The sequence below is a fragment of the Streptomyces sp. NBC_00448 genome (assembly GCF_036014115.1).
Classification (GTDB): domain Bacteria; phylum Actinomycetota; class Actinomycetes; order Streptomycetales; family Streptomycetaceae; genus Actinacidiphila.
In genome coordinates this window covers 2924938-3386310 of record NZ_CP107913.1, presented here as the reverse complement: position 1 = coordinate 3386310, position 461373 = coordinate 2924938, and the positions used below count along the sequence as shown (strand labels likewise).

At 72.4% G+C, this 461373-nt stretch carries 385 protein-coding genes, 9 tRNA genes, 1 other RNA gene and 7 pseudogenes (2 of these 402 cut by a window edge); 231 read left to right on the top strand and 171 right to left on the bottom strand.

Annotated elements, in window-relative coordinates; all coding sequences use genetic code 11:
* Positions 1–519: the 5' portion of a DUF4232 domain-containing protein gene (locus tag OG370_RS14305; RefSeq protein WP_328464213.1), read on the bottom strand. Its footprint begins 225 nt before the window's first position; the window shows 519 of its 744 coding nt (coding positions 1–519); its start codon is at positions 517–519; its stop codon lies beyond the left edge, outside the window.
* A 473-nt stretch (positions 520–992) separates the two neighbouring features.
* On the opposite strand from OG370_RS14305, the gene pepN (OG370_RS14300) reads away from it, so the two are divergent.
* Both pepN (OG370_RS14300) and OG370_RS14295 read left to right on the top strand, forming a co-directional pair.
* Positions 993–3578 (top strand): aminopeptidase N, encoded by a 2586-nt coding sequence (gene pepN / locus OG370_RS14300; protein WP_328464211.1) that lies wholly within the window; start codon positions 993–995, stop codon positions 3576–3578.
* Between the two features lie 326 nt (positions 3579–3904).
* A complete protein-coding gene (locus OG370_RS14295) occupies positions 3905–5332 on the top strand; it encodes an alkaline phosphatase family protein (RefSeq protein WP_328464209.1) in 1428 nt (475 codons plus the stop codon).
* Between the two features lie 88 nt (positions 5333–5420).
* Here OG370_RS14295 and OG370_RS14290 read toward each other — a convergent pair whose 3' ends face one another.
* Entirely contained in the window at positions 5421–6914 is a 1494-nt protein-coding gene (locus OG370_RS14290) for an MFS transporter (protein ID WP_328464207.1), read from the bottom strand.
* A 135-nt stretch (positions 6915–7049) separates the two neighbouring features.
* Between OG370_RS14290 and OG370_RS14285 the strand changes: the two are divergent.
* Positions 7050–7535: pseudogene (locus OG370_RS14285) on the top strand (MarR family winged helix-turn-helix transcriptional regulator); the annotation flags it as partial.
* A gap of 191 nt (positions 7536–7726) precedes the next feature.
* Here OG370_RS14285 and OG370_RS14280 read toward each other — a convergent pair.
* Positions 7727–7972: a hypothetical protein gene (locus OG370_RS14280; RefSeq protein ID WP_328464203.1), complete on the bottom strand. Its 246-nt coding sequence runs from the start codon at positions 7970–7972 to the stop codon at positions 7727–7729.
* A gap of 47 nt (positions 7973–8019) precedes the next feature.
* Positions 8020–10092, bottom strand: a complete 2073-nt coding sequence (gene malQ / locus OG370_RS14275; RefSeq protein ID WP_328464201.1) for a 4-alpha-glucanotransferase — start codon at positions 10090–10092, stop codon at positions 8020–8022.
* 271 nt (positions 10093–10363) lie between these two features.
* Between malQ and OG370_RS14270 the strand changes: the two genes are divergently transcribed.
* The 3 genes from OG370_RS14270 to OG370_RS14260 all read left to right on the top strand — a co-directional run bounded on the left by OG370_RS14270 (position 10364) and on the right by OG370_RS14260 (position 15883).
* Positions 10364–11248, top strand: a complete 885-nt coding sequence (locus OG370_RS14270) for an ABC transporter ATP-binding protein (RefSeq protein WP_328474082.1) — start codon at positions 10364–10366, stop codon at positions 11246–11248.
* A complete protein-coding gene (locus OG370_RS14265; RefSeq protein WP_328464199.1) occupies positions 11245–13872 on the top strand; it encodes an FtsX-like permease family protein in 2628 nt (875 codons plus the stop codon). Before OG370_RS14270 ends, OG370_RS14265 begins: the two co-directional genes overlap by 4 nt.
* A gap of 238 nt (positions 13873–14110) precedes the next feature.
* Positions 14111–15883 carry a TIGR03767 family metallophosphoesterase gene (locus tag OG370_RS14260; protein WP_328464197.1) on the top strand — a complete coding sequence of 591 codons (1773 nt, stop codon included), beginning with the start codon at positions 14111–14113 and terminating at the stop codon, positions 15881–15883.
* A 39-nt stretch (positions 15884–15922) separates the two neighbouring features.
* Here the strand turns inward: OG370_RS14260 and OG370_RS14255 are convergent, their stop codons facing one another.
* Together OG370_RS14255 and pepN (OG370_RS14250) are read right to left on the bottom strand one after the other, a co-directional pair.
* Positions 15923–16915 (bottom strand): hypothetical protein, encoded by a 993-nt coding sequence (locus tag OG370_RS14255; RefSeq protein WP_328464195.1) that lies wholly within the window; start codon positions 16913–16915, stop codon positions 15923–15925.
* Positions 16916–17248: 333 nt separating this feature from the next.
* Positions 17249–19843: an aminopeptidase N gene (gene pepN / locus OG370_RS14250; RefSeq protein ID WP_328474080.1), complete on the bottom strand. Its 2595-nt coding sequence runs from the start codon at positions 19841–19843 to the stop codon at positions 17249–17251.
* A 201-nt stretch (positions 19844–20044) separates the two neighbouring features.
* Here pepN (OG370_RS14250) and OG370_RS14245 point away from each other — a divergent pair, with 201 nt between their 5' ends.
* The 5 genes from OG370_RS14245 (at position 20045) to OG370_RS14225 (ending at position 23572) form a co-directional block, all read left to right on the top strand.
* Positions 20045–20686: a mycothiol-dependent nitroreductase Rv2466c family protein gene (locus OG370_RS14245; RefSeq protein WP_328464193.1), complete on the top strand. Its 642-nt coding sequence runs from the start codon at positions 20045–20047 to the stop codon at positions 20684–20686.
* Between the two features lie 16 nt (positions 20687–20702).
* Complete coding sequence (locus OG370_RS14240; protein ID WP_328464191.1) at positions 20703–21089, top strand: VOC family protein; 387 nt, start codon at positions 20703–20705, stop codon at positions 21087–21089.
* Positions 21090–21382: 293 nt separating this feature from the next.
* On the top strand, positions 21383–21973 hold the full coding sequence (locus OG370_RS14235) for a biotin transporter BioY (RefSeq protein ID WP_328464189.1): 591 nt from the start codon (positions 21383–21385) through the stop codon (positions 21971–21973).
* Positions 21974–22197: 224 nt separating this feature from the next.
* Positions 22198–22686 carry a ribose-5-phosphate isomerase gene (locus OG370_RS14230; RefSeq protein WP_328464187.1) on the top strand — a complete coding sequence of 163 codons (489 nt, stop codon included), beginning with the start codon at positions 22198–22200 and terminating at the stop codon, positions 22684–22686.
* Positions 22687–22732: 46 nt separating this feature from the next.
* Positions 22733–23572, top strand: coding sequence for an Fpg/Nei family DNA glycosylase (locus tag OG370_RS14225; RefSeq protein ID WP_328464185.1), 840 nt, complete (start codon positions 22733–22735; stop codon positions 23570–23572).
* Positions 23573–23708: 136 nt separating this feature from the next.
* On the opposite strand, the gene OG370_RS14220 is transcribed toward OG370_RS14225, so the two are convergent.
* Positions 23709–24161 (bottom strand): Lrp/AsnC family transcriptional regulator, encoded by a 453-nt coding sequence (locus OG370_RS14220; RefSeq protein WP_328464183.1) that lies wholly within the window; start codon positions 24159–24161, stop codon positions 23709–23711.
* Positions 24162–24298: 137 nt separating this feature from the next.
* Between OG370_RS14220 and OG370_RS14215 the strand changes: the two genes are divergently transcribed.
* A complete protein-coding gene (locus OG370_RS14215) occupies positions 24299–25330 on the top strand; it encodes an asparaginase (protein WP_328464181.1) in 1032 nt (343 codons plus the stop codon).
* Here OG370_RS14215 and OG370_RS14210 read toward each other — a convergent pair.
* Positions 25295–25489, bottom strand: coding sequence for a hypothetical protein (locus OG370_RS14210; protein ID WP_328464179.1), 195 nt, complete (start codon positions 25487–25489; stop codon positions 25295–25297). The two genes, OG370_RS14215 and OG370_RS14210, sit on opposite strands and share 36 nt — an antisense overlap.
* Positions 25490–25620: 131 nt before the next feature.
* Complete coding sequence (locus tag OG370_RS14205) at positions 25621–26763, bottom strand: PP2C family protein-serine/threonine phosphatase (RefSeq protein ID WP_328464178.1); 1143 nt, start codon at positions 26761–26763, stop codon at positions 25621–25623.
* A 167-nt stretch (positions 26764–26930) separates the two neighbouring features.
* Between OG370_RS14205 and OG370_RS14200 the strand changes: the two genes are divergently transcribed.
* A complete protein-coding gene (locus OG370_RS14200; RefSeq protein ID WP_328464176.1) occupies positions 26931–28166 on the top strand; it encodes a GNAT family N-acetyltransferase in 1236 nt (411 codons plus the stop codon).
* A 415-nt stretch (positions 28167–28581) separates the two neighbouring features.
* On the opposite strand, the gene OG370_RS14195 is transcribed toward OG370_RS14200, so the two are convergent.
* A tRNA-Gly gene (locus OG370_RS14195) sits at positions 28582–28655 on the bottom strand.
* Between the two features lie 111 nt (positions 28656–28766).
* On the opposite strand from OG370_RS14195, the gene OG370_RS14190 reads away from it, so the two are divergent.
* The 5 genes from OG370_RS14190 to clpX all read left to right on the top strand — a co-directional run bounded on the left by OG370_RS14190 (position 28767) and on the right by clpX (position 33771).
* Positions 28767–28843 (top strand) — tRNA-Pro (locus tag OG370_RS14190).
* 186 nt (positions 28844–29029) lie between these two features.
* On the top strand, positions 29030–30472 hold the full coding sequence (gene tig, locus OG370_RS14185; RefSeq protein WP_328464174.1) for a trigger factor: 1443 nt from the start codon (positions 29030–29032) through the stop codon (positions 30470–30472).
* A gap of 446 nt (positions 30473–30918) precedes the next feature.
* Complete coding sequence (locus OG370_RS14180) at positions 30919–31533, top strand: ATP-dependent Clp protease proteolytic subunit (protein WP_202238536.1); 615 nt, start codon at positions 30919–30921, stop codon at positions 31531–31533.
* Between the two features lie 109 nt (positions 31534–31642).
* Entirely contained in the window at positions 31643–32326 is a 684-nt protein-coding gene (locus OG370_RS14175) for an ATP-dependent Clp protease proteolytic subunit (protein ID WP_402443004.1), read from the top strand.
* A gap of 161 nt (positions 32327–32487) precedes the next feature.
* Entirely contained in the window at positions 32488–33771 is a 1284-nt protein-coding gene (gene clpX, locus OG370_RS14170; RefSeq protein ID WP_328464172.1) for an ATP-dependent Clp protease ATP-binding subunit ClpX, read from the top strand.
* 121 nt (positions 33772–33892) lie between these two features.
* Here clpX and OG370_RS14165 read toward each other — a convergent pair whose 3' ends face one another.
* Together OG370_RS14165 and OG370_RS14160 are read right to left on the bottom strand one after the other, a co-directional pair.
* Positions 33893–34771, bottom strand: coding sequence for a hypothetical protein (locus OG370_RS14165; RefSeq protein WP_328464170.1), 879 nt, complete (start codon positions 34769–34771; stop codon positions 33893–33895).
* 137 nt (positions 34772–34908) lie between these two features.
* Positions 34909–35955 (bottom strand): hypothetical protein, encoded by a 1047-nt coding sequence (locus tag OG370_RS14160; protein ID WP_328464168.1) that lies wholly within the window; start codon positions 35953–35955, stop codon positions 34909–34911.
* Positions 35956–36163: 208 nt separating this feature from the next.
* On the opposite strand from OG370_RS14160, the gene OG370_RS14155 reads away from it, so the two are divergent.
* The 11 genes from OG370_RS14155 to OG370_RS14105 all read left to right on the top strand — a co-directional run bounded on the left by OG370_RS14155 (position 36164) and on the right by OG370_RS14105 (position 51937).
* Positions 36164–38824: a valine--tRNA ligase gene (locus tag OG370_RS14155; RefSeq protein WP_328464166.1), complete on the top strand. Its 2661-nt coding sequence runs from the start codon at positions 36164–36166 to the stop codon at positions 38822–38824.
* A 166-nt stretch (positions 38825–38990) separates the two neighbouring features.
* Entirely contained in the window at positions 38991–40577 is a 1587-nt protein-coding gene (gene folC, locus OG370_RS14150; protein WP_328464164.1) for a bifunctional tetrahydrofolate synthase/dihydrofolate synthase, read from the top strand.
* Positions 40578–40677: 100 nt separating this feature from the next.
* A complete protein-coding gene (locus OG370_RS14145) occupies positions 40678–41013 on the top strand; it encodes a DUF4233 domain-containing protein (protein WP_328464162.1) in 336 nt (111 codons plus the stop codon).
* Positions 41014–41082: 69 nt separating this feature from the next.
* A complete protein-coding gene (gene ndk / locus OG370_RS14140) occupies positions 41083–41496 on the top strand; it encodes a nucleoside-diphosphate kinase (RefSeq protein ID WP_328464160.1) in 414 nt (137 codons plus the stop codon).
* Positions 41497–41751: 255 nt separating this feature from the next.
* A complete protein-coding gene (locus OG370_RS14135) occupies positions 41752–42774 on the top strand; it encodes a rod shape-determining protein (protein ID WP_328474074.1) in 1023 nt (340 codons plus the stop codon).
* A gap of 156 nt (positions 42775–42930) precedes the next feature.
* Positions 42931–43926: a rod shape-determining protein MreC gene (mreC, locus tag OG370_RS14130; RefSeq protein ID WP_328464158.1), complete on the top strand. Its 996-nt coding sequence runs from the start codon at positions 42931–42933 to the stop codon at positions 43924–43926.
* Between the two features lie 3 nt (positions 43927–43929).
* Entirely contained in the window at positions 43930–44631 is a 702-nt protein-coding gene (gene mreD, locus OG370_RS14125) for a rod shape-determining protein MreD (protein WP_328464156.1), read from the top strand.
* 90 nt (positions 44632–44721) lie between these two features.
* Positions 44722–46965 (top strand): penicillin-binding protein 2, encoded by a 2244-nt coding sequence (gene mrdA / locus OG370_RS14120; RefSeq protein ID WP_328464154.1) that lies wholly within the window; start codon positions 44722–44724, stop codon positions 46963–46965.
* Positions 46962–48161: a rod shape-determining protein RodA gene (rodA, locus tag OG370_RS14115; protein ID WP_328464152.1), complete on the top strand. Its 1200-nt coding sequence runs from the start codon at positions 46962–46964 to the stop codon at positions 48159–48161. Before mrdA ends, rodA begins: the two co-directional genes overlap by 4 nt.
* A gap of 118 nt (positions 48162–48279) precedes the next feature.
* Positions 48280–49821: a CYTH and CHAD domain-containing protein gene (locus tag OG370_RS14110; protein WP_328464150.1), complete on the top strand. Its 1542-nt coding sequence runs from the start codon at positions 48280–48282 to the stop codon at positions 49819–49821.
* Between the two features lie 169 nt (positions 49822–49990).
* Complete coding sequence (locus OG370_RS14105) at positions 49991–51937, top strand: TIGR03960 family B12-binding radical SAM protein (RefSeq protein ID WP_328464148.1); 1947 nt, start codon at positions 49991–49993, stop codon at positions 51935–51937.
* 73 nt (positions 51938–52010) lie between these two features.
* On the opposite strand, the gene OG370_RS14100 is transcribed toward OG370_RS14105, so the two are convergent.
* Positions 52011–52469 carry a helix-turn-helix domain-containing protein gene (locus OG370_RS14100; RefSeq protein ID WP_328464146.1) on the bottom strand — a complete coding sequence of 153 codons (459 nt, stop codon included), beginning with the start codon at positions 52467–52469 and terminating at the stop codon, positions 52011–52013.
* A gap of 283 nt (positions 52470–52752) precedes the next feature.
* On the opposite strand from OG370_RS14100, the gene OG370_RS14095 reads away from it, so the two are divergent.
* Positions 52753–54606 carry a glycoside hydrolase family 76 protein gene (locus OG370_RS14095; protein WP_328464144.1) on the top strand — a complete coding sequence of 618 codons (1854 nt, stop codon included), beginning with the start codon at positions 52753–52755 and terminating at the stop codon, positions 54604–54606.
* 75 nt (positions 54607–54681) lie between these two features.
* Here OG370_RS14095 and OG370_RS14090 read toward each other — a convergent pair whose 3' ends face one another.
* From OG370_RS14090 to OG370_RS14080, 3 genes are all read right to left on the bottom strand, one after another.
* The gene (locus tag OG370_RS14090) at positions 54682–55632 is read right to left on the bottom strand and encodes an SPFH domain-containing protein (RefSeq protein ID WP_328464142.1); all 951 of its coding nucleotides are present in this window, start codon (positions 55630–55632) and stop codon (positions 54682–54684) included.
* A gap of 123 nt (positions 55633–55755) precedes the next feature.
* Complete coding sequence (locus tag OG370_RS14085; RefSeq protein WP_328464140.1) at positions 55756–56208, bottom strand: DUF5994 family protein; 453 nt, start codon at positions 56206–56208, stop codon at positions 55756–55758.
* A 1-nt stretch (position 56209) separates the two neighbouring features.
* A complete protein-coding gene (locus tag OG370_RS14080) occupies positions 56210–56518 on the bottom strand; it encodes a hypothetical protein (RefSeq protein WP_328464138.1) in 309 nt (102 codons plus the stop codon).
* Positions 56519–56664: 146 nt separating this feature from the next.
* Between OG370_RS14080 and OG370_RS14075 the strand changes: the two genes are divergently transcribed.
* Positions 56665–57510 carry a hypothetical protein gene (locus OG370_RS14075; protein WP_328464136.1) on the top strand — a complete coding sequence of 282 codons (846 nt, stop codon included), beginning with the start codon at positions 56665–56667 and terminating at the stop codon, positions 57508–57510.
* Positions 57511–57570: 60 nt separating this feature from the next.
* On the opposite strand, the gene OG370_RS14070 is transcribed toward OG370_RS14075, so the two are convergent.
* Positions 57571–60708, bottom strand: coding sequence for a phosphocholine-specific phospholipase C (locus OG370_RS14070; RefSeq protein WP_328464134.1), 3138 nt, complete (start codon positions 60706–60708; stop codon positions 57571–57573).
* 428 nt (positions 60709–61136) lie between these two features.
* Between OG370_RS14070 and OG370_RS14065 the strand changes: the two genes are divergently transcribed.
* From OG370_RS14065 to OG370_RS13995, 15 genes are all read left to right on the top strand, one after another.
* Entirely contained in the window at positions 61137–61919 is a 783-nt protein-coding gene (locus OG370_RS14065) for a TIGR03936 family radical SAM-associated protein (protein WP_328464132.1), read from the top strand.
* Between the two features lie 224 nt (positions 61920–62143).
* Positions 62144–66454, top strand: a complete 4311-nt coding sequence (locus tag OG370_RS14060; RefSeq protein WP_328464130.1) for an Rne/Rng family ribonuclease — start codon at positions 62144–62146, stop codon at positions 66452–66454.
* Between the two features lie 365 nt (positions 66455–66819).
* Positions 66820–67143 carry a 50S ribosomal protein L21 gene (rplU, locus tag OG370_RS14055; protein WP_328464128.1) on the top strand — a complete coding sequence of 108 codons (324 nt, stop codon included), beginning with the start codon at positions 66820–66822 and terminating at the stop codon, positions 67141–67143.
* Positions 67144–67157: 14 nt separating this feature from the next.
* Positions 67158–67412, top strand: coding sequence for a 50S ribosomal protein L27 (rpmA, locus tag OG370_RS14050; protein ID WP_202233703.1), 255 nt, complete (start codon positions 67158–67160; stop codon positions 67410–67412).
* Between the two features lie 132 nt (positions 67413–67544).
* Positions 67545–68987: a GTPase ObgE gene (obgE, locus tag OG370_RS14045; protein WP_328464122.1), complete on the top strand. Its 1443-nt coding sequence runs from the start codon at positions 67545–67547 to the stop codon at positions 68985–68987.
* Positions 68988–69123: 136 nt separating this feature from the next.
* Positions 69124–70623 (top strand): bifunctional cytidylyltransferase/SDR family oxidoreductase, encoded by a 1500-nt coding sequence (locus OG370_RS14040; RefSeq protein WP_328464120.1) that lies wholly within the window; start codon positions 69124–69126, stop codon positions 70621–70623.
* Positions 70624–70828: 205 nt separating this feature from the next.
* Positions 70829–72967, top strand: a complete 2139-nt coding sequence (locus OG370_RS14035) for a hypothetical protein (RefSeq protein ID WP_328464118.1) — start codon at positions 70829–70831, stop codon at positions 72965–72967.
* An 81-nt stretch (positions 72968–73048) separates the two neighbouring features.
* Positions 73049–74116, top strand: coding sequence for a glucose-1-phosphate thymidylyltransferase (locus OG370_RS14030; RefSeq protein ID WP_328464116.1), 1068 nt, complete (start codon positions 73049–73051; stop codon positions 74114–74116).
* Positions 74113–75096: a dTDP-glucose 4,6-dehydratase gene (gene rfbB / locus OG370_RS14025; protein WP_328464114.1), complete on the top strand. Its 984-nt coding sequence runs from the start codon at positions 74113–74115 to the stop codon at positions 75094–75096. Before OG370_RS14030 ends, rfbB begins: the two co-directional genes overlap by 4 nt.
* Positions 75093–75989 carry a dTDP-4-dehydrorhamnose reductase gene (gene rfbD / locus OG370_RS14020; protein WP_328464112.1) on the top strand — a complete coding sequence of 299 codons (897 nt, stop codon included), beginning with the start codon at positions 75093–75095 and terminating at the stop codon, positions 75987–75989. The genes rfbB and rfbD overlap by 4 nt, the downstream gene beginning before the upstream one ends.
* The gene (locus tag OG370_RS14015) at positions 75982–77538 is read left to right on the top strand and encodes a lipopolysaccharide biosynthesis protein (RefSeq protein WP_328464110.1); all 1557 of its coding nucleotides are present in this window, start codon (positions 75982–75984) and stop codon (positions 77536–77538) included. Before rfbD ends, OG370_RS14015 begins: the two co-directional genes overlap by 8 nt.
* Before the next feature lie 22 nt (positions 77539–77560).
* Positions 77561–78289 carry a glycosyltransferase family 2 protein gene (locus OG370_RS14010; protein WP_328464108.1) on the top strand — a complete coding sequence of 243 codons (729 nt, stop codon included), beginning with the start codon at positions 77561–77563 and terminating at the stop codon, positions 78287–78289.
* Positions 78290–78292: 3 nt separating this feature from the next.
* Positions 78293–78667, top strand: coding sequence for a DUF2304 domain-containing protein (locus OG370_RS14005; RefSeq protein WP_328464106.1), 375 nt, complete (start codon positions 78293–78295; stop codon positions 78665–78667).
* Complete coding sequence (locus tag OG370_RS14000; RefSeq protein ID WP_328464104.1) at positions 78664–79587, top strand: glycosyltransferase family 2 protein; 924 nt, start codon at positions 78664–78666, stop codon at positions 79585–79587. Before OG370_RS14005 ends, OG370_RS14000 begins: the two co-directional genes overlap by 4 nt.
* Positions 79584–81302, top strand: a complete 1719-nt coding sequence (locus OG370_RS13995) for a DUF6020 family protein (protein ID WP_328464102.1) — start codon at positions 79584–79586, stop codon at positions 81300–81302. The genes OG370_RS14000 and OG370_RS13995 overlap by 4 nt, the downstream gene beginning before the upstream one ends.
* Before the next feature lie 9 nt (positions 81303–81311).
* On the opposite strand, the gene OG370_RS13990 is transcribed toward OG370_RS13995, so the two are convergent.
* The 4 genes from OG370_RS13990 to OG370_RS13975 all read right to left on the bottom strand — a co-directional run bounded on the left by OG370_RS13990 (position 81312) and on the right by OG370_RS13975 (position 87223).
* Complete coding sequence (locus tag OG370_RS13990) at positions 81312–82100, bottom strand: class I SAM-dependent methyltransferase (RefSeq protein ID WP_328464100.1); 789 nt, start codon at positions 82098–82100, stop codon at positions 81312–81314.
* 116 nt (positions 82101–82216) lie between these two features.
* Complete coding sequence (gene rfbC, locus OG370_RS13985) at positions 82217–82828, bottom strand: dTDP-4-dehydrorhamnose 3,5-epimerase (RefSeq protein WP_328464098.1); 612 nt, start codon at positions 82826–82828, stop codon at positions 82217–82219.
* A gap of 228 nt (positions 82829–83056) precedes the next feature.
* Positions 83057–85132: a glycosyltransferase family 2 protein gene (locus OG370_RS13980; protein ID WP_328464095.1), complete on the bottom strand. Its 2076-nt coding sequence runs from the start codon at positions 85130–85132 to the stop codon at positions 83057–83059.
* 324 nt (positions 85133–85456) lie between these two features.
* Positions 85457–87223: an FG-GAP repeat domain-containing protein gene (locus OG370_RS13975; RefSeq protein ID WP_328464093.1), complete on the bottom strand. Its 1767-nt coding sequence runs from the start codon at positions 87221–87223 to the stop codon at positions 85457–85459.
* A 266-nt stretch (positions 87224–87489) separates the two neighbouring features.
* On the opposite strand from OG370_RS13975, the gene galE reads away from it, so the two are divergent.
* The 6 genes and pseudogenes from galE to OG370_RS41480 all read left to right on the top strand — a co-directional run.
* Positions 87490–88458, top strand: coding sequence for a UDP-glucose 4-epimerase GalE (galE, locus tag OG370_RS13970; protein ID WP_328464091.1), 969 nt, complete (start codon positions 87490–87492; stop codon positions 88456–88458).
* Positions 88459–88535: 77 nt separating this feature from the next.
* A complete protein-coding gene (proB, locus tag OG370_RS13965; protein WP_328474072.1) occupies positions 88536–89636 on the top strand; it encodes a glutamate 5-kinase in 1101 nt (366 codons plus the stop codon).
* Positions 89637–89834: 198 nt separating this feature from the next.
* Positions 89835–90317 carry a hypothetical protein gene (locus tag OG370_RS13960; protein WP_328464090.1) on the top strand — a complete coding sequence of 161 codons (483 nt, stop codon included), beginning with the start codon at positions 89835–89837 and terminating at the stop codon, positions 90315–90317.
* Positions 90318–90628: 311 nt separating this feature from the next.
* Positions 90629–91915 (top strand): glutamate-5-semialdehyde dehydrogenase, encoded by a 1287-nt coding sequence (locus tag OG370_RS13955; protein ID WP_328464088.1) that lies wholly within the window; start codon positions 90629–90631, stop codon positions 91913–91915.
* A 61-nt stretch (positions 91916–91976) separates the two neighbouring features.
* A complete protein-coding gene (locus tag OG370_RS13950) occupies positions 91977–92495 on the top strand; it encodes an SCO2583/SCO2584 N-terminal domain-containing protein (RefSeq protein ID WP_443060865.1) in 519 nt (172 codons plus the stop codon).
* A 64-nt stretch (positions 92496–92559) separates the two neighbouring features.
* A pseudogene (locus OG370_RS41480) lies at positions 92560–93600 on the top strand (SCO2583 family membrane protein); the annotation flags it as partial.
* 203 nt (positions 93601–93803) lie between these two features.
* On the opposite strand, the gene OG370_RS13945 reads toward OG370_RS41480, so the two are convergent.
* A complete protein-coding gene (locus tag OG370_RS13945; protein WP_328474070.1) occupies positions 93804–94856 on the bottom strand; it encodes a M48 family metallopeptidase in 1053 nt (350 codons plus the stop codon).
* Between the two features lie 222 nt (positions 94857–95078).
* Between OG370_RS13945 and OG370_RS13940 the strand changes: the two genes are divergently transcribed.
* From OG370_RS13940 to OG370_RS13915, 6 genes are all read left to right on the top strand, one after another.
* Positions 95079–95222 (top strand): hypothetical protein, encoded by a 144-nt coding sequence (locus tag OG370_RS13940; protein ID WP_328464084.1) that lies wholly within the window; start codon positions 95079–95081, stop codon positions 95220–95222.
* A gap of 8 nt (positions 95223–95230) precedes the next feature.
* On the top strand, positions 95231–95830 hold the full coding sequence (gene nadD / locus OG370_RS13935) for a nicotinate-nucleotide adenylyltransferase (protein ID WP_328464082.1): 600 nt from the start codon (positions 95231–95233) through the stop codon (positions 95828–95830).
* A 30-nt stretch (positions 95831–95860) separates the two neighbouring features.
* On the top strand, positions 95861–97651 hold the full coding sequence (locus OG370_RS13930; protein ID WP_328464080.1) for an LCP family protein: 1791 nt from the start codon (positions 95861–95863) through the stop codon (positions 97649–97651).
* 115 nt (positions 97652–97766) lie between these two features.
* A complete protein-coding gene (gene rsfS / locus OG370_RS13925) occupies positions 97767–98210 on the top strand; it encodes a ribosome silencing factor (RefSeq protein ID WP_328464078.1) in 444 nt (147 codons plus the stop codon).
* Positions 98211–98334: 124 nt separating this feature from the next.
* Entirely contained in the window at positions 98335–98955 is a 621-nt protein-coding gene (locus tag OG370_RS13920) for a histidine phosphatase family protein (protein WP_328474068.1), read from the top strand.
* A 113-nt stretch (positions 98956–99068) separates the two neighbouring features.
* A tRNA-Ala gene (locus OG370_RS13915) sits at positions 99069–99141 on the top strand.
* Positions 99142–99294: 153 nt separating this feature from the next.
* Here OG370_RS13915 and OG370_RS13910 read toward each other — a convergent pair.
* Positions 99295–100224, bottom strand: a complete 930-nt coding sequence (locus OG370_RS13910) for a helix-turn-helix transcriptional regulator (RefSeq protein WP_328464076.1) — start codon at positions 100222–100224, stop codon at positions 99295–99297.
* Positions 100225–100476: 252 nt separating this feature from the next.
* On the opposite strand from OG370_RS13910, the gene OG370_RS13905 reads away from it, so the two are divergent.
* A complete protein-coding gene (locus OG370_RS13905; RefSeq protein ID WP_328464074.1) occupies positions 100477–101991 on the top strand; it encodes an MFS transporter in 1515 nt (504 codons plus the stop codon).
* Positions 101992–102052: 61 nt separating this feature from the next.
* Here OG370_RS13905 and OG370_RS13900 read toward each other — a convergent pair whose 3' ends face one another.
* Positions 102053–103159: an alkene reductase gene (locus tag OG370_RS13900; protein ID WP_328464072.1), complete on the bottom strand. Its 1107-nt coding sequence runs from the start codon at positions 103157–103159 to the stop codon at positions 102053–102055.
* 215 nt (positions 103160–103374) lie between these two features.
* On the opposite strand from OG370_RS13900, the gene OG370_RS13895 reads away from it, so the two are divergent.
* The 7 genes from OG370_RS13895 (at position 103375) to OG370_RS13865 (ending at position 114829) form a co-directional block, all read left to right on the top strand.
* Positions 103375–103447, top strand: a tRNA-Ala gene (locus OG370_RS13895).
* A gap of 437 nt (positions 103448–103884) precedes the next feature.
* On the top strand, positions 103885–105855 hold the full coding sequence (locus tag OG370_RS13890; protein ID WP_328464070.1) for a S53 family peptidase: 1971 nt from the start codon (positions 103885–103887) through the stop codon (positions 105853–105855).
* A gap of 310 nt (positions 105856–106165) precedes the next feature.
* Positions 106166–109048 (top strand): leucine--tRNA ligase, encoded by a 2883-nt coding sequence (gene leuS, locus OG370_RS13885; RefSeq protein ID WP_328464068.1) that lies wholly within the window; start codon positions 106166–106168, stop codon positions 109046–109048.
* A gap of 189 nt (positions 109049–109237) precedes the next feature.
* A complete protein-coding gene (locus OG370_RS13880) occupies positions 109238–109837 on the top strand; it encodes a hypothetical protein (RefSeq protein WP_328464066.1) in 600 nt (199 codons plus the stop codon).
* 207 nt (positions 109838–110044) lie between these two features.
* Complete coding sequence (locus OG370_RS13875; protein ID WP_328464064.1) at positions 110045–110914, top strand: DegV family protein; 870 nt, start codon at positions 110045–110047, stop codon at positions 110912–110914.
* A gap of 191 nt (positions 110915–111105) precedes the next feature.
* Positions 111106–112047: a ComEA family DNA-binding protein gene (locus OG370_RS13870; protein ID WP_328464062.1), complete on the top strand. Its 942-nt coding sequence runs from the start codon at positions 111106–111108 to the stop codon at positions 112045–112047.
* A 181-nt stretch (positions 112048–112228) separates the two neighbouring features.
* Entirely contained in the window at positions 112229–114829 is a 2601-nt protein-coding gene (locus OG370_RS13865; protein WP_328464060.1) for a ComEC/Rec2 family competence protein, read from the top strand.
* Between the two features lie 18 nt (positions 114830–114847).
* Here OG370_RS13865 and OG370_RS13860 read toward each other — a convergent pair whose 3' ends face one another.
* The gene (locus tag OG370_RS13860) at positions 114848–116011 is read right to left on the bottom strand and encodes an epoxide hydrolase family protein (protein WP_328464058.1); all 1164 of its coding nucleotides are present in this window, start codon (positions 116009–116011) and stop codon (positions 114848–114850) included.
* A gap of 97 nt (positions 116012–116108) precedes the next feature.
* On the opposite strand from OG370_RS13860, the gene OG370_RS13855 reads away from it, so the two are divergent.
* From OG370_RS13855 to OG370_RS13845, 3 genes are all read left to right on the top strand, one after another.
* A complete protein-coding gene (locus OG370_RS13855) occupies positions 116109–116708 on the top strand; it encodes a TetR/AcrR family transcriptional regulator (protein ID WP_328464056.1) in 600 nt (199 codons plus the stop codon).
* Between the two features lie 149 nt (positions 116709–116857).
* On the top strand, positions 116858–117493 hold the full coding sequence (locus OG370_RS13850; RefSeq protein WP_328464054.1) for a winged helix-turn-helix domain-containing protein: 636 nt from the start codon (positions 116858–116860) through the stop codon (positions 117491–117493).
* Complete coding sequence (locus OG370_RS13845; protein ID WP_328464052.1) at positions 117490–118800, top strand: MFS transporter; 1311 nt, start codon at positions 117490–117492, stop codon at positions 118798–118800. Before OG370_RS13850 ends, OG370_RS13845 begins: the two co-directional genes overlap by 4 nt.
* 84 nt (positions 118801–118884) lie before the next feature.
* Here OG370_RS13845 and OG370_RS13840 read toward each other — a convergent pair whose 3' ends face one another.
* Positions 118885–119142 (bottom strand): hypothetical protein, encoded by a 258-nt coding sequence (locus tag OG370_RS13840; RefSeq protein ID WP_328464050.1) that lies wholly within the window; start codon positions 119140–119142, stop codon positions 118885–118887.
* Between the two features lie 107 nt (positions 119143–119249).
* On the opposite strand from OG370_RS13840, the gene holA reads away from it, so the two are divergent.
* A complete protein-coding gene (holA, locus tag OG370_RS13835) occupies positions 119250–120236 on the top strand; it encodes a DNA polymerase III subunit delta (RefSeq protein WP_328474066.1) in 987 nt (328 codons plus the stop codon).
* An 88-nt stretch (positions 120237–120324) separates the two neighbouring features.
* Here holA and OG370_RS13830 read toward each other — a convergent pair whose 3' ends face one another.
* A complete protein-coding gene (locus OG370_RS13830) occupies positions 120325–121191 on the bottom strand; it encodes a collagen-like triple helix repeat-containing protein (RefSeq protein WP_328464048.1) in 867 nt (288 codons plus the stop codon).
* A 326-nt stretch (positions 121192–121517) separates the two neighbouring features.
* The gene (gene rpsT / locus OG370_RS13825; RefSeq protein ID WP_328464046.1) at positions 121518–121784 is read right to left on the bottom strand and encodes a 30S ribosomal protein S20; all 267 of its coding nucleotides are present in this window, start codon (positions 121782–121784) and stop codon (positions 121518–121520) included.
* Positions 121785–122025: 241 nt separating this feature from the next.
* On the opposite strand from rpsT, the gene lepA reads away from it, so the two are divergent.
* The 3 genes from lepA to hemW all read left to right on the top strand — a co-directional run bounded on the left by lepA (position 122026) and on the right by hemW (position 127245).
* Complete coding sequence (gene lepA / locus OG370_RS13820) at positions 122026–123909, top strand: translation elongation factor 4 (RefSeq protein WP_328464044.1); 1884 nt, start codon at positions 122026–122028, stop codon at positions 123907–123909.
* A 173-nt stretch (positions 123910–124082) separates the two neighbouring features.
* Complete coding sequence (locus OG370_RS13815; protein WP_328464042.1) at positions 124083–125966, top strand: AMP-dependent synthetase/ligase; 1884 nt, start codon at positions 124083–124085, stop codon at positions 125964–125966.
* 46 nt (positions 125967–126012) lie between these two features.
* On the top strand, positions 126013–127245 hold the full coding sequence (gene hemW / locus OG370_RS13810) for a radical SAM family heme chaperone HemW (RefSeq protein ID WP_328464040.1): 1233 nt from the start codon (positions 126013–126015) through the stop codon (positions 127243–127245).
* A 36-nt stretch (positions 127246–127281) separates the two neighbouring features.
* Here hemW and OG370_RS13805 read toward each other — a convergent pair whose 3' ends face one another.
* Both OG370_RS13805 and OG370_RS13800 read right to left on the bottom strand, forming a co-directional pair.
* Complete coding sequence (locus tag OG370_RS13805) at positions 127282–128112, bottom strand: DUF3097 domain-containing protein (RefSeq protein WP_328464038.1); 831 nt, start codon at positions 128110–128112, stop codon at positions 127282–127284.
* A 400-nt stretch (positions 128113–128512) separates the two neighbouring features.
* A complete protein-coding gene (locus OG370_RS13800) occupies positions 128513–129229 on the bottom strand; it encodes an MBL fold metallo-hydrolase (RefSeq protein ID WP_328464036.1) in 717 nt (238 codons plus the stop codon).
* A 260-nt stretch (positions 129230–129489) separates the two neighbouring features.
* On the opposite strand from OG370_RS13800, the gene hrcA reads away from it, so the two are divergent.
* The 4 genes from hrcA (at position 129490) to OG370_RS13780 (ending at position 133543) form a co-directional block, all read left to right on the top strand.
* Positions 129490–130506 carry a heat-inducible transcriptional repressor HrcA gene (hrcA, locus tag OG370_RS13795; protein WP_328464034.1) on the top strand — a complete coding sequence of 339 codons (1017 nt, stop codon included), beginning with the start codon at positions 129490–129492 and terminating at the stop codon, positions 130504–130506.
* Positions 130507–131643, top strand: coding sequence for a molecular chaperone DnaJ (gene dnaJ, locus OG370_RS13790; RefSeq protein WP_328464032.1), 1137 nt, complete (start codon positions 130507–130509; stop codon positions 131641–131643).
* 95 nt (positions 131644–131738) lie between these two features.
* Entirely contained in the window at positions 131739–132803 is a 1065-nt protein-coding gene (locus OG370_RS13785; RefSeq protein ID WP_328464030.1) for a nitronate monooxygenase, read from the top strand.
* Complete coding sequence (locus tag OG370_RS13780) at positions 132800–133543, top strand: 16S rRNA (uracil(1498)-N(3))-methyltransferase (RefSeq protein WP_328464028.1); 744 nt, start codon at positions 132800–132802, stop codon at positions 133541–133543. The genes OG370_RS13785 and OG370_RS13780 overlap by 4 nt, the downstream gene beginning before the upstream one ends.
* A gap of 147 nt (positions 133544–133690) precedes the next feature.
* On the opposite strand, the gene OG370_RS13775 is transcribed toward OG370_RS13780, so the two are convergent.
* The 5 genes from OG370_RS13775 to OG370_RS13755 form a co-directional block, all read right to left on the bottom strand.
* Entirely contained in the window at positions 133691–136471 is a 2781-nt protein-coding gene (locus OG370_RS13775; RefSeq protein WP_328464026.1) for a glycoside hydrolase family 3 C-terminal domain-containing protein, read from the bottom strand.
* A 664-nt stretch (positions 136472–137135) separates the two neighbouring features.
* The gene (locus tag OG370_RS13770) at positions 137136–137642 is read right to left on the bottom strand and encodes a DUF4232 domain-containing protein (RefSeq protein WP_328464024.1); all 507 of its coding nucleotides are present in this window, start codon (positions 137640–137642) and stop codon (positions 137136–137138) included.
* A gap of 143 nt (positions 137643–137785) precedes the next feature.
* Positions 137786–138460, bottom strand: a complete 675-nt coding sequence (locus tag OG370_RS13765) for a transcriptional regulator (protein WP_328464022.1) — start codon at positions 138458–138460, stop codon at positions 137786–137788.
* 142 nt (positions 138461–138602) lie between these two features.
* The gene (locus OG370_RS13760; RefSeq protein ID WP_328464020.1) at positions 138603–140603 is read right to left on the bottom strand and encodes a S53 family peptidase; all 2001 of its coding nucleotides are present in this window, start codon (positions 140601–140603) and stop codon (positions 138603–138605) included.
* Positions 140604–141116: 513 nt separating this feature from the next.
* Complete coding sequence (locus tag OG370_RS13755) at positions 141117–142367, bottom strand: helix-turn-helix domain-containing protein (protein WP_328464018.1); 1251 nt, start codon at positions 142365–142367, stop codon at positions 141117–141119.
* Positions 142368–142487: 120 nt separating this feature from the next.
* Here OG370_RS13755 and OG370_RS13750 point away from each other — a divergent pair, with 120 nt between their 5' ends.
* From OG370_RS13750 to OG370_RS13720, 7 genes are all read left to right on the top strand, one after another.
* Complete coding sequence (locus OG370_RS13750) at positions 142488–143270, top strand: DUF6415 family natural product biosynthesis protein (RefSeq protein ID WP_328464016.1); 783 nt, start codon at positions 142488–142490, stop codon at positions 143268–143270.
* 133 nt (positions 143271–143403) lie between these two features.
* Positions 143404–143505, top strand: a tRNA-OTHER gene (locus OG370_RS13745).
* Positions 143506–143617: 112 nt separating this feature from the next.
* On the top strand, positions 143618–144475 hold the full coding sequence (locus OG370_RS13740; RefSeq protein ID WP_328464014.1) for a helix-turn-helix domain-containing protein: 858 nt from the start codon (positions 143618–143620) through the stop codon (positions 144473–144475).
* A gap of 201 nt (positions 144476–144676) precedes the next feature.
* Positions 144677–145021, top strand: coding sequence for a hypothetical protein (locus tag OG370_RS13735; protein ID WP_328464012.1), 345 nt, complete (start codon positions 144677–144679; stop codon positions 145019–145021).
* Positions 145022–145046: 25 nt separating this feature from the next.
* A complete protein-coding gene (locus OG370_RS13730; RefSeq protein ID WP_443060668.1) occupies positions 145047–145619 on the top strand; it encodes a DUF6907 domain-containing protein in 573 nt (190 codons plus the stop codon).
* A gap of 219 nt (positions 145620–145838) precedes the next feature.
* Positions 145839–146282: an SH3 domain-containing protein gene (locus OG370_RS13725; RefSeq protein WP_328464008.1), complete on the top strand. Its 444-nt coding sequence runs from the start codon at positions 145839–145841 to the stop codon at positions 146280–146282.
* Positions 146283–147537: 1255 nt separating this feature from the next.
* Positions 147538–148806 (top strand): DUF1214 domain-containing protein, encoded by a 1269-nt coding sequence (locus tag OG370_RS13720; RefSeq protein ID WP_328464007.1) that lies wholly within the window; start codon positions 147538–147540, stop codon positions 148804–148806.
* A 29-nt stretch (positions 148807–148835) separates the two neighbouring features.
* Here OG370_RS13720 and OG370_RS13715 read toward each other — a convergent pair whose 3' ends face one another.
* Positions 148836–149600, bottom strand: coding sequence for a GntR family transcriptional regulator (locus tag OG370_RS13715; protein ID WP_328464006.1), 765 nt, complete (start codon positions 149598–149600; stop codon positions 148836–148838).
* Between the two features lie 157 nt (positions 149601–149757).
* Here OG370_RS13715 and OG370_RS13710 point away from each other — a divergent pair, with 157 nt between their 5' ends.
* From OG370_RS13710 to OG370_RS13685, 6 genes are all read left to right on the top strand, one after another.
* Entirely contained in the window at positions 149758–150153 is a 396-nt protein-coding gene (locus OG370_RS13710; RefSeq protein WP_328464004.1) for an SCO3933 family regulatory protein, read from the top strand.
* Positions 150153–150389 (top strand): hypothetical protein, encoded by a 237-nt coding sequence (locus OG370_RS13705; RefSeq protein WP_328464002.1) that lies wholly within the window; start codon positions 150153–150155, stop codon positions 150387–150389. Before OG370_RS13710 ends, OG370_RS13705 begins: the two co-directional genes overlap by 1 nt.
* 119 nt (positions 150390–150508) lie before the next feature.
* Positions 150509–151726 carry an FtsK/SpoIIIE domain-containing protein gene (locus OG370_RS13700; RefSeq protein WP_328464000.1) on the top strand — a complete coding sequence of 406 codons (1218 nt, stop codon included), beginning with the start codon at positions 150509–150511 and terminating at the stop codon, positions 151724–151726.
* Positions 151723–151911 carry a hypothetical protein gene (locus tag OG370_RS13695; protein WP_328463998.1) on the top strand — a complete coding sequence of 63 codons (189 nt, stop codon included), beginning with the start codon at positions 151723–151725 and terminating at the stop codon, positions 151909–151911. The genes OG370_RS13700 and OG370_RS13695 overlap by 4 nt, the downstream gene beginning before the upstream one ends.
* A gap of 274 nt (positions 151912–152185) precedes the next feature.
* Positions 152186–153640 carry a replication initiator gene (locus OG370_RS13690; protein WP_328463996.1) on the top strand — a complete coding sequence of 485 codons (1455 nt, stop codon included), beginning with the start codon at positions 152186–152188 and terminating at the stop codon, positions 153638–153640.
* Between the two features lie 19 nt (positions 153641–153659).
* Positions 153660–154097, top strand: coding sequence for a hypothetical protein (locus OG370_RS13685; protein WP_328463994.1), 438 nt, complete (start codon positions 153660–153662; stop codon positions 154095–154097).
* A 65-nt stretch (positions 154098–154162) separates the two neighbouring features.
* On the opposite strand, the gene OG370_RS13680 is transcribed toward OG370_RS13685, so the two are convergent.
* From OG370_RS13680 to OG370_RS13665, 4 genes are all read right to left on the bottom strand, one after another.
* Positions 154163–155701 carry a recombinase family protein gene (locus OG370_RS13680; protein ID WP_328463992.1) on the bottom strand — a complete coding sequence of 513 codons (1539 nt, stop codon included), beginning with the start codon at positions 155699–155701 and terminating at the stop codon, positions 154163–154165.
* Between the two features lie 172 nt (positions 155702–155873).
* Complete coding sequence (locus tag OG370_RS13675; protein WP_328463990.1) at positions 155874–159386, bottom strand: S41 family peptidase; 3513 nt, start codon at positions 159384–159386, stop codon at positions 155874–155876.
* An 80-nt stretch (positions 159387–159466) separates the two neighbouring features.
* Positions 159467–159829 (bottom strand): hypothetical protein, encoded by a 363-nt coding sequence (locus OG370_RS13670; protein WP_328463988.1) that lies wholly within the window; start codon positions 159827–159829, stop codon positions 159467–159469.
* A gap of 121 nt (positions 159830–159950) precedes the next feature.
* Positions 159951–160148, bottom strand: coding sequence for a hypothetical protein (locus OG370_RS13665; RefSeq protein WP_328463987.1), 198 nt, complete (start codon positions 160146–160148; stop codon positions 159951–159953).
* 151 nt (positions 160149–160299) lie between these two features.
* Between OG370_RS13665 and OG370_RS13660 the strand changes: the two genes are divergently transcribed.
* Together OG370_RS13660 and OG370_RS13655 are read left to right on the top strand one after the other, a co-directional pair.
* Positions 160300–160656, top strand: coding sequence for a histidine triad nucleotide-binding protein (locus tag OG370_RS13660; protein WP_328463986.1), 357 nt, complete (start codon positions 160300–160302; stop codon positions 160654–160656).
* Between the two features lie 84 nt (positions 160657–160740).
* A complete protein-coding gene (locus tag OG370_RS13655) occupies positions 160741–161649 on the top strand; it encodes a ribonuclease Z (RefSeq protein WP_328463985.1) in 909 nt (302 codons plus the stop codon).
* A 53-nt stretch (positions 161650–161702) separates the two neighbouring features.
* Here OG370_RS13655 and OG370_RS13650 read toward each other — a convergent pair whose 3' ends face one another.
* Positions 161703–162521, bottom strand: coding sequence for an HAD family acid phosphatase (locus tag OG370_RS13650; protein WP_328463983.1), 819 nt, complete (start codon positions 162519–162521; stop codon positions 161703–161705).
* A 163-nt stretch (positions 162522–162684) separates the two neighbouring features.
* Positions 162685–164037: a family 4 glycosyl hydrolase gene (locus OG370_RS13645; protein ID WP_328463981.1), complete on the bottom strand. Its 1353-nt coding sequence runs from the start codon at positions 164035–164037 to the stop codon at positions 162685–162687.
* Between the two features lie 186 nt (positions 164038–164223).
* Between OG370_RS13645 and OG370_RS13640 the strand changes: the two genes are divergently transcribed.
* From OG370_RS13640 to OG370_RS13615, 6 genes are all read left to right on the top strand, one after another.
* Positions 164224–165441: a carbohydrate kinase family protein gene (locus OG370_RS13640; protein WP_328463979.1), complete on the top strand. Its 1218-nt coding sequence runs from the start codon at positions 164224–164226 to the stop codon at positions 165439–165441.
* A 103-nt stretch (positions 165442–165544) separates the two neighbouring features.
* Positions 165545–166633, top strand: a complete 1089-nt coding sequence (locus OG370_RS13635; RefSeq protein ID WP_328463977.1) for a PhoH family protein — start codon at positions 165545–165547, stop codon at positions 166631–166633.
* A gap of 13 nt (positions 166634–166646) precedes the next feature.
* Positions 166647–167141 (top strand): rRNA maturation RNase YbeY, encoded by a 495-nt coding sequence (gene ybeY, locus OG370_RS13630; protein WP_328463975.1) that lies wholly within the window; start codon positions 166647–166649, stop codon positions 167139–167141.
* 19 nt (positions 167142–167160) lie between these two features.
* A complete protein-coding gene (locus OG370_RS13625) occupies positions 167161–168534 on the top strand; it encodes a hemolysin family protein (RefSeq protein ID WP_328463973.1) in 1374 nt (457 codons plus the stop codon).
* A 52-nt stretch (positions 168535–168586) separates the two neighbouring features.
* The gene (locus tag OG370_RS13620) at positions 168587–169195 is read left to right on the top strand and encodes a MarR family winged helix-turn-helix transcriptional regulator (protein WP_328463971.1); all 609 of its coding nucleotides are present in this window, start codon (positions 168587–168589) and stop codon (positions 169193–169195) included.
* The gene (locus OG370_RS13615; protein WP_328463969.1) at positions 169192–170607 is read left to right on the top strand and encodes an MFS transporter; all 1416 of its coding nucleotides are present in this window, start codon (positions 169192–169194) and stop codon (positions 170605–170607) included. Before OG370_RS13620 ends, OG370_RS13615 begins: the two co-directional genes overlap by 4 nt.
* 22 nt (positions 170608–170629) lie before the next feature.
* On the opposite strand, the gene OG370_RS13610 is transcribed toward OG370_RS13615, so the two are convergent.
* The 5 genes from OG370_RS13610 to OG370_RS13590 all read right to left on the bottom strand — a co-directional run bounded on the left by OG370_RS13610 (position 170630) and on the right by OG370_RS13590 (position 178081).
* Entirely contained in the window at positions 170630–171928 is a 1299-nt protein-coding gene (locus OG370_RS13610; protein ID WP_328463967.1) for an MFS transporter, read from the bottom strand.
* A 225-nt stretch (positions 171929–172153) separates the two neighbouring features.
* On the bottom strand, positions 172154–174760 hold the full coding sequence (locus tag OG370_RS13605) for a hypothetical protein (protein WP_328463965.1): 2607 nt from the start codon (positions 174758–174760) through the stop codon (positions 172154–172156).
* A 128-nt stretch (positions 174761–174888) separates the two neighbouring features.
* Positions 174889–175833, bottom strand: a complete 945-nt coding sequence (locus tag OG370_RS13600) for a carbohydrate ABC transporter permease (protein ID WP_328463963.1) — start codon at positions 175831–175833, stop codon at positions 174889–174891.
* Positions 175830–176774: a carbohydrate ABC transporter permease gene (locus OG370_RS13595; protein WP_328463961.1), complete on the bottom strand. Its 945-nt coding sequence runs from the start codon at positions 176772–176774 to the stop codon at positions 175830–175832. The genes OG370_RS13600 and OG370_RS13595 overlap by 4 nt, the downstream gene beginning before the upstream one ends.
* Before the next feature lie 35 nt (positions 176775–176809).
* Positions 176810–178081 carry an ABC transporter substrate-binding protein gene (locus tag OG370_RS13590; protein WP_328463959.1) on the bottom strand — a complete coding sequence of 424 codons (1272 nt, stop codon included), beginning with the start codon at positions 178079–178081 and terminating at the stop codon, positions 176810–176812.
* Between the two features lie 478 nt (positions 178082–178559).
* Between OG370_RS13590 and OG370_RS13585 the strand changes: the two genes are divergently transcribed.
* Positions 178560–179531, top strand: coding sequence for a LacI family DNA-binding transcriptional regulator (locus tag OG370_RS13585; protein WP_328463957.1), 972 nt, complete (start codon positions 178560–178562; stop codon positions 179529–179531).
* Positions 179532–179629: 98 nt separating this feature from the next.
* Here OG370_RS13585 and OG370_RS13580 read toward each other — a convergent pair whose 3' ends face one another.
* From OG370_RS13580 to OG370_RS13555, 6 genes are all read right to left on the bottom strand, one after another.
* Complete coding sequence (locus OG370_RS13580) at positions 179630–180136, bottom strand: DUF6907 domain-containing protein (protein ID WP_328463955.1); 507 nt, start codon at positions 180134–180136, stop codon at positions 179630–179632.
* Positions 180137–180171: 35 nt separating this feature from the next.
* Positions 180172–181044, bottom strand: a complete 873-nt coding sequence (locus OG370_RS13575; RefSeq protein ID WP_328463953.1) for a helix-turn-helix domain-containing protein — start codon at positions 181042–181044, stop codon at positions 180172–180174.
* 208 nt (positions 181045–181252) lie between these two features.
* On the bottom strand, positions 181253–181630 hold the full coding sequence (locus OG370_RS13570) for a hypothetical protein (RefSeq protein ID WP_328463951.1): 378 nt from the start codon (positions 181628–181630) through the stop codon (positions 181253–181255).
* A 122-nt stretch (positions 181631–181752) separates the two neighbouring features.
* The gene (locus tag OG370_RS13565) at positions 181753–183003 is read right to left on the bottom strand and encodes a helix-turn-helix domain-containing protein (protein WP_328463949.1); all 1251 of its coding nucleotides are present in this window, start codon (positions 183001–183003) and stop codon (positions 181753–181755) included.
* Between the two features lie 289 nt (positions 183004–183292).
* Complete coding sequence (locus tag OG370_RS13560) at positions 183293–184477, bottom strand: helix-turn-helix domain-containing protein (RefSeq protein WP_328463946.1); 1185 nt, start codon at positions 184475–184477, stop codon at positions 183293–183295.
* A gap of 299 nt (positions 184478–184776) precedes the next feature.
* Positions 184777–185418 carry a TetR/AcrR family transcriptional regulator gene (locus OG370_RS13555; protein ID WP_328463944.1) on the bottom strand — a complete coding sequence of 214 codons (642 nt, stop codon included), beginning with the start codon at positions 185416–185418 and terminating at the stop codon, positions 184777–184779.
* An 85-nt stretch (positions 185419–185503) separates the two neighbouring features.
* Between OG370_RS13555 and OG370_RS13550 the strand changes: the two genes are divergently transcribed.
* On the top strand, positions 185504–186241 hold the full coding sequence (locus tag OG370_RS13550; protein WP_328463942.1) for an SDR family NAD(P)-dependent oxidoreductase: 738 nt from the start codon (positions 185504–185506) through the stop codon (positions 186239–186241).
* A 105-nt stretch (positions 186242–186346) separates the two neighbouring features.
* Here OG370_RS13550 and OG370_RS13545 read toward each other — a convergent pair whose 3' ends face one another.
* On the bottom strand, positions 186347–186910 hold the full coding sequence (locus OG370_RS13545) for a hypothetical protein (protein WP_328463940.1): 564 nt from the start codon (positions 186908–186910) through the stop codon (positions 186347–186349).
* 446 nt (positions 186911–187356) lie between these two features.
* Here OG370_RS13545 and OG370_RS13540 point away from each other — a divergent pair, with 446 nt between their 5' ends.
* The 3 genes from OG370_RS13540 to OG370_RS13530 all read left to right on the top strand — a co-directional run bounded on the left by OG370_RS13540 (position 187357) and on the right by OG370_RS13530 (position 192022).
* Positions 187357–187998 (top strand): hypothetical protein, encoded by a 642-nt coding sequence (locus OG370_RS13540; RefSeq protein ID WP_328463938.1) that lies wholly within the window; start codon positions 187357–187359, stop codon positions 187996–187998.
* Positions 187905–190172: a glycosyl hydrolase family 95 catalytic domain-containing protein gene (locus tag OG370_RS13535; RefSeq protein WP_328463936.1), complete on the top strand. Its 2268-nt coding sequence runs from the start codon at positions 187905–187907 to the stop codon at positions 190170–190172. Before OG370_RS13540 ends, OG370_RS13535 begins: the two co-directional genes overlap by 94 nt.
* 104 nt (positions 190173–190276) lie before the next feature.
* Complete coding sequence (locus OG370_RS13530) at positions 190277–192022, top strand: CocE/NonD family hydrolase (protein ID WP_328463934.1); 1746 nt, start codon at positions 190277–190279, stop codon at positions 192020–192022.
* A gap of 59 nt (positions 192023–192081) precedes the next feature.
* Here the strand turns inward: OG370_RS13530 and OG370_RS13525 are convergent, their stop codons facing one another.
* Complete coding sequence (locus OG370_RS13525; RefSeq protein WP_328463932.1) at positions 192082–193587, bottom strand: MFS transporter; 1506 nt, start codon at positions 193585–193587, stop codon at positions 192082–192084.
* 166 nt (positions 193588–193753) lie between these two features.
* Between OG370_RS13525 and OG370_RS13520 the strand changes: the two genes are divergently transcribed.
* Positions 193754–194578, top strand: coding sequence for a helix-turn-helix transcriptional regulator (locus OG370_RS13520; RefSeq protein WP_328463930.1), 825 nt, complete (start codon positions 193754–193756; stop codon positions 194576–194578).
* A 38-nt stretch (positions 194579–194616) separates the two neighbouring features.
* Here the strand turns inward: OG370_RS13520 and OG370_RS13515 are convergent, their stop codons facing one another.
* The 3 genes from OG370_RS13515 to OG370_RS13505 are packed head-to-tail and all read right to left on the bottom strand — an operon-like array spanning position 194617 to position 195734.
* A complete protein-coding gene (locus OG370_RS13515; protein ID WP_328463928.1) occupies positions 194617–195216 on the bottom strand; it encodes a DUF5753 domain-containing protein in 600 nt (199 codons plus the stop codon).
* Positions 195213–195458, bottom strand: a complete 246-nt coding sequence (locus OG370_RS13510; protein ID WP_328463926.1) for a helix-turn-helix domain-containing protein — start codon at positions 195456–195458, stop codon at positions 195213–195215. The genes OG370_RS13515 and OG370_RS13510 overlap by 4 nt, the downstream gene beginning before the upstream one ends.
* Positions 195459–195500: 42 nt before the next feature.
* Positions 195501–195734 carry a hypothetical protein gene (locus OG370_RS13505; protein WP_328463924.1) on the bottom strand — a complete coding sequence of 78 codons (234 nt, stop codon included), beginning with the start codon at positions 195732–195734 and terminating at the stop codon, positions 195501–195503.
* Positions 195735–195838: 104 nt separating this feature from the next.
* On the opposite strand from OG370_RS13505, the gene OG370_RS13500 reads away from it, so the two are divergent.
* The 4 genes from OG370_RS13500 (at position 195839) to OG370_RS13485 (ending at position 197416) form a co-directional block, all read left to right on the top strand.
* Positions 195839–196678 carry a helix-turn-helix domain-containing protein gene (locus OG370_RS13500; protein ID WP_328463922.1) on the top strand — a complete coding sequence of 280 codons (840 nt, stop codon included), beginning with the start codon at positions 195839–195841 and terminating at the stop codon, positions 196676–196678.
* A complete protein-coding gene (locus OG370_RS13495) occupies positions 196675–196884 on the top strand; it encodes a DUF397 domain-containing protein (protein ID WP_328463920.1) in 210 nt (69 codons plus the stop codon). Before OG370_RS13500 ends, OG370_RS13495 begins: the two co-directional genes overlap by 4 nt.
* 69 nt (positions 196885–196953) lie before the next feature.
* A complete protein-coding gene (locus OG370_RS13490; protein WP_443060667.1) occupies positions 196954–197160 on the top strand; it encodes a DUF397 domain-containing protein in 207 nt (68 codons plus the stop codon).
* A gap of 49 nt (positions 197161–197209) precedes the next feature.
* On the top strand, positions 197210–197416 hold the full coding sequence (locus tag OG370_RS13485) for a DUF397 domain-containing protein (RefSeq protein WP_328463916.1): 207 nt from the start codon (positions 197210–197212) through the stop codon (positions 197414–197416).
* A 204-nt stretch (positions 197417–197620) separates the two neighbouring features.
* Here the strand turns inward: OG370_RS13485 and OG370_RS13480 are convergent, their stop codons facing one another.
* The gene (locus tag OG370_RS13480) at positions 197621–198571 is read right to left on the bottom strand and encodes an aldo/keto reductase (protein WP_328463914.1); all 951 of its coding nucleotides are present in this window, start codon (positions 198569–198571) and stop codon (positions 197621–197623) included.
* A 72-nt stretch (positions 198572–198643) separates the two neighbouring features.
* Positions 198644–199252 (bottom strand): NAD(P)-dependent oxidoreductase, encoded by a 609-nt coding sequence (locus tag OG370_RS13475; protein ID WP_328463912.1) that lies wholly within the window; start codon positions 199250–199252, stop codon positions 198644–198646.
* A gap of 88 nt (positions 199253–199340) precedes the next feature.
* On the opposite strand from OG370_RS13475, the gene OG370_RS13470 reads away from it, so the two are divergent.
* From OG370_RS13470 to OG370_RS13460, 3 genes are all read left to right on the top strand, one after another.
* A complete protein-coding gene (locus OG370_RS13470) occupies positions 199341–199673 on the top strand; it encodes a winged helix-turn-helix transcriptional regulator (protein WP_328463910.1) in 333 nt (110 codons plus the stop codon).
* 83 nt (positions 199674–199756) lie between these two features.
* Entirely contained in the window at positions 199757–200044 is a 288-nt protein-coding gene (locus OG370_RS13465; protein WP_328463908.1) for a hypothetical protein, read from the top strand.
* 128 nt (positions 200045–200172) lie between these two features.
* Positions 200173–200694 carry a hypothetical protein gene (locus tag OG370_RS13460; RefSeq protein WP_328463906.1) on the top strand — a complete coding sequence of 174 codons (522 nt, stop codon included), beginning with the start codon at positions 200173–200175 and terminating at the stop codon, positions 200692–200694.
* Between the two features lie 34 nt (positions 200695–200728).
* Here OG370_RS13460 and OG370_RS13455 read toward each other — a convergent pair whose 3' ends face one another.
* A complete protein-coding gene (locus OG370_RS13455; RefSeq protein WP_328463904.1) occupies positions 200729–201256 on the bottom strand; it encodes a GNAT family N-acetyltransferase in 528 nt (175 codons plus the stop codon).
* A 407-nt stretch (positions 201257–201663) separates the two neighbouring features.
* Between OG370_RS13455 and OG370_RS13450 the strand changes: the two genes are divergently transcribed.
* On the top strand, positions 201664–203820 hold the full coding sequence (locus OG370_RS13450; RefSeq protein ID WP_328463902.1) for a glycosyl hydrolase family 28-related protein: 2157 nt from the start codon (positions 201664–201666) through the stop codon (positions 203818–203820).
* Between the two features lie 13 nt (positions 203821–203833).
* On the opposite strand, the gene OG370_RS13445 is transcribed toward OG370_RS13450, so the two are convergent.
* Positions 203834–204028, bottom strand: coding sequence for a hypothetical protein (locus OG370_RS13445; RefSeq protein ID WP_328463900.1), 195 nt, complete (start codon positions 204026–204028; stop codon positions 203834–203836).
* Positions 204029–204142: 114 nt separating this feature from the next.
* On the opposite strand from OG370_RS13445, the gene OG370_RS13440 reads away from it, so the two are divergent.
* Positions 204143–204526 carry a cytidine deaminase gene (locus OG370_RS13440; protein WP_328463898.1) on the top strand — a complete coding sequence of 128 codons (384 nt, stop codon included), beginning with the start codon at positions 204143–204145 and terminating at the stop codon, positions 204524–204526.
* Positions 204527–204567: 41 nt separating this feature from the next.
* Here the strand turns inward: OG370_RS13440 and OG370_RS13435 are convergent, their stop codons facing one another.
* Positions 204568–204906 (bottom strand): P-II family nitrogen regulator, encoded by a 339-nt coding sequence (locus OG370_RS13435; RefSeq protein ID WP_328463896.1) that lies wholly within the window; start codon positions 204904–204906, stop codon positions 204568–204570.
* The gene (locus tag OG370_RS13430; RefSeq protein WP_328474064.1) at positions 204903–206216 is read right to left on the bottom strand and encodes an ammonium transporter; all 1314 of its coding nucleotides are present in this window, start codon (positions 206214–206216) and stop codon (positions 204903–204905) included. The genes OG370_RS13435 and OG370_RS13430 overlap by 4 nt, the downstream gene beginning before the upstream one ends.
* A 296-nt stretch (positions 206217–206512) precedes the next feature.
* Here OG370_RS13430 and era point away from each other — a divergent pair, with 296 nt between their 5' ends.
* Positions 206513–207484: a GTPase Era gene (gene era / locus OG370_RS13425; RefSeq protein WP_328463894.1), complete on the top strand. Its 972-nt coding sequence runs from the start codon at positions 206513–206515 to the stop codon at positions 207482–207484.
* A gap of 317 nt (positions 207485–207801) precedes the next feature.
* Here the strand turns inward: era and OG370_RS13420 are convergent, their stop codons facing one another.
* Positions 207802–208887, bottom strand: a complete 1086-nt coding sequence (locus OG370_RS13420; protein WP_328463892.1) for an Lrp/AsnC family transcriptional regulator — start codon at positions 208885–208887, stop codon at positions 207802–207804.
* 118 nt (positions 208888–209005) lie between these two features.
* On the opposite strand from OG370_RS13420, the gene OG370_RS13415 reads away from it, so the two are divergent.
* Positions 209006–210451: an MFS transporter gene (locus OG370_RS13415; RefSeq protein WP_328463890.1), complete on the top strand. Its 1446-nt coding sequence runs from the start codon at positions 209006–209008 to the stop codon at positions 210449–210451.
* Positions 210452–210554: 103 nt separating this feature from the next.
* On the opposite strand, the gene OG370_RS13410 is transcribed toward OG370_RS13415, so the two are convergent.
* Positions 210555–211253, bottom strand: coding sequence for a DUF998 domain-containing protein (locus OG370_RS13410; RefSeq protein WP_328463888.1), 699 nt, complete (start codon positions 211251–211253; stop codon positions 210555–210557).
* Positions 211254–211441: 188 nt separating this feature from the next.
* On the bottom strand, positions 211442–212134 hold the full coding sequence (locus OG370_RS13405; RefSeq protein WP_328463886.1) for a response regulator transcription factor: 693 nt from the start codon (positions 212132–212134) through the stop codon (positions 211442–211444).
* A gap of 51 nt (positions 212135–212185) precedes the next feature.
* Between OG370_RS13405 and OG370_RS13400 the strand changes: the two genes are divergently transcribed.
* On the top strand, positions 212186–213403 hold the full coding sequence (locus OG370_RS13400; protein WP_328463884.1) for a sensor histidine kinase: 1218 nt from the start codon (positions 212186–212188) through the stop codon (positions 213401–213403).
* A 109-nt stretch (positions 213404–213512) separates the two neighbouring features.
* Here the strand turns inward: OG370_RS13400 and OG370_RS13395 are convergent, their stop codons facing one another.
* On the bottom strand, positions 213513–214163 hold the full coding sequence (locus OG370_RS13395) for a hypothetical protein (RefSeq protein WP_328463881.1): 651 nt from the start codon (positions 214161–214163) through the stop codon (positions 213513–213515).
* Positions 214164–214581: 418 nt separating this feature from the next.
* On the opposite strand from OG370_RS13395, the gene OG370_RS13390 reads away from it, so the two are divergent.
* A complete protein-coding gene (locus OG370_RS13390; protein ID WP_328463879.1) occupies positions 214582–215148 on the top strand; it encodes a DJ-1/PfpI family protein in 567 nt (188 codons plus the stop codon).
* 60 nt (positions 215149–215208) lie between these two features.
* On the opposite strand, the gene OG370_RS13385 is transcribed toward OG370_RS13390, so the two are convergent.
* From OG370_RS13385 to OG370_RS13375, 3 genes are all read right to left on the bottom strand, one after another.
* Positions 215209–215454 carry a DUF397 domain-containing protein gene (locus OG370_RS13385; protein ID WP_328463877.1) on the bottom strand — a complete coding sequence of 82 codons (246 nt, stop codon included), beginning with the start codon at positions 215452–215454 and terminating at the stop codon, positions 215209–215211.
* Positions 215451–216257 (bottom strand): helix-turn-helix domain-containing protein, encoded by an 807-nt coding sequence (locus tag OG370_RS13380; RefSeq protein WP_328463875.1) that lies wholly within the window; start codon positions 216255–216257, stop codon positions 215451–215453. The genes OG370_RS13385 and OG370_RS13380 overlap by 4 nt, the downstream gene beginning before the upstream one ends.
* 222 nt (positions 216258–216479) lie before the next feature.
* Complete coding sequence (locus OG370_RS13375; RefSeq protein WP_328463874.1) at positions 216480–216671, bottom strand: hypothetical protein; 192 nt, start codon at positions 216669–216671, stop codon at positions 216480–216482.
* A gap of 185 nt (positions 216672–216856) precedes the next feature.
* Here OG370_RS13375 and OG370_RS13370 point away from each other — a divergent pair, with 185 nt between their 5' ends.
* Together OG370_RS13370 and OG370_RS41475 are read left to right on the top strand one after the other, a co-directional pair.
* Positions 216857–217072: a type II toxin-antitoxin system HicB family antitoxin gene (locus OG370_RS13370; RefSeq protein WP_328463872.1), complete on the top strand. Its 216-nt coding sequence runs from the start codon at positions 216857–216859 to the stop codon at positions 217070–217072.
* On the top strand, positions 217062–217295 hold the full coding sequence (locus OG370_RS41475) for a type II toxin-antitoxin system HicA family toxin (RefSeq protein WP_443060666.1): 234 nt from the start codon (positions 217062–217064) through the stop codon (positions 217293–217295). Before OG370_RS13370 ends, OG370_RS41475 begins: the two co-directional genes overlap by 11 nt.
* An 81-nt stretch (positions 217296–217376) precedes the next feature.
* On the opposite strand, the gene OG370_RS13365 is transcribed toward OG370_RS41475, so the two are convergent.
* Together OG370_RS13365 and OG370_RS13360 are read right to left on the bottom strand one after the other, a co-directional pair.
* Complete coding sequence (locus tag OG370_RS13365) at positions 217377–217643, bottom strand: protealysin inhibitor emfourin (protein WP_328463870.1); 267 nt, start codon at positions 217641–217643, stop codon at positions 217377–217379.
* A gap of 5 nt (positions 217644–217648) precedes the next feature.
* Positions 217649–218788, bottom strand: coding sequence for a M4 family metallopeptidase (locus tag OG370_RS13360; RefSeq protein WP_328463868.1), 1140 nt, complete (start codon positions 218786–218788; stop codon positions 217649–217651).
* 300 nt (positions 218789–219088) lie between these two features.
* On the opposite strand from OG370_RS13360, the gene leuA reads away from it, so the two are divergent.
* The 7 genes from leuA to OG370_RS13325 all read left to right on the top strand — a co-directional run bounded on the left by leuA (position 219089) and on the right by OG370_RS13325 (position 226856).
* The gene (gene leuA, locus OG370_RS13355) at positions 219089–220861 is read left to right on the top strand and encodes a 2-isopropylmalate synthase (protein WP_328463866.1); all 1773 of its coding nucleotides are present in this window, start codon (positions 219089–219091) and stop codon (positions 220859–220861) included.
* A 269-nt stretch (positions 220862–221130) separates the two neighbouring features.
* A complete protein-coding gene (locus OG370_RS13350; protein WP_328463864.1) occupies positions 221131–221658 on the top strand; it encodes a hypothetical protein in 528 nt (175 codons plus the stop codon).
* A gap of 280 nt (positions 221659–221938) precedes the next feature.
* Entirely contained in the window at positions 221939–222640 is a 702-nt protein-coding gene (locus OG370_RS13345; protein WP_328463862.1) for a TerB family tellurite resistance protein, read from the top strand.
* A gap of 386 nt (positions 222641–223026) precedes the next feature.
* Positions 223027–224448, top strand: a complete 1422-nt coding sequence (locus OG370_RS13340) for a sensor histidine kinase (protein ID WP_443060665.1) — start codon at positions 223027–223029, stop codon at positions 224446–224448.
* Entirely contained in the window at positions 224445–225137 is a 693-nt protein-coding gene (locus tag OG370_RS13335; protein ID WP_328463860.1) for a response regulator transcription factor, read from the top strand. Before OG370_RS13340 ends, OG370_RS13335 begins: the two co-directional genes overlap by 4 nt.
* A gap of 49 nt (positions 225138–225186) precedes the next feature.
* Positions 225187–225933 (top strand): DNA repair protein RecO, encoded by a 747-nt coding sequence (gene recO / locus OG370_RS13330; protein WP_328463858.1) that lies wholly within the window; start codon positions 225187–225189, stop codon positions 225931–225933.
* A 125-nt stretch (positions 225934–226058) separates the two neighbouring features.
* Positions 226059–226856 carry an isoprenyl transferase gene (locus OG370_RS13325; RefSeq protein WP_328463856.1) on the top strand — a complete coding sequence of 266 codons (798 nt, stop codon included), beginning with the start codon at positions 226059–226061 and terminating at the stop codon, positions 226854–226856.
* Between the two features lie 94 nt (positions 226857–226950).
* Here the strand turns inward: OG370_RS13325 and OG370_RS13320 are convergent, their stop codons facing one another.
* The gene (locus OG370_RS13320) at positions 226951–231321 is read right to left on the bottom strand and encodes a carboxypeptidase regulatory-like domain-containing protein (protein WP_328463854.1); all 4371 of its coding nucleotides are present in this window, start codon (positions 231319–231321) and stop codon (positions 226951–226953) included.
* Between the two features lie 154 nt (positions 231322–231475).
* Here OG370_RS13320 and OG370_RS13315 point away from each other — a divergent pair, with 154 nt between their 5' ends.
* Positions 231476–232456 (top strand): helix-turn-helix domain-containing protein, encoded by a 981-nt coding sequence (locus OG370_RS13315; protein ID WP_328463851.1) that lies wholly within the window; start codon positions 231476–231478, stop codon positions 232454–232456.
* A gap of 49 nt (positions 232457–232505) precedes the next feature.
* Positions 232506–232700 carry a hypothetical protein gene (locus OG370_RS13310; protein WP_328463849.1) on the top strand — a complete coding sequence of 65 codons (195 nt, stop codon included), beginning with the start codon at positions 232506–232508 and terminating at the stop codon, positions 232698–232700.
* Positions 232701–232812: 112 nt separating this feature from the next.
* Here OG370_RS13310 and OG370_RS13305 read toward each other — a convergent pair whose 3' ends face one another.
* Positions 232813–234195, bottom strand: coding sequence for a glycine--tRNA ligase (locus OG370_RS13305; protein ID WP_328463847.1), 1383 nt, complete (start codon positions 234193–234195; stop codon positions 232813–232815).
* A gap of 304 nt (positions 234196–234499) precedes the next feature.
* Between OG370_RS13305 and OG370_RS13300 the strand changes: the two are divergent.
* The 3 genes and pseudogenes from OG370_RS13300 to OG370_RS13290 form a co-directional block, all read left to right on the top strand.
* A pseudogene (locus OG370_RS13300) lies at positions 234500–234901 on the top strand (Fur family transcriptional regulator); the annotation flags it as partial.
* Positions 234902–235057: 156 nt separating this feature from the next.
* The gene (locus tag OG370_RS13295; RefSeq protein WP_328463845.1) at positions 235058–235822 is read left to right on the top strand and encodes a class I SAM-dependent methyltransferase; all 765 of its coding nucleotides are present in this window, start codon (positions 235058–235060) and stop codon (positions 235820–235822) included.
* Between the two features lie 11 nt (positions 235823–235833).
* Positions 235834–236838, top strand: a complete 1005-nt coding sequence (locus OG370_RS13290; protein ID WP_328463843.1) for an NAD-dependent epimerase/dehydratase family protein — start codon at positions 235834–235836, stop codon at positions 236836–236838.
* A gap of 40 nt (positions 236839–236878) precedes the next feature.
* On the opposite strand, the gene OG370_RS13285 is transcribed toward OG370_RS13290, so the two are convergent.
* Entirely contained in the window at positions 236879–237880 is a 1002-nt protein-coding gene (locus OG370_RS13285; protein ID WP_328463841.1) for an aldo/keto reductase, read from the bottom strand.
* A gap of 263 nt (positions 237881–238143) precedes the next feature.
* A complete protein-coding gene (locus OG370_RS13280; protein WP_443060664.1) occupies positions 238144–239658 on the bottom strand; it encodes an MFS transporter in 1515 nt (504 codons plus the stop codon).
* Positions 239659–239759: 101 nt separating this feature from the next.
* Here OG370_RS13280 and OG370_RS13275 point away from each other — a divergent pair, with 101 nt between their 5' ends.
* Entirely contained in the window at positions 239760–240710 is a 951-nt protein-coding gene (locus OG370_RS13275; RefSeq protein ID WP_443060663.1) for a helix-turn-helix transcriptional regulator, read from the top strand.
* A gap of 103 nt (positions 240711–240813) precedes the next feature.
* On the opposite strand, the gene OG370_RS13270 is transcribed toward OG370_RS13275, so the two are convergent.
* The 7 genes from OG370_RS13270 to OG370_RS13240 all read right to left on the bottom strand — a co-directional run bounded on the left by OG370_RS13270 (position 240814) and on the right by OG370_RS13240 (position 245304).
* Positions 240814–241422 (bottom strand): lamin tail domain-containing protein, encoded by a 609-nt coding sequence (locus OG370_RS13270; RefSeq protein ID WP_328463837.1) that lies wholly within the window; start codon positions 241420–241422, stop codon positions 240814–240816.
* A gap of 440 nt (positions 241423–241862) precedes the next feature.
* Positions 241863–242411, bottom strand: coding sequence for an NUDIX hydrolase (locus OG370_RS13265; RefSeq protein WP_328463835.1), 549 nt, complete (start codon positions 242409–242411; stop codon positions 241863–241865).
* Between the two features lie 8 nt (positions 242412–242419).
* Positions 242420–243538, bottom strand: coding sequence for an adenosylhomocysteinase (locus tag OG370_RS13260; protein WP_328463833.1), 1119 nt, complete (start codon positions 243536–243538; stop codon positions 242420–242422).
* 4 nt (positions 243539–243542) lie between these two features.
* On the bottom strand, positions 243543–243809 hold the full coding sequence (locus tag OG370_RS13255) for a helix-turn-helix domain-containing protein (RefSeq protein ID WP_328463831.1): 267 nt from the start codon (positions 243807–243809) through the stop codon (positions 243543–243545).
* Positions 243806–244324, bottom strand: coding sequence for a DUF6907 domain-containing protein (locus OG370_RS13250; RefSeq protein ID WP_328463829.1), 519 nt, complete (start codon positions 244322–244324; stop codon positions 243806–243808). Before OG370_RS13250 ends, OG370_RS13255 begins: the two co-directional genes overlap by 4 nt.
* 49 nt (positions 244325–244373) lie before the next feature.
* Positions 244374–244769 (bottom strand): hypothetical protein, encoded by a 396-nt coding sequence (locus OG370_RS13245; protein ID WP_328463827.1) that lies wholly within the window; start codon positions 244767–244769, stop codon positions 244374–244376.
* A 112-nt stretch (positions 244770–244881) separates the two neighbouring features.
* Positions 244882–245304 (bottom strand): ATP-binding protein, encoded by a 423-nt coding sequence (locus OG370_RS13240; protein ID WP_328463825.1) that lies wholly within the window; start codon positions 245302–245304, stop codon positions 244882–244884.
* 238 nt (positions 245305–245542) lie between these two features.
* On the opposite strand from OG370_RS13240, the gene OG370_RS13235 reads away from it, so the two are divergent.
* Positions 245543–246751, top strand: a complete 1209-nt coding sequence (locus tag OG370_RS13235; protein WP_328463823.1) for a helix-turn-helix domain-containing protein — start codon at positions 245543–245545, stop codon at positions 246749–246751.
* A 23-nt stretch (positions 246752–246774) separates the two neighbouring features.
* The gene (locus OG370_RS13230) at positions 246775–247251 is read left to right on the top strand and encodes a hypothetical protein (RefSeq protein ID WP_328463821.1); all 477 of its coding nucleotides are present in this window, start codon (positions 246775–246777) and stop codon (positions 247249–247251) included.
* 430 nt (positions 247252–247681) lie between these two features.
* Here OG370_RS13230 and ppdK read toward each other — a convergent pair whose 3' ends face one another.
* Together ppdK and OG370_RS13220 are read right to left on the bottom strand one after the other, a co-directional pair.
* Complete coding sequence (gene ppdK / locus OG370_RS13225; protein WP_328463819.1) at positions 247682–250444, bottom strand: pyruvate, phosphate dikinase; 2763 nt, start codon at positions 250442–250444, stop codon at positions 247682–247684.
* Between the two features lie 447 nt (positions 250445–250891).
* Positions 250892–253090 carry an RICIN domain-containing protein gene (locus OG370_RS13220; protein ID WP_328463817.1) on the bottom strand — a complete coding sequence of 733 codons (2199 nt, stop codon included), beginning with the start codon at positions 253088–253090 and terminating at the stop codon, positions 250892–250894.
* A gap of 263 nt (positions 253091–253353) precedes the next feature.
* On the opposite strand from OG370_RS13220, the gene OG370_RS13215 reads away from it, so the two are divergent.
* From OG370_RS13215 to OG370_RS13195, 5 genes are all read left to right on the top strand, one after another.
* Positions 253354–254541: an ROK family transcriptional regulator gene (locus tag OG370_RS13215; RefSeq protein WP_328463815.1), complete on the top strand. Its 1188-nt coding sequence runs from the start codon at positions 253354–253356 to the stop codon at positions 254539–254541.
* 140 nt (positions 254542–254681) lie between these two features.
* A complete protein-coding gene (locus tag OG370_RS13210) occupies positions 254682–256007 on the top strand; it encodes an extracellular solute-binding protein (protein WP_328463812.1) in 1326 nt (441 codons plus the stop codon).
* A 179-nt stretch (positions 256008–256186) separates the two neighbouring features.
* On the top strand, positions 256187–257152 hold the full coding sequence (locus tag OG370_RS13205; RefSeq protein WP_328463810.1) for a carbohydrate ABC transporter permease: 966 nt from the start codon (positions 256187–256189) through the stop codon (positions 257150–257152).
* 131 nt (positions 257153–257283) lie between these two features.
* The gene (locus tag OG370_RS13200) at positions 257284–258069 is read left to right on the top strand and encodes a carbohydrate ABC transporter permease (RefSeq protein WP_328463808.1); all 786 of its coding nucleotides are present in this window, start codon (positions 257284–257286) and stop codon (positions 258067–258069) included.
* A gap of 7 nt (positions 258070–258076) precedes the next feature.
* Positions 258077–259723 (top strand): beta-N-acetylhexosaminidase, encoded by a 1647-nt coding sequence (locus OG370_RS13195; protein WP_328463806.1) that lies wholly within the window; start codon positions 258077–258079, stop codon positions 259721–259723.
* Between the two features lie 90 nt (positions 259724–259813).
* Here OG370_RS13195 and dusB read toward each other — a convergent pair whose 3' ends face one another.
* Positions 259814–261049: a tRNA dihydrouridine synthase DusB gene (gene dusB / locus OG370_RS13190; RefSeq protein ID WP_443060662.1), complete on the bottom strand. Its 1236-nt coding sequence runs from the start codon at positions 261047–261049 to the stop codon at positions 259814–259816.
* A gap of 124 nt (positions 261050–261173) precedes the next feature.
* Between dusB and OG370_RS13185 the strand changes: the two genes are divergently transcribed.
* Both OG370_RS13185 and OG370_RS13180 read left to right on the top strand, forming a co-directional pair.
* Positions 261174–262595 (top strand): MFS transporter, encoded by a 1422-nt coding sequence (locus OG370_RS13185; protein WP_328463804.1) that lies wholly within the window; start codon positions 261174–261176, stop codon positions 262593–262595.
* Complete coding sequence (locus OG370_RS13180) at positions 262592–263173, top strand: MarR family winged helix-turn-helix transcriptional regulator (RefSeq protein ID WP_328463802.1); 582 nt, start codon at positions 262592–262594, stop codon at positions 263171–263173. Before OG370_RS13185 ends, OG370_RS13180 begins: the two co-directional genes overlap by 4 nt.
* Positions 263174–263204: 31 nt before the next feature.
* Here the strand turns inward: OG370_RS13180 and OG370_RS13175 are convergent, their stop codons facing one another.
* From OG370_RS13175 to OG370_RS41470, 4 genes are all read right to left on the bottom strand, one after another.
* Positions 263205–263723 (bottom strand): hypothetical protein, encoded by a 519-nt coding sequence (locus OG370_RS13175; RefSeq protein WP_328463800.1) that lies wholly within the window; start codon positions 263721–263723, stop codon positions 263205–263207.
* Positions 263720–264673, bottom strand: coding sequence for a hypothetical protein (locus OG370_RS13170; RefSeq protein WP_328463798.1), 954 nt, complete (start codon positions 264671–264673; stop codon positions 263720–263722). Before OG370_RS13170 ends, OG370_RS13175 begins: the two co-directional genes overlap by 4 nt.
* 31 nt (positions 264674–264704) lie before the next feature.
* On the bottom strand, positions 264705–265034 hold the full coding sequence (locus tag OG370_RS13165; protein ID WP_328463796.1) for a hypothetical protein: 330 nt from the start codon (positions 265032–265034) through the stop codon (positions 264705–264707).
* A gap of 82 nt (positions 265035–265116) precedes the next feature.
* Positions 265117–265803: a MarR family winged helix-turn-helix transcriptional regulator gene (locus OG370_RS41470; protein WP_443060661.1), complete on the bottom strand. Its 687-nt coding sequence runs from the start codon at positions 265801–265803 to the stop codon at positions 265117–265119.
* Between the two features lie 94 nt (positions 265804–265897).
* On the opposite strand from OG370_RS41470, the gene OG370_RS13155 reads away from it, so the two are divergent.
* Positions 265898–266758 carry a nitroreductase/quinone reductase family protein gene (locus OG370_RS13155; RefSeq protein ID WP_328463794.1) on the top strand — a complete coding sequence of 287 codons (861 nt, stop codon included), beginning with the start codon at positions 265898–265900 and terminating at the stop codon, positions 266756–266758.
* 90 nt (positions 266759–266848) lie between these two features.
* Here OG370_RS13155 and OG370_RS13150 read toward each other — a convergent pair whose 3' ends face one another.
* Positions 266849–267562: a DUF4230 domain-containing protein gene (locus OG370_RS13150; protein ID WP_328463792.1), complete on the bottom strand. Its 714-nt coding sequence runs from the start codon at positions 267560–267562 to the stop codon at positions 266849–266851.
* Between the two features lie 255 nt (positions 267563–267817).
* Here OG370_RS13150 and OG370_RS13145 point away from each other — a divergent pair, with 255 nt between their 5' ends.
* Complete coding sequence (locus tag OG370_RS13145) at positions 267818–268915, top strand: LacI family DNA-binding transcriptional regulator (protein WP_328463790.1); 1098 nt, start codon at positions 267818–267820, stop codon at positions 268913–268915.
* Between the two features lie 336 nt (positions 268916–269251).
* Positions 269252–270679, top strand: coding sequence for an endo-1,4-beta-xylanase (locus OG370_RS13140; RefSeq protein WP_328463788.1), 1428 nt, complete (start codon positions 269252–269254; stop codon positions 270677–270679).
* A gap of 149 nt (positions 270680–270828) precedes the next feature.
* Here the strand turns inward: OG370_RS13140 and OG370_RS13135 are convergent, their stop codons facing one another.
* From OG370_RS13135 to OG370_RS13105, 7 genes are all read right to left on the bottom strand, one after another.
* Positions 270829–271311: an OsmC family protein gene (locus tag OG370_RS13135; protein ID WP_328463786.1), complete on the bottom strand. Its 483-nt coding sequence runs from the start codon at positions 271309–271311 to the stop codon at positions 270829–270831.
* Between the two features lie 82 nt (positions 271312–271393).
* On the bottom strand, positions 271394–272221 hold the full coding sequence (locus tag OG370_RS13130) for a SanA/YdcF family protein (RefSeq protein ID WP_443060864.1): 828 nt from the start codon (positions 272219–272221) through the stop codon (positions 271394–271396).
* Positions 272222–272370: 149 nt separating this feature from the next.
* The gene (locus OG370_RS13125) at positions 272371–274209 is read right to left on the bottom strand and encodes a hypothetical protein (protein WP_328463784.1); all 1839 of its coding nucleotides are present in this window, start codon (positions 274207–274209) and stop codon (positions 272371–272373) included.
* A 548-nt stretch (positions 274210–274757) separates the two neighbouring features.
* A complete protein-coding gene (locus OG370_RS13120) occupies positions 274758–278582 on the bottom strand; it encodes a DUF5682 family protein (RefSeq protein ID WP_328463782.1) in 3825 nt (1274 codons plus the stop codon).
* The gene (locus OG370_RS13115; protein ID WP_443060660.1) at positions 278569–279831 is read right to left on the bottom strand and encodes an AAA family ATPase; all 1263 of its coding nucleotides are present in this window, start codon (positions 279829–279831) and stop codon (positions 278569–278571) included. Before OG370_RS13115 ends, OG370_RS13120 begins: the two co-directional genes overlap by 14 nt.
* Positions 279828–285092, bottom strand: coding sequence for a hypothetical protein (locus OG370_RS13110; RefSeq protein WP_328463777.1), 5265 nt, complete (start codon positions 285090–285092; stop codon positions 279828–279830). The genes OG370_RS13115 and OG370_RS13110 overlap by 4 nt, the downstream gene beginning before the upstream one ends.
* Positions 285089–285988, bottom strand: a complete 900-nt coding sequence (locus tag OG370_RS13105; protein ID WP_328463775.1) for a DUF4132 domain-containing protein — start codon at positions 285986–285988, stop codon at positions 285089–285091. Before OG370_RS13105 ends, OG370_RS13110 begins: the two co-directional genes overlap by 4 nt.
* Positions 285989–286137: 149 nt before the next feature.
* Here OG370_RS13105 and OG370_RS13100 point away from each other — a divergent pair, with 149 nt between their 5' ends.
* From OG370_RS13100 to OG370_RS13085, 4 genes are all read left to right on the top strand, one after another.
* Positions 286138–286968 carry a sirohydrochlorin chelatase gene (locus OG370_RS13100; protein ID WP_328463773.1) on the top strand — a complete coding sequence of 277 codons (831 nt, stop codon included), beginning with the start codon at positions 286138–286140 and terminating at the stop codon, positions 286966–286968.
* 190 nt (positions 286969–287158) lie between these two features.
* Positions 287159–288448 (top strand): deoxyguanosinetriphosphate triphosphohydrolase, encoded by a 1290-nt coding sequence (locus tag OG370_RS13095; protein WP_328463771.1) that lies wholly within the window; start codon positions 287159–287161, stop codon positions 288446–288448.
* Between the two features lie 695 nt (positions 288449–289143).
* The gene (locus OG370_RS13090) at positions 289144–290406 is read left to right on the top strand and encodes an NAD(P)/FAD-dependent oxidoreductase (RefSeq protein WP_328463769.1); all 1263 of its coding nucleotides are present in this window, start codon (positions 289144–289146) and stop codon (positions 290404–290406) included.
* Between the two features lie 48 nt (positions 290407–290454).
* On the top strand, positions 290455–290895 hold the full coding sequence (locus OG370_RS13085) for a GNAT family N-acetyltransferase (protein WP_328463767.1): 441 nt from the start codon (positions 290455–290457) through the stop codon (positions 290893–290895).
* A gap of 82 nt (positions 290896–290977) precedes the next feature.
* On the opposite strand, the gene OG370_RS13080 is transcribed toward OG370_RS13085, so the two are convergent.
* Complete coding sequence (locus tag OG370_RS13080) at positions 290978–292924, bottom strand: glycoside hydrolase family 9 protein (protein ID WP_328463765.1); 1947 nt, start codon at positions 292922–292924, stop codon at positions 290978–290980.
* A 200-nt stretch (positions 292925–293124) separates the two neighbouring features.
* On the opposite strand from OG370_RS13080, the gene dnaG reads away from it, so the two are divergent.
* The 4 genes from dnaG to OG370_RS13060 all read left to right on the top strand — a co-directional run bounded on the left by dnaG (position 293125) and on the right by OG370_RS13060 (position 298358).
* Complete coding sequence (dnaG, locus tag OG370_RS13075) at positions 293125–295074, top strand: DNA primase (protein ID WP_328463763.1); 1950 nt, start codon at positions 293125–293127, stop codon at positions 295072–295074.
* Positions 295075–295235: 161 nt separating this feature from the next.
* Positions 295236–296462: an RNA polymerase sigma factor gene (locus tag OG370_RS13070; RefSeq protein WP_443060659.1), complete on the top strand. Its 1227-nt coding sequence runs from the start codon at positions 295236–295238 to the stop codon at positions 296460–296462.
* Positions 296463–296676: 214 nt separating this feature from the next.
* Positions 296677–297330, top strand: a complete 654-nt coding sequence (locus tag OG370_RS13065; RefSeq protein WP_328463761.1) for a hypothetical protein — start codon at positions 296677–296679, stop codon at positions 297328–297330.
* The gene (locus OG370_RS13060) at positions 297318–298358 is read left to right on the top strand and encodes a hypothetical protein (RefSeq protein WP_328463759.1); all 1041 of its coding nucleotides are present in this window, start codon (positions 297318–297320) and stop codon (positions 298356–298358) included. The genes OG370_RS13065 and OG370_RS13060 overlap by 13 nt, the downstream gene beginning before the upstream one ends.
* 65 nt (positions 298359–298423) lie before the next feature.
* Here OG370_RS13060 and OG370_RS13055 read toward each other — a convergent pair whose 3' ends face one another.
* The 4 genes from OG370_RS13055 to OG370_RS13040 form a co-directional block, all read right to left on the bottom strand.
* Entirely contained in the window at positions 298424–300340 is a 1917-nt protein-coding gene (locus tag OG370_RS13055; protein ID WP_328474052.1) for an ABC transporter ATP-binding protein, read from the bottom strand.
* Positions 300341–300402: 62 nt separating this feature from the next.
* The gene (locus OG370_RS13050; RefSeq protein WP_328463757.1) at positions 300403–302139 is read right to left on the bottom strand and encodes an ABC transporter ATP-binding protein; all 1737 of its coding nucleotides are present in this window, start codon (positions 302137–302139) and stop codon (positions 300403–300405) included.
* 248 nt (positions 302140–302387) lie between these two features.
* Positions 302388–303836, bottom strand: coding sequence for an FGGY family carbohydrate kinase (locus OG370_RS13045; protein WP_328463755.1), 1449 nt, complete (start codon positions 303834–303836; stop codon positions 302388–302390).
* A 235-nt stretch (positions 303837–304071) separates the two neighbouring features.
* Complete coding sequence (locus tag OG370_RS13040; RefSeq protein ID WP_328463753.1) at positions 304072–304368, bottom strand: YtxH domain-containing protein; 297 nt, start codon at positions 304366–304368, stop codon at positions 304072–304074.
* A 181-nt stretch (positions 304369–304549) separates the two neighbouring features.
* Between OG370_RS13040 and OG370_RS13035 the strand changes: the two genes are divergently transcribed.
* The 4 genes from OG370_RS13035 (at position 304550) to OG370_RS13020 (ending at position 305934) form a co-directional block, all read left to right on the top strand.
* A tRNA-Asn gene (locus OG370_RS13035) sits at positions 304550–304622 on the top strand.
* Positions 304623–304626: 4 nt separating this feature from the next.
* A tRNA-Asn gene (locus OG370_RS13030) sits at positions 304627–304699 on the top strand.
* 165 nt (positions 304700–304864) lie between these two features.
* A tRNA-Ile gene (locus tag OG370_RS13025) sits at positions 304865–304938 on the top strand.
* A gap of 327 nt (positions 304939–305265) precedes the next feature.
* A complete protein-coding gene (locus tag OG370_RS13020) occupies positions 305266–305934 on the top strand; it encodes an ABC transporter ATP-binding protein (protein ID WP_328463751.1) in 669 nt (222 codons plus the stop codon).
* On the opposite strand, the gene OG370_RS13015 is transcribed toward OG370_RS13020, so the two are convergent.
* Positions 305852–306730, bottom strand: coding sequence for an ABC transporter permease (locus OG370_RS13015; RefSeq protein ID WP_328463748.1), 879 nt, complete (start codon positions 306728–306730; stop codon positions 305852–305854). The genes OG370_RS13020 and OG370_RS13015 overlap by 83 nt on opposite strands.
* The gene (locus tag OG370_RS13010) at positions 306727–307845 is read right to left on the bottom strand and encodes an ATP-binding cassette domain-containing protein (protein ID WP_328463746.1); all 1119 of its coding nucleotides are present in this window, start codon (positions 307843–307845) and stop codon (positions 306727–306729) included. Before OG370_RS13010 ends, OG370_RS13015 begins: the two co-directional genes overlap by 4 nt.
* Before the next feature lie 64 nt (positions 307846–307909).
* Here OG370_RS13010 and OG370_RS13005 point away from each other — a divergent pair, with 64 nt between their 5' ends.
* The 6 genes from OG370_RS13005 to OG370_RS12980 all read left to right on the top strand — a co-directional run bounded on the left by OG370_RS13005 (position 307910) and on the right by OG370_RS12980 (position 318032).
* Positions 307910–308548, top strand: coding sequence for a TetR/AcrR family transcriptional regulator (locus OG370_RS13005; RefSeq protein ID WP_328463744.1), 639 nt, complete (start codon positions 307910–307912; stop codon positions 308546–308548).
* A 606-nt stretch (positions 308549–309154) separates the two neighbouring features.
* Positions 309155–311203, top strand: a complete 2049-nt coding sequence (locus OG370_RS13000) for a serine protease (RefSeq protein WP_328463742.1) — start codon at positions 309155–309157, stop codon at positions 311201–311203.
* Positions 311200–313989: a serine/threonine-protein kinase gene (locus OG370_RS12995; RefSeq protein ID WP_328463740.1), complete on the top strand. Its 2790-nt coding sequence runs from the start codon at positions 311200–311202 to the stop codon at positions 313987–313989. Before OG370_RS13000 ends, OG370_RS12995 begins: the two co-directional genes overlap by 4 nt.
* Before the next feature lie 133 nt (positions 313990–314122).
* Complete coding sequence (locus OG370_RS12990) at positions 314123–315802, top strand: VWA domain-containing protein (RefSeq protein ID WP_328463738.1); 1680 nt, start codon at positions 314123–314125, stop codon at positions 315800–315802.
* The gene (locus tag OG370_RS12985) at positions 315799–316737 is read left to right on the top strand and encodes a hypothetical protein (protein ID WP_328463736.1); all 939 of its coding nucleotides are present in this window, start codon (positions 315799–315801) and stop codon (positions 316735–316737) included. The genes OG370_RS12990 and OG370_RS12985 overlap by 4 nt, the downstream gene beginning before the upstream one ends.
* Positions 316734–318032, top strand: a complete 1299-nt coding sequence (locus OG370_RS12980; RefSeq protein WP_328463732.1) for an extracellular solute-binding protein — start codon at positions 316734–316736, stop codon at positions 318030–318032. Before OG370_RS12985 ends, OG370_RS12980 begins: the two co-directional genes overlap by 4 nt.
* Positions 318033–318120: 88 nt before the next feature.
* On the opposite strand, the gene OG370_RS12975 is transcribed toward OG370_RS12980, so the two are convergent.
* The 3 genes from OG370_RS12975 to OG370_RS12965 all read right to left on the bottom strand — a co-directional run bounded on the left by OG370_RS12975 (position 318121) and on the right by OG370_RS12965 (position 321039).
* On the bottom strand, positions 318121–318960 hold the full coding sequence (locus OG370_RS12975) for a helix-turn-helix transcriptional regulator (RefSeq protein WP_328463730.1): 840 nt from the start codon (positions 318958–318960) through the stop codon (positions 318121–318123).
* A gap of 73 nt (positions 318961–319033) precedes the next feature.
* Positions 319034–319810 (bottom strand): SDR family NAD(P)-dependent oxidoreductase, encoded by a 777-nt coding sequence (locus OG370_RS12970; protein WP_328463728.1) that lies wholly within the window; start codon positions 319808–319810, stop codon positions 319034–319036.
* A 200-nt stretch (positions 319811–320010) separates the two neighbouring features.
* Entirely contained in the window at positions 320011–321039 is a 1029-nt protein-coding gene (locus OG370_RS12965; RefSeq protein ID WP_328463726.1) for an esterase/lipase family protein, read from the bottom strand.
* A gap of 355 nt (positions 321040–321394) precedes the next feature.
* Between OG370_RS12965 and OG370_RS12960 the strand changes: the two genes are divergently transcribed.
* Positions 321395–322546, top strand: a complete 1152-nt coding sequence (locus tag OG370_RS12960; RefSeq protein WP_328463724.1) for a helix-turn-helix domain-containing protein — start codon at positions 321395–321397, stop codon at positions 322544–322546.
* Positions 322547–322638: 92 nt separating this feature from the next.
* Here OG370_RS12960 and efeB read toward each other — a convergent pair whose 3' ends face one another.
* The 3 genes from efeB to efeU form a co-directional block, all read right to left on the bottom strand.
* The gene (gene efeB / locus OG370_RS12955; protein ID WP_328463722.1) at positions 322639–323955 is read right to left on the bottom strand and encodes an iron uptake transporter deferrochelatase/peroxidase subunit; all 1317 of its coding nucleotides are present in this window, start codon (positions 323953–323955) and stop codon (positions 322639–322641) included.
* 3 nt (positions 323956–323958) lie between these two features.
* A complete protein-coding gene (efeO, locus tag OG370_RS12950; protein WP_328463720.1) occupies positions 323959–325137 on the bottom strand; it encodes an iron uptake system protein EfeO in 1179 nt (392 codons plus the stop codon).
* A 150-nt stretch (positions 325138–325287) separates the two neighbouring features.
* On the bottom strand, positions 325288–326136 hold the full coding sequence (gene efeU, locus OG370_RS12945) for an iron uptake transporter permease EfeU (protein WP_328463717.1): 849 nt from the start codon (positions 326134–326136) through the stop codon (positions 325288–325290).
* Positions 326137–326492: 356 nt separating this feature from the next.
* Here efeU and OG370_RS12940 point away from each other — a divergent pair, with 356 nt between their 5' ends.
* A complete protein-coding gene (locus OG370_RS12940; RefSeq protein ID WP_328463715.1) occupies positions 326493–327167 on the top strand; it encodes an SCO2400 family protein in 675 nt (224 codons plus the stop codon).
* Between the two features lie 82 nt (positions 327168–327249).
* Here the strand turns inward: OG370_RS12940 and OG370_RS12935 are convergent, their stop codons facing one another.
* Complete coding sequence (locus tag OG370_RS12935; RefSeq protein ID WP_328463713.1) at positions 327250–328551, bottom strand: MFS transporter; 1302 nt, start codon at positions 328549–328551, stop codon at positions 327250–327252.
* A gap of 101 nt (positions 328552–328652) precedes the next feature.
* Between OG370_RS12935 and OG370_RS12930 the strand changes: the two genes are divergently transcribed.
* The 4 genes from OG370_RS12930 (at position 328653) to OG370_RS12915 (ending at position 331775) form a co-directional block, all read left to right on the top strand.
* Complete coding sequence (locus OG370_RS12930) at positions 328653–329624, top strand: DUF6772 family protein (RefSeq protein ID WP_328463711.1); 972 nt, start codon at positions 328653–328655, stop codon at positions 329622–329624.
* A gap of 5 nt (positions 329625–329629) precedes the next feature.
* Positions 329630–329962, top strand: coding sequence for a hypothetical protein (locus OG370_RS12925; protein ID WP_328463709.1), 333 nt, complete (start codon positions 329630–329632; stop codon positions 329960–329962).
* Between the two features lie 121 nt (positions 329963–330083).
* Entirely contained in the window at positions 330084–331145 is a 1062-nt protein-coding gene (locus OG370_RS12920; protein ID WP_328463707.1) for a LacI family DNA-binding transcriptional regulator, read from the top strand.
* Positions 331146–331196: 51 nt separating this feature from the next.
* The gene (locus OG370_RS12915; RefSeq protein WP_328463705.1) at positions 331197–331775 is read left to right on the top strand and encodes a DUF1707 SHOCT-like domain-containing protein; all 579 of its coding nucleotides are present in this window, start codon (positions 331197–331199) and stop codon (positions 331773–331775) included.
* A gap of 69 nt (positions 331776–331844) precedes the next feature.
* On the opposite strand, the gene OG370_RS12910 is transcribed toward OG370_RS12915, so the two are convergent.
* Positions 331845–332264 carry a MarR family winged helix-turn-helix transcriptional regulator gene (locus OG370_RS12910; protein WP_328463703.1) on the bottom strand — a complete coding sequence of 140 codons (420 nt, stop codon included), beginning with the start codon at positions 332262–332264 and terminating at the stop codon, positions 331845–331847.
* A gap of 111 nt (positions 332265–332375) precedes the next feature.
* On the opposite strand from OG370_RS12910, the gene OG370_RS12905 reads away from it, so the two are divergent.
* Together OG370_RS12905 and OG370_RS12900 are read left to right on the top strand one after the other, a co-directional pair.
* Positions 332376–332804 carry an organic hydroperoxide resistance protein gene (locus OG370_RS12905; protein ID WP_328463701.1) on the top strand — a complete coding sequence of 143 codons (429 nt, stop codon included), beginning with the start codon at positions 332376–332378 and terminating at the stop codon, positions 332802–332804.
* 171 nt (positions 332805–332975) lie between these two features.
* On the top strand, positions 332976–335438 hold the full coding sequence (locus tag OG370_RS12900; RefSeq protein WP_328463699.1) for a glycoside hydrolase family 3 protein: 2463 nt from the start codon (positions 332976–332978) through the stop codon (positions 335436–335438).
* 39 nt (positions 335439–335477) lie between these two features.
* Here OG370_RS12900 and OG370_RS12895 read toward each other — a convergent pair whose 3' ends face one another.
* Together OG370_RS12895 and OG370_RS12890 are read right to left on the bottom strand one after the other, a co-directional pair.
* Entirely contained in the window at positions 335478–336095 is a 618-nt protein-coding gene (locus tag OG370_RS12895) for a GNAT family N-acetyltransferase (RefSeq protein ID WP_443060863.1), read from the bottom strand.
* Positions 336096–336170: 75 nt separating this feature from the next.
* Positions 336171–337088 carry an SGNH/GDSL hydrolase family protein gene (locus OG370_RS12890; protein WP_443060658.1) on the bottom strand — a complete coding sequence of 306 codons (918 nt, stop codon included), beginning with the start codon at positions 337086–337088 and terminating at the stop codon, positions 336171–336173.
* Between the two features lie 257 nt (positions 337089–337345).
* Here OG370_RS12890 and OG370_RS12885 point away from each other — a divergent pair, with 257 nt between their 5' ends.
* Together OG370_RS12885 and OG370_RS12880 are read left to right on the top strand one after the other, a co-directional pair.
* Entirely contained in the window at positions 337346–337840 is a 495-nt protein-coding gene (locus tag OG370_RS12885; RefSeq protein ID WP_202233532.1) for a DUF3145 domain-containing protein, read from the top strand.
* 148 nt (positions 337841–337988) lie between these two features.
* Positions 337989–338870, top strand: a complete 882-nt coding sequence (locus tag OG370_RS12880; RefSeq protein WP_328463689.1) for an NAD(P)-dependent oxidoreductase — start codon at positions 337989–337991, stop codon at positions 338868–338870.
* A 122-nt stretch (positions 338871–338992) separates the two neighbouring features.
* Here the strand turns inward: OG370_RS12880 and fabF are convergent, their stop codons facing one another.
* The 7 genes from fabF to OG370_RS12845 all read right to left on the bottom strand — a co-directional run bounded on the left by fabF (position 338993) and on the right by OG370_RS12845 (position 345616).
* Positions 338993–340261 (bottom strand): beta-ketoacyl-ACP synthase II, encoded by a 1269-nt coding sequence (fabF, locus tag OG370_RS12875; protein ID WP_328463687.1) that lies wholly within the window; start codon positions 340259–340261, stop codon positions 338993–338995.
* Positions 340262–340369: 108 nt separating this feature from the next.
* A complete protein-coding gene (locus OG370_RS12870) occupies positions 340370–340618 on the bottom strand; it encodes an acyl carrier protein (RefSeq protein WP_328463685.1) in 249 nt (82 codons plus the stop codon).
* 67 nt (positions 340619–340685) lie between these two features.
* Positions 340686–341720, bottom strand: coding sequence for a ketoacyl-ACP synthase III (locus tag OG370_RS12865; protein ID WP_328463683.1), 1035 nt, complete (start codon positions 341718–341720; stop codon positions 340686–340688).
* On the bottom strand, positions 341717–342712 hold the full coding sequence (locus tag OG370_RS12860; protein WP_328463681.1) for an ACP S-malonyltransferase: 996 nt from the start codon (positions 342710–342712) through the stop codon (positions 341717–341719). The genes OG370_RS12865 and OG370_RS12860 overlap by 4 nt, the downstream gene beginning before the upstream one ends.
* Before the next feature lie 90 nt (positions 342713–342802).
* Positions 342803–343942, bottom strand: a complete 1140-nt coding sequence (locus OG370_RS12855; RefSeq protein WP_328474050.1) for a PucR family transcriptional regulator — start codon at positions 343940–343942, stop codon at positions 342803–342805.
* Between the two features lie 148 nt (positions 343943–344090).
* Entirely contained in the window at positions 344091–344798 is a 708-nt protein-coding gene (locus tag OG370_RS12850; RefSeq protein WP_328463679.1) for a pirin family protein, read from the bottom strand.
* Entirely contained in the window at positions 344795–345616 is an 822-nt protein-coding gene (locus OG370_RS12845) for a serine hydrolase domain-containing protein (protein WP_328463678.1), read from the bottom strand. Before OG370_RS12845 ends, OG370_RS12850 begins: the two co-directional genes overlap by 4 nt.
* A 213-nt stretch (positions 345617–345829) precedes the next feature.
* On the opposite strand from OG370_RS12845, the gene OG370_RS12840 reads away from it, so the two are divergent.
* A complete protein-coding gene (locus OG370_RS12840) occupies positions 345830–346291 on the top strand; it encodes a MerR family transcriptional regulator (RefSeq protein WP_328463677.1) in 462 nt (153 codons plus the stop codon).
* Between the two features lie 39 nt (positions 346292–346330).
* Here OG370_RS12840 and OG370_RS12835 read toward each other — a convergent pair whose 3' ends face one another.
* From OG370_RS12835 to aceE, 3 genes are all read right to left on the bottom strand, one after another.
* Positions 346331–347056, bottom strand: a complete 726-nt coding sequence (locus tag OG370_RS12835; protein ID WP_328463676.1) for a DUF4429 domain-containing protein — start codon at positions 347054–347056, stop codon at positions 346331–346333.
* A gap of 93 nt (positions 347057–347149) precedes the next feature.
* Entirely contained in the window at positions 347150–348301 is a 1152-nt protein-coding gene (locus OG370_RS12830; protein WP_328463675.1) for an alpha/beta hydrolase, read from the bottom strand.
* A 471-nt stretch (positions 348302–348772) separates the two neighbouring features.
* Positions 348773–351520 (bottom strand): pyruvate dehydrogenase (acetyl-transferring), homodimeric type, encoded by a 2748-nt coding sequence (aceE, locus tag OG370_RS12825; protein WP_328463673.1) that lies wholly within the window; start codon positions 351518–351520, stop codon positions 348773–348775.
* Between the two features lie 449 nt (positions 351521–351969).
* Here aceE and OG370_RS12820 point away from each other — a divergent pair, with 449 nt between their 5' ends.
* From OG370_RS12820 to OG370_RS12795, 6 genes are all read left to right on the top strand, one after another.
* Positions 351970–352410 (top strand): DUF3052 domain-containing protein, encoded by a 441-nt coding sequence (locus tag OG370_RS12820; RefSeq protein WP_103883542.1) that lies wholly within the window; start codon positions 351970–351972, stop codon positions 352408–352410.
* Positions 352411–352560: 150 nt separating this feature from the next.
* Positions 352561–353019 carry a peroxiredoxin gene (locus OG370_RS12815; RefSeq protein ID WP_328463670.1) on the top strand — a complete coding sequence of 153 codons (459 nt, stop codon included), beginning with the start codon at positions 352561–352563 and terminating at the stop codon, positions 353017–353019.
* Between the two features lie 101 nt (positions 353020–353120).
* A complete protein-coding gene (locus tag OG370_RS12810; RefSeq protein ID WP_103883544.1) occupies positions 353121–353696 on the top strand; it encodes a TerD family protein in 576 nt (191 codons plus the stop codon).
* 47 nt (positions 353697–353743) lie between these two features.
* Positions 353744–354319 carry a TerD family protein gene (locus OG370_RS12805; protein ID WP_328463665.1) on the top strand — a complete coding sequence of 192 codons (576 nt, stop codon included), beginning with the start codon at positions 353744–353746 and terminating at the stop codon, positions 354317–354319.
* Positions 354320–354381: 62 nt separating this feature from the next.
* Entirely contained in the window at positions 354382–355569 is a 1188-nt protein-coding gene (locus OG370_RS12800; RefSeq protein ID WP_328463663.1) for a DUF475 domain-containing protein, read from the top strand.
* 105 nt (positions 355570–355674) lie between these two features.
* On the top strand, positions 355675–356406 hold the full coding sequence (locus OG370_RS12795) for a Tellurium resistance (protein ID WP_328463661.1): 732 nt from the start codon (positions 355675–355677) through the stop codon (positions 356404–356406).
* A 254-nt stretch (positions 356407–356660) separates the two neighbouring features.
* Here OG370_RS12795 and OG370_RS12790 read toward each other — a convergent pair whose 3' ends face one another.
* Positions 356661–357584 (bottom strand): TerD family protein, encoded by a 924-nt coding sequence (locus OG370_RS12790; protein WP_328474048.1) that lies wholly within the window; start codon positions 357582–357584, stop codon positions 356661–356663.
* A gap of 241 nt (positions 357585–357825) precedes the next feature.
* Here OG370_RS12790 and OG370_RS12785 point away from each other — a divergent pair, with 241 nt between their 5' ends.
* Genes OG370_RS12785 through OG370_RS12775 form a run of 3 tightly spaced genes read left to right on the top strand, consistent with a single transcriptional unit; the run spans position 357826 to position 362515 of the window.
* Positions 357826–358998, top strand: coding sequence for an HpcH/HpaI aldolase/citrate lyase family protein (locus OG370_RS12785; RefSeq protein WP_328463659.1), 1173 nt, complete (start codon positions 357826–357828; stop codon positions 358996–358998).
* A gap of 38 nt (positions 358999–359036) precedes the next feature.
* Positions 359037–361661: a phosphoribosyltransferase gene (locus OG370_RS12780; protein WP_328463657.1), complete on the top strand. Its 2625-nt coding sequence runs from the start codon at positions 359037–359039 to the stop codon at positions 361659–361661.
* An 11-nt stretch (positions 361662–361672) separates the two neighbouring features.
* A complete protein-coding gene (locus tag OG370_RS12775) occupies positions 361673–362515 on the top strand; it encodes an HAD family hydrolase (RefSeq protein WP_328463655.1) in 843 nt (280 codons plus the stop codon).
* A 24-nt stretch (positions 362516–362539) separates the two neighbouring features.
* Here the strand turns inward: OG370_RS12775 and OG370_RS12770 are convergent, their stop codons facing one another.
* The 3 genes from OG370_RS12770 to OG370_RS12760 form a co-directional block, all read right to left on the bottom strand.
* Entirely contained in the window at positions 362540–363904 is a 1365-nt protein-coding gene (locus tag OG370_RS12770; protein ID WP_328463653.1) for an MFS transporter, read from the bottom strand.
* A 142-nt stretch (positions 363905–364046) separates the two neighbouring features.
* Positions 364047–364733, bottom strand: a complete 687-nt coding sequence (locus OG370_RS12765) for a GntR family transcriptional regulator (protein ID WP_328463651.1) — start codon at positions 364731–364733, stop codon at positions 364047–364049.
* 100 nt (positions 364734–364833) lie between these two features.
* Entirely contained in the window at positions 364834–365466 is a 633-nt protein-coding gene (locus OG370_RS12760; RefSeq protein ID WP_328463649.1) for a nucleoside/nucleotide kinase family protein, read from the bottom strand.
* 66 nt (positions 365467–365532) lie between these two features.
* Between OG370_RS12760 and OG370_RS12755 the strand changes: the two genes are divergently transcribed.
* Positions 365533–366192, top strand: a complete 660-nt coding sequence (locus tag OG370_RS12755; RefSeq protein WP_328463647.1) for an O-methyltransferase — start codon at positions 365533–365535, stop codon at positions 366190–366192.
* 66 nt (positions 366193–366258) lie between these two features.
* On the opposite strand, the gene OG370_RS12750 is transcribed toward OG370_RS12755, so the two are convergent.
* The gene (locus tag OG370_RS12750; RefSeq protein WP_328463645.1) at positions 366259–366861 is read right to left on the bottom strand and encodes a phosphonate degradation HD-domain oxygenase; all 603 of its coding nucleotides are present in this window, start codon (positions 366859–366861) and stop codon (positions 366259–366261) included.
* 97 nt (positions 366862–366958) lie between these two features.
* On the opposite strand from OG370_RS12750, the gene OG370_RS12745 reads away from it, so the two are divergent.
* The gene (locus tag OG370_RS12745) at positions 366959–367180 is read left to right on the top strand and encodes an FmdB family zinc ribbon protein (RefSeq protein WP_328463643.1); all 222 of its coding nucleotides are present in this window, start codon (positions 366959–366961) and stop codon (positions 367178–367180) included.
* A 363-nt stretch (positions 367181–367543) separates the two neighbouring features.
* Here the strand turns inward: OG370_RS12745 and OG370_RS12740 are convergent, their stop codons facing one another.
* Positions 367544–368785, bottom strand: coding sequence for a hypothetical protein (locus OG370_RS12740; protein WP_328463641.1), 1242 nt, complete (start codon positions 368783–368785; stop codon positions 367544–367546).
* A 219-nt stretch (positions 368786–369004) separates the two neighbouring features.
* Here OG370_RS12740 and OG370_RS12735 point away from each other — a divergent pair.
* Positions 369005–369076 (top strand) — tRNA-Val (locus OG370_RS12735).
* 395 nt (positions 369077–369471) lie between these two features.
* Here OG370_RS12735 and OG370_RS12730 read toward each other — a convergent pair.
* The gene (locus OG370_RS12730; protein ID WP_328463639.1) at positions 369472–369765 is read right to left on the bottom strand and encodes a hypothetical protein; all 294 of its coding nucleotides are present in this window, start codon (positions 369763–369765) and stop codon (positions 369472–369474) included.
* Between the two features lie 456 nt (positions 369766–370221).
* Here OG370_RS12730 and OG370_RS12720 point away from each other — a divergent pair, with 456 nt between their 5' ends.
* Complete coding sequence (locus OG370_RS12720) at positions 370222–370755, top strand: DUF6879 family protein (RefSeq protein ID WP_328463637.1); 534 nt, start codon at positions 370222–370224, stop codon at positions 370753–370755.
* Positions 370756–370780: 25 nt separating this feature from the next.
* Positions 370781–371632 (top strand): helix-turn-helix domain-containing protein, encoded by an 852-nt coding sequence (locus OG370_RS12715; protein ID WP_328463635.1) that lies wholly within the window; start codon positions 370781–370783, stop codon positions 371630–371632.
* Between the two features lie 40 nt (positions 371633–371672).
* Here the strand turns inward: OG370_RS12715 and OG370_RS12710 are convergent.
* The 4 genes and pseudogenes from OG370_RS12710 to OG370_RS12695 all read right to left on the bottom strand — a co-directional run.
* Positions 371673–372156 (bottom strand): annotated as a pseudogene (locus tag OG370_RS12710) (class I SAM-dependent methyltransferase); the annotation flags it as partial.
* 40 nt (positions 372157–372196) lie between these two features.
* A complete protein-coding gene (locus tag OG370_RS12705; protein WP_328463633.1) occupies positions 372197–372742 on the bottom strand; it encodes a hypothetical protein in 546 nt (181 codons plus the stop codon).
* Positions 372743–372870: 128 nt separating this feature from the next.
* The gene (locus tag OG370_RS12700; RefSeq protein ID WP_328463631.1) at positions 372871–373113 is read right to left on the bottom strand and encodes a hypothetical protein; all 243 of its coding nucleotides are present in this window, start codon (positions 373111–373113) and stop codon (positions 372871–372873) included.
* Entirely contained in the window at positions 373097–373354 is a 258-nt protein-coding gene (locus OG370_RS12695; protein WP_328463629.1) for a DUF6400 family protein, read from the bottom strand. The genes OG370_RS12700 and OG370_RS12695 overlap by 17 nt, the downstream gene beginning before the upstream one ends.
* Positions 373355–373636: 282 nt before the next feature.
* On the opposite strand from OG370_RS12695, the gene OG370_RS12690 reads away from it, so the two are divergent.
* Both OG370_RS12690 and OG370_RS12685 read left to right on the top strand, forming a co-directional pair.
* Positions 373637–374182 (top strand): flavoprotein, encoded by a 546-nt coding sequence (locus OG370_RS12690; protein ID WP_328463627.1) that lies wholly within the window; start codon positions 373637–373639, stop codon positions 374180–374182.
* A gap of 1537 nt (positions 374183–375719) precedes the next feature.
* Positions 375720–376478, top strand: a complete 759-nt coding sequence (locus tag OG370_RS12685; RefSeq protein ID WP_328463625.1) for a bestrophin-like domain — start codon at positions 375720–375722, stop codon at positions 376476–376478.
* 164 nt (positions 376479–376642) lie between these two features.
* Here the strand turns inward: OG370_RS12685 and OG370_RS12680 are convergent, their stop codons facing one another.
* Entirely contained in the window at positions 376643–378061 is a 1419-nt protein-coding gene (locus OG370_RS12680) for a family 2B encapsulin nanocompartment shell protein (protein ID WP_328463623.1), read from the bottom strand.
* Positions 378062–378339: 278 nt separating this feature from the next.
* On the opposite strand from OG370_RS12680, the gene OG370_RS12675 reads away from it, so the two are divergent.
* Positions 378340–378525 carry a hypothetical protein gene (locus OG370_RS12675; RefSeq protein ID WP_328463621.1) on the top strand — a complete coding sequence of 62 codons (186 nt, stop codon included), beginning with the start codon at positions 378340–378342 and terminating at the stop codon, positions 378523–378525.
* Positions 378526–378637: 112 nt separating this feature from the next.
* On the opposite strand, the gene OG370_RS12670 is transcribed toward OG370_RS12675, so the two are convergent.
* Entirely contained in the window at positions 378638–379543 is a 906-nt protein-coding gene (locus OG370_RS12670) for a DedA family protein (protein ID WP_328463619.1), read from the bottom strand.
* Positions 379544–379987: 444 nt separating this feature from the next.
* Here OG370_RS12670 and OG370_RS12665 point away from each other — a divergent pair, with 444 nt between their 5' ends.
* The 4 genes from OG370_RS12665 (at position 379988) to OG370_RS12650 (ending at position 386058) form a co-directional block, all read left to right on the top strand.
* Entirely contained in the window at positions 379988–380794 is an 807-nt protein-coding gene (locus OG370_RS12665) for an ABC transporter permease (RefSeq protein WP_328474046.1), read from the top strand.
* A gap of 361 nt (positions 380795–381155) precedes the next feature.
* Positions 381156–381749, top strand: a complete 594-nt coding sequence (locus OG370_RS12660) for a TMEM165/GDT1 family protein (RefSeq protein WP_328463617.1) — start codon at positions 381156–381158, stop codon at positions 381747–381749.
* A gap of 48 nt (positions 381750–381797) precedes the next feature.
* A complete protein-coding gene (locus tag OG370_RS12655; RefSeq protein WP_328463615.1) occupies positions 381798–385466 on the top strand; it encodes a hypothetical protein in 3669 nt (1222 codons plus the stop codon).
* A gap of 76 nt (positions 385467–385542) precedes the next feature.
* Positions 385543–386058, top strand: a complete 516-nt coding sequence (locus tag OG370_RS12650) for a hypothetical protein (RefSeq protein ID WP_328463613.1) — start codon at positions 385543–385545, stop codon at positions 386056–386058.
* A 3-nt stretch (positions 386059–386061) separates the two neighbouring features.
* On the opposite strand, the gene OG370_RS12645 is transcribed toward OG370_RS12650, so the two are convergent.
* Positions 386062–387051 carry an alpha/beta hydrolase family protein gene (locus OG370_RS12645; RefSeq protein ID WP_443060657.1) on the bottom strand — a complete coding sequence of 330 codons (990 nt, stop codon included), beginning with the start codon at positions 387049–387051 and terminating at the stop codon, positions 386062–386064.
* 213 nt (positions 387052–387264) lie between these two features.
* Here OG370_RS12645 and OG370_RS12640 point away from each other — a divergent pair, with 213 nt between their 5' ends.
* Complete coding sequence (locus OG370_RS12640) at positions 387265–387888, top strand: TetR/AcrR family transcriptional regulator (protein ID WP_443060656.1); 624 nt, start codon at positions 387265–387267, stop codon at positions 387886–387888.
* 47 nt (positions 387889–387935) lie between these two features.
* Here OG370_RS12640 and OG370_RS12635 read toward each other — a convergent pair whose 3' ends face one another.
* Positions 387936–388715: an NAD(P)H-dependent oxidoreductase gene (locus OG370_RS12635; protein WP_328463609.1), complete on the bottom strand. Its 780-nt coding sequence runs from the start codon at positions 388713–388715 to the stop codon at positions 387936–387938.
* 145 nt (positions 388716–388860) lie between these two features.
* Here OG370_RS12635 and OG370_RS12630 point away from each other — a divergent pair, with 145 nt between their 5' ends.
* On the top strand, positions 388861–389709 hold the full coding sequence (locus OG370_RS12630) for a helix-turn-helix transcriptional regulator (protein ID WP_328463607.1): 849 nt from the start codon (positions 388861–388863) through the stop codon (positions 389707–389709).
* A 106-nt stretch (positions 389710–389815) separates the two neighbouring features.
* On the opposite strand, the gene OG370_RS12625 is transcribed toward OG370_RS12630, so the two are convergent.
* The gene (locus OG370_RS12625; protein WP_328463605.1) at positions 389816–390172 is read right to left on the bottom strand and encodes a DoxX family protein; all 357 of its coding nucleotides are present in this window, start codon (positions 390170–390172) and stop codon (positions 389816–389818) included.
* Positions 390173–390760: 588 nt separating this feature from the next.
* Here OG370_RS12625 and OG370_RS12620 point away from each other — a divergent pair.
* Positions 390761–391213: pseudogene (locus tag OG370_RS12620) on the top strand (DUF2306 domain-containing protein); the annotation flags it as partial.
* Positions 391214–391244: 31 nt separating this feature from the next.
* On the opposite strand, the gene OG370_RS12615 reads toward OG370_RS12620, so the two are convergent.
* The 5 genes from OG370_RS12615 to OG370_RS12595 all read right to left on the bottom strand — a co-directional run bounded on the left by OG370_RS12615 (position 391245) and on the right by OG370_RS12595 (position 400147).
* Entirely contained in the window at positions 391245–396011 is a 4767-nt protein-coding gene (locus OG370_RS12615; RefSeq protein WP_328463603.1) for an SAV_2336 N-terminal domain-related protein, read from the bottom strand.
* Positions 396008–396994 carry an AAA family ATPase gene (locus tag OG370_RS12610; RefSeq protein WP_328463601.1) on the bottom strand — a complete coding sequence of 329 codons (987 nt, stop codon included), beginning with the start codon at positions 396992–396994 and terminating at the stop codon, positions 396008–396010. The genes OG370_RS12615 and OG370_RS12610 overlap by 4 nt, the downstream gene beginning before the upstream one ends.
* A gap of 18 nt (positions 396995–397012) precedes the next feature.
* The gene (locus tag OG370_RS12605) at positions 397013–398899 is read right to left on the bottom strand and encodes a VMAP-C domain-containing protein (protein WP_328463599.1); all 1887 of its coding nucleotides are present in this window, start codon (positions 398897–398899) and stop codon (positions 397013–397015) included.
* Positions 398900–398948: 49 nt separating this feature from the next.
* On the bottom strand, positions 398949–399278 hold the full coding sequence (locus OG370_RS12600) for a CU044_2847 family protein (RefSeq protein ID WP_328463597.1): 330 nt from the start codon (positions 399276–399278) through the stop codon (positions 398949–398951).
* A gap of 197 nt (positions 399279–399475) precedes the next feature.
* Positions 399476–400147, bottom strand: coding sequence for an HAD-IA family hydrolase (locus OG370_RS12595; RefSeq protein WP_328463595.1), 672 nt, complete (start codon positions 400145–400147; stop codon positions 399476–399478).
* Between the two features lie 200 nt (positions 400148–400347).
* On the opposite strand from OG370_RS12595, the gene OG370_RS12590 reads away from it, so the two are divergent.
* Positions 400348–400950, top strand: a complete 603-nt coding sequence (locus OG370_RS12590; RefSeq protein ID WP_328463593.1) for a hypothetical protein — start codon at positions 400348–400350, stop codon at positions 400948–400950.
* Between the two features lie 74 nt (positions 400951–401024).
* Here the strand turns inward: OG370_RS12590 and OG370_RS12585 are convergent, their stop codons facing one another.
* Positions 401025–402236, bottom strand: a complete 1212-nt coding sequence (locus tag OG370_RS12585; protein WP_328463591.1) for a peptidoglycan-binding domain-containing protein — start codon at positions 402234–402236, stop codon at positions 401025–401027.
* A 202-nt stretch (positions 402237–402438) separates the two neighbouring features.
* Here OG370_RS12585 and OG370_RS12580 point away from each other — a divergent pair, with 202 nt between their 5' ends.
* The 3 genes from OG370_RS12580 to OG370_RS12570 all read left to right on the top strand — a co-directional run bounded on the left by OG370_RS12580 (position 402439) and on the right by OG370_RS12570 (position 406028).
* Positions 402439–404493, top strand: coding sequence for an MFS transporter (locus OG370_RS12580; RefSeq protein WP_328463589.1), 2055 nt, complete (start codon positions 402439–402441; stop codon positions 404491–404493).
* Positions 404494–404620: 127 nt separating this feature from the next.
* Positions 404621–405412: a hypothetical protein gene (locus tag OG370_RS12575; protein ID WP_328463587.1), complete on the top strand. Its 792-nt coding sequence runs from the start codon at positions 404621–404623 to the stop codon at positions 405410–405412.
* A 52-nt stretch (positions 405413–405464) separates the two neighbouring features.
* Positions 405465–406028, top strand: coding sequence for a hypothetical protein (locus OG370_RS12570; RefSeq protein WP_328463585.1), 564 nt, complete (start codon positions 405465–405467; stop codon positions 406026–406028).
* Positions 406029–406121: 93 nt separating this feature from the next.
* Here the strand turns inward: OG370_RS12570 and OG370_RS12565 are convergent, their stop codons facing one another.
* Both OG370_RS12565 and OG370_RS12560 read right to left on the bottom strand, forming a co-directional pair.
* Positions 406122–406352 carry a DUF397 domain-containing protein gene (locus OG370_RS12565; RefSeq protein WP_328463583.1) on the bottom strand — a complete coding sequence of 77 codons (231 nt, stop codon included), beginning with the start codon at positions 406350–406352 and terminating at the stop codon, positions 406122–406124.
* Positions 406353–406375: 23 nt separating this feature from the next.
* Positions 406376–407230, bottom strand: coding sequence for a helix-turn-helix domain-containing protein (locus tag OG370_RS12560; RefSeq protein ID WP_328463581.1), 855 nt, complete (start codon positions 407228–407230; stop codon positions 406376–406378).
* A gap of 429 nt (positions 407231–407659) precedes the next feature.
* Here OG370_RS12560 and lanKC point away from each other — a divergent pair, with 429 nt between their 5' ends.
* The 4 genes and pseudogenes from lanKC to OG370_RS12540 all read left to right on the top strand — a co-directional run.
* Entirely contained in the window at positions 407660–410674 is a 3015-nt protein-coding gene (gene lanKC / locus OG370_RS12555; protein WP_328463578.1) for a class III lanthionine synthetase LanKC, read from the top strand.
* A 94-nt stretch (positions 410675–410768) separates the two neighbouring features.
* On the top strand, positions 410769–410888 hold the full coding sequence (locus OG370_RS12550) for a SapB/AmfS family lanthipeptide (protein WP_328463576.1): 120 nt from the start codon (positions 410769–410771) through the stop codon (positions 410886–410888).
* 166 nt (positions 410889–411054) lie between these two features.
* Positions 411055–412794 (top strand): ABC transporter ATP-binding protein, encoded by a 1740-nt coding sequence (locus OG370_RS12545; RefSeq protein ID WP_328463574.1) that lies wholly within the window; start codon positions 411055–411057, stop codon positions 412792–412794.
* Positions 412795–412814: 20 nt separating this feature from the next.
* Positions 412815–414278: pseudogene (locus tag OG370_RS12540) on the top strand (ATP-binding cassette domain-containing protein); the annotation flags it as partial.
* A 330-nt stretch (positions 414279–414608) separates the two neighbouring features.
* On the opposite strand, the gene OG370_RS12535 reads toward OG370_RS12540, so the two are convergent.
* Complete coding sequence (locus OG370_RS12535; protein ID WP_328463572.1) at positions 414609–415529, bottom strand: helix-turn-helix transcriptional regulator; 921 nt, start codon at positions 415527–415529, stop codon at positions 414609–414611.
* Positions 415530–415910: 381 nt separating this feature from the next.
* Positions 415911–416594, bottom strand: coding sequence for a TetR family transcriptional regulator (locus tag OG370_RS12530; RefSeq protein WP_328463570.1), 684 nt, complete (start codon positions 416592–416594; stop codon positions 415911–415913).
* A gap of 258 nt (positions 416595–416852) precedes the next feature.
* Here OG370_RS12530 and OG370_RS12525 point away from each other — a divergent pair, with 258 nt between their 5' ends.
* The 4 genes from OG370_RS12525 to OG370_RS12510 are packed head-to-tail and all read left to right on the top strand — an operon-like array spanning position 416853 to position 420979.
* Positions 416853–418358: a glycosyltransferase family 4 protein gene (locus OG370_RS12525; protein ID WP_328463568.1), complete on the top strand. Its 1506-nt coding sequence runs from the start codon at positions 416853–416855 to the stop codon at positions 418356–418358.
* A complete protein-coding gene (locus OG370_RS12520) occupies positions 418358–419215 on the top strand; it encodes a class I SAM-dependent methyltransferase (RefSeq protein ID WP_328463565.1) in 858 nt (285 codons plus the stop codon). Before OG370_RS12525 ends, OG370_RS12520 begins: the two co-directional genes overlap by 1 nt.
* A complete protein-coding gene (locus OG370_RS12515; RefSeq protein ID WP_443060655.1) occupies positions 419212–420297 on the top strand; it encodes a prenyltransferase in 1086 nt (361 codons plus the stop codon). Before OG370_RS12520 ends, OG370_RS12515 begins: the two co-directional genes overlap by 4 nt.
* A 34-nt stretch (positions 420298–420331) precedes the next feature.
* Positions 420332–420979: a response regulator transcription factor gene (locus OG370_RS12510; RefSeq protein WP_328463563.1), complete on the top strand. Its 648-nt coding sequence runs from the start codon at positions 420332–420334 to the stop codon at positions 420977–420979.
* Between the two features lie 573 nt (positions 420980–421552).
* On the opposite strand, the gene OG370_RS12505 is transcribed toward OG370_RS12510, so the two are convergent.
* Complete coding sequence (locus OG370_RS12505; protein WP_328463561.1) at positions 421553–422995, bottom strand: MFS transporter; 1443 nt, start codon at positions 422993–422995, stop codon at positions 421553–421555.
* Positions 422996–423651: 656 nt separating this feature from the next.
* Between OG370_RS12505 and OG370_RS12500 the strand changes: the two genes are divergently transcribed.
* The 5 genes from OG370_RS12500 (at position 423652) to OG370_RS12480 (ending at position 428280) form a co-directional block, all read left to right on the top strand.
* Positions 423652–425565, top strand: a complete 1914-nt coding sequence (locus OG370_RS12500) for a sensor histidine kinase (protein ID WP_328463559.1) — start codon at positions 423652–423654, stop codon at positions 425563–425565.
* Positions 425566–425659: 94 nt separating this feature from the next.
* Positions 425660–426073: a roadblock/LC7 domain-containing protein gene (locus OG370_RS12495; RefSeq protein WP_328463557.1), complete on the top strand. Its 414-nt coding sequence runs from the start codon at positions 425660–425662 to the stop codon at positions 426071–426073.
* The gene (locus OG370_RS12490) at positions 426070–426426 is read left to right on the top strand and encodes a DUF742 domain-containing protein (protein WP_328463555.1); all 357 of its coding nucleotides are present in this window, start codon (positions 426070–426072) and stop codon (positions 426424–426426) included. Before OG370_RS12495 ends, OG370_RS12490 begins: the two co-directional genes overlap by 4 nt.
* Positions 426407–427015, top strand: a complete 609-nt coding sequence (locus OG370_RS12485; RefSeq protein ID WP_328463554.1) for a GTP-binding protein — start codon at positions 426407–426409, stop codon at positions 427013–427015. Before OG370_RS12490 ends, OG370_RS12485 begins: the two co-directional genes overlap by 20 nt.
* Positions 427012–428280 carry a cytochrome P450 gene (locus tag OG370_RS12480; RefSeq protein WP_328463553.1) on the top strand — a complete coding sequence of 423 codons (1269 nt, stop codon included), beginning with the start codon at positions 427012–427014 and terminating at the stop codon, positions 428278–428280. The genes OG370_RS12485 and OG370_RS12480 overlap by 4 nt, the downstream gene beginning before the upstream one ends.
* 94 nt (positions 428281–428374) lie before the next feature.
* Here OG370_RS12480 and OG370_RS12475 read toward each other — a convergent pair whose 3' ends face one another.
* Positions 428375–429589 carry a cytochrome P450 gene (locus OG370_RS12475; RefSeq protein ID WP_328463552.1) on the bottom strand — a complete coding sequence of 405 codons (1215 nt, stop codon included), beginning with the start codon at positions 429587–429589 and terminating at the stop codon, positions 428375–428377.
* Positions 429590–429749: 160 nt separating this feature from the next.
* Here OG370_RS12475 and OG370_RS12470 point away from each other — a divergent pair, with 160 nt between their 5' ends.
* From OG370_RS12470 to OG370_RS12460, 3 genes are all read left to right on the top strand, one after another.
* Positions 429750–430418 carry a class I SAM-dependent methyltransferase gene (locus OG370_RS12470; protein ID WP_328463551.1) on the top strand — a complete coding sequence of 223 codons (669 nt, stop codon included), beginning with the start codon at positions 429750–429752 and terminating at the stop codon, positions 430416–430418.
* A 46-nt stretch (positions 430419–430464) separates the two neighbouring features.
* Positions 430465–431409, top strand: a complete 945-nt coding sequence (locus tag OG370_RS12465; protein WP_328463550.1) for an N-acetylmuramoyl-L-alanine amidase — start codon at positions 430465–430467, stop codon at positions 431407–431409.
* A 144-nt stretch (positions 431410–431553) separates the two neighbouring features.
* The gene (locus OG370_RS12460; protein ID WP_328463549.1) at positions 431554–432417 is read left to right on the top strand and encodes a hypothetical protein; all 864 of its coding nucleotides are present in this window, start codon (positions 431554–431556) and stop codon (positions 432415–432417) included.
* Between the two features lie 159 nt (positions 432418–432576).
* Here the strand turns inward: OG370_RS12460 and OG370_RS12455 are convergent, their stop codons facing one another.
* Complete coding sequence (locus OG370_RS12455; RefSeq protein WP_328463548.1) at positions 432577–433131, bottom strand: hypothetical protein; 555 nt, start codon at positions 433129–433131, stop codon at positions 432577–432579.
* A gap of 289 nt (positions 433132–433420) precedes the next feature.
* Between OG370_RS12455 and OG370_RS12450 the strand changes: the two genes are divergently transcribed.
* Together OG370_RS12450 and OG370_RS12445 are read left to right on the top strand one after the other, a co-directional pair.
* Positions 433421–434869, top strand: coding sequence for a hypothetical protein (locus OG370_RS12450; protein ID WP_328463547.1), 1449 nt, complete (start codon positions 433421–433423; stop codon positions 434867–434869).
* An 88-nt stretch (positions 434870–434957) separates the two neighbouring features.
* Positions 434958–435245 (top strand): hypothetical protein, encoded by a 288-nt coding sequence (locus OG370_RS12445; RefSeq protein ID WP_328463545.1) that lies wholly within the window; start codon positions 434958–434960, stop codon positions 435243–435245.
* A gap of 23 nt (positions 435246–435268) precedes the next feature.
* On the opposite strand, the gene OG370_RS12440 is transcribed toward OG370_RS12445, so the two are convergent.
* From OG370_RS12440 to OG370_RS12415, 6 genes are all read right to left on the bottom strand, one after another.
* A complete protein-coding gene (locus tag OG370_RS12440; RefSeq protein WP_443060862.1) occupies positions 435269–436432 on the bottom strand; it encodes a sensor histidine kinase in 1164 nt (387 codons plus the stop codon).
* A 212-nt stretch (positions 436433–436644) separates the two neighbouring features.
* A complete protein-coding gene (locus tag OG370_RS12435; protein WP_328474040.1) occupies positions 436645–437376 on the bottom strand; it encodes an ABC transporter permease in 732 nt (243 codons plus the stop codon).
* 137 nt (positions 437377–437513) lie between these two features.
* Positions 437514–438542: an ABC transporter ATP-binding protein gene (locus OG370_RS12430; protein WP_328463541.1), complete on the bottom strand. Its 1029-nt coding sequence runs from the start codon at positions 438540–438542 to the stop codon at positions 437514–437516.
* 93 nt (positions 438543–438635) lie between these two features.
* Positions 438636–439046 carry a hypothetical protein gene (locus OG370_RS12425; protein ID WP_328463539.1) on the bottom strand — a complete coding sequence of 137 codons (411 nt, stop codon included), beginning with the start codon at positions 439044–439046 and terminating at the stop codon, positions 438636–438638.
* Between the two features lie 157 nt (positions 439047–439203).
* On the bottom strand, positions 439204–439356 hold the full coding sequence (locus OG370_RS12420; RefSeq protein WP_328463537.1) for a hypothetical protein: 153 nt from the start codon (positions 439354–439356) through the stop codon (positions 439204–439206).
* 84 nt (positions 439357–439440) lie between these two features.
* Positions 439441–440868, bottom strand: coding sequence for a hypothetical protein (locus OG370_RS12415; RefSeq protein ID WP_328463535.1), 1428 nt, complete (start codon positions 440866–440868; stop codon positions 439441–439443).
* 180 nt (positions 440869–441048) lie between these two features.
* On the opposite strand from OG370_RS12415, the gene OG370_RS12410 reads away from it, so the two are divergent.
* The 3 genes and pseudogenes from OG370_RS12410 to OG370_RS12400 all read left to right on the top strand — a co-directional run.
* Complete coding sequence (locus OG370_RS12410) at positions 441049–442002, top strand: Nif3-like dinuclear metal center hexameric protein (protein WP_328463533.1); 954 nt, start codon at positions 441049–441051, stop codon at positions 442000–442002.
* Positions 441999–442742, top strand: coding sequence for a zinc ribbon domain-containing protein (locus OG370_RS12405; RefSeq protein ID WP_328474038.1), 744 nt, complete (start codon positions 441999–442001; stop codon positions 442740–442742). Before OG370_RS12410 ends, OG370_RS12405 begins: the two co-directional genes overlap by 4 nt.
* Positions 442672–443517, top strand: a pseudogene (locus OG370_RS12400) (histidine phosphatase family protein); the annotation flags it as partial. The gene OG370_RS12405 and the pseudogene OG370_RS12400, both read left to right, overlap by 71 nt.
* 42 nt (positions 443518–443559) lie before the next feature.
* On the opposite strand, the gene eda reads toward OG370_RS12400, so the two are convergent.
* Together eda and yaaA are read right to left on the bottom strand one after the other, a co-directional pair.
* Positions 443560–444177, bottom strand: a complete 618-nt coding sequence (gene eda, locus OG370_RS12395) for a bifunctional 4-hydroxy-2-oxoglutarate aldolase/2-dehydro-3-deoxy-phosphogluconate aldolase (protein WP_328463531.1) — start codon at positions 444175–444177, stop codon at positions 443560–443562.
* Positions 444178–444339: 162 nt separating this feature from the next.
* Positions 444340–445125, bottom strand: a complete 786-nt coding sequence (gene yaaA, locus OG370_RS12390; protein ID WP_328463529.1) for a peroxide stress protein YaaA — start codon at positions 445123–445125, stop codon at positions 444340–444342.
* 106 nt (positions 445126–445231) lie between these two features.
* On the opposite strand from yaaA, the gene rnpB reads away from it, so the two are divergent.
* Positions 445232–445634, top strand: an RNA gene (gene rnpB, locus OG370_RS12385) — RNase P RNA component class A.
* Between the two features lie 190 nt (positions 445635–445824).
* Here rnpB and OG370_RS12380 read toward each other — a convergent pair.
* The gene (locus OG370_RS12380; RefSeq protein WP_328463527.1) at positions 445825–446775 is read right to left on the bottom strand and encodes a zinc-binding dehydrogenase; all 951 of its coding nucleotides are present in this window, start codon (positions 446773–446775) and stop codon (positions 445825–445827) included.
* A 190-nt stretch (positions 446776–446965) separates the two neighbouring features.
* Between OG370_RS12380 and OG370_RS12375 the strand changes: the two genes are divergently transcribed.
* The 3 genes from OG370_RS12375 (at position 446966) to OG370_RS12365 (ending at position 450417) form a co-directional block, all read left to right on the top strand.
* Positions 446966–447520, top strand: coding sequence for a TetR/AcrR family transcriptional regulator (locus tag OG370_RS12375; protein ID WP_328463525.1), 555 nt, complete (start codon positions 446966–446968; stop codon positions 447518–447520).
* 745 nt (positions 447521–448265) lie between these two features.
* Complete coding sequence (locus tag OG370_RS12370; RefSeq protein WP_328463523.1) at positions 448266–448949, top strand: LuxR C-terminal-related transcriptional regulator; 684 nt, start codon at positions 448266–448268, stop codon at positions 448947–448949.
* A gap of 643 nt (positions 448950–449592) precedes the next feature.
* On the top strand, positions 449593–450417 hold the full coding sequence (locus OG370_RS12365; protein WP_328463521.1) for a PAS domain S-box protein: 825 nt from the start codon (positions 449593–449595) through the stop codon (positions 450415–450417).
* A 19-nt stretch (positions 450418–450436) separates the two neighbouring features.
* On the opposite strand, the gene OG370_RS12360 is transcribed toward OG370_RS12365, so the two are convergent.
* The 7 genes from OG370_RS12360 to OG370_RS12330 all read right to left on the bottom strand — a co-directional run bounded on the left by OG370_RS12360 (position 450437) and on the right by OG370_RS12330 (position 456049).
* Positions 450437–451909, bottom strand: a complete 1473-nt coding sequence (locus OG370_RS12360; RefSeq protein WP_328463519.1) for an MFS transporter — start codon at positions 451907–451909, stop codon at positions 450437–450439.
* 299 nt (positions 451910–452208) lie between these two features.
* Positions 452209–452763, bottom strand: a complete 555-nt coding sequence (locus OG370_RS12355) for a methyltransferase family protein (RefSeq protein WP_328463517.1) — start codon at positions 452761–452763, stop codon at positions 452209–452211.
* 64 nt (positions 452764–452827) lie between these two features.
* Positions 452828–453508, bottom strand: a complete 681-nt coding sequence (locus OG370_RS12350; protein WP_328463515.1) for a phosphopantetheine-binding protein — start codon at positions 453506–453508, stop codon at positions 452828–452830.
* Entirely contained in the window at positions 453505–454056 is a 552-nt protein-coding gene (locus tag OG370_RS12345; RefSeq protein ID WP_328463503.1) for a ferritin-like domain-containing protein, read from the bottom strand. Before OG370_RS12345 ends, OG370_RS12350 begins: the two co-directional genes overlap by 4 nt.
* Positions 454057–454105: 49 nt before the next feature.
* Positions 454106–454948, bottom strand: a complete 843-nt coding sequence (locus OG370_RS12340) for an aminoacyl--tRNA ligase-related protein (RefSeq protein WP_328474036.1) — start codon at positions 454946–454948, stop codon at positions 454106–454108.
* Positions 454948–455187 (bottom strand): hypothetical protein, encoded by a 240-nt coding sequence (locus OG370_RS12335; RefSeq protein WP_328463513.1) that lies wholly within the window; start codon positions 455185–455187, stop codon positions 454948–454950. Before OG370_RS12335 ends, OG370_RS12340 begins: the two co-directional genes overlap by 1 nt.
* Positions 455177–456049, bottom strand: coding sequence for a diiron oxygenase (locus OG370_RS12330; RefSeq protein ID WP_328463511.1), 873 nt, complete (start codon positions 456047–456049; stop codon positions 455177–455179). Before OG370_RS12330 ends, OG370_RS12335 begins: the two co-directional genes overlap by 11 nt.
* Positions 456050–456327: 278 nt before the next feature.
* On the opposite strand from OG370_RS12330, the gene OG370_RS12325 reads away from it, so the two are divergent.
* The 5 genes from OG370_RS12325 to OG370_RS12305 all read left to right on the top strand — a co-directional run.
* Positions 456328–457956, top strand: coding sequence for an AMP-binding protein (locus tag OG370_RS12325; protein ID WP_328463509.1), 1629 nt, complete (start codon positions 456328–456330; stop codon positions 457954–457956).
* A 538-nt stretch (positions 457957–458494) separates the two neighbouring features.
* Positions 458495–459454 (top strand): 3-oxoacyl-[acyl-carrier-protein] synthase III C-terminal domain-containing protein, encoded by a 960-nt coding sequence (locus tag OG370_RS12320; protein WP_328463507.1) that lies wholly within the window; start codon positions 458495–458497, stop codon positions 459452–459454.
* 106 nt (positions 459455–459560) lie between these two features.
* Entirely contained in the window at positions 459561–460604 is a 1044-nt protein-coding gene (locus tag OG370_RS12315; RefSeq protein WP_328463505.1) for an SDR family oxidoreductase, read from the top strand.
* Positions 460601–461152, top strand: coding sequence for a ferritin-like domain-containing protein (locus OG370_RS12310; protein ID WP_328463503.1), 552 nt, complete (start codon positions 460601–460603; stop codon positions 461150–461152). The genes OG370_RS12315 and OG370_RS12310 overlap by 4 nt, the downstream gene beginning before the upstream one ends.
* 99 nt (positions 461153–461251) lie before the next feature.
* On the top strand, positions 461252–461373 hold the 5' portion of the coding sequence (locus tag OG370_RS12305; protein WP_328463501.1) for a cytochrome P450. 1096 nt of this gene lie beyond the right edge of the window; 122 of the gene's 1218 nt are visible here — the first part of the coding sequence; it begins with the start codon at positions 461252–461254; the stop codon falls past the right edge of the window.

Genomic DNA, 461373 nt, shown 5'->3' with positions numbered 1-461373 from the left:
GGTGGGCGTGGTGTCGGGGTCGCGGCGGGGGACGTCGACGGACTGGCCCGAGCTCCCCCGCAGGGAGACGCCGGCGAAGCCGTGCATCGTGCAGGAGCGCTGGCCGATGTTCGTGAAGTCGACCAGCTCCAGTCCCTCTCCCGCGGGGCCGCGCGTCGCCGAGATGGCGAGGTCGGCGGTCTTGCACCTGCCGCTGGAGGTCGAGCCGGAACCGGAGTTCGAGGAGCCGGAGCCGCCGCCCGTGCCGCTGGAACCGCCGGAGCTGCTGGAACCGCTGCCGGACGTACCGCTGGAACCGCTGCCGGAGGAGCCGTCCTGGCCGCCCGTGGTGCTGGGCGCTGACGTCGCGTCGGACGCGCCGGGCGCGATGGTCGGCGGCGTGGCGTCGGACGAACCGGGCGCGCTGGACGACGAGGTCGGGCCGGAGGCACTGGAGTCGTCGGGGCCGCAAGCCGTCAGGGACAGTCCGGCGGCCACGGCGACCAGAGCGATGACCGAGAGCCTCTTGCTGCTGCGCATTGCTACTCCGTAGATCGGATGCCGGCCCACGCGGTGCGGACCCTTCTGCGTTCATGGAGTTCCGCGGCACCCGAGCCGGTTGCCCGCAGCCATGACCGCGACAACCCCGTGACACGCGGGCTGCATGATCGCGACAGACGGAACGCGACGGCGGCATCCGCCACGCCTGCACCACGGGTACGCCTGCACCACGGGTACGGCCGCACGCCGTGCGGCGCACGCGGGTCCACCGCCAACAGGTAGGCCGTTGCGGGCGTTTCCGGAAGCCGGGCCGGCCCGTCGCCCGGCCCCGGCAACGTGGCCGGAAGGCCGCCGAGGAGCCGCCCGTGAGTTATCCACAGGGGCTCCGCGGGTGAACGCCCGGACGTGCGAGGATGGTCGTGCCATCGGGGGAGATCCGGTGAGCGGGACCCGGGTGAGCGATATCCGGATCGATCCGTTCGACAAGTTCGGTAGCGAAGGAGAGGGCCGTCGTGGCTGGTACGAACCTCACGCGTGTGGAGGCGCAGGAGCGTGCGCGCCTGCTCACCGTGGACGCGTACGACATCGAGCTGGACCTGCGCGGCGCCCAGGACGGAGGAACCTTCCGCTCGGTCACCACCGTGCGCTTCGCGGCGAGCGAGCCCGGGTCGAGCTTCATCGACCTGGTCGCCCCCGCCGTCCACGAAGTGGTGCTCAACGGCACCTCGCTCGACCCGGCCCAGGTGTTCGCCGACTCCCGGATCGCGCTCGACGCGCTGCCGGCCGGTCCCAGCGAGCTGCGGGTCGTCGCCGACTGCGCGTACACCAACAGCGGTGAGGGTCTGCACCGTTTCGTCGACCCGGTCGACAAGCAGGCCTATCTGTACACGCAGTTCGAGGTGCCGGACGCGCGGCGGGTCTTCGCCAGCTTCGAGCAGCCCGACCTCAAGGCCAGCTTCGCCTTCACCGTCAAGGCGCCCACCGGCTGGACCGTCGTGTCGAACTCTCCGACGCCCGAGCCGCCCGCCGACGGCGTGTGGGTCTTCGAGCCCACCCCCCGCATCTCGTCGTACATCACGGCGCTGATCGTCGGTCCCTACGCGGCGGTGCACAGCACCTGGGAGGGCGAGGGCGGCCGTAGTGTGCCGCTGGGCGTCTACTGCCGCCCGTCGCTCGTCGAGCACCTGGACGCCGAGGAGATCTTCGCCGTCACCCGGCAGGGCTTCGACTGGTTCCACGACAAGTTCGCCCACCCGTACCCGTTCGCCAAGTACGACCAGCTCTTCGTCCCGGAGTTCAACGCCGGCGCGATGGAGAACGCGGCCGCGGTCACCATCCGCGACCAGTACGTCTTCCGCTCCAAGGTCACCGACTCGGCCTACGAACTGCGGGCCGAGACGATCCTGCACGAGCTGGCCCACATGTGGTTCGGCGACCTGGTCACCATGGAGTGGTGGAACGACCTCTGGCTCAACGAGTCGTTCGCCACCTACACCTCCATCGCCTGCCAGGCGCACGCCCCCGGCTCGAAGTGGCCGCACTCCTGGACCACCTTCGCCAACAGCATGAAGACCTGGGCGTACCGCCAGGACCAGCTCCCCTCCACCCACCCGATCATGGCGGAGATCAACGACCTGGAAGACGTCCTGGTCAACTTCGACGGCATCACCTACGCCAAGGGTGCCTCCGTCCTCAAGCAGCTCGTCGCCTACGTCGGCATGGACGAGTTCTTCGCGGGCGTGCAGCAGTACTTCAAGCGCCACGCATGGGGCAACACCCGGCTGCCGGACCTGCTCGGCGCGCTGGAGGAGACCTCCGGCCGCGACCTGAAGTCCTGGTCGAAGGCATGGCTGGAGACCGCCGGCATCAACGTGCTGCGGCCGGAGATCGAGATCGGCGCCGACGGCACCGTCACCTCGTTCGCGGTCCGCCAGGAGGCGCCCGAGCTGCCGATCGGCGCCAAGGGCGTGCCGGTGCTGCGCCCGCACCGCATCGCCATCGGTGCGTACGACCTGAAGGACGGCGCCCTCGTCCGCACCCGCCGGGTCGAGCTGGACGTCGACGGCGCCCTCACCGAGGTGCCCGAGCTGGCCGGCGCCCCCCGCCCCGACGTCTTCCTGCTCAACGACGACGACCTGTCGTACGCCAAGATCCGGCTCGACGAGCAGTCCCTCGCCGTGGTCCGCGACCACCTCGGCGACTTCACCGAGTCGCTGCCGCGCGCTCTGGTCTGGGCCGCCGCGTGGGACATGACGCGGGACGGCGAACTGGCCGCCCGCGACTACCTGGAGCTGGTGCTGCACGGCATCGGCAAGGAGAGCGGCATCGGTGTGGTGCAGACCCTGCACCGCCAGGTAAAGCTGGCCCTCGACTCGTATGTGGCGCCGGAGTGGCGGGAGACCGGTGTGGCCCGCTGGACGCAGGCGTCCCTCGACCACCTGCGGGCCGCCGCCCCCGGCAGCGACCACCAGCTCGCCTGGGCCCGTGCCTTCGCCGCCACCGCCCACACCCCCGAGCAGCTCGACGTCCTCCAGGGCCTGCTCGACGGCAGCGACAGCATCGACGGCCTGGCGGTGGACACCGACCTGCGCTGGGCGCTGCTGACCCGGCTGGCCGCGACCGGCCGGGCCGGCGAGGACGCGATCGACGCCGAGCTGGTCCGCGACCCCACCTCGGCCGGCGAGCAGCACGCCGCCGCGGCCCGGGCCGCCCGCCCCGGCGCGGAGAACAAGGCCGCGGTGTGGGCGTCGGTCGTCGACGAGGACAAGCTGCCCAACGCGGTCCAGGAGGCCGTCATCGGCGGCTTCGTGCAGAGCGACCAGCGCGAGCTGCTCGCCCCTTACGTCGAGCGGTACTTCGCCTCGGTGAAGGGCGTGTGGGACTCGCGCAGCTACGAGATGGCGCAGCAGGTCGTGGTCGGCCTGTACCCGTCCCTCCAGATCTCGCAGTCGACGCTCGACGCGACCGACGCGTGGCTGGCCTCGGCCGAGCCGGTGCCGGCGCTGCGCCGGCTGGTGGTGGAGTCCCGCTCCGGCGTCGAGCGGGCCCTGAAGGCGCAGGCCGCCGACGAGGCCGCGGGCCGGACGGCCGCTTCGTAGCAGCGCCTCGCGCCTGGCGGGCGCATGGTTCGACGACGGTGCCCCGGTCGTTTTCGGCCGGGGCACCGTTGCGTCTGCCGTGGGCTGAGGGAGCGTCATCGGCCGTGCGTGGCGGGCGCGTTCGGATGGTCGTGCGGCGCTCAGGTGAACAACACGCTGCGGCGGGAGTGGCGTAGCGGTAACAGAGGTAAAGGTGTGGCCAACTGCTTTCTGCACGTTGGCCACTTGTTCACCGGCGGCCCCCATCGGCCCATGCCTCCCTCCGTTCAGAGTGCCCTGGGGCCTCGGCAAAGGGGGCCGCACTGACGGCTCAAGGAGGGACGTTCATGGCCGAGTTGACTCGACGCAGACTCCTCGGATCGACGGCTGGAGTGGTGGGCGGCGCGGCCGCGCTGGCGCTGCTTCCGCCGAGCGTGCAGAAGGCGGTCGCCGCCGGCCCGCCGCGCAGCGGTTCGCTGCGCGACATCGAGCACGTGGTCATGCTGATGCAGGAGAACCGGTCGTTCGACCACTACTTCGGCACCCTGTCCGGCGTGCGCGGCTTCAACGACCCACACGCCAAGCGGCTGTCCACCGGCCGCTCGGTCTTCTACCAGCCGGACGCCGAGAACCCCGACGGCTACACGCTCCCCTTCCACCTGGACACCAAGAGCACCAGCGCCCAGGCGATCCCCTCCACCAGCCACGCCTACGCGGTGCAGCACCAGGCGTGGAACGGCGGCGCGATGGACCAGTGGCTGCCGGCGCACCGCGCGGCCGACGGCGCCAACGGCCCCTACGTGATGGGCTACTACACGCGCGAGGACATCCCGTTCCAGTTCGCGCTGGCCGAGACGTTCACCATCTGCGACAACTACTACTGCTCGATGATGGGCCCGACCTGGCCGAACCGGCTGTACTGGATGACCGGCACGGTCGACCCGGGCGGCACCAAGGGCGGCCCGATCATCAGCAACGTGGCGCCGAGCCCGTACCGCTGGACCACCTACGCGGAGCGGCTGCAGACGGCCGGCGTGGACTGGCGGGTCTACCAGGAGACCGACAACTACGGCACCAACATGCTGTCGGAGTTCCAGCAGTTCCAGGACGCCAAGCCGGGCGAGCCGCTGCACGACCGGGCGATGGTCTTCCAGCCCGAGGGCACCTTCGAGGACGACGCCCGCAACGACCGGCTGCCGACCGTGTCGTGGATTCTGCCCACCAGCTACCAGTCCGAGCACCCGGACTACCTGCCGGCCGCCGGCGCGGACTTCGTCGCCTCCAAGATCGAGGCGATCGCGTCCAACCCGAAGGTGTGGGCGAAGACCGCGTTCATCCTCAACTACGACGAGAACGACGGCCTCTTCGACCACGTGGTGCCGCCCACCCCCAAGGCCGGCACGCCGGACGAGTTCATCAACGGGCTGCCGATCGGCGCGGGCTTCCGGGTGCCGTCGATCATCATCTCGCCGTGGACGGTCGGCGGCTGGGTAGCGAGCGAGGCGTTCGACCACACCTCGTCGCTGCGGTTCCTGGAGCGCTTCACCGGGGTCGAGGAGCCCAACATCTCGCAGTGGCGCCGCCGCACCTTCGGCGACCTCACCTCCGCGTTCCGCTTCTCCGACACGACGCGGAAGCCGCCGCGCCTGCCCGACAACACCGCCGAGCAACTGGCCGAGGCCGAGCAGGAGGTCGCCACCCTCCCCAAGCCGACGCTCCCGGGCGCCGACCAGAGCTTCCCCAAGCAGGAGAAGGGCAACCGCCCCCACACGTGACCGGCAGGCAAGTCGTCGAAACGGTCCCGTGCCCCCCTCCAGAGGCGCGGGACCGCACGTGTGGACCCTGCCGCGAACGGCGGGCCGGTCAGAAGGTCCGGGATGCCGAGCCGGCGGCAACGGCCCGGCGGGAGGCCCCGGGCGCGGTGCGTACGGTGGCGCACAGGCCGGTGCCCGCGGGAGCCGCGGCGGCCGGCGCGGTGGCCGGATCGGCGGCGGCCCCCGGCGGGAGGGACGTCATCACCGCGGCCGGCGCCGTGAACCGTACGGCGTCCACGGGGAGCCGGTTCTCAAGACGGACCAGCAGCGCCGCGGCCGACAGCGCGGTCCCGGTCAGCAGCAGCCAGGGCAGCCGCGCGTCGGCGGCGTTCAGCGCGGTGAAGAGCGAGGGCGCGAGTGTGCTCGCCAGCGACCAGGAGAGCTGGTACGTGGCCATGTAGCGGCCGCGCAGCTCACCGGGTGCGGCTGCCACGGCGAGCGAGCCGGACGCCGGGTTGTGCACCGTCTCGGCGGTCGTGTAGAGCACCACCAGCGCGAACAGCCCGGCGGGCAGCACCCATCCGGAGTGCGGCCGGACCGTGCCGAGCAGCGCGAGCCCGGCGAACGCGGTCGCGAACAGGGTCGCCCCGAGCGCCGCCGCCCGGGTCCGCCGGCCGCCGCGGCGCCGTACCACCCCGGCCACCGCCACCCCGCCCACCGCGCACAGCACCGTGTTCAGCGTGAACGCGGCCCCGGTCAGCGCCTGCGGCAGCCCCAGCCGGCCGACGATGAACAGCGGGAACATCACCGGCAGCGCCGAATACCCCAGCGCGGTGAGGAAGTTGGCGCCGGTCAGGCCCAGGAAGGCCCGGTCGCGCAGCACCAGCCGGTAGCCCGCCGCCGAGCCCTGACCCGCGCGACCGTGCCGGAGCGGAAGAAGCGGCCGGAGCGGCCGGCGGCCCGCGGCCGCAGGCACCGGCGCCGCGCCCTGTACGCCCCGCGCGCCCCGCACGAGGAGGGCGGCCACCGCGAAGCTCGCCGCGTTGAGCCAGGCCGCGACCGTGAACCCGTTGCCGCCGGCGACCGAGATGGCCAGGGAGGCGAGCAGGGCGCCCGCGCCGAGCCCGCCGTTGCGCAGTGCGCGGGACGCCGCCTGGAGCCGGTCCCGGTCGGTGCCGGAGGCGACCTCGCCGATCCACGCCTGCTGCACCGCGGGGAACGCGCGGTCGCCGAAGGCGGTGAAGAGGGCGACGGCGGCGAAGGCCGGCAGCGTCGTCGCGAACGGGTAGAGCGCGAAGCCGATGCCGCGCACCCCGTAGAGGAGGAGCTGCACGCGGCGCGCGCCGTAGCGGTCGACGGCCGTGCCGGCCAGCGGCAGCGCGGCCATCCCGGCCAGCCCGACCGCGGTGAGCACCGCACCGACCACGGTGAACGACAGCCCGGTGATGTGGTGGAAGAAGACCAGGCTGAACGGCACGTACATGCCCGAGCCGACCGCGTCGACCCCCATCGCGGTGAGCATGGCCCGCTCGCCGGGAATCCCCGGCCGGCGCCGGGCCTCCTGGCCGGTCCGGGCCGCCGAACGTGTGCTGCTGCGCTGCATCGGAACCCCCGCAAGACTAAGTCGTTGCTAAGTAGCTTAGCAATAAGCGACTCGCAGGCAAGTGACTTTCCGAGAAGTAACTTACCTTCAAGCTACTTTCTTGCCTTCGACCGACCTCGCGCCGATACTCGGAGCATGGAAACCGACGCCGTCGACGCGATCACCGGCCAGTGGAACCGTGAGCGCCCGGAACTGGACACGCGCGCGATGGCCGTGTTCGGCCGGATCTACCGGCTGTCGCGGCTGATGGGCGACCGGATGGAGAAGGAGTACCGCCGGTTCGGCATCGGCCGCGGCGAGTTCGACGTGCTCTCCACCCTGCGGCGCTCGGGCGAGCCGTACACCCTCTCGCCCCGGCAGCTCTCCGCGACGCTGATGCTGACCACCGGCGGGATGACCGGTCGGCTGGACAAGCTGGAGCGGGCCGGACTGCTGGAGCGCTCGCCCGACCCGGACGACCGCAGAGGTCTGCGGGTCTCGCTCACCGCGCGCGGGGTCGGGGTGATCGACGAGGCGGTCGCCGCCGGGGTGGAGGTGCAACAGGCCGCGCTCGACGGCATGGACGACAGCCAGGCGGAGCTGCTGGCCGACCTGCTGCGGCAGTTGCTGGCCTCGACCGAGGCCCGCCCGTCGGGCACGCCGGGTGGGTCGGGCGCACCGGGCGCACCGGGATCGTCAGCCGGCCGGGCCGACGGCTCCGGGCAGCACTGAACCCCCGGACGCGCCTGGCGCGGGCGGGGGTTGCACGGGCATGGGCGGGGACGCGTACGGGGACGGCCGGGCCGCCCGGCCTCGGTCGTCCTACCGCGCGATCAGTGCTCTTGCTGCTGCTTGCGGGACTTGTCCGTCACGATGACCAGCCCGGCGATGACCCCGAACAGCACCAGCGGAATGGCCACGAACAGGCCGAGGGTCTGGAGCACGCTCAGACCCGAACCCGGGTCGTCACCGTCGTCGTGCGCCACGGCGAAGGCGGGGGACGACATCAACAGCAGCAGCGCCGTACCGGTGGTGACGACCCCGGCGCGCACGACCTTCTTGGTGAGCTTCTTGTCCACGTACTCAATGTAGTGACCACACCTGTGACCCGTGCGCGCGGGGTGCCTTACAGGCGCGTCGGGCGCGTCGCGAGCGCCCGCCGCACCTCGTCGGCGAGCGCGTGCAGCCGCGGCGACGCGGCGAGCTGCTCCAGGGTGAGCGGCCGCCCGTCCGGCCCGGCCACCGGCAGCCGCCAGTTCGGGTACTGCGTGGACGTGCCCGGCAGGTTCTGCGGGCGGCGGTCCCCGACCGTGTCCGGCAGCCACACCCCGATCATCCGCGCCGGGGTCCGGGCCAGGAACCGGTGCACCGCCTTCACCACCGCCTCCTCGTCCGCCGCGCCCTCCGGTAGCAGCCCCAGCCGGCCGAGCAGCGCGATCCACTCCGCGACCTCCGCGGCGTCCTCCGCCTGCTCCGCTTCGAGCGGCCGGCTGAGCAGTCCCAGCCGGTGCCGCAGCCCGACGTGCTCGCCGGTCAGCCGGGCCGCGGTGCTCGGCAGGTCGTGCGTGGTCGCCGTCGCCAGGCACGACTCCCGCCACGCCGAGGGAGGCAGCGGCCGGCGGTCCGGGTCGGCCCCGGAGTAGTCCCGCTCGAACCACAGCACGGACGTGCCCAGCACGCCCCGGTCGGCCAACTCCTCCCGCACCCCCGGCTCCACGGTGCCCAGGTCCTCGCCGATCACCACCGCGCCCGCTTCGTACGCCTCCAGCGCCAGCAGCCCGAGCATCGCCTCCGCGTCGTACCTGACGTAGGTGCCCTCCGTCGGCGGCCGGCCCTGCGGCACCCACCACAGCCGGAACAGGCCCATCACATGGTCCATCCGCAGGCCCCCGGCGTGCCGCAGCATCCGGGAGACCAGGTCGCGGTACGGCGCGTAGCCGGTCGCCGCCAGCGCGTCCGGCCGCCACGGCGGCAGCCCCCAGTCCTGGCCGCGGGAGTTGAAGGCGTCCGGCGGCGCCCCGACCGAGATGCCCGCGGCCAGCACGTCCTGCATCGACCAGGCGTCGGAACCGGCCGGGTGCACGCCCACCGCCAGGTCGTGCACCACCCCGACCGCCATCCCCGCGTCCCGCGCGGCCCGCTGCGCCGCCCCGAGCTGTCCGTCGGTGAGCCAGGTCAGCCAGGAGTGGAAGTCCACCCGCTCCATCAGCTCGCTGCGGGCCCGCGCCACCTGCGGCGAGCGCGGGTCGCGCAGCCCGGGCGGCCAGTTGTGCCAGTCCGGGCCGTGCAGTTCGGCCAGCGCCGACCAGGTGGCGTGGTCGTCCAGCGCCTGCCCCTGCTCGGCGAGGAAGTCGGCATACGCGGCCCGGCGGCCCGGGCTCAGCGGCACCGTGCGCAGCAGCTCCAGCGCCCGCGACTTCAGCGCCCACACCGCGTCCCGGTCGATCAGCGCGTCCTTGAGCAGCACCTGGTCGCGCAGTTCGGCAGCCTCGCGCAGCACGTCCGCGGCCTGCTCGCGCGACTCCGCCGGCAGGTAGGCGTACTCGGGGATCTCCTCCACCCGCAGATAGACCGGGTCGGGGAAGCGGCGCGAGGACGGGCGGTACGGCGAGGGGTCGGTCGGGCGGCCGGGCACGGCCGCGTGCAGCGGGTTGATCTGCACGAAGCCCGCGCCCAGGGTCCGGCCCGACCACGCGGCGAGGTCGGCCAGGTCGGCGAGGTCGCCCATGCCCCACGAGCGGGACGACAGGGTGGAGTAGAGCTGCGCCATGAAGCCGAAGGTGCGCTCCGGCGGGCCGGGCAGCCGCTCCGGCGCGACCACCAGATCGCCGGTCGCGGTCCGCCCGTCGGCGGCGGTGGCGCGCAGGACATAGCGGCCCGGCGCGGTCGGGGCGGCCGGCAGCGGCTCGCCGGTGCGGGTGGCCACGGTCAGCCGGGTGCCGCGCGGCAGCCGGGCCCGGACCGTGTCGAGGGTGCCGTGGCCGACCCGCAGCACCGTGCACGGGTTGAGCAGCCGGTGCGACTCGCGACGCTCGTACGCCGCCAGCGCGTTCTTCACCGAGCAGTGCGTGCTCGCGTCCACCCCGAGCGCAGCCAGCACGGCCACGATCGTCTCCTCCGGCACGGGCACTTCCGTATCCGCGGTCGGGCGGTACGTCACGTCCACGCCGTACAACCCGGCCAGCCGTACCCGGTCCATCGGGCCTCCGTCCTCACAGTGGGTGCACACACCCCTACCCCGGGGCGCCCCCCTCCTACCCCGCCCCGGGGGTCTCACCCGCGCGGAACCGCCGCCGGCGCGGGCGAACAGGGGCCGGTCGGGGAGATCCCTCCGGGTGGCTGGTCGGGAAAACCCCACCACGAGGACGCCGGAGAGCGCCATGGTTCGCGCGGCCCGCGCTTCGTAGCTTCGAAGCGTGGACGAATACGGAGCGAGCCCGATGACCAGCCCGACGACGAGCACGCCGAGCATGCCGGTCGGCACGGCGACAGGCACCGCGACAGGCACCGCGACAGGCACCGCGACCCACGCGGTGGAACTGCGCGGTGTGCGCCGGACCTACGGCCGGGGCGACGCGGCGGTGCACGCGCTGCGCGGGGTCGATCTGGCGCTGCCGCGCGGCAGTTTCACCGCGGTCATGGGGCCGTCCGGCTCCGGCAAGAGCACCTTCCTCCAGTGCGCGGCCGGCCTGGACCGCCCGTCGGGCGGCTCGGTGCTGCTCGGCGGCGAGGAGATCACCGGACTGAGCGAGAACAAGCTGACCCGGCTGCGCCGCAGCCGGATCGGCTTCGTCTTCCAGTCGTTCAACCTGCTGCCGTCCCTCACCGTCCAGCAGAACGTACTGCTGCCGCAGCGCCTGGCCGGGCAGCGCCCCGACCGGCGCCGGGCCGCGGCGATGCTGGCGCGGGTCGGCCTGGACGGGTACGGCAGGCGCCGTCCCGGCCAGCTCTCCGGCGGGCAGCAGCAGCGCGTGGCGATCGCCCGTGCGCTGGTGACCAGCCCGGAGGTGATCTTCGCGGACGAGCCGACCGGCGCGCTCGACACGGGTACGGCCCGCGACATCCTGGCGCTGATGCGGCAGGCGGTCGACGGCGGCCTGGACGGTTCCGGCCCGGCCGCGACGGTGGTGATGGTGACGCACGACCCGGTCGCCGCGTCGTACGCCGACCGGGTGCTCTTCCTGGCCGACGGGAACCTCGCGGGCGAGCTGGTCGCGCCCGACCCGACGGCCGTCGCGGACCGGATGGTCGCGCTCACCTCGCGGACCGGCGGGCCCGGCCGCGGTACCGACGGCCGGGCCCACCGGGACTCCGTGGCCGAGGCCGCCCGCGCCACCCGGGGGAGGGTGGCGTGAACGGCCTCGCCCGCGCCTCCGTACGCTTCCGGCCCGCGTCCTTCGTCGGCACGTTCGTCGCGCTGCTCTTCGCGGCCGCCGTGGTCACCGCGTGCGGCACCCTGCTCCAGACCGGCCTGACCGCGCACGTGCCGCCGGTCCGGTACGCCCACGTGCCGGTCGTGGTCGCGGCCGACCCGCAGGCCCACATCACCACCGGGCACGGCGACAACCAGGACTCCGACTCCGAGCCGCTCACCGACCAGCCCCGGCTCGCCACGAGCATGGCCGCCCGGATCGCCGCCCGCCCGGGCGTGGCCGCGGCCGTCCCCGACATCGCGTTCCCGGTGGGCGCGGCCCACCAGGGCGGCTCGGGCGCCGCGGGTGCGGGTGCGGGTGCCGGTTCGGCGGCCGGCCTGCCGCAACTGACCGGCCGGGACTGGTCCGCGCACCTGATCTCCCAGCCCCCCGCATCCTCTTCCGGTACGACCCCCGCCGATACGGCCCCCTCCGGTACGGCCGCCGGTGGCACGGCTCACGCGCCCGGCGCGGGCGAGGTCGTGCTCGACGCCGGCACCGCCCGCGCGGCCCACGTCTCCGTCGGGGACACCCTGACGCTGACCGCGCCCGGCCGGACCGCCGCCTACCGCGTCTCCGGGCTGGTCCCCGCCGACCGCTCGGCCGGCCCCACCGCGTACTTCGCCGACTCCGTCGCCGGTCCGCTCTCCGGCCACCCCGGCCGGGCGGACGCCATCGCGGTCTTCCCGAAGCCGGGCGTCGGCACGGACGCGCTGGCCGACCAGGCCCGGCACGCCGTCGGCGGCCACGCGAAGGTGCGCACCGGCGACGACCGGGGCGCGGCCGAGCAGCCGCAGCTCGCCGAGGCCAAGGAGATGATGACCGCGATCGGCGGCTCCTTCGGCGGGATCGCCACGGCCACGGCCGTGTTCGTGGTGATGGGCACCGTCGCTCTCGCCGTCGGCCAGCGCTCCCGGGAGATCGCGCTGCTGCGCGCGATCGGCGCCACCCCGCGGCAGATCCGCAGGACCGTCGCGACCGAGGCGCTGCTGGTCGCCCCGCTCGCGGGCGCCGCCGGGATCTGGCCCGGCGTCGAACTGGCCCGCTGCTGGCTGCGCCAGCTCGTCCACAAGGACGCGGTGCCGCACGGCGTGACCCTGTCCGTGGGCTGGATTCCGATGGTGGTCGCGGTCGGCGCCGGCCTGCTCGGGTCGCTCGTGGCCGGCTACCTCGCCGCGCGCCGCCCGTCGAAGGCCCGGCCCAGCGAGGCACTGGGCGAGGCCGCGGTGGAACGCCGCCGGCCCGGCGTGATCCGTACCGTGCTGGGTGTGGCCGCGGTGGTCGGCGGCTGCTTCCTGGCCGCGGTCGCCGCCCACGAGACCGGCGACGACGCCGCCTCGGTGGCACTCGGCGTCGTGTTCAGCCTCATGGCCGGAGTGGCCTTCCTCGGTCCGGTGGTGGCGTGGCTCGCCGCGTCCCTGCTGGGGCTGCCGCTGCGGGCGTCCGGCTCGGTCTCCGGGATGCTGGCCGCCGCCAACACCCGTGCCGCCGCGCGCCGGTTGGCCGCCGCGATCACCCCGATCGCACTGGTCACCGCCTTCTGCGGCACCCTGCTGTGCATGCAGGGGTCGATCACTCACGCCACGTCCCGGCAGATCCACCAGGCGGTCGTCGCGGACCAGGTGGTCGGCTCCGACGGCGCCGGACTGCCGGCCGCCACCGCCGACCGCGCCGCCGCGCTGCACGGCGTGGACACCGCGGTCGGCGTCCTGCGCACCGGCGCGCTCATCCGGGAGAGCGGGGCACTGGACTCGGAGAACCTGATCGGCGTCTCCGGCGACCCCGCCGCCCTGCCCAAGGTGCTCCAACTCGGCTTGAAGAGCGGCTCGCTGGCCGACCTCACCGGCGACGGCGGTACGGTCGCGGTCGACACGCTGCTGGCCGGCAGCGCCCACGTGAAGGTCGGCGGCCACCTCTCGCTCTGGCTCGGCGACGGCACCCAGGTCCGGCCCAAGGTGGTCGCCGTCTACGAACGGGGCCTCGGGATGGGCCAGTTGCTCATGCCGCGCGCCGCGGTCGCCGCACACGCGAAAACGGCGTACGACGCGCAGGTGCTCGTGCACGACGCGCCCGGCGCCGACCCGGCCGCCGTGCAACGGGAGTTGGCCGGGCTCGGGGTGCCCGGGCTCACCGTCACCGACCGGGCCGGATACCGCGCGCAGGCCGACAAGAACCTCGAACTCAACGCCTGGTCCAACCAGGTGATGGCCGCCGTGCTCGGCGGGTTCGCGACCGTCGCCGCCGCCAACACCCTGGTGATGACGGTCCTCGACCGGCGCCGTGAGATCGCGCTGCTGCGGCTGGCGGGCACGACCCGGCGGCAGGTGCTCGGGATGATGCGCTGGGAGGCGCTGGTCGTCGCCGCGGGCGGGCTCGTCATCGGCGGGGCGATCGCGTGGATCACCCTCGTGCCGATCGCCCGCGGGCTGACGGGCGCGAGCCCGTACGTGCCGCCGGGCACCGCCGGCGGCATCGTGGGGGGTGCGCTGGTGCTGGCCCTGGCCGCCACCGCCCTTCCCACCCGGGCGCTCCTGCGGCGTCCCGCGGCGACGGCTCCGCCCGAGTAGCGCCGCCCGGCCGGTTCCCCGCCCGGCCCCCACCGGGCGGGAGACGGGAACGAGACGGGAACCGTAACGGCGGCCCCCCGCGGGATGACTCACGCGGAAACGGACATTGGCGCCCGGAGATGGGCATTCCGCGTTCGTGCCGCGTTACGGCACACGTCACTTCCGCTGCCAAGCATCCCCGTGGGTGCCCCACGCCCGGGGCCGCTCGTACGCCTCAGCCTCCCCACGGGGGAACGAAATGCCCGCACCCGAGCCCGCCCGAACCCCTCCCCACGTCGACCGCCGCACCCTGCTGATCGCCTCCGGTACCGGCCTCGCGGCAGCGGGAGGCGCCGCCGCCTGGCTGTTCGGCCCCGGCTCCGACCGGGCCAGCGCCCGGGCGGCCACGGCGCCGACCGCTTCCGTGTCCGTCTCCACCCCGAGCACCGCGACCAACGCCACCACGGCGGCCCCGACGGCGCCGACGACCAGCGGGACCACCCTGCACTCCGTGGCCACCCCCACCGGCAGGGGCTCGTACCGCCGGCTCACCGACGGCCCCGGGTGGAAGCGGGTGGTCCGCGCCGACCTCGCCCCCGCGCACCCCGGCCGCGCGGACCGCCGTACCGCGATCGCCGCGTTCGTCCAACTCACCGACCTGCACGTGATGGACGTGCAGTCGCCGCTGCGGATGGAGTGGATGCGCGAGCACGGCCCGCACGACTGGCGCCCGCACGAGGCGCTGTCCGTACTGAGCACGCTCTCGCTCATCGACCGGGTGAACAGCCTGCGCGGCGGCCCGGTCACCGGCCACCCGCTGTCGTTCGCGATCACCACCGGCGACAACACCGACAACAACTCCACGATGGAGCTGGACTGGTTCCTCACCGCGATGAGCGGCGGCCGGATCGACCCCAACACCGGTGACCCGCAAGCCTTCGAGGGCATCCAGAACTCCGGGCTGCCGCTGTTCTGGCAGCCGGAGAGCGCCCGCACCGACGCCGACAAGAAGCTCGGCTTCCCGCACCTGCCCGGCTATCTGTCCGCCGCGATGCGCCCGCTCACCGCGCCCGGGCTGAAGATCCCGTGGTACTCGACGGTCGGCAACCACGACGCCCTGTTCAGCGGTGCCTACCGGTCCGGCCCGCACGGGTCGTTCGCCGGGCAGATCGCGGTCGGCGACCGCAAGTTGGAGCAGGTGCCGCACGCCGACATGCTGCGCGTGTACAAGGCCGTCAACGCGCAGCAGGACCCGGACGGCACGCTGGTGCGCGAGGTGCTCCAGCACTACGCCCGCACCGCGCGCACGGTCACCCCGGACGTGCGCCGCGCCCCCTTCACCCCGCAGGAGTACCTGGCCGCGCACCTCGACCCGCGCCGTACGGGCGCCGGTCCGGTCGGTCACGGCTACGCCGCCGAGGGCGTGGACGCCGACCACATGTACTACAGCTTCCCGGTCGCCGACGGCGTGCTCGGCATCAGCCTGGACACCACCGACCGGGGCGGCTCGTTCCTCGGCTCGATCGGCTCCGAGCAACTCGCCTGGCTGGGGCGCACCTTGGCCGCACACGAGGACCAGCACATCCTGGTCTTCAGCCACCACGCCGCCCACAGCATGACGAACCTGCGCACCGACCCGGCCCGCCCGCGCGAGAAGCGGCACAGCGGCGCGGAGTTGACCGCGCTGCTGAAGAAGCACCCGAACGTGCTGGCCTGGATCAACGGGCACAGCCACCACAACCGGATCGACCCGCGCGGCACCTTCTGGGAGGTCAACACCGCCTCCCACGTGGACTATCCGCAGCTCGGCCGGGTCATCGAGATCGTCGACAACCACGACGGGACACTGTCGCTGATCACCACGCTGATCGAGTCCGCGGCGCCGCACCGGACCGACTTCCACGATCTGTCGACCGGCGGACTGGCCTCCCTGTACCGGGAGTTGGCCTTCAACGCGCCCGGCGCCGACATCTCCTCGGCGAGCGGTGTCGCACACGACCGCAACGCCGAGTTGCTGCTCAGGAAGCGGTGAGGACGGTGCAGGCGCGCCGAGGGGCCGGACGGGAGCCGCTCAGCGCGGGGTGACCACCACGTAGGCGGCCGGGTCGAGTTCGCAGGACGCCATCAGCGCGGTCCTGACCACGGCCGCCTGCAGTTCCATCGCGTCGTGCAGTTTGGCGGGGGACAGGAACACCATCGTGATGCCCAGCGCCTCCAGGTGCTCGCGCTGCCGGGCGTAGTGGGACCACAGCGCGTCGTCGTCCGGGTCGAGGCAGACCGCGACGCCGTGCTCGGGCCAGAACGCGTCCACCCCGCCCAGCGGCGGGCCGCCGGGCAGCCGCAGGTCCACGTTCCATACCGGGTCGGGCAGTTGGTGGCAGTGCACCATCATGTACAGCCGCTGCTCGGCCATCGCGCGGTCCTCGCTGCGCAGCACGTCCACCGCGCGCCGCACCTGCGGGCGGGCCAGCAGTCCGGCCCGGGACAACTCCCGCAGTACGGCGGTGCCGTCGCAGTACCCGGACCGCACCGCCTCGGAGAGCAGCGCGCGTACGGCGTCGGTGTCGTCGAGTTCGGCGACGGCGTCGGCCACCGCGCGCGGCACCGGAGCGCAGGGCAGCCCCACCACGTCCAGTGGGCGCGGCAGTTCGCGGGTGCGGTGCACGCTGACATCACCCGCGTCGCGCAACCGCCGTTGCCACGGCACGAGCACGTCGATCACCGGGAGGCCGATCAGCGGGGGCACCGACGCGAAGTGGTACAGCGCGAGCGCGGCGAGCCCCGTCACCATCGCCTCCCGGCCGCCGCCGACCGGGCCGGGGCCGCCCGGATCGCGGCCCGCGTACAGCAGCGCGGCCCGTACGCGTTCCTCGCTGCTGGGTGGACCGGAGTGCAGCAGGCACACCTGCGGCAGGATCTGCTGCCAACGGCCGCCCGGGCGGCAGCGGTCGGCGATCTCGGCCGCGGTCAGGCCGAGTTCACGAAGCTGACGGAACGTCAGTACGGTCTCGTCGCAGTCGTCGAGGCGGTCCAGGGCGTGGGGGGTGAGGTCGTTCGCGTTCATGGCCGAGTGTTTCCCGCAGAACGGGTGGTTACTAACCGTTGTTACACGCTCGTTGACAAACCAGGACAACGCCGGGCTAAAGTCCCGCCCCGCACCTGCCGAGCTCCTCCCCTCCCCGCCACCCGAGTGAACGTTCCTCCACCCCCTCGGCCACGACGACGCAGCCGTGACCCCCCAGCCCCAGCCCCCAGCCCCCGCGCCCCAAGGGGGCGCGGGGAACTGCGCGCTCAGCCCACCACCGCGGCGCGCCGGGCCCGCAAGCCAAGCCCCCGCGGCGAGTTGACCCGCCCGCCGAAAGCTTCCGCGGGCGAGCCGGCCCACCCGGCGAAAGCTTCAGCGGCGGGCGTCGCACTCCTGCGCACGAACAGCCCGTGCCAGGTCGTCTCGGCCCTCAAGGACGAGACGCCGCAGCGCGGGAGCCGCTTCGCTCCGTTCGGAGAGCCACTCGTCGGTCGCCGCGAGGACGAGGGAACCCTGCTGGAGGGAGGGGTAGAGCCCGCGCACGACATCCATCGCGATCTCGATCGACCGCTCGGCCCAGACCCGTTCGATCGCGGCGAAGTAGGGAGCGACGTAGGGCTCGCCCAAGTCCCGTTGCCCGGGCTGGGAGAACCCCGCGATGGTCGCTTCGACGAGCGCGTTGGACAGGGCGTCGGACTCGACCACGGAGGCCCAGGCGGCAGCCTTGACCTCGGGGTCGGGCCGGGCCGCGAGGCACCGCACCTCGTGCCGGTTCCCGGACGCGGTGTCGTCCCTGGCCCGCTCCGCGGCGATCACGTCCGCGCCGGCCACGCCCTCGGCCGTGAGGGCCTCCAGGAACGTCCACCGCAGCTCCTGGTCGACATCGAGCCCGTCGATCTTCGCGGACCCGTCCAACAGCCCCTGCAGCAGCTGCAGATCGGCCGCCGAGGAGGAGACCGCCGCGAAGAAGCGGGCCCACGCCAGCTGGTGGCCGCTGCCCGGCTCGGCCAGCCGCAACTCGTGCAGCGCGCCCTCCGAAAGGGCCGCGCCCGCCTCCGCGCGCGCGTCCGGCGCCACGTAGTGGACCAGCGCGGTCCGCGCCTGGAGGTGCAGGGTCTGGAGGACCCCGATGTCGCTCTCCTGCCCGGCGAAACGCAGCACCAGGTCCAGGTAGTCCCGCGCGGGCATCAACGCGTCCCTGGTCAGGTTCCACACCGCCGACCAGGCCAGCGCCCGCGCGAGCGGGTCCGCGAGGTCGCCGAGCCGCTCGCGGAGGGTGGCCAGCGAGACCTCGTCGAAACGGGTCTTGGCGTACGTCAGGTCGTCGTCGTTGACCAGCACCAGATCCGGCCGCGGCTGCCCGGCCAGCTCGGCCACCGACGTGGACGGCCCGGCCACGTCGGCCTCCGCGCGGGCGTAGCGCTCCAACGTGCCGTCGGGCGTGCGCCGGTACAGGCCCACCGCGACCCGGTGCGGGCGCAGCCGCGGCTGCGAGCCGTCCGCGGTCTGCGCCACCGACAGCTCGGTGATCCGGTCCTGCGCGTCACAGACCACCTGCGGAGTCAGCGAGTTGACGCCCGCGGTCTCCAGCCACGCCGCCGACCAGGCGGCCATGTCCCGGCCCGAGGTCTCCGCGAGCACCGACAGCAGGTCCGCCAGCGTGGTGTTGCCGTACGCGTTCCGCTTGAAGTACCGCCGGGCCGCCTCCAGGAACGCCTCCCGCCCCACGTACGCGACGAGTTGCTTGAGCACCGAGGCGCCCTTGGAGTACGTGATCCCGTCGAAGTTGAGCTTCGCCGCCTCCAGGTCCGGGATGTCGGCCACCACCGGGTGGGTGGAGGGGAGTTGGTCGGCCCGGTAGGCCCACGCCTTGCGGCGGTTGGCGAAGGTGATCCACCCCTCGGTGAACTCGGTCGCCTCCACCTGCGCGAAGGCGCCCATGAAGTCGGCGAACGACTCCTTGAGCCACAGGTCGTCCCACCACCGCATGGTGACCAGGTCGCCGAACCACATGTGCGCCATCTCGTGCAGGATGACGTTCGCCCGGTGCTCGTACGACGTCCGCGTCACCTTCCCGCGGAAGACGTACTCCTCGCGGAACGTGACGCACCCGGGGTTCTCCATCGCGCCGAGGTTGTACTCCGGCACGAACGCCTGGTCGTACTTCCCGAACGGGTACGGGTAGTCGAAGTTCTCGTGGAAGAAGTCCAGCCCGCGCTTGGTGACGTCGAAGATCGCGTCGGCGTCGAAGTGCCGGGCCAGCGAGCGGCGGCACAGCGCGGACAGCGGGATGTCCAGCACCGCGCCGTCGGGGTGCGTGCGCGCGTAGTGGTCGTGCTCCACGTGGTACGGCCCCGCGACCACCGCGGTGATGTAGGTGGAGATCGGCTGGGTCGGCACGAACGCGGTGGTGGCGCCGCCGCCCTCGGCCGGCGTCGGGTCACCGTCCGCCGCGCCGTTGCTGAGCACCGTCCAGCCCTCGGGCGCGGTCACCCGGAAGGAGAACGGCGCCTTCAGGTCCGGCTGTTCGAAGTTCGCGAACACCCGCCGGGAGTCGGCCGGTTCGTACTGCGTGTAGAGGTAGACCTCGCCGTCCTCGGGGTCCTCGAAGCGGTGCAGGCCCTCGCCGGTCCGGCTGAAGGCACACCGCGCGTCCACCACCAGGGTGTTGCGCTCGGCCAGGTCGTCCAGCGCGATCCGCGCCCCGTCGAAGACCGCCGCCGGGTCCAGCTCCCGGCCGTTGAGCCGCACCGACGTCACCGAGGGCGCGATCAGGTCGGCGAAGGTCGAGGCACCCGGCCGCGCGCAGCGGAAGTCGATCACCGTGGTCGACCGGAAGGTGCGCGGTTCGCCCGCGGCGGCCGGCCCGACCGCGGAGCGCACGTCCAGCGCCACGTCGTACCGCTCCACGGACAGGATCGCGGCCCGCTCGCGGGCCTCCTCACGGCTCAGGTTCTCGCCGGGCACGTGGCGGCTCCTCTCAGTCATGGCACTCCTGCCGGTGGACGCGCCGGATCGCGGCGCCCTGGCATCCTCCCACGGCCCCTGCGAGGTGGCAGCGGGGAATGACCCGGGGTGCGGAGCGCGTTGTACGTCTGGGTGGAAGGTGTCGCCCGACGACCGCCGACCGCCCGTCCCTGACACGATGTTGTGAACGAGGAGCATGCCGTGACCGCGACCGCCGCTGAGAAGACCCCAGCCGATTTCTGGTTCGACCCGCTGTGCCCCTGGGCCTGGATGACCTCCCGCTGGATGCTGGAGGTGGAGAAGGTCCGCCCGGTCGAGGTGCGCTGGCACGTGATGAGCCTCGCGGTGCTCAACGAGGACAAGCTCGACACCCTCCCGGAGCAGTACTCCACCTTCCTGCGCGAGGCATGGGGCCCGGTCCGGGTCGTCATCGCCGCCCAGGAACTGCACGGCGACGCCGTGGTCGGCCCGCTCTACACCGCGCTCGGCACCCGCTTCCACAACCAGGCGAAGCCCAAGACCCGCGAGACCATCGTGGAGGCCCTGGAGGAGGTCGGCCTGCCCGCGTCGCTCGCGGACCACGCGGACTCCGACGAGTACGACACACAGCTGCGCGCCTCCCACAAGGAGGGCATCGACAAGGTCGGCCAGGAGGTCGGCACCCCGGTGATCGCCGTCCCCGGCGCCGACGGCGAGCAGATCGCCTTCTTCGGCCCGGTCGTCACCCCCGCGCCCAAGGGCGAGGAGGCGGCCCAACTGTGGGACGGCACCTTGATGGTCGCCGCGATCCCGGGTTTCTACGAGATCAAGCGCACCCGCACCCAGGGCCCGATCTTCGACTAGGAGCACCCGCCCCGCCATGCCGCACCTCGCCCTGACGGCCCTGGTCGTACGCGACTACGACGAGGCCCTCGACTTCTACACCCGCGCCCTCGGCTTCGAGCTGCGCGAGGACAGCCCGCGTGGCGACGGCAGCCGCTGGGTGGTCGTCGCGCCGCCCGGCGCCCGGGAGTCGGCCCTGCTGCTGGCCCGCGCCGCCACCCCCGCGCAGGCCGAGCGGATCGGCGACCAGAGCGGCGGCCGGGTCGGCTTCTTCCTCCACACCGACGACTTCGCCCGCGACCACGCCCGGATGGCCGCGGAAGGCGTCGTGTTCGAGGAGCCGCCCCGGCGCGAGCCGTACGGCACGGTTGCCGTCTTCCGCGACCTGTACGGCAACCGCTGGGACCTGCTCCAGCCCGCGTAGCGCGGAAACGCGCCTTGGTGGAACCCCACAGCGCCCGCAGCGTACGGGGCGGCCTCGCACCGGCCGCCCCGTACCCGTGTCCGCGGGTCTTCATGGCGTGACGAGTCTCACGTGAGCTGCTGAAAGGGCGTACGGCGACGGGCCGGTGGGGGAGGGGCGGTGGGGCTCGGGTCGCGGGTGAAGCCTCCAAGGGCGGCCGCCGCGCTTTGTCGAGGTCCGACGATGATCAACGCGCGGGTGCTGCGCTAGCGTCGCGATGTCCCGACCGCCCTCGCACCCTCGCGGAGTCACCCATGAGCACCGCCGCTTCCTCGGCCCCCGGCACCGTACTCGCCGATCTGCTGCCCGCCTCCTCGGTCAACCGGGCCCGGCTGCGGGACGCCGCGCTCGTGGTCGGCGGCGCCGTGCTCACCGGTCTGGCCGCGCAGATCTCGGTGCCCGTGCCGGGGTCGCCCGTGCCGGTCACCGGGCAGACCTTCGCGGCGTTGCTGGTCGGCACCGCGCTCGGCGCCCGCCGCGGCTTCGCCGCCCTCGGGTTGTACGCGGTCGCGGGGGTCGCCGGGCTGCCCTGGTTCGCGGAGGGCAGCTCCGGCTGGTCCATGCCCACGTTCGGCTACATCCTCGGGATGATGCTCGCCTCCGCGGTCGTCGGTGCGCTCGCCCGCCGCGGCGGTGACCGTACGGTGCTGCGTACCGCCGGCGTCATGGTGCTCGGCTCCGCCGTCGTCTACGCGGTCGGCGTGCCCTACCTCGCGCACGCCGCCCACCTCTCCACCGCCGACGCCCTCCGGCTCGGCCTGCGCCCCTACCTGCTCGGCGACGCGCTCAAGGCCGCCCTCGCGATGGGCTTCCTCCCCGCGGTGTGGCGCGCCCTCGACCGCTGAGGAAGAAGGGTGCCCCTGACCCCCCGGGGTGCCCGGTGCTGTCGGTCCAGGGACCACCTGCCGGTGGGGGTTTGTCGCGCAGTGCCCCTTTGGGGCGAGGCCTTCCTCCGCGGAAGGAGCCGAGCATTGCCAGGGGCGCGGGGAACTGCGCGACCAGCCCTCCACCGGCAGGTGGTCCCGGGGGCGACCGGGCGGGGCACCCCGGGGGGTGGAAGAATCACCGCATGCGCGTCTACCTCGGCTCGGATCACGCCGGCTTCGAACTCAAGAACCACCTCGTCGAGTGGCTGAAGGCCAACGGGCACGAGCCCGTGGACTGCGGTCCGCAGATCTACGACGCGGTGGACGACTACCCCCCGTTCTGCCTGCGCGCGGCGAGCCGTACGGTCGCCGACCCCGGCACCCTGGGCATCGTGATCGGCGGCTCGGGCAATGGCGAGCAGATCGCCGCGAACAAGGTGAAGGGCGTCCGCGCCGCACTCGCGTGGAGCGAGCAGACCGCCTCGCTCGCCCGCCAGCACAACAACGCCAACGTGCTGAGCATCGGCGCCCGCATGCACACGCAGGAGGAGGCGCTGAAGTTCGCCGAGGTCTTCCTCGCCACGCCGTACTCGCAGGAAGAGCGCCACCAGCGCCGGATCGACATGCTCGACGCCTACGAGGCGACCGGCGAGCTCCCCCCGATCCCGGCCCACCACCCGCAGCAGGACTGACACCGCACAGCGGGACCGACACCACACGGCAGGACCGACACCACCGATGCCCGAGGGCCACACGATCCACCGGCTGGCACAGGAGTGCCTGGAGCGGTTCGCCGGTCGGCCGACCCGGGTCGGCAGCCCGCAGGGCAAGTTCGCCGACAGCGCGGCGCTGCTGGACGGCGCCGTGCTGGAGGGCGTGGACGCGCACGGCAAGCACCTGTTCCTCGGCTTCGAGGGGCGGGGCTGGGTGCACATCCACCTCGGCCTGATCGGGAAGATCGCGTTCGACGGGGACGCGGTGACCGACACCGTACGGCTGCGGCTGGTCGGCGGCCGGCACGGCGACCAGGCGATGAACCTGCGCGGCCCGGCCGCCTGCGAGCTGATCACCGGCGGCGAGAAGCAGGCGGTACACGACCGGCTCGGCCCCGACCCGCTGCGCGCGGGCGACGACCCCGGCCGCGCCTACGCCCGTATCTCCCGCTCCCGGATCTCCGTCGCCGCGCTGCTGATGGACCAGAAGGTGCTCGCCGGGGTCGGCAACGTCTACCGCGCGGAGGCGCTCTTCCGGCACGGCGTCGACCCGTTCCTGCCCGGCCGGGCGCTGTCCCGCCCGCTGTGGGACGCGATGTGGGCCGACCTGGTCGTGCTGATGCGCGAGGGCGTGCGCACCAACCGGATCGACACGGTGCGCCCCGAGCACGAACCGGAGGCCATGGGGCGCCCGCCGCGCCGCGACGACCACGGCGGCGAGGTCTACGTCTACCGCCGTACCGGGCAGCCGTGCCTGATCTGCGGCACCGAGGTGCGCACCCGGCCGCTCGCGAACCGCAACCTCTTCTGGTGCCCCACCTGCCAGCCGCCGGCGCCCGAGTCCGCGCTTACCGCCGACCGCTGAGCGCGCACGTCCGACGGCCGAGCCGGGCGAGCCGCCGAGCCCCGCGGGCCGTTGAGCCCGCCGGACCGCCGCGCCTCGTGGACCGCCGAACCCGGTAGACCACGGAACCCGGTCCCGTACGGGCATCCGGCCGCGGTCAGTCCACCGGGACGCCCTGCGGCGACTTGATCCGCTTCATGATCATCTGCGAGTTCACGTCGGAGACCCCCGGCAGCGCGATCAGCTTGTCGGTCCAGAACCTCTCGTACGCGTCGGAGTCCGCCACCGCGATGCGCAGCAGGCAGCCCGGCGCACCGTAGAGCCGGTACGCCTCCACCACGTCGGGCGTCGACTGCACCTCGGCCTCGAACGCGGCGACCGAGTCGCGGTCGCGGTGCACCTCGACCGACGCGAAGACCTCGAAGCCCCGGCCGACCGCGGCCGGTTCGACCACCGCGCGGTAGGTCTGGATCACTCCGTCGTCCTCCAACTGCCGCACCCGGCGCAGGCAGGGGGAGGGGGTCAGGCCCACCCGCTGGGCCAGTTCCTGGTTGGTCAGCCGGCCGTCGGCCTGGAGCTCGCGCAAGATACTTCTGTCGATGGCATCCATAAGAGGGATTCCTACCACGATATGGCGGACTGCCGATCGGTATTAGCAATCATATGGCAGGTCTACGCGCATATCATTGTGCTGGGGAATGCCGTGCGCCCGGGGAGGCGCGACACCAGTCAGGGAGGCTGCGCATCGTGCGTCACGTCGTGGTCATCAGCACCGGGGGAACCATCGCCAGCCGCTGGCAGGGCGACGGATACGCGGCCGAGGCCGCCGGACAGGAAGTACTCGCCGCGGGCGCCGTGCCCGAGGGGGTGGACGTGAGCGTGGTGGACCTGTTCACCGTGAACAGCTCGCGGCTCACCACCGCCCACCAACTGAGGCTGCTGCACGCCGTGCACGAGGCGCTCGCCGATCCCGGCGTGGACGGCGTCGTGGTCACCCACGGCACCGACACCCTGGAGGAGTCCGCCTTCTTCCTCGACCTGTTCCACCACGACCGCCGCCCGGTCGTGCTCACCGGCGCCCAGAAGCCGCTGGACGCCGAGGACGGGGACGCGGCGGGCAATCTCTACGACGCCCTGCTGACCGCCGCCTCCGGCCGCGACATCGGCGCCGTGATCGTCTTCGGCGGGCAGGTGTACGCCGCCCGGGGCACCGTCAAGAAGCACACCGTGGACGCCCACGCCTTCGGCGATCCGGACGGACTGCCGCTCGGCCGACTGGAGTTCGGCCGGGTGAGCTGGGGCCGCCGCCGCCCGCGGCCGGTCCCGCTGCCGATGCCTGCGGTGGACGCGGTCGGCCCCCGGGTCGACATCCTCACCCACCACAGCGACGCCGACGCGGTGCTGCTGAACGCCGCTCTCGCGGCCGGCGCCCGTGGCCTGGTGGTGGCCGGCACCGGCGCGGGCAACGCGAACCCCGAAGTCGCCGCCGCGGTGCGCGAAGCCGTCGCCGACGGCGTGCTGGTGCTGGTCAGCACCAGGGTCGCCGCGGGGGCCGTCGCGCCGCTGTACACCGGTGGCGGGGCGGTCGACCTGGTCGCCGCCGGTGCACGGCTGGCCGGTTCGCTGCGCCCCGCCCAGGCCCGGATCGCGGTGCTGGCCGCGCTGCTGGCCACCCCCGAGGGCGAGGACGCCGGGCAGACCCTGGACGCGATCCTGCGGGCCGCCCCGCAGGCGCTGCGGGCGTCAGAGCTTTATCTGGTTGATGGTGTCGGCCACTGAGTTGAGGAAGCGGTTGATGTCCGGCGCCATGTTCGTCGAGGCCAGGAAGAACCCGAACAGCGCGGCCACGATGGCCGGTCCGGGCTTTATGGACTTCGAACGGATCATCACGACCAGCACGATCGCCAGCAGCAGTGCGGCAGACAGGGAGATAACCATGACGGATCACTTCCTCTTTCGGTAATGCCGGTCCGGGGACCGCGCCGCCGCCCCCGCCTCGCCCGTTCCCATGGTGCCATCAGCCACGGACACAGGAGACGTGTCTGGACCCATAGTCCCATTCCCGTGGGCTAGTCCCGGCACACCACGAGCAACGCCCTGTCGTCGTTGACGTCTTTGGCGACCGCCTCGATCAACCGCCAAGCGGAGCCCCGGAATCCGCCTGCCACCAGGCGGTCCGCCTCGCCGATCAGCCGGTCCATGCCCTCGGAGATCTCCCGGTCCGGGGTCTCCACCAGGCCGTCGGTGAACAGCATCAGCACGTCACCCGACCCCAACGTGCCCTTGACGCCATGGAATTCGGCCCCGTCGTACACCCCCAGCAGGGGCCCTTCGGCCGCCATCTCCTCCCAACGGCCGGTCCCCGCGTGCAGTTGCACCCCCGGCAGGTGGCCCGCCGACAGCAACTCGTAGTCGCCGCTCTCCAGATCGAGCACCAGGTGCACCGAAGTGGCGAAGCCCTCCTCCCAGTTCTGCCGCAGCAGGTAGCCGTTGGCCGCGCCGAGGAACGCGTGCGACGGCAGCGAGCCCAGCAGCCCGCCGAACGCCCCGGACAGCAGCAGCGAGCGGGACGCCGCGTCCATGCCCTTGCCGGACACGTCGGTGAGCACCGCCTCCAGCACCCGGCCGTCCGAACTGCGGGTGGCGACCACGAAGTCACCGGAGAAGGACTGCCCGCCGGCCGGGCGCAGCGCCATCTCCGCGTGCCACCCGCCGGGCAGCCGCGGCAGCCGGCTCTGCACCCTGATCCGCTCGCGCAGGTCGAAGAGCATGCTGTGGCCGCGCCGCCAGGGCACCCCGACCCGCGCTCTGAACTGGGCTATCACCAGGCCGACCAGCGCCACCGCGGTGACCAGCAGCACCGTGCCCGGCGTCACCCGGCCCGGGCCCTCCCGGTAGGGGCCGAGCACCGCCGACTCCACCACCATCGCCAGCGCCGAGCCCGCGTAGAGCAGCAGCAGGCTCGCCGGGCGCAGCAGCAGCCCGCCGGCCAGGATCGGCAGCACCAGCGCCTCCGGCGGGCACCACACCGGCACGTTGACCGACGCGTACGCCAGGGCCGGGATCGCCACCGCCACCGCCGCCAGCCCGGCCCACTCCGAGGCGTCGCCCCTGAAGTAGTCGACCGCGGAACGGCGCACGGTCAACCGGGCCCGGTGCAGCCTTCTGCGCCACCGGAGCCCGAGCTCACCCTTTGCCGTCGCTTTATCCATGTCCCGGCGACCCTACCCACCGATTGCCGCGCCGTGCAGGGCGGATGGCCTGTGAGGTTGCGCGGGGCCGCAAGGACAGGGTGCCCACCGCGGCCCTGACGAGCAACGGGTCCGGCGGCGCGGAAATGTGTTCGCCGCAGTCCGCACCCGCCTGGTAGGGAGGGGGCATGACCATCGAACTGCGCGGCGCCGACCCGGACCAGTGGGACTACCTCTTCGACCGGGTGGTGCGCGCCTTCCACGCGAACCCCGACGCCGTCGAGGAGCGCGCCGGATGGCGCAGCGTCTTCGAGTTCGACCGGCTGACCACGGCCTGGGACGGCGACGAGGCGGTGGGCACCGCGGGCCTGCACTCGTTCCGGATGACCGTCCCCGGCGGCGAGTTGCTCGACGCCGCCGGCGTGACAATGGTCACCGTCCAGCCCACCCACACCCGGCGCGGCATCCTCACCTCGATGATGCGCCGCCAGCTCGACTCGCTGCACGACGGCGGCGAGTCCGTCGCGATCCTCACCGCCTCCGAGCCGGTCATCTACGGCCGCTTCGGATACGGCACCGCCACCCAGGAGTTGACCGGCACCGTCGACACCACCCGGGTCGCGTTCGCCGTCCCCAAGGGCACCGACGCGGTCCGGCTGCGGCTGGTGCAGCCCGCCGACCCCGCGGCGCTCGCCGCCTGCGAGGCGGTCTACGCCGACCTGGTGCCCGGGCGGGCCGGGATGCTCGCCCGGCAGCCGCACTGGGAGAACCTGCCGGTCGTCGACTCGCCCGCGGCCCGCCACGGCGCCGGCCCCCTGATGTGCGTCCTGGCCGAGACCGACGGCGAGGTACGCGGCTACGCCCGCTACGCCGTCGCGCACCGGTCCGTCGGCGGCGGCCGCGAAAGCACCGTCAACCTGCGGGACATCGCGGCCCTCGACCCGGTGACCTATGCCGCGTTGTGGCGCTACCTCGCCTCGATCGACCTCACCAGCGCGGTGCACTTCGACAACCGCCCGGTCGACGACCCGCTGCTGCACCTCGTCTCCGACCAGCGCCGCTGCGACCTCGGCGTGCTCGACAGCCTCCACCTGCGGCTGGTCGACGTCGGCGCCGCGCTGGCCGCCCGCGCCTACTCCGTCCCGGTCGACCTGGTGCTCGACGTCACCGACGCCTTCTGCCCCTGGAACGCCGGGCGCTGGCGGCTGACCGGCGACCCCAAGGGCGCGACCTGCGAGCGCACCACCGACCCGGCCGACCTCGCCCTCGACGTCAAGGACCTCGGCGCCGCCTACCTCGGCGGCCCCACCCTCCGCGCCATGTCCGGCGCCGGCCTGATCCAGGAACTGCGCCCCGGCGCCCTCCCCACAGCCTGCGACGCCTTCCACACCACCCCCGCCCCCTGGCTCCCCCACGGCTTCTGACCCGAAGCGCGGCTCCCCCTTGCTTCCCCCGGTGGGAGCCGCACCCCCTCAGGGGCGCGTGGGGGTACTCCCCCTGGCTCCGCCGGGGGTACCCCCACCCAGGCGAAGCCCTGGGGGAGAACGGCGCGAGCAACCACAGCGGCACCGCAGGGTGAACGTCAAGCCCAAGGGGCACCCACCAAAGGGGCGCGGGGAACTGCGCGACAAGCCACGACGGCACCGCGAGGTGAACGACAACCGCAAGGGGCGCCCACCCAGGGAGCGCGTGGGGATACTCCCCCTGGCTCCGCCGGGGGTACCCCCACCCAGGCGAACCTCTGGGGGAGAACGGCGCGGGACCCCCCCACCAAGAGGTGGTCCCTCAGCCGACAGCACCAGGCACCCCGGTGGGTCAGGGCGCCGGTGCCGACGCAACTGGAGCGGGCGACGGGAATCGAACCCGCGTAGCTAGTTTGGAAGACTAGGGCTCTACCATTGAGCTACGCCCGCGACGCCAAGATTCTGGCACACCGCATGGTAGCCGGTCGAACCGGCTCCGCGGCGGGCGTGAATACGGGCTGCCCGGGCGTACGGAGGCATGTACTCTACGTGTCGCACCAGCGGGGTGTGGCGCAGCTTGGTAGCGCGTCCGCTTTGGGAGCGGAAGGCCGTCGGTTCGAATCCGGCCACCCCGACCAGCAGTTACGTGGCCGTCGCGCGACGGCGCGATGGGAGGACGGCGAGCGCGCCGCGGATCGGGATCGACCCCGTCCGCGGCGTTTGGCACTACCGGTAGGATGGGCGGTCGGCGACCCGACGCGCGGCACCGATCGCGCGCAAGTGAGTGGCCCCCATCAACGTAAAGCCCCCAAGGAGACCCAACCGTGAAGAGCGCCGTCGAGACTCTGAACCCGACCCGGGTTCGACTCACTGTCGAGGTGCCCTTCGAGGAGCTCAAGCCCAGCCTCGACGCGGCGTACAAGAAGATCAACCAGCAGGTCACGGTGCCGGGCTTCCGCAAGGGCAAGATCCCTGCGCGCGTCATCGACCAGCGGTTCGGCCGTGGCGCGGTCCTCGAAGAGGCCATCAATGAGGCGCTGCCGAAGTTCTACACGGAGGCGGTCACCGAGGGTGAGCTCTCCGAGAGCGTGCTCGGCCAGCCCGACGTGGACATCACCGAGTTCAACGACGGCGACGAGCTGAAGTTCACCGCCGAGGTCGAGATCCGGCCGACCATCGAGATCCCGGACTACACCGGCATCGAGGTCACCGTGGACGCCGTCGAGGTGCCCGAGGAGGACGTCGACACCTCGCTGGAGCAGCTGCGCGACCGCTTCGCGACCACCACGCCGGTCGAGCGCGCCGCCGCCGAGGGCGACGTGGTCGTGGTCGACCTGCAGGCGTCGGTCGACGGCAACGTGCTGGACGACGGCGTCGCCACCGGCGTCAGCTACACCATCGGCTCCGGCCAGCTCCTCGACGGCATCGACGAGGCCGTCACCGGCCTGGAGAAGGGTGGCAGCGCCACCTTCACCTCCTCGCTGAGCGGCGGCACCGGCGCCGGCCAGGAGGCCGAGGTCAAGGTCGACGTCACCGACGTCCAGGCCCGCGAACTGCCCGAGCTGGACGACGAGTTCGCGCAGCTCGCGTCCGAGTTCGACACCCTGGAGGAGCTGCGGGCCGACTCCCGCAAGCGCCTTGAGCGGATCAAGTCCTACGACCAGGCCACCCAGGCCCAGGAGAAGGTGCTGGACGCGCTCATCGAGCTGACCGAGGTCCCGATCCCGGAGAAGCTGCTGGAGAGCGAGATCGAGACGCGCACCCACAACCTGGAGCACCACCAGTTCCCGGCGCTCGGCCTGAACTGGGACACGTACCTGGAGCGTGAGGGCAAGACCCGCGAGGAGTTCGACGCGGAGGTCTCCGAGCAGGCGGTCAAGGGCATCAAGACCCAGTTCATCCTGGACGAGTTGGTCAAGACCGAGAAGCTGTCGGTCAACCAGGAGGAGCTGACCGAGCACCTCATGCGCCGCGCGCAGTCCTCCGGCATGTCCCCCGAGCAGTTCGCGCAGGCCGTCGTCGAGGGCAACCAGGTGCAGCTTCTGGTCGGCGAGGTGGCCCGCGGCAAGGCGTTGGCCGTCGTCGTCGAGGCCGTCAAGGTCACCGACAGCAACGGCGAGGTCGTCGACCTGTCCGACGAGGAGGACGACGAGGACGAGGCCACCGCTGAGGCCGCCGACGGGGACGCCCCCGAGGCCGCTGAGGCCGGCGAGGACGCCCCCGAGGCATCCGAGGCCGCGGACTCCGCCGAGGCCGACAAGAGCTGACCTGAGGCTGCCTGAAGGGCACGGGGGACTGCCGCAGAAGGCGTTCGCCTCTCAGGGACGCGGGGAACCGCGCGACCGACCCACCACCGGCCGGCCACCACCGGCTGGTGGCGGGACCTCGCCGCGGGGGGCCGGGCCTACGGGCCGGGCTCGCCACGGTGCACGGTTGGTCGCGCGGTTCCCCGCGTCCCTTTTTCGGGCCCGCGGCCCGAACACCGGGCCCGGTCCGCCCGGGCGACCCGGGCGTTCCAAACCCGTACCGCGCGGCATGCGCTCACAGCGAACAGTCCCGCGTAGGGGATTGCTGGGCCCCACCTGCGCGTTAGGGTCCACAAGTAGGAGGGCAGGGGTGCGGCGAGGGTCAGCGGTCGCCTCCGGCCCGGACGAAGACCGTGACGGTTGCTTCGACCGTCCGACAACGAGCAGGTGGATACGTGACGACTACGATGCCTACCGCCGCCGGCGAGCCGAGCCCCGGCGGTCTCGGCGACCAGGTCTACAACCGACTGCTCGGCGAGCGCATCATCTTCCTCGGCCAGGCCGTCGACGACGACATCGCCAACAAGATCACCGCACAGCTGCTGCTCCTTGCGGCCGAGCCCGACAAGGACATCTTCCTCTACATCAACAGCCCCGGCGGCTCCGTGACCGCCGGCATGGCGATCTACGACACGATGCAGTTCATCAAGAACGACGTCGTCACCATCGCCATGGGCATGGCCGCCTCGATGGGCCAGTTCCTGCTCACCGCGGGCACCCCCGGCAAGCGCTTCGCGCTGCCCAACACCCGCATCCTGATGCACCAGCCCTCCGCGGGCCTCGGCGGCTCCGCCACCGACATCAAGATCCAGGCCGAGCAGCTGCTGCACACCAAGCGCCGGATGGCCGAGCTGATCGCCGAGCACTCCGGCCAGAGTTTCGAGCAGATCACCAAGGACTCCGACCGCGACCGCTGGTTCTCCGCCGAGGAGGCCCGGGAGTACGGCCTGGTGGACGGCGTGATGCTCTCCGCCGCGCACGTCCCGGGCGGTGGCGGCACCGGCGCCGCGCCCGCCTCCTGAGGCTGCCCGCACCGGCCGCGTGGCCGCGCCGGCCCGGCACTGCCGACGTGCCGGCCGCGCCCGCCCGGCCCCCGACATCGACGCACCTCATCACCTGGAGACGGTGGACGTGAACCCCTTGAACTTCCCCGGCAGCGGCCTCTACGAGCGCACCGCGGCCGAGCGGCCCGGCGTGTTCGGCGCCGAGGCCCGCTATGTGATCCCGCGCTTCGTCGAGCGCACCTCGCAGGGCGTGCGCGAGTACGACCCGTACGCGAAGCTCTTCGAGGAACGCGTGATCTTCCTCGGCGTGCAGATCGACGACGCCTCCGCCAACGACGTCATGGCGCAGCTGCTGTGCCTGGAGTCGATGGACCCCGACCGGGACATCTCGGTCTACATCAACAGCCCCGGCGGCTCCTTCACGGCGCTGACCGCGATCTACGACACCATGCAGTTCGTGAAGCCCGACATCCAGACGGTCTGCATGGGCCAGGCGGCCTCCGCGGCGGCCGTGCTGCTCGCGGCCGGCAGCCCCGGCAAGCGGATGGCGCTGCCGAACGCGCGGGTGCTCATCCACCAGCCGTACAGCGAGACCGGCCGCGGCCAGGTCTCCGACCTGGAGATCGCGGCCAACGAGATCATCCGGATGCGCCAGCAGCTGGAGGAGATGCTCGCGAAGCACTCCACCACGCCGATCGAGCAGATCCGTGACGACATCGAGCGCGACAAGATCCTCACCGCTGAGGAGTCGCTGGCCTACGGCCTGGTCGACCAGATCGTGTCCACCCGCAAGACGTCCGTGGGCGTCTGAAGGACGGGTAAGCTGCGCCCTCCGTGCGTGCGCCCGCCCGTACTCGGATCGCGAGTACGTCCAGGGGGGCCCACACGGGGGGCGCGGCAAGGTACCGTCGATGAGAGAAGCACCAGGTTCCGTTGAAGGTCGGCGGAGCCCAGGCGAAGGGGAAAGACCTCGTGGCACGCATCGGTGACGGCGGAGACCTGCTGAAGTGCTCGTTCTGCGGAAAGAGCCAGAAGCAGGTGAAGAAGCTCATCGCAGGTCCCGGTGTGTACATCTGCGACGAGTGCATCGACCTCTGCAACGAGATCATCGAGGAGGAGCTCGCCGAGTCCTCCGAGGTGCGCTGGGAGGACCTGCCCAAGCCGCGGGAGATCTACGAGTTCCTGGAGAGCTACGTGGTCGGGCAGGCGCCCGCCAAGAAGGCCCTCTCGGTCGCGGTGTACAACCACTACAAGCGGGTCCAGGCGGGGGAGAGCGGCCGCCCTGGCCACGACGACGCCATCGAGCTGGCGAAGTCCAACATCCTGCTGCTCGGCCCGACCGGCTCCGGCAAGACGCTGCTGGCCCAGACGCTGGCCCGGATGCTCAACGTGCCGTTCGCCATCGCCGACGCCACCGCGCTCACCGAGGCCGGCTACGTCGGTGAGGACGTCGAGAACATCCTGCTGAAGCTGATCCAAGCGGCGGACTACGACGTCAAGAAGGCCGAGACCGGCATCATCTACATCGACGAGATCGACAAGGTCGCCCGCAAGAGCGAGAACCCGTCGATCACCCGCGATGTCTCCGGCGAGGGCGTCCAGCAGGCGCTGCTGAAGATCCTGGAGGGCACCACCGCCTCCGTGCCGCCGCAGGGCGGCCGCAAGCACCCGCACCAGGAGTTCATCCAGATCGACACCACGAACGTGCTGTTCATCGTGGGCGGCGCCTTCGCCGGTCTGGAGAAGATCATCGAGGCGCGGGCGGGCGCCAAGGGCATCGGCTTCGGTGCGACCATCCGCTCCAAGCGCGAGCTGAACATGGCCGACCAGTTCTCCGAGATCATGCCGGAGGACCTGGTGAAGTTCGGCATGATCCCCGAGTTCATCGGCCGGCTGCCCGTGATCACCAACGTGCACAACCTCGACCGCGAGGCGCTGCTGCAGATCCTGGTCGAGCCGCGCAACGCGCTGGTCAAGCAGTACCAGAAGCTCTTCGAACTCGACGGCGTGGAGCTGGAGTTCGAGCGTGGCGCGCTGGAGGCCATCGCCGACCAGGCGATCCTGCGGCAGACCGGCGCCCGTGGCCTGCGCGCCATCATGGAGGAGGTGCTGATGTCGGTGATGTACGAAGTGCCGTCCCGCCAGGACGTCGCCCGCGTGGTCATCACCGCCGACGTCGTGCACTCCAACGTCAACCCGACCCTGGTGCCGCGCGACCCGCGCATCTCGGGCCAGGGCGAGCAGAAGAGCGCGTAGCCCCGGCGGCAGCGCGGGCACAGCACGAAGCACGAAGGGGGCACCCGGTCGACGGACCGGGTGCCCCCTTCGTCGCGGTCGCGGGGCGGGGCTTCGTGCGACGAGGCGGCTTTACGTCGACCTACGAGGCGGGCACCTCGACGTCGGCGCGGACTTTGGCGGCCAGCGCGGCGGTGTCGGCGATCGACGGCCAGGTGGCCGTGCCGTCCGTGACGTGCGCGTCGTCGATCGTGCTCACATAGGCCACCGTGCTGTAGTCGGCCCAGGCGCAGATGGTGGTCTTGAAGGGGATCTTCTGACCGTCCCGCTCCTGCGTCTCGTTGATCTTCTGGCACTTCATCAGCGCGTCGGGCTTCAGGCCGGCCGGCTTCACCGTCTGCGGGGTGCCCAAGGGGGAGACCGTGACCTTCGAGCCGTCGCTGGTCGGGTTCGTGCCGCCCTTGTCGAGCAGCGCGAACATGCCGTCCAGCGCCTTGCCCGGGTCCTTGACGGTGCCGTAGACGCCGTCGAAGCTCAGGAAGACGCCGGTGAACTGGCTGCCCTTCAGATAGAGGGTGCCGGCGCTCTTGGCGTCGTCGACGCCGAGCGCCTTCAGGGTGCCGACCGCGGTGTCGTCGAGCTGCGGGCCGGTGCTGCCCACGGGGGACCTGACGTAGTCGCCGGCGACGGTGTCCGGGGTGGTGAGGGTGTACTTCTTGCCGTCGTCGTGGAGCCCGGACGAGCCGCTGTTGCCCTTGTGCGCGACGAAGACGCCGGCGCCGACCGCGAGCACCGCGACCACGACGCCGATGATGATGCCGTTGCGCTTGCCCTTGCCGCGTGGCTGGGGCGGCTGCGGGGGGCCGTAACCCTGCTGGGGCAGCCGGCCGTTGGGCTGGCTGTACCCGGGCTGGGGCTGCCCGTAACCGCCCTGCGGCGGCGGGCCGGGCTGCGGCGGGCCGTAGCCGCCGCCTTGGGGCCGGATTCCGTACGGGCTCGGCGGCTGCTGGTCGTGGCTCATGGGTTCGTCCCCTCCGTCAACGAGTGCGCCCATCCTTGCGCAGGACGGGAGCGCCCGGGGTCTGCGGTCGGCCCGGATACGCGAGGGGGCGCCCGGTCCCTCGCGGACCGGGCGCCCCTTTTCGCCTGCGGTGGCGGCTACTTCGCCTCCACCTCGACGTCGTTGCGGACCTTGGCGGTCAGGGCGGCCGCGTCACTGATGGACGGGGCGGAGCCGCCGCCGGTGACGAGCTGCGCGGAGTCCAGCGGGATGACGTACGCCACCGTGCTGTAGTCCGCCCACACGCAGACCGTCGTGTTGATGGTGAAGCTCTGGCCGGAGTCCTGGCCGGTCTCCTTGATCGTCTGGCACTTCATGATCGCTTCGCTCTTCATGCCGGACGGAGTGACGGACTGCGGGCTGCCGGAGGTCTCGACCTTCGTGCCGTCCTTCTTGTCCTGCTCGGTGCCCTGCTTGAGCATCGCGAACATGCCGTCGACGACCTTGCCCGGGTCCTTGACGGTGCCGTAGACGCCGGCGAACTCCAGCAGCTTGCCCGACAGGGCCGAACTGCCTTCCTTGTAGGCCGCGTTGACCTGGGTCGGGTCGCTGACGCCCAGCGCCTTGATCTTGGTGAGGTCGTCGTCGTCGAAGCCGTCGCTGTCCGAGTCGTCGCCCTTGGCGTAGTCGCCGGCGACGGTGTCCGGGGTGGTGAGGGTGTACTTCTTGCCGTCGTCGTGGAGCGAGGAGGAACTGCTGCCACTGCCCTTGGTGGCGAAGTAGACCCCGCCGGCGACCGCGACCAGGGCGACGACGATGCCGATGATGATGCCGTTGCGCTTGCCGTTGCCGCCGGACTGGGGCGGTTGCGGGTAGCCGTAGCCCTGCTGGGGCACCTGGCCGTAGGGCGGCTGCTGGCCGTAGCCGGGCTGCTGCGGCTGCTGGCCGTACGCCGGCTGGCCGCCGTAGGGAGGGGCGGGGGGCGGGGCCTGCTGCGGGTAGCCGTACCCGGGCTGGGGCTGCGGCTGGCCGTAACCGCCACCCTGCGGCGGCTGCGGGGGCTGGCCGTAACCGCCCGGCTGCGGGGGCTGCGGCGGCTGGCCGTAGCCCCCGCCCTGCGGCGGCGGGCCGGGCTGCGGTTGGCCGTAGCCGCCACCCTGGGGTTGATCGCCGTACGGGTTCGGCGGCGGCTGGTTGTAACTCATGGTTTCGTCCCCTCCGTTAACGAGTCCGCCCATCCTCCCGGATGACATGCTCGCTTCCGAATCCGGGGGCGTGACCAGCCGCCATCCTCCCGCGCCGGAATCCGGCCGCGGCATCAGAAGCGCTACCGCTTCGTCACAGAGCTGTGGACAACCCGCCCTGTGGATAACCCGTCGGGGGTGAAGCCGCGGGACCACTAGAATCGGGACCGTGACCGACAACACTCATCCGCGCCCCGACAGCGGGCAGCACAGCGACCCCCATCTGCCGACCCAGTACACGCCGGCCGAGGTAGAGGGGCCGCTGTACGAGCGGTGGGTAGAGCGCGGGTACTTCGAAGCCGACACGAAGAGCGACAAGCCGCCGTACACCATCGTCATTCCGCCGCCGAACGTGACGGGCACCCTCCACCTCGGACACGCCTTCCAGCACACGCTGATGGACGCCCTCACCCGCCGCAAGCGGATGCAGGGGTACGAAGCACTGTGGCTGCCGGGCATGGACCACGCGGGCATCGCCACCCAGAACAAGGTCGAGCAGCAGCTCGCCGAGGAGGGCAAGTCCCGGCACGACGTGGGCCGCGAGGAGTTCGTCGCGCGCACCTGGCGCTGGAAGGAGGAGTACGGCGGCCGCATCCTCGGCCAGATGCGCCGGCTCGGCGACGGCGTCGACTGGTCCCGCGAGCGCTTCACCATGGACGAGGGCCTGTCCAAGGCCGTCCAGACCATCTTCAAGAAGCTCTACGACGACGAGCTGATCTACCGCGCCGAGCGGATCATCAACTGGTGCCCGCGCTGCATGACCGCCATCTCCGACATCGAGGTGGACTACCAGGACGACGACGGCGAGTTGGTCTCGCTGCGCTACGGCGACGGCGAGGACAGCGTCGTGGTCGCCACCACCCGGGTCGAGACGATGCTCGGCGACACCGCCGTCGCCGTCCACCCCGACGACGCGCGCTACGCCCACCTGATCGGCCGCCGGATCAAGCTGCCGCTGACCGACCGGAGCATCCCGGTGGTCGCCGACGCCCACGTCGACCCGGAGTTCGGCACCGGCGCGGTCAAGGTGACCCCGGCCCACGACCCGAACGACTTCGCGATCGGCCAGCGGCACGGCCTGGAGTCGCTGACGATCATGGACGAGCGGGCGGTCATCACCGCGCCCGGTCCGTTCGAGGGCCTGGACCGCTTCGAGGCCCGCGCCGCCATCGTCGAGGCGCTGCGCGAGCAGGGCCGGGTCGTCGCGGAGAAGCGTCCTTACGTCCACTCCGTCGGCCACTGCTCCCGCTGCAAGACCACCGTCGAGCCGCGGCTGTCGCTCCAGTGGTGGGTCAAGGTCGAGCCGCTGGCCCGCGCGGCGGGCGACGCGGTCCGCGACGGCCGGGTGAAGATCCACCCGCCGGAGATGGAGAAGCGGTACTTCGACTGGGTCGACAACATGCACGACTGGTGCATCTCGCGGCAGTTGTGGTGGGGCCACCGCATCCCGGTCTGGTACGGGCCGAACGGCGAGCAGATCTGCGTCGGGCCCGACGAGGCGGAGCCCACCGGAGAGGGCTGGACCCAGGACGCCGACGTCCTGGACACCTGGTTCTCCTCCGCGCTGTGGCCCTTCTCCACCCTGGGCTGGCCCGAACAGACCCCGGACCTGGCGAAGTTCTACCCGACCGACGTGCTGCTCACCGGTCACGACATCATCTTCTTCTGGGTCGCCCGGATGATGATGTTCGGCCTGTACGCCATGGAGGACGTCCCGCCGTTCCACACCATCGCGCTGACCGGCCTGGTCCGGGACGAGTTCGGCAAGAAGATGTCCAAGTCCAACCCGAACTCGGTGGACCCGCTGACCTGGATGGACGCCTACGGCTCCGACGCGGTCCGCTTCACCCTGGCCCGCGGCGCCAACCCGGGCGCGGACGTGCCGATCGGCGAGGACTGGGTCCAGGCGTCCCGGAACTTCGCCAACAAGGTGTGGAACGCCACCCGGTTCGCGCTGATGAACGGCGCCACCGTCGAGGGCCCGCTGCCCGCGCCCGAGGAGATGTCCGCGACCGACCGCTGGGTGCTCTCCCGGCTGAACACGGTCGTCGCCGAGGTCGACGCGCTCTACGACGACTACCAGTTCGCGAAACTCTCCGACGCGCTCTACCACTTCGCGTGGGACGAGGTCTTCGACTGGTACGTCGAGCTGTCCAAGACCACCTTCCTCAAGGGCGGCGACCCGGCGCGGGTCTCCAGCCGGGTGCTCGGCGAGGTGCTGGACGTCACACTGCGGCTGCTGCACCCGATCGTGCCGTTCGTCACCGAGACGCTGTGGACCACCCTCACCGGTAAGGAGACGGTGGTCACCGCGGACTGGCCGAAGGCTGTGGTGGTCGGTGGCGCCGACGCGCCGGGCGGCTTCCGTGACGCGGCCGCCGAGGCGGAGATCGCCGAGGTGCAGCGGCTGGTCACCGAGGTCCGCCGGTTCCGCAGCGATCAGGGCCTCCAGCCCGGCCAGAAGGTCCCGGCCGAGCTGTCGCTCGCGGGCACCCTCCTGCCGCCCCACGAGGACGCCATCCGGCAGCTCCTGCGGCTCCAGCCGGCCGGCGACGGCTTCCACGCCACCGCCACCCTGCCGGTCGGCGCCGCGCGGGTCGCCCTCGACCTGTCCGGGACCATCGACGTGGCCGCGGAGCGCAAGCGGCTCGCGAAGGACCTCGCCGCCGCCGAGAAGGAGAAGCAGCAGGCGGAGCGGAAGCTCGGGAACGAAGCGTTCCTCGGCAAGGCGCCGGAGAAGGTGGTCGAGGGCATCCGCACCCGGCTGGCCGCCGCCGACGAGGACATCGCCCGGATCACCGCGCAGCTCGCCGCACTCCCGGCGGCATAGCCACCGCACGGCACCCCTCGGGGTGGCACAGGCCCGGGCCATTCGGTCCGGGCCTGTTCCGTAGACTGGACGCTGTGAGCGACGCACGCGAGGCAGCCGGGCCGCAGCCGCAGACGAGACATGCACTTGTACGCCGAGCGGGCGGAGAAGCGAAGGGTACGGGGCTGTGAGCGAGCACCGGCAGGACGACGATTTCCCGGACGACGGCTTCAGCGACGCCGCCGACCGGGCCGCGGACGAGGTCGACTACGACGCCGCGCACCAGGCCACCGACGAGGACGACTCGCAGGACGGCGAGGGCGGCGGGCCGCGCGAGGCGGACATGGCCGTCATCGAGGCCGGCAGCCGTACGCTGCGCACCCACGTCACCCCGCCCGCCCCGGAGGACGACGTGCCGGCCCGGCCCGCCGACCCCGAACTGGACCGGCAACTGCGCGAGGTCGAGGACGAGCTGCTGGGCCGCTGGCCCGAGACGAAGCTCGACCCGTCCCTCGATCGGATGACCGCGCTGATGGACGTGCTCGGCCAGCCGCAGCGCTCCTACCCGTCGATCCACATCACCGGCACCAACGGGAAGACCTCCACCGCGCGGATGATCGAGCGGCTGCTGCTCGCCTTCGAACTGCGCACCGGCCGCTACACCAGCCCGCATGTGCAGTCCATGACCGAGCGGATCAGCCTGGACGGCGTCCCGATCTCCGCGGAGCGCTTCGTCGAGGTCCACCGCGACATCCAGCCGTACGTCGACATGGTGGACGGCTCCCAGCCGCACCGGATGTCCTTCTTCGAGGTGCTCACCGGCATGGCGTACGCGGCTTTCGCGGACGCCCCGGTCGACGTCGCGGTGGTCGAGGTCGGCATGGGCGGAAGCTGGGACGCCACCAACGTGGTGGACGCCACCGTGGCCGTGGTCTCCCCGATCTCGCTCGACCACACCGACCGGCTCGGCAGCACTCCCGGTGAGATCGCCGTCGAGAAGGGCGGCATCATCAAGAAGAGCGCCACCGCGGTCCTCGCCCAGCAGCCGCCGGACGCGGCGCGCGAACTGCTGCGGCGCTCGGTGGAGATGGACGCGACGGTCGCCCGCGAGGGCGAGGAGTTCGGCGTGCTCCACCGCGAAGTGGCCGTCGGCGGCCAGCTGCTGACCCTGCGCGGCCTCGGCGGCGAGTACGAACAGGTCTTCCTCCCGCTGCACGGCGAGCACCAGGCGCACAACGCGGCCCTGGCGCTGGCCGCGGTGGAGGCGTTCTTCGGCATCGGCAGCGTGCACCAGCGCACCCTCGACATGGACACCGTGCGCGGCGCGTTCGCGGCGGTCACCTCGCCCGGCCGGCTGGAAGTGGTCCGGCGCAGCCCCACCGTGGTGCTGGACGCCGCGCACAACCCGGCCGGCGCGCGGGTCACCGCGGCCGCGATCAGCGAGGTGTTCGGCTTCAGCCACCTGGTCGGCGTGGTCGGGCCGAGCGGCGACAAGGACGTCCGCGGACTGCTGGAGGCGTTCGAGCCGGTCTTCGCCGAGGTCGTCGTCACCCGCAACTCCACCTCCCGGGCGATGGACGTGGACGCGCTCGCGGCGCTGGCCGTGGAGGTGTTCGGCGAGGACCGGGTGCAGGTCGAACCGCGCCTCGACGACGCGCTGGAGGCCGCGGTGACCCTCGCCGAGGACGAGGGCGAGTACGCGGGCGCCGGGGTGTTGGTCACCGGTTCGGTCATCACGGTCGGCCAGGCCCGCCTGTTGCTGGCCCGCCGGTAAGGGAGCCGGGGATGCGGACGCGTCGACCAACTCACCCGCGCACGCGGACTCACCCGCGCACGCGCACTCAGACGGATTTCAGAGGGAAGGGGGCCCGGGTATGCGGACCCTGTGTTCGAGCACGCTGATCGGCGAGTTCTTCGTGATCGGCTTCGCCGGGCTGGTCGCGATGAAGCATCCCGACCTGTCGATGGGCGCCGTGTGGACGGTGTGCGGCATCGCCATGGTGCTGTGCGTACTGCTGTGCGGCGTGGTCACCCGCCCGTGGGCGGTCGTGGTCGGCTGGGCGCTCCAGATCGGGTTGATCGCCAGCGGCTTCGTGGTCGGTACGATGTTCGTGCTCGGCGTGATCTTCGCCGCCCTGTGGTGGGCGTCGATCCACTTCGGGCGCAAGGTCGACCAGATCAGGGCCCGGCACGCGACACAAGCCGCCTGACAACCGACCGGCACGTGCCTTGTAGGCTCGTCGTCACATTCGCTTGTCATACCCGTCAGGAGCCGCCCCGTGTCCCAGCGCACCCTTGTCCTTCTCAAGCCGGACGCCGTTCGCCGCGGCCTGGTCGGCGAGATCCTGGGCCGGATCGAGCGCAAGGCCGGCTGGTCCGTCAGCGCGCTGGAACTGCGCACCCTGGACCGCGGCACCCTGGAGCAGCACTACGCCGAGCACGTCGGACGGCCGTTCTACGAGCCGCTGGTGGAGTTCATGGCGTCCGGCCCGTCGGTGGCCCTGGTCGTCGAGGGCGAGCGGGTGATCGAGGGCGTGCGCGCGCTGGCCGGCCCGACCGACCCGATCGCGGCCGCACCCGGCTCCATCCGGGGGGATTTCGGCACCATCACCCGTGAGAACCTGGTGCACGCCTCGGACTCCGAGGAGTCCGCCGCGCGCGAGATCAAGCTCTTCTTCCCCACCTTGGCGTAACGCGGCGGCGACGCGTATGGTCCCGTGAGTCGGCGCGACCACGGTCCGACTGCCGCTGTGGCCGCGCCCGTTCCGGCAGGTACCGGGCCGAACGGGAACCAAACACTCCGACACGGCGTCACCATTACTGAGGTCCGCTGTGTGTTCTGATGACAATGGGCGTCGGAACCCCGACGCCGCGCTCAGCCCGGCGCGACTACGATGGAACCTCCGCCCACGCTCGGGAAGGCCAGACGTATCCACATGGCGAACAACATGTCGTTCATCGGCCGTGACATGGCTGTCGATCTCGGGACCGCCAACACGCTGGTGTACGTCAGGGGCCGCGGGATCGTCCTGAACGAGCCGTCGGTCGTCGCGGTCAACACGAATACCGGCGGCATCCTCGCGGTCGGTGCCGAGGCGAAGAAGATGATCGGCCGCACCCCCGGCAACATCGTGGCGGTGCGCCCCCTGAAGGACGGCGTCATCGCCGACTTCGAGATCACCGAGCGCATGCTGCGCTACTTCATCCTCAAGATCCACCGCCGCCGCTACATGGTCCGCCCGCGCGTCGTGGTGTGCGTGCCGTCGGGCATCACCGGCGTGGAGCGCCGCGCCGTGATCGAGGCCGCCACCCAGGCCGGCGCCCGTACCGTGCACATCATCGAGGAGCCGATGGCCGCCGCGATCGGCGCCGGGCTGCCCGTGCACGAGGCCACCGGCAACATGGTGGTGGACATCGGCGGCGGCACCACCGAGGTCGCGGTGATCAGCCTCGGCGGCATCGTCACCGCCCAGTCCATCCGGGTGGCCGGCGACGAGTTGGACAACGCGATCATCCAGCACATCAAGAAGGAGTACAGCCTGCTGCTCGGCGAGCGCACCTCCGAGCAGATCAAGCTGACCATCGGCTCCGCGTTCGCCGCCGAGAAGGACGACGAGCACACCGAGATCCGCGGCCGGGACCTGGTCAGCGGACTGCCCAAGACCGTGGTGATCTCCGCGGGCGAGGTGCGCAAGGCCATCGAGGAACCGGTGAACGCGATCGTCGACGCGGTGAAGACCACGCTCGACAAGTGCCCGCCGGAGCTGTCCGGCGACATCATGGACCGCGGCATCGTGCTGGCCGGCGGCGGCGCGCTGCTGCGCGGCCTGGACGAGCGGCTGCGGCACGAGACCGGCATGCCCATCCACATCGCCGAGTCCCCGCTGGACTGCGTGGCGCTCGGCGCGGGCAAGTGCGTGGAGGAGTTCGAGGCGCTTCAGCAGGTCCTCGACGCGGCCCCGCGCAGATGACGCAGAAGCGGATGACGCAGAAGACGAACCGCCCCACCCGGCGCAGGCGCTGTCACCACCGCGGCGCCGGATGCGGGCGCAACCCAGCACAGTAGCTCCGACCGGCCGCGGCCCCAGCGGCGGCGGGTCCGATGAGGAAGGCACGGACTGGCGCCCGTGAGGGACACAAAGGAGAGCCGGCTGCTGCTGGTACTGCTGGTGGTGGTGGCGCTCGCGCTGATCACCGTGGACATCCGGGGCGGTGAGAACTCACCGCTCGACCGGCCGCGGCGGGCGGCCCAGTCCGCCTTCGGCCCGGTGGAGAACGCGGTGTCCGGCGTCGTCGACCCGGTCGGCAACGCCGTGGACGCGGTCCGGGACTCCGGCCACGACAGCAGCACCATCAAGCGGCTGCAACGCGAGAACACCGAGCTCAAGCAGCAGCTCGGCAGCAAGGACACCACCCGCGCCCGCGCCCAGGAGCTGGACAAGCTCCTGAAGGTCGCCGGCGCCGGGCAGTACACCGTCAAGGGCGCCCAGGTCATCGCGATAGGAGCGGCCCAGGGCTTCTCCTGGACGGTCACCATCGACTCCGGCAGCAACGACGGCCTCAAGCGCGACATGACGGTGATCAACGGCGACGGGCTCGTCGGCCGGGTCACCACCGTCGGCCGCTCCACCTCCACGGTCCTGCTCGCCAACGACCCGGACTTCACGGTCGGCACCCGGCTGGAGGGCAGCCAGGAGATCGGCTTCTCCAGCGGCCAGGGCAACCGGCCGATGCGGGACCAACTGCTCGACGGCAAGGCCGACGTGCACCGGGGCGACCGGGTGGTCACCTTCGGCTCCGAGGCGGACAAGCCGTTCGTGCCCGGCGTCCCGGTCGGCAAGGTGGTCAGCGTCGAACCGTCGGCGGGCAACCTCACCAAGACCGTCGAGGTGCAGCCCTTCGTCGGCTTCACCAAGCTGGACGTGGTCGGCGTGGTCGTGGTCGGCCCGCGCACCGATCCGCGCGACAGCGTGCTGCCGCCGCGACCCACCCCGTCGCACACCACGAAGCCCAAGGCGAAGAACTCCCCGACGCCAGGCGGCACCCCGAGCCCCGGCAGCTCGGACACCGCGCTTCCCCCGGGCACCAAGCCGACCAATTCGACCACCACCAGCGGGGACTGAGCCATGCGCCTGAACCGGATCGTGCTCTCCACCGTCCTGGTGGTGATCGCCCTGGTCGCCCAGGTCAGCGTGCTGGCCCGGCTGCACCTGCCCGGCGCGGTCCCGGACCTGCTGCTGCTGACGGTGCTCGGCCTGGCCCTCACCTACGGCCACGTCGGCGGCTGCCTGATCGGCTTCTTCGCCGGACTGCTCGCCGACATCGCGCCGCCCGCGGACCACGCCGTCGGCCGCTACGCCCTGGTGCTGTGCGTGATCGGCTACGCGGCCGGCCTCGCCAAGCCCGAAAGCGGCCAACTGCGCACCGCCGCCGGACCGATGCTGGTGGTGATCGGCGCCGCCATCGGCACCACGCTGCTCTACGCGGGCGTCGGCGGCCTGGTCGGCGACACCGCGGGTGCGCACGTCGGCCTGGCCAAGCTGGTCTTCACCGCGACGCTCTACGACCTGCTGCTCGCGCCGTTCGTGGTCCCGCTCATCATGGCGCTGGCCCGCCGCTTCGACCACGACCCGCTCGCCGACGACGCGGCTGGCGGCTTCGGCGGGGGCTTCGGCGGCGGTTCCGGCGGTGGCTCCGGTGGCCGCTTCCGGCCGCGCGGCCGATCCCGTACGAAGGCCGGCGCCGGCGCCGGCATCACCCCGCAGCGCGGCCTGTTCGGCCGGGCGAGGTTCAGCGGCGGCATGACGGCCAGGGGAGCACGGCGATGACGGCGAACGACGCGCGCGAGGCAGCCGGGCGGCAGACGACGACGATGCGTGCGGTTTCGTGCCGAGCGCGCGGAGAAGTGAGCGATTGAGATGAGCAACATCCCGGAGACCGGGCGGACATCGCGGGTCACGATCCGGCTGGTCATCCTCCAGGTGCTGGTCGTCTCGCTGCTGCTGACCCTCGGCGGCCGGCTGTGGTACCTCCAGATCCGCAACGGTCAGGAGTACGACGCGCAGGCCAACAGCAACCACTTCCAGCAGGTCGTCACCTCCGCCGTGCGCGGCTCGATCCTCGACGACCGGGGCGTGCCGATCGCCAACAACCAGACCCTGCTGGTGGTCTCCGCCAACCGCACCGACCTGCTCCAGCAGCCGGACGACGGCAAGGCCGTACTGACCCGGCTGGCGAACGTCCTCGGCATGAAGCCGCAGGACGCGATGGACAAGGTGCGGCTGTGCGACGCGCAGACCCCGCGCCCGTGCTGGAACGGTTCGCCGTACCAGCCGATCCCGATCACCGACAAGGCCACCACCCAGCAGGCCCTCCAGATCATGGAGCGCCGCGAGGACTTCCCCGGCATCACCGCGGAGCCGACCGCCGTGCGCACCTACCCCGCGCCGGACAAGGCCAACGCCGCCCAGGTGCTCGGCTACCTCTCCCCGGTCACCGACAAGGAGGTGGCCGCCTCCGAGAAGACCAGCAACCCGCTGCTGCGCTCGGACCAGATCGGCCGCTCCGGCCTGGAGAGCACCTACGACGACCAGCTACGCGGCAAGGCCGGCGTCACCAAGTACCAGGTCGACAACCTCGGCCGGGTGATCGGCAAGGCCGGTGACACCCCGGCCACCCCCGGCGACAACCTGGTCACCAGCATCGACGCGAAGGTCCAGGCGGTCACCGAGAAGGAACTCAACGACGCCATGGTGACCGCCCGCAAGACGTACGACCCGGTCACCCACAAGAACTTCAAGGCCGACTCCGGCGCCGCGGTCGTCATGGACAACAAGACCGGTCAGGTCATCGCGATGGCCAGCGAGCCCACCTACGATCCGAACGAGTGGGTCGGCGGCATCTCCGCCAGGGACTACGCGGCGCTGACCAACACCAAGTCCAACTACCCGCTGCTCAACCGCGCCATCCAGGGCGAGTCCGCGCCCGGCTCCACCTTCAAGGTGGTCTCCACCTCCGCCGCGATCCGGGCCGGCTACACCGAGGACGGCCCGTACGACTGCTCGTCGTCGTTCAACATCGGCTCCCAGGTCTTCCACAACGACGAGAACGAGAGCTACGGCCCCATCTCGCTCGCCCGCGCGCTCGAGGTCTCCTGCGACACCGTCTTCTACGGGATCTCCTACGACCAGTGGAAGAAGGACGGCGGGACCGACCCGAAGCACCCCAAGGACTGGTTCTACAAGACGGCCCACGACTTCGGCCTCGGCGCGAAGACGGACATCGACGTGCCGGGCGAGGTCACCGGCCGGGTGCCGGACCGCCAGTGGAAGCAGGACTTCTGGGACGAGAACAAGGCCGACTGGTGTGCGACCGCCAAGAAGCACAAGAACGACAAGAACCCGCCGCTGAGCATCGCCATCGCCATCGAGAACTGCCCGGACGGCTACGTGCTGCGCGCCGGTGACTCGGTGAACTACGCGATCGGCCAGGGCGACACCCTCGTCACCCCGATCCAGATGGCCCGGATCTACGCGGCCCTCGCCAACGGCGGCACGCTCTACCAGCCGTCCATCGGCAAGGCCGTGATAAGCCCCGACGGCAAGACGGTCACCCCCATCAAGCCGAAGGTGACCGGCAAGCTCCCCGACTCCAAGTCCACCCTGAAGTACATCAACCAGGCACTGGCCGGCGTGGTCACCGAGGGCACCGCCGACTGGAAGTTCGGCAACTGGCCGCAGGACCAGATCCCGCTGCACGCCAAGACCGGTACCGCCGAGGTCTCCGGCAAGCAGAGCACCTCCTGGTTCGACACGTACACCAAGGACTACACGATCGTCATGACGATCTCCCAGGGTGGTACCGGCTCCGGCGGTTCGGGTACCGCGATCCGCCGGATCTACGAGTCGATGTACGGCATCCAGAAGGACAGCACCAAGATCGACGCGAAGAAGGGCATCATGCCCACGCCGGTCACCACGCTGCCGAAGATCTCCGCCGACGGCGCGGCGGTGAACGCCCAGCAGGCCGCGTACTCCACCGCGGTCGCCGACAGCTTCGCCAACACCCCGGCCGGACCGGGAGGCGGCGACCCGGCGCCCGTACTGGCACCGCTCACCCCGACCCGCACCGAGAAGCTGCTGTACGGCAGGAAGAACACATGATGAGCGCGAACACCTACTCCGTCCGGCGGTTCACGCCGGAGCGCTCCACCATGGGCAAGATGCTCGCGCGGGACTCCGTGGTGCGCCGGATGGACTGGCTGCTCTTCCTCGCCACGGTGCTGCTGTGCTTCATCGGCTCGCTGCTGGTCTACTCGGCCACCCGGCACCGCACCAACCTCACCCACGGCGACCAGTACTACTTCCTGATCCGCCATGTGATGAACGCCGGTATCGGCCTGGCGCTGTGCATCGGCGCCATGGCCATAGGGCACCACCGGATGCGCACCATCGTGCCGTTCTTCTACGCGCTGTCCATCCTCGGCATCCTCGCGGTGCTCAGCCCGCTCGGCTCGACCGTCAACGGCGCGCACTCCTGGATCATCATCGGCGGCGGATTCTCGCTCCAGCCGACGGAGTTCGTGAAGATCGCCATCATCATCGGCATGGCGATGGTGCTCTCCGCCCGGGTCGACGCCGGCGACCAGGAACACCCCGACCACCGCCGGGTGATGCAGTCGCTCGCGCTGGCCGCGCTGCCCATCCTGGTCATCCTGATGATGCCCGACCTCGGGTCGGTGATGGTGCTCGGCGCGATCGTGCTCGGCGTGCTGCTCGCCTCCGGGGCGTCCACCCGCTGGGTGTTCGGCCTGATCGTCACCGGGGTGGTCGGCTCCATCCTGGTCTGGCAGCTCGGCATCCTCGACAAGTACCAGATCGACCGGTTCGCGGCGTTCGCCAACCCCGCGCTCGACCCGTCCGGTGTCGGCTACAACACCAGCCAGGCCCGGATCGCGATCGGCTCCGGCGGGCTGCTCGGCAAGGGCCTGTTCCACGGCAGCCAGACCACCGGGCAGTTCGTGCCCGAGCAGCAGACCGACTTCGTCTTCTCGGTGGCCGGCGAGGAACTGGGCTTCGTCGGCGGCGCGTTCATCGTCCTGCTGATCGGCGTGATCCTCTGGCGGGCCTGCTCCATCGCCCGCAACGCCACCGACCTGTACGGCACCATCGTGGCGGCCGGCGTCGTCGCCTGGTTCGCCTTCCAGTCCTTCGAGAACATCGGCATGACGCTCGGCATCATGCCGGTGACCGGCATCCCCTTGCCCTTTGTCTCCTACGGCGGATCATCGATGTTCGCCAACTTCGTGGCCATAGGGATTCTGCAGTCCGTGAAGATGCAGCGGCCCATGTCGGCGTGATCGCCGGGCGCGGGGCTCGGTGTGCTGCCCGGCCTGGCGCCGGCGCTCGCAGGTCCGCCCGGGTGCCATGCCTGCGACGGGTCTGGCCAAGGGACCGATGCGGGCATACGGTCACCTTATGGGCCGTCGCCTCGCCGAAACGGAACGCACCTACGAGACCGGGCCCCGGAACGACCTGCCCGACCTCACCGGGCTGACCGCCGGCACCCGGGCCCTGCCCCCGCTGCGGCTCAACGCCGTCTACTACGACACCGCCCACCTCACCCTCACCTCCCACCGCATCACCCTGCGGCGCCGTGAGGGCGGCGACGACGACGGCTGGCACCTGAAACTCCCCACCGACCGCCCCGACACCCGCACTGAGATCCACGCCCCGCTCGGCGCGCCCGGCACCCCGCCCGAGGACCTGCGCGCCGAGGTCGCCGCGCTCGTCCGGGGCCGTATCCTCACGCCGATCGTCCGGCTGCGCACCGTACGCAGCCGCGTGCTGCTCCTGGACGACCAGGACCGGACCCTCGCCGAGGTCGCCTACGACCAGGTCAACGCGAAGCCGGGGCCGGCCTGGTCCGAGATCGAGGTCGAGCTGTACGCGGGCGACGAGGCTTTGCTGGACGCGGTGGAGCGACGGCTGGGCGACGCCGGGGTGACCCGCTCCGACGCGCCCTCCAAGCTGGTCCGCGCACTCGGCGGGCGGCGGCCGGAGCCCGCCGGCGGGCGGCCGGAACGGCCGGGGCCCGACGCCACCGCGGGCGCCGTCGCCCTGGCGTACCTGCGCGCGCAGCTCGCCGCGATCGTCGCCCTCGATCCGGCCGTCCGGCACGCCGGGGAGGACACGGTGCACCGTATGCGCGTCGCCACCCGGCGGGCCCGCTCCGCGCTGAAGAGCTTCGGCCACGTCCTGGACCGCGCCGAGACCGATCCGCTCGGCGCCGAACTGAAGTGGCTCGCCGAGGTCCTCGGGGCCGAGCGGGACCGGGAGGTGCTCACCGCCCGCCTCGCGCGCCGGCTGTCCGAACTCGACCCGGACGACCCGGGCGACCGGGACGACCCGGGCGAGCGGGGCCCGGCGCTCGACGCGGTGCGCCGGAGGCTGGGGGAGGGACCTCCGGGCGGGACTTGGAACGCCGAGGCGCACTCGGCCGACGCGCACACCGAAGTGGTGCGGGCCCTGGACAGCGCCCGCTACTTCGCGCTTCTCGACGCCTTCGACGGGCTGCTGGCCGCGCCCCCGTATCTCCCGGCGGCCGACCGGCCCGCTTCGCAGGTGGTCGCCGACGTGCTCGGGCACGACCGCAGGCGGCTGCGCGGAGCCGTACGGGCCGCGCTCGCGCTGCCGCCCGGCCAGGCGCGGGACGTCGCGCTGCACGAGGCGCGCAAGGCCGCCAAGCGGGCGCGTTACGCGGGGGAGGCGGCCGAACCCGTGCGCGTTGCGGAGGCCGCCGGGTACACCGCGCGGATGAAAGCGCTCCAGCAACTGCTCGGCGAGCACCAGGACAGTGTGATGTGCCGGGCGGCCGTCGCGCGGGTGCGCGGTCGGGCGGAGGCGGCGGGGGAGGACACGGCACCGTACGAGGCGATCGAGCAGACCGAGCTGGAGATCGCGGCGCGGGCGGAGGAGCGGTTGCCCGAGGTGTGGGGTGCGGCGGAACGCGAGGGGTGACCCGAGGGTGCCTGGGCGCGGGGCCCGGGGTTCCGGGGCGCGGCGGTCGGGCGGGGTCGCGGCCGGGCCGGGCACCTGCCGCGCCTCGGGTACTGTGGAGGGTCACCTTCCCCCCGGCGGTGGTCCGCCGGGGGCGCCCGCAAGATCAGGACACACGAAAGTCGCCGAGATGCCTGTCGAGTCGGTCTTCCCGCGCCTGGAAGCGCTGCTCCCGCACGTACAGAAGCCGATCCAGTACGTCGGCGGTGAACTGAACTCCACCGTCAAGGACTGGGACGCCGCCGATGTGCGGTGGGCGCTGATGTACCCCGACGCGTACGAGGTCGGCCTGCCCAACCAGGGCGTCATGATCCTCTACGAGGTGCTCAACGAGCGCGAGGGCGTGCTCGCCGAGCGCACGTACAGCGTGTGGCCGGACCTGGAAGCGCTGATGCGCGAGCACAAGGTGCCGCAGTTCACCGTCGACGGCCACCGCCCGGTACGGGCGTTCGACGTCTTCGGGCTCAGCTTCTCCACGGAGCTGGGCTACACCAACATGCTGGCCGCGCTCGACCTCGCCGGCATCCCGCTGGACGCCGCCGACCGCACCGAGGACGACCCGATCGTGCTGGCCGGCGGGCACGCCGCGTTCAACCCCGAGCCGATCGCCGACTTCATCGACGCGGCCGTGATCGGCGACGGCGAGCAGGCCGTGCTCACCATCACCGACCTGGTCAGGCAGTGGAAGGCCGAGGGCCGCCCGGGCGGGCGCGACGAGCTGCTGCTGCGGCTGGCCAGGACCGGCGGGGTGTACGTCCCGCGCTTCTACGACGTGGAGTACCTGACCGACGGCCGGATCTCCCGGGTCGTGCCGAACCGCTCCGGCGTGCCGTGGCGGGTGTCCAAGCACACCGTGATGGACCTGGACGAGTGGCCGTACCCCAAGCAGCCGCTGGTCCCGCTGGCCGAGACCGTGCACGAGCGGATGTCGGTGGAGATCTTCCGCGGCTGCACCCGCGGCTGCCGCTTCTGCCAGGCCGGTATGATCACCCGCCCGGTGCGCGAGCGCTCCATCACCGGCATCGGCGACATGGTCGAGAAGGGGCTGAAGGCGACCGGCTTCGAGGAGGTCGGCCTGCTGTCGCTCTCCTCCGCCGACCACACCGAGATCGCCGACATCGCGAAGGGCCTCGCCGACCGGTACGAGCAGGACAAGGTCGGGCTGTCGCTGCCCTCCACCCGGGTCGACGCGTTCAACATCGACCTCGCCAACGAACTCACCCGCAACGGCCGCCGCTCGGGCCTCACCTTCGCGCCGGAGGGCGGCTCCGAGCGCATCCGCAAGGTGATCAACAAGATGGTGTCGGAGGAGGACCTGATCCGCACCGTCGCCACCGCCTACGGCAACGGCTGGCGCCAGGTGAAGCTGTACTTCATGTGCGGGCTGCCCACCGAGACCGACGAGGACGTCCTGCAGATCGCGGACATGGCGCGGAAGGTCATCGCCAAGGGCCGCGAGGTGACCGGGCAGAACGACATCCGCTGCACCGTGTCCATCGGCGGGTTCGTGCCCAAGCCGCACACCCCCTTCCAGTGGGCGCCGCAGCTCGGCGTCGAGGAGACCGACGCGCGGCTGGCCAAGCTGCGCGACGCCATCCGGGGCGACCGCAAGTACAGCCGCAACATCGGTTTCCGCTACCACGACGGCAAGCCCGGGATCATCGAGGGACTGCTCTCCCGCGGTGACCGCCGGGTCGGCGCCGTCATCCGCGCGGTGTACGCCGACGGCGGCCGGTTCGACGGCTGGCGCGAGCACTTCTCCTACGACCGCTGGCTACGCGCCTGCGACGCGGCCCTGCCGGCGTACGACCTCGACCTCGCCTGGTACACCACCCGCGAGCGCACCGCCGAGGAGGTCCTGCCCTGGGACCACCTCGACTCCGGTCTCGACAAGGACTGGCTGTGGGAGGACTGGCAGGACGCCCTCGACGAGACCGAGGTGGACGACTGCCGCTGGACCCCGTGCTTCGACTGCGGCGTCTGCCCCCAGCTCGACCTCGACATCCAGATCGGCCCCACCGGCAAGAAGCTCCTCCCCCTGACCGTCACCAACTCCCCGGGCCCCAGCACCCCCTGACCCCGGGGGCCGGTCTGCGCAGCGTGCTCGGGTAGAGGACGTCGGCGTCGTAGAGGGCGACGACGGGCATCGGTCAGATCAGCCCCATGTCCTGGCCGAGGCGTGTCAGTTCGTCGGCGGCCGGACGGCGGCGGTGGTCGTCGTCCCGCTTGTACTCCAGCAGGGACGTGGCGATGACGCGCCGGTGGGTTCCGACGGTCCGGTACCGGATCTCGCCGGCGTCGAGCAGGCCGATCAGGAACGGCCGGGAGACGTTGAGGAGATCCGCTGCCTGCTGCGTGGTCAGCTCGGCGTCGGAGGGGACGACGGACACGGCCCGTCCGGCGGCGAGGTGGGCGAGCAGGGTGGCCAGCAATTCCACCGCTTCACGGGGGAGCGCCAGTGGCTCTCGGCCGCCGTCCTCGACCGCGACGCGGATCTGTGCGAGCTGTCCGTGTTCCGCGAGATAGCCGCGCACCTGGGCGAGGGCGTGGTGCGCGGCGGCGGTCTTCTCCGGCGGCAGTTTCACCGGCTTGATGTCCGTCTTCGTCATGATGCGGGCACTCCTCGGCGTGGGAGGTGGGCGTCGTTCATGGGTGGGCACTGGCGCCGCGCTCACGAGGGCCGATTTCAGCTACCTCCACCATCCGCAATAAACGAAACAATCGCAACGGGTGCAACTCTGAGCCGGAGTGCCGCGGGTCGGCGGGCGCGGGATTCGGCCAATCGGTGCCATCGTTGTCATGGTGGTGGACATGCCAATGAGCGCCGTGCTCTCATGCGTGCTGAGTGCTCCGTTTCCATCGTTGTAAGACCGACGGGTCCGAGGAGGCGTCATGCGTAGGGTGCCGGGGACGCGCAGGGCAGCGGGGCCGCTGCTGGTGGCGCTGCTGCTGGCGGTGGCGGCGCTGCTCCAGGGGGTCGGAGCGGCTGGTGCGAGTGCGGTGTCGGCGGCCGACTCCACCCAGGTGTGCGCGCTGTACTGCGACACCCTGGACCCCTCGCAGGCCGCGCAGGAGACCTTCCCGGTGCCGGACCTCACCCTCGACGGCAGGGTGGTGCGGCTGCACGTGGACGACACCGACGGCATGGCGTGGGCGAGCATCGACGGCGGCCAGACCGGCGACTCGGTGTGGCTGGATCGCTCCTGGGACGGCGGCTCCACGTGGGACGGGCTGCTCGGCGAGGCATCCATCCCGTCGACGTGGAGCGGCACCCGCACGCTGATGTACAACCTCTACGACCCGACCGGCCACCGCCGCGCGGTACTGCGCGCCTGCGGCGACGCGCAGGGCGTGGGCTGCACCTCCTGGGCGCACCTGGACGTGTGCGCGGCCGCCTGCGACGGCGCGGGCAGCGCGCCCGGCGACACCCAGCCGGTTCCCGCCACGACGCTCAGCGGCCGTACCATCGCGCTGCACATGGACAGTTCGGGCATGGCCTGGGGCACCATCTCCGGCGGCACCGCGGGCGACGAGATCTGGCTCGACCGGTCCTGGGACCAGGGCGCGAGCTGGCCGGACGGCTCCTCCAAGGGCCGTACCAGCACACCGTCGGGCGCCACCGGCACCGCCACGGCGCGCTTCAACACCAGTGACCCGCTGGGGCGGTTGTACGGCGGCGCGGTGCGCGCGTGCGGCCGCGCGGTCGAGGGCGAGAACGGCAGCTGCACGGCCTGGGCGCGCCCGGTGTCGTCCAGGGCGTCGGCCGCCGCGGACGCGCTGATGTACTCCTACGACCCGAACACCGCCTACTGGCCGTCGAGTTGGTGGAACTCGGCGGTCGCGCTGAGCACCGTGATCGACTACATGCGGCAGACCGGCGACACCCGCTACCTGTGGATCGTGCAGCGCACCTTCCAGATCGACAAGGCGTCCTTCCCCGCCGGGGCCCGCAGTTCGGACCCGATCGACGGCGACTTCATCAGCCGCGCCACCGACGACTCCGAGTGGTGGGCGCTGGCCTGGGTGGACGCCTACGACCTCACCGGCGACCAGACCTACCTCAACGAGGCGGTCACCATCGCGAACTACGTCAACGGGCTGTGGGACACCAGTAGTTGCGGTGGCGGTGTGTGGTGGGACCGGGAGCGCACCTACAAGAACGCGGTGACCAACGGGCTGTACGTCCGGCTCACCGCCGAACTGCACGACCGCATCCCGGGCGACACCACGTGGCTGGGCCGGGCCACCACCTCCTGGCAGTGGTTCCAGGACAGCGGTCTGATCAACTCCTCCGGCCTGGTCAACGACGGCATCACCAGCGGCTGCGCGAACAACGGGCAGACCGTGTGGTCCTACAACCAGGGGCTGGCCATCGGCGCGGCCGTGGAGATGTACCGCGCCACCGGCGACTCCGCCGACCTCACCACCGCCCGCCGGCTGGCCGACGCCGCCGTGGCCTCGCCCGCGCTGGTCAGCGGCGGTGTGCTCACCGAGTCCTGTGACGCCGGCACGCCCTCCTGCGACGACAACGCCAAGCAGTTCAAGGGCGTCTTCATGCGCTATCTCCAGGACCTGGACTCCGTCACCGGCAATGCCTACGGCTCCTTCGCCGACCGGCAGGCCGACTCGCTGTGGTCCACCGCGCGTGACGGGCTCAACCGCGTGACCGAGGACTGGTCCGGCGGGGGCACCGCGGACTGGCGTACGGAGGCGTCCGCGCTGAGCGCGTTGCTGGCGGCGCCCTGAGCACGCGAGCACACGAGCACACCGCGGTGCGGGCCCGAGTGCGGGCCCGCACCGTGTCGGGAACTGCCGGGGGCCTCAGCCGTGCGGGGTGAGCCCGCGGACGCCGTCGGTGGACGGCGCCTCGGCCAGGTGGGCGCCCTCGGCGGACGGCTCGTCCGCCACGTGGGCACCGTCCGCCGGGCGGCCGTCCGTGCCGGCGCCGTCCGTCGCGGCTTCGTCCGCGAGCCGCGTGAGCGTCGAACCTGTCGTCGGGGCCTGCCCGTCCTTGTCGCTGAGCCGGTCGAAGAAGCGCAGGAGCTCCACCGGGAACGGCATCACGAGGGTGCTGTTCTTCTCCGAGGACACGTCCACCACGGTCTGGAGCAGGCGCAGTTGGAGGGCGCCGGGGGTGTCGGCCATGGTCGCCGCTGCGTCGGTGAGGCGCTGCGACGCCTGGAACTCACCATCGGCGGCGATGACACGGGCACGCCGTTCACGTTCGGCCTCGGCCTGCTTGGACATCGACCGCATCATCGACTCGGGCAGCGCGATGTCCTTGATCTCGACCCGCTCGATCCGCAGCCCCCAGGGCCCCTCGGTCGGGGCGTCCATCACGTTCTTCAGCTCGGCGTTGACCTGGACGCGGTCGGAGAGCAGCGTGTCGAGGTCCGCGCGGCCGATCACCGACCGCAGCGAGGTCTGCGCGATCTGCGAGACCGCGGCGGGGTAGTTGTTCACGTTCACCAGTGCCTTGACCGGGTCGACCACGCGGAAGTAGACGACCGCGTCAACGGTCAGCGTCACGTTGTCCGCGGTGATCGCGCCCTGCGGTGACACGCCGAACACCTCGGTCTGGATGGACACCTTCCGCATCCGGTCGCCGATCGGCCGGATCAGCCGCAGGCCCGGCTCGCGGATCTCCGGCAGCAGCCGGCCGAACCGGAACACCACGCCTTTCTCGTACTGCTGCACGTTGCGGACGCTCAGTGCCAGCAGTATCAGGACGATGACGGCGATGACGATCAACGCCGTGACCAGGGCGACCATGGCAGTCACATCCTCGATGGGTCGAGACGACCACCGAAAGCGGCAGCAATCATGTCATATGTGCACGAAATACCCTCGGCACGTTCGACTTTACTCCTCGCGAGGGCGCCGCGACCGGCCCGTTCAGCGCGCGGGGGCGGCCCCGGGCGGGGACTCGGCCATCAGTCGGCGGGCCTCGTCGGGAGCGGTGCCCGGCGGGACGACCAGCAGGTCGCAGCGGCCCACGCCGTAGGAGACCAGCCGGATGGTGTGGCGGTCGGGATCGGCGGGGGAGCGGGTGATGTGCACGGTCCGGCCGTCGGGCAGTTCCAGGGACTCGGGCCGGTGGCGCCACATCGAGCGGCTGACCGTGACGCGCCCGATGCCGGGCCAGCGTTCCTCCAGCGCGTCCAGCAGGCCGGGCAGGCAGTCGCCGAGGTCGTGCGAGCGTGGCCACCAGACGCCGTCGAGCCGCTGCGGCCCGGCGGCCGACCCGGTCAGCGCGAGGCGGACGGGCTGGTCCGGCGGGGGGTCGCGTGGCGGGTTCGTGTAGGTCACGTCCGCGCCGGGGCGGGGAAGGGTGCGGCCTGTGGTCATGTCACGCTCCAGGTTCGTGGTCGCGCCGGACCGGGAAGGGGCCGGCGGGCACGGCGTCCGGGGAGGCGGACGGCGGCAGGTCGTGGGGCGGCGGGAGGCCGTCGTCGCCGGGGCGCTCCTCGGGGGGTTCCCGCCAGGGGAAGTCGGCGGCGGGCTGGACCTCGGCGCCTTCCTCGGCGCCGGCCGGCGGGCCGTCCTCGATGTGCGGTGCGGGGCCGCCGTCGCGCTGCTCGCCCGCCTGTTTGCGGAGCAGCCACACGCCCGCGACGGCCACGACCGCGATCACTGCGAGGGCTATGGCGATGGTCATCGGTGATTCACCTCGCCGCGCGGTCCCCGTACGACGACGGCGGACCGCGCTCGACCGTTCCGACGGCGGCGCCGGCGCGAGTGCCCGCGCACGAAATGCCTCCGGTACTCCCACGGTACCCCGCACTGGTCCGATAAGTTCTGGCCATGGCTTACGACAGACCGCGGCCGCCGGCCGTACCGCGGGCTCCGCAGGGTCCCCAGGGGCAGGGCGACGGCTGCGTCGTCGCCGTCGTCCGGATACCCGTGCGCGTCGTCGCGTTCGTCGTCGTGCTGCCGCTGAAACTGCTGTGGGACGCGATGGCCTGGATGTGCCGGGCGCTGTGGCAGTACGTCCTGTACCCGCCGCTGCGCGCGTGCGGCCTGCTGCTCTCGGCGATCTGGCGCCATGTCCTGGTGCCGGTCGGCCGGGTGCTGATCGTGATCCCCGCCGTGTGGCTGTGGACCTACGTGCTGTTCCCGGTGCTGCGGGCGATCGGCCTGGCCGTGTCGTTCCTGGTGCACTGGGTGCTGGTCCGGCCGGTGGTCGCGCTGTGGCGCTACGGGCTGCGGTGGGTCGTGATCGGCCTGGCCTGGCTGCTGGAGCACCTCGTCGTGGTGCCGCTGGTCTTCCTGTGGCAGAAGGCGCTGGTGCCGGTCGGGCGGGAGATCGGTGCGGCGATCGCGGCCGCCTGGCAGGCGGGGGCGTACGTGACCCGGCTGATCGGCCGCGGCATCGGCTGGTTCTTCCGGGTGCTGGTCCTCCTGCCGATCGCCTTCGTCTGGCGCTACACCGGGGCGCCGGTCCTCCGTGTGATCGGCGCGGTGCTCCGCTTCGTCCGCCGGGAGATCCTGCACCCGGTCCGGGTCGCGCTGGCCGACGCCCGGCGGGCCGTCGGGTCCGCGCTGTTCGGCACCCCGCGGCAGGCACCGCGGCAGGCCCCTCCGCCTTCGCCTCCGCCCCCGCCCGCGCCCGGCGGCGGCTTCGGGCCGCCGCCGGACATGAGCAAGTAGGCCGCGTGGCAAGCAGAGTGACGGTTCGTCAATTCCGCTACCCCGCACGGAGATTCGGGGTCAGTCCGTGACCGGGGTGAGGCCGAGCCGGACGTGGTCGATCGCCCAGTACCAGTTGTTGCCGGCGTCGAACATCCGGAACTTCAGCGTCACCGCGGTCGCCCCGGCCGGCACCGCGATCTTCCGGGTGATCAGCTGGTTCTCCGCGTCGCCGCCGGCGTTGTCGTTGCCGGTGGTGGCGCCGCTGTAGGTGAGCAGCACCGTCTCCTCGCCGCTGTCGAACGCGGCCGTGACCGTGGCGGTCTGCGGCGCCTCCTGCCGGTAGTGCGAGTCGAAGCCGAGGTACAACTGCGCGGTGCCGGACGGGATCGCGACCGCGGGCGAGCTGAGCGTGGAGTCGAACCGCCCCTTCGACGACGGTGATCCGGTGTCGTCCCAGTCGTCGGGGTCGGCGACCGCGACGATGCCCAGCCCGCGGGTGAAGTTCCCGCGGTCCTGGCTGTCGGACGCGAGCCAGAACCGCTTGGTCATGAACGACCAGCCCTGCTCCTCCGCGGTGCCCTGCGGCATGCCCGGCGCGTTCGTCACCGACCAGCCGGCCGGCGGGGTCGCGGTCCAGCCGAGCACGCCCGCCGGGACGTTCAGGTTCACCGCCGGCTTCAACTGCCCGGCCAGCGACTCGAAGTCCTCCCCGAGCAGGTAGCCCTTCATCGAGGGCGCGGTGCGCGCGGCGACCTCGCCGTCCGCGAGCGCCACCCGCGATCCGGCCCGGCCGCGTACGTTCGCCAGCACCCGTGCGGTGGTGCCGGACGGCAGCGCGGCCGGCGCGGTGACCTGCCAGCGCACCGTGGCCGAGGCGCCGCGCGCGAGCCGCTGCGGCGGGGCGGCGAGCGTGCGCACCGTCCAGCCGGCCGGCACCACCAGCGCGGCCTCGATCCGCTCGACCGCCGCGTCCGGCGCGGTGAGCACCGCCGACACCGTGGCCGGGGTGCCCGGCACGACCACCGGCTCGTCGACCGTGGTCGAGCCGGAGGCGAGCGCGACCTCGGCGACGAGCGCGTCCGGCAGCCCCATCGCCGGGTCGGTGACGCCCTGCCGTCCGTCGGCCAGCCGCCCGGCCGCCCGGCGCAGCCAGAACAGGTCGTCCCCGGCGCCGACCGCCACGTCGTACCAGCCCTCGCGGGCCACCGGCAGCGTCACCGTACGGGTCCGGCCGCCGTCGATCCGCACCTCGTGGGTGCCGCCGCCGTACGCGAGGTCGCCGACGGTGAAGGTGCGGGCGCGGCGGCCGCCGTTGCGCAGCTCGACCCGCAGCTCGCGGCGGTGGACGTCCTCGGTGAACACCGCCTCCGACGTGTCGCCCTGGCCACCGCGGAAGTGCCACAGCGAGCCGTTGGGGCCGTGCACCCGCAGGTCGTAGCCGTCGGCGCCGGCCTTCCAGGAGTCCGACAGCCGCTTGCGGGCGCCGACGGTGAAGAACCGCGGCTTCACCCCGGGTGCCGGGTAGGCGGCGAACACCGCGGCCTGCGTGCCGGAGTTGGCGTAGTCCAGCTCCAGGGCGCCGCCGCGCAGCCGCCCCCGGGTGCTCAGCGTGTACGGCACCGGGCGCGCGGTGCGGGTGCCGCGCGCCTGCACCGGCCGCACCTGCGGGCTCGGCACGGTCGGTGCGGGCAGCTTGCCGGTGTCGGTGACCTTTTGCCGGTTGCCGCTGGTGTCCGGCAGCGACGGCCAGTGCGGCTCGTCGCCGGAGAAGTCGAAGGCCGAGGTGAGGTCGCCGGTCACCGCGCGCCGCCAGGCGCTGATGTTCGGCTCGTGCACCCCGAACCGCCGTTCCAGGAACTTGATCACGGAGGTGTGGTCGAAGACGGTCGAGTCGACCGCGCCGCCGCGGGTCCACGGCGAGGCCACGATCATCGGCACCCGCAGGCCGAGCCCCAGCGGGAACGGCCCCGCGGTCACGGTCTCCCCGGCGGGCAGGGTCTGCGACCAGTTCAGGGTGCCGTCGGCGGCCGCGACCCGGTAGCGGCCGCGCTGGTCCACCACCCGGTAGAAGGTGCTGCCGCTCTTGGCCACCCGCACCACGACCTCGCCGTCGGTGGAGACCGTCGAGTCACCGCGGCCGGCCGCGAGCGGCGGCACCGGCGGCAGCAGGTGGTCGAAGAAGCCGCCGTGCTCGTCGTAGGTGAGGAAGAACGCGGTCTTCGCCCACACCTCGGGCTTCGCCGCCAGCGCCGCCAGCAGCCGCGCGGTCAGGTTCTCGCCGTCCGGCGGCGCGTAGCTGGCGTGCTCCGACAGCGCGGCCGGCGCCACCAGCCAGGACACCTGCGGCAGCGCGTCCGCGGCCACGTCCGCGCCGAACGCCGCCACCAGCGCGTCGCCCATCGCCCACGGGTCGCCGGCGTTCGCCGCGTCACCGGCCCGGGCCAGACCGCGGTCGTACAGCGGCTGGCCGGGCTTCGCCTGGTGGAAGGCGGAGAACCAGGCGAGCGCGTTGTCGTCGAAGTTCTCCTGCGCCTGGTAGGTCTTCCAGCTGATCCCGGCCGCCTGCAGCCGCTCCGCGTACGTCGTCCACTCGTAGCCGGCCGACACCTCGGTGTTGTCGATGACCGGGAACTCGCGGAGGCTGCCGCCGCTGGTGCCGGTCATGAAGTGCTCGCGGTTGGGGTTGGTGCTGGTCTCGATCGAGGCGTGGTAGTTGTCGCAGATGGTGAAGACCGAGGCGAGCGCGTTGTAGAAGGGCATGTCGGCGGGGGCGTAGTAGCCCTGGCCGAGCCGGCCGCTGTCGCGCCGGGTGACGTAGCCGTCGCCGATGCCGTCGTTGCGGGCGTTCATGCTGTCGCCGTAGCCGAACGCGGCAGCGCCCTGCTGGTAGGCGCTGGTGTGGGCGGCGTTCATCGCGAACGGTGCCAGATAGCCCTCGGCGCGGGACGGGTCCGGCTGGTCCCACACGGGCCGGCCGTTGACGCCGCGCACGGCGGTGCGGTCCCCGTAGCCGCGGACGCCGGCCATGGTGCCGAAGTAGTGGTCGAAGGCGCGGTTCTCCTGCATGAGGACCACGACGTGCTGGATGTCCTCCAGCCGGCCGGGGCGGGCGGGTGCGGCGAGCGCCTGCCGCACGCTGATCGGCAACGTGGTCAGCGCGGCCGCGCCGGCGGCGCCGCCGAGCAGCGCGCGGCGGGACACGAAGGGGGAGGTCACGGGCTGGGCTCCTTGCTGGGTGGGTGCGCGGGCGGTGGCGAGCGGGTGCGGATGGGATACCCGCCGCCCGGGAGATTGGGTCCAGACCCGTTATGAATACGAGACCATGATGGCGGGCGAGGGAGCGCGGGATGAACAGCGGCGGAAGCCGTGCAGGTCGGTGGGCGGCGAGCGGTGGCGCCGGGCGCCGGATGGGGCGGGCGGGGGAACAGGTGCACGGGAGGCGTCGTCGCGACCGCGGGCGGGCGGTTGTCCACAGGCCGGATCGCGGGCGGCGCGGGGCCTGTGGCATGCGGCGTAACCTTGGAGGTGCAGGGACGCCCGGGTGCGCCGGAATGGGCACGCGGGCGCGTGGTAAACGACCCGACACGAAGGACTGAGCGACACTGGGCAAGCGACAGCCAGAGGGCCCGCCGCCGGCACCGGCGGTGCAGCGCATCCGCCTGCGGTACACCAAGCGCGGCCGCCTCCGGTTCACCAGCCACCGCGACTTCCAGCGCGCCTTCGAGCGGGCCCTGCGCCGCGCCGAGGTGCCGATGGCGTACTCGGCCGGGTTCACCCCGCATCCGAAGGTGTCGTACGCGAACGCCGCGCCGACAGGCGTCGGCAGCGAGGCGGAGTATCTGGAGATCGCGCTCGCCGCACCGCGCGACCCCGAGCAACTCCGGCTGCTGCTCGACGAGTCGCTGCCCACCGGCCTCGACGTCATCGAGGCGGTCGACGCCCGCACATCCGGCCTGGCCGAGCGGCTGGAGGCGTCGGTGTGGCAGCTCAGGCTCGACGGCGTCGAGCCCGACGAGGCCCGCCGGGCCGTCGCCGCGTTCCTCGCCGCCGAGACCGTGGAAGTACAGCGCACCACCAAGAACGGCGTCCGCACCTTCGACTGCCGGGCCGCCGTCGCGCGGTTCGAGGTGATCTCCGCGGCCGACGCGGCGGCCGGTGCGGCGGACACGGACGCGGCAGATCCGGGTCCCGGCGCGCCGCGGAGCGGCGCCTGTGCGATACTGCGCCTGGTTGTACGACACCTGACACCTGCCGTGCGACCCGACGACGTACTGTCCGGCCTCCATGCGACGGCCGACCTCGCGCCGCCGGTCCCCGTAGCGGTGACCAGGCTGGCGCAGGGGCCGCTCGACGAGGAGTCCGGCACGGTCACCGACCCGCTCGCGCCAGATCGCGACGCTGTGGCGGTACCTGCCGGTTCCGCCTAGGTACGGCGTCGACGCGTTGCCGACGCACCAGGGAGCCACCCGGGTCCGGCGACGCTGACCACACGAGACTTTCGTCGGCCCCCCACCGGGGCGGGCCGATGAGCGAGACAGCAGCCCCCGTGCGGCGCCCGCGCCCCCGGAGGACGGCCACCGCGACCCAAGCGGCCCGCCGACCCCGGAACTCCAGGCGCGGCGCCCGGGGGCATGACGGGAGCACTGCCCGAATGCCCGACAACGACGAGACCACCCCGGGTTCCACCCCGGACACCACTTCCTCCGGCGCCGCGGGCGACGAGAGCGCGGCACCCCGCCGCCGCCGTCGCGCCGCGTCCCGCCCGGCGGGCCCGCCCGGAGCGGACACCGCCACCGACACGTCCGGCGCCGCAGGCACGGATGAGGCGGCCCCGGCCGCACCCCGCCGCCGCGCCACCCGCAAGTCCGCCGCCGCGGCCCCGGCCCCGGCCGAGGAGACCCCGGCCGCGGAGAGCAAGCCCGCTGCCGAGGGTGATGCGGAGGCCGCTCCGGCGCGTCCGCGTCGTCGTGCCACGCGTAAGGCGACCGCTCCGGCGGGTGCGCCTGCCGCTGCCGAGGAGACCCCGGCTGCCGAGGCCGCTCCCGTGGAGAGCAAGCCCGCCGTCGAGGGTGATGCGGAGGCCGCTCCGGCGCGTCCGCGTCGTCGTGCCACGCGTAAGGCGACCGCTCCGGCGGGTGCGCCTGCCGCTGCCGAGGAGACCCCGGCCGCGGAGGCCGCTCCCGTGGAGGACAAGCCTGCGGCCGAGGGTGATGCGGAGGCCGCTCCGGCGCGTCCGCGTCGTCGTGCCACGCGTAAGGCGACCGCTCCGGCGGGTGCGCCTGCCGCTGCCGAGGAGACCCCGGCCGCCGAGACGGTGACCGCCCCGGCCGCCGCCACCCCCGCCGCCGCGGAGGAGAGCGCGCCTGCCGCCGACGAGAGCGCGGCGCCCTCTCGCCCGCGCCGCCGCGCCACCCGCAAGGCGACCGCGCCCGCGGGTAGCCCGGCCCCGGCCGAGGAGGCCGAGACCCCGGCCGCCCCCGCGGCCCCCGCAGCGGAGGCCCCCGCCACCGCCCCCGCAGCGGAGGCCCCCGCCGCCCCCGCGCGCACCCGCCGCCGGGCCACCCGCGGCTCCGCCGCTCCCGCGCCGGCCCCCGAGCCCGCCCCGGAGCAGGCGCCCGCACCGGCTGCCGCACAGGCACCCGCACCGGCCGCCGACGAGCAGCAGAGCGGCGGCCGTTCCCGCCGCCGCGGCCGCAAGGGCGCCGCCGTACCGACCTTCTCCGCCGGCGACGGCCTGCGGCGGCTGAAGCCCGGCGCGCTCGCGCCCCGCGAGGACGCCACCGGCCACCACCCGTACACCGGCCGGGCGCTGCGCGACGGCGACGGCTGGGGCGTCGAGATCGACGACGCCTACGAGATCCGCGGCTACGGCGAGACCGTCGCCGACGCGACCGCCGAGGCCGCCGACGCCCTCGCCGCGGCCTTCGGGATTCCCGTCGAGTCCATCACGATCGACGTGCGCACCGAGACCGCCGAGACCAGCGGCGCGCCCGCGGCCGACGCCGCCCCCGAGCCCGCCGAGGAGGCGCCCACCCGCGGCCGCCGCCGCGCCACCCGCCCGGCCGTCGCGGTCTTCCAGCCGCCGGTGTTCCAGGCCCCCGAGGCCGGCGCCCCCGCGGAGGCCGCACCCGCCGCTGCCGCCGAGCCCGCCGCGACCGCCGACGAGAGCGCGGAGGCCGACACCGAGGCCGACGACGACCGCACCCCGCGCCGCCGTCGCCGTCGCCGCGGCACCGCCCCCGAGCAGTCGCCCGCCGCGGCCGACGAGCAGGAGGCCGAGTCCGCGCCGGCGGGCGCCGCCGCCGACCAGGACGAGGCGGACGAGCACGACGACCACGACGGCGCCGAGGGCGCCGACGGCTCCGACGCCGACCAGGACGGCGACGACCGCCCGTCCCGGCGTCGCCGCCGCGGTGGCCGTCGCCGTCGCCGCGGTGAGTCCGGCGACCAGGACCACGACGACAACGGCTCCGACGACGAGTCCGACGAGTCGGCCGAGGGCCACGACGAGGACGACAACGACGCCGCGCACGACGACGACCACGACGACGCCCAGGGCGGCTCCTCCTCCAGCCGCCGCCGGCGCCGCCGTCGCCGCCGCGGCTCGGACGGCGGCGACGACCACGCGGCCGCCACCGGCACCGACGACCCGGAGCGCACCGTCGTCAAGGTCCGCGAGCCGCGCTCCCGTTACGAGGGCGGCACCGGTTCCGACGAGGTGCAGTCCATCAAGGGCTCCACCCGCCTGGAGGCGAAGAAGCAGCGCCGCCGCGAAGGCCGCGAGCAGGGCCGCCGCCGCGTGCCGATCATCACCGAGGCCGAGTTCCTGGCGCGCCGCGAGGCCGTCGAGCGCGTCATGGTGGTCCGGCAGAACGGCGACCGCACCCAGATCGGCGTGCTGGAGGACAACGTCCTCGTCGAGCACTACGTCAACAAGGAGCAGTCGACCTCCTACGTCGGCAACGTGTACCTCGGCAAGGTGCAGAACGTGCTGCCGTCGATGGAGGCCGCCTTCGTCGACATCGGCAAGGGCCGCAACGCCGTGCTGTACGCGGGCGAGGTCAACTTCGAGGCGCTGGGCATGTCCGGCGGCCCGCGCCGGATCGAGTCCGCGCTCAAGTCCGGCCAGCCGGTGCTCGTGCAGGTCACCAAGGACCCGATCGGTCACAAGGGCGCCCGCCTGACCAGCCAGGTCTCGCTGCCCGGCCGCTACCTGGTCTACGTGCCCGAGGGCTCGATGACCGGCATCAGCCGCAAGCTGCCCGACACCGAGCGGGCCCGGCTGAAGTCCATCCTGAAGAAGGTCGTCCCCGAGGACGCGGGCGTCATCGTGCGCACCGCCGCCGAGGGCGCCAGCGAGGACGAGCTGCGCCGCGACGTGGAGCGGCTCCAGTCGCAGTGGGAGGACATCAAGCGCAAGTCCAAGAGCGGCAACGCGCCCACGCTGCTGTACGGCGAGCCGGACATGACGGTGCGGGTGGTCCGCGACATCTTCAACGAGGACTTCTCCAAGGTCATCGTCAGCGGTGACGAGGCGTGGTCCACCGTGCACGAGTACGTCTCGCACGTCGCGCCCGACCTGGTCGACCGGCTGTCGCGCTGGACGTCGGAGGTCGACGTCTTCGCCAACTTCCGGATCGACGAGCAGCTGTTGAAGGCGCTGGATCGCAAGGTGTGGCTGCCGTCCGGCGGTTCGCTGGTGATCGACAAGACCGAGGCGATGGTCGTGGTCGACGTCAACACCGGCAAGTTCACCGGGCAGGGCGGCAACCTGGAGGAGACCGTCACCCGCAACAACCTGGAGGCGGCCGAGGAGATCGTCCGCCAGCTGCGGCTGCGCGACCTCGGCGGGATCGTGGTGGTCGACTTCATCGACATGGTGCTGGAGTCCAACCGCGACCTGGTGATGCGCCGGCTGCTGGAGTGCCTGGGCCGGGACCGGACCAAGCACCAGGTGGCCGAGGTCACCTCGCTCGGCCTGGTGCAGATGACCCGCAAGCGGGTCGGCCAGGGGCTGTTGGAGTCCTTCTCCGAGACGTGCGTGCACTGCAACGGGCGGGGCGTCATCGTCCACATGGACCAGGCGACCACCACCGGTGGCGGCGGCAAGCGCAAGCGGCGCCGTGGTGGCGCCGGCGTGGGCGAGCACGACCACGAGCACGAGACGGCCGTGGAGGCCGAGCAGGCGCAGGGCGACGAGGCCGAACTGCCGGAGCTGGAGCCGATCGAGGTCGGCGAGTCGGACCTGGTGCCGGCGGTCGGCGACCCCGAGGAGGAGTGGTTCGGCAGCGCCGCGGAGGCGGAGGCCGCCGCGAACGGCTCCCGTGGCCGCGGCCGGCGCCGCGGCGCCCGCAAGGCCACGGCGCCCGCGGGCGCTCCCGCCGCAGCGGACCACGAGCCGGAGCCTGCCGTCGTGGTCGTCCCGGTCAGCGAGCCCGAGGTCGAGCCGGCCGAGGCCGAGCCGGAGCCGGCCGTCTCGACCGAGCCGCCGGCCCGTACGCGCCGTCGCGCCACCCGCAAGGCGACCGCCCCGGCCGGGGCGCCGCCCGCCGCCGAGGAGGCCGCGGTGGTCGTGGTCAGCGCGGAGCCCGCGGCGGCCACGCCCGAGCCCGAGCCGGAGCCGGCCGTCTCGACCGAGCCGCCGGCCCGTGCGCGGCGTCGCGCCACCCGTAAGGCGACCGCGCCCGCGGGGGCGCCGGCCGCGGCAGCGGAGGAAGCGGCGGTGGTGGTCGTACCGTCCGCCGAGGCCGCCCCTGCGGAGGCTGCGCCCGAGCAGGCCGAGCAGGCTGACGGTGAGCCGTCGGCCGAGGCCGAGCCCAAGAAGCGGGCGGCCCGCAAGGCCCCGGCGAAGAAGGCGGCGGCCAAGAAGACGGCGAAGAAGGCCGCGACGAAGAAGACGGCGGCCAAGAAGACGACGACGAAGAAGGCCGCGACGAAGAAGGCGAGTTCTCCCGCGGAGTAGCCAGGCGGACCCTCCGGGGTGCCCCGTCGGCGCCGTACGGGACCTTGCGGTTCGCGGTGGTTTGCCGCGCAGTTCCCCGCGCCTCTTGGGGGTTGCCGTTCTTCCGCGGAAGAGCAGCACGAATCCAGGGGTGCGGGGAACTGCGCGCTCAGCCACCCGCCGACACGTGGTCCGGGAACTCTCAGGACCATGCACCCTGGCCGGATTTGACCCGGGTGGACGCGGTCCGTAGCCTTGACCTTCGGCGTTTCTGCGCCTTCGCCTGAGCACATTCCTCCCGGGCTTCCCGGGAGAGGCCCCTCCGCGGCAGTAAGGGAGTGGCTGGCATCAGGGGTTTTCGAATCGAGCGAGAGAGTGAGTTCCGCGTGTACGCGATCGTGCGTAGTGGTGGCCGCCAGCACAAGGTGGCCGTCGGTGACATCGTCGAGGTTGACAGGATTCCCACCGGCAAGGTCGGCGACGCGGTCGAGCTCTCGACGCTGCTCGTCGTCGATGGCGAAGCCGTCACCAGCGACCCGTGGGTGCTCGCCGGGATCAAGGTCGAGGCCGAGATCGTGGACCACCACAAGGGCCAGAAGATCGACATCCTGCGCTACAAGAACAAGACCGGTTACCGCCGTCGCCAGGGTCACCGCCAGCACTACACGGCGCTGAAGATCACTGGCATCCCCGCCGCGGCTGCGAAGTAAGGGACTGAGGAGAGATGGCACACAAGAAGGGCGCATCGTCCACCCGGAACGGTCGCGACTCCAACGCTCAGCGGCTCGGTGTGAAGCGCTTCGGCGGCCAGGTCGTCAACGCCGGTGAGATCATCATCCGCCAGCGTGGTACCCACTTCCACCCCGGCTCCGGCGTCGGCATCGGCAAGGACGACACGCTGTTCGCGCTGTCCGCCGGTGCGGTCGAGTTCGGCGTGAAGCGCGGTCGCCGCGTGGTGAACATCGTTCCGGCCGCCTGAGGCGAGCCGTAAGAACTTTCGAGGGCGGACCCGTTTCCCGGACTCCGGGAAGCGGGGCCGCCCTCGGCGTGTTACAAGGCCAGTAGGACCGTAAGAACCGTGGGAAACCCGTACGTTCTGGAGGAAGCACCCATGACCACCTTCGTGGACCGCGTCGAACTGCATGTCGCCGCGGGTAACGGGGGCCACGGCTGCGCCTCCGTGCACCGGGAGAAGTTCAAGCCGCTCGGCGGGCCGGACGGCGGCAACGGCGGGCGGGGCGGGGACGTGATCCTCGTCGTCGACCAGGACGTGACCACCCTGCTCGACTACCACCACAGCCCGCACCGCAAGGCGACCAACGGCAAGCCGGGCGAGGGCGGCAACCGCTCCGGCAAGGACGGCAGCGACCTGGTGCTGCCGGTGCCGGACGGCACCGTCGTGCAGGACCGGGACGGAAACGTGCTGGCCGACCTGGTCGGCCAGGGCACCACCTACGTCGCCGGGCAGGGCGGCCGCGGCGGCCTCGGCAACGCGGCGCTCGCCTCGACCCGGCGCAAGGCGCCCGGCTTCGCGCTGCTCGGGGTGCCCGGGCAGGCCCGGGACATCGTGCTGGAGCTGAAGACCGTCGCCGACGTGGCGCTGGTCGGCTACCCGAGCGCGGGGAAGTCCTCGCTGATCTCGGTGCTCTCGGCGGCGAAGCCGAAGATCGCGGACTACCCGTTCACCACGCTGGTGCCGAACCTCGGAGTGGTCAACGCCGGCTCGACGGTCTACACGATCGCCGACGTGCCCGGGCTGATCCCCGGCGCGAGCCAGGGCCGCGGGCTGGGTCTGGAGTTCCTGCGGCACGTCGAGCGCTGCTCGGTGCTGGTGCACGTGCTGGACACCGCGACCCTGGAGTCCGACCGCGACCCGGTGACCGATCTCGACGTCATCGAGGCGGAGCTGCGGGCGTACGGCGGCGGGCTGGAGGACCGGCCGCGGCTGGTCGTGCTCAACAAGATCGACGTGCCCGACGGGCAGGACCTGGCGGAGATGATCAAGCCGGACCTGGAGGCGCGCGGCTACCGCGTCTTCGAGGTGTCCGCGGTCTCGCACGCCGGGCTCAGGGAACTGTCGTTCGCGCTGGCCGGGATCGTGGCGGAGACGCGGGCGGCGCGCCCGGCCGAGGAGTCCACCCGCGTGGTGATCCGGCCGCAGGCCGTCGACGACGCCGGGTTCACCGTCACCTACGACGGCGAGCTGTACCGGGTGCGCGGCGAGAAGCCCGAACGCTGGGTGCGGCAGACGGACTTCACCAACGACGAGGCGGTCGGCTACCTCGCGGACCGGCTCAACCGGCTCGGTGTCGAGGACGAGCTGGTCAAGGCGGGGGCGAAGGCGGGCGACGGCGTCGCGATCGGGCCGGAGGACGACGCGGTGGTCTTCGACTGGGAGCCGTCGCTGGCGGCCGGTGCGGAGATGCTGGGGCGGCGCGGTGAGGACCACCGTTTCGACACGCCGCGGCCCGCGGCGAGCCGGCGTCGCGACCGGCAGGCCGAGCACGACGAGGCCGCCGACGCCTACGACGAGTTCCATCCGTTCGGAGGGTGACCGGACCTCCTGGCCGCCCCTCCCCGTGGTCGAAGGACCTTGCGGTGAGGGGCGCCTCGGTGAACCCCGCCTTGCGAGACGGTTACCGGGGGTGAGACGATCCCCGTATCTCTTGTTGCCGCTAGGTAGGTCTCACGTGTCCCTGCACCTTGCCCACTCCCGTACCACCGCTGTCATCCTTGCCGGTGGCACGGGGCAGCGGGTCGGCCTGTCGATTCCCAAGCAGCTGCTGAAGATCGCCGGTAAAGCGGTGATCGAGCACACGCTCGCCATCTTCGAGCAGGCGGACGCGATCGACGACATCATCGTGCTGATGGCGCCGGGCTATGTCCCGGACGTCGAGAAGATCGTCACGAAGGCCGGTCTGAAGAAGGTCAGCCGGGTGATCGAGGGCGGCACGACGCGCAACGAGACCACCGAGCGGGCCATCGCCGCGCTGAGCGAGGAGCTCGAGCCCGGCCAGGACCGCAACGTGCTCTTCCACGACGCCGTGCGCCCGCTGATCTCGCAGCGCGTGATCGCCGACTGCGTGGCCGCGCTGGAGCGGTACGAAGCGGTGGACGTGGCGATCCCGTCCGCGGACACCATCATCGTCACCCGCACCCACGGCGGCGACGGCGAGTTCATCACCGAGGTGCCGGACCGCTCCCGGCTGCGCCGCGGCCAGACCCCGCAGGCGTTCCGGCTGTCCACCATCCGCCGGGCCTACGAGGTCGCCGGCGGCGACCCCAACTTCCAGGCCACCGACGACTGTTCGGTGGTGCTGAAGTACCTGCCCGACGTGCCGATCTACGTGGTCCCCGGCGACGAGCACAACATGAAGGTGACCACCCCGGTGGACGTCTTCATCGCCGACAAGCTCTTCCAGCTCGCCTCCACCGCGGCCCCCGGCCAGTCCGACGAGGCGGCGTACCGCGAGCTGCTCGCCGACAAGACCCTGGTGGTCTTCGGCGGCTCCTACGGCATCGGCGCCGACATCGCGGCGATGGCCGAGGGATACGGCGCGAAGGTCTTCGCGCTGGGCCGCTCGACCACCGGCACCCACGTCGAGGACCCCGAGCACGTCGACGACGCGCTGTCGCGGGCCTACGCGGAGACCGGCCGGGTCGACTACGTGGTGAACACCGCGGGCGTGCTGCGGATCGGCAAGCTCGCCGAGACCGACAACGCGACCATCGAAGAGGCGCTGCGGGTCAACTACCTCGCCCCGGTGCAGATCGCCCGCGCCTCCCACAAGTACCTCGCCGAGACCCGCGGCCAGCTGCTGCTCTACACCTCCAGCAGCTACACCCGGGGACGGGCCGAGTACAGCCTGTACTCGTCGACCAAGGCCGCGATGGTGAACCTCACCCAGGCGCTCGCCGACGAGTGGGCCGGCGACGGCATCCGGGTCAACTGCGTCAACCCCGAGCGCACCGCGACGCCGATGCGCACCAAGGCGTTCGGCCAGGAGCCGGCCGGCTCGCTGCTCTCCTCGGAGGCGGTCGCCCGCACCTCGCTCGACGTCCTGCTCTCCACCCTCACCGGCCATGTGATCGACGTCCGCCAGCAGGACCCGATGCAGGGCCTGTCCGGCGCCTCCGGGATCGAGCGCGCGCTGGCACACGTTCTCGCCCAGGGGGAGGACGAGCAGTAATCCTTACCGGAACGGATCGACAGTCCTTGGGCCCGCGTGACACGGTGCGCCCAGGGACTTCGTCCGTTGATGAGGGAGCGCGGCGCCGGCCGGCCCGCCCCTTCCCGCACCGCCACTTCGCCTCACCCGATCTCCGTATCCTCATTCGACGTCTCATTCGACATCGCACTGGAGCAGTCACCCCGTGATCTCAAAAGCCATTCGCATGGCCCGTGTGGCGTCCGGCGGCGAACTCGCCGCCGCGCTGCTCATGCTCCTCAGCTACCCGTGCCTGGTGATCGCCGCGCTGCTGCCGAGCCTGTGGTTCTTCGTGGCCGCCGGCGCGGTCAGCTACGTGACGGACTGGTTCCTGCACCAGCGCCGCTCGTACCTGATCAACCGGCTGGGCAAGGCCCGGGCCGGGCTGTCGCTGCGCTTCCTGCTGCGTGAGCTGACGCTGGTGCTGCTGATGGCGCAGATGAACCTCGCCAACAACCGGGCGTTCTCCGCGGCCATCGTCTGCTTCCTGGTCTTCTACGGCATGCAGGCCCCGCACGCGGCCCTGATCACGCTGATCCGCAACCGCCGCAAGCTGCCGTTCGGCACCCGCAACATCGATCTGAGCGGGATGCGCATCACCAACGCGCCGTCGGGCCTGCTGACCTCGCGCGCGGCCGAGAAGATGCTGCACCTGGACCTGTTCGCGGTGGTCGGCCTCCTGCTGTACGCGAAGGCCGGGCACATCGCCTTCGTCTACCTCGGTGCCGCGCTGACGCTGGGCCTGGGCATCGTGTACACGCTGGCCCTGGCGCCGTACCTCACCCGCCGCCGGCTGCCGGCGAAGACCGATGACGCGCTGGCGTTCATGGACACCTGGCTGCGGGCGTACCGGCCGAGCACCGTGCTGTACTTCTCCGGCTCGCCGGACTCCGCGTACCAGGTCAACATGTGGCTGGACACGATGGCGGACATGCCGGGGGAGCGGCCGCTGGTGATCCTGCGCGAGCGGGCGATCCTGCTCCAGCTCGCCGACACCGCGGTGCCGGTGCTGTGCGTGCCGGGTGCGGTGCACCTGATGAACATGGACCTGTCGACCGTGCGGGTCGCGCTGTACCCGGCGAACGTCGGCAAGAACATCCACCTGCTGCGGGTGCCGAGCATGAAGCACGTCTTCGTCGGCCACGGCGACAGCGACAAGGTCGCCAGCATCAACCCGTTCAGCAAGGCGTACGACGAGGTGTGGTCGGCCGGCAAGGCGGGCCGGGACCGGTACGCGCTCGCCGACGTCGGGGTGCGTGACGAGGACGTGGTGGAGGTGGGCCGCCCGCAGCTCGCCGGGATCACCGCCTGGGACGGCTCGGCCGCGACCGGCGTCCCGACCGTGCTGTACGCGCCGACCTGGGAGGGCTGGACCGACGAGCCCGGCAACACCTCGCTGATGCTGGCCGGCGCGAACATCGTGCGCGGCCTGGTCACGTCCGCCACCCCGGTCCGGGTGCTGTACAAGCCGCACCCGTTCACCGGCACCGTCAACCCGAAGGCGAAGCGGGCCCACGACAAGGTGGTCGCGGTGCTGGCGAAGGCGAACGCCCAGCGGGCCGCCGACCCGGCGTGGTCCGCGCGGATCGCCGAGGGCAAGGCGGCGCAGGCCGCGGCCCGCGCCGAACTGGCGTCGATAGAGGCCGAGTTGGATTCGCTGGTGGCCGAGGCGACCTCCGCGGAGGGGGACATGGCGGTCATGTCCCGCGACTCGATCGCCGACCCGCAGCTCACGGCGCGGCTCGCCGAGTTGCGCGCCCGGTGGAACACCGCGTACTGGAAGTCGCTGAGCGCCTGGGAGCACAAGGTCGTCACCGGCCCGATGCCTCACCTGTACGAGTGCTTCAACGAGTCCGACGCGATGGTCTCCGACATCTCCAGCGTGGTCTCGGACTTCGTGGCGACCGGCAAGCCGTACGCCATCACCGATTCGGCCGAACTGGGCGAGGAGGAGTTCAAGCGGCAGAACACCGCCGCCCGCGCCGCGCTCATCCTGGACAATTCGGCGAGCCGGGTCGGCGAGCTGGTCACGGCCGTGGTCACCCCCGAGCTCGACCCGCTGGCCGGGTCGCGCAAGGAGATCAAGCAGTACCTGCTCGGCCCTGACCACCCGACCTCCATCGAGCGGTTCTCGCAGGCGGTGCGCGACCTCGCACACAAGGCCGAGGTCCGGCTCGTCCAGCAGGCCGCTCTGGGTCAGACGGGTGATGTCGATCCGCTGGACGGTCCGACCGCCCAGGCCAGGGCCGAAATGGAGCGAACCACTCCGCAACGGCGCGCCGACGAGGAGTTGGCGTCGGATGTCCAGGAGCGAAACGCGGGGTGACGTCCGGGTATGCTCACAGCCGGGGGCGCGGGTCGCGACCCGCAGTGACCGCCCCCTGAATCCATCTGCATGGGACGTAACGTGAAAGCACTTGTGCTCTCCGGCGGGGCGGGCACCCGCCTTCGGCCGATCACTCACACCTCGGCCAAACAGCTGGTACCGGTCGCCAACAAGCCGGTGCTGTTCTACGGCCTGGAAGCCATCGCCGAAGCCGGGATCACCGAGGTGGGCATCATCGTCGGCGACACCGCCGAGGAGATCAAGGAGGCGGTCGGCGACGGCTCCGCCCTCGGTATCGCGGTCACGTACATCCCGCAGGACGCGCCGCTCGGGCTGGCGCACGCGGTGCTGATCGCGCGCGAGTTCCTCGGCGAGGACGACTTCGTGATGTACCTCGGCGACAACTTCATCGTCGGCGGCATCAGCGGCCTCGTCGAGGAGTTCCGGGCGGAGCGCCCGGACGCGCAGATCCTGCTCACGAAGGTGCCGAACCCGACCTCCTTCGGCGTCGCCGAACTCGACGCGCAGGGGCGGGTGAAGAACCTGGAGGAGAAGCCGAAGCAGCCCAAGAGCGACCTGGCGCTGGTCGGCGTCTACCTCTTCACCCCGGCCGTCCACGAGGCGGTGCGCGCCATCAAGCCGTCCTGGCGCGGTGAGTTGGAGATCACCCACGCCATCCAGTGGCTGATCGACGAGCAGCGCGACGTGCGCTCCACCACGATCTCCGGCTACTGGAAGGACACCGGCAACGTCACCGACATGCTGGAGGTCAACCGGTCGGTGCTGGACACCCTCGAACCCGAGGTGCTCGGCGAGGTCGACGCGGAGAGCGAGATCATCGGCCGGGTCCGGATCGAGGCCGGCGCGAAGGTGGCCGGCAGCCGGATCGTCGGTCCGGCGATCATCGGCCGCAACTCGGTGATCAACGACGCGTACGTCGGCCCGTACACCTCCGTGTCGGAGAACTGCCGGATCGAGGACAGCGAGATCGAGTACTCGATCCTGCTGCGCGACTCCTCGCTCACCGGCGTGCGCCGGGTCGAGGCGTCGCTCATAGGGCGCAACGTCGAAGTGACCCCGGCCCCCCGAAACCCTGCCGCGCACCGCCTGGTGCTCGGCGATCACAGCAAGGTGCAGATCTCGTCATGACCGACCGCATACTGGTGACCGGCGGGGCCGGCTTCATCGGCTCCCACTACGTCCGTACGCTGCTCGGCCCGACCGGGCCCGGGGATGTGGCGATCACCGTCCTGGACAAGCTGACCTACGCGGGCAACCCGGCGAACCTCGACGAGGTCCGCGCGCACCCCGGCTTCCGCTTCGTGCAGGGCGACATCTGCGACGCCGGGCTCGTCGACAAGCTGGTCGCCGAGCACGACCAGGTGGTGCACTTCGCCGCCGAGTCGCACGTCGACCGCTCGATCCTGGGCGCCACCGAGTTCATCACCACCAACGTGGCCGGCACCCAGACCCTGCTGGACGCGGCGCTCCGCAACAACCTGCGGACGTTCGTGCACATCTCCACCGACGAGGTGTACGGCTCGATCGCCGAGGGCTCCTGGCCCGAGACCGACCCGCTCCAGCCGAACTCGCCGTACTCCGCGGCCAAGGCGTCCAGCGACCTGATCGCGCTCGCCTACCACCGCACCCACGGCCTGGACGTGCGGGTGACCCGCTGCTCCAACAACTACGGGCACCACCACTTCCCGGAGAAGGTCATCCCGCTGTTCATCACCAACCTGCTGGACGGCGGCAAGGTCCCGCTCTACGGCGACGGCGGCAACGTCCGGGACTGGCTGCACATCGACGACCATGTGCAGGGAATCGACCTGGTACGGAACCTCGGCCGCCCGGGAGAGGTCTACAACATCGGAGGCGGCACCGAGCTGTCCAACAAGGAGCTCACCGGCCTGCTGCTCGAAGCGTGCGGGGCCGGCTGGGACTCCGTGGAGTACGTCGAGGACCGCAAGGGCCACGACCGTCGCTACTCGGTGGACTGCACCAAGATCCGTACCGAGCTGGGTTACGTGCCGCGCAAGGACTTCGCGACCGGCCTGGCCGAGACCGTCGCCTGGTACCGGGAGAACCGGGCCTGGTGGGAGCCGCTGAAGGAGCGCGCCACACTGTGAAACCGCCGAACGCGACCTGGCTGGTGACCGGCGCCGCCGGGATGCTGGGCCAGGACCTGCTGGTCCGGCTGCGGACCGAGCCGGACACCGCGGTGGTGGCCCTGGGCAGTACCGCCCTGGACATCACCGACCCGGAGGCGGTCGCCACCGCGATCGCCGAGCACCAACCCGTCCTGGTCGTCAACTGCGCGGCCTGGACCGGGGTCGACGACGCGGAGAGCCGCGAGGCCGACGCCGCGCGGATCAACGGCGACGGGCCCCGGCACCTTGCCGAGGCGTGTGCCAAGTCCGGCGCGAAGCTGATCCACGTCTCCACCGACTACGTCTTCGCCGGGGACGCGGACCAGCCGTACGCCGAGGACGCCGCCACCGGTCCGCGCGGCGCCTACGGGCGCACCAAGCTGGCCGGCGAGCGGGCGGTGCTCGACACCCTGCCCGACGACGGCTACGTGGTGCGCACCGCGTGGCTGTACGGCGCGGCCCGCGGCAACTTCGTCCGCACGATGATCCGGCTGGAGGGCGTCAAGGACACCCTCGACGTGGTGGACGACCAGCGCGGGCAGCCCACCTGGACCGCGGACCTGGCCGACCATCTGGTCCGGCTCGGCACCGCCGCGCTCGCCGGCGACGCGCCGGCCGGCGTCTACCACGGCACCAGCGCGGGCGAGACGACCTGGTTCGGCTTCACCCAGGAGATCTTCCGGCTGCTGGGCGCGGACCCCGAGCGGGTCCGGCCCACCACCAGCGCGGCGTTCGCGCGCCCCGCGCCGCGCCCGGCGTACAGCGTGCTCGGCCACGACCGGTGGCAGGCGGCCGGCATCGAACCGATCCGCGACTGGCGGTCGGCGCTGGCCGAGGCGTTCCCCGCCCTGGTGGCAGCCGAACGTGGCTGAGGCCCCGGCCGGCGCGGCCGGCGGGCGGGCGCGGCGGCTGGGCCGGCGGGCGCTGGCGGTGCTGCCGCCGGGCACCGCGCTGGTGGGCGCCGGCACCGCGGTACTGGGACTGGCCAGCTACATCCAGCTCGCGGCCGCGGGCCGCACGCTGCCGTCCGACCGGATGGCGGGCGTGTCGGTGCTGTGGACGCTGGTCTTCTCGGTCGGCCTCGGGCTCTTCTTCCCGATCGAGCAGGAGATGACCCGGCTGGTCGCGGCCCGGGTGGTGGCGGGAGAGGGCACCGGCCCGGTCCTGCGCCGCGGCCTGGCCACCTCGCTGGGGCTGCTGGCCGCGGTCTGCGTGCCGGTGGCGGTCTTCGCGCACCCGGTCGCGAACCGGCTCTTCGACGGCAACCTCTCCCTGGTCGGCGCGCTGTGCGCGGCGTTCGGGGCGCTGTCGGTGGCGTACGTGACCCGCGGCATGCTGGCCGGCACCGGCCGATTCCGGGTGTACGGCACGCAGTTGGCGCTGGACGGGGCGCTGCGGGTGGTGTTCTCGGTGCTGTTGGCGGCGGCCGGGACGCACTCGCCGCTGCTGTTCGCCGCGGTGCTGACGGTGCCGACACTGCTGTCGGTGGCGGCCACGCTGCCGTGGGTGCTGCGGGCGGCGCGGTACGGCGCGGAGGGCGTGAGCGCGGTGAAGCCCGCGGCCGGTGCGGACATCGCCGCTGCCGCCGCCGGCGTCGCGGCCGGTGCCGTCTCCGGTGGGGACGCCGGTGCCGCTTCCACCGGTGAGACGGCGGGCGGCCCCGCCCGGACGGGCGGGGCGACGGCGCTCCGGTCGTCGCCGCCGCTGCCGTGGCGTGCGCTGTGGTCCGGCCTGCTCGCGCTGATCCCCTCCACGCTGCTCGCCCAACTGCTCGTCAACATCTCGGTGATCAGCGTGAAGCTGCTGGCACCCGACGACACCGCGTTCATCACCGCGCTGCTGTCCGCGGTGGTGCTGGCCCGGGTGCCGCTGTTCGTCTTCGGCTCGCTCCAGGCGTCGCTGCTGCGCGGGCTGTCCGAGGCCGTCGCGGCCGGCGACCGTGCGGCCTACCGCCAACTGCTGCTGCGTACGGCCGCGTTCACCGGCCTGCTGGGCGGCACGGGCGGGGTGGTGGCGGTGGCGCTGGGCCCGTGGCTGGTGCCGCGGCTGTTCGGTTCGCCCGATCTGCTCGGCTGGACGGACTTCGCCTGGCTGTCGGCCGGCACGCTCTGCTACATGCTCGCCTCGGTGCTCGGCCAGGCGTTGCAGACCACCGGCGGCCACGGCCGGCAACTGGTTTCCTGGGCGGTCGGCACGGCCGCGCTGCTCGCGGTGACGTTCAGTCCGTTGCCTATCCGTGACCGGGTCGAGATCGCTTATGCGGTCGGCGCGGCAATCACCGCGATCCTGCTCTCCATCCGGGTGACTTATGCCATTCGGATGCAACCTATGCGTCACTTCGACCGTCAAGCTGGGTGGACGGATGCGATACAGGGGACCAATTTCCGGGACCCTGCGGAGCGTCCACAATCGGTTGAATAATTGACGAAAGGGTGCGCTTCCCATGGTGATTTCCGGCGCGCCGCGCCTTGCCAGTAAGCGCACCTTCGGTGATGTCTGGCTGATCATCCCGGTCTACAACGAAGCCCCGGTCGTGGCCGGAGTGGTGACAGAGGCGCTGCGTACCTTCCCCAACGTGGTGTGCGTCGACGACGGCAGTGTCGACGGCTCCCAGGACGAGGTCGCCCGTACCGGCGCCCACCTCGTCCAACACCCCGTCAACCTCGGGCAGGGCGCGGCGATCCAGACCGGGCTGCACTACGCACTGTCCCAGCCCGGCGCTGAACGCTTCGTCACCTTCGACGCCGACGGCCAGCACCGGGTCGAGGACGTCATCACCATGCTGGCGGTGGCCCGGGCCCGCGGCGCCGACGTGGTGCTCGGCTCCCGCTTCCTGCGGCCCGGCGGCGAGCGCGTCGAAGTCCCCTGGGTCAAGCGCCTGGTGCTGCGTACGGCGGCGGCGGTGAGCCCCACCGCACGCCGCCTGAAGCTCTCCGACGCGCACAACGGGCTGCGGCTGTTCAACCGCACCGCCGCCGCCCGGGTCAACATCACGATGAACGGCATGGCGCACGCCTCAGAGATCACCGGCTTCCTCGCCCGCTCCGACCTGAGCGTCGTGGAGTCCCCGGTGTCGATCCGCTACACCGACTACTCGCGGGCCAAGGGCCAGTCGCTGCTCAACGGAGTGAACATCCTCTTCGACCTGTCCCTGAACCGCGAGAAGGGCTGACCGGTGCTCATCCAGATCGTCCTGCTGTCCGCGGTGGTGGTCCTGCTCGCGGTGTTCATGCGCAGCTGGAACACCACCCGGACCCGGGCGTGGAAGCGGATCGCCTTCCTCGCCTTCTGCTTCCTCAACGCCTACGCGGTACTGCGGCCCGGCGACACCACGAAGGCCGCCCACCTGCTCGGTGTCGGCCGCGGCACCGACCTGGTGCTGTACCTGCTGGTGGTCGGCGTGACCGCGCTGGCGCTCAACACCTACCTGCGGTTTCGCGCCATGGAACGCCGGCTGACCGAACTCGCCCGTGACGCGGCCCTGCGCACGGCCCACCGCCCGGAACCCGAGCGGCCGCTGGCCGCCGTGGAAGGCGAACGCTCCCAGTGACCGACACGCTCGACATCATGCTTCCGTACTACGGCGACCCCGCGCTGATGCGCGACGCCGTGCGCAGCGTTCTCGCACAGACCGACCCCGACTGGCGGCTGACCGTCGTGGACGACGACACCCGGCCCGGCGTGCCGGAGTGGTTCGCCGGCCTGGACGACCGCCGGGTGCGGTACTTCCGCAACGAGCAGAACCTCGGCGTCACCGGCAACTTCCGCCGCTGCGTCGAGCTGGCCGACTACCCCTACACGGTGCTGATGGGCTGCGACGACCTGATGCGTCCCGGCTACGTCGCCACCCTACGGGCCGCCCGGGCCGACCTGCCGGGCGCCGCGATGTACCAGCCGGGGGTCCGGGTGATCGACGGCGAGGGCCGCCCGGTGCACACGCTGGTCGACACCGTCAAGCGGCGGCTGTACTCGACGGCGCCCGAGCGGCGCGCGCGGCTCGGCGGGGAGGAGCTCGCGGTCAGCCTGCTGCGCGGCAACTGGCTCTACTTCCCGGCCATGTGCTGGCGCTCCGACCTGCTCAAGGAGGTCGGCTTCCGCACCGACCTGACGGTCGTGCAGGACCTCGCGCTCACCGTGGAACTGCTGCTGCGCGGTGAGGAGTTGGTCACCGACCCGGAGATCTGCTTCGACTACCGGCGGCACGTCGGCAGCGAGTCCTCCGCGCAGGCGGTCAGCGGCTCCCGCTTCGAGGAGACCCGCCGGCTGCTGCTCGAACTCGCCGCCGACTTCGACGCGCTCGGCTGGCACCGCGCCGCCCGTACCGCCCGCCGCCACCTGTCCACCCGGCTGCACGCGCTGCTGATGGTGCCGGGCGCGCTGCGCCGGCGCCGGCTGGACACGGCCCGCGAGCTGACCGGGCACGCCTTCGCCCGGGTGCCGCGCCCGGCCGCCCCGGCGGCGGCCCGATGAGCGCCCCGAACTCCCCGGGCGGCGGCCGGTTCGGCGCCCCCGCGAACGCTCCCGCGAACGCCCGCGCCGACGCCCACCTGGACACCTCCGCGGACACCGCGCCGCCCGACCTGGTGAAGGCCCCCGGAAAGGCCGCCGGGGGCACCCCGGCAGGCCCGCCGCCGGGCGCCTCCGCGCTCTCCCCGGCCGGGCCCGGCCGCTGGTCGCCCTCCCGCCTGCCCGCCCGCTGGCGGCTGCCGCTCGCGGTGTACGCCGCCTGCCAGCTGCTGCTGCTGGGCTGGTGGGCCGCCTTCTACCCGGGCCGGATCAGCGGCGACACCCTCACCTACATCTACGAGGTCAGCACCTCCCACTGGCGCTCGGACCACTCGGTCGCCTACGACGCGCTGCTGTGGATCTCGCTGGAGGTCACCGGCGGCATCGCGGCCCTGACCTTCGTCCAGACCGTCTGCATGGCGGCCGCGCTCGCCTACGTCTGCGTGGCGCTGCGCGACCTCGGGGTGCGCGGGCGGTGGAGCGCGGCCGCCGCCGTGGTCGTCGCCGCGGCCCCGATGACCGCCTCGTTCACGGTGTTCGTCTGGAAGGACGTCCCCTACACCATCGCCACCCTGGTCGCCTTCGGCGCGGTGGTCCAGCTCACCGCCCGCCGGCTGCGCCGCGAGCACGCCGTACGCGACCGGTCCTTCCGCCACCAGCTGCTGACGCTGGCCCTGGGCTGCCTGGGCATCGGCCTGTTCCGCAACAACGGCTTCCCGGTGCTCATCGCCGCCGTGGTGCTGCTGGTGCTGCTGCTGCCGGGCATGCGCCGCTGGATCGCCGCCGCGATCGGGGTCCCGCTGGTGGTGACGCTGGCGATGAACAACTTCCTCTACCCGGCGCTCGGCGTCCAGAAGCCGCGCCCCGACGAGGTGTACGCCTTCAACTACGCCGACATCGGCGTCGCCTACGCCAAGCGCCCCGACATCTTCACCGCCTCCGACCTGCGGCTGATGCGCGGCCTCGCGCCGCTGTCGCACTGGAGCGGGCCGGGTGGCGACTGCCATGTGGCCGACCTGATCATGCACAAGCCGATGAACCGGATCAAGGCCGGCAAGGAGAACGGGCAACTGCTCGCCCTGTGGGGGCGCATCCTCGAACACCACCCGACGCTGATCATCGACGCCCGGCTGTGCCGCGCCGACATCGCCTGGGCCTTCACCGGCCACACCGGCAAGTACGCGGCGTCCAACCACCACGTGCTGCGCACCTGGTCCAGCTTCGGCCTGGACTCCGTCCAGCAGCTGCCGTACCACGCGTCGCTCTCCGACGCCCCGCTGTCGTACAAGCTCGACCACCTGGCCACCAGGGCCTACGAGTGGACGCAGACACCGAGGAAGGCACCGGTGCTGTGGCGCGGGGTGAACTGGACCTACCTGGGCTACCTGGTGGTCGCCCTGGTCGCGGTGCGCCGCCGCAGGTACGAACTGCTGGCGCTCGCGGTGCTGCCGGCCGGGCTCCAGGTCACGGTGCTCGCGGCGAACCCGTCACCGCTGTGGCGCTACATGTGCGCCGCGCTCTTCGTGGGCATGCTCACGGTGCCGGTGCTCGCGCTGGCCGGCCGCCGAACGCTGCCGTGGGAGCGCGCCGCCCGGTCGGCGGCCCCGCCGGACACCACGACCGGGCCGCCCTCTGAGGGCAACCAGGACACGGCGCCGGCGACGGGGCGCCGGACCTGAGACCAGCGGTCAGCTCACGGACTCGATCTGCCGGCGGATCGCGCCGAAGGACGAGCGGCCGCGGCGCAGGTTGCGGGCCCGGGCGAGCGCGGGCCAGAAGGGGGCCCGCAGCAGCGTCTCGGCGTTGACCGCGTTCTTGCGGAGCAACAGCTCCTCCGGGATGTCCTGCGGGTCCTCGGTGGCGTACTCCGCGATGATCTTGTCGTAGTTGTCGCGGAGCACCGTGTTGGTCGGGTCGGCGCCGAAGATCGCGGTCACGCCGGTCTTCACGGTGTCGACGTCCACCACGGTCAGGTCGGGGCGGTAGCGGCGCAGCACCTGGGCGACCTTGAAGACGTCGCCGGCCCAGTCCTTGGTGTGGCGGTCGCGGGCGGCCTCGTCCACGTTGCGCGGCAGCATGTCGTCGAAGACGATCACGCTGGACCAGCGGGAGTGCTTCTCGACGTTCATGAAGTCGCGCAGCGCGTACTCGAAGATGTGCATGCCGTCGATGAAGGACAGCTCCAGCACGGGGTCGCCGACCAGGGCGAGCGGGTCGCGCCGGCCCAGCGCCCGGAACGGGTTGCGTCCCGGGCGCAGGTGCAGCAGCGGGTCCTTGCGGTTGAAGAACGCGTCACTCGTGGCCCGCACCAGGTGTACGTCGCAACTGATGGACTGGGTGAGCTTGAAGGCCGGGTCGATCGCGACGGACGGTACCCGGGACAGCGCCAGGCTCTTCCCGTCGTTGACGCCGATCTCCAGATAGTTGCGCGGCTTGTAGACCTTGTGCAGCCTGCGCAGGAACTCGTGACGGTGCACTGAACAACCCCTCGATGCGAAAGACGGCGGGAGTGATGCAGCGACGCTAGCGCTTGCTCCGCCGGACCGACATCGTTCAGCGGAAGTTTGTCGAATCCTCAGAGACCTCAGAGGTTTCAGGAGCCCGCAGGGCCGCCGGCCCGCAGTTCTGCGTCGAACCGCAGGCAGTCCTCGTACGAGGGCAGCAGCCCCTGGGCGCGGGCCTCGGCGAGGGTGGGCGCCTGGGCGTCCTTCTCCGACAGCAGCGGCTCGACGTCCGAGGGCCAGGCGATGCCCAGTTCCGGGTCGAGCGGGTTGATGCCGTGCTCGCGCCCGGGGGAGTACCCGGCCGAGCAGAGGTAGACCACCGTGGCGTCGTCGGTGAGAGCCATGAAGGCGTGCCCCAGGCCCTCGGAGAGGTACACCGCGTGGTGCTGGTCGTCGTCCAGCCGCACACCCTCCCACTGGCCGAAGGTGGGCGAGCCGACCCGGATGTCCACGATCACGTCGAGCACCGCGCCGCGCACGCACTTGACGTACTTCGCCTGGCTCGGCGGCACGTCCGCGAAGTGCACCCCGCGCAGGGTGCCGCGGCTGGACACCGAACAGTTGGCCTGCACCAGGTCCAGCCGGTGGCCCACGGACTCCTCGAAGTCCGCGGCGCGGAACCACTCGTGGAAGCTCCCCCGGCTGTCCGGGAAGATCTTGGGCTCGTGTACGAAGGCGCCGGCGATGTCCAGCTGCCGCATGCGGATCACGTCCTTGGGGGTTGGTGACGGGTGGGGGAGAGGGCGACGGGAAAAGAGGCGGGCGAAGCGGTGACCGGCCGGCGGCAGGAGCACCCGCGAGGAGTACGGGGTCCCGCCGATGTGCGCGGGACCCCGTTCGAGTGGTGCTGCGTGCCGTGCGGCCGTCCCGCCCCGAAGCCCGGCCGAACCCGGGCGCCGGAGCCTGGGCTCCGAATCCAGGCTCCGAACCTAGGCGCCGAAGCGCGCGGCCATCCGCCGGAGCTTCTTGCGGGAGCCGGGGTTGAGCCGCTGCATCACCGGGCCGCCGATCCGCTTCAGCATGCTGCGCTTGGCCGACCGGCGCCGCTGGGCCTGGGCCTCACGGGCGGTCGCCGGGTCCACCGTAGCCAGACCCTCGACCGGGTGCAGCCGGCCGCGGTCGTCGACCCGCACCTGCCCGATCTTCAGCTCGGGTCCCGAGGCGGCGCCGTCCAGCCGGGCCGACAGCTGCCAGGTGCCCGGCCGCAGCCCGGTGAACGGAGTGGCGCCCTCCTTGACGTCGGCCGGCCGCAGGTGCACCCGGCCGCCCACCGGCTCCAGCACGGCCGGCAGCCCCGCGAAGGCCGCGTCCGGACCGGTGCCGCGCAGCACCAGCCAGGCCCGGGCCGTGGCGGTGCCCGTGTGCGAGACCGCGGCCAGCTCCAGTTCCAGCTGGTCGCCGGGCATCCGCAGCACCTCGTGGCCGGCCAGCGCGTCGCCGAGCTTCTTGCCGCGCCGCGCCACGTCCAGCGTCAGGTTGCCGTGCGGGTCGGTGAAGTACGGCACCGTGAGCTGGGCGGGCTCGCCGAGCAGGGCGGGCAGGCACGCGTCGTCCACACCCGGCGCCCGGTCGGCGCCGAGCCGGGCCTTGCGGACCAGACCGAGGCCGCGCACCGGCACCCACACGTCCCACATGCCGCGGGTGAGCGCGTCACGGCCCTTGACCGCCTTGGGGTCGAGGTAGCCGGTGCCGTGCAGCACCACCTCGCAGAGCACGCCCTCCGGGCCGCCCGCGACGGCCGGCAGGTCCTCCACCGCGGTCTCGAACTCCGCCGGGCAGGCCCACTCCACCGCGGTCTCCCGGTCGCGGATGCTGACCTCCGCGCGGTAGCCGTCGATCTCGTCGGTGACGTCGATCAGCTCGCCGTCCTCCAGCAGGTCCTGGTGGAAGTCGGGGTGCAGGTAGTAGCGGTCGCCGCGGCGCAGCAGCGACAGCGGCTTCTTGTCGTCGCCCCACACCAGGCGGGCGGTGACGGTGACGGCGATCCGGCCGTCGACCCAGCGGAAGTCCTCCAGCCGGGCGGCGCCCTTGACCGAGGAGGCCCGGCGGGCGACCACGACCAGCTGCTCGCGCCGGTCGCGGCGCAGCAGGGTGGAGCGCAGCCGCATGATGGCGCCGAGCCCGTCGTGCACCCCGTCGTTGACGAAGTCGCCGGCCACGTCGTTGACGGCGTCGATCATCTCGTCGCGGTACTCGGGGGTGTACTTCAGCACCGACGGCTCGCTGAGCCGGCCGAGCATCTCGACCCGGTAGAAGCGGCGCAGCAGGTCGTCCCGGAAGGTGCCGGGCTCGGTGTTGGCGACCACCACGTCGAGCACTTCGCGCAGGTTGCCGTAGTAACCGGACGGCACGATCTTCGCCGAGCCGGCGTTCTTGCCGTCGTCGCGCTTGGAGTAGTGGTAGCAGGTGTAGTCGCCGAGGATGGAGACGACCTTCGCCGGGAAGTAGGTCTCCATCATGTACAGCTGGTCTTCCAGCCGCCGCTTGCCCTCGGGGTAGGCGATCTTGTTGTCCCGCAGGAACTGGGTGCGGAACATCTTGTGCGGCGTGAGGCTGTCCACCAGCGGCGCGTCGTGGATCGTGCACTTCTCGCGGTTGACCCGGAAGACGCCGTGCGGGACGCCGCGGAAGTTGCTCGCGACCTTGCCGAAGACGATGTCCGAGCCGTTGCGGTGGCCCATGTCGTACAGCCGGCGCAGCGCGTCGGGCGCCATGTAGTCGTCCTGGTCGACGAAGTGCACGTACTCGCCGCGCGCCTGCTCGACGCCGATGTTGCGCGGCTTGCCCGGCCAGCCGGAGTTCGGGATGTGGATCACCCGCACCTGCGAGTGCTCGGCGGCGAGCCGGTCCAGTCTCGCGGGGGTGTCGTCGGTCGAGCCGTCATTGACGAAAAGGAGTTCCAGTTCGTCCGCCGGCAGCGTCTGCCCCAACAGCGACGCGATGCACGGCTCTATGTATTTCCCGGGGTTGTAGACCGGGACGATGACGCTGACCTTGACCGACATCCTTGTTTCCGCCTCGCCTTTCGCAGCGCTGGTTCAGGCCGCTGGTATGTCCGTGGAATCCTACGGCGGCCGTGAGGGGTCGCCGAACAGAGCGCGGGCGTGCCTCAGGGGTACGTGGCGCTCTGCGGTAAGACGATTCAGCGGGCGAAAGGATGTACGTACACCGCGGATTGTGACTGGTGTCACTTCGACGTCGGCGGCTGTTCAGGTGGGACGTCGGCGGGATGGGCGGGGTGGGCGCGGCGCCGGGCGGGAACGGCAAGGGGCGCCGGCACCGCGTGAAGCGGTGCCGGCGCCCCTCAGGTGAGCCGCTGGTTGCTCGGATCAGCCCAGGTCGGCGTACTGGCTCCAGCCGGCGCCGCCGATCTGGACCCGCGCCTTGAAGGTGCCGGTTCCGGTGCCCGCGTAGAAGTACAGGCCCTTCGAGCTGCGGGCCAGCAGGTCCGCCACCCCGTCGCCGTTCATGTCGCCGGGCGCGATCAGCTTGTTGTACTGGCTCCAGCCGGTACCGCCGATCTTCTTCTTCGCCCCGAAGGGTGAGGACGCGTTGCCGGTGCCGGCGTACAGGTACAGCCCGGCCGACGAGCGAGCGACGATGTCCGCCTTGCCGTCACCGGTCAGGTCGCCGGTGCCGACGATCTGGTTGTACTGGTTCCAGCCGCTGCCGCCGATCTGCACGCGGCCCTTCATCGACAGGCCGTTGCCGTTGCCGCCGTAGTAGTACAGCGCCGACGAGGTGCGGGCGAGCAGGTCGCCCTTGCCGTCGCCGTTGAGGTCACCGGGGCCGACCACCAGGTTGTACGACGTCGAACCGCCGGCGAGCATGTCGTCGTCGATGGCGTAGTTCGCCAGGTTGTACAGGTGGCCGTCGTACAGGCCCTTGCCGATCAGGTCCGAGAACCCGGAGTCGGTCAGCGAGGAGACCTCGTAGAGCCGGATCGCGCTGCGGTCGAAGCCGGTGCCGGCGTCGTACTTCGCGTCGAGGTTCCCGGTGCCGGTGGCGTCGTAGTAGTACAGGGTGCCGTTGGAGGTGTTGGCGTAGATGCCGTCCTTGCCGAAGAACGGGTTGGCGCCGGCGCCCGCGAACTGCCGCTCCCAGCCCCAGCCCGTGCCGACCGTCACGCGCGTGGGGTCGAACGTGCCGTTGCCGTTGCCGTCGTACAGGTAGAGGGTGCCGTCGTAGCCGCGGGCCAGCAGGTCCTGGGTGCCGTTGCCGTCGTAGTCACCGCCACCGAGGATCTGGTTGTACTGGTTCCAGCCGGTGCCGCCGATCTGGGTCTTCGCCGAGAACGGGGTGGCCGCCTTGCCGCTGCCGGTGTACAGCCACAGACCGCTGGAGTTGCGGACGACGATGTCGCCGATGCCGTCGCCGTTGAAGTCGCCCACGCCGACGAGCTGGTTGAACTGGTTCCAGCCCGCGCCGCCGACCTGGACCCGGGCGCCGAAGGGCGCCGAGCCCGAGCCGGTGCCCGGGTAGAAGAACAGTCCGGCCGAGCTGCGCGCGAGCAGGTCGGGCTTGCCGTCACCGTTGAGGTCGCCGGGCGCGAACAGCTTGTTGTACTGCTGCCAGCCGGTGCCGATGGTGGTGTACGACTGGAAGCCGTCGGTCTGCAGCCCGTTGGCGCCGCTGTGCAGGCGCAGCGAGCCGCTGGCGGTCAGCGTCAGCAGGTCGGGCTTGCCGTCGCCGTTCAGGTCGCCCGGCGTCAGCAGGTCCTTCACCTGCGAGGTGTCGCCCTCGATCACCGTGGTGAGGCGGTTGGAGGCGCCGTTGAGCAGGTCGATGACGATGTCGCCGTTGCTGTACCGGTAGACCAGGTCGTCCGCGCCGTCACCGTCGAAGTCGGACGGGTGCGTGGTCGCGGCGGAGGTGGCGATCTTCGCGGTCTTGCCGCGCAGCTTCTTCGACGAGCGGGCCGGCAGCGAGAACTGCGAGGCCTTGGCCGTGGCGGCCGGCCGCTTGACCGGGCCGGGGGCACCGGGCGCGTCAGCAGCCGCGGTGCCGCTCAGCGCGCCGGTGGCCAGCAGGCCCGCGCAGCCGAGCACCGCGCAGGCGACCGTACGGCGGCCCTTGCGGCGAGTGGTGTTGGACACGTGTGTGTTCCTTCGTCGAGAAATGGTGTGCGGGCACCACAGCGCCGGGCCACGTGTCGCAGGCAGGACCGCGCAGAGCGCGCAGGTCGCCTCGACCGCCGATGTCCCCCCCGGGGTGCTCCGACTCTCTGTCCTATGCGGATATGTGCTCGAAGCGCAAGGCTTTTCTGTGAATTCGGTGAAGATCTCCTGTACCTCGGGTGACGGCCGGGCGGCCTCCGGAAGCGGCCATCGGGCCCCGCCGCCCCCGCTGTTAGGGTGGGACGATGTGGTTGATCACCGGCGGAGCCGGATACATCGGGTCCCACGTCGTCAGGGAGTTGACCGCCGCCGGCGAGAGCCTCGTGGTCCTGGACGACCTGAGCAGCGGCGACCCGGCCCGGCTGCCGGCCGGCATCGTGCTGGAGCGCGGCTCGGTGCTCGACGCGGAGGTGCTGGCGCGCGTGCTGCGCGAGTACGCCGTCGACGGGATCGTGCACATCGCCGGCCGGAAGCAGGTCGCCGAGTCCGTCGAACGCCCGCTGTACTACTACCGGGAGAACATCGACGGACTGCGGACCGTCCTCGACGCGGCCGCGGCCGCCGGGGTGCGCCGCTTCGTCTTCTCCTCCTCCGCGGCCGTCTACGGCCCGACCGACGTCGACCTCGTCACCGAGCAGACCCCCTGCGCGCCGATGAGCCCGTACGGCCAGACCAAGCTCGCCGGCGAGTGGCTGGTCGCGGCGGCCGGCCGGGCGTACGGCATGGCCACCGTCTCGCTGCGCTACTTCAACGTCGCGGGCGCGGCCACCCCGGAACTCGCCGACACCGGCGTGTCCAACCTCGTCCCGATGGTCTTCCAGCGGCTCGCCGCGGGAGCGCCGCCGCTGATCTTCGGCGACGACTACCCGACGCCGGACGGCACCTGCGTCCGCGACTACGTCCACGTCCAGGACATCGCCTCCGCGCACCTGGCCGCCGCCCGCCGGCTCACCGCCGACCCGGACACCGCCCTGGTGCTGAACATCGGCACCGGCCTCGGCGTCTCGGTGGCCGAGATGGTCACGGTGATCGGCGAGGTGACCGGTCACACTGATCTCGTGCCCGAAGTCGGCCCGCGCCGCCCGGGTGACCCGGCCCGTGTCATCGCCTCGGCCGAGGCGATCGCCAAGGAGCTGGACTGGCGCGCACAGTACGACGTCCGGGAGATGGTGGGTTCGGCATGGGCGGGCTGGCAGGCGCGCCACCCGGGGTGACGGCTCGTCACGGCCGGACGGATCGCGGAACAGCGGACAGAGGGACGGCGCAGGTGGCAGCGGCGGCACGGCAGGACGTGGTGGAGGCCCGCAGGGTCGTGGTGAAGGTCGGCTCCTCGTCGCTGACCACGGCCGCGGGCGGGCTGGACGCCGACCGGGTGGACGCCCTCGTCGACGTGCTGGCCAAGGCCCGCGCGGACCGCGAGGTGGTCCTCGTCTCCTCCGGCGCGATCGCCGCCGGGCTCGCGCCGCTCGGCCTGCCGCGCCGCCCCCGCGACCTGGCCCGGCAGCAGGCCGCCGCCAGCGTCGGCCAGGGCCTGCTGGTCGCCCGCTACACCGCCTCCTTCGCCCGGTACGGCATCCGCGTCGGCCAGGTGCTGCTCACCTCCGACGACGTCAGCCGCCGCACCCACTACCGCAACGCCTACCGCACGCTCGACCAGCTGCTGGCCATGGGCGCCCTGCCGATCGTCAACGAGAACGACACCGTCGCCACCGACGAGATCCGGTTCGGCGACAACGACCGGCTCGCCGCCCTCGTCGCCCACCTCGTCCACGCCGACCTGCTGGTGCTGCTCTCCGACGTCGACGGCCTCTACGACGGGGACCCGCGCACCCCCGGCACCAGCCTGGTCGGCGAGGTCACCGGCCCCGGCGACCTCGCCGGCATCTCCATCGGCAGCGCGGGCCGGGCCGGCGTCGGCACCGGCGGCATGGTCACCAAGGTCGAGGCCGCCGGCATCGCCACCGGCGCCGGGGTGCCGGTGGTGCTCACCTCCGCCGTGCACGCCGCCGACGCGCTGGCCGGCCGCGAGACCGGCACGTACTTCCACCGCACCGGCAAGCGCTCCGCCGACCGTCTGCTGTGGCTCGCGCACGCCTCCACCCCGCGCGGCTCGCTGCGGCTGGACGCGGGCGCGGTGCGCGCCGTCACCGAGCGGCACAGCTCCCTGCTGCCGGCCGGACTCACCGCGGTCGAGGGCGACTTCACCGCGGGCGACCCGGTCGACCTGCTGGACGAATCCGGCCACCCGGTCGCCCGCGGCCTGGTCAACTTCGACGCCCGCGAACTGCCCCGCCTGCTCGGCCGCTCCACCCGCGACCTCGCCAGGGAACTCGGCCCGGCGTACGAACGCGAAGTGGTCCACCGCGACGACCTCGTACTGCTGCGCCCCTGAGCAAGGGGCTGCCCGTTTCCCGCGTGCGAATGCCCGGTTCCGCCCGGCCCCCGGGACCCGCCCGGCCGGTCGCTCCTCGGCCAATCTCCGGGAAAACGCCACGCCCGGCCGCCGAGCCTGGTCAACTGTGAAGCGGAGGAGTCGTCCGCCGGGAGCGTGCGGGCGGGCTCGGTCACGTCACCCACAGGGAGGCCACCGGTGAAACGAGGGCGCCCAGGGCACTCGTCCAGGGGGACATCGGGGCGCGCGCTCGTCAGCGTGAGCAGCGGGCACGACGTCGGTACGGCCGGCGCCGGCAGCAGCGCGGACGACGCGGAGACCGGGCACGACGAGCACCCCTCCGCCCGGCTGTGGCACGTCACGCTCAGCGTCTCCGGACCCCGCGCCCCCCTCGCCGAGGTCAGACGCGGACTGGAACAGCTCGCGCACGATCACCCGTTCCTGCTCACCAGCCGCTACGCGACCGACCACGCCGAGATCCGCTACTGGGAAGAGGCCCGCGACCTCCACGATGCCGCTGCGCTGGCCTTGCGGTTGTGGGGCGAACACCGCTCCACCGCCGGGCTGCCCCCCTGGGAAACCGTCGGCCTCGAAGTCATCGACCGCACCACCTACCACCAACGCCTCGCCGAAGGCTACGGCCCCCCACCCGCCGTCCCCGTAGGCGTCCACCCGTACTAGGCACCGTGGACGGTGCACCATTTCCGCGGCGAGCAGCCCCACCAAGGGGCGCTGGGGGTACCTCCCAGGCGAAGCTCTGGGGGAGGAACTGCGCGCTCAACAGCCCACCGGGGGAAGGCCGGGAACGAAACAGGAATCGTGACGGCGCGAAGCCGAGGGAGCCCGGGAAGAGCCGTCACAAATCCAGGGGCGCGTGGGGGTACCTCCCAGGCGAAGCTCTGGGGGAGAACGGCGGGCGCAACCCCCACCGGCAGGTGGTCCCTCAACCGTCAGAACCAGCCACCCGGGCGGGTCAGGGTACCCTGCACCGCATGGAATTGCCCTCGCCGCTCCCCACATCCCCCGTGCTGCTGGCCGCGTACCGCGCCCGCGCCGCCGCCGCGGAGCTGGCCCCGCAGGCCCGCGCGGCGAAGGACGACGCGCTGCTGGCCATCGCGGACGCGCTGATCGTCCGCACCCAGGAGATCGTCGCCGCCAACGCCGAGGACGTCGCCCGGGCGAAGGCCGCCGGCACCAGTGAGGCGATCATCGACCGGCTCACCCTCACCCGCGAGCGGGTCGCCGCGATCGCCGCCGACGTACGGCACGTCGCGTCGCTGCCCGACCCCGTCGGCGAGGTGCTGCGCGGCTCCACCCTCCCCAACGGCCTCGACCTGCGGCAGGTCCGGGTCCCGCTCGGCGTGGTCGGCATCATCTACGAGGCCCGCCCGAACGTCACCGTGGACGCCGCCGCGCTCTGCCTGAAGTCCGGCAACGCGGTGCTGCTGCGCGGCTCGTCCTCCGCGTACGCCTCGAACACCGCCCTGGTCACCGTGGTGCGCGACGCGATCGGCGGCGCCGGCCTGCCCGCGGACGCGGTACAGCTCGTGCCCGGTGAGAGCCGTGAGTCCGTCACCGAGCTGATGCGCGCCCGCGGCCAGGTCGACGTGCTGATCCCGCGCGGCGGCGCCGCCCTGATCCGTACCGTCGTCGAGGGCTCCACCGTGCCGGTGATCGAGACCGGTACCGGCAACTGCCACGTCTACGTGGACGCCGAGGCCGACCTGGACACCGCCGTGCAGATCCTGGTGAACTCCAAGGCGCAGCGGCCCAGCGTCTGCAACTCCGCCGAGACCCTGCTGGTGCACCGCGACATCGCCGACCGCTTCCTGCCCCTCGCGCTGGACGCGCTCGCCGAGGCGGGCGTCACCGTGCACGGCGACCCGGGGGTGGTGGCGGCCGCGCGGGCGCACGACGGCAAGGCCACCGTGGTGCCGGCCACCGCCGAGGACTGGGAGACGGAGTACCTGTCGTACGACATCGCGGCCGGCGTGGTGGACTCGCTGGACGCGGCCGTCGCGCACATCCGGCTGTGGTCCTCCGGCCACACCGAGGCGATCGTGACCACCTCGCAGGCCGCCGCCCGCCGCTTCACCCGGCTGGTCGACGCCGCCGCGGTGATGGTGAACGCCTCCACCCGGTTCACCGACGGCGGCCAGTTCGGCTTCGGCGCCGAGATCGGCATCTCCACCCAGAAGCTGCACGCGCGCGGCCCGATGGGCCTGCCCGAGCTGACCTCCACCAAGTACATCGTCACGGGCGACGGCCACATCCGCTGACCGGCGCCCCACAGGTACTCACCGGTATCCGCCGTCCCGCCCGCCCCGGCGGTCGGGACGGCTGGCGTACCACGCCCCCGCCACTGGCGCACAGCCGCCGCACGGTGGGCCAGGAAAGCCCTGCCCAAAAGGGCCCCTTCCGGCTTACTCTGAACAGATGCCGGACGATGACGAGTTCGCCTCCGTAGTCCTCGACGAGGAATTCGTACGGTCCGCTCTGTTCCATGAGCCCACGGCCAGGGAACGGATGCTTGCCGTCGCCGAAGGTCCCGCGCTGCCACCCAGCCGTCCCGGACGGCACAGAAGCCGGGGCGCCACCGTACCCGAGCTGGAGGACGACTCCGTCCTGGAGTCGGACGAGCTCTACGCCGCCGGGCACCCCTACCGCGCCGGCAGCACCCGCTGGCACCGGCCGGTGGCCTGGGCGCTCGCGGTGGTGATGGGCATCGGCGTGGTCGCCCTGACCTTCGCCGCGGTCTACCGGGGCGCGGGCGGCGGGCGCACCACGACCCCGCCGCCGACGCACCCGCCGATCGGCACATCGGCGACCCCGACCATCCACTTCGTCCCGCAGCCCTGATCGCACGTCAACTTGACCGCCACAAGGGCGCCTGTTCCCGTCCATACGGACTTAACCTTGTGATATGAGCGGGCATGAGGACCCTCCCGAGGGCTCGCCCGACGGCGTGCCGGCCGGGGGCGACGACGAGAGCGAATACCGATCCGTCGTGTTCGACGAGTCGTTCGTCAAGGCTGCCCGTATCCAGGAGTACTCCGCGCGCGAGCGGCTCGACGACGCCGCGCACGCGGTGCACATCCGCCATGTGATGCCGCACGGCCTGGCCCGCCAGGCACTGGCGATGTTCGCGCTGATCATGGTGGCGTTCGGCTTCGCCGTCTACATGGGGGTCCGCCACCCGTACCGCAGCCACACCCCCGCGGTGAGCGAGCAGATCCGGGTGAACCTGATACCTCTGGTGCCGAAGGGCACGGTGCAGGCGGTCTCGCCGAGCGAGCCGTTCGCCGGCAGCCGCGCCGAGGGGTACGGACACGGCATCAGGGTGCCGACCGACGCGGCCCGGCGGATCGGCGGCTACGCGCAGAGCGAGGTCCAGGAGGCGCTGGACACCGCGAAGGAGTATCTGACCGTCACCTCGCTCGACCGCGAGACGGTGATCTCCGGCGACCTGGAGCCGGTGCGTGACCTGCTGAGCCCCGGCCAGCTCGACCAGTTCGACGCCACCCTCACCCAGCCCAGCGACGACGGCAGCCACGCGGCCACCGGCTGGCTGGTGCGCTTCGACCCGAGCGCGGGGATCTCCCTCGCGGGCAGCGCCGACAACGCCATCCGTGTGAACGACGGCAAGGTGCGGACCGCCGCGGCCGGCAGCGAGCTGGAGATCGTCACCGACTACACCTTCTTCTACGCCCTGCACGGTGAGTCGGACACCCCGGTGTCACTGTTCTCGGTCCGGCGCGATCTGACCTTCCACGTCAACCACACGGATGTGCGGCAGCACCACATCGAGCTGGTCGACGCCGACGTCCAGGCCGGGCCGCTGGCCTGCACCGACACCGTCGGCAGCTATTTCCGGCCGATACTCGCCGGCGGCAGCGGCGGCCGGCTCGACGGCGTCGACCCGTACCGGCCCGACCACCCGGCGGGCTCGGTCTGCAGCGCGATGGACGGCACCGCGGCCGCCCCCACCGGCACGGCCACCGCCCGTACGCCCACTCCCACCGGGAGCGGGGCAGGGTCAGGGCCCGGGTCCGGGCGCGCGACGGCGACCGAGACGGGGCTGGTGACCGCGACCGGCGGCACGACCGGCAGTGCGGTCGTGCCGCCGGCGACGGTGACCGCCGCGTCCGCGGTGCCCGTCGCGCGCTGCTACGCCCCTTCGGGCGCGGCGCCCGACGGGTCGGGGCCGGTGTCGCCCTTGCCGCCCGCCCCGGTGAACTTGTCGCGCAGCTTGCCGCCGATGTCACCGGCGCCGTTGCCCAGATCGCGGATCAGACCGACCAGCGGGTCCTTGCTCTGCTTCGCCCGCTCGGAGTAGTGACTGGCCGACTCCTTGAACGTGTCGTAGACCGACGCGTCCTTGTCGTCGGTGCGCCGCGGGTAGTGGCCGTCCATCAGCCGCTGGTAGTCCCGGCTGGTCGCCCACTTGCGCAGCTCGCTGGCGCGCACGGTGGCGAAGGGGTGGCTGCGCGGCAGCACGTTGAGGATCTTCAGCACGGAGTCGCGCAGGTCGCCGGCCGCTTCGTACTCGTCGGCCTGCTTGAGGAAGGCGTCCACGTTCATCTCGTGCAGGTGGTTGCCGCCGGCCAGCTTCATCAGGCCGCGCATCGACGCCTGGAGGTCCTGGCCGACCAGCAGCCCGGCCCGGTCCGCGGACAGTTCGGACTTGCGGAACCACTCGCGCAGCGCGGTGACGATCGCCAGCACCGCCAGGTTTCCCAGCGGTATCCACGCCACCCGCAGGGCGAGGTTGGTGAGGAAGAGCAGGATCGTCCGGTAGACGGAGTGGCCGGACAGCGCGTGGCCCACCTCGTGGCCGACGACCGCGCGCATCTCCTCCTCGTCCAGCAGCTCCACCAGGCCGGTGGTGACCACGATGATCGGCTCGTCCATACCGATGCACATCGCGTTCGGCTGCGGGTCCTGCGTCACGTAGAAGGCCGGGACCTTCTCCAGGTCGAGGATGTAACAGGCGTCCCGGAGCATCGCGTTGAGGTGCGCGAACTGCTCGTCGCTGACCCGGACGGAGTCGGACAGGAACAGCAGCCGCAGGCTGCGCTCGGGCAGCAGCCCGCTCAACGCCTTGAAGACGGTGTCGAATCCGGTGAGCTTGCGCAGCGCCACCAGCGCCGACTTGTCGGCCGGGTGTTCGTAGGCCCGCGACGAGATGTCGGGGAACCGGCGCCGGGTGCGGCTGGGCAGCTTCTCACCACCCGAACTCTTGCCGGCCGAGCCCTTTCCGCCGGGCCCGTCCTTCTTCGATTTCTTCGACTGGGACGATTCGGACACGTGGGCCAACCCCCTGCTCGCCAACCGTTACACAGTGCTGGACGCGCGGAGCCAGCGCGAAGTTCCCCGGGCACCGCCCGTACCATGTGCCGTGAGTCTTCCCGCCCGTCCCCGAGAAAGCAAAGGGTCAGCCGAATGTCGACCGCAGCAGCCACCACCCTGACCACACTCGCCGAGGGCGGCAACCACCCGAGCCTCAGCCCCTACCTGACCGGATTCGGCGCCCTGGGCGCCCTCCTGCTCCTCCTGTGGGTCGTCACCCGCTTCAACCGGGACTAGCCGTCCGCATGTCAGAGAAGAAGCGCATCGGCGTGATGGGCGGTACCTTCGACCCCATCCACCATGGGCACCTGGTGGCCGCGAGCGAGGTGGCGAGTCTCTTCCACCTCGACGAGGTCGTCTTCGTGCCCACCGGCCAGCCCTGGCAGAAGGAAGACCGCAAGGTCTCGGCCGCCGAGGACCGCTACCTGATGACGGTGATCGCCACCGCCTCCAATCCGCAGTTCTCGGTGAGCCGGAGCGACATCGACCGCGGCGGCCGGACCTACACCATCGACACCCTGCGGGATCTGCGGAACGACCACCCCGAGGCGGAGCTGTTCTTCATCACGGGGGCCGACGCGCTCTCGCAGATCCTGTCCTGGCGGCATGCCGAGGAGCTCTTCGCGTTGGCGCATTTCATCGGCGTCACACGTCCAGGGCATACGCTGTCGGACCCGGGCCTCCCCGAAGGCGGAGTGTCGCTGGTGGAGGTCCCGGCGCTGGCGATCTCGTCGACCGACTGCCGCCAGCGGGTGGCCAAGGGAGACCCGGTCTGGTACTTGGTTCCGGACGGTGTGGTGCGCTACATCGACAAGCGCGCGCTCTACCGGCACGAGACCGGGTAGCGGCGCACAGCAAACGTGAAGGGGTTCCTCGTGAACGACGCAAACCCCCGCAGGCACTATGCCGAGGGCGGTCCAGACAACGAGAGAGACCCTTACGCGCAGGACCCCTACTACCAGCAGCAGCCTTACGGCTACGACGAGTACGGCCGCCCGCTCACCCAGCCCCCGCCGCCCTACCAGGACCCGTCCTCGACGTACGGCGGCCAGCAGCAGGGCTACGGGGTCCCCCAGCAGGCCCCGCCGCCGTACCAGGAGCAGTACGACACCGGCGCGCACCCGGTCTACCCGCAGCAGGGCTACCAGCCCGGCTACGACCAGGGCTACGGCACCGGGCAGATGCCCGCCTACGGCACCGGACAGCAGCCGGCGTACGACACCGGCCAGCAGCCGGCGTACGACACAGGGCAGCAACCCGCTTACCAGACCGGGCAGATGCCCGCGTACGAGACGGGTCAGCAACCGGCTTATTCCACCGGGCAGCAACCGGCCTACCAGGACGAGCAGGCGTCCGCGGCGGCGGAGCAGGCGGAGCTACAGGCCGCGCAGGACTACCGCACCGAGCAGTTCGCCTTCGTCGACGAGGAGTCGGAGGAGTCCGAAGAGGTCATCGACTGGCTGAAGTTCTCCGAGTCGCGCACCGAGCGCCGGGAGGAGGCCAAACGGCGGGGCCGCAAACGGAAGTTCGGCCTGGTGGTCATACTTGTGCTCGCCCTGCTCGGCGGTGGCGGGTATCTGTGGCAGGCCGGGAAGCTCCCCGGATTCAAGAAGGGCTCCGCGGCGGCGGCCGCGAGCGGCGGCGCCGAGCGGCGCGACGTGATCGTGGTGCACATGTTGCCGGTCAACGGCGGCGCCAGCTCCACCGCGCTGCTGGTGGACAACACGACGAAGAAGCACGGCAACACCGTGCTGATCCCGGGCGACGTCCAACTCACCGATGACGACGGCTCGGTGACCACCCTCGACAAGTCCGTGGCGAACGGTGTCGGGCCCACCCGGGACTCGCTCAACACCCTGCTCGGCACCGACATCAAGGGCAGCTGGCGGCTCGACTCGCCGTATCTGGAGCTGCTGGTCGACTCCCTCGGCGACATCTACGTCAACACCGACACCGAGGTCAAGGGCACCGGCAAGGACAAGGACAAGGTGCTCGTGCCCAAGGGCGAGCAGCAGGAACTGAGCGGGGACGCCGCGGTCGCGTACGCCACGTACAAGGCTCCCGGCGAGCCGCAGACCGCCCAGCTCAACCGGTTCGGGCAGGTCATGCAGGCGGTGCTGATGAAGATGCCGAGCGACGCGCCCGACGCGACCAGGACGGTGCAGGCGCTCGCCCAGATCCTCGACCCGTCGCTCACCGACAAGCAGCTCGGTGCCTCGCTCGCCCAGCTCGCCGACCTCGCCAAGACCGGCCAGTACAGCACCTCGATGCTGCCGGTGCAGAAGGACGGCACGCTCAGCGAGGCGGCCACCGACAGCGTGGTGAAGGACGTGCTCGGCGGCAACGTGAAGCAGGCCACCGGGAACTCAGGTCCGGCGAGAGTCGCGATCAAGGACGCCAGCGGCAACGCCAAGTCCGCGGCCATGGCGCAGGCCGCGATCGTCAACGGCGGCACCTACACCTACGTGTCTGGCGGCAAGTCCGCCACCGTGCAGGCGGTGTCCCAGGTGCTCTACACCGACCCGGCCCGGGAGGCCGCGGCCAAGGACGTGGCCGCCACGCTGGGCCTGCAGGCGACCGCGGTGAAGAAGGGCACGGTCCCGTCGAACGCCGACATCTCGGTGGTCCTCGGCAAGGACTACAAGCCGACCAACGACGACGGCTGACCGTCCGACCGGGTGGCGCCGCAGGTCAGCTGCGTCGCCCGGTAATGCGGTCGGGGTCTGTCGGAGGGTCGTGAGACCCTGGGGGCGACAGGTTCCCGACCGGAAAGCCGCATCCGTGACCGCCACTGACCGTTCCATCGAGCTGACCCGCGCCGCCGCCCAGGCGGCCGCCGACAAGCTCGCGCACGACATCATCGCCTACGACGTCAGCGATGTGCTCTCCATCACCGATGCCTTCCTGGTCGCCTCCGCGCCCAACGACCGGCAGGTCAAGGCGATCGTCGACGCGATCGAGGAACACCTGCTCAAGGAACTCGACACCAAGCCGGTGCGGCGCGAGGGCGAGCGTGACGGCCGCTGGGTGCTGCTGGACTACGTCGACATCGTGGTGCATGTACAGCACTCCGAGGAGCGGGTCTTCTACGCGCTGGAGCGACTGTGGAAGGACTGCCCCGAGATCGCGCTGCCCGAGGACGCGGTGGCCACCCGGGGCAAGGCGGCGGCCCACGCGGCGGCCGCGGAGGCGGCGGCCGACGCCGCCGAGCGCGAGGAGGCGTGAGGGCACGGTGACCGGCAACGAGCGTGCGAGGGGCGCCGAGGGTGGGGCCGGGTCCGAGGGTTCGGCCGTCCCCGAGGGAGCGGCCGGGTCCGATCACGCGGCCGTCCCCGACCGGCGTCGGCGGATCGTGCTGTGGCGCCACGGGCAGACCGCCTGGAACGTCGAGCAGCGCTTCCAGGGCAGCACCGACATCCCGCTGACCGAGACCGGCGTGGCCCAGGCCCGCCGGTCCGCCCGGCTGCTCGCCGCGCTCGCCCCCGACGCGATCATCTCCTCGGACCTGCGCCGTGCCGCCGACACCGCGGCCGAGCTGGCCGCCCTGACCGACCTGCCGGTGACTCCGTACGAGGGCCTGCGGGAGACCTACGCCGGCGCCTGGCAGGGGCTCACCCACGCCGAGATCCTGGCCCGCTACGGCGAGCAGTACACCGCGTGGAAGCGCGGTGAGCCGGTCCGACGCGGCGGCGGCGAGCTGGAGACGGAGGTCGCCGACCGTGCCGCGCCGCTGGTGCTCGCCGCCGCGGACAAGCTCGCCGACGGGGGAGTGCTCGTCGTGGTGAGCCACGGCGGCGCCATCCGCACCACCATCGGCCGCCTGCTCGGCCTGGACCCGACGAGCTGGGAGTCGCTGGGCGGCCTGTCGAACTGCTGCTGGTCGGTGCTCGGTGAGGGCGCGCGCGGCTGGCGGCTGACCGAGCACAACGCCGGCACCCTGCCGGAACCGGTGCTCGGCGACGACGCCTAGGTTCAGCGCGCAGCGTCGCTTCCCGCTGCTCGGGCGGGCCGTGCGGCCGATTTCGTTTCCGGCCCGTCCACCGGCTATGCTTCTTCACGTCGCCGGGACAACCGGGCCGACGCGGGGCTGTAGCTCAGTTGGTAGAGCGCTTGCATGGCATGCAAGAGGTCCGGGGTTCAATTCCCCGTAGCTCCACAGACGAGAGAGCGGGACCTGTTCGCGGAAGACGCGGGCGGGTCCCGCTCTTTTCCGTCTGCTCGACTCCCTGCGCCCGGGTTCCCCTCGCGTGCGGGGCCGGTCGGACGGCGGGCCGGGGCAGACGGCGGACTCCGGGAGGGCGGGCTCCGGTCAGACGGCGGGGCCGGTCTGCCGGGCGCGCTCGGTGCGTCCGACGCTGTCCGCCAGTGCCGCCGACAGGCGCCGGCCGTGCCGCTCGCAGCCGACGATCGGGTCATCGATCGCCCGCAGCCGCTCGATCTGCAGCCGGTCCTCCTCCTCGACCGGGGTGTAGACCACGATCCGGTGCTCCGCCATGCCGTCGATGCTCAGCGACAGGGAGGTCAGGTTGATGATGCCGACCTCCGCGTGCCGGAAGACCTTCACCCGGCGGCCCGGCGCCGCCACGTTGCCGCTCGCCCACAGTTGCGCGAAGGTCGCGCTCTCCTTGATCAGCAGCGCCACGAAGTCCTCCCACGCGGACTCGCCGATGTGTCGGGCGTAGCTGCGGCGCAACTGCGCGACCATCCACGGCAGTTCCTCCGCGCTGTTCTTGAAGGTCGAGCAGCACTCGGGGGTCGTGAAGAGCTTGTACAGGACGTTGCGCTCCCAGCGTTCGACGAGCGCGGTCATCGGCCACAGGACGCGGTAGGTGGCGTTGGTGGCCTGCACGTCGTAGCGGGCGTTGTAGACGGCGGCCGGCAGCGGGTCCAGGGAGCCGAGTACGCCGAGCAGTTCCTCGCCGACGATCTCCGCGTCGGAGACCGGTTCGCTGACGAACGGGATGCCGGCAAGGCCGTAGAGGTGGTCCCGCTCGGTCACGTCGAGTTGGAGCACGCGGGCCACCGCGTCGAGCACCTGCACGCTGGCGTTGATCGGGCGGCCCTGCTCCAGCCACGTGTACCAGGTGACGCCGACCCCGGCGAGCTGCGCGACCTCCTCGCGGCGCAGGCCGGGGGTGCGGCGGCGCGAGCCCGGCGGCATGCCGACGTCCTCCGGGCTGATCCGGGCCCGGCGGCTGCGCAGGAAGGCGGCGAGCTCGCCGCGGCGCTGGGGTTTCACGCCGCCGACCCGCGCCGGGGGTGCTGCCGCCCGAGCGGGTGCCTGCGCCTGTGTCTGCGCTTGTGCCGGTGGATGCGCCCGCGGCGGGGTGGCCGCCTGCGCCTGGTGGGCCTGTCGTCGCGTGTCCGGCCGAGCTTGCGGCTGTGCCATGCCCCCATCCTGTACGGGCGGCGGCGCCGGTGCCAGGTGGTGCCAGTACCAGGATCGCTGGGCTCTCGTTACTGGTACCGGGCCGGCGCCAGGCTCGTCCACATGAGCAACGACACGCTGGCCGGAGCCACCTCCGCGACCCCCGATCCCACGTCCGCCCCCGCCCCCTCTTCCGTGGCAGCCGCCGTCCTACCCGGAGCCGGAAGTACCGGCCGGGCCGGGCCCCGTCCGGGGCTGCTGCTCGGGACCATCCTCGCCGGGCTGTTCATGGCGCTGCTCGACGTCTTCATCGTCAACGTCGCGGCCCCCACCATCCGTACGGACCTGCACGCCTCGGGCGCGGCCCTGCAACTGGTGATCGCCGGCTACACCATCTCCTACGCGGTGCTGCTGATCACCGGCGCCCGGCTCGGCGACCTGTTCGGGCACCGGCGGCTGTTCATCATCGGGCTGTCGGTGTTCACGACCGCCTCGCTGGCCTGCGGGCTCGCCCAGAACACCGGCGAGCTGATCGGTTTCCGCTTCGTGCAGGGCACCGGGTCCGCGCTGATGATCCCGCAGGTGCTGAGCCTGCTCCAGCTGAACTTCCGCGGTGAGGCGCGCACCCGCGCGATGAGCGTCTACTCGGCCGTGATCTCCTCCGGTGCCGCGCTCGGCCAGTCGCTGGGCGGGGTGCTGGTCAGCGCCGACCTGTTCGGCACCGGCTGGCGGCCGGTGTTCCTGGTGAACGTGCCGATCGGCGTGGCGCTGCTGGTGGTCGCCCCGCGGGTGCTGCCGAAGGACCGGCGGACCGCGCCGGAGCGGCGGCGCTCCCTCGACGTGCCGGGCCTGGTGGCGCTGGGTGCGGCGGTCACCCTCCTCACGGTGCCGCTGGTGCTCGGGCAGGAGGAGGGCTGGCCGGTGTGGGGCTGGATCTGCCTGGCGCTGAGCGTTCTGCTGTTCGCCGCGTTCACCGTGATCGAGTCGCGGCTGACCAGGCGCGGCGGCGCCCCGCTGGTCTCCGGCCGGGTGCTGCGGGCGCCGGGGATGCCGCGGTCGGTCGCGCTGCTGATGCTCTCCATGGCGGTGAACGCGGGCTTCCTGTTCGCGGTGGCGCTGCACCTGCAGACCGGTCTCGGCTACAGCGCGCTGCGCACCGGGCTGACCTTCGCGGTCACCGCCGTGGTCTTCGGCTGCACCAGTCTCTACTGGCGGCTGCTGCCGAGTTCCTGGTGGCACCGGCTGGCCGGCGCCGGCATGGCGCTGGCCGCGATCGCGCTGGCGGTCCTGGGACTCGCCCTGCGCGGTGGCGGCCACGGCGGCGCGGCCTTCTACGTCGGCATGGTGCTGCTGGGCGGCGGTCTCGGCCTGGCCTTCAGCCCGACGTTCGCCCTCGCGCTGTCCAAGGTCGCACCCGAGGACGCGGCCGACGCCAGCGGGCTGCTCGCCACGGTGACCCAGCTCGGCCAGCTCATCGGCGTGGCCACCTTCGGCACGGTCTTCCTCAACCGGGTCGGTTCCGGCACCGGCGGGCACCACTCCGCCCACGCCTACGCGATCACCTCGGTCGCACTGGTCGCGGTCGCCGTGGTGGGCGCGGTGGTCGCGGTGGTGGCGACGGTCCGCCGCCGGGGCTGAGCGGGGCGGCCCGTACGGGCTCGTTCGGGAGGGCCCGTACCGGCCGCGGCCGACCGTACGGTCACGCCTCCTCGGCCGCGGGCAGCGCCGGGTAGTCGGTGTAGCCGCGGTCGTCGCCGCCGTAGTACGTGGCCCGCTCGGGGGAGTTGTACGGTCCGCCGCGGCGCAGCCGGTGCGGCAGGTCGGGGTTGGCGAGGAAGAGGGCGCCGAAGGCGAGCATGTCGGCGGTGCCGTCCTCGATCAGGGGCAACTGGTCGGGGCCCGAATACCCGCCCTCGGCCCGGGCGTTGAGGATGAACACCCCGGCGAACCGCTTGCGCAGCTCCAGCGTCAGCGCCCGGTCGGGGCTCTCGATCAGGTGCAGGTAGGCCAGGCCGACCGGCTCCACGGCGCGCAGCAGCGCGAGGTAGGTGGCGTCCGGTTCCGGCTCGTCGATGTCGCCGAACGGCTTGCCGGGGGAGATCCGCAGCCCGGTGCGCTCCGGGCCGATCGCGGCGGCCACCGCTCGTACCACCTCCACCGCGAACCGGGTCCGGCGCTGGTCGTCGCCGCCCCAGTGGTCGGTGCGGGTGTTGGAGTTCGGGGCGAGGAACTGGTGCACCAGGTAGCCGTTGGCGCCGTGCACCTCCACCCCGTCGAAGCCGGCGGCCATGGCGTTGCGGGCCGCGGTGGCGTGGTCCTCGACGGTCTGCCAGATGTCGTCCTCGCCCAGCTCGCGCGGCACCACGTACGCCTTCGGCCCGCTCGCGGTGTAGACCGAGCCCTTCGCGGCGACCGCGGACGGCCCCACCGGGTAGAGCCCGTCCGGCAGCAGCGAGGGGTGCCCGATCCGCCCGGTGTGCATGAGCTGGGCGAAGATCCGGCCGCCCGCCGCGTGCACCGCGCCGGTCACCCGGCGCCACGCCGCGATCTGCTCGGCGCTGTGCAGCCCGGGGGTGTCGGGGTAGCCCTGCCCGCCCGGCGACGGCTGGGTGCCCTCGGTCACGATCAGCCCGGCCGAGGCCCGCTGCGCGTAGTACGCGGCGGCCGACTCGGTGGGGCTGAGCCCGGGACCGTACGCCCGGCTGCGGGTCATCGGCGCCATGGCGATCCGGTTGCGCAGGCGTATCCCGCCCAGGTCGATCGGGTCGAACGCGGTGGTCACGGTGGTCTCCAGCCTCTCGTCCACACGGCCGAACCCACCGTAGCCCGCGAACCCTGCACCAATTATTGAGACTTCGTGAACACCGCGACGAGTCGTGCCACCAGGTCCCGTCACCGGTGCGCGGGGCCGACGTCCGGGACCCCGCCGCGCCGCCCGGCGCTCCCGCCAATCGATGTGCTTCCCGGCTCCGTCGCCGTGTAAAGTAACTCCAGGTCGCCGGGGTGTCCCGGGGTCCGCGCGGGGCTGTAGCTCAGTTGGTAGAGCGCTTGCATGGCATGCAAGAGGTCCGGGGTTCAATTCCCCGTAGCTCCACAGCGATCATCGACGCCGCACACCACCAGGTGTGCGGCGTTTTCGTTCGGCCACCGGCCACCGGCCACCGGGCATCAGGCTTCGACCGTCGGGCTCGGCCGTCGACTGCCGCTGCCGCCAACCCCGTTCCGGCCGTAGCATGCCAACTCGGCGCGTTCCGTGGACCGGGTCCGGTGTTTGGCCAGGTGCGCAGCGAGCAACATCAATTCGTCGGGGAGCGGATTCGCCGTGCCCGCAGGCCAGTTGGGGTGCGGTGGGCGGCTGTCGCGGCGTCATGTCCGGCCGCCGGTGCGTACCATTCCTTGACCTTCTCTTGGTGAAACCATATCCCTGGCATGAACTGATCAGCGAAAGAGTGTCGCTCTGCGGTGAGCCGCGCACGCATAGCGGCGACGCCGTCTGGGATGCGACAACCATTCGCTGCGTATGGGGGTTTCATGAGATTTGAGCGCAAGAGAACGCGCGCGGCACTCGCGGTGGCGGCGGCGCTGCCGCTGGTCGCCGGTGCCCTCGCGCTGGGCGCCCAGAGCGCCACGGCCGCACAGCCCGCCGGACGCCAGCTCCTGAGCGGCACCAAGCCGCAGTGGGCCACCGCCCACGCGGACAAGGGCGCCACGTCGGACAGCGGCAAGGTGACCGTGCGGGTCTACCTCGCGGGCAAGGACGCAAGCGGCCTCGCCGCCTACGCCAAGGCCGTCTCGGACCCGAACTCCGCCGACTACGCCCACTACTTGACGGAGGCTCAGGCCAAGGCCAGGTTCGGCGCCACCAAGGCGCAGACCGACGCCATCACCGCCTGGCTGACCTCGGCCGGCCTGAAGGTGACCGGCACCAACGCCCACTACCTCACCGTCACCGGTGAAGTGAAGGCCGCCGAGAAGGCGTTCGGCACCCAGCTGCACAACTACACGAAGAGCGGCCACACCTACCGCGCCCCCACCAGCACGGCGTCCGCGCCCGCCGCCCTCAAGGGTGCCGTCCTCACCGTCACCGGCCTGGACAACGCCCCCAAGCGAGCCAGCCACGACGACACGCTGCCTCCCCCCGAGGCCGCCTTCTCCAACGCCGGGCCGTTCTCGACCTACTACGGGTCGAACACCGACAAGAAGCTTCCCTCCGCGTACGGCGGCAAGGCCCCGTACACGATCAAGGGCTACACCGGTGACCAGCTGCGCTCCGCGTACGGTGCCGGCAAGTACACCGGCAAGGGCGTCACCGTCGCGATCACCGACGCGTACGCCTCCCCGAACATCGTCGGCGACAGCGCCAAGCTGGCGAAGGACACCGGCGGCCAGAAGTACCGCAAGGGCCAGCTGACCCAGGTCACCCCCGGCCCCGACGGCTACAACAGCGTCGAGGACTGCGGCGGCTCCAGCTGGTACGGCGAGGAGTCCCTGGACGTCGAGTCCGTGCACGCGGTCGCCCCCGACGCGAACATCGTCTACGTCGGCGCCAAGTCCTGCTACGACGACGACCTGCTCGACGCGCTCAACACGGTCGTCGACGGCCGGCTCGCCACCATCGTGAGCAACTCGTGGGGTGACGTCGAGGCCAACGAGACGCCGGACCTGCAGGCCGCCTACGACCAGACCTTCCAGCAGGGCGTGGTCGAGGGCATCGGCTTCTACTTCTCCTCCGGCGACGACGGCGACAACACCATCGACGGTGCCAAGGACGTCAACACCCCGGCGGACTCCCAGTGGGCCACCTCCGTCGGCGGCACCTCGCTGGCGGTCGGCAAGAACGACAAGTACCTGTGGGAGACCGGCTGGGGCACCGAGCGCGCCCCGCTGTCGGCCGACGGCAAGAGCTGGGACGGCTTCCCCGGCCCGTTCACCTCGGGCGCCGGCGGCGGCACCAGCAAGCTCGTCCAACAGCCCTTCTACCAGCGCGGTGTCGTCCCCGACTCGCTCGCGCTGGCGAACGGCGGCACCACCAAGATGCGGGTCGAGCCCGACATCGCGGCCGTCGCCGACCCGAACACCGGCTTCCTGGTCGGTGAGACGGAGACCTTCCCGGACGGCACCGCGAAGTACAACGAGTACCGCCTCGGCGGCACCTCGCTGGCCTCCCCGGTCATCGCCGGCGTCCAGGCGCTCGCCGAGCAGGCCCGCGGCGGCGTCCCGATCGGCTTCGCCAACCCGCTGATCTACGACCGGTACGGCACCTCCGCGTACCACGACGTGACCGACCACCCGCTCGGCCAGGGCCAGGGCATAGCCAACGTCCGCGTCGACTACGTGAACAGCGTGGACGCCTCGGACGGCCTGATCACCAGCCTGCGCACCTTCGGCACGGACAGCTCGCTGCACGCCACGGTCGGCTACGACGACGTCACCGGCGTCGGCTCCCCGGCCAAGGACTACGTCCAGTCGTACAAGCCGGCGAAGAAGACCGGCAAACACTGACAGCAGGTACGGACGACAGGTTCCAGGCCGCCCCGGCACGGGCGCGGGGACCGCACCGGCAACCCCGGTGCGGGCTCCCGCCCGGCCGGGGCGGCCCCCGTGCGGGCCTGCCCCCCGCTGCGGTACCCTGACCGCATGCGAGCCGTGAGCCTCCTGCTTAGCCCGCCGCGCTGACCACGAAAGACGTCAGTGCGGCACCCCTCCTGTGCGAGGGGTTTTTTTGTTTCCGCCTCCGGGTCCGCCCGTGGGCTCTCCGGACCGGCTCACCGGCGGCCGCAGCCGTCACGACATCGATGGAGTACCGAGGACGATGAGCGACACCACCCCGGCCGCCGAGACGGCTGCGCCACACCGCTACACGGCCGAGCTGGCCGCGCGGATCGAGAGCCACTGGCAGGACCACTGGGACGAGCACGGCACCTTCGCCGCCCCCAACCCCAGCGGGGAACTGGACGGGCAGCCCGAGCTGGCCGCCCGGCCGAAGAAGTTCGTCATGGACATGTTCCCGTACCCGTCCGGAGTGGGCCTGCACGTCGGCCACCCGCTGGGCTACATCGCCACCGACGTCTTCGCCCGGCACCAGCGGATGACCGGTCACAACGTCCTGCACACCCTGGGCTTCGACGCGTTCGGCCTGCCCGCGGAGCAGTACGCCGTGCAGACCGGCACCCACCCGCGGGTCAGCACCGAGGCCAACATGGCCAACATGAAGGCGCAGTTGCGCCGGCTGGGCCTGGGCCACGACCGCCGCCGCTCCTTCGCCACCATCGACCCGGAGTACTACCGCTGGACCCAGTGGATCTTCCTGCAGATCTACAACTCCTGGTACGACCCCGACGCCGACCGGGCCCGCCCGATCGACACGCTGATCGCCCAGTTCGAGGACGGCAGCCGCCAGGTGCCCGGCCGCGCCCCCTGGTCCGAACTGACCGGCCCCGAGCGCGCCGAAGTGCTGAGCGGCTACCGGCTGGCCTACGTCGCCCAGTCGCCGGTCAACTGGTGCCCCGGCCTGGGCACGGTGCTGTCCAACGAGGAGGTCACCGCCGACGGCCGCTCCGAGCGCGGCAACTTCCCCGTCTTCAAGGCGAACCTGCGCCAGTGGATGATGCGGATCACCGCGTACGCGGACCGGCTGGCCGCCGACCTGGACGCGGTGGACTGGCCCGAGGCGATCAAGTTGCAGCAGCGCAACTGGATCGGCCGCAGCGAGGGCGCCCGGGTGGACTTCGCGGTGCCCGGCGCGGACCGCCCGATCACCGTCTTCACCACCCGCCCGGACACCCTGTTCGGCGCCACCTACATGGTGCTGGCCCCCGAGCACGAACTGGTCGACGCGATCGTGCCCGCCGCCTGGCCGGCCGGCACCCACGACGTGTGGACCGGCGGCCACGCCAACCCCGCCGACGCCGTCGCCGCCTACCGCAAGCAGGCCGCCTCGAAGTCCGACGTCGAGCGGCAGGCCGAGGCCAAGGAGAAGACCGGTGTCTTCACCGGCGCGTTCGCGGTCAACCCGGTCAGCGGCGAGCAGGTCCCCGTCTTCATCGCCGACTACGTCCTGATGGGCTACGGCACTGGCGCGATCATGGCCGTGCCCGCCCACGACAGCCGCGACTTCGCGTTCGCCCGGGCCTTCGAGCTGCCGATGCGCTGCGTCGTCGCGCCCAGCGACGGCCGCGGCACCGACCCGGCCACGTGGGAGGACGCGTTCGCCTCCTACGACGCGAAGCTGGTCAACTCCGCGAGTGAGTCCCTGAGCCTGGACGGGCTGGGCGTGGTCGACGCCAAGGCCGCGATCACCGCCTGGCTGACCGAGCGCGGCGTCGGCGAGGGCACCGTCAACTACCGCCTGCGCGACTGGCTGTTCAGCCGCCAGCGGTACTGGGGCGAGCCGTTCCCGATCGTCTACGACGAGGAGGGCACCGCACACGCCGTACCCGACTCGATGCTGCCCGTCGAGCTGCCCGAGGTCGACGACTACAGCCCGCGCACCTTCGACCCCGACGACGCCGACACCTCCCCGGAGCCCCCGCTGGCCCGCAACGAGGAGTGGGTCACCGTCGAGTTGGACCTGGGCGACGGCAACGGCACGCGCACCTACCGCCGCGAGACCAACACCATGCCCAACTGGGCCGGCTCCTGCTGGTACGAACTGCGCTACCTGGACCCGCACAACAGCGACAAGCTGGTCTCCGCCGAGGCCGAGTCGTACTGGATGGGCCCGCGCGAGGGCCAGCCGGCCGGCGGCGTCGACCTGTACGTCGGCGGCGCCGAACACGCCGTACTGCACCTGCTGTACGCCCGCTTCTGGCACAAGGTGCTGTACGACCTGGGGCACATCTCGTCCTTCGAGCCGTTCCACAAGCTGTACAACCAGGGCATGATCCAGGCGTTCGTCTACCGCGACGCGCGCGGCATCGCGGTGCCCGCGGCCGAGGTGGAGGAGCGGGACGGCGTCTACTTCCACGACGGCGAGCCGGTCTCCCGGCTGCTGGGCAAGATGGGCAAGTCGCTGAAGAACGCGGTCACGCCCGACGAGATCTGCGCGGAGTACGGCGCCGACACCCTGCGGCTGTACGAGATGGCGATGGGCCCGCTGGACGTGTCCCGGCCCTGGGACACCCGGGCCGTCGTCGGGCAGTACCGCCTGCTGCAGCGCATGTGGCGCAACGTCGTGGACGAGGCCACCGGCGAGGTCACCGTCGTGGACGCAGAAGCCGACGACGCTACGCTGCGCGCCCTGCACAAGGCGATCGACGGCGTCTCCACCGACATGGCCAACCTGCGGTTCAACACGGCCATCGCCAAGATCACCGAGCTGAACAACACGCTGACCCGCACGTCGGGCGCGGCCGGCGGGGTGCCGCGTTCCGTGGCCGAGTCGCTGGTGCTGCTGATCGCGCCGCTGGCGCCGCACTTCGCCGAGGAGCTGTGGGCCAAGCTGGGGCACCCGCACTCGCTGGCCCACGAGCCGTTCCCGGTCGCCGACCCCGCGCTGGTCCAGGACGAGGCCGTGACCTGCGTCGTCCAGGTCAAGGGCAAGGTCAAGGCCCGCCTGGAGGTGCCCCCGGCCATCACCGACGCCGACCTGGAGGCCCTGGCGCTGGCCGCTCCCGCGGTCGTCGAGGCGGTCGGCGGGGCGACGGTGCGGAAGGTGATCGTCCGCGCGCCGAAGCTGGTCAACATCGTGGTGTGAGGGTGTGAGGGTGTGAGGGTGTGAGGGCGCTGGGGCGCGAGGGCGTGCGGGTCCTCGGTGGCCCTCGGGACCCTTAGGGGAGGGGCCGGAGCAGGTTGGGGGATCGCTCCGGCCCCTCCGCCCGTCCCCAGGCATTACCGTGGAAGCAGGCCCGAACGGGCCGGTGGCCCGCGATCGGAGGCGCTGTCCGTGGAGACCGTCGGCATCATACTGCTGCTGTTCTTCCTGATCTTCGCGACGCTTGCCACCGTGGCGATCGTGCGGACGACCCGCGCCGTGAAGCGGGGAGTCGAGCGGCGTACGGCCAAGGCGCGCCGGATCGTCGAGGACCAGCGGCTGCGGGCCCGCCGCTTCGCCCAGCCCGGCGACATCGGCGCGCTCACCCAGCTCCGGCTGGACCTGCGCTCCTCCATCGACAGCACCTTCGAGGCCATGGCGCACGCGTCGCTGCCCGAGGCGGCCGCCCTCCTCGACCGTCTCAACGACCACGCCCGCACCCTCGACGCCGAGCTGAAGCTGCTCGAACGCGAACCCGACAAGTCCAGGGTCTCCGCGCAGCTCCCCGCGCTCACCGAACGTGCCCACCGCATCACCCACTCCGCCGACGCGCTGCGCTGGGCGGCCCAGGACCGCGTCCACCACTCCACCGGCGACGACCTCGCGTCCCTCACCCGCGAGATCGACATCGAAGCGACGGCGCTCCGCCACTGGGAGCCGCTCCAGAGCGGTGACGACCGCGACCGAGAGCGCGCCCGGGAACTCCGGAACAACCCTCCGAGCGCCGGCTGAGCCGGTTCGCACAGCGGCCCACCCGGGTGCGCACCGGTACCCTCGCGGCGGGTGGCCGGGTCCCGGGCCGCGGGGACTGCGCGGGTGACGCACGACGGCGGCGCACCCGGGCGCGTACCGGAACCGTCGCGGCGGGAAGCCGCACCGCACCCTGAACCCCCAGGTCCCGACGTGCCACCCCGCACCCCACCCCGGTAACCTCCGGACATGCCCCCGCACGTCGCCATCGTCACGGACTCGACGGCCTACCTGAGCCCGCAAGCCCTCACCCGGCACGCCATAAGCCTGGTCCCCCTCACCGTGGTGATCGACGACGAAGCCTTCGTGGAGGGTACGGAAATCTCCGCACCGGCCGTGGCCCGCGCACTCCAGCGCCGCCGCCCGGTCACGACCTCACGCCCGAGCCCCGCCGAGTTCACCGCGGCCTACGAAGCCGCCGCCGCGTCGGGCGCGAAGGCGATCGTCTCGCTCCACCTGTCCGCCGACTTCTCGGGGACGTACGACGCCGCCACCGTCGCCGCGAAGGAGGCACCCGTCCCGGTGCGCGTCGTCGACACCGGCATGGTCGCGATGGCGCTGGGCTTCACCGTGCTCGCCGCAGCCGAGGCCGCGGAGGCGGGCGGCACCGCTGACGACGTGGTGGCAGCCGCGGAACGCCGGGCCACCGCCACCTCTGCCTTCTTCTACGTCGACACGCTCGACTACCTGCGCCGGGGTGGCCGGATCGGCGCGGCGCAGGCCCTCTTCGGTTCCGCGCTCGCGGTGAAGCCGCTGCTGCGGCTCGCGGACGGGCGGATCGAACTGCTGGAGAAGGTGCGCACCGCGTCCAAGGCGGTGACCCGGCTCGAGGAGATCGTGGTGGAGTGCGCGGGGGCCGCCGTCGACGGCGGGGCGGGTTCCGGCCGGGTGGACCTCGCGGTGCACCACCTCGCGGCGGCCGACCGCGCCGCGGCCCTCGCGGAGCGGCTGCGGCCGCGGGTGCCGGGGCTGGGGGAGTTGGTGGTGAGCGAGGTCGGCGCGGTGATCGGGGCGCATGCGGGGCCGGGGCTGCTCGGGGTCGTGGTGTCGCCGCGCTGAGGGTGGCGGGTGGGGCGGGGGCCGCTGAGGCCGGGGGTCCGGTGGGGCCGGGGGCGAGGCTGGTGGGGCCGGGGGCGTCCTCGGGCGGTCGGGTCACCCACACGAGTGGCGAAGTTATCCACATCCGGCGGGTTGTCCACAGATCCTGAGCAAGATCGTTCCGGGGTTCGGTGCTGGGCCAGCATCGAGTCATGGACCTTTTGGACTCGTTGGACGCGCTGAAATCGCTGGACCGGCCCGAACCGCCGCTGAGTTCGGGCGGGCATGACCGTGCGGGCGGGCACGCACGTGCGGGCGGCCGTGACCGAGGGAGCGGCCGTGACCGGGGGAGCGGCCGTGACCGGGCGGGAAGCGTCGCGGCGGCCCGTGACCGCACCGCGGCGATCTTCGGCACGGCACGCGAGGGGCCGCCGGGCACGGAGCCACCGGCCGAGCCGTCGCTCGGCCCGCCGGTCGCGGGCGCGCCCGTCTTCGGCACGGGACCACTCGGGCGGATGCGGACATGGCTGTTCGTGCGGTGCGGACTCGAACTGAAGACGGTGCTGGCGCTCGCCGTCGTCCTCACCGTCGCCGCCGGGCTCGCCCTCCAGCACTACTGGGTGGGCCGCCCTCGCACCGTCCACGTTCCGCCCCCGCCGACTCCGCTCGCGGCGGCCCCGCCGTCCTCCTCGCCCGCGCCTCCGCCCCAGCTCACCGTCGACATCGCGGGCAAGGTCGCCAAGCCCGGAGTGCGCCGGCTCGCCAAGGGCGCCCGCGTCACCGACGCCCTCACCGCGGCGGGCGGCCCCCTGCCCGGCACCGACACCACCGCCCTGAACCTCGCCCGGCCGGTCACCGACGGCGAGCAGATCCTCGTGGGCATCACCCCACCACCGTCCGCCGTGGGCGCCGCAGCCGATGCGTCCACTGGCGGCGGCTCCACCTCCGGCGGCTCGCTTGCCTCCCCGCTCCACCTCAACACCGCCACCGAGCCCCAACTCGACGCGCTGCCCGGCGTCGGCCCGGTCACCGCCCAGCGCATCCTCGCCTACCGCACCCAGCACGGTTCCTTCACCTCGGCCCAGCAGCTCCAGCAGATCCCCGGCATCGGCCCGCGCAAGCTCGCCACGCTCCAGCCCCTGGTCGCGCCGTGACCCGCGTCCGCCCGCCGGGCCTGGCCAGCCTGGCGGGGTGGGCCGGCACCCGGACAACGTCTGCCGGTCCGGCAGTTCCGCGGCGATCGCCCGGCTTCCGATGCCCGCGCGGCGCGGTGCGGCCTCATACGAGGGCGGTGCGCGGCGGCGCCGGTCCGGTTCAGGCCGGCGGGGGTGACCGATGACCAGGGCGACGCGGTGGCCGGGCGGTGGTCCGACCGAGGGGACAGCCGAGGGTCCGGCCGGGTGGCCGACGGGTGAGCAGCGGGCGGCGGTTCATGCGGGCGCGGCCTCACGGCTCGGTGCGGCCAACCCGCGGCAGGAGGGTCCACCGGACCTGCGCCTGGTCGGGCCCGCGTTGGCCGCGTGGGCAGCCGCGGCGGCGGCGCCGACGGTGGGCGCGGTCACCGCGATCGCGGGGCTGACGGCGCTGATCGCCTTGTCCGCGGCGGTCGTTGCCGCACCGCCCATCGCGGCCGTGGCGGCGGCCCTCCGCGGCGGCCCAGGGCGTCGCGGTCGCGGGCCCGCGCGACGTAGGACGGGTCCGACGGGTCTGCTGCCCGCGGCGATCGCGATGGTGCTGTGCGGCGCGGTCGCGGCGATGGCCGCCGCCCTGGAGGACGCCGACCTGACCAGGGGGCCGGTGCCGTCGCTCGCGCGTCACCGTGCCGGGGCGGAGGTGGCGGTGCGGGTGACGGGCGACCCGTTCGCCGCGGAGGCGGGGGCGCCGCATCCGGTGGTGGTCGTACCGGCCACCGTCGAGCGCGTCGGCCCGACCCGGCTGCGTACCCCGGTGGTGGTGATGGCGACGGGCGCGGCGGACGACTGGCTGCGGCTGGTCCCCACCACCCGGCTGACCGCCACCGCGCGGTTCGCGCCGGACGAGCGGGGGCAGACCGCCGCCGTGCTCCGGGTGCGGGGCGTGCCGCGGATCACCGGCCCGCCGACGCGTGTGCAGCGCCTGGCCGCGCGGCTGCGCGGGGGGCTGCTGAAGGCCGCCGCGCCGCTGCCGGCGGACGTCCGCGGACTGCTTCCCGGCCTGGTCGTGGGGGACACGGCGGGGTTGCCGGAGGATCTGAAGGAGGCGTTCAAGGCCACGGACCTCGCGCACCTGACCGCGGTGTCCGGCGCGAACCTGACGATCGTGCTGATCCTCCTGATCGGCCCGCCCGGCCTGGCCACGCGGTCGGAGCGGCGCGGCCTGGCGGCCCGGCTCGGCCTGCCGCTGCGCTGGACCGCGGTGCTCGGTGCCGCGCTCACCGCCGCCTTCGTGCTTGTCTGCCGGCCGAGCCCGAGCGTGCTGCGGGCGGCGGTGTGCGGCCTGATCACGTTGCTCGCGATCGGTACGGGCCGGCGCCGTTCGCTGCTCCCGGCACTGGCCGGGGCGGTGCTGCTCCTGGTGTTGTACGAACCGGAGTTGGCCCGCTCGTTCGGGTTCGCGCTGTCCGTGCTGGCCACGGGTTCGCTGCTGACGCTGGCACCGCGCTGGGGCGCGGCACTGCACCGGCACGGGCTGCGGCCGCGACTGGCGGAGTCCCTGGCCGCGGCGGCGGCCGCGCAGGCGGCGTGCGGTCCGGTGATCGTGCTGCTGTCGGCGCGGCTGAGCCTGGTCGCGGTGCCGTGCAACCTGCTGGCCGAGCCGGCCGTCGGCCCCGCCACGCTGCTGGGGTTCGGCGCGCTGGCCGTGGCCCCGCTCGCGCCGTCGGGGGCCCGGGCGCTGGCGTGGCTGGCCGGCTGGCCCACGCGGTGGCTCGTGTCCGTGGCCCGGCACGGCGCCGCGCTGCCGGGCGCGGAGCTCGCCTGGCCCGGCGGCTGGCCGGGAGCGGCCCTGCTCGCAGTGGTCACGGCCGCGGCGGTGGTCTGCGGACGGAGCCTGCTCCGCCGCCCGTGGCTGTGCGCGGGCGCCGCGATCGCCCTGCTGCTCGCGCTGGTGCGGCCGGTGCCGTTGCCCCGGGTGATGGCCGCGTGGCCGCCGGGGGACTGGCGGTTCGCGATGTGCGACGTCGGCCAGGGCGACGCGCTGGCGCTCTCCACCGGCCCGGGCGCGGCGGTCGTGGTGGACACCGGCCCGGACCCGGCCTCGCTCGACCGCTGCCTTCGCGACCTGCGGGTGACGTCGATCCCGCTGCTGATCCTGACCCACTTCCACGCCGACCACGTCGACGGGCTGCCCGGAGCACTGCGCGGGCGCCGGGTGGGCGCGATCGAGACGACCCTGCTGGACGATCCGCCAGGCCAGGCCGCGCGGGTGCGGCGGCAGGCCGCGGCGGCCGGGGTGCCGCTGCTGCGGGTGGTTCCGGGGGAGGAGCGCGCGGTCGGCCCGCTGTCCTGGCGCACGCTGTGGCCCGCGCCGGGTGCGGCCGGGCTGCCCGCCGCCGAACTGCCGGCGGGCGAGCCCAACGACACGAGCATCGCGCTGCTGGTCCACGACGCGGGCCTGACACTGCTGCTGATGGGCGATCTGGAGCCCGATGTGCAGGCCCAAGTGCTGGCGGAGCGGCCTGGGTTGCCGCGCGTGGACGTGTTGAAGGTCGCGCACCACGGCTCGGCGTACCAGGACCCGGCGCTGCTCGCCCGCGCACGTCCCCGCCTCGCCCTGATCAGCGTGGGCGCGGGCAACTCCTACGGCCACCCCGCACCTCGTACGGTCACGGCGCTGCGCGCGCTCGGCGCCGTGGTCCTGCGCACCGACCTGGACGGGCCGATCGCGGTGAGCGGGGACACCCCGGCCGAACTGCGCACGTCCTTCGTCCCCCACCACGCCGCCCCGCTGAGCAGGTGAGTCGCGGGTGGCACCACGTCAGGAGCGAAGGGTGCGCAGGCCGGTGCGGATCTCGCCGACCAGGATCTCGGGTTGTTCCAGGGCCGCGAAGTGCCCGCCCTTGTCGGCCTCGCCGTAGTGGATCAGATTGCTGTAGGTGTCCTCGATCCAGCTTCGTGGCAGGCGCGGGATGTCGTTCGGGAAGACGGTCACCGCGACCGGAAGCGTCAGCTTCGGGCCGGCGAGAGTGGCCGATCTGTTCTCCCAGTAGATGCGGCCGGAGGACGCCGCGCTGTTGGTGAACCAGTAGAGGGATATCGCGTCGAGCATGTCGTCCATGCTGAGGGTGTCCTCGGCGAGCCCGTGGTTGTCGGTCTTGGACTGGAACTTCTCGTAGATCCAGGCCGCCTGGCCGGCGGGAGAGTCCGCCAGGGCGAATCCGACGGTCTCCGGCTTCGTGCCCTGGAGGTGGTTCGACCCGCCGAGTTCGCCGGTGTAGCGGGCGAGGGTCTCCACGGCGTAGCGCTCTTCGGGCGACAGGGTGTCGGGTATCTGCGCGGGAAAGGCGTACTGGGTGTTCAGATGGATTCCGAGAAGCCCCTCAGGTCGCATGGCCCCGAGGGCGGTGGTGACGACGGCGCCCCAATCGCCGCCTTGCGCGACCCATCTTGTGTAGCCGAGCCGCTTCATCAGCTCCGCCCACGCGCTTGCGATGCGAGATACCGTCCATCCGGTCTCCGTGGGTTTCTGGGAGAACCCGAACCCGGGGAGCGACGGGATGACGACGTCGAATGAGTCGGCTTCGTCTCCTCCGAACGAAACCGGATCGGTCAGCGGGCCGATCAGCTTCAGGAACTCGACGATCGAGCCCGGCCATCCGTGCGTGAGGATCAGCGGCATCGCGTGGGGGTTCTTGGACCTGACGTGGATGAAGTGGATGTCCAGCCCGTCGATCTCCGTCAGGTACTGGGGGAAGCGATTGAGCTGGGACTCGAAGCGCCGCCAGTCGTAGCCGCGCTCCCAGTATTCGACCAGGGATCTGGCGTTCTCCACGCGGACCCCTTGCGACCAGTCGCCCACCGTTTCCGGGTCCGGCCATCGAGTTCTGGCCAGTCGCTGCTTCACGTCGTCGATCTCCGCATCCGGGATCGAGACGGTGAACGGGCGGACGAGGGTCGAGGTCGGCGGCGTCGGTGCGGTCATTGCCCTCTTCTCCTGAGCTTCGAAGCACAGTGCAACTCTTCATTGCACACTGGTGTGCAGCCTACGTCGTTGCACACTGGTGTGCAACAATGGTGTTGTGCCCACCGAGTCCTCCCGTGCGCGCTCGATGAACGAGACGCGCGATCGCATCCTCGACGTCGCCCTCGATGTGCTGGGAGAGGACCCCGACGCCGGAATGGGCGACATCGCCGCCGCCGCGGGCGTCGTCCGTCGCACGGTCTACGGCCATTTCCCCTCGCGCCTCGACCTGGTTCGGACGCTCACGGAGCGGGCCGTTGCCGAGATGACGGCCGTGCTCGCCGACGTCAGCGCCGCAGGCGCGGAAGCGGACGCGGCGTGGGGCGAGTTCGTCGCCCGCGTCTGGCCGGTGGCGCACCGGTACCGAGTGCTGCTGGCGCTGCGCCGTGGCGAGTATGGCGAGGCGATCCACGCCCTGCTCGGGCCGGTCGACGAGCTCCTCGCCGACCTCGTGAAACGGGGCCAGGACGGTGGCGTGTTCGCACAGCACCTGCCGGCGGGCATTCTGAGTCAGGTCGCCTACGGCGTCGTGTTCGCCATCGCGGACAGCGACCTGTCGAACGGGACCGTCGGCGCCCGCGCGGCGACGATCACGAGCCTGCTGATGCTGGGAGTTCCCGAGGCCCGCGCGCTCGCTCTCGTGGGCGACCGTCCCTGACCTGCCCTCGGGCCGGAATGCTGCAGGGCCAAGTCGGTGCCGGACCTCACCGCATGCCGCACCCCGCCCGGGCTCCCCGCAGCGACCCTAAAGAACCCTTGAGCAAGGAACCCTTGTAAGCACTTCTTTCTAAAGATACCTTTATACGCATGACGGAGAAGCCGGCACAGTCCTCGGTCCAGCTCACCGACCCCCGAGCGCTGCGGGCGTACGCGCATCCGACCCGGATGGCGCTGTCCGGGCTGCTCAGGCGGGAAGGGCCGCTCACGGCGACCCGGGCGGCGCAACTGACCGGGGAGTCCGTCGCGAGCTGCTCGTACCACCTGCGGGTCCTGGCCAAGTACGGGCTCGCGGAGGAGGACGACCCGGAGGGGCCGGGCCGGGAGAAGCCGTGGCGGGCCACGGCGCAGTTCACGGACTGGCCCGGGTACGCGGAGGACCCCGCGGTCGCGGCGGCGGCCGAGGCACTGACCGCGGCCGTCGCGGAGAACTACTTCCACCGCATGGCGCGGGCGCAGGACGCGCGCCGGGAGCTGCCGCGCGCGTGGCAGGAGGCGGAGGTGTTCACGGACACCACGCTCTACCTGACCGCGGAGGAGCTGAGCGCGCTGGGGAAGCGGATGGCCGGGCTGCTCGCCGAGTTCGCCGACCGCGGCGCCGACCCGGCGCTCCGCCCGGAGAGCGCCCGCCGGGTGCCCTGGCTCCAGATCGCCTTCGTGGAGCCCGAACCCGCCGGCCCCGCCGACGGTGCCGGCGCCGGGACGGAGAGCGGGGAGCGGTCGTGAACGGCGGCGGTGCGCTGCGGCGCGGGGTGGCGGCTCGGGTACCGGAGCTGTTGGGGGAGCGGGCCTTCCGGCGGTACTGGACCGGGCAGACGGTCTCGCTCTTCGGGGACCAGGTGACCTTCCTCGCGGTGCCGCTCGCCGCCGTGCTGGTGCTGCACGTGGACGCGGCCGAGATGGGCTGGTTGTCGATGGCCGGGCTGCTGCCCGCGCTTCTCTTCTCGCTGACCGCGGGTGCCTTGGTCGACCGCAGGGGGCGGCGCCGTCAGGTGATGATCGCCGCCGACCTCGGCCGGGCCGCTCTCATGGCCTCGCTCCCGCTCGCCTACGCCCTCGGCCACCTCTCCCTGCCGCAGATGTACGCGGTGGTCTTCCTGGTCGGCACGCTGTCGGTGGTCTTCGACGTCTGCAACGCCGCGCTGTTCGTCTCGCTGGTCGAACCGGAGGAGTACGTCCAGGGCAGCACGCTGGTCAACGGCAGCAGGGCGTTCTCGTTCGTCGCCGGGCCGAGCGTCGGCGGGCTGCTGGTGCAGGTGCTCGCGGCGCCGCTGGCGCTGTTCGTGGACGCGCTGTCGTACGTGTGCTCGGCCGGCCTGCTGGCCCGTATCGCCCCTGTCGAGCCGCCGCCCGCCGCACCGCGCAAGGGCCACTTCTCGGCCGGGCTGCGGTTCATCGCCCGCTCCCGTGCCATGCGCGCGCTGGTGGCGGGCGCGGCCACGGTGAACTTCTTCAACTTCGTCTTCCACGCGCTGATGGTGCTCTACGCGGTCGAGCAACTCGGATTGAGCGCGGGCACGTTGGGTGTGGTGCTCGGTGCGGGGGCGGTCGGTGGGCTGCTGGGGGCGTTCGTGACCGGGCGGGTGGTGCGGCGGATCGGCATCGGCCCGACGGTGCTGCTCGGCTTCGTCGGGTTCCCCGCGCCGCTGGTGCTGGTGCCGCTGGCGGGCGGGCCGCGGTTGCTGGTCCTGGCCGCGCTGTTCGGGGCCGAGTTCCTGTCCGGCGTCGGGCTGATGCTGCTGGACATCGGCAGCGGGTCGTTCCAGGCCGCGCTCGTACCCGACGCGCTGAGGTCGCGGGTCAGCGGCGCGTTCCGGATGGTCAACTACGGGGTGCGGCCGCTGGGCGCGCTGGCCGGCGGCCTGCTCGGCAGCACCCTGGGACTGCGGCCGACCCTGTGGGTGGCGACCGTCGGGGGTGTCCTGGGCGCCCTGTGGCTGCTGCCGTCGCCGATACCGCGGATGCGCGCACTGCCGGAAAAGGCCGAGGACCCGGAGGCCGACGCCGGCGTGCCGACTGCCGCCGCGGCGTGAGCCGATCGGCCGCCCGACCCGCGCCCGGCCGCTCTCCGCTCTCCCCGCCGCGCCCGGCCGCCCTCCGCCGCCCGCTCTCCCCGCCTACAGCTCCTCGCGGTCCTCTTCCAGCCAGCCGCCCAGCCGCCCGGCCATCTCGTCGAGTGCCGCCGGGTCGAGGAGGTCGTCGTCGTCCTCGACGACCACCAGCCACTGGGCGTCCTCGGCGTCGTCCTCGCCGGCGAGGGCGTCGCGCAGGACGCGTGGCTCGCCGGGCAGGTCGAAGAGGTCGGAGAGGAGTTCGGCGACCTCCTCGGCCGCGTCGCGTTCGGGCAGCACCAGGACATGTCGTACGTCGCTCACCCCGGCATTGTGCCCGAGCGTCCGCCGACGGTTGAACCCGGGCGAGGGGACGGGAGAAGCGCGGGCGGAGGACGGTGTTGTCGGTGCCGCGTGGGATGCTGGTCGCGATGGCCAGGAAGACCGCTTCAGACGACGTACTCGCCCCGCTGACGCTTGCCGTCGGCCAGGAGGACCTGCTGCTGGACCGCGCGGTGCGCGAGGTGGTGACCGCCGCCAAGGCCGCCGACCCGGACACCGATGTGCGGGACCTGCCGCCGGAGGCGGTGCAGCCGGGCACGCTCGCGGAGCTGACCAGCCCGTCGCTGTTCGCCGAGCGCAAGGTGATCGTGGTGCGCAACGCGCACGACGTCTCCGCGGACTCCGTGAAGGACATCAAGGCGTATCTGGCCGCGCCCGCCGAGGAGATCATCCTGGTCCTGCTGCACGCCGGCGGCGCCAAGGGCAAGGCGCTGCTGGACGCGGCCCGCAAGGCCGGCGCGCGCGAGGTGGCCTGCCCGAAGATGACCAAGCCCGCCGACCGGCTCGGGTTCGTCCGGCAGGAGTTCCGGACCCTCGGCCGGTCCGCGACCCCGGAGGCGGCCCAGGCGCTGGTCGACTCCATCGGCAGCGACCTGCGCGAACTCGCCAGCGCCTGCACCCAGTTGACCGCCGATGTGGACGGCACCATCGATGTCGACGTGGTGGCCCGCTACTACACCGGGCGGGCCGAGGCCACCGGCTTCGAGGTCGCCGACCTCGCGGTGACCGGGCGCACCGCCGAGGCGCTGGAGCGGCTGCGCTGGGCGCTGTCCGTCGGCCAGCCGCTGCCCGGCATCACCTTCGCGCTCGCCTCGGGTGTGCGGTCGATCGGCAAGCTCGCCTCCGCGCCGCGCGGCGCCAACCCGGGCCAGCTCGCCCGCGATCTCGGCATGCCGCCCTGGAAGATCGACCGGGTCAGGCAGCAGATGCGCGGCTGGACCGCGGACGGCGTCTCGGTCGCCCTGCGCGCGGTCGCCGACGCGGACGCCGCCGTGAAGGGCGGGGCCGCCGACCCCGCCTACGCCCTGGAGAAGGCCGTGGTCACCATCGCCCGCGCCGCCCGCTCCCGCACCTGACCGCCGGCCCGGCCCACCCGCCAGACCCGAGCCGCCCGCGCTGCCCGAGCCGCGGTCGCCGCCCGCCTTCGTATCCGGGCCCGGCCCGCTACTTCAGCTTCGGCAGCGTCGCCCGCGTCGCCGTCTTCACCATGGTGGCGGCCTCGTCGACGGTCGTGGAGTCGTCGCTGCTCGTGCCGACGCTGTAGGAACTCCAGCTCATCGTGTACGTCATCCAGCCGTCGCGGACCGCGAGGGTGACGTACTGGCTGCTGCTCTCGTCCTCCGTCAGCAGGTACGCCTCCTGCCCGATGCCGGCGACGGTCGAGATCTTGTACTGCTGGTGCCGCTGGGTGTAGCTGCGCCAGGTGTCGGCGAACTCCGCTTTCGGGTCCGTCTTGTGGTGCAGGGTCACATCGACGTACAGGTAGGCGTCGGAGAGGGAGGACGTCTCCCGCTTGAGGCTCTGGTCGCAGTACATCTCGTCGACCGTGGCGGTCTTGGTGGTGTACGACGTCGGGTCGTCGTCCTTCTGCGGGTACTGCGTGGTGAAGGCGGACACGTCCTCGGTGTCGCAGAGGTTGTCCTTCACCGTGTATCCGCGCAGGTCGGCCTTGGCCGAGGAGTCCTTGCCGAGCAGCAGCACCCCGCCGCCCCACAGCGCGGACGCCACCGCCGCGCCGACCACCGCCCACAGCACCGCCCGCCCGGCCCCGCCGGAGGTCCGCGGTGCCCCCGGCATCCCCGGTGCCCCGGGCGCACCCGGCTGCATGTAGTAGCCCTGCGTCGGCGGCTGCTGCGCGGCGCCCGGCTGCCCGTACGCTCCGGGCTGGGCGTAGGGGTTGTGCTGGGCCGGCACCGGGGTCCCGTATCCACCGACCGGCGGCTGCGGGGGTATCGGGCCAGGGCCCTGGCCCTGGCCGGGCGTGGGCTGCTGGTAGGGGTTGGGGCTCGGCTGCTCGGGCGGCGTCGACATGCGGTGAGAATATCGGCGCGCTGCCCCTGCGGCGACGGGCGGTCACGGAACGCACACGTACCCGTGACCCCGTCGCGACCCGAACGTGCGAGAGCCCGCCCGGGCGGACCCGGGCGGGCTCTCGAAGTACGTCGGGCGCCGCAGGCACGTGGCGAACGTCCGCGTGCGACGCACGTGGTCGGGGCGATGCCGGTCCGGGCGGTAGAGGGGCCGCTGAGTCCGGTTGCCGGCGGTGCCGCGATCCATGACGCGTGGTCGTGCGGACGCGCCGGCCCCGGTCAGGGGCGCGCGGCCGTACGGCCGTGGAACGTGGTGGTGCGGGTGGTTCAGCCCTGGAGCGCGGAGACCGACTGAGCCAGCGCCGACTTCTTGTTGGCGGCCTGGTTCTTGTGGATGACGCCCTTGCTCACGGCCTTGTCGAGCTTCTTGGCGGCGGCGCGCGCGGCGGCGTCGGCCTTCGCGCTGTCACCGGCCGCGACGGCCTCGCGGGTGCGACGGATCGCGGTCTTCAGCTCGGACTTGACGGCCTTGTTGCGCAGGCGCGCCTTCTCGTTGGTCTTGTTGCGCTTGATCTGGGACTTGATGTTCGCCACGAAAGAGCCTTCTCAGGTTCGTCTGGCCGCCGGCTGATGCCGTCGGCGTGTCTACCAGGAGTGCGCGCCTCGGGTAGAGGGCACGAGACGCAGCGGTCCAGGCTACCAGCAGCGCACGCGCGCTCCCAAACCGTGCCCGCCCCCCGGCCATGGGACTATGGGGGACAGTCCGCACCCCGACGCTCTCCGATGTTCTCCGACGCTCCCTCGACCCTCACGTTCTCAAGAAACTGGACCCCGCGTGCCCGCGACCCCTTCCCCTCTGCCGCACGACGTCCCGGAGCCGAGCCGTACCGACCCGGCGCTGATCCGGAACTTCTGCATCATCGCCCACATCGACCACGGCAAGTCGACGCTGGCCGACCGGATGCTCCAGCTCACCGGAGTCGTCGACCAGCGGCAGATGCGCGCCCAGTACCTCGACCGGATGGACATCGAGCGCGAGCGCGGCATCACCATCAAGTCGCAGGCCGTCCGGCTGCCGTGGGCGCCGACCGCCGGTGACGGCCAGGGCCGCACCCACATCCTGAACATGATCGACACCCCCGGCCACGTGGACTTCACCTACGAGGTGTCCCGCTCGCTGGCCGCCTGCGAGGGCACGGTCCTGCTGGTCGACGCGGCCCAGGGCATCGAGGCGCAGACGCTCGCCAACCTCTACCTCGCGATGGAGAACGACCTCACCATCGTGCCGGTGCTCAACAAGATCGACCTGCCCGCCGCCCAGCCGGAGAAGTTCGCCGAGGAGCTGGCCAACCTGATCGGCTGCGACCCCGCCGACGTGCTGCGGGTCTCGGCGAAGACCGGTGTCGGCGTGGACGCGCTGCTGGACCGGGTGGTCCGCGACGTGCCGGCCCCGGTGGGCGTCGCCGACGCCCCGGCCCGCGCGATGATCTTCGACTCGGTCTACGACTCCTACCGCGGCGTGGTCACCTACGTCCGGGTGATCGACGGGCAGCTCACCAAGCGCGAGCGGATCAGGATGATGTCCACCGGCGCGGTGCACGAGCTGCTGGAGATCGGCACCAACTCCCCGGAGATGCTCGCCGCCGACGGCCTGGGCGTGGGCGAGGTCGGCTACCTGATCACCGGGGTGAAGGACGTCCGGCAGTCCAAGGTCGGTGACACCATCACCACCCAGGCCGCCGGCGCCACCGAGGCGCTGGGCGGCTACAAGGACCCCAAGCCGATGGTCTTCTCCGGCCTGTATCCGCTGGACGGCTCCGACTACCCCGAGCTGCGCGAGGCCCTGGACAAGCTCCAGCTCAACGACGCGGCACTGGTCTACGAGCCCGAGACGTCCGCCGCCCTCGGCTTCGGCTTCCGGGTCGGCTTCCTCGGGCTGCTGCACCTGGACGTGATCCGGGAGCGGCTGGAGCGCGAGTTCGGCCTCGACCTGATCGCCACCGCCCCCAACGTGGTCTACCGCGTCACGATGGAGGACGGCGCCGAGCACACCGTCACCAACCCCAGCGAGTTCCCCGAGGGCAAGATCGACGAGGTGCACGAGCCGGTGGTGCGCGCCACCGTGCTCGCCCCCACCGAGTTCATCGGCGCGATCATGGAGCTGTGCCAGAACCGGCGCGGTTCGCTGCTCGGCATGGACTACCTCTCCGAGGACCGGGTGGAGATCCGCTACACCCTGCCGCTGGCCGAGATCGTCTTCGACTTCTTCGACCAGCTCAAGTCCAAGACCCGCGGCTACGCCTCGCTGGACTACGAGCCCACCGGCGAGCAGAGCGCCGACCTGGTGAAGGTCGACATCCTGCTGCACGGCGACAAGGTCGACGCGTTCTCCGCGATCACCCACAAGGACAAGGCGTACGCCTACGGGGTGCGGCTGGTCGGCAAGCTGCGCGCGCTGATCCCGCGGCAGAACTTCGAGGTGCCCATCCAGGCCGCCATCGGGGCCCGGGTGATCGCCCGCGAGACGGTGCGCGCCATCCGCAAGGACGTCCTCGCCAAGTGCTACGGCGGCGACATCTCCCGTAAGCGCAAGCTGCTGGAGAAGCAGAAGGAGGGCAAGAAGCGGATGAAGATGGTCGGCAACGTCGAGGTGCCGCAGGAGGCGTTCATCGCGGTGCTGTCCACCGACTCCGAGGGGGAGTCCAAGGCGAAGAAGTAGGGCGCGGGGCAGGCCGCGCCGCCGGGCGGGGAGGGCGGCGGGGAAACGGGTGGGTCCGGTCACGGTTTACGACCCGCCGCCCGTTCCCCCTTACGTGCCGGGCGCTGGGCCTCTACCCTGATCGCGGATAGGTTACTGGTGAGTTAAGAACGCCGTTCGGCCCGGAGGTTGTCGTGACCGACACACAGACGTTGATCGAGAACCGGCCGCCGTCCGTGGCCACGCTCTTCCTGCAGCGGGTCGACGCGACCCCGGACGCCGAGGCGTACCGCATGCCGGTGCCGCCCGCGTCCGGCGAGGGCCCCGACGAGTGGCGGTCGCTCACCTGGGCGCAGGCCGCGAGCCGGGTGTACGCCATCGCGGCCGGCCTGATGGACCTCGGGGTGCGCCCCGAGGAGCGGGTCGCGATCGCCGCGAACACCTCGGTGGACTGGATTCTCTCCGACCTCGGCGTGCTGTGCGCGGGCGCCGCCACCACCACGGTCTACCCGTCCACCAACGCCGACGAGACCGCGTTCATCCTCGCCGACTCCGACAGCCGGGTGCTGATCGCCGAGGACGCGGTCCAGCTCGCCAAGGCCCGCGAGCGGCGCGCCGACCTGCCGGACCTCGCGCACGTCGTGGTCATCGACCCGACGGGCGCCGACGCCGCCGACAGCGACGGCTGGGTGCTGTCCCTCGCCGACCTGGAGAAGCGCGGCGCCGCCTATCTGGAGCGGCACCCGACCGCCGTCACCGACGCCATCGGCGCGCTCGCCAAGGACCAGCTCGCCACCCTCATCTACACCTCCGGCACCACCGGCCGCCCCAAGGGCGTGCGCCTGCCGCACGACGCGTGGGCGTACATGGCCCGCGCCATCGAGGCGGTCGGCCTGCTCGACGAGAACGACGTGCAGTACCTGTGGCTGCCGCTCGCGCACGTCTTCGGCAAGGTGCTCACCGCCGGGCACATCACCATCGGCCACGTCACCGCCGTGGACGGCCGGGTCGACAAGATCATCGAGAACCTGCCGGTGGTCCGGCCCACCTACATGGCCGCCGTGCCGCGGATCTTCGAGAAGGTCTACAACGGGGTCGCCGCCAAGGCCAGGGAGGGCGGCAACGCGAAGTACAAGATCTTCCTGTGGTCCGCCCAGGTCGCCCGCGACTACGCCAAGGCGGCGCAGAACAGCATGCGGCTGACCGGCACCCCGTCCGTGCCGCTGCCGCTGCGCAGCAAGCACGCGGTCGCCGACCGGCTGGTCTACGCGAAGCTGCGCGAGGCGTTCGGCGGCCGGCTGCGCGCCTGCGTCTCCGGGTCCGCCGCGCTCGCCCCCGAGATCGGCTTCTTCTTCGCCGGCGCCGGCATCCACATCCTGGAGGGCTACGGCCTCACCGAGTCCAGCGCGGCGAGCTTCGTCAACCCCGGCGAGTCCTACCGCACCGGCACCGTCGGCAAGGCGCTGCCCGGCCTGGAGGTCCGGATCGGCGAGGACGGCGAGGTCCTGCTGCGCGGCCCCGGCATCATGCAGGGCTACCACGGGCTGCCCGAGCAGACCGCCGAGGTGCTGGAGCCCGACGGCTGGTTCCACACCGGGGACATCGGTGAGCTGTCGCCCGACGGCTTCCTGAAGATCACCGACCGCAAGAAGGACCTGATCAAGACCTCCGGCGGCAAGTACATCGCGCCGGCCGAGGTCGAGGGTCAGTTCAAGGCGGTGTGCCCGTTCGTCAGCAACGTCCTGGTGGTCGGCGGCGGCCGCAACTTCTGTACGGCGCTGCTCGCCCTCGACGAGCCGACGCTCCTGGGGTGGGCCGAGGACAACGGCCTCGGCGGCCGGCCCTACGCGGAGGTGGTCGGCACCGACCAGGTGCGCGAGCTGATCGACGGGTACGTCCAGGAGGTCAACGCCGGGCTCCAGCGGTGGCAGCAGATCCGCCAGTTCCGCATCCTCCCGCGCGACCTCGACGTCGAGCACGGCGACCTCACGCCCAGCCTCAAGCTGAAGCGGCCGGTCGTCGAGCGCGAGTTCGCCCCGCTGATCGACGAGATGTACCAGGGCGCCCGCGAGGCCTGAGGACGGCGCCGCTGAGGGCTCCTCCCGGGTGACGGATACTGGACGAATGCCTTCCGTACTCCCCGAGGGGGAACCCGTGCCCGCGGACGGCGGTCTGCCGCCTTCCGCGTTCGAGGGCGTCGAAGACCGCCCGCTCGGGTTCTACCTGCATGTGCCGTACTGCGCCACGAGGTGCGGGTACTGCGACTTCAACACGTACACCGCGAGCGAGCTGCGGGGCTCGGGCGGGGCGCTGGCGTCGCGGGAGAACTACGCGGACGTGCTGGCGGAGGAGGTGCGGCTGGCCCGGAAGGTGCTGGGCGACGACCCCCGCGAGGTCAGCACCGTGTTCGTCGGCGGCGGCACTCCCACGCTGCTGCCGGCCGCCGACCTCGGCCGGATGCTCGCCGCGATCAGGGCGGAGTTCGGGCTCGCCGCCGACGCCGAGGTGACCACGGAGGCGAACCCGGAGTCCGTCGACCCGGTCTATCTGGCCGAACTGCGGGCCGCCGGCTTCAACCGGATCTCGTTCGGCATGCAGAGCGCCCGGCAGCACGTGCTGAAGGTGCTGGACCGCACGCACACCCCCGGCCGCCCCGAGGCGTGCGTCGCCGAGGCCCGCGCCGCCGGGTTCGAGCACGTGAACCTCGACCTGATCTACGGCACCCCCGGCGAGAGCGACCAGGACTGGCACGCGTCGCTGGACGCGGCGATCGGCGCCGAGCCCGACCACGTCTCGGCGTACGCGCTGATCGTGGAGGAGGGCACCGGGCTGGCCCGCCGCATCCGGCGCGGCGAGGTGCCGATGACCGACGACGACGTGCACGCCGACCGCTACCTGATCACCGAGGAGCGGCTGTCGGCCGCGGGCTTCGGCTGGTACGAGGTCTCGAACTGGGCCACCGGGCCCGCCGCGCGCTGCCGCCACAACGAGCTGTACTGGACCGGCGCGGACTGGTGGGGCGCGGGTCCCGGCGCGCACAGCCACGTCGGCGGGGTGCGCTGGTGGAACGCCAAGCACCCGGGCGCCTACGCGCAGGCCCTCGCCGAGGGGCGCACCCCCGGGGTCGGCCGGGAACTGCTCGGCGCGGAGGACCGGCGGGTGGAGCGGGTCCTGCTGGAGCTGAGGCTCGCCGACGGCTGCCCGCTGGCGATCCTCGCGGAACAGGGCGCGAAGGCCGCCGCCCGCGCGGTAAGGGACGGTCTCCTGGAGCCCGGCCCTTACGCGGAGGGCCGCGCCGTCCTCACGCTGCGCGGCCGGCTGCTCGCCGACGCCGTGGTCAGGGACCTGGTCGACTGACGCCCGCGGCCGGCCGCCCCGTCGCCGCCTCCCGCACTACGGCGCCGTCACGAAGTCGATCAGGTGCTCCACGGCCCCCAGCAGCTCGGGCTTGAGGTCCTTGTACGACGCCACCGACGCCAGGATGCGCTGCCACGCCTCGCCCGTGGTCAGGTCCGTCCAGCCCAGCGCCCGGCACACGCCCGTCTTCCAGTCCTCGCCGCGCGGCACCCGGGGCCACTCCGGGATGCCGACCGACGACGGTTTCACGGCCTCCCACACGTCGATGTACGGGTGGCCGACCACCAGCACGTCGGCGCCGGTGACCGACGATGCGATCCGGGACTCCTTGGAGCCCGGCACCAGGTGGTCCACCAGCACGCCGAGGCGGGCGTCCGGGCCGGGGGAGAACGCCGAGACGATCGCGGGCAGGTCGTCGACGCCCTCCAGGTACTCCACGACGACGCCCTCGACCCGCAGGTCGTGGCCCCACACCCGCTCCACCAGCTCCGCGTCGTGGCGGCCCTCCACGTAGATCCGCCCGGCCCGGGCGACCCGTGCCTTCGCGTCCGTCACGGCGATCGAGCCCGACGCCGACAGCAGCGGGCCGCGCGGGGCCGGTGCGGCCGCGCGCGGGCGTACGAGGGTCACGGTGCGGCCGTCGATCAGGAAGCCGCGCGGCGCCATCGGGAACACCCGCAGCTTGCCGAAGCGGTCCTCCAACGTCACGGTCAGGCCCTCGGCGGTCTTCTCGACCCGGACCACGGCTCCGCAGAACCCCGTGCTCACCTCTTCGACCACCAGGTCCCGCTCCGCGGCCACCTCCGGCGCCGCGTCGGACTTCTTCCAGGGCGGGGTGAGGTCAGGGTCATAACTCCTGCTACGCATGCGGATGATCGTAGGGCCTGACCCCCCGGGTTTCCCGGATCTCCCGCCCCGGGACCACCCGTCGTGCCCACCCCCCACGACAACCCGCCGTCTTGGCTGCCCGCCGTCCCCGCCTTGCCGGGGTGGCGGGCCATCGCCGTCTCGGCTGAGGCACGTTCCCGGCCGCAGGGCGGTGGCCTGCCGAGCGCGCAGTTCCCCGCGCCTCCGGGGTTTGTGCGGCTCCCTCCGCGAAAAGAGGGTCACCTACCAAGGTGCGCGGGGAACTGCGCGACAAGCAGGCCACCGGCGCGCGGACGGGGACGGCGGGCAACCAAGACGGCGCGAATCCGAAGGGGCGCGGGGAACTGCGCGGCAAGCCACCCACCGAGGGGTGGTCCCGGGGCCGACAGGACGGGGCAGCCTAGGGGGTCAGGGCATCCCGCAACCCGCGGACAAAGCGGGCGTCGACCACCGCGCCGTGGCCGGGGACGTAGCGGGCCGTCTCGCCCCCGAGGGCGAGGAGGGCGTCGAGGGTGGTCGGCCACTCCGCCGAGTGGGCGTCGGGGCCGGCCTGGGGCTCGCCGGACTCCTCGACGAGGTCCCCGCAGAAGACCACCGTGGGATCGCTGGCGGTGGCGCCGGGCACGTGCACGACGAGGTCGTGGTCGGTGTGCCCGCGGCCGGGGTGGACCAGCAGTACCGGGCGGTCGCCGAGATCGAGGGCGAGCCGGTCGGCGACCGGGTGCGTCGGGCGGCGCAGCGCGTCGGCCGCGTCGGCCGCCTCCGCGGGGTCGGTGCCGTGCGCCACCGCGTCCGCGCGCAGGACGTCTCCCTCGCGCCGCAGCAGACCGTCGAGCGCGCGATGCCCGTACACCTCGGCGTCCGGGAAGGCCGCGGTGCCGAAGACGTGGTCGAAGTGCCCGTGGGTGAGCACCACGTGGGTGACCGGGCGGCCGGTCAGCGCCTCGGCCTGGGCGCGCAGCTCCGCCCCCTCGCGCAGCGTGGACCCGGTGTCGACCAGCAGCACCCCGTCCGCGCCGACCACCAGCCCGATGGTCACGTCGAGGTGCGGCAGCCGCCGCCTGGCGACTCCCGGCGCGAGGTGCTCCCACACCGACCCGCTGTCCTCATCGCTCACGACTCGACGCTATCGCCATGCCCGCCGCGCCGCGCGCCGCACCCCCGGGACCCGCCCCGGCCGCGCGCGGTACCGTACCCACCGCGTGCGGCACCGTACGTACCGCGCGTATCGCCCGTACCGCCCGCCGCGCGAGACCGTATCCCCGGCGCTCTTGCCGTGCCCTTGCCGCCGCGCCGTACACTGACTGCGGGAGCGCTGGCACTCGAAACGGAGGAGTGCCAGGCCGCAGGGCCGGGACGCCGGGTTGGAGGTGCGCGATGTTGAGCGAACGCAGGCTGGAAGTGCTGCGTGCCATCGTTCAGGACTACGTCGGCACCGAGGAACCGGTCGGTTCCAAGGCGCTCACCGAGCGGCACTCGCTGGGAGTGTCCCCGGCCACCGTGCGCAACGACATGGCGGTCCTGGAGGACGAGGGGTACATCGCGCAGCCCCACACCAGCGCCGGCCGTATCCCCACCGACAAGGGCTACCGGCTCTTCGTCGACAAGCTCGCCGGCGTCAAGCCGCTGTCGGGCGCCGAGCGGCGCGCCATCCAGAACTTCCTCGAAGGCGCCGTCGACCTCGACGACGTGGTGGCCCGCACCGTGCGGCTGCTCGCGCAGCTCACCCGGCAGGTCGCCGTCGTGCAGTACCCGTCGCTGACCCGCTCGTCGGTGCGCCATGTGGAACTGCTCTCGCTCGCGCCGGCCCGGGCGATGCTCGTGCTGATCACCGACACCGGCCGGGTCGAGCAGCGGATCATCGACTGCCCGGGGCCGGTCGGCGAGACGGTCCTCGCTGACCTGCGCGCCCGGCTCAACAGCCGTGTCACCGGCTGCCGTTTCCCCGAAGTGCCGCCGCTGGTGCAGGACCTGGCGGACAGCTTCGACCCCGACGACCGCCCGTCGGTCGCCACGGTGCTCGCCACCCTCCTCGAAACCCTCGTCGAGGAGAAGGAGGAGCGGATCATGCTGGGCGGCGCGGCCAACCTGACCCGGTTCCACCACGACTTCCCGCTCACGATCCGGCCGGTGCTCGAAGCGCTCGAGGAGCAGATGGTGCTCCTCAAACTCCTCGGGGAGACCGCCGACGGCACCATGACGGTCCGGATCGGGCATGAGAATTTTCACGAGGGCCTCAATTCCACCTCCGTGGTGGCGGTCGGCTACGGTTCGGGCGACGAGGCAGTCGCCAAGCTAGGCGTGGTCGGACCGACCCGCATGGACTACCCCGGAACGATGGGAGCGGTACGCGCAGTGGCACGTTACGTCGGACAGATCCTGGCGGAGTCGTAGGTGGCCACGGACTACTACGCCGTACTCGGCGTACGCCGCGACGCGGGCCCGGACGAGATCAAGAAGGCCTTCCGCCGCCTCGCCCGCGAACTGCACCCGGACGTCAATCCGGACCCGAAGACGCAGGAGCGGTTCAAGGAGATCAACGCGGCCTACGAGGTCCTCTCCGACCCGCAGAAGAAGCAGGTCTACGACCTCGGCGGCGACCCGCTGTCCGCCGCGGGCGGGGGCGGCGGCCCGGGCGGCTTCGGCGCGGGCTTCGGCAACTTCAGCGACATCATGGACGCCTTCTTCGGGCAGTCCTCGCAGCGCGGCCCGCGCTCGCGCACCCGGCGCGGCCAGGACGCGATGATCCGGCTGGAGATCGAGCTGGACGAGGCCGCGTTCGGCACCACCAAGGACATCCAGGTGGACACCGCGGTCACCTGCGGCACCTGCAACGGGGAGGGCGCCGCGCCCGGCACCTCCGCGCAGACCTGCGACATGTGCCGCGGTCGCGGCGAGGTCTCGCAGGTCACCCGCTCCTTCCTCGGCCAGGTCATGACCTCGCGGCCGTGCCCGCAGTGCCAGGGCTTCGGCACCGTGGTGCCCACCCCGTGCCCGGAGTGCGCGGGCGACGGCCGGGTGCGCTCCCGGCGGACCCTGACGGTGAAGATCCCGGCCGGCGTCGACAACGGCACCCGCATCCAGCTCGCCGGCGAGGGTGAGGTCGGCCCCGGCGGCGGCCCGGCCGGCGACCTGTACGTGGAGATCCGCGAGCTGCCGCACGCGGTCTTCCAGCGCCGCGGCGACGACCTGCACTGCACCGTCACCATCCCGATGACCGCGGCCGCGCTCGGCACCAAGTGCCCGCTGGAGACGCTGGACGGCCTTGAGGAGGTCGACGTGCGGCCCGGCACCCAGTCCGGCCAGTCGATCCCGCTGCACCAGCGCGGCATCACCCACCTGCGCGGCGGCGGGCGCGGCGACCTCATCGTGCACGTCGAGGTGGTCACCCCGCACAAGCTCGACGCCGACCAGGAGGACCTGCTGCGGCGGCTGGCGAAGCTGCGTGGCGAGGAGCGGCCCACCGGGCAGTTCGCGCCCGGCCAGCAGGGGCTGTTCTCCCGGCTGAAGGACGCCTTCAACGGGCGGTGAGGACGCCGTTCGCGGGGCGGGCCCGCCGTTGGCGGTCTCCCGCCCCGGCCACCCCGCGGCACCTGGCGCGGCACCCTACGTGACACGATGACCACATGCCCGCGTTGACCGATCTCTCCTCCTACTCGGCGTACCCGATCGTGCAGGCCCCGATGGCCGGCGGCGCGTCCAACCCGCGGCTGGCGGCCGCGGTGGCGGGCGCCGGCGCCCTCGGCTTCCTCGCCGCCGGGTACAAGACGTCCGAGGCGATGTACCAGGAGATCCGGCAGCTGCGGGACGCCACGTCGCAACCCTTCGGGGTGAACTTGTTCATGCCGCAGCCCGGCACCGTCGATCCGTCCGCGGTCGAGGTCTACGCCGAGCAACTCGCCGGCGAGGCCGCCTGGTACGGCACGGCGCTCGGCGACCCGGAGGCGGGCTCCGACGACGGGTACGACGCCAAGGTGGCGATCCTGCTGGAGGACCCGGTGCCGATGGTGAGCTTCACCTTCGGCTGCCCCGACCGGACCGTGCTGGACGCGTTCGCGAAGGCCGGCACCTACACCGTCGTCACCGTCACCACGCCCGCGGAGGCGCTGGCCGCGCAGTGGGCCGGGGCCGACGCGCTGTGCGTGCAGGGCGTCGAGGCCGGCGGCCACCAGGGCACCCACCGCGACGACCCCCAACTCGACGGCACCGGTTTCGGATTGCTGTCGCTGATCACGCAGGTCCGCGAGGCGGTGCAACTGCCGATGATCGCCGCCGGCGGGCTGATGCGCGGCGAGCAGATCGCCGCCGTGCTCGCCGCGGGCGCCTCCGCGGCCGCGCTCGGCACCGCGTTCCTGGTCTGCCCGGAGTCCGGCGCGTCCGCCCTGCACAAGCGGGCGGTCACGGACCCGGTGTACGCCCGTACCGAGTTGACCCGCGCGTTCACCGGCCGCCCGGCCCGCGGCCTGCTCAACCGCTTCGTCCGCGAGCACGGCCGCTACGCCCCGGCCGGCTACCCGCAAGTGCACCACCTGACCCAACCCGTTCGCCGGGCCGCGGCCGACCTCGGCGACCCGCAGGCGATGGCGCTGTGGGCCGGGCAGGGCCACCGGCTGGCCCGGGAGCTGTCGGCGGGCGCGCTCGTGGAGACCCTGGTCGCCGAACTCCACGCCGCTCAGGGGGCCCACGCATGACCGCCCCTGTCTTCCTGGTCGGCCCCGACGCGCTCGACGGCTCCCCGGCGACGGTACGGCTCGACGGCGCGGAGGGCCGGCACGCGGTGTCGGTGCGGCGGCTCCAGGTCGGGGAGGAGATCGTGCTGACCGACGGGACCGGGCGCGGGGCGAGCGGCGTGGTCGCCGCGGTCACCGGCAAGGACGTCCTCGACGTCGAGGTGCGCGAGCCGCGCGCCGAGCCGGCGCCGGCCGTGTCGGTCACCGTCGTCCAGGCGCTGCCCAAGGGCGACCGCGGCGAACTCGCCGTGGAGACCATGACCGAGGCCGGGGTGGACGCGCTGGTGCCGTGGGCGGCGGCCCGCTGCGTGACGCAGTGGCGCGGCGAGCGCGGCGCGAAGTCCCTGGCGAAGTGGCGCTCCACCGCCCGGGAGGCCGCCAAGCAGGCCCGGCGGCTGCGGTTCCCTTCGGTCGCCGAGCAGGTGACGACACGTCAGCTCTGCGCGCTGCTCGCCGCCGCCGACTTCGCCGCGGTGCTCCACGAGGAGGGCTCCGCCCCGCTGGCCGGCGCCCGACTCCCCACCACCGGTTCCGTGGTGCTGGTGGTCGGCCCCGAGGGCGGCGTCGCCCCGGAAGAGCTGGCCCTGTTCGCGGACGCCGGCGCGGCCGCCTACCGGCTGGGCCCCACGGTGCTGCGCACCTCGACAGCGGGGGTGGCGGCGGTGTCCGTGCTGATGGCCCGAACGGGCCGTTGGTCGTAGGGCGCCCCGCGCCCCCGGGTATGTGACCCTCTTCTCGCGGAGGGAGCCGCACATACCCAGGGGCCCGGGGAACCGCGCGAGCAACCCACCACCGGGCAGGTGGTCCCTCGACCGGGGTCCAGGGGCACCCTGGGGGGTCAGGGCACCCTAGCCCTGCTTCCAGACCTGGTTGGCCGCGCCGGTGCAGTCCCAGATCTGCACCTGGGTCCCGGGAGTGGTGGACTCGTCGGTGTCGTCCAGGCACCTCCCCGAACTCGGGTTGAGCAGCGCCCCGTCGGCCTGCGGCTGCCAGACCTGCGCACCGGTCCCGTTGCAGGTGTAAAGCTGCACCTTCGTGCCGTTGGCGGTGCCCGCCGACGTGATGTCCAGGCACTTGCCGAGCGCCCGCACCGTGTTGTCGCTGCCGACCGTCCACTGCTGGGCGGCGGTGCCGTTGCAGGTGTAGACGTCGACCTTCGTGCCGTCGGCGGAGTTCGCGGCGTTCACGTCCAGGCACAGGCCCTGGTAGCCGACGAGTTGACCGGCCAGCGCCGCGTCCGCGGGCACCACCGTCCACAGGAAGGTGGTCGAGGCGCTCGCGCCCGCGCCGTCGTGGGCGGTGACGGTCACCGTGCTGGTGCCGGCCTTGGTCGGGATGCCGGTGATCGCGCCCGAGGACGAGATCGCGGTACCGGCCGGCAGCCCGGTGGCGGTGAAGGACGGGGTCTGCCCGGCGGTGGTGTCGTGCGCGGCGACCTGCACGGACACCGCGGCGCCGGTGAGGCCCTCCTGCGCGCCCGGCGCGGTGACGGTCAGCGGCGTGCCGAGCTGCGCCGACGTGACGTCCAGGGTGCCGGTCAGCGGCAGGTTGCCGTCGGAGTCGCCGACCGAGATGCCGTAGGAGCCGGTCGCGGTGGTCCAGGCGTCGGACGAGGCGTCGTAGCTGCGCAGGTTCTGCTGGGTGACGGGGAAGCTGACGGTCTGGCTGGCGCCGGGCTGGAGGTCCACCCGGGCGAAGCCCTCCAGCTGCCGGGGCGGTTCGCCGTTGCCGGCCGGTCGGCTGACGTAGAGCTGGGCGACGTCGGCGCCGGCCCGCGCGCCGGTGTTGGTGACGGTCGCGGTCACGGTGGCCGCGCCGCCCGCCGCCAGGGCGCCCACGTGCAGGTCGCTGAAGGCGAAGCTGGTGTACGACAGGCCGTAGCCGAACGGGAAGAGCGGCGTGAGGTTGTTGGCGTCGTAGTAGCGGTAGCCGACGTCGACGCCCTCGGAGTACTGCACCTGCCCGCCGGCGCCGGGCCACTGCGCGGTGGTGTGCGCGGGGACCTGGGACAGCGAGGTGGGGAAGGTCACCGGGAGGTGGCCGGAGGGGTTGCTGTCGCCGAAGAGCAGCGAGGCGATCGCGGTGCCGTCGTTCTGGCCCGGGTACCACGCCTCCATGACGCCCTTCACGGAGTTCAGCCAGGGCATCGTCACGGCGGAGCCGGTGTTGAGCACCACCACAGTGTTCGGGTTGGCGGCGGCCACCGCCGAGATCAGGTTGTTCTCCGAGGCAGGCAGGTCGATGCCGCCCAGGTCGCTGCCCTCGGACTCGAAGTCGCTGGCGAAGACCACCGCGACCGACGAGGCCGCGGCGAGCGAGGCGGCAGAGCCGGTGTCGGAACCGCTGTCGTACTTGACGCTGACGCCGCTGCCGGCCCGGGCGGTGATGCCCTGCAACGGGGTCACGGTGCCGCTGGAGTTGACCGCCGCGCTGCCGCCGCCGGCGGTCTGAGGGCTGGTGGAGGCGTCCGAGCCGATGACCGCGATCGAGGAGGTGCCCGAGCCGAACGGCAGGACGCCGCCGCTGTTCTTCAGCAGGACGGTGCCCTCGGCGGAGAGCTGGGTCGCCGCGGTCTTGTTCGCGGTGCTGGTGGCGACCGCACCCGGCGAGCCGGACGGCGCCTTGTCGAACTGGCCGAACGCGAACATCTCGGTGAGGATGCGGGTGGCCATCGTGTCGAGCGTGGCCTGGCTGACCGCCCCGGAGCCGACCGCGTTGCTCAGCGCGGTGCCGTAGTAGCCGTCGTTGCCCGGCATGTCCTGGTCCAGGCCGGAGTTGGCCGAGGCGGCGGTGGAGTGGGTGGCGCCCCAGTCGGAGGTCACGAAACCCTGGAAGCCGAACTGCCCGCGCAGCGTGCTGTTCAGCAGGTCGGGGTTCTGGCAGGCGTAGGTGCCGTTGATGGTGCTGTAGGAGCACATCACGGAGGAGGCCGCGCCCTGCTGCACCGCGTCCTGGAAGGCCGGCAGGTAGATCTCCTGCAGCGCCTTGTCGCTGATCACCGCGTCGTCCGAGGGGGTGTTGCGGTTGGTCTCCTGGTTGTAGACGGCCAGGTGCTTGACCTGGGCCATCACCCCCGTGGACTGCACGCCCCTGATGTCGGCGGCGCCCAACTGGCCGTTGAGGTAAGGGTCCTCGCCGATCGACTCGAAGGCGCGGCCCCAGCGCGGGTCGCGGTCGATGTTGATGGTCGGGCCGAGGTCGACGGTGGTGCCCTTGGCGGCCTGATCGCTGCCGATCACCTGGCCGTACGTCTGCTCGGCCGCGGTGTCCCAGGTGGACGCGACGCTGACCGGTGCGGGCAGTTGGGTGACGTCGTTCATGCCGTCGGCGACGCCGGCCGGGCCGTCCTCCAGGGTCATCGCCGGGATGCACAGCGCGGGGATCGCCGGTGTGAACCCGACGTAGCTGGAGCCGCCGGTGCCGGTGGCCAGTGCCACCTTCTGGGCGGTCGTCATCTGCGCCAGCACCTGCGCGACCCGGTCGGGAATCGGTGCGGTGGAGTGCACCCAGGGGCAGGCGTCGGCCGCGGTGGGGGCGGCCTGCGCGGTGGGGGCGGAGACGGCGCCGAGCAGGCCGGAGCCGCCGGCCACCAGGGCCAGGGCGGCGAGATACGGCGTTCGCCGTCTCACCGATGTGCGGAACGTGTGCACGATGCCTCCAAGCATCTGCCGAGGGGGGGTGTTCCGGTCGGGGTTCGGGGTCGGGGTTCGGGGTCCGGTGGGGGAATGGAAGTGCGGACGTGGAGCGTGGGGGTGGTGAGCGTGGTGCGTGGCGCGGTGGCCGACTTCGGAACATGGACGCATGCCCTACGGCGGCCGGGCGTCGTCACGGCGGCGCGGAAACGCTCCGGCCCCGCGGTCGGACCGCGGGTGGAGCGCTCCCAGGAGTGCGCGTCCACGCACTCTTTCCGTGCCGAACGGGAGAACGGGAGAACGGGAAAGCAGGGGAGCGAGAGTGCGGGGGAGCGGGACAGCGGGCGTGCGGAAGTGCTGTGCGCGAAGGGGCCGACCCGCGGTCGCCGATGACGGCCGGTCGTCTGCCCATGGTGCGGGTGTGATTGAACTCGCCTACCGGGGCGCGGTCAAGGTCTGAACCATCATTGCGCCCAGCCCTTGACCGACTGGCGCCATCCGCCCGTTTGGTTTCAAGGAGTGAAGCCAAGACGCATTCGTGGTGGACCGGTTGAGGGGGTGTCGGCTGCGGGCGGTCGCACGCAGAACGCGGGCCCGCACGACGTACGTGCGAGCCCGCGTGGAGTGCGGTGCTGCGGTGCCCGGTGGGGGCAGGCGCGGGTCAGGCGCCGCGCTGGACCGGGCCGACCAGGGTGCCCTTGGCGACCGTGAGCTTGCCGTCGGCGAAGGACGTGCCGGGGATGTCGCCGCCGGGGGCCTGGAGCGTGAACGACGCCTCGTTCGCGGCGAGGCCGTGCGCGTTGTTGGGCACCTGGATGTCGAAGTGCACCGGGTGGCCCGGGCCGAAGGTCACCTTGGTGTGCTGGCTGCCGTAGCGCTTCGTGGTGAGCTTGACGCTCTTGTCGTGGTTCGTGAAGTGCACGCCGGTGGGCGAGCCGGCCAGCGTGCAGGACTCGTAGCCGCGAGGCGCGGTCAGGGTGACGCGGTAGTGCCGGTGCCCCGCGGAGTTGGCCGTCTGGGTGATCTTCGCGAGGTGGTTGGCCGGACGGCAGGCGGAGGGGGCGGGGCTCTTGCCCTTGGCCGGCGACGCCTGCGCGACTCCCGCACCGGCCGCCCCCACCAGGGCGGCGACGGCGAGGGTGACGGCAATCTTCCGGTTGGTACGCATCAACTCGTGCTCCTCGTCTTGCTCAACGGCCCCGAGGTCTCCCCGTCGGAACCATGGTCAACTCGATTGTTGCCCGACCTCCGCGGGAAAAATGTCCCGATAGCGCCACAGTCGCGTCACCGGTACGTGGGGGTATGGCCTCATCAGGCCAGCGACTGCCAGAACGCGGCCTCGTACGCCTGCATCAGCCGCGCCGCCTCCAGCGCGGCCGAGGGGTCCTCTCCCGCGTCCAGGCCGGCCTGGAGCAGCCGGGTCGCCTGGATCTCGAAGCCGGGCGGCAGGGTCGAGAAGAACGCGAAGAACTCCACGTCGCCGGCGGACAGGTCGTGGCGCGGCGGCACGGCCTCCGCCAGACGCGCGCAATAACCGCCCCAGAAACCGAAGTTGACCAGCAGCGCCAGCGCCAGCTCGCTGCGTGTGCCCGACCCGACCAGCCAGCCCAGATAGTGCGGATAGCCCTGCGCGGCGGGCGACGGCCGCCACCCGGCCGCACCGGCCGGCGGCCCCGCCGGATCGAGCGCCGACCCCAGCCGCGCCAGCAGCTCCAACGCCCGCGTCTCGCCCTGCGCCAGGCCGAGGAACAGCTCGGCCGCGGCATCGTCGCCGCCGAACCGCGACGCCGCCAGGGCGAAGCTGCGCCGGTCGCTGCGCACGATCAACGACTCCTCCGCCACCAGGCGGACCAGCCGCTCCCGGGGCGCGGCGCCGGCCTCCACCAGCTCCACGAACGCGTTGCGCGCGGCGGCGCCGGCCAGCTCGCGCCGCGCCCGGGCGATCAACTCCTGTGCCTCGCGGTGCCGTTCGTCGAGCGATTCCACGCAAACCTCCGGAAAGCACCGTGAAAGCGGGCGGTCGGCCGGAAACCTACCCGTTCCCGGCCGCACCGACGCGGCGCCACGCTCACCCGTTCCCTGCCCTTGGGCGGTCCCTGTCCGGGGGTGGTCCGTCTCCGCGGGCTGACTACTTCCTGACGGGCAGGAGTTGGAAGGAGCGCAGATAGGCCGGGGCGGGGGAGCCGACGCCCGTCACCTCGTCGTAGCCGGGGACCGCGGCCAGCGAGGAGTCGTGGCCGAGGGTCTGGAGCGTGGTGGAGGTGCCCGCCGAATCGTCCACGCCGTTGCGGTAGTCGACCCGTACGGCAGCCAACTGCCGGTCGGCGCCAAGCGGGTGGTCGGTGACGTCGTGGAAGTCGGCGGCGTGCCGCTGGTCGTAGAGGCGGGGGTTGGCGAAGCCGATCGGGAAGCCCTGCGCCTGCTGGGCGAGTGCCTGGATGCCGGCGATCACCGGCGCGGCCAGGCTGGTGCCGCCGATCCTGAACTCGCTGTACTTCACGGTGCCGTCGGGAAAGGTCTGGGTCTGGCCGATGAGGAATCCGGTGGTGGGGTCGGCGACCGCCGCGATGTCCGGGACGGTCCGCATCGCCCGCCCGCCGCCGCCCGGCCGCGCGAGGGCGGCCGGCACCACGCCGCGCTGGTACCACGGCTGGGCCGCTCGCACGCTCGTGCCGCCGCCCGCGCCGTCGTCGAAGGTGCCCGGCAGCGAGGACCACGCGGTCCCGGCGGCGTTCAGTCGCGAGTTGTCGGTGCCCCAGCCGGTCTCCCACTGGTAGCCGTCGTCCGCGCCCACCGCGAGCGACGTCCCGCCGACCGCGGTCACCCACGGCCGCGACGCGGGTGTCTCGCTCTGCTTGGTGCCGGTCGACGCCTTGTCGTCGCCGTCGTCGCCGCTGGAGAAGTAGAAGCCGATGCCCTCCAGCGCGCCGGTGGCGAACGTCTGGTCGTAGGCCGGGTCCAGCGCCGGGTCCGCGGCGCTCTCCGGCTCGCCCCACGAGTCGCTGACGATGTCCGCGAGATGGTGGTCCACGACGGTGTTCAGGGCCGCCAGCAGGTCGGGGTCGTCGCACGAGGCGGCGCCGACGTACGTGATCCTGGCGTCCTGCGCCATCGCGTGCGCCGCCTCCACGTCGAGCGACTGCTCGCCGTACCAGCCGTCCGCGCCGCACTGGTCGGTGTCGGTCCAGGCCGGGGCGTCCACGGTGGTCAACTGGCCGGCGCGGTAGGGCGCGTCGCCGTTGCGCCGGGCGTACGTCTGGGCGTCCGCGGTCAGCGTCGGGGAGTGGTAGGCGTCCACCACCGCCACGGTCACGCCGCGCCCGGAAAGGCCCGAGCCGGTCACGCCGTACGCACTCCGCAACTGCCGCCCGGTGTAGCCCTGGACGGCGTACGGCGGGACGGCGCCGTACGCCTGCGGGACGCCGGCTGCCGAGTGGTCGCCCCAACTGGTCGAGAAAGGCGGTGCGTTGACGAAGGCGGCGGTGGGGCCGGGGAGTTGATCGCCCGGCGAGGCCGCCGATACGGCCTTGGGTGTCGCCAGGTGCGGGGTGTCCTCCAGGCCGGTCACCGTCAGCACCGCGTCGGCCATGTCCGCCGGGACCGAGGCGGCGGTGACGGGCGCGGTGTAGACGTGGCCGCCCTTGCGGTACCGGTGCAGGGTCGTGCCGAACGCGGCGCTGACGGCCTTCGGGCTGCCCTGCACGGTCAGCTGGTGCGCGTCCGCGGCCGTCACCCGGAAGCCGGCGCCGGTCAGCCAGTCGCGTACGGCGGCCTGCCGGCCGGGCGTGGCGCCGTACCGCGCCTGCACCTGCGCCGGGGTGAGGTACCGGCCGTACCCCGCCGAGGCCGGGTCGGAGACCGAACGGGCCGCCGCCTCCAGCCCGGCGTGGTCCCGGCCGGCGAGGTACACGTGCGCGGTCACGGTCGTGCCGGTCGGCGCCTGGCCCTGGTCGGCCTGCGCGGTCGCCCACGGGGGCGCGGTACCGGGCAGGCCGATCCGCCCGGCGGGTACGGCGGGTACGGCGGACGGCGCGGCGGCGTGCGCGGCGGCGGGAGTGCCCGCCACCACCAGCCCCGCGGCCAGCAGGGACGCGGTACGGGCGAGGAGCTTGCGGCTGCGTCGGCGCATGGGCGGTCACCTCTCGGTGGTGGGCGGTGCGGGCCTTCCGAAGATGCATGACCCTTTGCCGGCCGACGCAACACGGACACCGGTAGATTGCCGCGGGCGGCGGCTGAAACTTCATCAGTTCGGGTGTTCCAGCGCACCCCTGCAGATGTGCGCCGAGCCGCACATACCCAGGGGCGCGGGGAACCGCGCGAGGTACCCCCTCTATGCGCACCATTTTACCGGTAGTCCGGTCGGCTGGGCAGGGTTTTACCGCCTTTGACCTGCACGAATAATGCGCGCCGGACTTGTCTGGACGGAGGCGCCCGGAGCGTCGCGCGCTTACCGCCGGGCGCCAGGCGGGAGGGGCCGCCCGACAGCCAGCCAGCACCAGGGCCACGGTGGGCGGTCAAGGGTGAGCTTGCTCATCGCGTAGCGACGCCGGAGGCGCCCTTGACGGCCCACCGTGGCCCGTACCGTGAGAGAGAGGGCGGCCCCGGCCTCAAACGCAACCCCGGCTCCTGACCGCGTGACTCTCTAGGTCAACAGCAGGTGTCCGTGGGTGTTCATCAGGTCGCGGACCTCGGACAGGTCGTCGTACTCGCGCAACCTGTTGAGTACTACTCGCACACGTTCGGCGGTGCGGGTGCTCGTAAGGTCGCCGGACAGGTCAATGGTCCGGTGGGCCTCTTGTACTGCCTGCTCGGGTTCGTTGGCGTCAGCAAGAGCCACGGCCAGCCACGAACGGTAGAGCGCCACCTCGCGGGTATGTGTGGCGTCGTACCGACCGAGTACGTCTTTGAGCAGGGGGACTGCTCGAAGCGGCCGCCGTAGTTCGGTGAAAGCGCGAGCGTCCATGACGTCCAGTTCTTCCTGAGTCACCCAGTAGGCCCATGAGGGTGCCTCCGCGCTACCGCCGGTTTCGAGCGCGTCATGAGCGTCGCCAAGTGCCTGGATGGCGGGCTGTGCCTCCCCGGCCTTCGCGTGGGCCCATGCCACCCGATCGAAGAACAGGGCACGCGTCTTGGCGGGGGCGTTCGGTCCGGCTTCCTCGACGGCCGCGTGCGCCAAGTCGATTCCCTCGCGCTCCCTGCCGGTGTTCGAGTGCTGGTAGGCGAGCGACCCTGCGAGGTTGGCGACAAGCGGCTTGTCGTCAGCTTGTCGTGCGGCGGAGATACCGAGTGAGTAGGCCCGTTCCGCGTCAGCGTGGCGTCCGGCGTCCGACGCGATCCAACCTGCAATCTGCGCAAGCTCCCCAATCTGCACGAGGAGTGCACGACTGGTGGCCTCGCTGAACGTCGCCTCTTGGTGCAGGCGGACGGCGGCGTGCAGTTCTCGGAAGGCAGGTTCGATCAGGTCGCCACCGGCCAATACGTCATCAGCCAAGCGCAGGGCATGGACCCGAGCGCCAAGGTCGGCAACGGCTTCGGCGCCGATACGGCGGCCACCGGGGGCCTGCAACGGGGCCATGAGGTCACCGTCAGGCAGCAGCTCGGCCAGTGTGGCGGATGGGCCCGGGAGGACACCCCCCGCAGCGTTACGGGCGTACGCGGCGGCTCGCTCCATCTCGGGTGCCGGTACCCCGAGCGCCTGTGCCAGAAAGGGCAGCCACGTCTCGGGAATGCGCTCGCCACGCTCCCAGCGGGATACCTCGTTGCGGGTGATCGACTGTGTTCCCGACAAGTCGGAGAGCCGCGCGGCGAGTGCGCGCTGTGACTTGCCCGTCCGTCGTCGAAGCTGCGCCAGGTAGTTGCCGAACCTGCGGCGCCGTTCGCTTCCGTTACTCATCTGGCCCCCTTCGTCACCATTCTGGCCCCTCCCGGGCCCCCTGTCTGGTTCCTCACCTGATCGAGCTGGGCCGCTTCGATAGACAGCAGACCCCGGCGACCGCGCGAACGGCCCCGGGGCATGGCCGATCCGGAACTCAAGGAGCAGATCGACATGCAAGAAACTACAGCGTCTGCCGGTGTGCCTGGGGGCGATCCCCCTCGCCTGGCGTTCGGGGCACTGCTCAGGGAAGCGGAACAAGTCGTTGACGCCGCCTCACTGCTGTCCACTTCCGAACTGTCCACCGTCACCGAGCGGATGCGAACCGTACTCGGCGAGCTGATCCCCATCGTTGAGGCCATGGCGCTGCGCTGCCCGAATGGGACCAGCACGCAGGCAATCGCGCTGACCGGCGTTGGTGAGGCTAGGCGCCGGCTGGATGCCGGGCAGCGGTCCCTCAGCGCGGAAAGGTACGCCGAACGTACTGCGCGCTCCGTGGTGGCAATGTGCGGGATGGTCGGGCGTCTGTCGGCGTCCGGCCTTGTAGGGGCGGGCTTCGTGGAGCCGTGGACGCCCCCAAATCGTGGGCGCCTGGAGCTTGTGTCGTGCGGTCAGGCGTGGGACGCCGTGAAAGTACCGAGTCGCATCGCTCAGAGTGTGCTCACGCGCCTCGGTGAAGCGACCGGAGCGGTGATCGAAGATCCCCCCGGGCACGTTTGGTATTGGCTGGTGAAGCCGGGTACGGGGAACAGTTGGAGAATGCGCGATGTGGAGTGCCTCGGTGCAGCGGCATACCTGGTTGTGCCGCCCGCTGACCGGACTGAGGGCTTGGGCGTCCGGTGGCGTGTTGCGCTCAGTCCCGAGCAGTACCTGACCGAAGCCAAAGACCTGTACGAGGCGCTTACGGCGGAGTGGGGATCGTGATCCGGAAGTGGGGTCTGGTCCTGGCGATGGGCTGGGCTGGAATCCTCGTGCTGGTCGGTCTCGGCGTGCTGTGCGGGATTGAGATCGGGATGGTCATCGCGGGCGACTCGTACCGTCCTTGATTCGAGTGCTTCCCCTTGTAGCTCAGTCTGTAAGAGCCCGGGGCCGCACCGCACTCTCGTTCCATTCCGTGCGGACGGCCCCGACGACTCCGGTTCGACTCCGGACAAGGGGAATTCCATCCCGGTCGAGCCGATTTGGCGCGCCCGGGAGCCGGTAACCACCACCGACATCGCAGGAGAGGAAGTCCGTTTGATGTTCAACGCTGCTAGGAAGGATCGGAGAACGTGACGAGCAGGTCCAGCAACCGAAAGGGTGCTGATGGGGAGTGGCTGTCGGCGCGGATGGTCTACGCCACCGAACTGGCCGTGCTGCGCAAGCGGTCGGGGATGACCTTGGTACAGCTCGCCGGATTGTGTCGCTATGAGCAGTCGTATCTGCACCGGTTAGAGCGGGGGCAGCGGCTTGGCACGGTTGAGGCGGCTGCCGCGCTGGATCGGGTGTACAGGACGGGGACGCTGCTGGTGAAGTTGTGGCGTCTGGCGAAGCGGGAGGCGAAGGATCGGCCCTTCCTGGGGTTGGCCTCGTTGGAGGTCAATGCGGTGGGAATCCAGGAATACGCCATCAGCGCGGTGCCGTACCTGCTCCAGACCCGGGCATACGCTGAGGAACAGCTGCTCACCGCTCGCCCGCGAAGCATGGAAGAGCTGGATGCACAGGTCAGGTCTCAGCTCCGCCGGCAGGATCGCCTGATGGGCCCGAATTCTCTGCACTATCGAGCCCTGATCGATGAAGCCGTGTTGCGGCGCAAGGCACGCGATCCGAAGACCTGGGTTGGCCAGCTGGAGCACCTGGTCAAGGTCGTGAAGCGGCCCGATGTCTCGCTGCACGTGGTGCCGTTCGGGACAGGCCCCCACCACATCCGTGGTTGCTTGGAGCTGATCCTCTTCCGGGACGGTCACACCGTCGCGTACACGCAGAGCAGTTGGAGCGGGCATCTCATCGAGGAGCCGGAAGACGTCGAACCATTGCGCCTGGCGTACGACCTGCTTCGCGATACGGCGCTCTCGCCCGTCGCGTCGCTGGATTTCCTTCGCACCTTGCTGGACGACGAACGACCGCTACGCCCCAAGCCCGCTGTCTGAATCGGCGGTTCGGTTTCCCTGAACTCCCGTCCCGGTCGCGTCGAGTCTTGCAAGGGCCCCGCTTTCCCATGGAGCGGGGTGGACTCGTTGGTTTGGTCACCGGTGGCCGGGGCGGGTTCCTCTTCGAACATCACTACATAGGAAATGAGGAGGCAGGCAATGTCCGTTCGGCGTGCGCAGCGATTCATCTGCGGTCGGCGAATGCTGATTCCCGGCGGGCTGATTCGTACGGTGCTGGACGTGGCGCACGCGAGCAGTGAGTACGCATACACCCGGGAGGACATGTTCGCGACGCTGGTGTGCACGATCGAAGTGCACAAAGGGCCAGTTCACTATGGTGCGGCGCTCAATCTGCGTGGTCCGGAGGCCGGGACGTTGTGGGCGCTGTGGCGGGACGGCGGCGCGCCGAATGCGGTGATCGAGATTCCGGACTGTCCGGCCGGGCGGGAAGTGGACTGCCCGTGCAGTGAGTTCGCCGGACATCCCGGCGGCCATAGCTGGGAGTTGGACGACCCGCCCCAGACTCCCGCCGCGTTTCCGCTGTAGCGGCGACCGCCCGCTGTCCACCTGAATGACAAGGAACGAGAATCAGATGAGTAGCACGTCTTCCGTTTCGGCGGGGACCTCAGTCTTACCGGTTCCAACGCGGCGATGGACTCTGACCGCTACGGACGGGCGCACCGTGACCGGGCATCTTCCCGGGTGGGCTGGCGCCGACCCGAGCGAGCACAACGTACCCCCCGACGCGTGGGAGAACCGGATTGCCGATATCCATCTCACCCGGCGCTTTGCGGGGCACGCGGTACCTGTCTACTCCGCCACCAGCCGGGCTGCCGGACCGGTAGCGGAGGAAGCCTTCTCCTGCACGTTGGACTGCAATCCGCACGCCGAAGCGCCCGACGCCTGCGTCCCGTTGGTCAACATGCACCTGTGTGGGGAGAGTTGGTTCACCGACCTGGGCCCGGAGGACCTGACGCGGCTCGCCGCGACGTTCCGGTGGGTGGCGGACCGGCTCGACCGGGAGGTCCGGCCCGCGCTGGTGGACGCACAAGAGGACTGGAGCAAGCGTGTCGGTTCCAATGTGAAGGATGCGCCGCCTGGGACCAGCCGCATCCCTTGGCCCCCACCTCTCCCCTCCTCCTGAAGTCGTCGGATGCGCCCACCGTGCGGAGAACTCCTCACGGGTACCGGTGACCCGTCCGGTGACGGGCCCCGCCCGGCTTTCGTCGGGCGGGGCCTCTTTGCGAACGCGGGTATTTCGGTTGCTCTGTGACGGATCGTCGTTCCATGCTCATCACTCATAAGGACGAGTTACGTCCTCATGAGTGGCGGCTCGTCGTGGAACGGCGAAGGGACACCAAAGATGATCAAGAGTGTGCGCGCGAGGTTGGGTGCGCTGGTGCTGGCCGTGGTGTTGGCGATGGTGGCGTTGGTGAGTGCGGAGTCTGCCTCCGCGTCCGGCCCGATGAACCTGGGCGGCCGAGCACCCTCCGTGGTGGTGGCGGGGGCTCGGGCACCTTCGTTGGCGGCCCCAGCGAAGGGGGCGCGGGTTCAGTATTCGTCGCCCAGGGTCGGCGGTTTGCGGCTGCGTTCGCGTGGTTCGTTCGGCGGGTCGGTCAAGGGCCTGCTGTACCGGGGAGACCGGGTGCAGGTGATCGGCTACAGCGCCAACTGGATGCATGTGCAGCTTACGAAGCGCAGTGCCGGGGGTGCGCGGAAGGGAACCAAGGGGTGGGTCTGGAAGTCGTACTTGTACGGCCCGTCGTGCCGGTCGCACGCCAAGTGGCCCTGCACTGCCTGGCGTTGATCGTCGCCTGAGGGACTATGCGGTCTCCGCTGTGTAAATCGGCGGGGGCCGCGTAGCTCCGATTACGGTTCGATTATGGCCGGGAACGTACGGTAGCAGTGATGCTACTTTGGCGTTCATACGCGACGGGTTGTGCTTCCGGCATGTGCCGGGCTGCGCGAAGGGGTGCATGGCCAATGCACGGTGAGAGCGAGAACGGCGACGGTATAGATCCGTGGGACGCGAGCCTGGGCTCGATGGACTGGTCTCCAGGCGTGGATTACGTGGGTGAGTGGGCTGAGGCTCGGGGTGTTGCGACTGAGTTGCGGGAGCGGCTGATTCGCATGGGGGTGCCTGAGGCGGAGGTGACCACGGAAGCGCGGTCGGGCGCTGGTGGAGTCGGTGCGGTGCGTACGACGACTTCGGCATCGGTGGCGCGCATGCTATTGCGCGTGTTGGAACAGGTTGACAGCAGGCGTTGTGCGGGAGAACAGCCTCACGGGCAGATCGCCGCGCGCGATCCCCGGGCGACCGGGGATGGCTGGTACGGGTCAGGTCCGAGTGCGGCTTCCTGACGGCCAAGTCCGGTAGGAGGGTAGGGGGTATGGGGATGAAGGTTGTCGGACGGGCGATGCGTACTGCCGGTCGCGGGAAGGTCCGGATAGAGGAGGACGAGCGCGGCGGCCAGTGGGTGGTGTGTACCGGATGCCGTCTACGAAAGTTCGCGCCGGGGGTCGCTCCGGCGAAGTTCGCGCAGCGCAAGCATGCGGAGTCCTGCGCGAAGTAGTGGTTCTACGGCACGCCCCCTGGCTGATGGCCGGGGGTTTCGCCGTTCTCGGGGTCGGCGGGAGTGACCGCGGCCGGCGCGGGGTCGGGACCGGCCGCCAGGCCGCATGCCCGGCCATGGGCCGGCCGCGGACACGTCGCGGCGCAGCTCTTGAGGAAGTGAAGAAATATTGGACGGTGGGGCCCGGCGCCGATGGCGTCGTTCGGGCTCATCGAAGGAGTGTTCCTCGTTCCTTGCTTGGGCACGGGTCACACCTGCTGCTCTGCATCCGTGGCTGTGAGGGACGTAGCTGGGTTGGGCCCCCCGGGTGGCTGGTCCGGCCGCACGCGGCTAGCGTCCGAAGTGTTCGTCCGCTGGCCGCGCGAGGATCGGGAAGGGACAGCGATGTCGTCCGAGGTTGCAAGCCGTGAGTCGCTCACTGGGATGCCGGAGTCGTTCGTGCGGGCGGTGGGTCGGTTCGCATATGTGTGGGGCTGGCCGATGGTCTCGATGATCAACCGTCGTACCGCGCTCACGTCCGTGTCCGAGCCGGGGTTGCGGGGTGGCGTGCTGCCGAACGCGCCGCTGGGCCGGGTGTGCATGATGACCGACTACATCCCGGCCGGTCAGCGGTTCGTGGCGTGCACCAATCAGGACGTCCTGTACGGGTTCGGGTTCGGCAGCCTGGATGAGCAGCCGGCGGTTTTCCAGATCCCCGACTTCGGCGACAGGTTCTGGGTCGCGGCGGCGTGGGACCACCGCACGGACTCGTTTGCCGAGCTGGGCAAGCAGTACGGCACCAAGCCCGGTTTCTACGCCGTGGTCGGCCCGAACTGGACGGGCGAGCTTCCCGCGCAGATCACCGGGTCGTTCCGGTCCACGACGACGCTGGCGGCGTTCTGCCCGCGGGTCTTCATCGAGGACACGCCCGAGGACCGGGCGAAGGTCCTGGAGTTGCTGCCGTACGTGACGGTCTACCCGTTGGACGAGTTCGACGGGACGATGAAGAGCGACGACTGGGCGAACGTTCCCACCTTTCCCGTGCCCGATCAGGCCGGCGGTGAGGGCGAGATCCGCTGGGTCGATCCGGCGAAGTTCTTCGACCAGTTGCCGGAGGTCCTCGACACGGTGCCACCGCTGCCCGGCGAGGAGGCGCTGTACCAGCAGTTCCGTGATCTGCTCGCCGCCGCCGACGCCTCGCCGGAGATCAAGCAGGTGCTGGTCGATGTCGCGCGCGAGGCCGAGCAGGAGATCATCACGCCGCTCCTGCGCTGGGAGTACAACGGACCCGCCGCCGGGAACAAGTGGTTCTCCCCGACCGACAACTCCGCGTTCGGCACCGACTACCTCACCCGAACCGCCCTGGCGCGCTCGAACATGTTCGAGAACGCGCCGCACGAGACCAAGTACCTCTTCACGGACACCGACATCGACGGTGCCCAGCTCGACGGCTCCCGCGCCTACACCGTGCGGTTCGACGCCGGGCAGTTGCCGCCGGTGAACGGCTTCTTCTCGATGACGCTCTACAACAAGCACCACTTCTACGCCGAGAACGATCTCGGCCGGTACTCCCTGGGCACGAAGAACCCCGATCTCGAGTACGGCGAAGACGGGTCCCTCACCCTGTACGTCGGCAACACCCCGCCCGACGGCGCCCCCGCCACCAACTGGCTTCCCGCCCCCGCCGACGCGTTCTCCCTCTACCTGCGCGCCTACTGGCCCCAGCAGCCCATCCTCGACGGCACCTGGACACCGCCCCGCGTGGAGCGCACCAACTGACTGGCCAGACCCCTACTGCCAACGCTGGCCTAGGCGCGCCGGGGCTGTGCGCGGGCTGCGGTGTGGGGGTAGGTGAGGTGGGCTTGGTCGGCGTCGATGGTGAGGGTTTCGAGCATGAGCGGGCGGTCGGCTCCGTGGGTGATGCGGTGAACCACGAGCAGGCATGAACTAGTTGGTGCGTGGAGGGTGGCGCGGTCGTCGGGGGTGGGGATGCGGGCGCGGATGTCGTCGGTCCAGTGGAGGGTGTGGCCTGCTGTGCTGAGTTGGGCGTAGATGGTGGTGGGGCCGGCTTCGGGGTGGGCTTGGAGGTCGGGGATCTCCTGGGCGGTGTCGAAGGGAATCACTGCGCGGTGGAGGGCGCGGAGTCCGGTGGTGGGGTCGGTAAGGATGCGGTCGATGGCGAACGCGGGTACGCCGTCCGGTTCTTGCAGGAGCGTGGAAGTGGTGCCCTTGGTGTGGATGCGGGTTCCGTGCGGGGCCTCGGTCTCCTGGAATTGGCGGTCGTAGGCGTGGAAGGTCTTGCCGGTGCGGGTGATCGACTGGTCCAGGGTGACGGTCGGCTCAGTGGCGCGCCGGACGAAGGTGCCTTTGCCGTGCTGACTCTCGACCAAGCCGAGCTGGCGTAGTTCGGCGATGGCGGCGCGCGCGGTGGGCCGGGAGACGCTGTAACGCTCCATGAGTTGAGTCTCGCTCGGTAGCAGGCTGCCGGGCTCGTATGTGCCGTTGGCGATCTCCTGGGCGAGCCGGGCCGCTACCTGCTGATAGATGGGCGTGCGGGTGATCTCGTCCGCCATGGGGTCCGGCCTACCTTCCGTTGGTGAGCGGTCATTCACTCGGCACTCGTCAGGATAAGTGCTGGCCTCGCCGCGTCAACCGATGCATACTCACTACTCATCAGGACGAGTAATAAGCGACTGAACGCAGATTGCTCGTCGGGTGCCTAGGAGAGGGGTGGGGCAGTTGCAGAGCATTCCGGTGGATACGTCGCGCTTGGGAATGATCCTGTGCGTGGTGGGTCCTGAGCCTCGGGTCAATCCCGAGACGGGGCAGGTTCGGCAGGACAGGGACGGGAACACGATCTTTGTCGTGGGGGTGGTCGTCCGGCAGGTCGAGGGCCGCCGTGCGGAGACGATCGAGGTTGCCGTGCCGGGTGAGCCACGCGGGATCGTGGAGGGGATGCCGGTCAGGATCGAGAACCTGACGGCCATTCAGTGGACGATGGGTGCCCGGTCGGGGACGAGTTTCCGGGCGACCGCGATCACGGCGGGTCCGGTTCCGCAGGGGCCGGCTGTGGCGGCTTCGGCGGGCGCGGGCCGGGGCAAGTCCGGTGCGGCGGGTGAGTCGTGATGGCTGACCAGTACGTGGCGGCTGAGCAGTTGGGCCGGGATCTGGATGCCTTGACCGGGGCGCGGTTGGTGCTGGAGACGGTGTCCGATGCGGACACGCGGGCGGCGATGTTGCGGCTGGTTGCGCAGTTGGCGCCGCAGGCGGCGGAGCGGGCTCGGGTGATGCTGGCGGCGTGGGACACCCCGGAGTGGCGCACCTTCGACGGCGCTTCCGGTTCGGGGGGTGAGGGGGCGTGATGCCGCCGTGGGCGCCGCTGGTGTTCTGGGCGTGCGTGGGGTTCGGGTGTGTGGTCCTGGTGGCGCGGCCTCAAGGGTCGTCGGGGCCGGTGTGGTTGCGGCGGCTGTCGGGAAGTCCGGTGCGCTGGTACGTGCTGGGGTTCCCGGTCATGGTGGTCCGGATGGCGGCCACGTGGCGGCGGTTGTGCATCGAGTCGGGTCTGGCGGTGACGCGTCGGTCCAAGAACGTGGTGCTCGGCGGTGACCTGTTGGTGTCGGGCAGCGAGCTGCGGCCGGTCGTGCCGCGTCTGGGCGTGCCCCAACCGACTCCGACCGGCTTGCGGGTGCGTATCCGGATGCAGCCGGGTCAGACTCCGGCGGCTTTCCTGGCGGCGGCCGATGCGATGACGCACGCGTGGCAGGCGCACGCGGTGCGGATCGTGTCGCCGGGCCGTGGCTGGGTGTTGGCGACCGCGACGGCGAGTGACCCGCTGATCGGTGGCGGGTTGGGGGTGGTGCCGCGTCCGGCACGGCTGCTGTCGGCGATGGTCGGGCGCACGGAGGACGGTGCGCTGTGGGTGCTGGATTTCCGGGTGGTGCCTCATTGGCTCGTGGTGGGGGCGACCCGTTCGGGGAAGTCCACGTTGATCGCGAGTCTGGTGTTCGCGTTGGCTCCTCAGCCGGTGGCACTGGTGGGGATCGACTGCAAGGGCGGCATGGAGCTGTCGTTGTTCGAGCCTCGGTTGTCGGCGCTGGCGCGGGATCGGGGGGAGGCTGCGGCGCTGCTGGGTGCGGTGTTGGCGGAGACCGAGGCTCGGATGGCGACCTGCCGGGAGGTGGGTGCGCGGTCGATTTGGGATCTGCCGGAGATGCTGCGGCCGGTGCCGTTGGTGGTCCTGGTGGACGAGGTGGCGGAACTGTACTTGTCGGATGGGTCTCGGGAGGGCAAGCAGCTTTCCGGGGCGTGCTCGACGGCGCTTCTGCGGATCGGCCAGCTCGGCGCGGCGCTGGGTGTGCATCTGGTGGTCGCCGGGCAACGTGTCGGCTCGGAGTTGGGGCCTGGGGTGACGGCGCTTCGGGCTCAGCTCGGCGGGCGGATCTGCCATCGGGTCAACGACGAGCAGACGGCGTTGATGGTGCTGGGCGACTTGTCGCCGGAAGCGGTCGCGGTGGCGCAGACGATCTCTGAGGACGAACGGGGCGTGGCGGTGACCACGGTCGGCGGTTCGTGGGTGCGGGCGCGGTCCACGCACACGACGGCTGAGCAGGCGCGTCAGACGGCCGTGCAGTTCGCGAAGAACACCCCGGAGCTTCCGGGGCTGGTTCACGCGATCACTGAGATCCGGGAGGCGGCATGACCGTGGCGGGCGGCTCGCTGTCCGTGGTCTTGGTACTCGGGATCGTCACCGTGTTGATCGTTCGGTCGCGTGAGGTGCCCTGGTGGCAGGCAGCGTTGGTGTTCCTGTTCGGCTTCTATGTCGCGCTGTCTCCGGCGGTGTATCCGGTGCTGGTGATCTCGCAGGCCATCGTCGGGCGTCTGTAGGGGGTGGGTCGATGTCCAATCCTGAGCCGCGTTGTCCTCGGTGCGGGCGGCCTCGAAAGCGCGGGCCGGGTGGTCGGTTGCTGCGGTGCGCTGAGTGTCGCCGTGCGCGCCGTCGTCTGGATTCCCGTACTCGGTTGGGGTCGCGTTCGCGCAGGCGTCGTCGCTGAACGTGCCCGCCGGCCTGCTCGTTGAGTGAGTTTCTGCACGTCAATGTCTTGTTGGGAGGCGTATCTCATGGCTCTTTGTCTGGTCCTGGTCGTTGGTTCGGCGGCTTGTGGGGCTGCCGGTCGTGGGAGGTCGCCGCCCTGTGGTTGTTGTTGTTGTGGGGCGTCCTGTGCAGGTGGCGGGGCGCCCTTCGTGTTTCGTGTCGGTGTTGGACCGTGATCTGGTCCGCCTCGCCCAGGAGCCGGGCTATCGGCGGTGGGTGGAGCAGGTTCGGGGTACGGGTGGGTGTGCGCGGCCGGTGTATCTGGCCGGGTCGTCCACTGCGGTGGATGTGGTGTCGGGGGTGGTGGTCCGGCACTTCGATACGGCGGCGGAGCCTGGGGGGCGGTTGGCGGTGCGGTGCCGCAACCGGCGGGCCTCGGTGTGTCCGGCGTGTTCCCGTGAGCATTCAGGGGACACCTTCCATCTGGTGCGGGCGGGTCTGGTCGGCGGGAAGGGCGTTCCGGGTTCCGTGGGCGGTCACCCTCGGCTGTTCGTGACGCTGACGGCTCCGTCGTTCGGTGCGGTGCACCGTGCGGGGTCGGACGGGTGCCGTCCCCGGTCCGGTGGCGGGTCGTGTGTGCATGGGCGGCCGGTCGGGTGCGGCCTGGTCCATGACGAGGGTGACGTGGTGGTGGGGCAACCGGTGTGTGCGGAGTGTTACGACTACGCCGGGCATGTGCTGTGGCATGCGCACGTTGGCGAGTTGTGGTCCCGGTTCTGCCGGATGGTGCGGCGGTATCTGGCGCGGGAGGCGCGGGCCCGGTCCAGTGTGGGCCCGGGGTTGTCGTTTGCGAAGGTGGCGGAGTACCAACGGCGTGGCGCGGTGCACTTCCATGCGGTGGTGCGCCTCGACGGCCCGGATGGCCCGGACGCTCCGCCTCCGCCGTGGGCGACTGCTGAACTTCTCGACGATGCCGTGCGTATGGCTGCGGCCTCGGCTCGGGTGACGCTGCCGCCGAGTGACGTTCTGGGTGAGCGGGTGTTCCGCTGGGGCGGACAGCTCGACGTACGGCCGATCCGTTCGGACCTTGGGGACGGCTCTCCGGTCTCGGATGAGGCGGTGGCGGCGTACGTCGCCAAGTATGTGTCGAAGAGCGTCGGCGACGCGGGCGGCTTCGACCGCCGGATTCGCAGCGTCGCTGAGATCGCCTTCGCTCCGGGCTCTCCTCATCTGCGGGCGTTGATGGGGATGTGCTGGCGGCTGGGCGGTCTGCCTGAGCTGGGTGATCTGCGGCTGCGGGCGTGGGCGCACACGTTGGGTTTTCGGGGGCACTGTCTGACGAAATCCCGGCGGTACTCGACCACCTATCGGGTGCTGCGGCAGGCACGGGCCGACCACCGCCAGCCTGTCGGCTCCCCGCCGGCCGATCCGTCGCGGGTGGTGGTCGTCTCCTCCTGGCGTTATGTCGGCTCCGGTCACACCCGGGGCGAGGCGGCGATAGCGGCCGGGATCGCTGAGGATCTGGCGGAGCTGCGCGTGTGGGTGCTGCCGCGCCCGGTGGGCCGGAGCCCTGATGGCTGAGCGGCTGCCCGGCCGGATCGTGGGCACGTTCAGCATGCGGCGGACCGTCGACGGACGGCCGGAAGAGCTTGCCGTGTGGCGGGCGGTCACGTCCGATGCCGGGACGGCCGAACGGATCGCGGGTGCCTTCGGCGGGCAGGTGCGGCCCTGCCCGGAGCGGGGTGCGCTGGAAGTGGTGACCGGTGTGTCGGAGATCCGGATCGTGCCGGGGCGCGCGGAGCCGGGTGGTATGCGGATGGCGTTCCGGCTGGTTGACGGCAGCGTGCCGGGATGGTTCGCGTTCTCGTCCGCTCCGTGGTCGTTGGGAGAGGTGACCACGGGCGTTGAGGGGCACGGGGACCGGGTGGGTGGGTGGGGCTCGGCGCTGCTGGTGGTCCGGGACGTGGCTATCACCACTCTGACCGGCCTGTGCGTCCAGCACCGCATGCCTGAGCTGCGGCTCTGCGCCGAACCGTAGATAGGAAAAGCCGGAGGGGCCCCGTGCCGGAACAACTCGGCGGGGACCCCTCGGCCTGCTGGCGACTATGCCGCTAGCTCAAGATCAAACGGACTGCGCGCAGTGATCACGAACCGCTCGTCGGCGCCCCTGGGGTGGACCACCACCCGCACCTCGTAGGACATCAGGATCTCCCGCCGCGCCGCGTCGTTCGGGGCTTGCTCCCACGCGTCCGCGACGGTCTGTCCGGTCGGCACCAGCCGCATTCCCGCCGGGCGCTCCGGCAGCTTCTCAAGTTCAGCGATCTCCCGGCCCATCCGCGCGTACTCCGTGCGGAACCACTTCACGTCATCCGGCGCGTCGTACAACCCCGCCCGCCGGTCGTCCCGCAACCTGGCCCGGTCCGCCTTGAGCTCCGTGATCCGCACGGCATAGCCGGTGCCCGCGTCGAACTCCTGGCGCATCATCTGACCGGTGCCGTAGCGCTCAAGGAACCACACGGTGACGGCCTGGTCGGCTACTCGCCCAGTGACCTTCGGAGCGGGCTTGCACTCGGCGGACTCCGGCCACCCGAGCAGGCGCCCCACGCAGCGGTAACAGTGCTCCCCCCGGTTGTTCCCGACGTTCGTCTTTTGGTGGCAGGCACCGCACGTCATGAGATCGGACAGCAGGCGCTCACTCTTCGGCGCCCGGGGAACCGTGCGGGCCTTCGCGGGCTGCTTCGGCGCCGTGGCCTCGATCAGCGCGTTCCGCGTCGGGCGATCCCACAGACCGGGCGCCAACCGCACCGGCTCACCATCACTGCCGATCACCGGTCGGCCGTCGTGTATCAGGTAGCCGAGTGCTGCCTCACTGATCAGGATGTCCCGCAGGACACGGCCGGTCCACTTCACCCCGCGCGGCTTACGCCCGTACATCACCGCACGGTGATCCGACGGCGCGAGCACACCCTCACGGTTCAGACGCGCAGACTCGGTGTACTTCGTGATCTTGCCCGTGCGGTCCGTGAGAATGCGCCGTGCCACGTTCCGGATCACCGGAGCGGCTACCGGGTCCAACTCGACGTGATCGACCTTCGTACCCGCGTACAGCCGAACGTACCGGTAGCCGTAACTGTTCTTCTGCTTCGGCTCACCCGCACGCCGTGCCCGGGCAGTCTCATCCCGGTTGCGCTTCTGAATGGACCGCAACTCGACCTGCGCGCCGAACGACTCCATCGACAGGCGCATCTCATCTACCGGGTCGTCCAGATTCCACGGGCCGTCGTGCCCGTGCGTGACAAGGAGCCGCCCGGTCTTGTGGATCTCCACTGCCGTGACCAGGACGTCAACCTGATTGCGGCCGATACGGTCAACCGCCGCCCCCGCGATCCCGGAGTACGGACCCATCTCGTCCCGGAGCCACGGACCCAGCGCGGGCCGCTCACGTGGGTTCGTGGCTCCCGAAACCTCCCAGTCATCGGCCCAAGCGATGATGTGACCACCGATGGACTTGACTGCGGCCTCGACCTGTTCCTGCTGCCGCTCCGGCGATGACGTGGCGTCCGTCTTCCGGCTCAGTCGGCGCACACCGACCATGCACTTCCCGCAGCCGCAGTACGCCCCCACAACCCCCATGGCTTCCATGGTCCGCCGATCCCGTCCCGCACCAAAGTGCGTTTTACGGGGCCTCCTCGCGACCAGCCACCCACACGGGGAAGGTCCCGAGAACCACGGACAGGGGCACCCGGGAGGGTCCCGCGGTGCCCCACCGCAAGGTCCCGAGAACCACGGACAGGGGCACCCGGGAGGGTGCCGCCTACCCCGGAAGGGGCGGCGCCGACTTCGCCGGGTTCGCCGCCAACGCCTCCAGGGCCATCCCGATGGCACGGTCGAGCTGGGGATCGCGCCCGGCGGCATAATCCTGCGGGGTGACGACCACCTCGACGTCGGGCTCGACCCCGTGGTTCTCCACGGACCACCCGAACCCCTCGAACCAGAGCGCGTACTTCGGCTGGGTCACCGAGGTCCCGTCGACCAGCTGGTAGCGGCTGTCGATGCCGATCACGCCGCCCCACGTGCGGGTGCCGACCACCGGGCCGATCCCGAGCGTGCGGATCGCCGCGTTGACGATGTCACCGTCCGACCCGGAGAACTCGTTGGCCACCGCCACCACGGGCCCGCGCGGAGCGTCCTGCGGGTAGCTGAAGGGGTGGCCGTACCGCGGCAGGTCCCAGCCGATGACCCGGCGGGCCAGCTTCTCCACCACGAGCTGCGAGGTGTGCCCGCCGCGGTTCTCGCGGACGTCGACCACCAGCCCCTCGCGGGCCACCTCGACCCTCAGGTCGCGATGGAGTTCGGCCCAGCCGTTGCTGACCATGTCGGGCACGTGCAGGTAGCCGAGCCGGCCGCCGGACGCCCGGTGGACGTAGGCGCGCCGGTCGGCGACCCAGTCGTGGTAGCGCAGCGCCTCCTCGTCGGCGAGCGGCACCGCGACCACGTGCCGGACCGGGCCGCCCGCGGCCGGCGTGACCGTCAGCTCGACCGGCTTGCCCGCGGTGCCCACCAGCAGCGGCGCGGGGCCGGTCAGCGGGTCGACCGGCAGCCCGTCCACCGCGACGAGGGTGTCCCCGGCGCGGACCGCCACCCCGGGTGCGGCCAGCGGCGAGCGCGCCCGGGGGTCGGAGGACTCGCCGGACAGTACCCGGTCCACCCGCCAACTGCCGTCCTCCGCACGGGAGATGTCCGCACCGAGTAGGCCCTGGCGGCGGCGCGGGTCACCGGAGCCGCCGGGGGGCGAGACGTACGCGTGCGAGGTCCGCAGCTCGCCGTGGAGTTCCCACAGCAGGTCCACGAGGTCGTCGTGGGTGGCGATGCGGTCCAGCAGCGCGCGGTACCGCTCGCCGATCGCGTCCCAGTCGAGGCCGCCCATGTCGGCACGCCAGAAGTGGTCGCGGGCGAGGCGGTGCGTCTCGTCGAACATCTGCCGCCACTCGTCGGCGGGTTGGACGGTGGCGCGCACCCGGGCCAGGTCGATGCTCGTCGAACTGTCCGAGTCGTCATCGGACTTGCTGTCCGCCGGCCCGATCCGCAGCCGCGCCCCGCTGGTGACGAGCACCTTCGCGCCGTCGCCGGAGACCGCGAAGCCGTCGGCGTCTGAGGCGATCTCCTCGACCTTCAACTGCCGCAGGTCGTAACGCTCCAGGACGGTCTCCGGCGGCTCGGCCTCGGGTGTGGCCAGCGACGCGCCGAGGCTGCCGACGAGCGGGTGCCGCAGCCACAGCACCCCGCCCTTGGCGGCTTCCAACCCCGAGTAGTGGCCGGCCTCGACGGGGAAGGGCACGATCCGGTCGGCGATGCCCTCCGCGTCGACCTTGGTGGGACGGGGCCGGTCCCGGCGGCCGCGCCGGCCCGAACCACCGCTGTCGGAGCCGCCGTTGTCGCTGTCGGAGCCGTTGCCGGAGTCACCGTCGGAGGCGTCGTCGGACTCCTCGCCGGAACCGCTGTCCGAGCCGTCGTCCGCGCCGGTGCCGGCGCTCACGCCCGCCCCGGTGCCCTGGCCCGCGGCCGGCCCCAGACCCGTGCCCGTACCCGTGCCGCCGCCGTCCCCATGCTCGCCGCTCTCGTCCCCGTCGTCGTACGGGCGGCCGTGCCGCTGCGGGCCGAACGGCGAGGGCGTGGTGGCGGCGAGCGTGATCAGGTACGGGCGGCAGGCGTTGGGGAAGGAGAGGTCGAACACGTGGGCGTCGTAGACCGGGTCGAAGGCCCGCTGGGACAGGAAGGCGAGGTGCCGGCCGTCGGCGGTGAACGCGGGCGCGAAGTCGATGAAGCGCAGCGGGGTGGCGTCCACCAGGGTCAGGTCCGCGGTGGCGGCGAGCTTGATCTGCCGCAGCGAGCCCGGCCCGGGCTGGGACCAGGCCAGCCAGCCGGAGTCGGGGGAGAAGGCCAGGTCGCTGACGTCGCCGGCGTTTCCGGCCGGTGCGGGCGCCGGTGCGGGTTCGTCGTCGCCCTCGGCCGTGGCCGTGTCGGTCGTCGGTACTTCGCGGACCTCGCCGGTCTGCGTGTCGACCAGCAGCACCCGCCCGTCGTGCGAGGCGACCGCGATCCGGTGGCCGTCCGGCGACACCTCCAACTCGTGTACCCGGCCGAGCCGCCCGGCCGCGAGCCGGCGCGGCGCGGTGCCGGCCGGCAGTCCGGTGGCCGGGGAGATCTCCAGCGCGTCGTCACCGTCCGCGTCGGTCACCCACACCACGTACTGGTCGTCGCCCTGCGAGAACACCCGCGGGTGCCGGGTGCGTACGCCCGGCTGCGCGGCCAGGACCCGGGCCGGGCCGCCCCGGTGGGTGACCCAGTGCGTGGTGCCGCGCACCTCCACCGCACTGCCCCGGCCCGTGTGGTCCGGCCGGGCGTCACCCAGATACGCGGCCGGGCGCAGCGGGTGGGGCTGCAAGTCCACCCGCTGGCCGCCGAGTTCGATCTCCAGCGGGCGCGGCTGTACGTCCTCGCCGAGGCTGTCCAGCACGTACAGGGTGCCGCCGACGGTGTACACCACCCGGGTGCCGTCGGTGCCTGCCTGCCGGGCGTAGAACCCGCCGAGCGGGGTGTGGCGGCGCAGGTCGGCGCCGTCCGGCCGGCTGGAGTAGAGCGCGCCCTGGCCCTCGTGGTCGGAGAGGAACGCGATCCGGTCGCCGACCCACATCGGGTACTCGAGGTTGCCGTCGATCTCTTCGTGCAGCCGGGCGAACTCCCCCTCGCCGGTGGGGTCGAGCCACAACTTGCCCGCGGTGCCGCCCCGGTAGCCCTTCCAGTACGCGGCCTCGCGCCCCATCGTCACCGACTGGAGCAGCAGGGCGCCGTCCGGTCCGTACGCGAGGTCGCCGAGCGGGCCGAGCGGCAACTTCCGCGCGGGGCCGCCGTCCAGCGGCAGCCGGTGCGCCCAGGTACGGCGGATCGACGCCTGGCCGGCCGTGGTCACCACCACCAGCTCGCCATCCGGCGTCCATGTCCGCACGCCGGTCTGGGCGTTGCCCCAGTAGGTGAGCCGCCGCGAGGGGCCCCCGGCCAGGTCCGCCACGTGGACTTCGGGGGCGCCGTCGCGGGCGGAGGACCACGCCACCGACCTGCCGTCGGGGGAGATCCGCGGCCGCCGGACCGGCATGTTGTCCGCGCTGACCCGCCAGGCCCGGCCGCCGTCGAGCGGCGCGACCCACACGTCGTCCTCGGCGGTGAAGACGACCAGGTCACCGTGCGGGTGCGGGTGCCTCAGGTACGAGGGGTGAGATGCGGGGTGAACAGGGCCCGAAGGGCGCGCGGAGAGCGAGGACTGCGTCACGAAGCCAGCCTAACCACGATCAACTGCGCTGAGCAGTGCCCCTCGGTACGAACCGGGGCCCCCGCGCGGAGCGCGGCCGGTCAGCACGCGCCGAGCCCGTGCACGTCGAACACGGTGCGGCCCTCCACCAACGCGGTCAGATGGCCCTGGACGCACTTGAGGTTCGACTGCCGGGTCACGTCGCCCTTCACGGAGATCTTCCGCTGGTCGTTCGTGCGGCCCACGCAGTCGACCTTCGGGTCCTTCCCGTCCTCGGTCGCGCTGCACGACAGCCACTGCACCTCGACGTGCTCCTGCTTCAGCGCCTTGGTGGCCAACTGGTCAGTGCTCACCGACACGTTGGAGCTGCTCAGCCCGTCCACGGGATCGCACGCCGCGACCGTGGCCATCACCATGGCGGCTCCCGCCACCCCGACACCCCAGTTCCTCCGGATGCGTCCCATCCCCCCACGATGCCCCGCCTTCTTCACTGCGGCCATCCCCCACACGGTGGACGTCCGCCCTTAAGGGCCGCGGTCCGCGCGGACGCCTGCGGGCCCGGGCCGGTCGGCCGGCTCACCCGCCTCACCCGCCTCCGCCGCCTCCACCGCCGCCCCCCGTGCTCGTGCGGCAGTCGGTGTGGCACGACGGCAGCGCGTAGTAGGCGATCGTGCCGAGCCCCGCCAGGATGGCTCCGACCAGCATCAGCATCGCGAGCAGGCAGCCCGCGGAGATCGACCAGTCACGTAACCTGCCCGCCCGGGGTGCGCGTTCGTCCCTCACTCCCGTGATGTGCCCAGCGGGCGCCGCACCGGAACACGCAAGGGGGGCCGCAGCGCGAGGACGACGACGGGCGGGCCGATACGATGCCAGGTGCGGGCCGGCGGACGGCGCCGGCCGCGGACGGACGAGCGGAAGAGCAAGGGGTGCCGCCGTGGCGGGAGAAGCGCAGCCGGACTGCCTGTTCTGCAAGATCGTGGCCGGGGACATCCCGGCGACGGTGGTGCGGGAGACGGAGACCACCATCGCGTTCCGGGACATCAACCCGCAGGCGCCCACCCATGTGCTGGTGATCCCGCGGGTGCACTACGCCGACGCGGCCGAGCTGGCCGCGGGTGACCCGGCCGCCGCCGCGGACGTGCTGCGGGAGGCCGGCGAGGTGGCCGCGCGGGAGAACGTGGTCGGGACCGGCTACCGGATCGTGTTCAACACCGGTCCGGGCGCGGGCCAGACCGTCTTCCACGCGCACGCCCACGTGCTGGGCGGCCGCGACCTCCAGCGGCTGGTCTGAGCCGGGCACCGGAGGCCGGAACACCCGGACCCGACCCGAACACCCGGACCCGACCCGACCCGCGACCGTACGGACCCCAGCGCCATGTCACCCCGCGAACTCGTCGTGCTCGGCACCGCCAGCCAGGTGCCGACCCGGCAGCGCAACCACAACGGCTACGTGCTGCGCTGGGACACCGAGGGCATCCTCTTCGACCCCGGCGACGGCACCCAGCGGCAGATGGTGCACGCCGGGCTGGCCGCGCACGACCTGACCCGGATCTGCGTCACGCACTTCCACGGCGACCACAGCCTGGGCCTGGCCGGGGTGGTGCAGCGGATCAACCTGGACCGGGTGCCGCACCCGATCACCGCGCACTACCCGGCGAGCGGGCAGCGGTACTTCGAGCGGCTGCGGTACGCCACCGCGTACCGCGAGACCGCCGAGCTGCGCGAGTGGCCGCTCGACGAGGACGGCCCGATCGCGGTCACCGGCGAACTCACGCTGTCAGCACGGCGGTTGTCGCACCCGGTGGAGGCGTACGGCTACCGGCTGGACGAGCCGGACGGGCGGCGGATACTGCCGGAGCGGCTGGCCGCACACGGCATCGCGGGGCCGGACATCAGCCGGCTGCAACGCGACGGCGAGCTGCGCGGGGTGACGCTTGATCAGGTCAGCGAGCCGCGGCCGGGCCAGTCGTTCGCGTTCGTGATGGACACCCGGATGTGCCCGGCGGTGCCCGAACTCGCCGCGGGATGCGACATGTTGGTGATCGAGTCCACCTTCCTCGACCAGGACGCCGGGATCGCCGAGGAGTACGGCCATCTCACGGCGGGACAGGCGGGCCGGGTGGCCGCGGAAGCGGGTGTACGGCACCTGGTGCTCACCCACTTCTCGCAGCGCTACCCCGACCCGGACGACTTCGGGCACCAGGCCCGCGCGGCGGGCTTCGCCGGCGAACTCACCGTCGCCCGCGACCTGATGCGCGTCCCGGTGCCCAAACGCCGTCCCTGAAGGGGACCTTGCCGCCGGACGGCACAGCTTCACGCCTACGGCGGCTTCACGCCCTACGGCAGGTAGTACATCGGGTTCGGCAGCTTGAACGACTTGTCCGCGTGCCCGCCCTCCAGGTCGCTGTACTGGTCGCCGAAGTTACCGACGATGTCGTAGCCCAGCGACTCGATGTGCGCCCGCGTGCCGGACTTGTACTCGATGGTCGTGCAGGTCGCGCCGCACGGCAGGTACGACGGCGGGGTGGCCGCGTTCTTCAGGTACAGGTGCGAGGTGTCGGCCGGCGCCTTGAAGCCCTCCGCGGTCAGGTTCCGAACCGTGTCGGCGCGCTGCGCCTCCGGGCGGCCGGTGATCCAGAAGACCGTGATGCCCTTCGAGGCGGCCCAGTTGACGAGGGTGTCGATGCCGAAGACCGGCGGCATGTTCTTGGTGTCCAGGTACGTCTGGTTGCTCGCCGGGGTGTAGTTGAAGCCCACCTCCAGCTCGTAGTTGTACGTCAGCAGGCTGGTGTCGTCGACGTCGAGCACGATCGCGGGCTTGCCGCTCTTGCCGTGGCCCTTCCCGCCGCCGTGGCCGTGGCCGGCGGTGCCCGCCTGCGCCAGCCAGGACTTCGCCTTCGCCTCGATCCCGGCGACCTGATGGGCGTAGTTGCTGGTCGGGGACGCCTGGTGCTCGCCCGAAGCGTCGACGGTGTCGCCGTAGTACGCCTTGATCTCGTCGACGACGTTGGTGAGATTGGGGATCTGCTTGTCGCTGCGCGGTGCGGAGTTGTCCGCGGTCGCGACGCCGACGCCGTAGAACGTGGCGCCCAGCGTCACCGCGGTGGCGGTGACGGCCAGCGCGCGGGTACGCAGGGACAGACGGGCACGGGGCATGGCGGTGCTCCTTCAAAGCTTGGTGGTGCGGCGGAATGTAGACCCCGGCATCCGAGCAGGTCAAGGCCCATCTACGCGCGTGGCGGCGCAACGCGGGTTCATCCGTGGTTTCCTTTGCGTTAACCCGCAGTTCAGAGACGCGCGGGCCGGGTTCCGCCGGTTCTCACCAGTTCGCCGCGGTGAGGATACGGCTCGCCGCCGCCGCGGAGTCGACCAGCGGATGCCGTACCAGCGCGCGCAGCGCCGCCGCCCGCGAACCGGTGGTCGCCGCCTCGATCGCCGCCCGCTCCACCGACTTCAGCGCCAGCATCAGCCCGGCCTGGTGCTCGTCGGGCGCCGCTACCGGCAGCGGCCGGGCCCCGAACGCGCCGACCTCGCACGGCACTTCCACCACCGCGTCCGGGTCCAGCGCCGAAACCACCCCACCGCCGGGCACGTTGAGGATCAGCACGGTGCGCTCGTCCCGCGCGATGGCCCGCATCAGGGCGAGCGCCACCTTGTCGTAGCCGCCGCCGTCCAGGTCGTGCGGGTCGCGCTGCCAGCCGCCGGTGGCCGCGCGGTTCTCGGCCATGTAGGTCTCCTCGCGCTCCAACCGGGCGCGCTCCCACAGCTCGTACGCCGACGGGCCGCCGCCGGCCGTGCCCGCCGAGCCGGCCTCCGTACCGCCCGCGCGGTCCGCCGCCGCGAAGAACTCCGACTGCCGCGCGTGCAGGAACTCCCCCCGGGTCGCGTCGGCCGACCGCACCGCCGCCAGCGCCTCCCGCTCGAAGTAGTAGTAATGCAGGTACTCGTTGGGCAGCGACCCCAGCGCCGACAGCCACTCCGCGCCGAACAGCCGCCCCTCCTCGAACGAGCCGAGCGCCGCCGGGTCCGCGAGCAACCCCGGCAGCAACTCCCGTCCGTCCAGGGCGAGTCCGCGCAGCCAGCCGAGGTGGTTGAGGCCGACGTAGTCGTACGAGAAGCCCGGCGCGTCCGGGTTCGCGCCCGCCGCCCGCGCGGCCCGCCGGACCAGCCCCACCGGCGAGTCGCAGATGCCGATCACGCGCGGGCCCAGTACCCGGGCCATCGCCTCCGTCACCATCCCCGCGGGGTTGGTGAAGTTGATCACCCACGCGGACGGGGCCACCGCGCGGACGCGTTCGGCGAGGTGCAGGGCCACCGGGACGGTGCGCAGTCCGTACAGCACGCCGCCCGCGCCGACGGTCTCCTGGCCGAGCACGCCCTCGGCCAGCGGGACCTGCTCGTCCCGCACCCGGCCGCCCGTGCCGCCGACCCGGATCGCCGAGAACACGAAGTCCGTGCCGCGCAGCGCCGCGTCCAGGTCCGTCTCGACCCGCACCCGCGGTCCGGGAGCCTCGCCCGCCGCCCCCTGCTCGGCCAGCACCTTCGCGATGACCCGCAGGCGCAGCGGGTCCGTGTCGTGCAGCACCAGTTCCGTGACCGTGGGGTCCCCTTGCAGGGCCCGAAACACCAGGGGCACCCGGAAGCCGCCCCCGCCGAGGATGGTGAGTCGCACGCCGTATCCGTCCCGTCTGCCCGGCCAATGTCCTCCCCGGACCTTACGACCGGTCCGTGGCGCAACCCCACCGGCAGGTGGTCCCTGAACCGACAGCACGTGGCAACCCGGTGGGTCAGGGGCGCCGCGGGAACCGACAGTACGTGGCAACCGGGCGGGTCAGGGGCACCGTGCGACAGTGGGGGGATGGACGATCATCCCGTTCTCGACCCGCTGGGAGGGCTGCGTGCGCCGGGCGACCCGGCGACGGACGTGTACCTGACGGGCACCGTCTTCCTGGACATCATCTTCACCGGGCTGGACCGCGCCCCGGTGCGAGGCACGGAGTCGTGGGCGCGCGGCATGGGCTCCAGCCCCGGCGGCATCGCGAACATGGCCACCGCGCTGGCCCGCCTCGGCCTGCGCACGACGCTCGCCGCGGCCTTCGGCGACGACATGTACGGCGACTACTGCTGGGAGTGCCTGCGGGAGGGCGAGGGCATCGACCTCGGGCCGTCCCGGCGGGTCCCCGGCTGGCACTCCCCGGTCACCGTGTCGATGGCGTACGAGGGCGAGCGGACCATGGTCAGCCACGGCCACCGCGCACCGCCCCCGGAGGGCGCCGTGCCGACCTGCCCGCCGCCGGCCCGCGCCGCGGTCGCCTCGCTCGGCGGCCGGGAGGCGGGCGAGGAGCGGTACGACTGGATCGCCGGGGCCGCCGCGTCCGGCACGAAGGTCTTCGCCGACGTCGGCTGGGACGAGACCGGCCGCTGGGACCCCGCCGACCTCGCCGGGCTGCGGCACTGCGCCGCGTTCCTGCCGAACGCCGAGGAGGCGGTCCGCTACACGCGGGCCGACGGCCCCCGCGAGGCCGCCCACCGGCTGGCCGAACTCGTACCGCTCGCCGTGGTCACCCTCGGTGCGCAGGGCGCCATCGCGGTGGACTCCGCGACCGGCCAGACCGCGGAGGTGCCCGCGCTGGCGGTGGAGGCGCTGGACCCGACCGGCGCCGGGGACGTCTTCGTGGCCGGCTTCGTCACCGGCACCCTCGCGCAGTGGCAGCTGGCCGACCGGCTGGCGTTCGCCTCGCTGTGCGCGGCGCTGTCCGTGCAGGAGTTCGGCGGGTCGCTGTCCGCGCCCGGCTGGATGGAGATCGCCGGCTGGTGGGAGCAGGCCAAGGCGTTCGCAGGTCAGGCCCCGCACCACCGCGAGGCGGTGTGCCGGTACGGCTTCCTGGAGGACCTGCTGCCGGCGGCCACCCGACCGTGGCCGCTGCGCCGAGCCGTCCCCACGATCGGCTTCCGCCCGGCGGGCGGCGCGGCCGGCGGCGCGGTCGGTGGAGCGGTCAGCGGATCAGTCCCCGGCGCGGTCGGGGGCGCGCCGGGGGGCGCACCCGGCAGCGCGGCCCGAAACGGCGAGCGCTAATCCCCTCTGCCTGCGGCGTTCCGCGTCGTACGCTTGGTACCCCAAGGCCCCCTGGGCCCATCGACCAGCAGAAGGCGGGATGAGCAGGCCCTAGCGCCGGCCCATGACTCAGACACCGACCCAGCAGCAGCCGCAGCAGCCGCATCAGGCGCGCGCGCACTTCGTCGTACCGGCCAAGCACCCCATGGTGACCGTCCTGGGCTCCGGTGACGCTCTTCTCCGCGTGATCGAGCAGGCGTTCCCGGCCGTCGACATCCACGTCAGGGGCAACGAGATCAGCGCGGTCGGCGACGCCGCCGACGTGGCTCTGGTCCAGCGGTTGTTCGACGAGATGATGCTGGTGCTGCGCACCGGCCAGCCCATGACGGAGGACGCCGTCGAGCGCTCGATCGCGATGCTCCGGGCGAACGGGACGTCGGCCGACGGCGAGGCGGAGACGCCCGCCCAGGTCCTCACCCAGAACATCCTCTCCAGCCGCGGTCGCACCATCCGCCCCAAGACGGTCAACCAGAAGCGCTACGTCGACGCGATCGACCGGCACACGATCGTCTTCGGCATCGGCCCGGCAGGCACCGGCAAGACCTACCTGGCGATGGCGAAGGCCGTGCAGGCCCTTCAGGCCAAGCAGGTCAACCGGATCATCCTGACCCGCCCCGCGGTCGAGGCCGGCGAGCGGCTGGGCTTCCTGCCCGGCACGCTGTACGAGAAGATCGACCCGTACCTGCGCCCGCTCTACGACGCGCTGCACGACATGCTGGACCCCGACACCATCCCCCGCCTGATGGCCGCCGGCACCATTGAGGTCGCCCCGCTGGCCTACATGCGTGGCAGAACCCTGAATGACGCGTTCATCATCCTGGACGAGGCGCAGAACACCAGCGCCGAGCAGATGAAGATGTTCCTGACCCGGCTCGGCTTCGACTCGAAGATCGTCATCACCGGCGACATCACGCAGATCGACCTGCCCGGCGGCACCAAGAGCGGGCTGCGCCAGGTACAGGACATCCTCTTCGACGTGGACGACGTGCACTTCTCCCGGCTCACCAGCACCGACGTGGTCCGCCATAAGCTGGTCGGGCGCATCGTGGACGCCTACGAGCGCTACGACAACGCCCAGGCCGAGGAAGAGTCCGCGCGCGGCCAGGACGCCGGGCGCGGGCGCGGCAGCGGTTCCGGGCCGAAGAGAAAGTAACCACTCCACCACCATGGCGATCGACGTCAACAACGAGTCCGGCTGGGATATCGACGACGAGGCGGTCCTGGACGCCGCCCGTTACGCCCTGCACCGGATGCGCATCCACCCGCTCTCCGAACTGTCGGTGATCGTGGTGGACGCCGCCGCGATGGAGCAACTCCACCTCCAGTGGATGAACCTCCCCGGCCCCACCGATGTCATGTCCTTCCCGATGGACGAGCTGCGGCCGGGCAAGGAGGACGACGAACCCGAGCAGGGCCTGCTCGGGGACATCGTGCTCTGCCCGGAGGTGGCGAAGAAGCAGGGCGAGGAGGCGCCGACGAAGCACTCCATGGACGAGGAACTGCAGTTGCTCACCGTGCACGGCCTGCTCCACCTGCTGGGGTACGACCACGAGGAGCCCGAGGAGAAGGCCGAGATGTTCGGCCTGCAGAAGGCGATCCTGGACGGCTGGCGGGCCGAGCGCGGTGTCGAGGGCCCCTCGCCCGCGCCCACCACCCGCTGACGGCGGCGACTGCACCCTCATGGTCGTCTTCGCCGTACTGCTCGTCATCGTCGCCTGGCTCGCGGCGTGCGCCGAGGCCGGGCTCGCCCGGGTCTCCCGGTTCCGCGCCCAGGACGCGCTGCGCTCCGGCCGGCGCGGGGCCGCGAACCTCGTCGCGGTCGCCTCCGACCCCACCCGCTACCTGAACGTGGCGCTGCTGGTGCGCGTCGCCTGCGAGACGGCCGCGGCCGTCCTGATCACGGTGGTCGCCGACCGGCACTTCGACCGCACCTGGCAGGTGCTGTGCGTCGCGATCGGCGTGATGGTGCTGGTGTCCTACGTGGCGGTCGGGGTCTCGCCGCGCACCATCGGCCGCCAGCACCCGATGAACACCGCGACCGCCGCGTCGTACGTCCTGCTGCCGCTGGCCCGGGTGATGGGGCCGGTGCCGGGGCTGCTGATCCTGCTGGGCAACGCGCTCACGCCCGGCAAGGGCTTCAAGCGCGGGCCGTTCGCGAGCGAGGCGGAGCTGCGGGCGGCCGTGGACCTCGCCGAGTCCGAGTCGCTGATCGAGGACGAGGAGCGCCGGATGGTGCACTCGGTCTTCGAGTTGGGCGACACGATCGTGCGCGAGGTGATGGTGCCGCGTACCGAACTCGTGATGATCGAACGCTTCAAGACGGTCCGTCAGGGGATGACGCTGGCGCTGCGCAGCGGCTTCTCCCGGATTCCGGTGACCGGGGAGAGCGAGGACGACGTGGTCGGCTTCGTCTACCTCAAGGACCTGGCGCGGCGGGTGCACATCAACCGCGATGCCGAGTCCGACCCGGTCTCCTCGCTGATCCGGCCGGCCTTCTTCGTGCCCGACACCAAGAACGCCGGGGACCTGCTGCGCGAGATGCAGCAGCAGCGCAACCACGTCGCGGTCGTGGTCGACGAGTACGGCGGCACCGCCGGCATCGTGACGATCGAGGACATCCTGGAGGAGATCGTCGGGGAGATCACCGACGAGTACGACCGGGAGACACCGCCGGTGGAGCGGCTGGGCGGCGGCCGGTTCCGGGTCACCGCGCGGCTGGACATCGGCGACCTCGGCGAGTTGTACGGCGTGCCGCTCGACGACGACGACGTGGAGACGGTCGGCGGCCTGCTGGCGAAGGCGCTGGGCCGGGTGCCGATCCCGGGCGCGGTCGCGGTGGTGCCGCTGCCGGTGGACGCGTCGGCGGTCGGACCGGACGGTACGGTCGCGCTGCGGCTGACCGCGGAGACGCAGGCGGGACGGCGGAACCGGATCGGCACGGTGCTGGTGGAGCCGGTGAGCGGTGCGGAGGCGTCGGGGGCGACGCGGGTCGCGGGCCACCCGGAGCCGGGCGCGGCGGGGCGTGGCGAGGGGGCGCTCGGCGGCGATCGGTAATTTCGACAAGTAAATTCAACAAGTTGCTTGTCGAGCTGTTACGGTGGCGGTCATGCGCCCACATGACCCCGCCGGCACCCCCGTGCCGGTTTCCGACGGCACCGCCCCGGCCGGCTCCACGCCCGCCGGCGGCACCGCGGCCGACAGCACGCCGGCGGTCGCCCACCGGCTCAGCGTGGCCATCACCCGCCTCCGCTCGCGCCTGCGGGTGGAGGCGGGACTGCACGGCACCGGACTGTCGATCTCGCAGCTCGCGGTGCTGGGCAGCGTGGTGCACGACGGTCCGGTCACCGCGGCCTGGCTGGCCACCACCCAGCACGTGAGCCCGCAGTCCATCGCCCAGAACCTGGCCGTACTCAAGGCGGCCGGCCTGGTGCGGGGCCACCGGGACCCGGCCGACGGCCGCAAGACCCTGGTGACCGCCGAGCCGTCCGCCGCGCGCCTGCTGGACACGTTGGAGTCCTCACGGGAGTCCTTCCTCACCCGGGCCCTGGACGCGCTGGTCCCGGCGGGGGAGCGCGCTGACCTGGAGCGCACGATCGCGCTGCTGGAGCGGCTCGCGGCGGCGGAACTCGACGACGGCGAGCCGAAGGGGCCGGAAGGTCCGGAGGGATCAGACGACCCGAAGGACGTGGCGAGCCCGAAGGGTCCGGCGGAATGACGCTCCGAATACGGCAGCAGGCAGCGTCCGCGCCCGCGGGCACCGACGCTGCCGCCCCCTTCGCCTGGCGCTTCGTGACCCCGCTGTACGTGGGCTCCGCGCTCAACCCGGTGAACAGCTCGATCATCGCGACCGCGCTCGTGCCCATCTCCACCGCGCTGCACGTGTCCGTCGGCAGCACCGCGGTCCTGGTCTCCAGCCTCTACCTGGCCTGCGCCATCGCCCAGCCGACCGCGGGCAAGCTCGCGGAGGAGTTCGGGCCGCGCCGGGTGTTCCTGGCCGGGATCACGCTGGTGCTGCTCGGCGGTGTGCTCGGCGGCTTCGCCACCGACCTGGCGACGCTCACCGTGGCGCGGGTGCTGATCGGCGTCGGCACGTCCGCGGGCTTCCCCTCGGCGATGGTGCTGATCCGGCGGCGGGCCGCCGCCGCGGGCCTGGCCGAGCCGCCCGGCGCGGTGCTCGGCGGGATCGCGATCGCCGGGATGGCCACCACAGCGGTGGGACCTCCGCTCGGCGGCGTCCTGGTCGGCGCGCTCGGCTGGCACTGGGCGTTCCTGATCAACGTGCCCGTCACCGCCGTCGCGTTCGTGATGACGTTGTGCTGGGTGCCGGCCGACCCGCCCGCCACCGGACCGCGCCGCGGTGCGCGGCAGATCGCCGCCCGGATCGACCTGCCCGGCATGGTCGGCTTCGGCGGGTTCATGACCGCGCTGATGGTCTTCCTGATGGACCTGCCGGACCTCGACTGGATCGCGCTCGCCGTCGCCGTGCTGCTGGTGGGGCCGCTCGTGTGGTGGGAACTGCGCACCCCCACCCCCTTCTTCGACATCCGCGGCCTCGGTGCCAACGCGGCCCTCACCCGGACCTACCTGCGCACCTCGCTCACCTTGCTGGGCACCTACACCGTGATGTACGGGCTCACCCAGTGGCTGGAGGCCGGCCGGGGGCTGTCCACCGAGGAGGCGGGGCTGCTGCTCCTGCCGATGGGCGCGCTGTCCGCGCTCGTCTCGCGGCCGCTGTCCCGGCGCAACCTCGTCCGCGGGCCGCTGGTCACCGCCGCGGTCGCCATGCTGGCCGGCTCGCTGGGCATCCTCGCGCTGACCGCGCACAGCCCGGTCGCCCTGGTGGTGGCCGTCACCCTCGTCTTCGGCCTGTGCGTCGGCACCGCCACCGTCAGCAACCAGACCGCGCTCTACACGCAGTCGCCGCCCGAGCAGATCGGTACCGCCTCCGGGCTGTTCCGCACCTTCGGCTACCTCGGCTCCATCGTCTCCGCCACCATCACCGGGCTCGCCTTCAAGCACGGCGCCACCGACTCCGGGCTGCACGCGGCGGCGATCATCCTCATCGGCGCGGGCGCCGCGGTCCTCGCGATGACCCTTCTGGACCGCGGCCTGACCCGGAAGTCGTAGCGGGTGGCGGCGTGTTCGGGCTTCACGCGGCGCCGCGGGCGGGCTCCGGGGCGTCGGCCGGGGCGTCGGCCGGGTCGGCGGCCGCCGAGGTGCCGCGGGCGGCGCGGGGGAGGAGCAGCGGGGTGGCGAGGACGAGGACTCCGGCGGCGCCGATCGCCAGGCGCGGTGAGGTGAGGGCCGCCAGCAGGCCCCACAGGGCGGTCATGGCCGCGACGGTGAGGTTGCTGCTGACCGTCCACGCCGACAGCGTGCGGGCGACGCGGTCCGTCGCGGTCTGCTCCAGCCGGTAGGTGGCGAGCACCGGGTTGAACACGCCGATGCAGGTGACCAGGCCGAACTGCACGACGACCACGAGCACGATCCCGGCGATCCCGGGCCGGAGGAACGCCAGCCACAGCGGCCAGCACGCGCGCAGCGTGCCCGAGACGAGCAGGACGCGGTGCTGCCCGAACCGCGCGACCAGCCGCCGGGACATCCGCGCCCCGATCAGGCCGCCGACGCAAGGCAGCGCGAAGGCGAGGCCGTACTGCCAGGGGGCGAAGCCGAGCCGGCCGAGCATGAGGACGGCGAGCAGAGGTTCGGTGGCCAGCAGCAGGGCGTTCATCAGGAGCGTGTTGAGGAAGAGCCGGCACAGCGTCGGGTGGCCGAGGATGTGCCGCCATCCGTCGAGCAGTTCGGCGATCCGCGAGCGGGGCGCGGCGCCGCCCTGTGCGGGGACCGGCGTCGTACGGGCCCGCGGGTGCGGCTCGCTGCCGCCGATCGCGCGGACGCCGAGGGCCGACAGCAGGTAGCTGACCGCGTCGGCGACCACGGTCGTCACCGGGCCGAACAGCCCGATCGCGGCGCCGCCGAGCGGCGGTCCGATCACGGTGGCGCTCCATGTGGTCGACTCGAAGCGGCCGTTGGCGACAAGCAGGTGCTCCGGCCGGACCAGCGACTTCAGGTAGGCGCCGCTCGCCGACCGGAACGCGATCTTCGCGGTGGCCACGACGACGGACACGACGAGCAGTTGGGCGAAGCCGAGCCGGCCGCACGCGTAGGCGACGGGGATGCTGATCATCGCGGCGAACCGGACCAGGTCCATCGCGATCATCACCGGCCGCTTGCGGTGGAACTCCACCCACGGGCCGAGCGGCACCGCCGCCACCGCACCCACGGCGAGCCCGGCGGCCGACAGCGCCGACACCTCGCCCGACCCGGCGTGCAGCACCATGATCGCGAGCAGCGGGAACGCCCCGAAGCCGAAGCCGGTGCCGTAGGCGCTGACCGCGTAGGCCGCCCAGAGCCGGCCGAAGGGCCGCCCCAGCGACCGCGTCCCCACCGTTCCCGCCGCGCCGGGTGCCCTATCGTCCGCCCTGCCGTCCGTCACGTTCAGCGCACCCCTCGCCATGTCGCCCGTACAACTCCGCGTTGACCGGCGCCATGAAAGCAAGTGCGAGGACGGCAGGGCAAACAACCATCCGTCCGGCGAGCCACAACCGGGAGTTGTGCATCGATGGCCGAGGTGCCAGGCGTGACCACATGCGGCGCACGCCCGGCGATCGGCCTACGCCGTACGGACGTTGCGCAGCTCCCCGAACGGCGACACCACCGTCCGCCCGGGACCCGGCAGCGCCGCGCCGCCGCCGGCCGCATCCGCCTCGACCCCGAACAACCCGGCGATCACCGCCTCGGTCACCGCGACGGCGGCCACGCTCTCCCGGTTGGACACCCCGCGCTCGGCGACGCGGTAGCGGCCGTCCGCGGTGGCCTCCATCGCCTGCCCCCACAGCCCGCCCGACGTGGCGCGATGGCCGCGCCGCAGCAGGTCCGCCGCGAGGTCGGCCCGCCCGAGCCGGCACAGCCCGTACGCGGTCGCCCCCGGCCAGGCCGCGAAGGCGCCCGCCGCGCCGTGGTCGGGCCGGTCGGACAGCGGCGCGATCGGGTCGGCCGGGTCGAGCGCCCGCATCCAGTCGCCGTCGATCAGCCGGGTCGTCACGAACCGCACCATCTCCGTGCGCCGCGCCGCCGACAGGTCACCGGTCATGTCGGCGGCCACCAGCGCGAAGTCCAGGCAGTGGCCGATGGGTTCGCTGCCCTCCGGATGCCGGATCAGCCACCGCCCGCCGCCGGCGTAGCCGTCCAGTACCGCGCGGGCCAGCGCGTCGCCGTCCTGCTCGGCGCCGGCCGCCTCCGCGTCCAGGCCGAGCCGGCGCAGCAGCCCGCCGAGCGAGCGCAGCATGCCGACGTAGCCGGCATTGAACGATGTGACCGCGTCACGGTAGTTGGGCACGCACTCCAGCAACTCCCAGGCGTCCCGGCCAAGATCGACCAGCACCCCTCCGCCGAACGCCGCCGACCGCGAACGCGGCCGGTAGGCCATCGCCCGCAGATGGTCCAACACGCTGCGCCCGCCCGTGGATTCGGCGAGCAGTCCCAGGTCCCCGGTCACCCCGAGATACGCGGTGGCGGTACGGAACAGCGCGTGGTCGTTCGCGGCGTAGTGGTTGCCGACCGGCAGCAGGTTGCGGGTGTCGAACGAGTGGCAGTGGTCGTACGGTTGGCCGAGCGCCGCCACGATCCATGCCCGCATCCCGGCCGGCTCCAGCAGCGCCGCGGTGCGGGCGAACTCCGACTGGTCCCAGAAGAAGGTCGTGGTCGGCCCGAGCCGGGGCCCGCCGGTCAGGAACACCGGACCGGTCCGCGACACCTGCGTGTTGCGCAGGTACAGCGCCAGCAGCACCCCCAGGTAGTAGGTGCGCGCCAGGTCCGGGTCGGCCGTGACCAGCGCCGGAAGGTGCCCGGAGAACTCCGGGTTGCCCGGCGTGAACGCGTACGCCCAGGTGGCGCGCCACCGCTCGGCGACCTCCGCGAAAGCCGCGTCGAAGCCGGCCGCCGCGCCGTACGCCCGTCGCCGCGCCGCGTCCGCGTCCCGGGCCACGTCCAGCACGAAGCCCAGCTCGACCCGCTGCCCGGGCGCGAGCGCGACCTCCCAGCGGGCCACCGCCCGCGCGCCGTCCACGGTCAGTGCGTCGGGCGCGGCCTGGAACGCGTAGCAGGACCGGGCCGGCCCGGCCCCGTCCGTGACCAGCACCCCGCCGCCGGGCAGCGCCTCGGCCGTCCACCGCTGCCCGCCCCACCACGGCGCCGTACGCCCCGCGGCGGTGCCGTCGACCAGCAGCGTCGCGCCCTGCTCCGACAGCCGCACGCCCACCGCGTGCCAGGACCCGAGCGGCAGCGGCTCTTCGGCCACCACCAGCTCCCCGCCGATCCGCAGCGTCAACCGCCCTTCATGGAAGCCCAGTTGAGCCGAGTCCGGATGGTTGCCGTGAGTGGCGACCACCCCGCTCACCCCGGGCTGGTCCACCCGCACCTCCAACTGCAGTGCGTCGCCCGCGCCGAGCGCCACCGGTCCGACCCGCAGGTCGGTGCCGGCCCGCACGGTGTACGCGGCCACGCCGTCGCCGATCGCGGTGCGTACCCCGTTGCTCCGCTCGACCGCCAACTGCCGTACCAGGCAAGGTGCGCCGGGTGCCCGCACCCGGCCGGAGTCCGGCGCGGAGTGGTCCGGCAGCTCCGACTCCAGCAGCATCGGCGCGGTGTCCTCATCCCGTTGGATGCCGGGGATGCGCGGCGAGCCGAGCCGTATCCAGCGCTCGCCGTGCGGGAGGAGCTGCACCTGCCGGGGCCGCTCAGCCGTCACCTCGGCGCGCAGCCGCTCGGTGGCGTAGAAGTCGTGGTGGTGGCCGGAGTTCCACGGAGTTCCGTACAGCCAGCCCCAGTCGACCTCGGAGTGCGCGAACATCGCCAGCATCTCCTGCTCGACGACGGTCCGCACCGGCTCCGCCGAGTCGTTGCGCAGCGTGATCCGCCACAGCACGCGGCTGCGCTCGTACGCCATCCGCACGTCGGTCTCGACGGTCAACGGCCCCTGCTCGGCGGCGCGTTGGACGCCCCAGGGGGACCAGCGCATCCGCTGCGCGGCGAGCGGGCGGCCGTCCACCCGCAGGACCCCGGTGTGGTAGCCGCCGCTGTAGGGCGGGAACGCCACCCACGACAGCGACGCCAGGTCCGCGTTGAGGTGCGCCTGGCCCCACTGGTTGCGCAGCGACGGCAGATGGGCCAGCTCCTCGACCGGCAGCCACCCGCCGGCCAGGTCGTCCAGCGCGGGCACTCCCTCGGGCCGGTCAGGACCGCCCTCCGTCGGAACCGGAACCCTAACCGGAACCGAAGCCGTATTCGGAACAGGGGCCGGCTCGGGACCGGGGCCCGCCGCGAGCCCCACGCCGCCCGGCGCCGCGCTCACTTGGTCGATCCCGAGGTCAGACCGGCGATGAACTGCTTCTGCAGGGTGAGGTACCCGACGACCGGGATCACCCCGGCGAGGAACATGATGCCGAACAACTGGCCGTAATCCATCTGGAACTGCCCCACGGAGAGATAGAGACCGGTGGTGATGGTCTGGCCCTGGAGCGGGCCGAGGATGAACTGCGGGTTGAGGAAGTCGTTCCAGATCCACAGCGAAAGGAAGATGGTCACGGTCGCGGTGGCCGGCCGCACCAGCGGCATCACGATGGTCCACCAGATCCGCAGCCCGCCGGCGCCGTCCAGCCGGGCCGCCTCCACCACCTCGTCGGGCACCGCCCGCATGAAGCCGACGTAGACGAACACCGCGAACGAGAAGTAGCCGCCGCCCAGGTTGGACAGGATCAGCCCCGGATAGCTGTGGTCCAGGCCGAGGAAGGTCAGGATGCGGATGGTCGGCAGCAGCACCACCTGCGGCGGGATCATCAGCCCCGCGGCCAGCACCGCCAGCACCGCCGCGCGGGTGCGGGTCCGCCGCCGGGAGACGTAGAAGCTGAACGCCGAGCCCAGCGGGATCAGCAGCAGCACCGAACACACCACCACGATCAGCGAGTTGCGCAGTCCGTGCTGGAGCAGGTGGTCCGGCCGGCTGAGCGCGGTGTGCAGATTGCCCAGCGTCGGATGGAGCGGAGGCGTCGCCGGGCCGGCGACGATGTCGCCCTCCTTCTTGAACGCGTTGACGATCGTCAGATAGATCGGGCTGACGAACACCAGCACCACGATCACCGCGAGGGTCAGCCGGGCCGGACTCAGCCAGCTGCTGCGCGACCGGCCCGGACGGCCCCGCCGCGAGCGGCGCGGCATCGGGGCCGCGGCCCGGCGCGGCCGCGCACGGGCCCGGTCCGGTGCGGTGGGAACGGTCGGAACGGCGTGCACGGTCACAGGTCGACCTCCCTGCGGCGCAGGATGCTCGTGACGGACAGGGCGATCACCGCGGACAGTGCCAGCAGGAACATCGCGATGGCGGAGGCGTAGCCGAACCGGTCGGAGGTGAACGCCATCTTCACGATGTACTGCGCCGTGGACTGGGTGGCGTCGGCGGGGCCGCCGGAGGTGAGCACCTGGATGATGTCGTACAGCTTCAGCACCGTGATCAGCGAGATCGTCACGCTGATCGTGGTCGCCGGGGCGACCATCCGCAGCGTGATCATGCGGAACTGCTGGCGGGAGTTGGCGCCGTCGATCGACCCCGCGTCGTACAGCTCGCGCGGGATGTTCTGCAGCGCCGCGAGGTAGACGACGGTGGTGAAGCCGGACAGCACCCACGCCACCACGATCCCCACCGACAGCTGCGCCAGGTGCGGCGTGCCCAGCCAGTCCACCGGCTGGTGCACCACGTGGGTGCGCTTGAGCAGGTCGTTGAGCAGGCCGTCCTCGGTGAGGATCGTCTTCCACACGAAGCCGACGATCACCCCCGAGATCACCTGGGGCAGGAACGCGATGGTGCGCAGCACCCGGTAGCTCAACTCGGTCCGGTCCAGCAGCATCGCGAAGGCGAGGCCGATCATGTTGGCCACGACCGTCACGCCGACCGCCAGCGCGAGCGTGAACAGCACGCTGTCGCGCAGCTGGCTGTCGTGCAGCATCTCGGAGTAGTTGGCGAGGCCGATCCAGTGGCTGCCGGACCTGAGCGGGTTCTCGTCGGTGAAGCTGCTGCGCAGGCTCATGAAGACCGGCACGACGATGAAGACCAGGTAGAGCAGCAGACCCAACGCGGCGATGAGCCGCAGACCGAGGTCCTCGGTGGTGTCGCGCAACCAGTGCGAGAGGTGCGGGAAGCGCGAGGTGTGCGGGAAGCGCGGGGCGTCCGAGAGCGGCTGCACTGCTGTCCCCCTCCCTTCGTAAGCGGTCCGGGTGCTCATTGCGTCGACGTGCTCCACGCCTTGTCGAGCTTGGCCATCTGGCCCTTGACGTCGCCGGAGTTGAACAGCGCCTGTGCGGCGGCGTAGAAGTCGTTGTTCCCGGAGCCGGGCAGCGCGTCGTCGTTGGTCGCCCAGCCGATCGAACTCACCTTGGTGTCGGTCCTGGTGACGTAGGCGTAGGAGTCGCTGAACGCCGGGCTGACCGTGACGTGGTAGTCGGCGAGCGTCTTGTCCTTGAGCATCGGGTACGCGCCGTCGCCCTCGATCAGCGCCTTGAGGTTGTCCGGGTCCAGCGACCACGCCTGGGCGAACTTCGTCGCCTGGGCCGGGTCACCGACCTTGGTGGCGATGGCCATCGAGCCGCCGACCGCGAACGGGACCACCACCGAGCCGTCGTCCGTCGGCCACGGGAAGACCCCGATGTCGTTCCACTGGTCCTTCGGGATCGAGCCGAGGTACCAGCTGCCCATCGGGTACATCGCGGCCTTGCCCGCGTTGAAGTTCTTGATCGAGTCGGCGTAACTGACGTTGAGCGCGCCCTGCTCGAAGTAGCCCTTGGTCACCAGCGTGCGCATCTTCGTCGCGGCGGCGACCACGTCGGAGTCGGCGAACTTCACCTTTCCGGCGTAACGCTGCTGAATCCACCGCGGGTTCTTGCCCAGCACGTCCGCGCTGATCGCACCGGTCAGCGGCATCGCCGCGGCGAACGGGTCGTTGCCGCCCAGCTCCATCGGGGTCAGGCCGGCGGACTTGAGCTTCGCGTTGGCGTCGAGGAACTGCTGCCAGGTCGTCGGCACCTGTGCCCCGGCCTTCTTGAACAGCGACTTGTGGTAGAAGACCAGCGGGATGATCTGCGAGTTCGTCGGCGGGATGTAGACCTTGCCCTTGATCGCGTTGCCCTGCGGCAGCAGGAAGTTCTGGTCGACCCAGCTCTGGTCGTACGGCCGCAGCAGCCCCGCCGCGGTGTACTGCGACGGCGTGATCGACTGCAGCAGGTCGGGGAACTGCCCTGACGCCTGGAGCTGCTTGGCGTAGGAGTCGCGGTCCGTGCTCGGCGCCACCACCTGCTTGATCTTCACGCCCGGCACGTCCTTCTGCGCCCTGGCGATGGACTGCTTCCAGAACGTCGGCGTCAGCGAAGGCGAGTTGAACGTCATGTAGGTCAACGTTCCGCCCCCGTTCGCGGAAGAGCCGGAGCCGGAGTCGGAGCACGCGGTGAGGACGAGCACACCGGCCGCCACGAGCGCGGCGGCACTTCGTCTGAGCATGGCCGTACCTTTCGGGAGGGTTGGGTCGGCGTACGGCGCGGCGGCCGTGACGGCCGGTGGTCACGGGGGCACGGGGCCACGGACCACGGGTCACGGCAACTGCGGGGTACAGCGGAGGACTTGCGAGGATCGTTGAGTGACGAGGGAAGTGCTTTGAGTAACGACGGAAGGGCTGCGGGGGACTGCGGGAGGCCCGCGTCGGTGCCGCGGAGCGCTTCTGGGGCAGGCGGAAACCGGCGAGCACGGACGTGTCCCGGACCGGGGACGCTTCGGCGGTTGCCGCGTCCTGACGGCGAGATAACGTTTTCTCGCCGAGTACACTAGGGTTCCAGGACAGCAAGTCAAGCCCCTCGGTGATCACGGACGGATCTCGGGCCGACCCCGGGGGCGGGCCGTGGGCGATCGAGGAGAGGGAAGCGAAGTGGCTGGTCCTGGTGCCGCCGGAAAGCGCGGATCGTCACGTCCGCGCCGGCCCACGATGATCGATGTGGCCCGTGAAGCGGGTGTGGCGCTGCGTACGGTCTCGCGGGTCGTCAACGGCGACACGACGGTGGGCGGGGCGCTGGCCGAGCGGGTCCGGCAGGCCATCGACCATCTCGGCTTCCAACCCGACGAGCGGGCCCGGCAGTTGCGCAGTGGCCGCACCGGCACCATCGGCGCGGCGGTGCGGCACATCGCCGACGCGCACCCGGTGCTGCGGGCGGTCGACGAGACGGCGCGCGGCGCGGGCCTGACGGTCGTCGCGATGTCCACCGAGGACGACGAGGTGCGCGAGCGCGAGGCGGTGATGTCGATGTGCGGGCGCCGCATGGACGGGATCATCATCGAGCCGATCGCGGACGGTCACCAGTACCTCCAGCCCGAGATCGACTCCGGGCTGGCCGTGGTGGCCTTCGACCGGCCCGCCACCGGAGTCGAGGTCGACACGGTGCTGTCCGACAACCAGGGCGGGATCGAGCTGGCCTTCCGCCACCTCGCCGAGCAGGGCCACCGGCGGATCGGCTACATCGGGGACGACGAGCGGATCTACACCGGGCGGCAGCGCGCCGCCGCGTTCCGGGACTGCCTGCGGGCGGCCGGCGGCCCGCTCGACGGGATGGTGCACCCCGGGCCGATCACCGCCGAGCGGATTTCCGCGGCGCTGGAGCGGCTGCGGAGCGGGCCGGACCCGGCGACGGCCATCGTCACCGGCAACTTCTCCACCTCGGTGGCCGTGATCCGCGCGCTCGGGTCCGACTTCGGCGCCACCGCGCTGGTCGGCTTCGACGATTTCGGCCTCGCGGATCTGCTCAGGCCCGGGTTGACCGTCGTCGCCCAGGGTGACGTGCAGATCGGGCGCACCACGATCGAACTGTTCCAGGCGCGGCTGGCGGACCCGGGGCGCCCGGTGCGGACGGTGACGGTGCCGACCACGCTGATCACCCGCGGGTCGGGGGAGATCCCGCTCTGAGGGTTCTCAACGGAGCGGCGGCGCCGCGGGAGTCCGGTGAGTGCCGGTTGCCGCGGCTTTCGGGTGCTACGGCTTTTGGGCGGCACGGCTTTCGGGTGCTACGGCTTTCGGGCGGCATCGGCGTGCCTGGCCCAGTCCTCTTGCGCGTCCACCAGGGCGGGGCGGACTTCCTGGTCGAGGCGGTTCGCGACCCAGCGGAACGTGGCGGCGAGCCGGGCCAGGTCCTGCGGGCCGAGGTCGGTGAGCCAACTGTCCCCGCACAGGTGCAGGTTGACCAGCGGGGCGCGGGGTTCGGGTGCTTCGGCGTGCGGGTTGCAGTCCAGGGTGCAGGAGAAGGCTTCCTCGGCGACGGGTCCCGGGGCCGGGCTGGTGGCGCAGTAGACGGGGACCGTGCGTCCCGGGAAGCGCCGGGTGAGATGGATGTCGGCGAGCCGGTCCTCCCAGGCACCGGGGGGTACGTTGTGCTCGCTCGGGTCGTTCCCGGCCCACGCGGGCAGGTGGCCGGTGAGGGTGCGGCCGTCGGTGGCGGTGAGGGTCCATCGGCGAGGTGCGGTGGGTAAGGCCGAGGGCCCGGCCGTTGCGGAAGAGGTCTTACGGGTCTGCATCTCGTTCCTTGTCGATTCTTGTCGTGTGGCCGGGTTCAGGCGGGCAGAGCCGGTTGCGGTTGCGGCGCGTGCTCGGCCAGCGCGGTGCGGAGGAAGGTCAGGGTGTCCGTTGGCGTGAGGGCGGTGTCGCGGAGCAGGTCGTAGGCGAGGCGGAGGGGTTCGACGTCTTCGGGTTCTTCGACGAGGTGGCCGCTCCAACTGCTTTGGGTGTAGGCGACGGTGTGGCCGTCCTGGAAGAAGATGAGTTCCAGGCAGCTGCGGATGTGGTGGGGTCCGGTGCCGAACGGGACGACGTGCAGGGAGACATCGGGCTGCTGGGCTGTCGTGATCAGGTGTTCCAGTTGGGCGGTCCACGTCTGGGGGTCGCGGGCTTTGCGGCGCAGTACGGCTTCGTCGATCAGCGCGCGGTAGTGGACGGGGTTGGGTCCGGTGAGGCGGTCCTGGCGTTTCAGCCGTGCGGCGACCTGGGCGCCCAACTCCTTGACCCGGTGCGGGCGGACGGTGCTCAGTTGCTCTTCGGCGTAGGCGCGGGTCTGGAGGAGGTACGGCACGGCGCTGACCGCGTACTCCTGGACGCTCACCGCGTCCGCTTCCAAGGGGGCAAGTCCGAGGAACGGCTTGTCCTTCGCCTCGCGTTTGGCCAGGTGCCACAGCTTCACCAGGAGGTCGCCGGTGCCGTACACCTTGTCCAGCGCGGCAGCCGCCTCCACGGTGCCCAACCGCTGCCCCCGCTCCAGCCGATGCAGATACGACTGCTCGTAAAGGCATTTCGCCCCGAGTTCCATCAGCGTCAGCCCCGCCTGCTGCCGCCGGTAGGCCAGTTCGCTGGCGTACAACTCCCTTGCGGATAACCACTCCCAGTCGATGAGCATCTTCGTCTTGCCGTCTCCGCCGCTCGTGCTGGCCATGCGGCTCTCCTTTCCACGGTGTCGGTCGTGGTGGTATTCGGCCTGGGCGCGCGGGAATTCCGCGTGCCGGGCCGCCACGTCCCCTTGTCCGGACTCGAACCGGAGTCATCGGGCCTGCCCGCACGAATGAACGGAGAGCGTGCGGTGCTGCCCGGGCTCTTCCTGACTGAGCTACAAGGGGGAGTTCACGCAACGAGGGCAGGCCCGATCAACGGGATACGTCCACCGTCGATCCCACCCGATCCCTACTGCCGGGCAGGCCCAGCAGCGCCCCACGGCTGTCGGCGACCCGCAGCGCGTCCGACAACGCCGTACACAAGTGCGCCACCATGCCCTGGAGTTCACAGTCCCAAGGCGTCGCCTCCGCCAGCGTCCGGCGGACAAAGCCCAGCAGTTCCCGACCCATCCCGAGCTGCACCGACTCCATCTCGTCGGCCAGCCGCCACAACGCGTCACACTCATCCGACCGGAGATAGCACGCGCCGCCGTCCGGCCCCGGCCACGGCAGAAGCCGGGCGCCGCTCACCGCGGGCCCGCCCACATCCGCTCTCGCCCCGGGCGGCCACGACTCCATGAACTCGCGCATGTCGGCCTGCCTTCGTCAGGTGGTCCACGCCCCCGGACCGGTCAGACGGTCACGGGGGTCCTCAGGACGAAGACGTTATGGGCTGCTGTCACATGGCAGGGGTACAGATTGTGTCCCCTTGACTACGCTGCCAGCATCCCTATCCGCACGGCGAGTTGGGAGGCGCGCCGACGACGGTCGGGGCTCTTCGATGTGGTCTCCTCCAGCACGATCCGCTTCGCATAGCCGTTGTACTTGATGGTCTCCGGCGCGGACTCGTACGCCTTTTCCAATGTTGCCAGGGCGACGTCCGGCTGACCGTCCAACTGGAATCCGCGCGCCTCTTCGATACGGTGGCGGGCGCGGCGGGGGCGGGAAGGAATCGTCACCGCATCCGCCGCCGCGGCCTGCCGGACGGACTCACCGCCGGCATGGAGTTCAACGGCCACCGTCACGGCGTGCGCCCCCATGATGGCCTGCGAGAACGACGTGACCGGGTCGTAGTACTCGCCGGGCAGGCGTTCGGCCATGGCGCGGGCCTGATCCCAGTACCGCCAGGCCGTACCCGTCTCGCTTCTCCGCGCGGCGGTGTATCCGGCCTCGAACGTCAACGCACCGGCGATGGCCAGCACCTCGTCCGGCGCGTCCGGCAGCAGGGGCATCAGATACGCAAGGCTCTCCAGAACCACCGCGTCCGCTGCCTCGAAGTGGGCCGGGCCGGCGTCCCGGTGCGCCTGCCCCGCCAGCCAGGCCGCCAGGCCGATGGCGCGCGGGTCTTCGCTCTCCTGTGCGGCCACCAGCCCACGCTCGGCCACCCGCCACAGCAGCGCGGCGTCGGGCTGGTAGGCCACGAAGAACTGGCACAGCGAGTACGTCTCGCTGAGGATCGCCTGGGCCGCCCGCCGTTCCTCTGCCCGGTCGGACTGTCGGACCGCCGCCTGCGCGTCCCGGATCAGGTCCGGCAGCAGGGACCCCACCACCTCACGATGGTTGGGCGATCTGTGCCGCGAGGCCCAGGCACGATCGAGCCGGGCTCGCAGGTGGGCAGTCGGCGGCGCCTCATGCTGCGATCCGACCGGGTAGGCATCCACAGCAGCCTTCACAGCGGCCAGTCTCGGATGCCCCGGTCCCGCGAACAACTCGACCGGGGGAGCCTGGTTGCCGGCGAGGTCCGCCAGATTTCGGACCCGCAGGATCTCGGCGATCCGCAGGATCACTTCGAGTTTCGGCGTCTTGAGTCGACCGCTTTCCACTGCCTTGACCCACGAACCGGTGAGACCCAGCAGGCCGCCCAACTGCTCACGGGTGATGCCTCGACTGTTGCGGAGAACCTGGAGCCGCTGGCCGAACGCCAGCGCATCGGTGTACGGGTCTGACGTACCGTCTGAAGGCATCAGTGCCCATCCTCTTGTGGCGACTTCGTCACTTGTCGGAACTGTCAGAGTATGGGGCGGGGCCGTTTCTCGGCACCGCGAGCACCGAACCGCGTCACGGTAGGCCCGGTGGGTGGTTGAGCCGGGCCGGGCCACCCCGTAGGGCCGCCTCGCGGTTCGGAGTGAGGTCGCCCTTTTGGGAGGACCGCAGCCCGTTCAAGCCGCCGACCGCGCGCACAGAGGCGTATTCGGCCGCGCTGCTGGAGCGTTGGCCCCACGGCTGGTCCCGAGCCCGGCCAACGATCTACGTTCAGTTTCCCAGCCAGTCACCGAAGTTGGTGAAGGTCTCCGGCATGCGGCGCCGAGCGGACTCCAGCCCGGCGTAGGTCTCCCTCACGATCGGGTGGTACCGCGTTTGCTGCGGAGCCAGCGTCCTCGCCTGTTGCAGGCTCTTGAACGCCCCTTCCGTGTGCCCGCTCCACATTTGGGCCCATGCCACCTCGGCGTGGTGGTGAGCCCGCCGGGACAACGGCCAGTCAGACGGAACGGTCATGGCGGTTGCCGTCTGGACGGCCTCCGGATACAGATCCAGTTCGGCGAGGACACTGACCCGGTGTGCGGCGACGTTCGTGGGACCGAACGAGAGCCAGTGGATTCGTTCGGCCGGTCCGGTGCGTTGGGCGATCCGTTCGGCTTCGTCCAGGTGCCCCTCGGCCGCGTCTCTGTCCTTGTCCCTGCCCGAGAGGACGGACGCACCGAGATGAAGCTGCCCGGTCAGGACGTCTCGCGTTCGTCCGGGATCTGCCTGCTTCAATGTGTTCATTCCCAGGCCGATCAGTCGTTGACCGGTGCGGTAGTCACTTGCACGCAGGTAGGCCAGCGCTCGCAGGTACTGACGCATGCCGCTGATGACCGGATCGGAGGCATGCTGAGCCGCCCACTCCATGCGGTCCAGGGCAACCGTGCACAGGTCGAAGAAGCCCAGCTTCGTCGTGACGTCGTAGGCGGTGCGGTACGTACTGGCCAGCAAGCGCCAATGCCGCTCGCTCGGACTGACGTGCGCCGCCGTCGTAGCCTCGAAGATCAGACTCGGCAGTTCTGCCGCGACCTTCTTGATGTCGGTTGCGCGTACCAGGGCGCACATCTCTTCGGCGTCGGTCTCCATCTCCTCGGGCGCGCGCGGTGAGATGTCCGGGTCCGGGCCCAGGTCGTAGACGTTCAGCGCCTCCCGGATCGGCTCTATCAACCCGTCGAGTTGGTCCTGCCGCAATTCCCCGAGGTACGGCTGCCCCGTCAGTTCGGCGACAGGCACCGACGACGCCCGTGCGAGGGCGCCCAACACGGAGGGGCTCGCCGGCATGACGCCTTGTTCCACCTTCGTCAGCGTGCTGTAGGCGACGCTCGACGCGTCGGAGAGCTCACGCCGCGTCAGTCCTCTGACCTTGCGGGCATGCAAGACGCGCGCCCCGGTGTGCTCTTCCGCATAGGCAGGCATAACGGTCTCCCGTTCGGCGTCGACACCAAAACGGTACCCCCGCGAACGGCCGCCTACGTGCGTGGTAGTACGGCGGTGAACTCGTGCCGGGCGATCCCGAGCAGATCCGCCGCTTGTCGGAACTGTCAGAGTATGGGTCGGGGCCGTTTCTCGGCACCGCGAGCACCGAACCACGGCACGATAGGCCCGGTGGGCTGAGCCGGCGCGGTCCACCCCGTAGGACCCCTCGCGGTTCGGAGCGAGGTCGCCCTCCTAGCCAGGCCGTCTCCGGCGGATCGTGTGGCCGTGATGGCGCCAAGCTAGTTCTCGCGGGCCGGGCTGCGCGCGTCTGCGAGGCGTTTCCGCCCCTCGGGCATGGGCAGGACCGCCAGTGCGGTGTCGGCAACGTTCCGCAGCGTCTCCGGGTCCAGGCCGGCCTTGCCTACCGCCTCGATACCGCGGACCACCGTCAGTAGCAATGCCGCCAACCGCTCCGGGTCCGCAGCACTGTCGATGTCGCCGTGGCGCTGGGCGGCGCTGATCTCCGTCCGCAGCAGGGTCAGCAGTGCTGTCACGGTCTCGGCCGACCGTCCGGCGACCGTCGGATCGTGCTGGGCCAGTTCCGCCGCGCCCTTGGCCAACAGGCACCCGCGGCGCTCGGTGTCCGAGGCGGCGTTCTCCGCCATGAGGTGCACGTATCCCGACAGCCGGGACAAGGCCTCCGCGTCCGGGCCACCTGCCAGCCGCCCTTCGGCCACCTCGACGACTGCGGTGCACCAGTCGCCGAACACGCGGTGGAACAGCTTGCCCTTGTCGCCGAACGCGCCGTACAGGCTGCCCTTGCCCAGGCCGGTCGCCCGGGCGATGTCGTCCATCCGGGTTCCGGCATATCCGGTCGCCCAGAACTGTTCCCGGGCCTGCTCCAGGACTTGGCGTTCGTCGAATGCGCGTGGTCTCGGCATGGTCCTCAGCCTAACCATTCTTGACTCGATCGTCCATTACTGGCTACGTTGTGGACGATCCATTCCACAACTGAAGGGGTTCGACATGCCAGGCGTGCTGCAGGACAAGGTGGCTGTGATCACCGGAGGGACCAGCGGGATCGGGCTGGCCATCGCCCACCGCTTCGTCCGGGAGGGCGCACGGGTCTTCGTGACCGGCCGGGACATCGACCGCCTCGAAGCGGCAGTCAAGGAGATTGGTCCTTCGGCCACCGGCGTACGATCCGACGTCTCGGTCCTGGCCGACCTGGACACGCTCTACGCGCGAGTCCGCGAGGAGGCCGGACGCATCGACGTGCTGGTGGCGAACGCGGGAGTCGTCGCGGACGCCGCGCTCGGCGCCCACACCGAGGCGAACGTCGACCTGACGCTCGCCGTCAACGTCAAGGGCCCGCTCTTCACCGTTCAGAAGGCGCTTCCGCTGCTGGCGGAGAACGCCTCCGTCCTGGTCGTCGGCTCGAGCAACAGCGTGCGGCCGAGTGAGCAACTCGAGGTCTACAGCGCCTCGAAGGCGGCGGTGAGCAACCTCGTGCACAACTGGTCCCGGCAGTCGCGGGAGCGCCGATTCCGGGTCAACGTGCTCAGCCCGGGACCCACGCGAACCCCTGGCCTGCTGGGCGCCGCGGGGCCGGACGTCGACCGGTTCGCCGAGGCCGTCGTGCCGCTGGGGCGGCTGGCCGACGCCGAGGAAATCGCCGAGGCCGCGCTCTTCCTGGCTTCGGACGCCTCGTCGTTCGTCACCGGCGCCGAACTCTTCGCCGACGGCGGCTACTCCCGGGCCTGAACGACGGCCGGTGGTGCGCATCCGGTTCCCCGCGAGGCGATGGTGCGCACTCACGGCCGTGTCAGGCGGACCTTGTGACTGCAGCGTGGACGTGATCTCAATTGGTCAGGTGCGGTACCGGCGGCGCCCCAGCAGGGCGGCTTGCTCCTGTTTGAGCCGGTCGAAGCCGTCCCGGACGTAGTGGCGCATCTCCGTCACGGGGAAGGGCTGCGGGGGCTGTTCGAGGGCAAGGTCGCCCTGCTCCCATCTGGCCACGGCGATCTCGTGCCAGGAGGCGTGCGCGTACACCTCCAGCAGGATGCGCGGCATGTGCGGTTCCAGCAGCAGGTCTGCCTTGGTGACGAGAACGTCGCGCATGGCCCGATGGTTGGGCAGGAACACCGTCGCGATCCATAGGCGCCATTCCGCCAGTTCCTCCTCGGTCAACGGCATCTCGCCCGCTCCGTGCTGCAGGGGAGATCGGCCGTCAGGGCGCGGATGCCGCTCCGAAAAGGCTTTGTACACACGGCTGTTGATCTCGGTCAGCGCGAGGAGCGGTCCGTAGAACTCGCTCAGCTGCCGGTTCACCCGCGCCAGCCGCTCTTGTCGTTGAGACAGCCGCAGACCGTTCAGGTAGGTGACGAGATACCCGACAAACGCCAGCACGACGGTGGTGATCGCTGCACCCATGGGTGGCAACGATAACGGCGCATGCCGCGGGGGACGCCCGAGGTACGCAGACTACGAGGAGGGTCGGCGATACCGGTCCAGGTCTCCACGGGCGCCGCCACGCGCGCCCCCGGCGGCACCCCGACCCCACGGTTCCGCTGCCGTCCCCTTTACAACCCGCCCGCCCCGCACCTATAAATGAACCCAGTCATTCAAAGATAACGTTATCTCGGGTCCGCGAGCCGCCTCCCGGGAACGTCTTCGGGTGTGCCGGTCCGCTTCGCCGACCGCCGGTGCCCCCGCTCCGAGCCCCCCACCTCCCCGTCCGCACACCGCTGTTCGCCCTTCCCGCGCGTGCCTGAGCGGAGGGCGCCGGCGGCGGGCGGGCCCGCGGGGAGACCGGCGTGAAGAAGCAGAGAGGGAGCAGCCTGATGAGGCTCACATCGCTTGCGAGACGAGCGGGAAGCGTGACCACCGCCGCGGTCGTGATGGGCGCCATGGTGACCACGGTGCTGTCCCGGCCGGCGGTGGCCGACTCGATCACCGCGAACCAGGGCGTGGCCACCGTCGCGCAGTACCAGGGCGTGTGGAACGCGCCACCGAGCCACCTCACCGGCGGCGACACCGTGGACGCGCCGCTGATGGGCAACGGCGACGTCGGGGTCGCGGTCGGCGGCGGCATCGACAACCAGACGTTCTACGTGGGCAAGAACGACTTCTGGTCCTCAACGAGCCACGCCATCAAGCCGCTCGGCCGGATCGTGGTGTCGGCGGGCGGCCTGGCCGGGGCGTCGTACCACGTGGTGCAGGACATCCAGCACGCCGAGGTGCGCGGCACGTACACCCTGGGCGGGCAGACGCTGGCCACGCGGAGCTGGGTGGACGCCGACACCAACCTGTTCGTCACGTCGTTCACGCTCACCGGCGGCAGCGCCCAGAGCATCGGCGTCACCCTGCAGAACGTACGGGCGGCACGCCCACCGTCTCCACCAGCGACCACGACCTCGACGCCGACGTGGTCGCCGACACCGGCGGCAGCGGCGACCCGCGCGCCCGGATGGCGATGCGCACCATCGGGCAGAGCCAGTCGATATCCGGCAGCAAGCTGACCCTGACGATGCAGCCGAACACCACCTCGACGCTGGTCGCGGCGATCGAGAGCAGCAACGACTCCGCCGACTACCAGTCCGCGGCGGACGCGTTGGTCGACAACCTCACCCAGGGCAACGTCGACGACCACAACGCCTCGCACCGCGGCTGGTGGAACTCCTACTGGTCGCAGTCCTTCGTGCAGATCGGCGACAAGGACGTGGAGAAGAGCTGGTACGGCTCCCTCTACCTGCTCGGCAGCGTGTCGCGGAGCGGGAAGTACGCGCCCGGCCTGTGGGGCAACTGGATCACCGGCGACATGAACTGGAACGGCGACTACCACACCAACTACAACTACCAGGCCCCGTTCTACGCCGCCCTGACGACCAATCACATCGCGCAGATGGACGCCTACGACCAGCCGGTGCTGGACTGGATGAGCCGCGGGCAGCAACTCGCCCAGCAGAACGGCTTCCAGGGCGTGCTCTACCCGGTCGGCATCTCCCCGAACGGCACCAGCGCCGACACCAACCTGTACAACCAGAAGTCCGACGCGGTCAACGTCGCCAGTGACATGGTGATGCGCTACGAGCAGACCCGCGACGCGACGTACGCGGCGAAGGTCTACCCGTTCCTGAAGCAGGTCGGCCTGTTCTGGCAGAACTACCTCACCAAGGACTCCTCCGGCACGTACACGATCACCAACGACGCGCCGCAGGAGGGCAACGCCTACCCGCAGACCAACAGCATCCTGTCGCTCGGCCTGGTCCACCTGCTGATGGAGGGCCTGACCGACATGAGCGCCGCGCTCGGCCAGGACGCCGGGACCCGCGCCACCTGGCAGGACATCGACGCGCACCTGGCGCCGCTGCCGACGATGACGCAGAACGGCCAGACCGTCTTCCGGGAGACCTCCACCGGCGCGGGCTGGGTCAACGACGGCAACGACATCGACATCCAGGCCGTCTACCCGGGCGGCCAGGTCGGCCTGGACAGCCCGGCCGGGCTCGTGCAGACCGCGCGCAACACCGTCGACCAGCTCACCGCGGCCTGGCACGGCGGCAACGCGCCCGCCACCTTCTACGCCGCCGCCGCCCGGGTCGGCTACGACCCCGCCACGATCCTGGCCAACCTGCACACCGAGGCCGTGGACAACTCCTACCCCAACCTCGCCGTGCACCACGGCGGCGGCGGCATCGAGAACATCAACGTCACCACCTCCGGCCTGGACGAGATGCTGCTCCAGTCCTTCCAGGGCGACGTGAAGGTCTTCGCGGACTGGCCGGCGAACTCCAACGCGAAGTTCGGCGACCTGATGGCCGACGGCGGCTTCCTGATCTCCAGCAGCATGGCGGACAACGCGGTGCAGTACGTCCGCGCGGTCAGCCAGAAGGGCGGCGACCTCGTCGTCACCAACCCCTGGCCCGGCAGTCCGGTGCAGGTGTACCGGGGCGGTTCCCACGCGGGCACCGTGTCCGGCACGAAGATCACGCTGAGCACGTCGGCGGGCGAGACGATCACCCTGGCCAGGCCCGGCACCTCCTACGCCACCGTGCAGGCCGAACTCGCCCAGCCGGTCAAGGCGGGCAGCGGCACCACCAGCACCAGCCTCTCCACCGGCTTCGAGTCCGGCCAGCCGCAGCCCACCTGGACCGACTCCGTCGACACCGCGGGCGGCGACGTCGTGGGCGTCACCGGCATCAACTCCGACTCCACCGGCCCGCAGACGGGCGTCCGCAGCGGGGAGACCTCCCGTACCGGAACGGCCGCGCTGATGTACTCCGGCAGTGCCGCCGGCAGCAGCCCGCACGCCTACCTCAAGGTCTACGACCTCAGTGCCGCACCTCTGGACATCGGCACCGCGAAGACCCTCGGCTACTGGATCTACCCCGAGTCGCACGCCACCACCCCCTGGGTGCCCGCCGGTTCGACCGAGAGCGAGTGCGTCGCCGTCGACCTGGTCTTCACCGACGGCAGCACGCTGCGCGACTCCGGCGCCGTGGACCAGAACGGCGACCAGATCCATCCCGCCCACCAGTGCGGCCGCTTGACGCCTGACGCGTGGAACCACGTGACCGTCGACCTCGCGGCGAAGAACTCCGGCAAGCGGATCGCGCGCGTCCTCGTCGGCTACGACCACCCCGGCGGCTCGGGCGGCTACCGCGGCTACATCGACGACCTGTCCATCACCTGACCCGTCAACCGGCTTTCACAGAGCGCACGTTGGCGTTCTGCCCCCGCCGACCGGCCCCCGCCGTCTTGTCCACGGCGGGGGCCCGCACGTGACGAGGAGCCCCCGTGACGTCCACCAGCCCCGTGACGTACGGCACCGCGTACGCCCCGATGCGCGACGGCACGGTGCTGCGCGCCGACGTGTACCGCCCGCCGTACGGGCACGGGCCCTGGCCGGTCCTGCTCGCCCGCTGCCCCTACGGGCGGCGCGACCCGGGGATACTCGCCCGCCTGGCCCCCGCCACCGCGGCCCGCCGCTGCTGGCTCGTCGTCCTCCAGGACACCCGCGGCCGGTTCGGCTCCGACGGCGCGTGGGAGCCGCTGGCCCACGAGTACGACGACGGCCACGACACCGTCCGGTGGGCCGCCGGGCTCCCCGGCAGCGACGGCCGGGTGGCGATGTACGGGCCCAGCTATCTCGGGCACGCCCAGTGGGCCGCGATCGAAGCGGCGCCTCCCGAACTGGTCGCCGCCGTACCGGAGTTCACCTGGTCCGACCCCGCTGACGGGTTGCTCGCGCGCGGGGGCGCCCGCGAACTCGGCCTGCCCGTCCAGTGGACGCTCGGCCTCGGCCACGAGGTGCTGCGCCGCAGGCACGCGGCCGACGCGGTCCGGCGGCGCGCCGCGCTCGCGGAACTCACCCGCGCCGAGGGGGAGTTGCGTGCCGGCCGCTGGGACCTCGCGGCGCCGGCCACGCTGGGCCTGCCCGTCCCCGGCCGGGTCGGCGCCCCGCCGCCCCGCGCCGTTCCCGCCGACCACACGGCGCTGCCGCCCGTCGCCACGCTCACCGTCGCCGGCTGGCACGACGCGTTCCTCCAGGGCAGTCTCGACAACCACGTCGCCGCCCGTGCCGCGGGCCACCGCACCGCCCTGATCATCGGCCCGTGGACTCACGAGAACCAGTCCGGCCGGGCCGAACCGGCCGCCCCCGGGGGCGTCTTCGACTTCGGGCCGCACGCGGACAGCGCGCACATCGACGGAGGCGGCTCCTTGCTGGAGCGCCAACTCGACTGGCTGGAGGCGGTGGTGGTGCACGCGGGAGTCGTGGCCCGGACGTCGCGCGACGCGGCCGAGCCGCGGAACGTGCCGGAACCCGGCGCCGGCCGGGCGCGCGGGACCCACGCGGACGCCACCGCTCTCGTCTTCGTCACCGGGGCCGGCCGTTGGCGCCGGTTCGCCGCGTGGCCGCCGCCGAGCGACCCGACCGCCTGGTACCTGCACGCGAACGGCGAACTGTCCACGCGGCCTCCTTCGGTGACAGGTACGGCCGGGCCCGGCCGGTCGTTCCGGCACGATCCGGCCGACCCCGTACCCGCCCTCGGCGGCGCGCTGCTACTGACCGAGCAGCACCCGGCCGGGCCCGCCGACCTGCGGCCGATCGAGGCGCGCCCCGACGTACTCGTCCACACGAGCGCGCCGTTGACCCGCCCGCTGGAGATCGCCGGGCGGATCAGCGCGGTGCTCACGGTGACGTGCACCGCGCCGATCGCCACCTGGGTGGTGCGGCTGTGCGATGTCGCGCCCGACGGCACTTCGGTCAACCTCGCGGACGGGATCACCCGCGCCGCCCACCCCGTCGGCCGGCCCGGTCCAGCCGGTCCAGCCGGTCCAGCCGTTCCGCCCGGTCCGATCGAGACCGCCGTGGACGTCGACCTGTGGTCCGCGCACCACGTCTTCCGGCCGGGCCACGCCCTGCGCGTGCACGTCGCCGCGACCAGTTACCCGCGCTGGCAACCCGAGCCGGGTTCCGCCGTACAGACGGTCGTGCCGGGCGCTTCCCGCCTGGTGCTCCCGTCCGTCCCCGCGCCCTGACCCGAGCGCCGCCCTGCGCCCTGACCAGGCATGTTGAACTCCCATTCCCCCCAGGCGTGTTATTTCCTCGTACGGGGCAGCCCGGCGGCGACCAGGAGGGCGGCTGCGGCGAGGACGGCCGCGTCGACGCCGAGCGCCAGGTGGAGGCCGGCGAGGAAGTGCGGGCGGGCGGCGGCGAGGGCGGAGAGCAGCGGGATGCCGATGGTCATGCCGACCTGCTGGGAACTGGTCACCAGGCCGGTGGCCAGGCCCTGTTCGTGGTCGGGCAGGCCCGAGGTCGCGGTGATGCCGTAGGAGACGACGACCAGCAGGTGGCCGACGCAGGCGAGGGAGACCGCGGCCAACGCCAGCCAGGTGCCTGCGGAGCCGGGGCCGAGCAGCAGGAGCGGGAGCGTGAGCAGCGCCTGCACGGCCAGCCCGGTCAGCACGGTGGCGCGGGCGCCGATCCGGCCGATGACGCGGGCCGCGGTCATCCCCGTGACGGCCGCGAACACGCCCTGGACGCCGAAGACCAGGCCGGTGCGGAACGCCGACAGCCCGCGGACCTCCTGGAGGTAGAGGGTGAGCAGGAAGACCACCGAGCTCATCATCGAGAACGTGGCCAGCCCGGCCAGGTTGCCGAAGGCGACGCTGCGGCGGCGCAGCATCGCCAGCGAGACCATCGGCTCCGCGGCCCGCGACTCGACCAGCGCGAACGCGCCCAGCAGCAGCGGCCCGAGCACCAGCGTGACGATCACGTCGGCGCCGCCGAAGCCGTGTTGCGCCGCGGTGGACAGCGCGTAGATCAGCGCGAGCAGGCCGCCGGTGACGGTCACCGCGCCCGGCACGTCGATCCGCGGCCGGCCCGGGTGCCGGGACTCGGTGAGCAGGCCCGGCGCGGCGGCCAGCACCAGCACGGCGACGCCCGCGAGCAGCCCCATGGTGGAGCGCCAGCCGAACGCGTCGGTGAGGGTGCCGCCCAGCACCACGCCGATGGTGAAGCCCAGCGACAGCAGGGTGCCGCTGATCCCCAACGCCCTTTCCCGCTGCGGTCCTTCGGGGAAGGTGGTGGTCAGCAGGGACATCCCGGTCGGCACGACCATCGCCGCGCCGAGCCCCTGGAGCGCGCGTGCGCCAAGGAACGCCGCCGGGTTCCACGCCAGCGTGGCCAGCAGCGACGCGACCGCGAACAGCGCGAGCCCGGTCAGGAAGAGCCGGCGCCGCCCGTAGAGGTCCGCGATCCGGCCGAAGAGCAGCAGGAAGCCGCCCGACGGCAGCGCGAACGCGGTCACCGCCCACTGGAGGTTGGCCCGGCTCATGCCCAGGTCGGCGCCGAGGACGGGCAGGGCCACGTTGAGGATGGAGAAGTCGAGCGCGACCATGAACTGGGCCGCGCACAGCACGAAGAGGATCAACTTGGCGCGTGCGCCGAGCTGTTGGCCGGGTGCTGTGGGGGTGGCCGTGGTCGTGGCCGTGGTGGCCGTGGTCGTGGCGCCCGCGCCGGTCGCCGGAGTCGCGCCGGTCCTGGCGGTCGGTGCCGAGGGTGCCGCGGGCGTCGCGGGTGTCGTGGTGGAGTCGGTTGGCATACGGCCACCCTCGGCCGGTCCGGCCGGCTGTGGGGAGCCGCGGTTTATGCTGGTGGTCGTACCACCAGCCGGGCCGACGGCCGAGGGGGAGCCAGTGGCGGGGACGACAGCGACGAGAAGCACGGCACCGGGTCGGCGGCGGCGCGAGGAGCTGCGGGAGTTCCTGATGACCCGGCGTGCCCGGGTCTCGCCCGTGGAGGCGGGCCTGCCGGAGGGCGGCCCGCGGCGGCGTACGCCGGGGCTGCGGCGCGAGGAGGTCGCGGTGCTCGCCGGGGTCGGCGCGTCCTGGTACCAATGGCTGGAGCAGGGCCGCGACATCACCGTATCCCCGCAGGTGCTGGACGCCGTCTCCCGGGTGCTGCGGCTCAACGGCCCCGAACGGCGCCACCTTTACGTACTCGCCGGGCTCAACCCGCCGCTGCCGGAGCCCGCTTCGGAGATCGACGTCTGCGCGGGCCTGTACCGCCTGCTCGACGGCTGGATGCCCTACCCGGCGCACATCATGGACGCCTACTGGAACATCGTGGCCTTCAACGAGGCCTCCGGGCACGCGTTCGGCTTCACCGCCGAGGACACCAACTGCCTGGTCTCCTTCTTCACCAACCCCAGCTACCGCGGCATGGTCGAGGACGCCGACTCGGTGGCCCCCACCGTGGTGGCGCAGTACCGCGCCGCCGCCTCGGAGTTCCCCGACGATGAGGGCTTCCCCCGGATCGTCGCCGAAGTCTCCGCGCGCAGCCCCGAGTTCGCGAAGCTGTGGGCGCGCGGGGACATCGAACCGAGCGGGCAACTGGAGAAGCGGCTCGCCCACCCGGTGGTCGGCACGTTGCACTTCGAGAGCACCCAGTTGCGGCTGCCGATCCGGGCGGACCTGATCGTCGTGATGCACAGCCCGCTCGACGCCGACACCAAGTCGAAGCTGGCGTGGCTGGCCACGCCCGAGGGCCGGCGCGGCTCGCTCACCCCGGTGCGGGACGAGCGGGCGAGCTGAACTCCTCTTCCGCGGAAGTGGATCGGCCTGCGGCAAGGCTACGGAAGGGCCTCGCCCCGGGCCCCGTGCAGGACCGCCAGCGAGTCCGCGGGGGTCAGCGCCGCGTCCCGCAGCAGGTCGAAGGCGAGCCGCAACGCCTCGACGTCCTCGGGCTCGTCGATGAGGTGCCCGCTCCAACTGCTCTGCGTGTAGGCGAGAGTGCGGCCGTCCTGGAAGACGATGAGTTCCAGGGAGCTGCGGATGTGGTGGGGTCCGGTCCCGAACGGCACGACCTGTAGCGACACATCGGGCTGCTGCGCCGCCGTGATCAGGCGCTCCATCTGCCCCGTCCACGTCTGCGGATCACGCGCCTTGCGCCGCAGCACCGACTCGTCGATCAGGGCGCGGTAGTGCACCGGGTTCGGACCCGCGAGCCGCTCCTGCCGGCCCAACCGCGCCGCGACCTGCCCGGCCAGCTTCTCGATGCTGTGCGGGCGTGCGGTGCGGAGTTGTTCCTCGGCGTACGCGCGGGTCTGGAGCAGGTACGGCACCGCGCTCACGGCGTACTCCTGGATGCTCACGGCGTCCGCCTCCAACGGGGCCAGCCCCAGGAAGGGCCTGTCCTTCGCCTCCCGCTTGGCCAGGTGCCACAGCTTCACCAGCAGCGTCCGGTCCCGTACACCTTGTCCAGCGCCGTGGCCGACTCCAGCGTGCCGAGGCGCTGCCCCCGCTCCAGCCGGTGCAGGTAGGACTGCTCGTACATGCACAGCGCCGCGAGTTCCATCAGCGTCAGCCCCGCCTGCCGCCGCCGGTAGGCCAGTTCGCTCGCGTACACCTCCCGCGCGGACAGCCACTCCCAGTCGATGACGTCCTCGTTCCCGTTGCTGCTCCCGCCGTCCATACGGCTCTCCTCTCTCTACGGTGTCCTGCCGGTGGTGGTGCCCTACGCCTCGCGTCGCACGGTGGACCGGCCGGGCCTTCGGGCGAGCGGCCTGATGTTCGCGGGCGCCGTCGTCCACTCGATCCCGCCGCCCTCGGGCCGCAGGAAGAGGAGGCCGCCCTCGGTTCCCATGTAGACGCCGTTGCGCTGACGTGGCCCGTCATCCCAGACCAGCTCGCCGAGTTGAGGCGTGTGCACGGCTCCCACCGGCTTCGGCCGAGGCTCTCTCCGGAGCATGACCCGCTCCTCTCTGTAGTGGAACCACTACCGGGAGGCGTTACTTTCCCCTAGGGTCGGGGAGTCAGCAACGTGTGAGGAGCGAACGGAAGGTCGGTGGCAGGGTGGTGAACATCAAGGAGTTGGACCCCGAGAGCGGCCCGGAAGCCGCTTTCGGAGCGCGGGTTCGCAGCTTGCGGGAAGCTCGCGGTTGGTTGCAGAAGGACCTCGCGGAACCAATGGGATATTCCAGTACGCATATCTCGGCGGTGGAAACTGGCCTCAAGGTTCCGACTCTCCGGTTCGCGCGGAGCGCTGACCAGGTCTTCGGTACCGCACATGACGCTGAAAGCTTCGAACGTCAGTGGTACCAGATCCAGCGCGGTTCGCTCCTGGAGGGATTTCCGCAGTACGTCGGCCACGAGGCCCGGGCGGTGGAGATCCGGCTCTACAACATCGGGATTATCCCTGGACTGCTGCAGACATCCGAATACGCAAGGGTGTTGGCGGACAGTGCGGTGCGACGGGGTGCCATCAGCCCTGAACAAGCAGATGAGCGCGTCGCGTTCCTGGCGGAGCGACAGGCGGCGCTGGTGCGACCCAAGCCGCCCATGGTGTTCGTGACCATGGACGAAAGCTGCATTCGGCGGCCCATTGGAGGGCACGCCGTCATGGACGCCCAGTTCGCCCGTCTGATCGAGTTCGCCGAACTGCCCAACACATTGCTCCAGGTGGCGCCGTACGAGATAGGCGAGCGCCGCACGTTCGACCTGCCGGTCAATCTCTTGACGCTGGCGGACCGATCCGTGGTCTGCTACGCCGAGTCCCAGGCCCAAGGACACCTGGACCGCGTCAGCACGTCTGTGCTGCCCATGCTGACGGCTTACCATCAACTCCAGGCCGTAGCACTGTCGCAAGCGGCATCAGTGGCCATGATCAGCCAGCTACGAAAGGGCACCCCGTGACGACCGGCTCCCCACGTTGGTTCAAGTCCTCGTACAGCAACAACGGCGGCGACTGCGTTGAGGTTGCGGCGAACCTTGCCGTCTCGCGTGGCGTGGTCCCCGTCCGTGACTCCAAGGACCCCCAGGGGCCCGCCTTGGTCTTCCCGGCCGATGCGTTCGCGTCATTTGTGGCCGGTGTGAAGTCGGGCGAGTTCGGCACCGTCTGATCGTGGGGTAGCCATCCTCTGTGCCGTCCATCCGGGCGGCGCAGGGCCACCCCCCGAGAGGGCGCCGTGATGACCGAGTCCCCGTGTTGGTTCAAGTCCTCGTACAGTGACAACGGCGGGACATGTGTTGAGGTCGCGGCCAATCTGATCGAAGCGCGTGGTGTGGTCCCCGTGCGTGATTCCAAGGACCCGCAGGGGCCTGCCCTGGTCTTCCCGGCTGACGCGTTCGCTTCGTTCGTGGCTGGGGTCAAGTCCGGTGAGTTCGGCTCCGTTTGATCTCATCGCGCCTCGGGGCGCGGTTTGGCCAGCTACGAAAGGGCAGCCGATGGACGAGTCCCCGCGTTGGTTCACGTCCTCGTACAGCCAGAACGGCGGGACATGTGTTGAGGTCGCGGCCAATCTGATCGAAGCGCGTGGTGTGGTCCCCGTGCGTGATTCCAAGGACCCGCAGGGGCCTGCCCTGGTCTTCCCGGCTGACGCGTTCGCTTCGTTCGTGGCTGGGGTCAAGTCCGGTGAGTTCGGCTCCGTTTGATCCCGTCGCACCCCTGAGGCGTGGATCACCGTCCGCCGCGTTGGACCGGCGGCCAAGGTGACGGGCACCGAGCCCGGTGAACTCGACCTCCACCGCAGGGTTCTCGTCCGCGTGATCGACGTCCTGCGGTGAGGCGCCGCGGAACGGCGGGGTGCCGCCAGGGCCTCAGTGGCGCTGGGGCACCGACGCCGCACAGGTCTGTCCTCAGGCGGATGCGGCGTCCAGGGCGTGGAGTTCGGCGTCGGAGAGGCGGAGGTCCTTGAGGGCGACGAGGGCCGGCACCTGGTCCACCGTTCGCGCGGAGGCGATCGGCGCGGCCACGGTGGGCTGTTGGGCCAGCCAGGCGAGGGCGACGGTGGCCAGTTGGGCGTCGTGCGCCGCCGCGACCTCTTCCATGGCGGCGAGGACCGTGTTGCCGCGCTCGCTGTCGGCGTAGCCACCTGCCAGGCCGGGCATGTTGCGTACGCTGTCCACCGTGTGGCCGGGCCGGTACTTCCCGGTCAGGAAGCCGGAGGCGAGGGCGAAGTAGGGGACGCAGGCCAACCCGTCCCGCTGGGCGATGTCCCGGCGCTCGCCCTCGTAGGTGTCGCGGGAGACGAGGTTGTACTGGGGCTGGAGAACCGTGAAGGCCGCCAGGTTCTCGCGGTGGGCGAACCGAAGCATGGCGTCGAGACGTGCCGGGCCGACGTTGGACGCCCCGAGGGCGCGTACCTTTCCGGCACGCACCAGTTCGTCGAGCGTGGTGACGACGTCCTCGACCGGCACCGACTCGTCGTCGAAGTGCACGTAGTACAGGTCGATCCGGTCGGTGCCCAGACGCCGCAGCGAGTCCTCGGCGGCGGCCTTGACGTTGACGGGCTTCAGGCCCTTGCGCTCCGGACTGTCACCGACCTTCGTGGCGATGACGACGCCGTCGCGGTTGCCGCGGGCGGAGACCCACTCGCCGATGATGCTCTCGGACTGGCCGGCCTGGTTCCCGGGGAAGTGGTACATGTACGAGTCCGCGGTGTCGATGAAGTTGCCGCCCGCGGCAGCGTAGGCATCGAGCACGGCGAACGACTGCTCCCGGTCGGCCGTCCACCCGAACACGTTTCCGCCCAGACACAGCGGGGCGACGGACAGCCCCGACCCGCCCAAGTTCTTGTGATCAGACATGACTTCATTCAACACCTGTCGCGCGTGTTCTCGATCGAGGGGCGGCCGCGTCCGCGGTGACCGCGCCGTCGGTCAGTTGCTGATCGCCGGGGCGGCGCGCAGATAGGTCTCGTCGGTCACTTGGCCGAGCAGGAAGGCGGCCATGTCGGCTCGGCTGAGGGAGAGGCCCACCACCCCTTGGCCGTAGTGCCCGACCTTGATGTCCCCGGTGGCCGGCTGGTCATTGAGCTTGGCCACGCGGACCAGTGTCCAGTCCAGGTCGCTGGCGCGTACCGCCTCTGCCGCGGAGCGCACCTCGGCCCAGGGCCGGGGCGCCATGGTCCTGACGAACCGGACGAGCGCCGTGACCTTGAGGTCGGGCCGGTCGGCCGGGTCCGGAACGCTGCAGGTGGACACGACCACGAGGCGCTTGACGCCCGCGGTGTCCATGGCACCGATGATCCTGCGGGTCGCGGCGCTCTCGGAGCCGACCCCCTCGACGACGGCGTCGGCGGTGCGGACCGCTTCCAGGATCGCCTCGTGGTCGTCGAGTTGTCCGGGGGCGACGGAGAGGTTGGCGTGCGTGACGCGGAGTTTGCCGGGGGTGCGGGCGTAGGCCGTGACCGTGTGCCCCTCGTCGAGGGCCCGCCGCACCAGTAACTGCCCCATCCGGCCGGTCGCGCCGAAGATCGTGATCTTCATGGTGGGATGCACCCTCCTGAGGGATACCCGAAACCGCTAAAGATTGTTTACTGGTGAGCGTAGCACGACGGCTAAAATGGGCGGCATCATGAATCAGGCGGACGACCTCCAGACGGCGCGTTGCATGCAGGTCCTGTCGGTGATCGGCGACCTGTGGACACTGGCGATCGTGATGACGCTCCAGGAGTCGGGGATGCGCTTCAACGAACTTCGACGGGCCATCCCGAAGGTCAATGCGGTCACCCTGACCAACCGCCTGCGCAAACTCGAAGATGCCGGCATCGTCAGCCGGGTCGAGGAGTCGAGGAGCAAACAGTCGACGGTCTACGACCTCACTCCGTTCGGCCACAAGCTCCAGCCGATCGTCGACGCGGTCCGGGCCGTCGCCCTGGACCTGGAGCGTTCCGGGGAGGCCCCCTGAACGCTCCAGGTCCAGGGCGACGGCCCTCCGTCCCCGCCCCGCCGGCGGCCCGCGCGCGGCGGCTCGCGTGAGAGCATCCGTCCGTGAGCGGCGACCTGGAAGTCAGTGCCCTGGCGATCAACGTCACGATCCCGCAGGCGCTGCGCTGGACGGACACCCGACGCGGGGAGGCGTTCACGCTGACCACGCTCAACGTCCGCCTCCTGCCGGACGGCCACCTCGCCGTGAAGGCGTACGGCCGACCGGTCGGCGGCGGCCGGGGCGCGTACGTCTCGTTCCCCGTCCCCGACAGGCCCGAACTGGCGGCCCTGGTCGCCGACGCCGCGACCCGGGCAGGGGAGTTGTGGGCCGCGCATCGCGGGCTCGGCTGAACTCGGCCCGAGGAGACGTCGTTTCGGGAACCCGGTGACGGCTCCACGTCGAGCGGCGCCGCTCGGCGTGCGGCTTCGGCCGTGAAGCCCCTGGTGCGGTGGTCACGGGATGGCGCAAGGTGGCCCGCATGGACTGGTTGCCACTGCTCTCCACCCTGGCCGGCGCCGCGATCGGCATCGTCACCACCCTCATCGCGGATCGGAACCGGTGGAAGCGCGAGGACGACAAGGAAGCCCGTCGGCTGCGGCTCGACATATACACGCAGTACACCACCACCGTGAAAGTGCTCGGTGAGACGCTGCGGGCCCTGGCCGGGCGAGAGCACCCTTCCGACGACGAGCGGGCGCGTGCGCTGCGCGAGGCCTTTCGGGAGTCAGGCATCGCGATCGCGTCCGAACGGATGTGGCTCATCGCGCCCCAACCCGTCGTCAAGGCGTCCAACAATGTGTTCCACTGCCTGCGACGCATCTGCGAGGGCTACGTCGACGGCACCGCCGTCAGCAGTCCGGAGGACCGCGCCCGCTGGGAGGCACGCGGCAAGGCGGCCGCCAAGATGCGCATGCTCATGCGCGAGGACCTCGGCGTCGGCCCACTCGCCGAGCGCCACAGCACCGTTGTGAACGACTATGACGACCCCGTCGCCCAGTGATCTTTGATGAGACGGCACACCCGAACGACCGGCCCTAGTCGCCGAGGACCCGCTCCCACAGCAGGCTGTCGCGCCAGTCGCCGTCGAGGAAGATCGAGGAGTGCGCGACGCCGTACGGGCTGAACCCGTTGCGGCGCAGCACCCGTTGGGAGGGCAGGTTCTCCAGATGGGTGGACGCCTCGGCCCGGTGCAAGCCGAGTTCGTCCGTCATCACCCGCAGGACGAGTTCGAGGGCCCGTCCGGCGTGCCCTTGGTTCTGGGCGGTGGTGGCGATCCAGTACCCGACGGAGCCGCGGCGCAGGTGCGGCTGCGGCAGGATGCCTCCGACGGTGACCTGCCCGATCACCTGGTCGTCGGCGAGCACCGCGCCCGGCCAGACCGTCCCGGCCCGGTGTCCGGCCAGCAGCCTCTCGATCCGCTCCGCCTGGCCCTCCGCCGTGAGGAAGCCGACCGGCTGCGCCGGTTCCCACGGCCGGAACGCCTCGACATCCCGCACCCGATGCGCGGCGATCGAGGCGGCGTCGGCGGGCTCGATCAAACGAACCCGGGTGCTGCTGTCCATCGGCTGATCCTCATCACGGCACGTCGGCTGGCCCGCCCACCCTACGCACGCCCACACCACGCACGCCCACCCTGTCCACGCCCACCCTGCGCACGGGCGCCGCCCCGACCGCCTCAGAACGCCGAGCTGCTCCGCACCGCACGTGTTGGATTTTGTTGTTTCCCTTGCCCTTCTGATGGGTGACCTCTATCTTCCATGGCGTCGAAGTCATCCGATGTCGAGCTCGGTACTCGGAAAGGGACGGCATGAGGTCAATGCATCCGCGGTCCGCTCGTACTTCCCTCCGCTTGAAGGCACTTGCCTCCGTTGCCGCAGCGTGCGGCATTGCGGCCCTCTGCCTCACGCCTCCCGCCGCCGCCACCGAGAAGAACGCGGGCCAGGCGCTACGGACATCATTCGTCGGAGCTGTGCCGAGCCGAGCGCACGTCGACAACACCGGGCGTACCGTCGTCGAGGTCACGGACTTCGGCGCGGACCGTACCAGTAAGTCGGACTCGGCGGCCGGGATCGCGGCCGCCATCGCGCATGCGAAGAGCATCGGCGGTCCCACCACGATCCATTTCGCGCCCGGCACCTACCAGATCTATCCCGAGCACACCCCCAAGCGGGAGCTCTACGTCAGCAACACGCTCGGTACCGACCAGTCGTTGAAGACGAAGAACATCGGCATCCTCCTCGAAGACATGCACGACGTCGTGGTCGACGGCGGCGGCTCGACGATCCTCGACCACGGGTTCCAGACGATCTTCGCGGCGATCCGCTCCACCGACGTGCGGTTCACCGACTTCTCGCAGGACTGGGTCGCGCCCAAGACGGTCGACATCACCGTGGCCGACACCGGTGTCACGGACGGAAGGGCCTACCGCGTCATCACCGTGCCCCGGACCTACCACTACGCCGTGGAGGGCACCTCGGTGCGGTGGTCCGGAGAGCGCAGCCCCGTGACCGGGAAGCCGTACTGGACGGGCACGGACTCCTTCAACTACGCGCAGGTCCACGACCCTTCGTCCGACAAGACCTGGCGCACGTCGAACCCGGTCTTCGAGGACGTCGCCAAGATCACCGACCTGGGTGACCGCAGGCTGCGGATCGACTACACCGACGACACGGCCCCGGCGGACGACGGATACGTCTACGCGATGCGCGAGACCACGCGGGACACCCCGGGGGCCCTGTTCTGGGAGTCGTCCGGCGTCACCGTCGACCATCTGCGGATCGGCTACCTCCACGGCTTCGGCATGGTCGGCCAGTTCAGCAAGGACATCACCATCGACTCGGTCGTGTTCAAGACCGATCCCAGCACCGGGCGGATCACCACGAGTTTCGCCGACCACATCCAGATGTCCGGGGTCAAGGGCACCGTCCGCATCACCAACTGCGTCTTCGACAACCCGCAGGACGACCCCATCAACATCCACGGCACCTATCTCCAGGTGACCGCCGTGGAAGCGGGGTCGAAGAGGCTGCACCTGCGGTACATGCACGACGAGACGGCGGGCTTTCCGCAGTACTACCCCGGCGACAAGATCGAACTCGTCAACACGCACACCATGGTGACGGTGCCCGGCGCGACGGCCACCGTGGTCGCGGTGGACGGACCTACCGGTGACAGCGTCCCCGCGGGCGCCGATCCCGACACGTATCTGCGCAACATGACCGTGACGCTCGACCGGCCCCTGCCCGCTGCCGTCACCGACGACCCGGGCGACTACGCCGCGGAGAACATCAGTTACACGCCCTCCGTCGAGATCAAGGGCAACACCTTCCAGGCGATTCCCACGCGCGGCATCCTCGTCACCTCCCGGCGGCCCGTGCGGATCGAGGACAACCACTTCGACGGCATGAGCATGTCCAGCATCTACATCTCGTCCGACGCGCACTCCTGGTTCGAGTCGGGACCCGTGCGGGACGTCGTCATCCGCGGCAACGTCTTCGACCGCCCGGCGAGTCCGGTCATCTTCTTCGACCCCACCAACACGGAGTTCGCGCCAGGACAGCCGGTGCACCGCAACGTCCTCATCGAGGACAACGACTTCAACCTCACCTCCGCGACGGTGGTCTCCGGCCGCAGCGTCGGCAACCTGACCTTCCGCGACAACAGGATTCGGCACTACGCCCACCTGCATCTGAGCAGGCCGGCCCAACCGCTGTACGTCGGAGGCACCGCGGCGCTGGCCACGGACGCGCCGCCCCGGAACAACACCGCGCCGCTCTTCACCTTCGACGGTGCCGAGGACGTCAACCTCGCCGACAACACCTACGACAACGGTTTCAACAACCGGGTCAGCACGGCCGACATGGCCACCTCGGAGGTGACCGTCACCCGTGACGACCTGGCCCTGAACGCCGACCACATCACCGGCCCATCCGTAACGGTCACGTACACCAGCTCGGACCCCTCCGTCGCCACGGTCGACAGCCAGGGCGTGATCACGGGGGTCGGGGCCGGGACGTCCGTTGTCACCGCCCGCGCCGCGATCGACGGCAAGCAGGTCCGCTCCAACCCGGTGACGGTCTCGGTGGCGGCCCCGTCGAACCCGTCGAACGGCGGGCGGGGTGAGTGACGGGGCGGGATCGTCAGAAGCCGATGTGGCCGATCATGCCGAGCATGTTCGCGCTGGCCGAGTGGATCGACGTGGCCAGGCTGGTGTCGGCGAGGTAGAAGCCGAAGGCGCCGCAGGCCAGCGCGTGGGTCACCTTGAGTTCGGCCTTGCGGCTCAGGAAGAACGTGGCCGCGGCGAGCGCGATGACGAGGGGGAGGTGCAGCAGCATCGTCGGATCACCCCAATCTCCTCATAAGAGGGCATTGCTCATGTATGAGGTTAGGCGGGAGTCGCTGGGCGCGCATCCGTGGATACGGAGGGTGACATCTCCGCGGGGCGTCCTATGATCACGCGTATGACCGAGCCGCAGACGCAGCCGCCCGCAGCCCCCGAGAACCCCGAGGACCGCAAGCTCCTCACGCTCGCCCGCTCCGCGCGGGCCCGCAACGCCGTGCCGGAGGGCGCCGCCGTCCGCGACGAGACCGGCCGTACGTACGTGGCCGGCACCGTGGACCTGCCGTCGCTGCGGCTGACCGCCGTGCAGACCGCGGTCGCCATGGCGGTGGCCAGCGGCGCGACGTCGCTGGAGGCCGCCGCCGTGGTCACCGCTGCCGAGGAGCCCGCCGACGCCGACCGCGCGGCCGTCCGCGACCTGGGCGGCCCGGACACGCCGCTGCTGCTGGCCGGCCCGGACGGCACGGTGCGGCGCACCGTCACCGCGGGCTGAGAAACGGACGACCGTACGGACCTCGCCCGGTCGCCCGTTCCCTACAGGGCGTCCGGGCCGCGCTCCCCGGTCCGCACCCGCACCGCCGTCTCCACCTGCACCGCCCACACCTTGCCGTCGCCGATCTTCCCGGTCCTGGCCGCCGCCACCAGCGCGTCGATCACCAGGTCCGCGTCGGCGTCCTCCACCAGCACCTCTATCCGCGCCTTCGGCACCAGGTCCACCCGGTACTCCGCGCCGCGGTACACCTCGGTGTGCCCGCGCTGCCGCCCGTAACCGCTCGCCTCGGTGACGGTCAGGCCCTGCACGCCCAGCTCCTGCAACGCCGTCTTCACGTCATCCAGCTTGTACGGCTTGATGACGGCGGTGACCAGCTTCATGCCAGTGGGCTCCTGTCCTTCGCGGCCGGACCGAAGTGCCCGGCGCCCGCCGGGAACGGTGCCCCGCCCGCCATGCCGTGGGTGAGTACGCCGTGATCGTAAGCGGTCTCGGCGTGCACGGTCAGGTCCAGGCCGGTCCGTTCCTCCTCCTCGCTGGCCCGGAAGCCGATCAGCCGCTCGATCGCCCGCCCGAGGCCGTACGTGACCGCGAACGCGTACGCCCCGACCGCGGCCACCGCGACCGCCTGCCGGCCGAGCTGACCGAGGCCGCCGCCGTAGAGCAGGCCGCGCGGACCGCCGGTCATGGAGGAGGTGGCGAGCAGGCCGATCAGCAGGGTGCCGACGATCCCGCCCATCAGGTGCACGCCCACCACGTCCAGCGAATCGTCCACGCCCCAGCGGAACTTCCAGCTCACCGCGTACGAGCAGAGCACGCCCGCGGCCAGGCCCACCACGACCGCGCCGATCAGGTCCACGCTGCCGCAGGCCGGGGTGATCGCGACCAGGCCCGCGACCGAACCGGACGCGGCGCCCAGCGTGGTGGCGTGGCCGTCCCTGCGCTTCTCCACCATCAGCCAGCCCAGCAGCCCGGCGCAGCCCGCCGCCTGGGTGTTGAGGAACGCGGAGCCGGCCATGCCGTTGGCGCCCAGCGCCGAGCCCGCGTTGAAGCCGAACCAGCCGAACCACAGCAGCCCGGCCCCCAGGACGACCAACGGCAGGTTGTGCGGGCGCATCGCGTCCTTGCGGAAGCCCAGCCGCGGCCCGAGCACCAGCGCCAGCGCGAGCCCGGAGGCACCGGAGCAGACCTCGACCACGGTGCCGCCGGCGAAGTCCAGCGCGTGCAGCTTGCTCACCACCCAGCCGCCGGTGCCGAACACCCAGTGCGCGACGGGGACGTATACGGCCAGCGTCCACACCAGGACGAAGACCACCCACGCGCCGAACCGGGCCCGGTCCGCGACCGCGCCGCTGATCAGCGCGGCCGTGATGATCGCGAAGGAGAGCTCGAACGCGGCGAAGAGCGGCGTCGGCACGTGGCCGGTGACGCTGGTCGGGCCGACGCCGTGCATGCCGAGGTGGCTGAGGTCGCCGATCAGACCGAGCCCGCCCGCGTCCGGACCGAACGCCAGCGTGTAGCCGGCCACCAGCCACACCAGCGTGACCAGCGCGATCGACACGAAGCTCATCATCAGCATGTTCAGCACGCTCTTGCTGCGGACCATCCCGCCGTAGAAGAGCGCGAGGCCCGGCGTCATCAGCAGCACCAGCGCGGTCGCGGCCAGCAGCCAGGCGGTGTCGCCGGCGTTGATCGCCGCGTGGTGCGCGGCGGCGGCGGGGGCGGCGAGCGATGAGGCGGGCGGGAGGGCGTGGCCGGTGGGCAGGAGCAGCACGGAGGGGTCCCTTCGGTCGCTGATCTAGCACGAGCGTCGGGCGTGCGCGTTACCGGACGTGGGCGTACGTGTTTCGGTGGCGTTTCTTGTTGCCGCCGGGTTTCGGATTCCTCACCGCGGGACGTACGGGTCGTGTCACGCCGGGTCGCGTCGTACGGGGGCGGGGGGGCCGCTCGATCGAGCGGTGTCCGTACACCTCTGCGGTATCGGGGAGAATGGGGGCCATGAGCGCTCGTACCCCCTCCGACGGAACCGCCGGGTCCACCGCGACCCCGCCGCACCGGTCCGGCTTCGCCTGCTTCGTCGGCCGTCCCAACGCCGGCAAGTCCACCCTCACGAACGCTCTGGTCGGCCAGAAGGTGGCGATCACCTCCAACCGGCCGCAGACGACCCGGCACACCGTCCGCGGGATCGTGCACCGGCCGGAGGCGCAGCTCGTGCTCGTGGACACCCCCGGGCTGCACAAGCCGCGCACCCTGCTCGGCGAGCGGCTCAACGATGTGGTCCGCACCACCTGGGCCGAGGTCGACGTGATCGGCTTCTGCCTGCCCGCCGACCAGAAGCTCGGCCCGGGCGACACGTACATCGCGCGCGAGCTGGCCGGGATCAGGAAGACGCCGAAGGTGGCGATCGTCACGAAGACCGACCTGGTCGACCACGACCAGCTCGCCCGGCAGCTCATGGCGGTGGACCGGCTCGGGCAGGAGATCGGGCTGGAGTGGGCCGAGATCGTGCCGGTCTCGGCGGTCGGCGACCAGCAGGTGGGGCTCCTCGCCGACCTGCTCGTCCCGCTCCTCCCGGAGGGCCCGCAGCTCTACGCCGAGGGCGACCTCACGGACGAGCCGGAGCAGGTGATGGTGGCCGAGCTGATCCGCGAGGCGGCGCTGGAAGGAGTGCGGGACGAACTGCCGCACTCCATCGCCGTGGTGGTCGAGGAGATGATCCCCCGCGAGGGGCGGCCCGCGGACAAGCCGCTGCTCGACATCCACGCGAACCTCTATATCGAGCGGCCCAGCCAGAAGGGCATCATCATCGGGCCCAAGGGGGCCCGGCTCAAGGAGGTCGGGACGAAGTCGCGGCAGCAGATCGAGGGGTTGCTGGGGACGCCGGTGTTCCTGGACCTGCATGTGAAGGTGGCGAAGGACTGGCAGCGGGACCCCAAGCAGTTGCGCAAGCTGGGGTTCTAGGACCCACCGGGGTGCCCCTGTCCGCCGGTTGAGGGACCACCTGCCGGTGGGGGGGGGGCTGGTCGCGCAGTTCTCCCCCAGAGCTTTGCCTGGGAGGTATCCCCACGCGCCCCTGAGTTTGTGCGGCTCCTTCCGCGAAAGAACGCCAACCCCCCAGGGGCGCGGGGAACTGCGCGCTCAGCAGGCCACCGGCCTGCGGCCGGGAAAGAGACCGGAACCGTGACGGCGGGTAGCCGAAGGGGCGCGGGGAACTGCGCGACAAGCCCACCACCGGGGTGGAGGTGGGGACGGGACGGGACCCTCGCGGCGGGGATCGCTTACGCGGCGTAGGGCCCGGGGCCCTTGAGGAGGCGGTGGATCGGAGCGGTCTCGGTCCGGCGCAAGCCGGGCAACGCGGCGACGGGCCCGGTGAGATAGCGGTAGAGGGCCTCGGGGTCCTTGCAGCTGACGGACGCGTAGATGTTGGTCGCCCCGGTGGTGGCCGCCGCGAACGCGACCTCGCTGTGCTCCGCGAGGGCGGCGCCGACCTCGGCGAGCCGGGCCGGTTCGACCTCCAGCCAGAGCGCGGCGCGCAGTTCGGACCGGAACAGGCCGTTGCCGAAGTCGAGGTCGTAGTAGAGGACGCCGGCGGAACGCAGTTCGGACAGGCGGCGCCGTACCGTGCTCTGCGACCAGCCGGTGACGGCGGCCAGTTCGGCGGCGGAGGTGCGGCCGTCCTGCGCGAGGGCGTCGCACATGAGGTGGTCGCCGGGACCGAGCGGGACGGGGTCGGCGGGCGCGCCGGTCGGGACGCCGGCCGGGCCGCGGGTCGGGTTGTCGGGCGCGTCCGGGGGCGCAAGCGCGGCGATCTCGTCGGGCGTGAGCGCGCTGCTGCGGCTGACCGGGCTGAGGTCCTTCCCGAAGAACATGTGCAGCATCGCGTGCGCGGTCACCTGCACCACCCGCGGGGTGCGCGGGAGTTTCTGGAGCAGCAGCGTGTCGTCGTGGCCGGGCGCGGCGGCCTGGGTGACGCAACTGATCTCGGTGCCGCCGGAGATCAGGTTGACCCAGCGGGTGTCGGTCCTGCGGGCCAGCGCCGCACCGATCGAGCCGGCCGCGTCGGGCGTGCAGCGCACCCGGACCATCCAGGGGGTCAGCCCGATCCGCAACGGGTCGGCCAGGCCCAGCACCCGTACGGTCTTCTCGCGGCGCAGCCGGCCGTAGCGGCGGGCGACGGTCTGGTCCGAGACGCCCAGCACCTCCGCGAGCCGGCTGAACGGGGCCCGCCCGTCGATCTGGAGGGCGTGCACGAGGCGCCGGTCGAGCAGGTCGAGACCGGCCAGCGCGCTCCAGACGGTGTCGGTGTCGGTGGTCGTGCGCGCGTCGGTGTCGATACCGGGGTCGAAATCGGTGTCGGATTCCATCACCACAGCCTAGGTTCTGTCGAAATACGCCGCCAAGGCGGTTCTGGCTGGGGAGCGGAGCGGCGTTTGCCCGATGGTGAGGTGATCACATCACGCGAACCGGAACGGAGTCCCACCCATGCGCAAGTGGCTGCCACTTGTGGCGATCTGCCTGGGCGCCTTCATCCTGCTGGTCGACGTCACCATCGTGAACGTCGCGCTGCCGAGCATGGCGTCCGACCTCCACGCGTCCTTCACCTCCCTGCAGTGGGTGATGGACATGTACGCCCTCGCGCTGGCCGCGCTGCTGCTCGCCGCGGGTTCGCTCGCCGACCTCTTCGGGCACCGGAAGCTGTACGCGATCGGCCTGGTCGTCTTCGCCATCGCCTCGCTGGGCTGCGCGCTCGCCCCGAACGCCGCCGTGCTGATCACCTGGCGGGGGGTGCAGGGCGTTGGCGGTGCGGCGATGTTCGCGACGTCTGCGGCGCTGGTCGCCGCGACCTACCACGGCCGCGACCGCGGTGTCGCCTTCGGCGTGTGGGGCGCGGTCAACGGTGCCGCCGCCGCGCTCGGCCCGGTGCTGGGCGGTCTGCTCACGCAAGGTTTCAGCTGGCAGGCGATCTTCCTGGTCAACCTGCCGATCGCGGTGGTCGCCATCGTTCTCACGCTGCGGGTGCTGCCGGCCGGCAAGCGCGGCACCGGACGGCTGGACGTGCCGGGCGCGGTCCTCTTCACCGTGGCCGCGGCGGCGCTGACGTACGCGCTGATCCGTGGCGGCGACCACGGCTGGACCGACGGTCTGACGCTTGGAGCCTTCGCGCTGGCCGTGCTGGCCGTAGTCGGGTTCGTGGTCGCCGAACTGGCCACCGCGCACCCGATGCTCGACCTGTCCCTGCTGCGCCGCCCGACCTTCTCCGGGCTGCTCGGTGGCGCCGTGCTCTTCCAGGCGGGCGCGTTCGGCGGGTTCGTCTACATCTCGCTGTGGTTGCAGAACATCCTCGGCCTCAGCCCGATCCGCGGTGGTCTCGCGCTGATGCCGCTGGCGGTGGCGTCCTTCGTGGTGGCCGCGGCGGCCGGGAAGCACACCCACCGGTTCTCGCCCGCGCTGCTGGTCGGTGGCGGCCTGGTGCTGGTCGGTGTCGGCGCGGGCATCATGTGGCAGTCGGTGTCCGCGGGGTCGCACGCGTCCTCGCTGTACGCGGGGCTCGCGGTCATGGGTGTGGGCGTCGGCCTGTCGACGCCGGTGCTGGTCTCCACGGCCGTGGAGGCGGTGCCCCCGAACCGCGCGGGCATGGCGGGTGGCGCGGTCAACACTTTCCGCCAGCTCGGGATGAGCCTGGGCATCGCTCTGTTCGGCTCGATCTTCACGTCACGACTGCGGGACGTCACGCGTCACGGCGGCAGCGTGCGGGCCGGATACGCGTCCGGGTTGGACCGGATCTTCCTGGCGAGTGCGCTGGCCGCGCTGGCGGGCGGGGTGCTGGTCTTCCTCACGGTTCGCCGCTCCCGGGGTGACGGGACCCCCCAGGGTGCCCCTGCCCCTGAGTCGCGGGACCTTGCGGTCGGGGGTGGCTCGCGCTCCTGAGTAGGTGCGGCTCCTCCGCGCGGGGAGGGGGCGCGGGGAACTGCGCGAGAAACCACCACCGGCGGGTGATCTCTCGACTCAGGGACAGGGGCACCTCGGAGAGTCACGCACCCTCACGGAGCACTGCTGCGCCGAGGGCGATGACGCATGCGGCGCCGAAGCCGGCCACGAGGCGTTCGAAGAGTCCGTCGAGGCCGGCGGGGCCGGACAGCACGGTGGCCACGAGGAGAAGGAGGAGGACGGCGGCGGACAGCCGGACCGGCCGGACCCAGGCGGCCCAGCGGGGCAGCCGCTTCATCGCGGAGGCCAGCACGAAGGCCCCGGCCACCATGGCCACCATGCCGACGCTGGTCAGGAGGTTGTCCATCGTGCCGCCGCTGTTCGCGAGTTGGTCGGACGCCGAGCACTCCGGGTCGGCCTGCCGGCAGGCCAGCCGCTCGAAGGGCGTCAGGAGGTCGCCGACCCCGAAGGGCGCCAGGCTGAACAGCACGCATCCCAAGCGGGCCAGGCCGCCCGCGGGCCGGAGCACCGGCCACAGGGAACGGGAGACGAACAGCAGACCGGCGGCCCCGCAACAGGTGTTGACCACGATGAGGAAGGCCGCGTGCGGCGCCCCCTGCGCGTACATGTCGCTGATCGAGTGGGCGGTGACGCTGTAGCGCGGTCCCTGCCAGGACGCCGCGATCAGGAAGGCCGCCACGAAGACGACATGGGCCGCCATCGAGACGCGCGCCCAGCGGCGTATACGGCTCCGGACGGCCGGTGCGTGGTCGGCGGCGACGGCGATGCCGGTCTGGAACATGAAGAGGTCCCCGTTCTGGGTCCGGTGACGGGCCCGCGGCACTGCGCCGACGCCCCGGCCGAACGCTAGGAGCCGGGGCCGCCCCGGCTCGTCCCCCCGGGGTGGACACTTCGCAGCCCCCGCACGGGGGACCCGTGCTGCCCGCACGGGGAGCCGCGAGGGGCTGGCGGGGCTGTCCCGGGACCGGGTCAGTCCTGCGCGGACACCAGGCCCACCCGGTAGGCGAGGACGACCGCCTGGACCCGGTCCCGCAGATCCAGCTTGGTGAGGATGCGGGACACGTACGTCTTCGCCGTCTCGCGGCTGATGACCAGTTCCTCGGCGATCTCGGCGTTGGACCGCCCGGTGGCGATCAGCCGCAGCGCCTGGAGTTCGCGCGGGGTCAGCGAGCCGAGCGGGCCGCCGTCCGGGGTGCCGGACCGCTCGGCGGGGCGGATCCGGGAGGCGTAGCGGCCGATGAGCCTGCGGGTCACGGCCGGTGCCAGCAGCGACTCCCCGGCGGCGATCGTGCGTACCCCGTCGACGAGTTGGCTCGGCGTCGCGTCCTTGAGCAGGAACCCGCTCGCCCCGGCACGCAGCGCCTCGTAGACGTACTCGTCGGTGTGGAAGGTGGTGACCACCAGCACCCTCGCGGGGGCCACGGCATCGGGTCCCGCCAGTCGCCGGGTCGCTTCGATTCCGTCCATGCCCGGCATGCGGATGTCCATCACGACCACGTCGGGCAGCAGCCGGCCCGCGCTTCGCACCGCGGCGGACCCGTCGGATGCCTCGCCGACCACTTCGAGGCCGGGCTGCGCCGCGAAGATGGTCGCGTACCCGGCGCGCACGAGGGCTTGGTCGTCGCAGACCAGCACCCTGACGGGGCGAGCAGGACCGGTCATGGGGCACTCCCGAGGTCGGTGTGAAGGCGTCTCCAAGAGTAGGGTGACCGCGTGTTCGAGGACGTGGCCCCGTCGCTGACCGGAAGCCGGCGGGCGCTCGGGCAATGGTGGCGGGCCCGGGGCGCGGCGGCCCGGGACAGCGTCCTCGCCGGCGTCGTGACGGCCGTGGCGTTCACCCCCGGACTCGCGCACTACGGCGTGGAGTTGGGTGAGCTCGCGCCGCACAGGAGCGGTGCGCTGCGGGTGCTGCTGATCCTGGGACAGGCGCTGCCGCTGGCCGTGCGCCGCAGGTGGCCCGCGGTCTGTCTCGCCCTGGTGGCGGGCGCGTTCGCCGTCGACCAGTCGATCGGGTACACCGCGACCTTCGCCGGGCTCGGGCTGGTGATCGCGCTGTACAGCGCGGGCGCCCACCTGAGGCGGTTGCGCGGGGTCGTGGCCGTGGTGGCGACGGCGGCGTACATCGGACTGTCCGTCGTCCTGCACGGCCGGCACTCGCCGGAGCGGCTCTTCGACTACATGTCCTTCTACCTCGCACTCGTGTTGTGCTGGGGAGCCGGCGCGTGGGTCCGGGTCCGGGTGAGCGCGGTGGCCGAACTGCGGCGCAGTACGGCGGAGTCGGCGGTGACCGAGGAGCGGGCACGGATCGCCAGGGAACTGCACGACGTGGTGACCCACCACGTCACCGCGATGGTCGTGCAGGCCGACGCCGCGCAGTTCCTGCTGCCCGGCGAGGAGGACCGGGTCCGGAAAGGGCTCGGCGCCATCAGCGGGACCGGACGCCAGGCGTTGACCGAACTACGCGACCTGCTCGGTCTCCTCGATGACGAGGACGGCGCGGGCGGCCCGGCCGCACCGGGGCTCGCCCGGCTGCCCGACCTCGTCGACACCGCCCGTGTCGCGGGTCAGCCGGTCGAACTGATCGAGTACGGTGCCGCGCCGCGCCCGGCCGGCGCGTCCGTCGAACTCGCGGCCTACCGGGTCGTCCAGGAGGGGCTGACCAACGCGGTCAAGCACGCTCCGGCCCACCGCACCACCGTCGAGGTCCGCTACGGCCACGACGCGGTCGAGATCCAGGTCACCACCGCGGGCCCACCGCCCGCCGCGCTGCCGGTACCGGTGCTGGGCGGCAGCGGCCGCGGCCTCACCGGGCTCCGCGACCGCGTCTCCCGGTTGGACGGCGACCTGACCGCCCGCCCCGGACCCGACGGCAGCTTCGTCCTGACGGCCCGGCTGCCGCTGTCCGCGACGATCGACGTTCCCCACGACTGACGCGATGTCTTCCGGTGCGTCTGAGGTTGCGGCACCGAGTGTCCGCAGGAAACGGCGCGGGGCTCGGCCCGGCGTGGCAGGTTCCCTCGGGCCGTATGCGGAGGCTGCCCTACCCCAGGGCGACGGCGATGGCGAGCGCGATCCGTTCGGTCCAGTCGATGGCGTCGGTGACGTCCGCGTCGGTGATCGGGCGGCGTTGCTTGAGACTGCCGTCCACGAGGTCCGCCTCGTGGGCGATCTTGTTACGGCGGTCGGTGATCGTCAGGTGCTGCTTCTTGACGGCCTGGGCAGTCATCGCGGTCCGGCCGTGGTTCCAGGCGTTGATCTGAACGGCGGCCTTGGCCCAGACGTCCTCCTCGCTGACCAACTTCAGCGCCTCGCTGATCTTGCGGGGATTCTGGAGTGAGGCGTTGGCCCACTTCGCCTTCACGTGCTCCGAGACGGCGTCGGCGAGGCTTGTCGTACCCCGCCGCACCTCCTCGACCTTCTCCAGCGGTAGTTCGAACTTCGTCAGCTGGTAGGGCATTCCGGGACCATCCTGTCCGGCCAGTTCCGCCACCCGCCGGTACAACTCCTCGTGGAACCAGTGGTCGATGGCGCTGACGGCCTGCACCCACGCGGCGCGGTAGAAGTCCCCGATGTCGAACAGCGGCGACTGGAAGGCAGCCAGGCTCTTGCCGGCCACCACCATCTGCCGGGCGTACTCGATGTTGGTCCTGAACGCCTGGAACTCCCGCGTCTGCGGGTACGGAACTGCCACGGTTCGCCGTCCTTGTGCCTCGCCATGATCCGGCCTCAAGATTCTCGGCGAGGACTGGAGGGGGCAACCCGATTCGGTTGCGGTTCGGGGCGGTTGGCTCGATCACGTCTGTGTCGGTGCGTTCGGCCGTTGCCCGGACGCAGGCCCGGAAGGCCGCGGCCCGGGGCAGAGAAGGGGGTTCGAGGCGACCGAGAGCTTCCGCCTGGTGCCTCTCTGAGGGCTCGGGATGCGACCTCGACTGCGTTGGCCGACTGGTGCAATTTCACCTCGCGAGGGTTCTCGGCAGTGCCAGTACTGGCGGAGTGGCGTTGTTTACGCCGTTCGGGGTGGATGGGGCGTTATCCGAGGCGGGGGTGGGGCATCGTGGGGGAGCCGGCGCCGAGAGCGGCGTGGGGGAGTGAGTGGAAGGGACCTGACGATGACGGTGAAGATCCTTCTGGTGACCGGGGACGCTGCCGAATCCCTGGAAGTGCTCTACCCGTACCAGCGGTTGCAGGAGGAGGGCTACGCGGTGGAGATCGCCGCGCCGACCCGTAAAACGCTTCAGTTCGTGGTGCACGACTTCGTGGACGGCTTCGACACGTACACGGAGAAGCCCGGCTACACGTGGCCCGCGGACCTCGGCTTCGACGAGGTCGACCCGGCCGGGTACGCCGCGCTGGTGATCCCGGGCGGCCGGGCGCCGGAGTACCTGCGCAACGATCCGCGGCTGCGCCGGATCGTGGCCCACTTCTTCGAGGAGGGCAAGCCGGTCGCGCAGATCTGCCACGGCCCGCTGATCCCGGCCGCCACGGGGTCGCTCACCGGTCGTCGTACGGCGGCGTATCCGGCGCTGGAGCCGGACGTCGTGGCGGCCGGCGCGCAGTACGAGGACGGTGACGGCGTGGTCGACGGCCGGCTGGTCTCCGCGCGGGCCTGGCCCGACCATCCGGTGTGGATGCGGGAGTTCGTGGCGGTGCTGCGGAAGGTGGCCCCGGCTGCGTAGATCCGGTCGGCGGGGGCGGCCCCTACGGGTGAGCGGGGGCCGCCACCGTCGTCGGTCCGGTTACGCGTGCGAGGCCGCGTAGGTGAGGAACGCGGCCCAGGCGTCGGCGGGGAACGCGAGGGCGGGGCCTTCGGGGTCCTTGGAGTCGCGGACGTGGACAGTGTGGGGGCAGGCCGCGACTTCGACGCACTCCCCGCCCGCGCTGCCGCTGTAGGTGGACTTGCGCCAGTCCAGGGCGACTTCGATGCAGGCGCCGCCGCCACTGCCGCTGTAGCTGCTCTTGAACCAGGTGAGTTCGGAGGTCATAGCTCCCCTGCAATCTGCTCGATCACCTTTGCGGACTCTCCCACACTAAGGGCCTGCGAGCGGATCATCGCATAACGCTGGTTGAGCTCACTGACTTCGTTGCGGTCGTGCACGAGGAAGCTGTGTTCCTGGACCTCCAGGTAGGCCAGCAGGCGCCGCTCCCGTGTCTCCAGCAGGTGCATCGGGCCGTCGTAGCCCGCGTGGCCTTCGCAGCTCGTGGGGACCACTTGAATGGCGACGTGGCGCATGGAGCTGACCTTCAGCAGGTGCGCCAGTTGTGCCTTCTGCACCTTCTTCCCATCCGGCAGACGTCGGAGTGCGGACTCCTCGATGATGAACGCCAACTGTGCTGGCGGATTACGCGTGAGAAGTACTTGCCGCGCCATGCGGGCCTCCACACGGTGCTCGATCTCCTCGGCTTCGAGCACCGGGCACCGTACGCTCAGCACGGCCCGGGCGTACTCCTCGGTCTGAAGCAAACCGTTGACCACCAGCGTGTCGTACGTGTACAGGCTGACAGCCAGCTTCTCCAGGTCCACGTACCCCTCGAACCACGCCGGGTGCTCCGTGCGGTCCAGTTTCTCCGCCGCCTTGGACAGAATCTCGCCCGCGTTGAGGAACGCTGTCGCCTTCTCCACGAACGTGGGCGGTGGCATGCGGTCGCCGAGCTCGACGCGGGTGATCATCGCCCGCGAGTATCCGACGTGGTCGGCGAGTTCCTGCTGGTCCTTTCCCGCCGCCTCGCGGACGGCGCGGACCACCGCGCCGAACACCCGCATGCTGCCGGTGCCTTCGTTGGTCATGAGGTCGCCTCCCCGTGCGCGCGGCGTGCGCCCGTGGCCCGCCGTCGCCCTGACTCCTCTGATACGGAGTCAGGTTCCATGCGGGCAAAAGTAGTCACCACGCATACCGAATCGGTCAGGTTGTCCGAAAGGCTCACCCGAAACGGTGATTCGGTTGCGCGCGGACCAGCCGATCCCGACCCGCGTGCGCCGTGGCGCATTCGGGGGCGCACGCGGGCGACGTCAGTCGGTGAGGCCCGCCTCGCTCGCGTCGGCGTCGGCGGGCACGTCGCCGCCGAGGGCCTCTGCGATGGCGGCGAACTCGCTCAGCGTGGCCTGGAGGTCCTCGACGATCTCCTTGGCGATCGCCTCGGGCGGCAGCAGGCTGTCGGCGTCGTCGAGCGACGGGTCCTTCATCCACGTGATGTCGCCCACTGCCTGAGCGGAGCGCTCAGTTTACGCGCGGGGGCGGAGCGCGGCCGGGAACTTGTGAGGCACTGGGGCTCGTGCGTCGCGGCCCGGCGGTATGACTCACCGTCGCAGAGCGTCTTGCTGTACGACCTGCACGTTCATGCGCCGATAGGCGGGAGTAGGCCGCAGGCGCGTGCCACACTTTTCGCATGACATCGCGCGCGCTGCGCCTCACTGCCGCGATCACTCACGAAGGCGAGTGGTACGTGGCCCGCTGCCTCCAGGTGGAGGTCACCAGCCAGGGTGAGACCATCGAGGAGGCTCTGGTCAATCTTCGTGAGGCGCTGGAGCTCTATTTCGAGGACGCACCCGCTCCCGAAGTCACGGACGTGATCACCGCGCCGGTCGAGGTCCGTGTCGCATGAGCCCTGCTGTCCCCTCGGGTCTGTCCGGTGCCGGGGTTGCCAAAGCTCTGGAGCGAGCAGGTTTCGACCACATCTCCACACTCGCGGCAGCCACGCCAAGTACCGCAAGGATGACCGGACGGTAATCGTCCCGTTGCACCGCGAACTTGCTCCCGGCACCGTCCGCTCCATCCTGCGGCAGGCCGACTGGACCGTCGAGGAGGTCTCCACACATCTGAAGTGACCGCTCAGCCCCGGCGGGCCAGAGGCTGCCATTGCCCGATCGGTGTGCCATATCGCGTGAGTCTCGGCCGGCAGCGACCCGTTACGCGCCCTCGTTCAGGACCGCGGTGATCAACTCCCTTTGGGCGGGGGTGAGTCCGGGGTCGGCGCAGCGGACCTCGCGGGTGTCGACCGTGAGGGTGTAGGTGAAGCCGTCGGGGACGGGTGGGCGCGGGTGATCGCCCGGAGGGGTGAGGGCGGCTCGGGCGAGGGCTTCGAGGTGGGGGGCGTCGGGGTGGTGGGCGGTGTCGAGGGTGGCCCGCCGGGGGATGCCGGCGAACCCACCGGAGCGGACCACCTCGATACGCACGGGAGTTACGCCTCCTGGGTCTGCTCGCCGGGCTGCTGGCGCGGCAGTTCGGCCGAACCGGTGGAGCCGGAGGAGCCGGAGGAGCCGGAGGAGCCGGTGACGCCCACCGTGGTCCACGCGGACCGCACCGCCTGGTACTGCGCGCCCTCACCGTAACGCGCCTTCGCCGCCGCGGCCGTGGCCTCGGCGAAAGCGGCGAAGTCCGTGTCGGAGGCGAGCGAGCCGCCGGTGAGGGTGTCGTACCAGATCTGCCCGGCCTGCTCCCAGGCGTGCCCGCCGAGCGAGGCCGCGGCGAGGTAGAACGCGTGGTTGGGGATGCCGGAGTTGATGTGCACGCCGCCGTTGTCGTCCGGGCCCGAGACGTAGCCGGCCATGGTGCCCGGCTGCGGGTCCTTGCCGAGGTGCGGGTCGTCGTAGGCGGTGCCCGGGGCCTTCATGGAGCGCAGCGCGACGCCGTGCACGCCGGGGGCGAGCAGCCCGGCGCCGATCAGCCAGTCCGCCTGGTCGGCGGTCTGCCCGAGCGTGAACTGCTTGATCAGGCTGCCGAAGACGTCGGAGATCGATTCGTTGAGCGCGCCGGACTGGTCCTGGTAGTCGAGGTTCGCGGTGAACTGGGTGACACCGTGGGTCAGTTCGTGGCCGATGACGTCGACGGGGATGGTGAAGTCGAGGAAGATCTTGCCGTCTCCGTCACCGAAGACCATCTGCTCGCCGTTCCAGAAGGCGTTGTTGTAGCCCTCCAGGTAGTGCACGCTGGCGGTCAGCGGCAGCCCGTGGCCGTCGATGGAGTGCCGGGCGTACGCCTTGAGGTAGGTCTCGAAGGTGGCGCCGAGCCCGTCGTAGGCGCGGTTGACGCTGGCGTCCCGGGACGGCTTCGCGCCCTCGGCGCGGACCTTGCGCCCGGGGAGGTCGTCCTTGTGTTTGGCGTCGTAGATCGTGCGCTGCGGCTGGTCGGCGGGCGCGGCCGGGGCGGCGGCGGACGGGGCGCCGCCGGGTGGTCCGACCACCGCGTTCAGCCGCCGCCGGGTCCGCTGCCGGGCGTCGTGCTCCAGGGTGTGGCGGGCAGTCGCGGACAGCTCCGGGTCGTCGGACCGGGCGAGGCGGTCCAGGATGTGCGGCGGCACGATCGTGCAGAAAACTCCCATGACCGGAATGTGTCAGCTCGGGCACTGTGTGTCACCGTTTTCCCGTTCACACCACGGAAAGGAGGGAATCGCGCGGACCGGGGTGGACGCCCCGGTCGTCTTGCATGCTGAGAGGAAGTACGCACCGGCTGCGACTTCCGTCCGCGGTTCGGCTAGGGTCGGTCTCATGCGTTTCGGGCTGCTTCTCCTTAGCTGCCGCGGCGAGGGCCTGTAGTCGTAGGCCGACCCCCTCCCCGCGGAGTTTGGGCGTTCCCAAGCCGTCGGCCGCCCCGAGCGGACCCCCGAGGAGAGCCACCCCCGATGAACTCGCAGCCCAGCAGCAACCGCGTCGGCCGTGCCACGCCCATCACCGCCGAGACCGTCACGCAGCGCGCGACCTCGATGCCGATCCACAAGTACGGGCGGTACGAGCAGGTCGACATCCCCGACCGCACCTGGCCCGACGCGCGCGTCACCAAGGCCCCCCGGTGGCTGTCCACCGACCTGCGCGACGGCAACCAGGCACTGATCGACCCGATGTCGCCGGCCCGCAAGCGGGAGATGTTCGACCTGCTGGTGCGGATGGGCTACAAGGAGATCGAGGTCGGCTTCCCCGCCTCCGGCCAGACCGACTTCGACTTCGTGCGCTCCATCATCGAGCAGGACGCGATCCCGGACGACGTGACGATCTCCGTCCTCACCCAGTCCCGCGAGGAACTGATCGAGCGGACCGTCCAGTCGCTGGTCGGCGCCCGCAAGGCGACCATCCACCTGTACAACGCGACGGCGCCGGTCTTCCGGCGGGTGGTCTTCCGCGGCAGCCGCGACCAGGTGCGGCAGATCGCGGTGGACGGCACCCGGCTGGTGGTGGAGTACGCCGACAAGATCCTCGGCCAGGACACGGTCTTCGGCTACCAGTACAGCCCGGAGATCTTCACCGACACCGAGCTGGACTTCGCGCTGGAGGTCTGCGAGGGCGTGATGGACGTCTGGCAGCCCGAGGACGGCCGCGAGATCATCCTGAACCTGCCGGCCACCGTCGAGCGCTCCACCCCCTCCACGCACGCCGACCGGTTCGAGTGGATGTCGCGGAACCTGTCCCGGCGCGAGTACGTATGCCTGTCGGTGCACCCGCACAACGACCGCGGCACCGCGGTGGCCGCCGCCGAGCTGGCGCTGATGGCCGGGGCGGACCGGATCGAGGGCTGCCTGTTCGGGCAGGGCGAGCGGACCGGCAACGTGGACCTGGTCACGCTGGGCATGAACCTGTTCAGCCAGGGCATCGACCCGCAGATCGACTTCTCGCAGATCGACGAGATCCGCCGCACCGCCGAGTACTGCAACCAGATGGAGATCCACCCGCGCCACCCCTACGCGGGCGACCTGGTCTACACGTCCTTCTCCGGCTCCCACCAGGACGCCATCAAGAAGGGCTTCGAGGCGATGGAGGCCGACGCGGCCGCCCAGGGCAAGACCGTCGACGAGATCGAGTGGGCGGTGCCCTACCTGCCGATCGACCCCAAGGACGTCGGCCGCTCCTACGAGGCCGTGATCCGGGTCAACTCGCAGTCCGGCAAGGGCGGCATCGCCTACGTGCTGAAGAACGACCACAAGCTGGACCTGCCGCGCCGGATGCAGATCGAGTTCTCGAAGATCATCCAGAACAAGACCGACACCGACGGCGGCGAGGTCACCCCGGCGCAGATCTGGGCGATCTTCCAGGACGAGTACCTGCCCACCCCGGAGCACGCCTGGGGCCGGATCGCGCTGCGCTCCGCCCAGACCTCCACCTCCAGTGACGGCACCGACGCGCTGACCGTGGGCGCCGAGGTGGACGGCGCGCCGACCACCCTGACCGGCACCGGCAACGGCCCGATCTCGGCGTTCTTCGACGCGCTGGCCGCCGTCGGGGTGGACGCCCGGCTGCTGGACTACTCCGAGCACACCCTCAGCGAGGGCGCGTCCGCGCAGGCCGCGTCGTACATCGAGTGCGCCATCGACGGCCGCGTGATGTGGGGCATCGGCGTCGACGCCAACACCACCCGCGCCTCGCTGCAGGCCGTCGTCTCCGCCGTCAACCGCGCGGCCCGCTGATCACCCGTCAATCCCGCGTGATCGCCGGCCGCCGTTCGGGTCGTCGTCCGGGTCCGTTCCGGTCCCGGCCCGACGCCCGTCAACGTACGGCCGGCGCTCACGCACCCGGGTGATTTCCCGCGGCCGGCCGATGTCCGCGCCCGGCTCGCGGCCACCGCGTTCCTACGGTGGCGGACATGCCCCTGAAGCCCATGTCCAGAACGCGCGCGTCCGTGGGGCGCCGTACCGCCCCGAGGCGCGGAAGACCCGCATCCGCGCTTCTCACGGCCGTGGCCGCCGCCCTGCTGGCCGCCGCCACGGCCGGGCCCGCCACCGCCCGCGCGGTGGACCCGGCGCCGCCCCCGCCCGTACCCACCCCCCGGCAGACCGCGCAGGTGCGGCCCGCCGGCGAGCAGGCGTCCGAGGTGCTGTCGCACGCCCACTGCGTGCTCACCCTGCACCGCGCGGACGCCCCCACCGCCCGCTGCGGTGCCGCCGCCGACACCCGCGAGGCCCGCTCCGGCACCCTGCTGATGACCTGGTACACCGGCGCCGCGTACACCGGCGGCGCCACCGACATCCGCGGTGACGCCGGGAGTTGCGACGCCGGCGGGGTGGGCGTCTTCGACATCTCCGACAGCCTCGGCCGCAGTTGGGACCACGCGGTCTCGTCCTTCCGGGACTACGGCGGCTGCGCGGTCGTCGAGGGCTGGGACGGCGCCGGATACCGCGGCGAGACCCGTATCTGGGTCGGCGACCAGCCCTACCTGGGCGCCGACTGGGACAACCGGATCTCCTCGCTCGTGGTGCACGGCTGAGCAGGAGGACGGGCGGCATCCGCGGAATCCGCGAACCGGCCGAACCACCGGAACCAGCTGGACCAGCGGCACCGGCCGAACCAGCGGAAACGGCCGGACCGTGCGCCGGACCACCCGCCGCAACGGCCACCGGAACACCCGCCCAGGTGAATTGCCCTCGTACGCGGTACTGACTGGACCTGTCCACTGTGGCTAACATCACGCTGTACGGCACCGTGGCCGCTGCGCACGTTCGGGCCGTTGCGGATGCGTACCGGGACGAGGACGGCCGGAGGGTGCGATGAGACTGGGGCCTATCTGGGGTGTGCGCACGGCCTGGCACACCGAGGACGACGGCGAGTTCTACTGCCCCGAGTGCGGCGGCGACCGCGCGTACCACCGCAGAACCGGCACCCGCAGGCTGACGGTGCTCAACGTGCCGCTGTTCGCCCGGGGTCCGGCCGGCACCGTCATCGAGTGCGCCGCCTGCCACCAGCAGTACGGCTCCGAGGTGCTGCTCTGCCCGACCACCACCCGCTTCGCCGCGATGCTGCGGGACGCGGTGCACACCATCGCGCTCGCGGTGCTCACCGCGGGCGGCGGCACCGCCCGGTCCACTCGGGAGGCCGCGGTGAGCGCGGTGCGCGCGGCGGGCTTCAGCGACTGCACCGAGGACCAACTCCTCGGCCTGCTCGCCGCGATCGTCGCCGACGAGGGCCGGTTCCGCCGCTCCGACGAGCTCGGCCCCGACTCCTTCGCCGAGGCCGTCGACGGCTGCGGCAGCTGGCTGTCGATCGAGCTGCACGAAGCGCTGGAGCCGCTCGCCGACCACCTCGCGCCCCAGGGCCGCGAGCGGGTGCTGCTCGAAGGCGCGCACATCGCGCTCGCCGACGGGCCCTACCTGCCCGCCGAGCGGGACGTGTTGGAGGCGATCGGCCGCTGCCTGTCGCTGCACACCGACCACATCGACCGCTTGCTGAAGGCTGCCGCGACCGCCGCGTGACGCCTGCCGCGGGCTTGGCCGTGTTGAGGACCGTCGGCCCGGGCCCCGCCGGGGGCACTGTGGCGACCCTGCCGGTGGCGTGGCCGCCGTTCGTGGTCGGCTCGGGGCTGGCTGTTGCGCCGGCCTGGCGCCGGGCGGCAGCTTGCACGCCTGTGCCCGGTCGGCCTGGCGCCGGGCGGCAGCTCGCACGCCTGTGCCTGGTCGGCCTGACGCCGGGCGAGCCCGCCGGAGGCTGCGGACACGGGGTGCGGCTACTCCCCGCGGAGTACCGGCCCTCCGCCGGTAGCCCCGGGGAGTAGCGCGTTCTCGGCCGCGGGCCCGATGAGGGAGGCACCGTCACGGCGGGAGGCTGGAGTACGCCGCCCGCTGTCACGGAGGATGTCCGCGTGCCCTCAGAATCCGCGCTGCTGTCGCTCTTCACGGCGGGCGTCTCCGGACCCCCGCGCCCGAAGGTCTCCCGGAACGACGTGGCGCTCGCCGCCCTGATCCTGGTGGACCAGACGGTCGTGGCCGCGGTGCTGCCCGAGGGGACCGGCAGTCACCGGCCCGACGCGCTCGGCTGGACCCTGCTGACCGCCAGTGCCGTGGTGCTGGTGTGGCGCCGCCGGACGCCGATGCTGTGCCTGCTGGGCATGGTCGGCGCCGTCGCGCTCTACCACTACCTCCAGTACATCCAGATCGCGCCGATCCCCTCCAGCATCGTCGCCCTGTACGCGCTGGCCGTCGCCGGGCCGCACCTGCGCACCGTGCTGACGGTGCCGGTGGTGGTCGGCGCGATGCTGGTCATCATGTCGACGGTCGGCAAGCAGCACGAGGCCGCCGCGATGCTGCAGAGCGCCGGGTGGATTCTGGCGGTGCCGGTGGCCGGCGAGGGTGTGCGGGTGCACCGCAACTACGTGGCCGCGGTCACCGAGCGCGCGGAACGCGCCGAGCGCACCCGGGAGGAGGAGGCCGCCCGCCGGGTCGCCGAGGAACGGCTGCGGATCGCCCGCGACCTGCACGACCTGCTCGCGCACTCCATCACCCTGATCGGCGTCCAGACGTCGGTGGCCGCGCACGTCCTCGTCGCCGACCCCGACCGGCTCGACCGCACCGCGGTCGCCTCCGCGCTCGACGCCATCGCCGACACCTGCCGCGAGGCCCGCGCGGAACTGCGCACCACCCTGCGCGTGCTGCGCGCCGACGGCGACGGCCCCCTCCCGTCCCTGGCCGGCATCCCCACCCTCACCCGGGCCGCCGAGGCCACCGGCGCGAAGGTCCACCTCGCCCTCGACCTCGCGGGGCCCGAGGTGCCCGGTCAGGGGCGCCCCAGTGACCAGCCCTCCACCGGCAGGTGGTCCGACGAGGGGCAGCGCGACCCCGGACCCGCGGTCCAGGCGGCCGCCTACCGCATCGTGCAGGAGGCCCTCACCAACGCCGTCCGCCACGGCGCCACCGCCCCCCGCGTCACCGTCGCCGTACGCCGCGAGGGCGACCGCCTGAGGCTGCGCGTCGAGGACGACGGACCGCACGCCCGCCAGGCCCCGCCCCCGCACCGCACGGAAGGCTTCGGCATCGTGGGCATGCGCGAGCGGGCCCGCAGCGTCGGCGGCACCCTCACCGCGGGCCCCCGCACCGACGGCCCCGGCTTCGCCGTGCACGCGGAACTCCCGCTCACCCCGCCAGGGCAGCCGGAACCCAGCCCGCAGGAACCGACCCCGCAGGAAGCCAGCCCGCAGGAACCGACCCCGCAGGAACCGACCCCGCAGGAACCGGTGGCGCCCCTCGCACCGGCGGCGCCGTCCGCACCCCAGGGAGACCAGAGATGACCGAGTCCACGCCGATCCGGGTCCTGCTCGCCGACGACCAGAACCTGGTGCGCGCCGCGTTCGCGATGCTCGTCGAGTCCGCGCCGGACATGGTGGTGGTCGGCGAGGCGGGCAACGGCCTGGAAGCCGTCGACATGGCGCACGGCACCCGCGCGGACGTGGTCGTGATGGACATCCGCATGCCGGAGCTCGACGGCATCGAGGCGACCCGCAGGATCGCCGCCGACGACGACCTCGCGGGCGTGCGGGTGCTGGTGCTGACCACCTACGACGACGACGATCACGTGGTCTCCGCGCTGCGCGCGGGCGCGTCCGGCTTCATGGTCAAGGACACCCGGCCCGCCGAACTCCTGGACGCCATCCGCACGGTCGCCGCGGGTGACGCGCTGCTGTCGCCCGGCCCGACCGCGCGGCTGATCGCCCGGGTGCTGCGGCTGCCGGACCGCCCGCTGCCCAGCGCGCCCGGCCCGGCCCTGCTGGCCTGCCTCTCCGACCGGGAACGGGAGGTGCTCACCCTGGTCGCGCGCGGCCTGAACAACAGCGAGGTCGGCGAGGCGCTGGGCCTGAGCCCGCTCACCGCGAAGACCCACGTCAGCCGGATCATGGGCAAGCTGGGCGCCCGCGACCGCGCCCAACTGGTCATCTCCGCCTACGAGTCGGGCCTGGTCGCGCCGGGCACGGAGCACTGACGGCGAATCGTTCCCCCGGCCCGCGCCGCCGTAGGCGAGAATGGTCGGCATGAGTCTGTTCCGCGACGACGGCATCGTGCTGCGCACCCAGAAACTGGGCGAGGCGGACCGGATCATCACCCTGCTGACCCGCAGGAACGGCCGGGTGCGCGCGGTGGCCCGCGGGGTGCGGCGCACCAAGTCGAAGTTCGGCGCCCGGCTGGAGCCGTTCAGCCACGTCGACGTGCAGTTCTTCACCCGGGGCGGGGAGCTCGTCGGCCGCGGCCTGCCACTGTGCACGCAGGGCGAGACCATCGCCCCGTACGGCGGCGCCATCGTCACCGACTACGAGCGCTACACCGCGGGCACCGCCATGCTGGAGACCGCCGAGCGCTTCACCGACCACGAGGGCGAGCCGGCCGTGCAGCAGTATTTGCTGCTGGTCGGCGCGCTGCGCACCCTTGCCGCGGGCGAGCACGAGCCGCGGCTGGTGCTGGACGCCTTCCTGCTGCGCTCGCTCGCCGTCAACGGCTACGCGCCGAGTTTCGACGACTGCGCCCGGTGCGGAATGGCCGGACCGAACCGGTTCTTTTCGGTCGGCGCGGGAGGAGTCGTCTGCGGCGAGTGCCGGGTGCCCGGAAGCGTCGTACCCTCACGGGAGGCACTGGAACTGCTCGGCGCGCTGCTGGGCGGTGACTGGGAGACCGCGGACGCCTGCGAGCCGCGCCACTGCCGTGAGGGCAGCGGGCTGGTGGCGGCCTACCTCCAGTGGCATCTGGAGCGCGGACTGCGGTCGCTGCGCTTCGTGGAGAAGTAGGCACCGCGGCGCCGCACCGCACCGCGACGCCGCGCACCAGCACGCACGACAACGCACCGCAACGCACTGCGCCGCACCGCATGATCGACGACGACCTGCCACGACCTGTCGGGAGACGTACCACCATGGCACGACGCGGGATTCTCACCCGTCACCGGAAGACCTACCGCACGCCCGACGCCCACCCCTCCGGCGCGCATCCGCCGAAGATCCCGGGCGAGCTGGTCCCCAAGCACGTCGCCATCGTGATGGACGGCAACGGCCGGTGGGCGACCGAGCGCGGGCTGCCGCGCACCGAGGGTCACAAGGTCGGCGAAGGCGTCGTCCTCGAAGTGCTCAAGGGCTGCCTGGAGATGGGTGTCAAGAACCTGTCGCTGTACGCGTTCTCCACCGAGAACTGGAAGCGCTCGCCGGACGAGGTGCGCTTCCTGATGAACTTCAACCGCGATGTGATCCGCCGCCGCCGCGAGGAGATGAACGAACTCGGCATCCGCATCCGCTGGGTGGGCCGGATGCCGAAGATGTGGAAGTCCGTGGTGCACGAGCTCCAGATCGCCCAGGAGCGCACGGTCGACAACGACGCGATGACGCTCTACTTCTGCCTGAACTACGGTGGCCGCGCCGAGATCGCCGACGCCGCGCAGGCGCTGGCCCGCGACGTCGCCTCGGGCCGGCTCGACCCGTCCAAGGTCAACGAGAAGACCTTCGCGAAGTACCTCTACTACCCCGACATGCCCGACGTGGACCTCTTCCTGCGGCCCAGCGGCGAGCAGCGCACCTCCAACTACCTGCTGTGGCAGAGCAGCTACGCGGAGATGGTCTTCCAGGACGTGCTCTGGCCGGACTTCGACCGCCGCGACCTGTGGCGGGCCTGCCTCGAATACGCCCAGCGCGACCGCCGCTTCGGCTCCGCCCAGGCGTAACGCGGCCGGCGGCGGCCCGGCCGGGCAGTGACACGACAGCGGTGTCGCGCCGGGGGCGGATGGCACCACCCGGCGCGACACGTCTCGGTGTGTGCTACTTCACGGCTCTGCTGTGCACATGGGCGGTCAGGTAGTCCTGCGTCTTCGCCGCGGTGAAGGCGCTGTTCGACGGCAGGGCGAAGTCGACCGTGGTGGTGCCTCCCTTCTGGATGCGGGCGATCTTCATCAGCGGGGTGTAGCCGTCCTCGGCGGCGATGATCTGCAGCGGGTTGAAGCCCTTGTTCAGCCAGAGCTGGTAGGCGCCGTGCCCGTCGGTCTTCAGGGTGTACGTCGTCGGCCCGCAGGTACCGGTGCCGGTGGCGTACATGGTGCAGATCGCCACGGTGGCACCGGAGATCGGTGCGCCGCTGCTGTCGGACACCGTCCCGCTGACCTTGCCCCAGGTCTTGGGCGGTGTGACGTTCATCGTCACCGCGATCGGCTGGGCGCTGCCGTACGGCGAGTCGGTGCCGACCAACACCTGCCCGGCGTACGTGCCGGGCTGGGACTGGGTGGAGGAGTCGGTGGTCATCCGCACGGTGACGCTCTGGCCGGGTGCGACGTCGAACGCGGTGGTGTCCTCCGACATCCAGCCGACGTCACCGCCGCACTGGTCGTAGCCGGGCAGGTGCTCGACCTCGGAGGTGGCGCCGGCCGGACCGGCGCCGCCGACCTTGTAGATGCCGCACGCCGCGCCGCCGCGGTAGCCGGCGTTGCTGGAGTTGGGCAGGGCGGACCAGCTGTCGGTGTCGGGGTCGTAGGCGAAGCCCTGGTTGGTCACCTCGGTCCCGCTGTTGACGGCGCCGCCCATGACCTCCAGCTTGCCGTTCGCGGTGGCGGCCGAGGCTCCCCACGCGTCGATCGGCAGGTCGGCCTTCGCGGTCCAGCCGCCGGCCCCCGGCGCGTAGGAGTAGGTGCTGGTCAGCGAGGTGCTGCCGGAGCCGCCCGCGCACACCACCTGCGCGGCGACGCCCCCGCAGGCGGTGAAGGAGACCGCGGTGGGGTAGTCCGGTTCCGATGTCCAGGCGTTGCTGCCCGGGTCGTAGCTGGAGACGGTGGCCGTGGCGGCGCAGGACGTGCCGTTCGTGCAGCCGCCGATGACGTAGAGCTTGCCGTCGACCACCGCGCTGCCGGCCGCGGCGACGCCGGTGGGCAGGTCGGCCATCCGCGTCCAGGTGTCCTTGGCGGGATCGTAGGCGTAGGTGTGGGTGCTGCCGGCGTCGCCGTCGTTCCACCCGCCCACGACGTACAGCGTGTCGCCGAGGAACGCCGCGGAGGCCGCTTCGAGGCGCTCGGGCAGCTCGGCGAGCGGGCTCCACGCCTGGGTGGACGGGTCGTAGACGTTGGTGTCCTGGAGCGCGTACGACCCGTTGAAGCCGCCGACCACGTAGACCTTCCCGTCGTGGCTCGCGACCGCGTCGTCCTGCACCGGCTCGGGATAGTCGGCGGTGTCGGTCCACGGCCCCACCGCCGGGCCGGCCGCCCTCAGCACCGGGCCGGACCCGGGTACCGCGGTGGTCGGGGTCGCCGCGGCGCGGCTGGTTCTGGTCCTGGTGGTCAGGGGAGCCGCGCCAGAGGGGGTGGCGGCCTCTGGTGAGGTACCCATCGCGGTGAACCCTCCGTCCTCCGCGCTGAGGTTCACGTGCACCGGTGCGGTGCCGTCGTTCCCGAACGTCTCGGTCTTCGACGTGGCTGCACCGAGCACCTGGCTCGTGGAGACGCTCTGCTGCGCGATGGTGACGTGGCCGGCGTCGAGCGCGAAGTCACGGTGCAGGACGGCGTCGGCCGGCACCTTGGCTTTCGCCTGCGCCGGCGTGTACTTGCCGTCGGTCACGGAGAACCCGGTGCTGCCGGTGTGCGGGCTGAACAGCCAGTAGTAGCCGTCGCCCAGGCCCGCGTCGTCCGGGGTGGCGGTCGTCACGCCGGAGGCCGTCGCGTCCGTGTCGCTGCTGACCTTCGCCCCGATCAGCGGGGCGCCGGTGTTGGCGTCGGTCACGGTGCCGGCCACCAGGCCGCCGGTCTGCGGGACGCAGGAACGGGAGCCGACCAGGACGTTGTCGACCTCCCAGCGCCGATTGCTGCCGCTGCCGGTGAAGTGGAAGCGCACCCGCACGTCGGACTTCCCGGCGGCCTGCGGGACGGGGATGTCGACGCGCCCGGAGTCGCTGTAGGGCTGGTGCACGCCCGTCCAGGTGGTGCCGCCGTCCAGGCTGAGATCGACGCTGCCGGTCTGGCCGGGAGAGCCGATGTACGAACTGTCGTAGCCGATCTCGGGGCTGTCGCCGCCCTGCCCGCCGGACAGGTCGATGACCGGGGAGACCAGCGAGGTGTCCTGCTTGTCGTCCGGGCCGTCGATGGAGTAGTACACCTCGGAGTCGACGTCGGCGAAGGCGCCGTCACTGCCCTTCGGCGGTGCCCAGCCGCCCTGGTTGTCGAAGGTCCAGGTCTGGCCGTTGCCGACGCCGTCGGTCACGGTCCAGCCGTCCTGCAGGTTCTTGCCGGTCCAGCCGGTGAACTCCTCGGTGCTGCCCACGTCCTGGTAGGCGTAGCCGAGCGCGGTGCAGGTGCTCGCGTCGACCTTGAGGGCGACGTCCTGCGACACGTCGGAGTCGTTCACGGCCACGGTGGCGTCCTGGCCGGTGTAGCCGGGCAGGTCCGCGGATGCGACGTGCATCGTGTACGTGGTTCCGGCGGGCAGGGACACCGAGTAGTGGCCGGTGTACGGGTCGGAGTAGACCGGGCCACCGGGGTAGCCGTCGACGGTGATCTTCGCCCGCATCGGCCAGCCGTGGCCCGACCCGTCGGTGACGTTGCCGGACACGGTGTGGAGCGGCTTGGCGGTGAGTGAGAAGTTCTCGGTCACCGACGTGTTGTCGGTGACCGCGACACCGGTGACAGCGTTGTCGGCGTAGCCGTACTTGGTCGCCGTCAGGTCGTAGCTGCCGGCCGGGACCACCAGGTCGTAGCTGCCGTCGGCGCCGGTGGTCGCGGAGTAGTCGCCGTTCGCCGTGGTGACGTCGACGCCGGTGACGGGTTTGCCGGTGCCCGCGCCGGTCACCTCGCCCTTGATGTCACCGTGCGGTCCGGTGGTCAACGCGCCGACACCGTGCGGCGTGCCGAGACCGGTCGGGCCGTCCCAGCCGGTGCCGGCCCGGCACAGCTCGCTCGGCGAGCACGCGCCGTTGGAGCCCGAGGTGACGTCGGACAGGTCGCTCGCCCGGCTCGGGTCGTCGTAGGGGTAGCTCACCGGCGAGGTGTTCGGGACGGGGGTGCCGGCGAGGGCGTACATCGAGGTGATCAGAGGGGCGGACAGGCTGGTGCCGCCGTAGATGTCCCAGCCGCTGTCGGTGTAGCTGTTGTAGATCGCCAGGCCGGTCTGGGGATCGGCGACGGCGGAGAGGTCGGTGTCGGCGCGGGTGGTGCACGCCGTGATGGCGCTCTGCCAGGCGGGCTTGGTCACGTCCTGCGAGCAGCCGCTGCCGGCGCCGCCCCACACCGACTCGGCCCAGCCGCGGCCGGAGCCCGGTGAGCGTTCGAGCGATGTGCCGCCGACGGACACGACGTACTTCGACGTGGACGGGTAGATGGTCCCGGCGGCGTAGCCGTTGTCACCGCTGGACGCGGCGTACACGACGCCCGGGTGGTCGAAGACCTGCTGGTCCGAGCTGTTCTCGGTGCCGTCCTCCGGGCCGCCCCAGCTCATCGAGATGAACTTCGCGCCCAAGGTGCGGGCGGTCTCGACCGCCGTGGGCAGGCTGTCGCCGTTGTCGCTGTCCGCCTCGACGAACAGGATGTGGCAGGAGGGGCAGGCGGCTGACACGGCGTCGAGGTCGAGCGAGCTCTCGGACGTCCAGTCGTCACCTGCCGGCGACGGCGAGGGGTAGTTGCTGCTGCCGTCCTGGGCGACCTTCGTGAAGCAGCCGTTGGCCGTGGTGCACGCCGGCAGCCCGTACTGCGCACGGTAGACACCGAGGTCGGACTCGGCCTTGGGGTCGTCGAAGGCGTCGACGACGGCGACGGTCGGCGACGCCGTCGCGGCCGGCAGGTCGTAGGCGGACTGGATGTCGCTGGGTCCGTAGCCGGCCGGAGTGGCGTTCTGTGCCAGCGCCTTCTGCGCCTTGACGTCGGTGCGCTTCAGCGCGAAGCAGGTGAACCTGTGCTTGGTGGTGGTCTGCCCGCACGCGGCCGAGTAGTCGGCGGCCTGCGAGCCTGTCGTGGCGGGTGCCGCGGACTTCGCCTTGGCGGCCTTGGCCTGCGGCGCTTCGGTCTTCGGCGCGGCCGCCTGGGAACCGTGCTGTGTGGGGGACGAGTTGGGCCGCGCCGGTTCGGCCCGAGCGGTACCCGCCACGGCAAGGGACATGCCCGCGACGACGACTGCGGCGATCAGGAGGGTGATGAGTCTTCGTAGCAGGGACGTGCTCTTCATCGTTGTCTCCCTTTACAACCTCACAGGCTCGGTGGGTCGGGGGTGACGTGGCGAGCCTTGTGGTAAGAGACGGTGTCGTGGTTGTGCCAGGACTGACAAGTGTCCACCAGCGTCGGGTTCATGACAGGTGGCCAGAACGCGCCAGGGAGTTTTCATGTGGGAAACCGTCGGGATACCTGAGAATGAGGCCCGGGTGTACGAAGCGCTCATCCCGTTGGGACACTGCACCGCTGACGTCCTGTCACATCGGGTCGACGTCACCGCGGCCAGGACCACGCGGGCGCTCGCGAGCCTGATCCAGCGCGGTCTGGTGACCCGGCTGCCGGGCCGGCCGGTCCGCTACTCGGCGGTGGAGCCGGCACTGGCCGGATCGGTCCTGATCGCCAAGCGGGAGCACGAACTGCGCCGGCTCCAGCAGCACTTGAACAAGCTGGACGAGGCGTTCCACGCCGAGACGCTCGCGAACGACCCGGCCGAGCACATCGAAGTGATCCGAGGCGCACCGAAGATATGGCGCACCTTCGTCCGGGTGCAGCGCTCCGCCCGGCGCGAGGTGCGGGCGTTCGACAAGCCGCCGTACTTCGTCGCCGCGGGCGAGCACGGGGACGAGGGCCCCAACCTCGAGGAGCGACGGTCGCTGGAGGCGGGCACCATCGGCTACCGGGTGGTCTACGACCAGGAGTCGGTGGCCGTCCCCGGCCGGCTGGAGAACATCTGGGAGGGGATCAGGCGCGGTGAACGCGCGAAGGTCGGCACGTCGCTGCCGGCGAAGCTCGTGCTGTGCGACGACACCATGGCGATCGTCAGTTCGGCCGCCGAGTACCACACCGGCGTCGCGTACCTCATCCACCCCTCGTCGCTGCTGGACATGACCACGGCACTCTTCGAGGCGGTCTGGGCCCGTGCCGTCCCGCTCAACAGGTCGGGGTCCACCGAGAACCAGACGTCGATGAGCCCGCTCGACCGCCAGTTGCTCGGGCTCCTCGCCAGCGGCGCCACCGACGCGGTGATCGCCCGCACCTTCGGGTGGAGCGTCCGCACCGTGCAGCGGCACATCCACGAGCACATGCAGGTCGTGGGGGTGCGGACGCGTTTCCAGCTCGGCATGGAAGCGGCGCGCCGCGGCTGGCTGTGACGCGCCGGGCGACCCGTCCACGCGCCCCTGACGCGTGAGCGTCTTCCGGATGGCCGGAACCCCCGCGCGGTGCCGGGACCGGCTGAGCACCGGCGACAGCCGTTCGGCCGCCCTGGACCGGGCGACCTGCTACTGCGTGTCGACGTCGGAACGGAATCCGGTCATGTTCCAGGTGCCGGCGATCAACGCCGACTCGGTGTCGCTCAACGGCTACGTACTCGCCGACCGCACCACCGATTCCTGACCGCGGGACTTCCGCGCCGCGGGATCTCCGTCCTGAACGCGGGACTCCCCCGGCGGCGGGAGCCGTCGGGGGAGTCCAGGCCGTACGTGCGCGGCCGAGCCGGTGACCGGTGTCAGCAGCCCAGCAGCCGGGAGCCGAGGTACGCCTCGACCTGGTCCAGGGAGACCCGCTCCTGCTTCATCGTGTCGCGCTCGCGCACCGTGACGGCGTTGTCGTCGAGGGTGTCGAAGTCGACGGTGACGCAGAACGGCGTGCCGATCTCGTCCTGCCGGCGGTAGCGGCGGCCGATCGCGCCCGCGTCGTCGAACTCGATGTTCCAGTTCTTGCGCAGCGCGGTGGCCAGGCCCTTCGCCTTCGGGGAGAGCTGCGGGTTGCGGGAGAGCGGCAGCACCGCGACCTTGACGGGCGCCAGCCGCGGGTCGAGCCGCATGACGGTCCGCTTCTCCATGACGCCCTTGGCGTTGGGCGCCTCGTCCTCGTTGTAGGCGTCGAGCATGAACGCGAGCATCCCGCGGTTGACACCGGCCGCCGGCTCGATCACGTACGGGAACCAGCGCTCGCCGGCCTCCTGGTCGAAGTACGACAGGTCCTGGCCGGACGCCTTCGCGTGCGAGGACAGGTCGTAGTCGGTGCGGTTGGCGATGCCCTCGAGCTCGCTGAACTCCTGGCCGCCGAACTGGAAGCGGTACTCGATGTCGACGGTCCGCGTCGAGTAGTGGGAGCGCTTCTCCTTCGGGTGCTCCAGCCAGCGCATGTTCTCCTCACGCAGGCCGAGGCCGGTGTACCAGTTCCACCGCTCCTCCATCCAGTACTCGTGCCACTTCTCGTCCTCGCCCGGCTTGACGAAGAACTCCATCTCCATCTGCTCGAACTCGCGGGTGCGGAAGATGAAGTTGCCGGGCGTGATCTCGTTGCGGAACGACTTGCCCATCTGCGCGATGCCGAACGGCGGCTTGCGCCGGGCGGTGGTCTGCACCTGGGCGAAGTTCACGAAGATGCCCTGCGCGGTCTCGGGCCGCAGGTACGCCACCGAGCCGGCGTCCTGGGTCGGGCCGAGGTGGGTCTGGAGCATGCCGGAGAACTGCTTGGGCTCGGTGAAGGCGCCCTTGGTGCCGCAGTGCGGGCAGTTGATGTCGGCCAGGCCGTTCGCGGGAAGCTTGCCGTGCTTCGCCTCGTACGCCTCCTCCAGGTGGTCGGCGCGGTAGCGCTTGTGGCAGGAGGTGCACTCGGTGAGCGGGTCGGAGAAGGTGGCCACGTGGCCGGAGGCGACCCACACGTCGGGTGCGAGGATCACCGACGAGTCGAGTCCCACCACGTCGTCACGCGAAATCACCATGGAGCGCCACCACTGGCGCTTGATGTTCTCCTTGAGCTCGACGCCCAGCGGTCCGTAGTCCCAGGCGGCCTTGGAACCGCCGTAGATCTCACTGCTCGGGAAAACGAAGCCACGGCGCTTGCTCAGGCTGACGATGGTGTCGATCTTGTCGGCGGCCACGGTGCTCTCTTCAGTGCGACGGGGGGTTCAGTCGTCCCAGATTACCGGCGGGTGTGGGGCCCATATCAAATCCGTTCCCGCCCGCCGCCCGCCCGCCGCCCGACCGCCGCCCGCCCGCCGCCCGCCCGCCGCCCGCCCGGCGCGGTCCGGTTCAGCGGAGAGTGAGCAATAATTGACAATGGTTTCCACTTATCCGGACCGTGGTGATCGGGCCCGGGCTGGCACAATGGGCCGCCCGGACGGGTGCGCGAGACGCATCCGGGGGTGATCGAGAAGACCGGGAAGACCGAGAAGGAGGCAATCGGTGGACAGCACCAAGCAGCCGGTGCGCGGCCGCTCCACCCGACAGCGCGCCGCGGTCGCGGCGGCCCTCGACGAGGTCGACGAGTTCCGCAGCGCGCAGGACCTGCACGACCTGCTCAAGCACCGCGGCGACTCGGTGGGCCTGACCACGGTCTACCGCACCCTCCAGACCCTCGCCGACGCCGGCGAGGTCGATGTGCTGCGTACGGGCGACGGCGAGTCGGTCTACCGCCGCTGCTCCGGTGGCGGGCACCACCACCACCTGGTCTGCCGCGGCTGCGGCAAGGCGGTGGAGGTCGAGGGGCCGGCCGTGGAGAAGTGGGCCGAGTCGATCGCGGCCACCCACGGGTTCGTGGACGTCGCGCACACGATGGAGATCGTCGGGACCTGCGGGGAGTGTGCGGAGGGGAGCGCCCCGGCGGGTCCGGCTGAGCGCGGCTCGGCGGCCGGCGGGCTGTGGCCGGCGGCCCGGCGGGCTGTGGGCGGCGTCCTGCGGGCGGATCATCGGCCGACCGGATAATCGGTTGGCCGTCCGTGGCCACCGCGGAACACTGGCGCCGTGCCTTCCGACCCGCACCCGGACTCGTACGTAGACGCCGCCGCGCTCTACGACCTGCTCAACCCGTGGGACCCCGACCTCTACCCGGGTGACCGCTTCTACGCCGGGCTGATGGCGACGGCGGGCTCCGTGCTGGACGTCGGCTGCGGTACGGGCGCGATGCTGCACCGGATGCGGGCCGACGGGCACCGGGGGCGGCTGGTCGGGCTGGACCCGGACCCTGACGCGCTGGCCCGGGCGCGGCGCCGTACGGACGTCGAGTGGGTCGAGGCGGCCGCGACCGGCGCCGCGGCCTGGGACGGGGAGTTCGACCTCGCGGTGATGACCGGGCACGCCTTCCAGTTCCTGGTGGCCGACGAGGAGATCCGCGCCTCGCTCGCGGCGGTCCGCGCCGCGCTGCGCCCCGGCGGGCGGTTCGCCTTCGAGACCCGGCACCCGCAGGCGCGGGCCTGGGAGGAGTGGAACCCGGCGAACGCCGCCGACGTCACCGGCCCGGGCGGCCGGCCCCTGCGGGTCTGGCACCGGGTGGACTCCGTGGCGGGCGGCGTCGTCGCCTTCCACGGCACCACCGCCGCGCCCGGCGGCACGGTGCTGCGGGTGGACCGGGCCGAGCTGCGCTTCCTCGAACCGGCCGCCCTCAACTCCCTTCTGGCCGAGGCCGGTTACGAGATCGAGGCGCAGTACGGCGACTGGGTCCGCGGACCGCTGGACGCCGCCAGCCGGGAGATCGTCACGGTCGCGCGGCGGCCGGCCGGACCGGCGTAGGGTCGGCCACCATGCGCGTACTCGTACTCGGCGGCACCTCGTTCGTGGGCCGCGCCATCGTCGAGGCCGCCCTGGAGTCCGGGGCCGACGTGACCCTCTTCAGCAGGGGCCGGACCGGGGCGGAGCTGTTCCCGGGCGTGCCCCGGCTGCTCGGGGACCGGGACAGCGGGGACTACGCGGCGCTGGGACAGGGCGGTTGGGACGCCGTGGCCGACGTCAGCGGGTATCTGCCGCGGCATGTCGGTCAGGCGATGGACGTGCTCGGCGACCGGGTCGGGCGGTACCTGTTCGTCTCCAGCCACGCGGTGTACCGGCGCGAGGGCATCGCGCCCGGCTCCGACGAGGACACCCCGCGCCGCCCCGCGGTCCGCGACACCGAGGAGCTGAGCGAGGAGACGTACGGCCCGCTGAAGGTCGCCTGCGAGGACGACGTCACCGCGCGGTACGGCGCCCGGGCCACGATCGTGCGGCCCGGGAAGGTGGCCGGCCCCTACGACCGGTCCAGCGCGTTCACCTACTGGGTGCGGCGGGCCGCCCGCGGCGGCCGGGTCGCCGTGCCGGGCGACCCGCGCCAACCGGTGCAGGTGGTCGACTCCCGCGACCTCGCCCGGCTGGTGGTCCGGCTGATCACCGACGACCGCGCCGGCGCCTTCCACGCGGTCGGCCCCGCCGCGCCGACCACCCTCGGCGGCCTCATCCACACCTGCGCCCGCGTCGCCGGCGCCGAGGTCGAACTCGTCCCCGTGCCGCCCTCCACCGCACCCCTCCCCGCGATGTTCCCGCTGATCCGCCCCAACTGGCCGACCCAGCAACGCGACCCCGCCCGCGCCCGCGCCGCCGGCCTGCCCGCCACCCCGCTGGCCACCACCGCCGCGGACGTCCTCGCCTGGGACCGGCAACGCGGCGAGCCCCCGCTGAAGTACACCTTCACCCCGGCACAGGAGCGCGCGGTCCTGGCCGCCCACGCCGAGCCCGCCCACCCCCCGCCCCCGCCGAACGCGCCCACGGACGGCTGATCACCCGCGCCCGCACGTGTCCGTGTCCGCGGGCCGGGGGTCAGCGCTCGCTGTCGAGGTGCTGCATCTGGGTCTCGTCGTACCGGGTGCCGGAGGCGGCTCCGGGTGGGATCGCGGCCTCGATCGCGGCCAGTTCGGTGGCGTCGAGGGTGACGTCGAGGGCGCCCAGGGACTCGGCGAGGCGGTCGCGGCGGCGGGCGCCGATCAGGGGGACGATGTCGTCGCCGCGTGAGAGCACCCAGGCGATGGCGGCCTGCGCGACGGTGACGCCCTTGCCGTCGGCGACCTCGCGCAGGGCCTCGACCAGGGCGAGGTTGCGGTCGAGGCGGTCACCGGAGAAGCGCGGGTAGCGGTTGCGGAAGTCGGTCGGGTCGAAGCCGCGCTCCTTGGTCCAGTGGCCGCTGAGCAGGCCGCGGGAGAGCACCCCGTACGCCGTGATGCCGATGCCCAGTTCGCGGGCGGCGGGCAGGACGGCTTCCTCGATGCCGCGCGAGAAGAGGCTGTACTCGATCTGGAGGTCGCAGATCGGCGCGGTGGCCGCGGCCCGGCGCAGGGTGTCCGCGCCGACCTCGGACAGCCCGATGTGCCGCACCCGCCCGGCCTGGACCTCCTCGGCGATCGCGCCGACGGTCTCCTCGATCGGCACGTCCGGGTCGACCCGGGCGATCCGGTAGACGTCCACGTGGTCGGTGCCGAGCCGGTTGAGGGAGTACGCGAGGAAGTTCTTCACCGCGGCGGGCCGGCCGTCGTATCCGCTCCAGCCGCCGCCGGCGTCCCGCAGCGCGCCGAACTTGACGCTGATCGCGGCCTGTTCGCGGCTGCCGGGGCGGGCGCGCAGGGCGTCGCGGATCAGCAGCTCGTTGAGCCCCATGGCGTAGAAGTCGCCGGTGTCGAGCAGGGAGACGCCCGCGTCGAGGGCGGCGTGGATGGTGGCGGTGGACTCGGCGTCGTCGGTCGGGCCGTAGACCGCGGTCATGCCCATGCAGCCCAGGCCGATGGCCGAGACGGTGGGGCCGGTGGTGCCGAGGGGGCGGGTGCGCATCGGGATCTCCTCGTGAGGACGGGTGGGGCGGGGGCGGGGTGGGACGGCACAGGTCGTACGGGCGGCGGTGTGGCGCCGGGTGTCACGCGGGGTGCGGCCGGGGAGCGGCCGCTACGAGGGCGGGTCGGCGTCGCCGCATTCCCTCACCGTCGCACGCGGGAAGCGGATCTTCCGTGCGTTCGCCTCCTCGCCGGGCGCCCGGCGTGTCCCCCGTTTCGAGGTCCGCGCCGGCCCCGCCCCCGCGACCGGGGGAAGCCCCCCGCTCACACCACCCTGCGCGGCAGCCGCAGGCTCAGCGCGACCGTCGCCGCCACCGCCACGAGCTGCGCGAGCAGCGTCCACACCAGCGCGTCCCGCACGCCGATCGACGTCGACAGGCTCAGGAACAGGGTGCCGAGCGTCGCGACGCCCAGCGCCAGCGCCGACTGCTGGGTGGTGGCCATCGCACCGCTGCCGACCCCGGCCTGCGCCGCGGGCACCTCGCTCAGCACGATCCGGAACACCACCGGCAGCACCAGGCCCTGCCCGAACCCGGTCACCGCCATGCCCGGTGCCAGCGCCCACACCCCCAGGTGCGGCCAGCCCCAGAGGAAGGTGGCGGCCAGGATCAGCAGGCCCGCGGCCTGGATCAGCGACCCGGCGGTCACCGTGAGCCGTCCCCACCGCGCGACCATCCGCGGCCCGAGCAGCGAGGCGGCGAAGAACGCCGCGCACAGCGGGGCCAGCGCCGCGCCCGCCAGCAGCGCGCTGAACCTCAGCCCGTCCTGCATCGCCACCGCCACCACGAACATGAAGCCGCCGAAGCCCAGGCAGAACGGCACGATCAGCATCAGCCCGCTGCGCACGCTGTGGATACGGACCAGCGACGGCGGCAGCAGCGGGTTGCCGCCGGTGCGCTCGCCGCGCATCTCCACCGCCACGAACGCGGCCGCGGTGAACGGTGACAGCGCCAGCAGCGCCCACGCCCACACCGGCCAGCCCGCCGCGCGGCCTTCGGTGAGCGGCAGCAGCAGCGCGACCAGCGTCACCGCGAGCAGCCCGGTGCCGGCCCGGTCGATCCGCGCCGGATGCGGCGACCTGGTCTCCGGCACCGTGCGCAGCGCCAGGACGAACGCGACCGCGGCGACCGGCACGTTCACCAGGAAGATCGCCCGCCAGCCGCTGCCCGCGATGTCCGCGGAGACCAGCACACCGCCGAGCACCTGCCCGACCACGCTGGCTATGCCCGCGGTCGCGCCGTAGTAACTCAGCGCCTTGGCGCGGCTGCTGCCGGAGGTCGCGGACTGGACGGTGGCCAGCGCCTGCGGCAGCAGCAGCGCCGACGCGGCGCCCTGCGCGACCCGCGCGCCGACCAGGCTCCACGCGTTGGGCGCGAGACCGCAGGCCAGCGAGGTCAGCGCGAACAGCGCCAAGCCCCACAAGAAGAGGTTGCGGCGGCCGAACATGTCGCCGAGCCGGCCGCCGAGCACGAGCAGCACGGCGTACGCGACGCCGTAGCCGGCGATCACCATCTCCAGCACCGCGGAGCCGGCGTTCAGGTCGCGGTCGATGGTGGGCAGGGCGACGTTGACGATGAAGAAGTCGACCATCGGGAGGGCGGCGCCCAGCAGGACGGTCAGCAGTCCGAGGGCGCTCAGGCCGGGGGAGGGGGCGGGGGTGGTGCCGGTGCCGGTGCCGGTGCCGGTGCTGTTGCCGGTGTGCCGGCCGGTGCCGAGGTGGGTGACCCGGGGTAGCACCTGGGCCCGGGATGTCAGGGTGTGTTCCATGCGATCGGTCACCCGGCCAACGATGGACCTCTGCTCAGGGGGGTACCAGAGAGCGTTTATCCAGGTATGAGCGCCACCTGGCAACGGTCTGCGGAGTGCGGCACGCTGGGAGCATGACACCGACCGCGCCAGGCGCCGCCCGTACGGTTTCCGACCGTAAAGCCGTGGACCGCGTCGAGGCGGTGGACGCCGGGGTGGCCGCCGAGAGCCGCCGGCACGAACTCGCGTCGTTCCTGCGCAGCCGCCGGGAGCGGATCTCGCCGGAGCAGGTCGGCCTGCCGCCGGGCCGCCGCCGGCGCACGCCCGGGCTGCGCCGCGAGGAGGTCGCGCAGCTCGCCGCGGTCGGGGTGACCTGGTACACGTGGCTGGAGCAGGCCCGGGACATCCAGGTGTCCGGGCAGGTCGCCGACGCGATCGCCCGCGCGCTGATGCTGGACCGGATGGAGCGGAGCCACCTGTTCACGCTCGCCGGGGCCGCCGACCCGCATCCGGACCTGGACTGCCCGGGCATGTCCGCCACCGTGCGCGCCATGCTCGTCCAGCTCGAACCGCTGCCCGCCGCGGTCTTCAACAGCCGCTACGACATCATCGCCCACAACCGCACCTACGGGCGGCTGGTCGGCGACCTCGACCGGATGCCGCCCGAGGACCGCAACCTCATGTGGCTGGCCTTCACCGACCCGGTGTGGCGCGAAGGGATGCTGGACCGCGCGGAGAACATCCGGCTGATGGCCGCGAAGTTCCGCGCGTCCATGGCCCAGCACCTCGCAGAACCGGCCTGGAAGGCCCTGCTCAAACGGCTCCAGCAGGGGTCGCCGGAGTTCTGCGCGCTGTGGGAGCGGCACGAGGTGCTGGTCCAGCCCGACAGCCACGTCAAGCGCTACCTCAACCGCGATGTCGGCCTGCTCGCCTTCGACTTCACCCACCTGTGGCTCGGCCCGCAGCAGGGGCCGCGGCTGACCACGTACGTCCCGACCGACGCGACCACCCGCGAACGGCTGGACCGGCTGCACGCGTTGGTCCTCGCGGAGGAGGAGCGCAGCCGCCGGCCGCTGGCGGTGTGAACGAGCACCGGCTCCCTGGAGCCTGGGCGTACGACCGCCCCGCCGCCCTGGTGCGGGCGACGGGGCGGGCACGGCGTACTACGGCTCAGTGGCGGCCTGCGGCTCAGCGGTGGTCGTTGCGGTGATCGCCGGTGTGGCGGTCTCCGGTGCGGTGGTCGCCGGTGCGGTGGTCACCTGCGCGGTGGTCGCCGTTGCGGTTGTCACCCGCGCGGTGGTCTCCGGCCCGCCCGCCGCGGTGCTCGTCGCGCTTGCCCCACGACTTGCTGGCGACCAGGTGCCCGCGGCTGTCGCGCAGGGTCGCGGTCTCGGTGGCGTGGGCCCACACCAGGGTGCGGCTGTTCTGGTACACGTCGCGTGTGGTGTTCCGGCCCGCGCCGGTGTGCACCCGTACGGACTTGTGGCCGGCCAGGGTGAGGTGGCTGAACCGGTAGACGTGGTGGTCGCTCGCGGACAGCGTCCATCCGTTCAGGTTGACCGCGTTGCGGCCGGTGTTGTCGACCGTGACCCACTCCGTGTCCAGCGCCCTGGCCGAGTGGGTGTCGCGCCCTGCGCTGTCGTGGTGGACCGCTCCCAGGACCACCGCGGAGCGCTGCGGGTGGTGGGCCGGCAGGTGCTGCCGGCCGTCGGCGGCGACGGCCGGCAGCGCCGCGGCGGCCAGCAGCGCGCCGGCACCGATCGCGGCGGCGGTCATACGGGTGGCGATACGGGACATGTGTCCCCCTTCGTGCGGGTTCGGTACGGGACCGGGACGAGTGGTGCGGATACCCGGCGACCCGCCGGGCAACCTCACTGTGACCGCTTCGCCACCCGTTGCGACGCATGATCGCCTCGCGTTACGGAATCCGGACATCTCGGTAACTCTTGCCTGTACCGGTCACCGTTCGGCCCGCTCGGGCGCGTCGCGCCCACCCCGCCCCCACCGACCCCAACCCCCGCGCCGACCAGCCCTCCCCGCCACCCCCGAGCCACCCCGAACACCCACACGCCTCCGCCCCCGCTCGAAGATAACGACGCTCGGGTGCACGGGGCCCTCGGGCGGCGCCGGGCAGACCTGGGACGGGGCCCGGGACGTGGCCGGGGTGGTCCGGGGACACGAAAAGGCCCCGGTCGCCGCGACGGGGGAACGCGGCGACCGGGGTCGGATGAGGCGGCTCAGTGCACGGGAACGGCGAGGAGCCGGCTGCGCAGGGGCTCGGCGGTGAGGGTGTCGGTGAACTGCCAGGAGTAGTCGAGGACCTCTTCGGCCTGGAGACCGCCCACCTCGGCCGTCGTGCGGAAGAGGAAGCGGAAGTCGAAGTGCTGGTGGTCCGGCTCGTCCTTGGCGGGGTTGGCGGGGATGGGGTGCGCGTCGATGTGCAGGGGGATCGGGCTGTCGGGGGTGACCAGTCCGGGGTCGATGCCGGTCTCCTCGGCCAGCTCCCGCAGGGCAGCGTCCATGAGGGTCTCGTCCGTCTCCTCCAGGTGACCACCGGGGAAGAGCCACTTCCCCAGGGCCTTGTGCTCCACGAGCAGTACGCGGCCGTCAGGGCGCAGCAGCAGGGCCCCTGCGGTGACGTGTCCCCGGAACTCCTTGCGCGAGGCAATGGTCTCGGCGGAGTCCCCGAGGGCGGTGACGAGGGCCGTGAGGGAGTCCTTGTCCTGGGGGTGCTGGTCCAGGTAGGTGGTGAGGGTGTCGCGGACGTGCTGGGCGGTGATGGGCATGGGTCTCCTCAGCGGTTGAAGTAGGTCAGCCAGGTGTCGGCGATGACGGCGCGGTCGGCGGCGCTCACCTCGTGCATGCCGCCGGGGAGGTCGCCTCGGGTGAGCATGCGGATGGCCGCGAGTATCTCGGCCTGGACGAGGAAGATGAACGGCCCCACGCTGGCGCCGTGCAGGAAGTTGACGGCGTTGCCGCCGTTGAGCAGGTAGAAGTAGTGCCCGGTGGTCTGGTACCTGGTGACGTGTTCACCGTCCCGGGTGCGCTGGTAGACGGCGGGCAGCCCGGCGAGGTCGAGTTCGTCCTCGCTGCTGGTGACGGTGGCGACGTAGGCCCCGTTGCGGAGCGCGGAGAAGTCCTCGCTGCGCAGCGAGACAGCCCCGGTGGCGCACAGGACCAGGCCCGCGTTGTGCAGGGCGGTGTCCCGGTCGCGGGCGACGGTGAAGCCCTGGGAGAGGGCCTGGGTGCGGCGGATCGGGTCGATGTCGTACACCGTGACCTGCACACCCTTGGCGTGCAGCAGTCGGGCGATGGAGGAGCCGAGCTTGCCGAATCCGATGACCAGGGCGGCCCGGCCGTGCAGGATGTCGCCCCGGCTGCGCATGAGCGCCTCGGTGGAGAAGACCACGGACTGGCCGACGAGGAAGTCCTCGGGGTCCTTCAGGGGCGAGCGGGCCACGGACACGATCGGGCAGGGCTTGTCGAGGTCGGCGTACCGCTTGTGACCGTTCTCGGTGTCCTCGACCACGCCGAGGATGGTCCCGGAGAAGCGGTCTCGCAGGGCGTTGAGCGTGGGCGCGAAGTACCCGCCGACGTCGAGCAGGACCATGGGCTCTCCCGCTGCCCGGGACTCCAGGTACCCCAGGGCCTGGTCCGGGTCCGTGAACAGGTCCCGGGTGAGCGGGTCGCACTGCGCGATGGACTCGATCTCGCGCTGGGCGGGAGGCGCGATCGACTTCGGCTTGGGGAGCACCGCACGCAGGTGGGACGTGGCGGCGACGGCCCGGACGAAGCTCGGACGCTCGGGCAGGAGATGGGTGACGAGCAGGGACGAGGGCCGCTCCTCGGGGCGGAAACGGGATGTGATCTTGCCGAAGTAGGCGTCCAACCGGGCGCGTTCGAACGACTCCATGACCTCACCTCTCGGACGGAATGTGGTGGCGCCTGCGTTCCGGCGCGACCAGGGGACAGTTGAGCGCCTCGGCGATCTTCCCGAGGTTCGCCCGGGTGGCGCTGCGCCAGCCGGACTCGATCTCGCCTATCAACTGCTCGGAGATGCCGACGCACGCGGCCAGCGCCCGCTTCGTCAGCCCGGCCATCTCCCGTGCCCAGGTGACCGCCCGGTTTCTGATGGAGCAGGCGGGGCCGCGTGCGGCGACGGGAGGCGGAAACTCGCCGTTCACTGCGCAGCCGCCTTGGGCCATCGCCACCAGTGGTGGGAGGTCCAGTCGCGGCGGGCGGCTACGAGGGCCGGTCGGACCTCGTTCTCCAGATGGTCGGCCTGGGCCCGGAGCATCGCGGCTACCCCCGCCACGCCATCCGGGTCCAGGTCGGTGATCCAGCTCTCCTCGCAGAGGTGGACGTTCACCACGGGCATTTGCGGCTGGGGCGGTTCCACGTTGGGGGTGCAGTCCAGGGTGGAGGAGAGGATCTCCTGTTCCACCGGCCCGGAGGCGCGACCGGTGGCGGTGTAGACCGATGCGGTCTGCCCGGTGAAGGACCTGCTGTGGTGGATGTCGGTGAGGACATCGGCCAACTGGCTCGGGGGTACGTCGTCCTCACTCGGGTCGACTCCGGCCCACGGCGGCAGGTAGCCGCGCAGGGTATGTCCATCCGTGGTCGTCAACGTCCAGCGCCGTGAGCCACTGTCGGTGCGTAACTCGCTCGGGGCGGAAGGGGCCGGGGAACGATCGGTCATGCGCGACTCCTCGATCTTGGTGTCGGTCGTCTGTTGAAGCTGCCGCTGGTCAAGGTCTTGGGGGATGCGACAGCCGGAGAGGGAAAGCAGCGGCGAGTCGGGGCGGGTCGACCAGCTCCCAGCTATGCCCGCCGGGGTGGCCTTGGAACTCTGAGCAGGCGTCCTCGGCCCTACGGCCTGGGCAGTCGGGGATCTCGATCACCGCGTGCGGGGCTTCACCGTCGCGCCACAGTGCCCACAGTGTTCCCGCCTCGGGGCCGCGCAGATTCAGCGCGGCGCCGTAGTGCACGGGGCCCTTGTGCTCGATCGTGCACACCAGCGCCGTGAACACGTCCTCGCGGGCGTATGTGTGCGCGTCGTCGGCCCGTGCCAGGTCGAGTGCCGTGCGGACCAGTACCTTCGGGACCAGGGTGCGCCGCCCGCAGATGAATCTCCGGGCGCCCATCACGGGCTCCCGGCAATGGCGAGCCCGATCTCCAGCCCGCACAGTGCGGCCAGACCGATGATGACGACGATCCCCGACCAGCCCATGAGCAGGACCAGGCCCCACTTGCGGATCACTGGGCCACCTCGCAGGTGAGTACTCCCCACACCCGTTTGCCTAGCGGCAGGCGGTCGGTGCCCCAGCGCTCGGTCAGGCTGTCCACGAGGGCAAGGCCGCGCCCGCGCTCGTCGTCGGAGTCGGGCTGCCGGAGCTGAGGGAGGGTGTGCGACCTGTCCACTACGCCGATCCGTACGATCGCGGAGCTGGGACGATCAACGGTGACCCGGATCAGGGGACCTCGGGTGTGCTGCGCCGCGTTGGCAACCAGTTCGGTGACGATGAGGGTCCCGTCGGGCACGAGGTCGTCCAGTCCCCACGCCGACAGGACGGTGCGCACGAGCTGACGGGCGATCTCCGCGCTCTCGACGACGCACGGCAGCGTTTCGGAGTAGCCAGGGTGTCCTCGGGGACGCGCAATGGTGGTCACGGTCATCATGGCCTCGGTGAGTAGCGGGTAGGAACTTCCCCATCACGGGTAGTGAGTTGACCAAACAGCGCGTCATGCTGTTCGTACCAGCGATGACCCGAGTCCCGCATACGGCTATGCACTTGCCGCATGCGCACGGCGGGTCGACGAGAGCAGCGATGTACCAACGACTCGTGGGGTAACAGCGGTGAACCGGTCAGCTCAGGCGGTTCGAGAAGCCTCGAACAGTGGCAACTTCGGCCGTGTAGTGAAACTGGCCCGAGTCGAAGCCCGCCTGTCCCAGAAGCAGTTAGGCGAAGCATGCGGCCTGAGCCAGTCGGCCATCTCCCGGCTGGAAGGCCACGGCACCGCGACCTACAACATGACCCTCTTGGCGAGGGCGGCCATCCATCTGAGTATCCCGTTGAGGTTGGTCGGTCTCGCCGATCAATCGGCGGCGCTGGCCGCCCATGTGGATGGATCAGAAGTGGAAAGGCGCACCTTCTTCAAAGATGTGGCGGCTGTAGCCGCCGTTCCGCTCCTCTCCCCGACCTTCGCGACCCGCTCCGCGCAGGACGGCGACGTCGGCCAGGCGGCCCCTCTGCGGCTGGCCACGACGGCCTTTCGGCGGCTGGACGGCTCAACGTCCTCCCGTCAGCTTCAGGAGCCCGTGCTTGCCCATCTGCGGCTCGCGCAGGCGATTACCAGCGAGACCGACGAGCGGGAGGCGAAGATGCGCCTGGCTGCTGTCGGGAGTGAAGCCGCCAGCTTGGCTGGCTGGCTTGCCTGGGACATGGGCGACTACGGCTCAGCACGTACCTGGTACGGCACGGCCGTCAAGGCGGCCCGCAGTTCCGGAGACCAGCTCCTTGCGGCCTACCAGATCGGCTCCCTCGCCCAGTTTGAGGCGCACGCCGGGAACGCCGTGCAGGGTCTCAACCTCCTCCAGCAGGCGAGGCGCCAGCTCGCCGACCGCCGCCTGGCCATCGCCGATGCGTGGCTGCTGTCGGCGGAAGCTCTCGCGCACGCGGCGGCGGGAGACCAGCGTTCCTCCGATCGGGCCCTGACGAAGGCTGCCCGCACCGCTGAGTCGGTCTCCTCCGAGGAACCGGCGCCATGGCCCTGGATGTTCACCTTCAACGGCGCGAAGGTCGCAGCGATGCGGCTGTCCTGCGGGGCGCGACTCGGTTTGCCCGAGTGGGTCAGGTCAGCCCAGGACGAGGCCGGTGAAGCCCTCACGTCAGGTCACGAGAAGCAACGTGCGCTGCTGACACTCGATCTCGCGTCGGCGCACCTGGCGTCGGGACGACTGGATGGCGCGTTCTTTATGGCGACGAGGGCACTCGAAACAGGGGTGCGCTACCGTTCCGGCCGGATCGTGGAGCGGGCCCGAGCCGTGAGACGCTCCTACACCTCCCCGACTCCGCCCAAGGTGGTCAGGGACTTCGACGAGCGGCTACACGGGGTCTATCTGTGATCATCCGGCGGAAGGACGCGACCATGCGCCTGGGAATCACCGGTCACCGCGGCTTGCCAGAAGACGTGGAGCAGCTCGTTCGAGCCGCACTCGTCGCTGTGGTCGAGCAGTACCCGCCGACCGACCTGGTGGGCGTTTCGTGCATTGCTGACGGCCCGGACGCCTGGTTCGCCCAGGCGGTCCTGGACCACGGTGGCCAGATCGAGGCGGTGATTCCGGCCGAGGCGTACCGAGAAAGCCTGCCTGACTCCCACCACGCCACGTACGACGAACTGCTGCGTCGCGCGTCGGAGGTGCACTCCACCGGGCTGAAGGAGTCGAACTCCGAGGCTCACCAAGCCGGTAGCGAGATTTTGGTGGGCATCGTGGATCTCCTGGTGGCTGTCTGGGATGGACAGCCGGCTCGCGGCTACGGAGGCACTGCTGACGTCGTCGCGTACGCGGAGAGGACTGGGGTGCCGCACTCGGTCATCTGGCCGGAAGGCGCAGCCCGGGACTGAACCGCAAACGACGAAAAGCGCCCCACCAGCCCAAGCTGATGGGGCGCCGTGCTGTGCTGTCTGAGGACCGCGAGCACTACCGAGACGCCGAAGGTGGCCGCCGTGGCGGCGATGCCCTTCGACTCGATGACGATCTTGTCGCGGACCCTCTTCCCCGGCTCTGCCGGAGTACCCGGGGTGTTCACGACCCGACCATCTGGTCTACGGCGGCCTGGAGGGTCTCCACCTGGGCCTGGAGAGGGGGCCCTCGCTGCTGTTACCCCGTTGCGCCCCGTGACGTAGTCACCGGGCATGCCCGGGGGCGGCGCCTCCGCACGAAGCGCCGCCCCCGGGGGTGAGGGGCCGGGTCCGGGGGTGCCGGGCGGTGAGGGTTGGGGCCCCAGGGCAAGGGCCGCCGCCGGCGGGCCGGACCCGGCCCCGGTTCAGTTGGTCAACGGGCCGCCGCCCGGCCCGCTTCGAGACGGGCCACCGGGATGCGGAAGGGCGAGCAGGAGACGTAGTCGAGGCCGACCCGGTGGAAGAAGTGCACCGACTCCGGGTCGCCGCCGTGCTCGCCGCAGACGCCGAGCTTGAGGCCCGGGCGGACCGCGCGGCCCGCCTCGGCGGCGGAGCGGACCAGCGCGCCCACCCCGTCGACGTCGATCGTCTCGAACGGGGAGACGCCGAAGATGCCCTTCTCCAGGTAGGCGGTGAAGAACGACGCCTCCACGTCGTCACGGGAGAAGCCCCACACCGTCTGGGTGAGGTCGTTGGTGCCGAACGAGAAGAACTCGGCGGCCTCCGCGATCTGACCGGCGGTCAGCGCGGCCCGCGGCAGCTCGATCATGGTGCCGATGGAGAGCTTGAGGTCCGTGCCGGTGGCCGCCTCCACCTCGGCGATCACCGCGTCGGCCTCGTCGCGGACGAGTTCGAGCTCCTGCACGGTGCCGACCAGCGGGACCATGATCTCCGGGCGCGGATCGCCCTTGACCGAGCGGCGGTGCGCGGCGGCCTCGGCGATCGCGCGCACCTGCATCGCGAACAGCCCCGGGATGACCAGGCCGAGCCGCACTCCGCGCAGCCCCAGCATCGGGTTCTGCTCGTGCAGCTTGTGCACGGCCTGCAGCAGCCGCAGGTCGTTCTCGTTCTCGTCCTTGCGGGCCTCGGCGAGCGCGACCCGCACCGACAACTCCGTGATGTCGGGCAGGAACTCGTGCAGCGGCGGGTCCAACAGCCGTACGGTGACCGGCAGTCCGTCCATCGCCTCGAAGAGCTCCACGAAGTCGGCCTTCTGCAGCGGCAGCAGCGCGCCCAGCGCCTCCTCCCGCTCGGCGTCGGTGTCGGCCAGCACCAGCCGTTCCACCAACTCCCGCCGCTCGCCCAGGAACATGTGCTCGGTGCGGCACAGCCCGATGCCCTGCGCGCCGAACCGCCGGGCCCGCGAGGCGTCTTCGGCGTTGTCGGCGTTCGCCCGCACCCGCAGCCGCCGCACCCGGTCGGCGTACGCCATCACCCGGTGCACCGCCTGCACGAGTTCGTCGGCCTCCTCGGCGCCGGCGTGCATCCGGCCCTCGAAGTACTCGACCACCGGCGACGGCACCACCGGCACCTCCCCGACGTACACCTTCCCCGAGGACCCGTCGATCGAGATGAGGTCGCCCTCCTCTATCACCACGCCACCGGGCGCGGTCAGCCGCCGCCGCTTGGTGTCGACCTCCAGCTCCTCCGCGCCGCACACGCAGGTCTTGCCCATCCCGCGCGCCACCACCGCCGCGTGCGAGGTCTTGCCGCCGCGCGAGGTGAGGATGCCCTCGGCGGCGATCATGCCGTTGAGGTCGTCCGGGTTGGTCTCGCGCCGGATCAGGATGACCCGCTCCCCGGACCGCGACCACTTCACCGCGGTGTACGAGTCGAAGACCGCCTTGCCCACGGCCGCGCCCGGCGAGGCGGCGATGCCCCAGCCGATCCGCTGGAACTTGGCGCCGACGGTCGCGGAGTCCTCGAACCGGGGGAACATCAACTGGGCGAGCTGCGCCCCGTTGACCCGCTGCAGTGCCTCGGCCTCGTCGATCAGCCCCTGGTCCACCAGTTGCGTGGCGATCCGGAAGGCGGCGGCCGCGGTCCGCTTGCCGACCCGGGTCTGCAGCATCCACAGGTGCCCGCGCTCGATGGTGAACTCGATGTCGCACAGGTCCTTGTAGTGCGTCTCCAGCGTCTCCATGATCTTCATCAGCTCGTCGTACGACGCCCTGTCGATCGACTCCAGGTCGGCGAGCGGCACGGTGTTGCGGATGCCGGCCACCACGTCCTCGCCCTGCGCGTTCTGCAGGTAGTCGCCGTAGACGCCCTGCTGTCCGCTGGCCGGGTCGCGGGTGAAGGCCACGCCGGTGCCGGAGTCGGGGCCGAGGTTGCCGAAGACCATCGAGCAGACGTTGACGGCCGTGCCGAGGTCGCCGGGGATGCGCTCCTGGCGGCGGTAGAGCTTGGCCCGCTCGGTGTTCCAGGAGTCGAAGACCGCCCGGATCGCCAGGTCCATCTGCTCGCGCGGCCCCTGCGGGAAGTCCCGCCCGGCCTGCCTGGCGACGATCGCCTTGAACTCGTCGACGAGTTGCCGCAGGTCGGCGGCGTCGAGCCCGAGGTCGCTGTCGGCGCCCTTGGCCCGCTTGGCCTCCTCCAGCGCTTCCTCGAAGAGGTCGCCGTCCACCCCGAGCACGGTCTTGCCGAACATCTGCACCAGACGCCGGTAGGAGTCCCAGGCGAACCGCTCGTCGCCGCCGGCCTGCGCGGCCAGGCCGGCCACCGACGCGTCCGACAGCCCGATGTTCAGGACGGTGTCCATCATCCCGGGCATGGAGAACTTCGCCCCGGAACGCACCGACACCAGCAGCGGGTTGTCCTGCTGGCCGAGCGTGCGGCCCATCCGCTGCTCCAGCGCGTCGAGGTGCGCACTCACCTCGTCGCGGAGCGCGGCCGGTTCCGCGCCGGACTCCAGGTAGACCTTGCACGCCTCGGTGGTGATGGTGAAGCCCGGAGGGACGGGCAGACCGAGGTTGGTCATCTCGGCGAGGTTCGCACCCTTCCCGCCGAGCAGGTCCTTGAGGTCCTTGTTGCCCTCTGTGAAGTCGTAGACGTACTTGCGCTTCTTCTCGCGTGTCGACACGGGTCCGTTGACTCCTCGCGTCCTGGATGCCCTGACGGCGGGGAGCGTACCCATCTCGAAGGTGCCTACGTATGTCCATCACCACGACACACGGGTGTAACCGCTCGTCTGCCGTCTAATCCAAAGTGCGCGGCCGTCCGTCGGGGCCGGGCCCTCCGTTCACGAGTCGAACGGAAGACCTCGCAGCGCGAGGTGCGGCGGGCGGTTCGCGTACGCAGGGTGACGGGTGTGGTGGGTGGGTGTACGCAACCGGGGTGGCACTGAGTGCCGAGCATTCGAGAAGTAGGGCGCTCTGATGTGCGCTCATTTGAGCGCAATGGGTATCAGGCGTGGCGGGAATCACGCGTTCCGGGTGTCCGGGGTCTCATCTGTTGGACGTACGCGGAATACGCAGGGGAGGAGGCGGGCGCGTGCCGCGCGAGGTGCGGGTGCCTGCCGCCGCGCGATGTGCGGGCGGCGGCAGGCACCGGGAGGGGCCGGGAGTTCGCCGGGGCGCGCCGCTCAGCGGGTGAAGGAGAGCAACTGGGCGGCGGACGGGGTCCGGTCGCCGCCCTTCGCGGTGCTGTTGTCCCAGCCGCGCTGCGGCGAGGTGGTCACGGCGCCCGCGGTCATGCTGAGCGCCAGCCCGCTGTACCGGTTGACCAGGCGGAAGCCGCCCGACGTCGTCTTCTGGACGCTCCACTGCATCCCGACGGCGGGGGCCGAGCCGGGCGTGCCGACGGTGACCGGGGCGCCCCAGGCGCGTCCGGCGTCGCCGGTCCCCACCCCGAGGACCTGGCCGGTCGCGGCGTTGGCGACGGTGTAGAAGCCGTCGCCGGTTGCGGTGAAGGTCCAGTGCTGGTCGGCGGCGCGGGAGGAGGAGGTGGTCGTCAGCGACGTGCCGCTCTGCTTGAGGAACCTGCCGTTGCCCGCGGTGATCTGCGTGGCGCCGGTGACGGGCGCCGCCGGCAGCCGCGAGGCGGAGGTCGGCGCCAGGGTGACGTCGACGTACTCGCCCTGGCTGTCGCCCGAGCACTCGAAGGCGCAGTACGAGCGGAAGGTCCTGCCGACCACCGTGGAGCTGGTCTTGTTGGCGGGGTCCAGGAACCAGCGGTACCACGCGCCGTTGGTGTCGCTGGTGACCAGGCCGAGGTCGACCCACTTCTCGCTGGCCAGGCTGTCGGTGGCGTAGACGTGCAGCGGGGTGTCGACGCCGGTGTTCTGGGCGACGTTGTTCTGCGGGGTGGCGATGTACTTGCCGAGGTAGGCGTCCCAGGCGACGTTCATGACGGCCAGTTGGGAGTTGTCCGGCAGGGTGCCGGCGCCGACCTGGGCGGCGGTGCTGCCGGCGGTGGCGGGGTGGTAGTCGTCCCCGGCGTCGATGTATCCGGGGCCGCCGCCGTCCGCGGGGACGATGTCGCTCTCGGCGCCCCCGACGCCGGGTGACTGCCAGGCGCCGTCGTACCACTTCTGCCAGGACGAGCCGGCCATCTTCTGCGAGATGGGGGCGCGTGCGGCGTGCTCCTCCCAGATGGACCCGCCGCCGGACTTGTTGAGGGTGCGGGAGGCGTAGAAGACGTAGAAGTAGCCGGACGCGTAGTCGACGAACATGCGCTGGTCGCCGTCGCCGTAGTAGTAGGTCTGTTGCGGGAAGGCGGCGGTGTCGCCCCGCTGGGTGCTGTACGGCGAGGTGATGGCGTGGCCCTGGATCGCCCAGGTGGCGCCGTGGTCCTTGGAGACGGCGTAGTCGATCCCGTCGTAGTGCATGCCGTCGTCGAAGGGGCTGGGCGTGAACTCGTTGTGGACCAGGCCGTACCACCAGCCGGTGTCGGGGTCGACCCATACGCCGCTCAGGTCGCAGTAGTTGCGCTCCGCGTATCCGGCGAGGTCGGCCGTGTCGTAGCTGGCCGACGTGCCGGTCGGGCTGTTGTTGCAGCGCCAGGTGGTGTCGTCGTTGCGGTCGGCGCTGTTGGCGGGGTTGACCGCGGTGTCGATCGACGCGTCGGACGAGTTGTCGAAGTCGGCGCCGGTGTAGAACTTCCACTGCCGTGAGTCGGTCGGCCCGTACAGGGAGTGGGCCTGGGTGTAGTAGAAGCTGCCGTCCTGGTCGGTGAAGACGGACGCGGGGGTGTCGTCGGAGCGGTCGTACGGGACGGGGGCGGCCCCGGACAGGGTGTACCCCGAGGCCGGTGCGGAGGGCGCGGACCACTGCTCGGTGCTCTGGGCGGGGTCGCAGGGCTCCAGGCCGACGCGCGCGTGGTCCTCGATCGAACCTCCTTGCACGGCAAGGCACTTGGCTGACCTGGCGCTGTAGAGCGTGCCGTCGGGCAGGTGCCGGAAGCCCTGCTGCGGGGCACCGGCGACGCAGTCGTAGAGCTGGACGAGGGCGCCGTCGGCATTCGAGGCCCCGGTGACGTCCAGGCACTTCGTGGTGCTGCCGACGGTCACGGTGAGGGCGCCGTCGGCCTGCCAGGTCCAGTTCTGCGCCGACGAGCCGTTGCAGGTGAACACCTGGACGACCGAGCCGTTGCCGGTGCCGAAGTCCGCGTCGTCCAGGCACTTTCCGCCGATGGTGATCGGCCCCGCGGTGGCCGCCGCCGCGGACGTCGGACTCACCAGCCCGGTCACCGCCAGTCCGGCCACGAGGACCCCCGACAGGGCTCCGGTCAGTGCTGTCCTCCGGCGCCCCGCCGTGGCGGAGCGAGATCTGCTGGGTGGCATGGTGCCTCCGTAGGGCGAGGGGACTGCGGGGTGGGCCGCCGCGGGCGGCAGGTGTCGTGAACGCCACGCGCGAGGGCGTCCATAACTTAAGACGCTTAATTTAAGTGGCCTTAGAAGGTTGGGATGCCGCTCCGGTCCTGTCAAGAGGGCTGCGGAGGGACGCCGTTGGCGATCCCGGGGCCGCCGCACCTCTTGACAGGGGTGTGCCGCCGAGCCAGCCTTAAGGCGTCTTAAGTAAAGACATCTAAGAAATTGGAGCCCCGGTGAGTGATGCGAGGACGGCCAAGGGACAGCGCCCGCCCAGGGGGCTGTTCGCTCTGCCGCCCGTTCCGCGCAGACGGGCCGAGCGCACGAAGGCGCAGACCCAGGACAGCCGAGCCCACAATCGCTCGCTGGTCCTGACGACCCTGTACCGCCAGGGCGCGATGAGCCGGGCGGACCTGACCCGCGAGTCCGGACTGACGGCGCCGACGATCTCGGCGCTGGTCGCGGAGTTGGAGTCGGACGGCCTGGTGGCGTACGCGGAGCGGCCGGTGGAGAGCGGCCCGCGGCGCGGCAAGCCGTCCCCGCTGGTGGAGATCCAGGACGGCAGCAGGAGCGCCGTCGTGCTGGACCTCTCGCCGGACGGCCACTTCTCCGGAGCGGTCACGGATCTGCGCGGGAGGGTGGTGGCCCGGGCCAGGACCGACATCGGGGACGCCGTCGGCGCGGCGGCCTGGGACCTGGTCGCCGAACTGGCGGCCCGGTTGGTGGACGCGGCCCCGAGCCGGGTGCTCGGCCTGGGCGTGGCCACGCCCGGCACCGTGGACGACCGGGGAGTCATCCGCCATGCGGCGCACCTGGGTTGGCAGGGCCTGCCGATGGCCGCACGGCTCACCGAGCGGTTCGGTGTCCCGGCGTACGTCGGCAACGACGCGAACGCCGCCGCGCTGGCGGTGCTCCATCTGCGAGAGGCGCGCTCGCTGAACCTGATGGTGATCCTGACCGAACACGGGGTCGGCGCGGGGCTGGTGGTGGACGGCCAGCTCGTGGAGGGGGAGCAGTTCGCCGCGGGCGAGATCGGGCACGTCACGGTCGATCCGGCCGGGGCTTTGTGCATCTGCGGCCGCCGCGGGTGCCTCGACCCCCTGATCGACGCCGGCTGCCTGCGGGAGCGGCTGGCCGAGGCCGGCGCCGGGCAGCGGGCGGAGATCCTGACCGGCGCCGGCGAGGCGCTCGGCATGGTGCTCGCCCCGATCGCCTGCGCGCTCAACCTCAACGAACTGGTCCTCGTCGGCGCGGCGGAACTGCTCCAGGGCCCGCTGCTGGAGGCCGCCGCCGACACCGTCAGGATGCGCACCCTGCCGCCGATCGGCGCCTCGCTGCGGATCAGGGCCCTGACCGAGGACCACGACCTGATCCTCCAGGGTGCGGCGTGCCTCGTGCTCGCCGGAGAACTGAACGTCCTCTGACCGCCCGGTCGCGCGCGCGAGACCGGGCCTTCGTACCGGCGTCCGCGGACGCGAGCTGTTCGTCCCGCGCCCCGCCGCACAGCCATGAGTTCTGCCGGAAAACCGGTGACCGTCACCGGACATGCCCCGAAGGAAGCACCATGACGTACAGACAAGGCACGCTCGCGGCCGCCCTCGTGCTCGCGCTGGCCGGCGGCCTGGCCGCCTGCGGCAGCGCCGGGAACGGCGGCTCCAGCACCGACCAGCGCCAGGTCTCGGCCACCGGCGGCAAGGCCGGCAAGCTCACCGTGTGGGTGATGGACGGCGACTACAGCGACGCCACGCTCAAGGCGATCGACAGCCGGTTCACCCAGCAGACCGGGGCGAAGGTCAGCATCCAGGTGCAGAGCTGGGACGACATCACCACCAAGGTCACCACGGCGCTGTCGACCGCCAACCCCCCCGACGTGCTGGACATCGGCAACACCCAGGTCGCCGCGTTCGCCGCGAACGGCGGCCTGAAGGACCTCACCTCCTACCGCGAGGACCTGGCGCAGCAGCGGACCTGGCTGGCCGGCCTGGTCGACCCGGCCACCGTGGACGGGCATCTCTACGGTGTCCCGGGCTTCGCCGGGGCGCGCGCGGTCATCTACAACAAGACCATGTGGGCGCAGGCCGGGGTGACCAAGGCGCCCACGACCTACGCCGAACTGACCGCGGACCTGGACAAGGTGCGCACCGCCCACCCGGCCAAGGACTTCTCGCCCTTCTACTACCCCGGCCAGAACTGGTACGCGGGCATCCAGTACGTCTGGGACGCGGGCGGCGCCATCGCCACGAAGAAGGGCTCCGACTGGCAACCGGGGCTGACCTCAGCCGCGGCCCAGCGGGGACTGCGGGCGTTCAAGGCGTTCCAGAACACCTACTCCAGCCCCGCGTCACGCACCGTCGACGCGCTGACGCCCGATCAGACGCAGGTCCTCGCCGACGGCAAGACCTCGGCCATCATCGCCACCAGCGGGTTCATCGCCGCCATCGAGAAGGCCAACCCGAAGCTGACCGACTCCGACCTGGGCACCTTCCCGTTCCCCGGCACGTCGGGCCAGAACCAGCCGGTGTTCCTCGGCGGCTCGGACTGGGGCATCGCCGCGCACAGCAAGAACACCGAACTCGCCCTCGCCTGGACGAAGATCGCGGCGAGCCCGAGCGTGCAGTCCACCTGGATCGCCGGCAAGGAGGGCTTCATCCCCAACAGCTCCCAGGGGATCACGGCGGCCAAGGCGCACCTCACCGCGCTCAACAAGGGCTTCTTCGAGGCCGCGCTGCGCTCCGACGCCACTCCGGCCAGCGCCGACTGGGCACAGATCGAGGGCGACAAGGACATCAACAGCCTCTTCAGCTCGATCGCCTCCGGCTCCAAGTCGCCGTCCACGGCGGCCACGGCCTTCGACGGCGCCGCGTCCAAGGTGCTCAACTCCGGGCAGTGACCGGCCCCGCGTGATCCAGGGCCGCGCCGCCGACCGCCGGCGCGGAGGGGTGATCCGCTGACCCGCGGCCGTCACCGGCCCCCGTCGTACCGGCGATTCCGGTCGACCCCCCAGACCAGCGTGGGCACGCGACCAGGTGTTCGGCGGCCGCGCTGTCCGCCAGAACCCAGAGAAGACCCATGACCAGTTCCCTGATGACGCGTGTCCGCCACGCCCCTCCGACCGGTTCTCCGCCCGGCCCCGCACCGCGGCGCCGTCGCCACCACCTGGCCCCGTGGCTGCTGCTCACCCCCGCCGGGCTCGTCCTGATCGCCGTCAGCGTGCTGCCGATCGCGTTCCTCGTGTGGGCCTCGTTCACCGACTACAACCAGCGCACCCTGTTCACCGGCGCCTACCGGATTGTCGGCGTCAGCCAGTACGGCACCTTGTTCGGCAGCGCCGAGTTCTGGCGCTCGCTGGGCCGTACCGCCGTCTTCACCGCGGCCATGGTGCTCGGCAGCGTCGTCATCGGCACCGGCGTGGCCCATCTGCTGACCAAGCTCGGCAGCGGCATGCGCACCCTCACCACGGTGGTGCTGATCTTCGCCTGGGCGATGCCCACCGTCGCCTCCTCGCTGGTGTGGAAGTGGCTGTTCCAGCCCGGGTACGGCGTGGTCAACTGGCTGCTCACCCAGACCCACCTCTTCGGCGACATGACCAGCACCGACTGGTCCAACAACGCCTGGCTGGCCTACCTGTCCATCGGGGCGCTCGTCGTCTGGCAGGCGGTGCCCTTCATCGCGCTCACCCTCTACGCGGCCCTCACCCAGCTTCCGGCCGAACTCGACGAGGCCGCACGGCTGGACGGCGCCGGCGAGTGGCGGGTGTGGTGGTCGATCACCCTGCCGATGCTGCGGCCCACCCTGCTCCTGGTCACGCTGATGTCGGTGATCTGGGACTTCAACGTCTTCAACCAGATCTGGCTGATCTCCTCCGGCGGACCCGACGACGCCACGACCACGTTGGGGATCTACTCCTACAAGACCGCCTTCGTGAACTTCCACATCGGCCAGGGCGCGGCGCTGTCCGTGGTCACCACCGTCGTCCTGCTCGGACTCACGGCCCTCTACATCCGCAACCTGCTGCGTTCCGGGGAGGATCTGTGACCCGCCGCCCGAGCACTTCCGCTTCGGCTTCTGCTTCCGCCTCTGCCTCGGCTTCCGCTTCCGTTTCCGCGCGCCGTCCTCGACGGCGCCGAGGGCGGCGAGGGCGCGTCGGCGCCAACCTCACCGCCGCGGTGTTCTGCGTCCTGTGGTTCTTCCCCGTCTACTGGATGATCAACACGGCGTTCAAACCGCGGTCCCAGGCCATGACCCCGACCCCGCGGTTCCTTCCCACCTCGCCCACGCTGGCGAACTTCGACGCCGCGATCAACCAGACCGCTTTCGCCCGGGACCTCAGGAACAGCCTCGTCGTGGTGGGCGGGACGGTGGCGCTCTCCGTCGTGCTGGGGATGTTCGCCGCCGCGGCCCTGACCCGGTTCCGGTTCCGCGGCCGGCGCACCATCATGGTCGCGATCCTGGTCGTCCAGATGCTGCCCGGCACCGCGCTGCTCATCCCGACCTTCATCGTCTTCAACAAGGCCGGGCTGCTGGGCACGTACACCGGTCTGATCCTGGCGTACCTGGCGCTGGTGCTGCCGTTCTCCATCTGGGTGATGCGCGGCTTCTTCGTCGCCATCCCGGTCGAGATCGAGGAAGCCGCGCGCATCGACGGCGCGAGCACCTGGCAGGTGCTCTCCCGCATCCTCTTCCCGCTGGTCGTCCCCGGCGTGATCGCCTCCGGAATCTTCGCCTTCATCGCCGCCTGGAACGACTACCTCATCGCGTTCACCTTCATGAAGGACCAGAGCCACTACACCCTGCCGGTCTGGCTCGCCTCGTTCTCCACCCCGCTGACCGGCACCGACTTCAGCGGTCAGATGGCCGGGTCGGTCGTCTTCTCGCTCCCCGTCGTCCTCTTCTTCATGATCATCCAGCGCAAACTTGTCTCCGGTGTCTCCGCCGGAGCCGTGAAAGGCTGACCTCCCGATGCTGCTGCCCCGCCCGGCCTCCGTGCACCGCCGTTCCGGAGCCTTCCCGCTGGACGAAGCCACCGGCCTCACCGCACCGCCCGAGTTGCTGCCGACCGCGCACTGGCTGCTCGACGCGCTGCGGCGCCCGACCCGCCTCCCGCTTCCGCTGAACACCGACGCGCCCCGGCGGATCGCCCTCGAACTGGACGACGCCCTGGGCCCGGAGGAATACCGGCTCACCGTCGAGCCCGAGGGCATCCGGGTGGCAGGCGGCAGCCGCGCGGGCGTCTTCTACGGCGGCCAGACCCTGCTGCAACTCCTGCCGCCCGACGTGTACCGCGCCGCCGCCACCGGTCACGCGCCCCGGTGGAGTGTCCCCGCGGTCACCGTCGAGGACCGGCCGCGGTTCGCCTGGCGCGGTCTCCTGCTCGACGTCGCCCGGCACTTCATGCCCAAGCACGCGCTGCTGCGCCTGATCGACCTGCTCGCCCTGCACCGGCTGAACGTGCTGCATCTGCACCTCACCGACGACCAGGGCTGGCGGGTCGAGATCCGCCGCTACCCGCGGCTGACCGAGGTGGGCAGCTGGCGCGCGTCCTCCCCGCTGGGCGCCGCGGAGGACGCTCCGGACGACAACCGGCCGCACGGCGGCTACTACACCCAGGACGACATCCGCGAGATCGTCGCCTTCGCGGCGGACCGGCACATCAGCATCGTCCCGGAGATCGATGTGCCCGGGCACTCCCAGGCCGCGATCGCCGCGTACCCCGAACTGGGGGTGACCGACGCCCGGCTGGGGGTGCGCACCCGCTGGGGCGTCAACCCCCACCTGCTCAACGCCGAGGAGTCCACCGTCGCGTTCTACCGCCACGTGCTCGACGAGATCACCGAGCTGTTCCCGTCGCGCCACGTCGGCATCGGCGGCGACGAGTGCCCGAAGGAGCAGTGGCAGCAGGACGCGCGCACCCAGCAACTCATCGCGGAGCGCGGTCTGACCGACGAGAAGGGGCTCCAGTCGTGGTTCACCACCCAGCTCGCCGACCATCTGGAGACCCTCGGCCGCCGGGTGCTGGTCTGGGACGAAGCGCTGGAAGGCCCGCTGCCCGACAGCGCCATGATCGCCTCCTGGCGGGGCACCGCCGGAGCCGTGACGGGCGCGCGCCGGGGCTTCGACGTGCTGTCCTGCCCTGACCACCTGGTCTACCTCGACTACCGCCAGTCCGAACAGGAGGACGAACCGATCCCGTTCTCCATCCCGCTCACGCTGGAGGACGCCTACTCCTTCGACCCGGTCCCGGCCGCGCTCACCGCGGAGGAAGCGACCCGTGTCGTCGGCGGACAGGCCAACGTGTGGACCGAGCACATGGACTCGCCGCGGACCGTCGACTACTACGTCTTCCCCCGGCTGTGTGCCGTCGCGGAGGCGCTGTGGACCACCGGAGAGCGGGACTTCGGCGAGTTCCGGGTCCGGCTCCAGGCGCATCTCGCCCGGCTGGACGCGTTCGGGGTCGAGTACCGCAGGCCGGACGGGCCGCTGCCCTGGCAGACCCGCCCGGGGGTGCGAGGGAAGCCGTCCACCCGTGAGGAGTGGGACGCGCTGATCGACCGGCTCACGGCCGGGATCAGGACGGCGGCGCCGACACCGCCGCCGGCCCGCGCGTGAGAGTGGTGACCCGCACGCGACGGTGAAGGGCCGGCGTCGGCCCGGCGGCCCGCGTCAGCCTCCGGAGGTCGGTCAGCCTCCGGACGTGGGTCACCCTCCGGACGTGGCCGACTCCGCGTCCTCCGTCAGGGCGGCGCACTCGTAGGGGTCGTTCAGCCACCCGTCCGGCAGGACGACCCTCTTGCCGGGCGCGGTGCGTCCGCGCGGGCCGTCCGCGTGGGCCGGCCACGGCTGCGTCCGGTCCAGCGACCCGAGCAGGTCGGCCAGCTCCGCCAGGGACGAGGCCATCGCGAGGGCGCGCCGGACGTCGGAGCCGACCGAGAACCCCTTGGTGTACCAGGGCACGTGCTTGCGGAAGTCGACCACACCGCGGGTCTCGTCGCCGAGCCACTGCCCGAGGAGTTCGGCGTGCCGCAGCATCACCGCGGCCACCTTGCCGAAGTCGGGCGTGGCGGGAGCGCCGCCGCCGGAGCCGTCACCGTTGGAACCGGCCGAGCCGCCGGAGCCGGCTCCACCCGAGCCGAGCGCGGCCACGAGGTCGCCGAACAGCCAGGGGCGCCCCAGGCACCCGCGCCCGACCACCACGCCGTCGCACCCGGTCTCCCGCATCATCCGCACCGCGTCGTCCGCGCACCAGATGTCGCCGTTGCCGAGTACGGGGATCTCGGGGACGTGTTCCTTGAGCCGGGCGATGGCGTCCCAGTCGGCGGTGCCGCCGTAGTGCTGCGCGGCGGTACGGCCGTGCAGCGCGACCGCCGTGACGCCCTCCTCGACGGCGATCCGGCCGGCGTCGAGATAGGTGAGGTGGTCGTCGTCGATGCCCTTGCGCATCTTGATGGTCACCGGCAGGTCGCCCGCGCTGCCGACCGCCTCGCGCAGGATCGCCCGCAGCAGGTTCCGCTTGAAGGGCAGGGCCGAGCCGCCGCCCTTGCGGGTGACCTTCGGCACAGGGCAGCCGAAGTTGAGGTCGACGTGGTCGGCGAGGTCCTCGTCCACGATCATCCGCACCGCCTTGCCGACGGTCACCGGGTCCACGCCGTAGAGCTGGATGGAGCGCGGCGTCTCGGTGGCGTCGAAGTGGATGAGCTGCATGGTCTTGTCGTTGCGCTCGACCAGCGCCCGGGTGGTGATCATCTCGCTGACGAACAGCCCCTGGCCGCCGGAGAACTCCCGGCACAGCGTGCGGAAGGGCGCGTTGGTGATCCCCGCCATGGGCGCGAGCACGACCGGCGGCCACACGGTGTGCGGGCCGATCCGGAGCGCGCCGGGCACGGGCGGGGCCGAGGTGCCCGTCGCGGGCGGGGCCAGGGTGGCGTCAGCGGTCATACGGCCATTGTCCCGTACCGGCGGAGGTGGTCGGGGAAAACGGTTGTACGACAGTAATGAATTTGGTTGTACAGTAGTAATGATTCTGTTTGTACAAGGGATGAGAGGGTGGGGACGCGACGGTATGCCCGAGACGACCTATCGGCGCCGGATGCTGATCCTGGCGATCTGCTGCATGAGCCTGCTGATCGTCAGCCTGGACAACACGATTCTGAACGTCGCGCTGCCGTCGATGCAGCGCGACTTCCACGCCTCGCTCTCCGGCCTGCAGTGGACGATCGACGCGTACCTGGTGGTGATCGCGTCGCTGCTGCTGCTGTCCGGCTCCACCGCCGACCGGATCGGGCGCAAACGGGTCTTCCAGATCGGGCTGGTGGTGTTCACCCTCGGGTCGGCGCTGTGCAGTCTCGCCCCCGGCCTGGGCTGGCTGATCGCCTTCCGCATGCTCCAGGCGGTCGGCGGTTCGATGCTCAACCCCGTGGCGATGTCGATCATCACCAACACCTTCGACGACGCCAAGGAGCGTGCCAAGGCGATCGGCGTGTGGGGCGGCGTGGTAGGCATCAGCATGGCGGCCGGGCCGATCATCGGCGGTGCGCTGGTGGAGTCGGTCGGCTGGCGCTCGATCTTCTGGATCAACCTGCCGGTCGGCGTGGCCGCGCTGGCGCTGACCGCACGGTTCGTGCCGGAGTCGCGCGCGCCGCGCCCCCGCCGGATCGACCCGGTCGGCCAGGTGCTGGTGATCGCGCTGCTCGGCAGCCTCACCTACGGGATCATCGAGGGCACCGGCGCGGGCTGGGGCTCCCCGCTGATCGTCGGCTGCTTCGTGGTCGCCGCGGCCGCGGTCGCCGCGCTGGCCCGGTACGAACGGCGCCGGATCGACCCGCTGATCGACGTGCGCTTCTTCCGCAGCGTCCCGTTCAGCGGCGCCACCGTCATCGCGGTCTGCGGCTTCGCGGCGCTCGGCGGGTTCCTCTTCCTCAACACCCTCTACCTGCAGAACACCCGGGGCCTGTCCGCGCTCGACGCCGGCCTCTACATGGTGCCGATGGCCGTGATGTGCCTGGTCTTCGCACCGCTGTCCGGACGGCTGGTCGGTGCCCGCGGGCCGCGGCTCCCGCTGGTGCTCGCCGGGATCACGATGACCGCCAGCGGCGTGCTCTTCGCCGGGTTCGACGCCGAGACGAACAACGTCAAACTGTTCACCGCGTACGTCCTGTTCGGCATCGGCTTCGGCCTGATCAACGCGCCGATCACCAACACCGCGGTGTCCGGCATGCCCCGCGCCCAGTCCGGGGTGGCCGCCGCGGTCGCGTCCACCAGCCGCCAGGTCGGCCAGGCGCTCGGCGTCGCGGTCCTGGGCGCGGCACTCGCCGCGGGCCTGCACGCGGGAGCATGGTGGATCATCACCGGATGCGGGGCCGCCGTGCTGCTGCTGGGTATCCTCACCACCGGCCGCTGGGCGCGCGGCACGGCGGAGCGTACGGCGTCGGAGCTGATGGCGCCCGAGTCGGAGAAGGACAAGGTGGCGGTGAGTACGTCATGACGACGGTGAATGTGGACGACGCGGGTGGGGGTTCGGGCGCGGGTACGAGCGCGGGTCCGGGGGCGGGCTCGGGTGAGGCCGCGGGCATTGCCACGGCCGAGATGTCGGCCGAGGCCGCGGACGCGGCCGAGCGGGTCTGGAACAACCTGCGGGCCCTCGTTCTGGAGCAGAACGAGCGCCGCAAGGAGACGGCCGAGGCGCTCGGCATGAGCTTCTTCCGGGTCAAGGCGCTGCGCCGGATCGCCGCGCGGTCGTACCGGATGAGCGACCTCGCCACCGAACTCGCCTCCGACCGCCCCTATCTCACCCTGGTGGTCGACGACTTGGAGGAGCGCGGCCTGGTCGAGCGGCACCAGCACCCCACCGACCGCCGCGCCAAGATCGTGTCCGCGACCGAGAAGGGACGGGCCGCCGCCGCCCGCGCCAACGCGATCCTCGGCAACGCCCCACCCGCGCTGGCCGCCCTGCCCGCGGACGACCTCGCCGCCCTCGACCGGATCGTCGCCGAACTCGTCGCCGCGGGCGCCCGAGCCCTCGCGGCCACCCGCGGCGACGGCGGAGTGGAACCGGGGGAGTAGCCGCACCCGCGCTCCCGGGCCCGCGGGACTCTCAGTCCGGCGGGCGGGACGCGGTCGCGGGGGTGCTGGGGATGGGGATGATGGGGGTGACGGGGGCCGGCGGCGGTGCCGGCAGTGGGTCGGCCTGGATGTCCATGGCGTCGTGGTCGGGGTTGGGCATGCGCCAGATCTTGAGCACCTTGACGCGGACTCCGTACCCGGTGATCACGTCCCCGGCTTTGACCAGGTGCCAGTCGGCGTGGAACTCGTCCCGATACAGGCCGAGTTCGGCTTCGTGGGGGCCGGGCAGCGGTTTGACGGACCCGTTGGTGGAGATACCGAAATCCACGCCGCGGCCGTGGGGGAGGGAGATGCCGCCCGTGCTGAGGATTCCGATGTTCTCCGGCACGGCCACGAGCCGCTGCACGTCTGCCGGATGCCGCCCGAGCGGTGGCGGTTTCGCGTCCTGCGGGTTGTGACCGCGCAACTGGTGCACCAGCACGGCGGCGAGGGCGCCGATGGCGACGAGCCCCACGGCTCCGGCCGTGAACCGCCTCGTGCGGAGCGTCACTTGCTCTCCTTGTCCGGCGGGCGGGACGCGGTCGCGGGGGTGCTGGGGATGGGGATGATGGGGGTCGGTGGCGGGGTGGGCAGCCGGTCGGCTTGGAGGTCCATGGCGTCGTGGTCGGGGTTGGGCATGCGCCAGATCTTGAGCACCTTGACGCGGATGCCGTATTCGGTGATGACGTCCCCGGCTTTGACCAGGTGCCAGTCGGCGTGGACGTCGTCCGGCTCCAGGGCCAGTTCGGCCTCGTGCGGCCCGGGCACGGGTTCGATGAGGTCGCTGGTGACCACGCTGAACGCAACGCTGCGGCCGCCGGGGAGCTGTATGCCGCCGGTGTGGCCGAACGGGTTGCCGTCCGGCACGACCACGATCCGCTGTACGTCTGCCGGGTGCGGCCCGAGTGAGGGCGGCTGCGCGTCCTTCGCGCTGCGGCTGTCGGCCTGGTGCACCAATACGGCGGCGAGGGCGCCGATGGCGACGAGCCCTGCGGCTCCGGCCGTGAACCACCGGGTGCGACTCATCCTCATGGCCTGGTCAAAGCCGCCGGAGTCGTCGATGTGGTCGTCGAAGTACTTCAGCGCGTCGTCGATGTGCTTCTGGTCGGGCGCCGGCTCGTCGTCGAAGTCCAGGCCGGGATCGACGCTGTAGCCCTGCTCGGCCAGGTGGTGCACGCTGTCGAGTTGGGCGCATCGGCGCGTCATCGAGGGAGCGGTGGCGTCGAGTTGGGCGTGGAGCGAGGCAGGCAGGCCCATGTAGAACATCGGGAGCGCCTGCGGGATGAGCGCTTCGAGGACGGGGCTCTTGCTGGCCGGCTGGGCGCCCTTGAGGAGCATCTGCGCCTCGCGGAGCACGCCGGCGAGTTCGCCGTGCAGGGTGCGGGCGCCGGGGCCGGCCTTCTTCATGCCGGCGGCCAGGGTGCGGATCTTCGCGGTGTCGAAACCGTGGAAGTCGCCCATCAGACAAGGCCGTTCGGCCGGGCGGCGCCCATCAGTGGCCGCCGGCGGTCTGCTTGGCCCCGGCCTTGGTGGCCTCGTCCTCCAGGCGGTGCGCCTCGGCCTCCCAGCGGGCCACGTCCGCGAGCAGGTCGTGGGCCATCGTGCCGAGCGTGCTCTGATGGCCGGTGAGCATCTGCGTCGTCGTGGTGGCGTACGGACCGGTCCAGATCGGGGGGCTCGCAGTCGCCTGTTTCACGGTCGCGTCCAGGTACGGCCCGAGCGCCGCCGCGATCTTGCGGGCTCGTGCGGCGCAGGCACGTAACTGCCCCGCCCGTTCCTTCTTCTGCGCGGGCGTCTCGTCCTGCGCGGCCTGCTCACCCATGCGGTCCCCCCCGGGACTGGTCTGCGCTGCCGACCCGAGTGTACGGCTCCGCGGCAGGGCTTCAAGGCCGCCTGACGCGTGGTCAGTCGTCGGCGAGCGCGGACTCGTAGGTCTGCAACGTGGTGACGAACATGCGGCGTTCGGCGGGGGTGAGCGGGGCGAGCGCCTGTCGCCAGGCGGTGGCGCCGCGGGCCAGCCAGTTGCTGATGGCGGGGTGGTGGGCGGGGTCGATCGACACGATGGCGCGGCGGCGGTCGCCGGGGTCGGCGTCGCGCCGCAGGACGCCCTGCTTGGCGAGGTCGCTGACCATGAGGCTCACCGTCGCGGGGGCGACCTCCAACCGGGTGGCGAGGTCGTTCACCGACAACGGGCCGTCGAAGAGCAGGTAGGAGAAGAGCGAGAGGTGGCGGGGCGCGAGGGAGTAACCGCTCAGCTCCTCCGGGAGCTTGATCCGCTTGGCCCGGCCGACCATGCGGGGCATCAGGCGCAGGAGGGTGCGGATGCCGTCGTCGACGGAGAGGCCGTCGGCGCCCGCGTCCGCGGTGTCACTGCCCGGCCCGTCCGGACCGACCGGGCCATCGTCTGCCGGGCCCTCGTCTGCCGTGCCGGCGCTTCCCGTGCCGGTGCCTGCCCTGTCGGTGTCTGGCGCGCCCGCGTCCCCCGCGCCCGCCTGCGCTGCACTGTCCGCGCGCGGCGCTGCGCCGCTCGCGCCCGTCGTGCCCGCGCCCGCCCTGCCCGCATCCGCGCGGCCGTCACCCGTGATTGACATGGCAGCCCGCCTCTCATAGCTTTGTTCTCAAAGATGCTTTGCTTGCAAAGCGAAGTATTCCCGTGGTCCGAGCGTATCGGAGAGAGGCATCCCCATGGCCGACTGGACCGAGCAGGTCATCACGGAGTTCCGGGCGAACGGCGGCCGGGTCGGCGGCATGTTCGCCGGCGCCGACCTGCTGCTGCTCACCACCCTGGGCGCGCGCAGCGGCCTGCGCCGCACCCACCCGATCGGCTACGCCAGGGACGGCGACGCCCTCCACGTGTTCGCCTCGAACGCGGGCGCCGACCGGCACCCCGGCTGGTACCACAACCTGCTCGCCCACCCCCAGGCACAGGTCGAGATCGGCGACGGCGCCGACGGCGTGCGCGCCCTGGCGGTCCGCGCGCGTCCGCTGGCCGGGGTGGAACGTGACCGCGCCTGGGCCCGGCAGGTCGCCGCGGTGCCCGCCTACGGGGAGTACGAGACCCGGACCGCGCGGACCATCCCCGTGGTGGCGCTGCACCCCCTGGACCTCACGGCGCCCGACGCCGACCGCAACCGCGCCATCGCCTACCAGCTCCTCACCGTGCACACCGAGTTGCGCGGCCAACTCGCCGCTCTGCGGTACGGCGAGCCGGCCACCGCCGAACTCGCCGTGCACTGCCTGGCGTTCTGCGACGCGCTGGGCGCGCACCACGGCACCGAAGAGGGGGTGCTGCCCGCCTTCGACACCGCCTTCCCCCATCTCGCTCCGGTGCTGGCCCGGTTGCGGGCCGAGCACCGCGAAGTGGCCCAGGAGCTCGCCGAGTTGCGCGCGATGGTGCGGGAGGGTGCCGGACCCGCGGCCGTACGGGCCCGGCTCGACGCCCTCGCCGCCGGCGCGGAGGCGCACTTCGCCTACGAGGAGCGGCACTTGCTGCCCGCCCTGCTGGGCGAGGAGGGCGCCCGGGGGTTCGGCGCCGGCTCGGGATGAGGCGAGCCGGACGGGCCCGCCGGTTCGCCACTTGCCGGTTCGCGACCTGCCGGTTCAGGACCTCCGGACCCGGTGGACGTGCCCGACGCCTCAGCTCGTCGGCGAGTGGGACGGCGAGGCGGAAGGGCTGGGCGTCGCCGGCGCCGTACCGAAGACCACGCTCACCTTGGTGAACCCCAGCGACGTCAGCATCCGCGTCAGCATGCTTCGGGTGTTGGTCTCGGCGCGCTGCGCCAACTCGCTCTGCTTGGCGGCGGTCTGGATCTTCGACGCGGCCAGCTCGTTGAGCTGCTGCATGTTGCCGGGGTTGCCGCTGAAGAAGTCGCCGATCCGGTCGAAGAGGCCGCGCTGCTGCGACACCACGTAGGAGTGCTTGGGGTCGAGCGAGGCGCGCTCCAGACCGGCGTGCGGCAGCCGGATCGCCGCGGTCCTGCGGTTGTCGGAGACCTGCACCGCGCCGGTGCCGACCTTTCCGAGGTCGACGTAGGCGTCCACGCTGCCGGCCCCCACGTACAGGGTGCGCTTGCCGCGGACGGCGTCGGGCAGGAACTTGGCGTCCTTGTCGAGGTCCACCACGACCTGGAAGTTGCCGCTGGCGCCCTCGAAGCGGTTCATGTCCTGGATCGACTTGAGCAGCACCGGACCGCTGCGGTCGGTGGTCTTCTCCTCGAACGGGTTCGGGATTCCGGGCAGCAGATTCGCCCTCCCGAGCAGGAAGAACAGCAGTCCCAGCACGACCACGCCGATCACGATCCGTGCCCACCACGGTGTGGTGCGCACCACCTCGACCTGCTGCGTCTCCATGACACACCTCCTCTCGTCACCGGCTCGGCTACCCCCGGAACGTGCCGGCATGGCTGCGTTCCGTGGCCAACGCCCTTGGGGGGGAGGTGACTTGATCGTCGAGAAGCGGCGAGAGGGGGAGCCCCGGTCGCGGATGAGCGGACTCGATCGGCGAATGTTTCGCGGGTGGATTCGAAGCTTACGGTCCCTGATGGGCTGAAGTGCGGGGTGGGCGGGGCGCTGCCCTCCGCCCCCGGGCGGGCTACGATCGCTGATATGAGTGCCACCAGCGTGCAACCGCCCCGTGACGACCAGCCGGAGACCCCCGGTGACGGCACCGCGACGCTTGCCGAGATCGCGCGGGCCGCGGGCGTGTCGGCTCCGACTGTTTCGAAGGTTCTCAACGGGCGGGGTGACGTCGCGCCGGCCACCCGCAGCCGGGTCGAGGAGCTGCTGCGCCGGCACGGCTACCAGCGGCGGCGCGGCAGCGTGCAGCCGGCCCCGCTGATCGACCTGGTCTTCCACGAGCTGGAGAGCTCCTGGGCGATGGAGGTGATCCGCGGGGTGGAGAACGTGGCCCGCCAGGAGAGCCTCAACGTGGTGCTGTCGGAGTCCGCCGGGCGGCTCAGCCCCGGCCAGACCTGGGTGGACGGTGTGCTGGCCCGTCGCCCGACCGGGGTGATCCTGGTGCTGTCCGGCCTGGACCCGGCGCAGCGCGCCCAGCTCACCAGCCGCGACATCCCGTTCGTGGTGCTGGACCCGGCCGGCGACCCGGGCGAGGACGTGCCCGCGATCGGCGCCACCAACTGGCAGGGCGGCCTCGCCGCCACCCGCCACCTGCTGGAGCTGGGCCACCGCCGGATCGGCGTGATCGGCGGCCCCAGCGGCATGATGTGCAACCGGGCCAGGATCGACGGCTACCGCGCCGCCCTGGAGACCGCCGGCGTCGACTACGACCCGGACCTGGTGCGGTCCGGCGACTTCCACCACGAGGCCGGCTACACCGTGGGGCTTGAGCTGCTGCGCCGCCCCGACCGCCCCACCGCCGTCTTCACCGGCAACGACCTCCAGGCCCTCGGGCTCTACGAGGCCGCGCGCGAGCTGGGCCTGCGCATTCCGCAGGACCTGAGCGTGGTCGGTTTCGACGACCTGCCGCTGGCCCGCTGGATCAGCCCGCCGCTGACCACGGTCCGCCAGCCGCTGACGGAGATGGCCGAGGCCGCCGCCCGGCTGGTGCTGGACCTGAGCCGGGGCAAGCAGCCGAGCACCCTGCGGGTGGACCTGGCGACGCGGCTGGTCGAGCGGGCGAGCAGTGCGCCGCCGCGCGCCGATGGTGAGGGGCGGGGTCCGGCGGGGGAGCAGGCCGGGGAGTAGGCGGGGAGTCGGCGGGGGAGCCGACGCCGGCGCGGCGCGGCTCGGGGGCGGGGCTCGGGGGCGGGCCCGCACCCCGGCCGCCGTTGGGCCGGGTGCGGGCGTACGCCGCGCGGTGACGGGCGGTCCGTCAGCCCGCGTATGGGAGCGCTCCCGCTACTCCCACCTGCGATGACCGTCGCGAGTGTTGACGCTCGACGGGGGCGGTCGTAAGGTCTGCGCACAGATCGGAACAGTCCCCGAAACTTTCGAACCGTGGGGAGTCGTACGGCGTGGCCGCGGCGGCTCCCGGGGACGCAGCAACCCTGTCCAACCCCACTTGGAGAGAGGTACCCCCCGATGTTCTCGAAGCGCACCCTGAGATCCGCCGTGGGCGGGTCCGGCGTCGCCATGATCGCCGTGACGGCCGCGCTGGTCGCCACCGCGATGCCGTCCGCCCATGCCGCGGACACCCCGCTGCGCACGCTCGCCGAGGCCAAGGGCATCTACATGGGCACCGCCCTGATGGCCAACGAACTGTCCGGCACGTCGGCGTCCATCGCGAGCACGCAGTTCGACGAGGTGACTCCCGGCAACGAGATGAAGTGGGACACCGTCGAGCCGACCCAGGGCACGTACAACTGGGGGCCCGGCGACCAGATCGTGAGCTTCGCGCAGCAGCACGACATGGAGGTGCGCGGCCACAACCTGGTCTGGCACAGCCAGTTGCCGAACTGGCTGACGTCCGGCAGCTTCACCAACGCGCAGGTGCACGACCTGATGATCAAGCACGTCACCGACGAGGTCACGCACTACAAGGGCAAGGTCGTCCACTGGGACGTGGTCAACGAGCCGTTCAACGAGGACGGCAGCTACCGCTCGGACATCTGGTACAACCAGATCGGCCAGTCCTACATCGCCGACGCCCTCACGGCCGCGCACGCCGCCGATCCGGCCGCCAAGCTCTACATCAACGACTACAACATCGAGGGCGAGAACGCCAAGAGCAACGCGATGTACGACCTGGTCAAGTCGCTGAAGCAGCAAGGCGTGCCGATCGACGGCGTCGGCTTCCAGGCGCACTTCATCCTCGGCCAGGTCCCCTCGGACTTCGAGGCGAACCTGCAGCGCTTCGCCGACCTCGGCGTGGACGTGGCGGTCACCGAACTCGATGTGCGGATGAACACCCCGGCCAGCGCGGCCGATCTCCAGCAGCAGGCGGGCGACTACACCAAGGTGGTGGACGACTGCCTCGGCGTCTCGCGCTGCCAGGGCATCACGGTGTGGGGATTCAACGACGCCACCTCATGGGTGCCGAGCACCTTCCCCGGGCAGGGCGCGGCCACCCCGTACGACGAGAACTACCAGCCCAAGCCGGCCTATTACGCGATCCAGACCGCGCTGGGCGGCAGCGGCACGACCACCCCGCCGACGACGCCCCCCACGACGCCGCCGACCACGCCCCCGGGCGGCGGGGCCTGCACGGTCGCCCACACCACCAACGAGTGGAGCACGGGTCTGACCGCGAACGTCACCGTGACCAGCGCGTCGGCGGTCAACGGCTGGACGGTCGCGCTGACGTACCCCGGCGGCAGCAGAACCGTCACCCAAGCGTGGAACGCCACGGTCACCCAGAGCGGCAGCACCGTGAGCGCCACGAACCTCTCCTACAACGGGACCATCGCGGCCGGCGGCAACGCCACCTTCGGCTTCAACGCCGACTGGTCCGGCACCGACCCGAAACCCACCGCCGCCACCCTCAACGGCACCGCATGCACCATCAGTTGAGCTGACCCGCAGTTCCCCGCGCCCTTGCCCTCGGCTCGGTCTCTTCCGCGGAAGGACGATGCCCCGCAAGGGCCGCGGGGAACCGCGCGACCAATCCACGTGCCGGCGGGGTGGGAGCGGTGACGGGTGTGGTGGGGAGGGGGCGGCGGCTACTTTCCGCTGACGGTCACTGTCGCCTCGTGTCGGACCGGGAAGTTCACCGAGCTTGCGATGAAGCAGAGTTCGTGTGCGCGCTCGTGGAGTGCGAGGGCCTTCTCCGTCATGGCGGGATCGGCGACCTCGACCTCGGGGCGGAGTACGGCCTCGGTGAAGTGCCCGCCGCCGTCGGACGTTTCGGCCATGGTGCCGTCCGCGCGGTCGGTGTAGGCGGTGACCACGACGCCGTTGACCGCGCAGACATGGAGATACGCGAGCAGGTGGCACTGGGAGAGCGCCGCGAGCAGCATCTGCTCGGGGTTCCAGCGGTCGGCGTCGCCACGGAAGTGCGGATCGGCGGACCCGGCGATCACGGGTGTGCCGGGCGCGGTGACCTCGTGGGTGCGCCGGTAGGACCGGTACGAGTCCGTGCCCGTGCCGAGGTTGCCGGTCCAGACGAGTTCGGTCCGGTAGGTGTGCTGCCGGGCGGACGGCATGGCGTGCTCCCTCGGGTCGGTGGCGGCCACCAGGGGCCGTAACGGTCATTTTATCGGTGGGCTCCCTACCACCGCGCAGGGCTCACCGGTCGGCGGGTAGGGCGGATATGTACGGTCCCGGCGGGGCGGCCAGCGCGCGGGCCACCCCGGGCTCCTGCCGCCCGAGGAACTTCGGGTTCGGCTTGATCGCGATGTCGAGCGCGGCCTTGTCCGCGGCCAGCAGTTCCCGGGTCCCGCTGGCGTACCACGTGGCGTCGTGCTTCTCGTCGACGCCGACGCCGTACGCGTCGATCCCCGCGGCCTTGCACAGCGCGAGCGCCCGGTCGATGTGGAAGCTCTGGCTGACCAGCACCGCGCGGTCCACGCCGAAGATCCGCTTGGCCCGGTCGCAGGAATCCCAGGTGTCGAACCCGGCGTAGTCCAGCACCACTTGGGAGCTGGGCACACCGTGCGCGACCAGGTAGGTACGCATCGCGCCCGGTTCGTTGTACGACGTACGGCTGTTGTCGCCGGTGGCGAGGATCACCTGGACCTTGCCGGCCGCGTACAGCCGGATCGCCGCGTCGAGACGGTGCGCGAGGTACGCCGACGGGGTGCCGTGGACCAGCCCCGCGCCGAAGACCACGGCCACGGGCTCGCTCGGCACGTCCTGCTCGGAGCGCACCCGGCTGTCCTGGGTGAGCCGCAGCCAGGTCGGCGGCAGCAGCGCGAGCACGCACAGCGCCACCGCCCAGCGCAGCAGCCGGCGTTGGGCGTGGCGGGTGCGCGGGAGGTGTGGGAGGCGCGGGCGGAAGCGGCGCGCCGGGCGGGTGCCGGCCGGGGCCGGCGACTGCGTGGTCCGCAGGTCCGCCGAGGTGCCCGGGTCGTCCGGTGCCTGCGACGTACGCGACGCGGTCGGTGCCTGCGACATACGCGGGCGGAGCGGGCCGATCCGAGCGGTCCGGGCGGTCCGGATGATGCCGGCCGCCCGGGCGCGCAGTCGTCTGGTCCGGTCACGCATCGGTGCCCCCTCGCTCGTGGGGCGCGCTGCCGCGCCCGTCAGTCACGCAAGATCTCCCCCTACGCGCTGATTGACGTGTTCCCGGCCCACGCGGTTGCGGTGAACTCGCGTGCCGCGGCCCCCGTGTACAGCGCCGCGGCCAGCCAGGCGGTGGCGAAGGCGTCCGGGTCGGCGGGCAGCATCGCGCCCAGCGGGTCCGGACGGCGGGCCCGGGTCGCGGCCGCGAGGGAGCGCGCGCACGCGGCGGCCGTCGGCAGCCCCGCGGCCACCAGCCGGCCCGGCAGTTCGGGGTCGACCGCGGCGGCGGCCAGCGCACGGCCGCCCGCCACGGTGCGGGCCACTGCCCGGCTCAGCAGCTCCCACTCCACCGGTGGGGGAGCGAGCGGTGGTATCGCGGGCAGGTGCGCGGCGCCGGCCGACCCGTCCGCGCGGCCGGGCGCGGAACCTGGCGCGGAAACGGGAGCGGGGGCGCCGGGCGGAAGGCGGTCGAGCCCCAGGTCGTAGCGCGCACCGCCGTCGGTCGTCAGCGCCAGCGCGGCCACTCCCGACGGCCGGTCGGGGGCCAGCCGGCCGATCAGCCGGAGCCGTCCGCCCGGGCGTTCGGCGAGCCGTCGCAGGTTGCCGGCGTACGCCAACTCCGGTCGCTCGTCGGGGGCGTGGAGCAGCACCGGCGGACCGCCGTCCGGCACGAGCGCGGCGCGCCCGCCCCGGCCGACCACGGTCCCTTCGAGGAAGAGCAGGTCGGCGCCGGCGGGTCTGCGGTCGGCGTCGGTGCCCTGGTGCGCGAGTGCCGCCGCGACCTGTTCCGCGGGCGGCCGGCGCCACAGCGCGTCGAGCGGGTCGGCGGACCAGTCCGCGCCGGACGCCGTGACCGTACGCAGCCCCGCGCCGCCGCCGATCCGGCCGTCCTCGGTGAGGGTCGCGCCGGTGGCGATCAGGCCCGCGCCACGGCCGAGTTCGCGCAGGGTGAGGGCGGCGCCGCCGGGCAGCGGGGCGCTCGCGGCCGACCGGGCCCGCTCGGGCGGCCCAGGGGCGATGACGGCGAGGGTGCGCAGCCCGCCACCCGGGTCGAGGGCGTACGTCCGCGCGCCCGCGTAACCCGACGCGGTCGCCACCGGTTCGGTGAACAGGCCGTACAGCCGCAGCGATCCGCTCGGGCGGTACGTCCGGCGCGCCTCGCCCGCGGCCCGGTACGCGGCGGCGCGGGCCGCGGGGTCGGCCGGGTCGGCGGCGCGTATCACGCGGGTCAGGTCGAGCAGTTCGGCCAGGTCGTCCACCAACTCGGCGAGCCGGAAGGACGGTTCGGCGCTACGGGCCTCGGTGAGGCGGCGGGCGACGCGGACCGCGGCCGAGGAGGGCCGGTGCAGTCCGGCGAGCCGGGCGGCCTGCGCGGCGTGCAGCAGCCTCGTACGCGGCAGCGTGGAGGCGACGGCGCCCTCGCGGAGGACGGCGACCCCGGCCGCCCACAACGCCTGCGCGGCCTGCTCCGCCGCGGGGCCCAACGGGTCCGGCCGCGTCGACGGCTCCGCCCCGCCCTCTTCCCTCCGCCCGGCTCCCTGGGCGGGCGGCGCTTGCGGCTCCTCCTCTTCCTCCACCAGGGGCGCTGCCGCGAGCACCGCCGCCCGGTGCAGGCACGCCGGGGCGAGCAGGCAGTCGCAGGTCACGGCGGCCGCGCTCGCCACGGTGCCGTGTTCGGTGAGAGCGAGCACGACCGTGGTGTCCGGGTCCACCGCGACCCGCGCGGCCCCCTCCACCCGGGTCACCGGCCACCCGGCCGCCTTCGCCACCGCGCCGTCGAGCCGTTTGCGCAGCCGCGCGGGCAGATCCGTCAGCGCCTGCGCAGCGGCACCCGCCGCGACCGGCGGCAGTCCTTCCTCTGCCCCTGTCCCCGTCTCCATCCCCGCACCCCTTCACCCGCACCGTCACCAGCGCCCCGTCGTACGCCCCGATCTCATCCTGCCCCAGGGGTCCGACAACGGGTCTGACGGCGCCCGTGCCCACGGTTTCGCGCCGGCCCTCTGCCCGGGCGCCCCCGTTCCGTCGGCTCCCGGACCACTCGCCGGTGGTGGGTTGCCCGCGCCGTTCTCCGCGCCCCCGGGTTTGTGCGGGCATTCGCGTGGTGGCCCTGCCGCGTCGCGGTGGTGGTGGTGGGGTGGTGGGTGCGGCGGCGTCGTGGTTGGTCGCGCAGTTCCTCGCGCTCCTGGGGATGTGCGGGTTCTTCCGTGGTGGCCCCGCCCCGCTGCTTGGGTGGTAGGTGCTGCGCTGTTGGGGCTCAGTGCAGTGGAAGAGGTTCACCAATGAGGGGCGCGGGGAACTGCGCGACAAGCCGTCCACCGGCGGGTGGTCCGGCGACTCGGCTGTCCGGGCTGGGCCTGCGGGCCCCCGGCTGCGCGCCCCCGGTCCGTGGAAGGGGGCACCGCCCAAGGGCCCGGCGAGCCGGGGAGATTCAGGGGCGGCGGACCTGTTCGCCGATCCAGGACGCCAGTTGGAGGGGCCCGAGGGCAGCGACGGGCATACCCGCGCTGACGAGCTGCCCGGCCACGCCAGTGGAATAGCGGGGCCGCCCCGAGTCGTCGAGCGAGGCACAACCGAGGACGCGGCAGCCGGAGTCGACCAGGGCCCGTACCTCCGCCAGGAGCGGTCCGAGCGCGTCGCCCTCCTCGAAGTCGCTGATCAGTACGACGAGAGTGCGGGAGGGCACCGTGACGAGGGTACGGGCGTGGCGCAGTCCGCGGGCGATGGAGGTGCCGCCGCCGACCCGTACTTCGAGCAGAAGTGACAGCGGGTCGGACACCTGGTCGGTGAGGTCCAGGACTTCCGTGGAGAAGGCCACGAAGTGCGTGGCGAGCGCGGGCACCCCGGCGAGCACGGCCGCGGTGAGCGCGGCCCAGACCGTGGAGGACTCCATCGACCCGGACACGTCGACGACCAGGACGATCCGCCAGTCCGCCGAAGCGCGGGCCCGGGTGCGGAAGACCGGCCGTTCGGGTCGTACGGTGACCGCGCCGGTGACCGGATCGCGTTCGGCCGTCGCGAGGTTGGCGCGCAGCGTACGGGCCAGGTCCAGCGGGCCGCCCGGGCGGTGGGTGGGCCGCGGGTGGGTCAGGCCGACCAGCGCCGGCCGCATCCGGACCGCGAGTTCGCGGGTCAGCTCGCCGACGATACGGTCCACGAGCGGCCGCAGCCGGGCGAGTTGGCCCTCGGGCAGGCCGCCCGCGTAGGAGAGCACGGTACGCAGCAGGTCCACCGAGGGGCGCGCCGACCGCGGGTCGATGGCGAGCGCGGCGTCCAGCCGGCCCGCCGAGGCCGCCGCCGACAGCACCTCCTCCCGCACGTCCGCGCCGAACAGTTCCGCCAACTCCTCGCCCCACGCGCGCACATCCGGATACGGCGGACCCTGGCCGCCTCCGCTGCCCGCCGCGCCGGGCATGCTCGCCGCGCCCTCGCCGCGCCCTGAGCCGTACAACTCGTCGAGCGCGGTGGCGATCCGCCCGGCCCGGCCGCCGCGTCCGCCGCCGTCCTCGACCTGCCCGAGCAGCAACTGCCATCGGACGTCGGAGGTGATGCCGTCGGGTGTGGGTGCGGGTGCGGGTTCGGGTTCCTGCGGCTCGGGCCGCGGGGAGGCGGGTGCCTCGGCCGCGTCCGCCGTGGCAGGCTTCGGCCCGGCCGGGTTCGTCATCGGCTCGGCGCTCTCCGTCGTGAGGAGCGTCAACAACCCGCGAGCCGCGAGCACTTCGCGACCGGCGAGGTCCGCCGACGTGTGGCGGGCGAGCGTGTGCGGGTCGGACGCGGTGGCCCCCCGGGACGCGGCCGGCGCGGACGGGTGGGCGCGGACCGTGGCGAGCAGGCGGGCGCGGGCGGCGGGGGAGAGGGCGTCGAAGCCGTGTCGCAGGGCGGGCAGCCGGGTGAGGAAGGCGCGGCCGGGCAGTGCCGCGACGAGTTCGGTGACCGGGGCCAGCAGCGGGCCCGATTCGAGGAGTGGCCCGGCCGCGGTGAGCGCACCCGCGAGGAACGCGCCCAGGTCGGCGCGGAGTTCGGGACCGGTCGCGCCGTACGTACGACCGGCCAGCGCCGTACCGAAAGCCGCAGGCGGGAGGTCGTCGAGCAGCACCCGGGTCGCGGCCGCGGCGCCCTTGATCAGAGGGGTGCCGTCGGCGGCCAGCCGGGTCAGGGCGTCGCGGACCCGTAGCCCCGGCGGGCCGCCGCGGGTCGCGAGTTCGGCCAGCGCGCGGGCGTCGGCGGGGTCGTCGGAACCCGCCAGCCCGTCCAGCGCGCGAACGCCCGCCGCGGTGAGTCCGGCGAGCGCGGCGGCGACCCGCGCGGCCTCCCAGTCCGCGGGCAGGCCGGGCAGCAGCCCGGCCGAGATCCTGTCGAGCAGCCGCATCGCGGAAAGGAGTTCGGGCAGCGTCCCGGCGGCCGGCAGCACGTCGGCGGTCTCGGCGAGCCGGTCCGCCGCGGCGTCCGGCAGCCCGCACAGCGCCGACTCCTCGAAACCGGCCAGCACTTCGGCCGCCGTCGGTCCGCCGCGCCGCCGCTCGGCCAGCGCCCGCTGCCGCAGCAGACCGGCGGCGGCCTGCGCCAGGTCGGTGCCATGGGCGGCCACGGCGTCCAGCATGGCGGCGGTCGCCGGGGTCCAGCCGACCGCCCAGCGGACACCGATGCCGATGCCCGCGCTCGCGCCGGTGTCGCCGTCGGGCGCGGCGGCGCCCGGCGATCCGGTCGGCCCGGACGCACCCGGCGTTCCGAGTGGCGTGCCCCCGCCGGGTACGACCTTGCCGTACGGCACCCGGCACACCGCCAGCCGGCGCAGCGCCAACTCGCGCCGGCGGTCGAGCGGTGAGCGGTGCGGGTCGAGCCGCACCTCGCGCCGGTCCGGCGCATCCGGTGCGGGCAGCCGCAGTTCGGCGAGGAGCGCCTCGACGGCCGGGCCGAGCCCGGAACGCGGGGTGCCGGGCGCGAGCCGCCCGTGCCGGGTGCCGACCAGCACGGACTCCAGTGCCTGCGCCACCACCCTTCCCCGGCCGAGCAGTTGGCCCTGCGCCAGGACCGTCTGCGCCGCCTCCAGCAACTCCGCACGCCCCGCGGCCGGACGACCCCGCAAGGTCGCCAGGTCGCGTGCGTGCCGTACCACTTCGCGGGCATCCGGCGGCCCGCACGGGTGGCCCGCGGCGCGTACGGCGACGCAGACGCGTACCGCCGTCGCCACCAGCAACGCGTCCAGCCGCTCCGTGTCCCCGGCCGCCTCCACGACACCCTGCTGCCACTCCGGGTCCCGGACCCCGGCGGGGTAGCCGGACCGTTCGTCCAGCAGAGCGAAGGTATAGGGGACGAGCGAGGTGGTGACATCGCCGGTCGCCGCAGGCGGTTTGGTCGCCACACCCGGTTCGGCGCCGGCCTCGGCGTCCGGCGCGTGCGGTGCCGCGCCCGGCAGCAGGGCCGGGCCATGGAACGCGCCCACCAAAGCCACCGGCCGTACGGCGCCGCGCTCGGCCATCACGCGCCGCATGTGGGCCTCGCGGCGCAGGTCGTGGGGGTCGAGCCGGTCCTCCGTGGCGGCGTCGCGGCGGAGCGCCCAGCCGACCATGAGGGCGGCGCGGCGCAGCGACTCGGGCGCGCCGCCCGGGGCCGCGGACTCGACCAGGCGGTCCCAGAGGTCGTCCTCGGCGCGGCCTCCGGCACGCTCCCGCAACGCGTCCGCGAGGCCGCGTCGCGCGGGTGGGTGAAGGGTGCCCGCGCCGCCCCCTCCGCGGCGCGGGCGGTCTGTTTCGGGCGCCCCGACCGGCAGGTCGAACGCCACCACCGGCACCCCGGCCGCCCGCGCCCAGCGCAGCGCGGCGAGTTCCGGCGAGAACTCCGCGAACGGCAGGAACACCAGCCCGCGCGGCCCGTGCCCGGCCAGCGCCACCGGCGGTAGCACGTCGGGGTCGGCCAGGTGCGGCAGCCAGGTCCCGAAGTCCGCGGGGAGTTCCACGAACAGCACGTCGGGCGCCGCCGCGGCCAGCAGCTCCGGTACGGCGGCGGCCAGCGCGGGCGAGTGGTGGCGTACCCCGATCAGGTACGGCTCCCGGCAGCCCGCCAGCGCTCCCAACTTCGCCTCGACACGGTCGAGTTCGAAGCGGCCGGACCCTCCGGACCCTCCGGACCCGCCGGACCCTCCGGACCCGCCGAACACGTCTACCTGGTCGGCCGGTTCGGCTCTGCCGGCCGGTTCGGGTTCCACCCCCGCCGCAGCCCCGTTCGCGGCCCCCTCCGCCCCCTCAGCCGAGCGCATCGCGCAGCTCCCACAGCGTCCGCCACAGCGGCGCGCCCTGCTCCGCGCGGCGCCGTACCGGACCGTCCCAGTAGCCGAGCAGCCGGGCGTGGTCGGCCGGGTCGTCCTTGCGTACGGTGCCGAGCAGGTGCCCGGGCAGGGTGCGCAACGGGTCCCGGCCGTCGGGGAGATAGGCCGCGGCCAGGCCCAACGAGGTGGCGACGTGGACCGCTTCCGCGGTGCTCATCACCGTGGACGGCCGTTCCACCTCCCAGCCCTCGGCGCTCTGGCCGCCGCGCAGGTCGCGGAAGGCGGTGACCAGTGCCTCCAGCACCGCCTGGTCGACGGCGAACCCGGCGCCGCCGCGGGCCAGCGCGGCCGTGGCCTGGGCGCGGACGAGCGCGGTCTCGGTGTCGAGGTCGTCGATCGGGCCGACGGTCTCGAAGTTGAACCGGCGCTTGAGGGCCGCGGACATCTCCGAGACGCCGCGGTCGCGGAGGTTGGCGGTGGCGATCACCGTGAAGCCGGGCACCGCGTGGACCGTGCCGTCCGTGCCGTCGCCGCTGTCGGCCAACTCGGGTACGGCCATGCGCCGTTCGGACAGGATCGACACGAGCGCGTCCTGCACCTCCGGCAGGCAGCGGGTGATCTCCTCGATCCGGGCCACCGCGCCGCGCGTCATCGCGGTGAGCACGGGGGAGGGCACGAGGGCCGCGCGGCTGGGGCCGTTGGCGAGCAGCGACGCGTAGTTCCAGCCGTAGCGGACCTGGTCCTCGGTGGTGCCCGCGGTGCCCTGGACGGTCAGCCCGCTGGTGCCGCACACAGCGGCGGCCAGCAGCTCCGACAGCATCGACTTGGCGGTGCCGGGCTCGCCGACCAGCAGCAGGCCCCGCTCCCCGGCGAGCGTCACCACGCACCGCTCCACCAGCGCCCGGTCGCCGACGAACTTCCGTGCCACCACGAGCTCGTGGGGCCCGTCGCCCGCCTGGGCGCCCTCAACTCCGTTGCCAGCGGCGGCGCGCAGCGGTTCGCCGCCCGAGCCGCAGACGAAGACGACCACCGCCCTCGGGGTCAGCCGCCAGCCGGGCGGGCGCGGTCCGCGGTCCCAGCCGGCCAGGAACGCCAGCTCCGCGGCGTACCGGTCCTCGGCCAACTCGATCTGCCGCCGGGCAGGTTGAGCGCTCACCACGCCACCGTCACCTTCGCTGTCACCTTCACCCGCACCGTCGAACCCACCGGTCCCGGCGCCCTTCGTCCCGCGCTCGCTCATCGCCGTCCCCGCCCGGTCCGCCGCTGGGCGAACTTCTCGAAGGCCGGCGGGTCACCGTCCAGCACCCGCTGCCATGCCCGCCGGAACAGCTCGGGCACCGGCAGATCCGGTATCGGCTGCGCGGCGAGGTCCAACTGCCCTGCGGAGAGCAGTTCCTGCTTCCACGACTCCAGCGGCAGTGCCGGCGCCGCGAGGTCGAGCCAGCCGCCGGGCAGGAAGAGGGAGCGGCCGGACCGCGGCCGTTTCGCCTCCACCACCAGTTCGGTCGCGGCCAGTTCGGCCCTGGCCTGCTTCGCCCGGGCCGGTTTCCATCCGGTCCAGGCCGTGACGTTGCGGTCCGTCGGGTCGGGCAGCGCCAGCAGCATCAGGTACAGCGCGGCCGCGTCCTGCGACAGCCCGAGCCGCTGCGCGGCCCGCGCGGTCAACTCCGGCACGCTGTGCGCCGGATACTGCGCGGCGCCCGCCGGCCCGTCGGCGGCCACCGCGGCCGCCAGCCCCTCGCCGAGCACATCCCGCAGCGCCTGCACGTACGGGCCGCCGATACCGGCGAAGCCGGACAGCAGCACGAGCGCGGGGTGGTCGGGGCCGCCCTCGGCGGAGGCACCGGGCAGCACGGCCGCGGGCCGCAGCCACACCTCTTCGTGGGTCCTGCCGCGCAGCGGCGGCGCGAGGACGATCGCCGGTCCGACCCGGACCAGGCCGTCCGGTCCTTCGCCGCCGGTCGTCGGCAGGCCGTACGCCTCGCGCAACGCCACCGCGACCGGCTTGCCGGTGCCGCTCCAGGAGACGTTCAGGTCCAGCAGCAGTTCCTCGTCGGCGAGCCGCGCGCGCAGCGCGGCCAGGGTGTCGCGCAGCGGCGGGCGCAACGGGTCGCCGTACGGCAGCCGGTACGCCAGCCAGCGCAGCGCGCCGCTGTACTGCCGCAGGGTGGACCCGTACAGCATCGCCTCGGGACGGTCGGGCGCCAGCACGCGGTTCTCGTCGAGCCGCTGGCGGGTGCGGCCGTGTAGGGCGGTGGCGGCCTCGGAGTTGACCACCATCTCGGTCCACGCGCCGAAGTCGCCCTCCCGCTCGGCGCGTTCGACCAGCTCGATCGGCACCGGGCGCCGGTCGCCGTGGACGGACAGCCACGCGTCGGCGAGCGCGTCCGGGTCGAAGCCGTCGAGCCACAGCCGGTCCACCGCGGCCGGGTCGGCGGGCACGAGCGCCGCGAGGAAGCGGGTCCGGTACTCGGTCGGCAGCCGGCGCAGCGCGTCACGCGCGGTGAGCGCGCGGGTCGGCCGCAGCCCGGCCAGGTCCAGCACCTCCGCGGGCGGCAGCCCCGACTTCCCGTAGCCGCCGAGCCCGGGCAGGCCGAGCAGCAGCAGGGCGGCCAACGACACGTCCACGCCGGTCCGTTCGGAGAACCGCTCGGCCGCCTCGGGGCGGTACGGCACCGGGCCGCGTTCGGCGACCCGCGCGATCAGGGCGGCCGCTGCGGCCACCGTGGCCACCGCGGCGGGTTCGGCCGCACCGTCCGAACCCGCCTGACCGTCCTGGCTGTTCGGCCCGGCCGGTCCGGCCGCGCCGGCGCGCGCGAGGTCCGCGGTGGACCCCAACACCCGGTCCTCGGTGAGCGAGAACCCCTCCCACGGCCCGAACTTCCCGTCGGGCGCGAACTCGACGGCCTTCCAGCTCTGCCGCTCGTCGCCCTCGTCCTGCAGGAAGGAGAGGACCAGCAGCGACCGCTCGCCGCTGCGCCACACCTCCCCGACCCGCTCCGTGGCCTTCTTCCCGCTGACGCTCAGCAGCCGCAGCCGGCCGCGCGGATCGGCGAGCAGGCCCCCGCCCGACGCGCCCACGCCCGTCTCCGCACCAACACCCGCACCCGCACCCGCGTCGAGTCCGAGCACGGTGTGCAGGAACTCCACCAGGGCGGTGCGCTGTTCGGCCGGCGTGCCCGGGGCCGCGGCGCGCGCCGCCGCCGCGATGACACCGGGACCGGCGAGCGTGAGCCAGTCGACGGTGCGGCGGACGTGGTAGCGGCCGGCGCTGCCGAAGCGGACGTCCTTGGGGCCCGGGAGAGCCGGGCGGGCCGGCTGGGTGCCCGCTTCGATCGCGTGGAGGGTGCGGAGCGTGCTCAACGTGTCGAAGGTGTGCCGGTCGGAGCTCCCGAAGGGGTAGCCGCCGACCCGGACGGTGTCGATCAGCCCGCGCAGCGCCTCGTGGAGGACCGCGTCATGGGCGTGCGCGGCCTCGGCCGCCGGCTTCTCGGCACGGCGGCGGTTGCGGCGCTCGTGGAGCATCGCGATCCGCCGGGCCGCCGCGGCGGCGGTGCCGACGATCGAGGCGACACCCTTGATCAGCAGCGGGTCGGTGATGCCCGGCAGCACCTTGCGTACGGCGGCGGGCACGTCGGCCTTCGCGTTCGGCACCGCGGCGAGCAGCGCGGCGGCCTGCTCGTCGGTGACCGCGCGCAGCACCGCGGAGCCCGCCTCGTCGCGGGGGCGCAGCGCGTGCCAGTACGACAGCGGCGGCACCAGGTCGGTGCCCTCCGCGTAGCGGTTGCCACGACCGCCGGTCTCCACGTCGCCCAGTTCGATGCCGTCCGCGTCGTACAGGTGGACCGTCTCGGACCAGCTGCCCTGGACGGTCGGGTGCAGTGCGGTGCCGCCCGGCAGCCGCAGCGGCGGCAGGGGAGTGGCGTCCCCGGAGGTCACCGGGCTGCGGCTGCCGTCCACCGAGCACGCGGTGTACGTGTCGGCCGCCTCGTCGTGGCGCACCCACCAGCCGAGCAGGCCGTCCTTGCTGCCGAACGGCGTCGCCTCCAGGCCGGGTGCGAGCGGAAGCAGGCGGGACGCGGGCTCGTCCACCCGCGTGCCGGCGCCGTCGCCGGCGAGGGCGCTGTCGAAGAAGGCCGGCAGGGAGGCGCGGCCGCGGACGGCCGCCGCCGGGTCGTACTCGTGCCAGCGGCCCTCGTGCAGCACCCAGTGCGAGATCCCGTCGCACGCGATCGGGCGGCGCTCGGCGAAGGAGGTGTCGCCGGGCAGCACCGGCCGGGAGCCGTAGCAGCGGCCACCGCCGGCCAGTGCGAGCGACGCCGGGCCGGCGCCGCGGTGCGGCGCGTCCAGGTGGCCGGCCGGGCGGAAGGTGTCGGCGGGCCGCCCGGACCAGGCCGCGCGCCGCTCGTCGCCGTAGCCGGACGCGATCAGCCACTGGCCGTCGACCAGGCGCACGGTGGGCCGCAGCCAGGAGTACGGGTTCGGCGCGGGCAGGGTCAGGGTGCGCTCGTCCAGCACCGCGTCGGGCCCGACTGCGGCCACATGGGTGCCGGACATGACGATCAACGCGGGCCAGGCGTCGTCGAGTTGGAACCACTGGTCGTCCTTGACCCCGCGCATCCGCCCCGCGACGTAGGAGTCGAGGGCGGGCCAGCCCAACTCGTCCAGGACGCCCGCGCGCAGGGCGCGGGCCAGGACGGGCGCCACGTCGAACGCGGTGAGCCGGTCCACGGCGCCGGGCGCGGTGGCCAGCACACCGGGGTCGCCGAACGGGGCGAGGCGCGTCAGCTGGCGGTCGAGACCGGGCAGTCCGAGCGGCCGGTCCAGGTCGTCGGCGCGGTCGGTGAGCCATCCGCCGACAGCCGCGCCCAGCACCGGGTGTTCGGCCAGCGTCAGCAGGCCTTCCGGCCCGTCGCTCCGGGTGGCGACCCGTTCGACGGAAGTACGCAGCAGCGGTGCGTACCTCGGGTCGGCGGCGACCGCGGCCAGGTCGCGGCGGCCGGGGTTGTCGTCGGCCAGCCAGCGGGCCAGGTCGATGGAGACGCCCTTGTGCGGGTCGGCGACCGGCACGCCCGCGGCCAGACACGCGTCCAGCAGGTCGGGGGCGATGTCGCGGTGGCCGCGCTCGGCGGTCAGCCGCACCGGCTCGCCGTCGCGGACCAGCCGCGGCGCGAACCGTTCCACCAACTCCAGCTCCGCCACCATCCGTTCGTCCGACCGGCGGTAGCCGCGCTGCCGGAACCGCGCCCACTGCCCGAACCACCACGCGACGCCGGGTACGTCCTCGCGCGCGTCGCCGGCGGGTTCAGGGGCGGCGGCACCGGCAACGGATTCGGCACCGGCGTCAGCACCGGCACCGACGGCGTCGCCCTCGGCGAGCAGCGTGAACGCCCCGGATTCCTCCAGCAGTTCGAGCCACAGCGTGTCGATCGCGGCCCTGCCCTCGGAGGCGTTGCCGGCCTCGGCGGGGAACAGGCGCAGCAGCCGGACCCGGGCGGTGCGGCTGTCTCGGGCGGCGGTCAGCAGCGCGCCGCGGGCGGACTTCCAGAACGACAGCGCGGCGCGGCCGATCGCGCTGGTGCCGAGCAGTTCGCCGACGAGCGCGGCCTCCTCCGCGGGGGCGTCCCGTCCGGCGGCCCTGGCCAGCCGGCGCAGGTCCTCCATCAGCCCGGCGTGCGGCGGCAGCCCGGCGCCGGCCCGCTCCATGCACAGCAGCCGGAACTGGGTGAACGCGGCCTCGGGTGAGAGGCGTTCGGACAGTCCCCTGGCCTGCTCGCGCAGCGTCTTCCCGCTGAGCGCCCCGGCCGCGGCGAACTCCAGGAAGACCTCGCGCAGCCGCTCCTCGTCGATCGCCAGGGCGTGCCGCCGCTCGGCGTCGCGCGCCTTGCCGAAGTACATGGACGCGTACGTCGTCGACTCGGCGGCGAGGAAGATCCGCGCCACCTCCTCGTAGTACGTGGGCAGGAAGTGCGGCACCGAGCGGTCCAGCCGCTCGCCGATCTCGGAGAAGCCGTCCTTCGCGTGGCCGGGCTTGGTGGCGGCGAGCCGGGTCAGCCGCTCCATCTCCTTCACCACGGCGAGCGCGTGGCTGGAGTTGGCCGGGTCGTTCACCAGGGCCCATGCCGGGAAGCCGAGGGACTGCCGCAGCACCCGGCCGACCGGGACCGAAGTGTCCGCCGTGTCCGCGGGTTCAGGGGCCTCGGCCGCGAACCCCGGTGCGAAGCCCAGGTATTCGAGCGACAGGTCCTCCGCCGTGCCCAGCGCCTCCGGCACGAGCCGCACGACCGTACGGCCGTCCAGGACGGGGTGCGCGTAAGCACGGGCGACCAGCACGTCCGTCGCGTCGCCCGGTCGGTCGCCGCCGGTGGCCGAACCGGCCTTCCCCGCAGCCGTGTTGGAGCGTGCGGCCGGCGCCGTACCCGACGCCGTGCCAACCTCCTTGCCCGCCTGCCGATCGAGCGGCAGCACCGCCCCCGCGGCCAGCAGATCCCCGTCGTTCATCGCTTCCCCTCCACGCCCTCTTCGGTCTCCTCGGGCACGACCCGCCCCGCGTACAGCGCCGACGCCATCCGGTGCCCCTCCGACCACGCCACCGGGTCCACCTCGGACAGCCGCAGCCGGCCGCCCCCGCTGCCGCGCCACTCCAACTCTCCGGTGACGGCCTCCGCTTCGGGGTAGTCCGAGCCGAGCCACAGCGCCGCCTCCACCGGCCGCCCGGCCGCCATGACCTGGCAGACCGCGTGGCCGCCGCGCACCCGGTAACCGAGCTGCGTGGCACGTGCGGTGGCATGCCGCAACTGGGCGAACCGGCCGCCCGCGTACGTGTCCAGGGCCGTCGCCGCGCCGTCGGTCCCCGGTCCGCGCCGCCACACCTCGCGGAAGAGCTGGCCGACGCTCTGCCGTACCTCCAACTCGGCGGCGAACTCGCGGAGTTCGTCCAGGTCGGCGGGATCGGTGAGCAGCACCGGGTGCGGTATCAGCACGGCGGGTACGGTCAACCGCACCGAGTCGCCGTCGAGGTCGACCACGCCGAGGCCGCGCTCGGGGCCGGCGTCCCGCAGGAAGCCGGCCCGGGCCAGGTCCGGGCCGCCGTCCTCGGCGAGCGGCGCGACCACCAGGTCCCGCAGCGCCGCCTGCCAGGCCGCGTCGGGCCAGACCCGGGCGATCAGGGCGGCCGGCACCGGCAGCGAGCGCACCAGCCAGGCGTCGGCCTGCGCCAGGCACTCCCGCTCGTGGCGCTCCAGCCACTCCGCGAGCTGCTGGAGCCGCACCACCTCGGGGTCCGTGCGCAACTTGCCCGGCACCTGCTTCAACGCCCGCCCCGCGGCGTTACGGCACACCACCCGCGCGCCGTCCAGCGTCACGGCATAGCCGCCTGCCGCCTCGATCCAGCCCATTCCCCGGTCCCCTCCAGCACGTTCGCTTGCGAGGTGGATCACAGTAGAAGGGGGCACCGACAATCGCGGGCCGGTTCCGGTTCGGGTTCCGGTGCCGGCATCCGCGGTCGGAGCGGCCACCTGGGGCAAACCGGGGTGATCATGGAGGTATGGACGCCCCCGCCGGTTCGCACCGCAGCCCGCACGGAGACGAGCGGACCGTCACCCGTCGGGGCCCGGCCCCGCCCGCCGCCCGTACGATCTCGCCCGCTGCCCCCTCGCCCACCACCTCTCCGTCCACCGCCCTCACCCGCCGCCCACCCGCCCTGGTCGCCGTCGGCCACGGGAGCCGCGACCCGCGTGCCGCACGCGTGCTCGCCGACCTGGCCGCCCAGATCCGTATCCTGCGCCCCGGGACCGAGGTGGAGGTCGGGTACGTCGAGCTGAACCGCCCCCTGGTGGGCGAGGTGCTGGCGGGACTGGTCGGAGAGGTCGTCGTCGTACCGCTGCTGCTCGCCCGCGGTCACCACGTCAAGCACGACCTGCCGTACGCGCTTGCCGCGGCCGCGCACCTGCGGGGAGCGGTCGCCGCGCCGCTCGGGCCGCACCCGCTGCTCGCCCGCGCCCTGCACGACCGGCTCGCGCAGGCCGGGTGGACCGCCGGCGGCCAGGCGGTGGTGCTGGCCGCCGCGGGCTCCCGCGACCCGGAGCCGGTCCGCGACACGGAACGTACGGCCGCGCTGCTCGCCGCCCGGCTCGGCGGCGTGCCGGTCGTCCCCGCCTACGCCTCCGCCGCGCGCCCCACCGTGCCGCAGGCCGTGGCCGAACTCGCCGGGCGCGGTCTGCGCGAGATCGCGGTCGCGTCCTGCTTCACCGCGCCCGGGCGGTTCGCCGCGCAGAGCGCGGCCGCGGCCCCCTGGATCGTCTCCGCACCGCTCGGCGCCCACCCGGCGCTGGCCGAACTGGTGCTGCGCCGCTACGACGAGGCGTGCGCGGGCTGAGGGCCTGACGTCCGGCAGGGACCGGATCAGGGCGCGGCCGTCCACGGACGCGCCTGACCCCGCGCACCCGCCCTGGCCACCGCTGTCTCCCGCCGGTTTCCGACGCCTTCCCGCCCGTACGATCATCCGTCCGTATGCGGGGGCGGCTCGCACCAGCCGCCCGCCGCTCCGGCCGGTTACCGTCGTCGGTATGGACGGAAACCAGCCGCGCGGCTACACCGAGGCCGACCTGGAGCGCTACGTACCCGAGCCGGACAAGCGGCCCGGGCGCACCGCCTTCCAGCGGGACCGGGCGAGGGTGCTGCACTCGGCTGCGCTGCGCCGGCTGGCCGGGAAGACCCAGGTCGTCGACCCGGAGGCGGGCGGCACCGCGGACACCGACACCAGCCCGCGCACCCGGCTGACCCACTCCCTGGAGTGCGCGCAGGTCGGCCGCGAACTGGGTGCCGCACTCGGCTGCGACCCCGACCTGGTGGAGACCGCCTGCCTGGCGCACGACCTCGGCCACCCGCCCTTCGGGCACAACGGCGAGATGGTGCTCGCCGAGTTCGCCGCGGACTGCGGCGGCTTCGAGGGCAACGCGCAGAGCCTGCGGCTGCTGACCCGGATCGAGCCGAAGCGGTTCACCCGGGCGACCGACCCGGCGTCCGGGGAGTCCGCACTCGTCAGCGTGGGCCTCAACCTCACCCGCGCCGCGCTCGACGCCGCCACCAAGTACCCGTGGCCGCGCGGCGGTCACCCCACCGACCCCGGCTCCCGCAAGTTCGGGGTCTACCCGGACGACCTGCCGGTCTTCGGGTGGCTGCGCCAAGGCGCGCCCGAGGGCCGTACCTGCTTCGAGGCGCAGGTCATGGACTGGGCCGACGACGTCGCGTACTCCGTGCACGACGTCGAGGACGGCCTCCAGGCCGGGCACATCGACCCCCGCGCGCTGTCGGCCGGCCCCGAACGGACCGAGGTCTTCGACTGCGCGCGCGACCGCTACGCCCCGCGCGACACCTCGCCCGCGGAACTCGCGGAAGCCCTCGACCGCCTCCTCGCGCAGCCCTGGTGGCCGCACCACCACGACGCCTCCGCTCTCGGCCAGGCCCGCCTCAAGGACGCGGCGTCCCAGCTCATCGGGCGGTTCTGTCTCGCCGCGGAATCCGCGACCAGGCGGCGGTACGGGACCGCGCCCCTCACCCGCTACGGTGCGGAACTCGTCGTACCGCGCGAGCAGCGCCTCGAATGCGCCGTCCTCAAGGCCGTCGCCGACCGCTACGTCATGCAGCGCGCGGCCCAGGCGCGGCGGCGCGCCGAGCAGCGCGTGGTGATCGGCGAGCTCGCGGAGACGTTGCTCGCCGGCGCTCCCGACGGGCTCGACCCGCAGTTCCGGGCGATCTTCGAGAGCGCGGGTGACGATGCGGGGCGCCGGCGCGCGGTCGTCGATCAGATCGCGTCGCTCACGGATGCCGCCGCGACGAATCGTCTCCGACGGTAACGGGACCCTCCGCGGCGTCCGGTCCTGGCCGCCCCGGGACCACCTCCCGGTGGGGGGTTCTCGCGCAGTTCTCCGCGTCCCTTGTCGTGCTCGGCTCCTCCGCGAAACGAACCTCGCTTCCCCCTCACCCCCGGGGTACCGCCCTCTCGGCCACCTCCATTGCCGCGCCGGCCTTCCGCCCCACCTGCCCCTGCCGGCCGGTTGCCGGACCCCCCGCCGGTGGCCTGCTGGTCGCGCAGTTCCCCGCGCCCCTGTGGGGGTACGCCTCGTCTGCGGCGAGCGGTCACGGCAAGGGGGAACCGGCACTTTTCCGTGGTGATCAGCCACAACAAGGGGCGCGGGGAACTGCGCGACAAGCCCTCCACCGGGGGAAGGTCCGGGAACCGTGCTGGAGGGGCAGGACCGGCGGGTGCCCAGCCCGACAGTGAACGTGCCAGAGCAAAGGGAAGCCGGGGGGATGGGAGGAGCGAGGTTCGTTTCGCGGAGGAGCCGTACATACCCAGGGGCGCGGGGAACGGCGCGACCAGCCCCCACCGGGAGGTGGTCCCGGGGCCGACAGGACCATCCACCCCGGGGGGTCAGGGGCACCGTGCAATGATCAACGGGTGGGACGGACCGGCGCGGCGCCCTTCCCGTCCGGGCCGCCGTGCGGGACGCTCAGCAGGGCAACGGACAACCCGCCGGGGAGGCACACTGTGGTCGACGCGCACCAGACCTTCGTGATCGTCGGAGCCGGCCTCGCCGGAGCGAAGGCCGCGGAGACGTTGCGCGCCGAGGGTTTCACCGGCCGGGTGATACTGATCGGCGACGAGCGCGACCACCCCTACGAACGCCCACCCCTGTCCAAGGGATTCCTGAACGGCAGCGCGGAACGGGACTCCGTCTTCGTGGAGCCGGCCGCCTGGTACGCGGAGCACGACGTCGAACTCCACCTCGGCCAGCCGGTGGTGAACCTCGACCGCGCCGCGCACACCGTCACCTTGGGCGACGGCACCGTCCTGCAGTACGACAAACTCCTGCTCGCGACGGGTGCGGAGCCGCGCCGGCTGGACATCCCGGGTACCGGCCTGGCCGGCGTGCACCACCTGCGCCGCCTCGCCCACGCGGAGCGGCTGAAGCACGTGCTGACCAGCCTCGGCCGGGAGAACGGCCACCTGGTGATCGCCGGCGCCGGCTGGATCGGCCTGGAGGTGGCCGCCGCCGCCCGCGGCTACGGCGCCGAGGTCACCGTGGTGGAACCCGAACCGACCGCGCTGCACGGCGTGCTCGGCCCCGAGATCGGCTCGGTCTTCACCGACCTGCACACCGAGCACGGGGTGCGCTTCCACTTCGGCAGCCGGCTCACCGAGATCACCGGCCAGGACGGCATGGTGCTGGCGGCCGTCACCGACGACGGCACCGAGCACCCCGCGCACGACGTGCTCGCCGCGATCGGCGCCGCCCCCCGCACCGCGCTCGCCGAGGCGGCCGGGCTCACCCTCGCCGACCGCGCCCAGGGCGGCGGCATCGCCGTGGACGCCTCCCTGCGCACCTCCGACCCCGACATCTTCGCGGCCGGCGACGTCGCCAACGCGGAGAACCCGCTGCTCGGGGGCCGGCTGCGGGTCGAGCACTGGGCGAACGCCCTCAACGGCGGCCCCGCCGCGGCCCGCGCCATGCTCGGGCAGCAGGTCAGCTACGACCGCGTCCCGTACTTCTTCTCCGACCAGTACGACCTCGGCATGGAGTTCTCCGGGAACGCCGCCCCCGGGTCGTACGACCAGGTGGTGTGCCGCGGTGACGTCGGCAAGCGGCAGTTCATCGCGTTCTGGCTGAGCGAGGGACGGGTGCTCGCCGGGATGAACGTGAATGTGTGGGATGTCACCGAACCCATCCAGAACCTGATCCGCGACGGCCGCCCGGTCGACCCCGAGGCGCTGTCCGACCCCTCCGTGCCGCTAGCCTCGTTCCTGGACTGACCAGGAGGTTCCTGGACCGACCAGGAACGAACGCGGAGGAAGTACCGTATGCGCACCGCCGTCGTACCCGTCGAGGAGATCTTCGCGTTGCGCTGGGCGGTGCTGCGCACCGGCATGCCGCGCGAGGCCGCCGTCTATCCGGAGGACGCGCGCGCCGACACCTTCCACATAGCCGCCTACGACGACGCGGGCGCGATACAGGCGTGCGTCACGTTCTTCCCCGACCCCCTGCCGGGCGAGGCCGCCCTCGCGTACCGCTTCCGCGGCATGGGCAGCTCCGTCGAGGCGCGGGGAGCCGGTTACGGTGCCGCGGCCCTGCGCGCCGGTCTGCGGGAGGCCGCCGCCCGCGGCGCGCAGGTCGTCTGGTGCAACGGCCGGACCTCCGCGAAGGGTTTCTACGAGCACTTCGGGTTCACCGCCACGGGTGCGGAGTTCCAGTTGGAGCCGAGCGGGCCCCACTACGTCTTCGTGACCAAGGAACTGGGGTGACGCCCCTTCCGGGGCGCCCCCCGCGTGCCTGACGGGCCCGACCTGCCTGACCTGCCCGACCTGCCTGACCCGCCTGGCGTCCTCAACGTCCCCGGGCGGAGAGGGTGAACGCGAGGAGCCCGGAGGCGTCCATGTCCAGCGCGGGTTCGGAGCTCTGCCAGGAGCGCACGTCGTCCGCGTAGGTGCTGCCGTGCCCGGTGAAGGGGGCGAAGGGCTCGCCGCTGGGCGGGCAGGCCCGCATCCCGTCGAGGTAGTCGCCGAGGCCGCCCTCGAACTGGTCCGAGCCGTTGGGCCCGTTGACGATCGCGCCGACCTCCAGCGGCCGCTTGCCGTCCAAGCTGCCCGCCAGGTTGCCGAGTTGGCCGGCGGTGCACTGCGGGAAGGTGGTGCCCTCGCCGACGACGAAGGACGTGCCCCAGGCGTTCGCGCCCAGCACCCAGTCGAGTTGCCGGACGGCGAACCGGTCGAAGGTGTGGTCGCCGGTGGCGGCGGCGTACAGGCGCGCGGTGGCGGCCAGCCCCAGCGTGTGCGAGTCGGCGTCGAAGTCGTCGTAGACCGCGCCCGCGTGGAAGGGGTCGGCCTGTGCGCGGGCCTGGCCGGTGGCGAGTTGGGCCCTGACGTAGCCGGTGAGCTGCCGTGCGGTGGCGGCGAGGCCGGTGGTGTGCCCGGCCGCCTTGGTCGCGCGGGCCAGGTCGAGATCGGCGAGCGCGCTCGTGTCGTACATGTTGAGCGTGTCCGTGTCGGCCTCGCTCTGGTGCCCCTTGGCCCACTTCGTGCCCTGCGCCAGCCAGCCGCCGGCCCGCGGGTCGTGCAATTGCTGTGCGGCCAGGGCGAGTTCGGCGCCACCGAAGGCGAGGTCGTCCTGCCAGCTGGTCTCGGGGTAGTAACCGGCCGGCACGGTGGTGACGAGGGCGCCCGGGTGGGTGTCGGCCAGGCCGTAGATCTGCGCGGCCGTCGCGAGGTAGCCGCGGGCCTTGGCGCGGTCGGTGTGCGCGTAACTCTGCGCGGCGAGCGCGAAGTCGGCGGCGAGCCGGCCGGCCTGGTTGGGGCTGATCTTCGAGCCGGGCGCGCCGGCCGCGAAGACCGGGCGGTTCTTCAGGAACGGGTGCGCGCTGTCGGTGTCGTCCAGCTCCGGCAGCCGCCACACGTCGTGGTCGCCGACGACGCTGCCGCTCTCCGTGCCCGAGCCGAGGCCGACCTGGATGTAGAGGGTCTTCGTGCTGCCGTCCCACATCTTGTCCAGCCAGTCCAGGCCGTACCGGGCCTCGGCGCCCAGCGGGGTGGCGGGTCCGGCGCCGCTGTCCCGGCCGGCGATCTCCAGCGCGGCGACCGCGTAGGAGGTGGTCTCGGTGAACTTCAGGTAGTCGCCCGCGTCGAACCAGCCGCCGGAGACGTCCACCGGTCCGCCGATCCTCTTCGGGGCGGCCTTGATCGTGTCGCTCTCGTCGGGGTCGGTGAAGGTCGGCCAGGCGTAGACGGAGGCGTGCGTGTCGTTGAGGTGCGCGGGCTTGCGGTCGAGCTGCCCGGGGACGGTGCCGGCGCCGTCGCGCTGGGCCTGGAAGAACGCGGCGGTGTCGGTGGCGGGCTTGCCGAAGACGGACTTCGGGGCGCCGATGGTGAAGACGGGCGAGCTGCCGGTGGCGCCGCCGCCGACCACCAGGTGGTAACGGCCCGGTGTGCGGACCGCGTCGAAGCCGATGGCGTACACCGCCTGGTAGGCGGCGTTCCACTTGCCCAGGCTCGGGCCGGTCCGGCCCGCCGCGACCGTACGGCCGCCGGTGCCCACCAGCCGCCAGCGCGCGCCCTTCACCGGGGACCCGGCGAGCAGGAACGCCTCCTTGGCGCCCGTCGCCGCGTAGCCGACCTGGTTCACCCGGACCAGGTCGTGCGGGGCGGCCGCGGCGTCGGCGGTGGAACCGGTCAGCGACAGCGCGGCCAGCAGCCCCGCCGCGGTCAGACCGCTCGCGGCGGCCGTCGTGATCCTGCGCAACCCCGCCCGACGGGCGGTCCCCACTCTGACCGAGGGCATACGGCGGCGTCTCCTCGCGGATTAGGAAAGCTTCCTAACGAATACGGAGGAAGCTAGTGCCGCCCCGCCCCCGGGTCAATGCGTCCGACCCGACGCCTTCCCCCTCTTCCCCCGGCCGCTTCCCTCGGGCCGCGCCGCCCTCACGGCCCCCGGGTCGCCGTCCCGCCGAACCTGTCGCCCCCGGGCCGTAGACTGCCTCCGTGGCAGGAAGGATCAGGGACGACGACGTAAGGGCGGTACGCGACGCCGTCCCGATCGACGCCGTCGTCTCCGACTACCTCCAGCTCAAGAACGCCGGCGGCGGCAATCTCAAGGGGCTTTGCCCCTTTCACGACGAGAAGTCCCCTTCCTTCCAGATCAGCCCGTCCAAGGGCCTTTACCACTGTTTCGGTTGCGGCGAAGGCGGGGACACCCTCGCGTTCGTGATGAAGGTCGACCACCTGTCCTTCACCGAGGCCGTGGAGCGGCTCGCCGCGCGGGCCGGGATCACGCTGCGCTACGAGGAGGGCAGCAGTGTCCCCGGGCGGCAGCAGGGCGAGCGCATCCGGCTGGTGGAGGCGCACCGCACGGCCGCCGCGTTCTACGTGGAGCAACTGGGCTCGGCCGAGGCGGAGATCGGGCGGAAGTTCCTCGCCGGGCGCGGCTTCGACCAGAGCGCGGCCGAGCACTTCGGGGTGGGATACGCACCGGCCGGCTGGGACCACCTGGTGCGCTACCTGCGCGGAAAGGGCTTCAGCGACAAGGAGTTGATCACCTCGGGGCTGGCCTCCGAGAGCCGCAGGGGCGGCGCGATCGACCGGTTCCGCGGCCGGCTGATCTGGCCGATCCGGGACATCACCGGCGAGGTGATCGGCTTCGGCGCGCGCAAGCTGCGCGAGGACGACCAGGGCCCCAAGTACCTCAACACGCCCGAGACGCCGCTGTACCACAAGTCCCAGGTGCTGTACGGGATCGATCTCGCCAAGAAGGAGATCGCCAGGACCGGCCGCGCGGTCGTGGTCGAGGGCTACACCGACGTGATGGCCTGCCACCTCGCCGGCGTGACCACCGCGATCGCCACCTGCGGCACCGCGTTCGCCGGGGAGCACATCAAGATCCTGCGCCGGCTGCTGATGGACAACTCCACCTCGGAGGTGGTCTTCACCTTCGACGGCGACGACGCCGGGCAGAAGGCGGCGCTGCGCGCCTTCGAGGACGACCAGAAGTTCGCCGCCGAGACGTCGATCGCGATCACCCCGGGCGGCATGGACCCGTGCGAACTCCGGCTCGCCGAGGGCGATCCGGCGATCCAGCGGCTGATCGACGGCCGTACCCCGCTCTTCGCGTTCGCACTGCGCTCGATCGTGGCCCGCTACAACCTCGACACCGACGAGGGCCGGGTCGCCGCCGTGGACGCCGCCGTGCCGGTGGTCGCCGCGATCAAGAACCAGGCGCTGCGCGACCGTTACGCGATCCGGCTGGTCGGGATGGCGGGGATCTCCACACAGGCGGAGGAGCAGAGCATGATCCGCCGGGTGCGGGCGATGGCCCGCGCCCGCGCCGCGAGCGGCAACTCCGGCCCCGGGCCCGGCGCGGACTCCGGGCGCGGCGGTCCGGCCCGCGGCCCGTACCGCGGCGGCCCGTCCGGCCCCCAGGAGGGCGGCGACCGCCGGCCGCCGTCCGGCCCCCGGCTCGACCTGCGCAGCCCCGCCCACCGCGTGGAGCGCGAACTGCTCAAGCTCGCGCTCCAGTTCCCCGCCCTGGTCTCCCCGGCCTTCGACGCCTACGGCGAGGACGAGTTCACCGGGCCCCCGTACGCCGCGGTGCGCCGCGCCATCGCCGAGGCGGGCGGCGCGGAGTACGCCGACGGGGAATATCTGCTACGGGTGCGCGATGCCGCGCCCGACGACACCGTGCGCGGCATGGTCACCGAACTGGCCGTCGAACCGGTCATGCACAAGGTCCCCGAGATGTACGCCGGCGAGGTGCTGGTCCGGGTCCGGCTGCTCGCGGTGGACCGCCGGGTGGCGCAGGTCCACGCCACCGGGGCCCGCCTGGCCGCGCAGGGCGTCCCGTCCGACGCTCCCGAGGCCACCGCGGCCGCGAACGAACTGTGGGCCCTCCAGCAGTACGCCCAGCGGCTGCGCGTCAACGGAGCGGCGGCGCTCTAGGCGGCAGGCCGGGCAGCCCGGGCGGCGCTTGACGGTGGCCCGTGCAGCGCTCGCGGCGGGTCGGTCGAGCGGGTCGGGCAGCGCTCGCGGCGGGTCGCTCGGGGCCGCTGCGGCCCGCCCGGGTACCCCGGTGACGGGCAAGTCATACGCGGTGACATGGCGTGAAAAAGGGCCCGCACGACCCTCGTGGAGGGCGGCGTCGTGGGTCACACTGGGGTCCCGGTGCCGAGCCCTCTTTTGAGCCCGACGACGCGCTCACCGCGGAGGTCGCTTCCGTGCGGACACACGCCCAGATCCAGATCACGCCCGACGTGCCGATACCCCCTGCCGTGGCCGAGGTGGTGGTGCGGGAACCCCCTGCGGGCGCCGCGGGCGCCGCGGACGAGCCGCGGGTGCTGGAGCCACCGGTGGAGGAACTGCGGGCGATCGAGTCCCCGTCGGACGAGCCGCGCATCCACCGCGTGGACACCTCCGCGGGGCCGTCCGCCGACCTCTTCCGCCAGTACCTGCGCGAGATCGGCCGTATCCCGCTGCTCACCGCCGCGGACGAGGTCGATCTGGCCCGGCGGGTGGAGGCGGGCCTGTTCGCGGAGGAACGGCTGGCCGCGTTCCCCGATCTGGACTCCCAACTCGCCTTCGACCTGGACCGGTTGGTGGTCCTGGGCCGGATGGCCAAGCGCCGGCTGATCGAGGCGAACCTGCGCCTGGTGGTGTCGGTGGCAAAACGTTACATCGGGCGCGGCCTGACCATGCTCGACCTGGTCCAGGAGGGCAACCTCGGCCTGATCCGCGCGGTCGAGAAGTTCGACTACGCCCGCGGCTACAAGTTCTCCACGTACGCGACCTGGTGGATTCGCCAGGCGATGTCCCGCGCGCTGGCAGACCAGGCCCGTACGATCCGGGTGCCCGTGCACGTCGTGGAGCTGATCAACCGGGTGGTACGGGTGCAGCGCCGGCTGCTCCAGGAACGCGGCTGCGAGCCGACCCTCGAGGAGGTCGCCGAGCAACTGGAGCTGACCCAGGAGCGGATCGGCGAGGTGCTGCGGCTGGCCCAGGAACCGGTCTCCCTGCACGCGCCCGTCGGTGAGGAGGACGACGTCGCCTTCGGCGACCTCATCGAGGACAGCGACGCCGCCTCCCCGGTCGAGTCCGCCGCCTTCCTCCTGCTGCGCGAACACCTCGAAGCGGTCCTGTCCACCCTCGGCGAGCGCGAACGCAAGGTCGTCCAACTCCGCTACGGCCTCACCGACGGCCGCCCCCGCACCCTCGAGGAGATCGGCGCCATCTTCGGCGTCACCCGCGAGCGCATCCGCCAGATCGAGTCCAAGACCCTCAGCAAGCTCCGCGACCACACCTTCGCGGAACAACTCCGCGGCTACCTCGACTGAGCAGGTCGAGGCGGGAGCGGTCAGCGATCACTTCCCCCGACGCGCCGGCGCGGTGGGGGAGCGTGGAGTTCTGCCGTCAGGCTTCTCGTGCGGTGGGTACGGGGTTGGGTACTGTGGGGGCCAAGTGCTAGGGGGCCGCGGGCGGGGCGCATGTGCGGGAGTGCGCTGGGTCCGGTTCGACGGCGTCCGTCGAATGAACGGGAGCCTGTTGACCATGCGCGCACCGATCGCGCTCGTCGCCGTCTGCGTGACGACGTCCACCGCATTGCTGCTTTCCGGCTGTGGCGGCTCGAAGAAGCAGGACAAGATCCAGCAGACGGTGAGCGGTTCGCCGTCCACGTCGGCGACGGCGTCCGCCTCGCCCTCGACGTCGGCTGCCGCCGCCGGGCGCCCCACGATCACGTTCCCGTCCGACGCGCATGACGTGTTCGAGGACCAGCACACGGGCGACGCGACGAAGGACGCGATCCTGGCGGACAACGCCCAGTGGGTCGAGTCCATGGACGACGCGGTCTTCCAGGGGAAAGCGGACACGAAGGCGTTGACCTTCTACGGGGTGGGCATGGGCTACCAGAAGGCGCTCCCCTACATTCACGGCTTCCTGGGAAAGGGGAAGTCCTGGACGGGGACGGTCCGGTTCTTCGACCGTAAGGCGACGCTGCTCAGCCCGGGCAACGCGGCGGTGATCTACTGCTCCGACGAGAGCAAAGCCTTCCCGAAGGACCGGAAGAGCGGCAAGGTCGAACACACCGCGGGGAGTTCGGACGACTACGTGTTGTACAACACGGACCTCAAGAAGAACGCGCAGGGTGTGTGGCAGACCGACAACGTGACGTCATATAGAGGGGCCAAGCAATGCCAACCGTAAGCCCGTGGGTGAGCCGGGGAATAGCCTTGGGCGGCGGGCTGGTCCTTGCTCTGATGCCGGGCATCGCCTATGCAGGATTCGGTGGAACGACGGACGCGGCAGGTCAGAGCAACACGAAGGACCCGTCGGGCCCCTCCATCAACGCAACCGCCGGGGTTCAGTACGACACCTCCAAGAACGGCACTTCCGGTGGCGGGGGCGGTGTGGGGCCGTTGACGCCGACCGGGAACTGGTCGCCGCCCGCGTGCTGGTATCAGCCGACGTACTCGCCGAAGGACATGAAGTCCGAGTCGGAGAAGGTGTGGTCGGAGGACTCGCCCAGCGAGGAGTGGAAGAGCGGGCAGAAGGACCGGTACGTCAACGGGAAGCCGTACAAGAACTTCAACCTGGACCAGCAGGGCAAGGGGTACTTCTGGCAGGGCTACTCGCCGCCGCAGAACGGGGGCATGCCCGGGGCGGACTCCTGCAACGACGAGCCCTTCTGGGTGCCGATCGGCCAGGCGCCGCCGCCGGAGCACAAGAACGCGGTCACCCCCGCGATCCTCGCCGAGTTGGCGTACGAGCAGATCCTGATCCCGCAGGGCACCGCGCGGACGAACCCCGCGGGGACGCAGACGGTGAACCTGCCCACGTGGGTGTGGATGGACGGCGCGGACTTCCACCCGGTGTCGGTGCGGGCGTACCTGCCGGACTACAACGTCGAGGCGACGACGACCGCGACCCCGGTGAGCCTGCAGATCGACCCGGGGACGTCGGACGCGCGGCTCTTCCCGGCGTCGGGTACCTGCAAGGCCGGCGCCGGCAACACGCTGGGCGTGAAGTACACCGACGGCGCGAAGGGCGACCCGCCGTGCGGAGTGACGTATCTGCGGTCCACCGACGGCGGTTCGTACCAGCTCACGGCGACCGTGACGTGGCGGATCAGCTGGACCGGAACCGGGCAGGCCACTCCGAAGCAACTGCCGAGCGGCACCTTCGGGACCCCGCAGGAGGTCACCGTGCGGGAGATCCAGACCGTGAACCGCTGACGGCAGGCGCATCCTCCGCCCGCCCGCCCCCTCGCGGAGCCAACCGCCAGGGGGCGAGCCCGTGTTCAGTCGACCTCGGCCACAGCCTGCGCGAACTGCGCCGAGTACAGGCGCGCGTACGCCCCCTCCTTGGCGAGCAGTTCCTCGTGGGTGCCCTGTTCGACGATCGACCCCGACTCCATGACGAGGATGACGTCGGCGTCGCGGATCGTGGACAGCCGGTGCGCGATGACGAAACTGGTCCGCCCGTGGCTGAGCTTGGCCATCGCGCGCTGGATCAGCACTTCGGTGCGGGTGTCGACGGAACTGGTCGCCTCGTCCAGCACCAGGATCACCGGGTCGGAGAGGAACGCCCGGGCGATCGTGATGAGTTGCTTCTCGCCCGCGCTGACCCCGGTGCCCTCGTCGTCGATGACCGTGTCGTAGCCCTCGGGGAGGGTGCGGATGAAGCGGTCGGCGTGCGCGGCCCGCGCCGCCTCCTCGATCTGCTCGCGGGTGGCGCCCTCGTGGCCGTAGCCGATGTTCTCCGCGATGGACCCGCCGAACAGCCAGGTGTCCTGGAGCACCATGCCTATCGAGGAGCGCAGCTCCTCCCGGGACATCGCGGCGATGTCCGTGCCGTCCAGGGTGATCCGGCCACCGGAGACCTCGTAGAACCGCATCAGCAGGTTCACCAGGGTGGTCTTGCCCGCGCCGGTCGGCCCGACGATCGCCACGGTGTTCCCGGGCTCCACCTTCAGCGACAGGTCGTCGATCAGCGGCTTGTCCGGCAGGTAGCGGAAGTCGACCTTCTCCAGCGCCACCCGGCCGCGCAGCTCCTGCGGGCGGGCCGGGTGCTGCGGCTCGTCGGACTGCTCCTCGGCGTCGAGGAGTTCGAAGACCCGCTCGGCCGAGGCCACCCCGGACTGGATCAGGTTCGACATGCTCGCGACCTGCGTGAGCGGCTGGCTGAACTGCCGCGAGTACTGGATGAACGCCTGCACGTCGCCGACCGACAGCGTGCCGGACGCGACCCGCAGCCCGCCGATCACCGCCACCAGCACGTAGTTGAGGTTGCCGATGAACATCATCAGCGGCTGGATGGTGCCCGAGATGAACTGCGCCCGGAAACCGGACCGGAACAGCGCCTCGTTCTCCTTCTCGAAGACCTCCGCGGACTCCTGCGCGCGGCCGAAGACCTTCACCAGCGAGTGCCCGGTGTACATCTCCTCGATGTGCGCGTTCAGCGTGCCGGTGGTCTTCCACTGCTGCACGAACTGCGGCTGTGCCCGCTTGCCGACCTGGGTGGCCACCAGCAGCGTCACCGGCACGGTGACCAGCGCGACCAGGGCCAGCAGCCAGGAGATCCAGAACATCATCGCCAGCACGCCGATGATGGTCAGCAGCGAGTTCACCAGCTGGCCCATGGTCTGCTGCATGGTCTGGCCGATGTTGTCGATGTCGTTGGTGACGCGGCTGAGCACCTCGCCGCGCGGCTGCTGGTCGAAGTACGACAGCGGCAGCCGGGACAGCTTCTCCTCGACGTCGCGGCGCAGCCGGTACACCGCGCGGTTGATCACCTTCGTCGCGGTGCGCATCTGCAGCACGCTGAGCACGGCCGCGCCGAGGTACACGCACAGCGCGATCAGCAGCACGCCGCCGATCGCACCGAAGTCCATGCCCTTGCCGGGGGTGAAGTCGATGCCCGACATCAGGTCCGCGACCTTGCCGTTGCCGTGCGCGCGCAGCGTGTCGAGCACCTGCTGCTTGCTGGCGCCGTGCGTCTGCCGGCCGATCACGCCGGCGAAGATCAGGTCGGTGGCGTGGCCGAGGATGCGCGGGCCGGTCACGGTCAGCGCGACGCTGGCGGTGCCGAGGGCCAGCACCAGGTACATCCATATCCGGTCCGGCCGCATCAGCCGGATCAGCCGCTTCAGCGAGCCCTTGAAGTCCATGGACCGCTCGATCGGGCCGCCGCCCATGAACCGGCCCGGCCCCGCCATCGGCGCCGGACCGCGCCGCGTGGGCGCCTTCTTCAGCGGGTCCCCGCCCGCGCTCTCGCCGCTCACGCCGCCGCCTCCTGCTCGGTGAGCTGGGACAACACGATCTCCCGGTAGGTCTCGTTGTCCTGCATCAGTTCGGTGTGGGTGCCCGTGCCGACCACCCGGCCCTCGTCGAGGACGATGATGCGGTCCGCGTCGCGGATCGTGGAGACCCGCTGGGCGACGATCACGACGGTGGCCTCGGCGGTCTCCTCCGCGAGCGCGCGGCGCAGCGCCGCGTCGGTGGCGTAGTCGAGCGCGGAGAAGGAGTCGTCGAAGAGGTAGATCTCGGGGCGGCGCACCAGGCAGCGGGCGATCGCCAGCCGCTGCCGCTGGCCGCCGGAGACGTTGCTGCCGCCCTGGGCGATCGGCGCCTCCAGCTCGCCGTCGAGCTTGCGGACGAAGTCCTCGGCCTGCGCGACCTTCAGCGCGTGCCACAGCTCCTCGTCGGTGGCGTCCGGCTTGCCGTAGCGCAGGTTGCTGGCGACGGTGCCGGAGAACAGGTACGGCTTCTGCGGTACCAGGCCGACGGTCTCGGCGAGCAGCGCGGGATCGACCTGGGCGACGTCCTCGCCGTCGACCAGCACCCGGCCGGCGGTCGCGTCGTACAGCCGCGGGATCAGGCCGAGCAGGGTGGACTTGCCGCTGCCGGTGGAGCCGATCACCGCGGTGGTCTGGCCAGGCCGGGCCTCCAGGTCGACCTCGCGCAGCACGGCCACCTCGGCGCCCGGGTAGGCGAAGGTGGCGCCGCGCAGTTCGAGGTGGCCGTGCCGGCGCAGGGCGGTGATCGGCGCGGTCGGCGGGACCACGCTTGAGTCGGTGCCGAGCACCTCCTCGATCCGCTCGGCGCAGACCTCGGCGCGCGGCACCATCATGAACATGAAGGTGGCCATCATCACCGACATCAGGATCTGCATCAGGTAGCTGAGGAACGCGGTGAGCGCGCCGATCTGCATCCCGCCGCTGTCGATCCGGTGCGCGCCGAACCACAGCACGGCCACGCTGGAGATGTTCACGATCGCCATCACGGTCGGGAACATCAGCGCCATCAGCCGCCCGGTGGACAGCGACACCGCGGTCAGCTCGTCGTTGGCGGCGCCGAACCGGCGCTGCTCGTAGTCGTCCTTGACGAACGCGCGGATCACGCGGATACCGGTGATCTGCTCGCGCAGCACCCGGTTCACCGAGTCGACGCGCTTCTGCATGGTGCGGAAGAGCGGGCGCATCCTGCGGACGATCAGGCTCACCGAGACACCGAGCACCGGCACCACCACGAGCAGCAGCGCCGACAGCGGGACGTCCTGGCCGAGCGCCATGATGATGCCGCCGACGCACATGATCGGCGCGGCCACCATGAGCGTGAAGCTCATCAGCACCAGCATCTGGACCTGCTGGACGTCGTTGGTGGTCCGGGTGATCAGCGACGGCGCCCCGAACTGGCCGACCTCGCGGGCGGAGAAGCTCTGCACCTGCGTGAAGACGGAACTGCGGATGTCGCGGCCGACGGCCATCGCGGTGCGCGCGCCGAAGAAGACCGCGCCGATCGCGCACGCCATCTGCACGACGGTCACACCGAGCATGACCCCGCCCAGCCCGACGATGTAGCCGGTGTCGCCCTTGACCACGCCGTTGTCGATGATGTCGGCGTTGAGGGTCGGCAGGTACAGGGCACCGATCGTGGAGAGCAGCTGGAGCAGCACCAGCACCGCGATGGGGCGTTTGTACGGTCGCAGGTGGGACCGTAGGAGTCGGATCAGCACAATCGGGTTCCTCGGGTTGCCTCGGGCAGGGCACGGGCTGGGACGCTGACCGTAAGGACGCGGCGGCCGCCCGGAGGGTTGAGCGACGGATCAACCTATCCTCCGGGATGGCGGCGGCGCACCGGGATAACCCGGATTTTGCCGATCCGGTCCGGGCAGTACGGTGCGGGGGCCGGCCCCGGTGGCCCGCCCGCGTGTCCCTTCGCGGGTCCCGTCCTCCGCCCCGGCCCCCGGCCCTCGCCCCCGCGTCAGCGCAGCGCGTCGAAGGCGCCCGGGTGCGTGTGCTCGCGTACCGACGTGTACTGCTGGCGGACCGCGGTGCCCACGGCCGCGTCGTCACCCGGCTCGAACCGCCTGGCGCCCGCCGACTCCCACTCCGGCGCCTCGCTCTGGGCCTGCGACCCGAGCACCGCGCCGAGCGACCACGCGGCCTGCCGGGCGGCCCCCAGCGCGGCGTACTCCCCGGCCTGCGGCACCACCACCTCGGCGCCGAACAGCGGCGGGGCGATCCGTTGTACGGCGGGCAGTTCGGCGGCCGCGCCCAGCAGGAACACCCGGCGCACCTCGACGCCCTTGCCGCGCAGCACGTCCAGCGCGTCGGTCAGCGCGCACAGCATCCCCTCGAACGCGGCCCGCGCCAGGTGCTCCGGCTTCATCGAGTCGCGCCGCAGCCCGCTGAGCGTGCCCGCGGTGTGCGGCAGGTCGGGGGTGCGCTCGCCCTCCAGGTACGGCAGCAGCACCAGCCCGTACGCGCCCGGCGTGGAGGTCAGCGCCAGCTCGGACAGGCCGGGCAGGTCGGTGCCGAGCAGTTCCGCGGTGCCGCGCAGGGTGCGGACCGCGTTGCGGACCTGGAGCAGCGGCAGGTGGCGGCCGGTCGCGTCGGCGTACGAGGTGATGGTGCCGGTCGGGTCCTTCAGCGCCTCGTGGTGCACCGCGAAGACGGTGCCGGCCGCGCCGAGCGAGACCACCGCGTCGCCGGGGCCCAGGCCCAGGCCGAGCGCGGCGGCCATGGCGTCGCCGGTGCCGGCCGAGATCAGCAGGCCCTCGGGAGTCTGCCCGGCGGGCTCGGCGGGGGCGAGCACCTCCGGCAGCCGGACGCTGTGGCCGAGGGCGCGCTCCACCAGGTCGGGGCGGTACTCGCCGGTGGCCGCGGACCAGTAGCCGGTGCCGGACACGTCGCCGCGGTCGGTGGTGCGGCGCTCGGGGCGGCCCAGCAACTGCCAGACCAGCCAGTCGTGCGGGAGCATCACCTCGGAGACGCGCTTGGCGGCGGCCGGTTCGTGCTGGGCCAGCCAGCGCAGCTTCGCCACCGGGTGCGACGCCTGCGGCACCGCGCCGACCGCCTCGGCCCAGCCGGCCGGGCCGCCCAGCTCGTCCACCAGGTCCGCGGCCTGCACCTGGGCCCGCTTGTCGCCGCGCAGCAGCGCCGGACGCACCATCACGCCGCCGGCGTCCAGCGCCAGCATGCCGTGCTGCTGCCCGGCGATGCCGATCGCCTGCACGCCCTCCAGCACCCCGCCGGTCGCCGCCTCGCCCAGCGACAGCAGCCACGCCTGCGGGTCGATCTCGGTGGGCTTCTCGCCGTCGTCGAGGGGATGCGGGGCGTGGCCCTGCCGCACCACGGCCCCGGTGTCCGTGTCGCACACGACGATGGTGGTGCCTGTGGTCGAGCTGTCTATACCGGCGACTTTCCCCATGCCGCCGATGATGCCGTACGGCGGGCCCGGCGCGCGCCCCTCCCGGGGATCACGAAGGGGGACGAATGCCCGCGGGGGCGGCAGAGCGGACGGGTCCGCACACGTCCGGGTACGGTCGCGGACCCGATCGGGTGCGGAGCGGCGTTCACCCGGAGGCGTGTACGGACATGCGGGCGCGCGGGGCCCGGGCCGGGTACGGCCGGGCGCCCGCGCGACGGGACGGGGGAGCGGCGGGTCAGGTGTTCGAGGTGCCCCAGTCGCTGTCGGGCGCGTTGCCGTTGCGGCCCGCGCGCATCTTTCCGGCCAGGGCGTCGGGCATCCGGTCGCCGACCTTCGCCGTCACCGTCTCCTTCGCCTTGCCCGCGGCGGTACGGCCCTGCTGCATCGCGGACTCCGCGGTGTTCCGCACCGCCGGGTTCTGCGCGAGCTTCCGGGCGGCCTCCCGGATCTGCTCGTACCGCTCCCGCCCGGCACGCGCGCCGAGCACGAAACCGACCAGGGCTCCGGTGATGAACGTCAGCCGGTAGCGCATGGCTCCACCCTTCCTAACTCCGGTTCTGCCGGACCTGTGGCGCGCCTACCCTGCGTCGCCGGGGGCAACCCCGTGCAAGCAGTTGGCGGAGCACCCCCCTGCTTGCGCTAATGTATGTGTCGCACCGAGAGCGCGCCTTCCGGGAGGACCCTGGGGGGTGCATTCGGTGCATGTAGCGCGATCCCCTGTAGCTCAATTGGCAGAGCAGCCGGCTGTTAACCGGCAGGTTACTGGTTCGAGTCCAGTCGGGGGAGCTGATCCCCTGTAGCTCAATTGGCAGAGCAGCCGGCTGTTAACCGGCAGGTTACTGGTTCGAGTCCAGTCGGGGGAGCGCGGAATCAGGACCCTTCGGGGTCCTTTTTCGTCCCCGGGCCGCTGTCCCGCCCTCACCTCCGGTCGCGTCGCGTCCACCTGACGACGCGTCCGTACACCCGCGAGGGCGACAGATCGTATGAGCGGCTATGCTGCGGCAGACGGCGCGCACGGCACGCCGCACGGGGCGGTAGCTCAGCCGGTTAGAGCAGCGGACTCATAATCCGTCGGTCGTGGGTTCGAGTCCCACCCGCCCCACCCTGCCGGCCTTCCCCGCCACCCGGACCCACCTGCGGAAACCGCTCTGCCGAGCCTTCTCGCGGAGGCCTCCGCGGGACCCTCGAACGGCCGATGAGCCCCAGGTGAGCGCGGGGGTCCCGCCTCCCCCGATCGGACGAGTCCACGGGACGGGCCGGGCGGCGCGGTTCGAGGCGTCGCTGGCGAGGCCCCGTACGACGGGGTCCGGACTGACCGCCACGGCGCCGCCGCAGGAGCGGAGCGGCTGATCGACATCCTCGACGCGCAGCCGTCCGTGAAGGACCCGGCGGTCCCCGCACCCGATGTCGCCGGCCCCACCGCCACCCTGTGCGCCGACGCGGGGCGGTCGCGCCGTATCCCACCGCTGCCCTCTCCCGCGCCGGCCGACTCGACCTGCGCGGAGTCCACTTCGGCTATCCCGGCGCCGGCGGGACCGTGTCGCGGAACGTCTCCTTCACCGCCGCCCCCGGTGAGGTGGTGGCGGTCACCGGGCCGAGCGGCGCCGGCAAGTCCACGCTGCCCGCGCTGCTGATGCACGACGACGTCTCCTTCACCCGGCTCTCGCCGCGCTTCACCAGGCGGTCCGGCGGCCGGCTCCAGCGCATCGCGATCGCCCGCGCCCTCGTGCGCGACACGCCCGTCCTCGTCCTCGAAGAGCCGACCACCGGACTCGACCCGCGCGCGGCCCACGACCTCCTCCCCGCGCTGCGTGGCCCGTCCGCCGGCCGCACCACCGTCATCGTCAGCCACGACATGAGCCTCGCCGCCCTCGCCGACCGCGTGCTGGTCCTCGACGAAGGACGCCTCGCCGAATCCGGCACCCACACCCAACTGCGCGCCCGGGGCGGCCTCTACGCGAGCGTCCACGCCTGGGCGCCGCTGCCTCGGGTCCGGGCGGGTCCCAGGCGGTCGCTCACCTCTGCTTGCTGTACAGGCGCAGGGCGATCGGGGCGCAGACGAGGGCGAGGAGGGCGGTGGCGGTCAGGGACCAGGTGACCGCGCCGGCGGTGTGGCCGGTGTCGTTCATCAGGTCGCGGGCCGCGGTGGCGACGTGGCTGAGCGGGTTGACGCGGACGACGGCCTGGAGCCAGCCGGGCATGGTGCCGGGCTGGACGAAGATGTTGCTGGCGAACGAGAGCGGCATGAGGACGGCGTTGGCGATGCTGATGACGACCGCCGGGTCGCGGACGAGCAGGGCGACCGCGGCCCACAGCAGGGACAGCGACAGTCCGAAGGCGACGACGAGGGCGATGGCGGCGAGCACGCCGGGCACGCCGCCGTCGGCGCGGTAGCCCATGGCCAGGCCGAGGCCCACCACGATGGCGGAGGCGAACAGGTAGCGGGCGGCGTCGCTGAGCAGGCCCCCGAGCACGAAGGCGCCGCGCCAGATCGGCAGGCCGCGGAAGCGGTCGAAGGCGCCGCTGCGCACGTCCTGGGCGAGGCGGCCGCCGCCGTACATGGTGACGATGGCGATGCTCATGCTGAGCACCCCGGGCAGCAGGATGGTGAGGTAGTCGCCGGTCGAGCCGCTGATCGCGCCGCCGAACAGGTAGGTGAACAGCACGGTGAACAGGATCGGGATGGCGGCCGAGTCCACGAGCTGCTTGGGGTCGTGCTTGACCTTGAGCATGGCGCGCCGGCCGAAGGTGGCCGAGGCGGTGAGCGCGGAGGCGCGGCGGGAGGAGCGTCCGGCGGCGAGCAGGGCGTCGATCGGGTCGGCCGGTGCGGGGGTGGGGCGGGCGGAAGAGGCGGAGGTGGCAGCGGGGGAGGCCGAGGCGGCGGAAGTGCTCATGCGGTCGGGTCCTTGCGGTCGTCGGCGGTGGCCGGGCCGGCCGGGTGGCCGGTCAGCGCGAGGAACGCCTCGTCGAGGCTGGGCCGGCCGAGGGAGAGGTCGGCAACGCCCACGCCGGCATCGGCGAGCCGGGTCATGGCGCGCCCGACCAGCAGGCCCATGTCCCGTGCCCCGTCCGTGCTTTGCGCGCCCGGCGCCCCGTTCACGCCCCGCGCCCCGTCCGCGTCCTGCGTGCCCTGTGCGCCTTGCGGGTCCGGCCGGGTGGCGAGCGATACGGACAGGGCGAGCGGGTCGGCGGCGAGCCGGATCGTGCCCTCCAGGCTGCCGGCCAGGATGTCGCGGGCCTTCGGACGCTGCTCACCGTCGAGGAGCCGCAGGTGCAACGTGCCCGAGCCGACCCGGGACTTGAGTTGGGCGCTGGTGCCTTCGGCCACGATCCGGCCGTTGTCGATGACCGCGATCCGCTCGGCGAGCTGGTCGGCCTCTTCGAGGTACTGGGTGGTGAGCAGCACCGTGGTGCCGGCCGCGGCGACGTGGCGGACCAGCTCCCACACCTGGTTGCGGCTGCGCGGGTCGAGACCGGTGGTCGGCTCGTCGAGGAAGAGCAGGTCGGGGGTGACGACCAGGCTGGCGCCGATGTCGAGCCGGCGGCGCATGCCGCCCGAGTAGCCGCCGACCGGCCGCCCGGCCGCCCCGGTCAGGTCGAACGCGGCGAGCAGGTCGTCGGCACGCCGCCTGGCGGCGGCCCGGGTCAGGCCGTGCAACCGGCCCAGGACCAGCAGGTTCTCGTATCCGGTCAGGTCCTCGTCGAGGGAGGCGAACTGGCCGGTCACCGCCACCCGGGCGCGGATCGCGTCGGCCTCGGTCACCACGTCGTGGCCGAGGACGCGGGCGGTGCCGGCCGAGGGGCGGGTCAGCGTGGCGAGGATGCGGATCGTGGTGGTCTTGCCGGCTCCGTTGGGGCCGAGGAACCCGAACACCTGGCCGCGCCGGATCGTGAGGTCGATCCCGTCCAACGCCCGGCTCTCGCCGTAGACCTTGACCAGGCCGCGTGCCTCGATCGCCGGATGGTCGTCTCCGCTTCCGGGTGCTCCACTCCAGCTTTTCTTTGACATGCCGTAAGAGTTGGCTAACTCTGTCGGCTTGTCAAGGTTGCGGTCGGGCGCATATCGTCGCGGCATGGCCGACCCGCACGACCCGTACGACACCCCCGCGCCGCACGACATCCCCGCACCGCCGCCGCCGTCACGGCGCCGCCGGGCCGACGCCCGGCGCAGCATCGACGCGATCCTCAACGCGACCCGGGTGGTGCTCGGCGAGCGGCCCGACGCGAGCATGGAGGACATCGCCGCCGCGGCCGGCGTCACCCGCCAGACCGTCTACGCGCACTTCTCCTCGCGGGAGGTCCTGGTCGCGGCCCTCGTCGAGGTCGCGTCCGCCGAGTTCGCCGCGCTGCTCGACGAGGCCGCTCTCGAGACCGCCCCGCCCGCCGACGCGCTGACCCGGTACCTCGACGCCGGCTGGCGGTTCCTCGACCGCTACCCCCTCCTGCTGCACTCCGCCACGGCCCAGATCCCGCGGCCCGCCGACGACCCCCACGACTTCGTGCCCCCGCGGCTCGCCCGGCTCATCCAACGCGGCCAGTACGCGGGCGACTTCGACCTGGCGCTGCCCGCGGACTGGCTCGCCGCCGCCATCCTCGGGCTCCAGCACACCGCCGTGGACCAGGTCGCGGCCGGGCTGCTGACCAACGACAAGGCGGCGGAGCTGTGTGCGGAGAGCGCGCTGCGCCTCTGCGGCGGTCAGGCACAGCCGTAGCCCCATTCGTAGCCGTGCCGTAGCCGTAACGGCGCGGGGCGGCCGTCGCGCCGCCTCGGCCCACCAGGACCCGGACCCGGGACAGGCCGGGGTGCGTCAAGGCTCCGCCGTGCGTCTGCTCGGGCAAAGGGAGTTGCGCCCTGGGTCAATCCGTTTGCGCCCGTGGCCGAGGACCGGTCCCGGCTGCCCGCAGATGACTGGTCGCCCCGTCATGTGGGGCGGTGGGTGGGGAGGTGGCGCGCGGTGCGGATCGTATGCGTCGACGGTGGTCGCGAGTGGGACGTGGAGGTGCGCTTCGGCGGGCCGGACGCCACCCTCGCCGATCCGGCCGCGGCGGTCGGGCTGCCGGGCCGGGTCATCGGGGTCGACGGCCGGGTGGCATCGCATCGGCGCCCGGTGGAGATCGGTGCGGAGATCGGTGTGGTGATTCGGTGCGTGGACCGGTGCGGAGATCGGTTCGGGGTCGGCGTGGGGGATCGGTTCGGCGGAACCGCGACGCAGGACGACGCCCATTCCCCGCTCCGCGCGCCTGGCTCCACGCGGTCACGGGTGATCGTCCGTCCAACCGGGCGGACATGATGGGGCGTCAGGCGTAGAGTGCCTGATATGGAAGCCGAAGGGGGAATCGGCGGCCGGAGCTCCTGGGCGGCGCCGTCGTGGGCGGTACGTATCCGGCGGGGCGATGGGACGATCGCGGGGGCCGGAGTGCTGGTCGACCCGGAATGGGTACTGACGCACGCGGGGGCGGTCGCCGAAGGAGAGCGCGTCACCGCCGAGTTGGTCGGTGCCGGCGGGGTCTCGCTGTACGCGGTCGCGGACCAGGTGTGCGCGGCCGAGGCGGGCGGGGTGGCGCTGCTGCGGCTGGACGGGTCCGGGCCGGCGGGCGCGGCCGGTTCACTGCGCCGGCTGTCCGTGCCGCACCGCAGGGTGCGGATGTACGGCTTCCCGGCCGCCGACGGCACCGGGCGGTGGATGGCCGCGGCCACGGAAGCCGTGGCGAGCGGCACCGACGGGCGGGTCCGGCTGGCGCCGGCCGGTCCGGGCGCCGCGGGCTTCGGCGGCGCCGGGGTCACCGACGCCGCCACCGGCGACATCGTCGGCGTGGCGCTGCCCGGAAACGTGAACGGCGACCGCGCGGGCCCGTATCTGAGCCCGGCCGAGACCGTCGTACGCCACCTGCCGCGCGCCCGCGGCTGGACCCGCGGCTGGGCCGCCGTCGACGAGCGGCTGGACGTGCCCGGCCGCGAACGGGGCATGTTCGACCCGCACTTCGCGCAGCGGCTGGCGGAGTGGTTCCACGGCGACCGCCCGAGGTCCGTGCCGCGCCCGCCGGGTGCGCCGGGTGCACCGGGCGCGCCGGGCGCGCCGGTCCGGCCCGGTCCGGCCCGCACCCGACGGCGTACCGGCGACGGCAGCCAGGTCAAGATCAGCCAGGTCCGCGCCGACCACCGGGTGCGGGTGACCACCCTCTGCCGTGCACTGCGGCTCGCCGACCGCGAACTGCCCGGCCCGGCCGCCGGCGACGCGGACACCGACCCGCCGCCCGGTGGCCTCGACCTGGCGCTCAGCGCGTCCGACCGCAGCACCCTGTGGATCGCCGAGCGGGTCGCCGACCGGCTCGGCGTGCTCCCGGAGGGCCGGGAGGACATCGACGGTACGGGCCTCGACGCGGCCGTCCGGCGCATCCTCGCCGCCTCGGCCACCCTCACCCTCGTCCTGGTCGGGGTCGACGAGGCGGCCGACCCCGACGGGCTGCTCGACCTGCTCGCCCGGCTGCGCGTGCACGGCGACCGCATGCTGCTGGTCTTCCGTCGCGACGGGGCCCATGTCGCCCGCGCGGAGAGCCAGTTGGTGATCGAGCCGAGCCAGCAGCGGCAGGCGCGGCTGGTGGGGATGCTGACCGAGATCACCGGCCCGCTCGCCGACGCGCTGCACGAGCGGATGGCCGAGGTGCGCGCCGACTGCGACCGGGCGCTGGACGCGCTGGTCAAGGCGCACGCGGTACGGACCACCATGGCGGGCACGGTCGGCGTGGCGGCCGGACGCGGCGGGCACCCGGACCTCGCCCGGTTCGAGCGGGTGGCGGTCCGGGCCGAGCGGCGCATCAGGGAGGCCGTCGAGCGCCTCGACCCGCTGATCGAGCGCCGCGCGGAGCTGATCGGACGCCTCGACTCGTACCAGGTGCTCCACCAACAGGCTTTGGACAGCGAGGACTTGGCCGCGGAGGACCGTTACCAGGCCGCGTACGAACTGCTGCACGCCCGGCCCTGCGACCTGGCCGCCGCGGAGGTCGCGATGCGCGAGTACGCCGGCTTCATCGAGCGATGGAACAGCAGGCATCCGCAGCGGCGGGGGCCGTCGGGCCCGGGGACGGACGGGCAGCCGGGGAGCGGGGACGGTGCGGGGCAGGGGGCGGAGGCGCACCCTGGTACGTCGCCGAACCGCCGTGCGGAGCCGAACCACGAGGTGGAGCCGAACCACGCTGCCCGGCCGAGCCAGGATGCCGGACCCGGCCGCGAGGCCGCGCCGCATCACGGTGCCGGGCCCAACCACGGTGCCGGGCCGTACCGCGCCCCCGGACCCCGCCACGCTTCCGAACTCGGCCAAGTCCCTTTACGTGAACCGGATCAGGAGGGAGGCGAGCCCCGACCGTGACCGACCCGCCCGTGCGCTGCCCGCGCCCCGGATGCGACGGCACCCTCAGGTCCACCGGCTTCTGCGACACCTGCTCCCGGATGCCGCCCGCGGCGGGCCCTCGCGGCGTCACCTCCGTATCCCCACCGAGGACCGCGCCCGCGTCCGCCCCCACGCCGTCGCCCGCACCCGCGCCCCCGTCCCCGCCGACGCCCTCTTCCGCGGCCACACCCGCCCGTACCGGAGCCGAAGCCGGTCCCGGAGCGGACCGGCCCCGCACGCCCGGGCCCCGTGCCGGCGCGGACAGCTCGGCGGACTTACCCGACGGCGAGTCCGGCCGTACCGACAGCCGCCGCGAGCGCGCCCGCCGGCAGCGCGCCACGCGCCGCACCGCCGACCGCGACCGCCAGGGTGACCGTGACCGCCAGGGAGAGCGCGGCCGTTCCGCCGAGGACGCCGCGTCCCGGCCCGGCCTCGCACCGGCCCCCGCCGTCCCCAACTTCGACACCCTGGACAGCGACGGCCTCGTCCCGCTCCCCGACATCCCCGCGCCGCCGCTCGCCAGCATCGCCCGCGCCCCCAGCCCGCCGCCCGTCGGCGGCCGGCCCTGCGGCATCCCGGAGTGCCCCGGCACCATCGGGCTGTCGTACGACGGCGGGCCGCCACCCGACCACGGCTACTGCCCCGAGTGCGGCACGCCGTACTCCTTCCGCCCGCAACTGCGCGTCGGCGACGAGATCGGCGAGGCGAGCCGGCAGACGTACCGCGTGCTCGGCTATCTCTCGCCGGGCGGCACGAGCTGGGTGTACCTCGCCGAGGACACCGAGCTGAAGGACCTGCGGGTGGTGCTCAAGGCCCAGATCAACAACAGCGACGCGATCGCCCGCCTGCGCGCGGTCGAGGAGATGCGCTCGCTCGCCTCGCTGCACCACCGGGACGTGGTCGGCGTCATCTCCTCGCGCAAGCACCTCGCGCCGGGCGAGGAGGAGCCCACCGACTACATCGTGATGGAGTACGTCGCCGGGCGCCCGCTGAACCTGCTGCTCAGGTCGAACCCGGACGAGCTGGAGGAGCTGTTCGGCGAGCCGTTCGCCCTCGACCACGTGGTGACGTACGGCTGCAAGATCCTCGGCGCCCTGGAGTACCTGCACGACCAGGGGCTGCTCTACTGCGACATGAAGCCCGCGAACGTCATCCACTACGGCCGGCAGATCAAGTTGATCGACCTGGGTGCGGTGCGCCGCAAGGACGACCGCGCCACCCGGCTGTCGTACACCCGCAACTACGCCCCGCCGTCACGGGAGTTGAGTCAGCGCGGGTTCCATGTCGACAGCGACCTGTTCACGGTCGGCCGCACCCTGAACGAGCTGTACGACAAGGCGGTGCCGGCCGCCGGGCTCGCCGAGCGCTCCTTCGACCGGCTGATCGCCCGCGCCACGCACGACGACCCGGCCGCCCGCTTCACCTCGGCGGCGCAGATGTCCCGGCAGTTGTGGGAGGTGCTGCGGGAGCACCGCGCGCTGAGCCGGCACGAGCGGCACCCCGAGCGCTCCACCCGGTTCGAGCCGACCGCGGTGCTCTTCGGCGCGGTGCTCGGTGAGGCGCCGGGCACCGGCTACTGGACGGGGCGGGGCGGGCGGACCGAGCGGGGCGGGCGGGCCGGGCAGGCCGTCGGGGCCGCACCGGAGCTGGAGTTCGGCGCGCCCGGCCCGAAGGAGGTGGCCCGCGCGCTGCCGGTGCCGATCCCCGACCCGGACGACGGCGCCGTGGTCTTCCTCGGCCGGCTGGGCGCGGCGGTGCCCGAGCGCGTCGCGGAGCGGGTGCTGCACGATCCGCCGCTGCGTACGGTCGAGGTCGCGCTGTGGCTGTGCCGCGGCTACCTGTGGCGCGGCGGCGAGGAGGCGGCCGGCCAGGCCGCGGCGTGGCTGGCCGAGGCGGAGCGGCTGATGGGCCCGGACGCCGCGTCCTACGACTGGCGGCTCGCCTGGCACCGCGGCCTGCGCGACCTGATGAACGACCAGGTGCGCACGGCGCAGGGCTACTTCGAGGCCGTCTACGACATCGTGCCCGGCGAGTGGGCGCCCAAGCTCGCGCTCGGCTACTGCGCCGAGCGCCTGCGCGACCCCGAGCAGGACGTCAGCCGCTACTACGAGGCGGTCTGGGAACGCGACCGCACCCAGGGCAGCGCCGCGTTCGGCCTGGCCCGCGGCCACCTGCGCGCCGGGCACCGTACGGCGGCGGTCCGGGTGCTGGGCGAAGTCCCCTCCACCTCACGGCATTACGACACCGCGCGGATCGCGATGATCCGGGTGCTCACCGGGCGGCTGCCGGGCGCCGACCCCACCGCGGCCGACCTGCGCGACGCCGCCGACCGGATCGCCGAACAGCCCTCCGGCGCGGCCAAGAAGCGGCTGGTCGCGGAGGTGCGGGAGCAGGAGTACGCGCGACGGCTGGCGGCCGCGACGTCGCCGGGCGGGCCCGAGGAGGCGGCGTACAGCCGTGGCATCGGGTCCGGCAGCCAACCCGCCCAGGCAGGAGGCGCGTTGACGCGGCTGCGCGACCGGCTGGCCCGCCTGCCGGTGCTCGGCACCCACCGGCCGCCGACCGGTCCCGACGGCGCCTGGCTCGACCGGCCGTTCCCCGCGCTGCCACCCGGCGAGCTCTTCGAGGGCGCGGCCGACGGACGCCGGCTGGGCACGCTGCTGCACGAGTCGCTGCACGACCTGGCGGACCAGGGGCACGACGCGGCCGAGCGCGGCGAGCTTCTCGACCGGGCCTACGCGGTCCGTCCGGAGAGCAGGTTCTGACGGCACCCGCGGCGGACCCGTGCCGACCACGGGCCCTCCGACCGACCTACCCAGCTACCGAGCGACCGACCTTCCGAGCGACCGACGTACCGAGGCGACCGACCGAGCGAGCGGTGAGGAGCAGCAGGCAGCAGTGGATACTCACGGGAGCACGAGCGGGGACGCGGGCGCGTACGGTGACGGGCCCGGCTCCGGGCCACCGGTCCCGCCCAACGGGCCTGGCGCAGAAGCGGGTTCGTGCCCGCCGCCGGACCAGGGCCAGCGCCAGGACCAGGACCAGCACCAGGACCAGGGCGCCGGGCACCGCCAGGACACGGCCGGCCCGGCCGTCGGGCTCGCGATCAGCCAGCGCATGTACCTCCCGGCCGGAGCCGGCGCGCAGGACCTGCACGCCATCCTGACCGTGCACGTCGACGGCATCGACGAGGCCGCGGCCGCGGACGCCGCCGCCGACGGGCCGCCGCTCGCCGAAGTCCTCGTCGTGGACTGCTCGGTCTCGATGAACGTGCCGGAGAAGAAGATCCACGCGGCCCGGCAGGCCGCCGTCACCGCGCTGAAGGCGCTGCCGGACGGCACCCCGTTCGCGATCGTCAAGGGCACCCACCACGCGGTGACCGTCTACCCGCCCTCCGGCCCGATGCGCCCGGCCTCCGCGGTCACCCGGGCCGAAGCGGCGCTCGCGGTGTACGCCATGCAGGCCGGCGGCGGCACCTGCGTGGGCAACTGGCTTGACCTCGCGGGCACGTTGCTCGCCGAGCAGTCCGCGCCGATCCCGCACGTGCTGATGCTCACCGACGGCCGGAACGAGCACGACGACCGCAACCCGCTCGCCGCCGTGCTCGACACCTGGCAGGGCCGCTTCCTGTGCGACGCCTGGGGCATCGGGAAGGACTGGGACGCCCAGGTGCTGGTGGACGTCACCACCCGGCTGCACGGCAGCGCGGACGCGGTGCACGACGAGTCCGAACTACCCTCCGCCTACGCGGCGTTGGTCGAGAGGCTGCTGGCCAAGCCGCTGCCGGAGCTGGAGATCCGGGTGACGCCCTCACCCGGCAGCCGGCTGCGCTACCTGCGCCAGATGTTCCCCAACGAGCTGATCCTGCCGCAGACGGCGACCGAGACCGCGACCGGTGCCGCGGTCGCCTTCACCACCCGCGCCTGGGGCAACGAGGTGCGCAGGTACCAGCTGTGCCTGACGGTCGATCCGGAGGGGCGGGAGCTGGACGAGGACCTTCAGGCGGCGGTCGTGGAGGTGGTGGCGCCCGGCAGCCGGTTCCGGCCGGCGGGCGGACACCCGCCAGGGCCGGCCGAGTTGCGGCTGCCACCGGCCCAGCCGTGCCGGGTGCGGTGGACCGACGACCCGGTGCCGGCGCTGACCGGCAACGAGGAGGACGAGCACTTCGAGAAGCACCGGCGGCTGGGCGACACCGCCGGGCGGGCCGCCGAGGCGTTCCGCGTCGGGCAGCGCGACGACGCGGTCCGGCTGCTCGGGATCGCGGTCGTGCTCGCCCACGAGCTGAACGCGCATCGCCAACTGGCCGAACTCCAGCGGATCGTGGAGATCCGCGACCCGGCCAACGGGTACGTGGTGCTGCGCGAGGGCGTGACCCGGGACGCGTTCGAGCACCTGATCACCGCGAGCACCCACACCACGCACGGCCCCACCTCCGACGGCCTGCCCGCCGGGGACCTCCAGGTGCGGCCCGTGGCCGGGCTGGTCGGCTGCCCGAAGTGCCGGGCCCCGATCCCGTCGAACGCCAAGTTCTGCCCGCACTGCCGGCACCACCTCACGCCGGGGGTCGAGGCGCCATGAGCACCACCTCGCGCGAACTGTGGCACCGGCTCTGCCTGTTGACGGCCCTGATCACGGTCACCACGCTGGCCCTGCTCGGCTCCTACGCCGGGGTGCACAGCGACGCGGTGCCGCTGGCGTCGTCCACCGCGTCCGGCGTGCTCGACGTGGACACCGCGAAGGACGCGCTGCTCCAGGCCAGGACCGACGCGGAACAGGACGCGGCCTCCGACGCGGCCGGCACCAGCAGCTTCTCCACCCAGGTCGCGGTCGCCAACCAGATCCTCACCTCGGCCGCCGCCGAGGACGTCACCGGGCCGAGCGGCCGGCTGACCCTCAAGACGGTCACCGGCCTGATCTCGGCGTACTCGTACTGGATCGGGCTCGCCGGACAGGTCCCGAGGGACTCGCCGCTGCACGACGGCTACATGCACGACGCGGCCGACGTGCTGGGCGCGCCCGGTGACGCGGTGACCGGTTCGTCGCTGATGAGCCGACTCAACGCGCTCCAGCAGGCGCAACTGGCGGTGGCGCGCCGGCAGGCGTCGTTCGGGTGGCCGCTGGTGCTGGGCTGGTGCCTGTCGGCGGTGCTGGTCGTCGCGCTGACCGCCGCGCTGGTGGAGGCACACCGCTTCCACCGGGGCCGGTTCCGGCGCCGCTGGAACCGCCAACTCGTCGCGGCCGGCGGCCTGCTGGTGTGCGGTGCGGTGGTCCTCGCGGCCTTCACCTGGCAGACCCACACCGGCCTGTTCCATGCCCGCAGGCTGCTGGAGCGGCCGCACGCGGGCGGGCAGATCAGCACCGCCGGGGCGGAAGTCGCCCGGCGGATGGCGGACACCGGCTTCCGCGCCGCGGCGGCCGGCTGGATAGTGGCCGGGGGAGTGGCACTGATGGTTCTGGTCGTGTGGGCACTGGTGCCGCGGATCAACGAGTACCGCGTCAAGGCGTCCCGATGAGGCGGCCGGACGTACGGGGATACGGCGTCATCGGCCTGTGCCTCGTGGTGGTCGCCGTGGTGGGTGTCGTGGTGGTGCGGGCGGTCGGCGGGAACGGCTCGGTGACGCTGCTGGCGAACTGGAGCGGGGGCGACGAGACGCTCTTCCGGCAGCAGGTGATCCAGCCGTTCGAAGCCGAGGAGCACATCCACGTGCTCTACCAGGGCAGTTCGGCCGAGAGCCAGGTGCTCGACGCCGACGCCGAGGCCGGCGCGCCGCCCGACATCGCGGTGCTGCCCGGCCCCGGCGAACTCGCCGACTACGCGTCCAAGGGCCAACTCGCCCCGCTGGACGGCCTGATCGACGGCAAGGACTTCAACGCGCCCTGGGCGCGCAAGGTCGACGGCCCTCGTGGCGAGGGCGCGCACTACTACTGGCTGCCGATCAAGACCGACCTGAAGAGCGCGGTGTGGTACCCGAAGGGCATGACGGCCGGACAGCGCACCGCGGCCGCGGCCGCCCCCGGCTCCTGGTGCCTGGGCATGGTCTCCGGCGCCACCTCCGGCTGGCCCGCCACCGACTGGATCGAGGACATCCTGCTCCAGCAGGCCGGTCCCGCCGTCTACCAGCAGTGGGCCGGCGGGCGCCTGCGGTGGACGGACGCACGCGTCGCACGGGCCTGGCGGACCTGGGGCGACATGGTCGGCGCCGGCCAGGCCGCGTACGTCCGGCCCGCGGTGACGCGCGCCTACGACGTGGTGTCCCGCACCGCGGCCGGCGGGGGCGCCGCGTGCACCCTGGAGCACCAGTCGTCGTTCATACGAGCCGACGCCGGCTGGGCGAACGGCGCGGACCCCAAGCGCTCCGACGCGGACTTCGTGCACTCCGCGGACCTCATCCCCGGGGCGGACAGCGCCCAGGACGCCTGGGAGGTCTCCGGCGACCTCGCCGCGATGCTGCACGACACCCCGCAGGCAAGGAAGTTGATCAGCTACCTGGCGCGGCCCGAGGTCCAGCAGAAGTGGAGCCTGTCGCAGTCCGCGTTCTCCGCCGACCGCGCGGTGCGGACCTCCGCCTACGGCGCCGACCCGGTCAGCCTCGCCGCGGCCAGGACCCTCGACTCGCCCGGCACCGTACGCTGCTACGACGCCTCCGACGCGATGCCCGCGGTGATGCGGGACGCCTTCGAACTCGCCGCGCTGCGCTACCTGGCCGAACCCACTTCGCTGGAGCACCAGTTGACGATCCTGGATGGGGTGCGGAAACGGCGGACCATGGTCTGGCTGCCGAAGGTCTGCGGCGGCGGCACCGGTTGACGCCTCGCCGCCTCAACGCCTCCTACGCCTCGACGCCTGGAACACGCTCCCCGCGCGGACCGGGTGCGGGCCGGGACAGCGGGGGCGTTCAGGTGCCGGGCCGCCGCGCGCCGAGGGACGACAGCAACTGGAGCTTGTCGTACGACTCGGAGCCCGGCGTGGCCGTGTACACCAGCAGCCGCTGCGACTGGTCCTCGTCGAGCAGGTTCTGGCAGTGCAGTTCGAGCAGGCCCACGTCCGGGTGGAGCATGCGCTTGATCTCGACCCTGCGCAGCCCCACCTCGTGGTCGCCCCAGATCCCGGCGAACTCCTCGCTCGACGCCAGCAGCGCGTCCACGAGTTCGCCGGCCGGCGAGTCCGGGCCGAGCGCGGTGTACCCCTCGCGCAGCCCGGCGGTGAAGAAGCGGCTGTGCTGCGGGTGGTCCGGCTCGGGGTAGGTCAGCCGGGCCACCGGGTCGGTGAACCAGCGGTAGACCATGAAGCGGTCCAGGCCGGAGTACCCGGTCTGGTCGCCGACCAGCGCCATCGACGGCTGCGTCTGGAGCAGCGTCTCCCCGAGCACCGACATCACCTGCGCCGGGGTGTCGGCCAGCCGGTCCACGATCCGCATCATGCCCGGGCTGACGTGGTCCGCGCGCAGGCTGCGGCGCGGGGTGCCGTGGCCGGCCATCCGGAAGAGGTGGTCGCGCTCGTCCAGCGACAGGTGCAGGCCGCGGGCGATCGCGGCGAGCATCTGCTCGGACGGCTGCGGGCCGCGGGCCTGCTCGATCCGGCCGTAGTAGTCCGCGGACATCCCGCACAGCGCCGCGACCTCCTCGCGCCGCAGCCCCCTGGTCCTGCGCCGCTGCCCGCGCGGCAGCCCCACGTCCTCGGGTTGCAGCGCCTCCCGCCGGGTGCGCAGGAAGTCCGCCAGTTGTTCTCGGTCCATGATCCCAGTCTCCCTCGCCTGCCCGGCCGCCGTTCCCCGCCCGGCCGCCGCTCCCGGCCGGCACGGTCCTCCGCTAGAGCAGGGTGCCGCCGGACGCCTCGACGCGCTGGCCGTTGATCCAGCCCGTGTGCTCCGACAGCAGCGACGCGACCACGCCGCCGATGTCGTCGGGCTCGCCGACCCGGCCGAGGGCGGTCTCCGCGCCGAGCTGCGTGCGCACCTGCGCGTTGTCCCGCAGGTAGCCGCCGCCGAAGTCGGTGGCGATGGGCCCGGGGGCCACGGTGTTCGCGGTGATGCCGCGCTCGCCCAGCTCCAGCGCCAGGTAGCGGGTGAAGACCTCCACCGCGCCCTTCATCGTGGCATACGCCGACATGCCCGGGCGGCTGAAGCGGGTCAGCCCGGAGGAGGTGTTGATGATCCGGCCGCCGTCGGCGATCAGCGGCGCGAGCGCCTGGGTGAGGAAGTACACGCCGCGCACGTGTACCGCGAACAGCGCGTCGAAGTCCTCGACGGTGGCCTGCGCGAAGGGCGCGGCGGCGGACTGCCCGGCGTTGTTGACGAGGTAGTCGAAGTCCTCGCGCCGCCACCCCTCCTTCAGCGTCCGCCGCACCTCCGCCACGAAACCGGGGAAGTCCTCCAGCCGGCCGGTGTCCAGCGGCAGGGCGTGCGCGGTGCGGCCGAGCGCGGTGATCTCGTCGACGACGGCCTGCGCCTCGTCGGCGTGCGAGCGGTAGGTGATGATCGAGTCGACGCCTTCCGCGGCGAGCCGCAGCGCGGTGCTGCGGCCCAGCCCGCGGTTGGCGCCGGTGATCAGGGCGACGCGGTCGCGGGTCTCGGTCTGCTGGGTCATGGCGGGCTGCTCCTTGCGGGTGGGGCGGCGGCCGTACCGTCCGTACGGCCTGCGATCTCCGCCTTCGGTCTCCAGCCTGCGCGCGTCCGCGCACCGGATGAAGGCCCGGCTCAACCAGGGACCCGCGATCCCTGGCTACGGCCCGCCCACCCCGCCGGAGTCCCGCCCACCCGATGTCCGGCCCGGCGCACCCGCGTCCGCTACGTCAGCGGCCCGGTGACCGGCAGGACCACCTCGCACGGCACCGGCCGCGGGTGCGCCGGGTCGAGCGCGTTGAGCACGTCGGTCAGCGCGATCGGGTCGTACGCGATCTCCAGGTGATCGCTGGCGTCCAGCCCGCACTGGTCCTGCACGGTGATGTTCGTGACGTTGGGCGCGGCGGGCAGCAGCGCGTTGGTGTACGGCGTGACCACCTCGTCACCGGTGGTGGTGATCACGGTGTACGTCACGCCGGGCACGGTCTCGCCGCCGCTGTTGAGCGAGGTGAGGAAGTCCGAGCCGACCTCCTGCTCGACGCAGGCCGCGCAGGCCGGGCCGACCACGAACTGGTTGGCCGGCTCCAGCAGGCCGAGCTGGCGGCCGAACTCGGTGAGGCCGTCCAGGGTGGTGCCGTTGTTGCTGGGGGACAGCGCGATCAGCTTGTCGGTCTTGGCGGCGCCGCCCAGGTTCTTCAGGTAGTAGCGCGGCATCATGCCGCCCTGGGAGTGCCCGACCAGATCGACTTTGGCCGCGCCTGTCGCCGCCAGCACCTGGTCGACGAACGCGGAGAGCTGCGCCGCGCCGTCCTCGGCCGGACCGGTGCCCTGGATCGCGGCGGACGCCGAGGAGCCGCCGTAGTCGAAGGCGAAGACGCAGTAGCCGTTGTTCGCCAGCAGCGGCGCGGCGCCGCCCCAGTTGTCGTTCATGTTCTCGAGGGTGCCGTGCACCAGCACCACGGGGTACGGGTGCGCGGCGCTCGGCGTGCACGACCAGTTGTTCGCGCCGGCCGGGGCCTTCGTCGGGCTGAAGAACCCGCCGACGAAGCCGGTGCTGAAGTGGTAGTTCACCGGGAGCCGGCCCGACGCGGCCGGTGCGGCGGCGTCCGTGCCGGCGGAAGGGGAAGCGGAGGAGGCGGCGGCAGAGGAGGCGGAGGTGGTGGAGGCGGCGGCGAAGGTGCCCTGGGTGCCGGCCAGGGTCAGGCCGAGCGCGGCGGCGGCCGTCGCGCAGCCGCGCAGAAGGGTGCGTTTCATGTGGCGTTACCGTCCCTTGTTCGGGAATGCGAATTCCGGCAGTGCGGCGATCGGTGATGCTAGGAAGCGCCGTCGGGCCGGTCAACGGCCTCGGCCGGACGCCCGGAAAAGCGCGTGCGGAGATGCCAGGAAACCGTGCGCCCGCAATGCGGAACTGTCATCGGCGGCAGAAGAACAGCCGCCCCTGCCCCACCTGTTGACTCGCCGGTAACATCGCCGCATAATCCCCTGTGGGCCACCAGCACCGGCCGGACCGGCCGTGTCGGGCCGGGACGCACCGCATCGCAGCCCGGCCCGACGGAGGTCACCGGTGGACGGACCGTGGACGCGCTTTCCGCCGCGATTCGCCGGGGAGGTGCGAAAGGAGCGTTCCTCGCTCGCCGCCGAGATCATCAGCGAGATACGGCGCCAGGTGCCCGAATTCGCCCGGCCGCTCGCCGGGAATTTCGGTGCCGGAATCCAGCAGGGCGTGGAGAGCGCCCTCGCGGAATTCGCCGACCTGCTGGCCGCCGGCCGGGCCGAGGGTGCTTTCAGCGAGGACCGGCTGCGGGTGCACCGCGCCCTGGGCCGGGGCGAGTTGGCCGAGGGCCGCAGCCTCGACGCGCTCCAGGCCGCCTACCGGCTCGGCGGCCGGGTCGCCTGGCGCCGCTACGCCCGGGTGGCCCGCCGCTCCGGGCTCGGCGCGGACCTGATGGTCGTCCTCGCCGAGGCGATCTTCGCCTGCCTCGACGAACTCGCCTCCGCCGCCGTGCGCGGCTACACCGAGGCGAAGGCCGACGAGGCGGGCACCCTCGTCCGGCGCCGCCACCGGCTGCTGGACCTGCTGGTCGGCCCCGCGGCGCCCGACGCCGTACGGGAGGCGGCCGGCACCGCGGACTGGCCGCTCCCGGCCGCGGTGGCCTGCGTGGCGCTCGGGCCGCCGCCCGCGCCCGGCCCACCCGCCGCCCGTGCCCGGCTGCCCGACCTGGTGCTCGCCGACACCGACGGCGCGCAGCCGTTCCTCCTGGTGCCCGAGCCCGCGCTCTACCTGCGCGACGGGCAGGTCCAGCGGGTGCTGCACGAACGGACCGCGGTGATCGGGCCGACCGTGCCGGTCGCGCTGGCCGCGGACTCGCTGCGCTGGGCCCGGGCGATCCTGGCGTGCCTGCCCGAAGGGCAGCGCGGCGGGCTGGTCGACTGCGACCGCTGCCTGCCCGAGTTGATGCTGCTGGGCGACCCGGCGCTGGTCCAACTGATCGCCGAACGGCGGCTGCGCCCGCTGGCGGCGCTCACTCCCAAACGCGGCGAACGGCTCGCCGAGACGCTGCTCGCCTGGCTCCAGACCAACCGCGGCAGCGCGCCCGACGTCGCCGCGCGGCTGGGCATCCACCCGCAGACCGCCCGCCGCCGGCTGCACCAGGTCCAGCACCTCTTCGGCCCCGCGCTCGCCGACGCCGACGCCCGCTTCGAACTCGAAGTCGCCCTGCGCGGCCGGGTGCTGGCCCACCGCCCGCTGCCCAGCCGCTGATCAGCCGTCGGCGGCACGGCGGTTGGCCAACGGGCCACCCCTGGAGGGCCGTTGGCCGCATTCGACCGGCGTCGGGCCGGCCGGCCCGGCGGTCAGCCGAACAGCTGGGTGGACCAGTCCTGGCCGGCCGCGAGGCCGGGCGGGGTGACGAAGACGCCGCTGCCGATGTGCTGGATGTACTCGTTGAGCGCGTCGTGCTGGCCGAGAATGCGCTGGAGGGTGCTGAACTGGTCCGGGCTCTTCATGAACGCCACGAAGAACAGCCCGCCCAGCAGGTCGCCCGTCTCCGGGTCGATCCCGTCGGTGTACGAGTAGCCGCGCCGCAGGATGCGCAGCCCGTTGTTGTTCTCGTGGGCCGCCAGCCGGATGTGCGCGTCGGCCGGGATGACGTACTGCCCGCCGGACTTGGCGTGGAAGTCGGGGGTGTCGTACTCGGCCTTCCCGGTCAGCGGCGCCCCGCTGGACTTGAACCGCCCGAACACGTCCTGCTGGTCGCCGAGCCGGTCCCGGTCCCACTGCTCCATCCGCATCTGGATCTTCCGGCTGACCAGGTACGACCCGCCGCGGGCCCAGCGCTGCGGCTCCTCGTCGCCGATCCACACGTGCTGACCCATCAGCGCCGCGTCGGTCGCGTCGATGTTGCGGGTGCCGTCCTTGAAGCCCAGCAGGTTGCGCGGGGTGGCCTGCTGCGGCGTGGTGGAGGAGGTGCGGCCGAAGCCGAGTTCCATCCAGCGCGGCGCCAGCGTGCCGAAGGCCAGCCGGCGCAGGTTGCGTATCGCGTGGAAGGCCACCTGCGGGTCGTCCGCGCACGCCTGCACGCACAGGTCGCCGCCGGAGTTCTCCGGGTCGAGGTTGTCCTTCGGCAGGTGCGGCAGCGTCTTGAGCGCGGAGGGGCGGCGCGCGGCCAGCCCGAAGCGGCCGTCGAAGAGCGAGGGGCCGTACCCGATGGTGATGGTGAGGTTGCCGGGCGCGAGGCCGACCGCCTCGCCGGTGTCGTCCGGCGGGGCGTTGAGGTCGCCGACGTCGCCGGGCACCGGCTTGCCGAGCGTCATGGCCTCCGCGGCGGCCGTCCACGTCTTCAGCAACTCCGCCAGGTCGGCGCGGGTCACGCCCGGCGTCACGTCGAACGTGGCGAAGCACAGCCGGTCCTGCGACGGGGTGGCGATCCCCGCCTGGTGGCCGGCCCGGAAGGCGACGATCTGGCTCTTGGCCGCGCCGCCGGAGCCGTTGCCGCCCGAGCCGGACGAGCCGCCCCGGGCCAGCACGGTGCCGCCCACGCCGACGGCGGCCCCGGCCACCGCCGCCCCGGCGCCGACCGCGCCCAGCAGCCGGCGCCTGCTCACGGCGGCCGCCGCCTCGGGCCGCCGCTCTTCGGGTTCGGGAGTGATGTCCGGGGTGCTGTCGGTCACTGGTCAGGCAATCTTTCCGGCGATCTTGGAGACGGACTCCGCGTAGGCGTCCACGGTCTGGGACAGGGTACGCCGCTGGGCGGCGGTGACCTTCCGGTAGTCCACGTAGCCGCTGTCCTCGTAGCCGGGCGTGGCGGCGTACTTCTTCAGGGCGGCCGCGGTGGCCTGGTAGCGCTGGGTGACCTCGGCGGCCAGCGCCGGGTCCTTCCTCTTCAGCGTCGGCATCAGCACGTCGACCGCCTCGTTGGCGCCGGCCAGGTTGCCGTCGAAGTCGAGCAGGTCGATGTGCGAGTACCGCTCCTCCTCACCGGTGATCTTCGAGGACTGGATCTCGTTGACCAGGTCGGTGGCGCCGTTGGCGATCACCGCGGGCTGGTACTCGACCGTCGGCACCTGGTCGTTGAGGCTCTTGACGTCGGCGTTGAGCTGGTCGGCGAGCTTGCCCATGCCGGCCAGCGACTTCTGCTGCCAGATCGCCTGCTCGATGCGGTGGAAGCCGGTGAAGTCCGCCGGGGTGGCGGCGTCGTCGGCGCGGCCGTCGATCCGGCCGTCCAGGTCGCCCCAGATCTCCGCGGTGGGCTCGATCCGCTCGTAGTGCACGCGGGCCTTGCCGTAGAGGGTCTTCGCCTCGTCGAGCTTGCCGGCCTTGACCGCGGCGGTGAACGCGGCGGTGGTGGTGACGAGCTGCTTGACCTCGCCGTCGATCCAGGTGCCGTACTGCTGGGTGGCGGCGACCAGTTGCGGGTCGTCCTTCCAGGTCTTCTTGACGGCGCCGGTGACGGTGAACGCGGAGCGGTTGGTGCTCGCGCCGGGGCAGTAGACGGAGTACGTGCCCTTGTCGAGGTTGAGGGTGAAGTCGCCGGACAGGCCCGGGGTCAGGTTCTCCTTCTCCCCGAGCATCTTGCCGTGGTCCTGCAGCTCCGCCTCGGTGACCTTCGCCGAGTTCTTGTTGGCGACGGTGAACTTCACGGTGCCGGCCGGCGCCTTGGCGGGGCTGGGCGCGCAGCCCTTGTCGGTGATGGTGATGGTGACCTTGGAGGTCTTCGCGCCGGCCGCTTTCGCGTCCGTGCCGGAGGAGCCCTTGTCTCCCTTGTCGCCGCCGCAGGCGGTGAGCAGCATGCCCGCGGCTATCACGGTCGCGGCGCAGGCCAGGACTCGGCGGTGGGTGGCAGCGGGGTTCACGAGGGCTCCTTGGTGAGGCCGCGCGGGGCACGGCGGAAGACGGTGGTGGTGCGGTGTGCACGGGGCGGCGCGAGGTACGCCGGTTCCGGGGGCGGCCGGCACGCGGGGGAGGGGCGGCCGGCCGGTACGAACCGGCCGGCGCGCGCGGGTTCAGCCGGCTTGCACGGGCTCGGCCGAGGGCTGCTTGGCGGCGGCCTTCTTGCGGCGGGCCGGCCACAGCACGACCGCGAGCATCGGGACCGTGTAGACCAGCCAGCCGATCACCATGGCCCAGCTCGGGAACGGCTGGATGCCGAGGACGCCGGTGACCACGGAGGAGGTCGGGGTGCCCGGGCGGACCAGCCAGGACAGGTCGAACGCCTGGTTGTTCCGGTCGATCCAACCGCCTTCGTACGCGGTCATGATCGCGGTGGAGACCAGGCCGGCGGCGACCAGGATCAGCACGATGCCGGTGATCCGGAAGAAGCGGGAGAGGTTGATCCGCACCCCGCCGCGGTAGATGCCGTAGCCGACCACCACGGCGACCAGGATGCCGAGCGTGGCGCCGGCGCCGCCGTACCAGGGGTTGTTGCTCTCGTTGAAGGTCGCGAGCAGGAACACCGACGTCTCGAACCCCTCGCGCAGCACCGCGAGGAAGGCCATCATCACCAGCGCCGACGCCGAACCCTCGGACAGCGCGCGGCCGGCCGCGCCCTCCAGGTCCTTGCGCAGGTCGCGGGAGTGGCGGCGCATCCACAGCACCATGTAGCTGACCATGACGACGGCGATCGCGCCGACCACCGTCTCCAACCGCTCCTGCTGGCGGGTCGGCAGGTCGCTGGAGAAGATCTGGAGCGCCACGGCGACCGCCACGCAGATCGCCACCGCGATGCCGACGCCGATCCACACCTTCTTCAGCGCGTCGCGCCTGCCCTGCTGGCCGAGGAAGGAGGCGATGATGCCCACGATGAGGGCCGCTTCGAGACCTTCGCGGAGTCCGATCACGAACGTGGGGAGCATAGGGGTCCTTGTCGGTGCCGGCGCGGGGCGGCCGGAGCTTGGCGGTAAGGGAGCTAAGGGGAGGCTGCCCTAGCTTAGGTCACCCTTATTAGTACGGACCCCGCCCGGTACGCGTCAAGCCCGCGGGTGCACGCAATCCGCGGCAAACCGGACCCGATGTGGGGCGGCTCACCCGACCTTGGCCACCTCTTTACGGTCGGCCGACCCGGCCCCGGCGAAGGTGCCCATCGCCGCCGCGGGGACGTTCCGTTCCTGCCATCGGCGGTCGCCCGCCGCGGAGTTTCCGGGCAAACGCACGGCAAGCGGAAAGCGAGGGTTCCCTCTCGCCACACCCGTCCCCTAGTGTCCCTTCCGCCATGGACTACTGCTACGCGTGCCGACGCCATCTCAACGGCGCCTACTCGTGCCCGGGATGCGGTACCCCTGCCGACCGGCTCGCGCTGCCCGCGGTGGGCGAGACCGCCCAACTCCCGGCGGTCGGCGCGGACGGGGATGGTCCCGCCGACGACGCGGCCCACGGCGGCGGGCGGGCCGCGCGACGGCTCGCGGCCCGCGGGCAGGCGGCCCACCAGGCCAGGCGCGGCCGGCAGCGGGCCACGGTCTACGGGATCGGCGTGATCGCCGCGGTCGGCGCCGCGGCGATGCTCTCGGTGGCGGCGCTGTCCGGCGGGTCCAGTGGCGACGGGACCCCGCCGGCCCCGCTCGACCACAACCCGCCCGCGCCCACCTCCGGCGACACCTCGCCGGACGGGTCCGGCGCCGGCCCCGACCACGCCGCGCCGAGCGGCGGCCCGCAGACCTCCTCGTCCGGGACCCCCACCACCTCGCCCACCGCGTCCGGTTCCGCGTCGCCCACCGCCACTCCCGGCGGCGGCACCCCGAGCACCCCGGCGTCCCCGGTGACCGGCTCGATCAGCCCCAAGCCGCCGTCCCGGAGCCCGTCCACCGCGCCGACCACCCCGCCGCCGCCGTCGTCCTCCCCTTCCCCGACCCAGACCCCGTGCAAGCAGGTGCTGTGGTGGTGCGGGTAACGGCCGGGTGAGGAGCGGCCGTTCACCGCACCCGGCCGACCCCGGACCGGAGGTGACGGCCGCCCGGAGCCGGACCGCGGGCTCAGGCGACCAGCGCGGCGGGCGCGGTGTCGACCGAGCGCCGGTCCTCCGGCAGGAACGCGGTGCCGACGACGCCGAGCGCGCACAGCACCCCGCAGCAGACGCAGACCAGCCACGGCCGGCCGTCCCCCGCGGAGGTGAGGGCGGCGGCGACGAAGGGGATCGTGCCGCCGACGACGGCACCGGTGATCTCCCGGCTGAACGTCACCGCGGTGTAGCGGACGCGGACGTCGAAGAGCCCTGAGAGCATGGCCGCCTGGGAGGCGAGCGTCATGTCGCAGCACAGGGTGAAGATCATCACGAGCGCGGCCCAGACCACGACCGGTGTCCCGGTGTCGAGCATCGCGAAGAACGGGTAGAGCAGGATCGCGCCGGCCACCGATCCGATGATCATCACGCGGCGACCGCCGATCCGGTCGGCGAGCCGGCCCGCGGTCGGGATGGTGACGAACTTGATCATGTTGGCGATGATGATCCCGACGAGACCGATCCAGCTGGAGATGCCGACGGTCTTCGACAGGTAGGTCAGGGCGTAGACCGACGGCAGGTAGGTGAGCACGTTGGGCGCGATGCTCATGAGCATCGCGAACGGCACCCGGCGCCCGCTGAGCCGGAGCATCTCCGGGAACCGGCCGCGGACGACGCCCTTCGTCCGCACAGCCGCCGTGAACTCCGGGCTGTCCTCCACCTTGCGCCGGATGATGTAGCCGGCCGCGGCGAGGACCACGCTGAGCAGGAACGGCACGCGCCAGCCCCACGCGAGGAACGCGTGCTCGGAGAGGATCTGCTGGAAGAGGAAGAAGATCCCGGTCGCGATCACCGAACCGAAGGCGTTGCCGACGCTGGGTATCGAGGCGTGGAAGCCGCGGGAGCCCTTCTCGGCGTGCTCCGCCGACAGGAGCATGGCCCCGGCGTACTCCCCGCCCGCGCCGAGTCCCTGGAACACCCGCAGGACGACGAGGAGCGCCGGCGCGGCGACCCCGGCCTGCCCGTAGGACGGCAGGCAGCCGATGAGGACCGAGGACGCCGCCATGAGCAGCAGCGTCACGAACAGCATCTGCCGGCGCCCGAACCGGTCGCCGAGCAGGCCGATCACGATGCCGCCGACCGGTCGGGCGAAGAAGCCCACCGCGAACGTCGCCAGCGACGCCAGGGTCCCGGCCGTCGCACCGTCGCCGGGGAAGAACACCTTGGGCAGCACGAGCGCCGCCGCCGTGCCGTAGAGGGAGAAGTCGTACCACTCAAGGGCGCTGCCGACCGCGGAAGCGAGGGTGGTACGCGTGAGCCGTCGAGTTCGCGCCATTGCTGAACCTTCCGTCAGTGGACATCGGCACCCTAACGACCGCATCCGCCAAGAATCAAGGTTCTTGTATTTTTTTCACGTTACCAATAACGTTAATGACCATGACGACCTCAACGTCCACCCCGGACGGCGACCTCGGGTCCCAGTTGCGTGACGCCCTGCGCAGCACCGACCCGGCGCTGTCCCGGTTCAACCCCCTGCGCCGGATACTCGCCCACGACGACTTCAACTCCGGCCTGCACGGCTGGGTGGAGCTCGGCGGCAACTACAACGGGCGGGGCGACTACGACTCGCTCGACCGCCACTTCCGCGACTTCCGCCCGCCGCAGCTGTCCTCGTGCGACTTCTTCGACGTCGGCACCCACGGCGCGATGTCGGGCACCTACGCGCTCAAGCTCGCCACCCGCCCCCACCCCGGGCACACGGCGACGGCGATCCGCCGGCTGACGATGAGCGGTCGCGGCCTGCTGCAGATCGAGGCGTACCTCGCCTACAAGGCCGAGGCCACCGTCGGGCCCGATGCCGTCGACGGGTTCGGCGACATGGCGTGGGACGGCAACCAGCACCCGTCGGAGGCCCAGTTCGGCGCCTTCACCGTCGCGACGGACCTGTGCGGCGACGGCGGGCTGCGCTACCACACGGTGGCGCGCTACCAGAACGCCGACGCCGAGGGCCGGATGCGGCGGCAGTGGATGTACCCCGTCGTCCCCGAGCCGACCCCGCGGGAGCACTACGAGGGCAAGGTCGACCACCCGTACGCCGCGGACTTCACGGCGCCGAACCCGGAGGACTGGCGAGCCTACGGCGACCCGCAGGAACTGTGCATGAACGAGGTGCCGACCAAGGTCAACTGGCACTACCTGCGCTGGGTGATCGACACGGACGCGCGCCGCAACGTCGAACTCCAGCTCAACGACCGGACCATGGACTGGTCGCACGTCCCCGTCCCGCCCTACGAGGAGCGCTACGGCTCGCTGGAGAACCTGCTCAACTTCTACTTCTCCGTGCGCACGCTCAGCGGGCAGCGCAACTTCCTCTACCTCGACTCCGTCGTGATCTCGGCAGATTGGTGACCACCATGCGTGAATCCCAGACCGCCGTCCTCGAACGCGGCATCCGCGTCGAGGACGAGTTCGCCACCGAGCCGTTCGAAGTCGCGTGGGCGGGCGAGGCCCGCTGGTTCGTGCAGTTCCTCGAACCGGGCGAGGAGGCCACCGTCACCCTCACCCCGCAGGTGTCCGCCGACGGTCTCGCCTGGGTCGACCACGAGGCGCCCGCCGTCAAGGCCGCCGCGAGCGGCGTGATCACCCTCCCGCTGCGCGACTTCGGCCACTGGCTGCGGCTGGTCGTCCAGCGCTCCGGCGGGCGCACCGCTCCGCTGGCGCGGATCTACCTCGCCCTCAAGGAGTGAGCGCTGGCCCGGGGACCCGGCCGAGGGGGCGGCAGGGAGCGGCAGGGAGCGGGACCCGGCCGACGCGGCGGTGGATAGAGTGAGCTGACGACAAGGAGGCGGGGCGAGGACGGTGGCCACCATGCGACGCAGCACCCTGAGCGACCTCGCCGAGAACCTCGGTCTGTCGGTCAACACGGTCTCCCGGGCGCTGAGAGGCAAGGACGGCGTGGGTACCCGCACCCGCGACCTCGTCCTCGAAGAGGCCGTCCGGATCGGGTACATCACGCCGGGCGCGTCCCGTCCCGGCACCGAACCCGCCCCCGCGGCCCGGTCGAGGTCGCGGACCATCGGCCTGACGATCCCGTCCTCGACCCACGTGTTCGCCTCCGAGCTGATCGGGGCGATCGAGGCCGGCGCCCGCGCGGCCGGCTACGCGCTCGACCTCTTCATCACCGAGGAGAGCGCGAGCCAGGAGGCGGGCATCGCCACGCGGATCACCGACGCCGGCCTGGCCGGAGCAGTGGTGATCCCCGTCCAGGGCGAGCGCGACCCGTGGGCCCGGGTCCGCGCCGAGGGCATCCCCGTCGTCGCCGTGTCACGCGAGATCGACCAGCTCAGCTGCGACTTCGTCGGGGTCGACAGCGAGGCCGGGGAGTACGCCGCCGTCCGCCATCTGCTCAGCCAGGGCGCCCGGTCGATCGTCAGCTTCGAGGAGGACCTGGCGATCAGCACCATCGCCAACCGGCAGCGCGGGTTCGCCCGCGCGCTCGCCGAGGTGGCCGGCACGACCTCGCGCACGGTTCCGGTGCCGAGCCGGCGGTTCGAGACCGGCGAGTCCGACTGGCGACCGGAGGAGGCGTATCGCGCCTGCCGCGAGTTCCTCGACACGGACACCGCGTTCGACGCCGTCACCGTCGGGGACGACTACTTCGCCCTCGGGGTCGCCCGGGCGCTGGCGGAGCGGGGCATCCGCGTGCCGGACGACGTGCGCATGGTCGGATACGGAGACCACGCCTACTCCGCGTGGATGCGCCCCTCGCTCTCCTCGGTCCGCCTGCCCACCCGGCTGATCGGCGAACTCGCCGTCTCGCTCGTCCTCCAGCGGGTCGCCGGCGAGACGAGCCCACCGGTGCGGCGCCTCATCAAGCCCGAACTCATCGTGCGCGAGTCGAGCGGGCCCCGCCCGGTCACCGCCGCCTGAATCCTCGGCCGCGTCGGCCCTTGCGCGGCCGGTGCGTGAGAGCATCGGGGCATGACGGAACTCCCCGCGCGGGTCCGCCGGGAGGAGCTGCGGCCCTCCGACCGCGACCGCGAGCAGGTCGCCGAGGCGCTGCGCGAGGCGGCGGCCGAGGGGCGGATCGACTTCGCCGAACTCGACACGCGGGTCAGCGCGGCCTACGGCGCCAAGCGCTACGCCGAGTTGGACGCTCTCACCCGGGACCTGCCCGCGGGCGCGGGTAGGGATACCGGGGCGTCGCCGGCCCGGGCGGGGTGGGGGTCGCGGTGGGCGGTCGCCGTCTTCGGCGGGTTCGCGCGCAAGGGCGCCTGGGCGGTGCCGCGTTCGATGACGGCGCTGTGTGTGTGGGGCGGCGGCGTGATCGACCTCAGCGAGGCGCGGTTCACCGGGGCCGAAACCCGCATCCGCGCGTACGCGTTCTGGGGCGGGATGAAGATCGTGGTCCCGGCGGACGCCGAGGTGTACGTCAACGGGGTGGGTTTCCTGGGGCTGTTCGGGCGCAAGGCGAGCGGGCCCGGGGTGGCGGGGGCGCCGAGGATCAGGGTGCGCGGCCTGGCGATGTGGGGCGGAGTGACGACGAAGCGGGCGGGGTAGCGGCGCCGCACCGGTGCCGATCGCCGTACGGTCTCGCCGAACCGTCCGGGCCTGCCGAGCCGTGCGGCCCTACCGCACCATGCGGGCGAGCAGGTCCCGCAGCACGCCGCGTTCTCCCTCCGACAGCGCCGCCAGCGGTTCGCGGGCGAACTCCAGGGAGTCCCTGAGCTGTTCGGCCGTCGCGCGCCCCCGGTCGGTGGCAGCCGCGAGCTTGACCCGGCGGTCGGCCGGGTTGTTGCGGCGTTCGGCGAGGCCCTGCGCCTCCAGCCGGTCCACGATGCCCGTGACGTTGGACGGCTCGCACTTCAGCCGCTCGGCGATCTTGCGCATCGGCAAGGGGTCGGTGGCCAGCAGCGCCAGGACCCGGGCCTGCGCGCCGGTCAGGTGGTGCACGGCCGCGGCCGCGTCGTACTCCTGGTGGTAGCGCGCCACGACCGTGCCGATGAGGTCGAGCACCTCGGCGGTGAGCGGGTCCATGCGGCGGGTCATGGGGGCGAGGGTACCTGTTTCCTTGACAATCTGAAACATCAAGGACATCGTTCATTAGGCAAGGAAACATTGCAGGCGCGACGCGAGGCCGTTCCTCAGGAGGAACCGTTCATGACCATCCAGTCCGTAGATGTCCTGTACACGGCGGTTGCCACCGCGGAGAACGGCCGGGACGGCCGGGTCGCGAGTGACGACGGCAAGCTCGACGTGGTGGTGAACCCGCCGAAGGAGATGGGCGGGAGCGGGGCGGGGACGAACCCGGAGCAGCTCTTCGCGGCGGGGTACAGCGCGTGCTTCCAGGGGGCGCTGGGCGTGGTGGCGCGCCAGGCGAAGGCCGACATCTCCGGGTCGCGGGTGACCGCGAAGGTGGGGATCGGGAAGGTCGGGAGCGGCGGGTTCGGGCTGACCGTCGAGATCGCGGTGTCGATTCCCGAGGTGGACGAGGCCACGGCGAAGGACCTGGTGGAGAAGGCGCACCAGGTGTGCCCGTACTCCAACGCGACGCGCGGGAACGTGGATGTGCGGCTCAGCGTGATCTGACCCGCCGCGCTCCGTTTCGCCGCCCTTTCGCTTTCCACCGCTCGCCCCCCGGCGCCCTGCCGGGGGGCGAGCGGCGTCATGGGCCCGGACGTGCCGAGGTCTCCTCCTGGGTGGGGGCGGGCGGTGATACTGGGGCCGCGGATCAGTCGTCGGCGGCGGAGGGATGGCGGGATGGCGGAGCGGGGCGCGGTCGAGCGGGTGGTTGCCGAGGCGTTGGGGAAGCTGGGGTTGGCGGAGAAGGCGGGGCTGCTGGCGGGCAAGGACATGTGGGCCCTGGGGGCGGTGCCCGAGGTGGGGCTGGGGGAACTGGTGATGTCGGACGGGCCGATCGGGGTGCGGGGGCGGCGCTGGACGGCGGTGGACCCGTCGGTCGCGCTGCCGAGTCCGACGGCGCTGGCGGCGGGCTGGGACCCGGAACTGGCCCGGCGGGTGGGGCGGTTGCTGGCGCAGGAGGCCCGGCGCAAGGGAGTCCATGTGCTGCTGGCGCCCACCGTGAACCTGCATCGCAGCCCGCTGGGCGGGCGGCACTTCGAGGCGTACAGCGAGGACCCGTATCTCACCGGCGTGATCGGCACGGCGTACGTCCGGGGCGTGCAGGACGGCGGTGTGGGGGTCACGGTGAAGCACTTCGTGGCCAACGACGCCGAGAGCGAGCGGTTCACGGTGGACAACGTGGTGGGCGAGCGGGCGCTGCGGGAGCTGTATCTGGCACCGTTCGAGGCGATCGTGCGGGACGCGCGGCCGTGGGGGGTGATGGCGGCGTACAACGCGGTGAACGGCGTGTCGATGACGGAGCACGAGGCGCTGCTGCGCGGGGTGCTGCGCGAGGAGTGGGGCTTCGACGGGGTGGTGGTGTCGGACTGGTTCGGGGCGCGGTCGACGGTGGGCGCGCTCGTGGGCGGGCTGGACATCGCGATGCCCGGCCCGATGACGGTGTACGGCGAGGCGCTGGACGCGGCGGTGCGGGCCGGCGAGGTGGACGAGCGGCTGGTCGACGAGGCGGCGGCGCGGGTGCTGCGGCTGGCGGCGCGGGCCGGGGTGCTCGCGGGGGCGCCGGCGGACGTGGCGGAACGGCCGGCCGAGGTGGACGGCGCGGCGCTGGCCCGCGAGGTCGCCGTGCGCGGCTGCGTGCTGGTGCGGAACGAGCCGCGGCAGGGCCGCCCGGTGCTGCCGATCGACCCTTACGGCGGCGGGGTGGCGCTGATCGGCGCGGCGGCGCGGCACGCCCGGGTGCTCGGCGGCGGGTCGGCGCAGGTCTTCCCCGACCATGTGGTCTCGCCGCTGGACGGCCTGCGGGCGGCGCTGCCGCGGCAGGAGCCGCTGGTGTACGCGGTGGGCGCCGACCCGAGTGACGAACTGGGCACCGCAGGGCCGGGTTTCGCGCTGCACGCGGTCGCGTTGGACGCGCGGGGGCGGGAGTTGGGCAGCGAGCCGCTGCCGAGCGGGCAGGTGCAGTGGATGGGCGACCTGCCCGAGGGCGTGGTGTACGAGGAGGTGAGCGCGGTCGAGGTGCGCGGGGAGTTCGTGCCGGCGGTGGCCGGCGCGCACCGGTTCGGCACGCGCGGCAACGGCGGGTTCCGGCTGGAGGTCGACGGGCGGGTGCTCTTCGAGGGGGTCCAGGCCGACGCGCACGAGGACCCGTTCGAGGCGTTCTTCGGCCGCCCGGCGGAACGCGGAACCGTGGAGCTGGCCGCCGACCAGCCGGTACGGGTCTCGCTGCGCTACGAGTTGCCGCCGGAGCTGGCCGAACTGCCCATCCAGGCGGTCGGGTTCAGCCTGCTGCACGGCGAACCGGAGCAGGACCCGGAGGAGTTGCTGGCCGAGGCGGTCGCGGCGGCCGCTGCCGCGGAGACCGCCGTGGTGGTGGTCGCGACGACCGAGCGGGTGGAGTCCGAGGGCTTCGACCGGACCGACCTGCGGCTGCCGGGCCGGCAGGACGAGCTGGTGGCACGGGTGGCCGCGGTCAACCCGCGCACGGTCGTGGTGGTCAACGCGGGCGCTCCGGTGGAGATGCCGTGGCGCGAGGACGTGGCGGCGGTGCTGCTGGCGTGGTTCCCCGGCCAGGAGGCCGGGGCGGCGCTGGCCGACGTGCTGCTCGGCGCCGAGGAGCCGGGCGGCCGGCTGCCCACCACCTGGCCGGCCCGACTGGCCGACGCCCCGATCAGCCAGGTGGCCCCCCAGGACGGCGAACTGCGGTACGACGAAGGGCCGTCGATCGGCTACCGCGCCTGGGCCGCCCGCACCGGACCCGCCCCCGCGTACCCCTTCGGGCACGGACTGGGCTACACCACCTGGGAGTACACCGCGCTGGAGGCACAACCCTCCCCGGCGGACGGCGTGCTGGCGACGGTACGGGTCACGGTGCGCAACAGCGGCGACCGGGCCGGCCGGGAGGTCGTGCAGGTCTACCTCACACCGTCCGGCGGCGCCCGCCGGCTGGCCGGGTTCGCGACCGTGACGGCCGAGCCGGGCGAGAGCGCCGAGGCCGTGCTCGAACTTCCCCTGCGGGCAGCGGAGTTCTGGGACGAGGCGGCCGGCGGATGGCGGCCGGCGCCGGGGCCGTTCACCCTGGACGCGGCCCGCTCCAGCGCCGACTCCCGGCTGACGGCCACCCTCTCCCACCCGGTCGGCTGAGGCGCGCGGCACGGCAGGTCTTCGGCGTCGCCGGCCGGGTCACAGGTCCTTGCGCATGCAGACCCGGGGCCAGCGGTCCAGGCCGTAGGCGGCCTCGCGGGCGCGGATACGGCGGAGCCCGGCGGTGAGTTCGGCGTCGTCCAGGGCGCGGAATCCGCAGCGCGCGTAGTACGGCGCGTTCCACGGCACTTGGGTGAAGGTGGTGAGCGTCAGCGCGGGGATCGCGCGGGCCGAGGCGTGGTCGGCGAGGTGGTCGAGCAGGGCGCGGCCGATCCGCCGGTGCGCGCGGTCGGGGTGGACCGAGACCTGCTCGACGTGGAGGTTGCCGTCGACGGGGTCGGCGATGAGGTACGCGACGGGCGTCTCCTTGTCCCGCCCGGCGCCCGCTTCCGGGCCCGCGCTGACGCCCGCTCCCGGGCCGGTGTCCGCTCCCGGGCCGGTGTCCGTGTCCGTGTCCGTGTCCGGGCCCTGGCCCGTTCGCGCGTCGACCGCGACCCATGCGAGCCCGGCCTGCTGGTAGCGGGCGAGTTCGGCGAGCGGGAGGGGGCTGTCGTCGGCGATCTCGGGCATGCCGATCTCGCGGAAACACCGCCCCGCGGCGGCCTCCACGCCCTGCAGCAGCCGCAGTTCGTCGAGGCGGGCCGTGCGGATGCGGATCGAGTCCATGGGCTCGCTTCCTGTCGTTTCGGTAGGTCTGCGCAGGGGGCGCCGGCGCCTTTGGGAGGGCGCCGGCTAGCTCGTCGCCGTCGCCGGGCGGCCGGCCACCGCCGCCATGATCCGGGCCAGTTGGGACTCTCCCTGCGGGTTGGGGTGGAACCAGTCCCAGTCGCTGAGGTCTCTCGTGTCGAAACGGTAGGCGAAGACCGCGCCGCCGTCGTAACGGCAGCGCTGGTACGTCGCGCAGACCTGGCCGAGCACCGTGTTGTACGCCTGCACGCGGTCGCGCACCGCCGTACGCCGCTGGGTGGCGGCCGGGCTGTCGGAGGTCGGGTCGTCCAGCATCGTCGGGCACAGCCCGAGCTTCCACACCTCGCGGCCCAGCGGGTTGGCCTTGCCGACCGACCAGAGCCGTTGCAGGTCGGGGATGCTGGCGACCAGCACCTGCGTGGTGGGCAGCGTGCGGTGCAGATAGGACAGGGTGCTGTCGAAGGAGGCACGGAAGTCGGCCACCGACGTCATCGTGCCGGTGTCGGCCGCGCACGCGTCGTTCGCGCCGATCAGCACGGTGACCATCGCGGGGTGGTGGGCCGCCGCGGCGCGGGCCTGGTCGGGCAGGTCGGCGATGTGCGCGCCCGACCGGGCCACGTTCCAGCTGCTGGCGGCGCCCAGCCGCGTGCTGACGCTGTCGACCTGCTGCCGGCCGCCGGTGGCCCACGACACGTCCGGGCAGTCCGACACCGGCTTGCAGGCGTCGAAGCCGCGGGTGATGGAGTCGCCGAGCGCGGCGACGCTGCTCGGGTGGGTGTTCCACGGCCGCGCCGGGGCCGCCTCGCGCGGGGTGCCGCCGGCGGGCGCGGCGGACCCGGATTGCGAACTGTGTGCGGGAGGCGTCCCCCGGCCACTGTGCGGCGCACCGCCGCCGAATCCGCATCCGCCCAGCAGAACCGCGGTCACGGTGAGTGCCAGAGCGTGTCGCGACAGCATCCGCATGCGCTTCTTCCCTCCGACGAGTGGGTGACATCTGCCGTCAGCCCGACCGTACGCCACTCCCAGGAAGACGCCGCAGGGTAGCTTTTCCCTGACAGGCGAACCGATCTGACGGGAGGTCGACGGTCGACGGGCGACGGTGACGAAAGTTGTCCTGATTCAGCTGAATAGTGCAGAATGTGTCATGTTGCCCCGGGTTCAACCAGTACGAGGGTGAGGCCGCTGGGGAAGGCGAACCTCGTCCCACACTGGAGGTACCGGTGACGACACGTGGTGTTCTGTACGTGCACGCCGCACCGCGCGCGTTGTGCCCACATGTGGAGTGGGCCGTCGCGGGCGTCCTCGGCGTGCGTGTGAACCTCGACTGGGTCCGGCAGCCCGCGGCTCCCGGCACCTGGCGCGCCGAGTTCTCCTGGCAGGGAGAGCCCGGCACCGCCTCGAAGCTGGCGTCCGCGCTGCGCGGCTGGCAGCTGCTGCGCTTCGAGGTCACCGCGGAGCCGTGCGCGACCGCGGAGGGCGAGCGCTACAGCGCGACCCCCGAACTCGGCATCTTCCACGCGGTCATCGGCATGCACGGCGACATCCTCATCCCCGAGGACCGGTTGCGCGCCGCGATGCAGCGCGCCCGCAAGGGCGAGGCCGACCTGGAGGCCGAGCTGTCCCGGCTGCTCGGCAAACCCTGGGACGACGAACTGGAGCCCTTCCGCTACGCGGGCGAGGGCGCGCCGGTCCGCTGGCTGCACCAGGTGGTCTGACCGCCGCGGCGCCCCGCGCCGTACGGCCCCGCCGCGCGGCCGGCCGCGCCACCGCCGTACGGCCAGGCGTACGACCAGGCGGACGACCGCGCCGCGTCCCGTCGTACGCCGTCCTGTGTTCGCCGCGGCCGCGCAATAGCCTGCTCGCATGTCATCGCAGAAGCTCTCCGTCGCAGTCCTGGGCACCGGCATCATGGGTGCCGGTATGACCCGCAACCTCGCCGCCGCCGGACACCAGGTCCGCGCCTGGAACCGTACGATCGCCCGTGCGCAGCCGCTCGCCGAGGCGGGGGTCCATGTCACCGCCGACCCGGCCGAGGCCGTACGGGGCGCCGACGTGGTGCTCACGATGCTGCTCGACGGACCGGCCGTGCTCGACGTGATGCGCACGGCCGCGCCCGCGCTGAAGCAGGGCGCGGTGTGGGTGCAGAGCAGCACCGTCGGGCCGGACGCGCAGAGCGAACTGGCCGCGGTCGCCGCGGCGAACGGCCTGCTCTTCCTCGACGCTCCCGTGCTCGGCACCAAGGCGCCCGCGGAGAGCGGCGACCTGACGGTGCTCGCGGCCGGGCCCGCCGCGGCGAAGGCGCTGGTCGGGCCGGTCTTCGAGGCGATCGGCCGCAAGGTCATCTGGGTCGGCGACGACGGGGCCGGCGGCGCCGCGAGCGCGCTCAAGCTGGTGATCAACAGCTGGGTGCTGGCGATCACCAACGCCGCGGGCGAGGTGATGGCCCTGTCCGAAGCGCTCGGGGTGGACCCGGACCGCTTCTTCGAGGCGATCGAGGGCGGGGCGATGGACACGCCGTATCTGCGGCTCAAGGCCGCGGTGATCCGCTCCGGCGACTACACGCCGTCCTTCACGGTCGAGGGCGCGCTGAAGGACCTACGGCTCATCGCCGACGCCGGCGAGCGCAACGGAGTCCGGCTCGACCTCGCGGCCGCGGGGGCGGAGCGCTTCCGGCGCGCCGCCGAACAGGGCCACGGCGGCGACGACATGGCGGCCAACTACTTCGCGAGCTTCCCGCAGAAATAGCCGATTCCCCGCGTCCATTGGTAGCGGCCGCGCTTACCAAGGGGCGCGGGGAACCGCGCGAACAACCATCCACGGACCGCAAGGTCCTGGCACCACGGGTCCGGGCACCCCGGAGGGTCCCGTTACTGCGGGAACGTACGGAGCGCCAGGACGACGTTGTGGCCGCCGAACCCGAAGGAGTCGTTGAGCGCCGCGATGGTGCCGGCGGGCAACGGACGGGGCTCGCCGCGGACGACATCCGCGTCCATCTCCGGGTCCGGGTTCTCCAGGTTGATCGTGGGCGGCGCGAGCCGGTTGTGCAGGGCGAGCACGGTCGTCACCGTCTCGATCCCGCCGGCACCGCCGAGCAGGTGCCCGGTCATCGACTTGGTCGCGGAGATCGCCATGTGGTCGACGTCGTCCCCGAACACCTTCCGCAGCGCCTTGAGTTCGGCGATGTCACCCTGCGGGGTGGAGGTCGCGTGCGCGTTGGCGTGCACGATCTCGGCCGGCTTGATGTCGGTGTTCTCCATCAGGTGCTGGAGCGCCGAGGCGATGCCGCGCCCGGACGGCTCCGGCTGCGTGATGTGGTGCGCGTCGGCGGAGATGCCCTGGCCGACCGCCTCGCAGTAGATGCGCGCGCCGCGCGCGGCGGCGTGCTCCACGGACTCCAGGATCACCACGCCGGCGCCCTCGCCGAGCACGAAGCCGTTGCGGGCCGCGTCGTAGGGCCGGGAGGCGCCCTCGGGGTCGTCGTTGTTCTTGGACATCGCCATCATGTTGCCGAAGGCCACGATGGGCAGCGGGTGGATGGCCGCCTCGGTGCCGCCGGCCACCACCACGTCGGCCCGGCCGGTGCGGATCATCTCGATCGCGTAGCCGATCGCCTCCGCGCCGGACGCGCAGGCGCTGACCGGGGTGTGCACGCCCGCGCGGGCGTTCACGTCGATGCCGACGTTCGCCGCCGGGCTGTTGGGCATCAGCATCGGCACGGTGTGCGGGGAGACCTTGCGGACGCCCTGGTTCTTCAGCACGTCGTACTGGTCGAGCAGCGTGGTGACGCCGCCGATGCCGGACGCGATCACCGCGCCCAGCCGGTCCGGGTCGACCGAGGGGTCCTCGCCGGCCTTCGCGGTGAACCCGGCGTCCGCCCATGCCTCGCGCGCCGCGATCAGCGCGAACTGCGCGCTGCGGTCGAGCTTGCGGGCGAGCGGGCGGGGCAGGACCTCGCCCGGCTCGACGGCGATGGTCGCGCCGATGCGCACCGGCAGCTCGGCCGCCCACTCCTGCGGAAGCGTCCGGACACCGGAACGGCCGGCCAGCAGCGCTTCCCAGGTCGACGCGCTGTCGCCACCCAGCGGTGTGGTTGCTCCGATACCGGTGACGACCACGGTGTGATTGGTCGGGCTCACAGGAATTGTCTCTCCACGTCTAGAAGGGCGGGCGACAGGCGCGTCGTCCGGGTGTTCACGGGTCCGCGCGGGACCCGTCACGGGGGGTGAGGCGGCTGGGGAGCCGACTCAGTTCTGGGCCTTGAGGATGTAGTCGACCGCGTCGCCGACCGTCTTGAGGTTCTTGACGTCGTCGTCCGGGATCTTCACGCTGAACTGCTCCTCGGCCGCCACGACGACCTCGACCATGGACAGCGAGTCGACGTCCAGGTCGTCGGTGAAGGACTTGTCGAGCTGCACGTCCTCGGTGGGAATGCCGGCGATCTCGTTCACGATGTCGGCGAGACCGGCGACGATCTCTTCCTTGGTGGCTGCCATGTCTGGGGCGCTCCTTGATGTTTCGCTGTCGATGCGGCGTGCGGGACTGCGGCGCCGCGAGGTGTGTCTAGGGGAGAGTAACGACCGTGGCCGCGTAGACCAGCCCCGCCCCGAACCCGATGATCAGAGCGGTGTCGCCGCTCTTGGCCGCGCCGGACGCGAGCAGCCGCTCCATCGCGAGCGGGATGGAGGCCGCCGAGGTGTTGCCGGTGGTCTCCACGTCCCGGGCCACCGCGACGTGGTCGGGCAGTTTGAGCGCCTTGATCATGGAGTCGATGATGCGCATGTTGGCCTGGTGCGGGATGAAGGCGTCCAGGTCCGCGGCGGAGATCCCGGCGGCGTCCAGCGCCTCCTGGGCCACCCGGGCCATCTCGTAGACCGCCCAGCGGAAGACCGCCTGGCCCTCCTGGGTGATCGCCGGGAACTTGACCTCGCCGTGCGAGTCCACCGGCAGCTGCGACTCGTCGCCGCTGCGGAACTGGTCCCAGGCCACCGTCTGGGTGATGGTGCCGGACTTGTCGCCCTCGGAGCCCCAGACCGTCGGTCCTATGGCGGGTTCCTTCGACGGGCCGAGCACGACCGCGCCCGCGCCGTCGCCGAAGAGGAAGGCGGTGGCCCGGTCCTCCTTGTCGGTGAGGTCGCTGAGCCGCTCCACACCGATCACCAGGACATGGCCGGCGGTGCCGTCGGTGATCATGCCCTTGCCGAGGGTCAGGCCGTAGGTGAAGCCCGCGCAGCCGGCCGAGATGTCGAACGCGGCCGGCTTGCCCGCGCCGATCCGGTGCGCGATCTCGGTGGCGACCGCCGGGGTCTGCTTGAAGTGCGAGACGGTCGCGACCACGACGGCGTCGATGTCGGAGGCGTCGATGCCGGCGTCGGCGATCGCCTTGCCGGCCGCCTCGATCGACATCTCCGCGACGGTCTCGTCCGGCCCGGCCCAGTGCCGGGAGGCGATCCCGGACCGGGACCTGATCCACTCGTCGCTGGAGTCGATGTGTTCGAGGATGACCTCGTTGGGAACCACCCGGACCGGGCGGTAGCCGCCCACCCCGCGAATCCGTGCGTGGGGGGCACCCTTGCTGGGGCTGATCTTCGCTGTCATCGCTGCGGGTGCTCCTCTGTCGCGTCCTGCGGGATGGAGTCTGCCGGCGCACCCTGCGGCGAGTTGCCCGCCGTCTCGGCGGCCAGCTCGCGCGCGGCCGCCAGGTGCTCCGGTGTCTTCAGCGCCAGGGTGCGGACCCCTGGCAGGGCGCGCTTGGCCAGGCCGACCAGCGTGCCACCCGGCGACACCTCGATGATCGCGGTGACCCCGAGCTGCTTGAACGTTTCCATGCACAGGTCCCAGCGCACCGGGTGCGAAACCTGCGTGACCAGTCGGCGCACGACCTCCGCGCCCTTGTCCACCTTCTGCCCATCCGCGTTCGAGACATACGGCAAAGAAGGGTCCGCGACGGTCAGATTTGGCGCGAGCGCCTCCAGCGCGGCCACCGCGGGGGCCATGTGGGCGGTGTGGAAGGCACCGGCCACCGCCAGCGGCCGTACCCGGGAGCCCTCCGGCCGCTGCTCGGCGAGCACGCCGAGCTGCTCCAGGGTGCCGGCCGCCACGATCTGGCCGGCACCGTTGATGTTCGCCGGGGTGAGGTCGAGGCCGGTCAGATGGGCGAGCACCGTGTCCTGGTCGCCGCCGAGCACCGCGGACATGCCGGTCTCGGTGACCGCCGCGGCCTCGGCCATCGCGCGGCCGCGGGCAGCCACGAACGACAGCGCGTCCTGCTCGGAGAGGACTCCGGCCAGCACGGCCGCGGTGATCTCGCCGACGCTGTGGCCGGCGACCGCGTCGGGCCGCCCGGTGCCGCCGTTGCCGAACAGGCCGAGCTCACCGGCCGACAGCAACCCGGCGGCCACCAGCAGCGGTTGGGCCACCTTCGTGTCGCGGATCTCGTCCGCGTCGGCCTTCGTGCCGTAGTGGACCAGGTCGAGGCCGACCGTGTCGGACCAGCCCGCGAGGCGGTCGGCCGCGCCGGGCAGGTCGAGCCAGGGGGACAGGAAGCCGGGCGTCTGGGCGCCTTGGCCGGGAGCGACGAGTACGAGCACGTTCACACTCTCTCTCGCGGGCGGGTGTCACCGCCCGTGGGGACAAGGACGAAGAAGTGTCAGCCGATTTGTGGGTGTCCAACAAACGCGTCAGCGAGGCCGGTCGCCGTCCGAGAGACGTCCCAGGATCAGCGCGATGCGCAGGGTGAACGCCGAACGCACGTCGGAAGGTGACCAACCGGTGACATCAGTCACACGTCGCAGCCGGTAGCGAACCGTATTGGGGTGCACGAACAGCATCCGTGCGGCACCTTCGAGCGAGGATGCCTGCTCCAGGTAGACACTCAGAGTCTCCAGTAGCGCCGAGCCCGCCTCTTCAAGCGGCCTGTAGATCTCCTCCACCAGCTGACTGCGAGCATAGCGGTCGCCCGCCATCGCACGCTCCGGTAGCAGATCGTCGGTGAGTACCGGGCGTGGCGCGTCCGGCCAGGCCCGGCACGCCTTGAGCCCGGCCGCCGCGGCCTGCGCGGACCTGGTCGCCGACAGCAGGTCGCCGACCACCGGGCCGGCCACCACCGGACCCGGCGCGAACGGCCCGATCAGCGCCTTCGCCACCCGGATCGGGTCGTCGTCACCGCCGGCGATCACCACCAGCCGCTCGCCGAGCACCCCGGTGAGCACCTGGAGCTTCGCGTGCCGGGAGGCCCGCCGGATCGCCTCCACGGTCAGCTCGCTGTCGCCGTTGGGCGCGGTGCCCAGCACCACCACGATCTTGTCCGGCGAGCTCCAGCCGAGCGCGGCGGCCCGCGACAGCACGCCCTCGTCGGCCTCCCCGGAGAGCACCGCGTTGACCACCAGCGACTCCAGCCGGGCGTCCCACGCGCCGCGCGCCTCGGCGGCCTGCGCGTAGACCTGCGCGGTGGCGAAGGCGATCTCCCGGGCGTAGACGAGCAGCGCCTCGCGCAGCACGCCCTCGTCGCCGGGCGCGGCGACCTCGTCGATCGCCGACTCCATGACCTCGATGGTGGTGCGCACCATTTCCACCGTCTGGCGCAGCGAGATCGCCCGGGTCAACTCGCGCGGCGCGGTGCCGAAGACGTCGGTGCTGATCGCCTGCGGGGCCTCGGGGTGGCGGAACCACTCGGTGAACGCGGCGATACCGGCCTGCGCGACCAGCCCGATCCAGCTGCGGTTCTCCGGGGGCATCGCCCGGTACCAGGGAAGTTGCTCGTCCATCCGCGCGATGGCGTGCGCGGCCAGCCGGCCGGCGGACTTCTCCAGCCGCCGCAGGGTCGCGGTGTGGTCGCCGCGGGGCGGCTCCGAGGAGGCGTGCGGGGGCTGCCGCTTCTGCGGGTTCTGCGGGCGTTGCGCGGGAGGAGGCACGGTCCAAGCCTGCCTTATGGGTGCGGCCGCGCAGGTGGCGGGTTGTCCGTTTCGGCTATCCGTACGACGGTTCGGCGGTCATCCGCCACACCAGGTACTCGGCGTCGGGGGGCGCTTCGGCCTGCCGGGCGCGGGAGTTGGCGGCGCGCAGGGCGTCACCGGGGCCGAGTTCGCGGCCGTCCACCCGGACCGTGCCGCGCAGCACGTGCAGGTAGAGGAACGGGACGTCCGGCAACGGGCCCGAGCCGCGGGCCAGGTGCAGCGCGGCGTGCGGCTGGCGCAGCGGCAGCGGCGCGTCCGGCGCGGCGGAGGCGAGCAGGTACGGGCCGGGCCCCGGCGGCGCGACGTCGGTGACCACGGAGTGCCGGGACGGGCCGCCGGCCGGGTCCGGGTGCAGCCACATCTGGAGGAAACGGCACGGATCGGCGCCCGGGTTGCGCTCGACATGGCGTACGCCGCCGCCCGCGCTGAGCAGTTGGGCGTCGCCGGCGCGCAGCCGGGTCGCGACGCCCTCGGTGTCGCAGTGCTCCAACTCGCCCTCGATCACCCAGGTGACGATCTCGGTGTCGCGGTGGGTGTGCTCGGCGAAGCCCGCGCCGGGCGCCAACCGCTCCTCGTTGCACGCCAGCAGCAGCCCGAACCGTACGTTCGCCGGGTCGTAGAAGCCCGCGAAGGAGAACGCGTGCCGCGTCTCGATCCCGGCCGACGGCTCCCCGCCGGTGTAGCGGCGCTCCGCCCGCCACACCTCGTCCGGCGCGGTCATCCGGCCGCCCGCAGTTCGCTGAGCACCGCGTCGGTCAGCCGCGGCCACAGCGGCAGCGCCCACTCGCCGAAGGGGCGGTCGGTCAGCGCCACGCAGGCCGCGCCCGCGGCCGGGTCGATCCACAGGAAGGTGCCGGACTGGCCGAAGTGGCCGAAAGTCGCGGGGGAGGAGAGCGCGCCGGTCCAGTGCGGGGACTTGGCGGCGCGGATCTCGAAGCCCAGGCCCCAGTCGTTCGGGTCCTGGCGGCCGTAGCCGGGCAGTACGCCCTTCAGGCCGGGGAACGCCACGGAGGTCGCGGTCGCGACGGTGGAGGGGTGCAGCAGCCGCGGGGCCTGCACCTCGGCGGCGAACTTCAGCAGGTCCGCGACGGTGGAGACGCCGTCGGCCGCGGGGGAGCCGTCCAGCGTGGTGTCCGCCATGCCCAGCGGCTCCAGCACCGCCTGGCGGGCGTACTCCGCGAACGGGATGCCGGCCGCCTTCGCGAGGGCCTCGCCCAGCGCCTCGAACCCGGAGTTCGAGTAGATGCGGCGGGTGCCGGGGGCGGCCATCACCTTCGGGGCGTCGAAGGCGAGGCCGGAGGCGTGGGCGAGCAGGTGCCGTACCGTCGCGCCCTCGGGGCCCGCCGGGTCGTCCAGCTCGAACACGCCCTCCTCCCAGGCCACGAGGACCGCGTACGCCGCGAGCGGCTTCGTCACCGACGCCAGGGGGTAGCTCCGCTGGAGGGTGCCGTACGACCCGGCCACGGTGCCGTCCGCCCGGACCACGCCGGCGGAGGCGTTGGGCACCGGCCATTGCGCGATCATCGCCAAGCTGTCCATGGGGCCTGACCCTACGGGGTGGGGGGTTCTGTCGGTTCCGGGACCACCTGCTGGTGGCGGGTTGCGCGCGCGGTTCTCCCCCAGAGCTTCGCCTGGGAGGTGCCCCCACGCGCCCCTGAAATATGTGCGGCTCTCTCCGCGAAGAGACGCTCACCACCAGGGGCGCCCTCCTTACTTGCCTAGAGTGCGCTCGAAGGTCTTAGCGTAAGAGGTATGACGGTCGTGCAGGTGGCGAAGAGCAAGCCGAGCAACACAGCGAGTTGCGAGGACCCGGAGACGCATCTGCGGCCGGACGGGCAGGACCAGTACACGATCAGCGAGGTCGCGGAGTTCACCGGGCTGAGCGCGCACACCTTGCGCTGGTACGAGCGGATCGGGCTGATGCCGCACGTGGACCGCTCGCACACCGGCCAGCGCCGGTTCAGCAACCGGGACCTGGACTGGCTCGCCTTCGTCGGGAAGCTGCGACTGACCGGGATGCCGGTCGCGGACATGGTGACGTACGCGGAGATGGTGCGGGCCGGCGACCACACGTACGGCGAGCGGCAGGCGCTGCTGGAGTCCACCCGGGTGGACGTGGTCCGGCGGATCGCCGAACTCCAGGACACCCTTACGGTGCTGGACCACAAGATCAGCACCTACGCCTGCTCCCGGGCGCCGGAACGGACCGCGTGAGCGGAGCGCCGCCGCGCCGCCGCCGTCCCCGTCCCCGTCCTACGGCCTGACGCGGCTGGTACGGATCGCCGCCAGCACCGCCGCGGCGAACGGGAGCGACTCGTGCACCGAGCCGTACCCGAGCCCGAAGATCACGCTCGCCGGGTCGCGGTCGGCGGGGGGCAGCGGCTCGGCCGGGTCGCGCAGCAGCAGCCGCAGGTGGCCGTGGACCTGCTCCGGTGAGCGCCAGTCGACGCCGCACAACTCCTCAACGGGGAAGGTCTGGTCGCCGGAGTTCCACTTCGCGGTGGAGGCGCCGGTGCGGAACCAGTGGAAGCCGACCGCGTGGCCGTCGAAGGTGGCCTTCGCGTCGTACGCCTTGAAGGAGCGCGGCACCGCGGGGGCCGGCACCAGGTAGCGCCCGCCGGGCGGGTCCGCGGTGACCGCGGCGGTGCGAACGGCGGCCAGCAGGTCGTCCCGGGCGGCCTCGGCGAGTTCGGCGCTCTGCTCGGGCAGCACCAGCCGGTAGGGATCGGCGCTCTCCCGCAACTGGCCGCCGGCGACCTCGATGAGCGGGTCGACGCCGGGGTGCGGGGTCGCGCGCAGGACCACGGTGCCGCGGCGGCCGGGCACCAGCTCCACGTCCTCCAGCGCCTCGTGCGGCACCCGCCGCTCACCGAGCGCCTGGAGTAGTCGGGAGCCTCGTACGCCTCTGCTGTACCGGATCACCACGGCGTCGGGTTCGAATTCCCACACGGCGTTGCTCCCGGCCAGCACTTCACCCATAAGGCCCAGCTTATGGCCGCCTCGGCGGACTGCGCCCCTTACCCGCTACGCGCGTCATCGAAAGGGGGACGGGTTTTCCCGGCCGCGCCCGGCTCAGCCAAGACCACTGGTGCAGGTGTTCTCCGTGGGGCAGGTGATCGCCGAGTAGTCGCCGAGGGCGATGTCCGCGAAGTTGGCGAGGCTGGTCGTCCCGGGGACGAAGTAGCCGCCGTGGCCGTCGGCGCCGTCGGTACTGATCACCCGGGCGCCGAAGCCGCCGGAGACCGGGTCGGGGCCGTGGCCGAGCCCGGCGAACTCCACGTGCGGCACGTCGCCGATCCAGTCCCCGGAGTCCCGGGCCGCCCAGACGTGCGCGGTGGTGTGCAGGGCGGCGACGTCGCGGGCACGCATGCCCGGACTGCCCATGACGGCGATGTCGCGGACCCGGCCGGGCGGCAGGTGCGGAGCGGCCAGCCCGCACAGCACCGAACCGTAGGAGTGGCAGAACAGCGCCACGTCGCGGCGGCGGGGGAGCGCGGCGAGGAGCGATTCGAGCCGGACCGCGCCACGGGCGGCGAGGGTGCCGGTGGAGGCTTCCAGGCCGAGGCCGTCCGGGGCGGTGTAGCCCGCCCAGGCGATCACCGCGGTGCGGGCGTCCGGCCGGTCGAGCCGTTCGGCGCCGTACAGCGCGCGGGCCATGCCGGCGGTGGCGGCGTACCGCTTGGCGTCGTCCCGCTCGAAGTCGGCCAGGTCGGTGGCGACGCCGGGGACGACCACCGCGACGTGGGTCGCGGTGCGCAGGTCGCCGAGCACCTCGGCGATGTGGCCGTCGCCGGTCGGGTCGAAGGCGAGGATCTGCCGGTGCCCGGCGAGCAGGGACGTGTAGCGGTCGGCGAGCTCGGTCATGGCGGCGCGGCCGACCGGGGTGAGCGCGTCGCTGTGCTTGTCGGCGAGGGCGGCGGCCCGCTGCCGGGTCAGCGCCAGCCGGTTGGCGCCGTAGCGCAGGGCCGGGTCGACCCCGTCGAGGTTGCCGACGACCAGGGGATAGCGCCGGGCCAGGCCGAGCCGTTGGGCGCCGGTGAGCGAGGCGAAGAAGCGGGCGACGGCGCCGGGCGGCGCGTCCGGGTCCGGCAGCCGTCGGGCGCCGACGGTGCCGTGGGTCCACGCGGCGAGCGCGGCGGCCATCGCGTCCTTCGCCGCGCGCGGCGACAGCGTGGCCGTCCACCCGGTGGTCGCCAGCAGCACGAGGATGACCGCCAGGGCCACCAGCGGACGCGCCCCGCCCGGGAGCCCCTGGCGCCTCCGCTCCCTGGTGCGCCGTCCCCGCCCGCCCGCCGGCGCCCACACGCCCACGGGCGCGTCCCTCGGCGCCCGGCTCGCGGGCACGGCGACCCGTCCGTGCGGACCCCTGACCGGGCGCCCACCACTCGGGGACAGCGTGCCCGTCCGTGCGGGCGGCAGCGTCACTCGCTCATGCCTTGCGGGCTCCGTCCCGGGGGATGTACGGGCTGCGGTCACTTCCTACGGTTCGTCCGGGATGCTACGGCACACCGCCCACGGTTCCTTGGCACCACCCTCGCCGCGCCCACCCCGTGCCTCCCCCGGCCCAGCACCTCCCCTCCCGCACGGGTGGCCCGGGCACTCCCGTCACCCCCCCCCAACGCACGGCGGGCCCGCCCCGGAAGAACCGGTGCGGGCCCGCCCGTGGTCTCGGTGACCGCAGAGCGCAGCGCAGCGCTACGCGTCGCCGCCTGCCGCGCCCGGGTGGGCCGCGGAGGCGTCCAGCAGCTGGTAGCGGTCCACCGCCTGCTTGAGCGCCGAGCGATCGACCTTCCCGTCGGCAGCCAGCTCGGTGAGCACCGCCAGCACCACCGACTGCGCGTCGATGTGGAAGAAGCGGCGCGCCGCCCCCCGCGTGTCGGCGAAGCCGAAACCGTCCGCGCCGAGCGAGGTGTACCGCCCCGGCACCCAGCGGGCGATCTGGTCCGGCACCGAACGCATCCAGTCCGACACGGCCACGAACGGCCCCTGTGCCCCGGACAGCTTGCGGGTCACCCACGGCACCCGCTGCTCCTCCTCGGGGTGCAGCAGGTTGTGCTCCTCGACCGCCACGGCCTCGCGGCGCAGCTCGTTCCAGGAGGTGGCCGACCAGACGTCGGCGCGCACGTTCCACTCCTCCGCGAGGATGCGCTGGGCCTCCAGCGCCCACGGCACCGCCACACCGGACGCGAGGATCTGCGCCGGGATCTCGCCCGCGCTGCCCGGCTGGAACCGGTGCACGCCCTTGAGGATGCCCTCGACGTCCACGTCGGCGGGCTCGGCCGGGTGCTGGATCGGCTCGTTGTAGACCGTGAGGTAGTAGAAGACGTCCTCGCCGGGCTTGCCGTCCGCGGTCTCGCCGTACATCCGGCGCAGGCCGTCCTTGACGATGTGCGCGATCTCGAAGCCGTACGCGGGGTCGTAGGCGACACAGGCCGGGTTGGTGGAGGCCAGCAGATGGGAGTGGCCGTCGGCGTGCTGGAGACCTTCACCCGTCAGGGTGGTCCGGCCGGCCGTCGCGCCGAGCACGAAGCCGCGCGCGAGCTGGTCGGCCATCTGCCAGAACTGGTCGCCGGTGCGCTGGAAACCGAACATCGAGTAGAAGACGTAGACCGGGATCAGCGGCTCGCCGTGGGTGGCGTACGCCGAGCCCGCGGCGATCAGCGACGCGGTGCAGCCCGCCTCGGAGATGCCGTCGTGCAGCATCTGGCCGGTCGGCGACTCCTTGTAGGCGAGCAGCAGTTCGCGGTCGACCGACTCGTACTGCTGGCCGAGCGGGTTGTAGATCTTCGCGCTCGGGAAGAACGCGTCCATGCCGAAGGTGCGGTACTCGTCCGGGGCGATCAGCACGAACCGCTTGCCGATCTCCTTGTCCCGCATCAGGTCCTTCAGGATGCGGACGAACGCCATCGTGGTGGCGATCGACTGCTGGCCGGAGCCCTTCCTCGCCGCCGCGTACACCTTGTCCTCCGGCAGCGGCAGCGGCTTGGCGCGGACGATCCGGGTCGGTACGTAGCCACCGCACGCCTTGCGGTGGTCGTGCATGTACTGGATCTCCTCGGAGTCCCGGCCGGGGTGGTAGTACGGCGGGTAGCCCTCGTCGAGCCGCTGGTCGGTGATCGGCAGGTGCAGCCGGTCCCGGAAGCGCTTGAGGTCGTCGACGGTGAGCTTCTTCATCTGGTGGGTCGCGTTGCGGCCCTCGAAGTTCGGGCCCAGCGTCCAGCCCTTGATGGTCTGGGCGAGGATCACGGTCGGCTGGCCCTTGTGCGCCAGGGCCGCGGTGTAGGCGGCGAAGACCTTGCGGTGGTCGTGCCCGCCGCGCCCGAGGTGCAGGATCTGCTCGTCGGTGAGGTCCTCGACCATCTTGCGCAGCCGCTGGTCGCTGCCGAAGAAGTGCTCGCGGATGTACGCGCCGGTCTCGGTGGCGTACGTCTGGAACTGGCCGTCCGGGGTGGTGTTCATCTTGTTGACCAGCAGGCCGTCGCGGTCCTGGGCCAGCAGCGGGTCCCAGGAGCGGTCCCAGACCAGCTTGATGACGTTCCAGCCGGCGCCGCGGAACTGCGACTCCAGCTCCTGGATGATCTTGCCGTTGCCGCGCACCGGGCCGTCGAGCCGCTGGAGGTTGCAGTTGACCACGAAGGTCAGGTTGTCCAGGCCCTCGCGGGCGGCGATGGACAGCTGGCCCAGCGACTCCGGCTCGTCCATCTCGCCGTCGCCGAGGAACGCCCACACGTGCGACTTGGAGGTGTCGGCGATGCCGCGCGCCTCCATGTAGCGGTTCATCCGGGCCTGGTAGATCGCGCCGAGCGGGCCGAGGCCCATGGACACGGTCGGGAACTCCCAGAAGTCCGGCATCAGCCGCGGGTGCGGGTAGCTGGACAGGCCGTCGGGGGCCTTCGACTTCTCCTGCCGGAACGCGTCGAGCTGCGCCTCGGTGAGCCGGTCGAGCAGGAACGCGCGCGCGTAGATGCCCGGCGAGGCGTGGCCCTGGAAGAAGACCTGGTCACCGCCGAGGCCGTCGTCCTTGCCACGGAAGAAGTGGTTGAAGCCCACGTCGTACAGCGACGCCGAGGAGGCGAAGGTCGCGATGTGGCCGCCGACCCCGATGCCGGGGCGCTGGGCGCGCGAGACCATCACCGCGGCGTTCCACCGGGTGGCGTTGAGGATCTTGCGCTCGATCTCCTCATTGCCGGGGAAGAACGGTTCGTCCTTGGTGGCGATGGTGTTGACGTAGTCGCTGCTGCGCATCTCGGGGACCGCGACACGCTTCTCGCGGGCCCGTTCGATCAGGCGGAGCATCAGGTAGCGGGCGCGCTCCCGGCCCCGCTCGTCGATGGCCGCGTCGAGCGAGTCGAGCCATTCCGCCGTCTCCTCGGGATCGAAATCCGGGACCTGGCTGGGAAGGCCGCCAATGATGATCGGGTTGCGATCTGATCCGGAAGCCACGCTGTTCCTTCGCTCACTAGGACTGCTACGGGAAGTTTCTGGACGTGATGGAGTGGCCGCCGACGGCGGCGCGCGCCGCGTCCATCGTGTACCGAGGCCGTTCGATACGTCATCTCTACCGGGCGGTAACCCCAGGTGGGCGGCCAAATCCGAACTCTACGCCCAGTCGGACGTACGACCGACTCGCGGTGCCAACACTCTGCAAAACGGGCAACCCCGGCAGATGTCCGTGATCTGCGTCACCATGGGAGAGTGCGCAGGGCGGCGGTGAAGCGGGGAACTTGCCATGAAGACGGTCGAATCGTCACCGTTTCGACGGTCTCGTACGGCGGGTACTTGCGCGATCCGCCCCGCCCGTGTGGACTACCGCCAATAAGCTCGCACCGTCGCGGGCACATACAGACCATGAAGACCCGCACGAAATCTGTGCCCATGACAGGAGGCAAAGCGTGAGCGCGACCGCGGACCACGCGGAGGAGCGGACCAACCCGGCGAGCCGGCTTGGTTTCGAGCCCGGACAGGTGGTCCAGGAGCTCGGGTACGACGAGGATTGCGACCAGGAGCTCCGTGAGGGGATCGAGGAGCTCACGGGTGAGGAGCTCGCCGACGAGGAGTACGACGACGTGCCCGACGCCGTCCTGCTGTGGTTCCGCGAGGACGACGGCGACCTCACCGACGCGCTCGTCGACGCCACGTCGACGATCGACCCCGGCGCCCCGATCTGGCTCATGACCCCGAAGACCGGGCGTGACGGCCACGTGGAGCCGAGCGAGATCGGCGAAGCGGCGCAGACTGCCGGCCTGGCCCAGACCAGCAGTGTCAACGCGGCGAAGGACTGGACGGGCAGCCGTCTGGTGACCCCGAAGGCGGCCAAAGCCGGCAAGCGGTAGGCGGGACGGATCGCGCCGTAGTCGGTCGCGGTCCGTTTCCGGCCGCGCCGCCGTCGTGGCTTGTCGCGCGGTTCCCCGCGCCCCGGGTAGGCACGGCCGCACCCGGGGCGTGGGGAACCTCATGTCCGCTTGGCGCAGGGAGCCGTTTTCATGCCGATCGACGCGGGCGGACCCGCACCTGATCTGCGGCTGAAGGATCAGCACGGCCGCACCGTCGCCCTGGACGACTTCCGGGGCGTCAAGAACGTCCTGCTGATCTTCTTCCCGTTCGCGTTCACCAGCGTGTGCTCGGGCGAACTCCAGGCGATCCAGAACGAGTTGGCCTCGTTCCAGAACGAGCGCAACCAGGTGCTCGCGGTGTCCTGCGACTCCATGCACGCACTGCGCGCCTTCTCCGACGCCGAGGGTCTGGACTTCCCGCTGCTGAGCGACTTCTGGCCGCATGGAACGGTTTCCCGCGCCTACGGCGTCTTCGCCGAGGAGAAGGGCTGCGCGCTGCGCGGCACTTTCGTGATCGACCGGCAGGGCATGGTGCGGTGGACCGTGGTGAACGGCCTGCCGGACGCGCGTGATCTCGGCCAGTACGCGAAAGCGCTGTCCGCGCTGTAGCCAATCGGGAACGGGTCACTAAGCTCTGGACGTTGATCCAGCAAGCGCAGCACACAACGACCCACACCGCACCGACGGGCGGGGAAACGACAGGAGGACTCGTGGGAGTCAGCCTCAGCAAGGGTGGCAACGTCTCGCTGACCAAGGAGGCGCCGAACCTCACGGCGGTCGTCGTCGGTCTGGGCTGGGACGCCCGCACCACCACCGGCAGCGACTTCGACCTCGACGCGAGCGCGCTGCTCACCGACGAGCAGGGCAAGGTCCTTTCCGACCAGCACTTCGTCTTCTTCAACAACCTCAAGAGCCCGGACGGCTCGGTCGAGCACACCGGCGACAACCTCACCGGTGAGGGCGAGGGCGACGACGAGGTGATCAACGTCAGCCTGGCCACCGTGCCGGCGAACGTGGCGAAGATCGTCTTCCCGGTGTCCATCTACGACGCCGAGCCGCGCCAGCAGAGCTTCGGCCAGGTGCGCAACGCCTACATCCGCGTGGTCAACGCGGCGGACGGCGCCGAGCTGGCCCGTTACGACCTCACCGAGGACGCCTCGACCGAGACGGCGATGGTCTTCGGCGAGCTGTACCGGCACGGCGCGGAGTGGAAGTTCCGCGCGATCGGCCAGGGATACGCCTCGGGCCTGCGCGGCATCGCCCAGGACTTCGGCGTCAACGTCTGATCGCCGGCACGCTGCCCACCACCACGTTTGAGGGGGAAAGGACCACGATGGGCGTCACGCTCGCCAAGGGGGGCAACGTCTCCCTGTCCAAGGCCGCGCCGAATCTCACCCAGGTGCAGATCGGCCTCGGCTGGAGGGCCCGTTCGACCACCGGTGCCGACTTCGACCTGGACGCCAGCGCGCTGCTGTGCTCCGGCGGCCGGGTGCTGGGGGACGAGTACTTCGTCTTCTACAACAATCTGAAGAGCCCGGAGGGCTCCGTCGAGCACACCGGCGACGACCTCACCGGCGGCAGCGGCGGTGACGACGAGACGATCCTGGTCGACCTGACGAAGGTGCCGGCCACCGTCGACAAGGTCGTCTTCCCCGTCTCGATCTACGACGCCGACGCCCGGCTGCAGACCTTCGGCCAGGTCAGCGACGCCTACATCCGCGTGCTCAACCAGTCCGACGGCGTCGAGCTGGCCCGCTACGACCTCACCGAGGACGCCTCGACCGAGACGGCGATGATCTTCGGCGAGCTGTACCGGTACGGCGGCGAGTGGAAGTTCCGTGCAGTAGGCCAGGGGTATGCCTCGGGCCTGCGCGGTATCGCCCTAGACTTCGGGGTCAACGTTTCGTAAAGCCGCGCACCGCGCGGGGGACCCTTGGCTCAAGGGATCACAAGGGATTGGGTGGGAAGCACGTGCTCCTCAGAACATTCGGCTGGTCATTCGGCATCACTGCCGCCGGCCTGGCCCTGGCCGGCATCCTCTGGGGAGGCAAAGGGCTCGCGATCGTGGCGATCCTGTCCATCCTCGAGATCTCGCTCTCCTTCGACAACGCGGTCATCAACGCGGGCATCGTCCGCAAGCTGAACGCGTTCTGGCAGAAGATCTTCCTCACCATCGGTGTGCTGATCGCGGTCTTCGGCATGCGGTTGGTCTTCCCGATCATCATCGTGGCTGTCACCGCGAAGCTCAGCCCGTGGGAAGCGGTCCGGATCGCGGTCAACGACCACGACCGCTACGAGAACCTCGTCTCCAACGCCCACCCGGCGATCGCCGCCTTCGGCGGCATGTTCCTGCTGATGATCTTCCTCGACTTCATCTTCGAGGAGCGGGACATCAACTGGCTGTCCTGGCTGGAGAAGCCGCTGGCCAAGCTCGGCAAGCTGGACATGCTGTCGGTGGCGGTGGCGATGATCGTCCTGGTCATCGCGGGCACCACGGTCGCGGACTCGGTGCCGCTGCACGGCGGGCACGGCACGGTCGACAAGGCCGAGACGGTCCTGCTGGCGGGCGTCGCCGGTCTGATCACCTACCTGGTGGTCGGCGGCATCTCCGGCTTCTTCGAGGAGCGGCTGGAGGACGACGAGGACGGCGACGAGGACGGCGAGGGCCCCAAGACCGTCGAGGAACCCTCGCTGGGCGCCAAGGTCCCCGCGGCCACCAGCGGCGCCAACGTCGCCCGGACGGTCGGTCTGGCCGGCAAGGCCGCGTTCTTCATGTTCCTGTACCTGGAAGTCATCGACGCGTCGTTCTCCTTCGACGGCGTCATCGGCGCCTTCGCGATCAGCAACGACATCTTCGAGATCGCCCTGGGTCTGGGCATCGGCGCGATGTACATCCGGTCGCTCACCGTCTACCTGGTCCGCAAGGGCACCCTGGACGACTACGTCTACCTGGAGCACGGCGCGCACTACGCGATCGGCGCGCTGGCGGTCATCCTGCTCATCACGATCAAGTACGACGTCAGCGAGGTCATCACCGGCCTGGTCGGCGTTGTCCTGATCGCGGCGTCCTACTGGTCGTCGGTGGTACGCAACCGCCGTCTCGGGGAAGGCTCTGGTCAGTCGGACGACGACAAGGCGGAAGTCTCGTCCGGGGTGTGACCCCCGGCCGCGCACGCGCCGCTGCCCCCGCCGTCCGGCGGGGGCAGCGGCGCGTCCGTGCGGCGGGTGGCTGCGGTGCTGAGCGACAGGGGAGGACGGACGACAATGGCCTGGTGGCGGTTCCTGCGGCCCAACGGCCCGGACCAGTTCGACGTGACGAACACGCACAGTGTGGAACTCACCAAGAGGCGGCCCGAGCTGTCGCTGACGAAACACGGTGCCGCGGTCGGCAACATGCGGGTGAACCTGTCCTGGCAGATGCGGCCGACCGACTCCGGGGACTGGGTGACGGATCGGGGCAGTTTCCTGCGCCGTCAGATCGACGTGTTCAAGCCACGTGTGGTCCAGGCGGCCGGCCCGGCGATGGTCAACGTCGACCTGGACCTGGCGTGCATGTACGAACTCGCGGACGGCACGAAGGGGGTGGTCCAGCCGCTCGGCGACTTCCACGGTGACCTGGACGCGCCGCCGTACATCCAGATGACCGGCGACGACCGGTTCGGCGGCACCTCGGGCGAGACGCTGTACATCAACTTCGACAAGCGCGAGGAGTTCAAGCGCCTGCTGGTGTTCGTGTACATCTACGACGGCACGCCGGCGTTCGACCGCACGCACGCGAAGGTGGAGATCTTTCCCGGGTCCGGGCCGCGGATCGAGATCCCGCTCACCGAGCGGGAGCCGCAGGCGCGGTCCTGCGCGGTGGTGCTGATCGAGAACCGCAAGGACGAGATGATCGTCCACCGCGAGGTGAAGTACGTGTACGGCTTCCAGGCGGAGATCGACCGGCTCTACGGGTGGGGGCTGCAGTGGGGGCGGGGGTACAAGTCCAAGGTGTGACCTGGGCGGTCGGGCTGGGCGGACCCTCCGGGGTGGGGGGTGCTGTCGGTTCCGGGACCACCTGCCGGTGGGGGGTTCTCGCGCCGTTCTCCCCCAGAGCTTCGCCTGGGAGGTGCCCCCACGCGCCCCTGGGTCAGTTGCGGGTGTTCCTTGAGAAGAAGCTGTCCTGGCCGGAGTGGTGTTTCGGCTGTGGGGTCACCACCCAGGGCTTCGCCTGGGGTTGCCGCCAAGCTCCCGTGGGTTCTCCCGAGCGGTCAGGCGGATTGGAACTGGGGGCCCTGCGGGGGGAGGGTGAAGTGGCCGTCGGGGGGGAGGGCGTTGGTGGCGACGGGCTGGGGGTAGCCGTAGGCCGGGTAGGCCTGTTGGGGCTGTTGGTGGACCACTGGTTGCTGAGGGGGTGGGGGAGGGATGGTGGCGGCGACGGGCTGGGGGTAGCCGTAGGCGGGCTGGGCGGGCACGTGGGAGGGGTATGGGGCCGGGAGAGGGTAGCCGTAGGCGCCGGGGGGTTCGGGGGCGGACACGGTGGGTCCTGCGGCCGCGGTGTAGCCGCCGGTGGGTGCGGGGCCGGGCATGGCGGCGGTGGGGCCGGCGGCGGCGGTGGCGCCCTGGGCGGGCTCGTCGGCGTCGGGGTCGCCGTCGTCGACCGCGATGCCGTACTCCGTGGCGAGGCCGACCAGGCCGGTGGCGTATCCCTGGCCGAGCGCGCGGAACTTCCAGCCGGCGTCCTTGCGGTACAACTCGCCGCAGATCAGCGCGCTTTCCTGGCCGGTGTCGGGCACCACGTCGAAGGTGACCAGCGGGGCGGCGTGCTGCGGGCCGGCCGCGTCGAAGAGGGCGAGCACCAGGTCGGGCACCAGCCGGAACGGCCCGCCGTCGCAGGACGCGGCGACCACCACCCGGTCCACGCCCGGGTCGAGCGCGGCCAGATCGACCTCCACGGTGTCGGTGAAGCCGTCGGGGACGCGCTGCTTCGGCAGGTGCCGGGCCAGGCCCGAGGGGTGCCGGGGGGCGTTGTAGAAGACGAAGTCGGCGTCCGAGCGCACCCGGCCGTCGGCGCCGAGCAGCAGCACGGAGGCGTCCACGTCGGGAGCGGTCGGCGCCGGGCTCCAGCGGAGCACCGCCCGGATGCCCGAGGCGTCCAGCGGGATGTTCGAGCCCTTCACCATCACGTGCGTCATGACTGCCATCCTGCCCGTCCTGCGGGGCGGCCCACAACGCCGCGGACGGCGGGCCGGGTGCGGGGGTCCGCTCCGGCCGCGCGGGCGGGGTGCGTGACGCGCGGGGACGGACACCTGGCCGACCGGAGCCGGTTACCTGTTTGTCACGCGCTGCGGGAACCTTTGCGACACGGGCGCACGTACGATAATCGGCCACGCGATTGACGCCTGCTCTCGCGGCTGCGACTCTGAAAGGGGGCGTATGCGACACTTCGGACATCTTGCTTCAGAGCTCAGGGGTGAGCTCTTCCACCGGGAACCTCAGGAGTTCACCTCCGGCTCTCCCGCGCGCGTCCTCGCGACCGCCCTCGGCGCCACGCTCTACAGCCCGGCCACCCGGCCGCACCTCGCCGACGACGTGCTCAAGCAGGCCGCCCACGGCGTGGTCTCCATGGTGCTGTGCCTGGAGGACTCCATCGACGACCGCGACGTCGAGGCGGGCGAGGCGAACCTGGTCCGGCAGTTCGCGGATCTGGCCGCCCGGCCCGGCGCCGAGCAGGCGCTCCCGCTGCTGTTCATCCGGGTCCGCACCCCGGCCCAGATCACCGACCTGGTGCACCGGCTCGGCGGCACCGTACGGCTGCTGTCCGGATTCGTGCTGCCCAAGTTCACCGAGGAGACCGGCGTCCCCTTCCTCGAAGCGGTCGGCAACGCGGAAAGTGCCTCGGGGCATCGGCTGTTCGCGATGCCGGTGCTGGAGTCCCCGGAGCTGCTGCACCTGGAGAGCCGGGTGGAGACGCTCTACGGGATATCCCGCACCGTCGACAAGTACCGCGACCGGGTGCTCGCGCTGCGCCTTGGCGTCACCGACTTCTGCTCCTCCTACGGCCTGCGCCGGGCGCCCGCGATGACCGCGTACGACGTGCAGATCGTCGCCTCCGTCATCGCCGACGTGGTCAACGTGCTCGGCCGCGCGGACGGCAGCGGCTTCGTCGTCACCGGCCCGGTGTGGGAGTACTTCCGGCACCACGAGCGGATGTTCAAGCCCCAGTTGCGCCGCAGCCCGTTCACCCCGGAGGCCGAGGATCTGCGCGAGGCCCTCATCGAGCAGGACATGGACGGCCTGCTGCGCGAGATCGAGCTGGACCGGGCCAACGGCCTGCAGGGCAAGACCTGTATCCACCCCAGCCATGTGCCGGTCGTCAACGCGCTGAGCGTCGTCACCCACGAGGAGTTCTGCGACGCCGCCGACATCCTGCACCAGGACCGCAGCGGCGGCGGGGTGCTCCGCTCCGCCTACACCAACAAGATGAACGAGGTGAAGCCGCACCGCGCCTGGGCCGAACGCACCCTGCGCCGCGCCGAGGTCTTCGGTGTCGCCCGCGAGGACGTCGGCTTCGTGGAACTGCTCGCCGCGAGCCTGCCCTCCTCCTGACCGGTGCCCACCCATCCGCACGTAAGGACACCCGCCTGATGCCAACGAACGCGCCCTGGACCGGGCAGTGGGTCGCCGACCGCCTCGGCGTCACCCTGCACGGCGACGGCCTCGCCGACCTGGTCGGCCTGGCGCTGCGGCGCAACCCCAAGCGGGCCCATCTGCTCGTCTCCCAGGTGCTCGGCAAGCACGTCCCGCAGGACCCCCGCACGGTCTACGGGTCCGCCTACGCGCTCGGCCGGCGGGTGCGGGACCTGCTGGGCGCGGCCGACGCGCGGAACGCGGTCGTGCTCGGATACGCCGAGACCGCCACCGGGCTCGGCCACGCGGTCGCCGACGGCATCGGCTTCGCGCCGTACCTGCACTCCACCCGCCGCGCGGTGCCCGGCATCACCCCGCACGGCGGGTTCGAGGAGGAGCACAGCCACGCCACCTCCCACCTGCTGCTGCCGGAGGAGCCCGGGCTGCTGACCCGGCCCGGCCCGCTCGTGCTGGTCGACGACGAGTTCTCCACCGGCCGCACCATCCGCAACACCATCGCGGCCCTGCACGCCCTCCACCCGCGCGAGCACTACGTCGTCGTGGCGCTCACCGACATGCGCGCGCCCGCCGACCGCGACGCGCTGGACGCCTTCGCCGCCGAACTGCCCGCGCACATCGACGTGATCGCCCTGGCCACGGGGACGGTCGGCCTCCCGGACGGGGTGCTCGGCAGGGGCCAGGCGCTGGTGGCCGCGCACAACGCGGCGGACGAGGCGTCCATCGCCGTCCCCCCGGCCGCCACCGGCCACGGTTCCGCCGCCTCCGCCGGGCGCGTACGCCGGGTGGAGCTGGAGTGGCCCGAGGAGGTGCCCGACGGGGGCCGGCACGGCTTCCTGCCCGGGCACGCCATGCGGCTGGCGGATGCGCTGCCCGCGATGGGCGGCCGGCTCGCCGACGCCCTGCCGCCGTCCGCCGGCCGCGTCCTCGTCCTCGGCAACGAGGAGCTGATGTACGCGCCCCTGCGGCTGGCCAAGGCGCTCCAGGACACCCTGGAGGCCCGGGCGCGCGCCTCGGCGCCCGGGAGCGCCCCGGCCGCCGTCCGGTACTCCACCACCACCCGCTCCCCGGTACTGGCGGTCGACGACCCCGGGTACGCCATACGGCACCGGATCGCGTTCCCCGCGCACGACGACCCGAACGACGCGGGCAGCACGGACCGGTTCGCCTACAACGTGCGCGGGTTCGACGCGGTGGTGTGCGTGGTGGACTCGACCGGGGACACCGCCGCCCTGCACGCGCCCGGCGGGCTGCTGGACCGGCTGGCCGCCGCCACCGACTCGGTACTGCTCGCGGTGGTGCCGTCCTACCGACCGAACGGAAGCACGCACGCGATGAGCCCGACGAACAGCCCGAGCGGTGCGACCGCGCGGGCCCCGCAGACCCCCGAGGCCCCGGCCGAGTCCCGCGGCCCGGCCGGGTCGTACGGCCTGGCCGAGCCGCTGCGGGGGCCGGAGTTCTCCTCCTACGCGCCCGACGAGGTGGGCTGGCTGCTCAAGGACCTCTCCGACGTCGAGTTGGAGGCGCCCACCGAGGAGCGCGAGGAGGCCATCCAGAGCGGCGGCGCGCACTACGCCGAGTCGCTGCCGGTGGAGTACCAACCCACCCCGGAGTACCAGGAGTTGTTCCGCTCGGCGCTGGACGGCTCGGCGCGGCGGATCGCCCGTGCGGTCGGCACCGTCACCGAACTGGTGCTGGCCGAGCGCGGACCGGACGCCGTCCTGGTCTCGCTCGCCCGCGCCGGCACCCCCGTCGGCGTGCTGATGCGCCGCTGGGCCGAGCACGCGCACGGGCTGCGGCTGCCGCACTACGCGGTCTCCATCGTCCGCGGGCGCGGCATCGACGCCAACGCGCTGCGCTGGCTGGCCGCCCACCACGACCCGGCCGACGTGGTGTTCGTCGACGGCTGGACCGGGAAGGGCGCGATCACCCGCGAACTGGCCGCGGCCGTGGCCGAGTTCGCCGAAGCGCAGGCGTCGGAGCAGGGCTCGGGCGCGGGTTCGGGTTCGGGGAAGCCGGGATTCGACCCGGAGATCGCGGTCCTCGCCGACCCGGGCGGCTGCGTACGCACCTACGGCACCCGCGACGACTTCCTGATCCCCTCCGCCTGCCTCAACTCCACCGTCTCCGGGCTGATCTCCCGCACCGTGCTGCGTGAGGGGCTGATCGGACCGCACGACTTCCACGGCGCGAAGTTCTACCGCGACCTGCTCGGCGCCGACGTCTCCGGGTACTTCCTCGACACCGTCGCCGCCGCCTTCGACTCGGTCGCCGACGGTGTCGCCGCCGACGTCAAGTCGCTGCGCGGGCAGGACCGTTCGCCGACCTGGGCGGGCTGGGCCGCGGTGGAGCGGATCAGCGAGGAGTACGGCATCGGGGACGTCAACCTGGTCAAGCCCGGCGTCGGCGAGACCACCCGGGTGCTGCTGCGCCGGGTGCCGTGGAAGATCCTCGCCAAGCGCGGGGTGGGCGCCGACCTGGACCACGTCAGGCTGCTCGCCGCGCAACGCGGCGTCCCCGTCGAGGAGGTGGACGACCTGCCGTACTCCTGCGTCGGCCTGATCCACCCGCGCTTCACGCGCGGCGCGACCGGTGTGGACGGCAAGGCGGTGGCCGCGAAGTGAGCCGCGCCCCGATGCCCACGCACCACCGGACCGTGGTCGCCAGCGACCTCGACCGCACCCTGGTCTACTCCGCCGCCGCGCTGGGCCTGACCATGCCGGACGAGCAGGCCCCGCGGCTGCTGTGCGTCGAGGTCCACGAGGCCAGGCCGCTGTCCTACCTCACCGAGGCCGCCGGGCGGCTGCTGGTCGAACTCGCCGACACCGCGCGGTTCGTGCCCGCCACCACCCGCACCCGCAAGCAGTACCGCCGGATCAAGTTGCCCGGGCGGGTGCCGCGTTACGCGATCTGCGCGAACGGCGGGCACCTGCTGGTCGACGGGCGCACCGACCACGACTGGCACGACGAGATGCGGCGCAGGCTCGCCGACGGCTGCGCGCCGCTGGCCGAGGTGCGGGCGCACCTGGCCGCCACCGCGGACCCGGAGTGGCTGCGCAAGGAGCGGATCGCCGAGGAGCTGTTCGCCTACCTCGTGGTCGACCGGGACCGGCTGCCCGTCGGCTGGGTCAAGGAACTCGCCGAGTGGGCCGACGCACGCGGCTGGACCGTCTCGCTCCAGGGACGCAAGATCTACGCCGTGCCCAAGCCGCTCAGCAAGTCCGCGGCCCTCGCGGAGGTGGTCCGGCGTACCGGTGCGCACGAGGTGCTCGCCGCCGGTGACTCGCTCCTGGACGCCGACCTCCTGCTGGCCGCGGACGCCGGCTGGACTCCCGCGCACGGCGAGCTCGCCGACACCGGGTGGACGGCTCCGCACGTCACCGCGCTCGCGTCCGCCGGAGTGGCCGCGGGCGAGGAGATCCTCCACCGCGTCCTCGCCCGGCTCGAAGACCGTCCCGGCGTACGGCTCGACGGCTGACCGGCGCCCGGTCCCGGCCGCGCGTCAGACCCCGGGGCGCCGTGGCGGGAGCGGGCCCGGAACCGCCGGGATGCGGGAGTTCGCGAGGATGACCGCCAGGCAGCCGACCGCGAGCACCGCCAGCGCGAGGAGCAGCACGGGATAGCCGACGACGGACGACGCGGCGGCGAGCACGGTCGGCAGCAGGAAGCCGGCGTACGCCGCCGCGTAGTACACGCCGGTGAGCCCGGCGAGGTCGTCGGGGCGGGCTATGCGCTGGATCTCCACCAGTCCGGAGACGATCGCGATCCCGTAGCCCGCGCCCAGCACGAGCGCGCCGACCGGCGCCAGCCACGGCGAGCGGGTCTGGGCGTCCAGCCCGCACACGGCCATGCCCAGCGCCATCAGCACCATGGCGGCCGACATCGCCGGCACGCTCGACCGGGCGCCGAGCCGTTTCGCGAGGGGCTGGACGACGGCTCCCATGCCCAGGGTGAGCACGGTCAGCGCGGTGGCGTAGGCCAGGCCCCAGTGGCCGACCCGGGCGTCGACGAGCTGGGGTGTCACGGCGTACGCGATGCCCGCGGACCCGAACACCCAGGGCGCCATGGGGAGGACGACCCGCCGGAAGCGGCGGTGCCCGGCGGCCGGGACCCTCAGATCGGCCAGGAGTTCGCGGGCCCGCAGCCCTCCGACCCGTAGCCCTCGCGGTCCTCCGGTCGGCGGTCCTCCGGTCGACAGTCCTCCGGTCGGCTCCGGCCGGACCGCCGGCCGCTTCCGGGTCTCGGGTGCCCCGAGCATGACCGCCAACAGGGCGCCCCCGACCGCCACATGGACCAGGTAGGGCAGCGCGGTGGGCCACGGACCCCACTGGGCGAGCGCGCCGGCCACGCCCGGACCGATCCCGAAGCCCGCGGTGAGCGCCAGCGAGCTGCGCCGGGCGCCCGCGCCAGGGTCGGCACCGGGGTCGAAGGGGGCCTGCGACAGCTCCTTCACCCAGCTCGACCCCACGGCCATCGCGATCCCGACGGCGGCCCCGGTCAGCAGCCGCCCCGCGACGAGCGGGCCGAGCCCGAGCGACCCGGCCGCGAGGACGGCACTGGCCAGCAGCGAGACCGCCGTGCCGGCGATCATCAGCGGCCGCCGCCCCCAGCGGTCGGAGAGCGGACCGCCGATCAGCAGGCCGGGGATGAGCCCGACCACGTAGGCGCCGAGCAGCGCGTCGACGGTCACCGTCGAGTAGCCGTCCGTACGCCGGTACATCAGCAGCAGCGGGGTGAACTGGTTGCCGCCCCACCCGCAGGCGACCAGCCCGGCGGCGGCCTGCCGCCAGCCGCGCGGGTGGGCGGCGCGGGGCGTCTTCGCGCGCACGGCCTCGGTGGTTGCGGTGGAGGCGGTGGTCGCGGTCATCGGGCCGCTCCGCTCCGTGCGGCGGGCCGTACGGCGCTCGACGCCGTTCGTGTCGGTGCCGTTCGTGCCGACGCCGTTCGTGCGGGTGCCGTCGGGCTCCGCCGTGCTGTCGCCGGTGTGCTGTGCGCGGTCCTTCGCATGGTCAGCGGTCGCCGCCGTCCAGCGCCCGGTGGGTGTCGTCGAGGTGGCGGCGCAGCGCCGCGGCGAAGGCGGTCTCGTCGCGCGCGGCGATGTGGGTCACCAGCGCCTCGTGTTCCCGCGCGAGCACGCTCAGCCGGTCCGGCCGGGGCCGCAGCGCGTGGACGGCCATCCGCCGTTGCCGGTCGCCGAGGGAGGCGTAGAACCGCTCGGCGAGGCTGTTGCCCGAGACGGCGACGATCGCGAGGTGGAACGCCTGGTCGAGGCGGGTGAAGGTGTCGACGTCCAGGTCCCGGGCGGGTGCCTCCTGCTCGCTCAGGCGGCGGCGCAGCAGGGCGACGGCCTCGGCGAGCCGGTCGTCGTCGCCCGCCAGCAGTCGCCGGACCGCCGCGCACTCCAGCGCCTCGCGCACCTCCAGCACGTTGGCGGCCTCGTGCGGCGGGACCGGCACCACGACCGCGCCCCGCTTGGGGATCAGCCGCAGCAACTCCTCGCTCTCCAGGCGCAGGAAGGCGGCCCGGACCGGGGTGCGGCTCAGCCCGATCCGGTCGGCGACCTCGACCTCGCTGATCAGGCTGCCGCCGGGCAGGTCGCCGGCGAGAATCCGCTCCTTGGTGTCGGCGTACGCCCGCTCGGCGGCCGAGGCGGGCCGGTCCTGGCGGTGCGCGGAGTCGGGAGGTGAGGTATCCATACATGCACCCTAGCATGGATACATGTATGGGCCACGAGATCCCGAGGGGGCCGGGCGGGCATCACCGGAGCCGGTCGGGTGCCGCCGGAACGGGTCGGGGTCAGGCACCCCGTTCCGCGCTGATGACGCGGGAGCAGTGGGCGCGGCCGGACTCGGCCCGTCGGGCGTTGGGCCGCTCGCTGTCGGCGATGAAGGCGATCGCCTCGTCCTGGGAGCGCCCGCCCCCTACGTGCCGGTGCAGCAGCCGGCGTTCGCGCAGCCGCCGGGGCGTGTCGACGTACCAGAGCTCGTCGAGGAGGTCGCGGACCTCCGACCAGCCGGCCCCGTCGTCGGCCAGGTAGTTCCCCTCGGTGACGACGAGCCGCGCGGTGGCGGGGACGACCAGGGCGGCGGCCACCGGCTCGTCGAGCCGCCGGTCGAACCCGGGCGCGTAGACCGGCCGTTCACGGATCGCCCGCAGCCGGCGCAGCAGGTGCACGTACCCGTCGACGTCGAACGTCTCGGGCGCCCCCTTGCGTCCGCGCAGCTCCAGCCGGTCCAACTGGGCGTTGGACAGGTGGAATCCGTCCATCGGCACGTACGCCGCCGTGTCCGCGCCGAGCCGGCCGTTGACGCCGCTGACCAGTCGCTGCGCGAGCGTCGACTTTCCGGCGGCCGGCGCGCCCGCCAACCCGAGCAGGGCTCGGCGGCCTGGGATGCTGGGTACCAACGCGATCACGTCATCGACGAGCATCCGGCCAGCCTAGGGCGACGGACCCCGGGCCGGGCCTGAGCCTGACACCGTTCACGGGAGAAGACGTTGTACGAGACGAAGAACCCCCCGCTCACCCCGGAGTTGTACGCGTACGTCCTCGCGCACAACCCGCCGCTGAGCCCGGCCCAGCGCGCGCTGGTGGAGACCACGCACCGTCGGTTCGCGGACTCCGCCGGGCTCCAGACGGCGCAGGAGCAAGGCCCGCTGCTGGAGTTCCTGGTCCGGCTCACCGGGGCCCGCCAGATCGTGGAGGTCGGCACGTTCACCGGCTTCTCGACGCTGTCGATGGCGGCGGCGCTGCCGGAGGGCGGCCGGGTCATCGCCTGCGACGTCTCCGAGGAGTGGACCTCGGTGGGGCGCGCGGCCTGGGCGGAGGCGGGCGTCGCGGACCGGATCGACCTGCGGATCGCCCCCGCGATCGAGACGCTGCGGGCGCTGCCGGAAGGCCCGTGGATCGACCTGGTCTTCCTCGACGCGGACAAGGGCTCCTACATCGACTACTGGGAGGAGCTGGTGCCGCGAATGAACCCCGGCGGCCTCCTCGTGGTCGACAACACCCTCTTCCACGGCGAGGTCACCGACCTCGGCAGGGGCGGCGGGGCCGCGGCGATCCGCGAGTTCAACGACCGGGTGCGGGCCGACGACCGGGTCGACGACGTGCTGCTGACGGTCGCGGACGGCACGACGCTGGCCCGCAAGCGGTGAGGTGGCGGGGGTAGCGGAGTGGGGGTAGGTGGCGGGTGGCGGGTGGCGGCGGCCCGGCGCGCGGGCTTATGAGGCGGGTGTCGCCGGCGTCTCGGGTGTCGCCGACGCCTCGGGCGTCTCGGGCCTGAGCAGGGCGGCCAGCAGCGGGCGGTAGTGGGCGAAGGGCGGCACCCGCGCGGCCGGGTCCTTCGCCCGCTCGTCCCAGCGGCGCAGCGTCACCGCGTCGCGGGCGTACGGCTCGGCTTCGTACGCCCGCGCCTGCGCGACCGTCATCGGGCCGCCCTGCAGCGCCAGGGTCCGCACCGACTCGGCGGAGAGCTTGTCGTGGTAGCCGGGTTCGGCGCGGCACAGATACCGCTTGGCGGCCACGTGCAGCCGTACCGGCTCCGTGACGTCCGGGCCGAACCACGCGGCGAGCCGGTCCGCACCCGTGTGGCTGTGCCGGTTGTCGGTGCCTTCCAGCCACTCCTCGCCGCTCACGGTGCCGTGGAAGTGGCCGATGTCGTGCAGCAGCGCCGCGGCCACCAGCGCGGGCCGGGCGCCGTCGGCCTCGGCGAGCGCCGCCGCTTGCAGCATGTGCTGGGCCTGGGTGACGTCCTCGCCGAGGTACTGGTCGGCGCCGGCGCCGAGGAAGAGCGCTTCCAGCGCGTCGAGGGGGGCGGTGTCCATGGCCGGAAGATGCCACACCCGGGCGGTCGTCCGGCGTCACCCGGGTTACCTGTGGATGAACGCCGACCCTGCCCACCGCTCCGGCTACCCTGAGGGCATGCCCCGTTACGAGTACCGCTGCAAGGCGTGCGGCTTCACCTTCGAGATGCGCCGCCCCATGTCCCAGTCCGACGCCCCCGCACCCTGCCCCCGCGGCCACGCCGACACGGTCAAGCTCCTCTCCACCGTCTCCGTCGCCTCCTCGTCCTCCCCTTCCCCCGCAGGGCCCTCCGGGGGTTCCGGCGGAGGAGGCTGCTGCGGAGGAGGTTGCTGCGGCTGACCCTGTCCCCCCGGGGGCGCCCGGGGTGCCCGGGGGAGTGCCCATCCACCCCACCACTGGCGGTTGACGGCCGTGCGGCGGGACTCCGTACCCCTGACGCCGGGTGCGGCGGGAGGTCCCGCACCTACTGAGCGGCGCGTGCGGGTGCTGTCAACGGAGCTGACCAGCCCACAACCGGCCGGTGTTGAACGGTGCAGCCGAGGCAGCTACCCCAGCCCAACGGGGGTGCCCGGGGGAGTGCCCGCACTTGCTCAGGGGCGCGTGGGGTACCTCCCAGGCGAAGCTCTGGGGGAGAACGGAGCCGACCAGCCCAACCCGGCGGGTGGTCCCGGGACGGCGGGCCGACCCGAGTCGGGGGGTCCGTCAACGCCCCGCCGCGCGGTCCTCCCGAATATTGGACACCACCCGGTTCACCGTGTCCCGCACCGCCGCGGTCTCCGTGAGGAACGCCCAGTAATCGGGGTGCCGCCCCTCCAGCGCGCCCACGGCGCGGTCGAGCCGCGCCACCGCCTCGTCGAGCGGCCGCGCATGCCGGGGCTCGGGCGTACTCCGCCCCTGCATCGCCAGCCGCTGCGCGTCACGAATCGCGAACCGCGTCTTCTCCACCTCGCCGGTCGGGTCCTTGCTGACCTCGTTGAGCCGGCGCAGCCGATCCCCTGCGGCGGCCACGGCGCCGTCCACGTCGTCCATCTGCGTACGTACGGTCGCCAGCCGCGAGGTCGCGTCGGCCCAGCGCTGCTCCGTACGAGCCACCCGGGCCTCGGCGAGTGCCTGCTCGGCGAGCCGGACCGCCTGCGCGGCCTGATCCGGCACCGCCTGCAGGTCCTGCCAGCAGGCGGCGGAGAAACGGCGCCGCAACTCGCTGAGCACGGGGGCCACCCCCTCCGCCCGGGTGCCGAGTGCCTGCACCCGGGTACGCAGCGACACCAGCCGCTTGTCGATCTCCTTCGCCTGCTCGGGCAGCCGCTCGGCCTCGGCCCTGACCGCGTCCGCGGTGCGCCGCATCTCGTCGGCCCGCCGGACCGTCTCCCGCACGCCGTGCTTGCTCGCGCCCTCGTTGAGCTTTGTGAGCTCCGGGCCGAGCGAGGCGAGCCGGGCCGCCAGCGCGTCGGCCTTCAGCCCCGCCGCGCGCACCGCGTCCAGCGCCTGGCTCGCCGCGAGCAGCGACTGCTTGGCCCGCTCCCGGGCGGGCGCCAGCTGGGCGAGCTGCGTCTCGGCCTTGCCCAGCAGCGGGGCGAGGCCGGCCTGGTACCGCTCCAGCTCGGTCTTCGCGTTGGTCAGGTCGTCCTTCGCCCGGGTCAGCTCGGTCACGGCCCGCGAGGCCGCCGCGTGGTCCAGGTCGTCCCGGTCGATGTCGTGGGCGTCGACGGTCGCGATGTAGGCGCCGCTGACCCGGTCGATCTTCTCGCCGAGCGCCCGGAAGCCGTCCAGCGCCCGCCTGGCCTGCGGGGTGTCGTCGACCGCGGAGATCGTCTCTATCGAGATCTCCAGGTCCCGCTGGGCCGTGTCCAGGTCGTAGAACGCCTGGGCCGCGGCGTCCTTCGCCGCCTGGGCCTCCGCACGCAGGTCGTCGCCGCGCCGCCACCACGAACGTGCCGTCGTCACAGTGACACTCTCTCCCCGCGCTCGCTGCTCACTGTCGTCCGCCCCATCCTCCCACCCACCCGGCCCGAACACACGGCCCCCTTTCCCCGCGCCCGCGCTCCGGCCCCGCCGACTCCAGCCCGAGCTCCGCCGCCGGACCCGCTCCGGCCCGCCGCCCGGCCCGCCGCGCTTGCCGAGCACGCCCCACCCCGGGGTAACCTGTGACGTCGCAAACCCCCGGGGCGTGTAGCTCAGTGGTAGAGCGCCGCCCTTACAAGGCGGATGTCGGCGGTTCGAAACCGTCCACGCCCACCCCCGGTCCAGCCCCTCCCGCGCCAGACGGGAGGGGCTTCTTGATGCGCGGTTCCCGCGGAGGCCGCCCGGGCGTGGTCGGCGTCGCCGCCGGGGAGCCGACGTAGACGGTGTGCGGCTGCTGGTCGGCGTGGCAGTCGCATCCGCACCGGTACGTCTGCACGGGGACGTTCGCGTCCGTGTCGCCCGGCAGCCGCAGTACCGTGTTGCCCGGGCACCAGGCGTGCGGCTCGGGCCAGTCGAGCCGGTCGGCCGTAGCGCACTGCGGCGATGCCGCTGCCTCGGCGGCCGTCGGGCGCCGCACGGTCACCTCTTCGAACTGCTGGCCGGCGCGGACTTGGGGTCGGTGGTGCAGCCGCCCTTACGGCAGTCGGGGTTCGAGCACGACATGACGATCACTCCTTGTCGGTGGTGGTCTGAGCGGCCTGGATACGGGCGCGCAGCTGTTCTGTGAGGGGCAATGACGCCCCTGCGTGGTGGTACAGAGCGGACACCAGCAGATGGAGCCGCCGGCCCGCCTCGCAGGTGACCGGTGCGGCCAGTACCGCTTCCAACTCGGCGAGCGTGACGTCGAGCGGGCGGGCGGCGAGTTCGGCGCAAGCCGCCTCCAACGCCCACACCCGCGGGACCCGCAGATCTTCATCGAGCAGGACCCCGACGGTGAGCCGCCGTGTCGTCGTCCGCCGCATGCTGCGCCCCTCGCCGGCGTGGCCGCTGCCCCGGACCGTCGCACGGCCGGGGGGCCTTCTTCCGGCCACGCTACGAGCGCGATGCGCGGCACCGTAAGCGATGTGCGCAGATGTGCACCAAGAGCATGTGCCAAGGGACATGTGAGAGAGGTGGTCTTGACGGTGGCTCGGTCCATCGCGAAGGTGGAGCACAAAGGCGCACCACGCAGAGGGAGATCACCGCCATGGCCTTACTGTTCATCGGCATCGACCCCGACACCGGGCACAACGGCTCTTCCACCGTGTGGGTCGACCCCTACACCCGCGACCTCGTCGTGCAGAGCTAGATCGCCGACGAGCCCACCCGCCAGGAGTGCGTCGACACCACCGCGCCGGGCCACGCGAAGGGAATCCCCGACCACGAGACGGCCATCCGGATTCCGCCGCACATGATCCCGATCCTGAGGAGGGCATGCGATGTTGCCGAGCGAAGTGGACTTCGAGGGCCTGCTGGAAGCGACCCGGACCTCGGCCGTACATCTGGAGATGCGTGACCAGTACGCCGTCGGCGACGAGATCACGGACTTCGAACGCTGGCGGGCCGGCGGGCTGCGCGACATCGACCCAACCTCGGCGTACTGGACGCCGTGGGTGGACCTGATCACCCGGACCCGAGCCCGCGGCGTCACCGTCCGCCGGGCCCGGATCGTCTCCGAGCCCGCCACCGAGTACATCCGGTACGAGCACGCGGGCACCGTCGTCAACGTGGTCGCGGGCGAGCAGGTGCGGTGGCTGCCCCGGCACCGGGCGGCGACGCTGCTGGTGCCCGGCGCCGACCTGTGGATCTTCGACGGCGAGACCGTGCTGTTCAACCACTTCACCGGCGACGGCAACTGGGCCGATCCCGACATGGAACTGGTCACCGACCCGGCCGTCGTCCAGCAATGCGTGACCGCGTTCGAGCAGATCTGGGATCGTGGCATCCCACACGACCAGTACAAGATCCGCTAGCCAGAGAGCACCGGTAGCCCCGCCCATGCCCGCATCGCCGTCATCGTCCGCGCAGGCCGCCCGGGAAGACGTCGCCCGACGCCTCCGGGGGCTGCGCCGAACGGCCGGCCTGACGGTGACGGAGCTGGCCAACCGGTGCTCCTGGCATCACGCCAAGACCTCGCGTATCGAGAACGCACGTACTCCGCCGTCGCCGACCGACATCCGGCTGTGGTGCCGGGCCACCGGCGGCGAAGAACAGGCGGCCGACCTGATCGCGGCGTCCCTGCATGCCGAGTCGCTGTACACCGAGTGGAAGCGGCAGGCTCGTGACGGGCTCCGAAAGCTCCAGGACAGCTATCGGACGCTGTACGAGTCCACCGCGCAGTTCCGCGTCTACTCGACCACGCTCGTCCCGGGGTTCCTCCAGACCGAGGGCTACGCGCGGGCGCTGCTCTCGGCGAACGCCCGCTTCCTTGGTCTCCCGGACGACGGTGCCGAGGCCGCGGCGGCCCGTCTTGAGCGCTCTCAGATCATTCACCGGCCCGGTCGTCGGTTCGTGCTCCTTGTCGAAGAAGCCGTCCTGCGGTACCAACTCGGCGATGCGGAGGCGATGGCCGCGCAACTCGGATACCTCCTCACCGCGGGCGCGCTGCCCGCGGTGTCACTGGGGGTCATCCCGATGGCGACACGGGACCGGCCGCTGTGGGCCGCGGAGACGTTCATGGTCTTCGATCGGGACCTCGCCTGCGTGGAACTGATCTCCGCGCAGGTCAACATCACCCAGCCCGGCGAGATCGCGCTCTACGTCAGCGCGTTCGAGCAGTTGCGGAAGATGGCGGTGTACGGCGCGGAGGCGCGGGCGCTGATCGTGCGGGCCATCGACGCCCTGCGGTGACACCTTGCCCTGCGGTCCGGCATGCACCGGGAGAAGTGCGTCAACTCTGCTGCCGGACGAGTGTGTAGCGCCAGAACAGGCGTCGGCGGAGTCGGGCGCCGGGCAGCACGCGGCGGGCGTCAGGGACGATCTCGGCGAAGCTCATGGTCGCGGGTCGGGTGGGCGCGGTCATCGAGGTCGGCGCTGGTGCCGCGCGTCCCCTGTTCTTGATCCAGGTGTTCTTGATCCAGGCCATGACGACGTTTAGCGGGATGGCGACGGCGCCGAGGAGGTGATCGCCGCGGGACCGGGCACGGGCGACTCCTACGACGACCAGGGTTCCGCCCGGTGCCAGGTGCCGGCGGAGGACGGCAGGTGGTGGAGGGTGGCGACGCACGTGATGACGTCATAGCGGCCGGGCGGTATCCCGGTCAGCGCGTCCGCGGCGGTGAACCGTACGGGAACGGCGGCCGCCGTGAGCTCCGTGCCCGCGCGACCATCGCGGGGTCGGCGTCCACCCCCTGTACGGATGCGGCACGCGCGGCGGGCGCCCATCGGGAAGGCGGGGCCACCCGCTTGCGCCGCTCAACCGGTGAGTTCGGCTCGCCATTGCCGGGGCCATGAACCCGAGGGCGGTGGGTCTCCCGCGATGCCGAGGTCGCGTCGGGCGCTCGCGTAGAAGGCATCGCGTGCCGCGCTCGCCAGGGCGTGGGCCTTGGTCCACATCGCGGGGTCGGCCGGCCCCTCCCGTACGAGGAGTTCGATGGTCCAGATCGTCTCGTGCCAGCGCCGCGCCGCCGCGATCGTCGCCGCGTCACCGACCAGCAGGACGGACTCCCATTCCGTCGCGCGGCGGGACTCGGCGTCGGCGAGGAGCGTGAGGCCGTCGGCGGGCTGCAACGGGTCGGCCACGTCGGCGAATCCGAGGGCGGCGCCTATGCGCTGGGCGACGCGCAGTTGCGCCTTGAGCACGTTGGCGTAACGGCCGTACGTCTCGAAGCGCTTCTCGTCCCAACGCTCCTCCCGCTGCCGCCTCCACCGTCGGCGCTCGGTCGAGGTCTGCACGGCGTACGAGCCGAGCGAACCGATCACGACGCCTATCAGAGCGGGCAGTTGATCCCAGAGCGCCACAGTCCCTCCCCGGCCGAATCCGCGCTGCCGCACCCTCGTCCCCGCGGCCCGGGAACCCTACCCACATTCGCCGCGGCGCACCTCCACGCCGCCGCGCCACCGGTCCGGCCCGGTCCCCGTGGCGGGGGTCAGAACGGGGTGTCGTCGGTGGGACGGGTGGTGCCGGGGCGGGTGTTCAGGGACCAGATGTGGGTGCACCGCGGGCACTGGAGGTGGATGACCGGGCCCTTGTTGGCGAGCAGGTAGCGCCAGTGCTCGCCGCAGTTGCGGCGGGCCGCGCAGGTCGCGCAGTGGCGGGCGTCGTCGCAGACGGGGCAGGCCACCCAGGCGCGGCGGGCGATGTCCGCGTGCGGGTCAATGGGCAGCCGCACGGCCCGGCTCCTCCCCTGTCCCCGGCAGGACGCCGGCCGCCACCAGCAGGTCGTAGGTGCGCTGCTGGTCGGCGTCCAGGCCCGAGTAGAGGAGGGCGTACGCCTCGTCCTCGCCGCGCAGGACGGCCATCGGGTCCCAGTCCGGACCGAGCGCGGCCACGACCTCGGCCCGGCGGCGGGCTTCCTCGAAGGTCAGGTCGATCGCGAAGGGTATGAGGCCGGTGGTGTTGTCCTGGTTCATGGCGAGACTTCCGGTGTACGGGGGTAATCTCACCATCTGTACCAGGCGCTCGCGAGGTGGGGAAGGGGCTCCGGGGTGGCCCGGGGCCGTCCGGGGCGGCGCTTCCCTCGGCGCCGCGCCGGGCCGCGCCCGGATCGGTCGCCGGGCGTGGGCTGTTGCCGCGCCCAAGCCTTGACCGCCGGGTACGCCCTGCTTGCGACGGTGTGACGCATTTCATGACGGGTTCCGCGCGGGCGGAGGGCGTGGTTGCGGAGTGAAGGGTGGGGCGGTTGAGTGGGGATCATGATCACTCGAACCCTGTACCTGTTCGTTTCCGCCGCGCCTCCGGTGTTCGACGTGGCGCGGGTGATCGAGTCCGCGCAGCGGGCCGGGTGGGACGTGTGCCTCGGGCTGACGCCCACCGCGGCGCGGTGGTTGGGCGACTCGCTGGACGGCCTCGCGGTGCTGACCGGGCACCCGGTGCGCTGGGAGTACAAGTTGCCCGGGCAGCCGGACGTCTGGCCGCCGGCCGACGTGGTCGTGGTGGCCCCGGCGACCTTCACGACGATCAACGCGTGGGCGGCCGGGATCACCGACAAGTTCGTGGTCGGGGTGGCCGCGGAGGCGATCGGCAAGGACACCCCGCTGATCGCGATGCCGTGCCTGAACGCGGCGTACGCCCGGCATCCCGCGTTCGAGCGGTCGGTGGGGGAGCTGCGGCTGGCCGGGGTGCGGGTGCTGCACGGCCCGGGCGGCTTCGAGCCGGGCCCGCCGGAGGGCGACGACCCGGTGGGCTACCCGTGGCACCTGCTGCTGGAGGAGCTGGGCGAGGCGGGCGACGTACGGTGAGCGGGCGAGCCCCGCGCCGAGCGGTGCCGGGTGGCGGGTGGCCGGGCCGGGAACGGTCGAGCGACGCCCGGAACCGGCGGGCGGCGCCGGCGTACGAACCCGCTCCCCACCGTGCCCGGCCCCACCCCGCAACGGCTTCCCGATGAAAGGGCGTTGGGAGACGCGCCGACACGTTTAGGGGTTTGCTGACCCTTTCGGGTGAACGAAGGGGGTTCGCGCGGGTGTGCGCGGTGGTGCTGCGAAGCATTGAGGGGTGAGCACTTCATGGGGGAGGCTCGCCCGGATGTGGGCGGCGCTCGCCGTGGTGATGGCAGCGGGTTCATGGGGTCTGAGCGGCGTGGCGGCCGCGACCCCAGGACCCGGCTGCCCCGACGGCATACGCGCGGCCCGCGCCTGTACGACCTCCCGTCCACCAGCCCGCCCGGGCGCCGCGCGAGAACGGTCAGGGCCGCCCGGCCCGGCGTCCTCCCGGCACTCGGGCCCAGCGGCGTACGCGCCGCACCCAGCACACGCGAACCACGCACCGGCGGCGCCCCAGGACCGACCGGACCGGCCGCACCACCCCGACCGGTCCGGCCCAGGGGCCACCGCGCCCTCGCGGGCGACACCGGACGGCCCGAACCCGTCGGCGGAACCTGACCCGACACCGAGCCGTACCCCGACCCGCACGCCGAGCCCTACGCCGACATCGGCGCCGACGCCGACCCGTACGCCGGCCCCTACCTCCGCCCCAACTCCCAGCCCCACCAAGGTCCCTGCCCGTTCCCCGGCTCCCGCGGCGACCAGCGCGCCGCCCACCCCGGTTCCGACGGTCAGCACACCCGAGCCCGTACCCGACCGGACCCACCAGCCGCCGTACCCGCGGCAACCGGCCCACGTGCGGCCCCCGTTCTGGGAGCTCGGCTCGCACCACACCGGCCGGCATCAGACGCATCGGCACCCGGACCCGGGCCCGCTCCCGGACTCGCCCTGGCCGCTGAAGTGCGGTCCCTGGTACTGGCCTTGGGCGTGGACCTGGAGCTGGACCGGGGGCTGGTCCGGCACGTGGACCTTCCCGTCGGGCTGGCTGTGGCACCCGCGCCCCCCGGCGTCCTGCCACCCGAAGCCGCCCCCGCCACCACCCCCACCACCCACGACCCCACCACCGTCGACCCCCAGCCCCACCCCCAGCCCCACCCCCACACCCACAACCACGCCCACCCCGAAGCCGAAACCGACCCCGACCCCGGCCCCCACCCACCGCGCGGCCGTGGCACCGCCACCCGCTGCTCCACCGCCCCCGCCACCCAGCCCCACCCCGCGACCGACCCCCACCCCCACTCCCAAGGCCACCCCGAGTCCCGCCGCCGCGCCGCCGCGACCCGTGGCCTGGCCGACCCCCGCGCCCAAGGCTGTGCGCAAGCCGACGCGGCACACCCGGACCGTGATGGAGACGATGCTGCTCACCACCGTGCCCGCCCTGCTCGCCGTGGCCGTACTGCGGCCGGGCTCCAACACCTACCGCAGGAACCGCTAGCGAAAGAGGGGGAGTTCACCCATGTCACAGTGGTTGGTGCTGGTCATCGCGATGGCCGCGGTGTGTGCCGTGGTGATCAGTGTCGTGGTGCTCAGGCAGCGCAGGATCACCGACGACGACGACCCGTCCGAGACCCCGGACGTCATCGAGTACATGGTCATGATGATCGGCGTGGTCTACGCGATCGTGCTCGGTCTGGCCATCGCGGGCGTGTGGGAGGGCCGCGGCAGCGCCCAGGCGGACGTGCTCGCCGAGGCGCAGGCCCTGCACGAGATCAAGGCCCGGGTGCAGGTCTACCCGGCCGACGTACGGGACCAGGTGCGCGCGGACGTGGACGCGTACGCCTCCTATGTCGCCGACAAGGAATGGCCGTACATGCGGAACCACGACGAACTGTCGCCCAGGGCAACGCAGTTGCTGGACAAGGTGCGTACCGACGTCACGCAGTACGACCCGAAGAGCGACCTCGGCCAGCAGGCGTACCAGCCGCTGCTGGACCAGGTCACGGCCGTGGACCAGGCCAGGACGAACCGGGGGCAGAGCCTCGGGGCCACGATGCCGGGGATGGTGTGGTTCGGCCTGATCACCGGGGCGCTGGTCACGGTCGGACTGATCTTCACGTTGCAGATCCGGCGCTCCGGAAGGGAGTTGCTCCTCGCCGGACTGTTCAGCGCGCTCATCGCGTTCCTGCTGTTCCTGATCTGGGACCTGGACGCGCCGTTCGGCGACGGCCTGTCGGTGAGCGCGAGCGTCTTCCGGGAGATCGTGCTCCGGCAGTGAGCGGCGGCGCGACCGCCGAGCCGTGAGACGTGAAGGAGGGCGGTTCCCCCACCAGGCCCGGTGGGGGAACCGCCCTTCTCGGTACGGCTGTTACGCGGTTGCTAGGTCCCGCGGCTGCTGCGCGCTGCGGCGGCTACCGCCCTGCGGCAGCTCCACCGCACGGCTCAGCGCCAGTTGGACACGTTGACGTTCTCCAGCACGCCGAGCGCGTCCGGCACCAGCACGGCGGCCGAGAAGTACGTCGTCACCAGGTAGCTGATGATCGCCTTCTCGTCGACGCCCATGAAGCGGACGTTGAGCCCCGGTTCGTACTCGTCGGGCAGGCCGGTCTGGTTGAGACCGATGACGCCCTGGTTGTCCTCGCCGGTACGGATGGCGATGATCGAACTGGTCCTGGCCTCGGTGACCGGGATCTTGTTGCAGCTCAGGATGGGCACGCCGCGCCAGCCGGGGACGGTGGAGCCGTTCACCTCCACGGGGTCCGGGTAGATGCCCGCGCGGGTGCACTCGCGGCCGAACGCGGCGATGGTGCGCGGGTGGGCGAGCAGGTAGCGGGTGTTGCGGCGGCGGCTGATCAGCTCGTCCAGGTCGTCGGGCAGCGGCGGCCCGGCGTGCGGCTGGATGCGCTGGTCGTACTCCGCGTTGTTGAGCAGGCCGAACTCGGGGTTGTTGATCAGCTCGTGTTCCTGGCGCTCCCGCAACGCCTCGACGGTGAGCTTGAGTTGCTGCTCGGTCTGGTTCATCGGTTCGTTGTAGAGGTCGGCCACCCGGCTGTGCACCCGCAGCACGGTCTGGGCGACGCTCAACTCGTACTCGCGCGGCTTGACTTCGTAGTCCACGTAGGTGGCCGGCAGCGCGGCCTCGCCCTTGTGGCCCGAGGCCAGCTCGATCGCGGCCTCACCGCGCTTGTTGGTGCGCTGGGTCGGGATCGCCCGGAACGCGTCGAGGTGTTCGCGCAGCGGTGGGGCGGCCTCCAGCAGCGACAGCAGCGACTGCCGCGGCAGTTCCAGCACCGTGGTCGCGGTGGCGGCCTTGGAGGTGTACTGCCAGGTCTCCTCGCCCAGCAGCGCCTGCTCGCCGAAGTAGGCGCCGTCGGCGAGCGAGCCGAGCCGGGTGGGCTCGCCGTACGACCCCTCGCCGACCTTCTCGACCTTGCCGTGGGCGATCAGGTAGACGGTGTCCGCCGGGCGGCCGGCCTCGGCCAGCACATCACCCGCCGCGTACTCCCGTTGGACGAAACGATCCGCCAGCGCGGTGAGTGCCGCCACGTCGTCGAACGACCGCAGCGCGGCGATCTCGCCCAGTTCCTGCGGGATGACCCGGACCTCGGAGCCGGTCTTCACGAAGGTCACCCGGCCGTCGCCCACCGCGTAGCTCAACCGGCGGTTGACCCGGTATGTGCCCGCGTTGACCTGCACCCACGGCAGCACCTTGAGCAGCCAGCGGGACGAGATGCCCTGCATCTGCGGGGTGGACTTCGTGGTGGTCGCCAGATTCCGCGCGGCGGCAGTGTCGAGACTGGTCCGCGCGTGAGCGTCCTGCGGATTGCCTTGTGCGGTGTCCTGACCCGCATCAACCGACATGGACTGTCCTTCCCGTAAGGAGCTGATACAGCCCAATTCTTTCCAGTACGGAGAGTGCTGACTATTGCCGGATCGAGTGAGAATACTTTCCGAAATTCTGGAAAGCGGGGCTCCGGCCGGGGTGATCCGTCCGGTTCCGTACGGCTCCGTGGGCATCCGTCCCTGGGGTGCGAACTGATGTGCGTCGCATGGTGGTTGGGGGGAAGGCGAGGGTCTGAGGGCGCCGACCGGGCGCTCGGGCGCCGATTCCGGCGCCGACCGCTTCAAGGAGGCTTCGCATGCTTGCTGCCGTGGGCGCCGTCATCTTCGCCATCGGGTACATCGTCAACGCGACCAGCACCGGTACGGACGCCGGTTTTACGCCATTCAGCCTGCTGCTGGCCGGTGCGTTCTGCGTCGCGCTGCACCTGGCCGGGGTCGGCTCGGGGTGGAGCTACCCGTCGTCCAGACGGCGCCGTCGCTGATCGGCGGCGGGTGGTGGCGGGGATGAAGGTGGACCGGGGCGGCCGTAGGGGCCGTAGGTCGGCGCAGAGGCGCTCGGCGCCGCGCGGGCGGTGCGGCTGGGCGCTCAGCGCGTCAGCGCGCCTCCACCACCGTGCCGCCCACCGGCGGCGTGGTCTGCGGCGGGATGCCGAGCGGGTTGCCGGCGAGCGAAGGGGAGAGCGAGGGGGAGAAGGCCGGCCGCGGCGGGATGAGCGGGGGGACCAGCGGCGGAATCAGCGGGGCTATCGGTGCCGAGAGCGGCGCCGCGGCGGAGGCCGCTGCGACAGGGGCCACGAGGGGCGTCGCGACGGGTGCCACGACAGGTGTCGCGTCAGGCGTCATTGCGGGGGCCGCCGCCGACGGACTCGCGGTGAGCGGCGCGGCGGCGAACTCGGCCGCCTCGATCGCTATCCGCCGCTCGCGGCGGAAGATCAGCGCGGCGAAGGCTCCGGCGCCCAGCAGCGCGACGAACGACATCAGGGTGCCGAACCAGCTCGCGCCCAGCCACCGGCCGCCGATCCAGCCGAGACCGACGCTGTAGGTGGCCCAGCAGACCCCGGCCAGCGCCGACCAGGGCAGGAAGTCGCGCGGGCGGCGGCGGGCCGCTCCGGCGCCGAGACTGACGACGCTGCGGCCGGCGGGCGCGAAGCGGGCCAGCACCACCAGGGCGCCGCCACCGCTGTTGAGCACCTGTCCGAGCCGTTCATGGGCGGCGGCGAGCCGTCGCGAGTTCGCGATGCGCCGGTCGAACCACGCCCCGCCGCGCCAGGCGAGCCGGTATGCGAGCAGATCGCCCGCGCAGGACGCGGTCGCCGCGCACACCAGCAGCACGAGGATGTCGAGGATGCCGTCCCTGGCGCCGGTCGAGCCGGCGGTGGCCGCGCTGATCACCAGGACGCCGCTGGGCAGGACCGGGACGAACACGTCCAGCAGCACGGAGAGCGCCACGAGAACGTAGATCCACGGCCACTCGAAGAGGGAGCCCAGGTGGTGCAGCACTACGCCTCCTCGCCCTTCGCCGTCGTGCCCGTGTCGTGCCTTGGTCTCGTGCCTTGGTCCTGCGAGCCCGTCTGCGAAGTGCCCCGGAGACCTGCTTCGGGTGTCGCGTCAACGAGCGGCGGATCTTCATCCGCCGTCAGCCGTACAGCGTACGCCAGTAGTGGACCGCGGTTCCGTCGAGGGCACGTGACTAAATAGACAATCACGGCGTTATTACGGCGGGAATACTCTCGCGGAAACGGTTCGGCGCAGATTCTGCGGAGTCGGCGACGAAACCGCACGCCAAGTGTGAGGTGGTCCAGTCCCGTGACAGCGGCCGGCGCCGTTTCCCTGCCCGAGTCCGGCGGTTTTCCGGCCTCCGTGCTCCCTTCGTTCCCTTCGATCCCTTTGCCCTCTTCGCTCGGCTCGCCCGCTTCTTTCCTGGCTTCTTCGTCGTCCTCGTCGCTGCTGCCGGTGAACCGGACGCTCGGGATCGTGCTCGCGGTGCTGCTGGTCGCGGCGGCGGGCATCGCGGCGTACGCGCGGCTGGCCGATGTCAGGGAGAACTACGCGCACGGCATCGTGCTGGCCGGCGTCCGGGCGGCAGTGCAGCTCGCCGCGGTGTCCGCGCTGATCGGGTGGGTGGTCAAGCACCAGGCCGCGCTGCTCGCCTTCGTGCTCCTGATGTACGCGGTCGCGTCGCGAACGGCGGGACGGCGCGTCACCACCAACCGTACCTGGCGCTGGGCGGCGGTGCCGGTGGGCGCCGGTGCGCTGCCCGTGGTGGCCGTGCTGGTGCTCAGCGGGCTTGTGCCGATCGACGGCATCGCGCTGATCCCGGTGGCGGGCATCCTCATCGGCGGCGGGCTGACGGCCACCGTGCTGGGCGGGCGGCGGGCGCTGGAGGAGCTGTCCGGGCGGGCCGGCGAGGTGGAGGCGGCGATGGCGATCGGCCTCAGCGACCGGGACGCGCGGATGGAGATCGCCCGGCCGGCGGCCTCGGGCGCGCTGATCCCGGGGCTCGACCAGACCAGGACGGTGGGCCTGGTGACGCTGCCGGGAGCGTTCGTCGGCATGCTGCTGGGCGGCGCGAGCCCGGTGTCGGCCGGCGCGGTGCAGCTCTTCGTCCTGATCGCGTTGATGGCGGTGCAGGCGGTGTCCGTGGCGGTGGTGCTGGAACTGGTCGCACGCGGCCGGATCACCCGGCCCCGGCACGGTGAGCCGCCGCACAGACGCTCGTGGGCCGAGGTCGTGCGGGGGCGGAAGGCCTGAGCGTACGGCGAGGTGGCGGGTCGTACGGTGTCGCGCCTCGCGGGCCGTGACCGTGGGCGAGCGCGCCCCTCGGGAGCGTGACCGTACGCAGCCGTCCCCGGCCGGGCCCGGGGGCACGATGCCGTACGATGGGGGCAGCAGAAGGGGAGTAGCTCTTCGCCGGACCGTCGACATACTGCCGGGCCGTTCCGCATCGCGAGGTGCGCGGACGTGCCGGGCCGGCGCCCGGAGGCGGTGCACCGCGCGTGCCCGCCAGCGAGACCTTCGGCCGCAGTGTCCTGACGCTGCCGTGCCGAAGCGACCCCTGGAAAGCCATGGTCCTCTCGGTGCGGCCGCCCCGACCGATCGAGGAAAAGCTTCCGTGCTCAGCATCAGCGTCATCGCCGTCGTCTTCGGCGTGATCTTCCTGGCCGAACTCCCCGACAAGACCGCGCTCGCCAGTCTCATGCTCGGGACCCGCTACCGCCCCTCCTACGTCTTCGTCGGCGTCGCCGCCGCCTTCGTCGTCCATGTCGCGCTCGCGATCGCCGCCGGCAGCCTGCTGACGCTGCTGCCGCACCGCTGGGTGCAGGGCGTCGTCGGCCTCCTCTTCCTCGGCGGCGCCGCCATGCTGCTGCTGTCCAAGGGAGAAGACGAGGAGGAGGTCAAGGAGCCGGCCGGCCAGAGCTTCTGGAAGGTGTCGGGGGCGGGCTTCATGCTCATCCTCGTCGCCGAGTTCGGCGACCTCACACAGATCATGACCGCGAACCTCGCGGCGCGCTACGACAACCCCGTCTCCGTCGCCATCGGCGCCGTGCTCGGGCTCTGGGCGGTCGGGGCCCTCGGGATCTTCGGTGGCCGCCTCCTGATGAAGCGGGTGCCGCTGTCCCTGATCACCAAGGTCGCGGCCGCGGTCATGGTCGTCCTCGCGTGCCTCAGCCTGTACGAGGCGGCGACGGGCGCGTCGCTCCTCTGAGCGACCCGGCCACCCCGGTTGTCGGACCCCGTTCGTAGGGTGGCGGTCGTGACGGGAACGAAGAGCGGTGCGGGGGCCCACGTCGTGCGCGAACTGATCGCGTTGACGGTGGGAGCAGGGGCGGGCGGGGGAACGGACGCGGCGCGGGGCGGGGGCTCGGCGGCGGCGCTGGCGGCCGCGCGGCCGGCTCGTACCGCAGCGGCGCGGATCACCGCGGCCGGCGGGGTGGACGAGCAAGTGGCGGGCGGGCTGCGCGCGTTGGTGGCGGAGCGACTGGGCGGCAGCGCCGCGCGGTGGCTGCGGGTGCACGACGCGCTCGCCGAATACCCCGGCAGCGTGCCCGAGTTGCTCGCCGACGAGGCGCCGCCCGTGCCGCCGGCGCCGTCGGGCGGCGCCTTGCGGGCGCCGGCGCCGCGCAGCGTGCACGACACGTTCGCGCTCCTGATCGAGCACGCCGCGCCCGAGCACGCGGCCGTCGCGCTGGCGGCGCTGCCGGACCGTACGGTGGAACTGCTGCTGTCCGGCGGGGCGTTGCCGGGGCCGGGCCTGACCGCGGCCGTCACGGAGCACGGCGGCACCCGCGCCCGGGTGGCGCTGGCCCGGCACTCCCGGCTCGACCCGAGGGTGCTGGCGCGGCTGCTCGACGTCGGGGACGCGGCGGTCGGGGCAGCGGTCTACCGCAACCCGCGCGCCACGTACTCCCTGCGCCGTACGCTCGCCCGCCGGCTCGACACGGTGCCGATGGACGAGGCGCTGCGGGCCGAACTGACCGACCCGGGCGCCGATGTGCCGCGCACCTGGCTCGCGCCGCTGCTGTGCTCGGGCGATCCGGCGCTGACGGCAAGGGCGTTGGGCGCCGGCGCCCGGGGCGTGGCCCAGCAGTACGCCCTGGCCCGGGTCTGGGAGCGCGGCGGCCCCGAGGCGCTGCGCGGCCTGCTCGACGACCCGGCCGTCACCGGCCACCTGACCCGGCCCGTACACGGGGCCGTCGCCGCGGCGCTGGCCGAGGAGGACGGTTCGGGCGACGCCCTGCGCCGGCTGTACGCGCGGGGCGAGCCGTACGACGACCCCGGGCGGCTGCCGGGCTTGCTCGCCGTCACCCGCGGCACCAGCACGCTGCGTGACCTGCTGGCGGAGCCGTACGCGCACGACGTGCACGCGCTGCACAAGGCACACGTGGAGCGCCCGTTCATGCCCAAGGCGTGCGAGGAGCTGGCCCGGCACGAGGGGGCGAGCGACGAGCAGCGGCGCGCGTTCAGACTGAGCGTGCTCAACGAGCCCTGGCGCACGGGCGGTCGGCGCTCCGGGAACATCTCGACCCCCGAACGCCGCCTGGCCGAGGAGGAGTTGGATTACGGCGCCGAGCTGTGGGCGGAGGGGGTGGTCGCGGCGGGGCTGCTCGACCCGGTCGAGCTGGTGCGGACCGCACGGCCGGCCGTCCGGGCGCTCGCGGCGCTGAGCGCGCTGGAGGGGCGCGGCCTGCTCACCGGGGCCGCGGTGGGGGAGTTGCGCGCGGCGGCCGACGCGCATCTCGGCGACTCTGTCGAGGGGTGGGCGGCGTTCGACCGGCTGCTGCCCGGATACCCGGGCGGCCTGCGGGAGTTGATCACGGCGGCGGGGGAGGCCGTGGCGGCGGAGGAAGAGTCCGGGGAGTCCGGGGAGTCAGGTGCGGCGGGGGCTTCCGCCGGGGACGACGCGCTCGCGGCGGGAGGTTCGGGAGGCGCGGGGGAGCCGTACGAGCCGCCGCTCAAGCCACGGGGAGCCGTCGAGCGGGCCGCGCTGTCCGCCCTCGACCTGCTCCGTACCCTCGCCCCGGCCGACGCGGCGCCGTCCGACCACGTCGATGTCGGCGTCCTGCGCTTCCTGGCGGGCACCAGTTGGGCGGACAGCCCCGGCCTCGCCAGCCCCGGGTGGCTCATCGGCGCGTGTGCGGCCCGGGACGTCGAGCCGCCGGACCACGACTCCTGGTATGCCGCGCCCACGTCCGCGACGGTGCGCGCGAAGCTCCCGGAGTCCTGGGGGTCCAGCGCGGTCCCCACCGAACTCGCCTACACCCAGGGCATCCTGACCGCCGACGACCTGCTCGGCTGGCTGCCCGCGTACCGCCTGCTGAGCCTCCCGCACGACTGGCGGCGGTCGGCCTTCCCCGTCGGATGGCGCAACGCCCTTGCCCGGCGCCTGCGTTCCGAACTCGGCGCCGACCCCGAGGCATGGCTCCGGCTGGCGGCGGTGGCGGGGCAGGCGGCCGTCGAGGACACCTGGCCCGACCTGCTGTCGCGGGCACGGCCCGGAGCCGCGCCCGGGGCGGAGACGGAGGTCGGGCCGGAGGGCGGGGCGGACCGGCCGTCCTGGGACCGGCACACGCCGGGCCCGGGCACCCCCGACGAGGCGCTCGGGCTGCTCGCACACGGCAACCACCTCTGGGTCTGGCCGGTGGGCACCCTGCTGTGCCTGGCCGACGCCGAGGTGATCGACGCGGTGCTGTCCCGACTCGGCCCCGACGGACCGTGGTTGCTCGCCGCGTACCTGCTGCGCCACGACCACATACCGCGCCCGGCCTTCGAACGGCTGCTCGCCGGCCGCGACCCGCGGGCCCTGCGGGTCCTCGCCACCCAGCAGCGCTGGCTCGAAGACGGCCTGGCCGCGCGGCTGGCCGACGTCGACGACCCCGGCACCGATCTCGCGCTGCTGCGGCACACCCGCGATCCGCTCGTCGTACGCCGCGTCGTCGAGCGGTCGTCGCGTCGTACGGCTGCGGCGGCAGCGGCAGGAGCCGCACGCACGGATGCCGGTACGGACGCCGCGACGGCTACGGGCACGGGCGCGCCCATGGAGCCGGTCGCCGCGCTGGTGCTCGCCGAGGTGCGGGCCGATCCGGCGGCGGGGCCGGCCGGGGGCATGCGGTGGCTCGGTTCGGCCGAGCCGGACCTGGTCGAGGAGATCCTCGTCCGGTACGCCACCGAACTCGGCTTCGTCCAGCAGGTGTTCGGCTGCCTGAGCCTCTTCGAACACGGCGGGGCGAGCCGCCTCACCGCGCTGGTCGGCCGCGGCCTGCTCGGCCAGGCCGCCACCAAGCTGTGCGTCAAGGCGCTGGACTCCCGTGATCCGGCCGCCGTGCTCCGCGCCCGGCTCGACCGCGAACGCGCCCCGGCCAAGATGGTCAAGAAGCTCCGCCGCGCCTCCCACCGCTGGGCCGCGACGAGCGCCGTGACGGCGGACCCGGTCGGCGCCGACTGGCAGGCCCTGGAGGCCGCACACCAGGAGGAACCGCTGCCGTACTGGGAGGAGTTGATCGGCATGTCGCTCGCTCCCCCCGAACTGCGGCTGCGCTACGCCGAGTCGGTGCGCGAGCCCGGCCCGTCCGGCCTGCCCGACGGCGTCGCACTCACCCGGGCGCGCGCCCGCCACGGAGTGGCCGGCCTCTACCACTGCGCGACCGTCACCCAACTCGACGGCCTCCTCACGTCCGGCCTGCTGACCTCCACCGACCTGCTGGACGTGGCCGCCCCGGCCGCTCTCGTCCTCGACTACCTCGGCAGCGCCGCCCGCCGCGCCGACGCCCCGTCCGAGGCGGCCGCCGCACTCGCGGCGCTCGCCGGCCTCGTCCGGGCCCGGCTCGGCTCCGACGAGGCGGCATGGGCGCGGGTCACCGCGCGGCTGACGGGCCGCGATCCGCGCTGGGAGCCCATGTCCCCGGTGGACGCGCTCCTCTCGTGAAGACTTCGCGGAGGGTGGCGCGGGGCGCGGGAGGGCCGGGTTAGGCTGCGCCCCACGTCTCCGGGGGGAGCCCATCGTGCGCCGATCATCGGTCGTCCCGCTCATCGCCGTCGCGGCTGCCGTGACGGCCGCGCTGACCGGGTGCGGGGGAGGGCACGCGGCGCCCGAGCCCGCGCCCTCCCGTACGCCCGACTCGGCGCTGGAGTCGTTGAAGTCGCAGCAGAGCCTGGTCACCACGGTGCGGCGGGCCGCACCCGACCCCGACAAGGCCACCTCCTGCGACAGTCTCGTGCTGGACTCGTGGGAGGAGCGGGTGGCCGGCTTCGTCGTCAACGGCGAGCGCTTCCCCGCCGTCGCCGATCCCGCGCACCCGAAGACCACCACGTCCGGGCAACCGGAGGTGTACGCCAAGCGGTTCAGCGCGGGCCGGGCGTTCCTCGACCCGTCGAGCGGACGGCTGGTCGACGGCGCCGACGCGGCGCAGACCCGCGCGTACGACGCCTGGCTGGTGGACCCCGCCGTCGTGCACAAGGCGTACCAGCCCTATCAGACCTTCCTGTTGGGCTATCTCGACGGTGGCGGGTCCTGCTGACGCCTACTTGCTCTGCAACGTCCCCAGCGGGCTGGGGTCTTCGGCCAGCGCGGCGGCGGCTGCCGTCCAGCCGGTGTCCTCGGGGCGGAGCGCGCTGTGCAGGAAGGCCGTGCTGAGCCGCTGGACCAGCGCGACGCGGGCCGGGTTCTCGTCCGTCGTGGCGGTGGATTCGTACCCGTTGATGCCGCCGAGCGAGTGCTCGGCCCCGAAGAGCGTGAGCAGGCTCTTGCCGCCCGGGCTGTAGGTGTAGGGGTCGGTGAACCAGTCGGGGCCGCGGGTGGACAGCGCGGACTGGTCGTGGTCGCCGGCCACGATGAGGGCCGGTGCGGCCATGGCGTCGAAGGACGGCCGCATGAAGGAGAAGTGCTCGGCGGCGAACGGGGTCAGCTCGTCGCCCAGGCCGGTCAGGGCGAACAGGACGCCGGCCTTGACGCGGGGGTCGGTCATGTCCTCGCCGGGCACCCCGGCGGAGTCCAGGACGCGGGCGCCGAGCAGCGTGCTCGCGCTCTGGGCGCCCCAGGAGTGGCCGGCCACCGCGACGCGGTCGTGGTCGACGCGCCCGGCGAGGCCCGGCACGGCGGCTTCCAGCAGGTCGAGCCCGTCCAGGACGCGGGTGAGGTCCTCGATGCGGAAACGCCAGATGCGGGGGGTGCGGGGGTCCTCGGCGGGAATGCCGAGGGTGCGGGAGTCGAGGTGGGTGGGTTGCAGGACCACGAAGCCGTGGGCGGCCCAGAAGTCCGCGAGCGGGGCGTAGCCGTTCATCGACTCGCCGAAGCCGTGTGAGAAGACGACGACGGGCAGGTGGTGGCCGTCGGCGGGGGCGGAGACGCGGACCTGGAGGTCCTCGCCGCGCTCGGCCAAGGCGGGCAGAACGACCGGCCGTACGGATATCACGGTCGCGGATACGCCAGAGGCGCCAGAGGTGCCAGAAGTGCCTGAAGTTTCTGAAGTGGCTGATGTGGTCGAGATGGTCGCAGTGGTCGGGTCGGACATGGAGCTGCCTTCCGTTCGATGCGCCCGGCGGCGGGCGGCCGGTGTGGCGCCGCGGGTCCTGCCGGGCGGGAGCGAGAGCGCGAGGGGGCGTGCCGCGGCGCGGGACGGCTTGGTGGCCGGCCCCCGATCTGCCACAATGCATGAAACGGAACCTCGCTCCGCCAACGATACGGAGCGACGTTCCGCTTTGCAAGCTCCTGGGAGGATCACGCGGTGGACGACGTGGACGGCAGCGTGCACGGCACGGGAAGCGGACCGGCCGGGTCCAGGCGCAAGGACGCCCGGCGCAACCAGCAGACCCTGCTGGACGCGGCCGCCGAGGTCTTCGTCGCCTCCGGCGTCGAGGCGCCGGTACGCGCCATCGCGGAGAAGGCCGGGGTCGGGGTCGGCACCGTCTACCGCCACTTCCCGACCCGCGCGGACCTCATCGTCGCCGTCTACCACCACCAGGTCGACGCCTGCGCCGCCGCCGGCCCCGCGCTCCTCGCGAGCGCGGCCACCCCGTACGACGCCCTGCGGCAGTGGATCGACCTCTTCGTCGACTTCCTCGTCACCAAGCACGGGCTCGCCGCCGTGCTGCGGCCCGACAGCCCCGGGTTCGACGCGCTGCACGCGCACTTCGTCGACCGGCTCGCTCCCGTCTGCGACCAACTCCTCGACGCCGCCGCCGAACACGGCGACATCCGCGCCGACCTCGACGGCGCCGACCGCCTCGACGGGCTCGAACTCATGCGGGGCGTCGGCAACTTGTGCGTCGGCGCGGACAGCGACCCCGGCTACGACCCGCGCCGCCTGATCGCCCTCCTCGTCAACGGCCTCCGCGCCGCCCCGCACTGACGCACGCCCCGACCGCGTCCGCGCCGCGGAGGCCGCACCCGTTCGCGTCAGTTGCCCACGTGCAGCCCGAAACCCGTGCGGCCCGCGGGCTCCAGCCCCTCCTTCAGGTGCAGCGACGGGATCTCGTAGTCGCCGAAGTTCTGCCGCCGGAACGCGATCGGCTCGGTCGTCTCCAGGGTGAGCAGCCGCTGCTGCCAGGCCCGGGCGACGTCGGGGTACTCCTCGTCGGTCATCCGGTCGGTGCCGTACAGCACGAAGGGCGGCAGCACCTCGATGCCCGGGTAGTAGAGGATGCCGTGCTGGATCGGGAACAGCAGGTCGTCGATGGGGCCGTTGATCCCGCGCGCGGCGTAGTGCGACTCCGGGCCGCCGGCGGTCACCGACAGCAGCGCCCTCCGGCCCGCGAGGGAGCCCTCGCCGAAGCGCTCGCCGTACTTGGTGGCGCTGTGCTCGCCGACGCCGTACGCGAAGTGGTAGGTGAACACCCGGTCCACCCAGCCCTTGAGGATGGCGGGCATCGAGTACCACCACAGCGGGAACTGGAGGATGACCGTGTCGGCCCACAGCAGCTTCTCCTGCTCGGCGCGGACGTCCGGGCCGAGTGCCCCGGCGTCGAAGGCCCGGCCGGAGTCGCGGGCGACCTTCAGCGGGCTGGAGGCGTGCGGGCCGTAGTCGGCGGCGTCCACCACCGCCTTCCAGTTCATCGCGTGGAGGTCGCTCACCAGCACCTCGTGACCGGCGCTCTCCAACGTGGACACCGCGAGGTCCTTCAGCGAGCCGTTGAGCGACTTCGGCTCCGGGTGGGCGTGGACGATCAGCGTCTTCACGGGGGACTCCTTCGGATCGGGTGGGTGCCTTCGATTCTGGGCACCGCGGCGCCCGCTGTTCAGGGGCGCCGCTTCCGTCGGACGGGACTTCCTGGTATCGGCAGGACCACCTTCGCGCGGCGCCGCCGAGGCCATACTGGGAGCCATGGACGATCTCGCGGGCTTCCTGCGGACCCGGCGCTCCCGGGTCGATCCGGCGGCCTTCGGCCTCGCCACCGACAGCCGCCGCCGGGTCGAGGGGCTGCGCCGCGAGGAGGTCGCGCACCTGTCCGGCGTCAGCGTCGACTACTACGTACGCCTGGAGCAGGGCCGCGCGACCCAGCCCTCCCTGCAGGTGCTCGACGCGCTCGCCCGCGTCCTCGGCCTCGACGAGACCGAACGCGACCACCTGTGCCGGCTGGCCCGGCAGCGCCGCCGTCGCGCGAAGGCGCCCGGCGGACGGGTCAGGCCCGAACTGCTGCGCGTCCTCGACCTGGTCGGCGAGGCGCCCGCGCTGCTGGTGGACCACCGCATGGACGTGCTCGCCGGGAACCGCCTGGCCGGCCTCCTCTACGGCCGCCCGGTGGCGGGCCTGAACACCGCCCGGCACATCTTCCTGGAGGAGGCCGAGCGCGGTCTCTACGCGGGCTGGGAGGACTGCACCGTGGACGTGGTCGGGCACCTGCGGCTGGCCGCGGGAAAGTACCCCGACGACCCCCGCCTGGCCTCGCTCATCGGCGAGTTGGCGATGGGCAGCGACCGCTTCCGGCGCCTGTGGGCCCGTGCGGACGTGCGCGCCCGCACGCACGGACGCAAGGCGTACCGGCACCCGCTGGTCGGACTGCTGGACCTGCACCAGGAGAACTTCTCGCTGCCCGACGCGTCCGGCATGGAGCTGCTGGTGCTGACCGCGGCCCCCGGTTCCCCCTCCGAGGACGGGCTGCGCCTGCTCGCGGGCCTGGGCACGGACCGCGGTGACGTGCGGCCGCTGGTGGACGCCGAGGTCCGCGAGTAGCCGGGACGGCGTCCGCCCACGGCCGGGCGCGCGCGGGGCACGCGCAGGGCACGCGCAGGGCACGCGCAGGGCACGCGCAGGGCACGCGCAGGGCGTGGCTCCCCGGTCACCAGGGTCCGTGGTCGGCCAGGCCGAGGGTCAAGGCGGCCACCGCCGTGGCGAGGAAGACGATCCCGCCCACGATGTTCCGCGAGCCCACCCGCAGATGGGCGAAGATCGCGCCGATGAAGTACAGCACGAGGCCGCAGGCGGCGAGGGTCCCCAGCAGTGGCACGGCGAACCCGGCCGCCAGCCCCACGGTGCCCGCCGCCAGCAACATGCCCAGCACCGGCACCCACTTGCGGGCTATCCCCTTCATGTCCGCCTGGGTCTTGGGGTATTCGTGGCCGATCAGGTAGGTGACGGCGGCGGCGCCGTTGAAGACCACACCGAGGATGGTGACCGTGACGTAAGCGGCGAACACGTTCTCTCCGTTCTGTGCTGGGAGCCGGGCGATGAGGTTGCCGGGCACTCCGTCGCGGAGTGCCGCTGCCTTGAACGACCGGCGGGCGACCCGATCTGTGACATCGGCCGGGCGGTGGGCGGCCCCGCGTACTCCGGGGCGTACTCCAGGACGTGATCGGGGGCGTACTCCGATCCGCGTAGTGCGGATGCCGCCCTGGGGCGGACGCGGCCCGGCTCCGCCCGGACCGAGTTGAGCAGGTTGGGGGCAACGGGGCGGGGACACCGGGGCGGGGGAGAGGAGACGGCGCGGGTGGTCGCGGTACCGATCGGAAGCCGGCGGCAGGGGAGCGCGGACCGTACGAGGATCAGCGGATCGCTGCTGGGCGACGCCGTGACGGCGGTCGTGATCGCCGTCGCGCCGCCGCCCACCGCCGGGCCTGGGCCCTGTTCGTCGTCGCGACCGCCGCCGGCGCGGGCCTGGTCAGCCCCTACGTGACGTTCCACATCGGCAGCGGGCGGCTCGACATCACCGGCCACCTGCACTGGTACGTGCTGGTCGTGCACATCTTCGCCGCCCTGGTCGCGCTGGTCCTCGGGCCGTTGCAGTTTCATCCCGGCGATCCGGGCGCGCCGGCCGGCGCACCGCGCGATCGGCCGCGGCTACCTCCTCGCCGGTGTGCTGCCGGCCGCGCTGGCCGCGATCCCGGTGGCGCTGCTCTCCGGCCGCCTGCTCACCCAGGTCGGGCTGACCATGGCCGCGGCCGGCTGGCTGGCCACCGGCCACCTCGCGCTCCGGGCCGCCCGCCGGCGGGACTTCGAGGCGCACCGGTCCTGGATGGCGCGCAACTACGCGTTCACCTTCCTCGCCGTCACCGCCCGCGTGGTCGTGCCCTTGCTCCTGCCGGCCCAACTCCCGTTCCGCGGACCGGCCGAGCGCGCCTCCTTCGGCGACGAGGCGCACGACCTCGTCCCCGTCGGCCAGACCCTCGGTTGGATCGTCGACCTCGCCGTGGCCGAGGTCGTGATCCGGCGCCGCCGCGCCCGCTCAGCCAACGGGTGACCGTCCGCTGCGCCCGCGCCTGACTGCCAGGTCAGTCCGACGTCTGCGCCGGCCCGCCCGTGCGCCGGTAGAGGGCCTGCGCCTCCTCGATACGACCGAGGTGCTCCAGGCAACGTGCCTCGTCGTGGCGGCTGCTGAGGGTGTCGGGGTGGTCGCGGCCGAGTACCCGTTCGCGCGCGCCGGCGACCTCGCGGTAGACGACCAGCGCCTCGCGCCAGCGCCCGAGCCAGCCCAGGCAGACGGCGACCTCCCGCTTGCTGTCGAGGGTGTCCTCGTCGTCGGGGCCGAGTCCGTGCTCGCGTGCCACGGCCACCTCGCGTGCCACGGCCAGCGCTTCCTCCCAGCGGCCGAGGCGGCCGAGGCTGACACCGAGTGCCTGCCGGGCCCGAAGGGTCTCACGGTCCGCGGCCCCCGAGCTGCGGGTACGGCTCGCCACCAGTTCCCGAAGGACCGCGAGTGCCTCCGCGTTGCGGGCCAGGCGGATCAGGCAGATCCCGATCTCGTAGCGAGCGGCGAGGGTGTCGGGGTGGTCGGGGCCGAGTGTCCGTTCCCGGGCGTCGGCGACCTCGCGGTAGACCTCCAGCGCCTCCTCCCAGCGTCCGTCCTGACCGAGCAGGAACGCGACCTCGTAGCGGGTGCCGAGCGTGTCGGGGTGCTCGGCGCCCAGCACCCGCGACCGGGCGTCGGCGACCTCCACCGTGGCGGTGTACGCATCCTCCGTACGGCCCAACTGGGCCAGGTTGTAGGCGAGGTTGTGCTTGCACCGCAGCGTGTCGGGGTGGTCGGGGCCGACGGTGCGCTCGCGGGCGTCGAGCACCGCGGCGAACTCCCGGCGGGCCTCCCCATGGCGGCCGAGCACGCTGAGCGCGTACGCGGTCTCGTGGCGGGCGGCGAGCGTGTCGGGGTGGTCGGGGCCGAGCACGCGGCCGCGGACCTCGGCCACCTGGGTGTGCAGCGGCAACGCCTCCTCGGCCCGGCCGAGTCGGGTCAGCCAGTAGGCCGCTTCGTGCCGGCCGGCCAGGGTGTCGGGGTGCTCGGGGCCCTGGATGCGCTCGCGTTCGGCGGCGACCGAGAGGTGCAGGTCGTAGGCCTCGGTCCAGAGCCCGAGTTGGCCGAGGCTGTCGGCCGCGGCCTGGCGGGCGGCCAGCGCGGAGAGGCCGTCGTCCTGGCCGGACGGGGACGGTACGTCCGCGGGGGCAGGGGCGGGGACAGGGCCCGGACCTGGTGCGGAAGGATGCCACGCTTGCTGCTGGGGAGCGGCGGCCTGTTGCGGCCTCGCCGTGAGGCGCGCGGTCACCTCGGCGGCCTGCTGCGGGCGGTCCGCGGGGTCCTTGGCGAGCAGGTCCAGGATGAGGCGTTCCAGCTCCACCGGCAGGTCGGGGCGCCGTGCGCGCGGCGGCTCGGGGATGTGGTCGCGGTGCGCGACCAGGATGGACCAGGCGTCGCCGAGGTCGAACGGCGGCTTCCCGGTGGCGAGTTCGTACAGCACGCAGCCCAGCGCGTACAGGTCGCTGCGCTGGTCGACGACGGAGGCGTTGATCTGCTCGGGGGACATGTAGTGCGCGGCGCCCAGGGCGACACCGGTGCCGGTGAGGCGGGAGGAGAAGCTGTCGTCGCCGAGCCGGGCGATGCCGAAGTCGCAGACCTTCACGGTTCCGTCGCCGAGGCGCATGATGTTGGTCGGTTTCAGGTCCCGGTGCACGACGCCGCGCTCGTGGGCGTAGGCCAGTGCGGACGCCAACTGCAATGCGATGTCGATGAGTTCGGGGATCTGCAGCAGGCGGCCGCCGGACTGGGCGAGCACCTGGCGCAGGTTGCGGCCGTCGAGCAGTTCCATCACCAGGAACAGCACGCCGTCGTGCTCGCCGAAGTCGTGCACGACGGTGATGCCGCGGTGCTGGAGCGCCGCCGCCACCCGCGCCTCGCGCCGGAAGCGTTCCTGGATGGCGCGGGTGAGCCCAGCACCGCCGGAACGACCCGGCAGCCGCAGGCACTTGACCGCCACCCGGCGGGCCAGTGACTCGTCCTCCGCACGCCACACCTCGCTCATCCCGCCGCGCCCGATCAGCCGGCGCAGCCGGTAGCGGCCCTGGATCAGGGCGGGCGGGGCGGGTCCCACGGCAGGGACCGCCGGCATCGCGGGGAACTCCTGCGCGGTCTGCGGGCCTTGGGCCGCCCAGGAAAGGGGCACCGCGGGTGGAGGGGCGCCCGGCGGCGCGATGTCCGCCAGGTCGTCGAGGAACCGGCGAGCCGTGGGCCGCCGGCGCGGGTCGGGGTCCAGGCAGCGCTCGATCAGCGTGCGCAGGTCGCCCAGGTGCCGCGGCAGCCGGGACAGGGAGCGGGGATCGTGCGTCACCTCGTAGACCAGGGTCGTCCCCAGGCCGTGGATGTCGAAGGACGGGTCCAGCGGCTCGATCGTCGAGTACCCCTCGGGCGGCAGGGGGCCGGTGGCGCGGGAGCGGTACTGCGGATACGGGTGGACGCGTCCGTCGAACTGGGCGTAGACCCAGCTGATGAGGACCACCGAGCCGGGGACGGCCAGGACGGCGTGCGGTGAGAGGTTGCCGTGGACGATGCCCGCGGCGTGGGCCCGGTCGAGTGCCGTGGCCAGCTCGCGGGCCAGTCCGGCCAGGGAGCGGAAGTCGTCCGCGGGGCGGGCGTGCTGCCAAGGGGCGCGGATGAGGTTCGCCGCCGCGCCGCCCGACGCCGAGGTGACGTACTGCATCGCCAGCCAGGACGGCGGAGTCTCCGGGTCGATGCCGAGGAACGACGGTGCCTGCCGGCCGTCCATCCGGCGCAGCGCCTCCGCCTCGACGCGCAGAAGGGCGCCGAGCATCTCGGGGCCGGGGCTGAAATCCCGCGGCAGATCCTTGACCAGGGCCTGCCTGCCCTCGGCGTCCTCCCCCAGGTGGACGTCGGAGAAGTCCGCCGAGCTGACGAAGCGGACGAGCCGGTACGGGCCGACCGTGCGCGAGGTGCCGGGGGTGCCGGGTGCGGCCCGGCCGCTTCTGGCGGTCCGGCCGGCCGCCGGGTCGGCCGGGCTGGTCGGGCCGGCCGGGGCGGCCGGACCGGTCGGGAGGCCCGGGAGCCTCGGAGCAGTGCGGCTGCCCGGGGTCGCGGGGGAGGCAGGCGCGGCGGGGGCGTCGGGGTGCGCGAGGCCGTCGGCCGAGGCCCGGACCCGAGGAGGCGGGCTCGCCAGCCCGGCCCGGACCAGCGCCTCCTGCCGCAGCAGCGCCCAGGGAATCCCGTCGGCGGGCAGCTCCGCACCGCCGGCGGGATCGGGCAGCAGACCCGGGACCCGTCCGGCCGCTCGTGGCGCCTGGCGCTCGATGAACCGGGACACCGCACGGATGACCTGGTCCGTCTCGTGGCCGCGCAACGACCCGAGCAGGGTGGCGCGCACGCCGGGAAGGAAGCCGTGGGGGATGTCCTCCGGCGCGGTGGGGCGGCCGGTCGGCTCCGGGACGACCAGGCCGCTGAACAGGACCTCGGCCAGTACCGTCGGCGGGCTTCCCGGGATCATGGCCGCCTGCACGACCCGCATGATGGACACGCTGAGCGGCACGGCCGACAGGCAGGCCAGCAGCCGGAACGCCTCCGGCGTGGCGGTCGCGTGGAAGTCCCGCAGGCGCCGGTCCGGCGTTCGCGGATCGTCGCGGGACCGCGGCGGTTCGGGGTCGGCGGACAGCAGCGCGACCGCGGTGTTGGCGCTGCGGGAGCCGGGGCCGGCCAGCAACTCGGCCCAGGGCCCGAGCCACGCGGGGCTCAACTCCAGGACCGGAACGGGGATGCTGCCGTCCGGGAGTTCCCGGCTGCCGCGCCGCCGCCCGGTGTACGCCAGATCGGTGTTGGCCGCCGAGAGGGGCGCGCGCCGCAGCCGGGCGGGAACGGCCGGCAGCGCCGTACGGCTCCACAGCCGTTCCGGCAGCGCCTGGAGGACGGCGAGGGGTCCGGCCGCCGCCCACCGCCGCATCGTGTGCCGTACCGCGGGGTCCTGCCAGCCGGGTGCCACCGCGTCGGTGAGGACCAGCACCAGCCTGCGGCCGGACGGGTCGTGCAGTTCCGAGGTGGCCCGCAGCCGGTCCGACGGCGGCGCCGGCCGCGCGCTCAATCCCGGTGAGCCGTCGCGCCCGGCCTGCAGGTAGCGCACCCGTACGGTCCTGAAGGCCCCCAACTGGAGCAGCAGGCGGTGCACTTGGCGGGCGAGGGGAGCCCAGAGCAGCAGGCTGGTCGGGTGGCCGTCCACCACGAGGACCGCGTCGAGCCAGCGCTCCGGCGCGGGCCGCAGCACCGGCAGCCGCGCGGCCCCGCGGTGCCGGGCGGGCCGCTGCGCCAAGGCGTCGACGGTGGCTTCCTCGTCGAGGTCGCCGCCCTGCCGTGACGGCACCCGCCGCTTGAGCGGCCGCAGGGCGCGCAGCAGTTCGAGTTGATGGGGCAGCGGCGGGGCGGCGGACAGCCGTACCGGACTGGCCGGCCGCCGGCGGGCGCCGCCCGGGAACGGGGCGGTGCCCGGGGCGTGCAGCGGGATCGCGGGTTCGCCGACCGCGGGCGACCGCTCGTCCGGGAGCGCGGGGCCGGTGTCGACGGTTTCGTCGAGCGCTGCGGGCGGGAGCTCCTCCGGCTCCTCGTCGGCCGCGGACGCGGAGGCGCCGGCGGGCAGTCGCGTGGCGAGCCAGAGGATCTCGGCGATCTCCCGCGGTGTGGGGTCGTCCGCGCCGGGTCCGAGACCCGGTCCGGGTCCGAGGCCGGGCCCTGGTCCGAGTCCGGCCAGCACGGACCGGAACGCGTCCACGCTCATAGGCGGTCCTGGTTGAGGAACTGCAGGACGAGATCGGCGACATGGCCGCGGTCGGTCGTGTCGCCCTGCGCGTGCCGCGCCAGGTACACCGCCTGCAGCAGCTGGTCGGTGGCCAGTTCGCCCTTGCTGCGCCGGTCGAGGAAGAGCGAGATGAGCTGCTCGGCGTGCGGCGCCGCCTCGCCCAGGTGGGCGTGCACGATGGCGCGCAGCCGCTCCGGCGAGGGCGTCGGAAGGTGCAGGCGTACGCACCGCCGGAGGAAGGCGGGCGGGAAGTCGCGCTCGCCGTTGCTGGTGAGCACGACGAACGGGAATGCCCTGCACCGCACTTGACCCGCGGTGATCGCCACCCGCCGGCCGTCGTCGGCCGGCCGGACCTGCGCGTCGGTGAGCGTGTCGGCGACCCGCGACAGCTCGGGGATCTCGAAGAAGCCCTCCTCGAACACGTCCAGGAGGTCGTTGGGAAGGTCGATGTCGCTCTTGTCGATCTCGTCCACGAGCAGCACCCGGGGAAGCGCGTAGGGCGCCATCGCGGTGCCGAGCGGACCGAGCCGGAAGTACCGCCCGACATCGACCGGCGTGGCCGCGGGTGTGCGGTCGGCCTCCTCCAGCCGGCCGATGGCGTCGTAGCGGTAGAGGCCGTCCTTGAGGGTGCTGCGGCTGGTGATCGGCCAGCGCAGTACCGGGCCGAGCCGCAACTCGTGGGCCACCGCGTACGCCAGGCTGGACTTTCCCACGCCCGGGTCGCCGGTCACCAGCAGGGGACGGCGCAGGTACAGCGCGGTGTTGACCATCTCGACCGTCTTCGGGTCGGCCTGGTAGGCGACGGCCCGCAGCGGCCAGCGGTCGGACAGGCCGTAGGCGTGGTCCCGGTCGAAGGCGGTGGGCCGGTCGGAGTAGAACGCGCGCCAGGGCGGCGGTGCGGGCAGATCCTGGATGCCGTCGTGGGGTTCGCCGCTGCCGCGGTAGATCAGCCAGTCGTCCATCGGATCGCTCTTCTCTTCCTACGCGTAGCGCAGCGGCGGGTGGGGGAGCCGCCGCTCGGGGTCGTCCCACAGGAGCACGAGGTCCTGGGCGTGGTGTCCGCCCGCGGGGGTGACCGCGGCCCTCCCGCGCAACTGCCGTACCCGCTCCGGCCACTGCTTCGGCGGGGTGACCTCCACGTCCGTGCGCAGCCTGGTGAAGAACGTCTCGGCCGGGCAGCGCCGGTCGCCGGCGCCGCCGGGACAGTCGCGGGGCAGCCGGGACGGGCAGCCCGAGTACGCGGCGGCGGAGCAGTCGTGGAGGTCGGACCGGCGCCAGAGGATCACCGGCACCCCCGAGGCCAGCGCGACCTCCAGGACGGCGCCGGAGGAAGGGTGCCGAAGCGAGCTGGCGAGCACCAGCGCGGCCATCGCGGGCTCGGACTCGATCCACCCTTCGAGGACCTCCTGGTCCGACTCGTCGTTGCAGGCCAGTGCCATCGACGGTCCCGCCGCCGACGCGGCGGTGAACCGGTCCCACCGGCTGTGCCAGTACTGGCGCAACTCCTCGTCGTCGAACCGCTCCAAGTCCCTCAGCACCACCGGGTGTTTGCGGCCGAGGCTGGACCAGGTCTTGCGGGTCCAGGGCTTCCACTCGTCGAAGTCCTGCTCCATGAGCTCCTGGGGGACGATCAGTTCGACCATCACCGGGTCACCGCCCGACCGGCCCAGGAGGGCGAGTTGCTCCGGCAGCATGCTCCGGGCCCGCTCCAGCGCGGCCACGAGCGGGAGGGCGTCCGACTCGTGGCCCGCGGGCGAGATGGCGTCCGGACCCTCGTACCGCCACATCGCCACCGTGTAGCGAGCCGGATCGACCGCGGAGGGCTTGAGGCGGACCATCACCGAACGCGGGACGGCGGGCCGCGCGGCGGCGGCCGGCAGGCTGGGGGCCAGGTCCTGGACGTCCAGTCCCAGCACGTCACCCTGCGTGTCGATCCACCACCGCAGCTTCTCGGCGGCGCCGCCGGACGCCGTACGGGCGACGGCCGCCGCGTGCAGCAGGCCGCGGGGAACGCGTCGATCCGCCGCGCCGAGCGCCTCCAACTCGTTGACGACGTCGCGGTGTTCGTGCAGCGGAAGGGCGGGTGCGGCGGCATAGCGGCCGGCCGCGTCGTGGAAGGCCGGCAGGAGGCCGCCCGGCTCGGGCGAAGGGACGGCGGCCAGCAGGCCGAACAGCGTGCGGTGCCCGCGCGGGGACAGCCGCGGCCACCCGAGCGGCGTCCCCCCGGGTGCCGGCGCGGTGGGCCACCGTACGTCCGTGGCGTGGAAGGCGTCATGGGCGCGGACCAGCGCCCGGTACGCCGTCGGGTCCAGGCAGCGCAACGCGCCGACCGGGGTGGCCAGACCGCCCATGTCGGTGCTGTCCATCCGGGTGGCCTTGACCACCGCGCAGATGCCGTGGGTGCCCAGATTCACCACCGGGCCGCCCGACATGCCGGGGGTGACCTCGTCGTGCTTCAGCCGGAACATCAGCCCGCCGTCGAAGAACTGGTCGCCCTGGTACGCGAAGACGGCGGTGACGATCTCGGGCTCGACGCGGTACTTGTCGGAGTAGCCGATGGCGGTCAACTGCTGCCCGCCCAGCGGGATCTGGTCGTGCCACCAGGCGCAGGGGTGGCCCTCCGGCGGGTCCTGGAGCGCCACGATCGCCAGGTCCGGATACGGCCACAGGCCGCCGTGCGCCGGGGCCGCGGAGGCGGCCAGCACCGAGCCGCCCAGCTCGCTGCCCTGCCAGCTCACCGTGACCGGTCCGCCCCGCTCGCCCGCGACATGGGCGCAGGTGACCACGTAGCCCGGCGCGGCCAGGAACCCGCTGCCCGCCGTCCGGCCACGCACCCGGACCAGGCACTGCTGCGCCGGCCCGGTCAACTGCGGTGTCCGCAAAGGCAGTTCGACCGCACCGCTAAGCGGGTCCCGGTCACTGCGGCGCCCCGGCGCCCGGCTGCTCGCCGCCCCACTCGAGCGTCACCTTGACCGCCGCGGTGCCGCTCGTCCCGGCCAGCGCGGCCACCAAGCCGTCCTTGCCGAGGGCGAGTTCGACGCCGAACTCCACGCTCACCTTGTCGGGGGCCGCCTGCGCCACGGCGTCGCGGACGTTGGTGGCCACCGTCCGCAGCGTCGTCTCGAACCCGCGGAGCGCTCGGGCGCCGCCGTCGAGGAGGCCGGAGTCCTGCGGTCCGCCGGGGGATTCGATCCGGGCCCAGATCGCCTGTCCGTCCGGGAGTTGAACCTCCACCAGCTGCCGCATGTCCCCCACCCGAACCGTCCCGACTCTCCGGGTTTCCACGATAGAGCCGCCGCGCGGCGCGGCGCAGGAGGTTCGTCCGTATGAGTCCCGGCAGCCCTCCGCCCGGGGCCGGCGTGGCTTCGCCCGGGATGGGCGGGGGCGTTCGGCGCCCGCGGTCAGGCGCCCGCGGTCGAGCGGCAGCGGTCAGGCGGTAGCGGTCACGCGGTGACGGTCACCAGGAGGCCGCCGCCGGGCGCGGGCCGCACGCTCACGTGCTCCAGGGAGGGGGCGTGCGCGCTGGGCCGGTGGGCGGCCGCGCGGGGGCCGACGCCGATGACCCGCATCCCCGCCGCGCGGGCCGCCGCGATGCCGACCTCGGCGTCCTCGAAGACGAGGCACTCCTCGGGGGCGAAGCCGAGTTCGGCGGCGCCCTTCAGGAAACCCTCGGGGTCGGGCTTGCTGGCGCTCACGCACTCCGCGGTGACCCGGACCGCCGGCATCGGCAGGCCGGTGGCGTCCATGCGGGTCTGCGCGAGGCCGATGCTCGCGGAGGTGACGAGGGCGTGCGGGTGCCCCTGGAGCGCGGCGAGGAAGGCGGGCGCGCCGGGGACGGGCACCACGCCGTCGGTGTCGGCGGTCTCCTCGGCGAGCAACTCCGCATTCTCGGCGAGGTTCTCGGCCACCGGCCGGTCCGGGAGGAGCACGGCCATGGTGGCGTGGCCCTGGCGGCCGTGCACGACCGAGAGCACGTGGACCGGGTCGAGCCCCTTGCGCTCGGCCCAGCGCCGCCAGCAGCGCTCCACGACCGCGTCGGAGTTCACCAGGGTGCCGTCCATGTCCAGCAGCAGCGCGCGGGCGCGGAACTCGGCGGAGGGGGCGGACGGCGTCATGGAAGTGCTCCCTGGGGTGCGAGACGGTGCGGGGGCGGCCGCCTCGTCTGGTGCCGTGGCGGCCGCCCCCGGCGGTAACTCCGTACTCCGTGGTCCCGCCCGCCGGTCAGGGGTAGCGGGCGGAACCACTTTGTTCCATCACGATACAAAAGATGTGGCCGCTGCGCCAGCCCCCACCCCGACCGCCCTAGACTCGCCGCATGCCCACGGAACCCTTCGGGCCGCTCCAGTTCCAGCTCGTGCTGCTGCGACGGATGGCCGACCACCAGCCGGGCCTGGTCGACGACGCGCTGCGCACGCTGGGCGTGAACCACACCGATCTGCGCGAGGCGAACCGCCGATGGCAGGCGCGGCTGCACAGCCGCACGTTCCCGCGCGGCGAGGCCCGCTACCGTACGGCGCTCGGGCCGCCGGAGGACGTCAGGGGGCAGCGGGCCGGGGATCTGGAGCTGCGGGCGGCGCTGTGGCCCGTGCCGCTCTGGCCCGACCTGCGGTTCGAGGTGGTCACGCTGCCCGGCCCGGGGGGAGGCGGCGCCGGGGCGGTCGTCAACGAGTGGCTGGTGCGCGCGCCCGGGGCGGAGCCGCCGCGCCCGGCGGCCGTCGCGGACCTGGCGCCGTGGTCGTGCACCGTGGACGACGCGGCCCGCGCCTTCCCGCCGGCGGCGCCGCTGCCGCCCGACGCGCCGTCCCGGGCCCGGCTGGCGCTCTCCGACCCGCTGACCGGGGGCCGGGTGATCGCGCACTTCACGTGGGGCCTGCTCCAGTACGTGGAGCCCGCGGGAACCGCGCCGGGGCGGCCGTAGCGCCGGGGAACCGGCCTGGCCCGCCGGCCACCGGGTGCCCTCGTCCGGCGCCCCGGGCCGGCGTTCCGCTCGTCCTACGAGTCGCCCTGCGTCTGGCGTTCGAGGGCGGCGCGGGTCTTGGGCCCGTACACGCCGTCGTGGCTGCCGTCGGCCGCGTCGGTGACCCAGTACCAGACCTGGAAGGTGGCCACCGCCAGACGCGTCTGGCTGTTGAAGACGCCGTTGATCGGCCCCGCGTAGACCCACACCTCGCTCAGCCGGCGCTGGAGGTCGGCGACGGCCGGGCCGGAGTCGCCGAGCTGGAGCACCTGCGTGGCGGCGGACGAGGCGTCGCTCGCGGGCGGCGTGGAGGTGTCGGTGCCCGAGCCGGTGGCGGGGTCCGAGGGGGCCGCGGGGGTGCCGGGCGCGGCCGAGGTGGACCCGGCGACGTGGGCCGATGTGCCGCCCGAGCCGGCCGGCGTGGTGCTGTCGGTGGCCGGCGGCGTGGTGGCCGACGTCGAGGGGGTGGCCGACGGGCTCGCCGCGCGGGTCGTGGTGGTCGTGGCGCTCGGGGCGCTGGGGTCGGCCATGGCCGGGGCCGACGACGCGGTGGACTGCGTGGCGTCCGTCGGCAGCACCACGTCCGGCATCGACGAGGACTGGTCGGGCAGCGCCCGGTCGGTGCTGCCCTGCTCCTGGCCGATCTGGCCGCTGACCGCCACGGCGCCCGCGGCCAGCGCGGACGCGGCGACCGCTGCTGCCGCCACCACGATGCCGCGCTTGCGCCGCCGGTGCCGGCCCCGGGCGGCCGCCACGGCGTGCGCGTGGGCCGCGTCGTGCCCCCCGTCGTGCGGGGCCTCGGCGTACTCCACACCCGCGTACGTGGCGGGGAACAGGCCCAGGTCGGCGACGGCGGGCCCGTCGTCGTCCACCGGGCCGGGCGGGTCGGTGTCGATCAGCCGCCGTACGGTGCTCTCGCCGGCCGCGTCGCCGTGCGGATCGGTGACGTAGGGGCGCAGCCGCAGCGGGTGGAAGCCCTCCACGGCCGCCACGGCCGCCGCGCGCTGCGCGGACCGCTCGGCGGCCCGTATCCCGCCCGCGTCGTCCTCGGCGCCCGTGCCGGGGCTGGTGGGCCCCGTGCCGTCGGCGGCGGTCGGGACGCCGTCCGCGCGGGCGCCCCCGATACGGTCCTCGGTCATGCCGTCACCCCTCGCGGCGCGGTCGCCCTGGGCGTACGCGTACGGCCGGTGCGACGGGTCCGGCCGGTCGTCCCGGCCGTCCTGTCCGCTCGGCTGCTCCGGCGCCACTGGGTCCCCTCCCGCCGTTCGTACCCGGGTCCGCACGATCCGTTCACACGGTGCGCGCGAATTCTCCGGTGATTATGCCGATCCGACACGCCTCCGGCACAGCGCCCGGCGGTAGTGGTGACCGGTTCCGCAGGCCATAACCGTACAAAGGGTGGGAATATGAGTTTCTGGCCCTCGGGGAGACGAGGCGAGGAGCTGCCACATGGCCCAGGACACCAGCACCGCCGCGGCACCGGCGGCGGCACCGGGCGAGCAGCAGGACAAGCGCGCGGTACGGATCGCGATCGCCGCGCTCGCCCTCGGCCTGCTGCTGGCCGCGCTCGACCAGACCATCGTGTCGACCGCGCTGCCCACGATCGTCAGCGACCTCGGCGGCATCGACCACCTGTCATGGGTCGTGACCGCCTACCTGCTGGCGTCCACCGCGGCAACTCCACTGTGGGGCAAGCTCGGTGACATGTACGGCCGCAAGCGGCTGTTCCAGTCCGTGATCGTGATCTTCCTGATCGGCTCGGCGCTGTGCGGGATCTCGCAGAGCATGGGCGAGTTGATCGCGTTCCGGGCGTTGCAGGGGCTGGGCGGCGGCGGGTTGATCGCGCTGTCCATGGCGATCGTCGGCGACATCGTGCCGCCCCGCGACCGCGGCCGCTACCAGGGCGTGTTCGGCGGGGTGTTCGGCGCCGCGAGCGTGCTCGGGCCGCTGCTGGGCGGGGTGTTCACCGAACAGCTCTCCTGGCGCTGGGTGTTCTACATCAACCTGCCGATCGGCATCGTGGCGCTCGCCGTGATCGCCGCGGTGCTGCACATCCCGGTACGCCGCACCGCGCACCGCATCGACTACGCCGGCATGGCGGTGGTGGCCGCGGCCGCGACCTGCCTGGTGCTGGTCACCTCGCTCGGCGGCACCACCCTGGCGTGGAGCTCGCCCGGCATCATCGCGCTGGCGGTGGTCGGGGTCGCGCTGGTCGCGGTGTTCGTCATGATCGAGCGGCGCGCGCAGGAGCCGGTGCTGCCGCCGGGGCTGTTCAAGGTGCGCACCTTCGTCATCTGCTCGGGCATCTCCTTCATCATCGGCTTCGCGATGTTCGGCGCGATGACCTACCTGCCGACCTTCCTCCAGGTCGTGCACGGCTACTCGCCGACGCTCTCCGGCGTCCACATGATCCCGATGGTGATCGGGCTGCTGCTCGCCTCCACCGGCTCCGGGCAGATCATCAGCCGCACCGGCCGCTACAAGGTCTTCCCGATCCTCGGCACCGCCATCACCGCGGTCGGGCTGATCCTGCTGCACCAGCTCGACGAGTTCACCGCGACCTGGGTGATGAGCCTGTACTTCTTCGTCTTCGGGTTCGGCCTCGGCCTGGTGATGCAGGTGCTGGTGCTCGCGGTGCAGAACGCGGTCGGCTACGAGGACCTGGGTTCCGCCACCTCCGGCACCACCTTCTTCCGCTCCATCGGCGCGTCCTTCGGCGTCTCGGTGTTCGGCACCGTCTTCACCAACCAGCTCTCGGACAAGCTGGGTTCCGCGCTGCGCGGGGTGCGGGTGCCGGCCGGCTTCGATCCGGCCACGCTCCAGGCCGACCCGACGGCCATCGCCGGATTGCCGAGTGCCATCAAGGCGCCGGTGCTGCACGCCTATTCGCAGTCCATCACCACCGTCTTCCTGTGGGCGGTGCCGGTCGCGCTGCTCGGCTTCGTGCTGGCCTGGCTGCTGAGGGAGCAGCCGCTGCGCGGGTCGGTCACGGCGCCGGACGCCAACGAGACGTTCGGCACCAACCCGGTGGAGCGCTCCTCGCTCGACGAGATCGCCCGCTGCCTGTCGGTGCTGGGCAACCGGGAGACCAAACGGGACCTGTACATCCGTGTCACCGACAAGGCCGGCGCCGACATCCATCCGGCCACCAGCTGGCTGCTGCTGAGAATCGCGCACCAGGGCGAGGCCGACCCGGTGGAGCTGGCCGAGCACGCCACGGTGCCGAGCGCGATGATCGAACGGTCCGCGGTCGAGGCCGAGACCCGCGGGTTCGCCGTCCGCGACGGCAACCCCCTGCGGCTCACCGAGTCCGGGAAGGCCATGGCGGCCCGGCTCGGCGAGGCCCGCCGCAACGTCCTGGCCGACCTGCTCGGCGACTGGGACCCGTCCCGGCACAGCGAACTCGCCGCGCTGCTGACGAAGTTGAGCGGGGAGTTGAGCGGCGGTGACCATGACCGGCCGGAGCGGCCCGAACGGCCGGCGCACGCGCACCGGGTGCTCTGAATCCCCTTCCCACAGCCCCTCCTTCCCTTCCTCCGTCCTTTCCTCCTTCCTTCCCCGCCGCCGGGCGGCCCGGGTTTGCGGGTGGTGACGCGGGCAAGGCGAGCCCGCGAGGGAAGGGAGGCCCGACATGTCGACAGGAGCCGTCATCGCGATCGTGGTGGCAGTCCTCGTAGTGATCGCTGTCGTCGCCGTATGGAGCAGGTACGGCGGCACACCCGGCACCGGCCGTCTCAAGCACCGGTTCGGACCCGAGTACGACCGGGTGCTCGCCCGGCACGAGGGCGACACCAAGGCGACCGACAAGGAGTTGGCGGACCGCGTCAAGCGGTACGGCGACCTCGACCGGCGGCCGCTGTCCGAGGCCGACCGCGCGCAGTACGCGCAGCGCTGGCAGGCCGTGCAGGCGCAGTTCGTCGAGGACCCCGCGGGGGCGCTGGGCGCGGCCGACCGGCTCGTCGGCCAGGTCGCCGCGAACCGGGGCTTCCCGGCCGCCGGTTCGCCCGAGCACTTCGACGCGCTGTCCGTCCACCACGGCACCCGGCTCCAGGGCTACCGCCGTGCCCACGCGCTGGCCGAGCACGCCAGCGCGGGCGGCGAGGGCGCCACGGAGGACCTGCGCCAGTCGCTGATCGGCGCACGGGGGCTCTTCGACGAGCTGACCGGAGCCGACGGCGGTACGTCCGCGGTCGCGCGCCCCGCGCAGGTTCCGGACGCACCCGAGCCGACCGCGGAGCCCCGGGAACCCGCGGCGACCGCCGGCCCCGCCAGGACCGCTGAGTCCGCCGAGCCCGCCGAGTCCGCCGCAGGCGACGACGACGTACGTGAGACCGACCGCGGGCACCACACGCTCGGGGGCCGCTTCGCCGCGCTCACCGGCAGCACCCGCAAGAGCGACGACCCCGGCCGCGGCGAGGCATGACCCCGCGACCGCCGGCACCCACGACCTTTCCGCACACCTGGAGGCGAAGACGATGACGCCGAACACCCCGCACGGCCGTACCGGGACCGAGACCGAGATCAAGACCGACGACGCGGACGAGACGACGAGCGGGAACGAGGGCAGGAACGCGACCGGGAAGTACGAGAAGCGCGACGCCCGGACCACGACCGGGACCGCGACCGTCACCGGTACGGGCGCAGAGCGGAGCGAGACGGTGCCCGACGAGGCCGGGCCGCCCCCCGCGAGCCCGCCGGCAGAGCCGACCGGGCGGACCGCGCCTGACCGGCCGACCGAGCCGGAGCGCCCCGCGACCGCGGCCACTCCCGCTGCCCCCGCCACTCCCGCCGGCGACGGCGGTCTGAGCGAGCGGATGGAGCACGCCGTGGGCGGCTTCGTGGACGACCCGAGGGGCGCCGTACGCGAGGCCGAGACCGTGCTCGACGAGGCGGCCCAGCGGCTCACCCGCATGCTGGAGCAGCGCCGCGAGTCGCTGCGGGCGAGCGTGCACGGCGTATCGGAGCCGGACACCGAGGAGTTGCGGATCGCCCTCACCCACTACCGCGACATGACCCGCAAGTTGCTCGACTTCGCGTAGCCGGCCCGCCCCGCACTCGACGCGGCCCTTTCCCCGCACCCCGGTCAGGGGCGCGGGGAACCGCGCGGGCGGCATCGCACCCGCAGGTGGTCCTCACCCCACGGAACGCTGCACCCGGGCGGGTCCGGCCACCGAGGCCGTCGAGGTCGGCGCGGTTTTGAGGAAGCGCAGGAACCGTGCCAGGTCCTTGCGTGTGGTGGTCAGCACCACGGTCGGATTGTCGCTCTCGCGGAGGAGGACCGCGCCCCCGTGGGCGGTCAACTCGACACAGTCCCCGCTGTCTTGCGAGTACGTGGACTTCTGCCAAGCCAGGGGCGCGGTCATGGGATGAGGGCCCTTTCAGAGGTTCAGAGGTCTCGGGAGATGGAGTGCATGAAGTCGCGCGACTTTTCCCGGTCCAGCGCCACCTTCGTGAGGATCTCGAACCGGTTGAGGTAGTTGGCGAGTTGCGTGGCCGCGTGCAGCAGGATCACCCCGTGTGCGGAGTCGATCTGCACGGTGTCCAGCTGGGGGACGGTCCCGCTCGCGTAGAGCATCGCGTGGCTGGAGCCGACGTGGCCCTCGGAGGCGAACGGAATGACCCGGACGCTTATCTGCGGCAGCCGGCTCAGCTCCTGGATGTGTTCCAGTTGGGCCTTCGCCACCTTCGCCCCGCCGAACCGCATCCGCAACGCCGCCTCGTGGACCAGTGCTTCGTACGGCGGAGCGGCCTCGCGGTGCAGGACGTTGGCGCGTTCCATCCGGTGGGCGACCCACGCCTCCAACTCGTTGGCGGGCAGCGGGGGGACCGCGTGGCCGACCACGGCCCTGGCGTACGCCTCGGTCTGGAGCAGTCCGGGGATGTGGCTGACCTGGAGCGGGCGCAGGTGGACGGCGTAGTGCTCCATCTCGGAGATGTCGAGCATGCCGGCCGGCACCACCCCGCGGTACGCCTCCCACCAGCCCTTGCGGCCATGGCCGTTGGCCATGCCGACGAGGGCGTCGATCAGCGCGGCGTCTCCGCATTCGTAGAACGCGGCGAGACGTCGTAACCGCTCCTCGCTGACACCGAGCCGACCCGCCTCGATGTGACTGACTTTCGCCGGGTCGGTGCCGAGCAGCCGCGCGGTGTCGCGGGCGGTGATCCCCGCGGCTTCCCGCATCTTCCTCAGCTCCGCGCCTAGGCGCTCCTGACGGGCGGTCGCGGTGCTTCTGAGCGGCATGGTGTCCCTTCTTGGTTCTGGTTCCGAGTGTGCCGTTCCGCTCTCGCGGGGTCCAGATCGTTTCTGGAAATTTCGGCGACAATGTTGCAGTGGTGCACTATTGCCCCATAATGCCTCGGTGATGTTGCTCCCGCACAGTCAACTCCCTTGCTGAAGTGCTGCGTTGGGCGGGTGTGCCGGTAACGGAAGCGGCCCTGACGCCCCTGTGGCGGGGCTGATCAATGCGGCGGAAGGGTCGGACGAGAAGGCGCGTTCACGCTGGGCGAACACCGAGGGCGTCCGCGAGGGAACGCACGGTGGCGGCCGTAGGTCATGTGATCCGGCTGTCCGACATATGCGTTCCGCATGGCGATGAGGTGACAACGGTGACTTCTCCCGATTCCGCTCCCGTGCCAATCTCGGTCCCGTCACCGCGAAAAGGGGGGATCGATGGACAACCGCTACGAGGTCTTCTGCCTCACCGACCCGCACTTCTACGAGAGCCTGGACCGGCTGTCCGCGACGACCGGGAACGGGAACGGGGCCGCGAACGGGAACGGGTCCGGTTCCGCGAACGGCTCCGGCGCCGGCCCGGGCACCGCCGGCGTACCGCTCTTCGACACCGCGCGGCGCCCCGTCCCCGACGGCTGGCACACCGTCCGCAACGGCGACTGGCTGCACCTCGATCCGCCGGCCGGTGAGCGGGCCTACCCCGCGCAGGGCTGGAAGGTGCACGCCTCGGCCACCCTGGAGTGCGCCGACAAGGTGGCCGCGAAGGTCTGGGACTACTGCGTGCCGCGGAACATCCCATTCAAGTTCGTGCCCGGGCCGCAACTGCTGCACCTGCGCAACTCCAAGTACGCCGGCCGCGACACCTCCGGGAAGTTCGTCACGATCTACCCGGCCGACGAGGAAGCGCTGCGGGTGGTGCTCGACGAGCTCGGGGCGCTGCTCGACGGCGAACCGGGACCGTACATCCTCACCGATCTGCGCTGGCGGCAGGGCCCGCTCTACGTGCGCTACGGCGCCTTCGCCAAGCGGTACTGCGTCGGCGGGCGCGGCACGCTGGTGCCGGCGGTCGAGGACGGCGAGGGGCGGCTGGTGCCCGACGACCGGTCGCCGGCCTTCCACGTGCCCGACTGGATCACCCTGCCGGACTTCCTCGCCCCGGAGCTGGCCGCGCGCAACGCCACCACCGTCGGCGACCTGCCGTACCGCATCGAGAAGGCCCTGCACTTCTCCAACGGCGGCGGTGTCTACGCCGGCACCGACACCCGTACCGGCGAGAAGGTCGTGCTCAAGGAGGGCCGCCCGCACGCCGGGCTGGCCTCCGACGGGGCCGACGCCGTCACCCGGCTGCGCCGCGAACGCGACGCGCTGCGGCGGCTGTCCGGGCTCGGCGTCGCCCCCGAGATGCGCGACTGGTTCACCGTGGGCGACCACCGCTTCCTGGTGATGGACTTCGTCGAGGGCAAGCCGCTCAACTCCTACTTCGCGCACCGCCATCCGCTGCTGCGCCCCGACCCCGACCCGGCCGACGTCGCCGACTTCACCCGCTGGGCGCTGCGCATCCACGCCGGCGTCGAGGAGGCGGTGGCCGCGGTGCACTCGCGCGGGGTCGTCTTCAACGATCTGCACATGTTCAACATCATGGTGGCGCCCGACGACGAGACGGTGTCCCTGCTGGACTTCGAGGCCGCCGCGCGCGCCACCGACAACGGCCGCCAGGCCGTGGCCCACCCCGGCTTCGTCGCGCCACCCGACCGCCGCGGCACCGCCGTCGACCACTACGCCCTCGCCTGCCTGCGGTTGGCCCTGTTCCTCCCGGTCACCACGCTGTTCGCCATCGACCGCGGCAAGGCCGCGCATCTGGCGGAGGTGATCGGCCGCGAGTTCCCGGTGCCGGACTGGTACCTGGAGGAGGCGGTGGCCGAGATCACGAGGACCGCCGAGGACGCGGCGGGCACCCGGAGCGCCGCCGTGGACGGCGCGGGACCCGGCGGAGTGGCCGGCCTCGGGGGAGCGGTGGGCGCCCGGCCGGTCAACGGCACCGACCTCCGCGCGAGTTCACCCTCGCCCGACCTGCACGTGCAGGTGGGGGAGCCCGAGCGCGGCGCCGGCGCCGGCCGCGCGGAACCGTCCGGCGCCGCCGGCTCCCGGCGCGCCTCCGGTGACCTCGGCGGGAGCGGCCTGCCCGCGGGCACCCGCCCGGGACCGCCGCGCCGCTACCTGCCCGCCGAGCCGCGCGACTGGATCACCGCACGCGACTCCATGGCCGCGGCGATCCTCGGCTCCGCCACCCCCGACCGCGAGGACCGCCTCTTCCCGGGCGACATCGCGCAGTTCTCCGACGGCGGCGGCCTCGGCATCGCCCACGGCGCCGCCGGCGTGCTGCACGCCTTCGACCAGGTCGGCCTGCCCCGCTACGACGAGGGCGAGCAGTGGCTGCTGGCCCGCACCGCTCACCTGCCGAACGGCACCCCGCTGGGCCTGTACGACGGCGTCGCCGGCATCGCGTACGTCCTCGAACGGCTCGGCCACACCGAACGCGCCCTCGCCCTGGTCCGCTCCCTGCTCGGCGAGAACTGGCAGCGCCTGTCGTCCGACCTCAGCGGCGGCCTGGCCGGAATCGGCCTGGTGCTCGACCACCTCGCCCATGCCACCGGCGAAACCGACCTGCGCGAGCGGGCGTTGGAGGCCGCCGGGATCGTCGCCGGACGGATCGCCGCCGAAGCCGAGCAGCTCGAACAGGCGCAACGGGCACAGGGGTCAGGGTTGCTGCCGCAACAGGCCCAGCAGGGCTCGCAGGCCCAGCAGGCTCAGCAGGGCTCGCAGCGGGGCGGCCCCCCGCGCCGGGCCGGCCTGATGCGCGGCGCCACCGGCCCCGCCCTGCTCTTCCTGCGGCTGTACGAGCGCACCGGCCTGCCCGCGCTGCTCGGCCACGCGGCCCGCGCGCTCGCCCTCGACCTCGACTCCTGCGTGGTCACCGCGAGCGGAAGCCTCGAAGTCGACGAGGGCTGGCGCACCATGCCGTACCTCGGCGCCGGCAGCGCCGGCATCGGACTGGTCCTCGACGACCTGCTCGGCCTGGCCGGCTCCGGCGACCTCGACGAGGCGGCCACCGCGCGCTTCGAGCAGGCCAGGACCGGCATCGTCCGGGCGGCCACCGCACGGCTGTACGCGCAGCCCGGGCTCTTCGTCGGCCGGGCCGGGATGATCCTGCACCTGGCCCGCACCACCGCACCGGGCGTCCCCGACGGCGCGCTCGCCGCGCAGATCGACGCGCTCGGCTGGTACGGCATGGCCTACCGCGGCGAACTCGCCTTCCCCGGCAACCAGATGATGCGGCTGTCCATGGACCTCGGCACCGGCACGGCGGGCTGCCTGCTCGCCCTCGGCGCCGCCAACGCGGGCCAACACCCCACGCCCCGGCTGCCGTTCCTCCCCCCACCGCCCGCGTCCTGAACGCGGGCCCCACGAACCGGTCCGGGCAGCGACCCGGGCCGTGCCTCACCCTGCCGAATTCCTCGGCGACACCAATGGAAAGGAAACACCTGACATGGCCCTTCTCGACCTTCAGGACATGGAGCCCGCCGAGCACGGACACGGCGGCGAGAACGCCAGCTCGTTGAGCCTGCTGAGCTGCGTCAGCACGGTGAGCTTCCTCATCTGCCTGTGACGTCACGGCGGTTCGACCGGTGACCAAGCCCCGCCCCCCGCACCCGGGGGCGGGGCCCCGGCATGCCCGCCCCCGCGCCCGTCCCCGCCTTCGCCTTGGCACCCGCCTTCGCCCCCGCCTTGGCCCCCGTTCACCCGCACGCCGCCGTCCGCCGGAGGAGGAACGCATGGCCGACCCTGACGCGACGCCGCCGCCCCGCGTGGTGCGGCCCGCGACCCGCGGCAGCCGGGCCGCCGTCTGCGCGGTCGCGGTGCTCGCCGGGCTGTCCGTCGGGCTCGGCCTGCTGCTGCCGACCGCGCTCGGGCACGCCGTGGACCAGGTGCTGCGCGGGCGGGGCGGCGGGCGCTGGGTCTGGGGGTGCGCCGCGGTCGTCGCCGGTCAGGTGCTGGTGGGCGCCGCGAGCGACGTGCTCGCGGCCGTCTCCGGCGCCCGGGTCACCGCGGCGGTACGGCGCCGGGCGGTACGCCACGTGCTGGCCGCCCGGGTGACCGGCGGCGGCGACCTGGTGACCCGGCTGGTCGGCAACGCGGCCGACGCGGGCGGCGTGCCCGCCGCCGCCGCGACGCTGCCCGCCGCCATCGGCACCCCGCTCGGCGGCATCGTCGCCCTCTTCCTGACCGACCCGTGGCTGGCGGCGGCCTTCCTGCTCGGCGCCCCGCCGCTGGCGCTGCTCGTCCACCGCTTCGCCCGCGCCTCCTCCGACAGCGTCGCCCGCTACCAGGACGCCCAGGGCCGGATCGCCGCCCGCCTGGTCGAGGCGATCGGCGGCGCCCGCACCATCGCCGCCGCCCGCACCGAGGAGCGTGAGACCGCCCGGGTGCTGCGGCCGCTGCCCGAACTCAGCGCCCAGGGACACCGGATGTGGCGGGTCCAGGGCCGGGCCACCGCGCAGGCGGCCGTCCTCGTGCCGCTGCTGCAGATCCTCGTCCTCGCGGTCGGCGGACTGCGGCTGGCCCAGGGTGCGTTGACCGTCGGAGGGCTGCTCGCCGCATCCCGCTACGCGCTGCTCGCCACCGGAATCGGCGCGGTGGTCGGGCAGTTGGGCGCCCTCGTCCGCGGCCGGGCCGCCGCCCGCCGGATCGCCGGCGTGCTCGCGGTGCCCGCGCCCGCCCACGGCACGGCCCGGCTGCCGCAGGACGGCCCCGGCACGCTCGAAGTGCGGGGCGTCACCGTCACCCGCGGCGGCGAGACCGTCCTGGACCGGCTCGACCTCACCGTGCCCGGCGGCAGTTGCGTCGCCGTCGTCGGGCCGTCCGGCGCGGGCAAGTCCGTGCTGGCCGCGCTTGCCGGACGGCTCACCGACCCCGACGAGGGCGTCGTCCTGCTCGATGGCCGCCCGCTGTCCACCCTCAGCCGGCTCGAACTGCGCGACGCCGTCGGCTACGCCTTCGAGCGGCCCGTCCTGCTCGGCGACACCCTCGCCGACGCGATCGCCTTCGGGCCGAGGGAGTTGACGCCCGAGACGGTCACCGGCGCCGCCCGCGCGGCCGGCGCCGACGGCTTCCTGCGGCGGCTGCCCGACGGCTACGCCACCCCGCGCGCCGCCGCCCCCCTGTCCGGCGGTGAGGTCCAACGCCTCGGTCTGGCAAGGGCTTTCGCGCACGGCGGCCGGCTCCTTGTGCTCGACGACGCCACGTCGAGCCTCGACACCGTCACCGAACTCCACGTCGCCCACTCGCTGCTGCACGACCCGCTCGGCCGCACCCGCCTGCTCACCACCCACCGCGCCGCCACGGCCGCCCGCGCCGACCTCGTCGCCTGGCTCGACTCCGGCCGGCTGCGCGCCCTCGCCCCCCACCGCACCCTCTGGCAGGACCCGGCCTACCGCGCCCTGTTCGCGGCGCCGTCCGTGGACTCGGGCGGGTCGGTGGCCGCTGTGGCGGTAGGCGGGGAGGGGGAGTTGTGACGGGGGACGGTGTGGTGCGGATGCGTGGCTATCTGCGGCAGCGGGCCCGGGGCCTGGGGGTGTTGGCCGGCTGGTCGGTGGTGGAGTCGGTGCAGACGTTCGTGGTGGGCTACGCCGTCGCGAAGGCGCTCGATGACGGGTTCCTGCGTGGGCGTGACGCCGCGGGGCTGTGGTGGCTCGCGCTGGCGGCCGTCGCGGTGCCAATCGGCGCGTACGGCACCGCGCGGGTCTTCCGCGGGCTGGCCGGACTGGTCGAGCCGCTGCGGGACACCCTCGTGACACGGGTGGTGCGCGGCGGGCTGCGGGCCTCGGTGCGCGGGCGCGGGGCCGGAGACGGCGCCGTCGTCTCCCGGCTGACCCACCAGGTGGAGATCGCCAGGGACACGTTCGGCGGCCTGGTCCTGGTGCTGCGCTCGTTCGCCTTCACCGCGGCCGGCGCGCTCGCCGGGATGTGCGCGCTCGCCCCCGTGCTGCTGCTGATCGTGCTGCCGCCGCTGGCCGTCGGGGTCGCGCTGTTCGCGGCGGGCCTGCGCCCGCTGGCCCGCCGCCAGCACGCCTACCTCGCCGCCGACGAGGCGCTCGCCGAGGAGTGCGGCGCCCTCGCCGGCGGCCTGCGCGACATCACCGCGTGCGGCGCGGAACCGCTGATGTCCGCCCGCGCCGACGCCCGCACGGAGACCGCGCTGGACACCGCCCGGGCGCTCGCCCGCTGGGGAGTGCTGCGCGCCGCCGCACTCGCCGTCGGCGGTCAACTCCCCGTGCTGCTCCTGCTGGTGGCCGCGCCCTGGCTGATCCGCACCCACCGGCTCACCCCGGGCGACCTGCTGGGCGCGCTCACCTACCTCACCCAGTCCCTGCAACCGGCCCTGCAGAACCTCGTGCACACGCTGGGCGCGGCCGGCACCCGGCTCGGCGTCGTCCTGCGACGGATCGGCGGCGACGCGGACCAGCTCCCCGCCACGGACACGGTGGTGGAGTACCCCGACGCACCCGGCTGCGTGCTGCACCTGCGCGAGGTGACCTTCGGTTACGGGCCCGGCGCGGACCCGGTCCTGCACGAACTGGAGTTGACGGTCGCGGCGGGCGAACACCTCGCCGTGGTCGGCCCGAGCGGCATCGGCAAGTCCACCCTGGCCGCCCTCGCGGCGGGCCTGCTGCGCCCCGACCGCGGCGACGTGCGGACCGCGGGCCGCCCCGCGCTCGTGCCGCAGGAGGCGTACGTCCTGACCGGGACGGTGCGGGAGAACCTGGCGTACCTGCGGCCCGGGCCAGGCGAGTTGAGGGACCCCGCGGAGCCGGATGCCTCGGGGGAGCCCGGGGACGGTGAACTGCTCGCCGCCGCGGACGTGGTGGGGGCCGGGCCGCTGGTGGCCGCGCTGGGCGGGCTGGACGCCGAGCTCGACCCGGCCCGGCTGTCCTCGGGCGAGCGGCAGTTGATCGCGCTGGCCCGAACGTATCTGTCCCCGGCGGGACTTGTGGTGCTGGACGAGGCGACCTGCCATCTCGACCCGGCCGCCGAGGCCGTCGCCGAGGAGGCGTTCGCCCGGCGGCCGGGCGGGACCCTGGTGGTCATCGCGCACCGGATGAGTTCGGCCCGGCGGGCCGGCCGGGTGCTCGTGCTGGACGGCACGCGCGCGGTGTGCGGTACGCACGAGGACCTGCCGGCCCGCTCGGCGCTCTACCGGGACCTGGTGGGCGGCTGGTCCGACGCTGAAGCCGAAGCCGAAGCCGAAGCCGAGCCCGAACGTAGCGTTGACGTCGAGTCCGACGCCGCCGCGGCGGCCGATCCCCAGGACGCGGCCGCCGCGGCCTCCTCACACCCAGCCGGCGACCTGCGAGATGCGGATCGCGTCCACCCGGTTGCGGGCCCCCGTCTTCCGGGTGATCGCGGCGAGGTAGTTGCGCACGGTGCCGTCGGACAGGTGCAGCCGGTGCGCGATCTCGGTGACCGGGGCGCCCTCGGCGCTCAGTGACAGCACGCTCAACTCCCGCCGGGTCAACGGCATCTCGGCCGCGTGCAGGAACTCCACGGCGAGCGACTCGTCGACGAACCGTTTCCCCTGGGCGGCCTGGCGGACGGCGGTGGGCAGCCTGTCGGCCGACCGGTCCTTGTTCACGAAGCCCAGGGCGTGTGCCTCATGGGCCCGGCGCAGGTCGCCCGGCTTGCCCGCGCCGGTGAGCACGACCAGCGCGCACCGGGCGCGGGCGAGCCCGCTGCCGGGGCCGACGGTGGCCGTGCCGTGCGTGGTGGGGTGGAGCGGGCCGGACAGGCCGCCGCCCCCATTACCGGCGCCCCCGGCGCCGACGTTCCCCGAACTGACCCCCGAATTACCGCCGTTCACCGGTCGGCCTCCTCCCCGCGCCCCCGCGCCCCCGACGCCGCCCGCCCCCGACCCGCCGCCGGACCTGGACCCGAGGCCCGCCCCCGTTCCGGCGCCCGTGCCGAAGCCCGCGCCGCGCGCGCCGCCCCTGCCGCGGACGGCGCTCGCGCCCGCGGTGGCGCGGCCCGGTCTGCCGAGCGCGCCGCTGAGCGGCCCGCCCGCTCCGCCGATGTGCTGCCGCCACCCCGTACAGTCCGCGTCGACCACGCAGACGTCCGGCCGTAAGTCCCGCGCGGACTCGGCCAGGCGCGGCCAGGCCGTGTCCGTCACCTCGAAGTCCGCCTCCCGGCCCAGCAGAGCCGCCAGTGCGGAGCGCAGCAGGCAGGTGTCATGGGCCACCAGTACACGTATCACCGGGCATTCCCCTCGCGTGGTCGCTTCGGTGCGCCGCCCTCGATCCCCCTGCGGGTGATGTCCGCGACCCCCGGGACGAACGCGAACCCATTCATACCCGGCGGATCACCCCGTGCGGGTGAACTTCACCGCCTGCCGGGTGCAGAGATGGAGTGGTGGGAGGCGCCAGGAGCGCGCGGTGCGCGGACGCGCGCCCTCCCATCGGAGTAATTCACCGTAGTCGAGCTGATACCGAACGTAGTGACGTGGTAGTGGTGCGCGCGAGGGCGTGGAGCGGTGGCCCGGAGGCGTTGGCGCCCGCCCGCTCTCCGCCCCGGGGGCGCCGTCGCGCCGACCGTGCGGGAAGCCGTCGCGCGGTCGATCCGGGGCGCCGTGGTGCCGTCAGTTCGGCGTCGCCGCCATGTCGAGGAGGCCGCAGGCCGTGCGGATGTCCTCCGTCACCTCGGCGACCGAGGCACGGCCCGAGATCCAGCCGACCAGGGCCGCGTGCCAGGTGTGCTCGATCACCCGGACGGCCGAGAGCAGCTCGGCCGGAAGCCCGGCCGGGAGCCCGGACGCCGGGTGCGCCCCGCCCGCGCCGGGTTCCCCGGTGCCGTCCCCGCCCGGCTGCGGCGTCCCCGGTCGGCCCATCGCCTCCACGATGATCGAGGTGGTCAGCCGGGACACCGTGTCGACCTGGGCGCGTACCGAGCGGTCGGCGAAGATCATCGCCCGGAACATCGCGTCGGCGATCAGCGGCTCGCGCTGGAGCGCGCGGAAGGCACGCAGCAGGGTGTCGGCGACGCGGTCGCCCGGAGCGGACGCGGACGGCGGGCGGGTGCGCAGCGCCGTCTGCAACTGGCCGAGCTGGTCCTCCATGACCGCCACCAACAGGTGGATCTTGGACGGGAAGTAGCGGTAGAGGGTGCCCAGGGCGACCTCCGACAGCTCGGCGACCTCCCGCATCTGCACCGCGTCGAAGCCGCCGCCGCAGGCCAGCTCGGTGCTGGCGGCGAGGATGCGGTTGCGCCGGGCCTCCTGCCGCGCGGTCAGCGCCGAGGCCGGTGGTCTGGGGTGTGCGCTCATCCGTACTGTCCTCTGCCGTGCCGGTGTCGTACCTGTGCCGTACCTCGGGGTGGTGGCTGCGGGGGTGCCGTCGGCCTGCCGGCGCGGGTCCGGGCGGGAGCCGGTTCGCGTGCCGCGCGCCCCGGCTCATGGTGTGTGCATGATGGCAGCCGGGTGCGAGGGGCCGAACCCGCCCCCTGTACGATCCAGTCTGAAACTTGTTCTAGATTAGCGCGACCGGTTACGCTCCGGCCCAATCGCAGCGAGAAGGGAGCCGGAGTGACCTCTCAGTCCGGGCCACTGCGGATCGCGCTGCTGAGCTACAAGGGCAATCCGTTCTGCGGCGGCCAGGGTGTGTACGTCCGGCACCTGTCCCGCGAACTGGCCGCGCTCGGCCACCGCGTCGAGGTGATCGGCGCGCAGCCCTATCCCGTACTGGACGCGCTCGGCGAGGGCGTCACCCTCACCGAGCTGCCCAGCCTGGACCTGTACCGGCAGCCCGATCCGTTCCGCACCCCGCGCCTGGCGGAGTACCGCGACTGGGTCGACGCGCTGGAGGTCGGCACGATGTGGACCGGCGGCTTCCCGGAGCCGCTGACGTTCAGCCTGCGGGCACGGCGCCATCTCGCCGCCCGCCGGGCCGACTTCGACGTGGTGCACGACAACCAGACGCTCGGGTACGGCCTGCTCGGCCTCGGCCTGCCGCTGGTCACCACCATCCACCACCCCATCACCGTCGACCGCCGCCTGGAGTTGGCCGCCGCGGCCGACCGCCGCAAGCGGATGTCGGTACGCCGCTGGTACGGCTTCACCCGCATGCAGAAGCGGGTGGCCCGGCGGCTGCCGTCCGTGCTGACCGTCTCCGGCTCCTCGCGCCAGGAGATCGTCGCCGACCTCGGGGTGCGGCCCGACCGGGTGCACACCGTGCCGATCGGCGCGGACGCCCGGCTGTTCGCCCCCGACCCGTCGGTGCCCGAGGTGCCCGGGCGGATCGTCACCACCTCCAGCGCGGACGTGCCGCTCAAGGGCCTGGTCTTCCTCGTCGAGGCGCTGGCGAAGGTCCGCACCCAGCGGCCCGGGGCGCACCTCGTGGTGGTCGGCAAACGGCCCGAACGGGGCCCGGTGGCCCGCGCGATCGCCGACTTCGGGCTCGCCGACGCGGTCGAGTTCGTCAAGGGGATCAGCGACGCCGAGCTGGTCGACCTGATCCGCGGCGCCGAGGTCGCCTGCGTGCCGTCGCTGTACGAGGGCTTCTCGCTGCCGGCCGCCGAAGCGATGGCCACGGGCACGCCGCTGGTGGCCACCACCGGCGGCGCGATACCGGAGGTGGCCGGGCCGGACAACGAGACCTGCCTCGCGGTGCCGCCCGGCGACCCGGGCGCGCTCGCCGCCGCGCTCGAACGGCTGCTGGGCGATGCGGAGTTGAGGGCGCGGCTCGGCGCGGCGGGGCGGGCGCGGGTGCTCGCCCGGTTCACCTGGACGCGGGCGGCCGAGGCCACCGCCGAGCTGTACCGCGCGGCGATCGCGGCGCATCCCGGGCCGGTACGGGTACGCGCGCCGGGTACGGGTGACGCCGGTACGGGCTTGGCGGCCGCGGGTGCCGGCGTACACGGCGCCGGCGCGGGCGCCGGACACCCCGAAGCCCCCGAAGAACCTGTAGCCGTCACACCTGCCGGACCTGCCGGACCTGCCGGACCTGCCGGACTCGTCGGAGCCGACAAGGCGCCGGGGGACGGCCACCCCAAGACCGCACATCCGGGAAACCCCGTGGGGAGCAATCGCTGATGCTGACCGTCGACTTCACCCGTTTCCCGCTCGCCGCGGGCGACCGCGTCCTCGACCTCGGGTGCGGGGCCGGGCGGCACGCCTTCGAGTGCTACCGGCGCGGCGCGCAGGTCGTCGCGCTGGACCGCAACGGCGAGGAGATCCGCGAGGTCGCCAAGTGGTTCGCGGCGATGCGGGAGGCCGGGGAGGCGCCGGCGGGCGCGTCGGCGCTGGCGATGGAGGGCGACGCGCTCCAACTCCCGTTCCCCGACGAGAGCTTCGACGTCGTGATCATCTCCGAGGTGATGGAGCACATCCCCGACGACAAGGGCGTGCTCGCCGAGATGGTCCGGGTGCTGCGGCCCGGCGGCCGGATCGCCGTCACGGTGCCGCGCTACGGCCCGGAGAAGATCTGCTGGGCGCTGTCCGACGCCTACCACGAGGTCGAGGGCGGCCACATCCGCATCTACAAGGGCGACCAACTCCTCGACCGGATGCGGGAGGCGGGCCTGAAGCCGTACGGCACCCACCACGCGCACGGGCTGCACGCGCCGTACTGGTGGATCAAGTGCGCGGTCGGCGTGGACAACGACCAGGCGCTGCCGGTGAAGCTGTACCACAAGCTGCTGGTGTGGGACATCATGAAGAAGCCGCTGGCCACCCGGCTCGCCGATCAGGTGCTCAACCCGGTGGTCGGCAAGAGTTTCGTGGCGTACGCGACGAAGCCGCGGCTGCCCGAGCAGGCGATGCGCCCGGCGCGGTCGGGGGCGGCCGGTGCGTCAGACGCGTCCGCTGGGTCCGGGGAGTCCGGTGGCTCCGGTGGGTCCGCCGAACTCGCGGGCGAAGCGGTCGGGTTCGCCGCGGACCGCGCCAAGTGACCTCGCCCAGCCTCGGGGGGCAGGGCCGCCGCACCGACCGCCTGGTGCTGCCCGGGGTCCTCACCGCCGAGCAGGCCGAGCAGACCGTCGCCGCCATGGCCGCGGCGCAGCGTGCCGACGGGGCGATCCCGTGGTTCCGCGGCCACCACCTCGACCCGTGGGACCACACCGAGGTGGCGATGGCCCTGGACGCGGCCGGCGAACACGACCGCGCGCAGGCCGCGTACGACTGGCTGGCCCGGCACCAGAACCCCGACGGCTCCTGGTACGCCGCCTACCACGACGGCAGCGCCGACCACCCCACCGACCTCGGCCGCGAGTCCAACTTCTGCGCCTACGTGGCCGTCGGCGCCTGGCACCACTACCTCGCCACCGGCGACGACGCGTTCATCGACCGGATCTGGCCGACCGTGCACGCGGCCGTCGAGTACGTCCTCGCGCTCCAGCGGCCCGGCGGCCAGATCGGCTGGAAGCGCGACGCCGACGGCACCGCCGTGAACGACGCGCTGCTCACCGGGAGTTCCTCGATCCACCAGGCGCTGCGCTGCGCCCTGGCCATCGCCGAGCACCGCGAAGAGCCGCAGCCGGACTGGGAGTTGTCGGCCGGCACGCTCGGTCACGCGGTGCGCCGGCACCCCGAGCGGTTCCTCGACAAGTCCCGCTACTCCATGGACTGGTACTACCCGGTCCTCACCGGTACCCTGCGCGGGCCCGCGGCCCTCGACCGTATCGACGCCGGCTGGTCCCGGTTCGTGGTGCCCGGGCTCGGTGTCCGCTGCGTCGACCCCAACCCGTGGGTCACCGGTGGCGAGTCCGCCGAACTCGCCCTGGCGCTCTGGGCGATCGGCCAGTCCGACCGTGCGATCGGGGTCCTCGCGGACATCCAGCACCTGCGCGCCGACGACGGCCTCTACTGGACCGGCTACGTCTTCGCCGACCGTGCCGTCTGGCCAGCCGAGCGCACCACCTGGACCGCCGCGGCCCTCCTCCTCGCCGTCGCCGCGCTCTGCGGCGACACCGCGACCACTGCCGTGTTCTCCACCGACGACCTCCCGACCACCCTCCCGTCCCCCTGCTGCTGAACGCCTCCGGGCGGCCACGCCCTAGGCTGGGCGGATGAGCGATGCGAGCGGTGGGCGGGGGGAGCGGCGGGAGCAGCCCGTACGCGTGCTTCTCGCCGAGGACCAGGGGATGATGCGGGGGGCGCTGGCGCTGCTGCTGAACCTGGAGGACGACATCGAGGTCGTCGCGCAGGTGGAGGCGGGGGACCGGATCGTGGCCGAGGCGCTGGACGCGCGGCCGGACATCGCGCTACTGGACATCGAGTTGCCCGGGCGCAGCGGGCTGGACGCGGCCGCGGAGTTGCGCGAGAAGCTGCCGTCGTGCCGGGTGCTGATCCTCACGACGTTCGGCCGCCCCGGTTACCTGCGGCGGGCGATGGAGGCGGGTGCGGCCGGATTCCTCGTGAAGGACGGGCCGGTCGAGCAGCTCGCCGACGCGATCCGCAAGGTGCTGCGGGGGGAGCGGGTGATCGACCCCGCGCTGGCCGCGGCCGCGCTCAGCGCGGGGCCCAGCCCGCTGACCCCTCGCGAGCAGGACGTGCTCAACGCCGCGGCCGACGGTGCGACCGTCGCGGACATCGCCCAGCGCGTGTTCCTCTCCGAGTCCACCGTGCGGAATTACCTCTCCGCGGCCATCGGTAAGACGGGGACCCGCAACCGCATCGAAGCGGTGCGCTGCGCTCGGCAGAACGGTTGGCTCTAGCTCGCCCCTCCCCGGGGCGCGGGCCCTCCCCGGGCGGCGGCGCCCCTCGCCCCTCCCCGGAGCCGGGGCTCTTTGCGGGCGGCGGTTCCTTCCGGGGGCGCGGGGAACTGCGCGGCCAGCCGTATCGGTGGCGCGCTGGGCCCGCCGGCCTTGCCCCCGTGGCGGGTTTGCCGGACCGCCGGCTGGTGGCCGGTTGCGCGCGCAGTTCCCCGCGCCCCTGGGGGTGATCGTCTTCCGTGAGGGTGCCCGCGCTGGTGGGGGTGGGTGCCCCTGGGGGCGCGGGGAACTGCGCGGCCAGCCACAGCGGTGGTGTGCTGGGCCCGCCGGCCTTGCCCCCGTGGCGGGTTTGCCGGACCACCGGCCGGTGGTGGGTTGCGCGCGCAGTTCCCCGCGCCCCTGATGGTGAACGTGTTCCGTGGGGGTGCCCGCGGCGGCGGGGGTGGTGGACGTGTTCCGTGGGGGTGGCCGCGCAGGCGGGGTGGTGGACGTGGTCCGGGAGGGTGGCCCGGTGCTGGGGAGGGGTGCCGTCGCTCGTGAGGGCACCCCCGGGGCGGCTGGGGCACTCCGCAGGAGCTACGCCGGTTTGGGGGTCGGGTTGGGGAGGAGGGCGATCAGGGCGGTGCCGACCGCGAGGAACCCCGCGGCGATGAGGAACGCGAGACCGTACCCCGCGGTGAGCGCGTGCGCGGCGTCCGCTCCGTGGCTGCCGCGCGTGGACGCGCGGTCGGCGGCGGCCGTCGCGAGGATGGTGAGCCCGAGCGCGCCGCCGAGTTGCCGTGAGGTGTTGAGCAGGCCGGAGACGATGCCCTGTTCGCTCATGGCGACCCCGGAGGTGGCCGCCGCAGCGATCGGCGTCATCAGCAGCCCCGCCCCGAACATCGTGACCATGCCCGGCCCGAGGATGGTCCCGGCGAAGCCGCCGTGCACGGTGAGCGTGCTCTGCCAGGCCAGCCCGGCCGCCGAAAGCACCCCGCCGGCCGCGCCGACCAGTCGCGCGTCGACCCGTCCCATCAGACGAGGCGCGAGCTTGGAGCCGATGATGATGGCGACGGTGTGCGGGAGGAAGGAGACCCCGGCCCGTACCGGGCTGTAGTGCAGCACGTTCTGCATGTAGAGGGAGAGGAAGTACCAGGTCCCGAAGGTCGCCGCGCCGCACCCGAGCAGCACGGTGTTCGCCGCGGACACCGACCGCACCCGGAACAGCCGCAGCGGCATGAGCGGCGCCGCCGTACGCGCCTCGACCAGCGTGAACGCCGCGAGCAGCACGGCGCCGGCGATCAGCGGCAGCAGCGAGCGCGTCGAGGCCCAGCCGTGCGACTCGCTCTGCGCGATGCCGTACGCCAGCCCGGCCACGCCCGCGGTGACCAGGACCGCGCCCGGGATGTCGAGCCGGCGGGCCCGGTCGGCGCGGCTCTCGGTCAGGCACAGCGCGGCGCCCACCAGCACCAGCGCGCCCACCGGCACGTTGACCAGCAGCACCCAGCGCCAGGACAGGTAGTCGGTGAGCAGCCCGCCGACCAGGCCGCCGGCCGCCCCGCCGCCGGCGCCGACCGCCGTCCACGTGCCGATCGCCCGGGTGCGCTCGGAACCCTCGGGGAAGGACGTGGTGAGGATGGACAGCGTGGTCGGGGCGAGCACCGCCGCGCCGAGGCCCTGCACCGCGCGGGCGCTGATCAGCATCCAGCTGTCCTGCGCGAGGCCGCCGGCCAGGCTCGCCGCGGTGAACAGGCCCAGCCCGACCAGGAAGGTGCGCTTGCGGCCGAAGAGGTCGGCGGCCCGGCCGCCCAGCAGCAGGAAACCGGCGAAGGTCAGGGCGTACGCGTTCACCACCCACTGCTGGCCGCTGTCGCTGAGGTGCAGTGCCGTACGCATCGACGGCAGGGCCACGTTGACCACCGAGACGTCGAGCACGACCAGGAACTGGCCCGCGCAGACCGCCGCGAGCACCGCCCAGGCGGGAGGCGCGGTACGGCGGGTGCGGGAGGCGGGCGCGCGCCGCCCCAGGAGTTCGCTCATACGACCATCCTCTCGGTTGACCCGCCTCCGGGCATCGGGATTTCGACCTACCCGGGACCTACGCCCCCGGTCGGCCCCGAGGCGGACCTCCGCCGTCGCCGTCGCCTCCGGCATCCGCCCGCCGTCGCCCCCAACACCCCACCCCCCAAAGGCCGCCGCGGGAATTCCCGCCCCGGAAATCCGCCCGGCCGCGATAATCACCACTCCGCGATAATCCGGAAGGCACAAGATCCGATCGGAACCGTCACCCCGCGCGGCCCTATCGCACCCCGCTGATATCCGGAGCCGCTTCACCGAAAACGTCGCCCGAACGAGCGACTTCCGGGCCGGATTGCCGGTCCCCGGGAGTCGGCGGACCATCATGTACGCTGGCCCACGCCGAAGTTAAGGTGCGCCCGGCGCGGGGTCGACCACGGATCAGCAATGGCATGGATCGTCCGGGAACCCTCATGCGAATACGGGCTTCGACGGGTGGGCGTCGTCACCGATTTCCCTCTCCGACCACTGATATCGCCCCCGAATGCCCGCGGGCGGTACGCAGATCGCCTCGGCCGGTCACGGTGTCGGCGGATTACCGTCCCGCTTACCGGTCCGCACCGCGCATTCCGCTTCCCTGGCTCCTCGCCGTGCCTCCAACCGATCACGAGGACCGATAGATGTCAGATCGTTCACCCGCCGGCCGGCCGGCCGGCACGCGCTCGCTCCCCGGTACCCCGGCCCTCGCCCTCGGGGCGGTGGTGGTCTGCGGGCTGGCCTGCGCCGGACTCGCCCTGGGCGCCCCGCGGGACGCGCGGACCTGGGTGCAAGCGGTCGCGATCGGCTACGGCGTGCTGCTGGTGGCGGCCGTCGCGTGGGCCGGGAGTATGGCGCACCGCGGCCGGGTCGCGGCGGCCCGGCTCGCCGCCGCCGACAGCAGGACCGCCGAACTGCGCCGCCGGGTCGCCCAGTCGGACGCGTACATCGACGGGCACCAGCGGCGGGTGGCGCAGATGGCCGCCGAGGCGGACGCGGTGGGCGCCGAACTGATCGCGGCGCGGGCGGAGTCGGAGCGGCTGCGGGCCCGCCTGGAGGAACTGGGCGCCGACGCGGCCGTGTTGGTGGAGCAGGCGATCCCGGAGATGGTCGGGCGGCTCGGCGCGGGCGCCTCCGCGGGCACCGCGCTGGCCGGCGCACCCGCACTCACCGACCCGCGGCACCGCCGGGTCCTGGAGGTCTTCACCGGCGAACTCGCCAACGGCTCACGGCTGCGCGCGGCCACCCTCGCGGCGTGCGCCAACGCCGCGAGCCGGGTCCAGGCGCTGACCACGACGATGATGGCCGACCTGCGTCAGATGGAGAACCGTTACGACCAGGAGGTTCTCGGTGATCTGCTCAAGCTGGACCACGCCACCGCCCAGACCGGACGGCTGGCCGACAGCATCGCGGTGCTCACCGGCGGCCGGTCCGGGCGGCGCTGGACGAAGCCGATCGTGATGGAGAGCGTCCTGCGCGGCGCGATCGGCCGGATCAGCGCCTACCAGCGGGTCCGGCTGCACTCGACGAGCAAGGCCGCGGTCGTCGGCCACGCGGCCGAGGGCGTCATGCACGCGCTCGCCGAACTCGTCGACAACGCCACCCGGTTCTCGCCCCCGACCGAGACCGTGCACATCTACGTCGAGGAACTGACCACCGGCGTGGTGATCACCGTCGAGGACGCGGGCCTGGTGATGAGCCCGCCGGCGCTGCGCCGCGCGCAGCACGCCGTCTCGCACGACCCGTTGCGGCTCGGCACCCTGTCCGGCACCCGGCTCGGTCTCGCGGTGGTCGGCGGTGTGGCCGGGAAGTACGGGCTGACCGTCAACTTCCGGCCCTCCTCGCGGGGCGGCACCGGCGTGCTGCTGCTCATCCCGCAGCACCTGATCACGCGGCCGCGGGAGAACCCGGAAGGGTCCGCGGCGTCCCGGGAGTCGGGCCAGCCGCGGACGGGCGCGCCCGCCGGGAGCGGTCCTGCCGCGTCCGGCGAACCCGTGATCGGGCCCGGCGGGCTGCCGATGCGGCAGGCAGGGCAGGCCGCCCGCGGCACACGGACCGTGCCCGCGCCGGCCGCGCCCGCCGAGGGGAGCGCCTGGTCCGCCCGGCCGCCCGGCGCCACGGCGACCGGTTCCACGGCCAGGCCCGCACCGACGGTCACGCCCGCGTACGAGTCGAGGCCCGCGTACGAGCCCGCGCCCGCGTACGAGTCGAGGCCCGCGTCGGCCCCCGCGCCCGCGCGCGAACCCGCCCCCGAGCCCCCGCCCCCCGCCGACGGCACCGACGACGACCTGTTCGTCCTGCCCAAGCGCGTCCGCGGCCGTACCCTCGCCGACGCCGACCACCCCATGCCCGCGCAGGCGCCGTCGGCCGAACCCCGGCCCGCCACCGGCAACATGGGCGCCCGCTTCGGCGCGTTCGTCGCGGCGGGCAAACGCCAGCGCGAGCAGGCCGCCCGTGGCCGCGCCGCCGCACCCGAGGACGTACGGCCGCAGGCGCCGCGACCCGGCTCGCGTGACGCGCGGCGGGACACACCGCAGAACGACGCCCCCTCGCCGTAAAGACGTGGCACCCACGCCCGAACCCCCCGTCAGGACGACAGATTGGAGGAAGGGGCCCGCGACCCGGAGCAGTGCCGGGCGGCCCCCCACCGCGATGCAGACCACCGATCGCAACCTGGACTGGTTGCTGGACAGCCTCCTGGAGCGCACTCCCGGCAGCCGGTACGCCCTCGTGCTCTCCCGGGACGGCCTCAAGATGAGCCGCTCCGCGAGCCTGACCGTCGACCAGGCCGACCAGCTCGCCGCCATCGCATCGGGCATCCAGAGCCTGTCGCACGGCGCGTCCGTGGAGTTCGGGGACGGCAGTGGCGGCGTGCGCCAGTCGATGACCGAGTTCCACGGCGGCCTGCTGGTGATCGTGGAGGCCGGCGAGGGCGCGCACCTCGCGGTGGTGGCCGCGCAGGACGCCGACGCCGGGATGATCGGCCACAACACCAGCGAACTGGTGGAGCAGTTGGGCGACTACCTGACCGCGCCGCCGCGAAGGCCCGGTGAGGACTCCGTATGACGCGCGGGTCCGTCGCGGGCGAGAACCCGGACCGGCTCTACACCGTCACCGGGGGCCGCAGCCGTGCCGACGACGCGCGGCTGGACCTGGTCGCCCTCATCGTCAGCGAGTCGCAGCCGTCGGCCGGCATGCAGTCCGAGCACGTCGCCATCCTGCGGATCTGCCGCACACCGACGGCGGTCGTGGAGCTCTCGGCCGACCTGCGGCTGCCGGTGAGCGTGGTGCGCATCCTGCTGGCCGACCTCCTCGACGCCGGCAAGGTCACCGCCCGCCACCCCCGCACGTCCGCGGGCGCCAAGCTGCCCGACTCCGCACTCCTGAAGGAGGTGCTCGTTGGACTCCGCAGGCTCTGAACCGTTCGCGCGTGCGCCGCTGGCCGACACCGCGGACGACGGACTGAAGATCGTCATCGTGGGCGGGTTCGGCGTCGGGAAGACCACCATGGTCCGCTCGGTCAGCGAGATCCGCCCGCTGAACACCGAGGAGACGATGACGCAGGCCGGCGTCGGCATCGACGAGACCACCGGTGTGGACGGCAAGGTCACCACCACGGTCGCGTTCGACTTCGGCCGGATCAGCCTCAACGAGCGGATGGTGCTGTACCTGTTCGGCGCCCCCGGCCAGGAGCGGTTCTGGTTCCTGTGGGACCGGCTCTTCTCCGGCACGCTCGGCGCCGTGGTGCTGGTGGACCCGCGCCGGGTCGCCGACTCCTGGTACGCCATCGACCGGTTGGAGCACCACGGCCTGCCGTTCGTGGTGGCCCGCAACAACTTCGGGCCGCCGCTGCACACCCTGGACCAGATACGGGACGCCCTCACCCTCGACGACGCCGTCCCGCTGATCGACTGCGACGCGCGCGACCGGGAGTCCGGAAAGACCGTCCTGATCACGCTCGTCGACCACCTCTACGCCCTGTCCCGTGCCCAGGAGATGGCCCTGTGACCGACCACGCCCCTGCGGGTCCCGTGCTGTCCGCACCGCCCGCGCACTGCCCGGCCCGACCCGGCGCGGTGGCGCTGGGCGGCCTGGAGTTCCAGCAGACCCCGGCCCAGCTCTACCAGCAACTGCGCCGCGCGCACGGCCCGGTGGCGCCCGTGCTGCTCGACGGCGGCGTGCCCGCCTGGCTGGTGCTCGGCTACCGCGAACTGCACTACGTCACCACCAACGACGAGCTGTTCGCCCGCGACTCGCGCCGCTGGAACCAGTGGGAGGCCATCCCGGCGGACTGGCCGCTGCTGCCCTACGTGGGCTACCAGCCGTCCGTGCTCTTCGCCGAGGGCGCCGCGCACCGGCGGCGCTCCGGGGTGATCAGCGACGCGCTCGCCGAGGTCGACCAGTTCGAGCTGAAACGCCACTGCGAGGAGGTCGCCGACCGGCTGATCAACGTCTTCGCCGGCCGCGGCCGCGCGGACCTGATGGCCGACTACGCCCACCGGCTGCCGCTGCTGGCGGCGATCTGGATGTGCGGGCTGCCCGAGTCCCAGACCGCCGACATGGTGCGCGACCTGACCCTGTCGCTGGACGCGGCCGAGGGCGAGGACCCGGTGGCCGCCTACCTGCGGGTCCAGCAGCGGGTCCAGGCCCTGCTGGACAGCAGGCGCGTGGTGCCGGGGCCGGACGTGACCTCCCGGATGCTCGCCCACCCGGCCGGGCTCGCGGACATGGAGATCGTCCAGGACCTGATCTCGGTGATCGCCGCCGCCCAGCAGCCGACCGCGAACTGGATCGGCAACACCCTGCGGCTGATGCTCACCGACGACCGGTTCGCCGTCACCCTGTCCGGCGGCCGCGGCAGCGCCGGCCAGGCGCTCAACGAGGTGCTGTGGGAGGACACCCCGACGCAGAACTTCATCGGCCGGTGGGCCACCCGGGACACGCAGTTGGGCGGCCGGCAGATCCGGCAGGGCGACTGCGTGGTGCTCGGGCTGGCCGCGGCCAACACCGACCCCGAGGTGCGCCCCGACGGGCACGCCGGCACCGGCGGCAACAGCGCGCACGTCTCCTTCAGCCACGGCGAGCACCGCTGCCCCTACCCGGCACCGGAGTTGGCCGAGGCGATCGCCGGCACCGCGGTGGAGGTGCTGCTCGACCGGCTGCCCGACGTGGAGTTGTCGGTGCGGCCGGAGGAGCTGGCCTGGCGGCCGTCGATCTGGATGCGCGGCCTGGACGTGCTGCCCGTCCACTTCACCTCGGCGTACGTCGGTTGAGCGGCGCACGCCGGACGAGCCGCTGATGTCGCCTGAGCGGCCGGTGCCGGCTGAGCGGGTCTGTGCCGGACGGGCGGCCGGTGCCGGCCGGAGGTCACGCCGGGTCGAACTCCACCCGGACCGACGCCGGGCCGCGGGTGAACACGCCCCGCTCGACCGGGACTTCGCCCGGCGCGAGCCTGACCCCCGGCATGGCGTCGAGCAACTGGTCCACCCCCACCTCCACTTCCGTCTTCGCCAGCAGCGCGCCGACGCAGAAGTGCCGGCCCAGCGCGAACGCCAGGTGGTCGGCGGCGGCCGAGAACGCGTTGGTGCTGTTCAGGTCGGCCCGGAAGATGTCGAACGTGTCCGGGTCGGCGTACCGCTGCTCGTCGCGGTTGGCCGAGCCGATCAGGCAGGTGACGGTGCTGCCCTTGCGGATGACGCCGCCGGCCACCGGCACGTCCTCGGCGGCCTGCCGCATGATCATGTGCACCGGGGGCGTGTAGCGCAGCGTCTCGGCGAACGCGCGGGGGATCAGGCCGCGGTCCTCACGCACCGCCGCCAACTGGTCCGGGTGGCGCAGCAGGTTGGCGAAGACGCTCGCGATCGCCTTGTCGGTGGTCTCGCCGCCGGCCGCCAGCAGCAGGCTGCAGAACGCCTTGATGTCCTCGTCGTCCATCGCGGTGCCGTCGACCTCGGCGCGGCACAGCGCGGAGAGCAGGTCGTCGCCGAGGTGCTCCCTTCGGTGCCGGATCACCGGCAGCATGTAGGCGGCGAACTCCACCCGGGTCCGCTCGCCGGCCGCGGTGACCTCCGGGTCCTGGGCGAGGTTGCCGAGGAAGGCGATCACCGAGGTGTACCAGCCGTGGAACCTGTCGTGGTCGGCCTGGTCCAGGCCGAGCATGTCGGCGATCACGTTCACCGGGAAGCGGGTGGCGTACTGCCCGACCAGCTCGGCCGAGCCCGACCCGCGGAAGCCGTCGATCAGCCGGCGGGAGTTGCGCTCGATCACCGGCAGGAACCTCTCCTGGAGTTCCCGGCCGCGGAAGGCGGGCGCGACCAGCGCGCGGCGCACCGAGTGCTCGCGGCCGCTCATCTGGAGGATGGTCCGCCCGTGCACGGGCTCGATCTGCCACCCGTAGTTGTCGGTGGTGAAGGTGCTGTCCTTGAAGGCGCGTTCGACGTCCTCGTAGCGCGACACGATGTAGCTCTGCATGGCCTCGTGCCAGACCAGCGGCGTCTCCCGCCGCATCACCCGGTAGCTGGCATAGGGGTCCTCGGCGAACTCCGGCGACAGGATGTCATGGGCCTGACCAGGTGCGGACATGAGACTCCTCGGGCTTGGTGAACCTGCGGAACCTGCCGGAACGTACCCGGCCAGGGTAGGCACGAACTGCCGTCCAGGCCATACGAGTTGACCCGTCACTGCTGGTCACGGCCGGATGCGGGGAGCAGCCGCGGGGCGCCGGAGCGCCTACGCTGGCGGCATGCACAAGGACGTACTCGCCGCCTTCGAGGCCGCCAAGGGCTTCATGCCGCTCGACGAGGGCATGGCCCTGCACGCCGCCGCGAAGGAGGCCGCGGCCGGTCTCGGGCTGCCCCTGCTGGAGGTCGGCACGTACTGCGGCCGCTCCACGCTCCTGCTCGCGGAGGCCGCCGCCGCGGCCGGCACCGTCGTGGTGACCGTCGACCACCACCGCGGCAGCGAGGAGCAGCAGCCGGGCTGGGAGTACCACGACCCGGAGCTGGTGGACCCCGTACTCGGGCGGATGGACACCCTCCCGCACTTCCGCCGCACCCTGTACGCGGCCGGCCTGGAGGACCACGTGATCGCGGTGGTCGGCCGCTCGCCGCAGGTCGCGAAGGTGTGGCGGCAGCCGCTCGGCCTGGTCTTCATCGACGGCGGCCACACCGACGAGCACGCGAACGGCGACTACGAGGGCTGGGCGCCGCTGCTCGCCGAGGGCGGCCTGCTGGTGATCCACGACGTCTTCCCCGACCCGGCCGACGGCGGCCAGGCGCCCTACCGCGTCTACCGGCGGGCGCTGGCCTCCGGGGCGTTCACCGAGGTGTCGGTGACCCGCACGCTGCGGGTGCTGCGGCGGGGGAGCGGGAGCCTCGACGGGCCTGCCGGGGTCGCGGACGGCCGCAAATAGTAACGCAGGGTGCAAGGTGACAGCTCGGGCCTATAGAGTCGCGGGCGTGTTCAGCAACGGGTCACACGGGGGCGGTCGTGGCGGCGGAATCGTCGCAGCGGCCGTGGTGGCGGCGGCGGTGCTTCTGAGCGGCTGCGGATCAGCGGCGGGCTCGGGCTCCGGTTCCGGCGGCACGCACAGCACCGGCAGCGCGCGAGCCGCCGACGGGAAGAACGCCGGCGCCGGCACGGCCGCGCCCGGCGCCACAGCCTCCTCTCCCTCCTCGGCGACGCCGTCTGCTGAAACGCTTCCCCTGGCCGGGAAGGTCGTCGTACTCGACCCCGGGCACAACCCGACCAACTACCAGCACACCAAAGAGATCAACCGGCTGGTGAACATCGGGACGAACCGCAAGGAATGCGACACCACGGGCACCGAGACCAACGCCGGTTACCCGGAGGCGTCCTACACCCTGGACGTCTCCCGGCGGGTGCGGACGATCCTGGCCGCGCGCGGCGCGAAGGTCGTCCTGACCCAGAACGGCGACCGCCCGTACGGACCCTGCGTCGACGAGCGGGCCCGGATCGGCAACGCCGCGCACGCCGACGCCGCGCTGTCCATCCACGCGGACGGCGCGCCCGCCGGCGCGCACGGCTTCCACGTGATCGCGCCCAAGTCGCTGCACGCGGGCACCGCCGACACCCGTGCGATCGCCGCGCCTTCGCTGCGGCTGGCCACCACGCTGCGCGCGCACTTCAAGGCGGCGACCGGGGAGCCCTTCGCCAACTACCTCGGCGGCGGCAAGGGGTTGATGGTGCGCGACGACCTCGGCGGGCTCAACCTCTCCACCGTGCCGAAGGTGTTCATCGAGTGCGGCAACATGCGTGACAAGCAGGACGCCGCGTCGTTGACGAGCCCCTCCTGGCGGCAGCGCGCCGCCCAGGGGATCGCCGACGGCCTCACCGCCTTTCTCGAGGGTTCCCCCGCGGGGCCTGCCGACGGGAAGAGGTGACAGGGCTGTAGCAGTCCGGTATGGATCGTGCACCAAGACCCATACCTGACACCCGGCCAAAGATCACACCCGTACGATGGGGCACCGTTTCCCGCCCCGACGAACCGTTTCCCGCATCTCGCATCGCAAAGGACAGGACCCGACGTGAACATCCGCTCCCTGACCCGAGGAGACGGCCTGGTGATCGGCTCAGCGGCGCTGCTGCTGATCGCCTCCTTCCTGCCGTTCTACAGCTACCCCAGCGGCTACTCCGTGGCCGGTGGCGTCTCCCACAGCTCGCAGAACCTGTGGCACTCGGCCACCTTCCCGATCCTGCCGTCGGTGACGCTGGCCGCGGTGATCGCCGCCGCGGCTCTGCTCTTCGCCCGGTCGGGGCAGCTCGCGGGCCGGCAGCTGCTGGGTCTGACCCTGGACCAGTGGACGATCGCGCTGTCGCTGTTCGTCGGCTGGACCGCGGTGTGGTCGACGCTCTTCAACAACCAGGACAGCGTCGACAAGAAGGTCGGCGCCTGGCTGACCCTCATCTTCGGCATCGTGATCGCCGTGGCCGCGGTGCTCAACAGCCGGCTGCCCGCGCTGAAGGCCCCGCTGGCCGGCGCCCCGCGCCAGCCGCAGCCGTACGGCGTCGGCGCCCCCCAGCAGCCCTACGGCATGACCCCGCCGCAGGCCGGCTACGGCTACCCGGGCGGCGCCCAGTCGGTCGACCCGGCCTACAGCGGCGCCCCGGCCCCGCAGCCGCCGTACGGTGGCGGCGCCCCCGCTCCCAACGTGCACTCGCAGCCGACCACCGCCGCCCCGACCCCGTCCGCGGACTTCACCGCGTTCTGGTTCGCGGTGCCGGTGCCGCGGCCGCTGTTCGCCGAGGACGGCAGCGGCGGGCAGATCGCGGAGCTGGCCCCGGGCACCTGGTACCTCGCGGTGGACCAGCGCGGCCAGGCGCTCATCGCGCAGACCCAGGACGGGCGCCGCGGCGTCCTCCAGGACAGCAGCGGCATCCAGCGCGGCTGACCCGCGGGCGTCCACGCGGGCGCCTTACGGTGTCGGGCCGGTTCGCCGGGCGGGCACGGTCTTCAGTACCTGGCACCACACGACGGCCGGCCGTCCCCCTTCGACAAGGGGGCGGCCGGCCGTCGGCGCGTCCAAGGGGCGCTGCTGCCGCTGCCGCGGTCAGCTTCCCAGTTGGGACAGCGAGGGCACCTTGTCCTTCACATCGGCGCCCGCGCTCTTCCCGGCGTCCTTGACCTCGTTGATCACGTCGTTGAAACTGCTCACCGTCGAGTCCGGGTTCTCGCCCTTGCGCAGCTTGGACGGCAGGTCCTTGAGCGCGGTGATGCCCGCGGTCACCGGCGCCATCAGCCTGTTGAGCGTCGGGTCGCCCTTGGCGTTGACCGAGGCCGCCTTGAGCCGGTTGTAGGCGAAGGTGCCGGCCAGGCCCGCCTTGATCAGCGCGACGGTCCGCCCGTGCGCGCCCTTCTTGAACTTGCCGGCCTTGTACGGCTTCACGATCCACTGGTAGGTCGCCCCGGCGGCGAGCCCCGCGTTCGCCACGAAACGGGTCTTCGCGAGCTTCTGCCGCTGCGCGCTCGTCGTCGGGCTCGGGCTGCTGCTCGACGCGTGCGAGGCGGTCGAGGCGGTGTTGCTGCCGCACGCGGGCAGTACCAGAAGGGCGGCGGCCAGCAGCAGGGCGGTCAGCGCCCGGCGCACGGGGAAGCCGGTCGGCACGGGTACCTCCGGGGCGTGGGGGTGTGCGGGCGGTGTGCCCGCTCCCGCAGCATCACCCGGCTGCCACGGGGCCGCCAGCGGGGGACGCCCGTACGGAGGGGCCGCGGCCGGCGCCCGCCGTTCCGCCGCCGGCCGAGGGCGCGGACCGTCACCGGCCGTATGCCGCCGGCTGTCGAGATCTCCGCGCGGGCGGACCTCTACATACGGAATGTGCAGCTCAGAGAACGTATGGCGGGTTTTTCGCGTCCTACAGTCCGTGACAGTTCGTACAGACGTTCTCGGGCGACGCATGCCCGTATGGCCGCTACCGGTGCTGTGGACGCTGGCGCTGGGGTGGTGGGGGATCTCCCGGCAGGACAGCGTCTGGCGGGACGAGGCCGCGACCTGGCAGGCGGCCCAGCGGTCGCCCGCCGACATCATGCACATGCTGGGCAACATCGACGCCGTGCACGGCCTGTACTACCTGCTGATGCACGAGTGCTTCGTGTGCTTCGGGGCGAGCACCACCACCCTGCGGCTGCCGTCGGTGCTGGCCATGGCGGTGGCGGCCGGCTGCGTGGCCGTCGTCGGGCACCGGCTGGCCGGTGTCTGGGCGGGCCGGGGCGCGGGGATGGTGTTCGGGCTGCTCCCGGCCGTGCAGTTCTACCTCCAGGAGGGCCGCCCGTACGCGATGGTCACGGCCGGAGCCGGGATCTCGACGCTCCTGCTGGTGACCCTCCTGCAGGAGCTCCCCGGGGCGGCGCGCCTGCGGCGCTGGGCGGCCTACGGTGCCGCGGTCCTGGCCTGCGGGCTGCTGAACTGGCTGTCGCTGCTGATCCTGCCCGCGCACCTGGCGACCCTGGCGTGGACGCGGGCCGGGCGCGAGGTGTGGACACGCTGGCTGACGGCGGCCGTGGCCGCGACGGCGGGGGTGCTGCCGCTGATCCTCTTCAGCCGCGGCCAGGCCCAACAGGTGGCGTGGATACCGCCGTTGAGTTGGCAGATGCTGATCGGCCCGGTGGTGCTGGTGGCGATCGGCGCCGTCGGGGCCGCCGTCGACCGGCCGCGGGCGGGCCGGCTGTCGGCGGCGGCGGTCGGGCTGCCGCTGCTCGCGGTGCCCCAACTCGGCCTGATCGGCGTGTCCGTGGCCCATCCGCTGTACCTCGACCGGTATGTCGTCTTCAGCCTGCTCGGCCTGGCGCTGCTGGTCGGCGCGGGACTGGCCGCGGCGGTGCGCGCGGCCACCCCGCGCTTCCCGACGGCGGCGCCGCGGCTGGTCCCGGTCGCGCTCGCCCTGGCCACGCTGGCACTGCTCCCGCAGTCGCTGGCCGAACGCTCCCCGGCCAGCCGGGTGGACGACGTCATGTCGGCCGCGGCGGACGTGGCGCGGATGAAGTCGCCCGGGGACGGGGTGGTCTTCGTGCCCACCTGGCGGCGCGACTCGGCGTACGTCTGCCCCGGCGACTTCAACGGTCTGCGGGACGTCGCCCTGGAAGAAGGTCCCACGCAGTCCGGCACCTTGGCGGGCCGGGAGACTACCCCCGCGCGGATCAGGGCCGCGATGCTGGCCCGGCCGCGCATCCTGCTGGTGACGGACGCGGCGCAGGCCGCGGGGCAGAACCCGGGCGCGCGGGACCGCGCGAAACTCGCCGTGCTCCGGGAGTACTTCACACCGGTGGCGGACGTACGGGTCCGCGGCCGCCGGGTGACGGTCTACGAGCGGCGCGGACCGGTACGGGTCGACGGCGGGCGGACCTGATCCGCCGACCGCCGCGGGTGGCAGGTCCACCACAACCACGGCCGCCCGCGCCAGGTTTCACCGACGCCAACCGGGCAATGCGACAGCCATGGCCAGACGGTATGGCGGCAACCCCGCCGCGGTGATCATCCTCATCGCCGCAGACATCGCTGCACTCATCCTGATCCTCTGGATCATCTTCTTCGTCCTGGACGCGAACCGCGCCAACGACCTCGTCAACTGGGTCCACCACTCGGCGAACTGGCTCGCGACCTGGTCGAAGGACCTGTTCACCGTCGACAACGCCAAGTGGCGCACTGTCCTCAACTACGGCCTGCCCGCGGCCGTCTACCTGGTCGTCGCCCACGCGATCGCCGGCCGCGTCAACCGCGCCTGACCCCGCACCCGCGGGCCGGTCGTCTACAACGGGGCCTCCTCCACCGGGAGGACCGCGGCGACGCGGAAGCCGCCGCCGTGGGCCGGACCGGAGGCCAGGGAGCCGCCGGCCGCGGCGAGGCGTTCGGTCAGGCCGCGCAGGCCGGTGCCCATACCGGTGGGCAGGTGGGGGTCGGGCGCGGCGGCCGCGGCGGGGCCGATCCCGTTGTCGGTGATGGTGAGGTGCGCGTGGCCCCCACCGGTGCGCAGTTCGATGGTGGCCTGGGAGGCGCGGCTGTGCCGTACGACGTTGGTGACGCCCTCGCGGACCACCCAGCCGAGCAGTGCCTCGGTCTGCGGCGGCAGCGGCGGGCCCGACTCCTGGACCACCACCTCGATGTCGGAGGCGGTCAACGCCGAGCGGGCCCGGTCCAGTTCGGTGGACAGGCTGCCCTCGCGGTAGCCGGTGACCGCCTCGCGGATCTCGGTGAGCGCCTGCCGGCCGACCGCCTCGATGTCGGCGACCTGCGCGAGCGCCGCGTCCAGGTTGCGGGGGGCGAGCCGGCGGGCCGCCTCGGACTTCACCACGACCACCGACAGGGTGTGCCCCAGCAGGTCGTGCAGGTCGCGGGAGAACCGGAGCCGTTCCTGCGCGACCGCGGCCCGGGCCAACTCCTGCCGGGTGGAGCGAAGCTGGTCCACCGCCTGGAAGAGCGTGATGATCACCGACACCACCAGCCCGGACAGGAACGTCCCGTACGACAGGCTGGTGGTCGACCAGAAGCTCTCGTGGTGCACGCCCGAGACGATCCCGGCCGCGGCGCTCGTCGGGATCAGCAGCAGGCCCAGGATGCGGCGGCTGCTCGCCACGCTGCCCACACACAGCGACACCAGCACGAACAGCAGCGGGAAGTTGCCGCCGTAGCCGATCGAAAGCGCCAGGGTGGTCGCGCCCAGGCAGGCCAGCAGGCGCAGCGGCACCGGCCCGGAGCCCAGACGCGGGCTGAACGCGGAGCGCACGGTCAGCACATACAGCACGCAGAACACGGCGAGCCCCGCGCCGGCCGGCCAGGGGTTGCCGACCCGGCCGTTGAACAGGTCGCTGGCCGGGCCGACCGCCATCAGCAGCCACGGGATCAGCGCCTTGCCGTCGGGCTTCTTGAGCTGGTCGATCTCGTCCTCGAACCGCTCGGACCGGCGCCACCACATTTTCCTGCGGCACTCCGTGTCCTGGACCGGGTCCGGGCCCGTGGTCATGGCCGGGGTGCGGCCGCCGGCCAGGCTCCGCTTCTGGTCCTGGTCCGCCGCGGCGCCGTCCGCCGTGCCGGACGCCTGTCTCGCGTCCACCGCCATCCCCGTCCCCGTCCGGTGTCGCGCCGCGTCGGGTTCGCGCGGCGCCCGCACGTGCGGCGTGGTGATGGTCATGCGGTACGCGCCCCGCGCCGGTAGGCGAACACCGCGTAGCCGGCGAAGACCAGCAGCCAGCCGACGAGCACCGCCACCGTACCCAAACCGGGGCCATGGTGCTCCAGGACGCTCCAGCCCAGGTCGCCGAAGCGGGCGGTGGGCGTCCAGCGGGAGATCGCGCGCAACCAGGGCGGGAAGGCGCCGGCCGGAATCCACAGCCCGCCGATCACCGAGAGACCCATCATGCAGGCCATGCTCACCACGCCGGTGGCCTGCCCGGTCAGCGCGTAGCCGTTGCCGAGGCCGAGCAGGGTGAAGGGGATGGTGCCCAGCCACAGCAGCACCCCGGCGGCGAGCCACTGCCACACCGCCAGCCGCACACCGTTGACCAGGCCGCCCGCGGCCAGCACCGCCGTGATCGCCGGCAGCACCGTGACGCCCGCGGTCAGTGCCCGACCGGCGACCACCTGCACCGGGTGCAGCGGCGTCACCCGCAACTGCCGCAGCCAGCCGCGCCCGCGGTCCTCCGCGACCCCCGACCCCACCGCGAGCGCCGCGCCCAGCGCCCCGTACGCGGCCATCCCGATCATCGAGTACTGCGCGTAGTCGCCCCTGAAGTCGGCGTCGCCGCCCACGCCGAGGTTGGTGAAGAGCAGGTACATCGCCACCGGCATCACCACGCCCATCACGGCGTACCCGCCGTCCCGCAGCGTGCGGCGCACCTCCAGCCGGACGTACTCCAGCAACGGCCGCAGGGAGGAGGCGGGGCGGGGGAAGGGCGGACCGTACACCTCGGGCGCCGCTTCGCGCCCCGCAGCCTCGTGCCCCGCCTCCTCGGGTGAGGTCACCCCGGGTACGGGCGCGAGGGCCTTGCCGGCGGCGCTCATCGGGTCACCGCCAGGGAGGTCCCGGAGCCGGCGGCGGAGTCCGCACCCTGGGGCGTGGCCGGGGTGGCGCCCGAGCCCGGGCCCGGGTCCGGGTGGGCGGTCAGGCTGAGGAACGCCTCCTCCAGGCTCGCCGCCGCCACCTCCAACCGCCGTACCCGGCCCGCCGCGGCGAGCGCGAGCACCGTCGCGTCGGAGTCGGCGCTGCGCAGCACCGCACGGTCGCCGCGCACTTCGAGCGAGGTCACCCCGGGCAGGTCGCGCAGCCCCGCGCTGCCCCGCCCGGCCAGGTCGAAGGAGACCAGGGTGCCGCCGACCGCCCGCTTGATCTGCTCGCCGCTGCCGTCGGCCACGGTACGGCCCCGGTCGATCACCAGCACCCGGTCGGCGTTCTCGTCCGCCTCCTCCAGGTAATGCGTCGAGAAGACCACGGTGTTGCCGCGCGCCGCGTACCCGCGCATCGAGCGCCAGAAGCCGCGCCGCGCCTCCACGTCCAGCGCGGCGGTCGGCTCGTCCAGCACGATCAGCGCCGGGTTGCCCGCGACGGCCAGCGCGAACCGCAGCCGCTGCGCCTGCCCGCCGGAGAGCTTGTCCACCCGCCGCCCGGCCAACTCCCCGATCCCGGCGAGCGCGAGGGCCTCGGCGACCGGCATCGGCCGCGGGTAGGTGGCGGCGACGAAGCCGACCCACTCGCGGACGGTCACCCGCGGGATCGGGGTGCCGTCCTGGAGCATCGCGCCCACCAGGCCGCCCCTGACCGCGTCCTGCGGCGCCCCGCCGAACAGTCGCACCTCGCCGCCGTCCGGCTGGTCGAGGCCGAGCATCAGCGAGATCGCGGTGGACTTCCCCGCGCCGTTGCGGCCGAGCAGCGCCAGGGTCTGGCCGCGGGCGATGTCCAGGTCGAGACCGGCGATCGCGTGCACCGGGCCGAAGTGCTTGTGGACGGCCGAGAACCGTACCGCCGGGGGAGGGGTGGGCGCCGCGGCCGTGGGGCCCACCGACCGCGCGAGTGAAGAGGTATCCGCCATGTCCATGAAGCTACGGCGGAGCGGCGGCGGTCCGGCAGACGCGAATGTGGTGGGGTGGCCGGGACAAATGTCCTGGGCGCGGCCCGCGCCGGATCAGTAGCCGCGGCGCGCGCGGCGCTTCGCCGCCCGCTCCTCGGCCTTCAACCGGGCCTTCACCTCGGCCTGGGCCTGCGACTCGGCTTCGGCCACCCGCCGCGTGTCCTCGCTGTCGCGCAGCAGCTCCGCGACGGTGAAGCGGCAGACGAAGGAGTAGCCGTTGTCGTACTCGCTCGGTGCGTCGCCGCAGACCAGCAGGAAGCCGTCCGCCGTCCGGAACAGCCGGGTCCTCGGAGGGAACCGCATCCGGCGGGGCTGATAGGTGGTGGCGTGGCTCTCCAGCCGGGCGAGGGCCTCCGCGCGGCTGCCGGTGAACACCTCCAGCACGGTGGTGAGCAGTTCGGTGAGCATGTTGTGGTAGCTCTTGATCCTCGATTCCTCGACGATCAGGCCCCAGCGCTCCGCCATCGCTTCCCCCCGGAATCCGGAATGCGGCACCCGACGGGCCCGCCGGGTGCCATGCCGCGCCGCGCCGGTCCGAGCGGCCGTGCGGACCGCCGGTCCGCGCTTCGGTACGAGCCGTCGCCCCGCGCCGCCCGTCGAGACGGCAACGGAGCGGGCTGCGTCAGTCCGACTGTTCGCGGCGGTGCTTGCCGTGCGGCGCCGCCGCCTCGCTGTCCTCCGCCGAGGCCTCGCCACGGTGGCGGCCCGACATGCCCTCGTCCGTGCTCTGGTGCGCCTGACTGCGCACGTGATCGGCCCTGGTCGCGTCCGACATCTTCGTGCTCTCCCCGTATACCCACATGACTACGTGCTCACTCGGGATGCTCACCCTGGGTGACCCGGCTGATTCTATCGAGCGTCACGCGACCGGGGTCAGCGGGGCCTTCTGCAGCGGCAGCACCGCGAGCGGGCGGCGGGCCGGCGGAAGGGCGCGGGCCCGCACCACCCGCGGCGCGGGCAGCGCGAGCGGCGCCGGGGCGGCCACCGGCGGCGGGTCGTACGGGTGCAGGGCGGTGGGCGTGGGCAGGTGGAGCGGGGAGCGCGGCAGCCAGCGGGCGGCCGGGCCGAGCCAGTCCGCGGGGGCCGGGCGCCAGTGCAGGCGGCGCTCGCCCGGCCGCCACAGCGCGAGCGACGAGCCGCCGCCGGGGACCGCCGAACGGAAGGCGACCACGCACGCCTCGGGGGTGAGGATCTGCCCCGGCTGCGCGGCGACCGGGGAGAGCAGGGCGCCGGCGACCCGCAGGGTGTCGGGGAAGCGCACCGGGTGGCGGCTGCCGAGCACACCCCAGCCGAGCCGGGGCTCACCGGTGGCGTCGCTGCGTACGATCATCAGCCCGCTGTCGGGCTCGGCGAGCAGCAACCGGTCGTCGCTGTCCTCGGTGAGCTGGAGCAGCGGGCTGACCTGGCCGGCGTACAGGTCGACCACGACCGCCTTCGTCCGCCCGTCCATCTCGCGGTCGAGCGCGAGCAGCCGCCCCGAGCGGTCCAGCCAGGCGCCGCCGGTACAGCGGCCGGGCACCGTGACGAGGTGGACCGGGCCGCCCCCGCTCCCGCCGCCCGCGTCGCACAGCTGCCACAGCGAGGTCACCCCGCCGCCCGCGTCGTAGCAGGTGGCGAAGGCGCCGAACGGGGCCGGCGGGAGCAGGCGCACGTCGCTGCCGGCGAGCGCGCCGATCCGCTGGGCGCCGGTGCCGGTGCCGGACGGGTAGAGCAGGGACAGGTCGTGGCACACGGTGGCGGGGGTGCCGGGCCCGGCGGTGACGCCGGCGCCCGAGCCGCTGTCCGGGCCGGCGCCGGCCGCCGGCGGCTCTTCGTCCGCGCCGCCGTCCCCGATGCGGTCCTCGCCGCCGTTCCCGATGCGGTCCTCGACGCGGTCCTCGGCTCCTGCTCCGGATTCCGCTCCGACCGCGGCCCTGCCGGCGATCCCGCCCCCGTTCCAGGCTCCGTTGCCGCCCCCGGTCGCGGCGCCGACCTCGCGCCGAACCAGCACCCGGCCGTCCGGCAGCGGCAGCACCTGCGTGCCCGGCTCCTCCGGCTGCGTGGCGGGCAGCGCCACCGCGTACGGCTCGGGCCCGTCCAGCGACCAGCGTTCGACGTACCAGCCGCCGCCGCCCTCGCCCTCCTCGCTCGGTACGGTCGCCTCCGCGAGGCAGGCCGCGTACGCCCCGTCCGCGCTGATCGTGAAGCCGGTACGGCGCGGCACGTGCGCGGTCGGTGCCGCAGTGGTCGTGGCGGGCGCAACCGGAAGAGCCGGGGCCTGCGGTGTGCCAGTGGTGTCGACGGTCATGTGGGTTCTCCACCTCCGGCTCAGGACCGTACTTTTCGTACTTCATGACGATCAACGTGGGTCAGGGTGTTTCACACGTAAGGGTGTCGCTCCGCGCGAATCGGCGCCGTCATCCGAGCCGTTGTGCTGCGCTGCCCGCTCGCATCCCGGCCGCCCGGCGCGGCGGGTAACCTTCGTAACGTGCCCGCACCCTCTCTCGCCGACGTCCTCGCCGCTCTCGACGCCCTCTGGCCGCCGGAGCTGGCCGAGTCGTGGGACGCCGTCGGCCTGGTCTGCGGAGATCCGTCCGCCGAGGTCACCCGCGTGCTGTTCGCCGTCGACCCCGTCCAGGAGGTCGTCGACGAGGCGGTACGGCTCGGCGCGGACCTGCTCGTCACCCACCACCCGCTGTACCTGCGCGGCACCACCACCGTCGCACCGGTCGGCCCGGCCGGTTTCAAGGGCCGGGTGGTGCACGACCTGATCCGCGGCGGCATCGCGCTGCTGGTGGCGCACACCAACGCCGACCGGGCCGACCCCGGGGTCTCCGACGCGCTCGCCGCCGCTCTGGACCTGCGCGTCACCGGCCCGCTCGTACCCGACCCGACCGACCCGGCCGGCCGCCGCGGCCTGGGCCGGCTGTGCGCACTCGACGCGCCGCTGACCCTCGCCGAGTTCGCCGCGCGGGCCGCGCGCGACCTGCCGGGCACCGCCGGCGGCGTGCGGGTGGCCGGCGACCCCAACAGCACCATCCGTACGGTCGCGGTCTGCGGCGGCTCGGGCGACAGCCTGTTCGCCGAGGTCCGCGCGGCCGGCGTCGACGCCTTCCTCACCGCCGACCTGCGGCACCACCCGGCCTCCGAGGCCCGGCAGGCCGGACCGCCCGCGCTGGTGGACGCCGCGCACTGGGCCACCGAGTGGCCCTGGTGCGAGCAGGCCGCCGGCCAGCTCGACGAGATCTCCGACCGGCACGGCTGGAACCTGCGCACCCACGTCTCACGGGCGGTCACCGACCCGTGGACGATCCACGCGCCCTCCGCCCCGTTGAGCGACCAGGGCGTACCGGATGCCTCCGGTGCGCCGGGTCCGGCCGGCCCGCCGATCTCGTCGCCGTCCCCGAATTTCCCTTCCAGCAGCACAGGAGCCCCCCGCTGAACGCCGCGCCCGCCGACCAGATCCGACTTCTCGAAGTCCAGGCCCTCGATGCGCGTATCGCGCAGCTCGACCACAAGCGCCGCAACCTGCCCGAGCACGCCGAGTTGGACCGGCTCGGCGCCGACCTCGCCCAACTCCGCGACCTGCTCGTCGCCGCCCGTACCGAGGAGAGCGACACCGCCCGCGAGCAGACCAAGGCGGAGCAGGACGTCGACCAGGTGCGGCAGCGCTCCGCCCGCGACCAGCAGCGGCTCGACTCCGGTGCGGTCACCTCCCCGAAGGACCTGGAGAACCTCCAGCGCGAGATCGCCTCGCTCGCCAAGCGCCAGTCCGACCTGGAGGACGTCGTCCTGGAGGTGATGGAGCGCCGCGAGAACGCGCAGGAGCGCGGCACCGAACTCGCCGGCCGGGTCGAGTCGTTGGAGGTGAAGGTCGCCGAGGCCGAGCAGCGCAAGACCGCCGCGCTGGAGGGCATCGACGCCGAGGGCTTCACCGTCGCCAAGGAGCGCGAGGTGCTGGCCGCCGCCGTCCCCGACGACCTGCTCAAGCTCTACGACAAGCTCCGCGCCCAGCAGGGCGGGATCGGTGCCGCCCGGCTCTACCAGAAGCGGTGCGAGGGCTGCCGGTTGGAGCTGAACATCACCGAGCTCAACGAAGTGCGGTCCGCTCCGTCCGACACGGTGGTGCGCTGCGAGAACTGCCGGCGGATTCTGGTGCGTACCGCCGACTCCGGTCTGTAGAGCGGTGGTTGCGGCCGAGCCCGACCCCTCGGCCGCGCCCGCGCGGCCGGTCGGACCGGATCGGGGCGCCCCGGACCTGGGCGCCCCGACCACGTTCGTGCTGCTGCGGCACGGCGAGACGGCACTGACCGGGCAGCAGCGGTTCTCCGGCAGCGGGGGAGAGGACCCGGAGCTGTCGGAGCGGGGGCGGGCGCAAGCCGAGCTGGCCGCACAGGAGTTGGCCGGGACGCCGCAGCCGCCGTCGCCCCACGGGCCGGACCGCCAGGGCGCGTTCGGGGTGGATGGGCACGGCGCCGTGCGCGCCGTGGTCAGCTCGCCGCTGCTCCGCTGCCGGCAGACCGCCGCCGCGGCCGCCGCACGGCTCGGCCTGGACGTCACGGTCGAGGACGGCCTGCGCGAGACGGACTTCGGCGGCTGGGACGGCCTGACCTTCGCCGAGGCGCGGCAGCGCGACCCCGGTGCGATGACCGCGTGGCTCGGCGACCCGTCCGCCGCCCCGCCCGGCGGCGAGAGCTTCGAGCAGGTCGCCGCCCGGGTCGAGGCCGCCCGCGACGCCCTGCTCGCCGCCCACCGCGGCCGGACCGTCCTGCTGGTCAGCCATGTCACGCCGATCAAGACCCTGGTCCGGCTCGCCCTCGGCGCGCCGCCCGAGGCGCTCTTCCGTATGCAGCTGTCCCCGGCGGCGCTGTGCGCGATCGACTACTACGCCGACGGCAACACGTCCGTGCGGTACGTCAACGCGGCGGCGCACCTGCGCGGCCTCGACGCCGGGTGAACCGGGTGTGCCTTCACCCGGGCTGCTTCACCCGGGGGTGCTTCAGCCGGCGAGTGCCGCGGCCTTACGGGCCAGCTCGGTGACCTCGTCCCACGCCTTCGTCCGCAGCGCTTCCTTCGGCAGCATCCATGTGCCGCCGACACAGGCGACGTTGGGCAGCGCGAGGTAGTCCGGTGCGCGGTCGGCGTCGATGCCGCCGGTCGGGCAGAAACGGGCCTGCGGCAGCGGCGACCACAGCGACTTCAGATACGGTGCGCCGCCGGCCGCCTCCGCCGGGAAGAACTTCATGTCGGTCACCCCGCGCTCCAGCAGCCGCAGCACCTCCGAGACCGTGGAGACGCCGGGCAGGTACGGCAGGCCCGAGCCGCGCATCGCGTCCACCAGCCGCTCGGTCCAGCCCGGGCTGACCAGGAACCGCGCGCCCGCCGCTTCCGCGGCCGCGACCTGGTCCGGGTCGAGCAGGGTGCCCGCGCCGACCACCGCGTCCGGGACTTCGTGGGCGATCGCGGCGATCGAGTCCAGCGCGGCAGGGGTGCGCAGGGTCACCTCGATCGCCCGCAGGCCCCCGGCCACCAGCGCGCGTGCGAGCGGCACGGCGTCCCGTGCGTCCTCCAGCACGACCACGGGGATGACGGGAGCGAGGTCGAGAACGGTATCCATGCGGTCATCCTGGACCGGGGTGACCAACTTGTGCAACGGCCGTTGCACACGTTGCAACGGTGCCGTATCCGCCCGGGCGGCCCGGCGCGGTCGGCTCCCGGACCACGATGCTGCGGCACGCGGGAGCGGGCCGTGGCTCCAACGGCGAGGCGCCGTAAGGGGTCAGCGGAGGAGGACGTCCAGTTGGGGGCCGTTGCCCGGGTGTTCGACCTCGAACCCGAGGTCGCGGAGTGCGGCCGCGAGGGCGGAGGGCGTTTTCGGGTCGGCCCCTTCCGTGAGGAGGGCGCGCAGCAAGGTGCCCTTGGTCGCCTTGTTGAAGTGGCTGACCACGGACCGTTTCTCCACGCCCGCCACGACCGTCACCTGGAGCACGCGGACCGTCGCCGTACGGCTCGCGAGGGCGGCAGGGGGCTTCCAGGCGGCCGCGTAAGCGGAAGAGCGCAGGTCGAGGACGAGCCCGCGGCCCGCCACCTCGGGCAGGACGTCGTCGAGGTGCGGCCGCCAGTATCCGGCGAGCCCGCCCGTACCCGGCAGCCGTACTCCCATGGAACAGCGGTAGGAGGGCACGCGGTCGGTGAGCCGCAGGGCGCCCCACAAACCGGAGAAGACCAGCACCGAGCGCCGGGCCCGCCGCAGCGCCGCCGGATCGAGGGTGGCCAGGCCGAGCGCGTCGTACAGCACCCCGGTGTAGAGGTCGGCGGCGGGCAGCGTGGGCGCGGTGCGCAGCCGTGCGTTCTTGGCGATCTCGCCGTGCAGCCCGGGGGTGAGCCCGAGTACCTCGGCCGCCTTGCCGCCGTCCTCGCCGGCCCCCTCGCACAGGCGCACCAGCTCGTCGAGCACGGCCGCGCGCGCGTCGGTCAGCGCGGGCAGCGACAGCCGGTCGAGCGCGAGTGGCCGCCCCCGTACGGCGATTGCCTTCCCCTCCGACGGCGGCAGCAGTACGAGCACGGCTTCTCCCTACACGTTCCCGGTGATGTTCGCCCGGCCGCCGCGGGCGGCCGACCCGCAGCAGCCTACGGCCCCGGTGAGCGGCTAGGATGAGCCGTACGGCAGACGAGCCGGGCGGACGGTCGCGTCGGATCACCTGTGATCCGCCGAGGAAGGTCCGGGCTCCACAGGGCAAGGTGGTGGCTAACGGCCACCCGGGGTGACCCGCGGGACAGTGCCACAGAAAACAGACCGCCGGGGACCTCGGTCCCCGGTAAGGGTGAAACGGTGGTGTAAGAGACCACCAGTGCCCAGGGTGACCTGGGCAGCTAGGTAAACCCCACCTGGAGCAAGGTCAAGAGGGCGCCATAGGAATATGGCCCCGCGCGGACGTTCGAGGGCTGCCCGCCCGAGTTCGCGGGTAGACCGCACGAGGCTGTCGGCAACGGCAGCCCTAGATGGATGGCCGTCTCCCGGCCGGCCGCGAGGCTGTCCGGCGACAGAACCCGGCCTAGAGCCCGACTCGTCTGCCGCTCCCCCTCCGGCCCCGGCCCAGGCCCCGGCCCGGGGGGCACGTCGAGCAGGTCGCCGTCGTACGGACCGCCCCGCACCCAAGCCCCGAACGCGCCGAGCTTCCGCCGCGAACGGACGCGCGGCGGAAGCTCAGCGGTCGTGCCTACCCGCCGGCGCACCAGGGCCGAGCAGGGTTCCGCGTGCGGCTCAGGGCACCACGACGATCTTCTTGCCGGGCGAGGACGCCTGTGCCTCCCATGCCTGGGCGGCTTCCGCCAGCGGATACGTGGCGGTCGGCAGCTCGAACGAGCCGGCCGCGGCCAGGGCCGCGATGCGGTTGTAGGCGGCGAACGCGTCGGCCGGTTTCGCCGTCGTGCCGCTGAAGCCGATGAGGGTCAACTGCGCGGAGCGGAGCATCTCGACGCGGAAGCCGGTCTCGTCGCCGGCCGCCGCGCCGACGTTCAGGTAGCGCCCGCCCGGCTGCAGGCAGGCCAGTGCCTGCACTCCCCAAGGACCCCACAGCGGGTCGACGACCAGTTCCACCGGGCCGCCGAGTGCGGCCAACTGCTCGGACAGCGGCTGGTCGCCGAGGACCACCACACCGTCGGCGTCACGGACCTGGGCAAGGCGCTCGGGGTTCCGGCCGGCCGCGATGACGCGCTTGGCGCCGGCCAGCTTCGCGAGCTGGACGAAGGACGCGCCGAAGGGACCGGTCGCTCCCAGGACCAGGACGCTCTCGCCCGCCTGGAGGTCCGCCTTGCGCAGCGACAGATCCGCGCCGGCGCCCACCGCGCCGATCGCCGCGGCGGGAACGCTGTCCAGCCCGTCCGGGACCGGGATGCAGGCCGCACGCTCGGTCACCAGGAGTTCGGCCAGACCGCCGTTGACGCCCGGCGCGAGGCCGGCGGGAACGGTGGCGTGCACGCGAAGGCCCTGGTCGGGTCCGGCCACGATCGTGCCGACCACCTCGAAGCCGGGAACGTAGGGGACCTTCGGCGGCCCGGCGCGGTGGTGCCCCTCCGCGACGTGCAGGTCGATCGAGTTGAGAGCCGTCGCCTCGACCTGGACGACCACCTGCGTCTCGGTGGCGGGCGACGGGTCGTCGAGGGAGGTGGCATGCGGCGCGGCGCCGACCTTGTCAATTACTGCCGCTTTCATCGCTGCAGCTCCTTCCCGGCGGTGGCGACGTAAGGGGTGTCAAAACTGCGGCTGCCGTTGTCATACGCGATCAGTTGAGTAGATCTCGGGATCGTGGGCATGAGCGGGAGCGTAGCACGTGACCGACCGGTCGGTCACTGATATGACCGGAACCGGCCCCTGGATACCGGCGGGCTTATACTCCGAGGTTATGGCAGCAGGAGTGCAGATGCCCGGAGCGTTGCAGACACGTGAGGCGTTGCTCGACGCCGGCGCGGCGCTGGCGGAGGAGCACGGCCTGGCCGGCGTCAGCGTGAACATGGTGGTCGCGCGGGCGGGGGTGGCCAAGGGCACCTTCTACGTGCACTTCAAGGACCGCTCGTCGTTCGTCGACGCCATGCACGAACGGTTCCACGCCCGGGTGCAGGCCGCTGTCGACGAGGCGATCGCTGGGCTGGCGCCCGGCGCCGAGCGGATCTTCCGCAGTACCGAGGCGTATCTCGACGTCTCGCTCGCGAACCGGGGTGTCAAGGCCCTGGCGCTCGAAGCCCGTTCGGACCCCAACGTGCAGGGTTCGATGGCGGCCCGCCGCGAGCGGCTGGCGGCGGCGGGAGTGGCCGACCTGAGGGTCATGGGCTGGGACGACGCCGAAGCCGCGGCCCAACTGCTCGCGGCGATGACCCGGGAGATCTCGGTGCTGGAGTTCGACGCCGGGCGTCCGCTGTCGGCGTCGCGGCGCGTGCTCAAACGGTTCCTCGGGATCTGACACCGGGCCGGCGTTCGCACCGGCCCGCACCCGGCCGGGCGGGCAACCGGCCTGCCGGGCCTTCGCGTTCACCCCCGTGCTCTTTCCGCTCCGTGAGCCGTCGGCGCGGACGCCCGCTGCCCGCCGTGCGGAGCGCGGCCCGCCGGAGCCGGAGGGGCGGCCGGCACCCGCGCCCCGCCGGTGCACCTCGGCGCCGCTATTGTCGAACAACAATTCCGCAGGGAAACGGAAAGCAAAGTTCCGGAATAGCAATGGGCGAAAAAGGGAAAAGGGATGGTCAATCACGAGGGGTTTCCCGCGCTATCACGATGGCCTCACCGAACCTGCCGAAAGTGGACGAAAGCTCAATGTTTTACGCTCGCGGTGTCTGGATGCATGGCGTAGCGAATGCTACGGACGGTGATTTCCGTCCGGCCTGTCTCCTATCGGTCGGGATGCCGTAAAGCGCCCAGGTCGGTGGCGGGTGTCCTGCGACGCAACCGAGGATAGGGATGTTGCCCAATCCGCCTGCGCGTGGCAAGCATGCCACCCTGGCCGGTGCCAGTACCTGCGGGGGTCCATTGGTTTACACATCGGTTACAGAAATATTCGCCGACGGTCGCCAGCAGGGTGAACAGGAAAAACCCTAGACTTACGCTGACGTCCGAAAGTCGGTTTGAGGCAGGGCTGGTTTTCGCGCTTTTCGTATGGGAGGCTGGGGCGATAAGCGACGGAACCTTAGCTCAGCGCGCGGGGAGGCGAAATCGTGTCGGCAAGACAAGATGCGCTCACTGAGACGAGTGCTTGCTCACTTGAGCAGGCTGGCGACGGGTACACGCTCTGGTCGCTGTTCGACAACTCGTCCGCACGTATTGCGCACTTGGATCTTGAGCTGCGTCTGATGGGGAGCAATGCCGGCTTCGCCGACGTGTTCGGGCTGTCGGTCGAGGAGCTCCCGGGCGTTCCCCTCGTCGACCTGGTGCATGCGCGTGTCAAGGACTCCCTGACGCGGCGACTGCTCTCGCTGGCGCGTGGCGAGCGGAGCAGGTTCAGCGACCGGATCGCGACCTTGACCAGCACCGGTCGGGCCTGCACCGAGCTGACCGGGATCGCGGTGACCGACGACGCGGGGCGTATCGACTCGCTGGTCGTCCTGCTGGAGTTGGAGCCGGAGGCCGCGGCCGACGCGGCTGAGCCCGCTCCGACCGATGCGAGAAAGCCGCTGACCAGAATGGAAGCCCAGGTGCTGGAGGGCGTGGCAGCCGGGATGTCCACTGTGCAGCTCGCTTCGAAGCTTTTTCTGAGCCGTGGCGGAGTCGAGTATCACGTCAGCGCGCTGATGAAGAACCTCGAAGCGGCCAATCGGTCGGAACTGGTATCCCGAGCCTATTCGATCGGGCTGTTCAGTGCCGGCAGTTGGCCGCCGCAAGTCCTGGATTTCGTCGAGTAGCGCCTCCGGGCCAGGGCGGAAATCCGTCGCCCCGCGCTCCCCGAAAAGGTCGGTGGCCTGGCCACTTGCCGATGGCAGCGGAGTGCGGCGAGAGCGGGATCGCGCCAGGCGTCCGCGGTCGGTCCGGCGATGGCAAACGGGCACGGCTTCGGGCCGGGCGGGCGCCGTGATCACGCTGGGGCACGATGAGTTCATCGTCACGGGCAGTGCCACTTGCGGCCGGTGCGAACCCGATCCACTCTCTTCGCAGGCGGGCTGGACAACTGCTGGAGGGTAACCATCCAGAAGGAATGCATCCGATCCATGACGGTGTATGAAACCTGCGGGCCGGCCGGCCGCGCCGATCGGGGGCGGCGTCCGCGGCGTGCCGGCGAAAGCGCGACGGACGGCCTCGAAGGCTCCGATGTCGGGCCGATAGGTGGAGCCGGGACGGGAGCGCGCCGCGAGCCGGGGCGGCGCACCGTGAAGGAACGCGGACGAGGCCATCAAAAGCGCGCCCCCCGGCTCGCTTTCGGCATTCTTTCCCGCGCGGACCCGGCCGATTCGCCGGGCCGGCGTGGCCGGAATTCGACGAATCCGCGTGCGGCCCCCGACGCGCGGAGTTCGGCTCGACCGATTTCCCGTGACGAGGGAACCGGGACCGATGCACCAGACGTCAACCAAAGGGACATGTCGGGTGAGATCGACGTCGCGGCCGGGCCGGCGAGGGAAGCCTCCCGACGGGATCTCGCGCACCCCGGAAGAGGTCACGAGACACCGCAACGCCACGACAGTCATCGCGTCACCTTCGTTCATTGAGCCAGTACGGGGAGAGTCAATGAGAGAGGCAGTCGTCTCCGGGGTCGGCACGGGGAGCCAACGGGAGGTTCTCAGGTCGCTGTTCGAGCGGTCCGGCATGTGTCTGGCGAGGTTAGACAGTGGCTTCCGGTTAGTGGAGGTCAACGCGGACTTCTCCCGCCAGTTCGGCTGCCTGCCCGCGGAGCTCGGCGGGCGCAGCTTCTCCGACCTGCTGCACGCCGACGTCCGCACCCAGGTCAGCCAGCAGTTCGCCAGGCTGCTCGCTGCCCAGGGGTCCCGTTTCACCGAGCCGACGATCGTCTTCCACCAGAAGGACTCGACCGTCTTCAGCGCCGAGTTGACCGGCTTCGCCGTCCGCAGCGAGAGCAGCCGTGCCGACGGCCTGATGGCCCTGGTATGCCCCCAGGGAGGCAGTAGGACGGCCCGGTCGCCCGCGAGCCACCGGCCGGTGCTGACCGACATCGAGGCGCGCATCCTGGAGGGAGTGGCCCTCGGTGTGTCGACGGTGAACCTGGCCTCCATGCTCTATCTGAGCCGTGGCGGCATCGGATACCACATCGACAACCTGATGCGTAAGCTCAAGGTCAAGAACCGGCCGGCGGTGGTCTCGAAGGCGTACGCCATGGGGCTGATCCGCCCGGGCTGGCCGCCCCGCGTCTACCTCGACTGAGTGCCTTCGCACGGCCGGGTCAGCTCAGTTGGGCCGGGATCGTGCCCTTGCTCGGTCGCAGCATCACGTAGGTGAAGAAGATGCCCACCGCGACGAGGGCGGTCGCCACCCACAGGCCGATGTGGTAACCGCTGAGGAACGCATGCGACGCGGACGAGCCGGACCGCAGTTCGGAGTTCTGCTTGGACCGCAGAGTCGCACCGATGATCGTGATGCCGAGCAGCCCGGCCACCTCGCGGGCGTCGTTGAGCAGTGCCGAGGCGACGCCTGCTTGTGCCTCCGGGGTGTTCTGCATCACGGCGTTGGTCATGGGCACGTTCATGATGCCCATGCCGCCGCCGAGCACGATGAGGCAGGGCAGCAGCGAGGCGAAGGTCGCGTGCTCGTCGTGCATGTTGAGCATGATGAGGCCGACCGTCATCATCACCATGCCGAGCGAGACCGTGCGGAAGCCGCCGATCCAGCCCTCCATCAGCGTGGAGAAGCCGGCGAACGCGGCCAGGGCGAACGCCATCGGGACGAACAGCAGGCCCGCCTTCGACGGGGAGAAGCCGAGGACGTTCTGCAGGTACATCGAGGTGAAGAAGTAGATGGCCAGGCCGCCGAACGCCCAGATCATCTGGGTGCTGATGCCGCCGGTGAACTGGCGGATGCGGAACAGCCGCAGGTTCACCATGGGTTCCACGGCGCGCGCCTCGATCGCGAAGAAGACCACGGTGGCGATCGCGGCGACGACGAACGCCGTGACGATCTTCGCCGAGGTCCAGCCCGCGTCGTTGCCCTCGATCAGCGCGTAGGTGATGGTGAACAGGGCGATCGCGGACGTGATCAGGCCGCCGACGTCCAGGCTCAGTTTCGACTCGGACGCCCTGGATTCGCGGACCGTCTTGACGCTCATCGCGAGCGTCACCACGCCGATCGGGACGTTGATCAGGAAGATCCAGCCCCAGCGGATGTTCTGGGTGATCAGGCCGCCGGTCACCGGGCCGAGGGCGAGGCCGACGGCGGCGCTCACGGTCCACAGGCCGATCGCGCTGGTGCGCTCCTTCAGATCGGTGAACGTGGAGGTGATGATGGCCAGGGTGGCAGGCGTCAACAGGGCCGCGCCGAGGCCCTGTACGGCCCGGCTCCCGATGAGGACGCCGCCGTTGCCGGCCAGGCCCGCCGACAGCGAGGAGAGCGTGAAGATGATCAGGCCGATCATGTACAGCCGGCGGCGGCCGTAGGCGTCGGCGAGGCGGCCGCCGGCCAGCAGCAGTCCGGCCAGGGTGAGCAGGTAACTGCTCACGATCCACTCCAGGCCGGCTTCCGACAGGTGCAGACTGCGCTGGATCGTGGGAATCGCGACGTTGATGACGTTCAGGTCCAGATAGGTCATGAACGTCGCCAGGCTGACCGCCAGCAAGGACCACCAGCGCAGCGGGTCAGGGGGTTCTTGGAGTACTCCAGTGTCTTCTACCTGGTCGCTTGCCGACTCCATGCTTGATGTCACAGCGCCTGCCCCTTCTGTGTCGAGTCTTCGCTGCTCTTGCGCTGTTCTCGTCTTTTATTTTTTGAGTATTAATCGCGACCCAAAGGCCCTGGCGGGCCGATATCCTTGGGCGCGTTTCTCCTTGGCGGCCCCACGGACTATACCATGTGACCGACCGGTCGGTCACAGTGCGTAGAGTGCGGATACCGCGTCCGCCGGGGCGACTTCGAGCCCGGCACCGGATGAGAGCACCGAACCCCACGGGCTTCTCCAAGCCCGTGGGGTTCGACCTCGATGAATAACCTCGGCTGTTTCGTTTGTCAGATGGGCAGGAAGCGGCCGGTACGGGCGATGTACTCGCGGTACTCGCCACCGAACTCGGAGGCGGACAGCCGCTTCTCCTCCCGCATCGCGGTCGCGGTCAGCCGGACGATCGCGTAGAGCAGCGGCAGCAGGGTGCCGAGGTGCGGGAACATCGCGAAGGCGCCGAGGAACCCGAGCAGGAACGACGAGTAGAAGGGGTGCCGGATCTTCGAGTACGCGCCGTACGTCACGATCGACACCGGCGCGTCGTCCTCCTGGTGCCACAGCGCGAGCGGTACGCGGTGGGTGCCGAGCGTGAAGAACATCAGCGCGATCGAGCCGCCGGCGAGCACGGCGCCGATCGCGGTGAGCGTCGTCGCCGCCTTGCCCATGCTGATCCACGAGTGCCAGTGGGCCAACCGCGCGGCTATCAGGAACGGGGGGACGACGAAGAAGGGGGCCCCGGTCAGCCACCAACCGAGGTTGAAGCTGCCGCCCTTGAAGAAGATCCGGGGCAGCACTCCGATGACCACGAAGTCGGCGAGCACCAGGACCATGACAGGAACGTTCACTGACTATCAGCCTCCGAGATCGAATGGGTACCGGCCGGCACGGCGGCCGGCCGGGGTGGGGTGGTCATGCGGCGGATTCCTGCAGCAGCTTGACGAGTTCGTCGAGGCTGTCGATCTCGCGGAGGCGGGCCTGGGTGAAGACGGCGTCGAACTCCTCCTGGAGGTCGACGATCATCTCGACCAGCATGAAGCTGTCGGCTGCCAGGTCCTTGATCAGGGTCTGCGGGGTGAGGTCGCTCTCGGGTACGCGCAGTACCCCGGCGACGCGGGTGGCCACGGTCTCGAAGCTGATCGTGTTGGCGGGCATGGGCTCCCTCGAAAGGCTGGCGGCGACTGTGAGCCAGCCGCCGAGGTGTCGGGCCGAAACGTGGTGGTAAGCCGGGTCGTCTGCCCGGTAGTCGCGGAGCATCCGGGTCGCGTTGGCCGGGTCTGCCTTGAACATGGCCTCCTTGACCGTCCACAGCCGCAGGAGGTCGTCGTGGGGCTCGTCGTCCCGCAGGTAGAACCGCGCCGTCGCCGGGCGGACCGGCTGGTCGTGCTCGAGGTCGATGCCGACGCCGGCGGCCGAGCCGCCGACGAGGACCGCGGCCACTCCGGCGCGATCGGTGTGCGTGACCGAGGCGCGCGGGTGCGGGAACCGGTAGCCGGCCGGGTCACCGGGCAGGCCGGCCAGCGCCGCCGCGATCCGCAGCGCCTGCCGGCCGGCGCGGGGCCGGTTCACCGTGGCGACCAGGACCCGGATCACTGGTTGGCGAAGCGTTCTTCGAATTCGGCCATGGCCTTGCCGTAGATCTCGACGTCGGCGGCGGTGTAGCGGGCGAGGGTGTCCTCGATCTCCTGCTTGCCGTAGCGTTCTTCCATGCTCTGCAGGGCTTCGCGGACGTAGCGCACGTGCCAGCGTTCGTCGAGCATGATCTTCTCGATGGTGGCGCGGACGGGTGCGGGGGTGTTCTCCTCGCGCAGGTGCTGGTTGTAGTGGCCGATGGTGCGCTTCTCGAAGACCAGGGTGATCGCCATGACCTCCATGAGGCTGGCGGGTACGCCGACCGCGTCCATGTACCGGTCCTGGTAGGCGTCACGCATCGGGATGGCCCGCTGGTCCAGGCTGTCGATGCAGTCCGTCCAGTACGAGGCGTGGGCCGACTCGTCGGCGAAGTGGTGCGTCACGTCCTTCTGCAGCGGCCCGCGGATCGTCCGCGCCACCCGCCCGAAGAACATCGCCCCGCTCATCTCCGAGGACCGGTAGAAACTCGCTATCCACAACTCGTTCTCGGACAGTTGGATGTCACTCACGACGTCCTCTCCCATCGGGTGCGCCCGAGGGCGTGTCGCCCTGGGTCGGTTACGACGACGGCCACTTGGCGACCACCTCCGCGGCGAGCGCGGGCAGGTCGGGCCAGGACCGGGGGTCGTCGCCGTGCGTGTCGAGGATCGCGAACAGCCAGCGCTCCAGCCCGAAGGCGACGCATGCCGAGTGCGCGTCCTGCCCTGCCCTGGTGATGCCGAACGCCTCGCCGAAGTGCTCGTGATGCAGGTTCACCGACGAGATGGCCAGATCCCCGTAGGTCGCCTCGCGCTTGACGGGGCTGAGCTTCTGCATCAGGAAGGCCGGGTTCTGCTCCGGCTCGAAGAACGGGTCGGTCGCGTGCTCCCACGAGACGTCGAGCCCGGCCAGTTCGAAGACCCGGGTGACGGCCTCGGTGGTGCGCTGCGCGAACAGCGCCGTCTCCTCGGCGGTACCGAGGCAGACGATCTCCCGCATGGTGAACGACCACTGCCGGCGCAGCGGCACGTAGACCGTCTCGCGCCGGTAGCAGGTGTTCACCGTCGTCAGGTACAGCGGCTCGGCGAGGGTCTGGGCCTCGTGCGCCGGGTAGAGGTGGTAGCACGCGGCCGGGGTGAGGATCTCGGTGGCCGGGCCGAGGAAAGGCCGGGGGTCCTGGTCCGGATCGCCGGCGAACCCGCTGAGGGCGTCGGGGTCGAGCCCCACCGCGAAGGTCGCCTGATGCGGGAACGAGCGCAGGTAGCCGGTCTTGCGCAGCACAGCGGCCGGCAGCGTGGACGGATGGCGCTCGGCCTCGGCCCCCCACACACCCGCCAGTTGGACGAACGCCGCGTCCGCTTCCCCGGCCAGCCGCAGCAGGTCGCCGGAGAGCGACGCCTGCCCGGAGGCGTGCCAATGCATCACGACCGGGTCCCGAAGCGCGTCACGAGCGTGTCGATGTCGCGGAAGTCGGTCGGGCGCAGGTCCTCGACCTCGATCGGCGTGCCCCGCAGCCGTTCCATCAGCAGCAGGAGCTCCGGGATGTGCACGGACCGCAGGGTGCGGTCGGCGAAGATCGGGGAGTGGTCCGTGACCTGGACACCCGACTTCTCATTGACCCACGCGCGCAGCTCGGCGCGGAAGTCCGACTCAGAAAGCATCGACTGGCTCCTCGGGAAGGATCTTTTCGGTGGCGAGGAATCCGAGGCACTTGGCGGTGACCGCGCGACGGTGTTCCCGCTGGTGGGCCGAGTGCCAGGCGGATTCGGCCACGTCCCAGGGGTCGGCCAGGCCGGCGTCCGCGTACACGTCGGGGTTGTAGTACTCCCGCCAACTGCTGGTGATGAAAGCCGCGAGGTAGCCGCGCACGTCCTCGACCGTCTGCGGGTCCCACGTCTGCGTCCGCCACAGCTCGGTGACCAGCTGGCGCCCGAAGATCAGGTGCCTGGCCTCCTCCACGTGGTGGTTGCGGTTGATGTACCTGGCCACCGTGTGCAGCCGCTCGTCGCGCGCCTGAATCCAGTTGTAGTGGTCCACGATCTCCTCGAAGATCATGGTCTTGGCGAAGAAGAGGAAGTCGCCGACATCCCTCGGCACTTCCTCCTCGTTGACGGAGAACTGCCGGCTGCGATACACCTGGGCATACCTGGTGCAGAATCCGCCGAAGAAAATGCTGTGCTTGTTCTCCTCGTCGAGGAAGTGGTGCAGGTAATCGGCTACCTGTATCATTTCCTTGCGGTAGAGCCGCTCCGCGAGGCCGGCCATCAGCCCCTTCTCGCCATGGATGTTGAGGCTGTAGAAGTTCACCGCCTCACAGAACGCGAGCCGTTTGCGGCCGGCCTCGGACAGCGCGTCCCACTCGGGGGTGCCGACCAGGCTGAGCAGCTCAGGGGTGGAGAACCAGTCCTCTTCCGGCTGGACGGTCTCCGGCCACTCCAGGGCGGTGTAGGGGTTCTGGTAGGAATGCTGGGAGACCTCACTGAGTCGCCGAGCCACTACCGCGACGGATTCCGCGAGGCTCATGTTCCGTCCCCCGCGCGCCCATGCAGTCGATCACTCATGTCGCCTCCTGGGGCGGAAATCGCATCGTCGTCACGGCGTGGATTGCCGTTGACCGTCACGTGGCACTCGAACGAATCGATGTCGAGAGGTTTCAACATCGAGCTCCCGTCTTCGCACCAGACCTGTTGCCTGGCAGCGCGAATTGTGTGGCCGGAATCATCGACGAGGGTGAGCGTAGGCCGGGTGAGTCAGGCAAATCCCTAGTCAATATCGGCGCCGTGTCGTGCAGGATGGGGCACATGTCGATACTTGGGTGGCTGAGCGCGCCGTCCCCCGGCCGCGGCGTGTGGTTCGCCGGGGAACGGGACGGCTGGGAGCGGGTCGAGTACGCGGAGCTGGCCGAGGACGCCCGCGCGGTCGCGGCGGACCTGGCCGCGCGGGGCGTGGGCCGCGGCGACGTCGTCGCGATCGCCCTGCCGGGCAGCCGCGACGGGCTCGCCGCGCTCTTCGGCGCCTGGGCGGCCGGCTGCGTCGCGACGATGCTCCCGGTGCCGGGCTACGGCGCGGGCGCGGAGTACACCGCGCACACGGCCGCGATCCTCGAACAGGCCCGCCCGGCCGTGACGTTCGCCGACGCCGAGTCGGCGCCCCTGCTGGAGAGCGTGGCGCAGGTCAGCGAGGTACGGCGCGACGTGAGCGGCGCGGGGACCGTGCAGGAGCCGGCCCGGGTCGCGGTGCTGCAGTTCACCTCCGGCACCACCCGCAGCCCGCGGGCCATCCAGGTCACCTGGGACAACATCGTCGCGAACTTCGCCGTGCTGTGGCGCTGGATGGAGTGGAAGGACGGCGACGGGATGGCGTCCTGGCTGCCGTTCAACCACGACATGGGCCTGCTGGCCTGCGTGATGACGGCCGCGCGGCAGGGCGACCTGTGGCTGATGCGGCCCGACCAGTTCATCCGTGGGCCCGAGCGCTGGCTGGCGTCCCTGGGCCCCGGCAAGGCCGCGCACGCCGGGGCGCCGTCGTTCGGCTTCGGCTACGTCGCGCGCCGGCTGCGGCCGGAGCAGTGGGCGGAACTCGACCTGTCCGGGTGGAAGAGCGCCATCGTGGGCGGGGAGGTGCCCGACCCCGGCGCGCTGCGCGCCTTCGCGGCCGCGGCCGCCCCCTCCGGGTTCGACCCCGCCGCGATCCACCCCGCCTACGGGCTGGCGGAGAACACCTCCGCGTGCACCGCCGGCGCGGTGGGCCGCCCCGGGCGGGTGCTGCGGCCGGACTGGGAGCAGATGCACTTCGGCGAGCCGGTCCGGGTCCTGGAGACCGGCCTCCTGCTGCCGCCGCCCGGCGCGCTGACCCCCGACGCGGCCGACGGCGCCGGGTGGCTGGCCGGGCAGGGCTGGCCGCTGCCGGTCGACGGGGTCGGGGTGGAGATCGCGGACGCCGAGGGGACGGCCCTGCCCGAGGGCTCGCTCGGCGAGATCGTGATCACCGGCCGGTCGGTCGCCGACGGCTACGTCGGTGACGAGCCGTTCGACGGTTTGCTGCGCACCGGCGACGCCGGCTTCGTGCACGACGGCGACCTGTACGTCCTGGGCCGCATGGGCGACAGCCTCAAGGTCCGGGCGCGCACCGTGTACGTCGAGGACCTGGAGCTCAAGGCCCGCGAGGCGGCCGGCCTCAACCGGCTGGCCGTGGTCGCCATGAGCGACGGCGGCCGTCCCGGCATCGCCGTGTTCGCCGAGTCCATGCCGGGCCCCTGGGCCGACAAGGTCACCCAGGCCCTGCGGACCGAACTCGGCCCCGACCCCGAGATCGCGGTCATCGCCGGCGAGCGCGGCCTGATCCGCCGCACGTCGAGCGGCAAGCCGCAGCGGCGGGCGATGTGGCAGCTGTGGTCGGCCGGGAAGCTGCCCGGCACCCGGCTCATGTGACACCGCCGGCACCCGCGGGGAGCGCCACGCAGCAGTCGGCGCTCCGGACCCGCGACCGGCGGCCGTAAGTCCGTGGCCCGGACGGTCAGTCGGCGGCCGATGGTCGGCAAGTCCGTTGCCCGGAAACGTAGTCGGAAACCCGCGGCACCCAAGTCCGCATCCTGGAAACGCAGTCGGCAACCGGCGCCACCCAAGCCGACGGCCCGCAGCCGTAGTCCGCAGCTCTCGGCCCCCAAGTTCGCAACCGGCGCCACCCAAGTCCGCGGCCGGCAGGCGGTCGTGAGGACGGCCGCGGGACTCGGCAGGACCCCCGGCCGGACCCGGTCGGACCCGTCATCGGCGAATGCCGTCGATCACGGGTCCGACGGAGTCGCCGGCAGGGCGAGGAAACACCCGGGAAGCACCCTTCGGCGCGGCACGGTCCCGAAACTGACTAGGGATTTGCTTGAACCGCCGGACATATGCTCGTCCCATCGATGATTCCGACCACACAAATTCGCGGAGCCAGACAACGGCCCGGCGCGAAGACGGGAGCTCGATGTTGGAATCTCTCTACATCGATTCGTTCAAGTACGCGCTCGGCGAACGGAAAAGCCACGTCAACGATTCCGCGGCGGCGGGCAGGCTTTTCTCCTCCGCCGAGGATATGAAGGCGGCAGGATTCCGCTGGCACTACATGTGTGAGCCCGGAACCTCGGCCTATGACCTGGCCTGTGCCGCGGTCCGCCCGATAGCGGACCGGGCGGCCGGCGCCGACGCCATCGTGTACGCCACCTGCCTGCCGCTCAACGGCAACCTGGGCAGCGACGAGGAATGGCGCACCAGCCGGGACGTCAAGCACCTGATGGACTTCCCGGTGAGCAGGCTCCAGGCGGACTTCAAGCTGGACGGCGCGATCGCGATCGGCCTCAACCAGCAGGCGTGCACCTCGATGCTCGGCTCGTTGCGGATCGCGGCCGCCATGCTCGCCAGCGAACCCACGTGGCAGCGCGTCCTGTGCGTGACCGCCGACCGGTTCCCCGAGAACGCGGTCTACGAGCAGGCGTACAACGTGATCTCCGACGGTGCCGCCGCCTGCGTCGTCAGCAGGGAACCGACCGAAGGCGCGTTCCGCCTCCTCGCCAGCCACCAGATCACCAACGGCGGCCTGGGCATGGCGAGCGACGACGAGACCGTGGGCAGCTACTTCAGCTACATGCACCGGCTGATCGCGCAGACCCTGGAGCGGGCGCAGCTGAAGGCCACCGACCTGGACTGGGTGGTCACCCAGAACACCAACGACGTGGCCTGGACGGTCCTCGCCCACCTGTTCAAGATCGACACCGAGAAGGTGGTGAGCGTCACGCTGCCCGACGCCGGGCACGTGATCTCCGCCGACAACGTGCTGAACCTGACGGCGCTCGTCGAATCCGGGCGGATCAAGTCCGGCGACCGGCTGCTGCTGACGATGGCCGGGTTCGGCCTCAACTGGCAGTCCACCATCCTGGAGGCGGTGTGAGCGCCCGGCGCCGTCCCCTGGAGCAATCCGCCCGCCCGCCGCGGAAGTTCCGCCTCGTCCGGCACGAGGCGGTCTGCCGTGTCCGCTTCGCGGAGGTGACCGACTCATGACCGTCCTGGTAACAGGCGCCGCCGGCTACGTGGGCGGACTGATCGTCAAGGCACTGCGGGAGCACGGCGGCTACGGCGACGTGCTCGCGTTCGGCCGCGCCGAGGCGGACCTCACCGTGCCCGGTGTGCTGGACGCGGTCCCGACCGCCGGCATCACGCACATCGTGCACGCCGCCGCGGTGACCAAGTTCGCCGTCGACCGGGACACCGCGAAGGCGGTCAACATCGGCGGCACCGAGCAGGTCGTCGGGCTGGCCGAGCGCTGCCCCGACCTGGAGCGGATCGTCCTGCTCTCGACGCTGTACACCGCCGGGCTCGCGACCGGCGACATCGCCGAGGAACCCGCCGGCGTCATCGAGGAGCCCCGCGCGGCCGGGGGGGAGGACGACGACAGCACCGACGTCGTCCACTTCGCCAACTACTACGAGTGGTCCAAGCACGCGGCCGAGCGCCTGGTCCTCGACAGCGGGCTGCCCGCCACGATCGCGCGGGTGCCCACGATCATCGCCGACGACGACAGCGGGCACGTCAGCCAGTACAACGCGGTGCACAACACGCTCAAGCTGCTGTACTACGGCCTGCTGTCACTGATGCCCGGTCTCGCCGACGTCCCGGTGGCGCTGGGCACCGGGGAGTTCACCGTCAACGCGACGATGGCGCTGCTCGACGCCGAGCCCGGCTACTACCACGTGTGCCCGGACCTGGAGCAGACCCCGAGGCTCGGCCGGATCGTGGACCTGATGTTCTCGGCGTTCGAGCAGGACACCAACTTCATCAGGCGCCAGATCCTGCGCCCCCTGCTGGTCGACGAGGCGGCCTTCGCCAACCTGATCAACGGGCTGCGCACCCTGCCGCACGGACCGGTGCTCGACGCGCTGGAGTCGGTGTCGCCGTTCTCCTCGCAGCTCTTCCGGCCGAAGGTCTTCGGCAACACCAGGCTGCACAAGGCGTGGCCCAACTACCGTGCGCCGGACTCGGACGCGCTGGTGTCGCAGACCGCGGAGTACCTCGTGCGCACCCGATGGGGGAGGACGTCGTGAGTGACATCCAACTGTCCGAGAACGAGTTGTGGATAGCGAGTTTCTACCGGTCCTCGGAGATGAGCGGGGCGATGTTCTTCGGGCGGGTGGCGCGGACGATCCGCGGGCCGCTGCAGAAGGACGTGACGCACCACTTCGCCGACGAGTCGGCCCACGCCTCGTACTGGACGGACTGCATCGACAGCCTGGACCAGCGGGCCATCCCGATGCGTGACGCCTACCAGGACCGGTACATGGACGCGGTCGGCGTACCCGCCAGCCTCATGGAGGTCATGGCGATCACCCTGGTCTTCGAGAAGCGCACCATCGGCCACTACAACCAGCACCTGCGCGAGGAGAACACCCCCGCACCCGTCCGCGCCACCATCGAGAAGATCATGCTCGACGAACGCTGGCACGTGCGCTACGTCCGCGAAGCCCTGCAGAGCATGGAAGAACGCTACGGCAAGCAGGAGATCGAGGACACCCTCGCCCGCTACACCGCCGCCGACGTCGAGATCTACGGCAAGGCCATGGCCGAATTCGAAGAACGCTTCGCCAACCAGTGATCCGGGCCGAAGGCCGGTCCGGCCGGCTCCGGGCATCCGCCGCACGACCGCTCACGGCCCCACCGCCACCGTGAAACAGGCAACTTGAGGAGTCAGCGTATGGACGCCAGCGAGATTCTGGGGGAGCTTCTCACCCCTGAGGGCCGCGATGATCCCTATCCGCACTACGCCGCCGCGCACGAGCTGGGGTCCGTCGCCCCGCTGGGCGACAAGCTGTGGAT

Excerpts from the sequence above, each read along its gene's own strand:
- OG370_RS13555 (WP_328463944.1), bottom strand. The coding sequence starts at position 185,418 with ATGCCGAGACCACGCGCATTCGACGAACGCCAAGTCCTGGAGCAGGCC.
- OG370_RS12315 (WP_328463505.1), top strand. The coding sequence starts at position 459,561 with ATGACCGTCCTGGTAACAGGCGCCGCCGGCTACGTGGGCGGACTGATC.
- OG370_RS12785 (WP_328463659.1), top strand. The coding sequence starts at position 357,826 with ATGCGACACTTCGGACATCTTGCTTCAGAGCTCAGGGGTGAGCTCTTC.
- OG370_RS13955 (WP_328464088.1), top strand. The coding sequence starts at position 90,629 with ATGGAATTGCCCTCGCCGCTCCCCACATCCCCCGTGCTGCTGGCCGCG.
- OG370_RS13080 (WP_328463765.1), bottom strand. The coding sequence starts at position 292,924 with ATGCCCTCGGTCAGAGTGGGGACCGCCCGTCGGGCGGGGTTGCGCAGG.
- OG370_RS14110 (WP_328464150.1), top strand. The coding sequence starts at position 48,280 with ATGGGCCGTCGCCTCGCCGAAACGGAACGCACCTACGAGACCGGGCCC.
- OG370_RS13850 (WP_328464054.1), top strand. The coding sequence starts at position 116,858 with ATGACGGAGAAGCCGGCACAGTCCTCGGTCCAGCTCACCGACCCCCGA.
- ybeY (WP_328463975.1), top strand. The coding sequence starts at position 166,647 with ATGGCGATCGACGTCAACAACGAGTCCGGCTGGGATATCGACGACGAG.
- OG370_RS13290 (WP_328463843.1), top strand. The coding sequence starts at position 235,834 with ATGCGCGTACTCGTACTCGGCGGCACCTCGTTCGTGGGCCGCGCCATC.
- OG370_RS13205 (WP_328463810.1), top strand. The coding sequence starts at position 256,187 with ATGACCAGTTCCCTGATGACGCGTGTCCGCCACGCCCCTCCGACCGGT.
- OG370_RS13250 (WP_328463829.1), bottom strand. The coding sequence starts at position 244,324 with ATGACCGATCGTTCCCCGGCCCCTTCCGCCCCGAGCGAGTTACGCACC.
- OG370_RS12500 (WP_328463559.1), top strand. The coding sequence starts at position 423,652 with ATGTCAGATCGTTCACCCGCCGGCCGGCCGGCCGGCACGCGCTCGCTC.
- OG370_RS13490 (WP_443060667.1), top strand. The coding sequence starts at position 196,954 with ATGACCGAGTCCCCGTGTTGGTTCAAGTCCTCGTACAGTGACAACGGC.
- OG370_RS13905 (WP_328464074.1), top strand. The coding sequence starts at position 100,477 with ATGAGCAACGACACGCTGGCCGGAGCCACCTCCGCGACCCCCGATCCC.
- OG370_RS13085 (WP_328463767.1), top strand. The coding sequence starts at position 290,455 with ATGCGCACCGCCGTCGTACCCGTCGAGGAGATCTTCGCGTTGCGCTGG.
- OG370_RS12715 (WP_328463635.1), top strand. The coding sequence starts at position 370,781 with ATGCCCGCATCGCCGTCATCGTCCGCGCAGGCCGCCCGGGAAGACGTC.
- OG370_RS13060 (WP_328463759.1), top strand. The coding sequence starts at position 297,318 with ATGCCAACCGTAAGCCCGTGGGTGAGCCGGGGAATAGCCTTGGGCGGC.
- OG370_RS14165 (WP_328464170.1), bottom strand. The coding sequence starts at position 34,771 with ATGAGCCACGACCAGCAGCCGCCGAGCCCGTACGGAATCCGGCCCCAA.
- OG370_RS14080 (WP_328464138.1), bottom strand. The coding sequence starts at position 56,518 with ATGACCATCGCCATAGCCCTCGCAGTGATCGCGGTCGTGGCCGTCGCG.
- OG370_RS12920 (WP_328463707.1), top strand. The coding sequence starts at position 330,084 with ATGCGACGCAGCACCCTGAGCGACCTCGCCGAGAACCTCGGTCTGTCG.
- lanKC (WP_328463578.1), top strand. The coding sequence starts at position 407,660 with ATGGACAACCGCTACGAGGTCTTCTGCCTCACCGACCCGCACTTCTAC.
- OG370_RS13545 (WP_328463940.1), bottom strand. The coding sequence starts at position 186,910 with ATGGGTGCAGCGATCACCACCGTCGTGCTGGCGTTTGTCGGGTATCTC.
- OG370_RS13995 (WP_328464102.1), top strand. The coding sequence starts at position 79,584 with ATGAGCGCCCCGAACTCCCCGGGCGGCGGCCGGTTCGGCGCCCCCGCG.
- OG370_RS14230 (WP_328464187.1), top strand. The coding sequence starts at position 22,198 with ATGCGCGTCTACCTCGGCTCGGATCACGCCGGCTTCGAACTCAAGAAC.
- OG370_RS13750 (WP_328464016.1), top strand. The coding sequence starts at position 142,488 with ATGGCCGATCCGGAACTCAAGGAGCAGATCGACATGCAAGAAACTACA.
- OG370_RS12510 (WP_328463563.1), top strand. The coding sequence starts at position 420,332 with ATGAGCGATGCGAGCGGTGGGCGGGGGGAGCGGCGGGAGCAGCCCGTA.
- OG370_RS13830 (WP_328464048.1), bottom strand. The coding sequence starts at position 121,191 with ATGTCGACGCCGCCCGAGCAGCCGAGCCCCAACCCCTACCAGCAGCCC.
- OG370_RS13940 (WP_328464084.1), top strand. The coding sequence starts at position 95,079 with ATGTCGACCGCAGCAGCCACCACCCTGACCACACTCGCCGAGGGCGGC.
- OG370_RS12545 (WP_328463574.1), top strand. The coding sequence starts at position 411,055 with ATGGCCGACCCTGACGCGACGCCGCCGCCCCGCGTGGTGCGGCCCGCG.
- OG370_RS13415 (WP_328463890.1), top strand. The coding sequence starts at position 209,006 with ATGCGCAAGTGGCTGCCACTTGTGGCGATCTGCCTGGGCGCCTTCATC.
- OG370_RS12520 (WP_328463565.1), top strand. The coding sequence starts at position 418,358 with ATGCTGACCGTCGACTTCACCCGTTTCCCGCTCGCCGCGGGCGACCGC.
- OG370_RS14090 (WP_328464142.1), bottom strand. The coding sequence starts at position 55,632 with ATGGTCGCCCTGGTCACGGCGTTGATCGTCATCGCCGTCATCGTCCTG.
- OG370_RS13270 (WP_328463837.1), bottom strand. The coding sequence starts at position 241,422 with ATGTCCCGTATCGCCACCCGTATGACCGCCGCCGCGATCGGTGCCGGC.
- OG370_RS13195 (WP_328463806.1), top strand. The coding sequence starts at position 258,077 with ATGCTGCTGCCCCGCCCGGCCTCCGTGCACCGCCGTTCCGGAGCCTTC.
- OG370_RS13585 (WP_328463957.1), top strand. The coding sequence starts at position 178,560 with ATGATCGATGTGGCCCGTGAAGCGGGTGTGGCGCTGCGTACGGTCTCG.
- OG370_RS13440 (WP_328463898.1), top strand. The coding sequence starts at position 204,143 with ATGATCACGCGTATGACCGAGCCGCAGACGCAGCCGCCCGCAGCCCCC.
- OG370_RS13005 (WP_328463744.1), top strand. The coding sequence starts at position 307,910 with ATGGCCGACCCGCACGACCCGTACGACACCCCCGCGCCGCACGACATC.
- OG370_RS13115 (WP_443060660.1), bottom strand. The coding sequence starts at position 279,831 with ATGAGCGAGCGCGGGACGAAGGGCGCCGGGACCGGTGGGTTCGACGGT.
- OG370_RS13015 (WP_328463748.1), bottom strand. The coding sequence starts at position 306,730 with ATGAGCACTTCCGCCGCCTCGGCCTCCCCCGCTGCCACCTCCGCCTCT.
- OG370_RS14200 (WP_328464176.1), top strand. The coding sequence starts at position 26,931 with ATGACCATCGAACTGCGCGGCGCCGACCCGGACCAGTGGGACTACCTC.
- OG370_RS13715 (WP_328464006.1), bottom strand. The coding sequence starts at position 149,600 with ATGGCGGACGAGATCACCCGCACGCCCATCTATCAGCAGGTAGCGGCC.
- OG370_RS13045 (WP_328463755.1), bottom strand. The coding sequence starts at position 303,836 with ATGGGGAAAGTCGCCGGTATAGACAGCTCGACCACAGGCACCACCATC.
- OG370_RS13455 (WP_328463904.1), bottom strand. The coding sequence starts at position 201,256 with ATGGACAGCAGCACCCGGGTTCGTTTGATCGAGCCCGCCGACGCCGCC.
- OG370_RS14270 (WP_328474082.1), top strand. The coding sequence starts at position 10,364 with ATGCCGGTCGGCACGGCGACAGGCACCGCGACAGGCACCGCGACAGGC.
- OG370_RS14255 (WP_328464195.1), bottom strand. The coding sequence starts at position 16,915 with ATGAACGCGAACGACCTCACCCCCCACGCCCTGGACCGCCTCGACGAC.
- OG370_RS12560 (WP_328463581.1), bottom strand. The coding sequence starts at position 407,230 with ATGCCGCTCAGAAGCACCGCGACCGCCCGTCAGGAGCGCCTAGGCGCG.
- OG370_RS13780 (WP_328464028.1), top strand. The coding sequence starts at position 132,800 with ATGACCGCCCCTGTCTTCCTGGTCGGCCCCGACGCGCTCGACGGCTCC.
- OG370_RS12760 (WP_328463649.1), bottom strand. The coding sequence starts at position 365,466 with ATGCTCGTCGATGACGTGATCGCGTTGGTACCCAGCATCCCAGGCCGC.
- OG370_RS12690 (WP_328463627.1), top strand. The coding sequence starts at position 373,637 with ATGATCACTCGAACCCTGTACCTGTTCGTTTCCGCCGCGCCTCCGGTG.
- OG370_RS12750 (WP_328463645.1), bottom strand. The coding sequence starts at position 366,861 with ATGGACACCGCCCCCCTCGACGCGCTGGAAGCGCTCTTCCTCGGCGCC.
- OG370_RS13770 (WP_328464024.1), bottom strand. The coding sequence starts at position 137,642 with ATGCGTACCAACCGGAAGATTGCCGTCACCCTCGCCGTCGCCGCCCTG.
- OG370_RS12730 (WP_328463639.1), bottom strand. The coding sequence starts at position 369,765 with ATGCGGCGGACGACGACACGGCGGCTCACCGTCGGGGTCCTGCTCGAT.
- OG370_RS13135 (WP_328463786.1), bottom strand. The coding sequence starts at position 271,311 with ATGCCGTCCGCCCGGCAGCACACCTACCGGACCGAACTCGTCTGGACC.
- OG370_RS12590 (WP_328463593.1), top strand. The coding sequence starts at position 400,348 with ATGCCCACGGAACCCTTCGGGCCGCTCCAGTTCCAGCTCGTGCTGCTG.
- OG370_RS13505 (WP_328463924.1), bottom strand. The coding sequence starts at position 195,734 with ATGCTCCGGAGAGAGCCTCGGCCGAAGCCGGTGGGAGCCGTGCACACG.
- OG370_RS12840 (WP_328463677.1), top strand. The coding sequence starts at position 345,830 with ATGACGGTCGTGCAGGTGGCGAAGAGCAAGCCGAGCAACACAGCGAGT.
- OG370_RS12570 (WP_328463585.1), top strand. The coding sequence starts at position 405,465 with ATGACGCCGAACACCCCGCACGGCCGTACCGGGACCGAGACCGAGATC.
- OG370_RS12790 (WP_328474048.1), bottom strand. The coding sequence starts at position 357,584 with ATGACGCACGTGATGGTGAAGGGCTCGAACATCCCGCTGGACGCCTCG.
- OG370_RS12695 (WP_328463629.1), bottom strand. The coding sequence starts at position 373,354 with ATGAACCAGGACAACACCACCGGCCTCATACCCTTCGCGATCGACCTG.
- OG370_RS13260 (WP_328463833.1), bottom strand. The coding sequence starts at position 243,538 with ATGGAGTCGTTCGAACGCGCCCGGTTGGACGCCTACTTCGGCAAGATC.
- OG370_RS13580 (WP_328463955.1), bottom strand. The coding sequence starts at position 180,136 with ATGCAGACCCGTAAGACCTCTTCCGCAACGGCCGGGCCCTCGGCCTTA.
- OG370_RS12440 (WP_443060862.1), bottom strand. The coding sequence starts at position 436,432 with ATGTGGTGGCGCCGGTCCGAGCGGTTCGAGGACGAGATCGACCAGCTC.
- OG370_RS12495 (WP_328463557.1), top strand. The coding sequence starts at position 425,660 with ATGCAGACCACCGATCGCAACCTGGACTGGTTGCTGGACAGCCTCCTG.
- OG370_RS13720 (WP_328464007.1), top strand. The coding sequence starts at position 147,538 with ATGATCAACCGTCGTACCGCGCTCACGTCCGTGTCCGAGCCGGGGTTG.
- OG370_RS13565 (WP_328463949.1), bottom strand. The coding sequence starts at position 183,003 with ATGCCTTCAGACGGTACGTCAGACCCGTACACCGATGCGCTGGCGTTC.
- OG370_RS13735 (WP_328464012.1), top strand. The coding sequence starts at position 144,677 with ATGCTGATTCCCGGCGGGCTGATTCGTACGGTGCTGGACGTGGCGCAC.
- OG370_RS12645 (WP_443060657.1), bottom strand. The coding sequence starts at position 387,051 with ATGTCCGACCCGACCACTGCGACCATCTCGACCACATCAGCCACTTCA.
- OG370_RS13310 (WP_328463849.1), top strand. The coding sequence starts at position 232,506 with ATGGCCGGAACCCCCGCGCGGTGCCGGGACCGGCTGAGCACCGGCGAC.
- OG370_RS13620 (WP_328463971.1), top strand. The coding sequence starts at position 168,587 with ATGCGCCCACATGACCCCGCCGGCACCCCCGTGCCGGTTTCCGACGGC.
- OG370_RS13650 (WP_328463983.1), bottom strand. The coding sequence starts at position 162,521 with ATGCCCCGTGCCCGTCTGTCCCTGCGTACCCGCGCGCTGGCCGTCACC.
- OG370_RS13405 (WP_328463886.1), bottom strand. The coding sequence starts at position 212,134 with ATGACCGGTCCTGCTCGCCCCGTCAGGGTGCTGGTCTGCGACGACCAA.
- OG370_RS13510 (WP_328463926.1), bottom strand. The coding sequence starts at position 195,458 with ATGGACGGCGGGAGCAGCAACGGGAACGAGGACGTCATCGACTGGGAG.
- OG370_RS13590 (WP_328463959.1), bottom strand. The coding sequence starts at position 178,081 with ATGCTCAGACGAAGTGCCGCCGCGCTCGTGGCGGCCGGTGTGCTCGTC.
- OG370_RS13635 (WP_328463977.1), top strand. The coding sequence starts at position 165,545 with ATGACTCAGACACCGACCCAGCAGCAGCCGCAGCAGCCGCATCAGGCG.
- OG370_RS12630 (WP_328463607.1), top strand. The coding sequence starts at position 388,861 with ATGGACGATCTCGCGGGCTTCCTGCGGACCCGGCGCTCCCGGGTCGAT.
- OG370_RS12780 (WP_328463657.1), top strand. The coding sequence starts at position 359,037 with ATGCCAACGAACGCGCCCTGGACCGGGCAGTGGGTCGCCGACCGCCTC.
- OG370_RS13240 (WP_328463825.1), bottom strand. The coding sequence starts at position 245,304 with ATGATGACCGTGACCACCATTGCGCGTCCCCGAGGACACCCTGGCTAC.
- OG370_RS12415 (WP_328463535.1), bottom strand. The coding sequence starts at position 440,868 with ATGACCGTCGACACCACTGGCACACCGCAGGCCCCGGCTCTTCCGGTT.
- OG370_RS12325 (WP_328463509.1), top strand. The coding sequence starts at position 456,328 with ATGTCGATACTTGGGTGGCTGAGCGCGCCGTCCCCCGGCCGCGGCGTG.
- OG370_RS14095 (WP_328464144.1), top strand. The coding sequence starts at position 52,753 with ATGCGTAGGGTGCCGGGGACGCGCAGGGCAGCGGGGCCGCTGCTGGTG.
- OG370_RS14075 (WP_328464136.1), top strand. The coding sequence starts at position 56,665 with ATGGCTTACGACAGACCGCGGCCGCCGGCCGTACCGCGGGCTCCGCAG.
- OG370_RS13865 (WP_328464060.1), top strand. The coding sequence starts at position 112,229 with ATGACCAGGGCGACGCGGTGGCCGGGCGGTGGTCCGACCGAGGGGACA.
- OG370_RS13550 (WP_328463942.1), top strand. The coding sequence starts at position 185,504 with ATGCCAGGCGTGCTGCAGGACAAGGTGGCTGTGATCACCGGAGGGACC.
- OG370_RS12765 (WP_328463651.1), bottom strand. The coding sequence starts at position 364,733 with ATGGATACCTCACCTCCCGACTCCGCGCACCGCCAGGACCGGCCCGCC.
- OG370_RS14060 (WP_328464130.1), top strand. The coding sequence starts at position 62,144 with ATGCCCGACAACGACGAGACCACCCCGGGTTCCACCCCGGACACCACT.
- OG370_RS12880 (WP_328463689.1), top strand. The coding sequence starts at position 337,989 with ATGTCATCGCAGAAGCTCTCCGTCGCAGTCCTGGGCACCGGCATCATG.
- OG370_RS12530 (WP_328463570.1), bottom strand. The coding sequence starts at position 416,594 with ATGAGCGCACACCCCAGACCACCGGCCTCGGCGCTGACCGCGCGGCAG.
- OG370_RS13360 (WP_328463868.1), bottom strand. The coding sequence starts at position 218,788 with ATGGGAGTTTTCTGCACGATCGTGCCGCCGCACATCCTGGACCGCCTC.
- OG370_RS12940 (WP_328463715.1), top strand. The coding sequence starts at position 326,493 with ATGGACTACTGCTACGCGTGCCGACGCCATCTCAACGGCGCCTACTCG.
- OG370_RS13445 (WP_328463900.1), bottom strand. The coding sequence starts at position 204,028 with ATGCTGCTGCACCTCCCCCTCGTCATCGCGCTCGCCGCGGCCACGTTC.
- OG370_RS13130 (WP_443060864.1), bottom strand. The coding sequence starts at position 272,221 with ATGTCGCAGGCACCGACCGCGTCGCGTACGTCGCAGGCACCGGACGAC.
- OG370_RS14085 (WP_328464140.1), bottom strand. The coding sequence starts at position 56,208 with ATGACCACAGGCCGCACCCTTCCCCGCCCCGGCGCGGACGTGACCTAC.
- OG370_RS13165 (WP_328463796.1), bottom strand. The coding sequence starts at position 265,034 with ATGGGTGAGCAGGCCGCGCAGGACGAGACGCCCGCGCAGAAGAAGGAA.
- OG370_RS13560 (WP_328463946.1), bottom strand. The coding sequence starts at position 184,477 with ATGCCTGCCTATGCGGAAGAGCACACCGGGGCGCGCGTCTTGCATGCC.
- OG370_RS14295 (WP_328464209.1), top strand. The coding sequence starts at position 3,905 with ATGGCCGAGTTGACTCGACGCAGACTCCTCGGATCGACGGCTGGAGTG.
- OG370_RS14180 (WP_202238536.1), top strand. The coding sequence starts at position 30,919 with ATGCCTACCGCCGCCGGCGAGCCGAGCCCCGGCGGTCTCGGCGACCAG.
- OG370_RS12680 (WP_328463623.1), bottom strand. The coding sequence starts at position 378,061 with ATGTCGGTTGATGCGGGTCAGGACACCGCACAAGGCAATCCGCAGGAC.
- OG370_RS14260 (WP_328464197.1), top strand. The coding sequence starts at position 14,111 with ATGCCCGCACCCGAGCCCGCCCGAACCCCTCCCCACGTCGACCGCCGC.
- OG370_RS13435 (WP_328463896.1), bottom strand. The coding sequence starts at position 204,906 with ATGAAGCTGGTCACCGCCGTCATCAAGCCGTACAAGCTGGATGACGTG.
- OG370_RS13245 (WP_328463827.1), bottom strand. The coding sequence starts at position 244,769 with ATGGGCGCCCGGAGATTCATCTGCGGGCGGCGCACCCTGGTCCCGAAG.
- OG370_RS14105 (WP_328464148.1), top strand. The coding sequence starts at position 49,991 with ATGCCTGTCGAGTCGGTCTTCCCGCGCCTGGAAGCGCTGCTCCCGCAC.
- OG370_RS13870 (WP_328464062.1), top strand. The coding sequence starts at position 111,106 with ATGGACCTTTTGGACTCGTTGGACGCGCTGAAATCGCTGGACCGGCCC.
- OG370_RS12905 (WP_328463701.1), top strand. The coding sequence starts at position 332,376 with ATGACCATCCAGTCCGTAGATGTCCTGTACACGGCGGTTGCCACCGCG.
- OG370_RS12815 (WP_328463670.1), top strand. The coding sequence starts at position 352,561 with ATGCCGATCGACGCGGGCGGACCCGCACCTGATCTGCGGCTGAAGGAT.
- OG370_RS13145 (WP_328463790.1), top strand. The coding sequence starts at position 267,818 with ATGAGTGCCACCAGCGTGCAACCGCCCCGTGACGACCAGCCGGAGACC.
- OG370_RS13680 (WP_328463992.1), bottom strand. The coding sequence starts at position 155,701 with ATGGAAGCCATGGGGGTTGTGGGGGCGTACTGCGGCTGCGGGAAGTGC.
- malQ (WP_328464201.1), bottom strand. The coding sequence starts at position 10,092 with ATGGACCGGGTACGGCTGGCCGGGTTGTACGGCGTGGACGTGACGTAC.
- OG370_RS13285 (WP_328463841.1), bottom strand. The coding sequence starts at position 237,880 with ATGCGCACCCGCCCCCTCGGCACCACCGGCCCCACCGTCTCGGCCATC.
- OG370_RS13370 (WP_328463872.1), top strand. The coding sequence starts at position 216,857 with ATGACATCGCGCGCGCTGCGCCTCACTGCCGCGATCACTCACGAAGGC.
- OG370_RS13000 (WP_328463742.1), top strand. The coding sequence starts at position 309,155 with ATGGAAGCCGAAGGGGGAATCGGCGGCCGGAGCTCCTGGGCGGCGCCG.
- OG370_RS12775 (WP_328463655.1), top strand. The coding sequence starts at position 361,673 with ATGCCCACGCACCACCGGACCGTGGTCGCCAGCGACCTCGACCGCACC.
- recO (WP_328463858.1), top strand. The coding sequence starts at position 225,187 with ATGAGTCTGTTCCGCGACGACGGCATCGTGCTGCGCACCCAGAAACTG.
- OG370_RS13730 (WP_443060668.1), top strand. The coding sequence starts at position 145,047 with ATGACAAGGAACGAGAATCAGATGAGTAGCACGTCTTCCGTTTCGGCG.
- OG370_RS12445 (WP_328463545.1), top strand. The coding sequence starts at position 434,958 with ATGGCCAGACGGTATGGCGGCAACCCCGCCGCGGTGATCATCCTCATC.
- OG370_RS12930 (WP_328463711.1), top strand. The coding sequence starts at position 328,653 with ATGACGACCTCAACGTCCACCCCGGACGGCGACCTCGGGTCCCAGTTG.
- OG370_RS14240 (WP_328464191.1), top strand. The coding sequence starts at position 20,703 with ATGCCGCACCTCGCCCTGACGGCCCTGGTCGTACGCGACTACGACGAG.
- OG370_RS13010 (WP_328463746.1), bottom strand. The coding sequence starts at position 307,845 with ATGTCAAAGAAAAGCTGGAGTGGAGCACCCGGAAGCGGAGACGACCAT.
- OG370_RS13670 (WP_328463988.1), bottom strand. The coding sequence starts at position 159,829 with ATGGGACGCATCCGGAGGAACTGGGGTGTCGGGGTGGCGGGAGCCGCC.
- OG370_RS14100 (WP_328464146.1), bottom strand. The coding sequence starts at position 52,469 with ATGACGAAGACGGACATCAAGCCGGTGAAACTGCCGCCGGAGAAGACC.
- OG370_RS13520 (WP_328463930.1), top strand. The coding sequence starts at position 193,754 with ATGACCCGGCGTGCCCGGGTCTCGCCCGTGGAGGCGGGCCTGCCGGAG.
- OG370_RS12610 (WP_328463601.1), bottom strand. The coding sequence starts at position 396,994 with ATGGACGACTGGCTGATCTACCGCGGCAGCGGCGAACCCCACGACGGC.
- OG370_RS12770 (WP_328463653.1), bottom strand. The coding sequence starts at position 363,904 with ATGACCGCGACCACCGCCTCCACCGCAACCACCGAGGCCGTGCGCGCG.
- OG370_RS14235 (WP_328464189.1), top strand. The coding sequence starts at position 21,383 with ATGAGCACCGCCGCTTCCTCGGCCCCCGGCACCGTACTCGCCGATCTG.
- OG370_RS13480 (WP_328463914.1), bottom strand. The coding sequence starts at position 198,571 with ATGTCTGATCACAAGAACTTGGGCGGGTCGGGGCTGTCCGTCGCCCCG.
- OG370_RS13380 (WP_328463875.1), bottom strand. The coding sequence starts at position 216,257 with ATGACCAACGAAGGCACCGGCAGCATGCGGGTGTTCGGCGCGGTGGTC.
- OG370_RS13140 (WP_328463788.1), top strand. The coding sequence starts at position 269,252 with ATGTTCTCGAAGCGCACCCTGAGATCCGCCGTGGGCGGGTCCGGCGTC.
- OG370_RS13150 (WP_328463792.1), bottom strand. The coding sequence starts at position 267,562 with ATGGAGACGCAGCAGGTCGAGGTGGTGCGCACCACACCGTGGTGGGCA.
- OG370_RS13525 (WP_328463932.1), bottom strand. The coding sequence starts at position 193,587 with ATGCCAACCGACTCCACCACGACACCCGCGACGCCCGCGGCACCCTCG.
- OG370_RS14210 (WP_328464179.1), bottom strand. The coding sequence starts at position 25,489 with ATGGTTATCTCCCTGTCTGCCGCACTGCTGCTGGCGATCGTGCTGGTC.
- OG370_RS13575 (WP_328463953.1), bottom strand. The coding sequence starts at position 181,044 with ATGGCCAGCACGAGCGGCGGAGACGGCAAGACGAAGATGCTCATCGAC.
- OG370_RS12870 (WP_328463685.1), bottom strand. The coding sequence starts at position 340,618 with ATGGCAGCCACCAAGGAAGAGATCGTCGCCGGTCTCGCCGACATCGTG.
- OG370_RS13655 (WP_328463985.1), top strand. The coding sequence starts at position 160,741 with ATGTCACCCCGCGAACTCGTCGTGCTCGGCACCGCCAGCCAGGTGCCG.
- OG370_RS12330 (WP_328463511.1), bottom strand. The coding sequence starts at position 456,049 with ATGAGCCTCGCGGAATCCGTCGCGGTAGTGGCTCGGCGACTCAGTGAG.
- galE (WP_328464091.1), top strand. The coding sequence starts at position 87,490 with ATGTGGTTGATCACCGGCGGAGCCGGATACATCGGGTCCCACGTCGTC.
- OG370_RS13110 (WP_328463777.1), bottom strand. The coding sequence starts at position 285,092 with ATGAACGACGGGGATCTGCTGGCCGCGGGGGCGGTGCTGCCGCTCGAT.
- OG370_RS13385 (WP_328463877.1), bottom strand. The coding sequence starts at position 215,454 with ATGACCTCCGAACTCACCTGGTTCAAGAGCAGCTACAGCGGCAGTGGC.
- OG370_RS41470 (WP_443060661.1), bottom strand. The coding sequence starts at position 265,803 with ATGTCAATCACGGGTGACGGCCGCGCGGATGCGGGCAGGGCGGGCGCG.
- OG370_RS12745 (WP_328463643.1), top strand. The coding sequence starts at position 366,959 with ATGCCCCGTTACGAGTACCGCTGCAAGGCGTGCGGCTTCACCTTCGAG.
- OG370_RS12915 (WP_328463705.1), top strand. The coding sequence starts at position 331,197 with ATGACGGAACTCCCCGCGCGGGTCCGCCGGGAGGAGCTGCGGCCCTCC.
- dusB (WP_443060662.1), bottom strand. The coding sequence starts at position 261,049 with ATGACCGCTGACGCCACCCTGGCCCCGCCCGCGACGGGCACCTCGGCC.
- OG370_RS14205 (WP_328464178.1), bottom strand. The coding sequence starts at position 26,763 with ATGGATAAAGCGACGGCAAAGGGTGAGCTCGGGCTCCGGTGGCGCAGA.
- OG370_RS13335 (WP_328463860.1), top strand. The coding sequence starts at position 224,445 with ATGACCGAGTCCACGCCGATCCGGGTCCTGCTCGCCGACGACCAGAAC.
- OG370_RS12835 (WP_328463676.1), bottom strand. The coding sequence starts at position 347,056 with ATGGGTGAAGTGCTGGCCGGGAGCAACGCCGTGTGGGAATTCGAACCC.
- OG370_RS12795 (WP_328463661.1), top strand. The coding sequence starts at position 355,675 with ATGGCCTGGTGGCGGTTCCTGCGGCCCAACGGCCCGGACCAGTTCGAC.
- OG370_RS12675 (WP_328463621.1), top strand. The coding sequence starts at position 378,340 with ATGCTTGCTGCCGTGGGCGCCGTCATCTTCGCCATCGGGTACATCGTC.
- rpmA (WP_202233703.1), top strand. The coding sequence starts at position 67,158 with ATGGCACACAAGAAGGGCGCATCGTCCACCCGGAACGGTCGCGACTCC.
- nadD (WP_328464082.1), top strand. The coding sequence starts at position 95,231 with ATGTCAGAGAAGAAGCGCATCGGCGTGATGGGCGGTACCTTCGACCCC.
- OG370_RS12450 (WP_328463547.1), top strand. The coding sequence starts at position 433,421 with ATGCCCGTATGGCCGCTACCGGTGCTGTGGACGCTGGCGCTGGGGTGG.
- OG370_RS13120 (WP_328463782.1), bottom strand. The coding sequence starts at position 278,582 with ATGCGCTCGGCTGAGGGGGCGGAGGGGGCCGCGAACGGGGCTGCGGCG.
- OG370_RS12365 (WP_328463521.1), top strand. The coding sequence starts at position 449,593 with ATGCACCAGACGTCAACCAAAGGGACATGTCGGGTGAGATCGACGTCG.
- OG370_RS13155 (WP_328463794.1), top strand. The coding sequence starts at position 265,898 with ATGGCCGACTGGACCGAGCAGGTCATCACGGAGTTCCGGGCGAACGGC.
- OG370_RS13470 (WP_328463910.1), top strand. The coding sequence starts at position 199,341 with ATGAATCAGGCGGACGACCTCCAGACGGCGCGTTGCATGCAGGTCCTG.
- OG370_RS13100 (WP_328463773.1), top strand. The coding sequence starts at position 286,138 with ATGGACGCCCCCGCCGGTTCGCACCGCAGCCCGCACGGAGACGAGCGG.
- ppdK (WP_328463819.1), bottom strand. The coding sequence starts at position 250,444 with ATGGGTACGCTCCCCGCCGTCAGGGCATCCAGGACGCGAGGAGTCAAC.
- OG370_RS12805 (WP_328463665.1), top strand. The coding sequence starts at position 353,744 with ATGGGCGTCACGCTCGCCAAGGGGGGCAACGTCTCCCTGTCCAAGGCC.
- OG370_RS12900 (WP_328463699.1), top strand. The coding sequence starts at position 332,976 with ATGGCGGAGCGGGGCGCGGTCGAGCGGGTGGTTGCCGAGGCGTTGGGG.
- OG370_RS13420 (WP_328463892.1), bottom strand. The coding sequence starts at position 208,887 with ATGGAATCCGACACCGATTTCGACCCCGGTATCGACACCGACGCGCGC.
- OG370_RS13105 (WP_328463775.1), bottom strand. The coding sequence starts at position 285,988 with ATGGGCTGGATCGAGGCGGCAGGCGGCTATGCCGTGACGCTGGACGGC.
- OG370_RS14160 (WP_328464168.1), bottom strand. The coding sequence starts at position 35,955 with ATGAGTTACAACCAGCCGCCGCCGAACCCGTACGGCGATCAACCCCAG.
- OG370_RS13055 (WP_328474052.1), bottom strand. The coding sequence starts at position 300,340 with ATGGCGGGGCCGGGCCGGTTCATGGGCGGCGGCCCGATCGAGCGGTCC.
- OG370_RS12720 (WP_328463637.1), top strand. The coding sequence starts at position 370,222 with ATGTTGCCGAGCGAAGTGGACTTCGAGGGCCTGCTGGAAGCGACCCGG.
- rfbB (WP_328464114.1), top strand. The coding sequence starts at position 74,113 with ATGACCGACCGCATACTGGTGACCGGCGGGGCCGGCTTCATCGGCTCC.
- OG370_RS12550 (WP_328463576.1), top strand. The coding sequence starts at position 410,769 with ATGGCCCTTCTCGACCTTCAGGACATGGAGCCCGCCGAGCACGGACAC.
- OG370_RS12420 (WP_328463537.1), bottom strand. The coding sequence starts at position 439,356 with ATGTCGGACGCGACCAGGGCCGATCACGTGCGCAGTCAGGCGCACCAG.
- OG370_RS12470 (WP_328463551.1), top strand. The coding sequence starts at position 429,750 with ATGCACAAGGACGTACTCGCCGCCTTCGAGGCCGCCAAGGGCTTCATG.
- OG370_RS12975 (WP_328463730.1), bottom strand. The coding sequence starts at position 318,960 with ATGGACCGAGAACAACTGGCGGACTTCCTGCGCACCCGGCGGGAGGCG.
- OG370_RS13390 (WP_328463879.1), top strand. The coding sequence starts at position 214,582 with ATGACGGTGAAGATCCTTCTGGTGACCGGGGACGCTGCCGAATCCCTG.
- mreD (WP_328464156.1), top strand. The coding sequence starts at position 43,930 with ATGCGCCTGAACCGGATCGTGCTCTCCACCGTCCTGGTGGTGATCGCC.
- OG370_RS13760 (WP_328464020.1), bottom strand. The coding sequence starts at position 140,603 with ATGCGCCGACGCAGCCGCAAGCTCCTCGCCCGTACCGCGTCCCTGCTG.
- OG370_RS13755 (WP_328464018.1), bottom strand. The coding sequence starts at position 142,367 with ATGAGTAACGGAAGCGAACGGCGCCGCAGGTTCGGCAACTACCTGGCG.
- OG370_RS13485 (WP_328463916.1), top strand. The coding sequence starts at position 197,210 with ATGGACGAGTCCCCGCGTTGGTTCACGTCCTCGTACAGCCAGAACGGC.
- OG370_RS14225 (WP_328464185.1), top strand. The coding sequence starts at position 22,733 with ATGCCCGAGGGCCACACGATCCACCGGCTGGCACAGGAGTGCCTGGAG.
- OG370_RS12615 (WP_328463603.1), bottom strand. The coding sequence starts at position 396,011 with ATGAGCGTGGACGCGTTCCGGTCCGTGCTGGCCGGACTCGGACCAGGG.
- rodA (WP_328464152.1), top strand. The coding sequence starts at position 46,962 with ATGATGAGCGCGAACACCTACTCCGTCCGGCGGTTCACGCCGGAGCGC.
- mrdA (WP_328464154.1), top strand. The coding sequence starts at position 44,722 with ATGAGCAACATCCCGGAGACCGGGCGGACATCGCGGGTCACGATCCGG.
- OG370_RS13410 (WP_328463888.1), bottom strand. The coding sequence starts at position 211,253 with ATGTTCCAGACCGGCATCGCCGTCGCCGCCGACCACGCACCGGCCGTC.
- OG370_RS12580 (WP_328463589.1), top strand. The coding sequence starts at position 402,439 with ATGGCCCAGGACACCAGCACCGCCGCGGCACCGGCGGCGGCACCGGGC.
- obgE (WP_328464122.1), top strand. The coding sequence starts at position 67,545 with ATGACCACCTTCGTGGACCGCGTCGAACTGCATGTCGCCGCGGGTAAC.
- OG370_RS13705 (WP_328464002.1), top strand. The coding sequence starts at position 150,153 with ATGGCTGACCAGTACGTGGCGGCTGAGCAGTTGGGCCGGGATCTGGAT.
- OG370_RS13315 (WP_328463851.1), top strand. The coding sequence starts at position 231,476 with ATGTGGGAAACCGTCGGGATACCTGAGAATGAGGCCCGGGTGTACGAA.
- OG370_RS13065 (WP_328463761.1), top strand. The coding sequence starts at position 296,677 with ATGCGCGCACCGATCGCGCTCGTCGCCGTCTGCGTGACGACGTCCACC.
- OG370_RS12935 (WP_328463713.1), bottom strand. The coding sequence starts at position 328,551 with ATGGCGCGAACTCGACGGCTCACGCGTACCACCCTCGCTTCCGCGGTC.
- hemW (WP_328464040.1), top strand. The coding sequence starts at position 126,013 with ATGCCTTCCGTACTCCCCGAGGGGGAACCCGTGCCCGCGGACGGCGGT.
- OG370_RS13210 (WP_328463812.1), top strand. The coding sequence starts at position 254,682 with ATGACGTACAGACAAGGCACGCTCGCGGCCGCCCTCGTGCTCGCGCTG.
- OG370_RS12595 (WP_328463595.1), bottom strand. The coding sequence starts at position 400,147 with ATGACGCCGTCCGCCCCCTCCGCCGAGTTCCGCGCCCGCGCGCTGCTG.
- OG370_RS12600 (WP_328463597.1), bottom strand. The coding sequence starts at position 399,278 with ATGCGGCAGCTGGTGGAGGTTCAACTCCCGGACGGACAGGCGATCTGG.
- OG370_RS14145 (WP_328464162.1), top strand. The coding sequence starts at position 40,678 with ATGCGGACCCTGTGTTCGAGCACGCTGATCGGCGAGTTCTTCGTGATC.
- OG370_RS12475 (WP_328463552.1), bottom strand. The coding sequence starts at position 429,589 with ATGTCCGCACCTGGTCAGGCCCATGACATCCTGTCGCCGGAGTTCGCC.
- OG370_RS12970 (WP_328463728.1), bottom strand. The coding sequence starts at position 319,810 with ATGACCCAGCAGACCGAGACCCGCGACCGCGTCGCCCTGATCACCGGC.
- OG370_RS12380 (WP_328463527.1), bottom strand. The coding sequence starts at position 446,775 with ATGAAAGCGGCAGTAATTGACAAGGTCGGCGCCGCGCCGCATGCCACC.
- OG370_RS13725 (WP_328464008.1), top strand. The coding sequence starts at position 145,839 with ATGATCAAGAGTGTGCGCGCGAGGTTGGGTGCGCTGGTGCTGGCCGTG.
- OG370_RS13860 (WP_328464058.1), bottom strand. The coding sequence starts at position 116,011 with ATGACCGCACCGACGCCGCCGACCTCGACCCTCGTCCGCCCGTTCACC.
- OG370_RS12490 (WP_328463555.1), top strand. The coding sequence starts at position 426,070 with ATGACGCGCGGGTCCGTCGCGGGCGAGAACCCGGACCGGCTCTACACC.
- OG370_RS12845 (WP_328463678.1), bottom strand. The coding sequence starts at position 345,616 with ATGGACAGCTTGGCGATGATCGCGCAATGGCCGGTGCCCAACGCCTCC.
- OG370_RS14135 (WP_328474074.1), top strand. The coding sequence starts at position 41,752 with ATGTCGTTCATCGGCCGTGACATGGCTGTCGATCTCGGGACCGCCAAC.
- OG370_RS12430 (WP_328463541.1), bottom strand. The coding sequence starts at position 438,542 with ATGGCGGATACCTCTTCACTCGCGCGGTCGGTGGGCCCCACGGCCGCG.
- OG370_RS13805 (WP_328464038.1), bottom strand. The coding sequence starts at position 128,112 with ATGCGTAGCAGGAGTTATGACCCTGACCTCACCCCGCCCTGGAAGAAG.
- OG370_RS13615 (WP_328463969.1), top strand. The coding sequence starts at position 169,192 with ATGACGCTCCGAATACGGCAGCAGGCAGCGTCCGCGCCCGCGGGCACC.
- OG370_RS13265 (WP_328463835.1), bottom strand. The coding sequence starts at position 242,411 with ATGCCCATCACCGCCCAGCACGTCCGCGACACCCTCACCACCTACCTG.
- OG370_RS14290 (WP_328464207.1), bottom strand. The coding sequence starts at position 6,914 with ATGCAGCGCAGCAGCACACGTTCGGCGGCCCGGACCGGCCAGGAGGCC.
- OG370_RS14010 (WP_328464108.1), top strand. The coding sequence starts at position 77,561 with ATGGTGATTTCCGGCGCGCCGCGCCTTGCCAGTAAGCGCACCTTCGGT.
- OG370_RS13475 (WP_328463912.1), bottom strand. The coding sequence starts at position 199,252 with ATGAAGATCACGATCTTCGGCGCGACCGGCCGGATGGGGCAGTTACTG.
- OG370_RS13325 (WP_328463856.1), top strand. The coding sequence starts at position 226,059 with ATGGCACGACGCGGGATTCTCACCCGTCACCGGAAGACCTACCGCACG.
- OG370_RS13185 (WP_328463804.1), top strand. The coding sequence starts at position 261,174 with ATGCCCGAGACGACCTATCGGCGCCGGATGCTGATCCTGGCGATCTGC.
- OG370_RS12320 (WP_328463507.1), top strand. The coding sequence starts at position 458,495 with ATGTTGGAATCTCTCTACATCGATTCGTTCAAGTACGCGCTCGGCGAA.
- OG370_RS13170 (WP_328463798.1), bottom strand. The coding sequence starts at position 264,673 with ATGGGCGACTTCCACGGTTTCGACACCGCGAAGATCCGCACCCTGGCC.
- OG370_RS14220 (WP_328464183.1), bottom strand. The coding sequence starts at position 24,161 with ATGGATGCCATCGACAGAAGTATCTTGCGCGAGCTCCAGGCCGACGGC.
- OG370_RS12505 (WP_328463561.1), bottom strand. The coding sequence starts at position 422,995 with ATGAGCGAACTCCTGGGGCGGCGCGCGCCCGCCTCCCGCACCCGCCGT.
- holA (WP_328474066.1), top strand. The coding sequence starts at position 119,250 with ATGGCCAGGAAGACCGCTTCAGACGACGTACTCGCCCCGCTGACGCTT.
- OG370_RS12865 (WP_328463683.1), bottom strand. The coding sequence starts at position 341,720 with ATGACAGCGAAGATCAGCCCCAGCAAGGGTGCCCCCCACGCACGGATT.
- OG370_RS12980 (WP_328463732.1), top strand. The coding sequence starts at position 316,734 with ATGAGGCGGCCGGACGTACGGGGATACGGCGTCATCGGCCTGTGCCTC.
- OG370_RS13980 (WP_328464095.1), bottom strand. The coding sequence starts at position 85,132 with ATGTCGGTCAAGGTCAGCGTCATCGTCCCGGTCTACAACCCCGGGAAA.
- OG370_RS12965 (WP_328463726.1), bottom strand. The coding sequence starts at position 321,039 with ATGAAACGCACCCTTCTGCGCGGCTGCGCGACGGCCGCCGCCGCGCTC.
- OG370_RS12565 (WP_328463583.1), bottom strand. The coding sequence starts at position 406,352 with ATGACCGCGCCCCTGGCTTGGCAGAAGTCCACGTACTCGCAAGACAGC.
- OG370_RS12335 (WP_328463513.1), bottom strand. The coding sequence starts at position 455,187 with ATGCTTTCTGAGTCGGACTTCCGCGCCGAGCTGCGCGCGTGGGTCAAT.
- rfbC (WP_328464098.1), bottom strand. The coding sequence starts at position 82,828 with ATGCGGCAGCTGGACATCGCCGGCGCCTTCGTACACGAGCCCAAGATC.
- OG370_RS13320 (WP_328463854.1), bottom strand. The coding sequence starts at position 231,321 with ATGAAGAGCACGTCCCTGCTACGAAGACTCATCACCCTCCTGATCGCC.
- OG370_RS13220 (WP_328463817.1), bottom strand. The coding sequence starts at position 253,090 with ATGCCACCCAGCAGATCTCGCTCCGCCACGGCGGGGCGCCGGAGGACA.
- OG370_RS13275 (WP_443060663.1), top strand. The coding sequence starts at position 239,760 with ATGACACCGACCGCGCCAGGCGCCGCCCGTACGGTTTCCGACCGTAAA.
- leuA (WP_328463866.1), top strand. The coding sequence starts at position 219,089 with ATGAACTCGCAGCCCAGCAGCAACCGCGTCGGCCGTGCCACGCCCATC.
- eda (WP_328463531.1), bottom strand. The coding sequence starts at position 444,177 with ATGGATACCGTTCTCGACCTCGCTCCCGTCATCCCCGTGGTCGTGCTG.
- OG370_RS13460 (WP_328463906.1), top strand. The coding sequence starts at position 200,173 with ATGGACTGGTTGCCACTGCTCTCCACCCTGGCCGGCGCCGCGATCGGC.
- OG370_RS13640 (WP_328463979.1), top strand. The coding sequence starts at position 164,224 with ATGGACGATCATCCCGTTCTCGACCCGCTGGGAGGGCTGCGTGCGCCG.
- hrcA (WP_328464034.1), top strand. The coding sequence starts at position 129,490 with ATGTTGAGCGAACGCAGGCTGGAAGTGCTGCGTGCCATCGTTCAGGAC.
- OG370_RS12985 (WP_328463736.1), top strand. The coding sequence starts at position 315,799 with ATGAGCACCACCTCGCGCGAACTGTGGCACCGGCTCTGCCTGTTGACG.
- OG370_RS13125 (WP_328463784.1), bottom strand. The coding sequence starts at position 274,209 with ATGGAGACGGGGACAGGGGCAGAGGAAGGACTGCCGCCGGTCGCGGCG.
- OG370_RS13625 (WP_328463973.1), top strand. The coding sequence starts at position 167,161 with ATGGTCGTCTTCGCCGTACTGCTCGTCATCGTCGCCTGGCTCGCGGCG.
- OG370_RS12340 (WP_328474036.1), bottom strand. The coding sequence starts at position 454,948 with ATGCATTGGCACGCCTCCGGGCAGGCGTCGCTCTCCGGCGACCTGCTG.
- OG370_RS12890 (WP_443060658.1), bottom strand. The coding sequence starts at position 337,088 with ATGCGGATGCTGTCGCGACACGCTCTGGCACTCACCGTGACCGCGGTT.
- OG370_RS14035 (WP_328464118.1), top strand. The coding sequence starts at position 70,829 with ATGGCCCGTGTGGCGTCCGGCGGCGAACTCGCCGCCGCGCTGCTCATG.
- OG370_RS13695 (WP_328463998.1), top strand. The coding sequence starts at position 151,723 with ATGACCGTGGCGGGCGGCTCGCTGTCCGTGGTCTTGGTACTCGGGATC.
- OG370_RS12685 (WP_328463625.1), top strand. The coding sequence starts at position 375,720 with ATGTCACAGTGGTTGGTGCTGGTCATCGCGATGGCCGCGGTGTGTGCC.
- efeU (WP_328463717.1), bottom strand. The coding sequence starts at position 326,136 with ATGCTCCCCACGTTCGTGATCGGACTCCGCGAAGGTCTCGAAGCGGCC.
- OG370_RS13890 (WP_328464070.1), top strand. The coding sequence starts at position 103,885 with ATGAGATTTGAGCGCAAGAGAACGCGCGCGGCACTCGCGGTGGCGGCG.
- OG370_RS12850 (WP_328463679.1), bottom strand. The coding sequence starts at position 344,798 with ATGACCGCGCCGGACGAGGTGTGGCGGGCGGAGCGCCGCTACACCGGC.
- OG370_RS12925 (WP_328463709.1), top strand. The coding sequence starts at position 329,630 with ATGCGTGAATCCCAGACCGCCGTCCTCGAACGCGGCATCCGCGTCGAG.
- OG370_RS13040 (WP_328463753.1), bottom strand. The coding sequence starts at position 304,368 with ATGCGCTACCGGCTGACGTTCATCACCGGAGCCCTGGTCGGTTTCGTG.
- OG370_RS13570 (WP_328463951.1), bottom strand. The coding sequence starts at position 181,630 with ATGCGCGAGTTCATGGAGTCGTGGCCGCCCGGGGCGAGAGCGGATGTG.
- OG370_RS13180 (WP_328463802.1), top strand. The coding sequence starts at position 262,592 with ATGACGACGGTGAATGTGGACGACGCGGGTGGGGGTTCGGGCGCGGGT.
- OG370_RS13875 (WP_328464064.1), top strand. The coding sequence starts at position 110,045 with ATGCCCCCGCACGTCGCCATCGTCACGGACTCGACGGCCTACCTGAGC.
- OG370_RS12375 (WP_328463525.1), top strand. The coding sequence starts at position 446,966 with ATGGCAGCAGGAGTGCAGATGCCCGGAGCGTTGCAGACACGTGAGGCG.
- OG370_RS13095 (WP_328463771.1), top strand. The coding sequence starts at position 287,159 with ATGGACGGAAACCAGCCGCGCGGCTACACCGAGGCCGACCTGGAGCGC.
- OG370_RS13230 (WP_328463821.1), top strand. The coding sequence starts at position 246,775 with ATGCGCCTGGGAATCACCGGTCACCGCGGCTTGCCAGAAGACGTGGAG.
- leuS (WP_328464068.1), top strand. The coding sequence starts at position 106,166 with ATGAGCGACACCACCCCGGCCGCCGAGACGGCTGCGCCACACCGCTAC.
- OG370_RS12910 (WP_328463703.1), bottom strand. The coding sequence starts at position 332,264 with ATGACCCGCCGCATGGACCCGCTCACCGCCGAGGTGCTCGACCTCATC.
- OG370_RS13345 (WP_328463862.1), top strand. The coding sequence starts at position 221,939 with ATGAGACTGGGGCCTATCTGGGGTGTGCGCACGGCCTGGCACACCGAG.
- OG370_RS12425 (WP_328463539.1), bottom strand. The coding sequence starts at position 439,046 with ATGGCGGAGCGCTGGGGCCTGATCGTCGAGGAATCGAGGATCAAGAGC.
- OG370_RS12575 (WP_328463587.1), top strand. The coding sequence starts at position 404,621 with ATGTCGACAGGAGCCGTCATCGCGATCGTGGTGGCAGTCCTCGTAGTG.
- OG370_RS13785 (WP_328464030.1), top strand. The coding sequence starts at position 131,739 with ATGCCCGCGTTGACCGATCTCTCCTCCTACTCGGCGTACCCGATCGTG.
- era (WP_328463894.1), top strand. The coding sequence starts at position 206,513 with ATGGGGGCCATGAGCGCTCGTACCCCCTCCGACGGAACCGCCGGGTCC.